370 protein-coding genes, 3 tRNA genes, 1 other RNA gene, 3 pseudogenes and 8 riboswitches (2 of these 385 running past the window's edge) are annotated in these 461,373 nt (G+C 52.1%); of the genes and pseudogenes, 115 read left to right on the plus strand and 262 right to left on the minus strand.

Going from position 1 to position 461,373, the window contains the following annotated elements; all coding sequences use genetic code 11:
- On the plus strand, positions 1 to 144 hold the end of the coding sequence (locus MKX70_RS03185; protein ID WP_042232193.1) for a hypothetical protein. It extends 231 nt beyond the left edge of the window; only the last 144 of its 375 coding nucleotides appear in the window; the start codon falls outside the window, past its left edge; the stop codon is at positions 142 to 144.
- A 304-nt stretch (positions 145 to 448) separates the two neighbouring features.
- Positions 449 to 1,120, plus strand: a complete 672-nt coding sequence (locus MKX70_RS03190; protein ID WP_042241412.1) for a GTP pyrophosphokinase — start codon at positions 449 to 451, stop codon at positions 1,118 to 1,120.
- A gap of 75 nt (positions 1,121 to 1,195) precedes the next feature.
- Here the strand turns inward: MKX70_RS03190 and MKX70_RS03195 are convergent, their stop codons facing one another.
- The 3 genes from MKX70_RS03195 to MKX70_RS03205 form a co-directional block, all read right to left on the minus strand.
- Positions 1,196 to 1,984: a hypothetical protein gene (locus tag MKX70_RS03195; protein WP_052415940.1), complete on the minus strand. Its 789-nt coding sequence runs from the start codon at positions 1,982 to 1,984 to the stop codon at positions 1,196 to 1,198.
- Between the two features lie 34 nt (positions 1,985 to 2,018).
- On the minus strand, positions 2,019 to 5,108 hold the full coding sequence (locus tag MKX70_RS03200; protein ID WP_042232192.1) for a DEAD/DEAH box helicase: 3,090 nt from the start codon (positions 5,106 to 5,108) through the stop codon (positions 2,019 to 2,021).
- Positions 5,109 to 5,744: 636 nt separating this feature from the next.
- The gene (locus MKX70_RS03205) at positions 5,745 to 8,192 is read right to left on the minus strand and encodes a glycoside hydrolase family 31 protein (RefSeq protein ID WP_042232190.1); all 2,448 of its coding nucleotides are present in this window, start codon (positions 8,190 to 8,192) and stop codon (positions 5,745 to 5,747) included.
- Positions 8,193 to 8,417: 225 nt separating this feature from the next.
- Between MKX70_RS03205 and MKX70_RS03210 the strand changes: the two genes are divergently transcribed.
- Positions 8,418 to 9,182: a TspO/MBR family protein gene (locus tag MKX70_RS03210; RefSeq protein WP_042232188.1), complete on the plus strand. Its 765-nt coding sequence runs from the start codon at positions 8,418 to 8,420 to the stop codon at positions 9,180 to 9,182.
- Between the two features lie 181 nt (positions 9,183 to 9,363).
- Here the strand turns inward: MKX70_RS03210 and MKX70_RS03215 are convergent, their stop codons facing one another.
- The 6 genes from MKX70_RS03215 to MKX70_RS03240 form a co-directional block, all read right to left on the minus strand.
- Positions 9,364 to 9,744, minus strand: coding sequence for a RidA family protein (locus MKX70_RS03215; protein ID WP_039309789.1), 381 nt, complete (start codon positions 9,742 to 9,744; stop codon positions 9,364 to 9,366).
- A gap of 108 nt (positions 9,745 to 9,852) precedes the next feature.
- Positions 9,853 to 10,515: an oxidoreductase gene (locus tag MKX70_RS03220; protein WP_042232186.1), complete on the minus strand. Its 663-nt coding sequence runs from the start codon at positions 10,513 to 10,515 to the stop codon at positions 9,853 to 9,855.
- A 29-nt stretch (positions 10,516 to 10,544) separates the two neighbouring features.
- The gene (locus MKX70_RS03225; protein WP_042232184.1) at positions 10,545 to 11,819 is read right to left on the minus strand and encodes an MFS transporter; all 1,275 of its coding nucleotides are present in this window, start codon (positions 11,817 to 11,819) and stop codon (positions 10,545 to 10,547) included.
- Positions 11,820 to 11,936: 117 nt separating this feature from the next.
- Positions 11,937 to 13,334, minus strand: coding sequence for an ATP-binding protein (locus MKX70_RS03230; RefSeq protein ID WP_042232180.1), 1,398 nt, complete (start codon positions 13,332 to 13,334; stop codon positions 11,937 to 11,939).
- Positions 13,335 to 13,460: 126 nt separating this feature from the next.
- On the minus strand, positions 13,461 to 13,727 hold the full coding sequence (locus MKX70_RS03235; protein WP_042232178.1) for a hypothetical protein: 267 nt from the start codon (positions 13,725 to 13,727) through the stop codon (positions 13,461 to 13,463).
- A gap of 56 nt (positions 13,728 to 13,783) precedes the next feature.
- A complete protein-coding gene (locus MKX70_RS03240; protein ID WP_039309803.1) occupies positions 13,784 to 13,987 on the minus strand; it encodes a CsbD family protein in 204 nt (67 codons plus the stop codon).
- 480 nt (positions 13,988 to 14,467) lie between these two features.
- Between MKX70_RS03240 and MKX70_RS03245 the strand changes: the two genes are divergently transcribed.
- The 4 genes from MKX70_RS03245 to MKX70_RS03260 all read left to right on the plus strand — a co-directional run bounded on the left by MKX70_RS03245 (position 14,468) and on the right by MKX70_RS03260 (position 18,991).
- Positions 14,468 to 15,382: a hypothetical protein gene (locus MKX70_RS03245; protein ID WP_042232176.1), complete on the plus strand. Its 915-nt coding sequence runs from the start codon at positions 14,468 to 14,470 to the stop codon at positions 15,380 to 15,382.
- 49 nt (positions 15,383 to 15,431) lie between these two features.
- Positions 15,432 to 17,309 (plus strand): FAD-dependent oxidoreductase, encoded by a 1,878-nt coding sequence (locus MKX70_RS03250; protein WP_042232174.1) that lies wholly within the window; start codon positions 15,432 to 15,434, stop codon positions 17,307 to 17,309.
- Between the two features lie 233 nt (positions 17,310 to 17,542).
- Positions 17,543 to 17,992: a hypothetical protein gene (locus tag MKX70_RS03255; RefSeq protein WP_042232171.1), complete on the plus strand. Its 450-nt coding sequence runs from the start codon at positions 17,543 to 17,545 to the stop codon at positions 17,990 to 17,992.
- Between the two features lie 18 nt (positions 17,993 to 18,010).
- Positions 18,011 to 18,991: a polyprenyl synthetase family protein gene (locus tag MKX70_RS03260; RefSeq protein ID WP_042232169.1), complete on the plus strand. Its 981-nt coding sequence runs from the start codon at positions 18,011 to 18,013 to the stop codon at positions 18,989 to 18,991.
- Between the two features lie 936 nt (positions 18,992 to 19,927).
- On the opposite strand, the gene MKX70_RS03265 is transcribed toward MKX70_RS03260, so the two are convergent.
- The 13 genes and pseudogenes from MKX70_RS03265 to MKX70_RS03325 form a co-directional block, all read right to left on the minus strand.
- The gene (locus MKX70_RS03265) at positions 19,928 to 20,812 is read right to left on the minus strand and encodes a UbiA-like polyprenyltransferase (protein WP_042232167.1); all 885 of its coding nucleotides are present in this window, start codon (positions 20,810 to 20,812) and stop codon (positions 19,928 to 19,930) included.
- A gap of 18 nt (positions 20,813 to 20,830) precedes the next feature.
- Entirely contained in the window at positions 20,831 to 22,126 is a 1,296-nt protein-coding gene (locus tag MKX70_RS03270; RefSeq protein ID WP_042232165.1) for an aspartate aminotransferase family protein, read from the minus strand.
- A 161-nt stretch (positions 22,127 to 22,287) separates the two neighbouring features.
- Positions 22,288 to 24,213, minus strand: coding sequence for a peptidase U32 family protein (locus tag MKX70_RS03275; RefSeq protein ID WP_340839540.1), 1,926 nt, complete (start codon positions 24,211 to 24,213; stop codon positions 22,288 to 22,290).
- Positions 24,214 to 24,234: 21 nt separating this feature from the next.
- Positions 24,235 to 25,026 carry an energy-coupling factor transporter transmembrane component T family protein gene (locus tag MKX70_RS03280; RefSeq protein ID WP_340839542.1) on the minus strand — a complete coding sequence of 264 codons (792 nt, stop codon included), beginning with the start codon at positions 25,024 to 25,026 and terminating at the stop codon, positions 24,235 to 24,237.
- Positions 25,019 to 25,918, minus strand: coding sequence for an energy-coupling factor transporter ATPase (locus tag MKX70_RS03285; protein WP_340839543.1), 900 nt, complete (start codon positions 25,916 to 25,918; stop codon positions 25,019 to 25,021). The genes MKX70_RS03280 and MKX70_RS03285 overlap by 8 nt, the downstream gene beginning before the upstream one ends.
- Positions 25,894 to 26,760, minus strand: a complete 867-nt coding sequence (locus MKX70_RS03290) for an ATP-binding cassette domain-containing protein (protein WP_052415939.1) — start codon at positions 26,758 to 26,760, stop codon at positions 25,894 to 25,896. Before MKX70_RS03290 ends, MKX70_RS03285 begins: the two co-directional genes overlap by 25 nt.
- Before the next feature lie 19 nt (positions 26,761 to 26,779).
- Positions 26,780 to 27,343 (minus strand): Gx transporter family protein, encoded by a 564-nt coding sequence (locus MKX70_RS03295; RefSeq protein ID WP_039309812.1) that lies wholly within the window; start codon positions 27,341 to 27,343, stop codon positions 26,780 to 26,782.
- Positions 27,327 to 27,716, minus strand: a complete 390-nt coding sequence (locus MKX70_RS03300; protein ID WP_039309813.1) for a NusG domain II-containing protein — start codon at positions 27,714 to 27,716, stop codon at positions 27,327 to 27,329. The genes MKX70_RS03295 and MKX70_RS03300 overlap by 17 nt, the downstream gene beginning before the upstream one ends.
- Before the next feature lie 207 nt (positions 27,717 to 27,923).
- Positions 27,924 to 29,504 (minus strand): HD domain-containing phosphohydrolase, encoded by a 1,581-nt coding sequence (locus tag MKX70_RS03305; RefSeq protein ID WP_340839544.1) that lies wholly within the window; start codon positions 29,502 to 29,504, stop codon positions 27,924 to 27,926.
- A gap of 450 nt (positions 29,505 to 29,954) precedes the next feature.
- Complete coding sequence (locus MKX70_RS03310) at positions 29,955 to 30,920, minus strand: alpha/beta hydrolase (RefSeq protein WP_042232157.1); 966 nt, start codon at positions 30,918 to 30,920, stop codon at positions 29,955 to 29,957.
- Between the two features lie 243 nt (positions 30,921 to 31,163).
- Positions 31,164 to 31,415 (minus strand): LPXTG cell wall anchor domain-containing protein, encoded by a 252-nt coding sequence (locus MKX70_RS33370; RefSeq protein WP_445323698.1) that lies wholly within the window; start codon positions 31,413 to 31,415, stop codon positions 31,164 to 31,166.
- A gap of 798 nt (positions 31,416 to 32,213) precedes the next feature.
- Positions 32,214 to 33,037, minus strand: a pseudogene (locus tag MKX70_RS33375) (choice-of-anchor A family protein); the annotation flags it as partial.
- Between the two features lie 81 nt (positions 33,038 to 33,118).
- Positions 33,119 to 33,208, minus strand: a riboswitch (cyclic di-GMP riboswitch).
- Between the two features lie 504 nt (positions 33,209 to 33,712).
- Positions 33,713 to 37,303 carry a choice-of-anchor A family protein gene (locus tag MKX70_RS03325; RefSeq protein ID WP_340839545.1) on the minus strand — a complete coding sequence of 1,197 codons (3,591 nt, stop codon included), beginning with the start codon at positions 37,301 to 37,303 and terminating at the stop codon, positions 33,713 to 33,715.
- Positions 37,304 to 37,385: 82 nt separating this feature from the next.
- A riboswitch (cyclic di-GMP riboswitch) is annotated at positions 37,386 to 37,478 on the minus strand.
- Positions 37,479 to 38,291: 813 nt separating this feature from the next.
- Here MKX70_RS03325 and MKX70_RS03330 point away from each other — a divergent pair.
- A complete protein-coding gene (locus MKX70_RS03330) occupies positions 38,292 to 38,669 on the plus strand; it encodes a hypothetical protein (RefSeq protein ID WP_156122905.1) in 378 nt (125 codons plus the stop codon).
- A 437-nt stretch (positions 38,670 to 39,106) separates the two neighbouring features.
- Here the strand turns inward: MKX70_RS03330 and MKX70_RS03335 are convergent, their stop codons facing one another.
- From MKX70_RS03335 to MKX70_RS03350, 4 genes are all read right to left on the minus strand, one after another.
- Entirely contained in the window at positions 39,107 to 39,529 is a 423-nt protein-coding gene (locus tag MKX70_RS03335; protein WP_042232151.1) for an ASCH domain-containing protein, read from the minus strand.
- A gap of 196 nt (positions 39,530 to 39,725) precedes the next feature.
- Positions 39,726 to 39,797 (minus strand) — tRNA-Thr (locus MKX70_RS03340).
- 82 nt (positions 39,798 to 39,879) lie between these two features.
- Positions 39,880 to 40,659, minus strand: a complete 780-nt coding sequence (locus MKX70_RS03345; protein ID WP_042232149.1) for a sugar phosphate isomerase/epimerase family protein — start codon at positions 40,657 to 40,659, stop codon at positions 39,880 to 39,882.
- Between the two features lie 50 nt (positions 40,660 to 40,709).
- Positions 40,710 to 41,018: an MTH1187 family thiamine-binding protein gene (locus MKX70_RS03350; protein WP_042232147.1), complete on the minus strand. Its 309-nt coding sequence runs from the start codon at positions 41,016 to 41,018 to the stop codon at positions 40,710 to 40,712.
- A gap of 340 nt (positions 41,019 to 41,358) precedes the next feature.
- Positions 41,359 to 41,589: riboswitch (cobalamin riboswitch) on the plus strand.
- A 346-nt stretch (positions 41,590 to 41,935) separates the two neighbouring features.
- On the opposite strand from MKX70_RS03350, the gene MKX70_RS03355 reads away from it, so the two are divergent.
- On the plus strand, positions 41,936 to 43,921 hold the full coding sequence (locus MKX70_RS03355) for an anaerobic ribonucleoside triphosphate reductase (protein WP_340839546.1): 1,986 nt from the start codon (positions 41,936 to 41,938) through the stop codon (positions 43,919 to 43,921).
- Positions 43,918 to 44,445, plus strand: coding sequence for an anaerobic ribonucleoside-triphosphate reductase activating protein (nrdG, locus tag MKX70_RS03360; protein ID WP_042232144.1), 528 nt, complete (start codon positions 43,918 to 43,920; stop codon positions 44,443 to 44,445). The genes MKX70_RS03355 and nrdG overlap by 4 nt, the downstream gene beginning before the upstream one ends.
- 130 nt (positions 44,446 to 44,575) lie before the next feature.
- Here the strand turns inward: nrdG and ssuE are convergent, their stop codons facing one another.
- A complete protein-coding gene (ssuE, locus tag MKX70_RS03365) occupies positions 44,576 to 45,130 on the minus strand; it encodes an NADPH-dependent FMN reductase (RefSeq protein WP_039307619.1) in 555 nt (184 codons plus the stop codon).
- Positions 45,131 to 45,536: 406 nt separating this feature from the next.
- Here ssuE and serS point away from each other — a divergent pair, with 406 nt between their 5' ends.
- Positions 45,537 to 46,814 carry a serine--tRNA ligase gene (serS, locus tag MKX70_RS03370; protein ID WP_042232141.1) on the plus strand — a complete coding sequence of 426 codons (1,278 nt, stop codon included), beginning with the start codon at positions 45,537 to 45,539 and terminating at the stop codon, positions 46,812 to 46,814.
- Positions 46,815 to 47,122: 308 nt separating this feature from the next.
- The gene (locus MKX70_RS03375; protein ID WP_340839547.1) at positions 47,123 to 52,216 is read left to right on the plus strand and encodes an S-layer homology domain-containing protein; all 5,094 of its coding nucleotides are present in this window, start codon (positions 47,123 to 47,125) and stop codon (positions 52,214 to 52,216) included.
- An 84-nt stretch (positions 52,217 to 52,300) separates the two neighbouring features.
- Here the strand turns inward: MKX70_RS03375 and MKX70_RS03380 are convergent, their stop codons facing one another.
- Complete coding sequence (locus MKX70_RS03380; RefSeq protein ID WP_042232140.1) at positions 52,301 to 53,452, minus strand: DUF4179 domain-containing protein; 1,152 nt, start codon at positions 53,450 to 53,452, stop codon at positions 52,301 to 52,303.
- Entirely contained in the window at positions 53,439 to 54,041 is a 603-nt protein-coding gene (locus MKX70_RS03385) for an RNA polymerase sigma factor (RefSeq protein WP_340839548.1), read from the minus strand. The genes MKX70_RS03380 and MKX70_RS03385 overlap by 14 nt, the downstream gene beginning before the upstream one ends.
- Positions 54,042 to 54,268: 227 nt before the next feature.
- Here MKX70_RS03385 and MKX70_RS03390 point away from each other — a divergent pair, with 227 nt between their 5' ends.
- A complete protein-coding gene (locus tag MKX70_RS03390) occupies positions 54,269 to 55,177 on the plus strand; it encodes an ArsR/SmtB family transcription factor (RefSeq protein ID WP_042232138.1) in 909 nt (302 codons plus the stop codon).
- A gap of 5 nt (positions 55,178 to 55,182) precedes the next feature.
- Positions 55,183 to 56,454: an MFS transporter gene (locus MKX70_RS03395; protein WP_340839549.1), complete on the plus strand. Its 1,272-nt coding sequence runs from the start codon at positions 55,183 to 55,185 to the stop codon at positions 56,452 to 56,454.
- A 443-nt stretch (positions 56,455 to 56,897) separates the two neighbouring features.
- Here MKX70_RS03395 and MKX70_RS03400 read toward each other — a convergent pair whose 3' ends face one another.
- The 11 genes from MKX70_RS03400 to MKX70_RS03450 form a co-directional block, all read right to left on the minus strand.
- The gene (locus MKX70_RS03400) at positions 56,898 to 57,536 is read right to left on the minus strand and encodes a histidine phosphatase family protein (RefSeq protein WP_042232134.1); all 639 of its coding nucleotides are present in this window, start codon (positions 57,534 to 57,536) and stop codon (positions 56,898 to 56,900) included.
- A gap of 68 nt (positions 57,537 to 57,604) precedes the next feature.
- Positions 57,605 to 58,408: an aminoglycoside N(3)-acetyltransferase gene (locus MKX70_RS03405; RefSeq protein WP_340839550.1), complete on the minus strand. Its 804-nt coding sequence runs from the start codon at positions 58,406 to 58,408 to the stop codon at positions 57,605 to 57,607.
- Positions 58,409 to 58,492: 84 nt separating this feature from the next.
- Positions 58,493 to 60,076, minus strand: coding sequence for a response regulator (locus MKX70_RS03410; RefSeq protein ID WP_042232130.1), 1,584 nt, complete (start codon positions 60,074 to 60,076; stop codon positions 58,493 to 58,495).
- Between the two features lie 2 nt (positions 60,077 to 60,078).
- Positions 60,079 to 61,971 carry a cache domain-containing sensor histidine kinase gene (locus tag MKX70_RS03415; RefSeq protein WP_340781167.1) on the minus strand — a complete coding sequence of 631 codons (1,893 nt, stop codon included), beginning with the start codon at positions 61,969 to 61,971 and terminating at the stop codon, positions 60,079 to 60,081.
- A 99-nt stretch (positions 61,972 to 62,070) separates the two neighbouring features.
- A complete protein-coding gene (locus MKX70_RS03420) occupies positions 62,071 to 63,771 on the minus strand; it encodes an extracellular solute-binding protein (protein ID WP_340839551.1) in 1,701 nt (566 codons plus the stop codon).
- Between the two features lie 100 nt (positions 63,772 to 63,871).
- Positions 63,872 to 64,762, minus strand: a complete 891-nt coding sequence (locus MKX70_RS03425) for a carbohydrate ABC transporter permease (protein ID WP_039309712.1) — start codon at positions 64,760 to 64,762, stop codon at positions 63,872 to 63,874.
- An 18-nt stretch (positions 64,763 to 64,780) separates the two neighbouring features.
- Positions 64,781 to 65,770 carry an ABC transporter permease gene (locus MKX70_RS03430; RefSeq protein ID WP_340781169.1) on the minus strand — a complete coding sequence of 330 codons (990 nt, stop codon included), beginning with the start codon at positions 65,768 to 65,770 and terminating at the stop codon, positions 64,781 to 64,783.
- Between the two features lie 1,037 nt (positions 65,771 to 66,807).
- Positions 66,808 to 70,035: a cellobiose phosphorylase gene (locus MKX70_RS03435; protein ID WP_340839552.1), complete on the minus strand. Its 3,228-nt coding sequence runs from the start codon at positions 70,033 to 70,035 to the stop codon at positions 66,808 to 66,810.
- A gap of 103 nt (positions 70,036 to 70,138) precedes the next feature.
- On the minus strand, positions 70,139 to 71,482 hold the full coding sequence (locus MKX70_RS03440; protein WP_340839553.1) for a glycoside hydrolase family 30 protein: 1,344 nt from the start codon (positions 71,480 to 71,482) through the stop codon (positions 70,139 to 70,141).
- Positions 71,483 to 71,585: 103 nt separating this feature from the next.
- Positions 71,586 to 72,602: a LacI family DNA-binding transcriptional regulator gene (locus tag MKX70_RS03445; protein ID WP_340839554.1), complete on the minus strand. Its 1,017-nt coding sequence runs from the start codon at positions 72,600 to 72,602 to the stop codon at positions 71,586 to 71,588.
- Positions 72,603 to 72,655: 53 nt separating this feature from the next.
- The gene (locus MKX70_RS03450) at positions 72,656 to 73,138 is read right to left on the minus strand and encodes a hypothetical protein (RefSeq protein WP_340781173.1); all 483 of its coding nucleotides are present in this window, start codon (positions 73,136 to 73,138) and stop codon (positions 72,656 to 72,658) included.
- Positions 73,139 to 73,397: 259 nt separating this feature from the next.
- Between MKX70_RS03450 and MKX70_RS03455 the strand changes: the two genes are divergently transcribed.
- A complete protein-coding gene (locus MKX70_RS03455; RefSeq protein ID WP_231637762.1) occupies positions 73,398 to 74,234 on the plus strand; it encodes an HNH endonuclease in 837 nt (278 codons plus the stop codon).
- 111 nt (positions 74,235 to 74,345) lie between these two features.
- Here the strand turns inward: MKX70_RS03455 and MKX70_RS03460 are convergent, their stop codons facing one another.
- Positions 74,346 to 74,540 (minus strand): YwbE family protein, encoded by a 195-nt coding sequence (locus MKX70_RS03460; RefSeq protein ID WP_042133109.1) that lies wholly within the window; start codon positions 74,538 to 74,540, stop codon positions 74,346 to 74,348.
- A 78-nt stretch (positions 74,541 to 74,618) separates the two neighbouring features.
- On the opposite strand from MKX70_RS03460, the gene MKX70_RS03465 reads away from it, so the two are divergent.
- Entirely contained in the window at positions 74,619 to 74,921 is a 303-nt protein-coding gene (locus tag MKX70_RS03465) for a hypothetical protein (protein WP_039310552.1), read from the plus strand.
- A 36-nt stretch (positions 74,922 to 74,957) separates the two neighbouring features.
- Here the strand turns inward: MKX70_RS03465 and sdaAA are convergent, their stop codons facing one another.
- From sdaAA to MKX70_RS03480, 3 genes are all read right to left on the minus strand, one after another.
- A complete protein-coding gene (gene sdaAA, locus MKX70_RS03470) occupies positions 74,958 to 75,836 on the minus strand; it encodes an L-serine ammonia-lyase, iron-sulfur-dependent, subunit alpha (RefSeq protein WP_042133107.1) in 879 nt (292 codons plus the stop codon).
- A complete protein-coding gene (sdaAB, locus tag MKX70_RS03475; RefSeq protein WP_042232115.1) occupies positions 75,833 to 76,543 on the minus strand; it encodes an L-serine ammonia-lyase, iron-sulfur-dependent subunit beta in 711 nt (236 codons plus the stop codon). The genes sdaAA and sdaAB overlap by 4 nt, the downstream gene beginning before the upstream one ends.
- 123 nt (positions 76,544 to 76,666) lie before the next feature.
- The gene (locus tag MKX70_RS03480) at positions 76,667 to 77,083 is read right to left on the minus strand and encodes a GNAT family N-acetyltransferase (protein ID WP_042232114.1); all 417 of its coding nucleotides are present in this window, start codon (positions 77,081 to 77,083) and stop codon (positions 76,667 to 76,669) included.
- Positions 77,084 to 77,229: 146 nt separating this feature from the next.
- Between MKX70_RS03480 and MKX70_RS03485 the strand changes: the two genes are divergently transcribed.
- Positions 77,230 to 78,126 carry an SDR family oxidoreductase gene (locus MKX70_RS03485; protein WP_042232112.1) on the plus strand — a complete coding sequence of 299 codons (897 nt, stop codon included), beginning with the start codon at positions 77,230 to 77,232 and terminating at the stop codon, positions 78,124 to 78,126.
- A gap of 67 nt (positions 78,127 to 78,193) precedes the next feature.
- The gene (locus MKX70_RS03490) at positions 78,194 to 78,649 is read left to right on the plus strand and encodes a hypothetical protein (RefSeq protein WP_042232109.1); all 456 of its coding nucleotides are present in this window, start codon (positions 78,194 to 78,196) and stop codon (positions 78,647 to 78,649) included.
- Between the two features lie 147 nt (positions 78,650 to 78,796).
- On the opposite strand, the gene MKX70_RS03495 is transcribed toward MKX70_RS03490, so the two are convergent.
- The 3 genes from MKX70_RS03495 to MKX70_RS03505 form a co-directional block, all read right to left on the minus strand.
- Positions 78,797 to 80,551 (minus strand): NAD(P)H-hydrate dehydratase, encoded by a 1,755-nt coding sequence (locus tag MKX70_RS03495; RefSeq protein WP_340839555.1) that lies wholly within the window; start codon positions 80,549 to 80,551, stop codon positions 78,797 to 78,799.
- Between the two features lie 204 nt (positions 80,552 to 80,755).
- Positions 80,756 to 81,388: an NAD(P)-dependent oxidoreductase gene (locus MKX70_RS03500; protein ID WP_042232106.1), complete on the minus strand. Its 633-nt coding sequence runs from the start codon at positions 81,386 to 81,388 to the stop codon at positions 80,756 to 80,758.
- Between the two features lie 54 nt (positions 81,389 to 81,442).
- Positions 81,443 to 81,856: a GNAT family N-acetyltransferase gene (locus MKX70_RS03505; protein WP_042232105.1), complete on the minus strand. Its 414-nt coding sequence runs from the start codon at positions 81,854 to 81,856 to the stop codon at positions 81,443 to 81,445.
- Between the two features lie 268 nt (positions 81,857 to 82,124).
- Between MKX70_RS03505 and MKX70_RS03510 the strand changes: the two genes are divergently transcribed.
- Positions 82,125 to 82,433 (plus strand): hypothetical protein, encoded by a 309-nt coding sequence (locus MKX70_RS03510; RefSeq protein ID WP_042232103.1) that lies wholly within the window; start codon positions 82,125 to 82,127, stop codon positions 82,431 to 82,433.
- A gap of 126 nt (positions 82,434 to 82,559) precedes the next feature.
- Here MKX70_RS03510 and MKX70_RS03515 read toward each other — a convergent pair whose 3' ends face one another.
- The 4 genes from MKX70_RS03515 to MKX70_RS03530 all read right to left on the minus strand — a co-directional run bounded on the left by MKX70_RS03515 (position 82,560) and on the right by MKX70_RS03530 (position 85,984).
- Complete coding sequence (locus MKX70_RS03515) at positions 82,560 to 82,781, minus strand: YezD family protein (protein WP_039299580.1); 222 nt, start codon at positions 82,779 to 82,781, stop codon at positions 82,560 to 82,562.
- A 110-nt stretch (positions 82,782 to 82,891) separates the two neighbouring features.
- Positions 82,892 to 83,755, minus strand: coding sequence for a sulfate ABC transporter permease subunit CysW (cysW, locus tag MKX70_RS03520; RefSeq protein WP_042232100.1), 864 nt, complete (start codon positions 83,753 to 83,755; stop codon positions 82,892 to 82,894).
- A 162-nt stretch (positions 83,756 to 83,917) separates the two neighbouring features.
- The gene (gene cysT / locus MKX70_RS03525; protein ID WP_340781180.1) at positions 83,918 to 84,748 is read right to left on the minus strand and encodes a sulfate ABC transporter permease subunit CysT; all 831 of its coding nucleotides are present in this window, start codon (positions 84,746 to 84,748) and stop codon (positions 83,918 to 83,920) included.
- 114 nt (positions 84,749 to 84,862) lie between these two features.
- Positions 84,863 to 85,984 carry a sulfate ABC transporter substrate-binding protein gene (locus tag MKX70_RS03530; RefSeq protein ID WP_340781181.1) on the minus strand — a complete coding sequence of 374 codons (1,122 nt, stop codon included), beginning with the start codon at positions 85,982 to 85,984 and terminating at the stop codon, positions 84,863 to 84,865.
- A gap of 459 nt (positions 85,985 to 86,443) precedes the next feature.
- Between MKX70_RS03530 and MKX70_RS03535 the strand changes: the two genes are divergently transcribed.
- Positions 86,444 to 88,768, plus strand: a complete 2,325-nt coding sequence (locus MKX70_RS03535) for an alpha/beta hydrolase family protein (protein ID WP_340781184.1) — start codon at positions 86,444 to 86,446, stop codon at positions 88,766 to 88,768.
- Between the two features lie 336 nt (positions 88,769 to 89,104).
- On the opposite strand, the gene MKX70_RS03540 is transcribed toward MKX70_RS03535, so the two are convergent.
- A complete protein-coding gene (locus MKX70_RS03540) occupies positions 89,105 to 90,154 on the minus strand; it encodes a lactonase family protein (RefSeq protein ID WP_042232085.1) in 1,050 nt (349 codons plus the stop codon).
- 254 nt (positions 90,155 to 90,408) lie between these two features.
- On the opposite strand from MKX70_RS03540, the gene MKX70_RS03545 reads away from it, so the two are divergent.
- From MKX70_RS03545 to MKX70_RS03555, 3 genes are all read left to right on the plus strand, one after another.
- Positions 90,409 to 90,669 (plus strand): GlsB/YeaQ/YmgE family stress response membrane protein, encoded by a 261-nt coding sequence (locus MKX70_RS03545; protein ID WP_042232082.1) that lies wholly within the window; start codon positions 90,409 to 90,411, stop codon positions 90,667 to 90,669.
- 198 nt (positions 90,670 to 90,867) lie between these two features.
- On the plus strand, positions 90,868 to 91,374 hold the full coding sequence (locus MKX70_RS03550) for a CcdC family protein (RefSeq protein WP_042232081.1): 507 nt from the start codon (positions 90,868 to 90,870) through the stop codon (positions 91,372 to 91,374).
- Between the two features lie 409 nt (positions 91,375 to 91,783).
- On the plus strand, positions 91,784 to 92,746 hold the full coding sequence (locus MKX70_RS03555; protein ID WP_340839556.1) for an L-lactate dehydrogenase: 963 nt from the start codon (positions 91,784 to 91,786) through the stop codon (positions 92,744 to 92,746).
- Positions 92,747 to 92,852: 106 nt separating this feature from the next.
- Here the strand turns inward: MKX70_RS03555 and MKX70_RS03560 are convergent, their stop codons facing one another.
- Both MKX70_RS03560 and MKX70_RS03565 read right to left on the minus strand, forming a co-directional pair.
- Positions 92,853 to 94,880, minus strand: a complete 2,028-nt coding sequence (locus MKX70_RS03560; protein ID WP_231637761.1) for a methyl-accepting chemotaxis protein — start codon at positions 94,878 to 94,880, stop codon at positions 92,853 to 92,855.
- Between the two features lie 187 nt (positions 94,881 to 95,067).
- Positions 95,068 to 97,416, minus strand: a complete 2,349-nt coding sequence (locus MKX70_RS03565) for a heavy metal translocating P-type ATPase (protein WP_340839557.1) — start codon at positions 97,414 to 97,416, stop codon at positions 95,068 to 95,070.
- Between the two features lie 332 nt (positions 97,417 to 97,748).
- On the opposite strand from MKX70_RS03565, the gene MKX70_RS03570 reads away from it, so the two are divergent.
- Positions 97,749 to 98,873: a cation diffusion facilitator family transporter gene (locus MKX70_RS03570; RefSeq protein ID WP_340839558.1), complete on the plus strand. Its 1,125-nt coding sequence runs from the start codon at positions 97,749 to 97,751 to the stop codon at positions 98,871 to 98,873.
- 313 nt (positions 98,874 to 99,186) lie between these two features.
- On the opposite strand, the gene MKX70_RS03575 is transcribed toward MKX70_RS03570, so the two are convergent.
- The 8 genes from MKX70_RS03575 to MKX70_RS03610 all read right to left on the minus strand — a co-directional run bounded on the left by MKX70_RS03575 (position 99,187) and on the right by MKX70_RS03610 (position 106,263).
- Positions 99,187 to 99,552 (minus strand): ArsR/SmtB family transcription factor, encoded by a 366-nt coding sequence (locus tag MKX70_RS03575; RefSeq protein WP_042232068.1) that lies wholly within the window; start codon positions 99,550 to 99,552, stop codon positions 99,187 to 99,189.
- Positions 99,553 to 99,855: 303 nt separating this feature from the next.
- Positions 99,856 to 100,593, minus strand: coding sequence for an ABC transporter permease (locus tag MKX70_RS03580; protein WP_042232066.1), 738 nt, complete (start codon positions 100,591 to 100,593; stop codon positions 99,856 to 99,858).
- A 2-nt stretch (positions 100,594 to 100,595) separates the two neighbouring features.
- Positions 100,596 to 101,312, minus strand: coding sequence for an ABC transporter permease (locus MKX70_RS03585; protein ID WP_042232063.1), 717 nt, complete (start codon positions 101,310 to 101,312; stop codon positions 100,596 to 100,598).
- On the minus strand, positions 101,309 to 102,220 hold the full coding sequence (locus tag MKX70_RS03590; RefSeq protein ID WP_042232062.1) for an ABC transporter ATP-binding protein: 912 nt from the start codon (positions 102,218 to 102,220) through the stop codon (positions 101,309 to 101,311). The genes MKX70_RS03585 and MKX70_RS03590 overlap by 4 nt, the downstream gene beginning before the upstream one ends.
- Positions 102,221 to 102,279: 59 nt before the next feature.
- On the minus strand, positions 102,280 to 103,725 hold the full coding sequence (locus MKX70_RS03595) for a sensor histidine kinase (RefSeq protein ID WP_340839559.1): 1,446 nt from the start codon (positions 103,723 to 103,725) through the stop codon (positions 102,280 to 102,282).
- A complete protein-coding gene (locus tag MKX70_RS03600; RefSeq protein ID WP_340839560.1) occupies positions 103,722 to 104,396 on the minus strand; it encodes a response regulator transcription factor in 675 nt (224 codons plus the stop codon). The genes MKX70_RS03595 and MKX70_RS03600 overlap by 4 nt, the downstream gene beginning before the upstream one ends.
- Before the next feature lie 97 nt (positions 104,397 to 104,493).
- Complete coding sequence (locus MKX70_RS03605) at positions 104,494 to 105,531, minus strand: EAL domain-containing protein (protein ID WP_042232056.1); 1,038 nt, start codon at positions 105,529 to 105,531, stop codon at positions 104,494 to 104,496.
- A gap of 294 nt (positions 105,532 to 105,825) precedes the next feature.
- A complete protein-coding gene (locus MKX70_RS03610) occupies positions 105,826 to 106,263 on the minus strand; it encodes a pyridoxamine 5'-phosphate oxidase family protein (RefSeq protein WP_340839561.1) in 438 nt (145 codons plus the stop codon).
- 160 nt (positions 106,264 to 106,423) lie between these two features.
- Between MKX70_RS03610 and MKX70_RS03615 the strand changes: the two genes are divergently transcribed.
- From MKX70_RS03615 to MKX70_RS03640, 6 genes are all read left to right on the plus strand, one after another.
- The gene (locus MKX70_RS03615; protein WP_340781191.1) at positions 106,424 to 107,632 is read left to right on the plus strand and encodes an MFS transporter; all 1,209 of its coding nucleotides are present in this window, start codon (positions 106,424 to 106,426) and stop codon (positions 107,630 to 107,632) included.
- A 45-nt stretch (positions 107,633 to 107,677) separates the two neighbouring features.
- A complete protein-coding gene (locus MKX70_RS03620; RefSeq protein ID WP_042232051.1) occupies positions 107,678 to 109,138 on the plus strand; it encodes a hypothetical protein in 1,461 nt (486 codons plus the stop codon).
- 70 nt (positions 109,139 to 109,208) lie between these two features.
- Positions 109,209 to 109,319: riboswitch (TPP riboswitch) on the plus strand.
- A 131-nt stretch (positions 109,320 to 109,450) separates the two neighbouring features.
- Positions 109,451 to 110,533: an ABC transporter substrate-binding protein gene (locus MKX70_RS03625; protein WP_340781192.1), complete on the plus strand. Its 1,083-nt coding sequence runs from the start codon at positions 109,451 to 109,453 to the stop codon at positions 110,531 to 110,533.
- Positions 110,534 to 110,586: 53 nt separating this feature from the next.
- Positions 110,587 to 110,880, plus strand: a complete 294-nt coding sequence (locus tag MKX70_RS03630) for a thiamine-binding protein (protein ID WP_039299512.1) — start codon at positions 110,587 to 110,589, stop codon at positions 110,878 to 110,880.
- Positions 110,877 to 111,638, plus strand: coding sequence for an ABC transporter permease (locus MKX70_RS03635; protein ID WP_042232045.1), 762 nt, complete (start codon positions 110,877 to 110,879; stop codon positions 111,636 to 111,638). Before MKX70_RS03630 ends, MKX70_RS03635 begins: the two co-directional genes overlap by 4 nt.
- 90 nt (positions 111,639 to 111,728) lie before the next feature.
- Entirely contained in the window at positions 111,729 to 112,574 is an 846-nt protein-coding gene (locus tag MKX70_RS03640; protein ID WP_042232042.1) for an ABC transporter ATP-binding protein, read from the plus strand.
- Between the two features lie 331 nt (positions 112,575 to 112,905).
- Here the strand turns inward: MKX70_RS03640 and MKX70_RS03645 are convergent, their stop codons facing one another.
- From MKX70_RS03645 to MKX70_RS03660, 4 genes are read right to left on the minus strand one after another with little or no spacing between them, the layout of a single operon-like run.
- A complete protein-coding gene (locus MKX70_RS03645; protein WP_042232040.1) occupies positions 112,906 to 113,508 on the minus strand; it encodes a response regulator transcription factor in 603 nt (200 codons plus the stop codon).
- On the minus strand, positions 113,505 to 114,689 hold the full coding sequence (locus tag MKX70_RS03650) for a sensor histidine kinase (RefSeq protein WP_042232038.1): 1,185 nt from the start codon (positions 114,687 to 114,689) through the stop codon (positions 113,505 to 113,507). Before MKX70_RS03650 ends, MKX70_RS03645 begins: the two co-directional genes overlap by 4 nt.
- A gap of 6 nt (positions 114,690 to 114,695) precedes the next feature.
- On the minus strand, positions 114,696 to 115,433 hold the full coding sequence (locus MKX70_RS03655) for an ABC transporter permease (protein WP_340841619.1): 738 nt from the start codon (positions 115,431 to 115,433) through the stop codon (positions 114,696 to 114,698).
- The gene (locus MKX70_RS03660) at positions 115,433 to 116,344 is read right to left on the minus strand and encodes an ABC transporter ATP-binding protein (protein WP_340781197.1); all 912 of its coding nucleotides are present in this window, start codon (positions 116,342 to 116,344) and stop codon (positions 115,433 to 115,435) included. Before MKX70_RS03660 ends, MKX70_RS03655 begins: the two co-directional genes overlap by 1 nt.
- A 222-nt stretch (positions 116,345 to 116,566) precedes the next feature.
- Here MKX70_RS03660 and MKX70_RS03665 point away from each other — a divergent pair, with 222 nt between their 5' ends.
- Complete coding sequence (locus MKX70_RS03665; protein WP_340781198.1) at positions 116,567 to 118,066, plus strand: glycoside hydrolase family 30 protein; 1,500 nt, start codon at positions 116,567 to 116,569, stop codon at positions 118,064 to 118,066.
- A 102-nt stretch (positions 118,067 to 118,168) separates the two neighbouring features.
- Here the strand turns inward: MKX70_RS03665 and nfsA are convergent, their stop codons facing one another.
- Both nfsA and MKX70_RS03675 read right to left on the minus strand, forming a co-directional pair.
- Positions 118,169 to 118,912: an oxygen-insensitive NADPH nitroreductase gene (gene nfsA, locus MKX70_RS03670; RefSeq protein WP_042241382.1), complete on the minus strand. Its 744-nt coding sequence runs from the start codon at positions 118,910 to 118,912 to the stop codon at positions 118,169 to 118,171.
- An 88-nt stretch (positions 118,913 to 119,000) separates the two neighbouring features.
- Positions 119,001 to 120,344: an aminotransferase-like domain-containing protein gene (locus MKX70_RS03675; RefSeq protein ID WP_340781199.1), complete on the minus strand. Its 1,344-nt coding sequence runs from the start codon at positions 120,342 to 120,344 to the stop codon at positions 119,001 to 119,003.
- 207 nt (positions 120,345 to 120,551) lie between these two features.
- Between MKX70_RS03675 and MKX70_RS03680 the strand changes: the two genes are divergently transcribed.
- The 3 genes from MKX70_RS03680 (at position 120,552) to MKX70_RS03690 (ending at position 123,114) form a co-directional block, all read left to right on the plus strand.
- Positions 120,552 to 121,496 carry a DMT family transporter gene (locus MKX70_RS03680; protein ID WP_340839562.1) on the plus strand — a complete coding sequence of 315 codons (945 nt, stop codon included), beginning with the start codon at positions 120,552 to 120,554 and terminating at the stop codon, positions 121,494 to 121,496.
- A gap of 365 nt (positions 121,497 to 121,861) precedes the next feature.
- Entirely contained in the window at positions 121,862 to 122,176 is a 315-nt protein-coding gene (locus tag MKX70_RS03685) for a helix-turn-helix domain-containing protein (RefSeq protein ID WP_052415919.1), read from the plus strand.
- A 5-nt stretch (positions 122,177 to 122,181) separates the two neighbouring features.
- Entirely contained in the window at positions 122,182 to 123,114 is a 933-nt protein-coding gene (locus MKX70_RS03690) for an IS3 family transposase (RefSeq protein ID WP_081956614.1), read from the plus strand.
- A 522-nt stretch (positions 123,115 to 123,636) separates the two neighbouring features.
- On the opposite strand, the gene MKX70_RS03695 is transcribed toward MKX70_RS03690, so the two are convergent.
- The 3 genes from MKX70_RS03695 to MKX70_RS03705 form a co-directional block, all read right to left on the minus strand.
- Positions 123,637 to 126,090 (minus strand): heavy metal translocating P-type ATPase, encoded by a 2,454-nt coding sequence (locus MKX70_RS03695; protein ID WP_340839563.1) that lies wholly within the window; start codon positions 126,088 to 126,090, stop codon positions 123,637 to 123,639.
- Between the two features lie 120 nt (positions 126,091 to 126,210).
- Positions 126,211 to 126,411 (minus strand): copper ion binding protein, encoded by a 201-nt coding sequence (locus MKX70_RS03700; protein ID WP_039299488.1) that lies wholly within the window; start codon positions 126,409 to 126,411, stop codon positions 126,211 to 126,213.
- A gap of 355 nt (positions 126,412 to 126,766) precedes the next feature.
- Positions 126,767 to 127,156 (minus strand): metal-sensitive transcriptional regulator, encoded by a 390-nt coding sequence (locus MKX70_RS03705; RefSeq protein WP_445323640.1) that lies wholly within the window; start codon positions 127,154 to 127,156, stop codon positions 126,767 to 126,769.
- 166 nt (positions 127,157 to 127,322) lie between these two features.
- Between MKX70_RS03705 and MKX70_RS03710 the strand changes: the two genes are divergently transcribed.
- The 9 genes from MKX70_RS03710 to MKX70_RS03750 all read left to right on the plus strand — a co-directional run bounded on the left by MKX70_RS03710 (position 127,323) and on the right by MKX70_RS03750 (position 135,975).
- Positions 127,323 to 129,140 (plus strand): bifunctional diguanylate cyclase/phosphohydrolase, encoded by a 1,818-nt coding sequence (locus MKX70_RS03710; RefSeq protein ID WP_340841620.1) that lies wholly within the window; start codon positions 127,323 to 127,325, stop codon positions 129,138 to 129,140.
- 201 nt (positions 129,141 to 129,341) lie between these two features.
- Complete coding sequence (locus MKX70_RS03715) at positions 129,342 to 130,868, plus strand: MDR family MFS transporter (protein WP_042232022.1); 1,527 nt, start codon at positions 129,342 to 129,344, stop codon at positions 130,866 to 130,868.
- 5 nt (positions 130,869 to 130,873) lie between these two features.
- Entirely contained in the window at positions 130,874 to 131,434 is a 561-nt protein-coding gene (locus MKX70_RS03720) for a PadR family transcriptional regulator (protein ID WP_042232020.1), read from the plus strand.
- A gap of 236 nt (positions 131,435 to 131,670) precedes the next feature.
- Positions 131,671 to 131,889 carry a hypothetical protein gene (locus MKX70_RS03725; RefSeq protein WP_039299476.1) on the plus strand — a complete coding sequence of 73 codons (219 nt, stop codon included), beginning with the start codon at positions 131,671 to 131,673 and terminating at the stop codon, positions 131,887 to 131,889.
- Between the two features lie 335 nt (positions 131,890 to 132,224).
- A complete protein-coding gene (locus MKX70_RS03730) occupies positions 132,225 to 133,511 on the plus strand; it encodes a hypothetical protein (RefSeq protein WP_042232017.1) in 1,287 nt (428 codons plus the stop codon).
- A gap of 1 nt (position 133,512) precedes the next feature.
- Positions 133,513 to 134,109 carry a signal peptidase I SipW gene (sipW, locus tag MKX70_RS03735; protein WP_340839564.1) on the plus strand — a complete coding sequence of 199 codons (597 nt, stop codon included), beginning with the start codon at positions 133,513 to 133,515 and terminating at the stop codon, positions 134,107 to 134,109.
- 100 nt (positions 134,110 to 134,209) lie between these two features.
- On the plus strand, positions 134,210 to 134,806 hold the full coding sequence (locus MKX70_RS03740; RefSeq protein ID WP_042232011.1) for a TasA family protein: 597 nt from the start codon (positions 134,210 to 134,212) through the stop codon (positions 134,804 to 134,806).
- Between the two features lie 69 nt (positions 134,807 to 134,875).
- Positions 134,876 to 135,466, plus strand: coding sequence for a TasA family protein (locus tag MKX70_RS03745; RefSeq protein WP_042232010.1), 591 nt, complete (start codon positions 134,876 to 134,878; stop codon positions 135,464 to 135,466).
- A 176-nt stretch (positions 135,467 to 135,642) separates the two neighbouring features.
- Positions 135,643 to 135,975 (plus strand): helix-turn-helix domain-containing protein, encoded by a 333-nt coding sequence (locus MKX70_RS03750; RefSeq protein ID WP_042241375.1) that lies wholly within the window; start codon positions 135,643 to 135,645, stop codon positions 135,973 to 135,975.
- 149 nt (positions 135,976 to 136,124) lie between these two features.
- Here the strand turns inward: MKX70_RS03750 and MKX70_RS03755 are convergent, their stop codons facing one another.
- Positions 136,125 to 136,274, minus strand: a complete 150-nt coding sequence (locus MKX70_RS03755) for an anti-repressor SinI family protein (protein ID WP_081956347.1) — start codon at positions 136,272 to 136,274, stop codon at positions 136,125 to 136,127.
- Between the two features lie 28 nt (positions 136,275 to 136,302).
- Positions 136,303 to 136,387, minus strand: a riboswitch (cyclic di-GMP riboswitch).
- A 515-nt stretch (positions 136,388 to 136,902) separates the two neighbouring features.
- Between MKX70_RS03755 and MKX70_RS03760 the strand changes: the two genes are divergently transcribed.
- The gene (locus tag MKX70_RS03760; RefSeq protein ID WP_340839565.1) at positions 136,903 to 139,770 is read left to right on the plus strand and encodes a 2-oxoglutarate dehydrogenase E1 component; all 2,868 of its coding nucleotides are present in this window, start codon (positions 136,903 to 136,905) and stop codon (positions 139,768 to 139,770) included.
- A 58-nt stretch (positions 139,771 to 139,828) separates the two neighbouring features.
- Positions 139,829 to 141,202 (plus strand): 2-oxoglutarate dehydrogenase complex dihydrolipoyllysine-residue succinyltransferase, encoded by a 1,374-nt coding sequence (odhB, locus tag MKX70_RS03765; protein ID WP_340839566.1) that lies wholly within the window; start codon positions 139,829 to 139,831, stop codon positions 141,200 to 141,202.
- Positions 141,203 to 141,338: 136 nt separating this feature from the next.
- Here the strand turns inward: odhB and MKX70_RS03770 are convergent, their stop codons facing one another.
- Positions 141,339 to 141,596 (minus strand): RNA polymerase sigma factor, encoded by a 258-nt coding sequence (locus MKX70_RS03770; protein WP_042232002.1) that lies wholly within the window; start codon positions 141,594 to 141,596, stop codon positions 141,339 to 141,341.
- A gap of 320 nt (positions 141,597 to 141,916) precedes the next feature.
- On the opposite strand from MKX70_RS03770, the gene MKX70_RS03775 reads away from it, so the two are divergent.
- On the plus strand, positions 141,917 to 142,495 hold the full coding sequence (locus MKX70_RS03775) for a nucleotidyltransferase family protein (RefSeq protein WP_340781210.1): 579 nt from the start codon (positions 141,917 to 141,919) through the stop codon (positions 142,493 to 142,495).
- Positions 142,496 to 142,635: 140 nt separating this feature from the next.
- Here MKX70_RS03775 and MKX70_RS03780 read toward each other — a convergent pair whose 3' ends face one another.
- The gene (locus tag MKX70_RS03780) at positions 142,636 to 144,156 is read right to left on the minus strand and encodes a methyl-accepting chemotaxis protein (RefSeq protein ID WP_340781211.1); all 1,521 of its coding nucleotides are present in this window, start codon (positions 144,154 to 144,156) and stop codon (positions 142,636 to 142,638) included.
- A gap of 755 nt (positions 144,157 to 144,911) precedes the next feature.
- Entirely contained in the window at positions 144,912 to 146,375 is a 1,464-nt protein-coding gene (locus MKX70_RS03785) for an NAD(P)/FAD-dependent oxidoreductase (protein WP_340839567.1), read from the minus strand.
- Positions 146,376 to 146,497: 122 nt separating this feature from the next.
- Positions 146,498 to 146,597, minus strand: a riboswitch (purine riboswitch).
- A 215-nt stretch (positions 146,598 to 146,812) separates the two neighbouring features.
- Here MKX70_RS03785 and MKX70_RS03790 point away from each other — a divergent pair.
- Positions 146,813 to 147,907, plus strand: coding sequence for a GGDEF domain-containing protein (locus MKX70_RS03790; protein WP_340839568.1), 1,095 nt, complete (start codon positions 146,813 to 146,815; stop codon positions 147,905 to 147,907).
- Between the two features lie 90 nt (positions 147,908 to 147,997).
- On the opposite strand, the gene MKX70_RS03795 is transcribed toward MKX70_RS03790, so the two are convergent.
- Positions 147,998 to 151,138, minus strand: a complete 3,141-nt coding sequence (locus MKX70_RS03795; protein ID WP_052415917.1) for an EAL domain-containing protein — start codon at positions 151,136 to 151,138, stop codon at positions 147,998 to 148,000.
- A gap of 347 nt (positions 151,139 to 151,485) precedes the next feature.
- Here MKX70_RS03795 and MKX70_RS03800 point away from each other — a divergent pair, with 347 nt between their 5' ends.
- Both MKX70_RS03800 and MKX70_RS03805 read left to right on the plus strand, forming a co-directional pair.
- Positions 151,486 to 151,629, plus strand: coding sequence for a hypothetical protein (locus MKX70_RS03800; RefSeq protein WP_171720322.1), 144 nt, complete (start codon positions 151,486 to 151,488; stop codon positions 151,627 to 151,629).
- A 184-nt stretch (positions 151,630 to 151,813) separates the two neighbouring features.
- The gene (locus MKX70_RS03805) at positions 151,814 to 154,138 is read left to right on the plus strand and encodes a TPM domain-containing protein (RefSeq protein ID WP_340839569.1); all 2,325 of its coding nucleotides are present in this window, start codon (positions 151,814 to 151,816) and stop codon (positions 154,136 to 154,138) included.
- Positions 154,139 to 154,266: 128 nt separating this feature from the next.
- Here the strand turns inward: MKX70_RS03805 and MKX70_RS03810 are convergent, their stop codons facing one another.
- Positions 154,267 to 155,148 (minus strand): LysR family transcriptional regulator, encoded by an 882-nt coding sequence (locus MKX70_RS03810; RefSeq protein ID WP_340839570.1) that lies wholly within the window; start codon positions 155,146 to 155,148, stop codon positions 154,267 to 154,269.
- A gap of 118 nt (positions 155,149 to 155,266) precedes the next feature.
- Between MKX70_RS03810 and MKX70_RS03815 the strand changes: the two genes are divergently transcribed.
- The gene (locus MKX70_RS03815; protein WP_340781218.1) at positions 155,267 to 155,737 is read left to right on the plus strand and encodes a rhodanese-like domain-containing protein; all 471 of its coding nucleotides are present in this window, start codon (positions 155,267 to 155,269) and stop codon (positions 155,735 to 155,737) included.
- Between the two features lie 98 nt (positions 155,738 to 155,835).
- Here MKX70_RS03815 and MKX70_RS03820 read toward each other — a convergent pair whose 3' ends face one another.
- The 26 genes from MKX70_RS03820 to MKX70_RS03945 all read right to left on the minus strand — a co-directional run bounded on the left by MKX70_RS03820 (position 155,836) and on the right by MKX70_RS03945 (position 184,423).
- On the minus strand, positions 155,836 to 156,624 hold the full coding sequence (locus MKX70_RS03820) for a formate/nitrite transporter family protein (RefSeq protein ID WP_039299406.1): 789 nt from the start codon (positions 156,622 to 156,624) through the stop codon (positions 155,836 to 155,838).
- 332 nt (positions 156,625 to 156,956) lie between these two features.
- Positions 156,957 to 158,051: a toxic anion resistance protein gene (locus MKX70_RS03825; protein ID WP_039299403.1), complete on the minus strand. Its 1,095-nt coding sequence runs from the start codon at positions 158,049 to 158,051 to the stop codon at positions 156,957 to 156,959.
- 13 nt (positions 158,052 to 158,064) lie between these two features.
- Positions 158,065 to 158,787 (minus strand): hypothetical protein, encoded by a 723-nt coding sequence (locus tag MKX70_RS03830; RefSeq protein ID WP_340781221.1) that lies wholly within the window; start codon positions 158,785 to 158,787, stop codon positions 158,065 to 158,067.
- Positions 158,788 to 158,823: 36 nt separating this feature from the next.
- On the minus strand, positions 158,824 to 159,879 hold the full coding sequence (locus MKX70_RS03835; RefSeq protein ID WP_042231976.1) for an ATP-grasp domain-containing protein: 1,056 nt from the start codon (positions 159,877 to 159,879) through the stop codon (positions 158,824 to 158,826).
- Entirely contained in the window at positions 159,876 to 160,709 is an 834-nt protein-coding gene (locus MKX70_RS03840) for an HAD family hydrolase (protein ID WP_340781223.1), read from the minus strand. Before MKX70_RS03840 ends, MKX70_RS03835 begins: the two co-directional genes overlap by 4 nt.
- Positions 160,706 to 161,860: a cysteine protease StiP family protein gene (locus tag MKX70_RS03845; RefSeq protein ID WP_042231973.1), complete on the minus strand. Its 1,155-nt coding sequence runs from the start codon at positions 161,858 to 161,860 to the stop codon at positions 160,706 to 160,708. The genes MKX70_RS03840 and MKX70_RS03845 overlap by 4 nt, the downstream gene beginning before the upstream one ends.
- The gene (locus MKX70_RS03850; RefSeq protein ID WP_042241368.1) at positions 161,857 to 163,149 is read right to left on the minus strand and encodes a phosphoribosyltransferase family protein; all 1,293 of its coding nucleotides are present in this window, start codon (positions 163,147 to 163,149) and stop codon (positions 161,857 to 161,859) included. The genes MKX70_RS03845 and MKX70_RS03850 overlap by 4 nt, the downstream gene beginning before the upstream one ends.
- Before the next feature lie 76 nt (positions 163,150 to 163,225).
- Positions 163,226 to 164,434: an HpcH/HpaI aldolase/citrate lyase family protein gene (locus tag MKX70_RS03855; RefSeq protein ID WP_042231968.1), complete on the minus strand. Its 1,209-nt coding sequence runs from the start codon at positions 164,432 to 164,434 to the stop codon at positions 163,226 to 163,228.
- A 240-nt stretch (positions 164,435 to 164,674) separates the two neighbouring features.
- The gene (locus tag MKX70_RS03860) at positions 164,675 to 165,418 is read right to left on the minus strand and encodes a TerC family protein (RefSeq protein ID WP_042231967.1); all 744 of its coding nucleotides are present in this window, start codon (positions 165,416 to 165,418) and stop codon (positions 164,675 to 164,677) included.
- A gap of 27 nt (positions 165,419 to 165,445) precedes the next feature.
- Complete coding sequence (locus tag MKX70_RS03865) at positions 165,446 to 166,768, minus strand: TerD family protein (RefSeq protein WP_042231965.1); 1,323 nt, start codon at positions 166,766 to 166,768, stop codon at positions 165,446 to 165,448.
- Positions 166,769 to 166,861: 93 nt separating this feature from the next.
- Positions 166,862 to 167,443: a TerD family protein gene (locus tag MKX70_RS03870; RefSeq protein WP_042132987.1), complete on the minus strand. Its 582-nt coding sequence runs from the start codon at positions 167,441 to 167,443 to the stop codon at positions 166,862 to 166,864.
- A gap of 50 nt (positions 167,444 to 167,493) precedes the next feature.
- On the minus strand, positions 167,494 to 168,069 hold the full coding sequence (locus MKX70_RS03875; protein WP_042231962.1) for a TerD family protein: 576 nt from the start codon (positions 168,067 to 168,069) through the stop codon (positions 167,494 to 167,496).
- A 29-nt stretch (positions 168,070 to 168,098) separates the two neighbouring features.
- Positions 168,099 to 168,695 carry a TerD family protein gene (locus tag MKX70_RS03880; RefSeq protein WP_042132983.1) on the minus strand — a complete coding sequence of 199 codons (597 nt, stop codon included), beginning with the start codon at positions 168,693 to 168,695 and terminating at the stop codon, positions 168,099 to 168,101.
- 123 nt (positions 168,696 to 168,818) lie between these two features.
- Positions 168,819 to 169,265 carry a tellurite resistance TerB family protein gene (locus tag MKX70_RS03885; RefSeq protein ID WP_042132981.1) on the minus strand — a complete coding sequence of 149 codons (447 nt, stop codon included), beginning with the start codon at positions 169,263 to 169,265 and terminating at the stop codon, positions 168,819 to 168,821.
- A 256-nt stretch (positions 169,266 to 169,521) separates the two neighbouring features.
- Positions 169,522 to 170,244: an amino acid ABC transporter ATP-binding protein gene (locus tag MKX70_RS03890; protein ID WP_340841621.1), complete on the minus strand. Its 723-nt coding sequence runs from the start codon at positions 170,242 to 170,244 to the stop codon at positions 169,522 to 169,524.
- A 15-nt stretch (positions 170,245 to 170,259) separates the two neighbouring features.
- Entirely contained in the window at positions 170,260 to 170,907 is a 648-nt protein-coding gene (locus MKX70_RS03895; protein ID WP_039299378.1) for an amino acid ABC transporter permease, read from the minus strand.
- Positions 170,908 to 171,017: 110 nt separating this feature from the next.
- Positions 171,018 to 171,833, minus strand: coding sequence for a transporter substrate-binding domain-containing protein (locus MKX70_RS03900; RefSeq protein WP_081956345.1), 816 nt, complete (start codon positions 171,831 to 171,833; stop codon positions 171,018 to 171,020).
- 259 nt (positions 171,834 to 172,092) lie between these two features.
- Positions 172,093 to 172,968: an N-carbamoylputrescine amidase gene (gene aguB / locus MKX70_RS03905; protein ID WP_340839571.1), complete on the minus strand. Its 876-nt coding sequence runs from the start codon at positions 172,966 to 172,968 to the stop codon at positions 172,093 to 172,095.
- A gap of 61 nt (positions 172,969 to 173,029) precedes the next feature.
- Positions 173,030 to 174,061, minus strand: coding sequence for an agmatine deiminase family protein (locus MKX70_RS03910; protein ID WP_340839572.1), 1,032 nt, complete (start codon positions 174,059 to 174,061; stop codon positions 173,030 to 173,032).
- Between the two features lie 147 nt (positions 174,062 to 174,208).
- Positions 174,209 to 174,751: a phosphodiesterase gene (gene yfcE / locus MKX70_RS03915; protein WP_042231948.1), complete on the minus strand. Its 543-nt coding sequence runs from the start codon at positions 174,749 to 174,751 to the stop codon at positions 174,209 to 174,211.
- 439 nt (positions 174,752 to 175,190) lie between these two features.
- The gene (locus MKX70_RS03920; protein ID WP_340781234.1) at positions 175,191 to 176,675 is read right to left on the minus strand and encodes a glutamate synthase subunit beta; all 1,485 of its coding nucleotides are present in this window, start codon (positions 176,673 to 176,675) and stop codon (positions 175,191 to 175,193) included.
- A 284-nt stretch (positions 176,676 to 176,959) separates the two neighbouring features.
- On the minus strand, positions 176,960 to 177,934 hold the full coding sequence (locus tag MKX70_RS03925) for a permease prefix domain 1-containing protein (RefSeq protein WP_340839573.1): 975 nt from the start codon (positions 177,932 to 177,934) through the stop codon (positions 176,960 to 176,962).
- 5 nt (positions 177,935 to 177,939) lie between these two features.
- Entirely contained in the window at positions 177,940 to 178,266 is a 327-nt protein-coding gene (locus tag MKX70_RS03930) for a PadR family transcriptional regulator (protein ID WP_042231945.1), read from the minus strand.
- 191 nt (positions 178,267 to 178,457) lie between these two features.
- Positions 178,458 to 180,413, minus strand: a complete 1,956-nt coding sequence (pulA, locus tag MKX70_RS03935) for a type I pullulanase (protein WP_340839574.1) — start codon at positions 180,411 to 180,413, stop codon at positions 178,458 to 178,460.
- A gap of 198 nt (positions 180,414 to 180,611) precedes the next feature.
- Positions 180,612 to 181,238 carry a C39 family peptidase gene (locus tag MKX70_RS03940; RefSeq protein WP_340839575.1) on the minus strand — a complete coding sequence of 209 codons (627 nt, stop codon included), beginning with the start codon at positions 181,236 to 181,238 and terminating at the stop codon, positions 180,612 to 180,614.
- Positions 181,235 to 184,423 carry a PAS domain-containing protein gene (locus tag MKX70_RS03945; protein ID WP_340839576.1) on the minus strand — a complete coding sequence of 1,063 codons (3,189 nt, stop codon included), beginning with the start codon at positions 184,421 to 184,423 and terminating at the stop codon, positions 181,235 to 181,237. The genes MKX70_RS03940 and MKX70_RS03945 overlap by 4 nt, the downstream gene beginning before the upstream one ends.
- A 303-nt stretch (positions 184,424 to 184,726) precedes the next feature.
- Here MKX70_RS03945 and MKX70_RS03950 point away from each other — a divergent pair, with 303 nt between their 5' ends.
- The 3 genes from MKX70_RS03950 (at position 184,727) to MKX70_RS03960 (ending at position 187,308) form a co-directional block, all read left to right on the plus strand.
- Positions 184,727 to 185,548, plus strand: coding sequence for a hypothetical protein (locus MKX70_RS03950; RefSeq protein WP_052421636.1), 822 nt, complete (start codon positions 184,727 to 184,729; stop codon positions 185,546 to 185,548).
- A gap of 89 nt (positions 185,549 to 185,637) precedes the next feature.
- Complete coding sequence (locus tag MKX70_RS03955; protein ID WP_042132961.1) at positions 185,638 to 186,741, plus strand: glycosyltransferase family 4 protein; 1,104 nt, start codon at positions 185,638 to 185,640, stop codon at positions 186,739 to 186,741.
- Between the two features lie 240 nt (positions 186,742 to 186,981).
- On the plus strand, positions 186,982 to 187,308 hold the full coding sequence (locus tag MKX70_RS03960; RefSeq protein ID WP_039300108.1) for a P-II family nitrogen regulator: 327 nt from the start codon (positions 186,982 to 186,984) through the stop codon (positions 187,306 to 187,308).
- A gap of 135 nt (positions 187,309 to 187,443) precedes the next feature.
- Here the strand turns inward: MKX70_RS03960 and MKX70_RS03965 are convergent, their stop codons facing one another.
- Entirely contained in the window at positions 187,444 to 188,685 is a 1,242-nt protein-coding gene (locus MKX70_RS03965; RefSeq protein WP_042132959.1) for a DUF445 domain-containing protein, read from the minus strand.
- A 312-nt stretch (positions 188,686 to 188,997) separates the two neighbouring features.
- Between MKX70_RS03965 and MKX70_RS03970 the strand changes: the two genes are divergently transcribed.
- On the plus strand, positions 188,998 to 189,861 hold the full coding sequence (locus tag MKX70_RS03970; protein WP_340839577.1) for a Cof-type HAD-IIB family hydrolase: 864 nt from the start codon (positions 188,998 to 189,000) through the stop codon (positions 189,859 to 189,861).
- A gap of 335 nt (positions 189,862 to 190,196) precedes the next feature.
- Here MKX70_RS03970 and MKX70_RS03975 read toward each other — a convergent pair whose 3' ends face one another.
- Positions 190,197 to 190,364, minus strand: a complete 168-nt coding sequence (locus MKX70_RS03975; RefSeq protein ID WP_081956344.1) for an aspartyl-phosphate phosphatase Spo0E family protein — start codon at positions 190,362 to 190,364, stop codon at positions 190,197 to 190,199.
- A gap of 163 nt (positions 190,365 to 190,527) precedes the next feature.
- On the opposite strand from MKX70_RS03975, the gene MKX70_RS03980 reads away from it, so the two are divergent.
- Complete coding sequence (locus MKX70_RS03980) at positions 190,528 to 190,983, plus strand: Imm30 family immunity protein (protein WP_042231926.1); 456 nt, start codon at positions 190,528 to 190,530, stop codon at positions 190,981 to 190,983.
- Positions 190,984 to 191,004: 21 nt separating this feature from the next.
- Here MKX70_RS03980 and MKX70_RS03985 read toward each other — a convergent pair whose 3' ends face one another.
- On the minus strand, positions 191,005 to 191,886 hold the full coding sequence (locus MKX70_RS03985; RefSeq protein WP_042231923.1) for a helix-turn-helix transcriptional regulator: 882 nt from the start codon (positions 191,884 to 191,886) through the stop codon (positions 191,005 to 191,007).
- Between the two features lie 269 nt (positions 191,887 to 192,155).
- Here MKX70_RS03985 and MKX70_RS03990 point away from each other — a divergent pair, with 269 nt between their 5' ends.
- Positions 192,156 to 194,492: a UvrD-helicase domain-containing protein gene (locus MKX70_RS03990; RefSeq protein ID WP_042231921.1), complete on the plus strand. Its 2,337-nt coding sequence runs from the start codon at positions 192,156 to 192,158 to the stop codon at positions 194,490 to 194,492.
- An 87-nt stretch (positions 194,493 to 194,579) separates the two neighbouring features.
- On the opposite strand, the gene MKX70_RS03995 is transcribed toward MKX70_RS03990, so the two are convergent.
- Positions 194,580 to 195,908, minus strand: a complete 1,329-nt coding sequence (locus MKX70_RS03995) for a 6-phospho-beta-glucosidase (RefSeq protein ID WP_042231919.1) — start codon at positions 195,906 to 195,908, stop codon at positions 194,580 to 194,582.
- Positions 195,905 to 196,549 (minus strand): annotated as a pseudogene (locus MKX70_RS04000) (BadF/BadG/BcrA/BcrD ATPase family protein); the annotation flags it as partial. The gene MKX70_RS03995 and the pseudogene MKX70_RS04000, both read right to left, overlap by 4 nt.
- A 93-nt stretch (positions 196,550 to 196,642) precedes the next feature.
- Here MKX70_RS04000 and MKX70_RS04005 point away from each other — a divergent pair.
- Together MKX70_RS04005 and MKX70_RS04010 are read left to right on the plus strand one after the other, a co-directional pair.
- Positions 196,643 to 197,527: a carbohydrate ABC transporter permease gene (locus MKX70_RS04005; RefSeq protein WP_340839578.1), complete on the plus strand. Its 885-nt coding sequence runs from the start codon at positions 196,643 to 196,645 to the stop codon at positions 197,525 to 197,527.
- Between the two features lie 206 nt (positions 197,528 to 197,733).
- Complete coding sequence (locus tag MKX70_RS04010) at positions 197,734 to 198,612, plus strand: carbohydrate ABC transporter permease (RefSeq protein ID WP_052416817.1); 879 nt, start codon at positions 197,734 to 197,736, stop codon at positions 198,610 to 198,612.
- Between the two features lie 127 nt (positions 198,613 to 198,739).
- Here the strand turns inward: MKX70_RS04010 and MKX70_RS04015 are convergent, their stop codons facing one another.
- From MKX70_RS04015 to MKX70_RS04025, 3 genes are all read right to left on the minus strand, one after another.
- A complete protein-coding gene (locus MKX70_RS04015) occupies positions 198,740 to 199,321 on the minus strand; it encodes a 50S ribosomal protein L25 (protein WP_042231916.1) in 582 nt (193 codons plus the stop codon).
- An 84-nt stretch (positions 199,322 to 199,405) separates the two neighbouring features.
- A complete protein-coding gene (locus tag MKX70_RS04020; RefSeq protein ID WP_042231914.1) occupies positions 199,406 to 200,353 on the minus strand; it encodes a DUF1861 family protein in 948 nt (315 codons plus the stop codon).
- Positions 200,319 to 200,615, minus strand: coding sequence for a helix-turn-helix domain-containing protein (locus tag MKX70_RS04025; RefSeq protein WP_042231912.1), 297 nt, complete (start codon positions 200,613 to 200,615; stop codon positions 200,319 to 200,321). The genes MKX70_RS04020 and MKX70_RS04025 overlap by 35 nt, the downstream gene beginning before the upstream one ends.
- Positions 200,616 to 200,814: 199 nt before the next feature.
- Here MKX70_RS04025 and MKX70_RS04030 point away from each other — a divergent pair, with 199 nt between their 5' ends.
- The 3 genes from MKX70_RS04030 to MKX70_RS04040 are packed head-to-tail and all read left to right on the plus strand — an operon-like array spanning position 200,815 to position 204,177.
- The gene (locus MKX70_RS04030; protein WP_042231910.1) at positions 200,815 to 201,996 is read left to right on the plus strand and encodes a glycosyltransferase family 4 protein; all 1,182 of its coding nucleotides are present in this window, start codon (positions 200,815 to 200,817) and stop codon (positions 201,994 to 201,996) included.
- Positions 201,996 to 203,102, plus strand: coding sequence for a hypothetical protein (locus MKX70_RS04035; protein WP_042231908.1), 1,107 nt, complete (start codon positions 201,996 to 201,998; stop codon positions 203,100 to 203,102). Before MKX70_RS04030 ends, MKX70_RS04035 begins: the two co-directional genes overlap by 1 nt.
- On the plus strand, positions 203,095 to 204,177 hold the full coding sequence (locus MKX70_RS04040; protein WP_042231906.1) for a mannose-1-phosphate guanylyltransferase: 1,083 nt from the start codon (positions 203,095 to 203,097) through the stop codon (positions 204,175 to 204,177). The genes MKX70_RS04035 and MKX70_RS04040 overlap by 8 nt, the downstream gene beginning before the upstream one ends.
- Before the next feature lie 194 nt (positions 204,178 to 204,371).
- Here the strand turns inward: MKX70_RS04040 and MKX70_RS04045 are convergent, their stop codons facing one another.
- The 16 genes from MKX70_RS04045 to MKX70_RS04120 all read right to left on the minus strand — a co-directional run bounded on the left by MKX70_RS04045 (position 204,372) and on the right by MKX70_RS04120 (position 225,209).
- A complete protein-coding gene (locus tag MKX70_RS04045; RefSeq protein WP_042231904.1) occupies positions 204,372 to 204,608 on the minus strand; it encodes a DUF6953 family protein in 237 nt (78 codons plus the stop codon).
- Between the two features lie 134 nt (positions 204,609 to 204,742).
- Positions 204,743 to 205,786: an ABC transporter ATP-binding protein gene (locus MKX70_RS04050; protein ID WP_340781246.1), complete on the minus strand. Its 1,044-nt coding sequence runs from the start codon at positions 205,784 to 205,786 to the stop codon at positions 204,743 to 204,745.
- A 20-nt stretch (positions 205,787 to 205,806) separates the two neighbouring features.
- Positions 205,807 to 206,607, minus strand: coding sequence for an ABC transporter permease (locus MKX70_RS04055; protein ID WP_340839579.1), 801 nt, complete (start codon positions 206,605 to 206,607; stop codon positions 205,807 to 205,809).
- Positions 206,604 to 207,527, minus strand: a complete 924-nt coding sequence (locus MKX70_RS04060; protein ID WP_340839580.1) for an ABC transporter permease — start codon at positions 207,525 to 207,527, stop codon at positions 206,604 to 206,606. Before MKX70_RS04060 ends, MKX70_RS04055 begins: the two co-directional genes overlap by 4 nt.
- Positions 207,528 to 207,616: 89 nt before the next feature.
- Positions 207,617 to 208,723, minus strand: coding sequence for an ABC transporter substrate-binding protein (locus MKX70_RS04065; RefSeq protein ID WP_340839581.1), 1,107 nt, complete (start codon positions 208,721 to 208,723; stop codon positions 207,617 to 207,619).
- Between the two features lie 264 nt (positions 208,724 to 208,987).
- The gene (locus MKX70_RS04070) at positions 208,988 to 210,016 is read right to left on the minus strand and encodes an alpha/beta hydrolase family protein (RefSeq protein ID WP_340839582.1); all 1,029 of its coding nucleotides are present in this window, start codon (positions 210,014 to 210,016) and stop codon (positions 208,988 to 208,990) included.
- A 168-nt stretch (positions 210,017 to 210,184) separates the two neighbouring features.
- The gene (locus tag MKX70_RS04075; RefSeq protein ID WP_340781250.1) at positions 210,185 to 210,622 is read right to left on the minus strand and encodes a MarR family winged helix-turn-helix transcriptional regulator; all 438 of its coding nucleotides are present in this window, start codon (positions 210,620 to 210,622) and stop codon (positions 210,185 to 210,187) included.
- Between the two features lie 106 nt (positions 210,623 to 210,728).
- Complete coding sequence (locus MKX70_RS04080) at positions 210,729 to 211,508, minus strand: ABC transporter permease (RefSeq protein WP_340781251.1); 780 nt, start codon at positions 211,506 to 211,508, stop codon at positions 210,729 to 210,731.
- 16 nt (positions 211,509 to 211,524) lie between these two features.
- Positions 211,525 to 212,301, minus strand: coding sequence for an ABC transporter ATP-binding protein (locus MKX70_RS04085; RefSeq protein ID WP_340781252.1), 777 nt, complete (start codon positions 212,299 to 212,301; stop codon positions 211,525 to 211,527).
- A 22-nt stretch (positions 212,302 to 212,323) separates the two neighbouring features.
- Positions 212,324 to 213,352, minus strand: a complete 1,029-nt coding sequence (locus tag MKX70_RS04090) for an ABC transporter substrate-binding protein (RefSeq protein WP_340839583.1) — start codon at positions 213,350 to 213,352, stop codon at positions 212,324 to 212,326.
- 49 nt (positions 213,353 to 213,401) lie between these two features.
- Positions 213,402 to 214,856, minus strand: coding sequence for an aryl-sulfate sulfotransferase (locus tag MKX70_RS04095; protein ID WP_042231877.1), 1,455 nt, complete (start codon positions 214,854 to 214,856; stop codon positions 213,402 to 213,404).
- 101 nt (positions 214,857 to 214,957) lie between these two features.
- Positions 214,958 to 215,500, minus strand: coding sequence for a MarR family winged helix-turn-helix transcriptional regulator (locus MKX70_RS04100; protein WP_042231874.1), 543 nt, complete (start codon positions 215,498 to 215,500; stop codon positions 214,958 to 214,960).
- Between the two features lie 222 nt (positions 215,501 to 215,722).
- Positions 215,723 to 216,844, minus strand: coding sequence for a hypothetical protein (locus MKX70_RS04105; protein WP_340839584.1), 1,122 nt, complete (start codon positions 216,842 to 216,844; stop codon positions 215,723 to 215,725).
- A gap of 94 nt (positions 216,845 to 216,938) precedes the next feature.
- Positions 216,939 to 218,405 (minus strand): sensor histidine kinase, encoded by a 1,467-nt coding sequence (locus MKX70_RS04110; protein WP_340839585.1) that lies wholly within the window; start codon positions 218,403 to 218,405, stop codon positions 216,939 to 216,941.
- The gene (locus MKX70_RS04115; protein ID WP_042231867.1) at positions 218,402 to 219,097 is read right to left on the minus strand and encodes a response regulator transcription factor; all 696 of its coding nucleotides are present in this window, start codon (positions 219,095 to 219,097) and stop codon (positions 218,402 to 218,404) included. Before MKX70_RS04115 ends, MKX70_RS04110 begins: the two co-directional genes overlap by 4 nt.
- 256 nt (positions 219,098 to 219,353) lie before the next feature.
- Positions 219,354 to 225,209: an S-layer homology domain-containing protein gene (locus MKX70_RS04120; protein WP_340839586.1), complete on the minus strand. Its 5,856-nt coding sequence runs from the start codon at positions 225,207 to 225,209 to the stop codon at positions 219,354 to 219,356.
- A gap of 246 nt (positions 225,210 to 225,455) precedes the next feature.
- Between MKX70_RS04120 and MKX70_RS04125 the strand changes: the two genes are divergently transcribed.
- Positions 225,456 to 225,866, plus strand: a complete 411-nt coding sequence (locus tag MKX70_RS04125; protein ID WP_231637759.1) for a hypothetical protein — start codon at positions 225,456 to 225,458, stop codon at positions 225,864 to 225,866.
- 494 nt (positions 225,867 to 226,360) lie between these two features.
- Here the strand turns inward: MKX70_RS04125 and MKX70_RS04130 are convergent, their stop codons facing one another.
- The 5 genes from MKX70_RS04130 to MKX70_RS04150 form a co-directional block, all read right to left on the minus strand.
- Complete coding sequence (locus MKX70_RS04130; RefSeq protein ID WP_042231863.1) at positions 226,361 to 227,653, minus strand: CehA/McbA family metallohydrolase; 1,293 nt, start codon at positions 227,651 to 227,653, stop codon at positions 226,361 to 226,363.
- Between the two features lie 15 nt (positions 227,654 to 227,668).
- A complete protein-coding gene (locus MKX70_RS04135; protein ID WP_231637758.1) occupies positions 227,669 to 228,541 on the minus strand; it encodes a carbohydrate ABC transporter permease in 873 nt (290 codons plus the stop codon).
- Between the two features lie 2 nt (positions 228,542 to 228,543).
- Positions 228,544 to 229,419 carry an ABC transporter permease subunit gene (locus tag MKX70_RS04140; RefSeq protein ID WP_042231861.1) on the minus strand — a complete coding sequence of 292 codons (876 nt, stop codon included), beginning with the start codon at positions 229,417 to 229,419 and terminating at the stop codon, positions 228,544 to 228,546.
- Positions 229,420 to 229,512: 93 nt separating this feature from the next.
- Complete coding sequence (locus tag MKX70_RS04145; RefSeq protein ID WP_042231859.1) at positions 229,513 to 230,958, minus strand: extracellular solute-binding protein; 1,446 nt, start codon at positions 230,956 to 230,958, stop codon at positions 229,513 to 229,515.
- Positions 230,955 to 232,001: a LacI family DNA-binding transcriptional regulator gene (locus tag MKX70_RS04150; protein WP_042231858.1), complete on the minus strand. Its 1,047-nt coding sequence runs from the start codon at positions 231,999 to 232,001 to the stop codon at positions 230,955 to 230,957. Before MKX70_RS04150 ends, MKX70_RS04145 begins: the two co-directional genes overlap by 4 nt.
- Before the next feature lie 611 nt (positions 232,002 to 232,612).
- Between MKX70_RS04150 and pyk the strand changes: the two genes are divergently transcribed.
- On the plus strand, positions 232,613 to 234,043 hold the full coding sequence (gene pyk / locus MKX70_RS04155) for a pyruvate kinase (RefSeq protein WP_042231856.1): 1,431 nt from the start codon (positions 232,613 to 232,615) through the stop codon (positions 234,041 to 234,043).
- 608 nt (positions 234,044 to 234,651) lie between these two features.
- Here pyk and MKX70_RS04160 read toward each other — a convergent pair.
- Entirely contained in the window at positions 234,652 to 235,668 is a 1,017-nt protein-coding gene (locus MKX70_RS04160) for a S66 family peptidase (RefSeq protein WP_042231851.1), read from the minus strand.
- Positions 235,669 to 235,831: 163 nt separating this feature from the next.
- A complete protein-coding gene (locus tag MKX70_RS04165; protein ID WP_042231849.1) occupies positions 235,832 to 236,860 on the minus strand; it encodes an AI-2E family transporter in 1,029 nt (342 codons plus the stop codon).
- Between the two features lie 217 nt (positions 236,861 to 237,077).
- On the opposite strand from MKX70_RS04165, the gene MKX70_RS04170 reads away from it, so the two are divergent.
- A complete protein-coding gene (locus MKX70_RS04170; RefSeq protein WP_042231847.1) occupies positions 237,078 to 237,917 on the plus strand; it encodes an SDR family oxidoreductase in 840 nt (279 codons plus the stop codon).
- Between the two features lie 8 nt (positions 237,918 to 237,925).
- Here the strand turns inward: MKX70_RS04170 and MKX70_RS04175 are convergent, their stop codons facing one another.
- Positions 237,926 to 238,759 carry an MBL fold metallo-hydrolase gene (locus MKX70_RS04175; protein ID WP_042231845.1) on the minus strand — a complete coding sequence of 278 codons (834 nt, stop codon included), beginning with the start codon at positions 238,757 to 238,759 and terminating at the stop codon, positions 237,926 to 237,928.
- Positions 238,760 to 238,828: 69 nt separating this feature from the next.
- Positions 238,829 to 239,071, minus strand: coding sequence for a transposase (locus MKX70_RS33380; protein ID WP_081956340.1), 243 nt, complete (start codon positions 239,069 to 239,071; stop codon positions 238,829 to 238,831).
- A 255-nt stretch (positions 239,072 to 239,326) separates the two neighbouring features.
- Between MKX70_RS33380 and MKX70_RS04180 the strand changes: the two genes are divergently transcribed.
- Entirely contained in the window at positions 239,327 to 240,118 is a 792-nt protein-coding gene (locus MKX70_RS04180) for a hypothetical protein (RefSeq protein WP_042231843.1), read from the plus strand.
- Between the two features lie 573 nt (positions 240,119 to 240,691).
- Here the strand turns inward: MKX70_RS04180 and MKX70_RS33385 are convergent.
- Complete coding sequence (locus MKX70_RS33385; protein ID WP_081956339.1) at positions 240,692 to 240,904, minus strand: transposase; 213 nt, start codon at positions 240,902 to 240,904, stop codon at positions 240,692 to 240,694.
- A gap of 151 nt (positions 240,905 to 241,055) precedes the next feature.
- Between MKX70_RS33385 and MKX70_RS04185 the strand changes: the two genes are divergently transcribed.
- Positions 241,056 to 241,412, plus strand: a complete 357-nt coding sequence (locus tag MKX70_RS04185; protein WP_042241342.1) for a hypothetical protein — start codon at positions 241,056 to 241,058, stop codon at positions 241,410 to 241,412.
- Here MKX70_RS04185 and MKX70_RS04190 read toward each other — a convergent pair.
- The 9 genes from MKX70_RS04190 to MKX70_RS04230 all read right to left on the minus strand — a co-directional run bounded on the left by MKX70_RS04190 (position 241,391) and on the right by MKX70_RS04230 (position 248,447).
- Positions 241,391 to 241,612 carry a hypothetical protein gene (locus MKX70_RS04190; RefSeq protein ID WP_042231840.1) on the minus strand — a complete coding sequence of 74 codons (222 nt, stop codon included), beginning with the start codon at positions 241,610 to 241,612 and terminating at the stop codon, positions 241,391 to 241,393. The two genes, MKX70_RS04185 and MKX70_RS04190, sit on opposite strands and share 22 nt — an antisense overlap.
- A gap of 85 nt (positions 241,613 to 241,697) precedes the next feature.
- Positions 241,698 to 242,147 (minus strand): hypothetical protein, encoded by a 450-nt coding sequence (locus MKX70_RS04195; protein WP_042231839.1) that lies wholly within the window; start codon positions 242,145 to 242,147, stop codon positions 241,698 to 241,700.
- Between the two features lie 71 nt (positions 242,148 to 242,218).
- On the minus strand, positions 242,219 to 243,136 hold the full coding sequence (locus MKX70_RS04200; protein WP_042231837.1) for an ABC transporter ATP-binding protein: 918 nt from the start codon (positions 243,134 to 243,136) through the stop codon (positions 242,219 to 242,221).
- Positions 243,129 to 244,142, minus strand: coding sequence for an ABC transporter ATP-binding protein (locus tag MKX70_RS04205; protein ID WP_042231835.1), 1,014 nt, complete (start codon positions 244,140 to 244,142; stop codon positions 243,129 to 243,131). The genes MKX70_RS04200 and MKX70_RS04205 overlap by 8 nt, the downstream gene beginning before the upstream one ends.
- 14 nt (positions 244,143 to 244,156) lie before the next feature.
- Positions 244,157 to 245,002, minus strand: a complete 846-nt coding sequence (locus MKX70_RS04210) for an ABC transporter permease (protein ID WP_039300005.1) — start codon at positions 245,000 to 245,002, stop codon at positions 244,157 to 244,159.
- 4 nt (positions 245,003 to 245,006) lie between these two features.
- Positions 245,007 to 245,957 (minus strand): ABC transporter permease, encoded by a 951-nt coding sequence (locus tag MKX70_RS04215; protein WP_039300002.1) that lies wholly within the window; start codon positions 245,955 to 245,957, stop codon positions 245,007 to 245,009.
- 87 nt (positions 245,958 to 246,044) lie between these two features.
- Positions 246,045 to 247,664, minus strand: a complete 1,620-nt coding sequence (locus tag MKX70_RS04220) for an ABC transporter substrate-binding protein (RefSeq protein ID WP_042231834.1) — start codon at positions 247,662 to 247,664, stop codon at positions 246,045 to 246,047.
- 121 nt (positions 247,665 to 247,785) lie between these two features.
- Positions 247,786 to 248,232: a peptidylprolyl isomerase gene (locus MKX70_RS04225; RefSeq protein ID WP_042231830.1), complete on the minus strand. Its 447-nt coding sequence runs from the start codon at positions 248,230 to 248,232 to the stop codon at positions 247,786 to 247,788.
- A complete protein-coding gene (locus tag MKX70_RS04230; protein WP_042231828.1) occupies positions 248,229 to 248,447 on the minus strand; it encodes a hypothetical protein in 219 nt (72 codons plus the stop codon). The genes MKX70_RS04225 and MKX70_RS04230 overlap by 4 nt, the downstream gene beginning before the upstream one ends.
- Before the next feature lie 235 nt (positions 248,448 to 248,682).
- On the opposite strand from MKX70_RS04230, the gene MKX70_RS04235 reads away from it, so the two are divergent.
- On the plus strand, positions 248,683 to 250,809 hold the full coding sequence (locus MKX70_RS04235; RefSeq protein ID WP_063840057.1) for a glycosyltransferase family 2 protein: 2,127 nt from the start codon (positions 248,683 to 248,685) through the stop codon (positions 250,807 to 250,809).
- A 457-nt stretch (positions 250,810 to 251,266) separates the two neighbouring features.
- On the opposite strand, the gene clpB is transcribed toward MKX70_RS04235, so the two are convergent.
- The 4 genes from clpB to MKX70_RS04255 form a co-directional block, all read right to left on the minus strand.
- Entirely contained in the window at positions 251,267 to 253,903 is a 2,637-nt protein-coding gene (clpB, locus tag MKX70_RS04240; protein ID WP_340839587.1) for an ATP-dependent chaperone ClpB, read from the minus strand.
- 96 nt (positions 253,904 to 253,999) lie between these two features.
- Positions 254,000 to 255,007, minus strand: coding sequence for a DnaJ C-terminal domain-containing protein (locus MKX70_RS04245; RefSeq protein ID WP_052415900.1), 1,008 nt, complete (start codon positions 255,005 to 255,007; stop codon positions 254,000 to 254,002).
- Between the two features lie 162 nt (positions 255,008 to 255,169).
- The gene (locus MKX70_RS04250; protein ID WP_042231823.1) at positions 255,170 to 255,415 is read right to left on the minus strand and encodes a hypothetical protein; all 246 of its coding nucleotides are present in this window, start codon (positions 255,413 to 255,415) and stop codon (positions 255,170 to 255,172) included.
- Complete coding sequence (locus tag MKX70_RS04255; protein ID WP_042231820.1) at positions 255,381 to 255,851, minus strand: Hsp20/alpha crystallin family protein; 471 nt, start codon at positions 255,849 to 255,851, stop codon at positions 255,381 to 255,383. The genes MKX70_RS04250 and MKX70_RS04255 overlap by 35 nt, the downstream gene beginning before the upstream one ends.
- 364 nt (positions 255,852 to 256,215) lie before the next feature.
- Between MKX70_RS04255 and MKX70_RS04260 the strand changes: the two genes are divergently transcribed.
- Positions 256,216 to 256,923, plus strand: coding sequence for a DUF2569 domain-containing protein (locus tag MKX70_RS04260; RefSeq protein WP_042132875.1), 708 nt, complete (start codon positions 256,216 to 256,218; stop codon positions 256,921 to 256,923).
- Between the two features lie 80 nt (positions 256,924 to 257,003).
- Here the strand turns inward: MKX70_RS04260 and MKX70_RS04265 are convergent, their stop codons facing one another.
- Entirely contained in the window at positions 257,004 to 257,558 is a 555-nt protein-coding gene (locus MKX70_RS04265; RefSeq protein ID WP_042231819.1) for a GNAT family N-acetyltransferase, read from the minus strand.
- 104 nt (positions 257,559 to 257,662) lie between these two features.
- On the opposite strand from MKX70_RS04265, the gene pdxR reads away from it, so the two are divergent.
- Positions 257,663 to 259,084 carry a MocR-like pyridoxine biosynthesis transcription factor PdxR gene (pdxR, locus tag MKX70_RS04270; protein ID WP_331281892.1) on the plus strand — a complete coding sequence of 474 codons (1,422 nt, stop codon included), beginning with the start codon at positions 257,663 to 257,665 and terminating at the stop codon, positions 259,082 to 259,084.
- Positions 259,085 to 259,127: 43 nt separating this feature from the next.
- Positions 259,128 to 259,664 (plus strand): hypothetical protein, encoded by a 537-nt coding sequence (locus MKX70_RS04275; protein ID WP_042132872.1) that lies wholly within the window; start codon positions 259,128 to 259,130, stop codon positions 259,662 to 259,664.
- A gap of 74 nt (positions 259,665 to 259,738) precedes the next feature.
- On the opposite strand, the gene MKX70_RS04280 is transcribed toward MKX70_RS04275, so the two are convergent.
- Complete coding sequence (locus MKX70_RS04280; RefSeq protein WP_042231814.1) at positions 259,739 to 260,698, minus strand: helix-turn-helix transcriptional regulator; 960 nt, start codon at positions 260,696 to 260,698, stop codon at positions 259,739 to 259,741.
- A 115-nt stretch (positions 260,699 to 260,813) separates the two neighbouring features.
- On the opposite strand from MKX70_RS04280, the gene MKX70_RS04285 reads away from it, so the two are divergent.
- Entirely contained in the window at positions 260,814 to 261,239 is a 426-nt protein-coding gene (locus tag MKX70_RS04285; protein ID WP_042231812.1) for a VOC family protein, read from the plus strand.
- Between the two features lie 113 nt (positions 261,240 to 261,352).
- Here MKX70_RS04285 and MKX70_RS04290 read toward each other — a convergent pair whose 3' ends face one another.
- The 3 genes from MKX70_RS04290 to MKX70_RS04300 are packed head-to-tail and all read right to left on the minus strand — an operon-like array spanning position 261,353 to position 263,382.
- Positions 261,353 to 262,252, minus strand: a complete 900-nt coding sequence (locus MKX70_RS04290; RefSeq protein WP_042231810.1) for a DNA-3-methyladenine glycosylase family protein — start codon at positions 262,250 to 262,252, stop codon at positions 261,353 to 261,355.
- On the minus strand, positions 262,233 to 262,811 hold the full coding sequence (locus MKX70_RS04295; RefSeq protein WP_042231808.1) for a methylated-DNA--[protein]-cysteine S-methyltransferase: 579 nt from the start codon (positions 262,809 to 262,811) through the stop codon (positions 262,233 to 262,235). Before MKX70_RS04295 ends, MKX70_RS04290 begins: the two co-directional genes overlap by 20 nt.
- 1 nt (position 262,812) lies before the next feature.
- Positions 262,813 to 263,382 (minus strand): bifunctional transcriptional activator/DNA repair enzyme AdaA, encoded by a 570-nt coding sequence (locus tag MKX70_RS04300; RefSeq protein ID WP_042231806.1) that lies wholly within the window; start codon positions 263,380 to 263,382, stop codon positions 262,813 to 262,815.
- 894 nt (positions 263,383 to 264,276) lie between these two features.
- Between MKX70_RS04300 and MKX70_RS04305 the strand changes: the two genes are divergently transcribed.
- The 3 genes from MKX70_RS04305 to MKX70_RS04315 all read left to right on the plus strand — a co-directional run bounded on the left by MKX70_RS04305 (position 264,277) and on the right by MKX70_RS04315 (position 266,683).
- Positions 264,277 to 264,672: a VOC family protein gene (locus tag MKX70_RS04305; protein ID WP_042231804.1), complete on the plus strand. Its 396-nt coding sequence runs from the start codon at positions 264,277 to 264,279 to the stop codon at positions 264,670 to 264,672.
- A 91-nt stretch (positions 264,673 to 264,763) separates the two neighbouring features.
- On the plus strand, positions 264,764 to 265,642 hold the full coding sequence (locus tag MKX70_RS04310) for an AraC family transcriptional regulator (RefSeq protein ID WP_042231803.1): 879 nt from the start codon (positions 264,764 to 264,766) through the stop codon (positions 265,640 to 265,642).
- Positions 265,643 to 265,789: 147 nt separating this feature from the next.
- Entirely contained in the window at positions 265,790 to 266,683 is an 894-nt protein-coding gene (locus MKX70_RS04315) for a copper amine oxidase N-terminal domain-containing protein (RefSeq protein ID WP_081956338.1), read from the plus strand.
- A gap of 5 nt (positions 266,684 to 266,688) precedes the next feature.
- Here the strand turns inward: MKX70_RS04315 and MKX70_RS04320 are convergent, their stop codons facing one another.
- The 4 genes from MKX70_RS04320 to MKX70_RS04335 form a co-directional block, all read right to left on the minus strand.
- Complete coding sequence (locus MKX70_RS04320; RefSeq protein ID WP_042231801.1) at positions 266,689 to 267,321, minus strand: copper amine oxidase N-terminal domain-containing protein; 633 nt, start codon at positions 267,319 to 267,321, stop codon at positions 266,689 to 266,691.
- A 231-nt stretch (positions 267,322 to 267,552) separates the two neighbouring features.
- Positions 267,553 to 268,557, minus strand: coding sequence for a 2-keto-3-deoxygluconate transporter (gene kdgT / locus MKX70_RS04325; RefSeq protein WP_042231799.1), 1,005 nt, complete (start codon positions 268,555 to 268,557; stop codon positions 267,553 to 267,555).
- A gap of 183 nt (positions 268,558 to 268,740) precedes the next feature.
- Positions 268,741 to 269,754 (minus strand): tripartite tricarboxylate transporter substrate binding protein, encoded by a 1,014-nt coding sequence (locus MKX70_RS04330; protein ID WP_042231796.1) that lies wholly within the window; start codon positions 269,752 to 269,754, stop codon positions 268,741 to 268,743.
- Positions 269,755 to 269,925: 171 nt separating this feature from the next.
- Complete coding sequence (locus MKX70_RS04335) at positions 269,926 to 272,244, minus strand: helix-turn-helix domain-containing protein (RefSeq protein ID WP_340839588.1); 2,319 nt, start codon at positions 272,242 to 272,244, stop codon at positions 269,926 to 269,928.
- Between the two features lie 231 nt (positions 272,245 to 272,475).
- Here MKX70_RS04335 and MKX70_RS04340 point away from each other — a divergent pair, with 231 nt between their 5' ends.
- On the plus strand, positions 272,476 to 274,113 hold the full coding sequence (locus tag MKX70_RS04340; protein WP_340839589.1) for an SWIM zinc finger family protein: 1,638 nt from the start codon (positions 272,476 to 272,478) through the stop codon (positions 274,111 to 274,113).
- Positions 274,110 to 277,142, plus strand: a complete 3,033-nt coding sequence (locus MKX70_RS04345; protein WP_340839590.1) for a DEAD/DEAH box helicase — start codon at positions 274,110 to 274,112, stop codon at positions 277,140 to 277,142. The genes MKX70_RS04340 and MKX70_RS04345 overlap by 4 nt, the downstream gene beginning before the upstream one ends.
- A 6-nt stretch (positions 277,143 to 277,148) precedes the next feature.
- On the opposite strand, the gene MKX70_RS04350 is transcribed toward MKX70_RS04345, so the two are convergent.
- Together MKX70_RS04350 and MKX70_RS04355 are read right to left on the minus strand one after the other, a co-directional pair.
- On the minus strand, positions 277,149 to 277,490 hold the full coding sequence (locus MKX70_RS04350) for a hypothetical protein (RefSeq protein ID WP_340839591.1): 342 nt from the start codon (positions 277,488 to 277,490) through the stop codon (positions 277,149 to 277,151).
- Positions 277,450 to 277,770: a hypothetical protein gene (locus tag MKX70_RS04355; protein WP_042231786.1), complete on the minus strand. Its 321-nt coding sequence runs from the start codon at positions 277,768 to 277,770 to the stop codon at positions 277,450 to 277,452. Before MKX70_RS04355 ends, MKX70_RS04350 begins: the two co-directional genes overlap by 41 nt.
- Before the next feature lie 838 nt (positions 277,771 to 278,608).
- On the opposite strand from MKX70_RS04355, the gene hflX reads away from it, so the two are divergent.
- On the plus strand, positions 278,609 to 279,886 hold the full coding sequence (hflX, locus tag MKX70_RS04360; RefSeq protein ID WP_340839592.1) for a GTPase HflX: 1,278 nt from the start codon (positions 278,609 to 278,611) through the stop codon (positions 279,884 to 279,886).
- 140 nt (positions 279,887 to 280,026) lie between these two features.
- Here hflX and MKX70_RS04365 read toward each other — a convergent pair whose 3' ends face one another.
- The 8 genes from MKX70_RS04365 to MKX70_RS04400 all read right to left on the minus strand — a co-directional run bounded on the left by MKX70_RS04365 (position 280,027) and on the right by MKX70_RS04400 (position 294,453).
- Positions 280,027 to 281,763, minus strand: coding sequence for a hypothetical protein (locus MKX70_RS04365; protein WP_042231780.1), 1,737 nt, complete (start codon positions 281,761 to 281,763; stop codon positions 280,027 to 280,029).
- Positions 281,764 to 281,765: 2 nt separating this feature from the next.
- Entirely contained in the window at positions 281,766 to 282,869 is a 1,104-nt protein-coding gene (locus tag MKX70_RS04370; RefSeq protein ID WP_340839593.1) for a glycoside hydrolase family 88 protein, read from the minus strand.
- Positions 282,866 to 284,584, minus strand: coding sequence for a glycoside hydrolase family 3 protein (locus MKX70_RS04375; protein WP_340839594.1), 1,719 nt, complete (start codon positions 284,582 to 284,584; stop codon positions 282,866 to 282,868). The genes MKX70_RS04370 and MKX70_RS04375 overlap by 4 nt, the downstream gene beginning before the upstream one ends.
- Before the next feature lie 1,046 nt (positions 284,585 to 285,630).
- On the minus strand, positions 285,631 to 289,137 hold the full coding sequence (locus tag MKX70_RS04380; protein ID WP_340839595.1) for a carbohydrate-binding domain-containing protein: 3,507 nt from the start codon (positions 289,135 to 289,137) through the stop codon (positions 285,631 to 285,633).
- 134 nt (positions 289,138 to 289,271) lie between these two features.
- Positions 289,272 to 290,825: an ABC transporter substrate-binding protein gene (locus tag MKX70_RS04385; RefSeq protein ID WP_340839596.1), complete on the minus strand. Its 1,554-nt coding sequence runs from the start codon at positions 290,823 to 290,825 to the stop codon at positions 289,272 to 289,274.
- Between the two features lie 54 nt (positions 290,826 to 290,879).
- A complete protein-coding gene (locus tag MKX70_RS04390) occupies positions 290,880 to 291,773 on the minus strand; it encodes a carbohydrate ABC transporter permease (protein ID WP_340781295.1) in 894 nt (297 codons plus the stop codon).
- Between the two features lie 16 nt (positions 291,774 to 291,789).
- The gene (locus tag MKX70_RS04395) at positions 291,790 to 292,776 is read right to left on the minus strand and encodes an ABC transporter permease (RefSeq protein WP_042231770.1); all 987 of its coding nucleotides are present in this window, start codon (positions 292,774 to 292,776) and stop codon (positions 291,790 to 291,792) included.
- A 204-nt stretch (positions 292,777 to 292,980) separates the two neighbouring features.
- Positions 292,981 to 294,453 carry an ABC transporter substrate-binding protein gene (locus MKX70_RS04400; RefSeq protein ID WP_042231768.1) on the minus strand — a complete coding sequence of 491 codons (1,473 nt, stop codon included), beginning with the start codon at positions 294,451 to 294,453 and terminating at the stop codon, positions 292,981 to 292,983.
- Positions 294,454 to 294,581: 128 nt separating this feature from the next.
- Between MKX70_RS04400 and MKX70_RS04405 the strand changes: the two genes are divergently transcribed.
- Both MKX70_RS04405 and MKX70_RS04410 read left to right on the plus strand, forming a co-directional pair.
- The gene (locus MKX70_RS04405; RefSeq protein ID WP_042231765.1) at positions 294,582 to 296,438 is read left to right on the plus strand and encodes a cache domain-containing sensor histidine kinase; all 1,857 of its coding nucleotides are present in this window, start codon (positions 294,582 to 294,584) and stop codon (positions 296,436 to 296,438) included.
- The gene (locus MKX70_RS04410; RefSeq protein ID WP_042231762.1) at positions 296,413 to 298,032 is read left to right on the plus strand and encodes a response regulator; all 1,620 of its coding nucleotides are present in this window, start codon (positions 296,413 to 296,415) and stop codon (positions 298,030 to 298,032) included. Before MKX70_RS04405 ends, MKX70_RS04410 begins: the two co-directional genes overlap by 26 nt.
- Before the next feature lie 9 nt (positions 298,033 to 298,041).
- On the opposite strand, the gene MKX70_RS04415 is transcribed toward MKX70_RS04410, so the two are convergent.
- Complete coding sequence (locus MKX70_RS04415; protein WP_052415896.1) at positions 298,042 to 298,767, minus strand: hypothetical protein; 726 nt, start codon at positions 298,765 to 298,767, stop codon at positions 298,042 to 298,044.
- Positions 298,768 to 298,900: 133 nt separating this feature from the next.
- Positions 298,901 to 300,622: a DUF4127 family protein gene (locus tag MKX70_RS04420; RefSeq protein ID WP_340839597.1), complete on the minus strand. Its 1,722-nt coding sequence runs from the start codon at positions 300,620 to 300,622 to the stop codon at positions 298,901 to 298,903.
- Positions 300,623 to 300,924: 302 nt separating this feature from the next.
- Here MKX70_RS04420 and MKX70_RS04425 point away from each other — a divergent pair, with 302 nt between their 5' ends.
- Both MKX70_RS04425 and MKX70_RS04430 read left to right on the plus strand, forming a co-directional pair.
- Positions 300,925 to 301,269, plus strand: coding sequence for a sigma-70 family RNA polymerase sigma factor (locus MKX70_RS04425; RefSeq protein WP_340839598.1), 345 nt, complete (start codon positions 300,925 to 300,927; stop codon positions 301,267 to 301,269).
- Positions 301,215 to 301,442, plus strand: a complete 228-nt coding sequence (locus MKX70_RS04430; protein WP_340839599.1) for a helix-turn-helix domain-containing protein — start codon at positions 301,215 to 301,217, stop codon at positions 301,440 to 301,442. Before MKX70_RS04425 ends, MKX70_RS04430 begins: the two co-directional genes overlap by 55 nt.
- On the opposite strand, the gene MKX70_RS04435 is transcribed toward MKX70_RS04430, so the two are convergent.
- Both MKX70_RS04435 and ald read right to left on the minus strand, forming a co-directional pair.
- Positions 301,432 to 302,700, minus strand: a complete 1,269-nt coding sequence (locus tag MKX70_RS04435; protein ID WP_340839600.1) for a PucR family transcriptional regulator — start codon at positions 302,698 to 302,700, stop codon at positions 301,432 to 301,434. The two genes, MKX70_RS04430 and MKX70_RS04435, sit on opposite strands and share 11 nt — an antisense overlap.
- 223 nt (positions 302,701 to 302,923) lie before the next feature.
- On the minus strand, positions 302,924 to 304,057 hold the full coding sequence (gene ald, locus MKX70_RS04440; RefSeq protein WP_340839601.1) for an alanine dehydrogenase: 1,134 nt from the start codon (positions 304,055 to 304,057) through the stop codon (positions 302,924 to 302,926).
- Between the two features lie 289 nt (positions 304,058 to 304,346).
- Here ald and MKX70_RS04445 point away from each other — a divergent pair, with 289 nt between their 5' ends.
- The 5 genes from MKX70_RS04445 to MKX70_RS04465 all read left to right on the plus strand — a co-directional run bounded on the left by MKX70_RS04445 (position 304,347) and on the right by MKX70_RS04465 (position 310,514).
- On the plus strand, positions 304,347 to 305,678 hold the full coding sequence (locus MKX70_RS04445; RefSeq protein ID WP_340839602.1) for an ABC transporter substrate-binding protein: 1,332 nt from the start codon (positions 304,347 to 304,349) through the stop codon (positions 305,676 to 305,678).
- Between the two features lie 275 nt (positions 305,679 to 305,953).
- Positions 305,954 to 307,726: a sensor histidine kinase gene (locus MKX70_RS04450; protein WP_156122900.1), complete on the plus strand. Its 1,773-nt coding sequence runs from the start codon at positions 305,954 to 305,956 to the stop codon at positions 307,724 to 307,726.
- A 27-nt stretch (positions 307,727 to 307,753) separates the two neighbouring features.
- On the plus strand, positions 307,754 to 308,557 hold the full coding sequence (locus MKX70_RS04455) for a response regulator (protein ID WP_042231745.1): 804 nt from the start codon (positions 307,754 to 307,756) through the stop codon (positions 308,555 to 308,557).
- Between the two features lie 235 nt (positions 308,558 to 308,792).
- Positions 308,793 to 309,674, plus strand: coding sequence for a carbohydrate ABC transporter permease (locus MKX70_RS04460; protein ID WP_340781300.1), 882 nt, complete (start codon positions 308,793 to 308,795; stop codon positions 309,672 to 309,674).
- A 12-nt stretch (positions 309,675 to 309,686) separates the two neighbouring features.
- Positions 309,687 to 310,514, plus strand: coding sequence for a carbohydrate ABC transporter permease (locus MKX70_RS04465; protein ID WP_039296950.1), 828 nt, complete (start codon positions 309,687 to 309,689; stop codon positions 310,512 to 310,514).
- Positions 310,515 to 310,585: 71 nt separating this feature from the next.
- Here MKX70_RS04465 and MKX70_RS04470 read toward each other — a convergent pair whose 3' ends face one another.
- Positions 310,586 to 311,065, minus strand: coding sequence for a carboxymuconolactone decarboxylase family protein (locus MKX70_RS04470; protein WP_340781302.1), 480 nt, complete (start codon positions 311,063 to 311,065; stop codon positions 310,586 to 310,588).
- Between the two features lie 289 nt (positions 311,066 to 311,354).
- On the opposite strand from MKX70_RS04470, the gene sigJ reads away from it, so the two are divergent.
- Positions 311,355 to 312,218 (plus strand): RNA polymerase sigma factor SigJ, encoded by an 864-nt coding sequence (sigJ, locus tag MKX70_RS04475; RefSeq protein WP_340781303.1) that lies wholly within the window; start codon positions 311,355 to 311,357, stop codon positions 312,216 to 312,218.
- A 159-nt stretch (positions 312,219 to 312,377) separates the two neighbouring features.
- On the opposite strand, the gene MKX70_RS04480 is transcribed toward sigJ, so the two are convergent.
- The 6 genes from MKX70_RS04480 to MKX70_RS04505 form a co-directional block, all read right to left on the minus strand.
- Positions 312,378 to 313,508 (minus strand): glycoside hydrolase family 88 protein, encoded by a 1,131-nt coding sequence (locus MKX70_RS04480; RefSeq protein WP_340841622.1) that lies wholly within the window; start codon positions 313,506 to 313,508, stop codon positions 312,378 to 312,380.
- Positions 313,509 to 313,526: 18 nt separating this feature from the next.
- Positions 313,527 to 315,860 (minus strand): helix-turn-helix domain-containing protein, encoded by a 2,334-nt coding sequence (locus tag MKX70_RS04485; RefSeq protein WP_340781304.1) that lies wholly within the window; start codon positions 315,858 to 315,860, stop codon positions 313,527 to 313,529.
- A gap of 52 nt (positions 315,861 to 315,912) precedes the next feature.
- Positions 315,913 to 316,797, minus strand: coding sequence for a carbohydrate ABC transporter permease (locus MKX70_RS04490; protein ID WP_340839603.1), 885 nt, complete (start codon positions 316,795 to 316,797; stop codon positions 315,913 to 315,915).
- A 36-nt stretch (positions 316,798 to 316,833) separates the two neighbouring features.
- Entirely contained in the window at positions 316,834 to 317,751 is a 918-nt protein-coding gene (locus tag MKX70_RS04495; protein ID WP_340781306.1) for an ABC transporter permease, read from the minus strand.
- An 82-nt stretch (positions 317,752 to 317,833) separates the two neighbouring features.
- Entirely contained in the window at positions 317,834 to 319,417 is a 1,584-nt protein-coding gene (locus tag MKX70_RS04500; protein ID WP_340781307.1) for an extracellular solute-binding protein, read from the minus strand.
- A gap of 679 nt (positions 319,418 to 320,096) precedes the next feature.
- Complete coding sequence (locus MKX70_RS04505) at positions 320,097 to 321,326, minus strand: Zn-dependent hydrolase (RefSeq protein WP_340839604.1); 1,230 nt, start codon at positions 321,324 to 321,326, stop codon at positions 320,097 to 320,099.
- A 191-nt stretch (positions 321,327 to 321,517) separates the two neighbouring features.
- On the opposite strand from MKX70_RS04505, the gene MKX70_RS04510 reads away from it, so the two are divergent.
- The 6 genes from MKX70_RS04510 (at position 321,518) to MKX70_RS04535 (ending at position 328,956) form a co-directional block, all read left to right on the plus strand.
- The gene (locus tag MKX70_RS04510) at positions 321,518 to 322,393 is read left to right on the plus strand and encodes an aldose 1-epimerase family protein (protein ID WP_076243460.1); all 876 of its coding nucleotides are present in this window, start codon (positions 321,518 to 321,520) and stop codon (positions 322,391 to 322,393) included.
- A 225-nt stretch (positions 322,394 to 322,618) separates the two neighbouring features.
- A complete protein-coding gene (locus MKX70_RS04515) occupies positions 322,619 to 323,524 on the plus strand; it encodes a glycosyltransferase family A protein (protein WP_340839605.1) in 906 nt (301 codons plus the stop codon).
- A 30-nt stretch (positions 323,525 to 323,554) separates the two neighbouring features.
- A complete protein-coding gene (locus MKX70_RS04520) occupies positions 323,555 to 324,610 on the plus strand; it encodes a glycosyltransferase family 2 protein (RefSeq protein ID WP_076243459.1) in 1,056 nt (351 codons plus the stop codon).
- Positions 324,607 to 325,740 (plus strand): polysaccharide pyruvyl transferase family protein, encoded by a 1,134-nt coding sequence (locus tag MKX70_RS04525; RefSeq protein WP_340839606.1) that lies wholly within the window; start codon positions 324,607 to 324,609, stop codon positions 325,738 to 325,740. Before MKX70_RS04520 ends, MKX70_RS04525 begins: the two co-directional genes overlap by 4 nt.
- Entirely contained in the window at positions 325,730 to 327,268 is a 1,539-nt protein-coding gene (locus MKX70_RS04530; protein WP_042132823.1) for a lipopolysaccharide biosynthesis protein, read from the plus strand. Before MKX70_RS04525 ends, MKX70_RS04530 begins: the two co-directional genes overlap by 11 nt.
- Before the next feature lie 368 nt (positions 327,269 to 327,636).
- A complete protein-coding gene (locus tag MKX70_RS04535) occupies positions 327,637 to 328,956 on the plus strand; it encodes a glycosyltransferase family 2 protein (protein ID WP_052415885.1) in 1,320 nt (439 codons plus the stop codon).
- An 88-nt stretch (positions 328,957 to 329,044) separates the two neighbouring features.
- Here the strand turns inward: MKX70_RS04535 and MKX70_RS04540 are convergent, their stop codons facing one another.
- Complete coding sequence (locus tag MKX70_RS04540; protein ID WP_340839607.1) at positions 329,045 to 330,136, minus strand: threonine aldolase family protein; 1,092 nt, start codon at positions 330,134 to 330,136, stop codon at positions 329,045 to 329,047.
- A gap of 192 nt (positions 330,137 to 330,328) precedes the next feature.
- Between MKX70_RS04540 and udk the strand changes: the two genes are divergently transcribed.
- The 7 genes from udk (at position 330,329) to MKX70_RS04575 (ending at position 338,184) form a co-directional block, all read left to right on the plus strand.
- Complete coding sequence (udk, locus tag MKX70_RS04545; RefSeq protein ID WP_039296931.1) at positions 330,329 to 330,958, plus strand: uridine kinase; 630 nt, start codon at positions 330,329 to 330,331, stop codon at positions 330,956 to 330,958.
- Positions 330,959 to 331,486: 528 nt separating this feature from the next.
- A complete protein-coding gene (locus MKX70_RS04550; protein WP_445323699.1) occupies positions 331,487 to 332,344 on the plus strand; it encodes a carbohydrate ABC transporter permease in 858 nt (285 codons plus the stop codon).
- Positions 332,341 to 333,219, plus strand: coding sequence for a carbohydrate ABC transporter permease (locus tag MKX70_RS04555; protein ID WP_340839609.1), 879 nt, complete (start codon positions 332,341 to 332,343; stop codon positions 333,217 to 333,219). The genes MKX70_RS04550 and MKX70_RS04555 overlap by 4 nt, the downstream gene beginning before the upstream one ends.
- 40 nt (positions 333,220 to 333,259) lie before the next feature.
- On the plus strand, positions 333,260 to 334,648 hold the full coding sequence (locus MKX70_RS04560; protein WP_340839610.1) for an ABC transporter substrate-binding protein: 1,389 nt from the start codon (positions 333,260 to 333,262) through the stop codon (positions 334,646 to 334,648).
- 108 nt (positions 334,649 to 334,756) lie between these two features.
- Positions 334,757 to 335,746 (plus strand): LacI family DNA-binding transcriptional regulator, encoded by a 990-nt coding sequence (locus MKX70_RS04565; protein ID WP_340839611.1) that lies wholly within the window; start codon positions 334,757 to 334,759, stop codon positions 335,744 to 335,746.
- Positions 335,747 to 335,847: 101 nt separating this feature from the next.
- A complete protein-coding gene (locus MKX70_RS04570) occupies positions 335,848 to 336,843 on the plus strand; it encodes an N-acetylglucosamine kinase (RefSeq protein WP_340839612.1) in 996 nt (331 codons plus the stop codon).
- 6 nt (positions 336,844 to 336,849) lie between these two features.
- Positions 336,850 to 338,184, plus strand: a complete 1,335-nt coding sequence (locus tag MKX70_RS04575) for a 6-phospho-beta-glucosidase (protein WP_340839613.1) — start codon at positions 336,850 to 336,852, stop codon at positions 338,182 to 338,184.
- Between the two features lie 105 nt (positions 338,185 to 338,289).
- Here MKX70_RS04575 and MKX70_RS04580 read toward each other — a convergent pair whose 3' ends face one another.
- Complete coding sequence (locus MKX70_RS04580; RefSeq protein WP_340839614.1) at positions 338,290 to 338,715, minus strand: HIT family protein; 426 nt, start codon at positions 338,713 to 338,715, stop codon at positions 338,290 to 338,292.
- 120 nt (positions 338,716 to 338,835) lie between these two features.
- Positions 338,836 to 339,663, minus strand: a complete 828-nt coding sequence (locus MKX70_RS04585) for an AraC family transcriptional regulator (protein WP_340839615.1) — start codon at positions 339,661 to 339,663, stop codon at positions 338,836 to 338,838.
- A gap of 127 nt (positions 339,664 to 339,790) precedes the next feature.
- Here MKX70_RS04585 and MKX70_RS04590 point away from each other — a divergent pair, with 127 nt between their 5' ends.
- A complete protein-coding gene (locus MKX70_RS04590; RefSeq protein WP_042231696.1) occupies positions 339,791 to 341,077 on the plus strand; it encodes a Gfo/Idh/MocA family oxidoreductase in 1,287 nt (428 codons plus the stop codon).
- A 111-nt stretch (positions 341,078 to 341,188) separates the two neighbouring features.
- Here MKX70_RS04590 and MKX70_RS04595 read toward each other — a convergent pair whose 3' ends face one another.
- Together MKX70_RS04595 and MKX70_RS04600 are read right to left on the minus strand one after the other, a co-directional pair.
- Positions 341,189 to 342,577 (minus strand): MATE family efflux transporter, encoded by a 1,389-nt coding sequence (locus MKX70_RS04595; RefSeq protein WP_340839616.1) that lies wholly within the window; start codon positions 342,575 to 342,577, stop codon positions 341,189 to 341,191.
- A gap of 109 nt (positions 342,578 to 342,686) precedes the next feature.
- A tRNA-Leu gene (locus MKX70_RS04600) sits at positions 342,687 to 342,770 on the minus strand.
- A 426-nt stretch (positions 342,771 to 343,196) separates the two neighbouring features.
- Here MKX70_RS04600 and MKX70_RS04605 point away from each other — a divergent pair.
- Positions 343,197 to 344,222, plus strand: a complete 1,026-nt coding sequence (locus tag MKX70_RS04605) for a hypothetical protein (RefSeq protein WP_340839617.1) — start codon at positions 343,197 to 343,199, stop codon at positions 344,220 to 344,222.
- A gap of 154 nt (positions 344,223 to 344,376) precedes the next feature.
- Entirely contained in the window at positions 344,377 to 346,164 is a 1,788-nt protein-coding gene (locus MKX70_RS04610; protein WP_340839618.1) for a helix-turn-helix domain-containing protein, read from the plus strand.
- Positions 346,165 to 346,225: 61 nt separating this feature from the next.
- Here MKX70_RS04610 and MKX70_RS04615 read toward each other — a convergent pair whose 3' ends face one another.
- The 3 genes from MKX70_RS04615 to MKX70_RS04625 all read right to left on the minus strand — a co-directional run bounded on the left by MKX70_RS04615 (position 346,226) and on the right by MKX70_RS04625 (position 352,144).
- The gene (locus MKX70_RS04615; protein WP_340839619.1) at positions 346,226 to 347,131 is read right to left on the minus strand and encodes an AraC family transcriptional regulator; all 906 of its coding nucleotides are present in this window, start codon (positions 347,129 to 347,131) and stop codon (positions 346,226 to 346,228) included.
- 124 nt (positions 347,132 to 347,255) lie between these two features.
- Positions 347,256 to 351,080, minus strand: coding sequence for an S-layer homology domain-containing protein (locus MKX70_RS04620; RefSeq protein WP_340839620.1), 3,825 nt, complete (start codon positions 351,078 to 351,080; stop codon positions 347,256 to 347,258).
- Between the two features lie 158 nt (positions 351,081 to 351,238).
- Positions 351,239 to 352,144 carry a GNAT family N-acetyltransferase gene (locus MKX70_RS04625; protein WP_340839621.1) on the minus strand — a complete coding sequence of 302 codons (906 nt, stop codon included), beginning with the start codon at positions 352,142 to 352,144 and terminating at the stop codon, positions 351,239 to 351,241.
- A gap of 189 nt (positions 352,145 to 352,333) precedes the next feature.
- Here MKX70_RS04625 and MKX70_RS04630 point away from each other — a divergent pair, with 189 nt between their 5' ends.
- The gene (locus MKX70_RS04630; protein ID WP_340839622.1) at positions 352,334 to 352,717 is read left to right on the plus strand and encodes a hypothetical protein; all 384 of its coding nucleotides are present in this window, start codon (positions 352,334 to 352,336) and stop codon (positions 352,715 to 352,717) included.
- A 102-nt stretch (positions 352,718 to 352,819) separates the two neighbouring features.
- Here the strand turns inward: MKX70_RS04630 and MKX70_RS04635 are convergent, their stop codons facing one another.
- From MKX70_RS04635 to MKX70_RS04645, 3 genes are all read right to left on the minus strand, one after another.
- Entirely contained in the window at positions 352,820 to 354,106 is a 1,287-nt protein-coding gene (locus tag MKX70_RS04635; protein WP_340839623.1) for a glycoside hydrolase family 18 protein, read from the minus strand.
- A 112-nt stretch (positions 354,107 to 354,218) separates the two neighbouring features.
- Entirely contained in the window at positions 354,219 to 357,005 is a 2,787-nt protein-coding gene (locus tag MKX70_RS04640) for a glycoside hydrolase family 3 C-terminal domain-containing protein (RefSeq protein ID WP_340839624.1), read from the minus strand.
- Between the two features lie 289 nt (positions 357,006 to 357,294).
- Positions 357,295 to 357,486, minus strand: a complete 192-nt coding sequence (locus tag MKX70_RS04645; RefSeq protein WP_039296893.1) for a hypothetical protein — start codon at positions 357,484 to 357,486, stop codon at positions 357,295 to 357,297.
- 194 nt (positions 357,487 to 357,680) lie between these two features.
- On the opposite strand from MKX70_RS04645, the gene MKX70_RS04650 reads away from it, so the two are divergent.
- Together MKX70_RS04650 and MKX70_RS04655 are read left to right on the plus strand one after the other, a co-directional pair.
- On the plus strand, positions 357,681 to 358,994 hold the full coding sequence (locus MKX70_RS04650) for a putative DNA modification/repair radical SAM protein (RefSeq protein WP_340841623.1): 1,314 nt from the start codon (positions 357,681 to 357,683) through the stop codon (positions 358,992 to 358,994).
- Positions 358,994 to 359,857: a TIGR03915 family putative DNA repair protein gene (locus MKX70_RS04655; RefSeq protein ID WP_081956335.1), complete on the plus strand. Its 864-nt coding sequence runs from the start codon at positions 358,994 to 358,996 to the stop codon at positions 359,855 to 359,857. The genes MKX70_RS04650 and MKX70_RS04655 overlap by 1 nt, the downstream gene beginning before the upstream one ends.
- Positions 359,858 to 359,976: 119 nt before the next feature.
- Here MKX70_RS04655 and MKX70_RS04660 read toward each other — a convergent pair whose 3' ends face one another.
- From MKX70_RS04660 to MKX70_RS04670, 3 genes are all read right to left on the minus strand, one after another.
- Positions 359,977 to 362,361, minus strand: a complete 2,385-nt coding sequence (locus MKX70_RS04660) for a phosphoketolase family protein (protein WP_042231674.1) — start codon at positions 362,359 to 362,361, stop codon at positions 359,977 to 359,979.
- 310 nt (positions 362,362 to 362,671) lie between these two features.
- A complete protein-coding gene (locus MKX70_RS04665; RefSeq protein WP_042231671.1) occupies positions 362,672 to 363,394 on the minus strand; it encodes a GntR family transcriptional regulator in 723 nt (240 codons plus the stop codon).
- 162 nt (positions 363,395 to 363,556) lie between these two features.
- Complete coding sequence (locus MKX70_RS04670) at positions 363,557 to 367,750, minus strand: S-layer homology domain-containing protein (protein ID WP_340839625.1); 4,194 nt, start codon at positions 367,748 to 367,750, stop codon at positions 363,557 to 363,559.
- Between the two features lie 251 nt (positions 367,751 to 368,001).
- Here MKX70_RS04670 and MKX70_RS04675 point away from each other — a divergent pair, with 251 nt between their 5' ends.
- Positions 368,002 to 370,383 carry a GH36-type glycosyl hydrolase domain-containing protein gene (locus tag MKX70_RS04675; RefSeq protein ID WP_042231665.1) on the plus strand — a complete coding sequence of 794 codons (2,382 nt, stop codon included), beginning with the start codon at positions 368,002 to 368,004 and terminating at the stop codon, positions 370,381 to 370,383.
- A 114-nt stretch (positions 370,384 to 370,497) separates the two neighbouring features.
- On the opposite strand, the gene MKX70_RS04680 is transcribed toward MKX70_RS04675, so the two are convergent.
- The 5 genes from MKX70_RS04680 to MKX70_RS04700 all read right to left on the minus strand — a co-directional run bounded on the left by MKX70_RS04680 (position 370,498) and on the right by MKX70_RS04700 (position 376,212).
- Positions 370,498 to 370,908, minus strand: a complete 411-nt coding sequence (locus MKX70_RS04680) for a hypothetical protein (protein WP_042231662.1) — start codon at positions 370,906 to 370,908, stop codon at positions 370,498 to 370,500.
- Positions 370,901 to 371,350, minus strand: coding sequence for a LytTR family DNA-binding domain-containing protein (locus MKX70_RS04685; protein ID WP_042231660.1), 450 nt, complete (start codon positions 371,348 to 371,350; stop codon positions 370,901 to 370,903). Before MKX70_RS04685 ends, MKX70_RS04680 begins: the two co-directional genes overlap by 8 nt.
- Positions 371,351 to 371,522: 172 nt before the next feature.
- On the minus strand, positions 371,523 to 374,120 hold the full coding sequence (locus MKX70_RS04690; RefSeq protein ID WP_340839626.1) for a metallophosphoesterase: 2,598 nt from the start codon (positions 374,118 to 374,120) through the stop codon (positions 371,523 to 371,525).
- A 3-nt stretch (positions 374,121 to 374,123) separates the two neighbouring features.
- On the minus strand, positions 374,124 to 375,389 hold the full coding sequence (locus MKX70_RS04695) for a class I SAM-dependent methyltransferase (RefSeq protein WP_340839627.1): 1,266 nt from the start codon (positions 375,387 to 375,389) through the stop codon (positions 374,124 to 374,126).
- Between the two features lie 34 nt (positions 375,390 to 375,423).
- Complete coding sequence (locus tag MKX70_RS04700; RefSeq protein ID WP_340839628.1) at positions 375,424 to 376,212, minus strand: nucleotidyltransferase domain-containing protein; 789 nt, start codon at positions 376,210 to 376,212, stop codon at positions 375,424 to 375,426.
- Positions 376,213 to 376,389: 177 nt separating this feature from the next.
- Between MKX70_RS04700 and MKX70_RS04705 the strand changes: the two genes are divergently transcribed.
- On the plus strand, positions 376,390 to 377,703 hold the full coding sequence (locus MKX70_RS04705; RefSeq protein ID WP_340839629.1) for a helix-turn-helix transcriptional regulator: 1,314 nt from the start codon (positions 376,390 to 376,392) through the stop codon (positions 377,701 to 377,703).
- The gene (locus MKX70_RS04710; protein ID WP_042231646.1) at positions 377,690 to 378,526 is read left to right on the plus strand and encodes a WYL domain-containing protein; all 837 of its coding nucleotides are present in this window, start codon (positions 377,690 to 377,692) and stop codon (positions 378,524 to 378,526) included. Before MKX70_RS04705 ends, MKX70_RS04710 begins: the two co-directional genes overlap by 14 nt.
- 18 nt (positions 378,527 to 378,544) lie before the next feature.
- Here the strand turns inward: MKX70_RS04710 and MKX70_RS04715 are convergent, their stop codons facing one another.
- The 11 genes from MKX70_RS04715 to MKX70_RS04765 all read right to left on the minus strand — a co-directional run bounded on the left by MKX70_RS04715 (position 378,545) and on the right by MKX70_RS04765 (position 392,818).
- Positions 378,545 to 378,919 (minus strand): VOC family protein, encoded by a 375-nt coding sequence (locus MKX70_RS04715; protein ID WP_197073022.1) that lies wholly within the window; start codon positions 378,917 to 378,919, stop codon positions 378,545 to 378,547.
- Positions 378,920 to 379,501: 582 nt separating this feature from the next.
- Positions 379,502 to 381,628, minus strand: coding sequence for a pectate lyase family protein (locus MKX70_RS04720; RefSeq protein WP_340839630.1), 2,127 nt, complete (start codon positions 381,626 to 381,628; stop codon positions 379,502 to 379,504).
- Positions 381,629 to 382,179: 551 nt separating this feature from the next.
- The gene (locus tag MKX70_RS04725; RefSeq protein ID WP_340839631.1) at positions 382,180 to 383,253 is read right to left on the minus strand and encodes an SGNH/GDSL hydrolase family protein; all 1,074 of its coding nucleotides are present in this window, start codon (positions 383,251 to 383,253) and stop codon (positions 382,180 to 382,182) included.
- Positions 383,254 to 383,404: 151 nt separating this feature from the next.
- A complete protein-coding gene (locus MKX70_RS04730) occupies positions 383,405 to 383,695 on the minus strand; it encodes a VOC family protein (RefSeq protein ID WP_340841624.1) in 291 nt (96 codons plus the stop codon).
- Positions 383,696 to 383,719: 24 nt separating this feature from the next.
- Positions 383,720 to 383,995 (minus strand): methyltransferase domain-containing protein, encoded by a 276-nt coding sequence (locus MKX70_RS04735; protein ID WP_340841625.1) that lies wholly within the window; start codon positions 383,993 to 383,995, stop codon positions 383,720 to 383,722.
- Between the two features lie 64 nt (positions 383,996 to 384,059).
- Positions 384,060 to 385,646 (minus strand): glycoside hydrolase family 3 protein, encoded by a 1,587-nt coding sequence (locus MKX70_RS04740; RefSeq protein ID WP_052415862.1) that lies wholly within the window; start codon positions 385,644 to 385,646, stop codon positions 384,060 to 384,062.
- Positions 385,643 to 387,247, minus strand: a complete 1,605-nt coding sequence (locus tag MKX70_RS04745) for a response regulator transcription factor (RefSeq protein ID WP_052415860.1) — start codon at positions 387,245 to 387,247, stop codon at positions 385,643 to 385,645. Before MKX70_RS04745 ends, MKX70_RS04740 begins: the two co-directional genes overlap by 4 nt.
- A complete protein-coding gene (locus tag MKX70_RS04750; protein ID WP_052415858.1) occupies positions 387,244 to 389,082 on the minus strand; it encodes a sensor histidine kinase in 1,839 nt (612 codons plus the stop codon). Before MKX70_RS04750 ends, MKX70_RS04745 begins: the two co-directional genes overlap by 4 nt.
- 176 nt (positions 389,083 to 389,258) lie before the next feature.
- Positions 389,259 to 390,908 (minus strand): extracellular solute-binding protein, encoded by a 1,650-nt coding sequence (locus tag MKX70_RS04755; protein ID WP_042231635.1) that lies wholly within the window; start codon positions 390,906 to 390,908, stop codon positions 389,259 to 389,261.
- A 37-nt stretch (positions 390,909 to 390,945) separates the two neighbouring features.
- A complete protein-coding gene (locus MKX70_RS04760; protein WP_042231634.1) occupies positions 390,946 to 391,833 on the minus strand; it encodes a carbohydrate ABC transporter permease in 888 nt (295 codons plus the stop codon).
- A gap of 25 nt (positions 391,834 to 391,858) precedes the next feature.
- A complete protein-coding gene (locus tag MKX70_RS04765; protein WP_042231631.1) occupies positions 391,859 to 392,818 on the minus strand; it encodes an ABC transporter permease in 960 nt (319 codons plus the stop codon).
- A 532-nt stretch (positions 392,819 to 393,350) separates the two neighbouring features.
- Between MKX70_RS04765 and MKX70_RS04770 the strand changes: the two genes are divergently transcribed.
- Entirely contained in the window at positions 393,351 to 393,845 is a 495-nt protein-coding gene (locus MKX70_RS04770; protein WP_042231626.1) for a TOTE conflict system archaeo-eukaryotic primase domain-containing protein, read from the plus strand.
- 265 nt (positions 393,846 to 394,110) lie between these two features.
- On the opposite strand, the gene MKX70_RS04775 is transcribed toward MKX70_RS04770, so the two are convergent.
- The 7 genes from MKX70_RS04775 to MKX70_RS04805 form a co-directional block, all read right to left on the minus strand.
- On the minus strand, positions 394,111 to 395,364 hold the full coding sequence (locus tag MKX70_RS04775; protein WP_042231624.1) for a mechanosensitive ion channel family protein: 1,254 nt from the start codon (positions 395,362 to 395,364) through the stop codon (positions 394,111 to 394,113).
- Positions 395,365 to 395,464: 100 nt separating this feature from the next.
- Positions 395,465 to 395,662, minus strand: a complete 198-nt coding sequence (locus tag MKX70_RS04780; RefSeq protein WP_156122895.1) for a hypothetical protein — start codon at positions 395,660 to 395,662, stop codon at positions 395,465 to 395,467.
- Between the two features lie 570 nt (positions 395,663 to 396,232).
- Positions 396,233 to 400,933: a polysaccharide lyase family 8 super-sandwich domain-containing protein gene (locus MKX70_RS04785; protein WP_052415856.1), complete on the minus strand. Its 4,701-nt coding sequence runs from the start codon at positions 400,931 to 400,933 to the stop codon at positions 396,233 to 396,235.
- 246 nt (positions 400,934 to 401,179) lie between these two features.
- Positions 401,180 to 402,226 (minus strand): glycoside hydrolase family 130 protein, encoded by a 1,047-nt coding sequence (locus MKX70_RS04790; protein ID WP_042231622.1) that lies wholly within the window; start codon positions 402,224 to 402,226, stop codon positions 401,180 to 401,182.
- 31 nt (positions 402,227 to 402,257) lie between these two features.
- Positions 402,258 to 403,790: an extracellular solute-binding protein gene (locus tag MKX70_RS04795; protein ID WP_042231619.1), complete on the minus strand. Its 1,533-nt coding sequence runs from the start codon at positions 403,788 to 403,790 to the stop codon at positions 402,258 to 402,260.
- A 78-nt stretch (positions 403,791 to 403,868) separates the two neighbouring features.
- Complete coding sequence (locus MKX70_RS04800; RefSeq protein ID WP_042231617.1) at positions 403,869 to 404,753, minus strand: carbohydrate ABC transporter permease; 885 nt, start codon at positions 404,751 to 404,753, stop codon at positions 403,869 to 403,871.
- 10 nt (positions 404,754 to 404,763) lie between these two features.
- Positions 404,764 to 405,702, minus strand: a complete 939-nt coding sequence (locus tag MKX70_RS04805) for an ABC transporter permease (RefSeq protein WP_042231615.1) — start codon at positions 405,700 to 405,702, stop codon at positions 404,764 to 404,766.
- 253 nt (positions 405,703 to 405,955) lie between these two features.
- Here MKX70_RS04805 and MKX70_RS04810 point away from each other — a divergent pair, with 253 nt between their 5' ends.
- On the plus strand, positions 405,956 to 408,286 hold the full coding sequence (locus tag MKX70_RS04810; RefSeq protein ID WP_042231612.1) for an AraC family transcriptional regulator: 2,331 nt from the start codon (positions 405,956 to 405,958) through the stop codon (positions 408,284 to 408,286).
- A 58-nt stretch (positions 408,287 to 408,344) separates the two neighbouring features.
- Positions 408,345 to 408,656: pseudogene (locus tag MKX70_RS04815) on the plus strand (VOC family protein); the annotation flags it as partial.
- A 376-nt stretch (positions 408,657 to 409,032) separates the two neighbouring features.
- Here the strand turns inward: MKX70_RS04815 and MKX70_RS04820 are convergent.
- From MKX70_RS04820 to MKX70_RS04890, 15 genes are all read right to left on the minus strand, one after another.
- Entirely contained in the window at positions 409,033 to 409,917 is an 885-nt protein-coding gene (locus MKX70_RS04820; protein WP_042231610.1) for a M23 family metallopeptidase, read from the minus strand.
- Positions 409,918 to 410,233: 316 nt separating this feature from the next.
- A complete protein-coding gene (locus MKX70_RS04825; RefSeq protein ID WP_081956331.1) occupies positions 410,234 to 411,076 on the minus strand; it encodes an IS91 family transposase in 843 nt (280 codons plus the stop codon).
- Between the two features lie 188 nt (positions 411,077 to 411,264).
- Positions 411,265 to 412,518: a mechanosensitive ion channel family protein gene (locus MKX70_RS04830; RefSeq protein ID WP_042231604.1), complete on the minus strand. Its 1,254-nt coding sequence runs from the start codon at positions 412,516 to 412,518 to the stop codon at positions 411,265 to 411,267.
- 298 nt (positions 412,519 to 412,816) lie between these two features.
- Entirely contained in the window at positions 412,817 to 415,687 is a 2,871-nt protein-coding gene (locus tag MKX70_RS04835) for a bifunctional diguanylate cyclase/phosphodiesterase (RefSeq protein ID WP_052415854.1), read from the minus strand.
- Between the two features lie 71 nt (positions 415,688 to 415,758).
- Positions 415,759 to 415,854, minus strand: a riboswitch (cyclic di-GMP riboswitch).
- A gap of 415 nt (positions 415,855 to 416,269) precedes the next feature.
- Positions 416,270 to 416,634, minus strand: a transfer-messenger RNA (tmRNA) gene (ssrA, locus tag MKX70_RS04840).
- Positions 416,635 to 416,836: 202 nt separating this feature from the next.
- On the minus strand, positions 416,837 to 417,316 hold the full coding sequence (gene smpB / locus MKX70_RS04845; protein ID WP_039296783.1) for an SsrA-binding protein SmpB: 480 nt from the start codon (positions 417,314 to 417,316) through the stop codon (positions 416,837 to 416,839).
- Positions 417,317 to 417,541: 225 nt separating this feature from the next.
- On the minus strand, positions 417,542 to 420,550 hold the full coding sequence (gene rnr, locus MKX70_RS04850) for a ribonuclease R (protein WP_042241269.1): 3,009 nt from the start codon (positions 420,548 to 420,550) through the stop codon (positions 417,542 to 417,544).
- A 231-nt stretch (positions 420,551 to 420,781) separates the two neighbouring features.
- Positions 420,782 to 421,015 (minus strand): preprotein translocase subunit SecG, encoded by a 234-nt coding sequence (gene secG, locus MKX70_RS04855; protein ID WP_039302440.1) that lies wholly within the window; start codon positions 421,013 to 421,015, stop codon positions 420,782 to 420,784.
- Between the two features lie 145 nt (positions 421,016 to 421,160).
- Positions 421,161 to 421,424: a YesK family protein gene (locus MKX70_RS04860; protein WP_042231601.1), complete on the minus strand. Its 264-nt coding sequence runs from the start codon at positions 421,422 to 421,424 to the stop codon at positions 421,161 to 421,163.
- A 153-nt stretch (positions 421,425 to 421,577) separates the two neighbouring features.
- A complete protein-coding gene (gene eno, locus MKX70_RS04865) occupies positions 421,578 to 422,864 on the minus strand; it encodes a phosphopyruvate hydratase (protein ID WP_039302434.1) in 1,287 nt (428 codons plus the stop codon).
- A 58-nt stretch (positions 422,865 to 422,922) separates the two neighbouring features.
- Complete coding sequence (gpmI, locus tag MKX70_RS04870) at positions 422,923 to 424,467, minus strand: 2,3-bisphosphoglycerate-independent phosphoglycerate mutase (protein ID WP_042231600.1); 1,545 nt, start codon at positions 424,465 to 424,467, stop codon at positions 422,923 to 422,925.
- A gap of 2 nt (positions 424,468 to 424,469) precedes the next feature.
- Positions 424,470 to 425,225, minus strand: coding sequence for a triose-phosphate isomerase (gene tpiA / locus MKX70_RS04875; protein ID WP_039302428.1), 756 nt, complete (start codon positions 425,223 to 425,225; stop codon positions 424,470 to 424,472).
- A 33-nt stretch (positions 425,226 to 425,258) separates the two neighbouring features.
- Positions 425,259 to 426,440 (minus strand): phosphoglycerate kinase, encoded by a 1,182-nt coding sequence (locus tag MKX70_RS04880; protein ID WP_042231596.1) that lies wholly within the window; start codon positions 426,438 to 426,440, stop codon positions 425,259 to 425,261.
- 117 nt (positions 426,441 to 426,557) lie between these two features.
- Entirely contained in the window at positions 426,558 to 427,568 is a 1,011-nt protein-coding gene (gap, locus tag MKX70_RS04885; protein WP_042231594.1) for a type I glyceraldehyde-3-phosphate dehydrogenase, read from the minus strand.
- Between the two features lie 116 nt (positions 427,569 to 427,684).
- Positions 427,685 to 428,737 (minus strand): sugar-binding transcriptional regulator, encoded by a 1,053-nt coding sequence (locus MKX70_RS04890; RefSeq protein WP_042231592.1) that lies wholly within the window; start codon positions 428,735 to 428,737, stop codon positions 427,685 to 427,687.
- 333 nt (positions 428,738 to 429,070) lie between these two features.
- On the opposite strand from MKX70_RS04890, the gene MKX70_RS04895 reads away from it, so the two are divergent.
- Together MKX70_RS04895 and clpP are read left to right on the plus strand one after the other, a co-directional pair.
- Positions 429,071 to 429,145 (plus strand) — tRNA-Arg (locus MKX70_RS04895).
- A 193-nt stretch (positions 429,146 to 429,338) separates the two neighbouring features.
- Entirely contained in the window at positions 429,339 to 429,935 is a 597-nt protein-coding gene (gene clpP / locus MKX70_RS04900; RefSeq protein ID WP_042132753.1) for an ATP-dependent Clp endopeptidase proteolytic subunit ClpP, read from the plus strand.
- An 85-nt stretch (positions 429,936 to 430,020) separates the two neighbouring features.
- Here the strand turns inward: clpP and MKX70_RS04905 are convergent, their stop codons facing one another.
- From MKX70_RS04905 to MKX70_RS05025, 25 genes are all read right to left on the minus strand, one after another.
- On the minus strand, positions 430,021 to 430,659 hold the full coding sequence (locus MKX70_RS04905) for a GDSL-type esterase/lipase family protein (protein WP_340839632.1): 639 nt from the start codon (positions 430,657 to 430,659) through the stop codon (positions 430,021 to 430,023).
- Between the two features lie 156 nt (positions 430,660 to 430,815).
- Positions 430,816 to 431,922: a PdaC/SigV domain-containing protein gene (locus MKX70_RS04910; protein WP_052421607.1), complete on the minus strand. Its 1,107-nt coding sequence runs from the start codon at positions 431,920 to 431,922 to the stop codon at positions 430,816 to 430,818.
- Between the two features lie 253 nt (positions 431,923 to 432,175).
- On the minus strand, positions 432,176 to 432,934 hold the full coding sequence (locus tag MKX70_RS04915; protein WP_340839633.1) for an SIMPL domain-containing protein: 759 nt from the start codon (positions 432,932 to 432,934) through the stop codon (positions 432,176 to 432,178).
- 94 nt (positions 432,935 to 433,028) lie between these two features.
- Positions 433,029 to 433,565, minus strand: coding sequence for a GNAT family N-acetyltransferase (locus MKX70_RS04920; protein ID WP_042231586.1), 537 nt, complete (start codon positions 433,563 to 433,565; stop codon positions 433,029 to 433,031).
- A gap of 73 nt (positions 433,566 to 433,638) precedes the next feature.
- Positions 433,639 to 433,908 (minus strand): HPr family phosphocarrier protein, encoded by a 270-nt coding sequence (locus MKX70_RS04925; protein ID WP_036651317.1) that lies wholly within the window; start codon positions 433,906 to 433,908, stop codon positions 433,639 to 433,641.
- 97 nt (positions 433,909 to 434,005) lie between these two features.
- Entirely contained in the window at positions 434,006 to 434,935 is a 930-nt protein-coding gene (gene whiA, locus MKX70_RS04930; RefSeq protein WP_039302402.1) for a DNA-binding protein WhiA, read from the minus strand.
- Positions 434,936 to 434,954: 19 nt separating this feature from the next.
- Positions 434,955 to 435,896, minus strand: coding sequence for a gluconeogenesis factor YvcK family protein (locus tag MKX70_RS04935; protein ID WP_042140618.1), 942 nt, complete (start codon positions 435,894 to 435,896; stop codon positions 434,955 to 434,957).
- A gap of 57 nt (positions 435,897 to 435,953) precedes the next feature.
- The gene (rapZ, locus tag MKX70_RS04940) at positions 435,954 to 436,853 is read right to left on the minus strand and encodes an RNase adapter RapZ (protein ID WP_042231584.1); all 900 of its coding nucleotides are present in this window, start codon (positions 436,851 to 436,853) and stop codon (positions 435,954 to 435,956) included.
- A 46-nt stretch (positions 436,854 to 436,899) separates the two neighbouring features.
- A complete protein-coding gene (locus MKX70_RS04945) occupies positions 436,900 to 437,850 on the minus strand; it encodes an ROK family glucokinase (RefSeq protein ID WP_042231583.1) in 951 nt (316 codons plus the stop codon).
- A gap of 239 nt (positions 437,851 to 438,089) precedes the next feature.
- A complete protein-coding gene (locus tag MKX70_RS04950; RefSeq protein WP_340839634.1) occupies positions 438,090 to 439,355 on the minus strand; it encodes a DUF438 domain-containing protein in 1,266 nt (421 codons plus the stop codon).
- A gap of 14 nt (positions 439,356 to 439,369) precedes the next feature.
- On the minus strand, positions 439,370 to 439,597 hold the full coding sequence (locus MKX70_RS04955; protein WP_042231578.1) for a DUF1858 domain-containing protein: 228 nt from the start codon (positions 439,595 to 439,597) through the stop codon (positions 439,370 to 439,372).
- Positions 439,598 to 439,764: 167 nt separating this feature from the next.
- Entirely contained in the window at positions 439,765 to 440,562 is a 798-nt protein-coding gene (locus tag MKX70_RS04960) for a class I SAM-dependent methyltransferase (RefSeq protein WP_052421606.1), read from the minus strand.
- A gap of 166 nt (positions 440,563 to 440,728) precedes the next feature.
- On the minus strand, positions 440,729 to 442,423 hold the full coding sequence (gene thiC, locus MKX70_RS04965) for a phosphomethylpyrimidine synthase ThiC (protein ID WP_340839636.1): 1,695 nt from the start codon (positions 442,421 to 442,423) through the stop codon (positions 440,729 to 440,731).
- Between the two features lie 168 nt (positions 442,424 to 442,591).
- A riboswitch (TPP riboswitch) is annotated at positions 442,592 to 442,698 on the minus strand.
- Between the two features lie 72 nt (positions 442,699 to 442,770).
- Complete coding sequence (gene trxB, locus MKX70_RS04970) at positions 442,771 to 443,724, minus strand: thioredoxin-disulfide reductase (RefSeq protein WP_340839638.1); 954 nt, start codon at positions 443,722 to 443,724, stop codon at positions 442,771 to 442,773.
- A gap of 63 nt (positions 443,725 to 443,787) precedes the next feature.
- Entirely contained in the window at positions 443,788 to 445,533 is a 1,746-nt protein-coding gene (locus MKX70_RS04975) for a tetratricopeptide repeat protein (RefSeq protein WP_042231575.1), read from the minus strand.
- A gap of 245 nt (positions 445,534 to 445,778) precedes the next feature.
- Positions 445,779 to 446,726: a ribose-phosphate diphosphokinase gene (locus MKX70_RS04980; RefSeq protein WP_039302378.1), complete on the minus strand. Its 948-nt coding sequence runs from the start codon at positions 446,724 to 446,726 to the stop codon at positions 445,779 to 445,781.
- Between the two features lie 22 nt (positions 446,727 to 446,748).
- The gene (hisJ, locus tag MKX70_RS04985; RefSeq protein ID WP_340839639.1) at positions 446,749 to 447,576 is read right to left on the minus strand and encodes a histidinol-phosphatase HisJ; all 828 of its coding nucleotides are present in this window, start codon (positions 447,574 to 447,576) and stop codon (positions 446,749 to 446,751) included.
- 14 nt (positions 447,577 to 447,590) lie between these two features.
- Positions 447,591 to 448,307, minus strand: a complete 717-nt coding sequence (gene hisIE / locus MKX70_RS04990; protein WP_042231571.1) for a bifunctional phosphoribosyl-AMP cyclohydrolase/phosphoribosyl-ATP diphosphatase HisIE — start codon at positions 448,305 to 448,307, stop codon at positions 447,591 to 447,593.
- The gene (gene hisF / locus MKX70_RS04995; protein WP_042231568.1) at positions 448,304 to 449,062 is read right to left on the minus strand and encodes an imidazole glycerol phosphate synthase subunit HisF; all 759 of its coding nucleotides are present in this window, start codon (positions 449,060 to 449,062) and stop codon (positions 448,304 to 448,306) included. Before hisF ends, hisIE begins: the two co-directional genes overlap by 4 nt.
- A gap of 51 nt (positions 449,063 to 449,113) precedes the next feature.
- A complete protein-coding gene (gene hisA, locus MKX70_RS05000; protein ID WP_340839640.1) occupies positions 449,114 to 449,851 on the minus strand; it encodes a 1-(5-phosphoribosyl)-5-[(5-phosphoribosylamino)methylideneamino]imidazole-4-carboxamide isomerase in 738 nt (245 codons plus the stop codon).
- Between the two features lie 48 nt (positions 449,852 to 449,899).
- The gene (gene hisH, locus MKX70_RS05005) at positions 449,900 to 450,523 is read right to left on the minus strand and encodes an imidazole glycerol phosphate synthase subunit HisH (RefSeq protein WP_042231564.1); all 624 of its coding nucleotides are present in this window, start codon (positions 450,521 to 450,523) and stop codon (positions 449,900 to 449,902) included.
- A gap of 1 nt (position 450,524) precedes the next feature.
- A complete protein-coding gene (hisB, locus tag MKX70_RS05010; protein ID WP_042231563.1) occupies positions 450,525 to 451,136 on the minus strand; it encodes an imidazoleglycerol-phosphate dehydratase HisB in 612 nt (203 codons plus the stop codon).
- Complete coding sequence (gene hisD / locus MKX70_RS05015) at positions 451,123 to 452,433, minus strand: histidinol dehydrogenase (RefSeq protein WP_340839642.1); 1,311 nt, start codon at positions 452,431 to 452,433, stop codon at positions 451,123 to 451,125. Before hisD ends, hisB begins: the two co-directional genes overlap by 14 nt.
- A 143-nt stretch (positions 452,434 to 452,576) precedes the next feature.
- Complete coding sequence (hisG, locus tag MKX70_RS05020) at positions 452,577 to 453,221, minus strand: ATP phosphoribosyltransferase (protein WP_039302355.1); 645 nt, start codon at positions 453,219 to 453,221, stop codon at positions 452,577 to 452,579.
- Between the two features lie 139 nt (positions 453,222 to 453,360).
- Positions 453,361 to 454,578: an ATP phosphoribosyltransferase regulatory subunit gene (locus MKX70_RS05025; protein ID WP_042231560.1), complete on the minus strand. Its 1,218-nt coding sequence runs from the start codon at positions 454,576 to 454,578 to the stop codon at positions 453,361 to 453,363.
- A gap of 318 nt (positions 454,579 to 454,896) precedes the next feature.
- Between MKX70_RS05025 and gntK the strand changes: the two genes are divergently transcribed.
- Positions 454,897 to 456,426: a gluconokinase gene (gene gntK, locus MKX70_RS05030; RefSeq protein WP_042241258.1), complete on the plus strand. Its 1,530-nt coding sequence runs from the start codon at positions 454,897 to 454,899 to the stop codon at positions 456,424 to 456,426.
- 124 nt (positions 456,427 to 456,550) lie between these two features.
- Here the strand turns inward: gntK and MKX70_RS05035 are convergent, their stop codons facing one another.
- The 5 genes from MKX70_RS05035 to lgt form a co-directional block, all read right to left on the minus strand.
- Positions 456,551 to 457,708 (minus strand): acyltransferase, encoded by a 1,158-nt coding sequence (locus tag MKX70_RS05035; RefSeq protein ID WP_042231558.1) that lies wholly within the window; start codon positions 457,706 to 457,708, stop codon positions 456,551 to 456,553.
- Between the two features lie 59 nt (positions 457,709 to 457,767).
- Entirely contained in the window at positions 457,768 to 458,979 is a 1,212-nt protein-coding gene (locus tag MKX70_RS05040; protein WP_340781382.1) for an acyltransferase, read from the minus strand.
- A gap of 304 nt (positions 458,980 to 459,283) precedes the next feature.
- Entirely contained in the window at positions 459,284 to 459,793 is a 510-nt protein-coding gene (locus MKX70_RS05045; RefSeq protein ID WP_039302348.1) for an acyltransferase, read from the minus strand.
- Positions 459,790 to 460,443, minus strand: coding sequence for a pyrophosphatase PpaX (gene ppaX / locus MKX70_RS05050; RefSeq protein WP_042231549.1), 654 nt, complete (start codon positions 460,441 to 460,443; stop codon positions 459,790 to 459,792). The genes MKX70_RS05045 and ppaX overlap by 4 nt, the downstream gene beginning before the upstream one ends.
- An 8-nt stretch (positions 460,444 to 460,451) precedes the next feature.
- A protein-coding gene (gene lgt, locus MKX70_RS05055; protein WP_042231547.1) for a prolipoprotein diacylglyceryl transferase crosses the window boundary here: on the minus strand, positions 460,452 to 461,373 show its 3' portion. The gene runs 110 nt beyond the window's last position; the window shows 922 of its 1,032 coding nt (coding positions 111–1,032); its start codon lies beyond the right edge, outside the window; its stop codon occupies positions 460,452 to 460,454.

Here is a 461,373-nt window from a genome sequence, read left to right on the forward strand (position 1 = left end):
ACCATTCATCTGTTCCAGTATTTGCATGACCACGGCACAGACGAAACGCGCCGGCTCATTGATGAAATGAATGTTCTGCAGAGGCTCGGAAATACCGGCTATCAGGATGAAGGGTACGGCGGCGGTTCTCCGACTAACAAGTAGAAACGCCTCTGCCGCCCTAATCTGGAACGTAAAGCCCCGTCCCGCCAGATAGATAGGCCTATAGTGAGCTAATACGCTGCTGCGGGAAGAATGTTTCTCTTCGGCTTCATCCGGCTTTGTTTTGCTTCCGGGGCTGTACTTCGGTTAAAATAGAATCACATAAACTGCAGCGCATTTTATGCGAACGCCGTAGTCATCCGTTCATGGTCTACAGTCACAAATAACGAATACCGGGAGAGTTTCAGTGGAAGAATACGATAGTACACAGGTTACACTACACAAGTTGCAGGTCCATGTGAAGGATATGCAGAAGTGGCAGGTACACGAAGATTTTGCCAAGCAGGTTGAGAATTTCAAAGCTTTGCCGGCGCTTTACCGACATGCTCTGAATGAGCTTGAGAATAAAATTGATGTCATCCGTACAGAGTGGCAGGTACGCGACGGCTTCAGTCCCATTGAGCATGTGAAGTCACGCATTAAGGAACCGAAGAGCATTGTACAGAAGATGGAACGCAAAGGCCATGATTTCACGCTGGAGAATATGGAGCAGCACATTCACGATATTGCAGGTATGCGGATCGTCTGTGCTTTTGTGAAGGATATTTACCGGCTGGTGGATCACCTGTGCGCGCGCGAGGATATCCGCGTGCTGGAAATCAAGGATTACATCGCCCATCCGAAGCCAAATGGCTACCAGAGTCTGCATCTTATCGTCGCCATCCCCCTTGTGCTGCTGGAAGGAACCCGCTGGGTCAAAGCCGAAATTCAGCTCCGTACACTCGCTATGGATTTCTGGGCCAGCATGGAGCATATTCTCTACTATAAATTTGACAAACAGCTACCGCCGCATGTGGCTGAGGAATTAAAAGAGGCTGCACGTGCCGCTGATGAACTGGATCAGAAGATGCTCCGCCTGCGCCGGGAGATCCTCGAACTGTCAGAAGCGGATGGCAAAAGTAATGACCCCTTAGTATAAATATATTTGTATACAATAAAGGCAGTACTTTAACAGCTAGGATGTTAAAGTACTGCCTTTATTGGCGTTGTGCGCTTACAATTTATTCAAGCCAGCCGCACGTTTGGCGGCGGCTTCCGATACCCGGCGCATCAGCAGGGCAAGTCCTTCCCGGGCCTTAGGCGTCTGCGGCAGCAGCGAGCTCCAGTCCTCTTCCGGTTCAATGACATCAGGCATTGCCGGAAATGGCCGGGCAGAGATCTCATGAAACAGCGGCCCCGGCTGATGGAGCGAGCCCTCCGCAGCCGCCTCGGCCAGCCATTCTCCCGAGGACACCGCCGGACCTTTACGTTCCAGCCGGGCCAACTCGGAAGCAAGCGTTACAGGGGGAGGAGCCCCCTCTTCAATAACCCGCTCATTCTCCTGCTCCGCCCAGAGAGCAAACACCCCGGAGAGCAGTTCCTCCTTGGACAGGCCGCGCAGGGCAAAAGCCAGCAGCGGCTCCTTCGTTAGCTGCTGCTTCACCCGAAGCAGCAGCTCCCCGGCGGGCAGCAAGCCTGTGCCTTGTTCATTGGCCGCCTCTTCGAGTTCAGCATCAGCAGGCAGCACCTCAAGGGCAGCAAGCCCGCCTTCCAGGCTGCCCTGGAGCAGCTCATACAATTCACCCGGATGCGCAGAGAGCTGTAGCAGCACCTCATTCTTCCGGGCGGCCGTCCATTCCGGAATATGCAAAGTGAACACCGCGCGCTGCGCTTGTTCCTCTGCAACTGCACCGGGTTTGCCGTTCCGTCTGCCTACACCTTCCGCAGCGGCGGTTCCCAGGCTCCCGGTGGCTTTGATCTTTCCCGGCAGCACCTCCAGCTTCAACTCCAGCAGTTCAATCATGGATGTTCCCCTCTTTCTGCCATACAACTATCATTTACATCCAGTCCTGTCCTTGCAGTTCGATAAGCTCCTTCAGCTCATGGTTGGACATTTCGGTCAACCAATTCTCGCCGGAGCCGACAACCTGCTCGGACAGACTTTTTTTACGTTCAATCAGTTCATCGATCCGTTCCTCCAGCGTTCCCTGGCAGATCAGCTTATGCACCTGAACATTCTTGTGCTGTCCGATCCGGAATGCCCGGTCCGTAGCCTGGTTCTCAACTGCCGGGTTCCACCAGCGGTCGTAATGCAGCACATGATTGGCCCTGGTCAGATTGAGGCCTACGCCCCCGGCTTTGAGGGACAGGACGAAGAATGCAGGACCCTCCCCCTCCTGAAAAGCATGCACCATCTCGTCGCGTTCACGCTTCGGAATGCCGCCATGCAGGAAGAGCGGTGTCTCCCCGTACCTTCTGGCCAGCCGGCTGACGAGCAGCTCGCCCATCGCCACATACTGCGTGAAGATCAGCGCAGACTCCCCAAGCTCGGAGATGCTGTCCAGCACCTCGAACATCACATCCATTTTGCCGGAGGGCTCACTGCGCAGGCTCCGGCCGTCATCCTTGCGGAACAGCTGCGGATGATCACAGATCTGCTTCAGCTTGGTCAGGGAGGACAGCACCAGCCCCCGCCGGGCCATGCCCGACCGCTCACCGATTACGCCAAGCATCTCATCCACAACGCCCTGATACAGGGCTGCCTGCGTTTCTGTTAGCGGACAATACGACTTCAGCTCGATCTTCTCGGGAAGATCCTTCGAAATATCGGGATCACTCTTCAGGCGCCGCAGCAGGAATGGAGATACGAGACGGTGAAGCTCACGCAGCCGTTCCCCGCCTTCGCCAGATACATACCGCTGGCGGAAGGAATGATAGGTTCCGAGATACCCCGGATTCAAGAAATGAAAGATCGACCACAGCTCGCCTAGCCGGTTCTCTACCGGGGTACCGGTCATCGCAATCCGGTGCGGCGCGGTCAGCTTCATGACACTCTGCGCCTGTTTGGTGCGGTGGTTCTTAATATACTGCGCTTCATCCAGCACAACGGTTGACCAGCGCACCCCGGCCAGATCCTCACTGTCCCGGCCTGCCAGATGATACGTAGTCAGTACAATCTCATGGCTGGCGGCAAGCTCGGTGAATCCTTCTCCGCGTACCCGACGGCCGCCATGATGGATATGCACACTAAGCGAAGGTGCAAACCGCTGCAATTCCCGCTGCCAGTTCCCCAGCAGTGAGGTCGGGCAGAGGATAAGCACAGGCTCCCGCTTCTCTCCCGGCGGCGCATTCAGCGCACGGTCCAGCAGGCAGGTGATCACCTGCACGGTTTTGCCAAGCCCCATATCATCGGCCAGACAGACCCCGAAGCCAAGGCCGCTAAGCGCCGTAAGCCATTGATATCCCCGTTCCTGATAAGGCCGCAGGGTACCGTTCAGATCATCCGGCACCGGACGCATGGGCAGCCCGCGCAGCACATCGCCATGCATAAGAGAGGCCAGTAAACCGGAGGTCTCCATGCCCGTGACCGACATGCCCTTCCATAGCCGTTCTTCGCCATCCTCGGCTTCCAGGCGCATCCAGTCTGCTGCCGTCATCTCTCCGCTCTCGTTGCGCTTCATATATCTCAGGACCTGACGGACCTCCTTCGGGTCCACTTCGATCCATTCACCCCGGAAACGTACAAAAGGCACTCCGGCTTCCACCAGCGCATTCAGTTCGTCCTCGCTGATCTCCGAATCGCCCAGGGAAGCTTCGATGCGGAAGGAGATCAGCTCCTCCATGCCCAGCGCTGCTTGTACAGGCCCATCCACTCCGCCCGGCGGCGGCTGCATCTTCATTCTCATCCCGATCCGCCGCCGTCCTTCGCGGCTCCAGCGTGAAGGCATCTGCACCGTAATTCCCCGTTCACGCAGCTGCTGTACACTCTCCTTCAGGAAGAAATACAGCCGCTCCGGAAGCAGCTCCACCCCGCGCGGCGCCGGTTCGGCCAGCGCTCGCTGAATGTCCGGGGAGATCTTGGCTGCCCGCCCCAGCGCAGCAAGCAGCTGCTGCTGAATGTTGCGGTAGCGCTTGCCCCACAGCGTGAATTCCCGTTCCCGGCTGCTCCAGACCGCTTCGGCCGGAATCCAGAATTCACCTTCCTCCCGGCTCTCCGCCCAGAACGTCAGCCGCCACAGCTCACTGTCGGTTGCAGGCGGCTCCAGCCGCAGGCCCAGGCTGAGCTGTCCGCTGCGTGCTTCCTCCGTCTCGAAATGCGGCACCTCGTTGCCTGCCGTCTCACTCACGGCAGCCAGAAGCTCGGTCACTTCAGCCGGAGTCCCCTGAACAGGGATATCCCGGCTGCCGGTCAGCAGACTGTTCCACCACAGCTCAGTAAGCGGCGAGTAACCGCGGCGGTAGTTCGCTTTGAATGGACCCAGTGCGCTCTCGTTGGCCGCGACCACATTCTTGATCTCCGCTGTCATCACAGCCTGCAGGAACGAATAGAGCACATACCCGCCTGCTTCCTCCCGCGAGGACAGATCCCCCTCCTCGGCTACGTGAGTGCCGAGCGCAAGCACCGGCATGGAAGCCGCCATCTGCAGGAAGAATTCCTTATCCGCCTCTTCCCGGAAAGCCGGCGACCAGCATACCGCTGCCGCCTGCTCGCCGCCGCGGCGGCGTGAGCCCACCTTGCGCGGCGGCTGAGCGCCGGGGACAATCCCGCCCTTGCCCATCAGCTCCAGCGCAAACCGGGCCGCAGCCGACCAGTAGCGCAGTTCTCCGCCCGGCTCTATGCCCTGGGCGCGGCTTGCCTGCTCATCCCAGGCAAGGAGCAGCTCAAAAGCGTCCTTGGGCGACAGGGCCAGCCCTTCAAGGGTGCGCCCCGGCATTCCGCGCCGCGCCGTCTTCCCTTCCACGGCGGCGGCAGCAGGATACTTCACTTCCGCCAGCCGCAGCGCAGCACCCGCAAAAGGACGCCAGCCACTCCGAAATTCCAGCCGTTTAATCACGCGTGTCCACGCGTCCACCTTCGGCTCAGAAGTTTCACCCGAGAAGCAAAATAATACGTCCCCTAACCATATTGCATACAGATGCTTAATCATTGATGATCTCCATTCTTTTAAGCAAACAGAAAGAGCCAGTCCGTCCCAGCGGGAAGACTGTTTCCTTCTCTGCGAGAAATATATTATGAAGCTGTACTAGCAGCAGTAACTGTACAGCCATCCCATTGTGGTTATCACTGCAACTTTTTTCTTCATCCCTTCATCTTATACGAAAAAGTCTACATTTAAAAACTTTTCTGCACGTTTTCTGCAGAAAATCTGCAGATTCTTTTGCAAATCTCCCTCATCCGCAGTTCCGGCAGCATTCCGGAGAGGCCTCTCAGACCCAGTCGCAGCTGCTTGAAGTCCGTATTTATGACTAATTTTAAACAAGCACCCGTTCAATCAACGGTGGTCAGATCAAATAATTCAAAATGTTGTATGTATTACAACTCTTTGATCCCATAATAAGAAGGTTTCCGAAAGGAATGTTGTATTTTATGCAGAAATTTAAGTGCTCTTTTTCCAACTGTTGTTTATCAGCGGGCCCGTCATCAGCCAGCAGGTGGAGATAATCCACTTATTCCGGTCCTTTGCATCGTCCGTGTCCGACAGAACTGATTTTTTCCAGGCAACACAAAGAACCGTCCGCCCCCTCTTTGCAAGGCGAAGCCGGCTCTTTATAAACTAAAGGGGTTACTTGTTCGCTTGAATCCGCAGCTCCCCGCCGTCGGCAGCATCCGTTACCTGTACAATAATCGCACCTTTCCTGCCGTTATAAACCCAGCCCGCTTTGCCTTCCTCCAGCTGTTCCAGGGTGATCTCCTCAAGTCCGTCCACCGCCGCCACGGTGAAGAACGGATAACAGAGCGCAAACCGCAGCATCTCCCGGCGCGGCTTATAATCATGCACGCCATATCCCCATTGCAGCACCAGGGCACCTTCGGTACCTGTAGCCTGCACGGCAAGCTCTGTATATTCCCCTTTACGGTAACCGAAGCTGTGCCCGTCATCCTCATACAGCTTGAATGCCGCCGAGAATCCTTGGGCAGCTTCCGCTCCGTACAGATGGAAGGTGACCGTCTCTTCCGTGTCCTCCAGCGCATACTGCTTCAGCGGACCTTCGGCCGTGAAGCTGCCTGCCTTCACATACATCGGCATAATATGCAGCGGCGCAGCAGCAAGAATATGACGGCCGCCTTCGTGAATCTTCCCGTCCCAATAGTCAATCCAGCAGCCTTCGGGCAGGTAGACCGAGCGGTGATCTGTATCCGGGCGGTAGACAGGGGCAATCAGCACATTCTCGCCAAGCAGGAACTGATCGCACAGATTGGTCACATGCGGGTCACGCGGATATTCAAGGATAAGCGGACGGATCACAGGCAGCCCGCACATCTCCGCCTCATGAAACAGATTGTATAAATGCGGCATCCAGCGGTACCTCAGTCCGATGAATTCGCGCAGAATCCCCTCCACTTCTTCCCCGAAGGACCAGGGCTCCTGACGCAGCGTTCCGATGGAGGAATGATTGCGGCAGTATGGGAAAAAGACGCCCATTTGCGTCCAGCGCACCAGCAGCTGTGCAGACGTATGATGGGCGAATCCGCCGATATCCGGCCCCGAGAACGCCAGCCCCGACAGCCCCATATTCAGCACCATCGGCATCGCCATCGCCATATGCTCCCAGAAGCTGCGGTTATCCCCGGTCCAGACGGCGGCATACCGCTGAATGCCCGCATACCCGGCACGGGTCAGCACAAAAGGACGCTCGCCCCCCATATGCTCGGCCAGTCCCTCATACGTTGCTTTTGACATCATCATCCCGTACAGATTGTGGTATTCCTCATGGGTAACGGGCCTGCCGTTGTTGAAATGCATCACATCGAGATCCATCGTCTTGGTCTCATTGAAGACCGCCGGCTCGTTCATATCATTCCAGATCCCCTGGATGCCCAGGTCCGTGTAATACTTGTGCAGGTCGCCCCACCACTCGGCGGTCCGGCTGTCGCTGAAATCGGGGAATGCGCTGATCCCCGGCCAGACCTCGCCGAAGAAGATATCGCCCTCCAGACGGCGGCAGAAATGCTTCTCCAGCACACCTTGCTTATACACCTCGTATTTGGGGTCTTTTTTGACACCGGGATCCACAATGGGCACGATCCGCACACCCAGCTCCCCGAGTTCTGAGATCATTCTCTGCGGGTCCGGGAAGTTGACGGGGTCAAAGGTGAATACGCGGTACTCGTCCATATAATGGATATCGAGATAAATGACATCACACGGAATATGCTTCTCACGGAAGGTCCGGGCAAGCTGTAGCACCTCCTGCTGGTTCATATAGCTGTAGCGTGACTGATGGTAGCCGATCGCCCATTTAGGCGGAAGCGCAATCCGGCCGGTGAGCGAGGTGTATCTTTTGACAACATCCTTCATCTCGGGCCCGTTAATGAAATAAATGTCATATTCCCCCGTAGAGCAGCCAATAGTAAAAGCAACGCCATGCGAACGCATGTCGAAATCACTCCGCCCCGTATTGTCCAGAAATAATCCGTAGGTGAGATCGCCGTGCATGTGAATGAGCAGCGGAATAGACTCATAGAGCGCTTCAATCTCCGGCAGATGCGGGGCAAAAACATCGGTATTCCAGTTCGTATAACGCTCCCCGCGTTTATCGAGGAAGCTTGACTTCTCACCCAGTCCGTAAAAATGCGAATCCGGCTGCATATCATACTCCGCATGACTCGCACCGCGCGGGTTCCAGCTGGTCAGATTCTGCTGCATAATCACCGTGCCCGAGGTATTCTCCACACGGAGAAGAAACGATGTTTTCTCGATAATCAGCCGGATGGCACTTGTGGTGAAGATTAGCTGATCCTCTGTCTCATCCACAGGAAACAGATGCGGGATACAGCTCTCATTCATCACCGCCTCCGATGTGGTCAGGTCCGGAACCTCACCATGGAAGACTTTCATCCGGAACATATCATCGCTCAAAAAGATAAAGACAACCCCCGCGCATTCCCCCCGGCAGATATAAACATTCTCCGACCGTTCCCAGGAAACCACGCTTCCCGGAGTGTTCCAAGTCTCCTTCATTACGAGTGGTCCCATCTTCTCAGGGCGTATCGCCTCGCTGCTCTCCATGCCTTTTGTCCCCCTTCGGCTATTGCCTGCTTGATCTTCATCGTTCCCGTATTAGCTCTTCTTCTCTACATATTACCCCGAGCTTACGGAATGCTATCCGTTAAATTCATGACCTGTTGGTCATTTTTTTGCGGGAGATAGTCTTAATTGCTGTTAAAGCGGGTATATTCTATGTAGGCCAAGGATAGGCACATGCTAAATAACCTAATTTAGGGAGTGACAAGAATGAGAAGAAGCAATCCTTATAAGTGGTGGAATCTGCTGCTGTACCTCGGCATGATTGCCGTCAATACGCTGTCGGTGGCGCTGCCGCTTGGCGGGAACAGTACTGGAGAAATTTCAGACAGATATCATACTTACATTACACCGGCCGGCTACGCATTCTCCATCTGGTCTCTGATCTACCTGCTGCTCGCCGGGTTCATTATTTATCAGTTCCGCAGTGATACCGGAGGCAGAGATTCCGTGCAGCATATAGGCATCTGGTTCGTGCTCAGCTGTATATTTAATATGGGCTGGCTATTTCTCTGGCATTATTTGTACATTGAGCTGTCGCTGGTTGCCATGGTGCTTATGCTGGTTTCACTGATTGTAATCTACCGCCGTACCCGCAGCATCCCGGACCCTACCTCCGGCGAGAAATGGCTGGTTAGACTGCCCTTCAGCATTTATCTCGGCTGGATCTCTGTAGCTACCATCGTTAATGTCAGCATCGTGCTGGAGAAGAACAACTGGGACGGCTTCGGGCTAAGCGATTCACTCTGGGCTGTAATTATGCTCTGTGTAGGTGCAGTGCTGGCTGTTATTGTAAGCTTCCCTCACCGGGACAGCATTTATCCGCTCGTCTTCGTCTGGGCCTTCATTGCCATTGCTATTGAACAGAAGGATACAGATAATATTTTCTTCACCGGGCTGATTGCTGCAGGACTTCTGCTGCTCTACAGCATCTGGCTGCTGCTCACCCCGCCGCGTACCCGCAGCAGATATTGACGATATCGGTGAAAAGACATAAGGCTGCCCCGCTCCTGTATAGGGTCGGGACAGCCTTTATCATTGCCGGCTTACCGGCCGATTTCATTATTCCACACTAATCCGCAGCAAAAATCCCACGCACCTGCAAAGAGGTACATGGGATTCGGCCCGGCATTTCGGGTTCTATCTTCAGTAAGGCTTATTTTTTGCGTGCTACCGCTTCGATCTCAACAAGTGCATCCTTCGGCAGACGCGCCACTTCGACTGCGCTGCGGGCCGGATAAGGCTCAGTAAAGAAAGTGGCGTATACTTCATTAACAGCTGCGAAATCATTCATATCCTTCAGATATACCGTTGTTTTGACTACATGCTCCATGGATGCCCCGGCCTCTTCAAGAATGGCCTTCACATTGCTAAGCGACTGGCGCGCTTGCTCTTGCACATTGTCCGCCAGTGCTGCCGTTTCCGGGTCCATACCAAGCTGGCCGGAGGTGTACACCCAGTTGCCGGCGGTGATTGCCTGGCTGTACGGTCCGATGGCCCCCGGGGCTTTGCTCGTTGCTACCTGCTTTTTACTCATGTCTCGCTCCTCCTGCTTGTTGTACGCAGCCTGCGGGCCGTTATGTACATATCATTTTATGTTTCATTGTAAGTCCTGAGGTCTGTTTATTGCAAACCTGCTGAAGATCTAATGCTTGCCGATCACATGAATCACATCATTGGTATAAATATGCACGCCGCCTGTATCGGCAAGGGCAATATTCCTCATCGCCCGCGCCACCTTGGCAGCGGGGATTGCCCGGTACTTCGCAGCTTGGCCGACCATAGCGAAATCCAACCCCCTCATGATTACGGAAGCGACACGTTCTCCCAGCCTGAATTCCTCGCGTTCTCCCAGCAGCAGCGAAGGCCGGAACAGATGTAAGCCGTGGAATCCGGCAGCAATCAGCCCGTCCTCTGCCCGCCCCTTGGTCCGGCTGTAGAAGTTGCGCGATTTCGCGTTCGCTCCTATAGAGGACACTGCCAGGAACTGCTTCACACCATAGGCCTTGGCCAGAGCCGCAGCAGCAAGCGGATAGTCCAGATCCACCTTCTCGAATTGCTCCTGTGAACCTGCCTGCTTAATCGTAGTTCCCAGGCAGCAGAACACCGCGTATACTCCGGCGAACTGCTCCTTATATTGCTCCAGCTGTTCCCAATCGGTCTCAATCTGCTTGAGCCTCTTATGCTCCAATTGCAGCGGCCGGCGCACCAGTACGCGGACCTCGTCCCAATCCCCGTTCAGCAAATCCTCCGTCAGTGCCCTGCCTACCAGACCCGTGGCTCCCAATACTACCGCAATTCTTGTCACCGGGCTGCCTCCTTATTCAGAATATTCTTCTATTCATCCCGCAAAATACGCCGGCCCAGCAGCAGCGCCAACGTGATCATCAGCGTCCCTACCACAAGCTGCATTCCATACACCTGCGTCCATTCGGGCCAGTTCTTAATCCATTCGTAGATCCGGCCGCCCAGCAGCGGACCAAAAAATGCCGCGAGGCCGGTGAGCGCCGCATACATAGCCATATACATCGGCCGTTCCTTCTTCGGCGTATCCCCGATAATGAAATTGAAGGCCAGCTGGTTGAAGCCGCCTACGCCCATGCCAAATACAATATGCGCGGCAAACAGAACCGGTAGCATCGGCAGTACGGATAGCAGTCCCCACATCAGGGAGGAGAGCGCGATGATCGGCAGGGTCCAGAGCAGCAGCCTTTTGTTGCTGTATTTGGCGTTCAGGTTACCCCATACATAGAAGCTCCCCATCATGAAGATCGTCTGCGATACATTGAGCAGTGACAGCTTCTCATAATTGATATGAAGCAGCTGAAGCATCACATAGGAATACAGCGGCACGGTCAGATTCTGCAGCAGCAGCCATGCGGACAGGAACAGGGTGGACTTCATAAACAGCTTATCGTGAAGCGGTTTTTTGAGCATCGGCAGAAAATCTTTTTCTTCTGACTTCTCAAACGGCACATCCGGATAGAAGAAGAAAACAACAATATTCGAGATTGAGAAAATCCATACGACAATATACAGAATTAGAAACCCGTGTCCACCCGGATAACGGTCCAGAATAATGCCGCCCCCGTACATTACCAGGCTTCCCAGTGCATTCAGAAACGTATTCCGGATGCCGAAATACCGGCCTCTGACCCGTGCCGGAACCAGGTCGCTGATGACAGAACTCCACAGCACACCGCCTGCCGTATTAGCAATGAATGCTATGGTATACATTACTATGAAAGCAGTAACCCAGTACTCTTGCGGAAAAATAAACGGCACAAGACCGGTGGATCCCCAGAGCAGTCTGTGCAGGCCGATAAAAGTCACCATAGCCCATTTGCGGCTTGGCAGCTTCTGGATCAGGAAGGCTACGCCAATCTGCGCTACGTTCACCAGTGTGGTAAGTGCCAGGACGAATCCGATCTGACTGGAGCTCGCCCCCAAATATAACAGAAAGCCTGTCAGGAACTGCCCCTGCAGCAGCACCTGAAATATTGTGGATGGTATCCCCTCAAAAGTAGCGATCTGCAGATTCTTGCGGTGTATCGAGGCCTTGCGTACTTCCTTGGAGCGGTTCCGCAGCGGCCGGTTTCTCATGATGTTCATGGGGTGATAACACTCCTTTGATGCGGCTTTTGCTTCATTCTACTCCGCATCAATCTCCTGTCAATACACCGAAATCACAAATAAAGTTGGAGCCCGGAATCTACCCATACTCTAAGGTTATAGCGGCAAATACAGGGAGAATAAGCTTCCCTGTCCCTCGCGGCTGTGCAGGGTAATGAACCCGCCAAGCAGTCTGGCCAGATCATTGCTGATCGACAAGCCAAGCCCCGTGCCGCCATACTTACGGCTGATATTTGAATCCGCCTGCTCGAACGCTTCAAAGATCAGATCATGCTTCTCCGGGGGAATGCCAATCCCGGTATCCTGCACCTCAAAGGCGACCCATTTCCGCGAGGAGAGCCCCTCTTGCCGTTCCACTACGCGGACATTCACCGATACACCGCCTGTCATAGTGAACTTGAAGGCATTTGAGAGCAGATTGCGGAGAATTTGCTGCACCCGCTGGGGATCCGTATAGATAACCCCCGGCATGTCTGCATCCAGTGAAATATCGAAGGCCAGCTGTTTCTGTTTGGCTACCACACTGAATTGCTGAAGAAGCAGATCAGGGATCTCACTGACATTGAAGTCTTCATTAATAATATCCAGTTTTCCGGCTTCTACCTTGGACAAGTCCAGAACATCATTAATAAGTGAGAGAAGATCTTCACCCGAGCGGTGAATAATCCCTCCATATTCTGACAGCTCTTCTACACTCAGTTCATCTTCGCTTTCTTCAATTAGCTGGGACAGGTTAATGATACTGTTAAGTGGTGTTCTCAGCTCATGGGACATATTGGCCAGGAACTCCGACTTGAACTGCGAGGCAAGCATCAGCTGCTTGGCCCTCTCCTCCAGCACGATTTTATTCTTATGAAGCTCCTCCGTCTGCTCTGACAAAAGCTCATTGGCTCTAACGATCTGTCCGGTGCGCATCAGATCCAGCTGGAAGTCGCGGATAATCAGCGCAAACAGCACACTGAGAGCAAAGCCCGCCGGGAACGTGACCGGCAGGATATCCGTTATGTATTCCTGCGCAGGGATGACCCCAAATACCGTAATATTCAGCGCATTCACAACATTTACCACCAGGACAGCAATTAGTCCCTTTTGGATCACAGAGGCAGAAGAACGCTGCATCCAGAGGCTCAGGCCGGCGCAGACGAAGCCCAGGATAGATAAATTCAGCACGCCTACCACAGCTGCTTCGGTAACACCGAAGGTCAACCGCGTAAGCCCGGTGCCGACTCCAATAATGATCAGGACCAGAGGCTGGGGGTATGCCAGCGTAGAAATAATAAGCGGCACAAACCGCAGGTCAAAGATCACATGCTCGTCCAGTCTATATCCGAAAATTGTACTTACCCAACCGGCGAAGATCGCAAGCAGGACCCAGCTCACTTTCTTCACAGGTTCTGAAGCATAGGTCACAGTATGTTTGTATATTAAGTTTGCCAGATAAGACAATGTAATCAGCAAAGCGGTATTTACAAAAAATATTTTTACATATTCCATAGCCTCACTCCTGCAGCAAAAAATGATATAACAACGATTATTATTTATACTATCATAGAGGAATGAAATCATGAAGCCACATTGCTATTGCATATGTATAGCCTGTCCGCAGAAGAAGAGCGCAAATCAGATACGATTTGCGCTCTTCTTCTGCGGTGTGAACCAGGGCATCCTTGCCTTCCAGCGCCTTTTGGGTACGGAGGCTCCGCCTTTGCCGCCAAGTTCTATAAAAGATGCCTCATTCAGATCAGCTTCGGCCGGTGTCCACATCTCTGCTTCCGGCAGTATATAGTACCGGGGGTGATAGGTGCTGATAGTATCTCCTTGCTGAGTCAGCACCCGGTTAGCATGAATCTCAATAATCCGGCCTGTAACGACCAGGGAATCATTCATACACATCCGCCTCTCCCTGCATTTGTGGTGATCTGATCTGAGGCCATATTCTTCGTTTATCTGCGGATCGACTGCTCCCAGTTGCGGTATTCCGCCTCTGCATCATCCTTGGAATGGCCGTAACGCTCCTGCAGCTTACCTACCAGTTTATCTTTTTCGCCGTCTATTACATCGAGGTCATCATCCGTCAGTTGGCCCCACTGCTTCTTGGCTTCACCTTTGATCTGCAACCATTTACCTTTCAGCACATTATTGTCCATTACAAACTCATCTCCTTAGCTGTCGGTTATTGTTGGCATAAGCTATGATTCTCAGTGAATTATTACCCGTCGGCCCTTTGTGTGAATCCAAAACTACGGGAAAAGCCCCATAATAGAACTGCAGCGCAAACCGCAAAGAAAGTCATAGTTTGTCACATAATAGTCTTTTAATAAGCTGTTCATATATTTTAAAATTTGATATACTTCAGAAGTAAAATTATTATCGTTTAAGTGATTATTTTCACATGAGTATTTCCCAGCTTGTGCTAGAATGCCATCGAACAAGAAACGAGATAATTAAATTTTTTCTTATTACCTGCCGATATATGTCGTATGCCTGCTACAAAAAGGGACCTTAGACCGATTCCAAAGTGACAAATGTCATTTATAAAGTGATTTTTATCACTTCCATTTACTATTAAAATGTTTTACATTTTAATATATATATTTTAAACTATTTTCTTTGGAGGTCATATCAAAATGAAAAAAGCTTCTGTAATCTTGTCGAGCGCTCTGGTACTTGGCACATTGCTAGCCGGTTGTGGCAACAACAATGCGGGCAATGCTGCTGCAACAAATGCACCTGCTGCGACTACTGCTCCTGCAACTGAAGCAACTACTGCTCCTGCTGCTGATGCCGGAACCGAAACAGGCAAATACCAGGACGGAACCTACTACGGAACAGTTGATGTCGATGCAGAGACTGGTTGGCAGACTTTTGTTCTGCTCACTGTAGAAGGCGGCAAAATCACCAAGGCTGACTGGAATGCTTTCAATACCAAAACAGCGGGTGATCTGAAGAAAAAAGTATCCGAAGACGGTAACTATGGTTTGGTAAAAATTGGAGGCGCTCAATCCGAATGGCACGAGCAAGCTGCCCTTACTGAAGCTTACCTGATTGAAAAACAAGATCCGGCAGCACTCGCTTTTGATGCTGAAGGACATACTGACGCTGTATCCGGCGTATCTGTACATGTTAGTGACTTCGTAGGCGCTGCTCAAGCTGCTCTTACTGCTGGTCCAGTACAAGTGGGTCCTTACAAAGACGGCGGTTACAAGGCTGAAGGCGAAATGGATGCTGAATCCGGCTGGAAATCCACTGTAGCTCTATCCGTTGCTGGCGGTAACGTTGTAGCTGTTAATTTCAGCGGCGTGAATGCTGCAGGCGATGATAAGAAACAATATTCGGTAGACGGCAAATACGGCATGAAAGCCGGCGGCGCTTCAGCTGAATGGCATGAAGAGATCGCACTTGCTGAGAAATACTTCCTTGAAAATAAAGGCGCAGCTCCTACCCTGGATGCTGAAGGCAAAACCGATGCAATTTCCGGCGTATCTATCCACGTTGGCGAATATTTCACACTGGCACAAAAAGCACTTGAAGGCGCGAAATAATTATTCGCTATCCTTTTGCAGCTAATCAGATGAATGAGGTGAGTTTCTCTTGAAGAAAATAGTCATTTTGGGCGGCGGCTACGGCGGCGTACTCACGGCTAAGAAACTGGCAAAGAAGTTTAAGAACGACAAAGATGTAGAAATCAAACTGATCGACCGAAATCCATACCACACTCTCTTGACTGAGCTGCATGAGGTTTCTGCGAATCGCGCACCTGAGGATTCGATCAAAATCGACTTGAAGAAAATCTTTGCCGGCCTGAAAGTGGATGTTGTTCTCGACGAAATCAGCAATATTGATTTCAAGAACAAGAAGCTGAAGTCCGACAAAGCTACCTATGCTTATGATTACCTGGTAATCGGCACAGGAAGCAAACCAACCTTCTTCGGAATTCCCGGAGCTGAAGAGAATACCTTCTCCTTCTGGTCTTATGACGATGCAGTTGCCCTGAAGCGTCAAATCCGCGACATGTACACCAAAGCTGCGAAGGAAAAGAATGCGGCAGTACGCCGTTCCATGCTGACCTTCGTAATCATCGGTGCCGGCTTCACTGGCGTCGAGCTGGTTGGTGAAATGGCTGAGCAACGTGAAGAACTGTGTAAGGAATTCTTCATTGATCCTTCCGAAGTAAGATTGATTGTAGCTGATATGGCTCCGAAGATTCTGCCTATCCTTCCAGAGAAGCTGATTCAGAAAGCCGAAGCCCGCCTGCGTAAGATGAACGTAGAAATTGTTACCGGCGCCAAAATCACCGAAGTAGGCACAGGTTCTGTAGCCCTCGGTGAGAAAAACATCGTGGATGCTCAGACCATCGTCTGGACTGCCGGTGTTGAAGGCTCCGAAATCGTTGGCAGTCTTGATGTTCAGCAGCAAGGCCGCAAACGTATCGTTACGAATGAACACCTTGAAAGTGTTGACCATAAGAACGTATACGTTGTAGGGGATAACATCTTCTTCATCCCTGAAGGCGAAGAACGTCCAGTTCCACAAATGGTTGAGAATGCTGAACAAGCTGCACCTATTATCGCAGGCAATATTACTGCCGATATCAAGGGCACGCCTAAAAAGGCTTACAAACCAGGATTCCATGGCACCATGGTTTCGATCGGCAGCCGCTACGGTGTAGCGAACGTTGGTCTTCCGGGCAAATTCTTCATGCTGACCGGCTTCATGGCTATGCTGTCCAAACATTTCATCAATATGTTCTACCTGTCCCAGGTTGTAGGTTTCAACAAAGTATGGACTTACATGATGCACGAGTTCTTCCACGTTGAGAACCGCAAGAGCTTTGTCGGCGGATACTTCTCCAAGCGCTCGCCGAACTTCTGGCTCGTTCCGCTCCGTATGCTTTTGGGTGGTATGTGGCTATATGAAGGTATAGAGAAGATCAGAAAAATCTGGGTTGATCCCAATAAGATTTTCCTGATTCCTGCAGCTCCTTATGCAGACGCTACTTCTGCAGCCAGCGTGGCTGTGGATGCCGTTAAAGACACCGTAGATGCCCAATCTGCAGCTTCCGCAGTATCCACTGCCAAAGAAGCAGTATCGGCTTTGCCGGTTCCAGGTTTCATCTACGATATTTCTAACTGGTTCATGGATCTTATGTTCTACAACCCGGACGGTTCTTACACCTTCCTGGCTAAATGGTTCCAAATCGGCATGGTTTGTGCCGAAATCGTCTTCGGTGTTATGCTTATCGTTGGTTTGTTCACAGCTATTTCTGCCCTGGCTACTATAGGTATGGCGGTTATGATCTGGACCACCAAGATGGCAGCTACAGAAATGCTCTGGTACGTTGCGGCAGCTATTGCCTGCATCGGCGGATCCGGCAGCGTGTTCGGCCTGGATTACTATGTTCTTCCTTGGCTCAAGAAGCAGTGGAAGAGAATCCCGCTCGTCCGGCGCTGGTATCTGTTTACCGACTGACGCTTTGGGTAAGTTTTTTCTGAGCACCGCTTAATTATAGCACCGACTTATGTGCATTCTATGTTGCTGCATGAATATGATGTTCTTAAGAGTAATGTGTCCCTTGGACACATTACTCTCCTTGTTTATCAAGGTGAAAGCCCATATCTGCATAAAAATGTACAGAATGGTTTTGTAGGGATAATCAGGGCTGTGGTTTCTTCCGGCAAAACCGACAAGAAGGAGAGAATCCTGTGAACAAAAAACTCATTGAAGATACATTCCGGATGCTTCAGGCTGAAATGTCAAAGGTCGCCGGAATTCAGTTGTATCTCTCTCCGGCAGAATGCGAGCAGTTGCTCTCGGTACTGGAACGCCATGATCTGGAATATGACCGCAAAGTCCATTTGCTAGGTATTTATACCATTCTTACCGTGGCTGCACAGCGCCATATGGAATGTGTCCCACATCATCCTGACCTGACCCGTAGCATTTTGGATGGAGATTACCTATACAGCTTTTACCTGCAGTTTGCAGTGAAATGCCGAGAGCTGGATCTGGTTGCATATTTGGCTCCCTCAATCAAAAAAATGCAAATTGGACGGTCAAATGGAGATTTCACGGAACAGGATCCGGCCCAGGGGTTTGATGAATTCCTCATTCAGGAGCGCAGACAGCGAAGCCGCACAAGCAAAGCCATTTGACAGGTGGGAACACAAAAGATGAAGCTGCACGAAGCTTTGCATATTGATCTGAATGAAATTAACCGCGAAATTAAGAATTTGGTGACCCGCGATAAGGATGTTCCCAAAAAGTCGCTGCTGGCGCAGAGTATTCTTGAACTGACCGGCTCTGGCGGCAAACGGCTACGTCCGCTGATGGTCATAGTCGGCAGCCGGTTCGGACGCACTCCGGCCGGACGCAGAACCCTGCAATTATCCGCAGCCGCTGAATTCATCCACGCCGCCTCATTGATTCATGATGATATTATTGACGACGCCGAACTGCGGCGGGGCGAGCCTGCGCTGCATACCAAGACCGGCATCTTATCTGCTGTGCATATCGGCAATTATATGTCCGCCCGCGTCATTGAGCTGCTAAGCAAGTACTCGGGTGATAAGAACCGTTACGTTCACGATCTGTCTTCTGTGGCCACTGCCCAGTTATGTCTGGGGGAATACCAGCAAATGGAGCATGCCTTTGATTACAATCTGACACTGGAGCAATACCTGGAGAAGTCCCGTAACAAAACAGCGCTGCTGATGGCTACCTGCCTGCGGGTAGGTGCACTATCCACAGAAAGCACCGAAGAAGTCTCCGATCTTCTCTATAATTTCGGCGAAGCGCTGGGCATGTCATTCCAGATTCAGGATGATATCCTAGACTTCACGCAATCTGCGGATGTGCTTGGCAAGCCCGCTGGCAGCGACCTGCGCCATGGCCAGGTTACCTTGCCTGTACTCTTCGCCCTGCAGGACCCTGAGCTTGCTCCTGTGATCCGCCGGATTGGCCCCTCTTCTTCTTCCGAAGAGATTGCGCATGTCTTGGAGCTGATCACAGCCAGCGACGCTCTGGCCCGCACAGAAGCTGTCAGCCAGGACTACCTGTCCCAGGCTGCAGCGATCGTGCAGCAGCTCTCCAGCTTCCCGGCGCATGCCGATCTGGAAATCCTGCTGCAGTATTTTGCTGGACGCGACCGGTGAACCGGAACTGTTGTCCGTGCAGCAGGATAACCTCTGAACACCGCATGAATTACTAAGTAAAACGGGCCCTTTAGGGCTCGTTTTTTTTGCTTTATGCCCCCCCCCGCCTTTATCCCAGCGATTTTTTTGATAATCCTGCACAGAATACAACATTCCCCTCATAAACTCGGTCCTAAACCAAAATTGTTGTACAAACTGCAGCATTCCTTCTTCTCCAAGCCTCTTAACGGAACAATTGTTGTATTTCATACAACAATCCGTCCAAACACCCTACTATTGATGAATCAGAGTTGTAATACGTACAACATTATACTCGCACAGAGTTACTCAGGTACTTTATAGAGACCTAAACTATACAAGAACCCCATAGGTACGATTCATTCGTGTTTTTTGATGGATTCTACTGTACGCCGTGCAACAGAACTAGTTAAGTGGGGCGTTAATTTTACCGGTTTGATGTTGCTAATCAAGCGAACGCAGCAAAGCGAACGTGAGCGTGTTTAGCTTAGTGGCTTTTTTGGTTTGCTTTTGTGGGTTGTCCCTTGGGGGTTATTCTTGGGGGTTTCTCTTGGCGGTTTCTCTTGGGGGTGTCTCTTGAGGTTGTCCCTTGGGGGGGTGTCTTACGGAGGCAAAAAGAAAAGCGCGAAGCCAAGCTTGTCGCGCTCTTTGCTGCCCACCCTTGCTGGGTAGCTTGTTGTCTTTTTGAAGTTAATCTTGCCTGGGGAGAGGTTAGGACGGAACGGAGAGGAATTTTGGAACTGGAGAAGCGTCAGCGTTCGCCTTTAACTTCGGATTCCTACCGCAAACAGCGGTTCAAATCAGGGAATCCGAAGTTAATAGCGATCGGAGGTCCAAATATTCATCGCAGTGCAGCCTCCCAACCTCTACCGCGCTGCCGGCAGCCAGCCACCAGCCGCCAGCCGCGCCCCACGCATACTAGTTAACGTAAAAATAATCAATCAACGTACATAGCAATATCACCATACTGATCACCTGGTTCAAATTATAAGAAGCCACCTTCATCATCTTACGGTTTGAAGGCTTAATGATCTTGTGCTCTGTCATCAGCAGCAATGTAGCAATCCCGATGCCGACCAGATACATCCAGCCAAGATCACGCCAGAGGTACAGGAACAGCAGCAGCATAATCATAATGAAATGCAGCCCCTTGGAGATCCGCAGCGCGTTCTCCAGTCCGAAGAAGCTCGGAATGGACCATAAGCCATTTTTCCGGTCGAAATCGATGTCCTGGGTCCCGTAGATGATGTCAAAGCCGGCAATCCAGAGCATGACCACTGTTCCGATAACAAATGGAGTGAACGCAATATTGCCCGTTACTGCAAACCAGGCGCCGATAGGCGCTGAAGCAATAACGAAGCCCAGATACAGATGGCTCAGGAAGGTAAAGCGTTTCGTATACGAATAGGTCGAGATCAGCACAATGGCCACCGGGGACAGCAGCAGGCAGAGCAGATTGAGCATCCCGGAAGCGACAATAAACAGTGCATAGTTGATGATGATGAACAGGATAACTTCTTTCTCAGCGAGCAGACGCTGCGGCAGATGCCGGTGTGCGGTACGCGGATTATTGCCATCAAAGGTACGGTCCACCAGGCGGTTGAACGCATTGGCCCCGTTACGCGCGCCGATTAGAGCGATCAGCCCCCACAGCATCATATGGCCGGAAGGCCAGCCTCCCGCCGCCCATACCATCGAGATGATGGCAAAAGGCAGGGAGAATAGCGTATGGGAGAACATAACCAGCTCGCTGAACATTTTCAATTTAAGTGCCGTATGCTTAAAAGCATTAATGATAACCATAATGTTGTGCCTCTTTCTTCAATGAATCGCTTGCTTGACCAGGGACAGCACTTCATCCAAGGCAGCAAGCATAGCATCAATATTCTCTGCAGTGACAACCAGGGGCGGCTGGAAGGCGAGAACATTGCGGCCTATGCCGTTTTTGCCGATCAGATAGCCGCGGTCCTTCATTTCTTCGAGCACATTGTCCGTCCGCTCAGCAGCGTCTTCAGCTTCAGAGCCGGCAAGCTCGGCACCCAGCATGAATCCGGTTCCCCGCACATCGGTAATCAGCGCAGGATAGCGCTCCTGAAGCCGGAGCAAGCCCTTCTTCAAACGTCCACCCAGCTCAGCCGCACGCTCCGGCAGCCGCTCACCCTGGATATAATCCAGCACAGCAAGCGCCGTGGCCGCAGATACAGGGTTGCCCCCGAACGTCGAGGCCGAAGGCTTGTTCAGTGAAGCCGCAATCTCATCTGTAGTCGAAAATGCGGCGACAGGCACTCCGTTGCCCAGTGCCTTAGCCATGCTGATAATGTCCGGAACTACGCCGAAGTGCTCCATGGCAAACATAGCTCCTGTACGGCCATAGCCGGTCTGAATCTCATCGTCGATCAGCAAGATACCATACTGCTCCAGCAGCGCCTTCACCTCACGGAAATAAGACAGGGCAGGCATAATCATGCCGCCATTTCCCTGAATCGGTTCGACGATCATGGCGGCGATGGTATCGCCTTTCTCCGTGAGAACACGCTTCAGGCTCTGAATCGACCGCGCAGCGGCCTCTTTCAGCGTCATCTCCGGATGATACGGCCGCTCAATGAACGTCACATCTTCATCCAGGTAAGCGTCTGTCCGCCACATTTGCAGGCCGGTCACGCTCATTGTAAGATTGGTCCGGCCATGCAGGCCGGCTTCCAGGGCAATGAAGCCTTTGCGTCCGGTATGCATCCGGGCCAGAAGCAGCGCCCCTTCATTCGCTTCCGAGCCGCTGTTAACGAAGAAGGTCCGGCGCAGAGCGCCCGGCAGCAGACCCTCCAGACGCTCGGCCAAGTCTACATTCGGCTGAGTCAGATAGACGGTCGAGGTATGCTGCAGCTGCTGCAGCTGTGCTATTGTGCGGGAGGTAATCGCCGGATTGCAGTGGCCGCAGGCGACAACTGACACCCCGGCGAAGAAATCCGTATATTCTTTGCCGTTCTCATCATACACGTACTGCATGCTTCCGCGTACCAGTTGCGGTGCATCCCGGTAAAAATGTGCGGTGCACGGGTAGAAGTATTGCTTTCTTTTGGCGGCTACCGCATTTCTTCCAATGATGTTGCTCTGTTCCATGAAGGTTCCCTCACTTTCAGCTGCTGATGATCCAAGATGATGTCCATGATGTGGATAAGAAAATATGATTCAGGCTTACTATATTGTGAAAAAAATTACTTATGAATGCGCCGCTACCGTTATTATACTCGCCATTGTGTTATTTTAAAATTGAATTATTATTAATTAAATTGCAGTGAGCCTAGTGTGTAGCCCGCATATACTGGCTTCAGTCCGCCCAGCAGATCATCGCCCAGCTTTGCTCCATTCATCGCAGCCTGGTAAGCAGCAATAATCGTGCGGAGTTCATCCGTGCTGTAAGTAGCCCCTTCGATCCGGAAGCTCGCAATTCCAAGTCCGTTCATCTCATCCAGCATCGGCAGATAACACAGCTCTTTGGCGAACAGCAGGTGGCAGCGGCCATATTGGTCGCGGTAGACCGGGTTCTCACCCTTATCGGTTTTGAGCACCAGCACAGCATTGCTGACAAACTGGTTGTCTTCCTCACCAATCGGCTCCATCACTTCTGTATTCTCGAACAGATCATGCTCCATATACATCAGCGCCGGCGTTCCGTGAACCACAACCTCCAGCGGCAAATCGCTGCGGGAGACGAAGGAGGCAAAGTGCTCCAATGTCATTTCCGGTGAAACTGTAAGCTTCGTAAGGCCGAGTCCGGTATACAGTCCGGCAGACAGGTGGTTGTAAACATTCAGGTTGGCATCGCCAATCATCGGGTATCCGGTCCCGCGATAGCGGCGGATCGCTCCGAGGTTCGTAATCATCAAGCCGTCAATCGGCAGCTTCTCCCCGTTCAGCAAGTGGTCATATTGATCAAAATGCAGCTCCGTCATCATCCGCGGCATTCCGAGGTACAGCTTGGTCCGGCCTTTGATGGCTCCAAGCTCCTTAATATCCTGCTTCGTGAACGGACGGTCCGGCTCAAACACATCACCCGGTATATATAAGCTCTCTACACCCATCTCCAGCACGAGACGTGCCTGTTCCATATTGTTCACCCGCACAGCCAGCTCCGGCTTCGTCTGCCTACTGCGTTTGTCTTCGGCCAGCCGTTCGCGCAGCTGCATTACCCGCGCTTCGGACAGCTCACGTTCTGCAGTCGGTGTACTGAACACTTTGCCAGTGCTGTAGAACTTGCCTGTACCTTCATAACGACGGTTGATGTTAGACAATCCCGGTTTACCAAAAGCATAAGCGGTGGAGAAGTCCCGTTTGCGGTTCTTATAGAGCTCCTTGGAATCTACAGTACGGTCAAAGCCCAGCGGATCATCGATATAACGGTCAATCGCATCGCCATAGCTGTTGGCAAGCATCACCATAAATTCCTGGTCGCGCATGCGGCCTTCAATTTTGAAGGAAGTAATGCCGGACTCAATCAGCTCCGGAAGATGCTCATACATGGACATATCCTTGACAGCCAGCGGGTATTCCGCAGGGAAGACATAGCCATCACGTTTGATCCGGTAATCCCAGCGGCAAGGCTTCATGCATTTGCCCCGGTTGCTGCTCATCCCGAACACCTGGGAACTGAAATAGCAGTTTGCTCCGTGCACGGAACACATATCGCCATGGATGAAATATTCCAGCTCCATACCGCTTCTGCTTCCCAGCAGCTTCGCTGTCTGCAGATCCATCTCACGCGAGGTAACGACCCGGCTGACGCCAAGCTCCTTCAGTGCGTGAATCATCTCCAGATTATGCACATTCATCATGACCGAAGCGTGGACCGGAACGGTAAGCCCCATCTCCCGGATCAGCTCCAGCACAGCCATATCCTGCACGATTAGTGCATCCGGACGGGCGCCATCCAGAAACCGCAGGTACTCTCTGGCTTCTTCCACATCTTCTTCGCTGAATAGATTATTTACAGTGACGTATACTTTTTTATCCAGCTTATGGGCGATAGACACGGCTTCAATTATTTCCTCGCGACTTAAATTGTAGCCCTTGCGCATCATTCTCATATTCAGCACCGGGCCGCCGAAATACACCGCATCACACTTCGATTCAATCACAGCCTTGAAGATCTCAAACGTTCCCGCAGGTGCCAATAATTCAATCTCTTTACCATTAAAATAACGTGCCATTCTTGTTTCCTCCTAAACTTCCTACAATAATGCTACTGCAATTCCCAAGACAACGAACATAGCAACAAACAGCGTATCCGCAGCGCCCCACCTGAGGCGGTGATACCGGCTGCGCGGCGCATCCATGCGGAAGCCCCGGGCTTCCATGGAATACACCAGGTCCTGGGCACGCCGGAAAGCACTGGCGATGACCGGAACCAGCAGGGAGACGAGCATCCGCGCCTTCTCCTTCAAGGGTAGCTCCTTCAGATCCGCGCCGCGCGAGGCCTGTGCCTTCAGAATAATCTGCGCTTCATCCAGGATCGTCGGGATAAAGCGCAGCGCGATGCTGATCATCAGCGTAATCCGGTCCGGTGACAGGCCAAGCTTCTTAAACGGAGCAAGCACACCTCCAAGGCCCTGGTTCAGCTTGCCGGGCGTTGTCGTAAAGGTCAGCAGTGCCGTGAAGGTCAGCAGGAACAGCATGCGGATGACCGAGAACGCCCCCAGCCGCAGGCCTCCCGCATGCAGCGAGAAGGAGCCGAGTGACCACAGGATATCTCCTTCCTTCACGGACAGGGACTGCACAATGAAGATAAATACCATCAGATAACGCAAAGGCTTCGCAGCTTTAATGAAATATTTTAGCGGGATGCGGGTGGTTGCCATAACAATGATGGAGAACAGCGCTATGAGCCCAATCGCCATCCACGAATTGGATAACAGGATAATCACTACGTAGAGCAGCATGCCTGTAATTTTGGACCGGGCATCCAGCTTATGTACCCATGAGCCCGTATCAATGCTGCGTCCCAGCAGCAGGCGTTCATTCATGGTCATTCCCCTTTTCTTCCATGGCGGCGTTCTTACGCTCTTCGAGCAGGGCGGCGATCCGTTCCGCGAGGGCCTCCGCCGTAAGGAGCGGCTTCTCGCCGGCCAGGCCGAAGCGTTCAGCGACGGCCTGCCAGTACCGGAGCGACTGCGGAACCGTCAGTCCGCAGCGCTCCAGAATCGCCGGATCAGCGGCCAGCTCCTGGCCGCTGCCCTGGAAGGCGAGCCCGCCGTCCTTAAGCAGGGCCCAGCTGTCGGCATACGGCAGCAGCTCATCCATCCGGTGCGTCACGATAATGATCGTCCGGCCCTGCTCGCGGCACAGCCGCTCCAGCAGCGCGATCAGCTCAGCGCGGCTTACCGGGTCCAGCGTCGCTGTCGGCTCATCCAGCACGACAATGTCCGGGTCCATCGCCAGCACCGAGGCGATGGCGGCTTTGCGCATCTGTCCGCCGCTCAGGCGGAACGGATTGCGCTCCAGCAGGGCAAGGTCCAGGCCCATGTCCGTCATCGCTTTGCGTGCCCGCTCCTTGGCCTCCTCCAGACTCACGCCGAAGTTGAGCGGCCCGAAGCAGAGGTCCTTCTCCACCGTATCTTCGAACATCTGCTGCTCCGGGAATTGAAAGACCAGTCCGACCCGCCGGCGCAGCGGAAGCAGCTTCGGCGACTTCTCTCCTGCAGTGATGGTCACATCAAGCACCTGCACCGTACCATTTGTCGGTTTCAGAATCCCGTTGAACAGCTGGAGCAGTGTAGACTTACCGGAGCCCGTTGCCCCGGCAATCCCGGTCAGTGACCCCTGGGCAATATTCAGATTAATCCCATGCAGCGCCGTCTGCTTCCACATACTGCGGTCAGCATACGTGTAGCTTACTTGCTGAAGTTGTATGACCATAGTGTGTCTATAAGCTCCTTTTCGCTGGCGGGTACATCCACCTTAATCCCCCGGCTCTGCAGCTCACGGGCAAGACGCCAAGGGTAGGGTTCCCGCAAATGGCATTTCTCCAGCAGGTCTTCATTGCGGAACAGCTCCGCAGGCGGCACATCCGCCGCTATGCTTCCGCCATGCAGCGCAAGCACTCGGTCCGAAGCCAGGATCTCATCCGGATCATGTGTAATCAGCAGTATCGTGTACGCCCCTTCTGCCTGCATGTCCCGCAGAATGCCCATAAGCTCATCACGGCTGCCTTCATCCAACATAGAAGAGGCCTCGTCGAGGATGACGATGCCTGGCTTCATGGCGAGAATCGAAGCAAGCGCGACACGCTGCTTCTGTCCGCCCGACAGCTCTCCGGGATGCTTGGACAGCAGATGATCAATGCTCAGCTTCTCGGTATAGAGATCAAGCCGCTGCTTCATCTCTTCGTAGGGCAGACACAGGCCTTCCAGGCCGAAGAGGATATCTTCCTCTACCGTCTGTCCGATGAACTGGTTATCCGGATTCTGGAACACCATCCCGATGCATCGCCGGATGTCTCCAATCGTCTCTTCCTGCAGCGTATGTCCGCAGACAGTAATCTCCCCGGCACTCTTGGGCAGCAGTGCATTCAGAAGCTTGACGAGCGTAGATTTCCCGCAGCCGTTGGGTCCTACAATGCTTACCCATTGGCCCTGCGGGATAGACACGTTTATGTCATGGAGAATCGGATGCTCCGGATCATATCCGAACGAGACTCCCGCAAGCGTAATAACGGCCGGTTCCTCACCGGCCTCTGTATCTTTGTACGATTGATTCATGTTAGTCATCCTTCCGCAGCTAGTGGCCCGGTCCGTTCAGGAACTCTTCAAACAAGGATATTTTGGATAGCGAGTCTACGACATACCGCACGGCGAAGCCGACAGCAATCCCCGTCACAATCCCGGTAATCAGCAGAATCGGCAAGTAGTAGAAAATACTCGTTGAATTGAATACAAACGAGGCCGCAAGCAACTGGCCTGTATTATGAGCCAGGCCCCCTGCAATACTGATTCCGATGACACTGAACCTCTTGCCCCCCAGCTTGACCAGCGCGAACATGACCACAAAACTGAACAACGAGCCGAACAGGCTGAAGAGCAGACTGGACAGTGTGCCAAGCAGAAATGCAGTCAGCAGCGTCTTCAGAATGACGAGCACGAACACATCTCGTCCACGCAAAAAGTAAATACAGGTCAAAATCATAATATTGGCGAACCCCAGCTTGGCTCCGGGCATCAGCCCCATTCCCGCAAGCGGAATCTGAGCCTCGACAATACTCAGCACTACGGCAACGGCCGCGAAAATCGCAATAATGACCGTCCGTTTCAGCGCTGTAGCCGATTCACTACTGGACATAGGCATCTACTTCATCCTCCCCCGACCCGCTTGCAATTTCAACTAATACCCGGTGCGGAAGGCATACTATGGTCTGCTTGGGCAGCGTGATAAATCCAAAGCCGAGACATACCTGATCGGGACAATCCGCATCGTACATCTCAATCCCGTAATCATGCACCTTCAAAATGTTATAGCCCCGATCTGTGCGAATATCAATGGTTTGCTCTTCTTTGGTAAGCGTTACTGTTTTGAACAGCTTGCCGTCTACCGTTATATTGGCCGTAAGTTCCTTGCCCGGCCCACCTTTATCAGCATCATTTGAAAGCCATCTCGGCACAAGAAAAGCGAGCGCAGCAATCAAAACGATAGAAATCAGCAGCACATCTGCGCGTTTCATAGAAATCTCCCTTATTTTTTAATTAAAATCCAGACTTAATAATTATAACGGTCCGCCCGCAATCCTTCAATGAATGTAGTCGTTAATTGTCGCATTTCAATGGCAGTTCACAAAATAGGCACGCAAAGCAGAAGCGGAACCCTCCATAAACTGGATGGCATCCGCTTCTGCAAGAAATATAAGGATAACCGGAAGAACGCTGCATCCTTATCCTGTTTTGACGGTATAGCCTGTTTGAAGAGGTTCCGGCTTCCGCCCAAAGTAAGACAGAAACAAGCCGGCGAATTCCGGGTCCCATTGAGTACCCCTTCCCTGCTCTAGAATAGCCAGCGCCCGGTCGTGATCCATCCCTTTACGGTAAGGGCGGTTAGAAGTCATAGCATCATAGGCATCCGCCACAGCGATAATCCGGCCATGTAAAGGAATATTCGTACCGGCAAGTCCATCCGGATATCCTTTACCGTCATAACGTTCATGATGGGAACGGACGCCGCCCAGATAGGGTACCATCTTTTCGACCGGTTCAATCTGCCGCAGAATATTCTCTCCAAGCACAGGATGGCTCTTAATCTGGTCGAACTCCTCATCGGTCAGGGCTTCTTCCTTAAACAGGATGCTGTCTCTCACCCCAATCTTACCAATATCATGCAGCAAGGCCGTCTTACGCAGATCGTCCAACTGCTGCCCGGTTAGTCCAGCCAGCTGGCCGATAATCACAGAATATTCCGCGACACGCAGGGAATGCCCTGCTGTGTAAGGATCACGGGCATCCAGCGCCACTGCGAGTGTAGTGAAGTAGCTGTCGAGCAACTGCCGGTTCTGTTGCTCCCGGGCCTGCAGTCCCCGGACCATCATGTTAAATCCTGCTACAAGCTTGGAGAATTCATCAGAGTACTCATCCTGCATCTGCACCAGGTAGCCGTCCTTCACCTGATTCATCGCCTGATACAACTCATTAATAGGATGCTGCACACTGTTGGTCAGCAGCCATGCTGCAATGGAGGAGAAGAGGGTGCCGATCAGCAGCACCATACTTGCCCAAGCCCAGTAACTTTGAAGCCCCACCACAACTACAGGACCCTCCTGACCATTCAGGCGAATATGGGTAGCCATGATGAACAGGAACAGCGGAAAGGTGCCGATCAGCATGCAGCTCACCAGAAATTTGGGACGGATAGGTACGAATACATGACCTTCCAGAGAAAAGTCGACACCGTACTGCTCCAGCGCCCGGTTCCTGAATTCTTTGATCAGCGGAATAATGGCCGTACAGGTCAGAAAAAATTCAATCAGCGCATGCATACACGACACAAGAACAGCGCCGCACATAGCCAGAATCAGATAAAAATACGGGATAGTGATCCAGCCGTTGTAGATCATCCAGAAGGTCATCAGGACAGCCGGGAGGGACAAGCCCAGAAGGTGAGGCCCCATAATCCGCTGAACCGCGCGCTTCGGCAATTGATGTGTATGCAGATACGCCTCTTCCAGCATAGACAAAGTAAGGTTATCTTCATACAGCGCAGTGCGTACCGGTCTGATCTGATTGATAAAAACCCCGATCTCCATGACCGCCATAATCACGAATGACAAGGCGAGCACAAGCAAGAGCCTGAAGTATTCGATGCTGCTAATCTCCAGAGAGGAGAGCAGGATCAAACTCCCTACCGCCAGCACCGCTACTGCTGAGCCGAATATATAATTCCGGATCTGATTCCCCAAAAATCTTCTGTATAATCCCATCTGTCCCATCATCCGTCCCGGCCTCAGCCCAATATCGGCTTGCATTTCTATATATCACATGTTATAGTAATATAATATTTGTTTTCGTGTATGATTATCCCCATCAAGAAGATGTCAGGCCGATAAATTACTTGTCTTTATTATCGGCAGTTTGGACACAAAATCTTACGTTTTCTTGCAGTACTTTTCCTTTTTATGAGATTAAATTCGAACATAGCATTCCGATTCGCACTGGCGCGGCCACGGAGCCGCAAGGACAAAAGAGAGGTAGGGCTTTTGTCGTATTGGAAGGATTTCTCTCGCCACACGGCTGCTGGAAATAACAAGGAACAACGACACCCGTTTCGCTCACAAACGGCGGGGGATTCATATACCGATAAGACATGGCTGTGCTGCTTCCCTGACGCAGGGAAAGGCCCCATGTGTGGAACATAATAAGCGCCCGATACCCGCTGTTTGCGGATATCGGGCGCGTCTACGTTCCGGGGACTTTTTTTAGACCCAATCAGCCGCTGCCGGGCTGTGTACATAACGTTCCACGAAGTCGCCTACTGTGCGGATATACTCCCTTTTATCCGTATCATAGGCAAGACCATGCCCCGCTCCATGCACCACCAACTTCTCCTTAGGACTCTTGCAGGCACCATACAGCTCATCCATCATCGCAAAAGGCACAAACTTATCCGCATCTCCATGGATAAACAGAATCGGCACCCGGGCTTTACGCACCTGTTCCAGCGCTGACGCTTCACCGAAATAATAGCCTGCCTTCATCCGCGTTACCAGGCTGGCAATCTGCACAAAGGGGAAGCCCGGCAGATGATACATCCGCCACAGCTGGTAAGTCAGTTGCGCTTTGACTGAGGTGTAGCCGCAATCAGCGACAACGGCTTTGACCTGCGGAGGAAGCTGTTCACCGGCGGTCATTAGCACTGTCGATCCGCCCATAGATACGCCATGCAGCACAATTTGCGCCTCTGGCCCGGTCTCCTGCAGAATAAATCCGATCCACTGCTGATAATCACGGCGCTCCGGCCAACCGAAGCCAATGTAGTCCCCTTCGCTTTTCCCGTGACCTCTGGCGTCGGGCAGCAGTACATTATATCCCAGGTTGTCATAATAGTTTTTGGCGGTTGCCCCCATATCCTTAGCCTTGCCGGAATAACCGTGGGCAATAATTACGGTACGGCCCGCAGCACGCTCTGAAGCCAGATAGTAGCCTCGCAGCTTCAGTCCATCATCCGAGACCAGCTCCACTTCCCGAAAGTTCTGCCGTGCTACCCATTCCGCCCCTTCCCCCCACGAAGCCCCGGCTACCGGCGGGTCCACCTTCAGATCCGGCGTCTTGCCCAGGAATTCTTTGGGTGCCCGCTTAATAGCCACTCCATAAAAGTACAATCCGGCATAAGCCAAAATCCCCGCGACAACAACCAGCACCACTAGCAGGTATATACTCCACATAACGTTCACCCTTTCAGTAATAACCATTTCTTTGAGGAAATGTGTATTCTTGCTTATGAATAATTTGAGCCTAGTATAGCATGGTATCCGTCCAACTAAAAACACCGCCGTCAGTCCGGCGCTGCCTGCTTCGCCCAAGTGGTAAGCTGCGATTAGAATGCGCCCCCGTATACAAAAAGGCTGCTTCCCGGAGAATCTCTCTCCGGCAGCAGCCCTCATCCAAACACAGCGGCTTAACAATAATTATTTGCGCTTGTTCACTCTGGCGGTTCTTCTAAGAAGCAGGCCCAGACCGGCAAGAGCAACACCCGCAATATAGTACGGCGCAGGACTTGATTCACCCGTCTGCGGCAGGGTTTGCTCTGCAGTCACACTGCCCAGAGGAATCTCGTCATCCGTAATGATTTCTTCAGGTGCCGGTCCTGCTACCGGTGAAGGTGCAGGTGCAGGTGCAGGAACCTCCACAACTGGCTGTGGCGCTGTTGTTGTCAGCATCGTCACAACCGGTGATGCTGCCGGCCCGAGAGGAACCGGGTCATCATTAATAGTAGTGTCGGTATCAGTCACAATAGTCCCAATCACTGTCGGAGCGGTTGATGTCGGAAATACGAAGCTTGGGACAAAAACACTCGTGCTGGTTGCTGTCGGTACCGCGGTCGGCGTTGCTGCCGGTGTTACCGTTGGCGTCGGCGTTGCTGTTGGCACTATTGTCGGCGTTGCTGTCGGTGTTGCCGTTGGCGCTACTGTCGGTGTTGCCGTTGGCGCTGTTGTCGGCGTTGCTGTCGGTGTTGCCGTTGGCGCTGTTGTCGGCGTTGCTGTCGGTGTTGCCGTTGGCGCTGTTGTCGGTGTTGCAGTCGGCGTTGCCGTTGGCGCTGTTGTCGGTGTTGCAGTCGGCGTTGCCGTTGGCGCTGTTGTCGGTGTTGCAGTCGGTGTTGCAGTCGGTGTTGCCGTTGGCGCTGTTGTCGGCGTTGCAGTCGGTGTTGCCGTTGGCGCTGTTGTCGGCGTTGCCGTTGGCGTAGGCGTCGCTGCCGGTGTTGCCGTTGGCGTCGGCGTCACTGCCGGTGTTGCCGTTGGCGCTGTTGTCGGCGTTGCCGTTGGCGTAGGCGTCGCTGCCGGTGTTGCCGTTGGCGTCGGCGTCACTGCCGGTGTTGCCGTTGGCGTCGGCGTCACTGCCGGTGTTGCTGTTGGCGTCGGCGTCACTGAAGGCGTCGAAGTCGGTGTCGGCGGATCTTGGCCTTTATACGGAATATGGTGGGATTCTCCCGATCCTGAGAGCGAAGCTCCGATCAGGTTCCCGTTGATTTGACCATTATTAAATTGAATAGAGGCATATGGAGCCAGCACAGATCCCAAAACTCCGATACCTTCGATTTGAAGACTGGTCGCTTGACTGAAGTTATATAACACTTTACTGTTCATAGCGTTATCCTTATTTCCGTTACCATTAATTCCCGTCCCCATATTCTTCATAGTTACTGAAGTGCCGGAGATATTTACTATAGCTGTTGAGCCATCTGGAATCTTAATTCTCAACTCATTTGCACTAGACAGCTTGCTGCCCTCTACAGTAAATATGTTAACATCCGAATTTGTACCTTCCAAAAAGAAATTACCGGAGTTGGCAGTGGTAACCCCATTAACAGGCTGAGAAGCAAGCTGCTGAGATTTCTCACGAAGTAAACTAAACTCGGCTGAAAAATCTACAACATTTATTTTTTGTTGTAAGCTTCCTGTCCCCCCGCGCGGGCCGCCGCTGCCGCTATAACTCCCCCGTAGACTACATCACCCACGGTTTCTCCCTGGGAATAATACAGATTACCACCAGCGATGAGAGAGTATCCTTCCTTCGTTTCTTCACTAGTAAGACTATGTCCCACAGAGTAATTAACATTTAAATCCACGTTTCCGCCAGCAGCTAATCTGCCTTCAATATCACTATGCTTAACATCAACATCTCCCAAGATGAACACATTATACTTGGATGCATTGCCCGGCAAAGAGTTGCCCTCGGCTTTAACTGAGGTGCTCCCCAGTGAAATAATTCGGCCGCTTCCCACAATCAGAACTGCTATAAGTCCGAACACCGTAAGACGTTTGAATTTTTTTAATTGGAACATACAAGCTCACCTCACAGTTAATATAGATATAGGCCACATTTATATAACAAAAAAAGACCGCCGGAAAGAGGTTGCTCTCTTTACGGCAGTCGGACGATCGTTGCGCTCCATCGCGCTTTAGACTCCTGGACTTTGCGTCCCGTCCTTTCGAACGGTTTGCGTTTATACGTCAGTGAAAGATTAGGTTGTGAAATTATGTACTAAATCAAACTTTTATACTAATGTCTATGATATTCATTACTTTGGAACTAATTTTAGTTTATCCGCTATCAAGGCTGATTGTCAATGAAATCCTTTGAAACATCTGGTAATAGATTATATCTACCGATTCACTCCAAAGCACTGTTACAAAAGGTTTTTTTAATTGAAAACATAGCTTTCCCAGCTGAATCCTGATCCTCTCATCGCTCTCGATGGCACCGATAAGGATATTTTCAAACTATGTATAAAGAACTAATTTTAATTTTGAAATTTTAATATATACTCAAGGTCCCATGATCGTAAAGACGCAACTCTTTCTCCTTAGCACATTTGATTTTACGAGGAAATATAATATCAAATGTATATCCCATATAAAAAAGGCTGCTTTGTGGAGAACGTCTTCTCCCAAAGCAGCCTTTTCCCGATTTAGCGGTGATATCGCCAGCCTGTCGGAAAGGATCTTACGAATTGCATTTATTTACGTTTATCTGTTCTGGATCTTCTGCCGAGGAATATTCCCAATCCTGCAAGGGCTAGACCGACCAAGTAATAGGGAGCCGGACTGGACTCACCAGTCTTCGGGAGCGATGCATCCGCAGGTACATTGCCTAACGGAATCTCTTCATCAATGATTGTCACAATTGGCGTTGGACTTGGTGTTGCGCTTGGGCTTGGCGTTAGGGTTGGACTTGGTGTCACCACTAACGGCCGAGGTGTTACTGTTGTCACAGGGCCCAAAGGCAGCGGATCATCAATGATTATTGTATCTGGATTTACAATATAGCCGATTATTGGAGTCGGCGTTGGCACTACATTAATAAAGACGGGCGGTGCAGACGATGGTACTGGTGCCGGTGGTAATGTCGGTGTTGGTGTTGGTGTCGGCGTCGGTGTTGGTGTTGGTTCTGGTGTCGGCGTTGGCGCTGCCGTTGGCGTTGGTGTTGGTGTTGGTGTTGGTGTTGGTGTTGGTGTTGGTGTTGGTGTTGGTGTTGGTGTTGGTGTTGGTGTTGGTGTTGGTGTTGGTGTTGGTGTTGGTGTTGGTGTTGGTGTTGGTGTTGGTGTTGGTGTTGGTGTTGGTGTTGGTGTTGGTGTTGGTGTTGGTGTTGCCGTTGGTGTTGGTGTTGGTGTTGGTGTTGGTGTTGGCGTTGGCGTTGGTGCTGCTGTTGGCGTTGGTGTCGGTGCTGCTGTTGATGTTGGCGTTGGTTCTACTGTCGGTGTTGGTGCCGCCGTTGGCGTTGGTGTTGGTGCTGCCGTTGGTGTCGGTGTTGGCTCTGCCGTTGGCGTCGGTGTCGGTGCTGCTGTTGGCGTTGGTGTTGGCTCTGCCGTTGGCGTCGGTGTCGGTGCTGCTGTTGGCGTTGGTGTTGGTGCCGCCGTTGGCGTTGGTGTTGGTGTTGGTGTTGGTGTCGGTGTTGGCTCTGCCGTTGGCGTCGGTGTCGGTGCCGCCGTTGGCGTTGGTGTTGGCTCTGCCGTTGGTGTCGGTGTTGGCTCTGCCGTTGGCGTCGGTGTCGGTGCTGCTGTTGGCGTTGGTGTCGGTGCTGCTGTTGGCGTTGGTGTCGGTGCTGCCGTTGGCGTTGGTGTCGGTGCTGCTGTTGATGTTGGCGTTGGTTCTACTGTCGGTGTTGGTGCCGCCGTTGGCGTTGGTGTTGGTGCTGCCGTTGGTGTCGGTGTTGGCTCTGCCGTTGGCGTCGGTGTCGGTGCTGCTGTTGGCGTTGGTGTAGGTGCTGCTGTTGGCGTTGGTGTAGGTGCTGCCGTTGGCGTTGGTGCCGCTGTTGGCGTTGGTGTCGGTGGCGCTGTTGGCGTTGGTGTCGGTGCCGTTGTTGGCGTTGGTGTCGGTGCCGCTGTTGGCGTTGGTGTCGGTGCTGCTGTTGGTGTAGGCGTTGGTGCCGCCGTTGGCGTTGATGTTGGTGCAGCTGTTGGCGTTGGCGTTGGTGCTGCCGTTGGCGTTGGTGTTGGTGCTGCTGTTGGCGTTGGTGTCGGTGCAGCTGTTGGCGTTGGTGTCGGTGCTGCTGTTGGTGTCGGCGTTGGCGTCACCGTTGGTGTCGGTGTTGGTGCTGCTGTTGGTGTCGGCGTTGGCGTCACCGTTGGTGTCGGTGTTGGTGCTGCTGTTGGTGTCGGCGTTGGCGTCACCGTTGGTGTCGGTGTTGGTGCTGCTGTTGGTGTCGGCGTTGGCGTCACCGTTGGTGTCGGTTTCACTGTCGGTGTTGGTTTTACTGTCGGTGTCGGTTTCACTGTCGGTGTTGGTTTCACTGTCGGTGTTGGTTTCACTGTCGGTGTCGGTTTCACTGTCGGTGTTGGCTTCACTGTCGGCGTTGGTTTCACCGTTGGTGTCGGTTTCACTGTCGGCGTTGGCGTCACCGTTGGTGTCGGTTTCACTGTCGGCGTTGGCGTCACCGTTGGTGTCGGTTTCACTGTCGGTGTTGGTTTCACTGTCGGTGTTGGCTTCACTGTCGGCGTTGGTTTCACCGTCGGTGTCGGCTTCACTGTCGGTGTCGGCTTCATTGTCGGCGTTGGTTTCACTGTCGGCGTTGGCGTCACAGTTGGTGTCGGTTTCACTGTCGGTGTCGGCTTCACTGTCGGTGTCGGCTTCACTGTCGGTGTTGGCTTCACTGTCGGCGTTGGTTTCACCGTTGGTGTCGGTTTCACTGTCGGTGTTGGTTTTACTGTCGGTGTCGGTTTCACTGTCGGTGTTGGTTTCACTGTCGGTGTTGGTTTCACTGTCGGTGTCGGTTTCACTGTCGGTGTTGGCTTCACTGTCGGCGTTGGTTTCACCGTTGGTGTCGGTTTCACTGTCGGCGTTGGCGTCACCGTTGGTGTCGGTTTCACTGTCGGCGTTGGCGTCACAGTTGGTGTCGGTTTCACTGTCGGTGTCGGCTTCACTGTCGGTGTCGGCTTCACTGTCGGCGTTGGTTTCACTGTCGGTGTTGGCGACGGAGTACACTTAGGTGTCGGCGTCGGTTTCACTGTCGGTGTTGGTTTCACTGTCGGCGTTGGCATCACTGTTGGTGTCGGTTTCACTGTCGGCGTTGGCGTCACTGTTGGTGTCGGTTTTACCGTCGGTGTCGGTTTCACTGTTGGTGTGGGAGTTGGCTTCACCGTCGGCGTTGCAGTCGGTTTCACTGTTGGTGTAGGGCTTGGTGTTACGGTTGGTGTTGGCGATGGGCTGGGGGTTGGTGTTGCGGTCGGCGTCGGACTTGGCGGCGGTCCATCTCCCTGGTATGTTCCTAGGTGCATTTCTACTCCGCCGGCAAAAGACTTGGCAATTAGCGTTCCGTATAGCTCTGCACCGGAATAATTGACATCCGCCTTAGGCGCCAGTATCGTCCCCAAAAAGGTGGTATACGCAATATTCACCTTGGTCGCTTCGTAGAAGTTGAACAACACTTGACCTGCTTTGCCGTTATTCATTGCGAAACTTGGTACATTGACCGTAGCTCCACTTATGTTAATAATTAACGTGGCATTCTGGGCAATGTTGAATTGAATATTGTTTGTATTCGCCAGCGTTGCCGCATCCAGGTGAACTACGTTGAAAAGATCCGGCGCACTTATTGTAAGTGTTCCATAATTATTATTGCCAATTTCTTTCGTAGCGGACAATGCCCCGTATGCTGCAGAACGCGAGATCAGATACTGCTTCTCAGCCGGGAAATCAATCGGGCTTCCCTGCTTCTTCGCGCCTATAATATTCACAATAGGCTCATTGGCTTCAATGGTGTCCCCATACACAACGTTTCCGTAGATTTCTCCGCTACCCGAATGTTTAAACTTCTTACCGGCAACGAGTACGTCTGTGGCTGAAGAATTCCTGTAGGCCCTGGCTACCCCGTAACCTCCAGAGAGAGTAATATTCCCTCCCGCTGCAAGACGGCCTTCAATTTGATCATTGTCTTGCGTGAAATCGTCAAAGATAAAAGCATTAAAATTCCCGGCAATCCCCAAGACCGGCGTTGGATTGTAAGGTACACCAGCTGTTGCCCTTACCTCCGTCCCCCAAGTGAAGGCGCTACTTACGGTCAGTACGCCCGCCAGAATACAGGCGGCCGCTTTTCGCAATTTTTTTCTCAATAATCTACACCTCCTATTCAACTATTCTATGAAATCGTCGCAAAACTATAACAAAAAAAAGACCGCCACGAAGGGTTAGCTTCACGGCGGCCGGACGACCATAGCCCGGACTTAAGGGGCATCAGATTCCTGACTTTGCGTCCCGCTCTTTCGAAACGGTTTGCGTTTGTACATGATTGATATGAAATTGGAAAAGCTTATGTAATACCCAACAGAAATCTGTGACATTTGTTACTTTAGAACTAACTTTAGTTTAGATGCCACTTGGCATATTGTCAATATATTTCCAATTCATTTCACAGCTATTTTTGTGATGAAAAAAATAAAAAACGCTTTATTCATAAGGCTTTATACAATTTATAAACATACCTTCCTGACGAAAAAGGTCGATAATCCCACTAATTCGCCGCAGTACTTTTTCCTTTTCACAGAGTTATTATCCTTAAATTTCAAATATCAAAATTTAGTATTTTAGTCCTACTTTTTCTCCCCGCCCCCCCCATCTTCGCTTAAACAAACCTCACATGGTGAACCTGAAGAAACGGGTGCCATCCTCCTTAAGGACACCACCCGTTTCCGGACATACAAGAGAGCTCTTATATAGTAAAAGCCTTATGAGATTCATCTGTTTTCACAGCAGTCTTTAATCGACATATCTAGGGAGTTTGTGTAGAGGGCTGGAAATCTGCACACGCAGAAATCCATTTTTAGAGCAGCTGAATCCAGCCAATCATTGATACCCAAAGCGGAACGCTAAGGAATAACCCAAACAATAAACCGCGGCGGAGATTTCCTTCATGACTCATTGCCATTCTCCTTTTAATCAGATTTATTTACAACTTTATTATTTCAATTTTAATATAAAATAATTTTCCCGATTTTATTGTGAATTATGTCACATTAACAGCCCTCTTTTTTTAAATACCATTGATTTTTTTTGAACTTCGGGTTAAATTACGAATATACGTTCTCGTTGGAGGAGATGAGATTGATGCACAGAGCAGAGAGCCAGGACAATATGCTGGTGAAATCGTATATCTTGCTGCCGCTCATTTTATCCGCCTTTGAACGCGATGCTTCCATCCTATCCGCAGAGCTGCGCACACCCGATCCTTACCTTGAGGTTCTCCGGACAGCGGCGGGTGCAGCCATAGCCGACCTGCGGGATGTCCGCACCGAGATGAGAGCCCGTGGTCTGAAGGTCTATGCACAGCAGCAGCTGGAAGTTGGCATTGAAGCCAAATTTGTCTGCAGGGGTTATCATGAACGGATGCTGCTGCTGGATGATGTCATTACCGCCCAGTCTACTATCCGCATGCGCAGATATTTGGGTCTTGGCACTCCGGACTCAACCGCCTTGAGATGAACAGCAACTCTGGCTATGTTAATTCTCGGCGTTACTTCCCCCATAAAAAAGAGGCCCGCCATGATTGGCAAGACCTCAGGGTACCCTATTACATCCCTTACCTGAAAATAAGCTGATACCCAGATAAAGATTACATTAAAATCGTCCAATACCCAAGCGTACCGCAGATAACCACAGCCGCTACGGGATACAGGATCTTCCGGCTTACCTGATCCTTAAACACAATAAACAAACAAAGCATACAAAGCCATGCGATAAGAAGGCTGCCCATCTCTTATGCATACGCTCCTTCCCGGCATTTCTGCCCTGGCTCCTGCAGCATACCACCGCAGAGTCCGCTTTCCATATATATAAGAAGATTACCCGCTGAATATCCCTATGATACCCGCTGACAGCTGATAAGCATGAAATTTTTATTTATTTGGCCACAAATGGATTCACCACTCCTGCTCAAGAACGGGATATTCCCAGAAACCTAAGCGCCCTTTGGCAGGTATAGGATGAGCCAGCGCAACGACTTCCTCCAGCTTCCAGGCATACCGGCCTTCTGCATAATCGCCGAACACATATTCATTCCCGCCCGGCCAGTTCTGCTGTGCTTGCTGAGGCGTAACCCCGCAGCAACCAGCCAGCCGGCTGGTCGCAAGGATTACCCCGGAGGGCAGATTATCCGCCGTGTAGCCGTGCCGGGCAAGCACCGATTGATACGGCTCTGTCCTGCATATGGCCTTATCTACCTGCATACCGGCATGGATGGCTAATTCTCCCCGGTAAGCCGTCGGCCAGGAACGGGTCTCGATCTGTTTTTCACCCAGCTCAATTAAGGTTGCCCAAGGCTGGCGAATCGTCAGACACTTCATACAAGTGCCTCCTCTCATAAACAAAATAGGCTCTAGGAATAACATATAAATCGTTTAATAAGATTGATTTCATTTTAGTCCTGCATTCTGTATTAAGCATAAGCAAGCATCGGGCCGGTAGACGATCGGATGAATAAATAAAAAAACGCGACCCCCAAAACCCCGGAAAGCCGCGCCACTATTGAGTTCTTACGGATGCTGGTGAAGGGAATTGAACCCCCGGCCTACGCATTACGAGTGCGTTGCTCTACCCCTGAGCTACACCAGCTTAAAAGGATTGCCCCTGCCAAACAAAAAATATTATAACTCTTTCAGCAGAAAACGCAACCCTTTTTGACTATTACCTCTTCCTATCCCTGCATAAGCCCCAACCCGCGGAAATATTCCAGCGCCTGCTTAGCACTCTCCAGCGACGACACGGCATAAGCCTCTTGCTCTACTATATAATACAGAATTCCGCTTTCCTCTGCCTTGTCGAAGACGCTAGCGAAATCAACCTGCCCTTTCCCGAGGTCAGTCTCTTCATTATTTGCCCCGAAATCCTTAATGTGGACCAGCGGAACACGCCCGGCATAACGCGAGACATAGTCAATCGGCCGGGCCCCGCCCCTGTATACCCACCCCAGATCAAACTCGGCAAACATATGCTCAGCAGGAATCTGCCCCAGCCATATATCGATGACTGCTTTGCCGTCTACCTCCGCAAATTCATAATCATGGTTGTGATACCCGTACTGCAGGCCTGCTGCACGGACCATCGCGGAGGCCTTCTCCAAGAAGGGAATCACCGCCGTCACATCTTCCATCGAGGGGTTCTGCGGAAGCGGTGCCGAAGGGGTGATCATATATTGTAGTCCAAGTTCCTTCGCATATTCAATTTCTTTGGCTAACGCCCGTTCCATGTTATCCAGACTGCTGAAATCCAGGCCCACATGCGCCGAAGGCGCAGCAAGACCCAACCGGTCCAATGTACGGCGCAGTTCTCCTGCAGACACGCCGAAATAACCGGCGAATTCTACCGCCTGGTATCCCATCTCCGCCACTTTGCCCAGTGTACCCAGGAAATCGCGCTCTGTCTGGTCACGCAGTGTGTACATTTGAATTCCGATTTGCTGTGAGGCCTTTGCCATGAAAGATCCGCTCCTTATAGGTTGAATCTGATTACAACTACAGGTACTCCTTACTCTCCTTGCAGCTTACGTTCCACGGATTCCAGCTTGCTGCGGCTCGTAGAAGACTTGTCACGACGGTCATCAATTTTAAGCGAGGTAGATACTCTCTGTGCTCCTGAAGTAAAAGGCGACTCATGCAGCGCTTCTACTGCAGACAGAATCCGTGCAACCGGTCCTTCAATAATAGTCCCCATCGAAGTAAGCTCATAGGTAATCCCCTCCACGGTCTGCAGCACACGCTGCATATCGGCCACATAGCTGCTGAGACTGGTACTGCCAGTGCCAATCGGAATAACGGTCACTTCACCAATCGCCATTATGAAATCCCTCCTGCAAGTTTGATGAGTCTCCTCTTTCCTTACTCCTTAATTGTAACCCTTCAGCGCCCCTCCCACAAATAACCACAGACCCCCCTCTCTATTACTATCTCCCCCGTAAAATTACCAGGATTAGACGCACTCTATTTATGGAGTCTTTGTGGCATCTTTTGGGACAATTTATGACTCATTTAAGGCCATATCCACAGGAAAGTTGTGGATTACCTGTGGACTAACTGTGGATCATCTGTGAGTAAACCTGCGGAACCCGCTCCCCGCGCGGGATTGTAAAAAAACATTTACAAACACAATATATTGAGTTACGTTTATTAAACAACAACAAAATATAGTAGAAACAGGTGTTTCACTCTCTCAATCGAGAGGAGACTTAATAGGGAAACGCGGTGCAAAACCGCTGCGGTCCCGCCACTGTAACCGGATGTTCCAGCCGCCAGATGCCGCTGGAGCAGCATCCACCGGCAACAAGCCACTAAGGGGCTGCGAGGCCCCTCGGGAAGGCGCCGGAGGGCATACCGGAAGCCAGGAGACCTGCCTGTTTCTGTGGCACCATTCAGACTCCTGCGAGGAACAGGCGAGGTGCCCGCATGCGGCCTGCACGAGCAGAGTTAGCCTTTCCGTTAATCGGGCCAGAGGCTGCCGATACCTGAGGACGATAGAGTATCGTTCTCAGGTATCGGCTTCTGCGGAATGTACAAGAACGGGTTATACATAAGCATAGACAACAAGCCCTATACCCCTTTACGTATATTTCACAAAGACCACCGGCAAATTTCCGCTTCCGGATATTTGCATTACGCATTCGGGCATTTCCCGCCTTCCCGGCTGGAGATGTCTTTTTACTGATGTCTTGGAGCACATGCTTCACGCTTATGATACCGAGAGGAGAGAGCTATACAATGACGCTGCTGGAGAAACGATATAACGAAGGACAAGCTGTACAGGAGGTTCTTTTGGAAGAAGTTATTCATTTGGGACGGGATATTATCGACAGCCGGGATTTGGATCTGCTGCGCGAGAATGCCAACTTGAACGGGGAGAGCTTCTCCGGCAAGATGAGCAAATTCGGTAGTGAATATTCCAAGTGGTACGCACGCAATTTCACGATGCCGCCACAGCTCGTGCAGGCTATTGAAGATAATGTTGTATATGTACACGACCTGGATCAATATGCCATCGGAACAACCAACTGCATCTTCATCCCGTTTGAACGTCTGCTCCGCGAAGGCTTCAATACCGGCAACGGAAGCGTCCGCCCTCCGAATTCGATTATGACGGCTATGTCGCTGGTGGCGATTATTTTCCAGTCCCAGCAAAATGCCCAGTACGGCGGCGTATCCGCCAACAAGCTGGATTACGATCTCGCGCCTTATGTCACTAAATCCTTCACCAAGCTGTTCCGCAAAGGAATGGAATATTTCGAGGAAGGTACCGCCGGAGAAGCGCTCGGCGAGGTTACTATGACCCGCAGCGATCTGGAAGAGAAGTATCCGCGTGCCTTCCGTTTCGCCCTGAAAGAGACAGAAATTGAAACGCTTCAAGCCGCGGAGAGTATGGTACATAACCTGAATACCATGTCCAGCCGCTCCGGCGGCCAGATTCCTTTTACCAGCATCAACTACGGAACCTGCACCTCTCCGGAAGGCCAGCTGGTGATCAGCTCCCTGTTAACTGCTACGATGAACGGGCTTGGCAGCGGAGAAACACCGGTGTTCCCGATTCAGATCTTCAAATGCAAACAGGGTGTCAACCAGCAGCCTGGTGATCCTAACTATGAGCTGTTCGTGAAAGCAGCAGAGTGCTCTGCACGCCGACTGTATCCGAACTTCGCCAATCTGGATGCTCCGCTGAATATGCAGTACTACGATCCAGCCGATCCGGATACTGAATTTGCCACCATGGGCTGCCGGACACGTGTTCTGGGTGACCGCTTCGGACGCAACCACTGCTCCGGCAAGGGCAATCTTTCATTCAACACGCTTAACCTCGTACGTTTGGGACTAGCCTACGGCACAGTAACCGGCCGTCGCCTTGCCGCTGACGAGGAAGGCTTCTTCGAAGATCTTAATCATTATATGGACGTTGCGCTGGACGGCCTGCTGCACCGGTTCCGCATTCAGGCTTCCCAGAAAGCCAAAGCCTCCGATTTCATGATGCGTGAAGGCGTCTGGGAAGGCGGCGAACAGCTTGCACCGGAAGACAGCGTAGGTGAACTGCTGAAGCACGGTAGCCTGTCCCTTGGGTTCATCGGTATGGCCGAGTGCATGAAGGCTATGTACGGCAAACACCATGGCGAAGATATGGAAGTCCACGCCAAGGCAGTGGCTATTGTCCGCCACATGCGCGAATACTGCGACCGCAAGAGCGAGCAGCTGAATCTGAACATTACTCTATTCGCCACGCCTGCCGAAGGTCTCTCCGGCAAATTCACCAAGATAGACCGCAAGGTTCTCGGTTCCATCCCGGGTGTAACGGACCGGGAATACTATACGAATTCATTCCACATTCCGGTCTATTACGACCTGAGCGCAGCCAAGAAGATTAGCCTGGAAGCTCCTTTCCATGAATATTGCAACGCCGGAGCGATCTCTTATGTAGAGCTGAACGGCAATGCCCGCAGCAACCCTGCAGCATTCGTCAAAATCATCAAATACGCGCTGGAGCAGGACATCAGCTATTTCAGCATCAACCACCCGATTGACCGCTGCTCCGGCTGCGGCCACGAAGGTGTGATCGGCACGAACTGCCCGTCCTGCGGCGCTCATGAAGATACAACACATATCCGCCGGCTGCGCCGGGTAACCGGATATCTGACCGGCGACTATCAGACCCGCTTCAATGCCGCCAAGCAAGCCGAAGTACGGGACCGCGTTAAGCATCTATGAACATCTGCGGATATTATCCGGAGTCGATCAATGAAGGCGAGGGATTGCGGGCGGTTCTCTTCTTCAGCGGATGCCGCCACCGCTGCCCCGGATGCTTCAACCCGAAGACCTGGAACTTCAATTACGGAGAGGTCTTTACTCCGGAGCGCAGGCGCGAGATTATCACCGAGATAGCAGATAATCCGCTGTTGGACGGCTTGACTCTGGCAGGCGGGGACCCTTTTTTCTCGGCAGAGGGTGCGGCGGACTTCATCCATGAGCTCCGCGCCGAGCTGCCGGGTTTCCCGGTCTGGATCTATACCGGTTATACGTACGAGGAGCTGACAGCTTCCCCCGGCTCGCCGGAATGGAATCTGCTGGCCCTGTGCCAGGTGGTTATTGACGGACGGTTTGTAGAGGAACTCAAAGACACTACTCTCCCTTACCGGGGAAGCAGCAACCAGCGGATTATAGATATCCCGGCAAGTCTTGCCGGAGATACGGTTATACTTTGGGAGCCTGCGCTAAGCTTTCAAAGGGGATAAGCTCCCCCAGGACAAATACCTTAGTATATTTAAAAAGGGTACTAAACTACCGCATTCCGGTGGTTTAGTACCCTTTTATATTTCTAAGCAGATTATATACTTGACGCTGCCCTGACAATGACATAGCCGCCTAGAGCTCCGCTTTACGCGCTGCCTTATGCGCTGTCTCATCCGCCAGCTCTTCCAGTACGCTGTTCAGCCGCAGCTTCAGCTCCTCGGCCAGTTCAACGACACCCTGGTCGTTGCGCACAGCCTGCGAGTCTACCGCATAGACTCCGCCAAGAATATGCCGGGCGCCCAGCACAGACAGCACCGGCTTCAGTGCATAGTCGATCGCGAGCAGATGGGCGAGGCTGCCGCCCATGAAGAGCGGCAGCACGATTTTGCCGGCCAGCCCTTTTTGCGGAACCAGGTCCAGGAAGGTCTTCAGCACTCCCGTATAAGAAGCTTTGTACACTGGACTGACGACGATTACCGCATCCGCTTCGGCCACCAGTCCATTCGCTTTGACGATGGCTTCGCTCTCAAACCTGGTGTGAATCAGATCCTCCGCCGGAAGCTCCGCTACATTAATCCGTTCCACTTCAAACCCGCGTTCCCGCAGATCCCCCTCCGCGTATTCGATCACCGCATTGATTCGGGAGACCAGGGATGGCGTTCCGTTAATTACCACAATTTTGGCCACTTCCGCACCTCTTCCGTCCGCTTTTATAAGATATGCCGGGCTGTTGTGCCGGACACAAATACTTTAAATTATTAATAATCCTAGCAGAGTACGAGGAATATTGTCAAACCTCCTTTGCACTTGCAACCCGGCCCTTCTCTGGTTATAATAAACGGCAAACCTATATCCCGACCAGGCCAATGACCGGCATCCAACCGCGAGGCGTCTGCGACCGGAGCAGCTTCCTGTTCCCTAAGTTTACCGGGTTTCGCCCGTTACCGCGAAGACCAAAGAGGGCCTTATTCCGCGCTTTACAGCTGTTTTACCGGAATGGGGTCAACCTGGGTGGCACCGCGAGCTGACGCTCCTCGTCCCATGGATGAGGGCGTTTTTTGCATTTTTTTAACACAAAAGGAGCGATAGCGGCATGCTGGACATGAACTGGATCAGGGAGAATGAGGACATTGTACGGAAGACGGCAGATTGGAAAAGACTAGCGTTCCCGCTTACGGAGCTGCTGGAATGGGATGACCGGCGGCGGGTTGCCCGCCGAGAAACCGAGCAGCGCCGGGCGGACCGGAACGCGCTGACCAAAGAGGTTGAGCGCCTGCTGCGCCAGGGCGACGCTGCAGGCGGAGAACAAGCCAAGGAGCAGGTGCGGGCAATCAACGCCCAGCTGACGGAGCTGGAGGCGGAGCTGGCCCTTGCAGAGCGCCGCTGCGGCGAGCTGCTGCTGCTCGCGCCGAACCCCATATCGGCGGATACGCCGATCGGGCCGGATGACAGCGCGAATGTGGAGCTGCGGCGGCATGGCGCGCCGCCGGTGTTCGGCTTCAGCGCGCGGGACCATGTCGAGCTCGGAGAGCTGCACGGCATCCTCGACATTCCGCGTGGTGTCAAAGCCGGCGGACCCCGCAGCTATGTGCTGAAGGGGGCCGGACTGCTCCTGCATCTGGCCGTACAGCGGCTGGCGCTGGATGTGCTGATGCAGCGCGGCTTCACCGTGATGGATGTGCCGGTAATCGTCCGGCCGGAAGCATTGGAGCGGACCGGGTTCTTCCCGGGCGGCATGGATCAGACCTATGAGCTGACGGGAGAAAAGCGCTGGCTCGCCGGTACCTCAGAGGTGTCGCTCGTCTCGCTGTTCAGCGATGAGACCCTGGAGCTTGAACAGCCGCTGCGGCTGGCCGGAATGTCGGCCTGCTTCCGCCGCGAGGTAGGCTCGGCAGGCCGCGATGTTCGCGGGCTGTACCGTGTGCACCAGTTCTCGAAGATCGAACAGGTGGTGATGTGCCGGAACGATCCCGGAGAGTCGGAGCAGATGCTGCAGGAGATTCTCGGCAATGCCGAGCATATTCTCCAGCTGCTGGAGCTGCCTTATCGGGTAGTGGCCGTGTGCAGCGGCGACATGGCGATGAAGACACATAAGCAATATGACATTGAGACCTGGATGCCCAGCAGGGAAGACTTCGGCGAGACCCACTCGGCCTCGAATCTGCTCGACTTCCAGGCCCGCCGCTCAGGTATCCGCTACCGCGATGAAGAAGGGCGGCTGCAGTACTGCCATACCCTGAACAACACGGCAGTAGCCACGCCGCGCATTCTGATTCCATTGCTCGAGAATCACCAGCAGGAAGATGGATCGGTCTATATTCCGCAGGCACTGCGGCCTTATATGGGCGGCAAGGATACTCTACTGTTATAGAAACAAGCGGAAACGGCTTTACCGTCCTTAATAAGGACGGTATCGTTTACGGCCAAGCCGTCCTTCAATGGGCAGCGAGGCCGTTTTTGTTATTCGTATACTTTACATTCTAGTAACATTAAGTTTACATAGTTTTCAGGAAATTCAGCTGTATTCCTCATATTTTTCCTTAAATATTAAAACATTTTAGGGATTTCTCCTATTAATTTATGCACTATTAACAAATTTTGACGAAAAATTGCTTTGGAAACCTATTATCTCTATTATATTTAAGTGGAAATGATATTTTTATGGGGAGGTATACTTACATGAAACTTTCTTCACAATGCAGGAGGCCGCTTAGTCTATTCCTGGCGGTTGCCTTGCTCTTAACCGGGATATTCCCGGGATTCTCATCCGGGGTCAGCACGGCTTCAGCAGAAGCAGTACCGTTTGATGTCGGCATCACCCAAGCCCCCTCAGTCACAGCATCCCCCGCCTCAAGTTCCAAAGTAGGCATAGGTTCCACCATTACCTTAAGCACTTCAGTAACAGCAAGCGTGTATTACAGCGTTTACACTAACGACAGCCCTACTGCAGAAGCAGAAAACGTATGGTATGAATCCCCTATTGTTGTCGGTTCAAACTATACCACCCTTACCATAAAAGCTTATTCTTTATTACCCGATTTGGAGAAAGGTCCAACAGCAACTTTTAAATACACTGTATCTGCTGTACTGGACAATCTGAAGATCAGCCAGATTCAAGGTGCTTCGCATACATCTCCATACCTTGACAGCCTGGTTACCAACGTCAAAGGTATTGTCACTTACATCAAGGATGCGAACAATTTCTATATCCAATCCGCAACCGCTGATATGGATAACGATATCAAAACTTCTGAAGCCATTCTTATCTACCAAAAAGGCGGTAGCAGTGCCGTTAAAGTGGGAGATGCTATTACCGTAGACGGAACTGTCAAGGAGTATGGATTCTCCGGACAACTGACGACTACGGAGATCGCCGCCAGCAAAACAACGGTTCTCAGCAACGGCAATCCGCTTCCGGCAGCAGCTCTGCTGGGTACAGGTGGACGTGTGGTACCGGCTAAGGTTATCGATGATGATAAGTTCGTCAAATTTGATCCGGACACGGATGCCATCGACTTCTACGAAAGTCTGGAAGGCATGCGTCTGGAGCTTACTAAACCAACCACTGTGGGTCCTGCTGTCTATTATGCTTCCAGCCGCACGTTCGAAATCCCTGTGGTTACAGTTAACGGAACAGCCAACACGACTGAAGTCACCTCTGCCGCGGGCGGCTTGGTGCTGACTGGTGCTGACTTCAATCCGCAGCGCCTAATCCTCTCCGTGAAATCTGCACCGGTGCTCACCACAGGCCAGCAGTTCACAAGCAATATTACCGGTATTATGAACTATGATTACGGCAAATTCCTGATTTCCACGGAAACGGGTACACTGCCGGATGTCTCACCTAGCAAACTGCAAAGGGAAGTGACTTCTCTCTCATCCGGGGAAGAGCACAAGCTGAACATCGCTTCCTTTAATATTGAGAACTTCTCTAAACTTAACGATCCCAAGAAGATCGAAAATGTAGCCAAGGATATCGTAAACAATCTCAAAACGCCGGACATTATCGGCCTGACCGAAGTGCAGGATAATAACGGTACGGGTAAGGGTATTACCGAGGCTAATGAGAGCTTCGAAGCACTGATTGCTGCCATTAAAGCCATCGACGGCGGTGCATCCGCTTATGCCTACACCGACATCGCTCCGGTTAACAATCAGGACGGCGGCGTTCCGGAAGGCAATATCCGTTCAGGCTTCCTGTACAATACGAACCGCGTTGCACTGAAATCAGGCACACCCGGTTCTGCCACTGAATCCGTCACCTACAGTTCAGCCTCCGGTCTTAGTGTAAATCCCGGACGCATCGATCCGACGAACGATGCCTTCATTGACTCGCGCAAGCCGGTGGCTGCCGAGTTTACATTCGAAGGCAACGATGTGATCGTGATCGCCAACCATTTCAATTCCAAGAGCAGCGACAATTACCTCTTCGGCTCTGTTCAGCCGCCAGTCTTCACAACGGAAGTCCAGCGGGCCAAGATCGCCAAGGTCGTCAACGGTTTCGTTGAGGATGTGCTCCAAGAGAATGCGGATGCCAATATCGTCGTACTCGGCGATTTGAATGACTTCCAGTTCTCCAATACGCTGAATATTCTCAAAGGCAGCGCCCTTACGAATCTCGTAAATACCCTGCCGCTGAACGAACGGTATTCCTACGTATTCCAAGGCAATTCACAGACGCTGGATCATATCCTCGTCAACAATAGACTGTCATCGGACACTACACTCGACATCGTGCATATCAACTCGGACTTTGCCGATCCAGGAGATTATCCTCCAGGCACTGAATTCCCGGCCGATATCCGGGTCAGCGATCATGATCCGCTGCTCGCACAAATTGACTTCGGTACTACAGATTTCAATCTGCGGGTACTGCATACCAATGATACTCACGGTCATTTAGAGAATGTGGCGAAGCGCACTTCAGCTACCAGCAGCGAACGGACAGGCAACACCGTACTGCTGGATGCAGGAGACGTCTTCTCCGGAACCTTATATTTCAATCAGTTCAAGGGCCAGGCAGATATCAAGTTCATGAATAACATCGGCTATGATGTGATGACCTTCGGTAACCATGAATTCGATATGAACAAGGAACAACCGGAAGTGCTGAAGAATTTCGTAACGGCCGCCCAGTTCCCGTTTGCCAGCTCCAATATCGACTTCACCACGAATAACAGTGAGCTTGCGGATCTCTATCATGAGATGACCGGAATACTTGAAACTGATGAGGCCCAGAGTACGGCCAAGGACGGAAACATCTATCCTTCGGTCATCAAGGATGTTTACGGCGAAAAGATTGGTATCTTCGGCCTGACTACCGAGGACACGGTCGGATTATCTTCGCCAGGTGATAAAATCATTTTCAAGAATCATATAGAAAGTGCAAAGAAGACAGTTGAGGCCCTGGAGGCGCAAGGAATCAACAAGATTATCGCGGTTACCCATCTGGGTTACACCGTTGATCAGGAACTGGCCAAGGCCGTTCCGGGTATTGATATCATCGTCGGCGGACACTCGCATACGAAGGTGGATAATCCTCCAACACCAATCGTCAATGTAGGCACCGGCAAGAATGTACTGATTGTGCAGACCGGTGAGTACAGTCAGTTCCTCGGTGAGCTTGACGTCACCTTCGACAAAGACGGTGAAATCAAGACTTACAAAGGCAAATTGCTGGACGTTAACCTGTTCGGCGAGGATCCTGCAGCCAAAAACCTCCTTGCTCCATACGATGCCGAATTGGCGACTGTCCGGAGTACGGTTGTAGGCTACACCAATGTCGATCTCTATACGTACCGCATGATCAATGGCAAATCGACACGTGTTGTACGCAGTGAAGAAACACCCATCGGGAATATGATTGCCGACAGCATCGCGGAGAAAGTCACAGAACTCCTGCCGAGCTTCGTATCTCCCAGCGATCGCGCCTCCATCAAGGGTGTTGTTGCTATCCAGAACGGCGGCGGCATACGTGAGGCTATCAATGTTGGTGACATTACAATGGGCGAAGTGCTGACTACACTGCCTTTCGGTAACGGTCTTGCCGCACTTAAAGTGACAGGTGCCGAAATCATCTCCTCACTGGAGAATGCAGTCAGCGGTATCAGCTCCGACCAGGGCCGGTTCGCACACGTCTCCGGTATGAGATACACCTATGATTCGACCAAAAAGCCGGAGATTGTAGATTCATTAACCAACAAAGTAACTCAGGCTGGCGAAAGAATTGTTTCCGTTGATATCAAGCAGGCGGACGGTTCCTACTTGCCTGTTGATCCGGCAGCCTACTACATCCTGTCCACGAATTCATTCATGGCAGGAGGCGGCGACTTCTACCGTGCGCTGGCTTCAGCTAAGGCAGACGGACGGTATTATGAGCTGGGTCTACCAGACTTTGAAGTTCTGTTAGCCTATCTGAAGAGTCATAATCCGGTGACTTCCAGCATTGAAGGACGCATCACAGACCTGAAAGGTGCGGCACCGACTCCTACACCAACACCGGCACCGACTGCAGGTTCAGGTGGAGGTCCGGGAACAACGGTCCCAACTGCAACACCATCACCTAGTCCAACAGCTACTGCCACAGCAGCAGTGCCGCCGCAGGTAACAACGATTACCGCAGCTGACCTGACTGCACAGCTCGCAGCCCTGCCTGCCGGCACCAGTGAGCTGATCATCCCGCTAACGGCTTCAGCAGGCGGTGCTCAAGTTGTGCTGCCGGGCAGTGTGCTGGTTCAGCAGGCTGCTGCTAAACCAAATACAGTGCTGACTTTCACCTCTACTGGCGGAGCATCCTATTCGCTGCCGCTGAGCCTTATTAACGGAACGGCACTGGCTGCCCAGCTTGGTACCAGTGACTTTACGGTTACAGTCTCTCTGCTCCAGGCGGATACCGCCACACTCGGCAGTCTGAATAAGGCTATCGCGGCACTGGCTGGCTCCGTTACCCTAGCCGCACCGGTCATTGAATTCACGGTTACCGCTGAAGCCGGCAATACAAGTGTGCCGCTGAACAGCTTCGGCAGCACCTACGTGAAGCGGACTATTACTGCAACGGGAGCGTTGAGTTCTCAAGGGGCAACAGCCGTATCCTATGACCCGGCTACCGGCAAGCTGTCCTTCGTACCTTCGATCTTCGCCGGCATCTCAGGCGGAAATACTGAAGTGACGATCAAACGCAACAGCAACAGCTACTATACGGTTGTGAAGTCCACCAAGACCTTCGGTGATACTACAGGGCACTGGGCGCAATCATCCATTGAGCTGCTGGCGTCCAAGCTGATTATTACCGGCACCAGCAGTACCGCTTTCTCGCCATCGCTGTCTATCACGCGGGCAGAATTCGCGGCACTGATTACCCGCTCTCTCGGACTCGCATCCGCAAGCGGAGGAGCCACCTTCAGTGATGTCAGCACAGGCGCATGGTATGCTGATGCCGTACAGACAGCAGCCGCAGCAGGTCTGATTACCGGATATACGGACGGCAGCTTCAAGCCGGGCAATCCAATCAGCCGCCAGGAAATGGCTGCGGTCCTGTCCAAAGCCATCAAGTACACCGGCAAATCCCTGACTTCCGATCCGGCAGTGCTGGCTAAATTCAGTGATGCCGCAGGCATCCCGGACTGGTCCAGAGCAGCAGTAGCAGAAATAGCTGCCGCAGGCATCATTCAGGGGACACCTGACGGCGCGTTCGCTCCGGCGAAGCTGGCTACCCGTGCGGAAGCCGCTACGATGCTGGAGAAGACTTTGAAATCACTTCAATTCATTAACTGACCAGACTCAAAGTTATACAGTGAAAAGGCGGTACCCGCGGTGCATGATGCGCTGCGGGTACCGCCTTTTTCTATACAGGTATGATTACTTCGCCAGCGATGGCACCGGCGCTGATACCGGCACCTGTACCTCCACCTCAAATTCAGGGATATACTCCTTCTCCTGGTTACCCTCCGGGTCTATGGACAATATCCGGAAGGGCTTTACCGTGATATGGTCCGTCTTATTCTGGAGCGGTTCGAATAGTGCAGCAGCGATCAGCACATTGCCTCCTGTGGCATTCCAGCCAGTAGACCCGTTGATCTCCCGCAATACATGGCCCTGATCATCCACAAGATCATAGCCCAAGAAATCCTTATGATTGACAGGCTGACCTGCAGGCCGTTCAAGACGGGTGGTGATCCTCGTTGTAATCGGAGTAAGCTCAACGGTGTCCAGCGTGAAAATCATACCGGAGCTCCGGCGGTTTAACGGCTCCGCAATGATGCTGTGGTAGGTCTTCTTTTGCACCGGCAGCTTAATTACAAAAGGCTCCTGTATCCCCTGTACATCTACGGTAAGCGTAAGCTCAAAATCATCCGGGAAAGCCCGCCCCCCCTGATTCTGCAAATCCGTGAATTGGATGATCCTTGAATCCGCATCCTTCCCAAGAAGGATATACGGGCCAAACGAACCCCCGCCGCTGCTGCCAAGCGGACCATAGGTATTGATATCCTCACCGTTGACCGACAGCTTAATATCTGTCATGAGATCACTAACATCCCCCTGCCGGAACTCCAACACATCTGTTTGGCGCTCGATCCCAAGCGATACGCGAATTCCATCGTACAGCACTTCAGGTACAGTAAGCGTTAGTCCATCGTGGGTATCGCTCAGCTCCGGTACTGCCGCCAACCCCTGCTGGTCCGCATTCCGCAGCCCCAGATCCCCGGCCAGCCTGAAGATCGACTCCATCCCCGGAATCTGCTTAATGGACGCGGCCAGCGTCGGGGAGATAAATTCTGTCCCCGTGGGCAGCAGAAACAGCAGCAGCACCGCAGCTACTATGGCTGTACCTCTTCGAAGTACACTGCCTCGTCTTCTGCTCACTCCGACTGATTCTGTCCCCGTTCCCCGCTGCTGCCCGTTCTTGTACCGGTTCATTATGCGTTCCTCCAGATCTACCTGGACCGGTGTATCACGGACCATCCGTCTGATCTGCTCCAGTTCTTCTTCCTCCCTGTTAGCGTGGTTCATGAGCGATCATCCCTCCACTGTTTTGACGGCGTCCGAGTTTTTTGCGCAGCCGTTCATATTTTTTGCGGACCGCCCCGGGGTTCAAGTCCATAATCGTTCCGATTTCCTCAAAGCTATGCTCCTCCAGTGCCCTCAGCAGCAGAATTTGCCGTTCTTCCATACTCAGCTTCTCCAGCAGTTCATGAACAACCTCCGTATATCGTGAACCTTCGGCACACTCCACCTGCTGTTGGTGGCTCCTGTAGATGGAGAGCAGCCTGAAGCCCTTGTTCCTCTGTTTAATCCGGTCCAGGCAATGGTTGCGTGCAATGGTGTACAGCCAGGCGGAGAAAGAGACCTTTGCCGAGTACTGCCCCACCCGCTCCAAGGCTCTTATAAAAATCTCCTGAGCCGCATCCTCCGCCTCTTCCCGGTTACCCAGCAGGTAATAGCAGTACAGGTAGATCGACCGCTGAAAATGTCTGATGATCCAAGTGAAGGCCTGTATATCTCCCAGCTGAACCTTCTCAACCCTTTGCTCCACGGTCAGTTCTGCCGCCTGCTCCTGCTCTGCATCTCTATTCGTCCGGCAGATTTCCGTTTCATCCACAGCTCCCCCTCCTCTCTGCCTGTATAACTGTCAAAATCCTGATTTTGTGACACGCGCTCTAAAAAATCCTGGAGGCTCGTGAAGTCAGCCCTTGCAAACACAAATATGTTCGTTTATTATAAAACAATAAGTTTGTTCTATATTCATAGAACTAAATCGAAAATAGTTATTACCTGTTCATTATACCGCTGCCGTAATATCACTTCTCCAGAAAGCAGGTACCCCCTATGGATTACAAAGTAACGGTCGATTTCGCGCCAGTCTATGAGTGCATCTCCAGCTTGAATGCTTTTATCGGGAAGCAGAATCACAATGCTATGGACGCTGGAATCTCCTGGATTCGCGAGGTGCAGACCCGGTTCGCCCCTGTAATGCTCCAGAAAATGAAAGCAGTACTGAAGCTCACCGATAACTTCAGTCTGTCTCCTTACATATGGAGCTGTCCGGAGGAAGAACGCACAGTCAAGAGGTTCCTGGACTGGTTCGAAGCTCTCTCCCCGGGTGAGCTGTATGAGATTGCCGGCCGCTTCGGGCAGACCGTCCCCTCTAACCTGGCCGAGCTGCGAGGCTCTGCCGCTGAGGTCATCAGAGCTTGGGATACAGGGTATTTCAGCAGCATTGATCCGGCCATTATGGAAGGGCTGCAGCAGGAGGCTGCGGCAAGGGCGGCGCTGCTGAACGGCACGAATGATATGGAGGTGTACGAGACGGCCACAGCAGGCATGCGGCTATACCCTTCAGAAACCCTGAAGCAGGTCATTATTACCCCGCAATATCATGCCCGGCCTCTCGTAACCTCCACACTTTTTGATGAATTTATGTTCACCAGCTATTCCTGTGATATTCTTCCTCCGGAAAAAGGCCGGCCTGCGCCGGCACTGCTGCGGCTTACCCGGGCGCTGTCGGATGAGACGCGGCTCTATATTCTCCGCCTGCTGACAGGCAGACAGCTGAATTTCACTGAGATTGTGAAGGAGGTTGGCCTGTCCAAAAGCACGATCCACTACCATCTGATCGCACTGCGGGCGGCGGGTCTGGTCATTGTTCATACTACCAGCAAAAGCACGTCCTACAGCCTGCGCCTTGAGGCTTTGAACGGCCTGCCCGGACGAATCGGGGAATATCTGGAGGGGTGAGTTCTATGCAGAAACGCAGCTATTACGGGTTATTATCCACGATTTCCTTGAGTGCCTTCGGCGATGCCTTTGGACTGCTGGCAATGGAATGGCTTGTCTATGAGCTGACTGGCTCCAAGCTGGCTATGGGTGCACTTGCCCTCAGCTCCATGATTCCGGAACAGGCGCTCCGCCTGCTCGGCTCACCTTTGTCCGACCGGCTGCCCCGCGTCCGGTTCATGGCCTGCCTCGCTTCTCTGCGCTTGCTGGCCCTCCTGCTGCCGCTGGGCATGGGGCTGGCCGGCCATCTGCAGCTGTGGCATTTGTTCGCTGCCGCCAGTCTCAGCGGAGCCTGCTCCGCCTTGTTCATGCCAACCGCAATGGCCGTGATTCCCGGCATCACAAGCACTAGCAAGCTGATGCGCGCCTTTGCAATCATCGACGGCTGCAAGGGTGCCGCCGCACTCCTGGGCCCGGCTCTCGCCGGCGTGTTGACCGCAGCCAGCGGGGCCTTGCCGGCGCTCGGCATCAATGCCGTTTGTTATACGGCAGCGATAGCCACTCTACTGCTCTTGCCCCGCATGGGTAAGCCGGCAGCAGCCCCTGCCGGCAGCTTCTCGATAGCCCTCTATCTGCGGGAGGTAGCGGAAGGCTTCTCGTTCTACCGGCAGTTCCCCGCCATGCTGACGATTATGATGATGGCCGCCGTCAGCAATCTGAGCTCCATTGCCGTATGGACCATGATGGTCCCGTATGTCCGCGAGGTGCTGCACCGGGATGCGGCGGCAGTAGGTTCACTGTCCACGGCCTCTGCGCTCGGATACTTAGCCGGGCTGGGTGTGATCTCCCTGATGGGCGAGATCACGAAACGGCGCATCGTGATGCTCGGCAGCCTGGGCTTATCGGGTATCGTCACTATAGTGTGGGGGTTCATCCCCAGCTATCCCTTTGCCCTATTTGCGGTATTCGCCGCTGGACTGCTGGGACCTTTCTTCGGTTCCTTAAGCTCCTCCCTGCATGGACGGCTGGTTCCCGGCTATCTGCAGGGGCGGGTGAACTCGGTCCGGTTCCTGATTGGCGGGAGCCTGTCACCGCTCGGTGCCCTGGCAGGCGGAGCGGTCGCTGAGCTCTATGGGATGCAAGTTCTTTTGTTCGCTGCTGGAATTCTTCCGGCGTTGTATGCAGGTGTGGCGCTGCGCTTACCCGGACTGAAGGCACTGGACGGCGACCTATCCGTGATTGAACAGAGCACGCGTCCGAAGAGTGAAGTTACCCTAACGGGCAATGTGCCTGTGTAGATTGAACTCTGTTTTTTATAATCACGGGCTGGGCCGCGATCGAAACTGTGTGAAATGCTTGGACTCCCGGCGGGCGGGCACTTTAATTTCGTGTGGGCTGGAAGTAAAATGTTGCACTTTCTGCAGAATTTTAGCGCAGAAGGGGCCTTCCGAAGCGCATTGTTGCACTTTTTGCAGGATTTCTGCCGGTTTGGTGCCCGTCAGAGCTAGGTTGTTGCACTTTCTGCAAGATTTTGCAGAATAGCTGCTGACCAGAAGCAAATTGTTGTAATTTGTACAGCAATTCATCAGTCTGGACGGAGCTACGGGCAGCGCAGCGCAAGCAGCTGCTGCTTCCCCTGCGAAGCCGCAGGAAGCGGGCGGCGCAACACGTCAAACAGGCGATGCCGTCATGCACATCGCCCTGTCTCTCTTATGAATATTACGGCTTGGCTTGCCAGTGATCAGGATTCCATCCCGCCCTCACTGGTCTCATAATGGCTGGTATCGCCGTGAAGCACAATCTCGGCCACACCGTCCGTGATATCAATTCTGCACAGACAGGTAGGATAGATGTAAGGCAGATCCCAGAGCTTGTTCATCGCCCGGCCTTCGTAATATGCCATAAGCACCTTAATTACTACCGTATGCGTCACAATGAGCACTGTACCGCCTGCTTGAAGATCTACGATCTCACGCAGCTTGCCCAGCGCACGCTCCTGTACCGCTGTGAAGGTCTCGCTGCCCGCTACACTGAACTGCTCCGGGTCGCCCCAGAAGAACTGATGCTGCTCCGGATACTGAAGCTGCAGCTCTGCGGAATCACGGCCTTCCCAGACTCCCATGCCGATCTCCTTGAATTCATCGCAGGCCGTAAGCGGCAAGTCCCGCTCTCCCATGATAATCTCCGCCGTCCGCAGCGCCCGGGGACTAGAGCTCGCGTACACCGCGTCCAGCTCCACCTGCTGCATGCTCCGGCTTAGCCATTCTGCCTGCTGGACGCCCAGCGGCGTAAGCTCTGAATCCTGATGACCCTGCATCCGCTTCTGTACGTTCCATTCCGTCTGCCCGTGCCGGGTAATGTACACCGTTGTAGTAGTCATGAAGCCCTGCTCCCCTCAAGACGATAGCTCTCTTGCTCTATCCATAATCAATTACGCCTCCGCACCTCTTACGTGCGCTTGCGTTCCAGCCACTGCACCGCGTAATCTACAATCTCCCGTTGCGGAATCAGCTGTGCTGCAGATGCGGCAACCCGTCCGCTGGCAATACGTCCAGTCTCCCGGCCAAAGTCCACGCCCAGCTCCGCAAAATCATCCGAATTCCAGTTGTAATCACTAAATTCCACCCATTGTCTGACTCCGTCCACCATCACCGGCGCTGCAGCCATGACTTCCTGTTTCCCGGCATAGTCTGCCCGGTATTCCGCCAGATGCAGTGAGGTGTTATTGAGACTGTCCACACCAAGCAGCAGTACGCTTCCTCCCAGCTCATACATCCGGGCCAGCGGAGAGTACTCGCCGAAGGCATACTCCAAACTATGCCCGTCAATTATGACATCCCGGTGCTTCCCCCATGCCGCAAAAGAATCAATCGGGTGGCTGCTGCGCCGCACCCCCTGCTGCTTGCGGAAGCAGTCGGGAATAACCCCCATCCCTCTAAGAGGGGTCAAGTCCGGATCATAAGCAGGCATATGCTCCCGGATGCCCGGCCACCAGGCCTCCGGCACCGGAGGTTTGCTCCAGCCTGACGGATCGGTCAGATCCGAGGAATGCGTCGGCATAACGAGCGTTCCTTCATCACCCAGCACCGTCTCCAGCGCCAGAATAACGGCAACCGGACCGCCGGCAACCCATTGTCCCAGAGATTTAAAGGACGAATGCAGCAGCAATGTCATCCCTTCACGCACGCCCAGCTTACGGAAGTCGGCGGCAAGTGTATCTACAGTAATCAATGCTCCTTGTACTTCTTCCATTCCGTTGCCTCCAGTATTCTGATCATCCCATGTGCATATTCATACCGTTAATCCGCTGTCCTAGCCCATAGACTCGTAAGCACGCTAAGAATCCTTATCCTCCGTCTGGCCTGAATAACGCTCCATCAGCTGCTTCGTCCGATACTCACCGGGAGAGATACCCTCCAGTTCCTTAAAGACACGCGCGAATTGCTTGCTGTTCTCAAAACCTACAGCCTCAGAGACCCCGGCCAGCTTGACGGAATTATCGGCCAGCAGCTCCTTGGCGTGGCGGATGCGGACTTTTTTGAGATACAGCACAAAGTTCTCCCCGGTGTACGCCTTGAAGGCTTCACTGAAATATGAATAATTGAGCGAGACATAATTGCTGACCATAGCCATATTCAGCGGACGGGCATAATTCGCTTCGATATACGCCAGCGCTTCTTCCATGTCCGCATGCTCGGTATGCGCAGATCTTATTCCTATAATATAATCGTTCACACTAAGGAGCAAATGCTCCAGTGCCCGGTAATAGTCGTGGAAATTGCTGAAATTATACAAGTTGCCGACCGCGCGGTACAGCTTCAGCACTTCCACCGAAGCCTCTCCATGCACACGGAACACCTCATCCAGCACCCGTTCATTAATACTCCGCCCTACATTCTCCAGGTAATCCAAATCCAGATGCAGCAAATGATCCGTCTGAAAAATAACACCAAGCAGCGTCTTGATCTCCTTCTCCCGCTCGGTTCCCAGCATATTAAGCAGCTTGCGCAGCTCCTCCTCCGGGGAAGGGAAGCTCAGGCGCCCGGCGCGGATATCCTTATAGTCGACAAAGCTGGCCTGCGGGGACAAAAAAGTATACTGCAGCGCCCGGTACGCCTCCATGTAACAAGCACGGAACTGCTCCGGACTCCGGCTCTCACTGCTTATACCGATGAGCAGCCGCTTAAGCTCTTTGGCATCAGCCTTACCAGACAGCTCCAGGAAGCTCTCCACATTCCCCACAAGTACAAGCTTCCCGTCCCAATCGGTCAGAATTTCCGTGAATTTATGCTCCAGCGGTCCGATCAGCCGCTCCAGCACGCCCTGGACCTCTCCGTGATTCATCCGCGCGCCGTCCCGGTGATAATAATTGACTACGCCTACTGTAAAAGGAATCTGCAGCGTCAACAGCTCCTCCAGCTGCGCCGCCGATGCTTCAATCTCCCGCTGCATCAAAAACCCCCGCAGGCGGGCAACCCGCAGCTCACGGCGGTAGCCTTCCGCCTCCTGCTTCTGCCGCAGGCTGCTCGACTGGCGGTCCATTCCCTCCTTGCCGATCCGTTCGAGAATCTCGAACAGCTCTTCGCGGCGGATCGGCTTCAGCAGATAATCCTTCACGCGGTAGCGGATCGCGCTTTTGGCATATTCGAAATCATCATGGCCGCTTAAGATAATGACAGCAGGCGGCTCCTCCTTGCCTGCTTCCACCGACAACCGTTCCAGCAGCGTGATCCCGTCCATAATCGGCATCCGGATATCCGTAATAATGATATCCTTCCGCTCCTGCTTGTACAGCTCCAGCGCTTCCGCACCGTTGCCCGCCATCGTGATGCTGTAGACAGACGGATATTCCCGTTCGATCATCGCCTTCAGACCTTGACGGATCATTTTTTCATCATCCACGATCAGCAGATTGGTCATAGCTAGTTATCCCCCGTCAATAGAACTTTGGGCAGTGACATGAACACAGTTGTCCATTTCCCTGCTTCACTCTGCACTTCCAGCCCGTAAGCTTCACCGTAGAACAGCTGCAAACGCTGATGCACATTGCGCAGTCCGACGCCTCCCGACTTATACCCTCCGTTGCTGGTTCCCGAAGGGTCAGCCCCCGGTTCCTCCTTGGCATAAATCGCCTCATGCAGTTGGGTCAACTGCTGCTGCGTCAGCCCGAGGCCATTATCGCGCAGCGAGATGAAGATATCCCCTTCGGCCTCCGTTATATCGATCCGCACAACACGGTCCGTGAGCTCTATCCCGTCCGCATTCCAGGCATGCTTAACACTGTTTTCAACAATCGGCTGCAGCGACATTTTGAGCACCTCCACTTCCAGATAAGCGCTGTCAATATTAAGCTCCAGCCCAATGGTATGCTCGAATCTTATATTCATAACCTCTATATAGTTCTGGATATGGCGGATCTCATCCTTCAGCTTCACGTATTCACCCGTCCATTTGAAATTATAGCGCATCATGCCGCCAAGCCGGGTAAGCGCATCCGAGATCGTCCGCTGATTCTCAATCTCCGCCAGCATTTTGATATTCTCCAGTGTATTGTAGAGGAAGTGGGCATCGATCTGATTATGCAGCGTCCGCAGCTCAGCTTCCTTCGACAACGCCTGTTTATGGACAGCCTGAGCCACCAGCGTATTAATTGTGTTCATCAGCTTGGAGAAATGATGGGCAAGCTCGCCGACCTCGCCGCCTCCGCTGACGCGGATACTTCCATATGGCTCCCCCCGTCGGACTCTCTTCATCGTTTCAGTCAGCCGGCGGAGATTCTTCAGGATGAATGCATTCAGCACGTAAGCAATGGCAGTAACCAGGAAGATGAAGCCGATATTAACCCCAATAATCAGATTACGGGTACGCGAAATATCCATCATCACACCTTTCATCGAGACCACAGTGACCAGAGAAGCATTGATCTGCTCCAGCGGCGCCTGAATTAGCATGAAGGAGTTCCCGTTCTCCTTATAATCCATCACCCATTTACCGGTCTTCCCGAACTCTGCCAGCCGGTCTTTGATTGCCGCAGTTAGCCCCTTATTATTCTCCAGAAAAGAGTGGTCTGTCCGGGTGAACAGGTTCAGCTCATCATCTGCAAGAATCATCTGGGATTCATTATCCTGCACGGAGGTATACGTCTTGGGTGTGAATTTACTCAGCAGCATGTCTACCTGAACCATCCCGATGTGATTACCGGCCGGAATGCTGATCTCCCGCAGCACCGATACCTTCGGTTGTCCCTGCTCTGCTTCGCCCGAGAAGCGCTTCATCAGGTCAATATCTGAGTTCTGAAAGGACCACAGATTCCGCAATCCCTCCAGCTCCAATGCCTTCTGAAACCAGGGCTCCATGGAGACCCGGGACTCACGGAAAATAACCGGCCACATCTCATATACATTTTTACTGCTGGAATACAGGTACAAATGCTCAATATTCGGATTATTGAACTGGATCTGGCTGAGGTTCATAAAGCTGGTTGTGTTGTAATCAATCAGCTCGCCGAGTGTAGGATCACTTTCGCTGATCAGATACTCCCGGGTAATTTTATCACTATACGCCATCTGGAGCGCCCGCTCCATCGCCTCAATCTGATTGAGTACATGCAGCTTCTCCATCTGCAGCAGATAGTCGTTCTTCTCGATCGCATCCTGCATATACGTATTGTTAATGGCCTTGTACGAATAGAAGGACACCAGCAGACTGGGTCCCAGAATAATGAAGATATAAGCCACAACCAGCCGGCTTTGCAGTGATCTCCGTCCGAGCCAATAACGGAAGGAATTCCATAATGCTCCTGTTCGTTTGCGCATATTCACCTCTCCGTTAATGGCTGGAGCCTTTTAGATCCCGTTACTAGAAAATAACCCAAAAGCCCGCGGTTAGCGGGCAATTGGGTCTTATATTGAAGACTACATTCCGAGTTTTTTCTTGTTCTCTTCATATTTAGTCTGGCGGTATGCATCGAAGGTCGCTTGACCTTCCTTCTCTTTTTTAGTGAGATATTCAGACCAGATCTTATCGAATTCCGCATCGGATTCAGCCATCAGCAGCTTCGGCATGGTTTTGCCGCGCAGCTGTTTCAGCTTGGTGGCGATGATGCCTTCCGGCGAGTTACCGCTAGGATCAATCAGCTGGAATTCCGAAGTATTAATAGATTTTCCGCGGGTCCAGTCTTCCAGTTGTTTGAACGGCTCAACGGATTTTGGTGCCCACTGGTCGGTAATATTCGTATTCTGCATCATCCAGAAGGTGAACGAAGAGCCGTATTGCTTATCAAATGCTGCACGGTCCGAGTTCATCAGCTTAAGGGCTTCAGGGAGGAATTGGTCCTTGCCCTCAATTGTATCATAGCTGACCCCTTTTTCGCCCAGGAAAAGATCCTTTTGGCCTTCTTCACTGTTCAGGTAGCTGAGGAATTTAATAGCGCGTGCTTTATCCTTAACATCCTTGGAGATCAGGGTAACCGTCCAGCCGGAGATCCCAGGTCCATTCAGTGTTGGCTGATCCATTTTGGTATTGGCTGGTCCATCTACAGCAATGTAGACCATCTCAGGATTCTTCTGGAAAATAGTTCCTTGCTGGGAAGCAAAGTCTGTACGTTGATACAGCATTGCGAAGTAGCGTCCCTGTACGATCTTTTCTTCCATTTGTGCCCGTTTGTCAATGAAGATATCTTTTGCCAAGAGTCCGTCCTGGTTAGCCTGGCGGAGTGTCTTCATCCAGCGTACATATTCAGGATCGGTTTCACGGTCATATACCTTGCCGTCTTTTTCCCAAGGAATCGCCAGGAAGTTCTGAATGTAGCCTTCCAGCGAGTCATTGCCGTTCTCAGTGAACTCATGCAGACCCAGTGGAATCAGCGGCTGGCCGTTGACTTCAGGGAATTTCTCCTGTGCTGTCTTCAGCGCAGCGAGGAAGCCTTCAGGGGTACGCATATCCGGACTGCCGATGGCTTCATAAATATCCTTGCGGACTGCGAACGTCTGGTTCGATACATAGGTATCGCCATATTTTTCATAGTCGGCTGGAGAAGAGGAAGAGTTAGGATAGCCGTATACATTGCCGTCCGGCTGAGTGTACCAGCCAAGCTTATCTTTATCGGAAACTTTGTAGAAGTAAGGGTCGTATTCATCAGCCAGCTTGTTCAGCGGAAGCACCAATTCGCCTTCTACCATTTTTTTGATGGCATCTTCCCAGTAACCGAGGGTGATGAAGTCAGGCAGCTTGCCGGAAGCAATCAGCGTGTTCAGCTTCTCATTCTCATTCCCTGCAGGCACGATAAAGTTAACGTTAACGCCGGTCTTTTTCGTAACATATTGCGAAGTTGGATCTACGCCCCATTTGTTGGCAAACCAGGCAAAGTTCAGATACCAGTCGAAGGTGATTGGTGAAGTGTCGCTCATCCAGCCTGGCTCATCGCCTGTTGCTGCAGGAGCTGTCGTTTCTGTTGCATTGGTTGCCGGTGCCTCTGTAGCTTCCGTAGTCGGCTTCTCCGTTGCTGTATTTCCGTTTGCGGCATTATTATTGCTTGAACAACCCGCTGCAGAGAATGTCAGCATTAGTCCCAAGAGCAGCAGGACCATTTTCTTTGGCTTATGTTTCATGCCCATGCTTGTTTACCCCTTTTCTAGAAAATAGTAATTATAAGCTCAACCCCGCTGCCCGCAAGACAATGGGCTCCGGAGGAGTTACCCTGTGGTTCGCAGATGCTCAGCCTTTGATGGAGCCGATCATCATGCCTTTCACGAAATATCGCTGCAGGAACGGATAGACGAACACGATTGGCAGCGTTGTGACAACCATGGTTGCCAGCTTGATGGACTGGGAGGTTACCGACCTTGTGGCCGCGCTGCCCTGGACAGCAACCATCATCGTATTGGAGCTGGACTGGGCCACGACCCGGAACAGATAGGTCTGAATCGGCTGAAGGTCCACATTGTTCACATAGATGATGCCGGCAAAATAATCATTCCATTGGTACACGCCGTGGAACAGCGCGATGGTGGCAATAACCGGCATGGAGACCGGAAGCACGATCCGCAGTAAGATGGACCAGTCATTGGCTCCGTCAATCCGCGCCGCTTCTTCCAGACCGTCAGGGATCTCCCGGAAGAAGGTCATGAAGATAATAAGATCGAAGAAGCTGAACATGACAGGAATGATGAAGACCATGAAGTTATCGAGTAAATGCAGATCACGCATCAGCAGGAAGGTTGGGATCAGGCCGCCGTTAAAGAACAATGTAATGGTGCCGATCAGAATGTAGAGCTTGCCGCCAACCAGATCCTTACGGGACAAGGCATAAGCTACCATCGCTGTAAAGAATACATGCAGAGCCACACCAAGGACTGTCTTGAGTACGGTAACCCCCATCGCCAGCATAATCCCCGGACTTGCAAATACTGCATCGAAGTTCTTCAGCGTGAACATCCGCGGCCACCAGTAAATCCCGCCCAGCATGGCGTCATTGCCGTCATTGAAAGCGTTGACGAGCACATACCAGATCGGATACAGCGTCAGGAAGCAGACGCAGAGCATAACCAGATTGTTTACGATATCAAAAATCGCTTCGCCTTTGGTTTTACGTTTAAGAGCAAACATATATAGGTCCTCCTTGTCCTAGAACAGCGACGTGTCGTTGATTTTTTTGGATACCTGATTGGCAATCAGCAGCAGAATCAGTGCAATGACTGCTTTGACCAGGGTGACCGCCGCAGAATAGGAGAAGCGGTTGGAGACAATACCTGTCTGATAGATATAGTAATCAATTACATTGGAAGTACTGTCGTTAAGCGAATTCCGCAGCACCAGAATCTGGTCGAAGTTCGAGTTCAGTACGCCGCTGACTGCCAGAACGAACAGGATGCTGATCGTGGCCCGGATGGCCGGCAGAGTAACAAACCACATTTTCTGGAAACGTCCTGCGCCGTCAATCGTTGCTGCTTCATACATTTCTGGAGACACACCGGCAATCGCCGCGAGGTAGATAATCGCTGACCAGCCTAGCTCCTTCCAAATGTCGGAGGTGATGATTATCGTCCAGAAGTAACTCGGTTCAGCCAGGTAAGTGATCGGCTTGTCAATCAGATTGAGGGCAAGCAGAATATTATTGATAATCCCTATATCCGCGAGCCAGGTGGCCAGAATGCCGCCAAGCACAACCCAGGAGAGAAAATGCGGCAGATAGGAGATCGTCTGAATTGTCTTCTTGAATCTGATGGAACGGACCTCATTGAGGAACAGGGCGAATATGATCGGCAGCGGGAACCCGATAAGCAGCTTGATCAAGCTGATCCCGAGCGTGTTGCGGATAACATTCGGCAGCTCCTCATCTGCGAACAATTCCCTGAAATGCTCCAGACCCACCCAAGGGGCTTCGGCAATCGACTTGACGATATTATATTCCTTGAAAGAAATAATCAAGCCGTAGATCGGGATGTAGTTGAATATGATCATCCATACTACACCAAGCAGCGCCATGGTCTGCAGATGACGCTGGGCTACAAATTTCCTCCAGAGCGTATTTTTGCGAACTGAACCGGTTTCGATTGACGCCGGAATGAGCGGCCCCATTACCGGATTTGGTTTGGTGCTTTGTTTGTTCTCCATCGTATGGACCTCCAAAATCCCCAACTTTAATGTGTGAAGCGTTTTCATCTCTATGTACTTATTGTATGCGTTTTAGTATTTGGGCGTAAGGTCCCAGATTTCGTATTTGGGGTCTCATTTTTCGGCTTGGCTCGATAACTCAACCGCCATCGGTGATGGCTGCCGGAAGCCCTGAACTTCCGGCAGCTATTCTCTCTTCCCTTTCCAAACCCCTTCCGCGCATGCATGGGTGAGTGCTACTCTGCCCGTTTGGAACAAATCCAAAGCTACTTATCCCTCGGGGGTGCTCATTCCGCCCACTTCCGGCGGATTCAGGGGCACTTCTGCTCCTCATTCCTCCATATCGCCTACTTCCGGAGGATTCAGGGGCACTTCTGCCCCTCATTCCAGCATTTCGCCTACTTCCGGAGGATTCAGGGGCACTTCTGCCCCTCATTCCAGCATTTCGCCCACTTCCGGAGGATTCAGGGGCACTTCTGCCCCTCATTCCTCCATATCGCCCACTTCTGGCGGATTCAGGGGCACTTCTGCTCCTCATTCCAGCATTTCGCCCACTTCTGGCGGATTCAGGGGCACTTTTGCCCCTCATTCCCGCCTGCCGCCCACTTTTGGCGGATTCAGGGGCACTTCTGCTCCTCATTCCTCCCTATCGCCCACTTCCGGCGGATTCAGGGGCACTTCTGCCCCTCATTCCCCCATATCGCCCACTTCTGGCGGATTCAGGGGCACTAACTCTAATCCACCTAACCCCGGGCAATCAAAAGGAGGCCCAGCCGGGCCTCCTTGCTGTACCTTTATTAACTTGAATGAATATATAGATTGAACTTGTATTTTTGCTATTATGGGATTGCCGTGACTCCAAAGAATATTTGTCCCTCCGGCCGCTGTTGTCTACAAATTTCTTGAATTTAACCCGCTGTTTCGCGGTGGAAATCCGCAGACAAAGGCGGACGCTGTCGCTCCTTCAGTTCCAAAATTCTCCTCCGCCACCTTTCCCTATCCGTATAATTTTTAAGTTCAATCTATATAGACTCTAATTATTCCATTACCGCACGGATTGCGGCAATCTCTCCGCGCCGCAATGCCTCGGCATCCCCTCCGCGCAGCAGACCGCCGGCAATCAGGCGTTCCTCACCGCTACGGAATTGCAGCGCCAGATTCTGAATGATCGCTTTGCTGCCGCCGAAGGTATCAGCATGACGCGGATTATAATACGTCACTTCCGTACCGCCCAGCAGGGTGAAGGACAGGTTGCCCTGCTCATCAAACAGCCAGCCGGGAAGGGCCGGATTCAACTGCAGTGTTAACTCGCCGTCTTCCACAGAGAACAGACGGCTGCCGGCCATCATCGTTCTCCACATGCTCAGAAACTCCGCCGTAGAGCCGCTCAGACGGGCAACAAAACCCCTGCCATGCGTTGCAGGATCCGGATTGCCGCCTGTTGAGATGAACGAGGAATTCTCCAGTGTACTGCGACCGTAGACCTCAGGGTCAAGGAACGGAATCAGCGAGGTCTTCAGCTCGCTGTAGAATTCGTCGTACAGCCCCGCTTTCAGCAGCTCAAGCAAATATTTGTACGACATGTGCAGGAAGTTGGACTCCCGCTCCTGCCAGCCCGGTGTGAAGGCCCGGATGCGCCCGATCTCATGCGATTCCTCTTCCAGCGACACTGAAGTCCGGTACATCGATGTAACCGGATCAAAGAGCCCGCTCTGTTTCACTTTGCTGTAGATTCCCTTGGCGGTTTCCTTGCTATCCAGCGTTTTGAGCCAGCGGGCAGGGCCTTCCAGGAAATACGGCAGAGCAGCAGCTTCGAACTCTTCGACCAGAGCCTTCGGCAGCCCGTAGCCGCTGATGACCGGCTCTCCGGCTTCATCCGTTACAGGCTGGAACCGTGTTGCCTCAAAGCGGAAATAGGTCGGAACCAGTCCGCCGCCAATCCCTACCGCACGCTCAATCCCCTCATCCACCTTACGCAGCCATTTGCCCATTGCCTCACGGATGACCCCAAGGGAGATTTCCGCAGTCTCGCCTGTAATTCCGAAGCGGATCTCTGCCCGGTAAGCCTCGCGCGCCGAAGCTACGCGGTCCCAATACGGGAATTGGGCCAGTGAGCCGTCAAGCACTTCAGTTACAGCACGGTTCACCTGCTCAAGCAGCGAAGCCATCTCTAACGGAAGCGCTACTGCTGAAGGAAGATCCGCGCCGTTCTCCAGCGCTTCCAGCATGAACACAAGCATCCGCTTGAGTTCAAAGGTCTCGCTCATTCCGGACCCGACCAGTCCCGGCAGCCCGTTCATGGCATCATTCCAGCCCGGCTTGTTGCCCTCCATCTCTACACCCATGCCGTAAGGATCAAGCGTGGCAAATTTGTTCATGGCAAGCGACAGCATCTTCACAAACAGGCTGGTCCGGTAGATCTCCCCGTGGCCGCCTTGTGTGCGCAGCCACTGGGTATCGCTGGCCTTGCGCTTCAGCTTGTGCAGCTTCTCTTCATCCTCCAGCAGTGCCCCGAATTGCCGCACCCGCCCACCGCTGATTACATATTTCTCGCTGCGCGGCAGCACATAAGCCGGGCTGTCATAGAACGTATAAGTCTCGTCCCCGAACAGCAGCGCCTCCTGCCGTTCCGGATAAATATCCAGGTAACCTTCCACCAGATCAAGATTGTAGGTCCAGTGATCGGACCAGAAGCCTTCTCCGAAGGCGGCTTCAATGTTCTGCTGTGACAGGGCAAGCACACCGCTGAGGAATTCCTGCTCACTAATGTTCAAAGCAATGTTGTGATCCGCAATGTAGTTAATCAGGCTCCCTGGTGTGAAGCGTCCGGCCAGCAGCCGCTCAAATCCGGCATGATGCTCCGCAAGCGCCCCGGCAACCCATGCTGTAAGCTTCTCTCCCTCACCCGGCAGAATTTCAAAGCTGGTACCCTGCACGCTTAGCGGATTATAGCCGTCAGCCTGAATCAGACTATAGAACATCTTGATGTTGAAGCTGCCCACCTTCGGGTGGAAGAACACATCGCTGCGCCGGTTCTGGTTCATATCACGGAAATTGCCGTTGCCCTGCGAATAGTATTCAGGCGCCAGCGAGAAGAAGTTATAATCCCGTTCCATATCGCCATGCTTGCGCGAGTATAGATGTACAACGAAGCCTTCGCCTCCGTTATCAAAAATAAACGGATAGCCCCCGCGCAGGAAGTTGTCGAGATAAGACTGGCGGCAATAAGCATCGAACAGCGGCGAGGAGGTATGTGTAGCAATATCCGCCGTTAAATCCTCGGTCAAACTGGCCGCTTCCTGTGCCTTGGCGGTAAAATAATCTTCCCGGCAGAGTTCAGCCGCCCGATGATTAATTCTGGCAATATCATTTACATGTCCAATGATCGTATTCAGCTTCAGCGAAGCTCCCGGTGCAAGTGTTCTGGATGCGCCGCTGAAGCCGCACGGCACCTTGTTGGCCGGATATTGGGCCTGTGCAAGCAGCTCCGCGAGCGGAAGCTCCGCGAAGCGATCCGGATACGTCAGCGAAGTATTCCCGCCGAAGATTACTTCATAATCTACGACCGGATACAGCTGTTCTCCTTCCGTTGTGGAGGAGAGATAGAAGTGCCCGCTCTCAATCAGGCTCATTTCCGCATCGTCATTCGTGCTGGAGCGCAGCTTGTAGAACGGAATTCCGTTCTCCAGGTTATACACATCCATCCAGCTGCGCAGCAGGTTGCCCATCTCTTTGTAGCCCCCGTTCGCTACGCCGAAGGGAAGAACCTCCGGAAGACCGTCCAGCAGCTCCAGCTCCAGCGCTATCCCGCTGATATTCTCGATCTCCACCTGCCGGATCAGCGCGGCATAATCATCACCCGGCAGGTTGAAGTAGTGCACCGTCGTCTTCAGCCCATGTCCTGCATGTGACTCCTCAATGGTCAGTCCATTCGGCAGGATCGTCATGATCCGCTTGGCCGCCGGGTCAGGGCGTGCCGACTGGAACGGCTCATAGATTTCTGCTGTACCCTTCAACTTGATGAAGGTGCGGAATCCGGTGGAGGCTACATTCTTATACGAAATATTGGCTGGAGAGAACTCCATAATCGGCGAATTTTTGTCCCGTACTCCGAAGCTGCTGATTGCTTGACCCCGGTTCACGTAGAACGTCCACATCGGGATCCCCTTCAATCCGGCAAGTCCGGGCAGGAAGCTGGCGAACGGTTTGCCTTCGTGGAACTGCTCTATGACAAATTTACCTGAATCGAAATAATAATGGCTCATGCTTAAGTCCTCCTAAAAGTATGTTGATAAACGCTTTCGTGCTCTGTTTTGAATCCATCCGCTTCGTTTCTGTTCATCTTCTCAAGGTCTGCTTCCAGCTGGCTTAACCTTGCGAAATCAGATGTGTGGCAATGGAATGTGCCGGCAATGTGCACTCAGCGATTTCACCGCCGAAGCCAAGCGTCAGGGAGCGTTCTGCTTCGCCTTCATTCATCAGTACAACAGCGATACTGCCATCCGGATTGCGGAACGCCGCTGACAGCACGCCTTCGGCAGCCGACTGCAGTCCGATCCGCACAGCACCCGGAGCAATAAATTTGCTGAAATGCCCGATGTAATAATACGAGCTGTTATAGTGAACCTCGTCCGTAGTCGTATCCGCAATCACCGGAGCATCACAGAGATTCCCCACGTGGTTCGGTCCGCCCGTCTCATCCAGCACCAGATTCCAGTCCAGATACCCCTCTGTCCAGGCATTCAGATCGCCGATCATATTCCGGCCGTAGCGCTCACCCGTGAACCATTCCCCCAGACGCACTCCGCCTTCCTGGCAGCCTTCGGTGAAGAGCACATGCTTATCCGGGAAAAGCTCATGCACCTTCTCCACTTTGTCGAACTCCTCGCCGCCGTACCAGTGGATTCCGGTCCCCCATACATACTGCGCTGCTTCCGGATCGGACAGAATCGGAGTCACACGCTCAATCATAATATCGCGGTTGTGATCCCAGATGATGATGTTCACATCCTCCATTCCGGCCTCACGCATTACAGGGCCGAGGTGGTTTTTGACGAAATCGCGTTCTTCTTCAGCAGTGTATACACAGGAGTCCCAGGTCTGCACTGCCGCCGGCTCATTCTGCACTGATACCGCCCAGACCGGAACGCCCTCTTTGCGGTAAGACTCGATGAATTTGGTATAATAGCGCGCCCAGACTGCAGCATATTCCGGCTTCAGCGAACCGCCGTTATTCATCTCCCCGTTCGTTTTCATCCAGGCCGGCGGGCTCCAAGGCGAAGCCAGCATCGTGAAGGGCCCGCCTTTGACCTCCATAGCATCCTTAATGAGCGGCAGGACCCACTGGTGATCATGCGAAATATCGAAGGTCGCAAGCTCCGTATCCTCATCCTGCACATAGGTATAGTTGCCGAGCGCGAAGTCACAGCTGTGAATATGCACGCGGCCCATACTGTAATTCAGCCCGTCCACAGGGTGAAAATAACGCCGGATGACCTCTGCCCGTTTCTCCGGACTTATCCGGGACAAGGTATACGCAGCCGCTTCAGTGAAAGCGCCGCCAAAACCAATAATTGTTTGAAACTCCTGCTCCGGCTGCAGCAGTATATCTGCTGTTGTACCGGGGATTCCTGCCTTGAACTGAATACCTTCTTTAGAACTCAGACGATCCTCTGTATCTTTGGCGGTTACTACGGTTTGAACGGTTGTCATGCTGATTCACTCCTTCATCATTTGAATTCGAAATAAAACCGAAAGAAATCGAAACCGGTTTCGATTCTGCCTAAAAAAAATGCATTCCCGGTTGAACGCACTTTTATTTCTTGCCCGGCGGTGCACAGGAATCTCTGACGATGATCTCTACAGGCAGAACTAGCGCCTCCTGATTTGTACGCGGGCCGTTCATCGAAGCCAGTAAAAGCTCCGCCGCCCGGGTACCCAGCAGCTCCGTGTTCTGGCGGACAGTGGTCAGCGCAGGTGTAACATATCCGGCAAGCTCAATATCATCATAACCCATGACTGAAATATCCTCCGGTACAGACAGGCCCTGATCCTTGGCAGCCATCACGGCACCCAGTGCAAGCAAGTCACCTGAAGCAAAAACAGCCGTCGGCCGTTCCGGCAGCTCAAGCAAAGACTTCATTGCGCCGTAGCCGTTCTCCAGAGAGTAGAATGCTCCCTCGGCAACATATTCGTCCGGCACCTCAAGACCCTGCTGCTCCATCGCCGTTCTATACCCCAGCTCCCGCTGTTGTCCCGGATACGTATTCCCGCCTCCCGAAATATGGGCAATTCTGCGGTGTCCGAGCGAAACCAGATATTCCACTGCCTGCAGTGCACCAGTCATATTATCCGAGCAGACCGTATGCGACAACGCCGTTTCGAAATCGAGAACCACTGTAGGAATATCACTCTCCAGAAGCTCCCGGAAATAAGGGTCCTCATAATCGGAAAGGAACACCACAACCCCATCGACTCCGCGAATCCGGCAGTTCTCCAGATATCCGCTCTGCTTGCCGCCGACATCCTTCGAGATAAACATGAGGGCGTAACCCTTGGCTACGGCAACCTGCTTGAAGCTCTCAATAACTGCACTGAAGAAAGGATGGCGGATTCCCGCTCCCGTGTTCTCCACAAACAGCACACCGATCGTCCAGGATTTCTTGGTCGTCAGTGTACGCGCATGCGCATTGGGAAGATATCCCATTTCCTGGGCGGTACGCAGTATTTCCTGCCGCGTCTTCTCCCGCACGTCAGAGTAGTTATTGAACGCCTTGGACACCGTGGTTGGTGAATAGCCGGTTCTTTTGGCAATATCATATATGGTAGTCACTTCCGGTTCACTCCCGCGGCCCAAATGAAAGCCCTTTTATGTTCACTGTCATTCTAACTTCTTTCAGAACGGCCGTCCAGCATAAAATATCTCTGTACCGCAGGCAGCAGCGTAACGATCTGAACCAGCATGCCCAGAGACATGTAGAAAACATGAACAATACTGACTGTATCCATCATATACGTCTGCACCATAATCCAGATAATCTGCCCAAAGCCGACATAAAGCGAGAAGCTCCATGCTACATGCAGCGCCTTAAACGGGGTCAGCGCATAGCCCCAAGACCACTCAGGCTGCTTAAAAAGACCATAGAGCACCATTAGCGGCAGCAGCCCAAAAATGACCAGCAGCAGAATGCCGGGAATTGCATAACTGTCAAACGGCGATCTTTCCAGTATGGAAGCCGGCATTCCAATCATCTCACCACTGGGATCGGCGAGCAGGAGCAGCCCTCCGGCGACAGCTCCAAGGCCTAAGAATGCCTGAAGCACAAACAGCAGTCTTACGGCCCCGGGCTTTTTTTCACTAACGGTCATTCAGCTTCCTCCTCTCTGGTTCATAATTATTGTATTCCTGGTACAAGCCTCATCATCGCTTTACGGCCTTACTTTGCGAGTTTACGGGTTTTTCCTCAAGACTGCGAAGAAGGATGTCACAGCCCGGGAGATTAGCGCCTTTTGGCGCCTGCTGTGTGAATACCTGTGCTTTACGCTATACTATTATCAAATCAATGAAATCACATGGCGGTCTACCGTAAATAAGTTGCTATTTCAAAATACAGAAGGGATTGGACAGTTGCGGCTGAGTGCCGTCCTGCCAAGTATACTTATGACTGAAACTATTCTTCCTCCATCCAAACAATGTGCCTATTGCCATCAGCTTAAGCCGCTCTCCGAATTCCGCAGACGCACAGGCAAGCGCTCCAAGGGAATCTCCCGTCGCGGAGCCTGCCGGGAATGCCGCAAGCTACGCGAAGCGGGGCCTGCGGCTGCGCCGCTGCGTGCAAGTGCGGCACCCGCACTGCCGGAGCGTCCGCCCGGTACGGGGACTGCCAAGCGGGATAAGACACTGGTCTCGATCTCTGCAGCGGGCTCCGGAGCTGTCAAACCGCCTGCTGCCCCGGTCCGGCAGCCTTCCTTGCCAGAACGTGCCAAGGAAGGCCGCAGCAGCCCGGGTACCTCCGGCCTCAAGGGCAAGGCCCGTCCGCGCAGTGCAGAAACGGGACGCACGATCCCCCAGCAGCGCGGACCGAAGCCCGATCCCCAGGATGCCTCTGCGCTCATCCCTTCAGGCAAGGGTATGATTCTGATGCGCGGGCACAGCGACAAAGGCCGGCGCTGGCATCAGGAGATCGATCTTGCGCTTGCGGTAACGCTTGTCCGGGAGCATGCCGCAGTTGTCGTGAACCGCCGTACGATCCGCCGCTTATACAGCAATAAGGATTTCCGCGCCTATATTCTGACCCGGGACCAGTATATCTGCTATTTCTGCGGCTTATACGGGGATACCATTGACCATCTGCTGCCCCGTGCCAAGGGCGGGCACACTACGCCGGACAACTGTGTCTGCGCCTGCAATTTATGTAATCAGACCAAGGCAGACCAGTATGTAGAGGAATTCATGGGCCGCTAAGCAGGGCTCATGATCCTGTACGCAAATCAAAAAGCGCCTCTTACCCTGGCGGCTGCCCAAGGGACACAGCCGCCCCGGCTCGCGGCGCTTCTTCATTCTTCTGTATACTGCTTAGCCTGTAATGTTCTTGACCCGTCCTACCTGTCCGTCAGTCAGCCGCACTTTGATTCCGTGCGGATGGCGGGGCGAATTGGTCAGAATGTCTTTAACCGCACCATGTGTGAGTTTGCCGGTCGCCTGATCCTGCTTCAGTACAATATCAACCTGAAGTCCGGGGCGGATATCTGCTCTAACTTGCCCGTTCATGTTCTTCTCCCCTTTCCGGAAATATCTTATATTCTTGTATATAATCAATTCACTATATCAATAAGGATGATGACAGCTATGGCCTTTGGCATTAACAGAGCAGAACTAGCCCGCTGGAAGCAAGCAGTCTCCGCTGGTGAAATCGCGTTCCTTACGCATTACTGGCTGGACAAGCGTTTTCCTGACATCACCACTGTGACCAAGGTCGGGTGCAGTGATCTCCCCCGCCTGAGGGAGTGGTGCAGGAAGAACGGTCTTCCGCCGCAATATATTCATAACCGCCAGCCTTTTCCCCACTTCGACCTGATGGGACCGAAGCAGGAGGAAATCCTCCGGCGTGAGGGGCTGTGGGATCAGCTTGAACGGTTTCGTATGCTATAGCCCCGCAAATGGTCGCCGTCCGAGAACTGCCGCAGCTTATTTCTTGTTCCGTAAATCCTTCATAATCCGGCGGCCGGTTGGCGTCTGTGCCAGTCCGCCCCCCGCCGTCTCGCGGTGCTTCTCGGGCATGGCGGAGCCCACCTCCAGCATGACCTTGATCACTTCATCGGACGGTATCACACTGCGGACACCGGCCAGTGCCATATCGGCCGCAGCAAGTGCCGTGACGGCACCGAAGCCGTTACGGACAATACATGGAATCTCCACAAGTCCGCCCACCGGATCACAGATCAGCCCCAGTGTATTCTTCAGTGCCAGCCCTACGGCATGCACGGCTTGCGCCGGTGTGCCGCCGCGCATTTCAGTCAAAGCCCCCGCTGCCATCCCGATGGCCGAACCAACCTCAGCCTGGCAGCCGCCTTCTGCTCCCGATACAAATGAATTGTTGGCGATAACATACCCGATGGCTCCAGCCGCGAACAGGCCGGTTACCATATAGTCATCATCCCAGCCGAAGCGCTCCTGACAGCTCAGGAACACCCCGGGGATGATTCCGCAGGAGCCTGCGGTCGGCGTAGCGATAATCCGTCCCATGGAAGCATTCACTTCCGAAACCGCAAGAGCATACGCCATGGCCTGGCCGGCAGGACCGCCAAGGCAAGGTTCATCCGCTGCATTGTAAGCAGCCACACGCTGGGCGTCAAGTCCTGTCAGACCGCTGCGTGAGGTGGTGTCTTCATGCATGCCGCGGTGCACCGCTTCCTTCATTACGCCGTAATACTGGCTCATGGTAGCGAACTCCTGCTCCTTGGAACGTCCAGACTCCGCGCTCTGCTCCTCAAGCATCAGAGCGCCGATTCCCAGACCCCGCTCTTCACATAATACAGCCAGCTGGCTGAGTGTTTGAAAATTCATGATGTAATGTCCTTTCCTTTCTGCTCATGTGCCTGTTCATTCAAATCGACGACTTTCACGGACTTCACAGCCGGCAGCGCCCGCAGATTCCGCAGCAGCTCCGGTGTAGCGGCTTCATCCAGCTCCAGCACCGTCAAGGCTGCTCCGCTGCGGTTCTTGCGGTCCAGCGACATATGTCCAATATTGCACTGGCCCTGCCGCATTACATCCGTAACGCTGGCCAGTACGCCCAGATAGTCCATATGATTAATCAGCACGGTTGGATACATGCCGGTAAGCTTCACGCCGAACCCGTCAATATCAACAATTTCGATATTTCCGCCGCCGATCGAAATCCCGGTAAGCATCAGCTCTGTGCCGCTCTCGCTGCCGGTAAGCCGCAAGCGGACCGTATTGGGATGGGGGAATAGGCCCGTTCCCTGGCCGAAGGAAATCTCCATTCCGGCTTCGGCCGCAAGCTCTATGGAATCCGGCAGCCGGTGGTCATCGGTCGTAAAGTCCAGCAGACCTCCGGCAATAGCCCGGTCTGTTCCATGTCCCTGATACGTGGCCGCAAAAGAACCGAAGAACGTGACTTCTGCCGTACGCGGCAATTCACCGAGCACCTGGCGTGCCGCTCTGCCGATCCGCGCCGCCCCCGCTGTATGCGAACTGGAAGGTCCGACCATGGCCGGACCGATAATTGAGAATACATCTTTAAACCGCATCGCTCAGGTCTCCCGCTATCAAAATTCGACATTGCACATAGAATAGTGCAAGTCATTTGTAAAGCTCGTATATATTATACTGCGTCCGGACAAAAGCTACACTATTACATTGTTTGTGACCTATCAGCTGTTCCGCGAGAACAGTACAAGGCCATCCCGCTCCTGCCAGCCGGTGCCTGACCAGAAGCTGCGGCCCAGAGCGTTATGCCCGATGACCATCAGATGGCATTTACTGATGCCTTCCTCCCGCAGTCTCTCCAGGCAGCGTGTGACCATCTCACGCCCGGCCCCCTTACCCCGGCTGCTGCGGCTGACAGCCACATGATACATATATCCTCTGCGCCCGTCATGTCCGCACACCGCAGTACCCGCAAGTGTACCGTCCTCATCCACACACACCTGGCTGATTCCCGGATTACGCTCCAGATAACGGATAATTTCCCCGCGCGAGTCCGCTTCACTAAGCCCCATCCCGTCTGTATTCTCCCATAATTGATAAGCTGCCTCGTAATCATCGGCTGTCATTGGTCTGTATAGCATTAGTTATTCTCTCCATTTCTGAGTTTTTAGTATGTAAAGATAAGGCCGTCTGATGAATCTCCCAGAAAAGGACTGCGGCGCACGCTTTTCTGGGCGGATGCATACCAATATACGGAGAGCCAACAGGCAAGGAGGAGTATCACCCGATGAATCCCGTTTACCCCTATTACGGAGAAAAAACGGTATGCCGCGTGCAGCCTATCGCCTTCCCCCCACAGCATCAGGACCGCCAGCCGGGTCTGGAGAGTCTGATGAATCCGCGTCCGCTCAGCGAGAACCCCGAGAGCAGCAGCGGCAGGCTCCAAGGAAAGGTTGCCCTGATTACCGGCGGAGACAGCGGCATTGGAAGAGCAACCGCCATCGCTTTTGCCAAAGAAGGGGCAGATATTGCCATCGCTTACTTGGACGAAGCTTCTGATGCCGCAGCTACGCAGCACCGGATAGAAGAGCTTGGACGCCGCTGCCTGCGGATTGAGACGGATCTGCGCTATAAAGAGTGCTGCTTCGAAGCGGTGGAGCACACCGTGCGGACCTTCGGCAAGCTCGACATTCTGGTGAATAACCACGCCGTTCAATATCCGCAGAAGAGCATTCTGGATATCACGGAGGAGCAGCTGTACCAGACCTACCGTACCAATATCTTTCCTTTCTTCTTCCTGACCCAGGCCGCACTCCCGCATCTGCACAAAGGAAGCTGCATTATTAACACCGCCTCCATTACCGCTTATCAGGGCAACAAGGAGCTCATTGACTATTCATCCACCAAAGGCGCCGTTGTCTCCTTCACCCGCTCTCTGGCTCTATCACTGGCGGACAGCGGCATCCGTGTCAACAGTGTGGCTCCCGGTCCGGTATGGACACCGCTGATTCCTTCCAGCTATTCCGCTGAAGAGGTCAGTGTATTCGGCACAGACACCCCATTCAAGCGGGCGGCACAGCCTTATGAGCTGGCAGGAGCCTATGTCTATCTGGCCAGCCCTGATGCTTCCTATGTAACAGGCACCTGTATTCATGTTAACGGAGGGGACATGGTTACAAGCTGATTCATGCGCCGGATTCGTCCGGTCATCCCGGCCGTGCTCTTCACCCACCCCGAAAGGATGTTAAGCGATGACCACACATAAGGATTATGATCTGCCTTCTGTCCGCCTGACTGCGGGCATGTACGCACTGACCAAGCTGTCGGCCGCCGGACTGACCTTTATTCTCGTTTCCCTGTTTATGCTCATCCATGGATACGAAGGCGGAGTGCCGGAAGGCTGGCCGGTATCGGTGCCTTATGCCATTTACGCTTACGGATTACCGGCAGCGATACTTGCCGACGCCCTGCTGCGCATGTTCCGGTCCACTTCGCTCAGTCCGGCCCTGGTGTTATACGCCGTAGCCGGCTTTGGAGCCGGCCTGTGGCTGGCCTCTGAGCAGGGCGGCGATGCAATGACCAGCGGTCTTGCCGGACTTGTAGTGCTGTTGTTGTTCCGGTTCGCCCAGATTGCCGGTGAACGCTACCCGCTCCTGCTTCCCTTCTTCGCCTTGTTTATTCCACTGCTCTGCCTGGTCTTATTCTGATACAGTGCCGCCGCTGGCAGAGCCGTAATATTAAACCATTCAGGGCAGAACAGTTCTACCGGTAGCTCTTACGGGCGCAGCAGAAGCGTCAGGATCACACGGGTAAGGTCTATAGATAATGAGCCGCAGCAGCTCCGGAGTTACGGTTCACAGCGCCTCAATAATATCCCCGGCGATCAAGGCCGCCGGGTTGGCCCGCTTCCGGGCGGCCCGTTCTCCGGCCAGCCCGTGGAGATAGACCCCAAAGGCTGCCGCTTGTGCAGCATCCAGGCCCTGGGCCAGCAGACCGGAGATGATTCCGGTCAGCACATCCCCCGCACCGCCGGTTCCCATACCCGGATGACCCGTGATGTTAACATAAGCCTGTCCTCCGGGGGTTGCTATTACTGTATGGGCTCCCTTAAGCACCAGGATGACACCGTGCGCTGCGGCATAAGACAGCGCCAATCCGATCCGGTCACGCTGCACCTGGACTGTAGAAGTCCCTGCCAGCCGGGCCATCTCCCCGGGATGCGGGGTCAGAATTACCGGATGGCGGCGGGTCCAGGACCCGTAATCGGCATCCGCCAGTATATTCAGCGCATCCGCATCGAGAATCAGGGGGGAATCCGTCTCCTCCCAAAGTCTGCGGAGCCAATCCGTATCTTCAGTGAACCGGCCAAGACCGGGGCCGACAGCTATACAATCGCGGCTCTCGCTTAGCTGCAGCACTTCAGCCGCCGTACCGGCATTCCATTCCCCGTCGCCGCCGGATACCGGAGCCAGCATCAGCTCAGGTGTGCAGCCGATCACATAGGGCAGCAGCTTATCCGGCAGCGCCCACGTTACCAGCCCGCAGCCGGCGCGCAGCGCAGCGCGGGCGCACAGCAGGCCGGCGCCGCTCATGCGCAGGCTTCCTGCTGCCAGCAGGACATGCCCGTAAGTGCCCTTGTGGCCTTCGGGCGAACGGCGGCGCGACACGTCGACCTGCAGACGTGTCCGCAGCACTTCCGGCGTCAGCAGGCTGACCCGGACGCCGCTCTCACGCGCCAGGGCAGCGGGGATGCCGATGGAGCGGACCACCACCTGCCCGGCTGCTCCGGCGCCGGGATACTGCAGCAGCCCGCGTTTGAGGAACGCGAGGCAGACGGTCACCGCCGCATGAATGCAGGGCTCATGCGTCTCGCCCGTGTCCGCGTCCAGCCCGCTGGGGATGTCCGCGGACACAATAAGCCTGCCGCTGGCGTTCGCAGCGGCAATCAGCTCGGCATAGGCACCGCGCGGGGCTCCCGCGCTGCCTGTGCCGAGCAGCGCATCTACGATGCCGCTGCATGCGGCAAGGTCCACCGCATCCCTGCCGTAGACTACGGCAGGGATGCCCATGGCTGCAGCGGCATCCCGCTGCAGCGCGGCTTCGCCGGCCAGCGACTCCGGCGCGGCCGCGTACACCAGCGTGACGGCGATGCCGGCCTCACGCAGGTGCCTGGCGGCGGCGAGCCCGTCGCCGCCGTTGTTGCCTTTGCCGGCGAGGACGAGCCAGTGCTCGCCGCCGGCAGCGGTAAGCGTCAGCGCCGGGTCGGCGCTGACCGAGAAGCCCGGCGGCTGGATCGCCGGCCCGCCGGGCGCATAGCTCTGCGTTCCTTCGCCTCCGCTTCCGCCGCCCACCGCGCCCGCTCCATAGCTCAGCGTTCCTCCGCTTCCTCCGCCCGCGCCGCCCACGGCTCCTGCCCCGAAGCTTCGCTCCTCTGCGGCCGTGCTCCCTGTGCCACCGCCCGCGCCTGCCCCGCGCCGCCGGCACAATGCGATGACCTCCTCGGCAATCGCCCGTCCGGCGTTCTCCATCAGCGCAATTGCCGGAATTCCCAGCCGCTCAATCGTCTCGCGGTCGAATGCACGCATCTCCTCCGCAGTTACTACATCCATAGCCAAGCCCTCCTTAAGTTGCTTCGATTGTACCCAGTACTATAGAATCAAGCAAATTGCAGACTTTGACACATCGCCATCCGGCTAAGGCGCCCGGAATGACAGCAAAAAGCCCTCCTGAGCGTTCAAGAGGACGGGCTTTAAGCTTACGAAGCCTGCGCATTCTAGGCCGCTTTATTTCCTGACAAGCTTAATCTGTATCTATTAATATCCCACAGTAAACCGGGCCTTGCTGAAATTGCCTTCCTCCAGCTCATCGATAACCGCTACCGCGAAATCCTGGATGCTGATGCTGCTCCGTCCGTTCTCGTCCACAATCAGCCGGTCCAGACCAATCCGGAACTGGCCGGTACGGCGTCCGGCGATAATGGCAGCAGGCGGACTCAGGTACGTATAATCCAGCTCTGATCCACTGTAGATTTCATAGGCATTGGCGTGAGCCGACGCAAGCGGACGGAAGTTCTCCGGGAAATCAGCCGTGTCCATCAGCCACTCCCCGGTTTCTGTCTTCAGGCTGCCTGCCCCGCCAATAACGATAAGGCGCTGGAGCCCGGCGGCACGCATCCCTGTCAACAGGGAATCCGCAGCCTGCAGCAGATCATTCTCATGCCCTGGCGCCGGGCCGAATGCACTGATTACCTCTTCATGTCCGTGCAGTGCTGCCGTTACCGTGGCCGGGTCCAGCAGGTCGGCTGCAACAACCTTAAGCCGATCATGCTGAATACTGAAGACCTCCGGTTTGCGGACGGCAGCGGTAACCTCATGTTTTCTTTTTAACGCTTCTTCTACAATCGCACTTCCGATCTTACCCGATGCACCAAATACTACGATATCCATTCTCTTGTTGCCTCACTTTCGTATTTGTTTGCAGCACTGTTCATCCATTCATCATTAACGCCGCAGGAACATCCCCTGAGAATCCGGCAGGACCGGTGCGAATCCATATTGGGCATACAGCTTGGAGGCTTCCCCGTCAGCAATGAGACTAATATACGCCTTGTCCGGCACGGTATCCAGAAACTGGCGGATTTCCCCCATAATTATTTTCCCCAGACCCTGCCCCTGGAAGGAAGGCTTCACGGCAATATCGGTCACCTGAAAAAAGCATCCGCCGTCCCCGATTACCCGTCCCATTCCAACCAATATATCTTCTTCATACAAGGTTACTGCAAAAGCAGAACGGGGCAGCCCGATTCCGGCGCCCTCCACACTCATGGGACTAAGCCCGGCCTCCAGCCGCAGGGCCAGATATTGCTCCACTGAGGGCAGTTCATGCCGGATATCCGGCTGTAATGCCTTTTCCATACGTTATCCCCCTATCCCGATTAACCGCCTGCACTTAGATGTGCCTGCCATACTGTTACCAATATATATGACTCTAAGGTTTCGAGGCAAGGCAGCGCCTATCGTATCCGGAAAAATGAAACGTCCCGCCTCCCCCAGCGTACAATTACTCAGAAATACAAACGGTTCTGCATCTGTTGCCGGCACAGGGTTATTCTTCGCCCGTATCCTTGGGTAAACTGTGGAATAGGATCTTTATAAGACTACTTGGAAGGCTGGTGGAGTTATTATGTCTCCGATAGGGAAATTATTCAAATGGGGAACTTTCGCTTATGAGGCTTTTCTGGCACTGCCGTTCATCGGCGGGGCATTTGTCGTAGCCAATGCCTGGGTACCGCTGGGGGTTGCTTTTCTGCTCCATGCCGTAGCTGTAATTATTCTGCTGAGAGAACGCGGATCTATCATCGGTAACGCGGTGGGTATCGTCACCTCGGTGGTCGGTTTGATTCCTTTTGTCGGCTGGATTATGCATGCCATCACTGCCCTCATCCTGCTGGTGGAGGGAATCAGCGGATCACGGCGCAACACACGCTACTAAGGCGACGCTAGAATAAGGCTCTGGCACAATAAAGGGGTACCTCATTCAGCCATTTCCAGGCTTGTGAGATACCCCTTTTTTCCGTTCACGGAAATGTATGATCATTTATCAGTGCACTACAGATTGCTATCCTCGTCCCGCAGAACGGGAATCGGTCCGCCGGCTTCCGGTCTCTCCACTATAACGTGCATTTGCTGTGCTGTTCTCGAAACGTTTGCGCTCTGTGCGCTCCATCTGTACGATTTGACCTTCATGCACCACAATATGCAATGAGCCGAACTCCATATCGTCGAGAAGTTCCGTTATCCGCGCAAGCCATACCTCATCCACTTTCAGTGGTTTAGCCATTCTCCAGCCTCCCTTTCCCCGGACAGGGGAGTATCTCCGCCTAAATCCCGTTATTCCGTTATTACCACCTTGTATACTATGAATTAACTTAGCACGGACCCCAAGGACTGTCAATGAGCACTTTTACGTAAAATCAGGCTCTTGACGATCATCGTCACCAGGGCCAGCAGGAGCAACAGGGAGGCAACGGCGAAGGATGCCGAGAATTGATATTCGTTATACAGAATCTCGACATGAAGCGGCAGGGTATTCGTCTCTCCCCGGATATGCCCGGATACCACGGATACCGCCCCGAACTCCCCCATCGCCCGTGCATTACAGAGAATAATACCGTACAGCAGACCCCACTTGATATTGGGCAGCGTCACGCGCCAGAAGATCAGCCAGCCGTGCGCACCGAGCGTAATCGCCGCTTCCTCCTCCTGTGTGCCCTGCTGCTCCATCAGCGGAATCAGCTCACGCGCCACAAAAGGGAAGGTGATAAACAGCGTAGCCAGCACAATACCCGGCAAAGCGAAAACTATCTTGATCTCGTGATTGCTCAGCCAAGGACCGAACCAGCCATGCGAGCCGAACACCAGAATAAAGATCAATCCGCCAATCACCGGCGATACAGCAAACGGCAGATCGATCAGCGTAATCAGAAAGCCCTTGCCGCGAAAACGGAACTTAGTCACTGCCCACGCCGCCGCTACACCAAAGATCGTATTCAGCGGAACCGTAATGGCCGCGACCAGCAGGGTCAGCTTCAGCGCCGAGGCGGCATCCGGGTCGGTCAGCGCGGCCCAGTAGACATCCAGTCCCCGCTTCAGCGACTCCACCAGCACGATAATCAGCGGCAGGGCAATCAGCCATAGCAATACAAGTCCGGCAAGGGAAATGAGCACCCATTTCACCGCTTTGGATTCAGTCGTCCGGGGTGACGACAAGCTTTTACGCGGCGCGGGGACTTGTAAGGGAACCATACCGGCCATTTTTATTCCTCCTAAAAGTTTTATGGAGCCTCCGCTCCTCGATAAACATCGCAATAAAACTCGCTTCGGAAGCATTCACTTAAGTTTTATGGAGCCTAGGCCATCTTGAATGGCCGCCGTTGTCCCAGATTTCCTGAATCCTTAACGTTAGCTCTTCCGCGCTCAGTGCTGAAGGCTGTTGATGACCAGCAGCATCAGGAAGGAGATCAGCAGAAGCAGCAGCGCCACGGCTGTCGCTCCGGCGTAATCGAACTGCTCCAGCTTGGACATGATGAGCAGCGGAGCAATCTCTGTACGCATCGGCATATTGCCGGAGATAAATACAACGGAGCCGTATTCGCCGATGCCCCGGGCAAAAGCCAGTGCAAAGCCCGTAAGCAGCGGCGGGAGCAGCTCCGGCATCACAATCCGCACGAAGGTCCGCCAGCGTCCTGCTCCCAGTGTGGCCGATGCCTCTTCCATATCCCTGTCCAGATCCTCCAGCACGGGCTGAACCGTGCGGACTACAAAGGGAATGCCGATAAACATCAGCGCCAGCGTAATGCCTAGCGGCGTGAAGGCTACCCGGAAGCCCAGCGGCTCCAGCAGGGAGCCGATCCAGCCGTTCTGGGAATAAAGTGCGGTCAATGACACACCGGCCACAGCTGTAGGGAGCGCGAATGGCAGATCGATCAGGGCGTCGAATAGCCTTTTGCCCGGAAATTCATAGCGTACCAGCACCCAGGCCAGCAGCAGCCCCAGAACAGCATCGATCAGGGCCGCAGCTGCCGCTGTACTCAGACTGACCCGAAAAGAGGCCAGGACACGGGTATCCGTAGCCACATCCCAGAACTTCGCCCAGCTGAGTCCCGTCGAATTGAAGAGCAGCGCTGACAGCGGCAGCAGAACGACAAGACTCAGATACAATACGCTGAACCCCATCGTAATTCCGAAACCCGGCAGAAGTCTGCGCCGTGACACAGCCCCCGCAGCAGCTTTTGTGGTGACATTCATTTGCCCATTCATCCTTTCCTGCCTTCGGCTCGTTGGCCGATCAGCAACCGGGCGGGACCCCGCCTGCAAAATTCGCCTTATTTGTTCTGCTTAGCTCCATCCCGTAGCTTGCTATCAGCTGCCCGGCACGTAGATTTTGTCGAAGATTCCGCCATCATTAAAGTGCTTCTCCTGGGTTTCCTTCCAGGTTCCGAATTTGTCTGCCAGTGTGAACAGTTTGATCTCAGGGAATTGATCCTTGTACTGTTCCTTCACGCTGTCCAGGGTCGGACGGTAATAGTTCTCGGCGGCGATTTTCTGGCCTTCTTCGGTGTAAAGGTATTTCAGATAAGCTGCTGCGACCTCACGGGTGCCTCTCTTGTCAACAATCTTATCCACCACGGCTACCGGCGGCTCGGCCAGAATGCTCTCCGACGGATTTACAATCTCGAATTTATCCGGACCCAGCTCCTTGATGGACAGGTAGGCTTCATTCTCCCAGGCGATCAGCACGTCACCGATTCCGCGTTCAACGAAGGTAGTTGTAGAGCCGCGCGCCCCGGTGTCCAGTACAGGTACATTTTTGAACAGCTTCTGTACGAACTCCTGGGCTTTGGCTTCATCATTATTATTCCGGTCAAGCGCATACCCCCAGGCTGCCAGGTAGTTCCAGCGCGCACCACCGGAAGTCTTAGGGTTCGGAGTGATTACCTCCACATCATCCTTCAGCAGATCCGGCCAGTCCTTGATGCCTTTCGGGTTGCCTTTACGCACAAGGAATACGATGGTGGAAGTATACGGGGAGCTGTTATGCTCATATTTACTCTGCCAGTCCGCGCTGATAAGACCCGTTTCCTGAAGAGCATCAATGTCATATCCGAGCGCCAGCGTAACTACATCTGCTTCCAGACCGTCGAGTACAGCGCGGCTCTGCTTGCCTGATCCGCCATGCGATTGTTTGATCGTAACCTTCTGGCCTGTCTCCTGCTCCCAGTAAGCGGCGAATGCCTTGTTATAATTCTCATATAGTTCACGTGTAGGGTCGTAGGACACATTCAGCAGTTCGACCGGATCTTTGGCTGGAGCTTTCGTTGCCTCCGGTGCAGCCGCCGTATTCCCAGCCGCCTCTGTTGCTGCCGGAGCCTCTGTTGCCGCGCCCGCACTGTTCCCTCCATTGTTGCTGCCGCAAGCAGTAAGCCCTGCCGTCAATAATAGTGTGAACCCGGCGATAAGCCCCTTCTTGATCCCTTTTTTCATTACAAACCACTCCCCCATAATGTTCATGTAATTGCATTATCATTGTGAATTTCCTGTTGGTTGATTTCCGTCAAAAAAAGACGCAGGAAAGCCCACTTGCGGCTGGTCAAACCGGTCCTATGGACGCGTATCTGCGAGCCTGAAGCAGGCGTTCCTCCGTCTGTACGGTAAGAACTTATTTGATTATTCCTACCCATTTAGTAGGTTATACAGATATATTACTGAATGCTCTGCGCGCTGTCAAACCATTTTTTCAATTTGGATGAAAGACGGCTCTATTCCGCCCGGCGGCAGCAAGTGGCGGCCGTTCCTGTAAGACCCACTTGTTATTGATGCCTTAAAGTAATATTATTGCTACATCTTATAGGTCGAATTACTAGATATAAGTTGAATTACTAGAGATGAGTTCTGCCGGATTTCTGCAGCCTCTATTGCCACAAATTGTCGGGGGAAACTATCATGGGAATGGATTTGGAGTATGTACCCGCACCGCAGGGACCACGCCTGCACAGGCGCATACTCAATGAAATGGGAAGACGCATCTTAGAAACGTACCGGTATGATACAGCCTTATGGAGGATTGCGCTCTGCGGTCCTTGGATTCTATGTATTCTGGCTTTTACTATAGCCGTTATGGGCATCCCTACAGGGCTTGGGAGTGCAGCAGATATTATACTGGCTGCCGGCGCGGGAACCCTTGTAATGGCGCTGGCCGGCAACCTGCTGGCTGTGCTGCTCTCCTTAACCGGACTGCGTATTCCGCGGCTGTTCACGGGCTCTTGGCTCAGTGCACTGAGCGCCGTGCTGCTTATTCTGTATTACGCTGATCTGGAGCTTGAGGCTGCAGCAGCCATCGCTGGTATCACAGCTTTGGCCGGGGGACTGGGAGGTCTTGCAGCCGGTCTGCTGCGGACCCGGAGAACCCTCACCGGCGGGCTTCTGGCAGCGGTTCTTGTCCTGACCCCCTTGGCTCTGGCCTATGGGACGGGAAGCAGCCCTGCTCCTTCCCCATCGGTTAAGACATTGGCTGCAGACGGTAAGGTTCTTCCTGCGGCTGCTGCCGATCCCGGACAGCCGGGGGACTATACGTTCCACAGCTTCACCTATGGGAGCGGCCAGGACCTGCACCGTACAGAGTATGGCGGAGATGCCGCGCTCCTCTCGGCTTCTGTGGATGCTACGGAGTACATCAAATCATGGCCTGCGCTGCGCACCCTATTCTGGGGATTCGATCCCGGTGCGCTTCCTCTGAATGCCCGGGTCTGGATGCCTGACGGAGACGGGCCTTATCCGCTCGTGCTTATGGTGCATGGCAACCATATGATGGAGGATTATTCCGAGGGTGGATACGCCTATCTCGGGGAACTGCTGGCCAGCCGGGGATTTATCGCCATCTCGCTGGATGAGAACTTCCTGAATTATTCTGCTTGGTCCGGCATCCCGGATAAGGACTTCGAGGTGCGGACCTGGATGATTCTGAAGCATCTGCAGCAGATTGCAAGCTTCGCGGAGCAATCCGGGACACCTTTCTATCAGAAGGTCGATTATGACCATACTGCATTGCTGGGCCATAGCCGCGGCGGTCAGGCTGTAGCCATGGCTGCGGATGCTTCGCGCTGGTTCACTGGTGATCCGGCACTGGCGGCAACGAAGCGGTTCAATATCACTTCTGTTATTGCGCTGGCTCCTACGGATAAAGCCATTGACAGCAAACAGGCCAGTCTGGTGGATGTGAATTATCTGACGCTGCAGGGCGCCCGTGACGGTGATGTGCATGACTTCTACGGGGACCGGCAGTATATGCGCGCTTCCTACACCGGCAGCACTCCGGCTTTCAAAAGCTCGCTCTATATTGCGGATGCCAATCACAGCCAGTTCAATACAGACTGGGGGCTGTTTGACCAGACGCTGCCGACGGGGCTGTTCCTGAAACGTACAGATATTATGGATGGAGATGAGCAGCGGCAGATTGCCAAGGTCTATGTCTCTGCATTCCTGGAGACTACGCTGCACGGGAAGGCGGAATATCAGCAATTGTTCCGTGATTACCGCAGCGGCGCGCAGTGGCTGCCGGATACCGCCTATTATAACCGGTTCCAGAGCGGGACTTACATTACGGTAGCGAACTATGAGGAAGACCGCAAAAGAAATACGGTGAAGGGCGGCACTGCCACAGCTGAAGGCCTCACCTGGAGTGAAGAAGCGGCCAAGGACCGCGAGTCCAAGAACAAACCCTCTTACGGTATTCTGTTGGAGCGCGGCAGCACCGCTGAGAACCAGACTGGAGCTGGTGATGCGGATTCGGTTGAGGCATCCTACAGTATCAAGCTTAGTGAAGCACTCACCCGTAATCTTGCCGATTCCGCTGCAGAGGGCTTAGCCTTCTCCTTGGCTAACCGTAATTCAGATGCTGATGACGATGCAGCTGAACCGTCTCGGGCTGCCGTCTCTCCCGATGTGGAGGTGGAGCTGACCGACAGTAATGAAGTCACGGCACGGCTGCCCCTGGATGAGGTAATGGAGATTCTGCCCTTGCCGCAGACCGAATTCACGATCAGCCCCTGGCTGGAGGAGCGGATCAGCGACGGCAAGTTCGGCGACCGCTCGGAAGCCGTCTTCCAGACCTACGAGCTGCCCTTTGAGCTGTTTCTTGAAGAAGAGCCAGCGCTTGATCCGGACAAGCTGACCGAAATCACCTTCTACCTGCAAGGCGAAGATGACAAGATTATGCTGGATGACATCGGATTCTATGAGCGGGATGACCAGCTGCGGGGGATGCAGTAAACAGCATGCTCAGACGATAAAATTACTGTTCCGTGTCCCTTGTGCCACAAGGGTATATAATGAGCCCAAACAAAGAACGTCCCAGACTGCCAGCGGGCAGAGGGACGTTCTTTTGGCGTGAACCCGGAAAAGGGAAATCCTTATTCTTAAGCCCGCACTCTATAGGCATCTCTACAGGCTTAAATGTTGCATGAATTACAACTTGGATCCACAGATGGCGGCGTTATCGGGCGATTGTTGCAGGAAATACCAGAATTGTTATGTTAATCTGCTTATGGAAAGGGAAATGTTGTATTTCGTACAGGATTTCAAATCATAATAGGATAATCCGCTCTATCAAACAGCCACTACACAGACCGGAGACGGAACCTCCAGTTCATTACCCGTAGGAATCAGCCGGCCGCTCTCGCTGTCGATCCGGAAGGATACGATGTTGCCGCTGTTCTGGTTAGCGGCAAGCAGCATGCCGCTGATAATGGCGAAATTACGCGGTGTCCGGCCGCCGGAGATGACCCAATCCTCTGCTTCCAGCAGACCTGTCGCATTATCAATGTGGAACAGGGCGATGCTGTCATGTCCCCGGTTCGATACGTACAGGTATCTTCCGCATGGGGAGACGTGAATATCCGCCGCTGTATCATCACTTCCGGCCGTGTAATGCTCAGGAAGCGAGCTGACATTCTGCAGGATCTTGAGGTTGCCCTGCTGCTCGTCATCCGCAAATACTGTAACCGTGTTATTCAATTCATTCACCAGATAGATCCATTGTCGTGAAGGATGTACAGCCAGATGGCGCGGTCCGGAGCCCGGCGGCAAATCCACTTCGCGGTGTGTGACCAGCTTGCCCTCCTCCACGCGGTAGAACACAATCTGATCCAGTCCGAGATCGCAGACCAGCACATGATCCCCGGTTTTATCGGGAATAACGGAATGCGGATGGGGCGCATCCTGACGGTCTGCACGGATTCCTGAACCTTCATGCTTAACCTGGGAGGACATGTCCTGCAGCGAACCGTCACTGTTCAGCGGGAATACATTCACATTCCCTCCCGTATAATTAGATACAAATATGTAATCTCCTTGCGGAGCCACGGAAACATAACAAGGCGCACCGCCTCCGGTAGCTCTGCTGCCCAGCGGGCGCAGCGCTTTGCTGCCGGGTTCAATGGCGTAGGCATACACCTGGCCTTCATCCTGTTCACTTACCGCATATAATACAGTTCCTGCTGCATTTACAGCCAGATAGGAGGGATTCTCAATTCCCCGGGTGCCGCCCATAACTCTCATTTCGCCCGTTTCCTTATCCAGCGCCCCCACCAGGATGGCTTCTTCCTTCTCATTACTATAGGTTCCGATATAGAACAACACTTCATTAGGCTGGTGCATGGCAACGGCTCCTTTATTGTATAGTGTACAAATATATAACCTGCACAGCGGTGTTTTCACTCAGCTGATCTCCGCAAAATTTACTATAACATGTTTATGTACCCAAGACATTACCAGGCTTAAACAGCATAAATATGGATACAATAGAATACTAATTCTAAGTGTGCAAGCAATATTTGACACTTGGTTTAAACGTCTTGCAGAAGGTTAATAGTAACCATCGAAGATAACAAACACAAAGGAGCTGAAGAATAATGACTTTATTATGGATGTTGATTGTTGGTGGCGTGATTGGTTGGTTGGCTGGCCTGATTATGGGCAGAGATATTCCGGGTGGTATTATCGGCAACATTATCGCCGGTATTCTAGGTTCATGGCTCGGCGGCATGCTGCTGGGAAGCTGGGGACCTAAGATCAGTGACTACTATGTCTTCCCGTCATTGATTGGTGCCGTAGTTCTGATCTTCATCGTCAGCCTGATCCTGCGTTCGGTTGGCGGACGTAGCCGTTCTTAAACCCTATGGCAGCATTCATAGCTGAAGCTGCTGAAATACACTTATCAAGCAAACCCGCCAGGGTTAACCCTGGCGGGTTTGCTGTGTGGACCCTCCAAGGGCCGCCTTCACCACGGCCTGTGATCCATTCTGAATTGGATCTTTTTTCTGCTATAATGAAGAAATAAGTGACCTAAATCACAGAGAGGAAAGTGAATTATGGGCAATATCAACCCCTCACTTCTGCATGTGGGCTCCACGCTGGGAGCCGTGTTCATGGCGCTGATGGTTATTTTTATCCGCCTGAAGGCTAGTGCCCGTCCGGTAACCGTCCGCAAAATATGGATTCCGCCGCTTGGCATGTCCACCGGATTCGCCATGTTTGTAGTCCCGGAGGTCAGATTTCCCTGGTGGTGGGCTGTTGCAGCTTTCCTGGTCGGCTGGTTTATCTTCGCCTATCCGCTAATACGCAGCACCCGGTTCGAGGAACGGGAAGGACAGATTTATGCCCAGCGCTCCAAGAGCTTCGCCTTCATTCTGCTTGGACTGCTGTTGATCCGAACCCTTCTCCATGAGTTTATCAACCAATATGTATCTGTCCCGCAATCCGGCGGATTATTCTTTATTCTGGCCTTTGGCATGATTCTCCACTGGAGAGTATTCATGTATAAGCATTACACCCGGATGCTGCCTGCAGAGGCCCGAATACCACAGCCCAGAGGATAAGCAGGATACATACATCCTGGACATCAGGGTGGAAACGGCTTTGCCGTCTTGTTCAAAGAGCGGTCACGTTTCAGCGGGAAGTATAAGGATAATTCGTGGAATGACACTTATACTTCCTTATATTCACAAACAGGGGATGTCCCAAACAGCCATGGTCATGACTGCTTGGGACATCCCCTGTCATATTTAATAGGCGCCGGGCTTTCTGCATGGTTCTTAACAGCCCGGATCACATAATAATTATAGCAGTGAAGCAGTATAAGGCTAGGCCGGCATATTTCTAACCTACGATGTCAATTGTGACGAAAAACGGGCAGGCTTCGCATGTCTTTTTCAACTCGATGTCAGGTAACTTCCGATAAGATCAGTTAGAATAAAAGCATACTTTTAGAGAGTGGGGACAAGGCAATTGAAAAGTAAATCGAGAAAAGTGGCAATCGTCGGCTCTGGCATGGTAGGTTCCAGCTGCGCCTACTCCATGGTTAATCAGGCCATCTGCGATGAGATCATGATGATCGACCGCACCTACGACCGTGCCATGGCACAAGCGCTTGACCTCTCGCACTGTATGGATTTCACCGGAACACGCACTAAGGTGTATGCAGGCACCTCCAGCGATTGCGCCGGGATGGATGTCGTCATTCTGACGGCAGGCGCCAATCCCAAACCGGGGCAGACCCGGCTGGATGTGCTGGATGCCGCCGCTGTCATTACCAGGGAGATTGTTACCGAAATTATGGCCGGAGGTTTCGACGGTATCTTTGTCGTAGCCGCGAACCCCGTTGATATTGTTACCTATATGGTATGGAAAATATCCGGCCTGCCGCGGCACCGGATCATCGGCACCGGCACCTCGATTGATTCTTCCCGCCTGAAGACGCTGCTGTCCGAGGTATTCACCATCGACCCGCGCAGCGTCAACGGTTACGCACTCGGCGAGCACGGGGAATCCCAGTTCGTGGCCTGGTCCCATGTAACGATCGGCGGCAAGCCGATCCTGCAGATTATGGAACAGCACCGCGAGCGTTTCAGCAGTCTGGACCTTGAGGATATCGCCCGCAAGACGAAGGATGCCGGCTGGGAGATCTTCACCCGCAAAGGCTCCACGCATTTCGGAATCGGCAGTGCACTAGCTTACATCACCCGTTCCATTCTGAATGATGAGCACAAAATCATCGCCGTTTCGGCGATTCTGGACGGCGAGTACGGGCAAAGCGGCGTCTGCGCAGGTGCACCGGCCATTATTGGCAGCGGCGGAATCCAGGAACTTCTGGAGCTGAACCTCAGCGATGCGGAGATGGCGAAATTCGAAGCCTCATGCAGTATCATCCGCGGCGGAATTGAGAGTCTGCAGCTGGAAGAAAAGCTGTAAGCCTGACCTTGGGTCTGCGGATTGTTTCATTACACAGCAAACACCCCTCTGCTTCACACACGGTAATCCGTGCGGCAGAGGGGTGTTATTTTATTTCTGCCTGCCTTTAATGGAACTTCTCAATCTCGCTCCGCAATTCGGACATCAGCCCATTCAGGGATTCGGCTGAGGTTACAACCTTACCCATCAGATTCCGCTGCTCGGTTGAAGCCTCTGCAACCATCTCGGCACTTTCTGCAGAATCCCTGGCAATGGTCAGCATATCAGAGATGGAAGCCGTAATCTCTTCCGTCCCGGCCGACATTTGCTCGTTGATGGCAGATACATCCTGAATCTGCAAGGAAACCTCGCGGATGGAAGAACGGATATGGTTGAACGATTCGCCCACATTTTTCATTTTCCCCATACCGTCACCGATTTCAACTACGCTCTTCTCCATAGAGACCGCAGCATTCTTCGTCGATTCTTGAATCTGGCGGATCAGTTCAACAATGTTCACGATGGCGCCGTTGGTGCGCTCAGCCAGCTTCTTCACTTCGTTCGCTACAACTCCGAAGCCGCGCCCGTGCTCGCCTGCTCTGGCAGCCTCAATAGAAGCATTGAGTGATAGCAGCCCCGTCTGATTGGAGATTTCCGAGATCACATCCACGATCTGTCCAATCTGCTCTGATTGACCGGTCAGGTTGTTGATCAGCTCTGAAGTCTTACCTGCGGTAGTACTGATTACTGTCATCTGCTCAAGCGTAGCCTGAATCTCCAGATATCCGCTCTCTACCTCTGTACTGACCGTTTCCGCCTGATCCGACACACTGACGGAGGATTCGGCGATTCTTTGCAGTCCGATGGCCATCTCCTCTGTGGCTCTGGCCGACTGCTCCGAACCTCTGAACTGATCTTCCATCCCCCGCGCCACTTCTTGGACAACGGTCTCGATCTCCGCCGAAGTATTGGAAGTCTGACTGGCGTAGTTCAGCACACTCTCTGCAGAGACAGCTACCTGAGCGACTGTAGCATCGATTTTGCCGACAATTCCGGCCAGGCCTGCGATCATATCATTGATGCTCTGGCTCATCTGGCCAATCTCATCTCCGGAACGCACTGCCACCCGTTCACTCAGATGACCCTCTGCCACCCGTCTCATTACATCGGAGATCGCTACAATTGGCTTAACAATCAAGCGGGTAAGGTACAGGGAGATTCCGATAACAACCAGCATAACTATCACAACGAATATCAAGGAGATAGTCTGGGCAGAAGTTACTTTGGCTGTAATCTCACTCTTTGGAACGCTGATCAGCAGCTTCCAGTCTGTGCTGGGGATCGTACGGAAATAGGTGATGACCTGCTTCCCGTCTTCGCCCTTATAGATCTCCGAACCCTTGTCGTTTGCCAGTATATTCTTGTAGGCTTCCTTCATTTCCGGCGTTCCGGCATAGTCCGCAATGTTCTTCCCGATCCGCTCCGGATCCGAAGAGGTATAATAATTACCTTGTCCTGAAATCACATATCCATAACCGGTTTCGGCTACATGGATGTTCTTGCTCATCTCCGTCAGAATATCAGGTGTTACCGAGAAGGCGATGCCTCCGGCGAATTGATTGTCTTTGTCCACTGCCGGAACGAAGACGGGAATGATATTTTTATTCAACTGCTCCAAAAAAGACATATCGGCTACAGCCGGTGCATGGCTCGTCTTGGCTTCCTGGAAATACGCTTCTCCGCTGACATCGGCGGTAAGATTAAGGGAATTTGACAATATCCCTTCCTTATTAATGACACTGTAGCCTTCGGACTGCCTGTCGCTGTCTTCCAGCACCTTGACTACCGGGAATATAGTGCCCGGCTGTGCGGTGTCGAATTCAGGATGCATGGCCATCAGTTCCTGCACCGCAGACGTTTTGGAGTTTATCCATTCATCGATCCGTGTAGTATTCATCTCCAGGATACTCTCTGCCAGCTCCTCGCTGTCCGCCCGGGTTACGCCTCCAAAGTATTGCATGAAAAAGAGGGTCGCTCCCAGCAGAGGGATAATGGCAACCGCCAAAATGACAAGCGACCACTTTTTCTGCAGAGATACAGATTTTACATTCTTTTCATTCACTTTCATTTTTGACCACAAGCTCGCCTTCTTCACCGAAAGTCCCCCCAGAAAACCTGTTGTAATCTTCCATATGCTGTAAATATATTATGATATATCGGCATAAATAGACAAAAAACATTATACATTGAATAAAAAATAAGCCTCAAGACCCAATATCTAGGATCATGACGACTTATTTTTTCATAATTATTTCATAATATATAAATATGGCAGCTGAGCATTATCTTGATTTCGGAGGCTGCAATGCGCGCATACTGTTGAGCACGGCAAGCACGGTTACCCCGACATCCGAGAATACGGCCTCCCACATGGTAGCAATTCCGAACGCTCCCAGCAGCAGGAAGACGGCCTTGACCCCCAGCGCAAAAATAATATTCTGCCACACAATGGTCCGCGTGCGCCCCGCGATACCGATAGCGGCGGCAATCTTCGAGGGTTCATCCGTCATAATTACAATGTCTGCTGCTTCAATAGCTGCATCGGAACCAAGTCCGCCCATGGCGATCCCGACATCCGCTCTAGCCAGCACCGGAGTATCATTAATCCCGTCTCCGACAAAAATAATCTTCTCCTTCGGTCCCTTCTCCCGCTCCAATCGTTCAATCGCTTCGACCTTATCTCCGGGCAGCAGCTCCGCATGAATCTCCTGAATGCCCAGCTGTCTGCCGACGGATTCGGCTACAGATGAAGTATCACCGGTCAGCATGACGGTCTTGCGGATTCCCAGCGCGTTCAGCTCCTGGATGGCCCGCTGTGCATCCTCTTTCACCTCATCAGCAATAACGATATAACCGGCATACTGCTTATCGACAGCCAGATGAACCACTGTACCGCTCTGCTGCGGGATCTGGCTTGCAATTCCCTCCCGTTCCATCAGCCTTGCATTCCCGGCCAGCACCGCCTTGCCTTCGACTGTGACAGCAATGCCGTGGCCGGAAATTTCATTATAGTCCGTGATGGCTTCTCCAGGGATGGCATCTCCGTAAGCAGAGCGGATCGATTCGGCAATCGGATGACTGGAATGGCTCTCGGCGTAAGCGGCAATCCGCAGCAATTCCTGCGGGGTGAATCCTTCCGCCGGATAATTCCCAGTCACGCTGAATTGCCCTTTGGTCAAGGTTCCCGTCTTATCAAATACGACAACCTTCACATCATTTAAGGCTTCCAGGAAATTGCTGCCCTTGATCAGAATCCCGTTCCGCGAAGCGGCTCCGATGCCGCCGAAGAATCCGAGCGGAATCGAAACGACGAGTGCACAAGGACAAGAAATAACAAGAAAGACAAGTGCGCGGTAGATCCAGTCCGAGAAAGTGGCTCCGCTGAGTACCAGCGGCGGAACCACCGCCAACAGCAGGGCTGTTATCACTACTACCGGTGTATAGGCACGGGCGAATTTCGTGATGAAGTTCTCTGTCTTCGCTTTATTATTGGTCGCATTCTGCACCAGCTCCAGAATCTGCGAGACCGCCGATTCGCCGAAATCCTTGGTCACCTCAATGGTAACCACACCGTTGCGGTTAATGAAGCCACTCAGCACCTGGCTGCCCGGCTGGGTAGACCGGGGCACGGATTCACCGGTCAGTGCCGAGGTATCCATCATCGCGCTGCCTTCCAGAATGATGCCATCCAGCGGCACCTTCTCGCCCGGCTTAACTACGATGCTGTCCCCGACCGCTACCTCTTCCGGCGAGACCTTGCGCAGATTACTGCCTTCCTTCAAGTAAGCGAATTCCGGCCGGATATCCATCAGCGCTGTAATCGAACGGCGTGATCGGTTCACCGCCATCCCCTGGAACAGCTCACCAACCTGATAGAAGAGCATAACCGCAACGCCTTCCGGGTACTCTCCGATGGCAAAGGCCCCGATGGTCGCCAGCGCCATCAGGAAATTCTCATCAAACACCTGACCGCGGATAATATTCCGCGCGGCGGCCCAGACTACCTCACCGCCGACGATAAGATACGCTGCCAGGAAGAGTAACAGTTCTGCGATTCCATTGACCGGGAGGAACATCCCGGCAGCGGCCAGAACAGCTCCGCCGGCCAAACGCAGCAGGATTCTGCGCGTACCGCCTTCCCCGTGCTCATGGCTGTGGCCGTGACTGTGGTCATGACCATGCTCAGCGGCAGAGGTATGACTATGGGTATGCTCCGCAGCCGCTTGGGCATGATCGTGTGCGTCACCATGGGCATGACTATGTGCGTCACCTTGGGCATGGTCATGACTATGCGGCTCTCCACCCGCATGGTCATGACCCTGAGTAGCTATGCGGCTTACCTCGCCTGGACTGCCAGCAGGAAGCGGCTTCTTGACCGCCCGCGTAGCGGTTACTTCACGCAGCTTCACATGCGGTTCAAGTACAGTCACAGTATGCTGCGCCTGTTCAGCTACTTCTTCTGCAGCAGAAGCTGCGGTCTCCAGCGTCATGGTCTTCATTGCAAAGTTCACGGAACAGGAAGATACCCCTTCGATCTTCTTGACCTTATTCTCAATCTTCATGGCGCAATTCGCGCAGTCCAAACCCTCGAGTACCCATTTACGCTTCACATTACCTTGTACCGTATTCAAATGACTCATCTCCCTTAGTAAAACCTATATATGAGTATTTGTTCATATGTTAACTTACACATATTATATTCCCCTGAATCTTGCAGTGTCAATGCACTCCGCGCATAGTTTTTGGCTTTTTCATGAAAAATAACAGTTAAATAGCTATTAAATAAAACTTATATAGCTTGAACTGCTTTCGTTTACAGGTAATTGAAGCGAATGGGAATTTTGGGACAACTAAGTTTTGAAATGAAAAAAAACTTGCTACAACCCTTGTAAATTTCCTTCAGCCGTCATAATATTAACATATGAGCAATCATTCATATGTTAATTGAAAAGAGGTTTTACCCATGAAACATTCTAAAAATCCCGGCACGACAACGCAGAATGGGGCACCTGATGGTAAGGATGCGGGGCATTCGGGGCATTCAACCCACTTAGATCAATCAGAGCAACATCAGCACGACGAGCACGGGAACGGCGGAGACCAGCACAGCGGGCATCAGCATAGTGAGCATGGGAGCGGCGGACACCAACTCAATGGGCACCAGGCTGCGGATCATTCCCATTCGCACTCACACTCGCACTCGCATTCTCATTCCCATGCACCGGATAATAAAAAAGGCCTGCTGATCGCCTTAATTATCACCGGCGGCATTATGTTTCTCGAATTCTTCGGCGGCCTTGTCACCGGCAGTCTGGCCCTATTATCTGACTCCGGGCATATGCTCAGCGATACCGCCTCGCTGGCACTGAGCCTGGTTGCGATGATTATTGCCGCGAAGCCGCCGTCATCGAAAAACTCCTACGGGTTCTTCCGGTTTGAGATTATGGCAGCCTTGTTCAACGGGGTGACGCTGTTTGTTATCGCCGGATTTATTATGTGGGAGGCTTACCAGCGCTTCTTCTCGCCTCCGGCTGTTGCCAGCGGAACCATGATGCTGATTGCCGCTGTCGGACTGCTGGCCAATCTCATCAGCGCCTGGTCGCTGATGCGCAAGAGCGAAGCTAAAGACAATATCAATATCCGGAGCGCTTATCTGCATATTATGGGCGATGCCCTCGGCTCCGTCGGCGCCCTGATTGCGGGCCTTATCATGAATCTGTTCTCCTGGTACGTCGCAGACCCTATTATCAGTGTGCTGGTTGCCCTTCTCATCCTGCGCAGCGCCTGGGGAGTTATCCGACAGGCCTTTCATATTCTTATGGAAGGTACTCCGCTCACGGTGAATATTCGTGATGTGCAGGAAACATTGCTGGGAATCGAAGGGGTCATTGATGTGCATGATCTGCATATCTGGACGATTACCTCCGGACTGGATGCACTCAGCGGCCATCTGCTGATCGGGGATTATACTGACCACCAGCAGGTGCTGCAGCAGGCGCTTAAGATTGTGGAAGACAAATTCGGCATTCACCACACTACCCTGCAGATTGAGAATTCTTCCTTGAAGCATAGGGAGCTTCCTGTGTAATTGCGAGGCTTCTGCCCGACAGGGCATAATTGTTGTACGTATTGCAACTTGGGTTCATTGATACCAGGGGGTGGGGGATGAATGTTGTATGAAATGCAAGAATATTCCCGCTAAGGCGCCTGGCAGAGGAAGAATCCTGCAGTTTGTACAACAATTTTCAATTAACGCTGTTTTACTGAGCGGAATGTTGTATTTCGTACAGGATTTTAGCTGGAACCAGTTAATTCATTCACCCCGTAATACAAAAAGGGAATGTCCCTGAGCAGCCTATTCGCAGCTGCAGGGACATTCCCTTGTTCGTGTTCAGGACTATCTATTCATGCCGGATATGCTCATGGGTCTGCAGGAAGATCTGCTCCACATGTGCATCATTCAGCGAGTAAAATACAGTCTTGCCTTCCTTGCGGCGTTTCACAATCCGCAGATTGCGCAAGTAACGGAGCTGGTGGGAAACAGCGGACTGTCCCATATCCAGGATCGACGACAAGTCATGCACACATAACTCTTGTTGGGATAAGGCGTAAATGAGCCGTACTCTTGTCGGATCGCCGAGTGCCTTGAACATCTCCGCCATCTTGTCTGTAGTCCCGCGGTCAGGCAGGATCAATGCCATAGATTCCGGTTCCAGCTCGGAACCATTGCATGTGTTGTCGCATTCATCAAGTGCCGCTGGCTCCATGCTCTCGCCCTCCTCCATATACTTATCCGGCTTCACCGGCCGTTAATAGTTACTTCTACGATTAATTATAGAAAAAACTACGGTCAATGTCCATGGAGAGAAATGTAGAACTGGAGAGACAGCACATAACTGGTATTAGCGAAGCAAACTATAATTAGGAATATCAGCATAATCAGGAGCATAGCCAAGTGCATCAGACTGCCTTATACACACGCATACTCACACTCACACATACACATACACATACACATACACATACACACAAAAAAAATTTTTATATCCTACTCCGCAATAACCCAGCCTTTATACCGCTTTACGCCAAAAGAAGAACAACCCCGCTCCCAGGAATAACGCCAGGCTGCCGGACACTACAATCATAAGACTCTCCACTGGCAGGTTGAACGCGCCGAACCGGTCCTCCCCGAATGGCGACATGGCAAGCATTGGCTGCACCCATGGATAATACGGCCCGTATGTTGCTGAGTTCGCGATCAGGATATTGGGGATGGTGAAGCATACATTTAGCGCAAGAGGAGCGCCAAAGCTGCTCCAGCCCTGGGATACGGCCAGCTGCAGCGCAGCCAACGGCAGGCAGGCGAACCAGCCGCCTAACAGGCTGGTCAGCAGCAGCTCCCAGGGAATCGCTCCTTCTGCACCGCGGTACAATCCCATCCCTAGCAGAGCTGCAAGAAACAACAGCTGCACAGCAGCCAGGAGCGCCATAACCATTGTATATTTGGCCAGGTATACCGAGGTCCGTCTAACCGGCAAGGCAAGCAGCAGCTTCCAGCCGCCGTCACTATGCTCACCCCGGCAGATCAGAGCCGCGAAGATGCCCGAGAGCACTGGAAGGAATAACATGGCGTGAATAACCGACATGGCACTGAGCAACACCTGCCAGGTGAATACCCCGTCCGGTTGCCGGTCTGCGACAGCCCCTACGGCCAAGGCGATCAGCGGGCTGATCAGCACCAGCAGCCAGACCCAGGACCCCGACATCTTCAGCCGCTCCGCAGACATAATTCGCAAGAATGGTCTCATCTTCAGGCCACATCCTTTCGGGCGAAATGCAGGGCTCCCGGCAGCAGCACTATGACTCCAAGGAGCAGACCCGCTCCGCTGAACAACCAGGGGCGCTGGGCACTCCAGGCCAGGGTAGGCCAGGAGAGAGGAATCCACTCGGAGAGGAATAACGAGAACAGGCTGAGCAGTGACAATGTCATACCCAGAGATACGGGAAGCGTCTGGTTACGGCTGGACAAGGACAGCCACAGCTGCAGCACAATGACAGGCAGAGCCGCTGCGTAAGAAGCAAATCCTATCCGCAGGACATCGGCATAAGGAATGGGCTGTGTACCGAATCCGAGCAGCAGACCCAGGAAGACAGTTCCTGCCGACAGCAGGAGACATGACACCACAAGTAGCATCAGGCAGATCAGCAGCTTGGACATGAACACAGCCGTGCGCGAGACAGGCAACGCCAGCAGTTGCTTCCACGAACTCGTCTGATGCTCGATATTTGCAATCAGCGAGCAGACCAGTGTCCCGCCGAGATACAGGGCTACGGGCACGAAATCGGACACATTGCGAAGCAGGCCTCCCCACAAATCCGCCTGGTATTGTTCCCGCAGATAATCATAGCGGAGCCCGAAATTCAATCCCTGCATGGCAATCAGGCCGACCGGTCCGAGGAACACCAGGAACCATAAGCCTTTGCCGCGGATTTTGAGCCAGTCCGCTGACAACGCACGCCACATCATGATTGCCCTCCCCCAACCACCTGCAGGAAGAATTCCTCCAGCGATTGTCTGTGCTCTTCCACTCTGTAGACCGCATGGCCATCCTCGACCAGCTCTTTGACCAGTAGCGATACTCTGGCATCACTCATCCGGGGCAGGATCAGCCTTCCTTCCTGCAGCTCACCGCCGCACCCGCGCCGCAGTGCAGTCACCAGCGCAGCTTCCGGCTCCGATACCGCCAGGCTTAGATTGCCTGCCGCCTGCTCCTGCAGATGGGCAATCGTATCCTGATAGACCATCTGCCCCTCACGGATAATACCAACGGTTCCGGCCATCTGCTCGATTTCGCTAAGCAGATGGCTGGATACCAGGACCGTGATCCCCTGTTCCTCCGGCATCCGCTTAATCAGGGAGCGGATTTCCTGAATCCCTGACGGGTCCAATCCGTTAGTCGGCTCATCCAGAATCAGCAGCTCCGGGCTGCCAAGCAGGGCAGCGGCAATCCCGAGACGCTGCTTCATACCCAGCGAGTAACCTTTGACCGGCCGTTTCTCTTCCCCGGTAAGCGAGACAATATCCAGCACCTCGGCAATGCGCGCCTTCGGCACATCCAGAATCCGGCGGATTGCCTCCAGGTTATCCAGGGCACTCAGATGCCCGTAATAGGAAGGGGACTCCACCAGAGAGCCTACTTTGCGCAGGATTTGCAGTTTGTTACGGCGCAGCTCCCGGCCAAAAATTTCGATACTGCCGGAGGTCGGCTTAATCAGACCCAGCAGCATACGGATCGTTGTTGTTTTGCCGGCGCCGTTCGGACCGAGGAATCCATAGATTTCCCCTTGTCTGATATTCAGATTCAGCTCCTTCACGGCCGCACGGCCACGGTATTCCTTAAGCAGATCTCTTGTTTCTATTACTGTATCCTTCATTCTCTTCACCTCGGTATTCAGCATAACGTCCCAAGGTTAAAAGCGCGGAAGCAGCAAGTTTAAATTTTGTTTAAAATTATCCGGTCCGGCAGCCGCTTCCAGATTGTAATCTCGGTGCCCTGCCCCGTACTCTCCATACTCCATTCCAGCTCCATCCGCTTCAGCAGCAGATCAACAATGGACAGGCCAAGGCCCGCCCCTTTGGAATCGGTACTCCCGTCCAGGCCGCCGCCATGGTCCGAGATTACAAGGACACGGTTACCGCCGCGGATCTCTGTAAATATCCCTACATACAGACCGCTGCGCGCATGACGCAGAATATTCTGAAACAAATTGTCAAGCACCCTGCGGAACCAGCTGACATCAACATTCCAGTAGAGCGGCGCTGCTTCCAGATCAATCTCAATCTGATACCCCTCTTTCTCCCATAGCGGATACCAGGCCGCAGCGGTCTCCCGCAGCAGTCTCAGCACATCCTTCCGCTCCAGCTTGAGCGTCATCCGCCCGCTGTTCAGCAGATTATAGGCCAGCAGATTGTCAATCAGCCCTCCGAGACTCTCAATCCGCTGATCCATCAGCTCAAGGGATTCCTGGCCGCGCGCCGATAAATCCTCCTTGCCCAGCACATGCAGATGGCTGCGGATCACGGTCAGCGGAGTCCGCAGATCATGTGACAGGTTGGCAACCAGGCGCTTGCGCAGGCCCTCTTCTTCTGTCTCTCTGGAGCGGCTGGCGGCAAGCTCTGTCACCATCGTATTGAATGCCTCCTCAAGCCGCCCGATTTCATCAGGCTTGCCCGGAGGAACCAACTGGGGCAGGCCTTCAAGCCCGGTAAAAACCATGGCGGTCTGTAGCCGCAGCAGCCTTCTGCGGATCATAATGAAGAAGAGCCAAGAGCTAACCACGAAGGCTATTAAGAACCCCAGTATTGCAATCGAATACCATTTGTCCAGGCCTGCGGCATATTTTGCATTCTTGATTTCTTCGGGAATCTGCATGACCATGAAGCCTTCTCCGGCTTCAGCCTGATCCCCTACAAAAGCAACAATCGCCAGCGGTTTAAGCGCCGTGCTGTCCTTCATGAAGGACACCGCCTCTACGGCTGTCCAATAGGAGGGTACTTCCTTGACGGAGTATCCGCCCTGCAGCAGCGGGGGACCTGAGGGCTCCGTGATCAGTTGTGTTCTACCCTCGTTATCTACCCAGAATATTCTGGCCAGATGATAGGTTTCGCTCAATGACCGGAGCCGCTGAGTGATACCCTCCGGCGGCTGGCCGAGCAGCTTACGCGCTTCGTCATGCCACATGAGTTCCAGCTTGCCAACACTGGAATACAGGGCATACTCCTTAGGAGTGTCTTCACGGGTGAATCCACCGAAGATGCTATACAGTGTGATAGTGATTGGAACAATAACAGGAATGAACAACAGCGCAGCCAGAATAATAAGCAGATAACGGAAGAGCAGGGAACGGCGCAGAGATTGGAACCGCCTTAACCCCTTCATCCTCTCACCCGGTAACCGATACCCCTGACCGTCTCAATAATCTCCGGCGCAGCCGGATCAAGCTCCAGCTTCTCGCGCAGATAACGGATATGTACCATAAGTGTCTTGTCGCCTTCAATATAGCTTTCGCCCCAGACGGCTTCATAAATCTGCTCCTTAGTCAGAACCTGCCCAAGATGCCGCAGCAGGTAAGAGAAGATCTGGAACTGCTTGCCGGTAAGCATAATCTCCCGCCCGCTCGCAGCTTCCATAACTACACTGCTGCCCGGCCTGACCACCAGATGCTTAAGCATCATGGGAGCAGGTGCAGCAGTGCCGCTTCTTCTTAAGAGGACCTCCATTCTGGCCGCCAGCTCATCGGGATGAAACGGCTTGGTCAGATAATCATCGGCGAAATCCAGTCCCTGTAGCTTATCGTCAATAGAGGTGCGAGCCGAGAGCATCAGGATCGGCAGCTCCGGATAGGCCCGCTTCAGCCGTTGACCAACGGTGAACCCGTCAAGTCCCGGAAGCATCACATCCAGTATCACCAGTTGGCAGCCCTCAGCCGCTTCCAGCGCGCCTTCTCCGCTCTCCAGCCAGCGGACAGCATACTCCCGTTCCCGCAGATCCGCTGATACTGCGTTGCCTATCTCACGGTCATCTTCTACATATAGTACTGTAACACCCACGCAGAATTTCTCCCCTCTCTCCTTCAAGTAACATAACAAATCCCCGGAAACAGGCAGTGTTCAGGGCTGCGCTCCGGGGAGAATGGATCTTGCTAATTCAGGCACTGAATCCGAAATGTGCCGGCGGCTTCTCTTCCGGCTTCCCGAAGAGATACCCCTGCCCCAGATCCATGCCGAGGTCACGGCAGAAGAGAAACTCCTCACGGCGCTCGATTCCCTCGGCGAGCACCTTTGCACCGAAATCCCTGGCCCGGGAGATAATATCCCGCAGAATGGTCTGCTTGCCCTTATTCTGATCGCAGAAGCTGATCAAATCACGGTCGATTTTGACATAATCAGGCTGCAGGCTGGACATCAATTCTACCGTCGAATACCCCGCACCGACATCATCCAGCGCAACCAGCATCCCCTGCTGGCGGTATTCGGCAAAAATGGCGCGGAGATGCGACATATCGTTTATTTTTTCCGTTTCCACCACTTCAAATACATAATCCTCGGGATTCTGATCCAGCCGCTGAATCGTCTCAAAGGTATGCGTGAGACAGTACTTAGGATTATAAATAGAGGAGGGCAGGAAGTTAATGAACCGCTTGATGCCCTTCGGCAGCATTCTTGCACTCGTCTCAATGGCTGAGATCCTGGCGGCGCGGTCAAGAAAGGAATGGAATCCTGTGCGCCGGGCAATCTCAAACAGCTCATACGGCTGAAAATGATTCCCTTGCGGCAGCGGCCGCAGCAGCAGTTCAAAGCCAATAATCTCTTCGGAGAAATTCACAATCGGCTGCATGTGGCTGCAGAAATCATGGCTCATAATAATCGAAACCAGATTCTCGCTGGAAAAGCGGACCTTCAGCTGATCGAGAGTCAGCCAGCGCTCCAGAGAAATGCGGGCTCCTCTGCCCTTAATACACAAAGACAAGGAGATCTGCTGCTGCTCCTCGAATACCTCCAGCCGTCCTAACAGATCCAGCAAATCTTCTTTGGAGCGGTAAGGGATGATACAGGTCCTGCTTGTCCCGAATACTTCATATCCTGCATTCCTTACCGCAGCGGCAAGCGGAACAGAATAGGGGCGCAGCTTCAGCTCCCCTTCATCTTCAATCGGGTCTATGTCAGCGCAGTCAACACAATTCATAGTAATCGCCTCCGCCTCAGGATGTCAAAATACTGAGGCAAGTATAGCATGGTTTCCCATGTCCCATCTATTATTTGCGAGATGCACAAGTGGAAACGGATACCGTCCTTTTTAAAGGACGGTATCCGTTTCAGCGAGAAATAGAAGGATAAGTTATCGTGTGAAACCTGTAACTTCTTATATTTGCACAACACGGCGAGGCCTTTCCCGAACCCTACGGCTCAGGAAAGGCCTGATCATAAACATTGCCTCTATTATTATAATGGACCGGGTCCTTTCAGTACCGTTGCTTACTTACTTGGATACCGCAGCTGCTCCCTGCCATACACCGTGTTCCTTATTTTTACCCATATATTCAATCCGTGTCGGAGATAGCTCCAGGATTACATAGTCGGGATCATCCGGTCCCTTGAACCATTGCTCCAAGGATGTGTTCCATACTTTCGAACGCAAACCCTCATCTTTGGTGACAGCTACTGTGGCTTCAATCTCCAGCACATCCTTGCCGCCACCCTGCTCGTAACCCAGCAGCAGGCAAGCATTCGGATTATCCTTAAGCTCCTCTACCTTATGGGTCTTGCGGTTCGTAGCCAGATAAATGTTCAATCCGTCATGAAATACCGCCATATAACGCACCTTAGGTTTGTTGCCGGCTTCTATCGTGCCGAAGGACCCGAACTTGTTGTCATCCAGCGCCTGTATGATCGTTTTCTCCAGCTCTTTGTTATCCATTGACGAGAAAGCTCCTTTCGAATTCATGTGAACATAAGTTTATATATTCACATCCGCAGTTTGGATTTATTATAAAAACTGTGCTTATTATAGTGTACCCGTTCGGTTCATAATGAATCCGGATTATGTTCATAAATTCACCCAGAAGGAGTCTCTCCCCTTGAAAAAATTAATCTGGATCGGCTGTCTCTCCTATTTCGTCATCGGGCTTGCCCATGTGGTACTGGGCTCTATTCTGCCTGTGCTGCTTCAGCATTATGACCGCAGCTACAGTGCGGGAGGCGAGCTAATCTTCAGCCAGTTCGGCGGCTTCCTCGCCGGTGTGCTGGTCTCGCCGCTGCTGAACCGCCGCTTCGGCAAACGCGGCGGCATCCTGATCGCCACCGGAATGCTGCTCTGCGCCGAAACGGCCTATGCCTTCCTCCCGCCCTGGGGCTGGATGTACGTGATTGCGGTAGCCGCAGGCTTCGGCTTCGGCATGATCGAAGCCGTCATCGGCACGATTATTATCGCAGCAATCACCGAAGGAACAGCAATTGCTATGAGCAGGCTGGAGGTGCTGTTCGGTGTAGGCGCACTGCTCATGCCGCTGGCCGCAAGTCCGCTGATTGCCGCCGGCAGCTGGAGGCTGGCTTTCCTGATCGTTGCCGCCTTTTCTCTGGTTTCACTGCTCTTCTGGGCGAAGAGCAGCTTCGGTCCGCTCCAGGGTGTGCTGGATGAGCGGCCTTTACGCACTGCCGCTGCCGCTGCCTTCGCAGACGCAACAGCACCCGGAACAGTATCCGTTGCCGGTAAATCCGGACGCCTGCCGTACAAGGGCAAACAGTGGGTACTCCTTGGACTGTTCATCGTCTTCTTCTTTCTCTATGTAGGTACCGAGATGAGTCTGGTCAATTTCATGCCGGCGATCTTCATCGCCAAGCTGGGCATGAGCGAAGCTGCGGCAGCGCTGACGGTTACCTTCTTCTGGCTGGCTATGTCGGCGGGCAGACTGTTCGCCGGTGTGGTTGCCGAGCGGATTTCCTACCGCATCTACGTGCTCCTCAGCTGCTTCGCCGCTTTGCTGCTGCTGGTTATTTTCCCGTTCGCCGAGCACCGGATTGCCGCATTCGCCGTCATTCTGCTGCTCGGGCTGTTCATGTCCGGCATCTTCTCCATCGCCCTAGTCTTCGCAAGCAAGCTGCTGCCCGGTGCGGAGGAATCCACGCCAAGCATCATGATCGCCTCGGGCGGAATCGGCGGCGCGGTGCTGCCGCTGCTGACCGGCTGGTCCATGGACCATATGCAGGTGGCCCAGACCTCAGGGCTTCTGGCCGCTTTTGCCGCCGTATTATTCCTGCTTAGCGTGGCTGCCTGGAAAATCGGGTAATATAGCAAGAGATCAATATCCTGTGAATAAGGACGGAATCCGTATATGGCTGAGCTGCACTCCGACAGACCCGAACCGCTGCTGCATACTGCATTGCTGCAATTCATTTTCCCCTTCTCCCTCAAGGCCGGACAGGACCAAGAACTGGCCCAGCGTCTGCAGCAGGACGGGTTTACGCGTTTTTTTCTCGATAACAAGGATCTTGAGCATGCCTATTACGGGGAGGGCTACTGCGTCTCCCATGAGAGAATGGAGCGCAGCTACCTGCCGTTCGCCGCTCATGTCCTCTTTCCGCGTGAGAAGGATGCTGATTCCTTCCGCCGCTTTTCCCGGGTGAACAATCTGCAGTGCCAGCTTGAAATGCCGTTTCAATCCGTAAATTTCCGCGTGCTGTCCACGGATGTGTTCCTCTGTCCGTTTGATTTGGGCTTCCTGACCATAAGAACGGCTATTGAAGAAGAGCATCTCTCCTTCAGCACTGCGCTGGAATTCGCCGACCGCTTCCGTACACTGGAGGACGTATCCTACCAGGATAAGCAGTCCTTTATCCATTGTCATAAGAAGTCTTTCGGCCAGGTGGAGGATTTCGTATTCAAGAATCTGATTGCCGGGCTGGAGCCGTTTCTCGACCCTGCGGAGATCGATGGCGCGTATTTCGAGACCTTGCCTTTTTTCGTGGACGAACGGATGCTGGTGCAGGCTTTCTACGGCTTCAACCGCGAAGAAGAATCGGAGGAGATCAGTACCCTGCTGCGCTACCGTGCCTCCCAGCTGGATGGGCTGAGTATGGAGGGCAAGCCTTATACCAGTGCCAGCGATCCCGAATATATCGAGCAGTACACCTCTGAACATTGCTACAGCCGCTGGGGGCCGGACACCTATTATATGACCAATGAGCAGACCTTCTGCTGCCTGAGCCGGGCCGAATCTGACATCGCCACCCCGTTGATTAACCAGATGTACGGGGAGTATTATTATGGGCTTCTGCTGAGTGTTTTTCATAAAATCGTGCTGCTGAAGCTGGCCAATCTGCATTCCCGGCTGCGCATCAACCACGATTATGACGAGATCGAGAATCTGATCTTCCTGATTAATAAGTTCTCGGCCAAATTCTACTTTTTGGAGCTGATTTCGCAGTCGCAGGGACGGGAGATCTTCTTCCAGCTGCGCAAGGTTTACGGCAACGACGCCCTGTTCGATGAAGTGAAGATGACCTTGAATGACCTGTTCCAGTATCAGGATAAATTCCAGGCCAAACGCCGGGATACGCTGCTGATGGTCCTGACTGTATTTACGGTAATAAGCGGGATTTACGGGATGAATCAGGTCATTGAGGACTTGAAGGCACCGATCGATTGGAGCAAAATGCTGGAGTACTCTGCGTTTGAGTACCTGGCGCTGTTCCTCACCTTCTCCGGGATCGCAGTCAGTCTGGGCCTGACGCTGAGAGAGGTGTGGAACGGAATACGCAGCCGCCGTAAGAAGCGGTTCTATGATAGGGATTGAGGGGGAGGCTGGACAACCAGGAAGCTGGCGTCTATAATACACCGTAAGAACATAGCAATACCCGTGAACTTCATAGAACCAGGGGTGCTGGAATTGGCCGGCTGAGATTGTATCCCACAAGATACTGACCCTTATACCTGATCTGGATAATGCCAGCGTAGGAATCTTCATTCAACCCCGAGCCCCTTCATAGGCCTGAAGTTGAGCTCACCTTGCGCAAGTAACTGGCGTCCCGGTCTCCGGGGCGCTTTTTGGTATGGGTTACTCTGAATTTTGGAAGACTAGGGATTGCTGGAAGGAGAGAGAAGAGAAATGGGAGTCAAAAAAGTATTACCGCTGCTGCTCAGCTCTATGCTGGTTATTGCGATAGCCGGATGCGGGGGCGGAAACAGTAACGCAGGAAATGCCGGAGGCAGCACACCTGCCGCCGGGAGCAGCACCGCTACACCTGAAGCAACCGCAGCCGCCAGTACCACCGACGCGCCTATAGAGCTTACCCCGGTTAAGATTGCGCTGGACTGGACGCCGAACACGAATCACACCGGCCTGTATGCCGCCAAGGAGCTGGGGTATTACGCTGAGGAAGGTCTGGATGTAGAGATTGTGCAGCCTGGCGCTGCCGGGTCTGACACGATGGTTACTTCCGGTGAAGCCCAGTTTGGCATCAGTGCACAGGAGGCGCTCACCCTGGCCCGCCTGCAGGATGTGCCGCTCGTATCTATCGCCGCTATCATTCAGCATAATACCTCCGGCTTTGCCGCTCCGAAGGACCGCAATATTAAGACGCCGAAAGACTTCGAAGGCAAAACCTACGGAGGCTGGGGCTCTCCTGCGGAAGAAGCGGCCATGAAAGCGATCATGGATCCGGAAGGCGGAGATGTCAAAAAAGTGAAGCTGGTAAACATTGGTGAAGCCGACTTCTTCACTGCGGTGAAACGCGATATCGACTTTGCCTGGATCTTCTACGCCTGGACCGGGATCGAAGCCGAACTGCGCGGCGAGCCGCTGGATATGCTGTACCTGAAGGATTATGCGCCGCAGCTGGATTACTACACACCGGTGCTGACCACCAGTGAGAAGGAAATTGCCGAGCATCCGGAAGTGGTGAAGGCTTTCCTCAAAGCTACGTCGAAAGGATATCAATACGCGATCGATCATCCGGAAGAGGCGGCCACAGTCCTGTCCGATGCAGTGCCTGATCTTGATCCCGAGCTGGTGCTGGCCAGCCAGAAATGGCTCAGCCCGAAATACAAGGACGATGCCGCCCGCTGGGGGGAGCAGAAGCTTGAAATCTGGCAGAATTACGCAGAGTGGATGTACGGCCTGAAGCTGCTGGACAAACCGCTGGATGCCGCAAGTACATTTACGAATGAATTTTTGCCGGAAGGCCAGTAAACACCGGGTGGAATAATACTGACCCTAACTTACATGAGAGGAATGAATAATAAATGGCTAATACACTGCTTAGCATTCAGGTAATTCCCAAGACTCCAAACAATGAGGATTCGATCCCTTACGTGGACACTGCGATTGAGGTAATTCAGAAGTCGGGGGTCAAGCACCAGGTGAATCCGCTTGATACTACCATGGAAGGCGAGCTCACGGAGCTGCTGGAAGTTGTACGTCAGATGCATGAGGCACTGATTGCCTCCGGCAGCCCGAGCGTGATCTCCCAGATCAAGATCGCCCATAATCCCAGCGGTATTAGCATGGACAAGCTGACGGAGAAATACCGGCCGTGAGAAGCACCTGGAGACAAATCTGGCCGCCCCTTGTGGCGGTCATCTTTTTTCTGGGCGCATGGCAAATTGCGGTATCGGTGTTCCATATCCCGGCCTGGCAGCTGCCGAGCCCGTCCGATATCGCGCGTGAATCACGCGGCAACGCCTCCGGGATCTGGGCGCATACGGCCGCAACGCTGCGCCTGACCCTGATCGGCTTCCCGGTCGGCACCGGCATCGGCCTCATTGTCGCCCTGCTGCTCCATCTGCTGCCCTGGCTCAAAAGAGCACTCTATCCGCTGCTGATCCTCAGCCAGAATGTGCCCTCCATTGCCCTTGGACCGCTGCTGATTATCTGGTTCGGCTTCGGCCTGCTGCCCAAAATCGTCCTGATCACCCTCGTCTGCTTCTTCCCAGTTGCTGTAGCGGCCATGGGCGGGCTGGCGCAAAGCGACCGGGTAATGTTGAACTATATGAAAATGGCCGGCGCAAGCAACTGGCAGATCTTCACCAAGCTGGAGCTTCCCGGCTCCCTGCCCTCCCTGTTCTCAGGGCTCAAAATCTCCGCGACCTATGCCGTCATGGGCGCAGTGGTTGCCGAGTGGATCGGCGCGGACAAAGGGATCGGCTATTATATGCTGCTGCAAAAGGCCTCTTACCGCACGGACCGGATGTTCGTGGCCATTGTCATTATTGTGCTGCTGAGTCTGGTGCTGTTCGCGCTGATTGCCCTGCTGGAGCGGTGGCTCGTGCGCTGGAAGCCGCGCAAGGAAGCTTAACGCGCATAGGGTAACAACACACCGCTATACTGAGAACGTTAGAGATAAAGCTTAAGTACAAAGATTTCTATACAGAAGGAGCTGACCGAAGTGTCTCCACTCACGAATACCGTACAGCTCAAGAAGGACGTCCCCGGCAGCAGCCTTGACGAGGCCAAAAGCGCACCGCCTGCGCTTGAAGTCAGCAGCGTCTCCAAGTCGTTCACGCACCGCCGCCGGGAGACGCATGTGCTGGATCAGGTGTCGCTGACGGTAGCGCCGCAGGAATTCGTCTCCATTGTCGGCCCTTCCGGCTGCGGCAAAAGCACCCTGTTCCATATTATCGGCGGCCTGACGCTGCCGGATGCCGGAACCGTCAGCATGGACGGCGTCCCGGTTACCGGGCAGCGCGGCAAGATCAGCTATATGCCGCAGCAGCCCGCGCTGTTCCCGTGGCGGAGCATAGAGGACAACGTCCTGCTCGGCGCCGAGCTGCAGGGCGCGCCTCAGCCGCAGGCCCGCGAAGCCGCGCGCCACTGGCTGGCCAAGGTCGGCCTGGGCGGATTCGAGCGCGCTTATCCGCATATGCTGTCCGGCGGCATGCAGCAGCGGGCCGCCTTCCTGCGGGCCATGCTCGCTCCGCAGGAGCTGATGCTGCTGGACGAGCCGTTCAGCGCACTCGATGCGCTGACGCGCGAGCAGATGCAGCGCTGGCTGCTGGAGCTGTGGGAAGAGAACCGCCGCTCCGTGCTGTTCATCACCCACAACATCGAAGAAGCGCTGCTGCTCTCCAGCCGCATCTATGTCTTCTCCGGACGTCCCGGCTCCGTCCTGCACACCGTCGATGTACCGTTCCCGCGTCCGCGCCGCGATGAAATCACCGATGCACCAGAGTTCCTGCAGCTTAAGCGCCAGCTCTCGGTGTGGATGCGCGAGGAGCAGGCCAAGAGCCTTTGACGGAGTCGCCGCTATTCGGCCCATATATGCTGAACCTAGCTATTCACATTTCACGATGAACCTGCCGTTTGCGGTGGGGGGCGCATTTTCCGGAATTCCGGAGAAATCCTGCACTAAATACAACATTCCCCTCCTTATCCCGGCCCCTGATTCAAGATTGTTGTACAAAAGGCAGCATTTCTCCTTCTCCAAGCGGCATAGCGGGAGAATTGCTGTATTCCGTACAACAATTCTCTCAAACACCCTATTAACGGTGAACAGAGTTGCACTTCGTACAACATAATGCCTATTCCATGTGAGCTTAAGAAGCTCAATTCATCAAGTACCCGCCCTACATCCAGCCCTTCTCCTCAGCCAGCCGCACCGCCTCAATCCGGCTCTTCACTTCCAGCTTGCCGAGAATCTCCGAGATGTAATTGCGGACGGTGCCGTAGGATAGATGCAGCGCCGAGGCGATCTCCCCGGCACTCCGGCCCGCGCCGGCCAGCTTCAGAATCTCCCGCTCCCGGTCCGACAGCGGGTTCTCTTCCCGCAGGCTGCCGAAGACCAGCTCGGGGGACACCTCCCGGTGCCCGCCCATCACCCGGCGGATCGCCTCCGCCAGCTTGTCCACCGGCTCATCCTTCAGCAGGTAGCCCTGAATCCCGGCCTTCACGCCCCGCTCGAAATAACCGGGGCGGGCGAAGGTCGTCAGGATGATGATTTTGGTGGCACAGCCCCGCGATTTCAGGATCTCCGCAACCTCCAGACCGCTCATCAGCGGCATCTCAATATCCATCAGACATACATCCGGCTGAAGGCGTTCAATCAGGGCCAGTGCCTCTGCCCCGTCTCCGGCTTCCCCGGCAACCTCGATATCATCCTCCAAATCGAGCAGTGAAGCCATCGCTCCGCGCAGTAGCCGCTGATCCTCGGCAATTACGATGCTGATCATGCCGTTTCCCCGTCCTTTCTATCCTTAACTATTCTTGGCGTCACCACAGTTAACAATGTTCCTGTCCCAGTTCCTGTTCCTATGCCACTGCCCGTTCCCGGGCCCAAGGTCAGAGAACCGTCAATCAGGGCCAACCGCTCGGCCATCCCTTTCATTCCGTTGCCGTCCCGGCGGTGCGCTGCTCCCTCAGCTCGCCCGTCCTGCAGCCCGACTCCAACTCCGTTATCCTCCACCGTAATCCGTACCTCTCCAGCCGTCATCTCAATGCCAATCCGGCACAGGTCTGCACCGCTATGCTTCACAATATTGGTGACGGCTTCCTTGATGCAGAGGCTGAGAATATTCTGCGTCAGGTCTGATACGCCCGGGAGCGCTGCATCTCCGTCCACTTCAAGCCCAATCTCCGCGCTGCGCAGCATCTCCCCGGCCTCCGCCAGTTCTTCGGCCACAGAGACTGCGCGCATCTCCGAGACCAGCTCCCGCACCTGCCGCAGCGCAGCACGTGAAGTGCGCTGGATCTCCCGCGCTTCCGCCTGCGCCCGTTCGGGATTCTTGACGGCCAGCTTCTCGACCAGCTGGCTTTTCAGCGTAATCAGCGACAACGTATGCCCCATCGTGTCGTGCAGATCACGGGCGATACGCATCCGCTCCTCGCGTTTGACCATCTCCCTGATGACCTCATTCGCCTGGTCCAGCTCCTTCTCCAGCATCCGCCGGCGGTTCATGGAGCGGATGCCAAAAGGAGTAATCAGCATCATCATGACAAAGGGAAACAGGAATAGCCATTCTGTACCGTACATTTTGCTAAAAGACAGCAGTGCCAGACCGACAACCATCATCGTGAACACAGCAAAGGCCCGTTTGAACCTGCGCAGATCGGTATACCAGCCGACAAAATTGCTTGTGAAGAAGCCCATATAGAAATTGAAAGGGCTGTACACTATACATAACACTGCGATCAGCAGCATTTGCAGTCCCAGCCAGGCCGAGTAGGTCTTGCCCTCTGTCCAGTAGAGTTGACGGTAGGTGACCGTGAAAATCACCACCAGCGCATATCCCCCCAGTAATTTGTATCCGCTATAGCCCTGAAGATTTAAGATCGGGAATACCAGATAGATCAGCCAGATAAAAGGGTAGTAACCAAACCTGCGCGGAAATAACCGGAACTGCTTAAGAGCCATTGTACATTACACCGCTTCCTGTTTTTTTCGGATATAGACCGATAATAGCATAAAAACTGCCAGGTATCCGAGCAATAGCAGCGCGGAATTCCACTGCGGAACCCCTCCGCCCACAATCTCCCAGGCACCGTCTCCGTAATTATAGGAAGGCAGCCAGCGGCCGATCCGCTGCATTGCATCCGGCATAATATCCAGAGGCATCCACATCCCTCCGGCCACCGCCAGCGCCATATAGAGCACATTGCTCACCCCGCTCGCCGTATCCACCCGCTTCATTGAGCCAATAATTGTCCCCAGCGCCAGAAAAGGCAGCGAGCCTGCGAGCAGCCACAGGCCGCTAAGCAGCCATTGTCCTGCAGTCAGCGACACCCCGTTGATCAGATATCCCGCAGCGAAAATACACAGCACCGAGAACAGATGCATCACCATCTGACCAAACATTTTACCCAGAAAATAAACAGTACCCGGCAGCGGGGTAATGCGGATGAACGTATTCCAGCCCTGGGTCCGCTCCTGCACCAGCCGGATGCCGAGGGTCATGATCGCCGAGCCCATCACGCTGAAGGCGGCCATCGACATCAGGTAATGCGCCTGCCACTCCTGCGTATCGTCTGTCCCTGTATTGACCACTCTTGTGAAGATGAAATAGAACATAATCGGCATTAGCAGCGACCAGAACACGTAATAGGGATTGCGGATAATCCGCAGCAGCTCCGCTTTGCACTGGGCCATCATTTGTTTCATCAGCATACCGCCGCCTCCTGGCTCATAGTCAACTGCTCGAACGCTTCATCCAGCTTCCCTTGATCAATCACAACATCCTTCACCGCCAGTCCGCCTGTAAAAATAGCCCGCAGCGCCTCATCCGTATTCTCCGTCGTTACATGCAGCCGTCCGTTCTTCTCGTAGCAGGCTTCAACCTCAGGCAGCTCCAGCAGCTGTCCGCGCAGCACCGCCGGATCGCTGAGCGGCAGGAAGGATACTGACTTACTCACGATCCTGGCCTTAATCTCCTCCGGGCTGCCATCTGCCACAAGGGCGCCGCGGCTGAACAGCAGAATCCGGTCTGCGGTGTCCTCCGCCTCCTGCAGATAGTGGGTGGTGAACAGAATCGTCTTGCCTTGCTCAGCCAGTCCCCGGACCTTCTCCCAGAAATGGCGCCGCGCGGTAGTATCGAGCCCTACCGTCGGTTCGTCAAAAAACAGCAGATCAGGGTTACCCGCCAGCGCCAGCGCGAAGCTGAGACTGCGCTTCTGCCCGCCGGAGAGCTTCTCGGCGTAGCGGTTCAGATCGGCCGGGGCAAGCCCCGTGGCCTGAAGCAGCACCTGCATCTCCATCGGCCGCGGATAATAGCTGCGGATCAGGGACAGAATCTCCCGGACCTTCAGCCGGTCCATCACACTCACCTCCTGCAGCATCGCTCCCGTCCGCTCCCGGACCCTGGCGTCTTTGGGCGGAAGACCGAATACCTTCACACTTCCTTCCGCGGGCTCAAGCAGCCCTAGAAGTATAGATAGTGTAGTTGTTTTGCCTGCTCCGTTGGGCCCGAGCACTGCTGTAATAGAACCTCTGTTAATGGTGAAGCTGACGCTGTCTACCGCTTTTTTATCCTGGAAGCTTCTGCTGACATTCTTCATTTCGATCACATGATCCATTCTGTATCCCTCCGTATCCATATGCCCTCTGGCTATATTTCTATAGTACAGTAGGCCGAAAATGAACATCAGTATGGACTGTCATTCGTTCAAGGTGACAACTGTCACCTGGATAAATAACTTTTTGAGGAAATTATTGATTTTTATGGACGATTGGATTAAGATAATCCTGCCATAAAAGTAAGCGATTACAATTCTGCATAATTGAGAGGAGTTTAAGGTATGTTCAAAAGAATTGGACTGGCAGCGCTGATCGCCACGCTGCTAGCGGGCAGCGGAGGCATTGCGCCGCAACCGGTTTCGGCTGCAGGGGAAACGGCAGAGGTATGGATATCGACCTCAGATCCGAATACGGAGCCGGCTGTCGGATTAAGCACTGGTGCCCGCTTGACCCGCATCGGGGATAAGAGCTTCAGTTCAGGCACCGGAAGCAGCGATTATACAATTACCGTTAACGAAGGCGCCACCTATCAGCAAATGGACGGATTCGGCGTTTCCCTGACCGACTCCTCCGCCTGGCTGCTCAATTACAAACTGAATGCTGCTAAGCGTGCGGAGGTGATGGAGAAGCTGTTTGGTAACACAGGGATTGGCTTAAGCGTGCTGCGGCAGCCGATGGGCAGCTCCGACTTCACCTGGTCGGCTTACACGTATGATGACACGGCTGGGGACACCTCACTCGGCCAGTTCACGATTAGCCGTGATCTGCCTTATATCGTTCCAATGGTCAAAGCGGCAATTGCCAAGAATCCCGGCATCAAGGTATTTGCTTCACCGTGGAGCGCCCCGGCCTGGATGAAGTATTCCGGCACCCTGAACGGCGGCAAGCTCAAAGCTGAGTACTATCAGACCTACGCCGATTATTTCAAAAAATACATTCAGGCCTACCAGGCCCAGGGGATTCCCATTTATGCTGTCACCGTACAGAACGAGCCTATGTATGAAACCGGGGCTTACCCCTCGATGGGCATGAACGAACAGGATGAGACCGGCTTCATCGGAGACTATCTGGGCCCAACCTTGCAGAATGCCGGGATCAATACCAAGATCATTGCTTTTGACCATAATTATCTGAACTGGGGCTTCCCCAATACGGTCGTTCAGAACTTGAAAAACTCCGGCAAAGCAAGCTATATCGCCGGCAGCGCCTTCCATCACTACGACAGCGGCGACGGTTCGCAGATGACCTCCATGCATACTGCCCATCCCGATAAAGACATCTGGTTCACAGAAGGCGGGTTCGGCACCTGGAATGATCCGCAGAACGGCACAAGCCAGGGCTTCGACAACATGATTACTGAATTCATCAATATTACACGTAACTGGTCCAAATCGGTTATTCTCTGGAACGCCGCACTTGATCAGAAGGACGGTCCTGCTCTGCTGTCCGCCTACAACACCAACCGGGGCATGGTCACCATTCAGAACTCCGACAATTCAAACAGCAATCCGGAGAACAATGTCACTTATACCAAGCAATATTATCTGCTGGGCCACTTCAGCAAATTTGTCGTTCCGGGTGCTTACCGCATCCAGACCAATACCAGCAATGACCTGAAGAATGTGGCGTTCAAGAATCCTGACGGCTCCAAGGTAGTTGTCGCTTATAATCCGCAGACCTCGGCCAAGAACGTCAAGATACAATGGGGCAGCCAGTCGTTTATCATAAATGTGCCCGCCAAGTCAGTGATGACATATAAGTGGTACGGCAATCCGTCTTAGAGCGGGCTGAATCCTGTAAACAGCAAGAAGCCTTCGCCCTTTCTTTAAGGGGAAAGGCTTCTTGCTGTTATGCATATAGCTTCAGTTACACACTTTAACGTGTTATCTCTGCATGAACCCTTTGCCCAGCAGGAATTCCTTCATATGCATTCTTGACGGCTGGGCCTGGCGCTTCGCCATGATCTCCGACCACGAGGCCTCACTCTGGCCGCCGGTCCGCTCGCGCATATAATCGCGTGAGATCCCGTCATACACCCCGGCCTGCTGCAATGCGGCTTCGGCATCATAACTATTATGATGCAGCACAGCCTGCAGCGGTAGACGCGGCCGCACTCCATTCACAGCAGCGGGATAACCTAGGCACATGCCGAATACCGGATAGACCAGCTCCGGCAAGCCCAGCAGCTCCGACAGCGCGGCAATATTATTACGGACGCCGCCGATATACACGATGCCCAGACCGAGCGATTCTGCGGCAACCGCAGCATTCTGCGCGGCGAGCGCAACATCAACGGTGGCAACGATCAGATTCTCGGTACTGTCCTCATAGGATGGCGCCCCCTGTAGATGGGGAGCCGCCGCCTCACGCAGCCGGTACAGGTCGGCGCACCAGACCAGGAAGACCGGGCACTGCTCGATATACGCCTGATTGCCGGATAAGGCGGACAGCTGCGCTTTAAGTGCAGGCTCCGTTACGGCAATTACGCTATAAGCCTGCACATTGCTGGAGGTCGAGGCCATCTGGCCCGCCCCGATAATGGCAGCGAGCAGCTCGTCACTGACCGGCTTGTCCTGAAACTGGCGGACGGAGGTATGACGGTTCAACAGCTCAAGAGTTTCATTCACAGATTTCATAGTAGGCCGCCTCTCTTCACAGTTATATAGGAATATTATGAACACAATTTAGCATCCAGACAACATGAGGGCCTTCGCGCTACCATCCGCTCCCCCGCTTCACCTCCTGGACTATGGCCTTGATTCCCTCATCAATCTGGTCCAGCCCGGCGCGGGAAATACTGATGCGTATGAACTTGTCCCGGTCCCGGTAATAAGGTAAATAGAATCCATTACCGGGAACGACGCTGATCTTCCGCTCTCCCAGCCGTTTGACCAGCCGTTCCAGATTCACGGTTACCGGCAATTTGAATTGCATATAGATGCCGGAGCTGTCCGCAGAGGCCTCAATCAGACCTTCCGTATTGTGCTCCCGGAGCGCCTCATACACCGCCTGGATTCTTTTGGCGTACATCGCTTTTATTTTGTGCCTGTGGTGCTCATACATGCCGTTCTTGATGTATACCTCAAGTGCTGCCTGGGATAACAGGGAGGTATCCGTGTATCCTTTATAGGCGCGGAACGTCTCCAGAAGCGGCTCCGGCAGCACAACCGCCCCCAGCCTGAGGCCGGGGAAGATGATTTTGGAGAAGCTTTTCAAATAAATCACATGTGAAGTCTGGTCATACGCGTATACAGGATCAAATTGCCGTCCGGCACCCAGATCTGCCATGTAATCATCCTCAACAATATACACATCGTATTTGCCGGCCAGTCTGGCAATCGCCTGCCGCTCCGCTGTGCTGTATGATGTTCCGAGCGGATTATGATACCTGGGCATGGTATAGAATAATTTATACCTGCCGCTTGCGAACCGCTCCTCCAGCTCCCGCAGGTTAATGCCGGCTGCAGAGCGGCCAATCCCGCTTACAGGCAGTCCCTCCGCCTCCAAATACCGCAGATAAATATCATATCCCGGCTGTTCAACGAGGATCTCCATCCTGCCGCCGGGGAACGGCATTCTGGCCAGAATCTCCAGTGCCTGCTGGATTCCCGAAGTAATGATAATCCGCTCTGCCTTGGCAAAAACCTGATACTCCGCCAGATGAGACACGAGCGTGCGGCGCAGCGAATCCAGTCCCTGCGCATCCCCGTAAGTAAACAGGTTATATTTGTACTGGTCAATCGCCTTGTTAAGGCAATGCTGGAAATCCAGATACGGAAATACGTTCAGATCGGGCGATGCCGAAGCGAAGTCGATTGTTCCGCTGCCCCCGGCAGGTCCGGGTTCTTCCGTCTTCTCCACCATATAATAGCCGCTCTGCGGAATCGAATATATGGCATGTGTTCTCTCCAGCTCCCCGTAGGCCCGCAGAATGGTGCTGACACTGCAGCCGTAGAAAGCTGCGGCACTGCGCACGGAAGGCAGCTTTTCCCCAGGACGGTACTGTCCTTCCTTCATCCGCTTCTCTATCTCCGATACAACCGAATGATACTTTTTCACGCTGCCCCGCCTCCCATCGCCTTCATTCCACAGCCTGCTGTTCATGATACCTCTATTATCCTTCACTCCTTATACAGGAAACAATGCACTGTACCGGTACAGTAGCGGAAAGCCGGTATTGTTCTGCTGCGGAATTCCCTTTAATTTTAAAGTAACACTTACGATGTTTACAGCATCCAGTCTTACTCACACAAAGGAGATGTACCTATGCAGCAGCAAGGACTCAAGCTGGCTTATAGCTTTGCCGTACTCAATGCGGTCATTATCGGATTCTCATTCCTGTTCACCAAGGTGGCTCTCGGCCATGCCGGACCGCTCGATACACTAACCTACCGTTTCGCCGCTTCGTTTGTTGTGATGTCGGTCCCGGTCGCCTTCGGCTGGGTCAAAATCTCCTACCGCGGCAAGCCGGTTGGCCGGGCACTGCTGCTGGCTGCGATGTATCCGCTGGGATTCTTCACCCTTCAGGTATTCGGACTTCAGCATGCCACCTCTGCCGAGGGTGGAATTCTCTATTCGTTCACTCCGGTCGTGACGATGATCATCGCCTCTATTTTCTTGAAGGAGAAGACCACTCTGCTGCAAAAACTATGTGTTTTCCTGTCCGTATTTGGCGTTGTGTTTATCTTCGTCATGAAGGGAAGCGGTATTCAGCTGTCCAATATGACCGGGATTGCGCTGTTGTTCCTGACTTGTCTCGCGTTTGCCGGATACAGCGTGCTGGCCCGGTCACTCTCCAGGCACTTCAGCCCCGCTGAACTCAGCTACCTCATGATGGGGATCGGCTTCGCAACCTTCCTGATCATTTCACTCACCGGACATGCAGCCAACGGAACCTTCAACGAATTCCTAAGTCCGCTGGGGAGCGGCACCTTTATCCTGTCTGCTGTATATCTGGGAGTCATAGCCTCGCTGGTGACTACCCTGACTTCAACTTATATCTTGTCCAAAATCGAAGCTTCACTCATGAGCGTGTTCACCAATCTCTCCACCATCGTCTCCATTGCAGCCGGAGCGTTCTTCCTGGGGGAAGAGATTACAGTGTACCACTGGATCGGATCGCTTCTGATCATAGCCGGGGTAATCGGCACCAACCGGCTGGGCCGGAGCAAGCCTGGCGTGCAGGTTGCCGGCCGGAGCGAGTCTGTGTAAGCATGTGGTGTGCTGTTCCACATTGCTCTATTCTGACTACTTCTGGGGAGGCACATTGCTCGATTGTGTTCGATTTTTCGCATACATTGGGCCCGGTTACCTTCGAAGAGGCATATTGTATTCGCTTTTCCGCATACATTGGGTCCAATTACCCTTAAGCTTACTTTCGGCGGAATCAAGGGCACTAATGCCCCTCATTTCCTCCTTTGGCATATTTGCGGCGGAATCAAGGGCACTAATGCCCCTCATTTCCTACTTTGGCACATTTTAGGTAGAATCAAGGGCACTAACTCCACAGCCCCCTAAAGAAGTTGGAGTCCTCCCCCACAAAAATGTAGACTAGATACAGGAGGAGGATGAACGGAATGGGACACTTAACAGGAACAAGAGAGAAGGCAGCGCAAGAGGTGTTGTCTGGCATTAAGGCGGCGGTGGTTGCCCGAAAGTATGGGGTGACTCCATCAACGGTGAATCAGTGGGTGAGGGATTACCGGGAAGCCCATGGGGAGCAAGATCATCCGTATCCCCAGGACCAGGTGGAGGAACGGAAGCGCCTGCTGGACGTCGAGCAGAAATATGAGAAGGCCGTCAAGATGCTCGGTGAAAAGGAGTTAGAGATTGAGATTCTGCGTGAACTGCTAAAAAAGCCAACCCCTGCTTATCCGAAAAAATCGAGGTAGCCGATATGTTCATTAAGCAGGGGAATACCGCAGCCTTGGTGCTCCGTCTCGTGGGGCTAGCAGAGTCTACGTACTACGACCGTAAGAAACGCAAGAAGCAGGAGGCGCAGGCCGTCCCCCAGGGGCGTGGAAGACCCCTACCCGGCTACTCCCTGACCGAGTCGGGAGAGAAGATTAGCGACGAGCAGATCCAGGAAATGCTCCTGGAACTGGTCGCTGGAGAAGAGCACGTGTACGGGTACAAACTGCTGGCCAAGTGCTTGTGGAACCAGCACGGGCTGAGGCTCAACCACAAGAAAAGCTACCGGCTGTGTCAGGCGCTGGAGATCCTGCAGCCCCAGCGTCAGAAGCGCTTTAAGCATCCCCGGAAGCTGCCGGAGAACCGAGTCATTACCGGAGCGGGCCAGCTCTGGCAGATGGACATTAAATACGGGTATGTGGCGGGCCGGGACCGGCATTTCTTCGTCCTGAGCATTATCGATGTGTTTACCCGGGTTATCGTCGGGTATCACCGAGGATCGTCGTGTGAGGCCAAGCACGCCTGCCAGACGCTGGGACGCGCCATGGAGCAACACTGCGCCCCTGGCAGCGCGCGCCCGGTGATCCGCACCGACAACGGCCCCCAGTTCATCAGCCATCTGTTTGGCGACATGTGTGAAAGCTGGGAGATGACCCATGAACGCATTCCGCCTCGAACGCCGGATTTAAATGCTTTTATTGAATCGTTCCACAGCAATATCGATCGGGATTTGTTCCGCAAAGAGGCCTTCGACACGTTCGAAGAGGCCTATGAAGCCGTGGACCGGTACATGGACTTTTACAATAACCGCAGAATGCATACGAGTCTTCGCAACATGCCGCCAGCTACCTTTGCGGAGTGGGTGCTGACCCTAGAAGACCAGTCCTGCTTCTTCTGGCCGAGAGAAAAAGCGAAATAAAGAGCAAGGCTACGACAAGTACCGATTTTATACGGAGGACTCCGGGATAAGGGGGTCGCACCGCTAATGCCCCTCATTTCCTCCTTTGGCACATTTCCGGCGGAATTAAGGGCACTAATGCCCCTCATTTCCTCCTTTGGCACATTTTAGGTAGAATCAAGGGCACTAATGCCCCTCATTTCCTCCTTTGGAACATTTTCGGCGGAATCAAGGGCACTAATGCCCCTCATTTCCTCATTTGGCACATTTTAGGTAGAATCAAGGGCACTAATGCCCCTCATTTCCTCCTTTGGCACATTTTCGGTGTAATTAAGGGCACTAATGCCCCTCATTTCCTCCTTTGGCACATTTTCGGCGGAATCAAGGGCACTAATGCCCCTCATTTCCTCCCTTGTTCCGCTTTCGGCGGCAATACAAAGAACCGCCGGCATTAATGCTCCGGCGGTTCTTTGGTTATCGGCGCTCAGCCGGTTATCGGCACTCAAGTCCGGATCGCTCCGTCTGCAGCAGAAGCAGTGAACATTACAGCTTGACCCGCTGCAGCCGCAGCGCGTTCAGCACAACGGATACAGAGCTGAAGGCCATTGCTGCACCGGCCAGCCACGGAGCCAGGAAGCCCAGGGCGGCAATCGGTATGCCGATCGTATTGTAGGCAAGCGCCCAGAACAAATTCTGCTTGATATTGCGCATCGTCTTGCGGCTCATCAGAATGGCATCGGGAATGCTCAGCAGATCTCCGCGCATGAGCGTAATATCCGCCGCCTCCATCGCCACATCCGTGCCGGTGCCGATGGCCATACCGGTGTCTGCCGTTGCCAGTGCCGGCGCATCGTTGATGCCGTCGCCAACCATGGCAACTTTGACTCCGCCGCTCTGCAGCCTGCGGATCTCAGCTGCCTTGCCCTCCGGCAGCACCTCTGCCAGCACCGTGCGGATACCGGCCTGCTCAGCAATGGCCTGGGCCGTAATCTTGTTATCCCCTGTGATCATAACAACCTCGATGCCCATCTCGTGCAGTCTGGATACCGCCGCGCGCGAGGTTTCCTTAATTGTATCCGCCACCGCTACGACACCGGCAATCTCCCCGTCAACAGCTACCAGCATCGCTGTTTTGCCTTCATGCTCAAGCCGGGTCATGATTGCTGTCCACGGCCCGATATCAAGGCCGCTCTCCTCCATCATCCGCCGTGTGCCCACGCTTACCTTCTGGCCGGCCACTACGGCAGATACGCCGCGGCCCGGCACAGCCTCGAACTGCCCGGCAGGTGGAAGCTCAATGCTTCTGCTCTTCGCGCCCGCAACAATGGCATCCGCCAGCGGATGCTCTGAGAGCTTCTCCGCTGCCGCTGTAATCGACAGCAGCCGGTTCTCGGCAAGCACCTTGCCCTGGGCTACAATGCCGGTACTGGTTACAATGTCGGTCAGCACCGGCTTGCCGTTGGTCACGGTTCCGGTCTTATCCACTACAACAACCTTAATGCCCTGTGCAGCTTCCAGATGCTCCCCGCCCTTGAACAGGATGCCGAACTCGGCTGCCCGGCCGGACCCCGCCATTATGGAAGTGGGTGTCGCCAGTCCCAGTGCACACGGGCAGGCGATCACGAGCACCGCGATGGCTTTCTCCAGCGCATCCGCGAACTGCCCGGGTGCGCCCCAGATATACCAGATTACAAAGGTTACAGCTGCAATCCCGACGACAATCGGTACAAAGATCCCGGAAATCACATCGGCGATCCGCTGAATCGGTGCCTTCGAGCCCTGCGCCTCTTCTACCACTCGAATAATCTGCGCCAGCGCCGTATCCCGGCCGACCTTGCGGGCTTTGATCCGCAGCATGCCGTTCTTGTTCAGAGTGGCTCCTATAACCGAGTCACCCGGCTTCTTCTCCACCGGCATACTCTCGCCAGTCAGCATGGATTCATCGACGGAGGACAGCCCCTCGACCACTTCACCGTCTACAGGCACCTTGGTTCCCGGCTTCACCAGCACGAGATCTCCGATAACGACATCCTCCACAGGAATGCTCAACTCAACCCCGTCACGCAGCACCAGCGCGGTCTTGGCCTGCAGCCCCATCAGGCTGCGTATCGCGTCTGAAGAACGCCCCTTGGCCAATGCCTCGAACCATTTGCCTACAAGAATCAGCGTAATCAGAATTGCGCTCGTCTCGTAATACATATCCACGGTATGGTTCATCCCGCTCATCTTCAGAGAATCAATCGTCAGATACAAGCTGTAGAAATAGGCTGCCGAAGTGCCCAGCACCACCAGCACATCCATATTGGCACTGCCGTTCTTCAGCGCTTTGTAGGCACTGACATAGAACTGCCAGCCGATCAGGAACTGCACGGGAGTCGCCAGCACGAGCTGGAACCAGGGATTCATCAGCAGCTCCGGTGTCCAGATCCAGGCAGTGAAAGAGAAATGGCCCGCCATGGCCCAGAGCAGCGGCAGTGACAATATAGCAGAGATTATCCACTTGTTCCGTTTGTGCGTGATTTCCTCTCCGCGCTGGCTGGCGATATCCTTGCGGTCCTGCTTCAGCGCTGCCTTGTAGCCGATGCTGCTCACCTTATCCATAATCTCAGCTGTACTGATATTCCCCGGCGAATATTCCACATGTGCTGTCTCCAGCGCCAGATTCACATTCACTGCGGCAATCCCGGGCATCCGTCCCAGCACCTTCTCAATTCTGGCCGAGCATGCCGCACAGGTCATGCCCGTAATATCGAAATCCGCCGATTCCTTCAGCGTATCATAGCCAAGCGAACGGATCTTCTCCTCAATCTGCGGCACGCCTGCGACCTTAGGATCAAATCCCACCGTTGCCTGCTCCAGCGCCAGATTGACATTCGCCCGGGATACCCCCTCCATGCGGGACAATCCCTTCTCGATCCGCGCTGCACAAGCGGAGCAGGTCATCCCGGTAATCTGCAGCGTAGCCTGCTGCTGCACCGGTTCTGCACTCTTTTCCATGATTCACGCACCTCCTCATACCCCCAAGGGGTATATTTATCTTTAAAAGAAAAGGCATTGGCGCCCGGCCCTATTGCTCTAGGGTTCCCGGCTCCAAGCCCTTACATTACAATCCTTCACTTAAACTACGTCGTAGCCCTGATCCTCGATAGCTGCCTTGATTGCATCCAGGCTTACTGTGTTCTCGTCAAATTCAACCGCTACCGTCTTTGCCGGAAGATCTACCTTCGCCGCAGCCCCAACGCCGCTCACAGCTTTCTCTACAGCACTTACACAATGACCACAAGACATTCCTTCTACATTCAATGTTACGTTCGACATTTGATTACCCTCCTATTGATTTGAATAGCATACGCCTCCTGATCAGCCTCGAAAGCATATGCTTAATTTGGTTAGCATCCGCTTAATTGCCAGCGAATGCTTGGTTTGACGGCTCCCCGCATTGCCTGCAGAGTTTGATCTTGAGAAAAAATAATCCCAGATGAAAGTAACGGAGGGGAATTTTGAAACTGTAGGAGCGCCAGCGACCGCCTTTGTCCACGGATTTCTACCGCAAATAGCGGTTTAACTCAAAGAAATCCGGGGACAACAGCGGCCGAAAGTTCAAACATTCACCGCAGTTACGACCTCCATCAATAATTAGGACTTCTCCATTCAAACTCCCCAGGCCCAATCTCTATTTCATCAGCTTATTCACCGTAATCAGCAGCTCATCGATAACCTCATGCTCGCCGGCTTCGATCCGCTCGATAATGCAGCTCTTCATATGGCCTTCAAGCAGAAGCTTGCCGACACTGTTCAGTGCCGCCTGCACCGCCGCCAGCTGATTAAGCACATCATCACAGTAGGTATCCCGTTCAATCATACCTTTGACGCCGCGGATCTGTCCCTCAATCCGGTTAAGCCGGGTGGTCAGTCCACTCTTGAATTCCGGGGAATGATGGCTCTTGCGGACACCGGATGCAGAAGAATGGCAATCCTCGCCGCAGTCATGCCCGGCATGCTCCTTCTCATTTGTTGACACAGGAATCAGCCTCCTCAAGTACCAATATAATATACCCCCCATGGGTATGTCAAGGCTTCATCGCAGCTTTCCCCATTTGTCCTGTAACCCATGCCGATTTGTCATGATTTAGCAGGAGATTCTTGGTAGAAACGCGAATCTCCTAGAATAAAACATTTACAACTACGCGAATGGAGGAGGAGCAGTGCTCAAATCAATCATCAGCCAGATGCATCGCCGCAGGAGCTATTTGTACTCCTTTATCATATGCCTCGCAGGGCTGGGCTTGTTTATTTTTCAAACGGGACCGCAAATTCTTCAACTCTCCACATCCGATTGGGGCTGGGTTACCGCCATGTCAGGCGCGGCCGTCCTCCTTACCGTCTTCACCTTCCAGTTGCCTCCGCAGGGGAACGGGCTGTCACTGGATTCTTCCATCTATCTGGCCTGTATCTTTATCTTCGGCGTCCCGTCCGCCCTTCTGGTTCTCCTGCTCAGCTCCATCGTACTGCTATTCATCGAATGGGGAAGCACTCCACTCTGGAAGCATCTCAATAATTTCGCCGTGTACTGTATCATGATCACTTCCGCAGCCCTTATCTTCTCGTGGTTCGGGGGCCGGCAGGGGCCGCTTCTCAGCAGCCATCTGGCAGCATACATCGGCGCCATGGCTGTTTATTTCATCCTGAACCTGCTGCTTGTCGGTTTCTTCTACTACATAATTTTCCATGAGAATCTCTACAATACACTCAAAGCAATGCTGACAGACGCCATACTGGCCTATCTGTGCACGCTGGTGCTCTCCCTGGTGCTGACCGTTCTGCTTTTTTACAACGGAATTACCGGCCTGGCCTTATTCCTGGGCCTCAGTGTATTGATCTCCTATTCCTTCAAACGGCTGTTCAGCATGTACCGTGACATTGAAGAACGGGCCAACCGCGATCAGCGTACCGGTCTGTTTAACCACAGCTATTTTGAAGCGGCGCTTGAAGAAGAAATGCGCAGATCGCAGACGGGCGGCAGCGCACTCTCCCTGGCCATGATTGATATTGATGATTTCAAGAAATACAACGATCACTTTGGCCATCTTAAGGGGGACGGGCTGATTGTTTTTCTGGCTGAACTGCTGAAGAAGGAAACCGGGTCCACCGATATTATTGTCTCCAGATATGGCGGTGAAGAATTCACCCTGCTTATGCCGGGCTACGATACCGTGACGGCCAAGCAATTCATCGAAAAGCTGCGCAAAACGCTCAACAATTCTATCTTTGAAGGCAGCGAGATCTTCCCGCAAGGCTGTCTAGCTTTCTCCGCAGGCGTAGCCGGATACCGGCCCGATGTCCACTTCAAGTCAGAGCTGGTCGATCATGCCGATCAGGCGCTGTACTATGCCAAAAAACAAGGCAAGAACATGGTCCATGTCTACGGCAACCAGTCTCTCTTGGAGCGTGACATAGATTTCAGCCAGGATGTGCGCGATATTGAACAGCAGCTTAATCTTTTTATGTACAAGGATCTGGAGACCTTCAAGCATTCCAAACGCGTATTCCGCTATGCCATGGACATCAGTGAGCTGCCGGAACTGGACAATCTTACCAAACGGCAGTTCACGCTCGGCGCACTGATCCACGATATCGGCAAGCTGGAGATTCCCTGGGGCATACTTAACAAGAAGGATAAGCTCGCTCCGGAGGAATGGGAGATGGTCAAATGGCATGTCACCTGGGGCAAAGAGATGGCGCTTACCAACGATAAATACAAGGATCTCGCCCCTTATATCGAGTTGCATCACGAACGGTATGACGGCAAAGGGTATCCGTACGGCTTCAAAGGAGAAGAGATTCCCCGGCTATGCCGGATGCTGACCATTATCGACTCGTTCGATGCCATGACCACGGAGCGTCCGTACCAGCCGACCAAATCGTTCGCGGAAGCTATTGTGGAGCTGCGGGCCTGCGCGGGAAGCCAGTTTGACCCGGAGCTGACTGAGCTGTTCATCGGATATATTGAGGCCCGGGAGCTGTGTTCAAGCGATGAGGCCATGTAGGAAGAAACCTGCGGCCCCGCTGCGGGTAAAAGTCCGCCTGTGAGGGAACACCATAGATAGAAGTCCTGCCGTTCTTGTCGTACAAGGGCGGCTTATTTGCGTCCACAGCATTACTAAATTTTGAAAAAAGGATTGCCACCCTATTCAAATTTGAATATAATGAGATTTGCCATTGAATAATGAACGTAAAGGAGTCTGTAAATGCATACTAAAGAAAGCAATCTTAAGCTCGTCGTTGCCGGCCTGCTGCTCGGTATCCTGATGTCTGCCATGGATAATACGATTGTGGCCTCAGCTATGGGCACCATCGTCTCCGATCTCGGGGGACTTGATAAAATCGTCTGGGTAACCTCTGCTTATATGGTCATGGTTATGGCCGGAACCCCCATCTTCGGCAAATTGTCCGATATGTACGGGCGCAAGCGCTTCTTCATCTTCGGACTCATCGTGTTCCTGATCGGCTCCGCCCTGTGCGGAACGGCGGCCAGCATCACACAGCTCAGTATCTACCGGGCGATCCAAGGGATTGGCGGCGGTGCGCTGATGCCGATCGCCTTCACGATTGTATTTGATATTTTCCCGCCGCAAAAAAGAGGCAAGCTCACCGGATTATTCGGTGCTGTCTTCGGGATCTCGAGCGTAATCGGCCCTCTGCTGGGCGCTTATATCACTGATTACGTCGGCTGGAACTGGATTTTCTATATTAATGTGCCGATTGGTATCGTCTCCTTCTTCCTGATTATGACGTCCTACAAGGAATCCGTCTCCCATGCGAAACAGCGGATTGACTGGGGCGGCGCCTTCACATTGGTGGCAGGAATTATCTGCCTGATGTTCGCGCTTGAGCTTGGCGGCAACCAGTATGCCTGGGATTCAGCAACGATTCTCGGACTGTTCGCCGGCTTCACCGTATTCCTGATTGCCTTCATCTTCATTGAGCAGAATGCGGCAGAGCCGGTCATCTCGTTCAACATGTTCCGGGGGCGCCTGTTTGCCACCAGCAGTCTGCTCGGCTTGTTCTACGGCTCGGCGTTTATCGTAGCTACGGTATACATTCCGATCTATGTCCAGGGGGTATACGGCGGCTCCGCCACCAACTCCGGACTGATCCTGATGCCGATGATGATTGGTACGGTAATCGGCAGCCAGTCCGGCGGTCTGCTCACCACCAAGACGAGCTTCCGCAACATCATGCTGCTGTCCGCAGTGTGTTTCGTTGCCGGGATCTTCTCACTCAGCACATTGACACCGGATACTTCCCGTCTGCTGCTGAATGCGTTCATGGCGCTGACCGGCTTCGGGGTAGGGTTCTCCTTCTCCGTACTCAGCATGTCATCCATTCACCATTTCGATATGCGCCAGCGCGGCTCAGCTACCTCCACCAGCACCTTCCTGCGCTCGCTCGGGATGACGCTGGGGATTACCATCTTCGGTATTATCCAGCGCAACAGCTTCACTTCGGAGCTTAGTACGGCCTTCGGAGACGGCGGCCAGGCCTCTTCCTTCGGAGATCCGCGTTCTGCGCTGACCCCTGAGGCCCGTGCACAGATTCCGGCACCGGTGCTGGAGAAGATCACAAATTCACTGTCTACCTCGATCGCACATACCTTCATGTGGGCTATCGTGCCAGCGGTGCTTGCCGTTGTCTTTGTTCTGCTGATGCCTAGAGACCGCCTGAGCATTCAGCCTAAGGAATCCCAACCTGCTCCAGCTTCCGGGCAGAGGTAAGCATCATGTCCATGAAGCTGCTGATTCTGGGGCTGCTGCTGGAACGGGATATGCATCCTTATGAAATTACACTCGTCATGAAGGAACGCACGATGGACCAGATCATTAAGCTGCAGATGGGCTCCTTGTATTATGCTGTCGACAAGCTGGCAGAGGGCGGGCATATTGAAGCTGTAGAGGTCATCCACAGCGCAGACCGGCCGGATAAAACGATCTACCGGATTACGGATAAAGGCAAGGAATTAATGGAACAGCTCATTCTGCAGCAGATCAAGAAGAACGATCCCCTGTATCATCCGCTGTACATGGCCTTGGCACTCTCGCGCTATATTGACCAGGAGAAGGTAGAGAAGCTGCTGGAGGAACGCATCCGCGAAGCGGAGCACCAGGTTAACTTCGCCTACCAGGTATACGAGGAGCATATCTCCGTTGTGCCCCGCTCGGCGCTGCATCTGATGTACGGCCGGTATGAGCATAGCCTGACAGAGCTGAAATGGCTGAAGCGGCTCTATGAGGATGTGGCCGCCCGCAGGCTGAGTGACAAAGGCAGCCCGATCATTCCGTAATAAATATAGAATTTCAGGAGGATTGTTCCGCCGCCGTTACAGGCAGCCGGGGCAGTCCTCCTTTTCATTTCCAAAGCCTGTTCACACCGGAACCTGCGGTTTATTACAAGTCCCTGTGTTTAATAAGCCCGTATTGTGTTTATTAGGGAGCAAACTGCCGGCAAGGCTCAGGAGGATTCTCTAGCACATTCCCCATCCTTGCCCTGCAAATATTCCGAAAGGGAAGTGAACTTAAGATGAGCCATAGTGACGACAAGAAGCCGATAAGAGACGAACGTGACCATCCCGAGCAATACCCCACGGACAAGCCAAGCTTATTCGACCTTGACGAAAGCGAACAGAATGTAGATCCGATTCCGGTTGAGGATCTGACCCTCGAGAAGCAGGAGGAGAAGGATAAGGAAGGCACGAAACACCGCTCCTCCAGTGACAAAAAATACCATACCGGATTCTAAAAGTTATAGCTTATAGCTGTACGTCAGCTCACGCGGAGAGAAGCTTCCTTAAGGAGCGGACTTCACTACAAATGGAAAGGTTATGCCATCCGTATTTGTTATGCGGATAGCATAACCTTTTTTCGTTCTCAATAAAGAACATTCGTGAAAAACAGCGATAAGTCAAGTAAACTAAAGATAATTAGATGTATTCGTGCTTTATTGCGAACAATTCGCTGAAATTGACATTTTTCTTTTCATGGGTCCGCAGTGTATGATTTCATTACGAAAACGTTCTTAATAAAGAACGAATATAACGAATATTAATCAGTAAGCCATGAGAGGGGGGCCTACCTTTGTACCCCAGATCCGCCAAACGGCGTAAACGGAAATACACGAAACTCGGTCTTCGGATCCTGCAATCCGGTATGGCTGTATCTGTCCTTATAATGTATACATCCAATCAGATTGGCAGTACTTACGGAGAGTACAACACTTCGCAGGAACAGATCACCTCTATCGGGCTCTGCTCCGTATTCCCGGGTCAGATTGAACAGCTGCTGTCAGAGTTCAGCGGACATGTCCGAACAATTATCGAACTGAAATCCTCTCTTGGCAGCCACATTCCGAGCGGAAACTATACCACTCCCCCGATCTCTGAAGAACTGTCAGCGGAGGAACTGGATCAGGTCTCCAGTGAGATCTCAGAACAAATCCGGCTGGCAAGCGATACAGTTAACGCACTGGATACACAGCTGAGCTTCAATGCAGGTATCTGGCAGCAAATTCTGCAGGAAATTGGCAGTGCAGCAGCCATTCTGCATCAACTCGGAGGATATATGGTAAATCTCGAACCTAATTGCCTGGAAATCCGTGACGCCCAGTTCTTCGAACAGCTACAGGAAGGTCTCCATCAAAGCGGGGTGCTGTCGGAATCCCTGACGGATACATTAACGGGCATTGTGCATTATCTGAATACGATTCATGATTTAGGCGGCTCGCTGCCGACCGGTAATCCTGACCGGGTACTTCTCCGGCAAGAAAGCTTCGGCTTCCCTGCCGAGGAACCGATTTTCTCATTCATGGCCAGAGCCTACAATGCAGACCCCAATGTATCATCCGCCTTACAGTCAAGCTACGATCAGTTAAGTGCAGAATTAACAGCCTCCAGAGACAACCTATCGTCCACAATCACCACGCTGCAGGAACAGCAGGTACACATTGCTGAAGCGAAGGCGGCGCTGGAGGAGAAAGCCAAGGCTGAAGAAGCGGAACGGCTCGCGCTGGAGAAGCAAAAGCAGGAAGAAGCCGAAGCTCTGAAACTGGAGCAGGAAGACACTAAGAATAATCCGCCCGCAACCAGCATTCCTGGAGAAGATAAGACCATCGAAGAACCTGCTATAGAAGCTCCTGAGGGTGAAAAGCCGGCTCCTGCACCCTCACCGGATGCAGAGGTTACTGCTCCGCCTGCCACACCGGCACCGGAATCCCCTCTTCCGGAGGCGACTCCAGCGGCAGAACCAACTGCGGAGCTCCCGGATAGCGGTACAGATACCGCGCAGCCAACAGCTACAGCTACAGCTACAGCTATACCTACAGCTACACCTGCTCCACAATCTGATATCAGCAAAGGCGGGGAATAATATGCGCATCAAAAAGATAATCAGCACCACATTGTCCACACTGATATTTATGATTTTCCTGGTGCTGGTAACAGCAGTAGTCATCTCTAAAGCTTCCGGAGGCGAACCTTCCTTCTTTGGCTATCAGATCAAGACGGTGTTATCCGGTTCCATGGAGCCGGGCATCCAGACCGGATCTATTGTAGCGATTAAGCCGGGCGGGGATATGACCCGTTTTCAAAAAGGCGATGTGATTACATTCATGAATCCCGATAACCTCCTGATTACACACCGTGTGGTCGATGCTTCAATAAACAGTGCCATAGGCGAGGCCAGCTATACCACCAAAGGGGACAATAACGATGCAGCCGATACCTCAGCGGTCAGCTCGACAAATGTGGTAGGCCAATATACCGGCGTCACCGTCCCTTATGTAGGATATGCCATGAATTTCGCAGTCTCCAAAGCCGGAAGTGTAATGCTGATGATTATCCCCGGGCTGCTCCTGCTGCTCTACGCACTGTATTCCTCCTGGAAAGCCGTTGCGGCACTGGAGAAGAAGAATGCAGGGCCAGCGGTGACCGGCGGAACGGATACCCTTCCAGACATTGTGCAATAAACTTGATTGTCCTCTCCCGTTTACGAAACGCGGAGCAACAATAAATTTTCCCGGAAGACAGGCAAAGACAAAAAAAGAACGATGAGAAAGGGATGAACAAATGAACGTTAAAAAAACATTAGGTCTCGGCGTTGTATCGGCAGCACTCGGATTAACCCTGGTCGGCGGAGGAACCTTCGCTTACTTCAGCAGCACTTCCACCACTGCAGCTTCTTTTAACAACGGAACTTTATTACTGAATTCGGACCCCTCCGTTATTGTCAATCTCACCAATCTTAAGCCGGGAGATACAATCAAAAGAGACTTTAAATTGAAAAATGACGGGACCCTCAATATTCCCAAAGTTGTTCTGCGCACCTCATCTGTCATTACAGATGCCCTGGGGGATAACAGCTCCCATAATCTCAAAGACGATATTATTGTAACCTTCCTTATTAACAAGGATAAAGTAACTTCGCCTGTCCTGGTTATTTCACTGGCCGACCTTGAGCAGCAAAGTCCGGATCTTGTAGCTAAGGGAATTCTCGGCGGAATCTTTGGTGTAGAGAATGGGGGCATCAAGGCAGGCACCTCAGATAAGCTGAGCGTACAGTTTGCCTTCAAGGAAACCTTCCAGCCGCAAAACTACTATCAAGGCGATACGCTGGCCCTTACCCTGAACTTCGATGCCAATCAGGAAAAAGGCGCCCTCAAATAATCTGCCCTGTCACGCATTCCTGTTCTCTGATCTTTAAAAAACATAATATACTCGAGGAGGAAATTAATTATGGGTATCAAAAAAACATTGGGTCTTGGCGTAGCATCGGCAGCACTGGGATTGTCTTTAATCGGAGGGGGCACCTTCGCTTACTTCAGCTCCACAGCAACCAGCACGGCAACCTTCGCGGCAGGTACGCTGAAGCTCGGCTCTTCCTTCAATACACCTGTTGCCCTGACCAATCTGAAACCGGGTGATTACACCGTACGCACGTTCACCTTGTCCAATGACGGCACTCTGGATATCAAGCTCCTCACGTTGGCTACCAGCTACACCGTAACTGATGCGAAGGGAGATAATGCCGGCCAGGATCTTGGAGATCACTTCAAAATCAAACTTCTCGACAGTTCTTACACCAGCGGGCCGCTTACCGGCCATGTGCTGTCCGAAATCTCCTTGAAGGATCTGAAGAACACATCCAGCTATGATCTCGTAACGGCGGGTGTACTGCCGGGAGGCATCGCCGCTACCCAAACCAAAACCTTCAAGATTGCTTTCGAATTCGTTGACAATACACAGGATCAGAATATCTTCCAGGGTGACGGCTTGGCGCTGAACTGGACATTCAATGCTACGCAAGGTTTGGGAGAAGCCAAATAAGGCTATTAAACTATATACACAAAACGGCATATCCTCCCTCATCCGGGCTGGATATGCCGTTTTGTCTCTCCACTGCCGCCAGCTTCCGTCAGGAACAATGATTTTTGTCGGTTTTGCGAATTTTTGTTATACTGATAACAAAAAGTACGGAGGGCGTTGTAATCGTGTCAGATAACATGGGAAGCCGCATCCATAGGCTCCGTCTGGAGAAGGGTTATTCTTTATCCGAGCTTGCGGATAAGGCTGACGTGGCGAAATCATACTTAAGTAATGTTGAGCGGAATATCCAATCCAACCCCTCCATTCAATTTATCGAAAAAATCGCCGATGCACTTCAAGTATCCATTCACGTATTACTGTATGGCGGAGTTGCAGAAACTGCAGAACCGGTTCTTGATGGAGAATGGTTCAGGCTGGTACAGGATGCGATGGCCTCTGGTATAAGCAAACGTGAATTCAAGGAGTTTCTTGATTATCAGAAATGGCGGCTGGAGCAGAAGGATAACTGAAATACCCCCACAAAGTGAGGCAGCAGCTTCGATGATTACTCAGGTACTTTGATGGGACCCCGAAACAACATGTAAATTCCAACAGAAGAGGGCACAGCGTGTACACCGCTGTGCCCTCTTCTGTATGTATCCGTACAATGCTGAATGCCCTACATCGCCTGGAGTGCTTTTTCACTAAAAAAACGCCGAATCTCGTCCGCCTGGATGCCAGCCTGCTTAGCAGACATTAGCAAATGCACCCATTCTAAATCCAGATCAACTGCCTGCAGTTCGTCATTCCCCTGGTTGGACTTATCCAAGAAATCTCCTCCTAGAATTTTCGCGTCCCCAGGCAGTCCGGCCATCATAGTATTTCTACTTTAGATCCGAGACTTTGTGCCCCTGTCTTTCGGCAGGTTTACCCTTTACTGGACCCTTTACATGAAAGGATCTGAAAGAATCGATGAAACCGTTCTCCGCAATAACATTATACAAGATCTTACATGAAAAGTGTGTCGTTTTCTGGGATTTTTTTATGTTAAATCGTGAGGACCCTTAGCTAAAATTGCCAATGGCTTGTATAAATAATTCCAATTCATCTTCAATCGGTCCAAATTAGTTTAAATATACTAAATAGATTTAATCCTATAACACAATATAGAAGTAATTACCCATTTCTATGATATACAACCACCTAAATCCTTAATTTTTTTATTAACTCCAAAGATATTTTGTTCCTCCGGCCTCACCCGGATAATTTATGATTGTTCTGTATGAATTCCCTGCTGAATCATACCGTTTTGCGAACGGATTGCACGAAAGTATGAATTGATTACCCTGCCGGAAAGTAGCACAATAAGATGAGAATGAAACCGCAAACATCGCAGCTCCGCTAAGCGGTGTTCCTATATACCGCATGTGGAGTTTATCCGTTAGGAGGACCTACTCATGGCCATCAAAGAGCCCTATAACGAATCTGTCTGGAGCAAGTATTACGGTCCCAATCTGGGCTACATTCAGGAGAAATACGAGCAGTTTGTCAAGGACCCTTCTTCCGTAGAGCATCATTACCGCGATCTGTTCACAGTATCCGGCCCGCCTCCCCTGGCTCCGGATGCCGTCAAGACGCCTCCCCCCGCCATCTCGGGAGATACGGAGTGGCTCAAGAAAGCTGTTAAAGCTTCCAAGCTAATGGCTAACATTCGAATATACGGCCATATGGCTGCCGATATCGATCCGCTGGAGCGGAGCACCAACCCGATGGCGAAATGGCTGGAGATCGAGACCTATGAGCTGACGCGCGAAGATCTGAATGCCCTGCCGGCTTCGCTGATCTGGGAGAATGCCCCTGAGGGCGTGCATACCGCTATGGATGCCGTTCACAGAATGCGCCAGGCCTACACACAGACCATCGCCTATGAATTCGGGCATGTGCATGACGAGCGTGAGCTGCGCTGGCTCAACAGCCAGGCGGAATCCACGACGTCGCCTGCTCCACTGAACCATGCGGAACGCAAAGAGCTGCTGAAACGCCTGATTCAGGTAGAACAGTTCGAGACCTTCCTGCACAAGACCTTCGTCGGCCAGAAGCGCTTCAGCCTGGAAGGCAATGATGCGCTCGTACCTATGCTGGATGAAATTGTCCGCGCTGCCGCACATGACGGCGCTGAGCATATCCTGATGGGTATGGCCCACCGCGGAAGACTTAATGTGCTGGCCCACATTCTGGGCAAACCTTATGATATTATTTTCTCGGAATTCCATCATTCGCCGAACAAGGAGCTCTTCCCGTCCGAAGGCTCTATGGGTGTCACCTATGGCTGGAGCGGTGATGTGAAATACCATCTAGGCGCCGACCGCGCCGTCCGTGAAGGCGAAACCGTGCGTACCCGCATCACGCTTGCCAACAACCCGAGCCATCTCGAGTTCGTGAATCCGGTCGTTGAAGGCTTCACGCGTGCAGCCCAGGAGGAACGGGGGACCCCCGGCCTGCCTAAGCTGAATACGGACAAAGCCATGGCCGTGCTTATGCATGGCGATGCCGCCTTCCCTGGTGAAGGTATTGTTGCGGAAACACTTAATATCGGCAAATTGCAAGGTTATCAGAATGGCGGCACTGTGCATATTATCGTCAATAACCGGATCGGCTTCACCACCGAAAGTGAAGATTCCCGCTCCACGCATTACGCCAGTGATCTGGCGAAGGGCTATGAGATCCCGGTAGTGCATGTCAATGCCGATGACCCCGAAGCCTGTATTGCTGCGGTCCGTATGGCCAGCGCTTACCGCCATTTGTTCAAGAAGGATTTCCTGATTGATCTGATCGGGTACCGCCGCCACGGCCATAATGAGATGGATGATCCGGAAACCACCCAGCCGATGGTATATGGCAAGGTTCGCAACCACCCTACCGTCTACCGCGTTTATGCGGAACGCCTGCAGCGCGAGAAGGTCGTTACAGCCGATGAGGTGAAGAGCATGATTGCCGAGGCCGAGAATGTGCTGCAGCAGGCCTTCGAGCAGATGAAGGAAGGGAAACAGAAGAACGCCGAGTCCAAGACTTCGGTCGTCCTGGATACGGGAACACCGGTGCACCGCCCTACAGCGGTTCCGCTGGCCAGTCTCCAGGAGATTAACCGTGAGCTGCTGAGCGTACCGGCCGGCTTCACGGTCTATCCGAAGCTGGAGCGGATTCTGCAGCGGCGCAAGGATGCGCTGAATGACGGCGAGCGGGTAGACTGGGCGCTGGCTGAAACCCTGGCCTTCGCTACCATTCTGAAGGATGGCACGCCGATCCGCCTCAGCGGACAGGATTCACAGCGCGGCACCTTCGCTCACCGCCACCTTGTCCTGCATGACAGTGAGAGCGGGGAGCTCTTCTCCCCTCTTCACCAGCTTAAGGATTCCCGCGCCTCCTTCGGCGTCTACAACAGCCCGCTGTCAGAAGCCTCTGTACTCGGCTATGAATACGGCTATAATGTGTTCGCGCCGGAGACCTTCGTGCTCTGGGAAGCGCAATACGGTGATTTCTCCAATGCCGCCCAAGTCATTATTGACCAGTTCATCTCCGCCGGACGCGCCAAGTGGACACAGCGCAGCAATCTTGCGATTCTGCTGCCGCATGGATATGAAGGCCAGGGACCGGAACATTCCAGCGGCAGGCTGGAACGTTATCTGCAGCTCTCCGCTGAAGAGAACTGGACCGTAGCGAACCTGACCTGCGCGGCCCAGTATTTCCATCTGCTGCGCCGTCAGGCTGCACTCTGCGGACAGCCCGATGCCCGGCCGCTGGTAATCATGGCACCGAAGAGCCTGATCCGCAATCCGCGCAGCACCTCGGCCGGTGCTGATCTCGCCTCCGGCAGCTTCCAGCCCGTGCTTCCGGAACCGCTGCTCGGCAGCAAGCCTGAAGAGGTCAAGCGCCTGGTGGTATGCAGCGGTAAGGTCGCCATCGACCTGCAGACTGAGCTGGAAGCCGCCCGCGGACAGGACTTCTCCTGGCTGCATATTCTCCGCCTGGAGCAGCTGTATCCGTTCCCTGAACGTGAGCTTGGCGCACATCTCAGTTCGTTCCGTTCCCTGCAGGAAATCGTCTGGGTGCAGGAGGAGCCGAAGAATATGGGCGGCTGGAGCTACGCTGAATCCCGGCTGCGCGCCATTGCCCCGCAGAATGTTACCGTCCAGTATATCGGCCGTCCGGAGCGCTCCAGCCCGGCCAGCGGTTATGCGGATGTGCACAGCTTCGAGCAGCGGCGCATTGTTAGAGAAGCCCTGAAACTTAACGCTCAAGTACAAGCACCTGTACCGTCTTCCTGACAGCAGCAAGGCGGTCTCTCAATAACGTAAACTACTATATTTGGGGAGGTAACGGCCTGTGTCCGAAATTAAAGTACCCGATTTGGGCGAATCCATTTCCGAAGGAACGATCTACAAATGGCTGGTTAAAGAGGGCGACACTGTCGGCCAGGGCGATGTGCTCGCGGAGCTTGAGACCGACAAGGTCAACCTGGAGATCAGTGCGGAGGAGGATGGTGTCATCTCCTCCATCCTGCGCCAGGCGGGCGAGAACGTTGCCGTTGGCGAAGCTATCGGCATTATCGGCAGCGCCGACGGTGCGGCAGTAGCCGGCGGCGGCAAGCCGGAAGCGGCAAGCGTAGCGACGGGCAGCAGCGCCTCTGACGGCGGCAAGCCGGAAGCGGCAAACGCAGCGGCGGGCAGCAGCGCCTCTGACGGCGGTAAGCCGGAAGCGGCAAACGCAGCGGCGGGCAGCAGCGCCTCTGACGGCGGTAAGCCGGAAGCGGCAAGCGCAGCGGCGGGCTCTGCGGCCCTGGCTTCGCCGGGGGCGCGCAAGCTGGCCCGGGAGCGGGGCATCGACCTCGGCGAGGTCAGTGCCCGCGACCCCATCGGCCGGATCGGCCAGGCCGATGTGAACGGCCATGGCGCAGCTGTGCCGGAGGCCGCTGCGCCTGCAGCTCCGGCGGCGGCACGGCCGGAGCCGGTGAAGCCGCCCGCGCCGGCGGGCAAGGCGCCCCGCGCGGAGGACGGCAAAGCGACCGAGCGCAAGCGCATGTCGCGCAGACGGCTGACGATTGCCAGCCGCCTGGTCGAAGCGCAGCAGACGGCAGCGATGCTGACCACCTTCAACGAGGTGGACATGACCGCTATTCTCGACATCCGCAAACGCCGCAAGGATGCCTTCAAAGAGAAGCATGAGGTTGGACTCGGCTTCATGTCCTTCTTCACCAAAGCCGTGATCGGCGCACTCAAGGCTTATCCGCTGCTGAATGCCGAGATCGACGGTGAGGATCTCCTGCTGAAGAAATACTATGACATCGGCATCGCCGTAGCTGCCAAAGAAGGTCTGGTCGTGCCGGTCGTCCGCGATGCCGACCGGCTTAGCTTCCCGGAAATCGAGCGCAAGATTGGCGAGCTCGCCTCCAAAGCGCGCGCCAACACGCTCAGTCTGCCGGAGCTGCAGGGCGGTACCTTCACAATCACCAACGGTGGTGTATTCGGTTCTCTGCTGTCTACGCCGATCCTCAATACGCCGCAGGTCGGCATCCTCGGCATGCATAAGATCCAGCTTCGTCCGATCGCCTTGGATGAAGAGCGCACAGCCAACCGTCCGATGATGTATGTCGCCTTATCGTACGATCACCGGATTGTAGACGGTTCAGAGGCGGTAGGCTTCCTTGTCAAGGTCAAGGAATTACTGGAAGATCCAGAAGCGCTGCTGCTGGAGGGCTAAGCCCTACCTGCGGCGGCATCCTTCATTCCTCATACGTGTGAACACCAAAGGCATCCGGAGAGCGTATTCGCTCTCCGGATGCCTTTTTGGATTTCATTTTGACTGCCCTTTAATACCTAAATTGAATTCAAGCTATTCACTTAAGCTGCTGCCTGCTCAACGATGAATATTTGGACTTCCGGCTGCTGTTCAAGCAAGAGTTGCCCGATTCATCCTTTGCACATGGAGTGCTTATTAAAATCCTGCACTGCACCTCATCCTCGGCATCCTGCCTGTTCCCCAGCATCCGGCAGCAATACCGGTAAACCGGCTGCTGAAAAGCATCAACAATGAACGCAAAGGATTCCTGCTCCCCATGTTGAACCCGGATAATGACCGCCTCTACCTGCCGCATATCCGGCACATTCTCCTGTGACGTTGCCCTCACCTCCTAGATTGTATATCTCTATAACACCTGACTTCTGCAAAAAGTGCCTGCCGGCACAATTTTATTCGAGTAAAAATGGTTTTGCGGGCTTCATCCTATGTAGTCTTACAATCCAATATAATATAACTTTAGCAGATTTACCGAAGGCTGATTTATTGCACCCGACCTCACTTTACCCCACCTAACCCGGCTAGCCCACCTCAAGCAAAATCAAATACACTTCCCACTCCGTCCGGGCTATAATGGATTATTGTCTTCATTTCAGCAGAGAAAGAAGAGATTATACAATGATAATAACCAGTGAAGCAGACATTCTCCAGCGGGTGATGGAAGATGCCTGGATGATGGATATTCTGAAGGCTGCCGGAACTTTGCAATTGCCGGACTGGTGGGTCTGCGCCGGATTTGTGCGGTCCAAGATCTGGGATGTGCAGCATGGTTTTACGGAGAGAACGCCCCTCGCCGATATTGATGTGATCTATTATGACCCCGGCGACCAGCGGGAGGAAGTCGAGAAATCCTGGGAAACCCAGCTGAAGAGCCGTTATCCCGGAATTCCCTGGTCAGTCAAGAATCAGGCCAGGATGCATACCGTCAATAACCTGCCGCCCTATCACTCGTCCACAGACGGCATGTCCAAATTCCCCGAGACGTCAACGGCGCTTGGACTCTCCCTGGACGGGAACGGGGAAGTCATTCTGGCCGCACCTCATGGAATTTCGGATGTCATTCAGCTGGTATTGCGGCCCTCGCCTTACTTCGCCGCCCATCCGCATCTGCTGCCTATTTATGAGAAGCGGATTGCAAGCAAGAACTGGCAGGGCATCTGGAGCGGGCTGCGCAGCCTCCCGGCTGACGGTACCTAGTCCGGGCCGAGACCTCGTACAACCAGCAAAGAGCAACAGGTGCTCCCTGACCAGGGCAGCCTGCTGCTCTTTGTTATAAGACAATGTTATCTGCTTCATATAATTATTCTTCCTCTGCTATCCAGCTGAAATACTCTAGTTTACACCGCCAGATCTATCCCCACCACGCCTACAATCTCTCCGCGGCCATCCTTAATCGCTCTGGAGAGCGTAATGCAGGAACGTTTGGTAATCGCCGAAACATACGGCTGCGAGACGTACTGGCCTTCATTCATGGCCCCGTTCCACCAGTCACGGCGTTTAGCATTCAGAAGTCCTGCCGCAGGCTCGGAGTAAATGAACGTGCCGTCCGTCCGGTTGGACCAGATCGCCTGCACATCCGGAGCCTTACGGATACAGGAAGCAAGGATGCTGCTATGGCTATCCGCATCCGGTGAATACAGCTCCCGCTTAGCTGAGAGCTCCTCCAGCAATACCTGCATTTCCTGCAGCCGTCCCTCGTATCCGTTCATCTCAATCACCCCGCGCACCGCAATTGCATTCACTGATTGCTGCAGGGATTGCGACTCTATGAGCAGGCTGGCGCTGATATTATTCAGCTGTCCAATCTGGGACCGCTGCCGGGTGACCTGCTCCAGCGTCAGGTCCACACCTGCGATGGTCTCGTTGACAATACCCACCGCACCGCTGAGTTCGGCTGTCACCTCATCAATCAGCCTGCTCTGCCGCGCAGCCGCAGCGACTGATTCAGCTACCGCCGTTCCCACCTCTTCTATTCTGTCCGAGATATCGCCGAGACGCCGCTTCACGGTTGCTACTTCATGCACACCGTGCTCAACTGCAGACTGCTCTTTCGTAACCGACTCCAGCACCTGCTGCACTCCGTTATTGATATCGAGCAGCACCTCCGTGGAGCGGTCTACCGAACTCCGGCTCTGGTCGGCTAACTGCCTGATCCGGCTGGCCACTACCGCGAAGCCCCGCCCCTGTTCACCCGCCCGCGCAGCTTCAATAGAAGCATTGAGCGCAAGCAGCGAGGTTTCATTAACAATGCTGACAATCAGCGAGTTTATCTCCTCCACCATAGCAATATGGCCGCTAAGAGTCGTGAATTTATTCAGCATGTCCCCGCTTTGCTCCTGCAGCTCCTCCATGACCTCATCTGTATTCTTCAGCGAATCCACCATTTCAGCCATTCCTGAGCGGGTCGCCTGCATGGTCGCCCCCAGCTTCACGGTCAGCTCCTCTATATGCTCCGTAACCGCCGCTACTCCGCCCATGGTGGCAAAAGCACCCTCAATATTGGCCTTAGCCTCGTTACTGCGCGTCTGCAAATCCACTTCGTATGCATGTGAATAGTCTGCCGTCTGCTGCAGCCCTTCCGTATGGCGGCTAATTTCCTCCAGAGCCCCATGCAGCCGGTCTGAGGTGACAACAATCTCATTGCCGAGCAGCTCCACCTTACCCCGGGATTCCGCCAGCTGCCGGTCCTTTAGGACTCCGCCGTGATAGCTGTCCAGCGCAAGTCCGCCGAGTGCCGCCATTAGCAGCAGATAGATAACCTTATGTATCCAGTACATATCAACCCACAAGCAGTACATTCCTATAAGCAGCAGCAAAACAACGGCTAGAACGGCCTTCCACCGGCGAATCCCCATCATCAACGCTCACTCCACTCCATCATGTTATGTATTCTAACATTATATCAGCAGAGTCAAATTAAGGAAACCACTTCTATACCCATCACCCACTAACGGCGTGTATAAAGAACAAACGGGATGCGGCGTGGGCCAGGGCGTTGAACACGTGGCATGGACGCCAGGGCGTTGAACACGTGGCGTGGACGCCGCATGGAATTCCGCAGTAGGTATCCGTTCCACTCCACTCCGCCCGCACCTGCCACAACAAGTGGATAAACGTATCTTAATTTGCCCGTTTCTTACGAATGAACGAAAGCAAGTGGATTAACAGCACCTATTTATGTTAGTTTTCGCTACTTTGGCTGAATTCGGATAATTTAAGTGTTCTTTATCCAACTATTGGTTTTACAGCACCTTTTCGCTCATCAGCAAGTGGAGGAAATCCATCTATTTCTGCTCCCCCTATCTTTCAGGCGGACTAGCTCCAACTTTTTCCACTCCCGCATATCCTCCAGACTCGACAAACCGATAAAACAATTGAAAACGAGGAGCATTGGCTACGGGTGGGTGGGTGGGTGGGTGGGTGGGTGGGTGGGTGGGTGGGTGGGTGGGTGGGTGGGTGGGTGGGTGGGTGGGTGGGTGGGTGGGTGGGTGGGGCGGCTAGGGAAGCCAGGGAAGGTTCAGAATCTAACATATAACCTCCCAAAAAAAGGACAGCCGTGTACACCGCAGCTTCTGCGTGTAAGGCTGTCCTTCGGGCATCCACCTGGGCGGTTCTACAGAACTGCCGGTTGTACGTTTCCCTCTTGTTTAATCTTAGCCATCATTCCCCGGGCGATCCATACTCCGGCCGCTCCGGCCTGTGCAAGGCCGCGGGTAATGCCTGCACCGTCGCCTCCGCAGTAGAGCCCGGAGATCTCGGTCTCGAATTGCTCTGTCAGCTTAGGCCGGGCAGAATAGAACTTCGCCTCAACTCCGTAGAACAGCGTATGCTCGGAGGCAATACCCGGTGTAACCTTCTCCAGCGCCTCGACCATCTCAATCAGGCTCTTCATCGTGATGTACGGCAGGACCAGACCCAGATCACCAGGCACCGCTTCCTTCAGCGTGGGCTCAAGGAACCCTTCCTTGATCCGTGTCTCCGTAGAACGGCGGCCGCGCAGGATATCGCCATACTTCTGCACGATCACACCGCCGCTGGACAGATCATTGGCCCGCTTACAGATTTCCCGGGCATATTCATTCGGTTTATCAAACGGCTCGGTGAAGGTATGGGAGACCAGGAGAGCAAAGTTGGTGTTCTTGGAACCTAACGCCGGGTCCTTGTAGGAGTGTCCGTTCGCTGCCATCACTCCGCTGTGATTCTCCACGACAACATGTCCTGAAGGATTGCTGCAGAAGGTGCGGACCCGTGTCCCCACAGATGTATTGAAGATGAATTTCCCCTCATAGAGATGTTCGTTAATCTCTCGCATCACCACATCAGAGGTTTCCACGCGCACCCCTACATCCACCTGATTATTATACATTTTGAGCCGGCGTTTCTTCAGCACCGCGGTCAGCCAGGCAGATCCGTCACGTCCCGGAGCAATCATTACCTGATCCGCTTCATGGCTCTCACCATTCTTCAAGGTAATGCCCGTAATGCGATGTGCACCGTTCTCCTTGACGGTAACAATATCTTCTACCTCAGTCTTATACAGCATATCAATGCGCGTCTTCAAATATTCGTATATGGATTTCAGGATTTCCAGATTCTGTTCTGTTCCTAGATGGCGGACCTGCGCACGCAGCAGCTTAAGCCCTGCCGCATACCCCCGCTGCTCAATCCCGCGGATGCTCTCGGTAGTCGGATCGGTAATAACCGGCGTGGCCCCGTGCTCCAGGTTGATGCCGTCAACATACTCAATCAGCTCCATCACCCTGGAAGGAGGCAGATAATCGGTCATCCAGCCGCCGAACTCGGTCGTGATGTTGAATTTGCCGTCACTGTACGCACCTGCACCGCCAAAGCCTGCAGTAATCGAACAGGCCGGCAGACATCCGGCGAATTCCTTACGGCCCGAAGCCGGAGGGCAGAGCTTGATTTTCTCCTCCAGAATCGGGCAATTCCGGCGGTAGATATCATGGCCCTTGTCCACCAGCAGGATCTTCAGCTCCGGTGCTTTAAGTGTCAATTCATAGCAGGCGAATATTCCGGCCGGACCGGCTCCAACAACAATCACATCATATTTACTCATAGGTTCTCTGTTCCTCCCAGGATGAAACGGCTGCCCTCAGTGGATAAGGGCTGCTCTGTTTCTGCGATAAATATAAATTCACTTACGCAAACAGCACAAAAATCCCGACCTCTTCATAGGTATGCAAAATGCACCCTATTCGTAGCCAGGAATTTACGGTTCCCTGTAGAAACCCCCAAACCTTATCATTGAGGATATACGAACAGCTTAGCTCATTATTGTGAGCCAATTGGAATTCTACAGAAATTATGCGAATGTGTCAAGGATATATCGTATTAATAATTCGTGTTTGTATCATTATATCAGCATGAATAGCTATAAATACCTAGTATTAATCACCAAAACACGAACAATGATCGCAGAATCGGATTAGGGAGGAAAATCGGGATAATTGTCGAATATATAAGTATATTGCCACTGGAAAAGAGGAACATCTTATGCACATCCCACCGCCAACTCCTCGCCAAATGTACTGGAACCGCGTCCTCCTCAACACCTTTTGGATGGTCCTGTTTGTTTATCTGGCAAGCCAGCTATTTGTTGCCTTATCCATGTGGGGCCACCGGCCTGAGCTCTCCGGCGGGCAATATTTCATTAACCACATAGTGATCCCCGACTCCATACTGCTCGTCTTGCTTCTGATTCTCGAGGTTGTACATAAATGGAAACCGCTGATGTCCGAGTTCTCAATTATTGTCACCAGTCATCTGTACGGCATTCTGATAATCATGAATCTGAGCACGGAGTTTCATGTGAAGCCGCTCATTATGCTGCTTCCGCTTCTGGTATCCATGATCTATCTGAAGGACAATTATCTGAAGGCTTCCTCGGTTATTTGCCTGATCTATATCATTATGCTGTTCCTCAACACAGCTACCTATGACTATACCCTGCGTATCCAGAACATTATTATCACCCTTATCTTCGCAGGAACTTCACTGGCCGGATTCGGCGTCATTGCACGGGGACGGGATCTTATGCAGTCACTGGAGAATTCGGTGAAATCGGAGCAGGAGCTGCGCATTCAGAATATTATTATGGACAGGCTGTCCAAGATTGACCCCTTGACCGACTTGTACAATCACAAGACCTTTCATGAATATCTGGGCTGGCTGATTGAGCATCAGCAGAGCAACCCTTTTCCCCTGCAGCTGGCGGTCCTGGATATCGACAATTTCAAAAAAGTAAATGACCAGTATGGCCACTGGGTTGGCGATATTGTACTGAAGCAGGTAGCTGCAGTCATGCTGCAGCATATCGGATCGGATGACTTCGCAGCCCGGTACGGCGGTGAAGAGTTCGTTATCATTCTGACCGCCAAGCCGCTGGAGGATTCCGTGCGGGTTATGGACAAGATCCTAACCGGAATTGCCGGCCTGCTAATCAATGAAATGGAGAATAGATCGGTTACTGTCAGCATCGGCATGCATGATTATAATGGAACCGATTCGAAGAGCTCCACTTTTCAGCAGGCAGACGATGCCCTGTATGAAGCCAAAAAAACAGGCAAGAACAAAATCGTCATCTTCTAGCTGCGAATAAACATTTACTAGTTCAAAAAAGCGGGTCCACAGGCATATTATCCATGCCCGGGACCCGCTTTTACTATGTAATCTATAGCCCTAATTCAGATGATCTACTTCATAACGCTTCTGCGGCACGAGCAGTTCAATTACTTCGCGCTGCGGCACCGGCCGGCTGATCAGGTAGCCCTGAACCTTGTCGCAGTTCGCTTCCTTGAGGAAGGCCAGCTGGCTGGCATCCTCCACGCCCTCGGCCACAACATCCAGGCCCATTTTATGGCCCAGAATGATGATCGTCTGGACGAAGGACTGGCTATAGGCTTTATCCGCAAGGGAATCAATGAAAATTTTGTCCATTTTGAGTGTCGAGATCGGCAGCTGCTGAAGATAGCTTAAGGAGGAATACCCCGTTCCGAAATCATCCAACGCAATCCGGATACCGCGCGACTTCAGGAATTCCAGCTTGCTGACGGTGCTCTCGAACGATTCCATGAATATGGATTCCGTAATCTCCAGCTCCAGACTGCTCGGCTCAACACCGCTCTCTTCCAGACTATCCAGCACAATCTCCACGAAATCATCCTGCAGCAGCTGAATAATGGAGATATTCACTGATATTTTATAAGAGATTCCGGTAAGCTGGTGGATGCTGTTCATGAATTTGCAGGCCTCCCGCAGCACCCATTCCCCGATATAAATAATCAGTCTGGAATCCTCGGCAATCTTGATGAAGGAGAGCGGGGAGACAAAACCGAGCACCGGACTGTTCCAGCGGATCAAAGCCTCGAATCCCGAGATCAGTCCCGTCTCAATCTGCACCTGCGGCTGATAATGCAGCTCAAATTCATTATTGTTCATGGCACTCCGCAGATGCTTCTCAATGTTCATCCGTTCATTAAATGCCGTATGCATCGATTTATCATAAACCACATAGGTGCTTTTCCCTTCTTCTTTGGCCCGGTACATCGCTACGTCAGCATTCTTCAGAATCTCCTCTGTCGTCTCCCCGTCTTCCGGGTAGAAGGAGATCCCGATGCTACAGGAGACGTACAGGTTGCTCTCGCCGATGAGGAAGGATTTGCGGAAGGAGCGCATAATGTCCTCGGCCAAATTCAGCACATCCACGCGGCTCTCTATGTCTTTGAGAAACACTACAAATTCGTCGCCGCCGAGCCGGGAGAGCATGTCCCCTTCCCGGACTACCGACTGCAGGCGCTCGCTGGCCTTGCGGATCAGAACATCGCCGGATTTATGTCCTAGCGTATCGTTAATATACTTGAAGTTGTCCGTGTCCACGAACAGCAGCGCCGCTCTCCCCCCCGGCCGGCGGAAATAATTCTCCATCGTCTCCAGCAGACAGATCCGGTTCGGCAGATTGCTGAGCGAATCCACATAAGCCAGGCGATGCATATTCTTCTGATTTTCCAGCAGCATCTCATATTGCCCTACAAGCTCCTGCTGCGTAGCCGTAAGCTGCTCATAGGTCGCTTCAAGCTCCTGATAGCTGTTATTCAGACTGAACTCCGCCTGCTTCCGCTTGCTGATATCAATCAGCGAGCCCAGGAACAGTACGATTTGGTCTCTGGGGTCCACAATCGCCTTCCCCCTAACCTCAAACCAGACATAAACGTCATCTTTGGTCTTCATCCGGTACTCGGTTTCGTAGATCGGAGTCAGCCCGGTAAGATGCTCCTGTCTGGCTTTGCGTGCAGATTCCTGATCATCCGGATGAATGATGCTGAGCACACCGCCTTCGAAGGCGTTGATCTCTTCCTCAGAGTAGCCCATGACCTCATACCAGCGGTCCGAGAGCTTGTAGAAGCCGCTATCCCAGTCGAGCTCCCACATATAGGCACCTGAGCCTTCGGAGGCCAGACGGAAACGCCGTTCACTGACGCCCAGCCGGTTGAACTGGTCCTGCAGCTCAACCTCCGTTGCCGCAAGCTCCTCATAGGTAGATTCCAGTTCCTCGTAACTGAGCTGCAGCTTAAGCTCGTTCTGTTTGCGTTCATCGATATCAAGCCCGACCAGGACAAATATATCCTCCGCCTGATCATCCATCCCCTTGATCAGGGTAGTGCGGATGGAGAAATAATGCGCAACCGGAGAATGCTCCGGAAGCTTCACCTCCACATTAGTCACATAATCGAGATAGACCGCTTTGGTAAGGAGATCCCTCAGCACTGCCGCTCCACCCTCAAGACCAGGCAGGTCATCGATACTCACACCGAGCACATCCTTCTCTGAAAGCCCGGTCATTTTCTCAGCATATTGATTGAAGCGCACGCTCCGCTTGTCCCCATGAACCGCCCATATGATCATCCCGGTATTCTCGATCACATCCTCGAAGAATTCCTGTTCGGAGTGGATCGTCCGGCGCAGACGCCGGATATAGATCCGGAGCAGCACAGAACCAAATACCAGCAGAACAACCCCTATGGCCACTCCTGATATAATTCTATTACGGATCATGGACTGATGATAATCCGAGTGAGCGAAGAAATATTGTTGATACAGCTCCTCGAATGCCCCGGAGCGTTCCAGGCGCTCCAGTCTGGCATTCACATAAGACACCAGCTCCGGCTTGGTCTTGCTGATGCCATAAGCGACATCCTGAGGATAAAGATTGTTCATTTTGCGGATAATCGTTCCGGTCAGCCCCTGTTCAACAATCAGATAATCCACCACCCCCTGATTCTCGAACAGCAGATCAATCTCGCCTTTGCGCAGAGCCTCCACTGCTTCAGGTACGGTCGCATATTCTATGTATTGTGAGGATGGGATTCCCACACTATTCTGCAGAACAGTTTCCGAATACTGTTCCTTGCCTACACCGATTCTGTAATTTTTCAACGTGCTCAGCTTCACTTCTTCACTAAGCTCCTGGCGGGAATAGACGGAAATGTAGCTCCTTAGCACAGGTCTTGAGAACAAGGTATCCTGCTTTCTCGCCTCGGTTATGGCCATGAGTCCGGTCGTGTCGATCTTGCCCTCGGTCAGCAGGCTGTATGTACTTTCCCATTCCCCGGTGCTGTATAGAAGAAGGTAATCCTTTTTCTCAAAAATCATACTCGTCAGATCAATATCAAAACCTGTCAGATATCCGTTCTGTATGTACTTGTAGGGGGGGTATTCCAGTTCTGCCTGGTACTTAATATCCTGTCTTTTGGCGTGAGCGGCAGCGGGGGGTGTAATCATGAGCACGATGCCAATTAGAAGCAAGAGTTTACACCGCTTCATCGCAATTCTCCTTTGTCCCATAAAAATCGGCTAAACGCATTTATATGAAGCTGTATTCGACAAAAAATGGTAAGGTTCCTGCTAGTTATGCTTCAGTTCTGATAAAATGTGCAAATTCTGCAGAAACGTTGATTTATTGTCGAAGAAGCTCGCGGAAGCGGCTTTGTCGCCCCTTTTAAGGACGGTATTGTTTCAACGGGAATTTTAAAATAAGAAACTTTATATTTGTATTGCTTTTTGGGAGCAAAATGTGGATAATAACAATAACGGTTGATAATGATTATCATTATTGAATATCTATTATTCGTTACTTTACTATATCTGAGTTAAAAGGAGACTGAACACCCATGAACGCAGCCACCACCCGGACCGCATTACAGGTTGACGATTACCTGGATCTGCTCAATCTTGCTGTAAAAGTCGGAGATATGAAATGGCAAAAAGAGATCAAGTCCAGATTGCAGTATATCCTCTGTCTGCAAACCCGGTAGATAATTCCACACACAACTATAGAAGAATATATATGGCCGCATTTCCGTTACGGGAATGCGGCTTTTTTTGCGGTACACGAGGGCTAATTCCGGGACGGCTGCATCTGAGGTCTCCGGAATGTTTAATGATATAATGATTAGCATAATATAACGAACAACAGCCCATAGATCGGAGTGTGCAGAATTGAGAAAAATTTTCGCCTTGGTCTTACTATTATCCTTGCTCCGGATCCCCGGCGTCTATGCTGCGGATATTCCTGTACAGCAGGGAGTTGTTACTGATGAAGCCGGCTTACTTACTGCGCAGGAAGCAGAAGCTATCACCCGGATGGCCGCAACGGACCGCTATACTCTCTATATCCTGACTATAGACTCATTAGACGGCGCGGACCCAGCCAGTTATGCAGATAAGGTATACGATACCTGGAAGCTGAAGACCCGGGATATCCTGCTTCTGATCGCTTACGGAGACCAGCAAACGGAGATTAACTTCGATAATCCGCAGCTGCAGAACTCACTCAATGCCTGGTCACAGAACCTCGGCGGCGCTTCAGGCAGCGCGGCAATCACTAAGCTGCTGGAGACTTACTTCAATCCTTATGCCAGAGACGGCGATTTCGCCGGAGGAATCAGCGCTGTTATTAAGGAGCTTCAGGCTGTGGACAGCGGGCAGGGCAGTGCTGCCGGAGGAACTGCTGGAGGTGGTACAGGTGGTACTGCGGGTGGCGGATCAGGCGGCAGCGGCGGGACAGCCGGAAGCAGCGGATCGGGCACGGCCGAAACCGCCAGGGGCGGACTATCCTTCATATCACTCGCCGCTATTGTAGCCGGGGCCGCATTACTGGTGTTCCTGCTGTACGTGCTGATTACAGGAATGCGCCGCCGCAGCGGGCTTGCCAGGCAGCAGGAACTATTATCTGACCTGCTGGTACGGGCGAATCGCGCCCTCGAATCCCTTCAGCCCTTCCAGGGAATCGTGCAGGGCAAGACCGGAGAACTGGTCGAGGGCATATCGAAGCGCCTGACCTCGCAGCTGGTCGAGATCTCAGCGCTGCAGCAGACAAGCGGGCAAGGCGCCCTGCCGCCCTTCTACCGCCTGTCCGCCCTCAAAGCTGCAACAGAACAGCTTCAGCAGACGGAAAGTAATTTCCGCGCCTCGCTTGAAGAGGAAGAGAAGAATATTGCTGTCATCAGCGATGCCGACCGGAACGTCAAGCAGCAGATCACTGAATTGAAGCAGGATGCGCCAGAGCTTGACGGACAATTGCAGCAAGCGGCCCAAGCGACCGGCTATCCGCTGCAGGAAATCGCCGAGGACCTGGAGGCGCTGGCCGCACAAACCGCCAAAGCTGACCAGCTGGAGCTGTTTGACCCGATTGCCGCACAGGATATTACTGAAGAGGCGCAGGAGCGCCAGGAGCAAATTGAGCGGGACCTGCAGGATGTAGATGCTTTTGACGATAAGCTGAAGGCATTCCCCGGGGTTCTGGCCGCTGCCCGCAGCCGCATTTCCGGGCTGATTGAGCAGAACTCCCTGCACAATATGAAGGTTAAGCCCTATGACAGTCTGGAGCAGGCTTCGGCTGCCGCCGGGTCCCTGGAGGCGCCTCTGCGCAGCGGCGACATGGATGAGGTGCGGCGGATCGGTGCCGCGCTGGACGCGCTGCTGGCTGAAGCCGTCGCCATGACGGAGCGCCAGGCCATGATCCGGCAGAGCAACCGCGCAGATCTGGAGACGGTGCGCAGCAAATGGGGCAGCTTGACCCAGCGGCGCAATGAGCTGCAGGGCAAGCTCACTGAGGCGAGGAACCAGTTCGCCCGCCAGCATCTGGACAGTCTGGAGAAGACGCTTGAGGAGACAGGTGCCGCCCTGCGGCAAGGCGCAGGCGAAGTGCCGCAGCTTGAGACCTGGACCAGCGATGCACGCGGTGAATATGAGAATGCGCGCAGCGGACTTGACCGGCTGCTAACGCTGCAGGACGAGACTGAAGGCAAATTCAGCAGTATCGACAGCAGTCTGAGCTCTCTGTACGAACGTCTGGACAGCCTGAGAAGGCTGTTCACGGAAGGACAGAGCCGGGTCGATGCGGCACAGAGTCTGCTGCATAGCAGAGGTATTGCTGCACAGAGCCGCTTCCAGCTGTCCCTGCTGCCGGAGTATGCCGAGCTGGAGCAGCGCCTGTCCGCCCGTCCATACAATCTGGATGAACTGGAGAGTACAGGTCGTTCTTACGCATCGCAGATTTCCAGCTTCGTGGAAGAAGCGAACCGGCTTGTCCGCCAGAAGGAAGAGGCAGAGCGGGCGGCCCGCCTGGCAATGATCCGGGAACAGCAGCGCAGAGAACAGGCCCGCAAGCGGATGTCCTCCGGGCCGCCCTCCTCGGGCGGATTCGGCGGCGGACGTTCCTCCGGCGGCTCCTCCTGGGGCGGCGGAGGCCGGTCGTCGGGCGGCTCTTCCTGGGGCGGCGGCAAGTCCGGCAGGAATTCTTCCGGCGGCTCCAAGTGGTAGACGGCGGATTGCCGGAAGCGGTATAGACATATTTAAGACGGCTTCAGCCAGGGTTTGGCTGAAGCCGTCTTTTTCTGAAGAACCTGTATAAGTCTCGGGGGTGGCTAATGCTTAGAATGTAAGATGTGTTATACAGGCTGCTGCAGCTGCATATGGGCAATGAACTCCATGAACACAGGGGATAGCCGCTGCTCCTTGCGGTAGATAAGCTGAATATAGAACGGATCCAGCTGCCCGGCCAGGGGAATTCCGGTTAATGCGCCGGTGCGCAGCTCCTCTTCCACCGCATACCGCGGCAGAAAGGCCGTCCCCCAGCTGTGCTTCACCGCCTGCTTGATCCCCTCGAGATTCCCAAACTCCATATCTACACGCGCAGTTATACCGGATTCCCTGAGCACATGCAGCAGCTGCTTCCGATAAGTGCAGGTACTCTCTGTCAGCACCAGCGGTTCCCCCTCCAGACGCTCCGGGGTAACCGCCCTTTCCGCTGCCATGGGATGCTCCGGATGGGTGATCACATACAGCTGCTCCTCCCGCAGCGGCAGAGTAACCAGTTCCCCCGACGCATACGGAACATCAAAGATCAGACCGAAATGGGCCGTTTTATCTTTGACTGCGGCGATGATATCTTCTTCAGAACCGGGCTGTACCCGCAGCTGCATTCCGGGATGCTGCTCCCGGTACCGTTGCAGCCGGTGAGGCAGATAATAAGCGGCTAACGTCTCAATGGCTCCAATATTCAGCACTCCCTGATCACCGCCGGAGATTATCCCTTTAGCTTCTGCACTCAGCGCCAGCATTTGCCGGGCATACGGGAGCAGATTGCTGCCGGCGAAGGTTGGAATCATCCCCCTGCCCGAACGCTCCAGCAGAATGGCTCCGTACAGCTCCTCCAGCTTGGCAATCTGCGCCGTCACACTCGATTGTGCGTAACCCAGCACTTCTGCCGCCCGGGTATAACTTCCGTGGTCCGCCACTGTACAAAAGGTCCGCAAATAGGTTAATTCCATACACAGTTCTCCTGAATTATCAATATTTTCGATATTTAGTATCACAGACTATAGATAACTCCAATTATAGTTCTCTTATATAATAAAACCAACCCATTTAACCAAGGAGGACTCTGCAATGAAACTTCAGGCGAAATCTCAAGTACTGGCTGCTCCGGCAGCAGCCTCCGCAGATGCGGTACACTATTTCACGGCCAAAGCAGCATTCGAGACCGATGTGGCCGATGTGGCTTACGATCTGCGTGAAGGGATCACCGGCTTTCAGCTGGTCGATGTCCGCGATGCCCGTTCATATGAAGAGGCCCACCTGCCGGGAGCCCTCTCCCTGCCCTCCGGGCGGATAAACCATACTTCTCCGGAGCTGCCCAAAGAAGATGTTCTAATTCTGTATTGCTGGGGCCCCGCCTGCAATGGAGCCAGTAAAGCTGCAGCCAGACTGGCTGCCCAGGGCTACCTCGTCAAGGAGATGCTCGGCGGTATCGAGTATTGGCGCAAGGAAGGGGGCAGACTGGAGGGCACCCTGCAAGAGGAAGCTCCGCTGTACTATAGCATGCTCCACTCCACTTCTCAGAGTGAGTCCTCCGGCTGATCATTAATTTAAGCCATCCCTGCTCCATGCCGGAGCAATAACAAACCAGCCCCGCCTTCATCAGAAGAACGGGGCTGGTTTGAATTAATATAGCCGCTTTAATGAGACTCCTCATCCAGGAACGGCTTATTCACATAGTAATACATCACGCCCATCAGCACACCGCCGCCAATGAGATTGCCCAGAGTGACCGGTACGAGATTATGCACAACGCCCCCCCATGATATGGTGCCGGGGTGATCCAGAACAAGGGCAATCGCGAAGGTACACATGTTGGCAATACTGTGCTCATACCCGGAGATGAAGAAACAGAACACGAATAGAACCATGGCGAACATTTTGGCTCCGTCGCTTTTCATCGACATAGGGACGAAGAAGGCCAGACAGACGAGCCAGTTACAGAGAATAGCCCGGAAGAACAGCTGCAGCGCCGGGGCTTCCATCTTGTGAGCCACCACATTCAGCAGAAACCCGTTCACAGAGGAATCATAGAATAATCCGGTCAAAAAAATCAGCAGGGCGAACGCCGTAGCCCCAAGGATATTACCGATGTAGCTCACTACCCACATCCGCACTACCTCAGTCCATGCCATCTTGCGTCTCAAGGCCGCGTAGGTGTAATAGAAGGTATCTCCGGTAAATAAATCTCCCCCGCCATAGGAAATGAGGATGATGGCTGCGCCGAACGTAATCGCAGCCATCGGATAGGTCATCGGCGACTGTTCCATATAGAAGAAGTTGCCGGTCTTAAACGCTACGATAACGCCGAACCCGATAAACATGCTGGCGAGCATGGCTCTGGCAATATACCGCAATATGCTTTGCCGGAAGATCTTCTGTTTCTTCAGTGCCAGCTTCTCAACCTGCAGCAGTGCCTCGTTCTCCATTTGACCTCCGTATTAGCTTCGTATTTTCAGTGATTGTAGAGGCTGCTGTACAGCCTCCGGGTTATTATACCCAATAAACCGCTGGAAATTGCTTGAACCACAGAGCGTCAATATTTATGGAGCCGCACACCATCCGAGCCTGCTTTACAGGCCTCCATCATTCGGGTCATTCAGCCTGGCAATTGCCTCCGCTTTCTCACTGCTGGCTACGACGATAAGCACAACTATCAAGCATCCCAGAATCATCCGCTTATCCCCTCTTTCTCCACAGGTCGCCTTAGTGACAACTTATGTGGGAGAGAGGGGCATTATGAATGCCACGGATCAAATCATCAGTTCAAAAAGCTGCTCAGCCCATTCTCCGCCTGCTTCAATGCCTGCGGCTGCGAGCCCTCATTAAGCCCAAGCCGGTTGTTCAGCTGGGTGTTGATGGTCGTCATTTTGGATGTATAATCCTGGCAGCTCTCGATAATCCGCCGGTTGGACTGCTCCGAGGTATCCAGGGCACTGAGCAGATCGCCTATCGCCTGATTCACAGCTTCGAGTGACATGGACGGCTTGGAGAGCAGTTCTGTTGTCTTCTCGGTAGTTGTACGCAGCAACCGTGCATTCTCCTTGAACTGATCCTCGATCGTCTTATTGGTGGCTTCCACAGCGTTAATGACATTCTCCTGATCAGCCAGGGACATGGCAATCATCGCCGACACGGTGATCAGATTAGAAGTCTTATCAATCGCGTTGTTTACGGAATCAATCAGCTTATCATTGTTGTCATTGATGATATCCGTTGCCGCAATTGCCTGATTGTAGAGCAGAATCATTTCGGTCATGGACTGAATCCGTACCATTACCTTGCGCAGTCCCCGTTCCAGATACGCCTTGCGGAATTCGTTCTCCGGCTTGGCGATTTCTACCTCGAACAGCTCCTTCAGCTTGTTGCCGAAGGCAATTTTGGTCTGCAGGTTATAGATCTCCTCCATCGAGGTGCGCTTCAGCTGGCGCATGTTGACGATGCTCTCTTCCAGCGTATCGCGGCCGTCGCGCAGACCGGTAATGATGGCATCAATATTGGTGCGGACAGACTGATATTTGTAGACATAATTTTTGAGCGGACTCTTGCGCAGCATTTTGCCGAAAAAGCTGACATTTTTGCTCTGCTGCAGCGTCTCGCACTCATTGCGCAGCTTCATAATCATATTCGGCACTTCCACCCGCTTGCCGCTCATCAGGTCATTGACCGGACGATCCAGCAGCTTCAGGGTTTGTCCTGCCTTCTCCTGCGTTTTCACGCCAAGCTTGCCGATATCATCCATCAGGGAATCCAGGGCTACAGTATCGGTCTTGGACACCTTCTCAATTAACTGGGAAGCTTCCTCCACTACCTTCTGTTCATCTTCTTTTCTCAGCTCGATCAACTGCGTGGACATGGTTTTCCTCCTCCTATAGTTCGGAACTGCTGTAACGCTGATGAATCAGTTCCGCCTTGGTCTGAAGTTCCATCAGGTCTTTATGTTCGATCGTAGACGCAATATCGGATATTTTGGTATCGACATCACGCAGACCGTTCAACAGCATTCTCCGGTTTCTCGTCTTGGCTTCGCCGCCCAGCCTCAGGAACGGATTGATCACACCGTTGAGATCCTTCAGCACCAGTCTGCGGACGGTGTGGTTGATCTCCCCGTTGCCGAGTTCCTGCAGCAGAGGAATCACACGCTGCAGTCTGGCGAACAGCGCCAGTGACTTCTCGACGATCTCATTGTCCAGCGTATCCTTCTGCCCTTCAGATATAATCATATCCTCCAGAATGCTAAGATACTCCACTACCGGAGCGAATTCCGCTCCGATGGTAATCTCCCCTCGGGTCTCAGCCCCCGCTTTGACCGCAGGAGCCTGTCCCGGCGCCGGGAGTTGGCCTGCGGCTGCGGCGCTGCCAGAGGACTGAAGCGCCCCGGCTGAAGGCCCAGGTGCCGCTGCCGGCTCTTGCCCGGCGGGAATAACCTCCACCGGGAGATTCACTCTTGTGCGCCTGAAGCCCGGCACCGCAAGGGCGGCCCCGGCAACCGGAAGCAGCAGCGAGATCAGCTCGGGCAGGAACCCGCCGGTCAATACAGCCACAACATAGCCGGCTCCGGCGTATACCAGTACTTTGAATTTAGCTTGCATTCCTTCTCACCTCTTATGAGCGTGAATGCTCCACACTCAATTCACGGAATCCGTAACCACGGATTCTCCGTTTATTTTCATGATCAGCGGCTGTTCAACATGGCTTGCCAAGACATTGTGCGCGAATTCCACAGGCTGAACTTCGCCGCCCAGAGCGCTTTTGACCGCCAGATAAGGGAAGTTAATCCCGGACAGACATGAGATATGCAGGCCCCCGGACATCCGCGGATTAATCTCAAGCAGCTTGGGTACATCGCCGCTGTATTTCATCTGGACATTGAAATTATAAGGAATCCGGTAGGTTTCAGCCACCCTGCGGGCAACCTCTTCCAGCTCCGGAATATGCTCCATCAGCCGTAGCCGTCCGCCCGCCTTACGGCGCGGGACAGCGGCAAGCAGATTCCCATGCGCATCTGCCAGACAATCAATACTATATTCATATCCCTCTAGCAGCTCCATAACCATCAGATTAGGAAAACTCTCCGCTCCGGAAAGAATACGATAAGCATCCTGGAATGAAATCAACGGTGTTACATGTCCAAACAGCTCTTCAAGCGGGCTGCGGTTATTATCTATAATCCGGAATCCGAGACCACCCTCTGTTTCGGTCGGTTTGAAGCAGACCTTATGTCCCTTGGATACGAGTTCTTCGTAGGCTTCCTTGAACTGCTCTGCATTACTTACGACATGGTAATCTGGAATCGTCATAATTCCGTTAGACTTCACACTCTCGTAGAACTTGCCTTTATCCATAATCATTTCCAGCAGGTCCTGATCGCGGCAGACCAGCACCTTCGTCCCGATGGCCTCGAACAAGGACACATGCTGGGAGATATCCAGCATATGCAGCCGCGGAATGAAAATATCAATCTCATTGCGGCGGCAGAAATCAACGCAGAACTGCACATATTCGATTCCCGTAAGCTCAGGCTCGGCCCCCGCAACATCAGCGCCCTGCAGCGACATATGGCGGATATCCGGGTGGGTGGCGAATATTTGAACCGGGATGCCGTCTTCATTGTTCCGGATGAGGTTCATGTAATGAAAAGCCACGGAAAACCAGCGATTGAAATATATATTTACCTTTTTCATTGTGGCCCAACTCCCAATGCTGTCAAATTATTATAAATCGTTTGAACATACTGCATAATCTCATCCCCGGCAAATACACCCGATTGCTTCGTGAAAGGATACTCTAAGTTTACTAGACCCGCCTGCTGCTCGGCAAATATTTCTCCGTGACAGGGGGCAATGGCATAGTCCGCAGCCGCCAGCAGGCTCTTGTCCAGCAGGGAATCGCCTGAAGCGACCATCGGCTCCGACCGGACGGTACGGCGGACATGAAGGATCGCGTCACTTTTGTTCACAGCCTCCGGCACAATGTAGAGCTTGCGCCCCTGCAGCGATACCTTCCAGCCCAGTCCATCCAGCCGCTCAGCCATGCGGGTAATCTCATCCAGCGGCAGAGAATCACGATGCACTACGAAGGTATAGAACAGCTCGTCGCAATACCGCTCGCTGGTAATCCATTCTGCCCGCACTACAGAGCGGACAATCCTTCCGGCCTCCTCAGCCGGCACGGAACCGCGTTCCACCAGCCGCCCGACAGCCGCCCGCCATTCCAGGTCCACCACACCGTTCACGAGAATATTGCCTCCATTACTGGTAACGGCATAATCCGGAATAACGGTCTCCTGGAACAGGTTGATCCGCCGGTACTGTGCGATGGTGCGCGTAGTCACCGGCATGAAGACGATCTTCGCCGCAAGCTCTTTCAGCATATCCAGAGCCTGCTGCGAAATATACGAGACCGTTCTGCCGTCAATCACTTCGGCCGGCACCAGACCGGGGGCATCCCCGGGAACTCCTATGGCATTCAAAGAGTAGATCAGTGTACGGTCCAGATCACTGGCGTAGATCATTCACTCTCCCCTTTCAGCGGCTTAATGATCCCGCAGCAGGAATACGTGAGTCCGGGGAATACCTCTACAGGTACACCGCGGTCTTCAGCCAACAGCAGAATATGCCGAAGGTTGGGATTGTCCAGCCGATCAACGAGGATTCTCCAGGGTACCCTGCGCAGTAGCACACGGGTAGTCTCGCCAACCCCCGGCTTCACCAGATTGATATTATCAATGCCGAAGGTCTCCTGAATACTGCGGATATCAGCCAGCCCCTGCCAGGTAATCTCCGGAGGATCCTCCTGCATCTCTTCAGCAAGCTTCAGCCCCTCCGCAGCCACCTCCCGGAAATAAGGAGTCACAGCTTCCACGAATACATTAGACAGATCACTATCCAGCCATTCCTTGTAGAATTTTGCCCCGTGGAACTCCTCCGGTCCGATCAGATCGTCGCGGAGCACCGTACGGCTCATCAATCCGGATACCGTAGAGTTCAGGCAAGCGCTTGGGATCAGATAATCTTCCCTTGTGCCGAAGGTTCCCGAACAATATCCGGGATCGGCGAGCACCGCCAGATCATCATTCAGGGTAATCCCATATTTCTTGTACATACCCTCGCAAGCCTCAATGAGTACCTGGCGGATAGCCCCTTTACCAGTCCAGCCATCGATGAACTGCAGCTCCGCATCAGTTCCATGCTGCTGCAGCATATATAGCACAGCATTCTCATCGATACCTTTGCCCCGTATAATCGAAATACTGTAATGCGGCAGATCGGCTTCATACCGCTCCAGAATATACCGTTTGATCAGCACGCCTATCGGGGTACCTGCTCTAGCCAGTGAGACCAGCACCGTATTCGCCGTTCCCCGCTGAGCCACAATCATCTCAGATACAACAGCTACAGCAAGCGCCACCTTCTTCGCCGTATGCTGCAGCGTCTCATGGAACAATTCGATATACTGCTCTGTCGGCTGATATTCTACAGGAAGCATCTCTGAATAATGTACACCGGACTGGATCGCTTCCTCCCGCTCGGCTGTTCCCCGCTCCAGGGATACATTGCTGAGGTCCTTAAGCAGAAAGGTAACATCGGAAGCAGGGTAGCTGCCCAGCGGAACCGGAGGGGATATTCTTCTGTTCATAATCTCTTCAATTTCTAATCCCTTCATATCCGTGAGCCTCCAGTTTCTGGTTCAGAAGCCAGTATAATAAGATGCACCTTATTACCGGCCAGCCTCTGCAAAATATCCGTCATTGGTTCAATCCGCTCCCGGGGCACCTCACGCTCAAGCAGTACGAAGATGTCGTCGTACTGGCCGGGATCAACATTATAGATGAAATTCGTAATCTCCGTGTCACCTGCGGACGGATACGCGGCTGCGCTGTGCACGCCATAGTCTGCACGCCGCTGCGGATGGATTGGACTGCGGGTGGAGGATTGATAAGACACGCCTTCCCCCATCTCCGCCGCGATCCGCATCGGCAGATACATGAACTCGCCTACGCCCATCACCAAAGTGCGGGTGCCTTCCCGCAAGTCCCGGAGCTTCCCGGCTACCCGGCTGACGCCTTCATCAATCCGCCGGTTATCTGCAGAATCCAGACCAAAACGGCCGCTGTATTTCAAATAGGGGGAGAGATTCACAACACCTTGCGCATCCGCAGAGGACACCTGCAGCCGCTCTAACCCGTCCTGTATATACGTGGTCACTAGCTCTGCAACTGCTGCGGATGGTTCTCCGCTTCCGGCTTGCGGCTTCAGCAGAGGGGTTCCAGTCACCTCAATGCTGCCTTGCAGCAAAGATAAGGCGGTGATTCTAATCCCCAGCTCCTGCTCCAGATCACGGTAAGCCTGAATATTCGCGTTGCTCCGCCAATCCAGAAGCGAAGCCACTACATACTCCCGGCGCGGGAATTTGGACTGGATATCACGAATGGTATTGATCGCCGTATTGCCGGTCGTAATCTCATCATCCACCAGCACAATCGGCTCTGTTCCCGATAATAGCTTAGGATTCAAGGCATAACAGAGATGATCTACCGCATGGGAATGCTCCTCTTCGAAGGTGACTACCGATTCCAATTCAAGAATATTCTCACGGGTCGTATGAATATATGAGGCTCCGCCGGCAAACATGTTGTACATGCTGTGGCCCAGGGCGGTAGCGGTTTCGGCAAAGCCGATAAATAGGGCAGGTTGAGGTAGAACCAGACGTGCAGCAAGCAGATCATGATAGGCCTTTTCCGCAAATTCAGGATAAATCAGTCCATGAACCGCCTCGCTCATCAGCTTGTCCATGATCTCCCGTTCAGCGCTATCCGCACTCATCTCTAAGTACAGGAGGAGAGCAAGTGCCGCTCCGCTAAGCAGAGGGGTATAGGGACCTACAGGAATATGTTTGCCAAGCACTTTGCTGACGAATAGAAAAGAGCGTTTCTTGTTGATGCGCGCGGCCATGGAGAATAAGGATTCTACGGGCATATGAAAGGGGTTGGAGGTTTCCGTCACCGTAACCTGCAGATTCTCGACGATATTAAACGTGTGTATATTCGTTCTCGGGTAGTAATCCGACAAAATGCTGTTGTTCATGTAACACCCCGTATATTTGAGATCGTAGTAAAATACGTCTAGCCCAGTTCAAATGCGGCTTAATTTCATTCATCTTGTTGTAATATTCGCTCTTGAACACTCCGCGGCTGCCATCGTTGCTGTCCACAATACTTAAGGCGTCCACATATTCTTCATGCATTACTGTATACATCGCCTGCACGGGTCTGAGATGGGAAGGATGAATGATCGTTTTGCCCACAATCCCGTTTTCCTTGTCCAAAATCACTTCACGGATCAGCCCGTCCATCGAGCTGGAGATGAAATTGTTGCGCATCTCGCGGCCATGTTTGCCGTAAGTGTCTTCAAAGGGCGTCTCACGAAGCTGCGGACGAAGTACCCGGTGCCCTTTATTGGAAAAGTATTCCCATACGGGGCCTGAGATGACATAGCCTTCTTCCACCCGGCCGAATACATTGATAATATCTGACATGCAGTCGCGGATTGGCGTCAGATCATAGATACTGATATCCGGGCTGCGCCTCAGTCCGAACAGGCTGGAGAAATCCGTTGCTCCGATTCTGACATTAAGCACATATTCACGGTATTGCCCGAGCAGATCCCGGATCGCCAGCAGGCTGTCCATCCGGCTCTCCCGGTAGATAATCGGAGCATTCTCCAGTATCGGCATCCCGTACAGCACCGGGGCTGAATAGATGCGCGTGTTATTGTAATCGGCAATGGCCTCAAAATACTCCACACCGTTCAGGGTGGAGAACTTAGGAAATACAAAGCCGGTCAGCATTGAAATTAAAGAGCCCAGCCGGAAAATCAGATCCCGCAGCTGCTCCGGATGGCGTACACGGATGAACAACAGCGGAAGACTGCTGCGCAGCTCCGGCTCATTCTCGGCGTATGCCGACAGGAAGGCCAAATGTCTTACGACTGATTCCTCTGCATAGTCAACTTCTCCGTCACCGATGGCATCCTCCAAATCTATAATAACCGTAACAAGCCCCGAGGCTCTCAGCTTAATAATATCTTCGGCAACGCTGGAACGGGTAGCAGGCATATAAAGAGCAGCTCCGACGGCATAAGCCAGTAAATCCTTGCTGGTAGTATGATCAAATGAAACCGGCGGAACATGAAATAATGAAGTTTCCTGTTCTTGCGTAAGGTAATCGAAATATCTCAAGGCCCTTCCCCCTTAATGTTGTGCCAAGCACAAAACGAATAGCCTCTCCTTATAGATAGAGAGCAGCAGAACCGGCTATGCCGTCCTCTCGGGGACGGCATCCGGCTTTCTCAAAATACAAGCAAAGGCCATGCTATAACATATAACGATTACCCGGAAGCGCGCCGGAGTCCACCCTTCCCGTGAACTCCCCGCCTTCCTGTAAAGCTATGAAGAGATGAACATATACGTCAGGTAAAATCAGGCTTTACGATTTTCTTCTCTTTTACGTTTAGAGGAGCTATACAGGATTGTGCCCACAAACACTGCAATCAGAATGGTGAAGAAGATCACATGCGGCATTTCATAACCGAACGCACCGGCAAGCATCTTACCGGCAATAAGTGCAATGAGCAGGAAGGCTGACTGTTCCAGTTCAGGAAATCTGGCAATCAGCTTAAGGAATACCTGGGCCACTCCGCGCATCATCAGCACGCCGAGGATCCCCCCCAGGAAGAGCACCCAGACTTGATTACTAAGACCGAATGCAGCAACTACACTGTCAATACTGAAGGCAATATCCATTAATTCAACCAGGAGCACCGTCCTCCAGAAAGAGGTGCCTTTGTTCTTGGTCTCCCCTTCTTCTCCGCCACCCTTAAACAGACCTTTATAAGCAATGTAGAAGAGGTACAGAGCACCCAGAGCCTTAACCTCCCAGAATCCAATCAGGAAGGTACCCAGACCAATCGCCAAGAATCGGAATAAATAAGCGCCGAGTATCCCGTAAAATAGTGCCTTACGCTGCTGCTCTTTCGGTAAATGCTTAACCATTACCGCCAGCACGAGCGCATTATCTGCGGAGAGCAGGCCCTCCAGCAGAACCAGACTCCCGATAATCCCCCAGCTGACAGGATCGGAGAGCGTCGCTACAACATCACTCCAGGAGAAGAAATGCCCATAATTCTCACTGATACTCCTAAAAAAATCACTGAACCAGTCCATTCCACTTGCGCCTCCGGTAAAATAAAATTATTTGCTGCCCGCTACCCAGCGAAGCCCCCAGCCATAAGCCTCATCCATCTCCTTATGACCGCTGAAATATTGCACGAGGCGTTCAATACTAAAGGTCTCGTTGCCTACATTCCGGATCAGCGCGATGGCGCACATGCCCTTACGGTTGTTATGCTCGTCCAGATTAACGACAATATCTGGTCCTCCATCCTGCTTCAGGGTAACCACCCCATCCGCCTCAGACCAGTTGGTAACTCCCTTGTAAATAAAAGAAAAAACTAAAATTCTTTCGATTTGTGCAACCTTACTCCCGTTTATACGCAGATTCTCGCCGGATGTTACGGAGCCGGTCCGGTCATCCCCATCCAGCATGATGTAAGGCGGCTGCTGCAGGTTGCCGAACGCATTGCCCAGTGCCTGCACAACTCCCTTGCTGCCGTTCTTGAGTTCATACAGGCAAGCAAGATCCAGGTCCACGCCGCCCTTGTTACGGCTGAACAGTCCACCACCCTGCTTCTGATTCCAGTTCAGGTTGATTACGAGCTCCCCGAGACCGGAGGCTGATTTCTTCAGGTTGATGGAATCGCCCTTCTTCTTCAGCTCAATCTTCTTCAGATTGAGGTTCAGCGGCGGAGCAGGAGCTTCCGTCTGCTTCGGCGCAGGCGGCGGAGGAATTACAATTGCAGGTCTGGCTTGCTCTACCCGCGGCGGCGGCACCGGAAGCTTCGTGCGCTCCGGCGGTGCCTCCGTCTTCACCGGCTGCGGTGCAGCCGCCGGAGCAGGCTCATCCTCCACTTCTATTCCATAGTTGCCGCACAGGGCTTTGAGTCCGCCGGAGAAGCCTGCAACGATCGCACTGAATTTCCATTCTTCGCCGTATCTATATAATTCTCCTACCACAACAGCTGTTTCCACAGAGAAATGATTTCCCAGGTTACACCGCAGAATTTCCGCCCCTGTCGCCTGATCCAGGATCCGGCACTGGGCCTCGCTCATCTGTCCGAACATTTGCTTGCGGTTCTCGCCATCATACAGAGTAAGGGTAAAGGCAATCTTCGCGATACCTGCAGGAATCTTGTCCAATCCCACCTCGAACTGCTTAAGTCCTCCTGAAGCTGCACCCGGCACATCCTTATATCTGATATAAGGTGTTGACGGATTATTATAAAAGATCAGATCATCGTCACTATTTACTTTGCCTTGCGCCCCGAGCAGGAATGCAGAGGCGTCAATATCCATTGAAGATGGAGCTTTCCATCCGATCTCTACAATGATATTGCGGGTACCCGGGTTTCCTTTGGTCAGGTCTGCTTTCTGCCCTTTAACTACTTCAGTACTCATTCTTACGCCACCTTTATAAATGGATAAGAGTGCAACTTATACACTTTTGTCTATAAAAAGGGCAGGATCGATGATGATCCCGCCTTTGAAGCTTTATTGTGCATCCAGTCCATAATTCTTGCATAGAGCGCTGAGCCCGCCGGCAAACCCGCTGCCGATCGCCTGGAACTTCCAATCCGCCCCATGGCGGTAAAATTCACAGAAGACAACAGCTGTCTCGGTGGAGAAATCCTCACCCAGGTCAAACCGCAGAATCTCGCGGTCGCTGGAAGCATCTACAACACGAACAAATGCGTTCGATACCTGTCCGAAGTTCTGCACCCGTGTCTCATAATCATAGATCGTCACTGTAATCCCAATGCGCTGAATATTCGCGGGCACCAGGCTGAAATCCACAAGAATCTGCTCATCGTCCCCGTCGCCTTCACCTGTACGGTTATCGCCTGTATGGGTTACAGAGCCTGTCCCGCCGCTTGGGTTGTTATAGAATACAAAGTCGTCTTCGCCTTTGGCTTTGCCGTCCTCATGCAGCAGAAATGCTGAAGCATCCAGGTCGAAATCCTTGCCGCCGCTATACTTGTTTGTATCCCAGCCAAGTCCTACAACTACCTTCGTCAGGCCCGGATTGGTCTTGGTAAGATCAATCCGCTGTCCTTTGGAAAGACTGATCGTCACTGGCAAAAACCTTCTTTCCTCAAAGATTTAATTCCGAAGTCGCACGGGTCTTATTGCAGACCGTAATCACGGGTCAGTCCGGAGAGGCCGTCTTTGTAGCCGCTGCCGATGGCATTGAACTTCCACTCTGCGCCATTTCGGTACAATTCGCCGACTACAACGCCGGTTTCAACGGAGAAATCTTCACCCAGGTCAAAGCGGATCAGCTCTTCGCTGTTCGCATCATTGACGATACGCACATAGGAACGGGAGACTTGTCCGAAGTTCTGGCTTCTGGATTCTGCTTCATAGATGGTAATGGTGAAAGCAATTTTATCAACATCCGCAGGAACATTGAGCAAATCAACTTGAATCTGCTCATCGTCTCCGTCGCCTTCACCTGTGCGGTTGTCGCCGGTGTGAACAACGGAAGCGTTCTCGTTCTGCTTGTTGTTGAAGAAGATAAAGTTCGTTTCTTTATCCACTTTGCCGTTAGCATTCGTCAGGAATACAGACACGTCAAGGTCGAAGTCCTTCCCGCCATCGTATTTATTCGTATCCCATCCGAGGCCGACTGTAATTTTGGACAAGCCCGGATTAGTTTTGGTCAAATCGATTTTTTGTCCCTTGGATAAGTTAATAGCCATGAATAGAACCCTCTTTTCTCAAATTGGAATTAGATATAACGTTCAGCCAGTTGATTAATATGTGCTGCGTGCGCGCCTTCACCGATGGCTGCGAATTTCCACTCTTCGCCATGGCGGTATAGCTCGCCGCAGATCAGTGCCGTGAAGCCTGTGTAATTGTCCGTCAGATTAAACTTGATCAGCTCGCCGTTCCCGGCCGCGTTGATAATCCGGATATACGCCGATTTGATCATCCCGAAATCCTGTTTGCGGTTCACCGCATCGTAGATGTTGACCACAACCAGAACCTTATGGACATCGGCAGGAATCGACTTCAGATTCACCATGATCTGTTCGTCGTCCCCGTCTCCTTCACCCGTCAGGTTATCTCCCGAGTGAACTACAGAGTTGTTCGTATTCTGTTTGTTGTGAAAGCAGACGAGGTTCAGCTTATTGGTCAGCTTGCCATTCTCATTCAACAGCAGAGCGGAAGCATCGCAGTCCACATTCGCCTGTTTCTTGACACCAAAGAAGCCTCTTGCCGGTTCGGCAGGGTCCCAGCCCAATCCTACGATAACGTTAGACAGTCCGGCATTCCCTTTAGTTAAATCGATCTTCTGACCTTTTACCAGATTGATTCCAGCCAACTTTACGTACCTCCGTTTCCAGTAGTAATCACTGCCTGTAAGTCCTTCTTGCGGGTGTTATATCAGTGATACGATGGAGTAACGCCTAAGTTTCATCCAATTGCGGATGCCCTCCGGCCTGTATTACAGGCTGAATTCGCTTGGGCTCAGTCCCAGCACACTGCAGATATTCCGGACAACCGCTTTCTCATGCTCATCGAAGTCGCCGTCAGCCGCACCAATCGCGGAGCATACGCCCACAATTACACGTCCGATCTCCGGTTTGCCGCTGAATTTCGCGATCGACTTGAGCGCTTCCTGCTTGCCGATTTCCGGCGAGAACTCGAAGTTGCTCACATAGAAATTGAACTGGTTGATGACATCTCTCATGTCAAATACCTTCAGTTCATTGCTGAGGTTCATATATCCGGCCATTTTGTTCTTCTCGGATTCCTCAATCTTGCCGTCAGCCGCAGCAACCAGTGCGCAGCCTGCCACTACCGCGTTCATAAAGTCTTTATTTTTAAACTTCTTAACCTGTTCTGTCAGTCCGGTTTTTGTCGTATTCAGCCAATTTTTAAATGTGCTCATCGTATTCTCCTTCTATCATTCTGAATTATGACCAGTAGAACGGGCTGTGCCGTACTATAAGCACCATATCCGCTTCTGCCGGAAATATAAGGATAAATTATTATGCGTAGCCCATAAATCCTTATACTTTAAAAAAAGATATCCCCGAGCCTCCTCCCCGCCATTCCGGGCAGATATTCAACCAATGGTCCCATTGCCTAATTCTTACTCTTCTAATATAACCGATTAAATAACAATATTCTACTTTGACAGATTCTCACAGTACCTTGGACAGGAATTCCTTGGTGCGCTCATGTGACGGATTTCCGAACAACTGCTCGGGCACTCCCTGCTCCACTACAATTCCCTGCTCCATAAAGAGGACACGGTCTCCTACTTCACGGGCAAAGCCCATTTCATGCGTTACCACGACCATAGTCATTCCTTCGCGGGCCAAATCCTTCATTACGGCCAGCACCTCACCGACCATTTCGGGGTCCAGTGCAGAGGTCGGTTCATCAAAAAGCATGATCTTCGGCTCCATCGCTAGCGCGCGCGCAATCGCCACACGCTGGGCTTGACCGCCTGAAAGTGAAGAAGGATACATCTCCGCCTTCTCGCTCAGTCCCACCTTTTGCAGCAGCTCCACCGCTTTCAGACGGGCTTTGTCAGCCGGCCATTTGCGGACCTGCATCGGGGCCAGCATAATGTTCTCGATCACTTTTTTGTGCGGGAACAGATTGAACTGCTGAAAGACCATGCCTACTTCGGTACGGATATCGTTAATCCTTGTGCTTTTGGCCATCAAGGAAGTGCCTTCAATCATAATATCGCCTTCCTGCGGCTGCTCCAGCAGATTGAGGCAGCGCAGAAAAGTCGATTTGCCCGACCCCGAAGGTCCGATCACCACCACTACCTCCTGGCTGTGGATATCGACGCTAATGTCAGTCAGCACCTTATGGGTGCCGAAGGATTTATGCAGATGTTTGACTGAGATTATAGGCTCCATATGGGGTTACACCTTCCGTTCGATATAATTAAGCAGCTTGCTGAGGGAGTAGGTTAGAATGAAATAGATCAGTGCAGCGGTCAGATAAGGCTCCCAGATCCGCAGATATTGGCCTTTCATGGTGTTGCTCCAGTACATAATCTCCGGTGCGGCAATCAGCGCCAGCAGCGAGGAATCCTTGACGAGGACGATGAATTCATTCCCGAACGCCGGAACCATCCGTTTGATGGCCTGAGGCAGAATAATGAAGCGCATCGCCTGGAGTTTGGTCATCCCGAGTGACAGGGCGGCTTCCCGTTGTCCGGGGTCAATTGACTGGATGCCGGCACGGAAAATTTCAGCGGAATACGCCGCGGAATTGAGTGAGAGCGCCACAAATGCGCTCATCAGCGCATAGGTTTTACCATAGAACAACGGAATGAGTCCGAAATGGACGATCAGAATCTGGACGTACAACGGTGTTCCGCGGAAGATGTTGATATACGCATGAAACGGCCAGCGGAAATACCATCTGGGCGCCATTTTGCCGAACCCGATAACCAGTCCCAGAATGGACCCGCACAGGATCGAAACCAGCGATACGCCTATGGTAAATAAAGTTCCCTTAAGTAAAACCGGTAAATAATGAACGATGATGTCAAATCTGAAATCCATAGAACTCTTCCCTTCTCTTCTGCTTATAGCTTTCTCTATGTTTCTCTTGTGTTTCAAAAAAAGAAGCATGCGCAATAGCAATCATTACGCATGCTTAATTGTTACTCCCCTTACTCTGCGTTCAAAAGTGCCTTAGTATCCGGCTCTTCGCCGAACCATTCTTTGTAGATTTCCGCATATTTGCCGTTCTCGATGATTGTCTTGATCGCCGGGTCCAGCTTAGCTTTCCATTCGCTGCCCTTAGGATACAGGATGCCGTAATATTCGGAACCGAAGTTCTCCTTGTCGATGATACCGGTCAGCTTCTCCTTCGGATTATTCTTGATGTATTCGTTCACGATGGCGATATCCGCAACCACTGCATCCGCTCCGCCGCCGTTCAGCTCCATCAGGGCTACCGCATTGCTGTCAAAGCGCTTCAGGTTGCCGTTGTCGATGCCCATGATGCCGCTCATCAGATCATCCGCAGTTGTTGCTGCCTGAACGGCAACTTTCTTATCCTTCAAATCAAGGGCAGACTTGATATCGCTGCCTTCCTTGACCATGATCATGTTCGTAGATTCGAAATAAGGAATGGAGTAGTCATAGGTTTCCTTGCGCTCATCTGTAATGGATACCGAAGATAGGCCCGCCTGATATTCAGTGCCTTGCTGAACACTGGTCAGCATCGTATCCCAGCCTGTGTTGGTCACGGTGTAGTCAATACCCGCTTCCTCCATAACTGCCTTAATGAAATCAATGTCAAAGCCCTTGATAGTGTCTGTATCCATATACTCCATAGGTGCATAACTGGCATCGCTGGCGAACTTGATGCTCTCTCCGGCCGCTTTGCCGCTGCCTGCGTTATTATCCGAACCACAGCCAACCATTGCCAGGACCAGGAATGCCACCATACCTGACATTGCCCATTTTTTACTGATTCCCATGCTCCAATCCCCCTACTTATTTATAAAATAACTTAAAGAGATTTTATCAGATTAAAGCAATGATGACAATTAACTTTTCCTGTTTATGTTATATAACATGACATTATATCGATGTATTGTAACATTTGCAGCCGCCTAACCTAAAATCTATGTCTATCTTCATATAAAAACAGCCAGGAGGCTGTCCGGAGAGTGCTGTCCCCGGCAGCGTCCTGGCTGCTTACTATTGTAATCTGCTATTCAATTTGTTCATTTACACTCAGAATGTCAAATCCCCGTCATACGAAGCAATCAGCCGGTACAGCTCCGGACGGCGGTCGCGGAAGATTCCCCATTCGATCCGGCCAACCTCAAGCGCATCAAGATCAAATTCACTGACCAGCACACCCTGCTCATCGCGCCCGGCTTCAGCAACCTTATTGCCCTGCGGGCCGGCAATGAACGAAGAACCGTAGAAGTTAATGCTGGAATCCTCGTCAATCTCCTCACCGATCCGGTTGGAGGCCACGACAGGAATCAGGTTAGCGGCTGCATGGCCCAGCATGCAGGTCTGCCAGTGATCCTTGGAGTCGATCGAGCCGTCCTGCGGCTCCGAGCCGATAGCTGTAGGGTAGAACAGAATCTCCGCCCCCATCAGGCTCATCACCCGCGCTGCTTCCGGATACCATTGATCCCAGCAGACGCCGACGCCGATTTTGGCATAACGGGTATTCCACACCTTGAAGCCGGTATCGCCCGGGTTGAAGTAGAACTTCTCCTCATAGCCGGGGCCGTCAGGAATATGACTCTTGCGGTACTTGCCCATCACGGTTCCGTCGGCATCAATCACGGCCAGCGAATTGTAACGTGCATAGTTCTTTTTCTCATAAAAGCTGATCGGTAGCACCACTTCCAGCTCTTTGGCTACCGCCTTGAAGTGATTCACCGCCTTGTTGTGCTCAAGCACGGTGGCGTAGGCGTAATAATCGGATTTCTCCTTCTGGCAGAAATACGGAGTCTCAAACAGCTCCTGCAGCAGAATAATCTGCGCACCCTGGGCCGCCGCTTCTCTGACCAGTGTCTCCGCCTTACGGATATTCTCATCAATGTCGCCGGAACAGCTCATTTGTGTTGCGGCTACTTTTACTTTTCTCATGGTTGTTCCTCCTCTTACGAACTTAAGATTCCCATCTGGGCGAGCTGTAACTGCCTATACCCTAGTTCACTGCAGGCATCTGTTGGGTTGTACAGTGCACGTTCCCGCCTTCACCGATTACAGCCATTCCGTTCACTGTACGGATTCTGCGTTCCGGGAACAGCCCGGCAAGCGTCTCTTCGGCTAGCCTGTCTGTCTCTGCCGCCGTACCGCCGAATACCGGCAGGATAATCCCGCCGTTCACGAAATAGAAATTCAGATAGCTCAGGGTCAACCGGCTGCCTTCATAATCAACACGGGGCGGCTGCTGAATGCGGATGATCTCCAGTTTCCGTCCCTTGGCATCGGTAGCCTGCTCCAAAATACGCAGGTTCTCCTCCGAAATGGCATAGTTCTCATCCTGCGGGTCTCCGCAGACCTGGATGATCACCTTGCCCGGCGCAGCGAAGCACGCGATATTATCAACATGACCGTCCGTCTCGTCCCCGCTGAGGCCGCGCTTCAGCCAGATTATCGATTCTGTCCCCGTATATTGCTTCACTAAGCCGGCGATCTCTTCCCGGTCCAGCTCGGGATTGCGGTTCGTGTTCAGCAGACATTCTTCGGTAGTCAGCAGTGTTCCTTCACCATCGGTATGGATTGATCCGCCCTCCATCACAAGCGGTGCATCATACCTGCTGATCTCCAGCTGTTCCAGAATTTGCGGAGCTACCTTATCGTCAAGGTCCCATGGCGTATATTTGCCGCCCCAGGCATTGAACTTCCAGTTCACGCCGGCAAGCTTGCCTTCCACATTCACCACAAAGGTCGGTCCGTTATCGCGCAGCCAGGCATCATTATGCCGGATGGGCAGCAGCGTCACATTAGCACCCAGTGCAAGCTGTTCTACAGTCTCCATATCATCAGGGTTCACGATCACCGTTACTGGCTCGAACTCGGCAATGGCTCTGATAATCTCGGCATAACCTGCGCTTACCGCCGCATGGTTGTCCGGATATACCATAGAGTCCTGCACCGGCCAGGAGATGAAGGTCCGTTCATGCTGGGCCCATTCCGCCGGCATTGTATAGTTTAAATCTTTGGGATACGTCATTTAGTTACCTCTGCCGTTTATATTTGAAGCTGCCCTGTTAGCCGCAAGCTCCTCACCCATCATACAATAATATGCCTGTGTGCTCAATTGCCGGACCGCAATAATCCCCCTGGAAATATCCAGAGGGATTATCGTTATATTGCTATTTTACAGTGTAATATGCTTAATGACATTGCCGGCGAAATCCTTGATGCTGAATTCACCATTGTCCAGGATTCCGTAAGAATTGGGATTGTTCTCCTTGGGAAGGGAGATCGATCCGGGGTTAAGCACGACAATGCCTTCCCTCATATCCGCCACCGGCAGATGTGTATGTCCCTGGATGAACACATCCCTCGGGGACAGCGCCGGCAAGTTATCGATGCTGAATCCATGCCCGTGCGTAGCGTAAATCTTACGGCCCTCATGAAGAATCATTACGTAGTCGCCCATCATCGGGAACTGCAGCAGCATCTGGTCTACTTCAGCATCACAGTTCCCTCTCACGGCAACCAGCGATTTACCGTAAGCATTCAGCTTGTCGGCGACCCCCTGTGGATTATAACCCTCGGGCAGCGGATTTCTCGGCCCGTGATACAGGAAGTCTCCCAGAATAACCAGCGTGTGCGGCTGCTCCTCCTCCGCCTTGGCCAATGCCTGCTCCAGCCAGTGCAGGGACCCGTGAATATCGGAAATAAACATCAGTTTCATCCTTGTTCTTCCTCTCCGTTATATAGCTTGAGCTTAATGATGTCCGGGTAAAGCCTCAGTTCCACTATGAGCTTCAGTCTCTGGTGATATGGTGATTTTTTTGAAATCCCAGCCTCTGCTGCCACAGGAATTTTTGGACCACCCACTCTTGGCGGTGGAATCCTGCACGAAATACAACATTCTCCTCATATTCCCGGCCCTAATCCTCCCAAACACCCCGGTGTCGCCCAAATAAAGTTGCAATACGTACAACAACTATGCCTGTGCAATGTGAACTTAAGAATCTCCGGTTCTGGTCCTGCCAGCACCGAATCAAACAGGAGGAATGGGTAATTCCATGCATCCATTGTAAACGCCCCCGCCCGGTTAACGCAAAGCAAGACGCCCCGGCGGGGCGCCCTACTGTTAACTCCGCTTACTCCGTATATCTAAAAGCTTCTCATGGCAGGTTGGACGAGCCCATCAGGAAGCGGTCCACTTCACGGGCAGCCTGCCGGCCCTCGTTAATTGCCCAGACCACTAGGCTCTGGCCGCGCCGCATGTCGCCGGCAGTGAAGACACCCTTCACACTCGTGGCCTGCGTGCCAAATTCAGCCTTAACATTGGAGCGCTCATCGCGTGCTACACCCAGCTGTCCAAGTACCGTTTCCTCCGGTCCGGTGAACCCCAGCGCCAGCAGCACCAGTTGCGCCTGAATAACCTCTTCACTGCCCGGCACTTCAACCGGCATCATCCGGCCGTCCTCCGTACGCTTCCATTCAATGCGCACGGTATGCAGCTCCTGCACATGTCCGTTCGTGTCGCCGGCGAAGCGCTTGGTGTTCACAAGATAGCGGCGCGGATCTTCTTCATATAGAGAAGCGGCCTCCTGCTGCCCGTAATCGACCTTCAGCACCTTCGGCCACTCTGGCCAAGGATTGCCCGGCTGACGGGTGAGCGGCGACTGTGGCATAATCTCCAGCTGGATGACGCTTCGGCAACCATGGCGGATAGAGGTAGCTACACAGTCCGTACCTGTATCACCACCGCCGATAACAACAACATCCTTGCCTGCCGCCGACAGATATTCTCCGTCAGCCAGCCCGGAATCCAGCAGGCTCTTCGTGTTCAGGGTCAGGAACTCCATTGCCTGATGGATGCCGCGCAAATCCCGGCCTTCCAGCGGAAGCTCCCGCGCCTTGGTAGATCCGCCGCAGAGAACTACGGCATCATGCTCTTCCTGCAGCTGCTCCGCAGGGATATCCCGGCCGATTTCGGTCCGTGTAACGAAGGTAATTCCTTCGGCCGCCAGCAGGTCCACCCGGCGCTGTACCTTCTTCTTGTCCAGCTTCATGTTCGGAATGCCGTAGGTTAGCAGACCACCGATCCGGTCAGCCCGTTCGTATACAGTTACACTGTGCCCCGCCTTGTTCAGCTGGGCCGCACAGGCAAGTCCTGCGGGTCCGGAACCCACAACCGCAACCTTTTTACCCGTACGGGTAAGCGGCGGTTCAGGTACAATCCAGCCTTCGGCAAAACCTCTATCTACAATCGACTTCTCAATGGATTTAATGGTTACTGGATCGCCATTCTTACCAACGGTACAAGCGCCTTCACAAGGCGCAGGACAGACGCGTCCTGTAAATTCAGGGAAGTTATTCGTCTTATGCAGCCGTTTCAGCGCTACCTCCCAGTTACCGCGGTATACCATGTCATTCCATTCCGGAATGAGGTTGTGCAGCGGGCAGCCGCTGGCCATCCCGCTAAGCAGACGTCCTACATGGCAGAACGGAGTTCCGCAATCCATGCAGCGGGCACCTTGCTCCCGCAGCTGCTCTTCTTCCAGAGGTACCGAAAATTCATTCCAATTCTTAATCCGTTCCAAAGGCTCGCATTCAGCAGGCGTACGCCGCTGATATTCTAAAAATCCGGTTGCTTTACCCATTCCTGTCTCCTCCGAGTCTCTCTGATTGGCCGCCGGAAATGTAATAAGCGGCATTCATGCCCACTTTCGGCTCCAAAAAGAAACCTACTCTTCTGTCGCCGGGCCGTCATTCTGTCACTGTAAAGCAGCGAAGCAAGGAGCTGCAACGGGGTATGGAATCACCCCGGTACAGGCCCTTGCACAGTTGTAATAAGGGGGAATAAATGCCTTCATATTATCATCTATCTACCGGCCGCGAACATGAGCAATGTCACCTTTTGCGACAAATGGCGCGGACACCGAGCTTAGGCCGGATTTTTTCCCTTTATAATAGTATAGGCGGCGCTGAATACCCCGAATAATATCCCCGTAACCGGGAACACAATCCAGTTGATGTGCCACTGATCGTACACAAACCCGCTGACCAGAAAGACGCAGGTAACCAGCGGCCAGACGATGGAGGCTACTGCACCGATGACCCGGTCCTCTTCCTTCTTTTCTTTACTGAAATCCCCGGTTTTCAGCAGCATCTGATACGCTCCCCGGATACTCCCGTAATAGACAAAGAGGAATACAGCTACTGCCACCACAGCCAGCAGAATCACTACCCCATACGAAGAAGCGTCATCTCCAAAGGCTGAAGCTACAAAAATAGCGATTGGCGATAATACGCACAGGCTGACTCCCATGATGAGCGACAGCATATAGGTTGCGGCAAAAGCGGACTGTTTCCGCTCAACCTCAGCCTGCAGATGGTAAGGCAAACTGAATCCGGACTCCATAAATTTATATTTTTCCATTCGCATGCCGCTGTAGATAAACATCGCAATAGCCGGAACCAGCAGAACTAACAGAAAGCCTACCCCGATCATGCTCATCGCATCCTCCGAAAAGACAGAGCTCATAAACCCGTTCTCCCCAAGACTCGCAATCAGAATGAGCAGGCCGGCGCCCACCATAATCAGCCCTGTGCCAAGACCTATAAGCAGCCCTGATCTCCTTTTGGCAGCAATGAATTCCTCCGTCTCCATTTCAGTAAGCATCGGAACCAGCTCTTCCTTAGGGTACTCCCCAATCCCCAGCTCGCTGACCAGCTCATCAATGTTGCCGAATTCGGAAATGACGATGCCTACCGCCTCATTCTCCGATTTCCCGTCGTTCTTCAGTTCATGATACTTCTCCTCCATGTTGCCAAGCAGCTCCTGCTTCAGCTTATGCATATGTTCTGTTCTGGGCAGAGAAGCAAACATATTGTTCAGGTAACCTATAATTGTATCCAAGTTCATCACAGCTCCTTTATGAATTTGTTGATGACTTCTTGCGTAACTTGCCATTCCTCGCATTTGGCGCGGTAATACGCCCGTCCCTGGGGAGTGATACGGTAATAAGTGCGCCTTTTTCCAAAAGTCTCATCCAGATAAAATGAATCGATGTATCCGTTCTTCTCCAGCCGGGTAAATGCGGAATAGAGCGTGGTTTCCTTCATAATGTATTTCTCTTCCGAGAGCTTCCGTATATTCTTGGAGATCTCATAGCCGTAAGACTCCCCGTCCAGAAGCATGTAGAGGATCATCGTATCGTTGTATCCCCGGATAACGTCACTGCTGATCAATTGCCTGCCTCCTATACTTCATCTGTCGTAGTAATTAATTTCATAATAACACAACTACTACGACAGATGAAGTACTATTTATCCCGACATAAAATTTATTTTAAATCCAAGCAGAAACAGCTTTGTTGTCCTTATTCGCACAAAAAACAGACTGCCTGGGCAGCCTGTTTCTGTGATTTTGAACTATTTGATTACAGCACAGCAAGTACAATCATTCCAATGCCTCTAGCCGCTAAAATGCCGTTGTCCAGCTGTCCCGCATGCTCCTCGCCGAACAGAACCCTCCATTGCCCCAGCATGGGCAGCTCAAGAACGGCCCCATCCGGATTGGCATTGTACAGGATGTAGAGATGCTGTGCGGAATCTCCCCCGGGATGATCTCTTAGCGAGAAGGCAACCGAATGCGCCGGAGACTCCTCGAAGACCAGATGGTCCCGGATTTCATCGGCAGTCCGCAGCCGGAAGGCGGGACGTGCCGCGCGCAGCGCAATCAGCCGCTTCATGTAATCTACAGATTCTGCATGGGCGGCGCAGCGTTCCCAGTCCAGCCAGTTGTACTCCACGGGCGATTTATAGCTGTTCTCGATCCCGTCCTTGGTCCGCATGAACTCCTGCCCGGCATGGATGAAGGGAATCCCCTGGCTGGTCAGGACCATCGCTGAGGCTAAGTGGTGCATGGCGCAGCGCTGTTCATCCGTTATCCCTCCGGTGGACAGCAGAAGCTTATCCCATAACGTGTGGTTGTCATGGCACTCCACATAGTTAACACTTTGCTGCGGCTCCTGGGCGTATTGCCCGAGGCCCGGCCCGTAGTAGATCCCTCCGGCAATCCCGGCCTTCACATTCCGTTCAAAGCCGCTACCGCCGCTAATGAAGCCTTTCTGGTCATGCAGAAAAATATTACCTTTGACCGCATCGCGGTAACCGTCGTTGAAATGTCCGATGCCCGGCAGCTCATTGGCATGGCGCTGGTTGGCGCGGAGATCCTCTGCAAGCTCCGTGTCCATCACCCAGCCCTCCCCTATAGTCATCAGGGAAGGATCAAGCTCATCGAGCCGGCGGCGGATTTCTGTCATGGTGCCAATATCAAGCAAGCCCATCAGATCGAAGCGGAAGCCGTCGATATGATATTCCTCAGCCCAGTAGACGACCGACTCCACGATGAAACGTGACATCATCTTGCGTTCAGAAGCGGTGTCGTTACCGCAGCCGGAGCCGTTGGACAGCCTGCCGTCCTCTTTATAGCGCAGATAATAGCCGGGAACCAGCTTGGTAAAATTCACGCGGAACCCGTCATAGACATGATTGTAGACAACATCCATTATGACACGCAGGCCGCGGTCATGCAGCGCCTGTATCATCGTCTTCAGTTCCTTGATGCGCAGACCCGGCACATACGGGTCTGTAGCATAGGAGCCTTCAGGCACATTATAGTTCTTGGGATCGTATCCCCAATTATAATGCGGCTGATCCAGCCGGGTCTCATCCACGCTCTCCGTAGCATAATCGTAGACAGGGAGCAGCTGCACATGAGTCACCCCAAGGGCCGCAATATGGTCAAGGCCGGTCGGAATCCCTTCAGGGCCGCGTGTCCCGGCTTCTGCCAGGCCTAAATATTGTCCTTTATGCGTAATCCCGCTGGCGGGATGCATGGACAGGTCGCGCAGATGAAGCTCATAGATCACCGCATCAACCGGATCCTCCAGCGGCGGCAGATCCTGCGTCCAATGCTCAGGATCTGTCATACGCATATCAAGAACCGCACCTCTGTCACCATTCACGCCGACAGCACGGGCGTAGGGATCTGCTGCTTCATTCCACAAATCGCCCAGCCGCACACGGTAGGTGTAGAATTTCCCGTTCAGGTCACCGGGAACGGTGATTCTCCAGGTTCCCCGGACATCCCGGATCATAGGAATATGCTGTCCGGCTGCCTCCTGCCAGGATTCATAGAGCACAAGCTCTGCTTCCTGGGCGGTAGGCGCCCATAAACAGAACGCCGAGCCGGTCACTGAGTAGCTCAAGCCAAGATCGCTCCCGTCGTAGCTGAACAGTTCATCAAATTCCCGGTCAAACACGGATATACCGCTGGTAGCCGCCGGATCACCATAATAGATTGGTTCCTTCATTTCCTTTTGTACGGACAAGGCCCCCGCCTCCTTTACCCTTTATTAAAATATACGTCTGCATAACTGGGAGTTACACTAAATCCATTCTTCATAAATGGAATTTTATCCTAGTCTTACGTTTTGTGCAAACGTTTGTATTATGTAATGCCGGAAGGCCGAACCTCTCTGCAGTCCCGTTGTGTACTTCAGTCAGCAGGTTAGCCATTCCTTATGCCGTTAAGGTGCCTCTAAAGATTCCGCTATGTTAAGCGCAACCATCGTAAGGATTGCCTGATTCGCTGTATATGAAATACGCCGCTCCTGGCCAGGAATATACCCATGGCCCGGATGCCGCACCCCATTATCATGGACAACCAGCGTACATGTGCCATCAGCATTATCCTCATAACCGATTCCAAGCACCCAATGATAATCATAGACATAACTTCCCCGCCAGCGGAGGCTGAACCATTTATCAAATTTAAGGGCTACAGGCCGCGAGGCATCGATCTCGGCTTTGTATCTTGCGATATCATTAAATACGGAAACCGTAAGCAGTCTGGAGCTATCCTTCCCGCGCGGAGCAGCATGGCTGATGTAGGCCCGGAGACCTTTGGCGAAGCTGCGCACACTCATTCCCCAAGGTGTTCCGCCATGATGAGTGTATATGTAATTGATATGTGCTGCTTTGGAATCAAAATGACCGGCCCCCGGAATAAACAGCCTGCCCATACGCGTGTGCCAATATTCCATAAGCGCGGCCATAGTTGCCGGACCGCAGGCTGAGGCGGGAGAGGCTACTCCCGCTTCCCACTGCGTGTAAGGTTCCGCCTTCAACTGCCGGCTGGACGGCTGTCCGCTCATAGGGATACCCTATTCCGGCAATGCTGCAATACACGTTGCGCAGGAAGCAGCAGTTCCTTGCCGGCAGCCTCATGCTCAAGGCTGATTCCGTTCGATCCCCCTGGATCTGCCGGGGTAACCGGTATAGATACATGCTGATCGGAGTCAGCAGAATCAGCTGATTCCGCCCACTCACCATCAGGATCGATGTCAATATCTATGGGTAGTGTGAAATAGAAATCCGAGCCTTCTCCTTCAACGCTCTCCACGGTGATCGCTCCGCCCATCAGCTCAACCAGCCGTTTGCAGATCGCGAGGCCCAGTCCGGTCCCCCCGTATTTGCGGTTAATTGACGGATGAAGCTGGGAGAAGGACTGGAACAGCAGCGGCTGTTTCTCCGGCGGGATTCCGATTCCTGTATCCAGCACACTGAATTTCAATATCAGCTTCCTGCGGTCCCGGCAGTATTCCGTACCAAGACGGATAGAGACTTGGCCCTCCTCCGTGAATTTGACTGCATTGCTGACGAGGTTCACCAGCACCTGGCGCAGGCGGGCGGCATCGCCCATAATCAGCTCCGGCACATCAGGAGCCTTATGACAGGAGAGTTCAATGCCCTTCTCCCGGGCTTTGGGCGCGAACAGCTCCGTTACGTTTTCAAGCAGTCCTTCCAGGCTGACCGGCTCATGAGTAAGCGTCATTTTACCGGCTTCTATTTTGCTGAAATCCAGAATTTCATTAAGAATATATAACAGGGACGCGCTGCTGTCGCTAATGATCTCAGCATATCCGCGCTGCTCCTCATTAAGCTCCGTCTCCATGAGCAGATCTGTCATCCCCATAATTCCGTTCATCGGCGTACGCAGTTCATGGCTCATGATGGCGAGGAATTCCGATTTGGCCTGGTCTGCTTTCTCTGCCAGCTCCTTCGCTCTAATAATCTCCTTCTCATCGGTAATGTCACGGAAGACAACGACCGCTCCCTTGCGCTCGCCCTTGTCAAACAGAGGGGTAACCTGATATTCGGCCAGAAAGCTGGAGCCGTCCTTGCGCCACAGCACCGCATCTTTGCTCTGATGAGATTCCCCTGCCCGCACCGCCCGCATCAGCGGAGATTCCTCCGGCCGGTAATGAATGCCGTCCAGCGCCGTCTGTTGAAGGTGATCCAGGTAAGGATGGCCCGTGATCTCTCCATATTCAAAGCCCAGCATCTGTGCCCCGGCGGGATTAATAAAGGTTACTTTCCCCTCGGTATCCAGACCGAATATTCCTTCGGAGACCGCATTCAGGATCAGAGTGTAGTCATTGCCCAGCTTCTCAATCTGCTCGGTGTAACGGATACGGTCCGTAATGTCGCGCGATATTCCATATACACCCACAACCTGCTTGTCCACAATAATAGGAATATTGATCGTGTTAATCTCCACCAGACGGCCATCCTTATGAATCAGCGTAAGGTCATAGCTCTGGGGAATGCCTTGGGTAGCCAGAGTGAAATGATGCATCGTCTTCCCGATATCCTTGTCCGCCACGAGCGGTCCGAAATAATTACCCAGCAATTCATCCAGCGAGTACCCGCTAAGCTCCTCCAAATAGGGATTAGCCGTGAGATATTCACCCTGCAGATTCATGGAATATACCGCGGAAGGATTATACTCGAACAACGATTTGTAGCGCTGCTCGCTCTCCTGCAGCTTCGAGTCGAACTCTTTGCGTTCTGTAATATTCCGGCCGACGGCAATAATCTCCACCGCTTGACCCTGCTCATCAAAAATATAACGGCTGTTCGTCTCAAACCAGATGTAGCTGCCGTTCTTATGACGATAGCGGTAGGAAACCGGCCGGATAAACCCGGAGATTTCGCTTTCAGCCATAATCGCTCTCATCATCTCCAGATCATCCGGATGCAAATAATGATAAGCGCTGGTACCGATCATCTCTTCAGGCTCATAACCCAGCAGTGATTGGCTGGCCGGTGAGCAGTACAGGAAGATGCTGTCCTTGATGGCGTGGCGGGAAATCAGATCGAGTGAATTCTCCGACATCAGGCGGTAATTGCGTTCGCTCTCCCGCAGCAGCCGCTCCATCTGCATCCGCTCGGTAATATCCTGCATCATGCCGATCAGCTGAACCGGCTGGCCGCCCGGTCCGAAGGTTACATCCCACTGGATGTGTACAGCCAGGATATCTCCATTCGGCAGAATCAGCCGGTAAGACGTGTCCCCGGACTCGCCCTTGATTACAGCACGCTCTACAGCAGCCTGCAGGAGAGAGAAATCCTCCGGATGAACCAGAGCCATGAAAGCTTCGTAATCCACATTGTCATTCCCGACAGCATTCTGCAGAATACGCCGCACCTCTTCCGAGAATGACAGCTTTCCCTTGGTCAAATCCCAGCCCCACGAGCCAATTCTGGCTACCCTCTGGGCGATGGCGAGCGCTTCCTCGCTCTGCTTACGCCGGGTCACATTACGCCCGATTCCCATAATTCGCGTAATTTCGCCGTTCTCGTCCCGGATTTCATGAAAAGACATCTCAAACCATAAATAATGCCCTTCCTTGTGACGCAGCCGGCGGCTGTAAGTATCATTCTTCAACAGGCCGTTGGAGCTGCTGATCCCGTCAAAATCATCCGGATGATAGAATTCTGCCCGGTTTCTTCCAACCATCTCCTCCGGCAGATATCCAATTTGCGGGAAGGAGGAGGGGGAAATAAAGCTTAACGTCCCGTCCGGCAGCGAGAAGGAAATCATGCTCTGATCATCTTTTATAAATAAGTTGTACAGATCGCGGCTGTCTACTGTCAGCTGGTCAGCAATCTTGCGGTCCGTAACATCCTGTGCATATACAATAATATTCCGGTCCATCCGGCCTGCTTCTGCCTGAACAAACGTAAGGGAGAGCCAGAGCTTCCTCCCGCCGCTGCCAGGGAAACGCAGCTCTTTCACAAGGGGCTGCCCGTTGGTCTGCGACAGCTCCTTCATGATTTCGGGTAAAGAGAATCCCCCCTGCTCTTCCAGCCGGACCCGGCCTGTCCCGGATAAAGCGCCCGCGAGAAATTCCGGTTCACTGCAGCCAAGCATCGTGCAAAAAGCAGGGTTAACCATGACCCAGCGGTCCCCTTCAGAAGACAGCACAGCCATCCCCACTGGAGACATCAGGAATGCTTGATCCAGAATGGTTCTATTCTCTGCCAAGTTATCCATTAAACAAGGCCTCCTTCATCTCGAGCCGGCGCTTCTGCAGACTCTCTGTTGTCTTCGCTTGTCCTTCTATATCTCACAGTATACGATAAGAGCAGCAGGGAATGAAACGTACAGCCCCCATTGGATCAGGAAAATTTAAATTGTAAATATTGACTATTCCAGAAATGCGCCCTATATTAAAAGGTAATTATATAACCGTGACTCATTACGCTGGAAGCACCCGTAATAGAGGCCTATTGGCCTTTACTGCGGGTGCTTTTTTGCGTGTATTATCGGGACACGGAAACAAGAGGAGGAATATTAATGAGGAATTTGTGCAGGAACGCTGCCATAACGCTGCTCTCCCTGCTGATTGCCCTGGCCACCCTGGCCGGGTCTGCTTCTGCATCTCCGACGGTAATAACCGCATCGATTCAGGCGTCTTTTGATCTTACTGCGGCAGCGGCAGATAGTACTATCCGCGTCCGGCTGAAGAGCCAGTACAGTGAATTAACCCTCCTGTCAGCCCAATATGACAGCCGGGAGATACAGATTAGAGCGCTTCATGATCAGAATGCAGAGTCGCTGATTGTTGTCCGCGAGGCTATCAAGAATATAGACCAGGCTTCCGTAGCCCGGCTTACCGCAGCTGTCAGCAGCGCCAAGGAACGCTACCAGCCGCTGTTCGATCAATACAGTGCGCTCAACAAACGGATTTCCCTGCTCAAAGGGCTGAAGGACAAGACGCTGAATTCCGTACTGAAGGCCCAGTCCGAGGCTATGAAGCTCCTTGTACAGTTGGCCCGACAGGAGATACGCGACAAGGAAGCCCTGCTCAAGGCTGCCAAGGATACACGCACCAAGCGGGTTGCCGCTGCCCGCAAGATTCTGGCCGGAATGGATAACGCGCAAATTTCAATGAAATCCCAGAAGAGTGCAGCCTCCGCATTGAACAAACGGCTTACCGCAGACTGGAGCGATTTCAAAGCTGCGGTCCGCAAGCAGAACTCCGTCCTGGCCGGCCAATCCTTATCCTCAATGGTCTCCGGCTACCGGCAAATTGCAGCCAGCAAGCTGAAGATTATTGAGCTGGAGCAGAAGATCGCAGCCATTATTACCGCTACCCATAAGCAAATCGGCACTTGAACCTCTATCTGTCCTGTATCTTCCAACCGTAAGGGCGCATATGGTAGTTAAAGAAGACCATCATCATGCGGCGGGAGGAGGCATTCACTATGCGTATCTGCATCATTGCACCCGAACAGTTCCCGGTTCCAGGGGATGGCTCTGTAGAGATCTGCATCTGGAATATTGCCCGGCGGCTTGCCCGAAGGCACAAGGTAACTATAGTGAGCCGGAGATCGCCTGGACTCCCGGACATTGACGAAATAGAGCAGGTCAGGTTCATCCGCCTTCCTTCCGGCACCCCTGCCCGGTACCGCAGTTCGGTTCTCGGATATCTGGAGGCGGCAGAAGCCTTTGAACTGATTCAGATCGATAACCGGCCGCTGCTGCTGGCCGCTGTCAAACGGCGGCACCCCGGCACTCCGGTGCTGCTGTTCCTGCATTCCCTGACCTTCGTGCCGCTGGAATCCAGAATCGCCCGCAGCCTCGCCCTGGCGGACGCTGTCGCGGCTAACAGCCGCTCCCTGCAGCAGCGGCTCGTGCGGCGGTTCCCCGGTATCCCGGGCAAGCTCCGCGTTGTTCCGCTGGGAGCGGACCTGTCCCGCTTCGTCCCCGTGCCGGCGCAGGAGAAGGCACGACTGCGCGCGCTGTACGGCCTGGCCCCCGGCTTCACCGTCTTGTTCGTGGGCCGGGTAATCCCGCGCAAGGGAGTGCCTGTGCTGATCCGGGCCATGCACCGGCTGAACAGGAATATGCCCGCCCGGCTAGTGATCGCCGGAGACGGCAAGCCGGCTTATCTCCGGCAGCTTAAGGTACTCGCGCGCCGGCTGGGTGTGCGCGTGTCTTTCCTGGGGAATATCCCGCATGAGGATATTCACAGCCTGTATCAGGCCGCAGACTGCTTCATCTGTCCTTCCCAGCGGCATGAATCCTTCGGCCTCGTGAATGTAGAGGCCATGGCCACGGGACTTCCGGTGATCGCCTCGCGAAACGGCGGAATCCGGGAGATTATTGATTCCGGCCATAACGGATATCTAGTGGGGAGATACCGGGACCCTGCTCCTTTCGCCAAGCGAATGCTGATGATCGGCCGCAATCCTGTGCTCGCGGCAAGGATCGGAATGCAGGGGCGGAGCGATGCGCTGCAGATGTTCGAATGGCAGCATACTGTAGAGCTGCTGGAGAATCTCTACCTGAAGCTGGTACCGCAATAACCGGAGGAGACGGGTCCGTGCACCTCCTCCGGGATGCGATACAGCAGCCCCTTTGACGCTCCCCGGCAATGCGACATTGTGTCATACGAATTTTGTGATTCTTCTCGCAGGATACGGCTGCAGTTAATATTATACTCATATTGTAAGCGTTGCCATTAAGCAAATGCACTGCACAGTAAGCCAACAAGACATTGGCAACCCCCTACAACACAATATTCGCTGTAGAAAGGGTGCATCGTTATGTTAATGATCAAAGCTATAGTACGGCCGGAGAAAGCGGATGAGGTCATGGCTGAATTACTGCTTGCCGGCTTCCCCTCCATCAGCAAAATGGACCTGCTCGGACGCGGTAAGCAAAAGGGAATCCAGGTCGGAACCAACCATTACAATCAAATTTCCAAGAAGCTTCTGATGATCGTAATTCAGGATGATGAGAAGGATGACGTCATCAGCATTATTATGCGCACAGCAAGAACCGGTGAGCATGGCTCATTCGGCGACGGCAAAATTTTTGTCCTGCCCGTACAGGAGGTCTTCACCATCAGCAACGGTAAAAACCAGCTCTAAACTTCCCGGTCTTCCTTATGACCCGCTTTCCTGTAGCGCATATGAAAGAGGCAGCCAAACGTTCCGCCAGTCTCCGTCTTCACGGACGGTCCGGGAACGCCTTGCTGCCTCTGCCCGTTCTTGCTCATGCTACTGTCAGATCATCTGGATAACTGTAAGCACCAGCCCTACAACAAAACCGCACACAGCTCCATTAACGCGAATCCACTGCAGATCCTTGCCCACCTTCTCCTCCAGCATGTTCACGAGCGAGGCGTCATCCATTTGATCAAGGTTCTCCTTGACCAGCTGGCCGATCCGGTAATGATTCGATTCCACGAAGGCGATCAGCGTGCCGCGGATCCGCTCCTCGGAAGCCTGAATCCATTCCTGCTCCTTGCCGATCCGCCGGACCAGCATAGCATACAGCCAGAACAGCTTGCGGCCGCCGCGTACCCGGTCTTCCTCAAGCAGCGCAACCGCCTTAACGCGCAGTCCTTCCAGCTGCTGCTGCACGAAAGCCGTAGCAGCCTCCCCTTGCAGCTCATTCAGCGCCCAATCCTTCAGCGAGGAGATCCGCTCCTCATTGCTCAACAGCTGGAACAGAGCGACACGGATCTCCCGGATGACCTCCTCACGGTACGGGCTGTCCTCTTCCTTGAAATCACGGATAGTGGACTGCACCATGCCCTGCAGCATTTCACCCAGCATATCGGCATCAACGAATCCGACAAAAGCCTGAAAAGCCATCCCCTTCAGCCCCCCAAGCTTCACCTCAGCCAGCTTCTCGCTGGCGATCTTGCCCAGCATCGCACGGGTTTCCGGACGCCCGCTCCAGGAGGAGATCCCTTCCAGCGCATAATCAAGAGCGGCAATATCCTTGCCGTCATTCATCAGGCTGGTAGCGATTTTATCGGCGGCAACGCCAAGCTCAGCTTCACGCAGATAGCCTGCTGCTGCAGATTGAAGATACGGAACCGCCTGCTCTACCGGAAGCCGCAGTACGAATTCTTTAATCTGCTCCAGCATTTCCGTTCTTGCTTTCTTTCTGGAGAAGAACCGTGTCAGCATGCCGGCGCCCAGAGAGATGATGTTGATTTTGCGCAGCTTGTTCTCAATGCTCTCCTTGTTCAGCAATTCATTCTCCATCGCGGAGATTAGAGACTGTATAAGCTTATCCCGGTTCTTCAGCAGCAGCGAAGTATGCGGAATTCTAAGCCCCAGAGGATGGCGGAACAACGCGGTCACTGCAAACCAGTCGGCAATCCCTCCGACAAGACCGGCCTCGAAGCCCCCTCTCAGCAGAATAACAGCCAGGTTCTCCGGCAGAAATAAGGTGAACAGGAAACCGCATGCCATGATGGCAAGAGATATGGTAGCTAAATTTCTGGATTTCATGTGTTTATTATCCCCCTTACATAACGACCCCAAGCCATCTTTTGCCCGAAAAAATTGCTTTGCAGACAACAGCAGACATTCCCGTTACAAGATTGCAGGTCTACATTCAATTGTACCACGAGAAGACTCTTTTCTGAAAATCCGGCAAGAAACGCAGCTTAAATATACGTACCCCGGACTATATATGGATGAAAATGTGATTTTTAAATTTCAGGGAAATAATGATAAGATACAGAAAGATAAGTTATCGCGTGAAATACAGAGCCCTTGAAGGGGCACCTACAACTATAGATGGAATAGGAGAACTGCAACATGCTAATTGCACTGGATATGGACGGAACACTGCTGAACGAGGATGGTGAGATAAGCAGGGAGAACAAGGAAGCCATACTCCAAGCACAACGCCTGGGGCATACCGTGATCATAGCCACCGGACGTTCTTACATGGATGCGGAGCGTCAGCTGCGGCTGGCAGATCTGGAGTGTCCTGTAGTGAGTCTGAACGGCGCTGTTGTCACACTGCCTGACGGAACGCTGGCCGCGAGTACACCGCTGAACAAGGAGGATATCATCCCCGCGCTGCGCTGGATGAACGAGATTCCTGAATTGTACTATGAGGTATACACAGAGGATAACGTATATGTAGAGCTTGATAAGCGGGTACGGCTGGAGAAGCTGTCGGCACTGAAGGAAGATGAGGTTCCCGAAGAGGTAGGCTGGCTGCTTAAGGCGATGATCGACCAGCAGTTTCAGCAGGCGGCTGTAACCTATGTGGAGAGCATGGAGGACATCTGGAGCAAAGAGGAGAATCTGATCTACAAGACACTCGCCTTCTCGCTGAACCGTGAACTGCTGAAGGAAGCCTCTACACGGTTCGCCGCGATTCCCGGGCTGATTATTACGGCATCACATGTCAACAATATTGAAATTAATCATAAAGATGCTAATAAGGGCAACGGTGTGAAGCTGATGGCGGAGCATTACGGCATCCCGGCAGCGCAAATCGCAGTTATGGGTGACAGCTATAATGATCTGCCGATGTTCGAGATCGCCGGCTACCGGATTGCAATGGAGAATGCCGCACCCATCCTCAAAGAAACCGCCGATTTCATTACGCTAAGCAACTCGGAGCATGGTGTTGCGGCGGGTCTGCGGCATCTTTTGGATAAGAAATAACTATCGGTCCGGCTGTGAAGGCCCTCCATCTTCACAAGTAGAAACGGCTTTGCCGTCCTTTTAAAGGACGGTACCGTTTCAGCGAGAAATAGAAGGATAATTTATGCGCGGAGCATATAAATTCTTATATTTTAAAGAAACAGCCTTCAAGGAAGGCTGCTCTTCTCAGCGGCGGCTGGCTCCTGAACGATGAAGACAGCAGAAAGATATTGCACCCAGGTTTAATGCGAGAAATACAATGAGAATTAACCGCTGGGCAGTGGTCAGAGCCACAAGAACGGGAATAAACACAACATCCCTCCAGATTTCACCTTAAATGTGTGAATCTATTTCAATCAGCTCATCCTTTGCGGACAGCTGTACTGATTAAGTAAATGATCCAGGGCAACCGACTGTTTAACCACTTTGGGATGTGTCAAAATGCCGTATTTTTGCTGCGTCTGATATAATTTCTGTCTGGCTTCCTCTACCTGCAGCAAAATCTTACGCTTATTGGTCTGCATGACACTTCCTCCTCTGTCCAATATATTAATCTCAGCTGTCAAAAATTGGACCTTATGATAAATGGCGTGATAATCTCGCATAACCTTCCGCTTGATAGTGAAGCTCAGAACAACATAAACAGCCCGGGAGCTTCAGCTGCCGGGAGCGTTAGGAGGAACATAAATGAACCTGTACCCGGGGATTGCCCGGCTATATGAGAACCGGCTGCTGCGTACCGAGCTGGAATGTGAGCAATTTGATCTTGCACTGGAAGGTCTGGCCGGTGATACAGAGGACGTTGTAATTCATCAGATCTTCAAGGTCTTCGATGATGACACAGAGCAGGAGGAGGTCATGTTCAGCCTCGTCCATTTCGTGGAGAGTCTTCAGATGGAGATGTATCTGACCCAGCTGCTGCACTCCCTTCCGGAGATGCTGGAGCACGCCCGCAACTGGGCCATTGTACTGAATGAAAGAATCCTGAACGATGATAACTACCGCAAGGATTACGCCGATATCGCCGCCCTCATGCCGCCAAGAATCAAGCAATGCCTGATGTTCCTGCTGGAGGAAATTAAGGAAGATAAGCCCCGGTTATTTGAGCGAAAGGTGAACTACATCCTCTCCAGACTGAAGTAAGCCGGAGCTCAAATTGCGGTCCTATTCTTCAAAATCGAGGTTGACCGGTTCCGGGGGAAGACTATCCTCCACACCCTCATCGGTTGTAGGCACCTTGGCATCGACGACCTCGAAACGGAACTGATCCACCCATACTTTGCCGGCCCCACTAAGCAGAATACCAAAAGCTATTGCCGAACTCTCCTTCGGAATATCCAGAATCACATTATACTGATTCCAGTCCTCTGAACCCTTGATGGGCCGGCTCTGCATGTTATCGAACTTCAGCATTTCCCCGTTCTCCGCATCAATTCTCATCCACAATCCGGCCCAGCCGTTGATATGCTGCGGTTTAACAAAGGCCGAGAGCTTCAGCCGCTTACCCAAGTAGGCTTCTGCACTGAAAATTTGCATTAAGGTGACAAAGCCGTTCTCCCGGGCTTTAATAGACTGAAGCCGTGCCGAAGCTTTCCCCATATGAACCTCTGACTTATCCACCGTAACTTCATAGTCTTCCCCGTTCAATCCGGTAACTGTCCAGCCTTTCAATGCTTGTTCTGTAATCATCTTGATCTCTCCTTTAATCAGATTTCTTGAGTAGGTCCGGTACTGGCCGGGAGTAATCCGGTACACTTTCTTGAATGCACGGGAGAAGGCCTCCTGAGAGTGAAAATGGTATTCTACGGCGATATCCAATATTCGTTTATTGGTATAAATCAGCTCTGCGGCTGCTTTGGCCAGTCTTCTCCGCCGTACGTAATCAGCCACCGTCTTCCCCACCGCCGCATAGAAGATGCGGTAGAAATGGTGGGAAGAAAATTTACTGTGCACCGAAATTTCCTTCAGGGTAATCGCTTCTGTGAGGTTCCTCTCAATATAATTCAGCGAACGCCTCACGGCCTTGGAATGTATTCCTTCACTCATAGGCTGTCCCCTCCTCTGTTAATACGATATCATGGCTGTTGGAATTACATTTGATCTTTTATTCCATATAATTACTCAACACTTATTATTAGAAGAAACTTATTTCCAGTCCTATCTTTTCTATTCCTCTCCCGTGCAGAAACCGGATCAGAATGGTATATTGTATACTGGTCAAAATGTACGGCTGCTTAATCACTATATCAATGTATTCGAGACTCTATCATTTCTACTTGCAGATTAGCTTATAGAATAAATGAAGGTGAATTCCAATGAACAAGCTATTATTTCATAATATACCGCTCGGTGCTACCGGCGAGAAAATCCCCCAGGCGAAGGTTGCCTCCGCCCGGACGAGCAGGGAGACCGTGAAACCCGGAGACAGCGACGCGGCTTACTTCCGCAGGCTGGAGGAAGGCGGCATTCTGCTCAATTCTCCGCAAATCTCAGCGGTGCGGCATCATCTCGGGCCGCTGCTGACGCTGGCGGGAGCAGGCTCCGGCAAAACCTCGGTGCTGATCTGCAGAACCGGGTATTTGCTGTCTGTGCGCGGCATCGCCCCGGGCCGGCTGCTGCTGCTCACGTTCTCCAGCAAGGCTGCGGCGGAAATGCGGGAGCGGATTGCCGTGCTGCCGGGTGTGAACGCAGGTGATGCCGCACGGCTGCAGGCCCGCACGTTCCACTCGTTCTTCCTCTATTTCCTGCGCCGTCAGGGACTGCGGCAGGATATTTTCCACGAGACGCGGCGCCAGCACATCCTGCTGAAGCAGATCATGCGTCAGCTTGGGCTGCCGAAGGATGCCTATCCCCCAGAGAATCTGCTCACCTTGCTCTCCTCCTGCAAGATGAATATGGGCTTGCCCGAGGATATGCCGGAAACGACAGAAGCGGAGAAGGAAATGAAGGCCATTCTCGCCCTGTACGAGCAGTGGAAGACCGAACATTTCAAAATCGATTTCGACGACGTGCTGCTGATCGCCTACCGGATGCTCCGGGAGCAGCCGGCGCTGCTGCTGGAGCTGCAGCAGAAATACCAATATGTAATGGTCGATGAATTCCAGGATACGAATGCGCTGCAATATGAGCTGGTCAAAATGATCGCCCATCCACAGGACAACCTGATGGTGGTCGGAGACGATGATCAGACCATCTATTCCTTCAACGGGGCGCGCAGCGAGTTCATTCTGGAGTTCGAGAAACTGTATCCAAATGCCAAGGTGATCACCCTCGATATCAATTACCGCTCCGGACCGGCCATTATCGGGCTCGGTAACGGGATTATTCGCCATAATACACGGCGCCGGGCCAAGACGCTGCAAGCGGCCAAAAGCAGTGGAAATCCGCCCCGCTATCTTCGTCCGCAGACTGCGGACGAAGAGGCCGAGCAGATTGTAGAGCATATTGAACGTGAGATTGGCAGCGGAGCAAGGGAATATCGCGATTATGCGCTGTTGTACCGCGCCACCAGCAGCAACCGGGCAATCCTAGAGCTGCTGCTGATGCGCGATATCCCTTATGTAGACTACGGCGAAGGCCAGCTGCTCTACGAGCATTGGCTGATCTCCCCCGTGCTGGATCATCTGCGCCTGTCTGTTAACCGCCGTAACTTCGCCGCGATGGAGAATATTCTGCCGACCCTCTACATGAGCCGGGAAAAAGGGATGGAGCATATCCGCCGCATGGAGTCCGTGCAGGCGAAACAGGGCCCGCTGATTCACCTCCTGTCCATGCCGGGCATGGAGGATTTCAAAGCTACCAAGCTGCGCGAGCGGCTGGATCTGATCCGCGGGCTGAGCGGGCTGACGCCGGTGCAGGCGATCCGCCAGATCCGCACTGTTTTCTATGACTATTTCATTGAAGCCAATGAACGGCACCAGGCCACATTGCACCGGGAGACGCTTAAGGAAATGCTCGATGAGCTGGAGGCATCCGCAGAGCGGTTCGGCACGATCCCGTTGTTCCTCGAATTCATTGATAACGTAACCGAGCGCAACGAGCAGAGCCGTCAGCCGGGGCTTAAGGAGCAAGGCAACCGCATCGCCCTGATGACTATCCATAAATCCAAAGGACTGGAGTTCCCCGTAGTCTTCCTTATCGGGGCTTCCGAGGGTATTCTGCCGCATAGCTCCGCACTGGAGGAGGGCCGGCTGAAGGACCGCAAGCCGGCGAAGGCAAGCGTTACTGTGGTCGGCAGTGCTGCCGCCAGAGCCGCAGCTGAGGCTGGAATAGCTGCACTCGAAGAGGAACGCAGACTCGCCTATGTAGCCGTTACCCGGGCCCGCGAGGAGCTGTTCATCAGCTCGCCCGCAAGGCACCGGGGCAAGAAGGCAGAGGTCTCGCGCTTCATGCTCTCCGCCTTCCGCGCTGCAGCACCGCCTCAGGCAACTGCACCGGCCGCCGGAAACAGAAGCACTGTAGTACGCAGCAGCTATTCGTCCGGGTCCTCTGCAGCCAGAATGCATACAGTTCCCGTCTGGAGCTGTTCCGGGAAGTCCTGCCCGGGCTGGACCCGGATGAAGGCGGGCGGAGCCGAGGATCACCTTGCCTCGAAGCCCTGTCCGCTGTGCAAATCCCCGATGGAAAAAAGCACCCGGGAAGTCCCTGTATAACGGGACACACGGCCGCCTGTACACAAGCATCAGCCCCATTCAGCAGCTACTCGGCGCTGAATGGGGCTGATGCTGTTATTCCCGGGTTCATCTTGCCCGCACCTGGAATTGGGGCAGATAATCGGCATTCTGCTCAAGAATATCGGCCAGAACCTCCTTGGCGATCCGCTCATCTCCTATCAGCGGGTGGATCGTCAGCGCCTGTAGTGCAGAGGCATAATCCCCTTTCACTGCCGCTTCAATCGTCAGCTCTTCATAAGCCTTCACCACCTGCAGCAGACCTCTGATCTGGGGAGGGAGCGGCTTACTCGGGGCAAGCGCATGCGGTCCATCGGATTTGATAACACAGTTGATCTCAATGGAGACATCGCCCGGAAGATCAGGGATAGTCCCCTGATTACGCACATTGACCGTCTGAATGTCGCCGGTATCATTATAGATGGACTTCATCAATTGAACAGCCGCTTCCGAATAGTAGGCACCGCCGCGTTTCTCCAATTGAGCCGGCTTACTGTTCACTTCAGGTTGCTTATAGATCTCGAACAGCTCGGCTTCTACTTCTTTTACCTCATCGGCACGGGTCTTTCCGGTCTCTTGATAATGCCCGGAGATCTCCCGGTACATCTCCTCCTTCATATAATAATAACGGTGGTAGGGGCAAGGAAGTGCTCCCACGGACTGAATGAATTCGGAATCCCACTCCAGATCGGGTATATTGGCCATCGAAGGTCCTTTGGCTCCGGACAGCTTGTTCAGGAAATCCTCCGTCACGTCCTCTCCTTCAATCAGCACCCGGGTCGTCCAGTGGAGATGATTGATTCCGACAATCTCAATAAACATATCCGATTGCGGAACCCCGTAGAGCTCAGCGATCTGCATCTTCGTGCTTATCGGGAGATTGCACAGCCCGACAGATTTGACACGGGAATGCTTCGAGACGGCTTCCGTAATAATACCGGCCGGGTTGGTGAAGTTGATCATGAACGCGCCCGGAGCCAGTTCCTCAATATCCCGGCAAATGTCCAGAATTACCGGAATGGTGCGAAGCGCCTTGGCGAATCCGCCCGCGCCCGTCGTCTCCTGGCCGATTAAATGATGGGCCAGCGGTATCTTCTCATCTCTTGAGCGGGCATCCAGCATGCCCACACGGATCTGCGTAGCGACAAAATCCGCACCGCGAATCGCTTCGCGCCGGTCCAGCGTCGTATGCAGCTTCATTGGTTTGCCGCTTGCATCAATCATACGCTGCGCCAGTTCACCTATGATTCTCAGCTTGTCCGCTCCGGCCTTAATATCAGCCAGATACAGCTCAGCAACCGGGAATTCATCATAATAACGGATCAGTCCCTCTACAAGCTCCGGCGTATAGGAGGAGCCTCCTCCGATTACTGCGATTTTCAAGTGGTTCTTCTTCATTTGTGATTTCCTCCGTCTCTCTTGAAACTCTCTATTATTGCTGTGGTTACGGGCAGGCCAAGCTGGTCCATGGCAAGCATCACCGCACCGAATACAGGCGGCAGCTCCGGGATTACTAGTGTGCTAAGGGGATGCTCCGCCTTCACCTCTTGAAGCAGCGCATCCAGCAGCAACGGGTTTCTGCCGGATTGAAGGATACTCCCCGTAAGGATGACCGGCACCGCTTCCTCTTCAAAGCCGCCCAGTTTGCGGATTACGGCCGATGCAGAAATCCCCAGCTCTCTGCCCATATCTGCAAGCAACTGGCGGGAGAGCCAATCACCCGAGTCTGCCGATTCGTGAACAATCAGCGACAGCTCCAGCGGCGCCGCAGTGATCTCATCATCGAGATACCGGTTCAGCATCTCCCCGAAGCTTGTAAACCCAAGCCTCAGAGGTATCCGCTCGACCAGATCACTGTAGGGTTCCCTGCCTTCCCAGCAGCGCACAGCCCTGCCGAGTGCCTGTGCAGCGAGATAAAAGCCGCCGGCCCGGTCACCGAACAAAGTATCGAATCCGCCTACCTGCACCGTTTGCCCGAGCCGGTTGCGGCCCGCTGCGTTCGTATTGCTTCCACAGACAAGCACCACTCCCGTGTTATCCCGGCTCCCATCCCCTCCGGTTTCTTATGCTTCTATACTATAGACCGCCCTGCGGCGGTCCCCCTTATCTTATCTTGAATTGGAGGTGGTCCCATGTCCGGCCGAAGCAATAAGCTCTCTCCCTACCTGTTCATCTCGCCAGCCCTCCTGCTGTTTGCCTTTGTTGTACTTATTCCGGTCCTCATGACATTCGTATTCAGCTTCTACGATTGGAACGGGATCGGCCATATGAAATTCACCGGCTTTGACAATTACATCCGGGCTTTTCAAGACCGCATCTACATTAATTCCTATGGACACACACTGATTTATATTGTAGCCACGGTCGTTGTTGAAGTCCTTGTCGGACTGGGACTCGCAGGATTAATCACGATGGGCCGCAAGGGCAGCGGAATATTCCGGCTAGCATTCTTCGTGCCCGTCATGCTGCCGATGATTGTCGTCTCCTACTTATGGAAATTCGTCTATAATTCCGACTTCGGCCTTATCAATATCCTGCTGGAGAAGATCGGCCTGGAGAGCTGGACCAGAGTCTGGCTAGGCAACCCCGATACGGCACTTTACTCCATCTGCATCGTATCCGGCTGGGTCTACGCAGGGTTCTATATGACCATCTTTTATTCCGGAATCCAGCGCATTTCCAAAGAAGTCTATGAATCCGCCCATCTGGATGGCGCCGGGGAAGGACAGATATTCTTCAAGATCAAGGTACCGATGATCCGTAATCTGGTAGAGACAGGCATCATGCTATGTGTGCTTACCGGCTTCCAGTCCTTCGACCTGTTCTATGTAATGACTAACGGCGGGCCGTATAATTCGACCGAAATCGTTACGACCTATCTGGTCAAAGTAGTCTTTACCCACATGAGCATCGGCTACGGCTCTGCGCTCGCTGTCATAATGACAATCGTGATTGCGATCATCGGGCTTGTTGCCGGCAGACTGAAGAAGAAAGACTCCGGTGTGCTGGAGTATTAAGCAGAAACGGCTTTGCCGTCCTCTCAAAGGACGGTACCGTTTCAGCGAGAAATAGAAGGATAATTTATAGTGTCCAACATATAAAATTCTTATATTTTAGAATAATCCCACAAAGCGGGGCTTTGGCTTCGGGTGATGACTCAGGTACTTTGTGGGGCCACCGAAACATGTAAACTCTGAAATCATGAGAAAGTGAGGTGTTCTCCTTGACGACCACAGCCCTGGATATCAAGAACGACGCTTACAGCGGAGGGGAGTCGGCAAAACGCAGACCGCTCTCACATATTCTGTATTATCTGTTCATGATCTTCATCTCCTGCTTCTATTTCTATCCGATCCTCTGGCTTATCCTCTCCTCATTCCGTGAGAACCGTAAGATCTTCTCCACCCCGTTCGCGCTGCCGGAACAGGTTAATCTGCAGAACTGGTCCAAAGCGTGGACTGTCGGCAATATGAGCACCTATGCCAGCAACAGCGTAATCGTCACCTCGGCTACCGTAGCAGGCATTCTGCTCTTCGCCAGCCTCGCAGCCTTTGCCTTCAGTAAGCTGCGATTCCGAGGAAGCAGCTTCCTGATGCTAATGTTCGTATTCGGACTGTTCATGCCGCTGCAATCCTTCTTCATTGCCCAGAGCTATATTTTTGAGCAGCTGAATTTGAAGGATTCCTATATGGGGTTAATTCTTCCTTATATAGGAACAGGACTTCCGCTGGCTATCTTTCTGCTCAAGGCGTACTTAGACTCCGTACCAAAAGAACTGCTGGAAGCTGCCCGCATGGACGGCTGTAATGACTGGGTGATGTACAGCAGAATTATCCTTCCGCTGCTTGTTCCAAACATGGCTACCGTGGGGATCTTCTCGGCGCTGAATGCTTGGAATGAGCTGCTGCTGGCCATGCTGTACATCCAGAATGATGCACTGAAGACCATCCCGATCGGCCTGCTGGCCTTCTCCAGCCGATATATGACCGACTATAAGCTGCTTTTCTCCGCACTGGCGATTATTACGCTCCCGATGATTGTCGTATACCTCTTCTTCCACCGCTATATCGTTGCCGGCCTGACGGAGGGAGCACTGAAGTAGCTCCTTCCCGGAAATATGCCTGTTAGAACAACAAATAGCCCCTTCCAGCAGACGTAGCCGGAATCATGACATCATCATGAGTTCCCAATACGTTCTGCCCAAAGGGGCTATATTCGTTATCCTCTATTTAAGCCGGAGTGACTTCCGGTTCTTCAGCTTCTTCATGCACAGTCTTGATCTGAATCATTACTGTACTTGGATCGGTCAGCACTTCAATACCATCCTGGAAAATCAGATCAGACACAAGCAACTGGTCGCCAATGGCAAGGCCGCTGATGTCCACTTCCATGGAAGTCGGCAGATCGCCCGGCATACAGCGGACATCTACTTCATATATTTCCACCTGCAGTACGCCGCCTTCTTTGACCCCAACAGCTTCGCCTGCAAAATGAATCGTAACCTTGCTGTCCATGCTGATGCTCATATTCACATGCTGAAAATCAATATGCAGCACTTTACCGGACATCGACTGCTTCTGGATGTTCTGAACCACCACCGGAACGGTTGTACCATCAGACAATTTCGCTTGCAGGATTGCACGCGGATTGGTTCTCAGCATTTCCAGCAGTTCCTTCTCGCTCACTTCAAGACTTAGAGTATCTTTACCAATTCCGTACAGTACAGCCGGGATGCGGCCTTGCTTTCTTGCTACATTCAGGTTGGACTTTGTATCAGACGTACGATTGTTTAGTTGAATAAATTTACTCATTGCTTGGTTCCCGCTCTCTTCGACCATAAATTCTTGTCATACTAAGTGTACCATGACCATAGAATCTAGTCAAACCAGCGAGAATCAGGCTTCATATTCTGTAAACGGATCGGGAATCTCAATTCTGTAAGCTTCGGCATCGCTGACGCCTACAGATAATACCGCCCGGCCGCCCTCTAAGCGCACCAGCCCCCCGCTGAAAATGACATCCTGGAGTTCGGGGCGTTTACCCGGACCGATGGGGAAATCGCTTCTGGCCGCGATGATTTTGAGTGGAGTAGTTTCGAAGGTATCCGGATTAAGCGAGAAGACCATGGAGTAGTAATGCTTCTTCCCCAGATGGTCGAAGCAGGCGATATGCCCGAGCACACCCACATGTCCATTGCGCAGCAGATGGGCTTCATTGGCTCCGCCCCACTCCTCCCGCACGAACTGATGCTGCAGAATCTCTGCTTCCAGAAAGGTCTGTTCATTCAGCTCTTCCAGTGAATCGATAATGGTGAAGCCGATCTGCCCTCTACCTCCCCGCTCTCCCTGCGGCCTGGTGAGTACGCCGATTCTGCCATCCTGCAGCTCAATCAGCCGTATATCCTTCATCATTGCCGGACCGGAGGAGAAATGGTACATCGAATCAATCCGGTATCCCCGGTAGAACTGTGTGACCCACGAGACTATCTTTTGCGGATTGTCCCCGGCTGTGATTACTTCTACTCCTCCGACAATCAGTTCACCCTTAATCCGGGTTACGCAGGGATCCTGCAGACTATACGTATGAGTATGTGCACGGGGTACCCAAACGCCATCCTCCCGGAATGTAAAAAAGAAGACTTGAGAGAACTCACTATCCCGTTCCTCAACTCTTCCCAAGATGACTTCCTCCCCGTCATGCAGAAAAGGAGCCGTTATATTGTATACATCACGTCCGCCCACACCGGAGAAGACCAGCTTCTCCACGTGCACGGTACGGAGATAGGCATAAAAGGTATCCAGCAGCTCATTACAGGTTGCTATCTTTGCGGTGCTCCTTGTCATTGCCTTCCTCCTCATACTCATTTGCCTTATCTATTGTCCAATCGTTCTCATCTGATTCCATCCGGATCAATTCTCCGGGCTGAATATTGAAGTAAGCGCACAGCTTCAGCAGCAGATCCCGGGGATACTGCACCATCTCATCTTTGTACATCCGCCGGACGGAATCAAAATGGTAATTAATATCTTTTGCAAGCCTGCGGATCGATAATTTGGGGTCATGCTTCTCCATAACCTCACTCAGTTTACTGCGTATGACCGGCATTCCTACACCTCCTACATCACTATATCCGGAGATTTGAGGGGAGTCAATGAATTGACAAGATAAAATGGTCATGTTATAGTTAGAACAGGAAATAAATTGCAGAAACGAAATTTCATACCACTTATCTCCGGAAAATAAAGTCCTCTTTATTTTCTTTTTTTGTTCCCAAATTTCGATAATCAATAGGGAGGCTTTACGCATGAACCATAGCAACCGCAATAAAAATATTGTTTTCCTATCTACCAGCCTGCCGAGAGAATGCGGAATTGCTACCTTCACCCAAGATCTCCTGGATGAGTTCACGAAGCTTCAAGGCTTCAACAAACCGCGTATCATCGCCATGAACAACAACGGAAATTACCATTACACAGACCAGGTCATGCGGGAAATCAACCAACATCAGCTATCTGATTATATAGATGCAACTAGGGAAATCAATCAGTCCGATACCGATCTGCTAGTCATTCAGCATGAATTCGGAATCTACGGCGGGGAAAGCGGCGAATATCTGCTGCAGTTCACGGAGGAGCTTCATAAACCCTATGTGGTCATTTTCCATACTGTATTAACCAAGCCTACACCCAAGCAGCATGAGATCCTTACCCGGCTCGCCGAGGGAAGCGTCAAGGTTGTCACCATGGCCCAGTCTACGGTAGATGATCTCATCTCTGTCTATCATATTAACGCCGCCAAAATTGCTTTTATTCACCACGGTGTGCCTTTCGTTAAGACTTCTACCCGCGCGGAGCTAAAGACCCAGTACAAGTTCGGAGACCGCAAAATACTCTCGACCTTCGGCTTCCTCAGTCCCGGCAAGGGCATTGAATATGCCATTGAGGCTATGAGCGGAGTAGTGAAGCAGCACCCGGACGCGCTCTATATTATCTGGGGCAAGACTCATCCGGTCGTCAAACTGGAGACAGGTGAAGTCTACCGTCAAAAACTGACCGATCTGGTGCATGAATTAGGCCTGGTCAACAATGTGCTGTTCGTCGACAAGCTGCTGACCCAGGAAGAGGTCATCGAGTCACTGGTAATGTCGGATATTTATATGACCCCTTATCTGGGCAAGGATCAGGCAGTCAGCGGCACGCTCGCATACGGCGTCGGCTATGGCAGAGTAATTATCTCCACTCCTTACCGCTATGCTGAAGAGATGCTCGCTGAAGGCCGCGGCCTGCTGGCGAATTTCCGTGACTCAGCTTCTCTGGAAGCCTGTATTCTGGAGCTGCTGGATGATCCGGCCAAGGTCAAGGATATGGAGCAACGTACACAGGCGCTCGGCAGTACCATGATGTGGAGTGAAATCGCGAAAACCTACGCTGCCATCTTCCAGGACAAAATAGCCCTCTCCAAACCGGCTGGCCGGAGTGTGATTTGATGCAGACATCCGCAGCGTTGCAGTTCAAACCGGACTATATGCGCCGGATTACCGACGATACAGGGATTTTCCAGCATACGAAATTCGGGGTTCCCGACCGTGCCAAGGGCTACACCACTGATGACAATGCGCGGGCTCTAATCGCAGCCGTTCTGATGTACAAAAAAAATCAGGACAACGCCTCCCTTGACCTGATCCATACGTATCTCTCTTTCGTCCACCATGCACAGACAGAAGAGGGCAACTTCAGGAACTTCATGGACTATAACCGTTCCTTCCTGGAGGAGCGCGGCTCCGAGGATTGCCAGGGGCGCACACTCTGGGCGCTGGGCTTCGTACTCTCCTATTCCTCCATACTGCCGGACAATCTGCTGAATACCTGCCGTTATTTAATTAACCAGGCGCTGCCGCATATCGGAGGTCTGCGGTCTCCACGGGCTTTAGCCTATGCCGTTATCGGACTCAGCTATTTGCTTAAAACTCCCGGAGCGCTCACCTACTCCTTCCCTTATCCGCATACGCCAAGCACAGATGAAGAACTGGCCTTCCTGCCGGAAGCCTTCATCACAGAACTTATTGAATCTGTTGCCGTCCGGCTGAATGACCAATACAACCTCACCAAGGGCGAAGGCTGGAACTGGTATGAAGACAGTCTTACGTACGGTAATTCCATGCTGCCCTGGGCGCTGCTCAAGGCCTTCAAGATTTCCGGCAATCCGGCGCTGAAATATACAGCAAAAGAAAGCCTGGATTTCCTGATCTCCCGGACCTTCGCGCCGGAAGGCTATTACAAGCCCATAGGCAGCCACGGCTGGCTGCTGCGCGGCGGCACTCCTGCGCTATATGATGAACAGCCGATCGAAGCCTGCGAAATGCTGCTGGCCTGCGAGGAAGCCGCTGTGGTGCTGAAGGACCCTGCTTATCTGCAGCAGGCCGATTTATGCTACGCCTGGTATACAGGGAATAATTCTTTGCAGCTCTCACTGATTGATCCCCAGACCGGGGCTTGCTACGACGGAATTCACAGCTCGGGGCTGAACCTCAATCAGGGATCGGAGAGCATCATCTCCTTCTCGATTGCCCATCTGGTGACTCACCATGGATAAATTCGCAACCATTCTTGCAGGCGGAGGCGGCACCCGCTTCTGGCCGCTGTCCAGACAGGAAATTCCCAAGCAGCTGCTGAACATCAGCGGCAATGATATTATGCTGAACGATACGATCGAACGCTTCAAGGGCATCATCCCGCAGGAGAATACCGTGATCGTAACCAACCGCACCCAGGCGGTCCTGCTGGAGAGCATTATGCACAGCAGTGTGCAGAAGAGCAATATTCTGATCGAGCCTGTGGCCCGGAATACTTCGGCAAGCATCCTGTTCGCCGCCTTCTCCATCCAGCAGATAAGCGAAGGGGATTCCTTAATGGTGGTCCTGCCTTCCGATCATTATATTACCGATGAGCCGCAGTTCCGGCTTACGCTGGACGAAGCCTGCACCGTCGCGATGGAGAGTGATGCCATTGTCACGATCGGGATCAAACCGACCTTTCCTTCCACCGGCTACGGCTATATCGCTTATGACAAAGAGCCGATCGCAGTCAAACCGGTTGCCGTATACGATGTAGCTGAATTCGTGGAGAAGCCGGATTTCAAAAAGGCACAGGGATATCTGGCCTCAGGCAATTATCTCTGGAACAGCGGGATTTTCATCTGGAAGACCTCGGTCATTATCGATAACTTCAAGCGGTATCTGCCGCGGCTATATAATACTATGCTGCCGATCAGTGAAGCGCTTGGTACGGATCAGGAGCAGGAGACCATTAACCGGATCTACCCGCTGCTGCAGAATATCTCGATTGACTATGGCATTCTGGAGCGTTCCGACGAGGTAGTGGTCCTGTCCGGCCAGTTCGGCTGGAATGACATCGGCAGCTGGGATGCACTCGGTGCAATCTTCCCGCCTGATGATGAAGGCAACATTATCAAGGCCAATCATGTCGGCATCGATACCCGCAACTCTATTATCTATGGCAACGGGCGGCTGATTACCACCATCGGCGTAGACGGCTTCATCATCGCTGACACCGGGGATGCAGTCATGATCTGTCCCAAGGATAAAGCCCAGTCGGTCAAAGACATTGTCGATCTGCTCAAGGAGAAAGGCATGCTGGAATATGTATAGGCTATGACGATTATGTAATAACAAAGGGAGCACTGCTATTACAGCAATGCTCCCTTTGTTAAAATATAAGAATTTATCTGTTTCACATGATAATTTATCCTTCTATTTCTCGCTGAAACGAATGCCGTCCTATTCAAGGACGGCGTAGCCGTTTCTGCTTGTGTTCTTATGGTTCTCCTATGCTGAGTCAGCCCTTAGGTCCAAGCCCAGAGGAACCCGTCACGGTCCCAGGCAATTCTGCCGCCGTGCAGCTTGCGGAAAGCCTTCTTCACCTCTTTGGATAGCGATGCATTTCCATTCTCATTCACGAAGACAAACTCTTCGCCGAAATTCGCCTTCACATATTCAATCGCTGCGGTCTGGTGCAGGGTTCCTGTAAATTTGATTTCCTTAACCATCCATTCCGCCACTTCCTGTGCGGTTACTTCCATGGGGTAGTGCTCCTTCCTGCTTATCTTGCTCATAGATACCCCATTATAGCATGAAACCATAACCCGCAGCGGAGAGCTCATCCAGCCTATCCTGAATAGAACCAGCCACACCTTTTGCAGCTGTACCCGCCTGTCTATGCCCCTTCCTGCTCCAGATGCAGCAGCTGGGAGGGATCGAGAAGGACGGTAACACGTTCTCCTTCACGAACCCGCAGTAAGCGGCCGTCATTCAGCAGATCTACGGTCAGATGAACACCTTCGGCCGCGACAATAGCGCGGATGATATTGCCTAGAACCGATACGGCCAGCACCTCACCGCTCACATCAATCATGTCGTCCGCATCATCCTGTATCGGCTCACCTTCTGCCAGTAGGGTAACGGATTCCGGGCGGATGGCAAAACGGTCGGCACGGCTGTCAATGCTGCGGAAAAGCGCCAGTGCCTCTGCCCGGTTGAATACGTTATAGCTGCCCATGAAACGGGCGGCGAACTCCGTCCGCGGCGCTGTGTACAGCTGCTCCGGGGAGCCTTCCTGGACAATACGGCCCTGGTTCATGATACAGATCCGGTCCGAGAGGATCAGTGCTTCTTCCTGATCATGGGTGACGAACAGCGTTGTCATCCCCAGCCGCCGCTGGATATCGCGGATTTCCGCACGCAGATTCTTGCGGATCTTGGCGTCGAGCGCGCTGAGCGGTTCGTCCAGCAGCAGCAGCTTCGGCTGAACGGCAAGCGAGCGGGCCAGGGCGACCCGCTGCTGCTGTCCGCCGGACAGCGACTGCGGATAGACATCACGCTTGTCTTCCAGATCAACCATTGCCAGCAGTTCGCTGCTCCGCAAGCGCCGCGCTGCCGGAGGCGCCCCTTGCATACGCATTCCGTATTCCACATTCTGGCTGACGGTCAGGTTGGGGAATAGCGCATAGGACTGGAACACCATGCCCACATCCCTGCTGCGCGGCGGCAGCTTCGTCAGTTCCTTGCCTGCAAGCCTAATGCTGCCGCTGTCCAGACCGGTAAGCCCGGCGATACAGCGCAGGAGCGTGCTTTTGCCGCAGCCGGACGGCCCCAGTAGAGTGATTAGTTCCCCTTCGGCGATGCTTAAGTCCACTCCATCCAGCACCGGCGCACTGCCGAACAATTTGCGGATACCCTGCAGCTTCAGATAATCATCCATACCCTTATCCTCCCTATTCCTTACTTCGACTGTCTGCTAATCTTCTGTCCCAGCTTCATCAGTACCGCCGACAGCAGTAGAATAAACACAAAATAAGAGATCGCAATTGCGCTGGCCAAATGTCCACTTTCCCCTACACGCTGGAACAAGTAGACTTGAATCGTCTGGATGTGACCCCCAACCAGCATATTGGTCAGCACGAACTCCCCGAAGAGCACGGAGAAAGACAGCAGCGCAGAGACCATAACACCCGGCCAGATATTCGGCAGAATCACATTAACAAAAGCCGTCCGTCTTCTTGCTCCAAGCAGCTCAGCCGCATTCAGCAGCTCCACTGCAGATACGCTCAGCAGACTGTTGCGGATGCCCTGATACATATAAGGAAGAGTGACCACAAAGTAAGCCCCTACCAGCAAATAGGCAGTGCCAGAGATATCAAAGGGGCCAGAGGAATAGGTCCGGATCAATCCAACGGCAGCCACTACTCCCGGCACAGCGTATGGCAGAACCACAATGAACTTCATGAAGCTCTCCAAGCGCGGATAATAAACCGTAATCACAAACACGGCCGGCAGCATCACCGCGAGACTAAGCAGAACGCTGAGGAGGCACAGATAGAGCGATGTCCAGAGCGCCTCAAGGAAGCGGATATCCTGAAACATGCCACTGAACCAGCTTAGTGTCCAGCTTTCGGGAAGCAACGTATTCTGCCAGTCTTGGGCAAAAGCATACAGCCCTGTCGCCACCAGCGGCAGCAGCAGGTAGATCATGAGCAGGAGCATGAAGGTGCGCGGGGCAAAGCCCGCTTTGCGTGTATTCATCTTCCTGCCTCCTCCCGGACTGCGGACCAGCGCCGCTTGAATATCCCGCTGCGGTGCTCCTGCCTGGCAGGACTTCTGCCGCTGTACCCTTCCATCTGCCGCACCATCCGCTGATTCAGGAATACCGCCAGCAGTGTGCTTAATGCCAGCAGAACCGCGAGCGTGCTGCCCATCTGCGGCTGGGTCACCACATCTCCGGCAACCAGGGAGCCGATACGGACAGCCAGCAGATTATAGTTGCCGCCAACCAGCGCATAGGCGGTAGCATACGCACCCATCGCATTGGCAAAGAGAATGCCGAGCGTACCGAAGATCGCCGGGGAGAGCACTGGCAGGCCGACCGTCTTCCAGAACTGCCAAGGACCTGCACCCAGCAGAGCCGCCGCTTCCCTCCACTGCTCCCTGATACCATAGAACGCCGGATACAGCAGTAATAAGGCCAGGGGAATCTGGAAATAGACGTAGACCAGGATCAGACCGGACCAGCTGTACAGATTGAATCCGTCAAACACATTCCAGCCCCACTGCTTGAACAGCAGCGTGAACACACCATTATTGCCAAGCAGAATAATGTAGGCAAAAGCCAGCGGAACCCCGGCAAAGTTCGAGGTCATATTGGACAGCATCAGCAGCCGGTCACGTACCGCCGGAGCAAAGCGTGTAATACAGTACGCACATACAAGCCCTACCCCGAGCCCAATCAGGCTGGAGAGAACTGAGATCAGCAGGCTGTTCTTGATCGCCTGCATATAATAGGCACTGCTCAGCGCATGCTGATAATTGCCCAGCGTGAAGCCCGCTACATCCGCTCTGCGGAAGCTGCCCGTCAGCATAGACAAGACCGGCACCACCTGAAAAGCCAACACCATCAGCACAAAGGGAACCAGAGCCAGAATTACGCTGCGTTGTCTGTGTTTCATTCCGTATGCTCCTCTCGCTTAGAATAGCAAGCGGGCGCCTTAGCTAAGGCGCCCTTCATCTCTTGTCTATAGTCTGTCCGACAGGAGGATTAGTTCAAATGTACAAGCACACGTTCCTGCCACAGCTGCGGAATGGCCTTGGCAGTTTCTTCCCAAACCTTATAATCCCCGACCGGCTTCACGTTGGCATACTCGTCCTGTGGCAGCAGCTTAGCGGCCACATCCACCGGAAGCTTCACGCTGTCACGGATCGGACGGGCATAGCCTTTAGCCAGATTAATCTGGCCTTCATCGCTGAGAATGTACTCACGTGTAAGCTTGGCAGCATTCGGATGCGGTGCCCATTTGTTAATTATGGTCGCATAGCCGCTCACGACACTGCCTTCCTTCGGGATCGCCACATCGAATCCGTCTTTGTTGATCTGGTCCTTGTAGTTCAGCGCGTTGAAATCCCATAGCAGCGTGACTTCCACTTCGCCCTTCTCGATATTCGCAAGGGATGCCTCGGCGTTTGAGAGACGGCCCTTCTTCGCCAGATCCTCGAAGAAGGCAATGCCGGGCTCAATATTGGACTCATCACCGCCAAAGGCGATGGCAGCAGCAAGCACCGCCATTTGCGCCTGGGCTGCCTTGGTTACATCGCCCACGATGATTTTATAGCTGCCGTTCTTCAGGTCCTCCCAGCTCTTGGGCGGATCTGCAACCAGCTTCGTATTGGTCAGGAAGGCAATACTGCCCTGATAGCCAACGACCCAATTGCCGTCCTTGTCCTTGGCCCAATCGGGGATCTCGTCCCAGTGGGAGGTTTTATAAGGCTGGACTACGCCTTTCTCAACTGCAACCGGGCCAAAGGCGATGCCGACATCGCCGATATCGGCTGTCGGTTTATCTTTCTCTGCTTCGAACTTGGCAATTTCCTCTGCACTCGACATATCTGTATCGGTATGGGTAATTTCATACTTGCCCGTAATATCATTCCAGGTATCCTTCCAGTTCGCCCAGGAGTCCGGCATGCCCACACTGACTACAGCGGCTTCCTTGGTAGCCTCAGCTTCGATTTCGCTTAAGCTCAGCTCTTTGACGCCGCCGTTTCCTTCATCGGCCTCAGCTTCTGAATTGGCACAAGCGGCAAGCAGCAGGACGAGCAAGGACAACATCAGACACATGGACATTAGCCGTACGAATCTCTTTTTCATGATTTCCCTATCACTCCTATTTCTGATTTACGGGCTCTATGATCCAAGCTATACGCTGCCCAACTGAAGTATAGGATTCCATTATTACCCTGGAATCAAGCGGAATAGAAGGATTTGTAAAATACCCCCGCAAAGTGGGGCTTTGGCTTCGATGATTACTCAGGTACTTTGCTGGGACCCCAAAAGCATATAAATTGTAAAAAACAGCTGCCCGGATTCCGGACAGCTGTCTTCAATAATTCTGTATAAGCGGTTAAGGCAAGGCTACTTACGCAGATGCATCTCGAACCAATCCAGGATTTCCGGGAAAACCTCATCCAGATAATTCATCGTACAGTGCTCCGCATCCTCATTATATTTCAGCGTAGCATCCCCTTTGGCCCAATTCATCATTTTATCTGCATGAGTCTTGGGCTCAGGCATCACCTCATCACGGCCTGCATGAAAAAAAAGCAGGGGCGAGCGCAGGACCGGAGCGTCTTCAATGTCATAATTGAACTGCGGGAGCGCCTCCTCCAGCGTTGCACAGCCCGTCATATACGTAACCCCCCGCTGCCAGATGGGATTCAATTGCTTCAGCCCCTGAATCCCGCCGATATAGACCAGACCGCTGTTGCCGGCCGTACATTTCACCCGGGGATCGCGGGCTGCGGCCTCAGGCGCCAAATATCCGCCCAGGCTGAAGCCGACGAGACCAATTCTTCCGAGATCGATCCCGCTTGCCGGCTGCTGTTCAAACCAGTCTATTACCGCCGATACAGCAGTATGGTAATTCCGGGCATCGAATTTCAGCGAGCTCCACATCTCCCCTTGGCCCGGTCCGTCAAACGTAAAGAAATTAAAGCCCTGCCGGTTAAACACTGAGCCAAAATGATGCCCCTCCGCCTCCTTAATGTTATCCATGCCGTTCACGAAAATAATCAGGGGTCTGCCTTCTGTATCTGCTCTTCGCAAATAGCCCGGAATAGAGACTCCGCGATACGGGATATCCACCCGCACAGGCTTCTCAGCTTCGTTATATAAACATATCGCCTGGGCATAGCTTTCCCTCGCCTTTGCCTGGGTGGATTCTTTCTGCCGGCTGTCGATAAAAAAGATATGCTGACCCGCATGGTAGCAGGCCACCGCTTCATGGAACAAGGCTCTGGCTATACCCCGGCTGCCTTCCGTGAGTGCCTTTTCCGCTTTGCGGAACAGCTCATCGCCCTCAGCCGTCCAGACCTCGCACCACTCGCGCCAATCGCTGATTCTCCCCACCACTCTCCGGAGTCTCCCATAATCTGTACCGAACATGAGAAACCTGCTATACCAGCGCTGATACACTCTCTTCTCATTAAAAATAAACCGGAATGCAAATCTTTCCTTCACCGTTAATTCCACCATAATCGCTCATTCCTTTCGTGGACTCAGAATTAGTAGTTATATATATAATAGCTATAACAACTATGTGAACAAAAAAATTTATTGTGCGTTCCGGCAAATTGTCTCCAGGGTATGGATGAATTGCGCCAACTCCGCGTCCGGGATGTCTTGCTTAAATTGTTTATTCAACTGCCTCACATGGGGAATAAGATCAGCGAATATCTGTTTTCCCGCTGCAGTCAGATAAATCTGATAGCTTCTGCGGTCCTTGCCATGCGCTTCGCGGGCCACATATCCCTTCTTCGTGAGCACATCCAGAATACGGGTAACATTCGTCTTGTCCTTGAAGGTTCTGGCAGCAATCTCGCTCTGATTGATTCCTGGCTCCGCATACAGCACATTCAGCACCGTCCATTGTTCAAAGGTCAGATCGTAGCCCTTCTCCATAAAAATAGCCAGCATCCTGCGCTTGATGAGTACCTCGCCTTTGATAATCTGGAATCCAATCAGCTCTGTATAATCAAATCCGTTGTCCATAACCGCACCCGCCCCAACAAGTTGTTACAGCTACTATAGCTGTAACAACTTGTATCCGTCAAGGACTTATACCTCCAGACTGTAAGAACCTTCTCCCTTCACCGTATTATCTTCTCCGCGCAGCCATACTGACCACACCATAGCGGTAGAGCACCTTCCGGCCGAACCAGCCAAACAACCGGTCCGTCGCAAAGCCCATGAACCCCAGGCAGATCAGTCCGACAAAGATCCAGTCCGTCCGGAAGAACAGCCGCGAATTCCATATAAGATAACCGATGCCTTCGTTCGAAGCGATCATTTCTGCGCCGATGATCGCCATGTAGGAGGTCCCCATCGCAAGGCGCACACCGGTGAAGATATACGGGATCGTAGCTGGTACAATCACATACAGCAGAATCTGCCATTCACTCGCACCCATGCTGCGGGCCGAGCGGATCTTGTCCTCCTCCACCGACATTACGCCTGTTAAAGTGTTCAGTACGACGATGAAGAAGGTGGCGTACATAATCAGCGCAATCTTCGACTGCTCCCCGATCCCGAACCAGACCAGAAAAAGTGTGATGAAGGCAATCGGCGGAATAAACCGGATGAAATTCAAGAACGGCTCGGCAAAAATGCGGATGACGTTCACTTTCCCGATGATCAGCCCCGCCGGAATAGCCAGCAGGCTGCCGAGTACCCAGCCGACAAGCACGCGGTAAAAGCTGATACCGACATACTGCATCAAGGTGCCGTCTTGGACCAGTTCCCGCCCTCCCTTAAGCGTAGCCCAGGGCCCCGGAATGACATCCGGACCATACACCCATGCGCCCAGCTGCCAGATGCAGAGTGCGGCAATCCATAGCAGGGAGACCGAGACCCATTTTTTCTCCACCCATTTCAACATGTACTGCCCCCCGATTCTATTCTTCAAAATGGCTCTGAATTTGGTTATACAGCGAGTAGAACTCCGGCGAGGCCACATCCCGCGGAAACGGCAGCGCATTGTCGTATATATCGGTGATATTGGAGGAAGGCCCCACGGACATGATGCCGATGCGCTCACCCAGCAGCAGTGCTTCCTGAATATCGTGCGTTACGAAAATAACGGTCTTATGCGTCTCACGCCATATTTGCACCAGCTCCTTCTGCATCGTCCGCCGGGTCATGGCATCCAGCGCGCCAAAGGGCTCATCCATCAGCAGGATCGCCGGATCATTCGCCAGTACCCGGGCCAGCTGTACCCGCTGCTTCATCCCTCCCGATAATTCCTTCGGAAATTTATCCTCATGCCCGTTCAGCCCGACTAGCGTGATATACCGGTCTGATATGACCCGGCGCTCTGCCTTGGCCGTCTTCTTCATCCGCAGTCCAAAATCTACATTCTCCCGCACCGTGAGCCAGGGGAACAGGGAAGAGTCTGCCTGCTGAAATACAACCGCCCGGTCCCGGCCCGGCTTATCCACCTCGACGTTGTCCACCCGCAGATTGCCGCCAGATTTAGAGACAAAGCCAGCGATCATGTTCAGCAGCGTTGATTTGCCGCAGCCGCTCGGACCGAGCAGCACGAAGAACTCGCCGCCTTTAATAACCAGGTTCACATCCTTGATAATATAATGAACGTCCCCGGCCGCAGGCTCGCTGTAGCTCTTACGCAGGTGCTCGATATGAATGGCATGCTGTTTGGCAGATAAAGACATGGGGCACCTCCTGAAAGTTAGGTTATTTCGTGTAAGTCACTTTATCCGGCAGCGCCTGCTTTAGCGGCTCCAGACTGAGCTTGCTGTCCAGATCGAAATCCTGTTCAATGATTCCTGTATCGATCATATATTTCTTCTGTCCGGCGAGGCTGTCATACGCAGCCTGGGTGAAGCCAACCCTCCAAGGATTCGTCGGCAAGTCCTTCAGCGTCGCTTCCTTCGGCTGCTTCAATTCCTTGAACATCAGATCGGCTACTTCCTCCGGATGCTCCTGGGCATAAGCCGATGCCTCGTCCACCGCTGCCAGGAATTCTCCAATCCCCTCAGGATTGGCCTGCACAAAGTCATTCCCGGCGACAATCCCCATCCCCAGGCGCACCGGAGTCTTAGACATATCCGTCAGCTCATGCACGCCCTCAAGCGCAGCCAGCTTATCCGTCAACGCCGAACCGCTGAACCAGGCAGCATCCACATCGCCCTGCTTAAGGGCAATGAAGGCTTCGTCGAACGCACCCTGTCCTGTCAGCTTCACATCGCTTAGCGCAATGCTCTGCTCCTTCAGGTATTCATCCCACAGATACGGCAGAAACGTACCGCGCATGAAGCTTAGGTTCTTGCCTTTCAGATCCGTAGCAGACTTGATCTCGTCCCTTACGTACAGCTTCCATACCGCCGCTGCCTGATCCGTAGCCTGGCCGGCGGAAGCAATGATCGAATACTCGCCTTTGGAGACGGCATTGAGCACCGGGAAATCGGCACCGAAGGCCACGTCTACCTGCTTGATGAATAGCGCATTCACTCCCTCAGCCGGAGTGCCGAAGTTGATGATTTCTGCGTCGATGCCATGGTTGGCGAAGATGCCTTTATCGACTGCTACCCGGAAGGTAGGATTCGTGTTGATATCGGCAATTTTAATCTTCAGGGTCTTCTGCTTACCGCTGTCCGTTCCAGTGGAAGCCGCCGCGTCTCCCTTGGAGCTGCAGCCGGACAGAACCAGTACGAGAGATAAGGATAAGAGCAGGAAGGCTGAGCCGTACCATGATTTTTTCAAAATTACGCACCTCTTCGTCTATGAATTTCTATAGCTATCTAGCCATCATCTAACTGGTTCTCCGAACGCTGCTCTCTTCCGCAGTAGCCACACAAGCGGCCCCCTCTGTAAACGGAAGCGTTGTTGCTACACTTACTACTGAATCCGATCCCTTCGGCGCGGCTCCAGGCACTCTGAAGCTGGATACATCGATTGGCCCGATGGCATTCTCCTGCGGCTTCGCCAGTTGCGGCACCCAGGCATAGGGTACACGGTAGGAACGGTAGACCATATTCGTATTCCTGCGGTCAGTGTACGGGGAGATATACTCCCAGACCAGCTCATGCTTAGCGGTCACCTCGAACAAACGTCCATTTGAACCCTCGGTAATCAGCGTGTTGCCGTTCGGGAGCCGCTGCGCCGAGCTGATATACGGACTGTAGAATTTATAGGAATCGGTCGGAACGGAGAAGCCGGCCTCCGCCGAGGTATATTGCCACTCGATATCCAGTGTTACCGGATTGATCTCCAGCACCCGGGAATGGTCACGCAGCGCATTCTTCTGTCCAAAAGGCGAAGAGGGATTCGGCAGACCGTATCCGCCCCAGCCGCCGTTATCGAATACGAGCAGATTGCCTTCGCCCGGCAGACCCTTCGGTATGATGTGGGCGTGATGCTGGCCAATAATCCAGCCAATATGCTTCACATCAGGCAGCGAATAATCCGGCCCCAGCCGCCAGACGATGGCTCCGCTGCTCTTGTCAGTGATGGCGATAATATTCGCCTCGCGGGCATCCCAGATAATGTTGTCCGGGTGGAAACGCTCGTCTCCGTTATCATAGAATTTGTTCGGCCCTACGTAAGAAGCGGAGTTGATATGCAGCCAATCGCCTACGCCGCCGCCCAGGTCTCCGAAGGAGCGGGTGTTGGGATCTCTGAATAGAACATTGCGCGCCGCCTGATCAAATCCCAGCTCAGCGAAATGGTCACTGGCCGCCCACTCCCAGATCACATTACCCTCCCAGTCCACTTCAATAATCGTGTCATCCAGCAGCTGTTTGTCAGAAATCTCAGCGTTATGCAGGTTCTTATGGGCTAAAATTAACGTTGTTCCACTGTTAGCTGAAGGATTAAGCCCGGGAGCATAGTATCCGACCGGATTACCCTCCCGCTGATAATCGTGATGCTGGCGGGCGTACCACAGCGGCTCATAACCCGGGTCCTCGATATGCTCGTAGCCGTTATATCTCCAGACCACATTGCCGTCCCAATCGACCTGAACCAGATCCACATTATCCTGAATGCCGAATTTGGGATCTCTTCTGCCCGTGCTGCCCAGTACGTAGCCGCCGGGAAGAATTTTGGCAGGGAACCCGATCAGCCCTTGCCACAAATGTACTTCCTTGCCGCTCATATCGATCAGCACGACACCTTCGTCGCCTGCCTGAAATACGGTATAGCCGCTCCATGCCTTAGCGGGCTTGTATACCGTCGCCCCTGTCGGATAAATTGTTGAATGTCCCATGATCATCTCTCCTTAAAGTTTTGTAGCATTGACTTCGTTGACTTCCTTCGCAAAACTCACTTCGGAAGCACACACTTAAGTTTTGTAGCATTGACTTCGTTTCAATAGCTGAGATATTTCTTGTTCGCGCCTGTGCGCGGCTTCTGTCCAGGGTCTTTGGGAACGGGGATTTCAGCATTGTGCTGCGCCAGCTTCAACAGGGTATCCGAGAATCCTTCCAGATTGCCGATGATCCGTTCATAGAAGCGGCTCTGCTGCTCAAGCTCCTTATCCGTAAAGCCCTCGAACAGAAGCGTAATACATCGGGCACCGATGCTGCCGTTGCGCTCCACCATCTCCCGGCCCTTGGCTGTAATATCAAGCAGCACTGTTCTGCGGTCATCCTCCTTCCGCCTGCGCAACGTATATCCGCCAGCCTCCAGTTTGTCGCTCAGCGCGGTTATGGCGCCCGAAGTGAAATCGAGCTGCTCCGCCAGATCGCCGAGCCGCTGCTCACCGCCAGCGATAATCTTTTGCAGAATCAGCATGCCCGGCAAGGCAATCCCCTCCACGCTTACCCGGTCTCGTTCCTTGACGAATCTGCGTACCATTTTACGGAACAGGTAGTCTGCCTCCTCCAGCCGCTCCCACTGTGTATCATCCATGCTATCTCTCCTCTGCTACACATCCATAGACCCACCAGAATCTAAAAAAGACCCCCGGAATATACCCATAAGGGAATATTTGCGGGAGCCTTTGGTAGTCCAATCAGCTCGATATGATCTTCACGGTTATTATTTCACCGTTCATTTAATGAGTAGTAAACTGTTGCTGTAATCATATACCCCCTTAAACCCACCTGTCAAGTATGAATATACTTAAGATTACTACGACAACCTGATCACATAGGTGATCAACTGATAGGCATCATCCTTCAGCACCGCGGTTGCTGCCAGCAGCTTCTTGCCCGAGGGACTCCAGCGCAGCTGGTCAGACAGGTGGATGTCATTCAGCATAGGTGTCTGCTCTCCCGTCTCTGCTTCGGTAATGAACAGGTCTTCTTGATCATCGGTGGCACCAGCTGTTGTAATCGCGTAGGCCAGCTTGCTGCCGTCCGGCGACCAGCTGGTGCCGAAGATCTGCTGTCCGGCAGCAAGCCGGGACTGCTCGTTGCCTTCGCTGTCACAGAGGAGCAGCACCCTCTCCCCGGGCCCTATCCGCTCTACTATTGCCAGCCTGCTCCCGTCCGGGGAGGGAATGACCCATTCCACATTTTTTTGCAGCATCTTAGTTTGCTTCGTGCCGGTATCATAGGCGCTAAGCTGGCTGTCTTCACCTGAGACATACAGAATCCGGCTGCCGGTCTGGATCACCTCATGAACATAAGGAATTCCGGTCTTCACAACAGTCTCCTGCTTACCGTTCACATCAGTGCTCATGATATTGCCTTCCATGTCCGGAAAAATCACATGCTCATTGTCAGACCAAGTCGCTTCCCCGCTCCGGAACTCAGCCTCGCCCACCTTCACCGAAGCACCCGTAGCGAGATCCATAATATAGCCGAGACCCGTAATATCGTATACCTCCATATAAAACAACCGCTTCTTATCCGGAGACAGACTCAGCGAGCCGTAAGTTTGCTCCCCCTCCTGCAGCGGAGTGTCCTCTCCTGTGGACAATGTATGGAGATAGAGATTCTTCGGATAAAGTTCCTGGCCTTCTATCACCTGCGGAGGTAGCTCACGGTTCTCCTTAGTCACTACAATGACATCCTCGCTGACCATTTCCGTGCCCCGCACACCCTCGACCTTATCGATTCCTTCCAGCTTCAGCTGGGTGTAGACCGATTCGCTGGTATTATCCATGACCGTAATTTTTTGTCCGGATTCCTCAACCACCTGACGTGTTTTTGTACTCTCTGCGCTGCAGGCAGTGACGGACAGCAGAACAGCACCATATAGCAGAACCTTCCATACCTTGCGCGCTCTGATATTCTTCCCATGATTCATATAGGCTTCCCTCCAGCTATTGTTGCTCTCAGCATACCGGATGCTTATTTCCAAACCACTCACATAATGTTTCCAAGATGTAAACTTATGTCCTTCAGGACACTAAGGGAAAAGACAGCTGGAACGCTGCACCCTCGCCTGTACCCTCCAGCAGCGTAATGGTCCCGTTCTGCTTCTCTACCAGATTACGCACCAGGGAAAGTCCAAGTCCCGTGCCTCCCGATGCTCTGGAACGGTCACGGTTGACCGTGTAAAATGGCTCAAAGATCTTATCACGCGAATCTTCCGGAATGCCGATTCCCGAATCGCGGACCGTAATCCATACCCGCCCGTCCCTGACCTCGTTATACAAGTGAACGCTTCCCTGCGGGACATTGTATTTGATCGCATTATCGAGCAGGTTAATGAAGATATGCATGAAGCTCTCTTTATCGATCCAAATATGTGCCGGCTTAACGTCTAGCATGACCGTAAGTCCATATCGCTCCACCTTGCCCTTCATCCGTCCGCAAATATCCCGTAGTGTGCTCTCGACCTCCAGCACCTCTGCCTGGGATTCGAAATCATATTTCTCCAGCGCGGTCAGTTGCAGCACCTTCTCCACCATCTCGTACAGCCGCTGCGTTTCCTTAGCAATGTTGATCTTCGCATCATGCAGCAGCTTGGGGTCATCGTCATACATATTCAGCAGATCAACATAAGCTTTGATCGAGGTCAGCGGTGTCTTGAATTCATGACTGATATTCCCGATATACTGCTTCTGCTGCTGCTCCAGCGCCTGAAGCTTCTCCACTGCGAGCTGCAGCTTGCGGCGCTCCTCATCCTTCGCGGCAATACTGCTCTCGATCTCCCGGCTCATGAAGTAGATGCCCTCGGCCAGCTCCCCAAGCTCATCCTTGCGCTTCAGCGGCGGAGCCGTAATATAATCGGCGCGGCGGATATCCTCCGCTGACTTCTTCAGCCGTCCGATCGCTGCCGCAGCACGGTTGAAGTACAGATATCCGGCCAGGAAGCTGAATACCAGCACCGCACCGCCTGTGGTCAGGAACAGATTCAGCAGCGTCTGCTGGAAGCTCCGGGCACCCTTCAGTGAATACTCCAGTTGCACCACGCCCATCTGTTCCTCCGGACCCTGCAGCGGGGCGAGATACAGCAGCTTGTCGCCCTCACTCTGATAGGCGACTTTATTATGCAGCGCATAGTCCAGCGCCGCGCGGACATCCGGCCTGCCCGGCCCCAGCTCACCTTGCGCCGAGGTTCCTACCTGCTGGCCCTGGCTGTCATACAGGGTAACTTCAAGGCCAGTGAACCCGGCCAGTTCAGCGGCCAGCGCCTTGCCCCGCTGCTGCATGAATTCCTGCGGTTCAAGGCGCACACCGATATAGAAGGTCTGCTTCACACGCAGATTGACGGTTTTGACATGCTGTGCCAGATAGCTCTCCGTCTGTCCCTGCTGGTTCCGCTCCACGCCGCGCAGCACGAAATAACTCAGCACACTGATGGCAAGAATAAGCAGCAGGGCCAGGAACAGGCTGAATTTCAGCTTAATGCTGATTCTCATACGTAGTTCCCCGCAGGTACCGCTTTATAGCCAACACCATAGACTGTCTGCAGAATGTTCTGGTAAGGCTCGCCCAGCTTTTTGCGCAAGCGCTGAATATGAATGTCCACCGTGCGCGTGCCGCCCGCGTAGTCCATATCCCACACCTGCTCCAGCAGCTCCTCGCGCATATACACCCGCTGCGGGTGGGAGAGCAGGAGGAACAGCAGGTCGAACTCCTTCGGGGTCAGCTCAAGCTGTTCTTCCCCAAGCTCGGCGCTACGCCGGTCCGGATGTACCCGCAGCGTGCCGTATTCGATCAGCTCGCTTCGGATCTCGGCCGTATTCTTCTCCAGCCTGCGCAGCAGCGCCTTGACCCGGGCCAGCAGCTCGCGGATCTCGAACGGCTTGGTCATATAATCGTCTGCACCGAGCTCCAAACCTACAATTTTATCGACAATATCATTCTTGACGGTCAGCAGAATAATTCCGATGTCATCACGGTTCTCAAGCTTCCGGCACACGTCATAACCGCTCAGCTTCGGCATCATTACATCCAGCACCAGCACATTCGGGTGGAAGGTATTCGTCTTGCCAAGCGCTTCCTCCCCGTCACCGGCGGTATCGACTTCATAGCCTTCACGCCGCAGCGCGTAGGCAATTGCACTCACAATGGCCGGTTCATCATCGACGACCAGTATTTTTTTATTCATGGAAAGTTCACCTGCTTGCTATGGATTTCATTTCTTAAGCTTTCCTGCATGTGGATGCGTCCGTCTTCACTTTAAGCAATCCTGTTTTTTTTTGCAAATGAGGGGCACCAGAACCTATCGGCTCCCGTCTGGTGGATCAAGCTGCCGCTTACTCCAAAAAATAAAGCAGCGATTATCCGTTATTGGACAATCGCTGCTTCCATAGTTGCGGTGACCTCCGGGCTAATCCGGGCGGTCTCACTCTGGCAGATAATGATTAGAGGTTCAGTAATCCATACAGCAGCTTCGCGGTTTCTGCACGGGTCACTTCACCGCGCGGGTCAAACTGATTATTGCCTTTGCCGCTGATCAGACCCTTGGCCTGCAGTTCACTTACCGCTTCCTTCGCCCACAGGGAGATGCTGCCCGTATCGGCAAATACTGCATTCCCAGCAGCAGATGCCGGTGACTGTGCACTAGCACCGGATTTCATCAGTCTGCTAAGCACCACGGCCGCTTCTTCGCGGGTAATCGTGTCATCCGGACGGAAACGTCCTTCGCTGCCCTCCATAAATCCAAGCTCAGCGGCCTTCTCCACAGACGATGCATAATATGCTCCTTGCGGCACATCAGCGAAGGAACCTACCGCTGGTGCACCCGCCGTGTTGTTCAGGTTCATCGCACGCACCGCCAGTACGGCGAAGTCTGCCCGTGTGACATTCCATGTCGGGGCGTAATGGTTCTCATCGATTCCTGTAATAATATGCTTCGCGGCCAGCTTATTAATGTACTGCTCCGACCAGCTTCCGCTCACATCGCTGAATACCTTGTGGTATTCCATTATTGCATAAGAAGAGAAGTGATCTGTTGTAAAGCTGACAGTATTGTTCTTGAAGATACCGCCCATATACTTCAGGCTGCTTCCATCCAGGTAGTAAACTCCGGCATAATCCTTATCGATCCCGCCAAACTCGCCGGCAGTCAGCATTAAGGTTACTGTTACACTGTTCTTGAACTGATGAACGGCTGTTTCTTTACCACCGGACACCGTTTTGAGTTCAAGCGTAACCCCGGCCTGCGGAGCGCCTAAGCCCGCCGTTCCTTTGCGGTTCTCCTCAATGGTCTGCTGAAGCTGCGGCGTCAGCACTGTATGAATGCTTAGCAGCACTTTATCACTGCCTTCCGGAATATCCGGCAGCGATTCTGCCGGAATGGCTAGCTCGAACCCGGAAGAGACAATCTTCAGCGCCTTCTTGTTCTGAACTGCCTGCTCTACACCCTTCGCATCGAGCGCCAGTTGAATTATCCCCTGGCTAACGCCGGATTCGGTTAACGCGATCCGAATCGTTCCGTCAATGGTTTCCCGGATCAGGGTCTCAAAATCTTTAAGGGATGCGCTGTAATTGCCGTCCTGGCCCATAACCAGCTTAATGCTGCCTTTGTCCGCTCCGGGCACAGCTGCAGGGCTCGGCGTAACCGATGGAGCCGGCGTAGCAGCAGGTCCGGTTGTTCCGACTGGCCACGGATCAGTCCCTTCAGGAGCCGGTGTTGGTGTTGGTGTTGGTGTTGGCGCCACCCCTTCTTTTCCGGTGTAGAATCCCCAGATATCCGATAGCACGCTGCCTGTATTTCCATCCTCCACCTTCGTATACCACTGATAATAGCTATCCTGATTCAGGTTGTTCCAGGGTACCGTTACCTCGCTGCCGCTTGCCACTACTTGCTTCACGGCAATCTTCTGGTCACTGTACACCTTCACTCCAATATAATCTGTTGCCACACGTTTGGTCACCGGCTGAAGATCCAGCGGGAGTGAGAACTCATCCTTACCCGGGAATTCAACTTCATCATAGAAGTTGTAATCATCCAGAAAAGGAGAATAGGTCTTCACATGAAGCTGATTATTCGCAATATCGAACTGAAGCAGACGGATGTACCCCAGTCCCCCTTGTTCAGCCCCTTGATAATCCGCCAGCATCTGATAGACATTGCGGTCAGCCACACCGTCTCCATTATCATCCAGCGGGTCCACCTTAAGCTCCGCATCGTGATAATGACCTGACAATGCCGCGATGACATTCTTGTTCGGTTTTACGACTTTCTCGAAAATAGTGTCGGCAATCGGTGCACGGTTGTTGGATACCAGCATATATTCATGCAGGCATAGTATCGCCTTACGCTCCGGATATCGGGCAACCACTTCATTCATCCATTCAATTTCCTGTTCAGCCAAACCCCAGCCCATATAGACAATGATGAAATCATTGCCGCCCGCTGAGACGAGATCATAATGTCCGCGGTTATTATCGTAGGAGCCTCCGTAAGTCGGCAGGTTCTTAAATCTCCATTCACCAAAATACTCCCAGAATTTCGTATAATCGCCGTTCTGGTGACCCACATCATGGTTGCCGGCAAGCACCCCGTAAGGAATACCCGCGTCCTCCAGCACCCGCATGTCCTTGTCAGCCTCTTCCCACTCATATTCCTGATAGGATTTATCCACCACATCACCGGTATGAATGACATATTTCAGGTTAAGGCTGTCCTTGTTGTCGGCAATCCACTGCACATTCTTCTGATAAATGTACGGATAGCTCTGTGAATAATATTGGGTATCTGACATCCATACAAAGGAAAAGTCATAGGTGTCCTGTGTAACCGTGGATGCAGCCGCTGCGGCAATCTCATCCTGCACCATAACAGCGATTTTATCCCCGTCCCTGTAAACCCCGGCGCTCACTGTCGACTTCAGTTCAAAGTCCGTGGTTCCCGCAATCTGGTGGTCCAGCAGCACCCAGTTCTGTCCGGATGGGCTCCAGGCATACAGACTTACCTTCCGGCCCGGAAGAGAGTTGCCTTTCCACTCTACATCCACACGGTCTGTTGCTTTGACCGATTCATCCAGCTTAATTTCATACCGTTGATACGGGAACTGCTCCACCGCATCATTGACGAGATAATCCCCGTCCGCAGCACTAATTCTTCTATACTCCTCACCGCTTAGCGCCTGCTCACCGGCAGGAACCGGCTGTTTGGGCGGTTCGGTATCAGAGGCATTCTTAAATCCGGTGAACCCTTGCTCCGGATGACTGCCATCATATTTAAATCCTTGATAGAAAGAGACATCCAGCTTGTCTCCGGTCGGGTCTTCCACTTTCACGGTGAGCTTCGGGCTGGTACCTACGCCCTTAGCCCCGTTGATTGGAGCAATTACCTGCGGAGCATACGGATTCTCCTCAGGTACCTTGAAGGTAATCAGCTTCTCGGCCTTGTTCCCCGCCTTATCGGTGGCAGTAATGGACAGATTGTGCACTCCTCCCGCCAGCATGCCTGAGGATGTCGCATAGGGAAGCTCAATCTCCGTATCATCCAGTTTCACACTGACCTGATCCACACCGGCATATTCATCAGTAACATCGGCCTTCAGCTCAATGCTGCCCCGGTAAGTCTGGCCCTCTTCCATATTGGATTGAATAGTTGGCGGCGTATTGTCCACAATGACCTTGGATTTCACCTGCTCCTGGCCATGTGCAAGAATCAGCGTATGTGATCCGTCAGTTGCCTGCGCCGTATTCCAGTCATACGCTTTGGAGCGCAGTTGCTCCGACTGCAGCTCGAAGCGGAAGCCAATCGACGGATTTTTGCCTGTAGAGTCACCCATCTTAATCTCTTTATCCCGCGCACTGTAAGCTGGATCCCATACTTCTGTTCCGTCCGCCAACAGAAGACGGACATTCTTTATCTCGAAATCATCCTTATTCTCTTCCGGACGGGGATCAAATGGAGATGACTTCGAGCCTGCCCTGATATAAATTACGTTATCCGTCCCCGCCTTAAGTGCAGCGGCAGATATCGGGAAGGACAGCGTGGTATAGGAGGTGATGGGATCCATAAATGTATATAGAATACTCTTGTCTCCCAATTCCTCAGGCCCCATGGTAATTCCGTTCTTGAAATAATAATCGACATTCTTGGCATCGAAGACAAAATAAGCATCGTTCTCAAGGGCAGGATAGACCTGAGTGTCATCTGTCTCTTTGCCGTCAATGCTTAGCACCAGTTCATCTGCTTCGGCGCTCGCCGCGGTTCCCTTGACCGTAACGCTGCCATGCAGCAGTGCGTTATCCTTCACATTCAAACGCAGCGGGGACCGGTCCGGTCCGCCCGTTATTTTCACCTTGGCCAACGGTGATTCTGTTTCCTGACTTCCGTCTGAAACGACAAAGTAATATTGAATCTCCGTTCTGCCGATAAGTTCGGCTGAAGATAATTTGAAGTGATACAGGTTGTCGTTATAATCCTGGGCCAGATTGTGGCTGACGAAGTCAGGCTGCTTGTCCGAAGCTACTCTCACCTCTACGGACGTAACTCCTTTGTTGTCATCGGCAAAAGCCTTCAAATCCAGGCTTCCCGACTGATCAATCTCAGAAATATCTGTAAGATCATTCACTTCCGGAGCTTCGGTATCCAGTTCCACATGAACAGGGGTTACGGGAACTTGGGCTAGATCTGCACTGCCAGGTGACGGAACAGCTTCTCCGGAACTGATCTTAAGCATTTTACCTGTACCGTTCACAGGGTATTTGTACTGAAGCGACTTACTCTCCTTTGTCTCGTCCCCTTTGGTTCCGCCGTTATATAGAGTATCGGCATCATAATAAGCAGCTGAAATTTCCTTCTCCGTATTGCTCTTAATTACGATTCCCCGGCGGCCGGAGTTAGACATCCCGTCGCTTTTGATCAAGAACAGATTCGTGCCTTCTACCAGATCCGTATTAAATGCTGTATTGAAATCACTTGCCTTATAGGCCGCATTTGCGCTGTTAATCACCCAGAATACAACCGACTGCTGGGCAGGAATGTTCAAGCTCTCCTGCGTAGACGGCCACTTCACATCCGCAGCATTGCCTTTATCGGGATACCGGTAAAACAGCTTGTAGTTTTTGAAATCGACCGGCTTGTCCGTATTGTTATAAACCTCAATAAACTCGAAAGCATCTGAGGTGGTGCCCGCTGCATTCGAGGAGTTGGGGAGCAGCTCTGTGACGAGCAGCGGCGGCACCAATGCAGAATTGAAATCCGGCTGGTTTACATGCACCGAATAGCTCTCGGTTACATTCTTCACACGAATGCTGTAGATTAGCTCCGGCTCTTCCAGGGCAGCTGCTGGAATAACCGCGGAATAGGCCTCTCCCCCTGCAGATGTCATGGTAATGACGGTCTCCCGCAGCTGCGAAGTCGTACGGTACAGCAGCTCCACGGCCGGTGCAACCTCTACATCCGCATTCTGCAGATGGGTGATTGTTGCATTAATCACCAGATCTGCTGGATCTGTACTGCTCTTAGGGGTATGACTGATTACCGGGGTCATCTCTCCGGGATCATGCTCCGGGATCTGACCAGCCGTTACTGTCCCGGGTGTGGCAGGGATTATGCCTGCCTCTGACATCAGAACCATTTCTGTGCCTCCGGTTACCGGATACTGGTAAACAATCCCGTTGTTCTCCTTGACCTGCTCCTTGGCATAAGAGGCAGAGATAATTAGGGCATCCCCGGCTTTGCTCTTGATCTGCAGGTTGCGAGGTGAGCCATTCGCCATACCTCCGCCTCCATTGATCCGGAATAGGTTAACCCCCTCCTGTAAAGACGCTTCAGGCGAGAAGTTGGCTATGAAATCATTGGCAGTTGCTGCCTGATTAGTGCCGTTCATAATCCAGAATACAATATTCCCGAATGCCGGGATGACGGTATCACCACCGGTAGTCCAGGTGTTCGCGCCGTTGTAATAGAAATAGTAGTCATTGAAATTAACCGATGTATCCGTATTGTTGTAGACCTCTACATATTCATAACTATCCGCACTGCCTACATTCTTGGTATCCGGAACCAGCTCAGTAATGAGCAGCGCCCCCGGCTGTGATGGTGTGGCATATACAGCAGACGTAACTGATTCGTTGCCAGACTGCGCCTCAGGCAGGGTCTCTCCGTCTGTTAGTGCTGCAATCTCTGATGACGTCCGCTGTATCTCTGACGGAATTTCCTGGGCGTAGCTTCCAGGAACCATGATGCCAAGCATAAGACTGCCTGCCATCAAACTGGAGAACAGGCGTTTACCTTTTGCTGTAATTCTCAACTTGTGAACACTCCCCGTATGTGTGTTATGAATTCCTTGCATAAACATGCAAGCTGGTAACCATCCATAAAGTATACGGGGGGTTTGTAATCACTCTGTCAGTACATTGTAATCTTTAGGTAATTTTAAAGTTTCGTTAAGGTTACCATTAGGTTAGTTGTTTATAATGGGTTTACAGCAGAACCTAGCTGCTCTTGAATCTCTGAGCTAATGACAGACATTGAATATGAAAAGAGGATATTAGACATGAACATAAAACATATGAATATTAAGCGGGTAATGATTGTTGGAACGATGATCGTAGCCATGTCGTTTGGAGGAACAGCCTGGGGCAAGCCTGCGTTACATACCATCCCCGTTGCCAAATGGTCCACATCGGATGTGGCCGAGACCGATGAACTGCTGGATGCCCTGAATCTGAGCCAATCCTCCGACGAAGAGCTGTACGACGCCTTGTACGACGGCAAATCCCTGCGCACCATCGCTGAAGAGAATGGCGGTAACATTAATAACGTCATCAATCTGCAAGTCAAACAGCTGACGCAGCAGCTTGAAGCAAGATTGGCGAGCGGTAGCATTACCCGGCAGCAATACACCGCTCAGAAAGCTGAACTAAGAGAGATCGTGACGCAGAGTGTGCTGACTTCGTTCGGTTGAGTAAGAATCACCTGGCAGACGGGAACTGTACTCTAATACTTAGCATAACAGAAACGGTACCGCCCTCAGGGCGGTACCGTTTCTGCGATAAATGATGGTAAATATTGCACGGAACCTTCCGGTCCCGAGGCTTTTCATTATTAGACGGATGATTGTATCAAGCAGAGGTCCGTCCATTTGTACAGCATAACCAGGATTCCGACACTGGATATCCGCCCCACACTGAGCGCGCATTCCCGCCATACCACAAGCTCTGTGCTAATTCTGCCGCCTTGATTGAATTGGCTGACATAATTGTAAGTCAGCGTATTAAAAGGCGTATCAAAAACCGGCCTGCTAACTGCATCCATAATTCCGAAGAGCAGTAATGTGCGAAGAGCAGGTGGACAGATTCAGGCCTAATCCATTTAACCCGTTCACCGACAATAACGTCTTAGCGGGTATGGGTAGCCTCGTGCGGACGTTCACACGGGTGTCCGCGATGCCCCGGACACTCAAACGATCTTCTCTTCCCGCAGCTTACGAAGGTAGACGGGATTTGTCAGGCAAGTAGTGACCGTCATATTCGCCTCCGCCCGGTAACGGCTTGCTTCTGCACGGTAGAACAAGCGGTCCGTTAACACAGGAAATGTATAATCTCCACCGCTCTCCACGTTCCATTCCTGCTCTACGCCGCGGTCAGACCATAGCTGTACGAGGTCTCCTGCCGCACCCGACACTTGTATAACCAATTCATATTCCTGCTGCTGACTGTCCACGATTACCGTGTCACCAACGCCTGCCTCCCCGATGGATAGCTCAATGAAAGTCTCGTTTGTCCCGGAGGACAGGACTACACGCCCGGCCCTGATTCCACGAAGAATCGCCTCCTTCGATTCTGCTTCCGAGCGGACATAAGTCGTAGGCGTTCCATGCGCGACATACGGCTCAATTCTATGCGTGTCACTTCCCCCTACAGCAATAATCTTCCGGCTGGAAGCCAGTTGCTCCTGCCACCAGCGCACGGCAGTCTCGTTAATCGGACGCCAGGGTCCATTCCATACCTCGATAGCATCGTAGGGCAAGTCAAAGCCTAATTCCCACGGACAGTTCGAGCAGAACGGGTGATTTAAAGAAATGAATGCCCCCTTGTCCGCCGCCCGCTGTAATACCCCTCTGGCCTGCTCCGGAGTCAGGATACGGAAGTCGTCCAGTGCGTCAGGATGCCCGAGCAGGTTGCAATGTCCTTTGTAGCTGGTTAATTCCACCCCGGGAATAAGCACAATTTGCTCATCGGCTGCCAGTGTGGCCAAATTCTGCGAAGCATTATTGTGATCGGTGAAGGCCATGAACTCCAGCCCTTTGTCCCTGCAAGACTGAATGGCCTCCCGGGTAGTGTAAGAACCATCACTGTGAACGCTATGCATATGCAAGTCGCCCTTCATCCAGCGGGAATGCTCATGAAAGAGCTTCACATCCATTCTGACCTCACACCCGCCCTCGGGCACACGGTAGGCACCCAGAAGGACCTTCCATTCTCCAGCAGCTATCGGACCGGCCAGGTAGCCGGGGGTCGCTTTGCCGAGTCCGGTGAAGAAGGATTCTCTGGCTCCGCCGCTCCAGCCTACTATCCGTTCCGGTGAACGGAGTCCAATATCAATGACAGCCGCCCCATTCTGACGTTCGTACGTATAGTTCACTTCAATCTTTTCCACAGCCGCCCCGGCTGCAAAGGGGATTTCAATATACGTTTGCTCCTCTTCTTTTACAATCCTTCTGTTCAAGGAAAGCTCTGAGATGATCTGCAAGTGATTTCACCCTTTCTATTCTTTGTTCGCGCCTAACATGAGGCCTTTCATGAAATATCTTTGGATGAAGGGGTATACGGCCAACAGCGGCATAATCGAAATGAGGATTCCGGCCATCCGGACATTGGTGGTAATCAGCAGATTACCGGATGTGGCACTCGCATCTGTGATCATCGACTTGAGGGCGACCTGAAGGGTAATCTTGTGGCTGTCGTTAATAAACAGAACCGGAGCACTCAGCATGTTCCACCGGCTCACAAATTCAAACAAGGTGACCGTAGCGACCCCGGTGATTGCCAGTCGCATATAGATTGTTGTGAAAATACGCAGCATCCCTAAGCCGTCAATCTGCGCAGATTCACACATCTCATAGGGAACACTCAGGAAAAAATTGCGCATCAGCAAAATTGAAAAGCCGGAGATCATACCGGATAGGACCAGGGAGCTTAGCGTATTTATAAGATGCAGGTCCTGATTCACCAGATAGAGCGGAATCATAATTGCGTCCTGCGGAATCATCATCGTCAGCAGAATAAATGAAACCATGAATTTCTTGCCGGGCAATTGCGGCTGGATAAGTACAAACCCCGCCATGCTGGACAGCAGCACATGCAGAAGCGTACCGGTGACCGTGACAATTACGCTGTTCATGAACGGACGCCTTAGATCCAGACTGTTCCACACTGTACCGAAGCCTTCTATACTGAATTCTTTGGGAAACAGAATGATCTCAGGCTTCATGGAAGCCATCCCGGAAGAGAAGGCGAGTGCGACTACATTGGCAAAAGGGATAATCATCGTTAACATCAGCAGGATCAGGAAAATCGCGTTCAGAGCATCAAACGTCCTGTTCCCCCATCCCCTTCTCTCCATGCGTTCGATATTCATGATTACACCTCATCAAAACGTGTCATTTTTCTAACCACAGAAGCTAGCACCAGTGTAAATAAAACGACGAAGAAGCTGGCCGCCGCCGCCGGGCCTATACGGATCTCCATAATTCCTTTCTGGAACGTATACATCATGAGCACATCGACCTTGCTTGCAATTGCCGGATTCCGCATCACGAAGATCTGGTCAAATATCCGGAATATCCCCAGTGTATTCAGCAGCAGGATTACCTTCATCGTGTTCATTAACTGCGGCAGCGTCACATAGCGCACCTGCTGCCACCTTGTTGCCCCGTCCATCCGGGCGGCTTCGTATAGAGTAGGGCTAATCCCTGCAATGCCGGCCAGAAACAAAATGCAATTGTAGCCCATATCCTTCCACACGGCCGAACCAATCATTATAATTCTTGCCCAGGCTTCATCCGCCATAAAATTAATCGGCTGGATACCAAATATTTGGACCAGCAGCAAATTCACGAGTCCGCTGTCGGGGGACAGAAGGAAAATAAAAATCCCGCCGATGACCACCCAGGATAACAAATGCGGAACGTACAGCACCAGCTGCGCAGTTCTCTTGAACCAGCTCTTCATGACTTCGTTCAAAGAAAGGGCAATTAGCAGCGGAGCGATGAAACCGGTAATGAGAATCCCGCCGCCTATATATACCGTATTCCATAGTGCATCCCAAAAGGTCGGATCGTGAATCACCTGATTATAATTATCCAGTCCGATGTAAGGACGTTCGCCCATAAGCTTGTAGTCCTGTAAACTGGTCTGCAGGCCTTTCGCTAGCGGGTAATACGAGAATACTGCAAAGTAAACGATCACCGGAAGCATCATGACGTAGAATATCGAGTTTTTCTTGATCAATCTCATGGCTGTTCCGCCTCCTGCCTCATGAAGTCCTATGGCCCGCGGGGAGCGGCAGTAGCATCTTCGCCTGCCGCCCCGAAGCCTTCCTGATATGAATTAATCGATTAAATTTGCCGCCTTCAATTCTTTCTGCATCTGTTCTACCGCGTCTCCCGCCGGCATCTGGCCGGACATTGCTTTAAGCGCGTAATTCGTCACAATCTTCTCAGCATCCGGCCATGTTGGCAGTGAAAGCTCAAGTGTCGCGTACTGCCTGGAGAGCGCCATCGCCTCTTCAACACCAGGCAGAGCAGGGAATTGCGGCTTCACCGTGGAGTTATACCAATAGGGAACACCGTGGTCCATGTTTGCTTCCTTGCCGGTATCCGTCAGTGTGTATTGTCCGTTATCCACGGTATAGTCGTAATCCTCGACGCCCAGGCTTCCGAGTAGGATCCCGTCTTCTGTATTCCAGAATTCAAGGAACTTCTTAGCAGCCTCGGGATGAGGCGCATTGGCCGGAATAATCCAGAAATCCGGGTCTCCCCGGCGCATTAAGATCGTACCATCCGCTGCCTGGAGGCTTGCCATCCCTGCTGCCTGGAAGGTTGTAGCCGCATCTTCCTGCTGCTTCAGGTTATTGAACATTCCTACCCAGGCATCCCAGTACGTGACCATCCCGACACGGTCGGTCAGAAAGAGGTTGCGCATCTTGGCGGTGTCATTCGTAATGAAATTCGGGTCCATAATCCCTTCCTTCACAAGCTTGGCGAACCATTCATACATCGGAATTGCCGCATCGGTTGCATAAGGAATGGTACGTTTACCGTCCTCCATCACATATCTGTATTTCAGCCCGGCCGCGCTCATAATCCCCTGGATATCATAAAGTCCCGAAGTACTGAGTCCATAGGTATCTGCCTTCCCGTTCCCGTCCGGGTCCTCTTCCTTGAAAGCCTTCAGGACAGCATACAGCTCATCAAGTGTTTTAGGCTCCTTCAGGCCCAGCTTGTTCAGCCAGTCCTTACGCACGATAGGCATGGTTGCGCCTTGAAATTTGGAGAACACGCCGTATATTTTACCGTCCGGGCCTTTCAGCTGCTCCCATTCACCGGAGGGAATCACCGCAGGATCCGACAGGATCTTGGAGCCTTGCACGAAGCTTGTCAGATCGGTAACCACACCCTGGTCAATGAACGCATTCAGCTTGGCCAAGTCACTGACCTCGATTAAATCGTATTTCGCACCCGAGCTGAGCGCGGTCAGCACCTTCTGGTCATAGTCGCTGGCGGGCTTGTCCAGTGTCACATCAAGACCTGTCTTATCGCTGATGGCCTGCGCGAATTCCGTATTGCCCTCAGGCGTTTTCCCTCCAACGTTACCGGATAGAATTTCAAGCTTCATGCCCTCTGTTGCTGCCGCCGGAGACGTACTTTCCGAGGATGTCGGTGGTACTGTTGTTGTTGATGGTGAAGATGCGTTGCCGTTGTTGCTTCCGCATGCGGACAATAGAACAGTCCCGGCCAAAACTACTGAGAGTGCTGCATTCTTCTTCATACTCATGATTGATTTCCTCCATGGATTGTAATGGGTGCAGCACAGGAGCTGCGGATGACCATATCGGTTGGCACAATCGTTCTTTTGACGGTCTTCAGGTTCCCTGACATCTGTTCGATCAGCATAGTTGCTGCTTCCCGTCCCAGGCGTTCGGCGTGAAGGCGGACACCCGTGAGCGGCGGTGCGAACTCTGGTGAGAATATGGAATCGTCGCTAAAGGCGAATACAGATAATTGACCGGGGATGCTGATACTGAGCGCTTCCGCCGCTTTGTAAACACCGAGCGCCATGGTGTCTGTATCTGAGATAACTGCTGTAATTGCCTGATTGGCCTGAAGCTCCTCAAGCGTTGTCTTATACCCGAAATCGAGCGAAGAATTGTCCGGATCAGGCTTATATATGATTTTGTAGGATGACTCTGGAAGCCCTGCTTTCTGGATGGCAGCAAGAAAACCGCTGGCCCGGTCAACCGCAACAGTCCGGTCTGCCGGCGCGTTCAGAAATAAGAAATTCCTGTGTCCCAGATCAAGCAGGTAGCGGGTAGTCTGCTCAGTCATACTGACGTTGTCATTGTCCACATAAGAAACATGATTCTCGAACTCAGCGGACGGCCTGCCGATCAGCACGATGGGGATATCCCCGGATAGCCGTTCGATAATCCGCTCATCATCACTCTCCGGATTCAGCAGAATCTCCCCGTCGGCCGGGCCTGTGACCATATGCTCCAGCTGGTTCTGATACGTATGGGAGAGCGTATTGACGAGCAGCCGGTAACCCTGTTCATAACAGACACTTAACACTCCATTTAGAAGTGAGAGGTGAAACTGGCTAAACTTGAATTTCTCTCCTTGAATATCAAGGCCTACAATGCGGGTCGACTTGTTCGCCAGGCTTCTGGCCCAATAATTAGGCTTGTAATTAAGTTCTTTGGCTGCCGCCAGTACACGCTCTGTGACTTCCTTGCTGATCGGTCTTTTTTTGCTGAACACACTTGATACGGTTCCCTTAGAAACGCCTGATGCTTTTGCCACATCATCGATGGTAGCCATAGAAGAAAACCTCGCTTATCTCCTGCCCGTGCAGTCGGATTTTTGTAGTTTAATCCCGCATATTATTAAACCGGTTTAATGAATGGACATCCTTCGCCCCCTGTCTCTGGTCTTGCATGGAGCCGGAGTTCCCGGAGTGCTGCACTATGTCTTACAGGCTTTATATTAAAGCGGTTTTGTACGACTAATATTAACGAGAAGTCATTTTTCTGTAATGCAGGGCCTTAAAAAAAGAAGGTGCGAGAAGCCGGTTCATCACCGGATACTTCTCGCACCTTCTTTTTCTTGCCTAAATTAACGCGTCGAAATGGACCTCTGCGTTTAAAAATGAAATCGCCCAACGCTGCTACTTGGTAAATTTCAAGAAATTAGTAATTTCTCAATGTCCCGTCGTAACAATTCCTTCATTATTTCCGCTAATGTAATTTCCTTCCCGGCGTATGGATGGTTTTTGGGTACAAAAAACCAATCATAAGATGACCTGCCTTCTACATCAAAATTGATGAATAACGAAAATATATATTTTTTTCTGATGAAGCGTTATGCTGTGTTGTATGGGTTAGAGAAAGTTTTCACAAGAGTTCAATGTTAAATATAAGGAGAGAAAAGTCATGCGCAAAACTAAAATCGTCTGCACCATCGGTCCATCCAGCGAAAGCCCAGAAATGCTCCGGAAGCTGATCCAAGCTGGTATGAACGTTGCCCGCCTGAACTTCGCCCACGGAGAGCTATACGAGCACGCGGAGCGCATCCGGCGCATCCGGGAAGCAGCCAAAGAGCTGAACCAGTACGTTGCCGTCCTGCTCGACATCAAAGGTCCGGAAATCCGGATCGGTAAAATGGCCTCGGACTACGCGGAGCTGGTACCGGGTGAAACCGTGGTTCTGACCACCGAGGAAGTGCCCGGCACCAAGGACCGCATTCAAGTCACCTACAAGCAGCTGCCCCAAGATGTGAAGCCCGGCAGCATCATCCTGATCGATGACGGTCTGGTCCGTCTGGAGGTCGTACATGCCGAAGGCACCGAGATCACCTGCCTCATCAAAAACGGCGGCAAGCTGAAGCAGCGTAAGGGCGTAAACGTTCCCGGCGTCAAAACCAGCCTCCCCGGCGTAACCGAGAAGGACGTCCGGCACATCAAGTTCGGCATTGAGCACAACATCGACATCATCGCCCAATCCTTCGTCCGCAAAGCCGAAGACATTCTCGAAATCAAACGTATCCTCAGCGAGCACAAGGCCGGCCATATCCAAGTCATTGCCAAGATCGAAAATGACGAGGGCGTGGAGAACCTGGACGCCATCCTGAGCGTAGCTGACGGCCTGATGGTAGCCCGCGGCGACCTGGGCGTAGACCTGCCGGTGGAGGACGTGCCGCTGGTTCAGAAAGATATGATCAGGAAGTGCAACCTGGCAGGTAAACCAGTCATCACCGCCACCCACATGCTGGAGTCCATGCAGATGAACCCGCGTCCGACCCGTGCGGAAGCGGGCGATGTCGCCAACGCTATCTTCGACGGCACTGATTCCGTCATGCTGTCCGGCGAATCCGCCGCAGGCAAGTACCCGCTGGAGTCCGTCGAGACCATGGCCCGTATCGCTGCCCGCGCCGAGTCCGTCCTGGGACGCCACGGCCGCTGTAGCCGCAAGGATGACGAGGCTGCCACCAACGTAACCAGCGTCATCGGCGAAGCCGTTGCCCGTACCGCCCTTGTGCTCTCCGCCAAGGCCATTCTCGCCTTGACCGAAAGCGGCTTTACCGCCCGGATGATCGCCAAGCACAAGCCGGCTGCACCGGTCATCGCCGTATCCACCAAAGAGAGTGTATTGTACGCCCTGTCCTTGACCTGGGGTGTAACTCCGCTGCTCCGCAGCGTGTCCGCTTCCAGCACTGATGCAGCCATAGCAGCCGCCGTTGTACTGGCCAAGTCGGCTGGTTACGTGCAAGATGGCGACCTGGTAGTCATCACCGCCGGTGTCCCTGCAGGCTGCACCGGAACCACCAACCTGCTGCGGGTTCACCAAGTAGGCGAATCGCTCTAAAAACCAAAACATCCTTGGCAGGAGCCTATCTCACCTGCTACGGATGTTTTGGTTTTCCCTGCGTCCCTGTTCGAGCCGTTGATGATGAAGCTCGCGCTGCCGAATGCAGAGGAATTTCAGCTGCAGTTTATCCATCGGGATGATATCGTTGTTCCAGCACCCGGGGAATGTTCTCATTCAGCCTGACGGCGCAATCGATGCCCTTACCCGTTTGAGATTTAAGAAGGAGTGTAGATTTAGCAGGTATTCGCAAGGAACGTAGAAGATTGAAAAAGCCGAAGTCTATTGGTCGAAGCGTAACCCTAATGAATCAACATGACAAGAATGTCACTTTAGATTGTATTAACTCGATGGCTGGACAGCAAAATAGTCGATATAGCATGGAGGTGAAGGAGGCCGTAATCATGGCGAAAATGATTCAAACAAAGAACTTATCGAAAGTATGGAAAACACAGGTCGTGAACTACACACTACCTAAGAGGTGGGTGCTTCTTGGTCAATAGAGCTACTGCTCCAAGTTTACCCAAGCTTATAGGCTAGTTCCTAACCCGCTAAGGGCCATTTACATTAATGTTCACTACATATAGTTTAGCACGAGTACTTCTCATTTACGCCCGGAAATACTGCTTCACAGTCCCTTTACCAGCTCCAGCCAACACCTCCGCAAACGCCCCGTTCACCAGCGTAATCTGCGGCGGCAGATGGCCGCAATCGATATCATACACAACCGGCAGCCCCAGCTCGCTGGCAAGCTCCTGGTAGACATCTTCTACGGTGTAATTCTCCATAGGGCGACCCGCTGCACTACGGCCGAACATCAGACCCGAGCAATTCTCGAACCAGCCGGCCAGCTTCATCTGCAGCAGGGACCTGCGCAGATCCGTTACCGACAGCTCACAGTTCTCCAGATACCACAGGATAGGCTCATTCTGGATGTAATGCTGCTGGAAATGCCGCACCTCCCCATACGGCGTGCCGATGAGATGCCGGATTACATCAATGCAGCCGCCGAGCAGACGGCCCTGCATAGTTACGTTCTGATTACCTACAGTCTTCCAATTGGTGACTTCCGTAAGGTTGAACACATGGGGTGAAGGCTCCGCGCCTCCCCATTCCAGCTGGTACTGCTGCGAGGAATGCTGAAGTACCGATTGCCCGCTTGCTGTAGACAGCACGGATTCCCACATGGCCGTCACCGGGTCGGTCTCTTCGCCACGCAGGTCAACAAAATTTGTACCGTGGGCAGTGGCGATCCCCGTCTTAAGAGTAACTGCCAGCAGCAGCACACTAATATCAGAGTAGCCGAGAATCCATTTGACCTTCATGTGATCGAAATCTACCTGCTCCAGAATCTCGATCAGCAGCTCCCCGCCCCAAGGCGGGATCACGAGCCCGATGCTGTCATCGGCCATCATGGCATTGAATTCAGCCGCACGCACGCTTGCCGGTGCAGACTTGGCCTTATCCTGCGTCCACGCCGTTGCTCCGCATACCACGCCATAACCCTGCTCCTGCAACCGGCTGCAGGCTAGCTCGAGCAGTTCACGCAGTTCCTCCCCTACTCCTGATGAGGGTGCTGTTACACCTATAACTGCTCTTGGCTCTAATACCGGATATTTGATCATCTTGCGCCTCCTCCTTCTTCCTAATAAAAAAGGGATACCCAAACCATGAGCAGTTTGAATATCACCTATTTGGATTATTACCTATATGTTTGTGTATGTCATTTATCTATTGGATCGTTATAGATCGTGCATTTATCGTTGTTCCACCTTGTATCCTTGCCAATCAGGTACCCGGCTTATCACGGCTAATCTCCAGAATATCCAGGAAAAAGACGAAGATCGGAATACCGAGAATCAGTCCCCATACGCCAATATAATGCTCTGAGAATAACAGCACGATGAAGGTGTAGAACATCGGAAGGTTCATTTTGGAGGACATCAGCTTAGGGTTGAGGAAGTAGCCTTCCATGACATGCAGCACGGCAATCATCGCCAGTATGTAGATCGTCATCACCAGTCCACCGGTATTGTAGCCGATGATGCACAGCGGAATAAGCGAAATGACAAAGCCGACCACTGGAATCAGACTGAGCATGAAGATCATAATAGCGAGCGCAAAGAGATACGGGAAGGGTTCGAAAAAGAAGCCCAGGATCCATAATCCGACAACCGTGAACAAAGTATTGAACAGCGCAATCAGGATCTGTGCTTCAATGACTTTACCGAAGGAGGCTATGAATTTCTTGCCGAAATACTCCAGTTCCACATAGAACCAGGAAATCTTGCTCTCTCTCAGACGGGAGGTGAAGTTGACAATTCTGTTTTTCTCCAGGATGAAGACAAGGCTCAGAATCGTTGACAGGACGAACGTAGTTCCCCAGTCACTGATTTTGAACACGTATTCAATGCCTTGATTCAAATAGCTCTGGTAGTTCAATTCCTTAACCATGCTGAATAAATACTGCATAATCTCGTTCTGTGGGATGTCGTCAGAGGTTAGTGTTCCGAGAAACGCGGTTAATTGCTTAATCTGCGAGAAGACCTTGGGCAGATATTTGACAAGGGCCAATACGATCATAGTGATGAGCGCTAAGTACAAAATAATAATAATTACCTTGCTGTTCACCTTGACATATTTGCCGATTCTTTTGCTCAAAAGCACCTGAAAGCTGTTCATTACATAAGCAATCAGGAACGTCAGCAGCACCAGATTCAGCATGTCTCTAATACTGTACAGCAGCAGTCCAATCAGTGCCAGAATTAAAAAGCGGCGGACTGTTAAATTTGCAAAGTAACGCTTGAATACATCCATTGTTTCCTTGTTCCTCTCCATTCGCAGGCGATTAGGACCTTTAGTTATAGTGTACCGTAACGAAAACAATTATAGCAACTTCGGCAGAGTCAAAAATACGCGAAAAAACAAACTTTATGTCATCTTGTCAGAACATCGGCTGCTGTATGCTATAATGTGTGCGATCTCGTGAAGGTTAAAGCAATTTAATTCCAAATTAATGGAGGCTGTATCCCTTATGGGCAAAATCATCTGCATCACCGGAGCATCATCCGGCATCGGCCTGGCGTCCGCGCTGAAGTTTGCACAGGAAGGCTGGACGGTCTACGCCGGCACCCGCCATCTGGAGCGCGATCAGGAATTGTACCGCAATGTGGACAATCTGCAGTTCGTAGAACTGGAGGTTACACAGCCGGACAGTATTCAGCGGGTTATCGACCAGATTGACCAGGAGCGCGGTACGCTGGATGTACTGTTCTGCAATGCCGGGTTCGGCTATCTCCGGGCGCTTGGACAAGCTCCATTCACTGATATCGAGCGCATATTCGACACTAATGTGTACGGGGTTATGCATACGATCCGGGCTGCACTGCCCCTGCTGCGCAAGACCGGCTACGGCCATATTGTGGCTACGTCCAGTGTCGGCGGGCTCATTGGACAACCGATGAACGAAATCTACTGCGCCAGCAAATTCGCGGTGGAGGGACTGCTGGAGAGTCTGGCTACCTATTACAAGCCGCAATTCAATATCGACATTACCCTGCTTGAGCCGGGTGCCATCGCTACAGAATTCAATAAGACTGTCCTTGGGCATGTAGCGGACACCGGCGGCATCCTCGAAGATGAGTACAAGCCGATTCTCGATGCCTACACAGGGACGTTCCTGAAACGGAATGTAGAACCGCAGACTTCAGAGTCCGTAGCAGACGTCATGTGGGATCTGGTTCAGCTGGAGACCAAGCCGCTGCGCCTGCGCACCTCCGAACGGGCCGAAGAATTCGTCTCCCGTAAGGTCAGTACAGACCCTACAGGACTTGATGGTGTTCTTCATATTCGCAAAATCCAGCTGGATATGTAACTGCAGCGTCAGTCTTCCGCTTTCCCGGCCAGCTCCTTCGCGATCAGCGCCTGATTGCTGCGGTGGAAGTTGGACATATTGCGCGGGAACGCACAGCCTTCGATCAGAGCATCAACCGTTTCCTGGATGCCTGAAGCTACAGCCGTACGCATGTTGTGGATATACTTCAGGCTCTCTTCCCTGCGCCGCTCCAGTTCTACGCTGCTGTCCGTTGCCTCCCCATGTCCGGGGACCAGCAGCGTGAACGGGTGCCGCGCCAATATCTGCTCCAGCTTGCCGAGCGTTGCTTCGTAAGCCAGACTGCTGTCGTAGATATAGGGAAACTCCACGTCAGACAAGTAGTCTCCGGCAATGAACAGCCCGGCAGACTCCACTATAGTAAATAGCCCATCATCCGTATGGCCCGGCGCAGCATATCCCGTCAGCTTCAAATCCCCGAATACCAGCGTCTGACCTTCCTCTTCCATCACATGATCCACCTGCGGATACGTGATTTCATAGTCTCTCCTGAGATAATAACTATCGTCAAATGCCCGGATCTGTTCAAGAATATCTTCGCGTTCCCCGGCGCTTTTGTCCGCGAATGCCCTGCTTGCAATGACTTCAGCCCCTCTGAAGGCCCCATATCCGATAATATGATCGAAATCAGAATGGGTGAATAACAGGAGCAGCCTTCTCGCGCCAAGAATGTTGTCTACATACCGCCGGATTTCCTCCACCTCACGGGGCAGCCAGCAGGGATCGGTTACCAGCACACAATTCTCCGTCTCCATAACAAGTGAATTCGTCATGTACAGATCACTTTGGAACAGAGTGACAGGGCCACGCTTCCATCTAAACATCCAATACCTCCCAAGAGTCGATACACCCGCTTTATAGTTTACGATTCTTATCCTACGACTATTCTACATCTAGTGTTTCGGTTGAAAAAGGTCGTTGTTACTCAACAAACGAAATCGGGAGTACACGGTTTTCCAAGGACCAAACCGTTCAGGCAAATCACGCCAAGGCGCACCTGTTTTGACTTTCCAAAGCATTCCATTAAGCATCATCCGGTTGGGTTTCGACGGTCTGCCTTCGCCTCTATTTTCGGGTGGCAATAGTTCTTTAACCCGTTCCCAGTCCTGGTCGTTAATTTCGTAGCGTCTTAGCATCTGTATAATGCTTTTATATTAAATAAAATCTTTTCAGATCTTCATCTTTTCTCTTTCTGGTAGAATATCAGCCATATGCAACTCTCGTCCTACTTGGTGTCTAGAAAAGTAGATGTATCCACCTTCTTTAGTACGCTTCGCATATCAATATTATGAAAGCCTTGTATTTCTTCACAATATATTTATTTACATTTTCCAGAAACTGGAGTAGTGTACATCTGTACTTAAAATTCCATTTTCTAGGAGTCAATTAATTTGAAAGTGAAATCGATTTTTTTACCATTACTGTGTGGAGTGTTTTTTCTAACTAGTGCTACGGCTTCAATGGCCGCACCTGGTAACAATTCAGAAGGAGGTGTAGCGGCGAATAATGCTCCCTATGTAACTACAAGCACCACTGAGCTAAGGACTATTGAAGGTGAACTAATTGGCACTCAAACTGAAACAATTCAGGTTAAATCAATTCCTACATCTGACGGTGTTTCTGGTGAGGTTACGGATATCAAAACATATGTATTACAGCCAGGAATGGAATCGTATAGTAAAATTTATACATATAATACAAATGTAGATGTGATCACAACGAAAAATGATGGTTCCGTATATCTAAATAATGTTAAAGTTGAAGATACGCAAATCCAAACAAGACCTGGAATTCAAACACGTGAAGCGGGTGGTGATAAGGGGTCCTGTTATTATGATAACTATTCTTCTACTGCTGGCGGTACGTTTTATGCAGCATCTTACCAACATTATGACTACGGTCCAACTGGGAACAACGTAAGTAAATACTTTTCACAGTCTAATTCACATGCTTCAGATTACAAAATGTATGTTAATTCTTTTTCTGGATCTCTAAGTTCGTTGAAGGCTTTTCAATTTGCAGCTCAAGCGGCTGGAATTTCTGTTGTTATTTCTTTAGCTGCGATTCCAGCACTTATTGTATCTGCTCCAGCTTTTGCTGCCACAATATGGGGGGTTTATAATTCAAATAGGGATTGTGACTCTGCCATAAATAATGCTTATCAAACATTATCAGCTATGTGATTTAGAACCAGCGAAGTGACAATGAGGGCTGTTCGTCAATTAGGTTCCTCCCTCATTGCATTCTCCAATTGCTCTGACGGTTCCTGAATGATAGTACCGGAACCATACAAGCTTGGTGATAAACTAACCTAGTTTAATTACAAAGCAGAAGGGAATTCTCGGTGGAACAAACGGTTTTCTATGTTACTATTTTATGTTTAAATTCTGTTGGTTTGATCTATGTTATTTATAATTGGATTAAATATAGATTTACCAAAAAGAAAGATATAAACTCTTTCATGCTTTTTTTAATGAATTTTTTCACTCCTATGATTCCATGGGTTGTAAAATTTGAAGATCTAAATATGAATCTTTTGCTCCTATTTATATTTTTAAATTTTTCTTTTTTCTTAATAAACTTCAAGATAACCAAAAATTAGAACAAACATAATCGATATTTCGATTCAGTTTTATACGAAGAAATGAAACTTAACTAGTGCCCCTTCCGAGAACATAGTTGGAAAAACGGGTAATTATACGTAAATCCAACTCTCTCGAGGTGAGCGGCATGACTATTTTTGTTCGTGACTTAACTCAGGAAGAAGGCAACCGCCTTCTGCGGAGTTTTCCAAGGACCAAACGTTCAGGCAAATCACGCCAAGGCGCACCTGTTTTGACTTTCCAAAGCATTCCATTAAGCATCATCCGGTTGGATTTCGACGGTCTGCCTTCGCCTCTATTTTCAGGTGGCAATAGTTCTTTAACCCGTTCCCAGTCCTGGTCTTTGATTTCGTGGCGTCTTAGCATCTTTTACAAGCTCCTCGTGATTTCGTCCTTGTAAAATTATGCTATGTTACGCTTTTAAGGCAATAGCTAGTTTTAAGACACGCCCAAGAGAACTTATTGCAATACATTGCCCAATATAATAATTCAGAAGCGAACAAAGGACAGTGTTTACATGGAAGATGTATCTAATGTAGAAAAATTGGAATCAATAAGATCTTTGCAATCTACAATCAAAAAACTCGAGAACGCCTTGTCCCAGATGACTCAAAATGCCGTAAATACTACCCTAGTAAAGAAACGACTCAATGCTGTTTACATCGGCTTAGCTATCCTAGAAAACGTCTGGAATCAAAAACCTCATCAATACACACATGAAGATTTAGCAGAAGCCCGCAAAGTTATTATTGGTTTAACCCCATCAGTTGAGAACAGTTATGCTAAGTCAAAGACTGGTAGTCCACAAAGAACGCTTTTAGAAAGAAGACTTAAAGCTTTGAAACTAGTTGTTCAAGCGATTGGCGAACTATAGTCTAAATAACTTAAATCGAAGCGATAGGAGAAACGCAAACTGCTTTCCTCTTCCTTCACAGTTTGCGTCAACCATCCATCACAAACGGTTTGATCAAAACTTCTGTTTATATTCTTTGAAATCAATATTCCCCGTTTCCCGATCAACAGCGACAGACCAGTATCTTTTATGAAATGCCCCAGAGTTTCTGTATTCATCATGCAAAAAGCCCTCCGGCAAAGCCGAAGGGCTAATTCTTAACATACACCTAATTATGCAGCTTGTTTCTGCTGCTCAGCTCTGCTGTTACCGCTGGATCGGCTCGATCCGGTAAGTGGCGTTGCCGCCATCTGCTGCTGTTCCGCCGCCGGTAATCTGCCAGCCGAAGGATAATACTTCCTCCAGCCGTTGCTTCTGTGATTCCGACAACACCGCTTCGACTGCTTCGCGGCCTTCCTCCAGCTCCAGCTTCGGCTCGGTGCGAAGCGCAACGGCAATCCAGCTGCGGATGCCGCGGATCGTGTTGTATTTGATCTGGTAGCCTTCGGTCACGGCCTGGCGGAACAGCTCCGGCTGTTCACCAGCGAGCGTGGACAGCTGCCCGTAATCGAACTCGTATTCACTCTCGTCGGCAGGCAGATCGCCTTCGGCAACCCGCCGCAGCAGTTCTTCATCGGACCAGCCCAGAGAGCGCAGCGATTCCACCAGCAGGGCATCCCATTGCGATAACTTTACCTTGTTCTTCGTTTCTGTCATTCTAGATCCTCCTTATCCATATGAGTGCTCATATCCTGATCAATTGATCATTGCTCAGGCATTCCCTGAACTCAGTCCGTAAAATCACCAGCCACGTAATGCCCCGGGCTCACTTCCCGCAGCACAGCGCCTTCATCATCCCCGCGCGTTACCGAGTAGGCATCCAGCCGGATTCGCTGGCTGGCCTTCAGCGGGTCTGTCTCCAGAATGGAAGACAGCAGCGCTTTGGTATACGGATGCTGCGGATTGTCATACAGCTCATCGCTCTCCGCAACCTCAACGAGGCGGCCGCCGTACATGACACCGATCCGGTCAGAGATATGCCGGACCATCGACAGGTCATGGGCAATGAACAGATAGGTCAGCCCGAATTCGGACTGCAGATCCTCCAGCATATTGACGACCTGGGCCTGCACAGAGACATCCAGCGCCGAGATCGGCTCGTCGCAGACGACGAACTCGGGCCGGACCGACAGCGCCCGGGCGATGGAAATCCGCTGGCGTTGCCCCCCGCTGAACTCATGCGGGAAGCGGTAGAGATGCTCTCTTTTGAGACCAACCTTCTCCAGCAGCTCCGCCACGGCTTCCTTGCGCTCTTCACCTGGGTAGAGTCCATGGATACGCATCGGCTCACTGATCAATTCCAGCACATTCAGGCTGGGGTTCAGTGAAGAGTACGGGTCCTGAAAAATCGACTGAATCCGTCTGCGGAACGGCTTCAGCCCTTTCTCGCCCAGCTTGCCCAGCGGCTGCCCGTCATAGAATACCTCGCCGTCCGTATAATCGTACAGGCGGAGCAGACAGCGGCCAACCGTTGACTTGCCGCTCCCGGATTCACCCACCAGTCCGAAGGTCTCGCCCTGGCGGATCTGGAAGCTGACGCCGTCCACGGCCTTAAGCACAGCCGTATCGCGCCCGCGTATATCCTTGCCCTTGGAGAAATGCTTCCTCAGATTGTTCACATCTACGAGCACCTTGCTCTCACTCACCGGAATCCCTCCCCACTGTAACTGCCGCCTGCTGCTCTGCGCCTTCGGCCAGCCAGCACATTGAGCGGTGGCCAGGTGCAAGCTCTATTACCGGCGGACGTTCACAGCAGCGGGCAAAAGCATGCGGGCAGCGGTCCATAAACGGACAGCCGGGCGGCGGATTCAGCAGATCCGGCGGTGTGCCTTCAATTGGAATCAGCCGCTCCCGTGATCCTCCGCCGCGCTTCGGAATGGAACGCAGCAGACCCTGGGTATACGGATGCTGGGGACGATAGAAGATATCCTCCACTGCGCCCTCCTCCATAACAAGCCCGCCGTACATCACAATGACCCGCGTGCAGACCTGGGCCACGACACCGAGGTCATGGGTGATCAGCGCCACCGCGGTGTCCGACCGTTCTTTCAGTTCCTTGAACAGATCCAGAATCTGCGCTTGAATCGTCGCATCCAGCGCCGTGGTCGGCTCATCGGCAATCAGCAGCTCCGGCTGGCAGGAGAGCGCCATCGCGATCATAACCCGCTGGCGCATACCTCCGCTGAATTCATGCGGATACTGCTTCAGGCGCTGTTCCGGATCACGTATGCCGACCTGGCGGAGGATTTCCGCCGCCTCGGCATACGCCTCTGCTTTATTGAGTCCCCGGTGTCTGCGGATGACTTCGGTTAATTGCTGGCCTATTCTTTTGACCGGATTCAGCGAGGTCATCGGGTCCTGAAAGACCATCGCGATCCGGTTGCCGCGCAGGGTCCGCCACTGCTTCTCCGTGAGCCCCTTCAGACTCTCGCCGCGAAACTCCAGCTTACCGGCAGTCATGCGGCCCGGCGGCGTGATCAGGGACATGACCGCCTTGGCGGTAACGCTTTTGCCGCTGCCCGATTCTCCGACAATCCCCACCGTTTCACCGGCATCTATATGGAAGCTAACGCCGCGGACGGCCTGATTCTCGCCGCCCCGGGTAGCAAATGAAACCTGCAAATTCTCAACAGTCAACAGCCGTTCAGTCATGATGTTCCACTCTCCTATCTCCGGATCAGCTTTGGTTCAAAGCCGACCCGCAAAATATCACCCAGCACATTGAAGCTCAGAACGGTCAGCAGGATCATCAGCCCAGGGAACAGTGCCAGATAAGGCGCCTCTGCAATATACCCTTGAGCGCTGTTCAGCATGCTGCCCCAGGTGGCGTTCGGCGGCTGTACCCCGAAGCCGAGGAAGCTCAGCGACGATTCCATCATAATGGCCGATGCAATATTATTCGTTGCGCCGACGATAATCACCGGTACCAGGCCCGGAAGGATATGCCGCCAGATCATGCCGAAGGAGCTTTGGCCGGAAGCCTTGGCGTACAGCACATATTCGCGTTCCTTGATCGTAAGGGTCTCCGCTCGCACAACGCGGGCCACGTTCATCCACATTAACAAGGCAATAATAATAATCAGATTGCCGATGCTCGGCTTCAAATAGACACTGAGCAGCAGGAGGATCAGAAAGGACGGAATCGACATGATGATATCCAGCATCCGCATCAGCAGATTATCCAGCCAGCCGCCGAAGTATCCGCTGATCACACCAACCATCACACCCACGAAGGTAGCCACGATCATGGAAGCAAACCCGACCAGCAGCGAGACACGGCCGCCATATAGCGCTCTGGACAGATAATCGCGTCCATAGTCATCCGTTCCGAACAGATGTCCGGCGCCCGGCTTGGTGAGGCGGGCCATGGCATCCATAGCATTCGGGTCATATCCGGACAGGAAGGCAAAGATAGCCCCCAGCGTAAAGATAGCCAATACAGCAAGAGCAGCGACACCCAGACCGTTCGTAAACAGCTCTGACTGTAGATTTTTCCATTTACTGCGATTCATGAGGTCACCCCTTTAATTTAATTCGCGGATCGACGAAGCTGTAGAGAATATCTGCCACCATATTACCGAGGATCAGCATTAAGGAAGAAAATAAGGTGATTCCCATAATGACGGGATAATCCATCCCCTTAACCGCCGTCATCCCCAGCGACCCGATGCCCGGCCACGAGAATACCGTCTCGGTGACGATGGCCCCGGCCACCAGATCTCCCATAGACATGCCCAGCAGAGTAATGACCGGCAGCAGCACATGCTTCAGGACATGACGGAACAGGATTGTCGATTTCTTCGAGCCAAAAGCATACTGGATCTGCACATATTCCTCTTTCAATTGTCCAATCGTGCTGGAGCGGATATAACGCACATATCCGGCCAGGAAGCCGAAGGCCAGCACCGAGCAGGGCAAGATCCCGTGCTTCAGCACATCCAGCGGCGATTCCACACCGATCGTGCGCATCCCCATACTCGGCAGCAGATGTAGCTTAATGGCGAACAGATACATCAGTAGGATCGCCAGCCAGAATAACGGAATGGAGATCCCTACATAGGAAATAAAGTTAATCAGCTTGTCTACCCAGCGGTTGCGGTTCGCACCGGCCACGAGGCCTAGCGGAATCGCCAGAATAACCGCCAGCGCAATGGCGCTGCCCATCAGCCCGGCTGTAGCCGGCAAACGTTCCAGAATCTGTCCCAGCACCGGCTGGTGATTGATCAGGGAATATCCGAAGTTGCCCTGCACCATTTCCTTGATCCAGATGAAATATTGAATATAGGCGGGCTTATCAAGCCCCAGATTATGGCGGATACGCTCAATATCATCGGCATGCATATTGGGCGTAACGAAAGACAGCACCGGATCTCCCGGAGCCAGCTTAATCATTGTAAAACACACTACGGATACAAAAAACAGCATCGGCAGTGTTTGCAGCAACCTTCGGACGATGAGTTGTCTCATACGCAGCTTCTCCCAGCTCTTGACAGGCAAAAAATAAGCTGGAAGAACCCAGCTTATTTTTTTGCCGTGCTTATTTTTTGGGGCGGATTATTTCTGGTAGATCTTGGACAGGTCTTCAAAGATAACGACCGGCTTCAATACAGCTTCATCTATGCCGCCGTAGTTCTTCGATACAGCTACAACTGTTTTAGTATACGCGATCGGGTAGATCGGTGCATCTTCAGCGACAAGCTCCTGCGCTTTCTTGTAGATCTCTGCGCGTTGTGCCGGATCAGCTTCGCCTGCACCGTCATTCATTAGCTTATCAACCTCGCTGTTCGAATAATGCGAGTAGTTGGAAGAGCTGTCCGTAGTGAACAGGATACGGTAAGCATCGGGATCATATCCCATGATATAACCGGTCAATGCCAGTTCGTAGTCGGTAGATTTCAGATCGATGAACTTCTGCACCCAGGCCGAGGAATCCATGTTCTGCAGTTCCACTTCCACGCCGACAGCCTTCAGCTTCTGCTGCACATACAGCGAGATCGCTTCCTGTGCCTTGTTACCGCTCTGTACAATGTAACGAAGCTTCAGGTTGCTCTCTCCGGCAGACGCCAGCAGTTCCTTAGCCTTAGCGGCATCATTGTCAAAGGTAGTTACTTCATTCGTGAAATACAGCGCGTCCGGAGTCAGGAATGACTTCGCCGGGTCAGCATATTCACTGGAAGTGTACGCTGTCTGGATCAGCTCATCACGGCTGAGGGCCAGGGACAGGGCTTGACGGACTTCTTTTTTGGCGAGTGCACCGGTATCACTGTTCGCATTGAACATCAGATAAGCCAGACGGCCTTCACTGTAAGGCAGAATTTCGAAATTGTTCGTTGCCTGAATGGTGGCTACATCCTTAGGATCAAGATACTGCACGTTGATCTCGCCGTTCTGCAGGGCAAGGTTCGCAGCATTGGTATCCTTGGCAATCCGGTAAGTTACCGAATCCAGATGCGGCTTGCCGCCGAAGTAGTTATCGAATCGTTCCAGTGTCAGATACTCACCGGCTTTGTATTCTTTGAATTTGAAGGGACCGGAACCTACCGGAGCAGCGTTCTTGGTGCTCTTCTCAATGTCGGTTTCATTCTCAAAAATATGCTTTGGAATCGGGAACACCTGTACCAGTGTCGCTTCAAAAGCCGGGCTGACCTGCGGAAGCTGGAAGTCAACAGTCAGATCATCCACTTTAACCGCCTTGATGGCTTGGTCGCCGATCAGGAAGTTGGCTCTCAGGAAGCTGTTCTGCTTCTCGTCGAGAATGCTGTCAATGGTGAACACGATATCATCCGCCGTAAGCTTCTCTCCGTCATGCCAGGTAAGTCCATCCTTAAGCTTCAGTGTGTACGTAAGATTATCCTCTGAAGGTGTCAGGCTCTCTGCCAGGTAAAAGGTCTTCTCCCCCTTATTCACCTGGAACAGCGGAGCATACAGTGCCTGGTCAATCGTCAGACTGACACGGTCACCCGCATAGTTCGGATTCAGTACAACCGGATCAGAAGCGACCCCTATAATCAAGCTTCCGCCATCCTTCGGTTCGCTGGCAGCAGGCTGCTGCGTTTCCGCCGGTGTCTGGCTTGCACCCGCATTTGTCGATGCCGCGTTATTTCCATTAGAGCATGCACTAATCATTAGTGTTAGTAGAACTAGAATGACAACCCCTGATATCCCTTTGCGCATTATCTCTCTCCTCCATGTCTATGAGCTATCTCACTCGTTGTGAAAGTTATTATATATCGGAATAGTCGGGATTACAATGTATTAATTTTCCACCTGTGAAAATTTGAACAACCGCCTGCTGTTACAGCTGAGGAATGCCGGCATCCCATACGCTGATCTCCTGTATGAGATCCCCGCGCCGTAGGGCATCCGCATGCTCCATTCCCTCTATTACTCTGCCGAACACCGTATGCCAGCCGTCAAGATAATCGAACGCATCGTAGCAGATAAAAAACTGGCAGGAGCCCGTGCCCGGCCCGAAATGGGCCATGGATAACGCCCCGCGCACATGTTTATGCGGATTGCCTTGCGTTTCACAGGCGATTTTGTCCGTGCCGCCCCGGCCGGTACCCTCCGGACAGCCGCCCTGGGCGACAAAGCCGCGGACAACGCGCTGAAAAGTCAGACCGTTGTAGAAGCCGCTGTTCGCGAGCTTTTCAAAATTGGCTACGGTTCCGGGGGTCTCCTGGTCAAATAATTCGAGCCGGATCTCTTGTCCTTGTTCCAGTCTTATTCGAGCCAGCTTCATAAGGTCTCCTCCGCCTCTCCGGCTGAAGTGCCTGCGGGAACGCCGATATGAGCCACGGTCTTGGCCGCTTGCTCAGGCGCATAGATCTCCTGTACATCCTCGTCCAGCAGCGGCCGGAGTTCTCCATCCGCAGTATGCAGAAAAACCCCGGCGCGCGGATTCATCGCCAGGAGCAGGTTGATTAATTGCTGTACTTTTAACGGTGACTTGTCCATTCTCTCACTCCTGTCCTTCAGTCTGCAGAATGTCTATTCCTGTCTATGCGGTATTGTACAACAGCTCTCAGGCAGACACCAATCCATATATTTCCTCTCGGGTCTCTATTTTTTGAAAAACCGGGATTAGTCCCGTACTTCTCTTAATATATTGAATACATATACTTCATATCATCTATTTGCGAATCCAAGGGGATGTTCTATTAATGTTGACCTTATCCTGGGGTGGCTGGCTATGAACGGGAACCGGACCCTAGTTCTGCTTGGCAGCCCGATCCATCAAAAACCGGCAATTCTTGAGCAATTCCTGAATTCTCTGCTGCGCCTGAACCTGACCAATATTGAGCTGCATTTCTATCTGATTGATGACAACCCGGACGAAGCTTCGAGTCAACTGCTCCAGCAGTTCGCCCAGAGCGGCAGAACGGTCTTCCTGCAATCTTCAGGATTTCATGATGCTTATATCCGCGATGATACGACCCATTTCTGGAATTCCAATCTGGTCTGGAAGGTGGCCGGGTTCAAGAACCTGATGATCCGGCGGGCCGAAGCCTTCGGCTATGATTATCTGTTCCTGATCGACTCCGATCTGATTCTTCATCCGGATACACTGCTGCATCTGATCCGTACGGACAAGGACATAATCTCTGAGGTATTCTGGACCCAGTGGCAGCCGGGTACTCTGCTGCAGCCGCAGGTCTGGATGCATGACGAATACAACCAGTGGGAGGTGCTCCCGGGAGAGCAGCTCTCACATGATGAGATCAACCGGCGCTTCCACGCCTTCCTGATGAAGATGCAGCAGCCGGGAATCTATGAAGTCGGCGGGCTCGGCGCCTGCACCCTGATCAGCAGCCGTGCTATCGCTTCCGGTGCCAGCTACGACCGGATTCACAACATCTCCTACTGGGGAGAAGACCGCCATTTCTGCATCCGTGCAGCGGCGCTTGGCATTCCGCTGTATGTCGATACCCACTACCCGGCGCTGCATCTCTACAGGGACAGCGACCTGCTCAAGGTGCCGGAGTTCATCCGGCAGACTTCAGGCGCGGAGGCTGGAGCGGGACCGGAGTCGCCGGATGCGCCGGAGACGGTGGGGGGTGACGGGAAAGCGGAGCGGGATGCGCGGTATAGGGCGGAGCTTGAGCGGGAAGGGAAGGGCGAAGCGATCACAAGGCCGAATGGGCAACACGAGGCGGAGCGGAGCGATGCCGAGTTAAATGAGGCAGAGCTAGGGCACGAGGCGCGGAATGCGCCGGGGGCGGGACGGGGTGACGCGGACGAAGCTGGCGCTCAGGCCGGCGGCGCGGAAGCTGAAGCCGCGGCGCGCGAGGTTGCGCCTTCGGACAGCAGCGGCGCGGCAGACGGTTCAGACATGCATGGCGCTGCCGATGCAGCGCCCGCGGACAAAAGAGCGCTGGATGCGAGCGCGGAGTGGGATGCGCTGTGGACCGAGGCGGAGGCCCGGCGGCGCTTGTCCAAGGAGCCGCTGCCAGAGGGCGGCGGCGAGATCGAGCTGCCGGGCAGCGGTCCGGCAGCGGACGCTGATGCGGCTGCGGCCGGAGGCGCGGACGCGGCAGACGGTGCAGATGCAGCAAGGCGGGGCGCTGAGCATGGAGCGGCGACCGGCTTCTCCGGAGCGGCTGCTAATTCAGCAGCTGTCCGGCGGCCCAAGCTGACGCTTACGATGATCGTCAAGAATGAGGGCTCGCGGTTTCTGCGGCAGGTTCTGCAGGAGCACCGCAAATATATCGATGAAGCCGTCATTATCGATGATGGCAGCACGGATGACACGGCGGATATCTGCCGGGAGGTACTTCAGGGCATTCCGCTGCATCTGATACGCAACAACGTCTCCAGATTCAGCAATGAATCCGAGCTGCGCAAGCAGCAGTGGGAGGCGGTCCTTCAGACGAATCCGGAGTGGATTCTGAGTCTGGATGCTGATGAAATTTTCGAGGCCGGATTCCCGGAAGAAGTGGATGGCTTGCTGCGTACGGACAATTGTGACTTGTTCTGCTTCCGGCTCTACGATTTCTGGGATGACACTCATTACCGCGAAGATATGTACTGGCGGTCCCATCAGAGCTACCGGCCGTTCCTGCTCCGCTACCGGGAAGACTTCACTTATCTCTGGAACGATCTGCCGCAGCATTGCGGGCGGCTGCCGGAGAATATTTTTGAGCTGTCCCATCAGTTAAGCAATCTGCGGCTGAAGCATCTCGGCTGGTCGAAGCCGGAATATCGGCTGGAGAAATATCTGCGCTATATGCTGCTGGACCCGGACGGCCAATATGGCTGGAAGGAACAATACCTGTCTATCCTCGACCAGCATCCCCATCTGATGCCCTGGAGCGAATAGGCGGCGGGGATAGTAGAGTTTCTATATACACCACACTTAGGATTTCGGCCAAACAAGTAACCAATAACCGCTTAATCGCGGCCTGCTGAGGCAGTGCTCCCGCCAATCGGCTATTTGGACTATGAAGTTCATTCTGTATGGGGCAGGTATACAGGTAACAGGTATAAATGTTGTAAATATTACAACCCGGATTCATAAATAACCGGGTATGCGGGAGGATTGTTGTATGAAATACAATAATCCTTTGAGTTAGCCGCTTGCAGAAGATGAAATGCTGTATTTCCTGCAACAATTCTCGATATGGGCCGATTTATTGAAGAAAATGTTGTATTTTCTGCAGGATTTAAGTCGAAAATAAAAAGAAAAGCGCTCCAGCCTTAAGGCGGAACGCTTTTTCTTTGCGGATTGCAGCTGCAGCCTTACGGAGGCATCGGCCGGGTCAGTTCACATTTTAGAGTCAGCCAACCGTCTTCGCAGTTTCCGGTTTCACTATAGTGACAGTCAATTCACCGTCAGCTTCGTCCACCGTCAGCACTGAGCCTTCCTCTGCTTCTCCGGCGATCAGCGCACGCGCCACCCGAGTCTCCAGACTGCGCTGGATGAACCGCTTCAGCGGTCTTGCGCCGTACACGGAATCAAAGCCTTCCTCGGCAATGAAGCGGACGGCCTTGTCACTCAGCGTAAGGCCAATGCCCCGTTCTGCCAGGCGGAGGCGCAGACCGTTCACCAGCTTAACCACGATCTGCTGGGTTTCGCCCAGCGTCAGCGGTTTGAACATCACGATATCGTCCACCCGGTTGAGGAACTCCGGACGGAAGTGGCCGCTCAGCTCCTTCATCACCCGGTCTTTAACAGCTTCGGTCAGCTCACCGTTGTCATCGGTACCCTGAATCAGATGCGGCGAGCCGATATTAGAGGTCATAATGATGATCGTGTTCTTGAAGTCGACCACCCGGCCTTGCGAGTCGGTCAGCCGACCGTCATCCAGCAGCTGCAGGAGAATGTTGAAGACATCGGGGTGGGCTTTCTCCACCTCATCCAGCAGCACAACAGTATACGGCTGGCGCCGTACCGCTTCGGTCAGCTGGCCGCCTTCTTCATAGCCGACATATCCCGGGGGAGCACCGACGAGGCGGGAGACACTGTGCTTCTCCATGTACTCCGACATGTCGATACGGATCATACCGTCCTCGCGGTCAAACAGCGATACCGCCAGCGCCTTGGCCAGCTCGGTCTTACCGACCCCGGTCGGCCCCAGGAACAGGAACGAACCGATGGGGCGGTTCGGGTCCTTGATGCCTGCTCTTGCCCGGAGCACCGCATCCGCGACCAGCCGGACGGCCTCATCCTGCCCGACTACCCGCTCATGCAGCGTATCTTCGAGCCGCAGCAGCTTATCCCGCTCGCCTTCCACGAGGCGGCTGACCGGAACGCCGGTCCAGCGGGAGACGATATCGGCGATCTCCTCTTCCGTCACGGCTTCGCGCAGCAGCCGGGTCTCCTGATCCTGCTGCGCGGCTTCCTCTGCGGCCTTCAGCTGCCGCTCCAGATCAGGAATAATCCCATAGCTTAGCTCAGCCGACTTATTCAGATCATAGATCTCCTGTGCATCGACCAGATCCTTGCGCGCCTGCTCTAACCGCTTCTTCAGCTCGCGGATGCCCTGGATCGCCGACTTTTCCTTCTCCCAGCGGACGGTCATGCCCAGATGCTTCTCCTTGAGGTCGGCCAGCTCCCGCTGCAGGATTTCCAGACGGCGCTTGCTGGCATCGTCGGTTTCCTTTTTGAGTGCAGCTTCTTCAATCTCCATCTGCATCAGGCGGCGGGTCACCTCATCCATCTCACCGGGCATGGAATCAATCTCCGTGCGGATCATCGCGCAGGCTTCATCCACCAGGTCAATCGCCTTATCCGGCAGAAACCGGTCGGTAATATAGCGGTTCGACAGGACTCCGGCCGCGACGAGCGCGCTATCATGGATCTTGACTCCGTGATGTACCTCGAAGCGTTCCTTCAGGCCGCGCAGAATGGAGATGGTATCCTCAACATCCGGCTCGCTGACCAGCACCTGCTGGAAGCGGCGTTCCAGCGCCGGGTCCTTCTCGATATATTTGCGGTACTCATCCAGCGTCGTCGCCCCGATACAATGCAGCTCACCCCGGGCCAGCATCGGCTTCAGCATGTTGCCCGCGTCCATGGCCCCTTCGGTCTTACCGGCACCGACAATCGTATGCAGCTCATCAATGAACAGAATAATCCGGCCGTCACTCTCACGGATTTCCTTCAGTACGGCCTGCAGCCGCTCTTCGAATTCCCCGCGGTATTTGGCACCGGCAATCAGTGCGCTCATATCCAGTGAGAATATCGTCTTATCCTTCAGCCCCTCCGGCACATCCCGGCGCACAATCCGGTGAGCCAGCCCTTCTACAATCGCGGTTTTACCTACGCCGGGCTCCCCGATCAGCACAGGATTGTTCTTGGTCTTGCGGGAGAGAATACGGATGACCCGGCGAATCTCCGCATCGCGTCCGATCACGGGATCAATCTTGCCCGCCCGCACCTCGGCCACCAGATCCCGGCCGTATTTCTCCAGCACCTCATAGGTGGCCTCCGGCTCCCGGCTCGTCACCCGCTGGTGTCCGCGGATCTCGGCCAGCACCCCTAGCAACTTCTCCCGGGTAACGCCCATGCCCGTGAACAGCCCGCGCAGCTCGCGGTTCCCGCTGCCGGAATCCGAGACCATCGCCAGCACGGCATGCTCTACGGCTACGAATTCGTCCTGCATCTTGGCCGCTTCCTTCTCGGCCTGCTCCAGCATGGCAATCAGCGCGGGCGAGGCATACCGCCGCATCGTGCCCGCTCCGCTTCCGCTTACGCTGGGCTTCCGCTGAAGCAGCGCCTCTGTACCCTGCAGCAGCTCAGCAGCAGGAATATTCATCTTCTGCAGCAGCCTCGGCAGCAGGCCCTCATGCTGTTGAAGCAGTGCCTTCAGCAGATGAAGATTATCAATCTCCTGATGTCCGCTGGCCGCAGCCAGGGACTGGGCCTCTGCGACGGCTTCCTGCAGCTTCTGTGTAAGCTTGTTGAAATCCATAAGATCATCGCCTTTCCGTAAAATTATGCCGCTGCAGCCCCAGCTGCAGCATTCCATATGTCAGTCAGCCGGATAACCGACGTTATATATTCATCATTACCCCGTTGTCGCTCTGCGCCGCTGTGCCCCGCCGGGAGGCTGCCGTTTGGCTCCGGCCTGGAAGCTGCCGGAATCGGCCAGCTGGCGGTACAGCTTCTTCTCCGCTTCCGAGGTATCCGCCGGAATAACGATCTCGATCCGGAACAGGATGTCACCATTCGTTCCATTAGGACGCTTAAGCCCCTTGCCGGAGAGGCGCAGCGTTCGGCCGCCTGCCATACCTGCGGGGATCTTCAATTTCACCTGGCTGCCGTCCGGCAGGGCCACCTTGGCTTCTCCGCCAAGCACAGCCTGCCAGGGGGCAATCTCTACCGTGCCGAGTAAATCCCCGCCGCCGTCCGGTTCATAGATGTCATGGGGCAGGAGATGCAGCGAGACCAGCAGGTCGCCTCCCTGTCCCGCCCCGCTTCCGCCGCCGGGAACCCGGATCACCGTCCCTTCGGACGAGCGTGCCGGAATCTGCACACTCAGGTCTTTGCCTGCAGCCTGAACGCTGATATTTCCGCCTTTGTATGCCTGCTCCAGCGTAATCTCAAGCTGGGCCTGCATCGTACTGAACTCATCCGCCCAAGGGCTTCCCCCTTGGCGGACACCGCCACTGCCGGAGAAGAAATCGAAGCCGGCGCGGTCCGCTGCCCCCCGGCTGCCGAAGAACATCCCGAACAGATCCTCTTCGGGAATACTGCTGCCGGAAGCAGCGCCGCTGCTCCAGCCCGCGCCAAAAGGCGATTCCCAGGACGCGGAGGAGGCTGTCCCGCCGCTCCGCGGACCCCTTGCCCCAGCGTAGCCGGCCCCGTAGCGCAGCTCCTCATCATAGATTTTCCGCCTCTCTTCATCACCCAGCACTTCATACGCTTCGGCTGCTTCCTTGAATCTGGCTTCTGCCTCCGGGGCTTTGTTGACATCGGGATGCCACTTCTTAGCCAGCTTCTGATAAGCTTTTTTGATCTCCTGCTTCGAGGCCTGCCTGCCGACGCCCAGAGTCTCGTAATAATTTGCCGCCACTGGTACCTCCTCCTTTCGTATATTGGGAAGCTTATTCTATAGGTTATAGCATTCCGCCCTGTAACAAGCCTATTCCCGGTGCCGATGATTATTCACCAAGTCCCTTTCTCCGGGAAAAGACGCATCATAGCCGGTATCCCCACTACAATGCGCCCTGTATGATCATGCTATATGAAAAGCCCGGCGAAACCACTCTGCCGCAGGGGACCGGATAGGCCGGCGGCAGAAGCCGCTTAGCCCGGGAACCCCGCTGAACCCGGCTGCTTCAGCCAGACTTGGAAGTCCTGCTTCCTTCGCCTTCCTACATCCTTCCCCGGCGCTCCGGCTCTCCGCTTCCCCCGGAGACCGTTCACCAGTAAGCTGCACCTGCCGCTTACTGAAGCTGCGCGTCTGAAGAATGTCCGCCATCCTGAATTTCAATCCGTTTGCCCTGCGACTTCTGCCGTTTCGGCACTTCCAGGCTCAGCATCCCGTCTTTGAGTGAAGCGCGGATACCTTCCTCCGCAATATCCTGAACGTAGAAGCGGCGCACATACTCACCATACCGCCGTTCCCGGCGCACAGTCTGATGTTCCTTGTTCTCCTCGCTGTTCTCTTCTTTGCGTACTGCCTTGATCGTCAAGTAAGGGCTGGTATAATCGATGTCGATTTCTTCTTTTTTGAAGCCCGGAAGCTCGGCCTCAATCAGATACGCCCCTTCACTCTCGCGGATGTCTGTCCGGAAGGACAGCGTGGAGCTTGTCAGCGGTGCAAAGAAATCATCATTAAACACTTCGTTAAGCGACTTAGCCAGCACACCAAAAGCATCATCTCTGCGTTTACCAAAAGGAACCAAATCAAACATTATCCATTCTCCTCTCATTTGACTTTGAATTTGTTGTTGGTTTGACTTTGACTTTATTTGACCTATGGCTTTATTATAGTCGCCGGCTACACGGATGACAAAACTCATATAAGCCGAAAATCCCGTAAATCCCGGCGTTTCGGCTCGTTTTTTAGTATAAATTTTAACATTATTAATTATTTGACCTTATTTGACCTTGATACTTTATTTCACATGATTACTATCCACACCCTCACCGCCACAGTAAAAATAAAGAACTAGCGCCTAAAATATAACAAGTAAATTAAAGGAACTAGTGGGAATTGTCGATATAAACGTCATAGTAAAAATCCCGCAGCCAATGCGGATATGATGAGGTGATGAAGTGGCAAAAGCAGGACTGGGCATTATCTTCTTCGTCATAGGTTTTATTCTACATAGAACTTATGCAGCAGATCCTAACGTTATTATTTCTATTGTGATTGGAGGGCTTGGAGGAATTATCGGGTGGGCGACCGGCGGATTAATTAGGCCATTGCGCGTCAAGAAAGCTAGACCAGCTGATGATGAGGCCGCCGCTGCTTCCGAAGGGGTCCTGGAATCCTCAGACCAGCCCGCAGATGAATCAGAGCCTTCCGGCTCCGGAGGCTGGTTAGGACTTTTCGCAATAGGTATTGTTCTCTCACTCTTCGCGGGTGTGCGAATGCTTTATGGTAATTTCTCATTATTCGGCTCTGAAGGCCTTAAGCTTCTTACCGACCCTGACAGTAGCTACTACGTCGCTTCAATGCTTCCTAGTCTTGTGATAGAAACGGTATTAGTATGTATTCAGGTCGTAATGATCCTGTTCATTCTGTACCTGGGTCTCAAACATAAAAAATTATTCAAATACATATCTATATCTTTCATTGTATATAACATCTTACTTAATACCATAGATACCTTCATGTTCAGCCATGTACAGACTACTCTTTCCGGTATCATACCGGATGATACCTCTTATACGGATATCTTCCGGTCCTTCATTTATGCTGTGATCTGGATCCCCTATTTCCTGCGGTCAAAGAGAGTCAAGAATACGTTTATTTATTAACATTTTTGTACATAGTCTCTTCAATTCTTCCGGACCTGCGTTATTGTTGAATCAGCTTTCGCAGGTCCGCTTTACCCTCCCTATTTCACATACCGCTCACGGTATTCGCTATCCAGCATGCCCATCATAATCACATCATGGTACTCATGGTTATAATAGAGCGTCTGGCGCCGTACACCCTCACGGACAAAACCGATTGATTCATACACATGCGCAGCGCGGGCATTATAGCTATAGACCTCCAGCTCAATCCGGTGCAGATTCAGAATGCCGAAGCCGTAGTCCAGTATCAGCAGCAGTGCTTCCCGTCCATACCCTTGTCCTTGATGCCGCTCCTCACCGATGGCGATCCGCAGATTTGCACTGCGGTTGTCAGGGTCTATATCCTGAATGGCGATATCGCCGATCACCTCATCAGTCTCCCTAAGGGCGATAAGCAGCAGCACCGTACTGTCGTCCCCTGATTTGCGCGCGATATAATTCTCTATCTGCTCTTTGGTGATATGCTTTTTCGTACCTGTAAGTCTGCGGACTTCCGTGCCGTAGAACATATGGTAATACAATTCGGCGTCTTCCCCGTTAAGCGGGCGCAGATATACCTTTTTGCCTGTTACAAGCGCTGAATGTCTGGTCATTCCCGTCATCTCCCGACTGTTGTTATAGCTCTTATGGTAATGCAGATCTGCATACTATAAAATATACAAAAACGTCTAATTTCAAAGGACAGATTCGAAGGTGTATGATGCTGCTTGTCCCTACTCTGAATGATCACAGCGAAATTCCTTACTATATACAGCTCTATGATTATTTTGCAAAAGAGATTATCGGCGGCGCTCTCCCCAGTGGTACACGCCTGCCTTCCATCCGCCGCCTGGCGGCATTATGCGGTATCAGCGCCACTCCTGTCGAGCTTGCCTACCAGCAGCTGCTTGCCGAGGGCTTCATCGCCAGCAAACCGCGCAGCGGTTACACTATCCTGCCAGTCCATAGGAATGGCAGCCCTGCAGAAGCCGAAGAGCGGCCACGTCCGGCTGTCCGTCCCATTACTCCGCGCGATTCGCGGCAATACGCATATGATTTCCACATGTCACGGAATGATTTCTCTTTATTTCCGCATAAAATATGGCGCAGCCTCTACCAGGAACAGCTCGCGAATCCGGACCTGCTCCAGTATGGTGATCCGCAGGGGGAGCCGGCGCTCCGCGGGAGCATTGCCGCCCATTTGCGGCAGTTCCGTGGGCTGCGCTGTACAGAGAAGCAAATTGTGGTCGGCGGCGACCAGTATACGCTGTGCTCTTTGTTATGCCTAATGCTTAAAGAACGGGTGACGCGGCTCGGAATAGAAGACCCGGGGTATCACCTGCTGCCCGCAGCATTCAAACGCGGTGGTTATGAGATTATGCCCATTCCGCTGGAGGAAGACGGGCTGATGATAGAGAAGCTGTACCGAAGCGGGGCTGACGCCGTATACATCTCCCCTTCCCATCAGTTTCCCAGAGGCATGGCGATGCCGGTAGCCAAACGCTTCGCCTTGCTGGATTGGGCCCGGTCAGCGGGCGGCTATATCATTGAAGATGATTATGACGGGGAGTTCCGCTATCATGGACGGCCCATTCCTGCGCTTCAGGGACTTGAAGCGGACAGTCCGGTAATCTATATGTGCAGCTTCGCGCAATCGGTAACTCCTGCCCTGTGCATTCACTATATGGTTCTGCCGGAGGAGCTGCTGCCGCTCTATCACAGCCTGAGAAGCGAGCTGTATCTGGAGCACTCGGCTTCGCGGCTGCATCAGATTGCGCTGCATTATTTTATGGAAAGAGGGCACTTCGAGAAACATCTGCGCAGGATGCGGCTGCTCTATCAGCGCAAGCATGACCTGCTTCTGCGCTCGGTCCAGCGCTATTTCGGCGATGCAGCAGCCGTCAGCGGACGGGATGCCGGATTTCATCTTCTCCTGACCCTGAAACCGCCCGCAGCGGGCAGTGCACGGGAGCTTGCTGCAGCAGCGGAAGCCGAAGGTATCCGTGTTACGCCTATGTCGTATACGTGGTGTGATAAGCCGGACTGCGATGAACCGGAATTCATTCTGGGCTTCGGCGGGATTGCCGAGGATCTGATTGATGAGGGAATCCGCAGGCTGGCGGAAGTGTGGCTGGGATAGCATTTTAACGATGCATAATTACCTATGATGAGGTGGAATTACAATGACACTGGCACATTTCCTAGGAGCGGATTGGCCGCTGCCGACCGGATATTTCGGCTATCATTATTCGTACCAAAAGTACTCAGAAATTCACCTGACGGATGACAAGAACGCACTTCATAATATTATAGACTTATCTCATCTGAATGACACCAAGGTACAGGTGTATGAAACCGAACTGGATGCTGTAGGGCTAGAGATTGGAGAGTTCCTCTACCCGCCCTTCAGAGAGAACAAGATCATCACTAAGCCCTATGTCTACGGCTTCAATGGCGAGGCTTGCAATATCACTGAGGAAATCCGCGCGGGTTATCCTGAACTCTACCAACAAAACTTAAAGTGCCTAAACCTGCTGCTCTCCCTCATGGACGAACATCTGTCTGAAGGAGAAAGTATAGAGATATACTCCTGCTGGGATAGTGAGACGTGGATGGAACGCAATGCATTGCTTGACCGGGCTCTTCATCTGCCATCCTTCGATCCGCTGACAGAGTCTATAGAATTTGTAGATAAACAGCTTATAACTATTACCAAATAAAGTGTAGACTCTATCTATCTTGTCCGCCCGGGGTCCATCCGGATACATAAATACTTAATCATCAGCCTGTCCCTCTACTTATATTGCGCCAGCATTCCCGCCAGCGTCCGCTTCACCTCCGCCACCAGCTCCGGCGGCTCCTGTACTGTGGCCTCATTGCAGAGGCCGATTACGAAACGCGCGAAGAAGCCCAGATCGCTCTGCGGGATATCCCCTTCCAGCCAGCCCGTGCCATCCCCGCGGATATGCAGCAGGGGTGAGGACCATACCTCGGCTTCGCAGGCTTGTACGCCTCCATTCCCCAGTTCAACGAACAGCCGGACAATGCTTTTATCACCCTGCTGAGTTTGACTGCTGTAATCATCCTTATTTCCCAAATGGACATGCTTCAGATCAAGCGCTTCCGGCCCCGATTCGCCGTATCCGGCAAACTGAATCCGGTCGCAGCGGAATACACGGATATCGCCGCGCAGGAAGCAATAGGCCGGGCAATACCACAAGCCATTATGGGCGTAGATGCCCACTGGCTGAATCCATCTCTCCTTACGCTGCCCCTTCGTTTCATAATCGATCAGCAGCACCTTTTGACCGGTGGCCGCTTCCAGCAACAGAGACAGATAGGGGAACTCCGCCTGTCTCGCCGGGGTGAGGAAATCAATCCGGTTCTTCATCTCGTCAATCCGGTCACGGACATCGCCGGACATATAGTTATAGAATTTATGCCGGGCAGCTAATGATTCCTCCTTGAAGGGGAGATACTTGTAGTGGCGCAGGGCATGGCTGGCGAAAAAAATCGCCACCGCCTCCTCCTCCGTGAACGCGATCGGCGGCAGAATTCTTTCGTTCAGCACCTGATAGCCTCCATGCGGTCCCACTTCGGAATAAAGCGGAACGCCTAACTCCCCCAGCTCCTGCAAATCCCTGAGGATGGTCCGGGAGGATACATTGAATTCGTCGGCCAGCTCTTTGACGGTGAATTTCCGCTTGCGGTTGACTGTCATCATCAGATCCAGCAGTCTTTTGGCTTTAGACATGAGCTTCACTCCATTTATTATTCTAACTATGACAATACCTGTCACTATCATACACTACACTATAATCAAGCCGGTTAGCTAAGGCAAATTGAACATCATAAGGAGCGAATTAGGCATGACCCTGCAAATCAACCCTTTTATTCTGGTGGACGGTACAGCAAGTGAGGCAATTGCCTTTTATCAGGAGGCGCTGGGTACTACGCTGCTCTTCAAGCAAACTGTGGGCGAAGGCCCGCAGAACCCTGACTTCCCGATGACCGAACAGGAAAAAGCGCGTATAGCTCATTCCGTCCTGCTGGTGGGTGACACCAAGTTTTTCGTTGCAGATCAGGAGGTTGGCCAGCCGCTGAGTCATGGCAATGGCATCACCATCTGTATCACGGTGGATACCACTGAAGAAGCGCAGCAGCTGTATCACTCGCTCAAGGCAGGCGGAACGGTTGATATCGAGCTGGCTCCGGCTTATTTCAGTCCGGCCTATGGCATGGTTACCGATAAGTTCGGCGTATGCTTCCAGATCTTCACGAAGCGGGCGCAATAAAGCTCAAGCCGGCTAAGGTGAACTCTTCAGGCGCAGGATACAAAAAGCACTGTCTCCCGGATCATCCGGTGAGACAGTGCTTTTGGCCGTCACGACTCCGCACCTGCCGCGCGCTAATATAATGCCCGCCACAGATAAAATGTGGCGTAAGCCTCCCAGCCCTGCCAGGGCTGGGCCAGGACGAGCAGTTCCGCAGGCGTAGGCTTGCGGTCCATACCGGTGAGGAACTTGATCACGTTCTGCAGGCCGACATCGCCGACGGGATATGAGGAGCTATCCCGCAGGCAGCGCATACGTACATACTGCGAGGTCCACGGGCCGATCCCGCGGATCTGCAGCAGCCGCTGCTCGGCGGCGGCCGGAGACGGAAGCGCCAGCAGCTCTTCACGGCTCAGCTCTCCGCTTGCGATCAGCGAGGCGACCGTGAGGATCGTCTGTGCTTTGCTGCGGGTCAGCTGCAAGGCGCACAGTTCTTCGATCTGCACCTCCGAGAAGACCCCCGGTCCGGGGAACCGGTAGTAGGTCCGGCCTCCCCACTCCAGAGATTCTCCATACACTTCGGTCAGCCGCTGCTTCAGCCTGTAGGCAAAAGCCAGGTTCACCTGCTGGCCCAGAATCGCCCAGCATAATGCCTCGAACAGATCCGGGATGCCGATAATCCGCAGCCCCCGGTGCTGAATTGCCAGCGGCCGGAGCAGAGGATCTGCTTCCGCCAGCCGGTAGAACGGGGTAAGATCACGGTCCAGATCGAACCACTCTACAATATAACGGGCCAGCCATTCCTGCTCCAGGACGCCGGGGACAGCGCCGTGCAGCCGGGTTACGCTCAGCCTGTTGCCTTCAGGCACACTTAACCGGATTAGGACCGGGCCGTCCTCCAGCTTGAACATCCGGGTCACTCCCGAGTCATCCGTCTGGAACAGGCATTCCAGCGGCGAACGGTTCATGTACTCCAGACAGGCGTCCAGGTTGAAATCCTCCGGCAGCGGCAGCTCAAAAAGCAAATCGTTCATGGCCCGCCGCCTTCACATTTAGAATTCCCTCCAGCTGAAGCAGCTCCTGCTTGAGCTGCAGACCGCCCCGGTAACCCGTTAATGTGCCGTTCGCACCGATCACCCGGTGGCAGGGCACAATGACCGGCAGCGGATTCTGTCCGTTAGCCGTACCGACAGCACGGACCGCCAGCGGTCTGCCAATCCGTGCAGCCAACTCCTTGTAGGTTGCAACCTCACCATGCGGGATCGTAAGCAGCCCCCGCCATACCTCCTGCTGAAACGGAGTGCCCCATAGATCAAGCGCAAGACTGTTGAAATCGACCGTTTCTCCATCAAAATAACGGCGCAGCAGCTCTATAACCCCAAGCTGCTCAAACCTCCTGGCACCCTCCAGGAATTCATAGTCCGGAGCATACATCTTCAGCCAGGCGGCCGGCAGCTGCCCTCCATCCTGCGGATAGGACACGCGGATAAGTCCCTTGTTGCTGGCCCATAGGGTCCATTCCCGATTTCCGAGATTCAGGGTATGGTGATATATCATGTTCCGGTTCGGACTCTGGTTTATATTCATATTCATCCTAATTTCCTCCCTCATTATGCTTACTGCGATACTCCGTAGGGGACAGACCGGATTTCTTGACGAACCAGGCTGCGAAGTGGGACGCGCTGCGGAATCCAACTGCCTTGCCTACATCGGCAATGCCTGTATCCGTCTCTGTCAACAGCCTGCGGGCTTCCCCCGCGCGCAGATCATCCAGTCTGGCAGCAGGCGACAGGCCGGTTACCCGCTTGTAGGTCCGCTGCAGATGGAACGGGCTGACCTTCAGCTGCTCCGCCATCGACTGCAGTGTCAGCTTGCTCCCGAACTGCCCGTCCATAATGGCATCCGCCTGCGCCGCCAGCACGGCATCCGGCCTGAGGGTGCCGCCTTCTTCGGGGCGGCATCTTTTGCAGGGCCGGAATCCCTCGCGGACAGCCTCCTGCAAGGAGCCGTAGAATACCACATTGGCTGCCTTCGGCGTTCTTGCCCGGCAGGAAGGCCGACAGACAATACGTGTCGTCAGCACCGCTGTATAGTAAACACCGTCATAGGTCGGCTCACGCCGCACCACTGTTTCATATATACGCTCAAATAATTGCGGCTCCATCCCTCATCACCTCTTACCGCCAGTATAAACGATTCGTTTTGGCTTATGCAGCATATTGAAATAGGAGAGCAAGATTACGACAGTGGGCAGGGGTAGCGGCAGATGTAGATCGGCCTGAATCTGCACGCTTGCTGGCCTGCTGAAGCTATGGTGTTAAACACTTTGATCGGGTAGTGAATCGCGTGCCTCTACTTGCGGACTGAGAATCCGCTAATTTTCAAAATCAGGGCTTTTTCCGCACCATGCGGACTGAAAAGACCTTATCCCCTGTTGCAGGGGGCAATCTGCGGGGGAATCCGGGAAATAAAGACTCTGTAGTCCGCGACAGCTGCCCAGCAGGTAATTTCAGCAACATAACGGAACTGTAGTCCGCAAGCGGAGAAACTGCCCTGGCTTTTGTTCGCACCACATCCAGTCTGCAGCCCTCAATGTACAATTTGGTTGAAATACCCCTTATTCTATGCAATAATCACTGGCGATAAATAGAATTAAATTCCATTGAAATGTATAAGCTACGTCTCAATTTAATTAGGAGGACTCAGAGGCTAATGCACCTGAGGTCTGTGCCAGCTTCCGCATCCTGGGTTAATAATTCTCTGGCGGTAGAGTAGTCCTTGTTACCGAAGCGTTCATAGCGGATATCTGAAAGAGGTTCCCGTAAGGCTGTATACAGATGAAGATTTTCTTCCAGCCCACTCGTTGTATGCCACTGCTTTTCATGAAATGCGCGTCCGTGTCGGCTGCTTCCCGGGTTCGGTGGTTGCCCAGCCTAATGAGGGCAGACAGCTCTATGACAGCCTTGGGTTTCAGGAAACGCATCGTACGGAATATATGAGGAAAACGCTAGGAGTGTTTGAAAGTAAAATATGAACAGGAATTGGAGCGATGACAAACATGAGTAACCTGGGATCACGGAATATCAGTGTGGTAACGTTGTTCGTTGAGGATCTGCCGCAGACCATGGCGTTCTATCAGGAGGTCTTTGGCCTTGCCTATGTGTATGCGGACGAGAACTCGGCCGTCTATGATTTCGGCAATATGAGCATCAATCTGCTGCAAATATCCGAAGCCCCCGGGCTGATTGAGCCCGCTGCCGTTGCCAGCCGCGAGGCCGGATCACGGTTTCAGTTCACGATCCGCGTAGAAGATGTGGATGCGGTATGCACAGAATTAACTGCATGCGGCGTAAGCCTGCTTAGCGGGCCTATGAACCGGCCTTGGGGCATCCGCACAGCCAGCTTCGCAGACCCCGCAGGACATATTTGGGAGATTGCTCAGGAGCTGGTTTAGCTGAAGCTACGGATGGACAAATCAAAGCATTCCCGGTCAGGAACCGCTCTGACGGTTTCTCTACAATGAACTTGAAAGGAAAGGTGAGGATTTGGAGACGATCCGGCTGCTTCAGCAGGCGATTGATTATGTGGAGCAGAACTTGAGCTCCGCCATAGGAGTTGAGGATATCGCCGGAGCAGCGATGACCTCGAAATACCATTTTCAGCGGATGTTCCATGCCTTGACGGGCTTTACCGTTACTGAATATGTACGCAACAGGCGGCTGACGCTGGCGGCGGAAGAGCTGGCCGGAACGGACGGCAAGGTGATCGACATTGCGCTGAAGTATGGGTACGAGACGCCGGAGTCCTTCGCCAAAGCGTTTCAACGGGTGCATGGGGTAACCCCGAATATGGCGAAGAAACAGAACGTGAAGCTCAAATCGTTTCCCCGCATCTCCTTTCAAATTCAGATCAAAGGAGAAACTGAAATGAATTATCGGATGGTGGAAGAGAAGGGTTGCCTCGTCATTGGAAAAGAGGTTATCGTTCACAAGGATGCTTACACAGAAATACCCGCGTTCGTAGAGAAAATCTGGAATGATGGTACGCATGACCGGATTAACGAATGTGCCGGGAGACCCGCAGGTTCGCTGCTGTTCGGCTATTATTACGACTTCAATGAGGATGGAACGAAACGGTATCTGATGGGAACCGTGTTGCCGGAAGGACAGGACGTCCCGGAGGAGCTTGACCACCTGAGCGTGCCTGACCAGACGTATGCTGTATTCGATAGCCGTGATACGTATTCCGAGGACACTGAGATGGGAATGGAGATCCTGAATGTGTGGCGGAGAATTTATGCGGAGTGGTTCCCCTCGGCAGGCTTTGAGCAAGCGGAAGGACCGTGCATGGAGAAATACTACTGGACGGATGACAGCCATGAAGAATCGATCTGTGAGGTATGGATTCCTGTGGTGAAGAAATAACAATAATGCGTTCCTGACAAAGCCTCCCTATGCCCTGACGGCATCTGGAAGGCTTGTTTCTTTGCCCGTGTATTCTCAATCTTTAACATTCTCCTGAATTCACGTTATAATCAATAGATACAAATAAATGGAAGGAAGGAATGACTCATGACTCTCTTAAAAAGGTTAGTTCCGGTCTGTCTGATCCTCTTATTCATATTTCCCAGTAGTAACCCCGCCTCCTCCGCTGCCAGCCCAGCCCAATCAACAACAAGACCTATCCAAGTCAACATCAACGGTTCTTTTATTTCCACCGATACTAATCCGTTTATTCAGTCTGGCAGAATCATGCTGCCAATCCGGGCGCTTGCTTCCTTAGGACTCCAATATTCATGGAATGCTACAGATCATACTGTAACGATCACGAATTCCTCCAAGGATATCTTCCGAATGACCCAAGGCCAGCCCATTGCTTATAAAAATGGACAACCTGTGCAAATGGACAGTGAAGCCAATAATTATAACGGGCGCCTCATGGTTCCGGCAAAGTTTGTCAGTGAGGCTTTTGGATACAGTGTGCATTATGAAAAGATAAGAGAAATTGTATTCATTCAATCCGGGAATTTCACTCGTGATCCTCAGGCCATTCATTCAGCGGATATACAGCAGGCCCGTCTGGCCGCCATTTCGTTGCCGGTTATGTACTCCTTTAAGCCTGGCACCAGTGCACAAAGTGATCAATCCGATTACTACCTGTATTCCTTTGCTTCTGATGACGCCACCCGCTACATTTACAGCAATGGAGAAATAACAACAGTCGTTGAGATCAAAGAGGGAACAGCAACAGCCGTATGGCAGGTTTCTGAGGCAGATATCCCCGGTTATCCGGCAACTACATTCGGCGGTGTGAAACCAGTGTATATATCCGAAATGTTTAAGGATTCTTTTAGTTTTAGCAACGGTGTTTATAGTGGTCATCACACCCTTAGTGATGGCACTGTACAAACATTTAAATACACAGGACTTAATTACGTTGATTTGATCCGGGCGATCCCGGAGTAAGGAACCTATATTCCAAAGTTAGCTCCCGGGAAAAGGGTGTACCGGTCCAGATATTTTGCAGTGTCCGGTACAATTTTCATGGATTTAATTTTCCCTTGTCCAAAAACAAAATTCCATCGTTCCACTTTCACCTTGTACTCATCTTCTGCAGTCACTCTCTGAACAATCCGCACAGTTAGGGTGGTGTCTGTACTTGCAACAGCCTTCATATCAACAATCGTTCCCATATTGTACGTACCTATTGGAAAGCTTTCGTTGTAGATGTCAGTCTTAAAATCAGGCGTAACTACATCGAGAACTCCTTGATGGTCTCGTTCGTCATAAGCCATAATCCATCTGTATGCTAAGTTCCGGTTTGCTACATAAGCAACGTTGCTGCGCTCCATTCCGAAATTCGGATCAGAATCTACATAAACGGTTTTACTTCTATTGTCCCACTGAATACTGGCGTCAAATCCTTCTGAAATGGCCCGAATCGGGACATAGACCGTACCATTAATAATCTTAAGCTGAGTCTGAATTTTCACTTGATTACCATTTACAATTATTTTTGGAGCTACTGTAGCCGCATAGGCTCCCGCACTAAACACTAGGGTCAAGGCCAATCCTGATATTCCTATTTTCAATAGTTTTTTCATTTTTAATCTCTCCAAGGATGATAGATTTCTATATTTAGACGCTAATCAATCATATTTGTTTCTATAAAATCAATTTTATGTAAAATGTAGATTGATTGCAGCCATGCCTTTTTCCAGCTCTAGCCTAATCACAAAAAAGCCCCCGGAGCAGCCGTAATAGCGTCCGGAGGTTTAAAAGAACATAGATCTCAATCACTTATATGTGTATTAAATATGTTGTTATCCGATGTCTTACACCGCTGCTTCTTGAATCTTAGCATCTATAGGACCCTCTGCTGCGGGCGGGTTCTTCTTCTTCATGTAATCAGAATAGTAGGCAGTAATGATTGGAACAAGAATGGACGTCACGATAACCGAGGCGGCTACCAGCGCCGTGGCTGTCTGGGCTGCGGGCAGGAATTCCGGCTTCATGTTCGCCACCAGCATAGGGTTGGCGACAGCAGCTCCGGCAGTACTGGAGGCAGCAAGTCCGGCGGTGCCGTTACCGCGGCCGATGAATTTGTCGGCCAGGATCAGCGGAACACCTGTAATAATGATAACCACTACACCAAGCAGAATGCCGAGCAGGCCAGTGTCAACGATAACGCCGAGGTCAATCGAGCTGCCCAGTGCGAAGCCGAAGAACGGAATGAGTGTCTGGGTGGCTTTGCCGAAATAAGCACGCAGGTCATGATCCAGGTTACCCAGGATGAAGCCGATCAGGAACGGAAGCACAGCCCCGATGAAGAGATGCGGTTCGAATACGGCAACACCCGTGCTGCCCAGAATAAGCATCGTTACGAGCGGGCCGGATTCAAGTGACATCAGCACGAATGCTCCGGATTCTTCTTTGGTACCATACTGCTGCATGATGGAAGCGTACAGGCCGCCGTTGGTCATATCCATTGCGGATATAATGGCGAGAACCGATAGTCCGGCGAAGAAGCCGGTTTGTACACCGCCCTCAGGCAGGAACTGGATAGCGATTACAGCAACAACCCATGCTACAGCAATCTTGGTCAATACTAGCGTACCTGATTTGCGGAGTACCGTTCCGGTTGCTCTTACATCAATTGCTGCCCCCATACAGAAGAACCATACGGCCAGAATCGGCACGGTTCCTGTCATCAGGCCTTTGGTGAAGCCTCCGAAATATTCACCTGCATCAGGAAAAGCGGTGTGAATGATCGCGCCCAGGAACAGTGGAACCAGCATCATTCCGCCGGGAATCCGATCTAATGTCTTTTTGATTTTCATATGATTACCATACCTCTCTTACTCATATTGAGTTTATATAATATTGAATATTATGATTATTTTTCCTTATGAAGGCGCAGCAAACCAGCCCCAGCAAATTCCCCGTTCACTACAATCCTGCTAGTCAGCAAGCGGGTTTCCTGAGATTACTTTGTCTGATGGCGCTTTCACACTTCGTACAGCTTACCTGCGGCTTAGCCCGAGCTCCGGGATCATTTTGGCGAATAAATCATCGCTTTCCTTAAGCTGTTTCGAGAAGGCTTTGCCGTCCTTCACCAGCAGTCCAAGTCCGTTCGACTTCATATATTCGCGGAAAGCTCTGTCCTCGGTCCCTTTGATAAATGCCCCGGCCAACACTTCCGCAATGGCATCGGGCGTATCCTTCGGCACAGCCAGCCCTCTCCATGTACTGGTGAAGTTCACATGTATTCCGGTCTGCTCTTCCAGAGTCGGCACATCCGGCAGCGCCTCTGAACGTTTATCCGCGTTAACCGCCAGTGTCCGCAGCTTGCCTTCATCTACATACTTCTTCACCTCGGCGGGACTGACCGGCACCGCGTCCACGAATCCGTCCATCAAAGCGGAAACGGCTGGCCCTGCACCTTCAAAAGGAATATGTGCAAACTTCACACCTGTCTCCCGTTCCAAGGTTACGGCGGCCAAATGCCAAATGCTCCCCGTTCCTGCGTTTCCCATTTTGAGTTCCTCTGGATGCGCTTTCGCAAAGTCGAGAAATTCATTGACGTCTTGCCATGGCGCGTCCTGTCTAACGGTAATGGCGGAAGGATCGAAATTCGTCTGTGCGATGGGTTTGAACTTCTCATAGGTAATCGGCAATAGTCCCAGATGGGGAAGAATCGTCAGCTCGGCCGGCAAAAAAGTGACGGTATAGCCATCACCCTTAGCGTTCGCGCCTTCCATCAGCCCTACAGAACCTCCGCCGCCTGTCCGGTTGACCACAATAATCGGCTGGCCCAGCACCTTCTCTGTCGCTTTGGCGAGTGCTCTTGCCGTGGTATCTGTTCCTCCGCCTGCCGCATAGGGCACGATCAGTGTAATCGGCCGTTCGGGAAAATCGGTGCTGACATTCTTGTGATCTGCATCGCCCGTCAGTTGAATGAAGGTTCTAAGGATTAACAGAACCGCGAGTACCGATGCCGTCCAGATTCCTATTTTGGTTGTCCGCTTCAAAACCATCCCTCTTCTCTATTAACCGTAATCGGGCAGCCTGCTGAATCTTACGCTGGCCCTGCGCCCGCTGCTTCACCCCCGAATTCTCTGAGCATCAGCCTACCTTCCGGGAAGCTGTGAAAGTTTTCTCAAATAGAACTTTATCGCATTCGGGGGTGTTCCTTCAATCGTATAATCTTATTCTGTATCCTCAGAAACGCCGGAATGGCGCGGTTTTGGCCGATCTGCATACTCTTTGGAAGATTTGCTGTTCTCCCGGAACTTGCCCGGAGTTGTTGATTTAATCTTGCGGAATACCCGGATGAAGCTGTTCTCATTCTGGTAGCCGACCTGCAGCGCAATATCGGCGACCCGCAGGGTGCTGTCCAGCAGCAATTCACAGGCTAGATCAATTCTGAGGTTGGTCAGATAGTCATAGACTGTCGTTCCGGTCTCTTCCTTAAAGATTGTACTCACGGAAGACACACCCATATTCACATGGGAGGCGATATCCTGAAGTCCGATATTGAACTGCAGATTCTCTTCCATATACTTGATCAGATTCTGTACGAGCAGGAACTCCTTCGATTGCCGGTGTGCTCCGAACGCCCCGGCCATATGAACGGCAATGCTGCATAGCATGTCCTCAATCTCATGAAGCTCCATCGTCGACACCTGATGCCGGGTGTAGTCAGCCAGCTCGGCAGGCAGCGGGTATCCGCCGGCCGCTGCCATATGCAGAATTTCCTCCAGCAGGTCATCGACGGTGCGGAATACTTTTTGCGGCTGAATTCCTTTCTTACGCATCTCAGCCGACCATCTGCGGATCCACTCCTGCGCAGCCTGGGCGTCCGAAGACTTCAGGGCACTCAGCATTTCCTGTTTCCAGGCATCATCAGCCGGTCCGCTGCTCTCTTCATATGTGTTCTCCGCATGTGAATACACACGGACATGGGCATAACCTTCATATAACCGGTAGGATACAGCCAGCTGCGCCTCTGAATAGGAACTAGGCACCTGGGCAATGGACGCAGCCTGCTCGCCGATACCAATGGACACTGATATATTCAGCACTTCATGAATAAGGCCGGCCAGCTTACGGGCATCTGCATATAACTGCTTCTCTTCGCGGTCTTTCGCTTGCAGCAATACGACCAGACTGTCTTTCTGCGGTGCCGCGATGACGGTCCGCCACGAAGCTTCGAAATACTCGTGAACCATGTTGATCATCGCGTATTTGAGCAGCATCTGATCTTCTTCTATGAACCCCGCCGCCCATTGGGTATGCCGGTCTATGGACAAGGCGAGCGTCTCGAACGGACCTTCCGTCCAGCCGGTAAAATAATGTTCGAACTTCGTCTGCGTCTCCTGGGTTCCGATACTTCGCGTAATCAGGTCCTGCACGAACTTGGAACGCAGTTCAGGAAGGCTCCAGTCCGCGACCAGCGATTTACTCCGGAAATCACCGACCAGCTTGCCGATGACCGGCTCCAGATCATACAGCCCGCCTTGCCCCGCCGCCTTCTGTTCAGGAAGCAGCAGCTTGTTAATCCGCTTGAGCGGCCGGAAGGCAGCGAAATTATAATAATAAATAGCGGATAGACCTACTGCAATCGAGATCAGGGACAGCATCAGCATCATATTGCGCGCGATCTTCACATTCTTCAGCAGCTGCTCCATCGGCACCAGCGAAATTAGCCGCCAGCCGGTCACATTGGAGAAGGTCTGATTAGCCATATAGGCCTGACCGCCGATCCGGACATGGGCAAACGGGCTGACATTAATATCCTTCAGTACGTTCTGCATGTCCGCCAGCGGGAACGGAAGGTTCAGCTTGGGATAGATCAGCTCCCCCTCCAGGTTATACACCAGCTGATAGTTCGAGAGATGGGTATACATTTTGGAGAAAAGCATATCGTAATCGAGATCGATCAGCACAGCCCCGGTCACTTCCCCGTTCTCTACAACCGGCCGGGCCAATGACAGCAGCTCTGTTTCCCGGAGACGGGAGTCGGTGCCGGTGTACAGCCTTCTTTTGATCAGAAGCGGCTTCTCCTTAATCTCCCCGATCCAGGACTCCCAGGCATGCTCCGGCGCATTTCCCCAGGATGATACGTAGCCGTAGCCGCTGGAGAGGACGGAATGATCCTTAAACTTGATCACGCTGATGGCATGCACATCCGGCTCTGTCGCCAGCGTCTTGAGATATTCCTGCGGCTCTGCGGCAATGCCGGCATTGTCCCCGGTAGCGGCTTCTATATATTTCAGTACGGCCGGGTGAAAGGATAAATCGACCGCTTTGTTATCCGATTCGCGGAAGGCCCGGTTCGTCACATCTACGTTAATCTGCAGCAATTCGACATTCGGTGTATTGAGCTCGGTATCCAGTGCGTTGCGGTACTCTCTATAGGAGAATAACCCGATCAAAGTGATCAGAAGCGAGACTCCTGCCGTCAGCATCAGAATCAGCCGGTTTTGTTTGTTGTTCAGCAGATATTTCAATTTAAATCGCAGCATTTCCTTAACTTCATCCTTCCAGCGTTCTCTCTTGGTCCAGACCTTAGAGTAGCATGTTCACCTATACTTCAATATGGAGCATGTCATACCCTTTAAGATTTTAAGCATTTACGGATAAAATACGCAGAAATGATATAATGAAAGGAATGATTCTATCCGAGACGAAGCTGCCGACCTGTTTGCAGGGGCAGTACGGTTTCAACACCAATCTACTACAGGAGAACGATTGCGATGCAACCAAATTATGCCATGGATGATGCCGAATGGGACAAGCTTATTTCGGATGTGGCCCGGATTTTTGATGATCTGACCCTTAAACGGGGGTTTCAATATTATAAACAAAAACGCGTGCATGCCTTCCAGATGAGGACGGACAGGAAAATCATGTCCATCGTTGAAGGCCGGGAAGATTATATGGTTGCCGCCCAGCTGGAGCATCTGCTGGAAAGCCACTGCGACTGTCCGGTATCCGGCCCGTGCAAGCATATCGCCGCTGTGCTGATGTACTACGCAGAGCTTCAGGGCAAACCTGTACATTCGATCGCCAATGCCAAGGCACTTGTGAACATTCCCAAGATCCCTTCAGCTCCTGCTCAAGGAGTTCCGGGACGGCGCGGGGAACAGCTGAAGAAGCTGGAGGCGCTTATTCCAGAAGCCACTGTGCAGCAGTGGCGTGAATACATGGCAATCCTTATAGAACCCCTGGCCCATACTGTGCGAAATCCGCAGTATGCCGACCGGGCGCTGGCCGCCATCTCCGGGGTCCGCCCCAAGCTGTCTCCCGCTGCCGGCCAGCTGTTCAAGCTTCATACCCGTCTCTGTGTACTGGAAAGCTTAGTTAAGCCTGGAGGACAGCCGCTGGCGGCGAACCTCTCCTCACTTGGTTATTCTGTCGGCTACTATACCTCGATTGCGATTTCCGAGCTGCAGAAGCATATCACAGACATGATGAAGAAGAGCCTGCCGCTGGCGGAGGCCCCTGAAGAATGGCCCAGAGTATACGATACAATCGCCTATCTGCGGGGCGAGATGCTGACGGAAGCCCGCGACCGTTCGCGGGATCAGCCCTACTTCTCTTACTGCTATAACCTGCTGTGGACCCATTGGATTACGCCGAATCTAAGCGGACCGGAGCTGTATGCCGAAGAGCTGGAGCACCTGCGGACGGCCGGACAAGCTCTGGGGGCTGCAGCCTCACGCCATGCCCGTCTGCTGGCCGAGAGCCGGATGTATTATTCTCTGCATGATGATGCTGCCGCCATGGAACAGCTGCGCGCAGCAGCTGAGCGGCCCGGACTGCACCCGGAGGAACTGATAAGCTTCCTGCCCCCGCTGGCAGAAGCCCGGCAGTGGACACGCCTCACGGCATGGCTGGCGGAGATTGGCCCGCTGCTCAGCAGCCGGCTGTATAATCTGCAGGAGTACGCCGGGTACTGGGATGAAGCAGTCCGTCATCTGCCCGAAGCCGAGCCCCGGATGTGGGATACGCTGGCCGGTATGCTGCCGCTATCTCGCGAGATCTATGAAGAGCAGCTGCTGACCTACGGCAAATGGCAGGAATGGATGGATATGCAGTTATCGGCCGGGCGGCAGCCTGCCGACTTCCGGGTCAGTGACCTGCAGCCGGTGGAGAAGAATGCGCCGGAGCTGCTCCTGCCGTTCTATCATCAGGCTGTGGAACGATTCGTGCTGGACAAAAACCGGCACAGCTACAAAGCAGCGGTGAAGCTGCTGAAACGTCTGTCCAAGCTGTACAAGAAGCTGAAACGCGAAGCACGCTGGGAGGAATTCCTCCAAGCCTTCACGGACCGGCACAGCCGGCTGCGCGCTCTTCAGGAGGAACTGCGGAAAGGAAAACTAATTCCATGAACACAATGATGCGCAATATTACGGTCCAGCTCGCCTTAAGCCAATATGGCGACGCGCTGATCTACGGTGTAGATGACCGGGATGATTATGTACCCGGCGTCCAGTTGAAGCAGAAGCTGTTCGCCTGGCATGAAGAATCCTTCTATGGAACGGAGCTTACTACTTCGAAGGCGGATGAAGTCGAGCTCGTGGTGCTTCCTGCCGAGCAGGTGATTCCGTTCTTCGCCAGCCTGCGGCTGCTCCGGCATGTCGGCTGGAGCTGGCAGGGTGATGCCCAGCTCTTGAAGCGGCTGGCCCCGCTGCTGGCAGGAATGCTGGATAACAAGCAGTATGCGCCCAGCTTCTCCGCCTACCGGGAAGGCCAGCTCCGCTGGGCCTGGGAGGAGAAGCTGCTGGCTGAAGCCGCCGAAGGCAACTGGGACGATGCGGCGGCGCTGCACAGTCTCCAGGACCGCAGCGGGTTCGCAGAAGGTCTGCAGGCCGCCTTCTCTGCGGCGGTCTTCCAGCGCTATTACGGCACCGATGCGGAAGCCGGTGACCTGCGCAGTGAGTTCCCGCTGCTGTTCAGCGCTAGCCGCAGCAGTGCGGCCGGGATGGACGAAGACAGCTGGCTGATGTCCATCGGCTGGAAGGCAGACACCGCGCCGTTCCGGCCGGTGCTGCAGCTGCTTGAACCGGACGAAGAGCTGCCGCACTGGCGGCTCCAGCTGCTCCTGCAGGACAAGCGCGACGAGTCCGCGCTTGTGCCGCTGCGGCTCACCGGGGACGGCGAGCCGCATGGCCTGTGGCCCGCATCGTGGACGCCTCACGTCCACGAGCGCGCGGCCGGGTGGCTGTCGCGGCTGCGTGACAGCCTTCCGGAGCACATCGGGCGCGGCGCCGATGTGCTGGCTGAACCGCTTAGCGATGCTATCGCGTGGCGGTTCCTCACGGCCGACAGCCGGCTCCTGCTGGAGGCCGGCTGGCAGGTGCTGCTGCCGGCGTGGTGGGAAGCCGCCAGCCGCAGGAAGCCGCGCCTGCGCGCGAAGATCAGCTCCGGCACCGCCGAGGGCCGCGGGCAGTCGCTGTTCGGCCTCGATGCGCTCGTCGACTTCGACTGGCGCATCTCCATCGGCGACGCCGACCTGTCCGAGGCGGAGTTCGCCGACCTCGTCGCGCGCGGGGAACGCCTCGTCCAGTTCCGCGGCAAGTGGATTCCGCTGGACCCTGCGCTGCTGGCGCAGATTCAGCGGGCCATGGCCGGAATGGACAAGTCACGCGGCTTGTCCTTCCAGGATGTGCTGCAGCTGCACCTACTGAACAGCGGTGCGGACGCTGACGCGGAGGAGGCCGAAGCGCAGCGCGCCGAGGAAGAAGCAGCCCGCGTCCGGCTGGAGGTCGAGCTGAACGAGCATCTGGTCGGAATCATCGGCCAGCTTGGACAGCGCAGCCAGTGGCCGAAGCCGGAGGTTCCCGCCGGCCTCCATGCCGAGCTTCGCAGCTACCAGCATGAAGGCTATGCCTGGCTGGTGTTCCTGCGCCGCTTCGGCCTTGGCGCTTGCCTGGCCGATGATATGGGCCTCGGCAAGACGGTGCAGCTGATCTCCTACCTGCTCCACTTGAAGGAGCAGGAGGCGGAAGCGGAAGCTTCGGGCGCACCGGTAGCCCGGCGGCAGACAGAGCCGGCCGGCTGGCCTTCGCTGATCATCTGCCCGACCTCCGTGCTCGGCAACTGGCAGAAGGAGCTGCAGCGTTTCGCCCCTTCCCTGAACGTGATGCTTCATTATGGAAGCAGACGGCTGGATGCCGGATATTTCTACGGCGCTGCTTCGCAGGCCGATGTGGTCCTCACTTCCTATGCTACCGCCGCGCTGGACCAGGAGCTGCTGAAGCAGTTCACCTGGGCGGCCGTCTGCCTTGATGAAGCGCAGAATATCAAGAACGCCGGAACGAAACAATCCGCCGCAGTGCGCAGCTTCCCGGCCCTGCACCGGATTGCCCTGACCGGAACGCCAATTGAGAACAGGCTGTCCGAGCTGTGGTCAATCTACGATTTCATCACACCGGGTTATCTCGGCAGTCCGAAAGGGTTCCAGGACCGGTTCGCTAACGCCATCGAGAAGGAGCGGAATGCCGAAAAAACCGCAGACTTGCAGCGGCTGGTCAAGCCGTTCATGCTGCGCCGCAAGAAGAAGGATCCGGCCATTCAGCTCGATCTTCCGGATAAGAATGAAATGAAAACCTACATTAATCTGACAGCAGAGCAAGCGGCGCTCTACGACCAGAACGTGAACAGCCTGCTCGAACGGATGCAGAAGCTGGAGGGTATTGAACGCAAGGGAGCCATTCTGGCCGCCTTGACCAGCCTTAAGCAGCTATGCGACCATCCAATGCTGCTGACCAAAGAGGCGCTGCCCGAGCCGGAGGCCGGAGACGTTCTGGACACCAGCGCCTTGATTGAACGGTCTGCGAAGCTGGAACGGCTGCTGGCCATGGTCCGCGAGCTGCGCGAAGAGAATGAGCGCTGCCTGATCTTCACCCAGTATGTCGGCATGGGCAAGATGCTGCAGGCAGTGCTCCAGCAGGAGCTGCAGGAACCGGTGCTGTATCTGAACGGCAGCACCCCGAAGAGCACCCGTGACCGCATGATTGAGCGGTTCCAGGCCCCCGCACTGCCTGCCAGTGAAGCCGATGCCGCGTCCGGGTACCAGCCGTCCGATCAGCCGAATGTATTTATCCTCTCGCTCAAAGCGGGCGGTGTCGGTCTCAATCTGACCGCCGCCAATCATGTCTTTCACTTCGACCGCTGGTGGAATCCGGCGGTGGAGAACCAGGCCACTGACCGTGCCTACCGCATGGGCCAGACCCGGGACGTGCAGGTGCATAAGTTCATCTCGCTCGGCACACTGGAGGAGAAGATTGACGAGATGCTGGAGAGCAAGCAGCAGCTCAGCGACGATGTGATCTCCGGCTCCGAGGGCTGGATCACCGAGCTGTCTACGGACGCGCTGAAGGATCTGTTCACGCTGCGGAGGGAATGGGTCGGTTAACTAAATTCACCACTGCTCTATCATTCTAAAGGTTGCAGCCAGATTGTCTTCCCCGGCTAGTGAGCTGACCACCAGCGTGATTGGCTCCTGCTGCATGTCGTGGAGCAGCTGCTGATTTACCAGATTCATGGCAACATTCTGGTACGCACCCGATATGCCTGAGCCGATTCCTTGAGTGATGACCCTTCCGCCAGTAACAGCAGTACATGTATAGTTCACTTGCAGGGTGGTTTCAGTTACAGGAATAGCTGTAGTCGGTGTAGGATAGTTCACAAAGGCTCCGTTTACGCTTCCGCCGGCGATCACTTTATAGCGGATGGGGGGGTGAGGCCAGAATCTCCAGTCCATCCGCTTTGATCTCGGTAGCCACTGCTTCAGGAATGGTCACTGCGGGACTTCTGCGGAAGCTGATGGCCGCGAAATCGTTATCAGTAACGGTGATATTGCCACGGAATTCCGAAGTGATCCGGCTTACAGCAATCGGCAGCAGAGGAACGGGAATCCAGACCCCGCTGCTGTCAATCAGGAACACACGGACACGAACCTGCTCCTGTGAGTACACTACATTGAATAGGAAAAACGTCTGTGTCACATTATATATTTTGGTTACGACTTCCCTGTAATTCAACTCGGATAGCTCCTGGGCGAATAGCGCCGCTGGACTTACAATCAGTATTCAGCCCGGTTAAATAGACCACTCCTCTGGAGGTTCCATTGTTCACTACTTTTACGACCGCTTGACTGATAGGCCCTGCTCCCAAGGTAGGGTTCTTTGTTAACATGTTGGTTGTCAATACAGGCACAGCTCTTCACCCTCCTATTCAAGCTATTTCATATATCATATGCCGAGCAGATTTGAAGTTTCTGGTTTATTGACAGCGGGAGACACTCCACAGCCCTCAGACGCTTCCGTAACTGGGCGCAGTTGCCATTTTATACCCGCTGTGCTAAAATCAACTTAACTTTTTTAGAACGGAGGGCTCAGTGTGATAGACTATATCCGGATTCGTAACTTACGCGGCTAATTACAGCTTCATAGCGCGAAAGCTCTGCCTTGTGCAGAGGACTCAGGATAGGTCTATCCATTTTTAGAGGCAGCCCATAGCTTGATCTTATACGCGGGACAACAGGATGATTTATAGCGTGAAGTCTATAAATCCCCTTGTATTTGAACGGAGAACCGAGGTTGCTCCGCCCGGCCCGCCTTATGCCTTTAGGAATTGCATCCCCATAGAGAATATACTGAACCGCAGCCCGGCATGGCCGGAATAGAGAACTATTCCTCCCTAACACTGCCGGTGCTTCGCTTCATATTATTTATGGGAGTGCCATAGCTGTAGAGCTGTTTGTTATTGGTGTAACGGCTCTACAGGACCCTATTCTGTTGTTCCTCACAATCCTTTTAGCACAGGCAGTCTGCCTGTGCTTTTTTATGTCCAAATTTAATCATGGAGGTTGAACTATACATGGAATCCATACAACAAAAAGCAGTCATCGTCGGTGTACAGCTGCAGAATGACAATAACTTCGATTACGCCATGGAGGAGCTGCGCAATCTGGCAGCTGCCTGTGATATTGAGGTCGTGGCTGAGCTCAGCCAGAAGTCCAGCCGGGTGAACCCCTCGCATTATATTGGAACCGGCAAAATCCAGGAGCTGGCACTGCTGATGGAGCAGCATGATGCGCCTATCGTTATTTTCAATGACGAGCTGTCGCCGTCCCAGATCCGTAATCTGGAATCAACGCTTGACCATGAGGTCATTGACCGGACGATTCTGATTCTGAACATCTTCGTGCAGCGGGCCAAAACCAAGGAAGCCCAGCTGCAGGTGGAAGTAGCACAGCTCCAGTACATGCTTCCCCGCCTGACGGGCTTGCGCGAATCTCTGGGCAGACAAGGCGGCGGAGGCGGGACCGGCCTGAAGAACAGAGGGGCCGGGGAGACGAAGCTGGAGCTGGACCGCAGAAGAATTGAGGAGCGCATCTCCGTCCTCCAGACAGAGCTGCAAGCACAGGTCTCAAGGCGCCAGATTCAGCGTAAGCAGCGCCACAAGAATGAGGTGCCTGTCGTTTGTCTCGTGGGCTACACCAATACCGGCAAGTCTAGCTTAATGAATACGCTGGTGGAGACCTATCATCCCGGCTCGGGCAAAGGGGTCTTCGCCAAGGATATGCTGTTCGCCACTCTCGAAACATCGGTGCGCAGTATCGAACTGCCCGATCACAAAACCTTCCTGCTGACAGATACCGTCGGGTTCGTCAGCCAGCTGCCCCATCATCTGGTCAAGGCCTTCCGCTCGACACTGGAAGAGGTCACGGAAGCGGATCTGCTGATCCATGTGGTCGACATTTCCGATGCGCAGCATGAGCAGCATATGGCTGTAACGGATGAGACCCTGAAGGCGCTGGGCGCTGACGGCATTCCCACCCTGTATGCTTACAACAAAGCCGATCTGACGGACCAGCCTTATCCGCAGGTCCAGGAGAATTCTGTAACGCTCTCTGCGCTGAAGAACCGCGGAATTCCCGAGCTTACGGCGCTGATCCGCAGCCGGATCTTTACTGATTATATTCAGTGTGAGATTCTGGTCCCGTTCGACCGGGGCAGCATTGTTTCTTACTTCAATGAGCATGCCGATGTGCAATCCGTCAGCTATGAAGAGCAGGGCACACGTCTTAAGCTGGAGTGCCGGGCCGCTGATTATGAGCGGTTCCGGAGTGATTTTGTTGAGCTTTCGCAATAGAATCTTCTCTATGTAACAGGAGCAGGCCCCGGTAACTCTTACCGGGCCTGCTCCTGCTGTTGTATATGGAAGCACCGGAAGCAGTGAATACTTCCAGCAGTAAACTCCGTAAGGACCCGCGGACAGCCGATCTGTCCGCCTTATTTTGCCGGACCGGGATTTAATTGAAGCAAGAACCCTCCGTCCCTTCCGCTGCTGTTCACCCGCAGCGCCCTGCTGTCATCCGTCATCTCCAGGACCGGTTCAGCATAAACCTCTTCTTCCTCCTCCGGCTGTACCTCCAGCGAGAATACCAGCGCCGCCTGCTGTAGAGTGGTGAAATCAATGCTTCTGCGCGGACCCGTATAGAGAATCATATCGATATTTATGCTGTCTTCCGCGTTATGAATTTCCCACGCCCAGCTGCGCACCGCGCCTGCATGCCCGCTGAACGCCGCGAACCAGGTCGTCAGATTAAACGCAGTTTCCCCAATGATGATGCTCGCCCCTTCTTCCGTAGGTCCGGCGATGATCCCATCCAGGCACCCGCCAATCTCCAGCCGCAGCCGTAGATCAGCGGCCTCAATGATGCCCCCGGTCCGGTCGAGATTCGGATGAGTATCGCCGCCGTCCGTAATGAAATCTACACCGAACAGCAAATGTCCTGCTTCCTGCAGCGATTTGAAGCGTGCAGAGCAGTAGTCATAGCCGTCATGCAGGCAGCGGAGCCGGATATAGGCCGGCTGGCCATGATTGTCAACATAGACCACCAGCGGCCGTCTTTGATTCCACAGATCACTATGTGTGAAGGAACCGATACTAAACTGCGGGGTCATATAAGTGACCGCCCATTTGCCGCCGTCCATTTGCCCCTCCCCCTCCCCTTGCCCATCCAAGAGCTGTCTTACTTCCTTCGTCTCAGGAACCGTGAAGCCAGCCAGATAAGCAGGCGGGCAGTGGATGCCGCTCCTATACCATTCTTCCTCGTAGGGCAGCTCCTCCCGGGGGAAGAACCTCACCGCTCCTCCCGTCGCCATTTGCAGAAAAGCCTTGCTCTGCTCATTCAGCAGCGCCCCGTAACTGCGGGAATGCGGCCCGGACCACTGGGCCGTGACCGGGTGATAATAACCCGCGACGGTCTTCCAGGTCAGCTCAAGCAGTTCTCTGGTCAGTGCTTTGACCGCGCTGTCCGTGGTCTCGGACTGAAGCTTCGACAGCTCCAGAATGGCAATATAGGTATAGACCGGACTGTTGTATTCCTGAAAAGCCCCATGCTGCATGGTATGGGCGTGCAGCTTCCGAAGCCGCTCCAGACCGTATGCCGCATAATCCTCACGCCCCAATTGCTCCCCGGCAATTCTCGTAACAAAAGCTCCAATAATCGCAATATTGGTATAGTCCGGACCCACATTCCGCCTGATAATCGCCTCGCAGGCATAATCGATGGACCGGAGCACATCTTCCCTCAGATCGTCCGGGAAGCGGTGGCCGTGGCGTGCGATCGCCTGAACCAGCCGGCTGCCGCAGAAATCGGCCCAGTTCCAGTCCGGAGGGGCCATCTGGTGCAGCGGCTCCTCATAGAACCAGGACCAGATCCCGAAGGTAGCATGGCTCCGGTCGGTATCCTGCAGGGAGATCACCTGCCGGATGATATCGAATGCCCGCTGTTCATAACGGGCCAGCTCCGTATCAAGCAGTCCGAGTGCATAGGAGAGGGAATCTCTGGTGGAATGGATGAACTCCGCCTGCTTCAGGGTTGTATGATAACCCGGGCTGCTGAACGGGGAACGCAGCATGCAGATGCCCGGATCATAGCGGGACTCCAGTCCGGACATTTTATGAATCAGCAGCTGCTGATGGTTCATCTCTTTATTTACAGGCTCTGCGGTTTCCTTCACAGTCATCTTCCTCCCTTACCTTCAGAGTTCAGCGGAACCGCCTGCGGCAGGTGTTGCGGGTGCTGGTGATTCAGCGCCTCTGTCAACAGCTGCATCACCAGTCCCTGACCGTACAGCGCCGGATACCTCTCAATGGCGTTGTACGCTTCTATTGAAGGCATTACCGGGGTGCCTCCCGAGACTCCCTGCACCTCGCCGTCTTCACGGATAAGCGGCAGGATTCCTTCAAGCGCCTTCCCGGCACTCTCCAGATAAGAATCATCCAGCAGGCCGCCCTTAACCGCCTTGAGGAAACCGCAGGCGATGCCGGCGCTGGCCGACGTCTCCTGGACATAATCCGGTCTGTCGAGCACAGTATGCCAGAGTCCATTCTCTCCCTGAACCTGCCGCAGGGCGGAGGCGAGCGTACGGTAGCGGCTGTAGAGTTCTTCCGGAACGGCAACGGTGTGCCGGGTCTCCGCCGCAATCTCCGGAACGGCCAGCGTAACCCAGGCGTTGGCCCGGGCCCAGCGGGCAGCCGACATATGGCTGCCGTCCCGGCAGTTCCAGCCGTGGAACAACAGTCCCGTCACCGGGTCCTGCAGCAGGCGCAGATGCAGCAGGGTCTGCTGCAGGGCGGCCTCTGCAAGCCCGCGGTCGCCGGTCAGCCCGGCAAGCCGTGCCAGGAACAGCACGGCCATATACACCGTATCCGCCCACACCTGCTCCGGGAAGTCTACAGCCTCCGTCACAGTATGCTCCAGCGCCCCTTCCCGGGTTCGCGGCGCAGTCTCCAGCATCCAAGAGGCAATTTCCTGAGACCTGCTTAGAAACCAGGTGTCCCCGGTCAGCCGGTACAGCCCAGGAAACAGAGCATATGGAGCCAGGGAGTTGATGACCCGAACCCCCTCTGCCTTACGCTTATTCCGGTTCACCCAGAGCAGCACATAATCCATTACCTTGTCTGCACCGGTGGCAGTTCCGTATGCCATCAAGGAGATTACACCGACGCCGGGCACCCAGTCCCAGTGATGAATATCCATCCCCCAATTGCCCTGATGCCGGACGGAACTCATATATTCGAAGATAAGATCCAGCTTCTCTTCTAACTCCTGTTTTGTATTCAAAACGTCCGAAGCCTCCTTGAACCGTGATAATCCTCGAAATCCGCTTTGACCGGAGAGTTGCCCTGAAACGGAATTTCGCCAAACAGCGCTTTGACCGTAAGCTCTACCGTATCCTCATGCAGCGAATAAGCATTCACCAGCGTATCGAGGAATGGAATATCCTGCAGCAAATACGGCGACGCAAATGAAATGCCGACCGGCTTGATCGTTTCTGCATGCTGCATGGCCCAGATGGCTTTGGCCGCTTCGCCTACCGGACGGGCAGTATTCATCATGCCGTGCAGCGGCAGGAAATAAGGGGCAAAAGCAGCGTCCCAGGCCACCCCGGACAGCTCCCATTGCCGCAGTGTAGTTAGCGGTTCGAATTCATCGAGGATATCGACCTGCAGCCCTCTTGCCTTAAGCTGTTCAACGAAAAGATTCATCCGCTCATATTTGCGCCCCTCCGTCACCTTGTTCAGCATGATCACCAGCACTCGGCGCACTGTCTGCGGATTCAGAGGCAGCTGGCCGGTCCGGTTGCGGACCAGCGTAATGCAGCGCCCGGCCAGCGCCCGGCTGAATTGTCTAACCTGCCGGTCCAGCCCGGGCGGCAGCTTATCCTCCAGCAGCGGCAATGCCAGCCCGTCTTCTCCCGCAGCGCCGGTAAACTGCATTCCAAGCCGGGCCTTCATCTCCAGAATCCGCCGGACGCTGGCCTTCAGCCGTTCCCGGCTTACCCGCCCGTCCGCCACCGCCTGCTCCATCACCGCAAAATATCTCACGCCCGGCCAGAGCAGCACATCCGTGCCGCAATTGAAACAATCGATCATGCGCTTCTCATAATCTCCCCAGGCCAGAAACCCGCCCATATCCAGCGCATCCGACAGCACCACCCCATCGAAGCCCATTCGTTCCCGGAGCAGCTCCGTAGTGATATGCTCCGATACGGTTGCAGGCACAGCCTTCACGGCAGCATCCTCGTCTTCAATCCAGGGAAGGGCAATATGGCCGGTCATATAGGACATCACCCCCTGATCGATGATTCTCTGAGCCACATGTCCATAAGTGGAGAACCATTCCTCTTCAGATAAGCTGTTAATCGTAGTAATGATATGCTGATCCCTGTAATCCACCCCGTCTCCGGGAAAATGCTTGGCGCAAGCCGCGATGCCATAATCCTGCATCCCGCGCATGACGGCTGCAGACAGGCGTGCCGCCCGCCCGGCATCATCCCCGAGACAGCGGGTAGTAATGACGGGATTCATCCAGTTCAGCAGAAGATCAACCCCCGGTGCCAGCGCCCAGGTGAAACCGGCTGCCCGGCCTTCCATCGCTGTATATTTACCGTATTCATAAGCCAGCGCTTCATCATCGGCTGCAGCAAGGGCAAGAAGGGGCGGGAAGGCTGTGAGGCTTTTGACTGCAGAGCCGGCCCCGAATTCCAGATCACCGGAGAACAGCAGCGGGAACTTGCTGATTCTCTGCAGCATCACGGTCCAGTCCCGGTAATCCTCCGCTTTACCCGCAGCCTTCTGAATGACCTCTCCGCCGATAAAGAAGCTGCCCACCGGATATTGTGCCAGATACCCGCGAAGAGCGGCCTCGTCATCCCCCTTGAACGGCAGTCTGCCTGCATGATCCTGCATAGTTTGCCCGATGAGCTCCCGCAAGCTCATAGCCTCCAGCGTGCGCTCTACCCAGTCCTGCTCTTCCTTGCTTAGCGGCCTCTGCATAGTCCCGATTCCTCCCGGTAATTTCTATTCCAAGTGTACCGAAAAGCGGGACCGCTCTAAATAAAGCCAACTATAATATAAGTTCAAAATTCTATAATCACCTCACAAAGCGGGTCTTAGCTTCGGTGATTACTCAGCTTTCGGCCGGGACCCTAAATAAATACTTATACAAAAACAAAATCACCCTAACGGGTGATTCATGCTGGAACTTATACAGCTTTGCGGCTTGTGCAGCTTGTGCAGATTGTAAGTCCACTTCACATAACTTCATTCAGACTACTTCCCGGGCTGCCCCCGGTGAAATTATGGCACTAATGCTACTCATTCCGTCCCCCTGCCCACTTTCGGCATATTCAGGGGCACTAATGCCCCTCATTTCCTTCTGCTGCCCACTTTCAGCGGATTCAGGGGCACTTCTGCCCCTCATTTCCTTCTACTGCCCACTTTTGGTGTATTCAGGGGCACTAATGCCCCTCATTTCCTCCTACTGCCCACTTTTGGTGTATTCAGGGGCACTAATGCCCCTCATTTCCTTCTGCTGCCCACTTTTGGTGTATTCAGGGGCACTAATGCCCCTCATTTCCTTCTGCTGCCCACTTTCGGCATATTCAAGGGCACTAATGCCCCTCATTTCCTTCTGCTGCCCACTTTCAGCGGATTCAGGGGCACTAATGCCCCTCATTTCCTTCTACTGCCCACTTTTGGTGTATTCAGGGGCACTTCTGCCCCTCATTTCCTTCTGCTGCCCACTTTCAGCGGATTCAGGGGCACTAATGCCCCTCATTTCCTTCTACTGCCCACTTTCAGCGGATTCAGGGGCACTAATGCCCCTCATTTCCTTCTACTGCCCATTTTCGGCGGATTCAGAGGGATCCCTGACACAGGACACATTCGTCCTCCAGACGGATATCATGATTACCCTGAAATAGAAACTCCCCGCCGCTTCACACTTCAAAGCACACGGGGAGTATAAGCCTTCATTCATGAGCCCAGGTCTGCATTAATCCGCCCCTCAGTAAACGCAAGCCTGTGCCCCACTCCGCCCGTCAGGGCAGACTGATGAGCAGGGCCTCACTTAATTTGTTATTCTCCTTGTTCATCTCGACATACCGCCAGATATCATTCACAAAGAAGCTGATGGTGAAGCTGCCAATGGTCGGCACTGTCCAGCGGGGCGTTCCCTGGGCGCTGCTGTTGGCTGTTAATGTGATCTCTTCGCCCGGCTGGATCACGCTGGTGTTCGTGTCCGACCAGGATACAACCCCGCCATTCACCGAGAAGGCGCCGCCGGTGATCTGTCCGACTCCGGTTGATGTGTTCAGCGGTGTAGGGCGGACGCCAATGTTCTTCACTTTGGCCCAGAAAATCAGCGAATCCCCCAGCTGCGGAGTGCTGTGCGCCGAAGGGCTGCCGTCGCTGTTCACGATATTCCAGCCGATATCCGTCACGGTCAGATCCGGCCCCGGAACCGGCAATACCGATTCATAGCTCTGGAATTCCAGTCCGCTCACCATGACTTTTCCCTGGGTACCTGAAATTTCAATCCGGTGCAGACCATACTCCAGGCCCGTCAGCTCATAGACGATTTTATGATCCCCCTCAAGTCCGGCCTGCGGAATCACTATCGTCTCCATATATTCGCCGTCGACATAGACGTCAGCACTGCCCATATCGCTTTTGATATCCGATCTCCAGCGGACGCCGGTGCCGTTAAAGCTAAACCCTGCCAAAGCATCCGTTCCATAGGTCACATGGGAGACCCCATTCGGCGCGGTCTCGAACCCGGTATAGTCGATGTAAGTATGATTATGCGCAACAGGGTACCACGCGGAGACCGGAACATACAGCCCCTCTTCCAGCCTGAAATAATCGATATTGGCCCCGTTCCCTGCCGAGGTGAAGCTGATTGTGTTATAGCCTGCCTGGAGTGTAATCCCATACTGCCGTGCGGTTATATTGGCAGTCCAGCTTCCTGTTGAGGGCAGCGTAACTGTGGACTGTTTCACTCCGTTAACGAGAATATTCTTCTTCGATTCCTGATTGGAAGCGTATGCAATAGTTAAGGTGTAGCTGCCGCCGTTCGCGGAATAGAAGCCCTGAATGGCGAGTCCCCCGCCATGTGTCTGCTCGACCACCTTCCCTCCCGAGGCGCTGCTGTTATTGCTGGTCTTCAGCGGCAGGGTAAAGGAGGTAGCTTCCGCCTCGAATTTGGCCGGATCTCCCGTGACATGCGGCGTAACCGGCATTACCGGTGTGGTGGCGGATACAGCCGTGCTGAGCGGCGATACATTGCCGGAGTCATCCACCGCTTGAACCGTGTAGCTATAAGTGGTCTGGGGGTTAACGGTATAGTCACTCCAGAAGGTAAGGCGTCCAGGAACATTGATTACCGGGACCGCTCCGCCGTCACGGTACACATTATAGCTGACTACCGCATCGTTGTCCGAGGAGGCATTCCAGGTTAGCTTGATTTGTTCATGACTTACTGCTACTGCCGCCGGACTGGCCGGAGCAGATGGCAGGGTGTTCTCCTTCTCATCCAGAATATACTGGACAGTTTCGCCCGCCTCTAATGTAACCGTTTGCATAATATAAGGCGTTGCTGTTAGCTGGACCTTCGAATGTGCTTCAGCATAGGTATCTCCTGCACCGAAGCGTTCCCCCGTATACGTTCCGCTGGACGGCATCGCAACCCGTACCTGCATGGTTACCGGCGATTTCTCAAAGTTGACGAAGTTCAGCAGAATTTTATCGGACGAAGCGCCTATGGCTGTAACCCCCAGCGCCGAGGTATCCACTGCGCGGAAATAAGCCTTTTGCCCGGTTAATGCAGCCGCATTGAGAACTTCGTAGCTGAGCGGGCTTCCATGGGTCGCATAAGCGGCGGCCAGTCTGCGGAACGTCTTCAGCCGGGTCTCCCCGGATTCATTGATATTGGCCGGCACTGCTGCCGTATCCTCATAGCGGTGCGTATTCCAGTTAATCGCGGAATCGAACAGCCCAAACTCCGTCCCGTCATTGAAGAAGGCGGCGTGCTGCATAATATGATCTACATAGCCGATATCCCCCCGCAGCTCCCGGTCAAAAGCTGAGGCGAACCTGTACGCATACGTTCCATATTTCGTATTGTCGGAATGATTGTCATTGCTGCCGGTCTCACTCATCGCCATTTCTTTGCCAAAACCCTCATCCGCTTCGCCATAAACACGCAAATTCTCATACAGGCTTCCGCCCGGCAAGGGTTGAACCCCGGTGCCGCCATAGCTGTGGCCGTTGGTCACATCCGACAGCGCTTCAATCGCTGCCCGCTGGCTGGCATCCCGCTCCCAGCCGTCGGGAATTCCGTTATACGGCCAGTACGCCCAGCCGGGGGCAACAATCTTCAGGTACGGCTGGCTATTGGTCTGCCTTTCCTCATCCATCAGCTCATGAAGCGCAAGCACCGCCTTCTGTGCCCAGCCGAATAATCCCGGCTCATTGCCCGTTTCCGCATACTGGTACAGATCGCCGAATTTGCTGACGAACCCGGCATAATAGCTCCGCAGCGCTGAGCTGATGGTTCCGGCGGCCAGTTCACTATTGCTCTTCCAGTTCCCGCCGATGATATTGACCATCGGCTCCAGATTAAGATCGCGCAGCGTCTCCAGATAAGTCCGCCCCAGCGGGTCCCAGCCTGCGCTGGTATCGGACCAGAAGGAGGTGCGCATCCAGTTGCCGCTGTAGGCTATGCCCAACCACTTGGTCATTGGCGCCAGATGGCGGATTGCATTCTCGTCATACCTGAAGGTGGATGCGGCAATTGTGCTTCCCAGATGAATATACCGCCCGTGTATAGGCTCGGCGGCCTGCTCCTCCAGCGCATCCAGCCTGAAATAATCCCACTCAAACCACAGATACCTGTCCCCGTCATAACCGGGAGACTGCGGATCTGCGTATAATCCCCGGTCAACGGTGAGCTTAAGCTCATTCTGCCCTATCTTCAGCTGTTCTTTGGGAATGTAGAGCTTATAGGTCTGCTTCCATGTGCGCGTAAGCGGGGTCTCTCCATCATTCAAGCCGGTAATCTGAATAAGCCCGCTGAAGCTGCCGTTTGCGAATACGGCCAGCTGCGGAATAGCGGTGCTTGCATCTATAACTTTGAAGCTGAACTCCACGCCGTAGAGAGGGATTTCGGTTAAATTAAAGGTGAGATTCATGGTACCGTTGTGGTCTGCTTTCATGCCCTTGGAGAGGGTATTCCAGCTCATGGGATTTGCGGGGAGGGTAATATTCTCACTGTACACATCTTGAAATACCGTAAATTCTGCCGAGCTGTTATCCTGCTCCCCAACCTGCCAGAGCAGCGTGGGCGGCTGATAGGTATCCTCTGTGACCGTCCTGCCATAGGACGATTCAGCGGCAGGCAGCGACAGCACCGCAGGTGACTTCATTTCTTGCACAGCAGTCCGTGCCGCTGGCGGTCCGGCGGACAGAATTCGCCCGCCAGGCGCCAGAACGGACATCAGCACCAGAACAGTAATGAGCAACTTGCCTGTTATCTTCTGTTTTCGCACATTAACACCCTCTTCTTGAGAATAAGATAAGGGCTCCCCAAATGCTGGTTCAGCGAATGAGAATACCCGGTATCCGGCAAGCGGCCGCTGGGACTGCCTGCTATGAATACCGGGCGTGCTATGGCCTTAGCTGCTTATTTGGCGGCCAGGAAAGCATCCAGTTGCGTTTGAATTTCTGTAATCACAGCATCCAGGCCTGCGGCCTTCAGCTTGCTGTTCATTTCCTTCAGGACCGGTTCAGGGTCCTTTTCCCCGGAGTACAGGGTGTTCTTATATTGCTTCGTAATATTGATCAGTGCGCCGATCTGCGACTGCACCTTGGTCGAATCGAAGACAAAGCCGATGACCGGTGAAACGGCAGAGTTCTTGTTCCAGTCGGTGTACAGCTGTACGCGGTTAGGATCTTCGTCTTTGTTCAGGTAGTTCAGCAGCACATTGCCGATCATCCAGGAAGATACGGAGTTGTAGCCGCTGTCCGGAATGAACTCCACCGTGTTGTTCTCCAGCTTCTTATAATGCTTGCCCTCAATTCCGAAGGTCAGCAGGTTGTAGAGCACCGGATCGGTATGGATCAGGTTCATGAACATCATGGCCCGTTCAGGGTTTTTGGAGGTTCTGGAGATGGCGAGCATGGAGCCCTGCAGGCTCTTGGTGCTGACGCCAACCGGCAGCAGTGTCTTGATGATCATCGGCTTCTCGGCGAGCCGGGTCCAGTCATTGGTGGAGGTCGGATTCATATTGCCGTAGACGAACCAGGCCTTGCCGCTTTTGACCGCATCCTTCAGCTCGGTCTTGTCTGTGGCACCGTTCTTGTTAATATAGCCCGCTTCATACCAGCTGCGGATCAGCTTCAGCCGTTCAACGATTTCCGGAGTATCATATTCATTGAATACCTTCATCGTTTTGTAATCGAGCAGCGTCGGGATTTCATTGCTGCCGTCAAGGTCTTCACTTTCCGGATATGCGGTGAACCAGTTCAGACTGTCGGTATGATTCATGAACAGCGGGGAGAGAGTCGGTTCTTTCTCCTTAATCGTCTTCAGCATCGGTTCAATATCCTCCAGCTTCTTGATGCTGTTCACATCGAAGCCGTATTTATCGACAATCGCTTTGTCAAAAGCAAACCCGACAGACTGCCCCAGCTCCTTCTCTGTGGGAATCGCATACAAATGTCCGTTAACAGTAGCCGCCTGCAGGTATGCAGGATTGATTTGTGCCTTCGTTTCCTTAGCGTATTCCTCGATCAGCTCTTCCAGCGGCAGATACGCTCCCTTGGCCGCATTGGTCATGAAGTTCCAGGTATAGACCATATCGAACACTTCGCCGGACTGGATCATCAGGTTGACCTTATCGGCCGGTTTATCCCAGCTCAGCTGGTTAATCTTGATCGTGGCATTTATTTTATCCTTCAGATACGCATTGATCTCCTGCTCTACAGAAGCCACATCCTTATCCGGCCCGCCGGGCAGATAGAGCGACAGCTCCACCGGTTCCAGCGCATCTGGCGTTTCCGTCCCGGCCGCATCCGTTGCAGTGGCTTCCTTAGTGGCAGCCGGAGCCGCGGTGCTCTCCCCTGCCTTCTCCGAAGGAGCAGCGGTATTGTTGTTATTTCCGGAGCAGCCGGCTAGGGTGAACCCAACCATAAGTACAAGCGACAGCAGCAGACCCGTGACTTTTTTACCTGCCATACTTTGTTTCCTCCCCTTGATGGAACAATATATGCTAATCGGTTGATTCCGAGGTTAGCCTTTAATCGAGCCAAGCGTCAAGCCTTTGATGAAATACCGCTGGAAGAACGGATACGCGAGCACAATCGGACCAATGCCAATCAGCGCCATCGCCATGCGGATCGTTTCCCCCGGTAATTTGGCCAGCTCGGTGGCCGAGCCCTGAATGAGTGCGCCGTTGCGGCTCAGGTAATCCGCCTGGGAGATCATTTTGTACATCAGATATTGCAGGGAATAGAGGTCTGTATCGGTGATGAAGATCATGCTGTTGAACCAGTCATTCCAGTAATGCAGTGTATTGAACAGCCCAATTGTGGCGAATACCGGCAGGGACAGCGGAAACACAATCTGGAAGAACGTCCGCAGCTCCCCGGCCCCGTCGATGGTGGAGGCTTCGATCAGCGCAGGCGGTACACTCATCTGGAAATATGTTTTCATGATCAGCACATTGAACGGCGACAGCAGCATCGGCACGATGAGCGCCCAGATGGAGTTCTTGAGATCCAGCACTTGCGTATAGACCATATACCAGGGCACCAGCCCGCCGCCGAACAGCATGGTGAAGAAGATCAGGAAGGCGAAAAAGCCGCGGTATCTGAAATCGGTCCGTGAGATCGGATAAGCATACAGTGAAGAGATGAACACACTGACCAGCGTTCCGGTGAGGGTGACGAAGAAGGATACGCCGTACGCTTTTAACACAACGCTGTAATCCTTGAAGATATACGCATAGGCTTCCAGGCTGAGCTTCTCCGGGATAAATTGATAGCCATTCAGCACAATGTAATCATAGTCGGTAATGGAAATCATGAAGACGAGCACAATCGGCAGCAGGCAGGTAATGGACAGGATGATAAAAATAACATGGAGAATGAGGTTGGTAAATCTGGATATTTCGTTATTAGCCACGGATTTCCACTCCTTTTTAGAATACCGCCTGGTCCTTGTCGACCTTGCGCACGATCCAGTTCGAGCCGAGGACCAGGAAGAAGCCGACCACCGATTGATACAATCCCGCTGCTGCGGACATGCCCAGGTTCCCCATATTAATCAGTGCGTTATAGACGTAGGTGTCGATGACCAGCGTGGTCGGGTACAGTGCTCCGGAATTCAGCGTGGTCTGGTAGAACAGCCCGAAGTCGGAGCGGAAGATCCCGCCGATGGCCAGAATCGTTGTGATGATAATGACCGGACGGATCAGCGGAATCGTGATATGCAGGATCTGCTTCCACTTGCTGGCGCCGTCGATCAGGGCCGCTTCATAGTATTCGTTGTCAATGCCGATGATGGCCGCCAAATAGATGACACAACCATAGCCCACCCCTTTCCAGAGGTTGATCAGCGGCAGAATGAACGGCCAATATTTCGGCTCGGAATACCAGTTCAGCTCATCCAGCCCGAACAGGGCGAAGATCCCTTTATTAATGAAACCGTATTCAACATTCAGAAAGGCGAACACCAGATAACTCACCACAACCATCGACAAGAAGTACGGGAAGAACATGATGCTCTGATAAAATTTGGCGGCCAGCTTATTCTTCAGCTCATTCAGGGCAATCGCGATGGACACGGCAATCACCAGGTTGAGAATAATAAACACAAAGTTGTAGAGCACCGTATTGCGGGTTATAATCCAGGCATCCGAGGTTGCGAACAGGAATCTGAAGTTATCCAGCCCCACCCACGGACTGCCGAGAATGCCGTCGACATAGTTAATATTCTTGAAGGCAATAATGATCCCGAACATCGGCAGATAATTATTGACCAGCAAAAAAAGCACACCCGGCAGCAGCATCAGCAGCAGAACTTTGTGCTTCAGCAGATGTCTCAGCATGGTGCCCCGCTTCGTGCTCCTGTGTACCGGCAGGCCGCTGCCTGCATCGGCTACGCTTCTCTTCTCCTCTGTAATCATTCCTTCCGCCTCCTGATTCCTTCAGCAGTCTCTCTCTTCCATGACTTAAGTGTAGCCGGAGAACGGCTGATGCTAAATAAGGCCATCTATAATAAAAGTTCAAAATCCTACGGAGTTTGGGATTGTGAGGTACCCGCCAGCACAAAAAGGACTCCCCCGAAGCCGCCACGGCCCGGGCAAGTCCCTAATCCTAAACGGGCTATTCTATTCCTGTCCCTTACTCAGCTGGCTCTCCAGACTCTCTGCCTTTAGGGGATGATGCGGATCAAAGTCAGGATAGATATACTCCTCGCGCTGAAAAGAGTACCCCGTATCCGCAATGTCGAGCATCTGATTCAGCCGCTCCGTTTCGCTGCGCAGCCCCTCGTCAAGCGGCCTCTCTCCCGAGAGAATCTGCAGATACAGCTGCATCCTCGGACGGTCCCCGGAATCACGCGGTTCCATGGATACCGTGCTCGGATCATATTGATCCATAATCTGCGGCGAGAGCGGATATATAGACTCAGCAGCAGTCGGAATAAATTCCTTGAAGTGCCCCAGCCCCGGCGCAAGACCCGGAACATCGAGAATACCATCCACCACCGGCAGGGCCAGCGCCTGCTGGAACAGAATGGTCAGGAATTCCCCGGACTGCAGGAATTTCCACACTTTAACCGCCGCCTCCCGGCTTGGCGCTGAATCATTCACTACCAGCGGAGAGTGCGGGATCATCATGAGCGCTCCGCCGTCCCGCTTGGAGGCGTCCGCCACGGGAGGCATTGCAACTCCCCAATCGTCCTTCGGCATATATTCCTGCAGCTTTACATAATCTTTGCTGGTGGCGTACATCATGCCGATATTGCCGTCCGCGAACTGCCGCAGGGCACTATCACGCTTAAGCAGTGCCTCACCCGGATACAGACTCCCCTCACGCTTCATGTCCAGCACCATTTGCAGCCAGAATCTGTATACACTCAGCTCATAACGCCCGGTCTGGTAATTATAAAGATAGTAACCGCTAGAGGTATTGGAGATTTCAAGACCGGTCTGCAGGCTATCCTGGCTGTCTCCTGCAGGAAGCGCGAAGCCATATTTATTCACGCCCTCTCCTGCCTGGCTGATCCGGGCGGCAGCCTCTTTCACCGCTTCGAAGGTAAGCGGCGGCGGCTCCGGGTCAAGTCCCGCATCGCGGAACAGCTGCTTGTTGTAGAGGAGACGCACGGTATCGACACTGGAGGGCATGAAGTAGATCCCCCCTCTGAACAAAGAACTGTGTGCATAATTCCTGGCCCATGCCGGGAATCTGCTTAAGTCAGCAGTGTTCAGCTCTGCGGACAGATTAGCCAAATACCCTTTGTTCACATAGGTAGCCAGCCAGGTATTATCCACACTGAACACATCCGGACCCTGTCCCGAGGTCATCAGCATATTTAAGGTGTCATCGTAGACATCTGCAGCGATATCCATAACGTTAATCTCGATATGATCGGGATTGGTTTTGTTATATTGACTGATGGCATTCTTCACTTCCAGGTTCTCCGTCCAGTCATACAGGGCAATCTTTATCCGGATGGGCTGCACCGGTGCTTCCGCAGGATCCGGGCGGAAGTCCACCAGCAGCGGACGGTCATAAGCAATGGCATACGCTGCAGTCCCGCATAATAGTAAGGCAAGGATATAGAACAGGAACCGTTTCATCTTGCACCTCCTGCGTTGACATCAAGACTCGTTGCGTTTTACAATGTATACCAGCTATTGATTGGTATTTTCCACCAATACCCGATAAATGGCAAGCCGCAAATATCGGGACGCCGGGGAGGGCTCCAATGAGGAAGCTGTATGATACGTTGTCGCGGACCCTCTTCTTGTATAATTTCAGCATCCGCAGCCGGCTGATTCTCTACTTCCTGTTCCTCGTCCTGCTTCCGACAACCATTATATCGGTGACGGTATATAACAAATCAGCCGATATTATCACCCGCAATGTTAATACATCCATTGAGAACAACTTCAATCTCGTTCAGGACAATCTGGCCCAGCGGTTCGAGGCCGCCAATAAATCCATGGTATCGCTCTATCTTAATTCAGAATTCGCTGACCTCATCTCCTCTAACCGGCCCACAGACAGCAGCGGAATCATTAATGAGCTGGCTGCCCTAAGCAAAATTCTCGAGAACTTCCCCGCGAACGGTACGTCTGGAAGCAGCTTTGTCCCTATGCTCTATATGCTGAACCGCCCGGAATATACCCAATATAACTTCTCCAGACGTGTATTCAATATCGATCTCATCTCTCTGAAGCCCTGGTATCTGGGCATTCCGGCCCAATCCGATTTCACTGTCGTCGGACTCAGCTCTCTGGATTCCAAGTACACCCTCAAATTCGCAAGGCGTCTGTTCGGCATCCGGCATGCCCAGCTGCCCTTTGTCGGACTTCTGACCATCGACATTCCTGTAGCTGAATTCGGCACACTGCTGGAGCATTACAAGCCTACGCCCGGCAGCAAGGTCTATATCGCAGACGGAACCGGCACGATCGCCATCAGTCCGGAGCCGGCCTTGATCGGGCAGAACATCAACACACAGGACTACTACAGCAAGATGAACGCTCCGGCTGCCGGTTCAGCGGGTCTGCATTCTTTTCACCAGATGATCGGCGGCGAGAATATGCTTGTCTCCTACCGGACCATCGACAACACCGGCTGGACCATTCTCTCGTTCTCTCCTGTCCGTGAGCTTAACGGAGAATTAGCCGCCTTCCGCCGGGTGATGTATATCGTGATCGGCATCTGTATGCTGGTCTCGCTCATGATGGCCCTGCTGCTGTCAGAGAATATCTCAGCGCCGATCCGTAAGTTCATCCAGTCGATGTCGCATGCCGAAAGTGGAAATTTCAACATTACCATCCGCTACAGGCGCAAGGATGAATTCGCCTACTTGTTCAACCGCTATAACAAGCTGCTCCAGCAGATTAAGGCGCTGATTGACAAGCTCTATGTGACCGAGCTGCGCAAGAAAGAAGCCGAGCTCCAATCCCTGCAGGCCCAGATCAACCCGCATTTTCTCTACAACACCCTGGATTCGATCAACTGGATCGCCATCAATCACGATATTCCAGAGATCAGCAATATGGTTACCTCCCTCTCGGATTTCTTCAGGTACAGCCTGAGCAAGGGACGGAATATCATCCCGCTCCGCGATGAGCTGCGGCAGGTGGAGAGCTATCTGGAGATTCAGCAGTTCCGTTTCCGGGATAGGCTGGAATATGAACTCGAGGAGACGGACCCCAAGCTGCTGGAGGAATGCCTGGTGGTCAAGCTCAGCCTGCAGCCGCTGGTTGAGAATGCCCTGATTCATGGCATTCAGCAGCGGCGGGGTCAAGGCAGAATCCGCATCAGAGTCGAGACTTCACAGGAGATTCTCAGCGTCTCGGTGTTTGACGACGGCGTGGGGGCAGACCCGGAGCGGCTGAACCTGCTGCTAACCCATCCGCAGCCGGGCAACCAGTCCTATGGTATCCGCAATGTGCATATGAGAATTCAGCAGTTTTTTGGAGAGTCTTACGGAATCCGCTATTACGCTAATACCGAGGATGGCTGCGGCCTGCTGGCGGTGATCCGGTTTCCGGTGGTGACTACATGGGATGAGGTGAGTGAAGATGTTAACGATGATCGTAGCGGATGATGAGCCGTTTATCCGCAGCAGCCTGATCCACGTATTCAAATGGCAGGAAGAATTCGGAATTGAGATTATAGGGGAGGCATCTGACGGACTGGAGGCCTATGAATTATGCCTGAAGCTTACGCCGGATATTCTGTTCACCGATATTATGATGCCGCTGATGGGCGGTCTGCAGGTGGCGGAGAAGCTGCGGGCAGCAGGCAGTCCTACCCGGATCATTATTATCAGCGGCGCCCAGGACTTCTCCTATGCCCGGGACGCGCTGAAGGTGAGTGCCGAGGGATATATTCTGAAGCCGGTGAAATTAACCGAGGTCCGTGAGGTCTTCCATCAGGTTGTCGCTAAGCTTAAGGGAGAACGGGAGCATCAGATGGATGTGGAGCAGCTGAGGAAGCAGCTGCAGGACAGCATGCCGGTGATCCGCGACAAGTTCCTGCAGAATCTGATTGCCGGCCTATACCGGAACGAGGATGAAATTTGGCAGAAAATCAATTATTTCGCCCTTCCCTTCAAGCGGGGGACAGCTTTGACTGCCTGTGTACTGCAGCTGGATGAATACCAGAGCGCAGTGGACAAATTCTCGGAGGAATACAAGCAGCTGCTTTACTTTTCCATTCAAAATATTATCAACGAGTGTCTGGTCAGCCACCCGTGCTCTATCAGCTTCGTCGCCAGCGAGAACGAGTTCATTATGCTTTTCTGCCCGGCAGACGTTCCCTCGCCCTCTTCCATCTCAGAAGTATGCGGGCAGATCATCAGTAATATCCGCAAGTATCTGCGGCTGGATGCCTCGGCCGGCATTGGCAGAGCTTGTCCCCTGGCCGGCCAGCTGGAGGACTCATACAAGGATGCGCTGGCCGCGCTGGTGTACACATTCTATACCGGGCACGGCTCTGTCCTCTACATTAAGGATATCCAGCCGGAAACGGAGACACTGGAGAGCACTTACTTCTATAAATTCCAGGCCAAGCTCATGAATGAACTGAAGGCAGGCCATACGGGCACCGTCATGGAGCTGATGGAGCAGCTGTTCACCAGACTGGCCGGGCCCAAGCTGCAGATTGAGTATGTGCAGAGTATCTGTGCCGAGATGATCTTCACCTCCGCCAGGGCCCTGTATGAGATTGATAAGGATACCCGGCTGGTACTGAGTGACCGAATTACAATTATGGATAAGCTGTACCTTCATAAGAATATTACCGGCTTGAAGGCGTATATGCTGTCGCTTTTTCATGACTTAAGTGCATATGTAGCAGGCAAGAACACCTCCAAGAACAGCCGGATCATCACCAGAATCCATTCTATTATCCAGGAAGGCTACGCCTCTGAGCTCTCCATTTCCAGAATTGCCGAGGAGGTATTCCTGACGCCTAACTATATCAGTCTGATCTTCAAGAAGGAGACCGGCGAGACGATTACCGACTATATTACCCGGATCCGTATAGGTAAAGCGAAGGAGCTGCTGACAAGCACAGACCTGAAAGTAATGGAGATTTCCGAACTCGTGGGCTATGAGAATCCCCATTACTTCAGTACGGTTTTCAAAAAAACCGTTGGCCTGCACCCGCTTAAATACCGCTCTGAACAAAATCAGTGATGCTGATCTCTATCTGATGATATAGGATCTGACGCCTATTCTGGAGTAGATGGCCGTGTTGGCTTTGCGATTCCCGGATACCGGCAGGTTAGAGCGCGTTGTTAATGTAGCTATATAGGCAAAGTCAGGGTGAAGCCCCTCATCCGCCAGGTAGGCCGAAGTCCGGCTGCCCGGTACTCTTTCCTTGTTGAGCGAAGCGATCATCTCGGAGGCGCTCTTAATACCCAGCCCGTGCCCGTAGAAGCGGTCATTCGACAGCATAATCGCATTCTCTCCCTGCCACTCCGGCTTATCCGGATCATGATCGGGATTCTTGAAATAGACTACATCCCCCGGCTGTAATTCTGCTAGATTGAAGGTGGTGATCATCTTCAGATTGCTGTCATAGTTCCAGTCCCACAGGTACAGATCGGTGAAATAACGGTCGAAGGCATTCTCCCCGATCATACTGATGGTCGCTCTATATAGAATCATTACCATCGCCATTGCGCATTCAAAAGCATACAGCTGTCCATTTACAAAAATATCATTGATTGCTGCAGAAGGACTAACCCCTGCCTTCAATTCAAAACCGCCGCCCGCCGTACGATTCCAATATCTTGGATTGCAGCGGGAGTTCTTGAATGTCGAGAAGTCCGTCCCCCCGGCGTTCATTGATCTGGCTGCCGCGATAATCTCCCCACGCATTTTAATCTCGAATGCCGGATTCGCAGGAGCCGTGTATCCATACCCCATCCTGCTTCCCCCCTTCATCTTCTTGTCATGAAATATAGGTTATTGTACGTGTCGGGCCGCATATTGGTGCGTGGGAGTTTGCGCTCAGCACAAAATAACCCCACAGAGTGGGGTCTTATCTTCAATAATTATATTAATTCTTGCGCTTCTTGTGTAAGGTTAGGCTAGGCTTCAAAGTAATTTCAAAAGCACGGCCCCAAATATAACCGGGATCATGGTAATGAAGTGCCGCACTGGAATATTCCGCAAATGACCAGGCAGCTCCGCTAATCTGACGGATACTGCAGGCTGGTTCAGGACTCCCGATAAGGAATGCATTTGTCCCGGCAAGGGTGGCCGTATGTGTCTGCATCCGCTCTCTCAGCAGAGCTTGTAAATGAGAATAGTCTTCCGGACTATTAAACAAAAGCATATTTTGATCTGCAATCGCAGCGACATTCACATATAACGAATGGGCTCTTGAATATTCCCGGATTTCACCAATAGCCAGCCTTTTGTAATAGTAATCTTTCAAGAAGCGTTTGAATAAAAGCGACCCGTGAGCGTTAACAGCAGAGCTAAGCGCCGCCGCATCTGTCTCGGTAACCAACAATGCATACCGGGCCTGGCCCATGCCCAGCGCTATCCCGATTTTGTTACCCGGCGTATTCCAGCCGCTATATCCTAATATACTTCCGGTATGCCGGCTGCCCAGCAGGCTTTCAGTTACCGCAGCATCCGCTGCACCGCTGCCGACAAAATCAATCACTACAGACAGAACACCATTGGCGTGGTTAGCCGCAAGGCGGTCAACCGCAGCCGGCGTCTGATCCGCAGCGGTAACCGCGATAATCTCCAAGGCAGCTGAACCGCCCACAGACTCAGACGCTGCACCCACAATGTCCACATGACGCAGAATGTTCTGATGTACATCCATATATTCATACGGACTCGTAATGGTAGAGCCATGGGGTCCGAAGTATTGAACGGCACACTCCGTCTTCGCCCCGTTACGATAGAGCTGATTCGCCATACGCGCCAATAACGCCTGTCCCAGTCCGTCTGCATCCGGCAGAATGATTGCACGCTCCGGATTTTGACCATTCATGCCGCCGAGCCAGCCATTAATGCACTCTTCTACAAAGTGAATCTCGTTAATCTGCACCCCTTGAGTATTGGCATCATCCACACCTACCGCAAGAAAATCAATATATCCCTCCTGCGCCAGCTTCTCCAGAATGTAATGGTTCGTTTTGAACTTATGCTGTCTCGTATTGTAATACTGTTCTTTATCGAAAGTAGCCGTGCTGCCATAGGAACCGGTTGGAGACAGATTATATCCGCTGAGAATATCGGCAAACTGCGTAAAGCTTCTTCGCGGCTGAAGCATGAAATTGCGTGATTCTGTATAGGCCGCCAAGTCCAGACCTTCTGCAAAAGACGTTGTAGCCAGCCTCATAATCGTATCCAGCACATACACCGGCTTGTCCGGATAAGACTGCTTCACTAAACGGATCACATCCAGCAGGTTCGTGATCTCAGGATCGTAGGCCGGATAAGCTCCCCCTGCGTCCGCCCGGAGACGGCGGCTTCCGATCAGGCCCCCGTAGGCAAGCATATCAGTAGAGATGATAAAGCCGTCTGCAGACGCTGCATGATGAAGAATAAATTTCCGGATACGGGCGGTGTCCCCATATACCGGTGAAGATGTCGTTAATAACGTTGTCCCCGATGAAGTCTTGTGCGAATCCAGACGATTTCTAAGATCGGTTACATGCGGGGTGATTACATGAATTCCTGCCGATTTCCCTTGAGTAATAACATCGTCCAGATTGACGGGTCTATCATCCAATGGTACGTACAGCACCTTCTTCATTTGTATCCAGCTCCCTCTGAGTTGCAGATAGGCCCGGGCAGAAGGGGAAGAGAAACAAATGGATCTCTTCCCACATCCATTTCGTTTTTCTTTGTTTAGAGCCTTCACTTATTAGGTAATTTAGTCAGATAAAATACAACCTGAAAATAAAAAAAATATTAAATTTCCTATTATTGGCATCCATCTGTTCAACTATGATACAATAAAAAGGAACATATGTTCTTATTTTTCTCATCAACGACCACCTTTCACATCCATATATACATATTATTATTTTAATTTCCAGAAAGGGGCAATCCACTTTGGATAGGGCACAAACAATCTATGAACGCTACCGGAATGAACTCTGCCGGATAGGATGGAGAGTACAGTATAGGGCTAAAAAGGCCGGACGGCTGGAATCTCCGCTTTTTGACAACATACAGGCTGGAACAAACTTTACTCAGGCTTCCGAGAACAAAATAATGATTGAGCAGCTCACGGAAGGCCTGCCTGCTTTTGAAAAATCCATCTTATATAACCTCTATCTGGAAGGGTACAGCGAAGCGGAGGTCGCCAAGCAATTAAATATGAGCCAACAGGCGGTGAGCAAATGGAAAAAGAAGATCATCCACCAGCTATCTCAGACAACGAAATTACAAGACTGATCCAAGCGGCCAAAAATAAAGAAGCCGCAGCGATGCTGCAGCTCCTTGAATTATTCCAGCCTGATATACAGAAGTTGAGCCAGTATGCCCGTTTACCCGATGAAGAGGCCACCTCAGAAATTATCGTGGAGTTTCTTGAATTTGTATCTACACATGAAGAGACTACTCCTTGAACCCGGGCGCCTCCTGAAACCAGCCATTCACCTGCGCGGTCTCCTCGGTCAGAATATCGAGATAAATGGATGTACGGTAATCCGTTTCCTTCAGGCTCTTGCCTGTAATCTCGGCGATCCGGTTCAGCCGGTACATTAACGTGTTGGTATGGATATGCAGAAAGGCGGCCGATTCCTTCAGATTCCCGTTCATCGTCAGGTAGACGGCAATGGTCTTGAGGAAATCACTCTTATGCTCGCGGTCATGCTCCTTCAGCGGGTAGAGCAGGGCGCTGCGGCGTGTCCGACTGCGTTTCTGCTCCAGAATGGCCGGAAGGTAGGCCCAGAAGCCAATCTCTTCATAGAGCAGCAGCTCACGGGCGTGATAAGGCAGCAGCTTCTTAATCTCCAGAATCTGCAGCGCTTCGCGGTAAGCCGCCGCCGCAGAAGTATATTCGCGGTAGCCTGGACTGCAGCCGGCTGTAAGCCTGCAGCCTTCGCTTGCGCCCATATCGCGGAGCAGCTTCTGCACGAACGAGGTCAGCCGCTCCGTCCCTTCCACCGGAAATACAAACGAGAACAGAATAATCAGCCGGTTCTGCTCAGCAGTCTGGAACAGCAGCCGCTGTCCGGCATAGGCATCCATAATCCGGCGGAAATTCTGCAGGAAATGCTCATCCACCGGCTTGTCGCTCTCCAGTACCCCGATATAATAGCTCTCCGGCAGCAGAATAGACCCGGCCTCCGCCTCCTGGCGGATGCGCAGCTCACTCTCATAATGCGAGGTCAGCAGCTTCCAGAAGAAATCCTCGAACGTCTTCTCCTGCTTCGTCTTCCAGCCCCGCTGCTTCAGCAGATAACGCCCGGCAATGCCTGCGGCTTTTTCGACAATCCGTTCGGCATGGCCTTCGGCGAGATTCCCGCGGTCCACCACCCAGATGTAGCCGAGAATCTCCTGCTGGTGTTTGATGCACATGGCTAAGCGGGGGCCCAGACCCACCTCCATGACTGCGGGAATGCGGATGGGATGGCTGGTATTCTCCAGATCATGCATGACCCCTTTTTTGCGGAGGCCTATAATCACCGTATTCGGAACTCTTTTGCCGATAATGGTCGAGATACGCGCCGGATCGCTCTCAAACTGATGGGAGCTGTACCCGATCACATGATGGTTGCTGTCCTCAATCGTCACCTGCGACTGAAGCGATTCGCTGATGGTATCCGCCAGGGATTCCATGCTGTCAAAAAAACGGTCAAATGTTTGCTCTGATTCTGTCAATATGCCCACCCCAACCTGAAGAATAACAGAAGCTTTAATCAATTTCGCTGTAGAAGTGATTACATTATATTACACCGCTTGGCAGTTGCCTATAGGAATATCCAAGAAATGCGGAGGAAACCTAACATGGACATTCAGCCTGCATAAAAATAGCCCGGCGATTGCCCGCCGGACTGTAAGGTGGTACCCCTCTACTCTTGTGTAAGTCTGTAAGCTCTATATGCTAGATCAGAGTGAACTCTTGTTCTACTGCTTTCTCTACCGTGAAGTACTCTTCCCCAAGAGCTTCTGCCACGGCTTGGCAGGTGATCTTTCCGTTGGCTACGTTAACACCGCTCTTCAGGCCGGCATTGTCTTCGATTGCCTGGAACACGCCTTTATTTGCAATTTGCAGCGCATATGGAACCGTAACGTTAGTTAAAGCAATGGTCGAGGTTTTGGCTACAGCACCCGGCATATTCGCTACCGAGTAGTGCAGTACGCCATGTTTCTCGAATACAGGATGATCATGTGTGGTTACACGGTCAATCGTTTCAACGATACCGCCCTGGTCAATGGCCACGTCTACAATGACGGAGCCTGGCTTCATGGCTTTGACCATTTCCTCAGTCACCAGCTTAGGAGCTTTAGCGCCCGGAATCAGCACTGCGCCTACCAGCAGGTCTGCTTCAGCTACCGCTTTGGCAATGTTATACGGATTCGAGATCAGGGTGCTGATCTGTGAACCGAAGATATCATCCAGCTGGCGGAGTCTGTCCGCGCTCAGGTCAACAATGGTAACCTCTGCGCCAAGGCCGATCGCCATCTTAGCTGCGTTAGTACCTACTACACCGCCGCCGATAATGCTAACCTTGCCGCGGCTTACGCCGGGAACACCGGAGAGCAGAATGCCTTGTCCGCCGTAATTCTTCTGCAGGAACTGTGCACCGAGCTGTACGGACATGCGTCCGGCTACTTCGCTCATTGGCGTCAGCAATGGCAGTGTACGTCCATCTACTACTGTTTCATAGCCGATGGCGAATACGCCTTTGTCCTTGAGGGCAGTTGCCAGGGCTGGTTCCGGAGCAAGGTGGAGATAGGTGAAGAGAATGAGACCCGGACGGAAGTAACCATATTCACTTTCGAGCGGTTCTTTAACTTTCATTACCATTTCAGCAGCCGCCCAGACAGCTGCGGCTTCTGCGATCAGCTCTGCACCCGCTGCAGCATATTCCTCATTCGGGAATCCGCTGCCTGCACCGGCTCCGGCTTCAACCAGTACTTTATGTCCATCGGCTACCAGACTTACTACACCAGCAGGGGTAATCGCTACACGGTTTTCATTATTCTTAATTTCTTTAGGTACACCAATAATCATTGTTATTCGCTCCCGTCTTGTGTGGATCTCTTATGTAAAGAATCATAACATACGATTTCCTGCCGCATTTTGGGTAAAAAGAAAAACATTATCTGCCATGATTGTGTTTTTACACAATGGGATGATATAACCGTGAGATAGAACGTTTCCTTGCACAAGAGCAGTATCCAGCCGGTGAAATGTAAAGTTATGTTCCATATTCTCAGGTTTTTTGTTACTTCTGAGGCTTTTTGCGATCTGCTATTCTTGATTTGCAAGCCTATACAGTTATACAGGGAGGTTGTCGCTTTTGAAAAAAACACGCTGGATCGCCGGAATTACATCACTCGTTCTTATAATGGGCCTGGCTACAGGCTGCGGTAACAGCAGCAATTCATCTGCAGCCAATGATGAAAGCCCTGCCAAAGGCAATGGGGCAACATCTGCAAGCCCGGTAACCCTCAAAATGTGGGGCGGCGTTCCGCCGGAATCCGGACCGCAGGAGGTCATTGATAATTGGAACAAGGAGCATCCCGAAATTCAGGTGGAATATGTACGCTTTGTTAATGACGACGACGGGAACCTCAAGCTGGATACGGCCATGATCACCGGGCAGGATGTAGATTTATTCGTGAACTACACGATTTCCCATGCCTCCAAGCGGGTAGAATCGGGTCTGGCGCTGGATCTCAGTACCTTTACCGATTATAACATCGACGAGAAAATGGGCATTGACGCCGAGAGCTGGAAGATTGACGGCAAGTATTACGGCGTTCCTACTACCAAAAGTCCGTTCTTCATCGCTTTGAACAAGGAGGCCCTGGACGCGGCGAACCTGCCGGTTCCGAAGGAATGGACCTGGAATGAGCTGCGTGAATATGCGAAGAAGCTGAAAACCGGCGACCAGTACGGATTCATTCAGAATATGGAGCCGTTCGTGGACCCTATCGACTCCGTGCTCTCCCAGGAGGGCTACACTAAGGCTGACGGCACCTCCAATCTGGATCATCCGCTCGTCAAGCAATGGCTGGAAACGCTGAACGGAATGATGAAGGACGATAAGACCACACCGCCGCTTGGCGAGCAATTGACATCCAAAATGCCGGTCGAGCAGGTGTTCCTCAGTGGAGAGGTACCGATGCTCAATATCGGGGCGTGGCTGCTGCGCAGCTCGAATAACTTCACGGATTTCCCGCGTGATTTCACCATTGCCTTCGCGCCGGTACCCCGGCTTGCCGAAGCTGCGGATGATTATGTGTCCCGTGGGGGATTAGGTGATTATATCTCCATTAATGCCAAGTCCAAGAAACAGGAAGCGGCCTGGGAATTCCTGAAGTGGTATTCCGATGGCGGCATGTCACCGATGGCAGCAGGCGGAAGATTGCCGGCCTCGAAGGATGCCAATCAGGATGATGCGGTGAAAAGTCTCATTGGTGACAAAAGCGATTCCTACGATCTGGATTCCCTGATGTATGTCATGTTCGACAATCAGACGCCGACCTATGTACGCAGTCTGCCTCAGGAGGTTATGGATCTGCGCTCACAGGAATACGAGAAATACTTCCTCGACTCGCAGTCGCTGGATCAGACAGTGCAGGCCATGGTAACCAGACATAACGAGTATTTGAAGCAGAACAAGTAGAAGTTAGAAAAAGAAATAGAAGTTAAAATTGAGAAAGCACATGTATAACCAGGGAGGATTGCCACAGGAACAATGGCGCCTCCTTTTCTTTTTGTCAAGCACCCACAATAGAACAAAACTACGCATTTGCAGCCTTCAACCAGCGCCCGCTGGAACAAAACCATGCAATTTAAGGTATTGGCTGTGCTGCTTTTTTATTATGCTATAATCTAAACCATAGAGACCCTCATCCTCCCGGACCGGGCAGGTGCAATCGTGTTTGGAGGTGCAGCCGTGTGTCAAAGCTCATGCGAATTCTGATTCCCCAGAAATTGAAATACCGCCTGTTTACCGCCTTTGTATGTCTGATTCTGCTGCCCTTCGGCGCATTGAATATGTATAACTACCAGCGCATTGAGACGCTGGTCCAGAAGAAAATCAGCCAGCAAAGCCACTACCAGCTGGAGCAGATGTACCGCACGCTGGAGGATCAGATCAGCATCGCCTTCAAGACGCTGCTGTTCCTGAAGCAGGATGACACCGTCAAGTCCGTGCTGCTCCATCCCGGACAGCGTAATGAGCTGGAGAATAAACGGCTGATGGAGAATATTTTCAAGAACCTGAACAACAGCTTCTTCCTGTACAATCCTTCGGTCTATTTCATGATTCTGGACTTAACTGAAAGCGCATACACCTCTTATCCGCCTAAGGATTCGCTGATCTACTCGGATCTAAAGGCCAATCCCGGGTTCGACCGGGGCCAGATGAATACCAGCTCTTATCACTGGGTACCCAATGATACTAACTACGTGCTGCGCGATGTCTCCACCAGTGCCTATCTTCTATCCTTGTACGCTTATCTGGAGGATGCCCGGAACAAACCTTACGGGATGGCCCGGATCAGCATTGACTACACGTACTGGCTGCGCTCCATTCATAAGCAGTCGGATCTGGAGCAGCAGTATTTCCTGATTACCCGCTCGGGAGAAGATATCTCACAGTCCGTTCCGGGCAGTCTTTTATCTGCGAAGGTTAAGGCGGGATTCGCCGGGCAGCCCGGACAGCAGTATTTTATCGACAAGGATTCGAATTCGCTGATTAATTATATTTATGTCGAATCGCTGGACTGGTATATCGTCAACCGGATTCCGCTGTCTGTGCTGTTCGTGGAGATCGAAGGGCTGAAGCAGCAGTACTTTATTACGTTCTTTGTCCTGACGAGCATCTTCCTGATGATGACCTTCGTGATCGCTACGACCATCACACGCCCGTTGTCCCATTTGCAGAACAAGATGAAGGCGGCCGTGCAGAAGAGTCTCAAGATCCGCCTGCCGGAGCATAAATTCAGCGGGGAGATCCTGGATCTGACCCGGACCTTCAATACCATGCTTGACGATACTCACCTGCTGATCCAGAAGCTGAAGGCCGAGGAGCGCCAGAAGGAGGCTGTCCATTTCCAGATGCTGCTGGCCCAGACGAATCCCCACTTCCTGCTGAACACGCTGAATACAATTAAATGGATTGCCATCCGTGAGCACAATGAGGATATTACGAACATGACCCTGTCGCTCGGCAAGCTGCTGGAGGCCAGTCTGAATACCGATAAGGATCTGATCCATCTGAAGGATGAGATAGAGCTTGTTGAAGCCTATGTTCATATCCAGCAGGTCCGCTACGCCCACAAATTCGAATTAACCTGCCGCTATGACGAGGATGTTCTATATGCGCTGGTTCCCAAGCTCAGCCTCCAGCCGCTGGTCGAGAACGCCATTATTCACGGGATCAGCAGACTGCCCGGCAACGGCCTGATTGAGCTGATCGTACACCGAGAAGAGAACCGGCTGAGTGTAGAGATCAGGGACAACGGCGTAGGCATGGAGCAGGCAGGTTTGAACAAAGCCCCGCGTAAGCGTCCGGGCATCGGGTTGAGTAATATTCAGGAGCGGCTGCGGCTGCTGTTCAGGGAAGAAGGGACGCTGGAGGTTCTCTCCACCGGGGAAGGTGTCACTGTCCGCTTCACTATACCGCTTCTATTGTCTGCACCTTACGGCAACGGACATCCGGCTTAAGCGCATTTATACGGGAGGGAATCACACATGTGGAAAGTTCTGCTGGTTGAGGATGAGGTTTTTGTACGGGAAAGCGTCCGTGAGATCATTGCCTGGGAAGAGCTTGGGTTCATCGTCAGCGGAGAAGCGGGCAATGGTGCAGAAGCGCTGGAGATGATCCGGCAGGATGCTCCCGATCTGGTGATTTCGGATATTGTCATGCCGGAGATGGATGGTGTCGAGCTGCTGCGCAGAACCCGTGAAGAAGGATTCGATTCCCGCTTCGTGATGCTTACCTGCATGAGCGATTTCGAGAATGTACGGCAGGCGATGGAATACGGGGCCTCCAATTATATCCTGAAGCTGTCCATGAGTGTGAATTCACTCCGTGACACACTGCGCAAGATCAATAATGAATTGGTGAAGAGCCAGGAGAACCGCAAGGTAAGTGCCGGCCCGTCCAATTCTGCTGTTCCCCTGCCGCCGTTGCCTCATGAGGAGCTTACCAGCCATCCCGAGATTCAGAAGATCCTCCAGTATCTGCACGCCCATTATGATGAGGATATTACCGTCAAGTCGATGTCCCAGTATGTCATGATGGCCGAGAATTATGTCAGCACCCTGTTCAAAAAGAAAACCGGCCAGACCCTGATCCATTATCTGCATCAGATCAGGGTGGACCAGGCCATCCAGCTCCTGATCCACTCCGATCTGCCGGTATACGAGATTGGCAACCGGGTCGGCTTCGTTAACGATAACTATTTCATCAAAATTTTCAAACGCCTCACTGCGCAGACGCCGAGCCAGTACCGGCATACTCAGCGGCATAATACAGAATCCGTAAGCATATAGCTTGGCTCCAATAAATGCTTAGCTCTCCTATACAGCGGCCTTCCTTCCGGGAATGCCGCTGCTTGCTGTGGACAGGAATAGAACAAAACTAAGATAGCACCGCCCGCCGCCGCTCAGCAAATGTATATTTCTGTAGCATGAAGTCGTTGGTTTTGTTCCTTAACCCCCCTGAGGCCGCTTGTTATGCTTGTAGTGTGATCAAAGTAATCAAAAGACCTAAAAGGAGTGGGGCTATGTGAAGGCATCCTGGATGAAGCGGCAGCAGTACCTGGGCTATCTGTTTATCGGGCCAAATATGATTGGCGTGATTTTATTTTTCATCATACCTGCCGTCTATTCTTTCTATCTCATGTTTACAGACTATAAGTTTATGAGTCCCCATACCAAATTCATCGGGCTGGCCAACATTCAGCGGATGCTGGGGGATGAGGTATTCTATATCGCCATCAAGAACACACTGCTGTTCCTGGTCTCCGTCCCGGTATCAATCGGCCTCGCGTTCATCGTTGCCGTTGTGCTGAACCGATCCGTGTATTTGAAAAAGCTGCTCCGCGCCCTGTACTTCATGCCTTATATTACAAGCGGCGTCGCTGTAGCCTTTGTCTGGATGCTGCTGTTTCATCCGAACAACGGGCCGATTAACGGTATTCTCCGCTCGGTCGGCATCGCGAATCCACCCGGCTGGCTGTCCACCATGGAAACCTCCATGTATGCGATTGACATCATCTGGATCTGGTTCATGCTCGGCTATAACATGATTATCTATCTGGCCGCCCTGCAGGAGGTGTCCGGCGAGCTGCTGGAAGCCGCCAAAATCGACGGCGCCCGCACCTGGCAGACCGTCCGCAGTATCCTGTGGCCGCTGGTTAGTCCGACCACCTTCCTGCTGCTGATTACCGGACTGATTATGTCGATCAAGCAGTTCGGGATCATTCAGGCGATCACGCAGGGCGGACCGGGGAACAGCACCACCGTGTTATCTTTGTTCATCTATCAGAATGCCTTCCGCTATTACGAAATGGGCTATGCTTCAGCGGTCTCCTGGGCCCTGTTCCTGATCATTCTGATTGTCACCGTGATTCAATGGCTGGGCCAGAAACGCTGGGTTCACTACTAAGGAGCTGAGAACATGAATAAAGCCGTAGTTACCAAAAGCATTGCCACCCTCATCATGCTGTTCTTCAGCATCGTCATGATTGTACCCTTCATCTGGATGATCAGCACTTCATTTAAGACACCAGCAGAGGTCTTTCAATATCCGGTCCAGTGGATTCCAAGCCATTTCAACTGGAACCATCATGTTAAGGTCTGGACCGGTCAGGGCAGCTTCGTGCCTTACTATCTGAATTCCCTTAAGGTGGCTATTCTGAGCACTATAGGTGCCGTTTCCTTATCCGCCTTAGCTGCTTATGGGTTTGCCAGAATTGAGTTCAAAGGGCGGAACACCATGTTCATGGTCTATCTGTCCATGATGATGGTTCCCCCGCAGGTGCTGTTCGTGCCCAAATTCATCATGTTCGACTGGGCCGGCATCTACAACACCCATTGGGCGCTGATCCTGCCGGGAATGTTCACCATCTTCGGCGTGTTCATGATGCGGCAGTTCTTCCTCTCAGTGCCTCATGAAATTTCGGAGGCCGCCTTCATCGACGGCGCAGGGCATTTCCGTATCTTCTCGCGCATTATCCTGCCGATGGCTAAGCCGTCGCTGGCCACGCTGGCCATCATCGACTTCTCCTGGCACTGGAATGATTATGAGAATGCGCTCGTCTTCCTGATTGACCATGATCTGTTCACCGTTCCGCTCGGGCTGCAGAATTTCATCCTGGAGAACAATGTCGACTACAACGGCATGATGGCCGCTGCAACAGCCGGAATCATTCCCATGATCCTCGTCTTCCTGCTCGGCCAGAAATACATTATTGAAGGTGTGGCCAGCTCAGCGGTCAAGGGCTGACTCCGCCTATAAATAAAGGAGCTATGCCACAGATAATACGGTGGCATAGCTCCTTTTAAGTTGTTCTTCAGTTACGACAACCCTGCTTTGGTCAAGCCATATGCCGCATCAGATGAACCCGGTACGGTGGCAAAGCCCACGTTCACCCGGTTCCAGGCATTGATGGCCATAACCGAGAAGGACAGATCGGAGATTTCCTGCTCGGACAGCTGTCCACGGACACGGTCATACAGCTCATCAGGCACGCCATGCTCCGGCAGCTTGGTCAGTACCTCCGTCCAGGCGAGTGCAGCCCGTTCACGCGGAGAGAACAGTGTTGATTCCCGCCAGATAGAGATGTGATAGAGACGCAGTTCACTCTCGCCGTTAATCTTGGCCTGCTTCACATGCATGTCCAGGCAGAAGCCGCAGCCGTTCATCTGTGAAGCCCGGATGGACACCAGATCTTCAATTTTCTCCTCAATAGAGCTGTTCTTCAGCGCCATGCTGAAATCGAGAAATTTCTTGAAAAGCTCCGGGGACTGCTGCATATAATTCACACGTTGTGCCATAACTATACTCCTCCTATTGGGCTGGTTGTAGTTAAGGTCCGGCCCGGCCCGTGTCTTCCTCCCGGTTGTTCCAGCCTTGTTCCGCCCTTCGGACATATAACGAGACAGCTATTCGTTCTGTGACAATGCAGCAGCAGATTTTTTGTCCGGTGCAGTTTTCGAACGTACCTGCCCTGAATAATAGGCACCTTCACGCATCCCCGCTCTCTCCTGTCACACATCTCCTCTTTATTTTGTCTACATTATAGCGGAGTTAGATTGACTATATATAAGGATTGGAAGTGGCGTTATGCAGGAGCTGTATGCCCAGTATAAGAACCTATTGTTTAAGCTTGCCTACCAGTTAACCGGATCAGCCGCCGATGCCGAGGATGCGGTTCAGGACGTATTCCTGAAGGTGTATGATGTGCCGCCGGAGCGGCTGGCCGAACCGAAAGCCTATCTGTGTAAAATGGTCACGAACCGCTGCCGCGATCTGCACAAATCTGCGCGCAGACAGCGGGAGGAATATTTCGGCGAATGGCTGCCCGAGCCTCTTGCCGGTACAGACGGGGATTCCATGGACTCCGTAATTCAGGATGATCTCTTATCCTATGCCATGCTTGTCCTGCTGGAGCGGCTGTCCCCTGCCGAGCGGGCCGTGTTTGTGCTGCGTGAAGCGCTGGGCTTTGAATATCAGGAGATTGCCGGACTGGTCGACAAAAGCGAACCGAACTGCCGCAAGCTCTTCAGCCGGGCCAGCGCCAAGATGGGTCTCGTCCCCGGAGAGCCTGTCCAGCCGGAGGCAGCTACAGAGGAATGGGTGCACGGGTTCCTGGCCGCCCTGAAGCAGGGCAACCTGAATCAGCTGCTGGAGATGCTTGATCCGGCAGCCGAGTTGATCGCCGACGGAGGAGGCAAAGTACGCGCTGCTGCCGAACCGGTAGTCACCCGCGAGCTTATCGCCCGCTTCCTGTTGGGACCTTTCCGCGGGGCAGCTACAATTAACGGTGAAGTGGCTATTGAAACCAGCCGGATTAACGGACAGCCCGGCCTGATCCTCCGCTCGGATGAAGGTATTCATACCATAGGACTTCTGCATATCCGGGACAATCTGATCCGGAATTTATATATTGTCCGCAATCCGGACAAGCTGCAGTATGCCGGGAGTTAGGGCGGGTAACGGGTTTCCGGAAGTGTTGTTCATGTCACGGACTGTACGGTGCCTTCACGACCACCCAGCCGTCAATCCTATGCTGTCTTTCATTACATCCCCTCCGGTGTGGTAATCGGCTCTATGACCGGAACCGCCATCCCGCATAGACGGGATTTGTCAGGACCGCTCATACCAGTACCCCGGAATGCCCCGCTCCAGCCGCATTAGCGCCTCCAGATAATAATAATCGCCCCAGATCGTGTAATCATCCGGCGAATCTCCGGCCCTGACTGAATACGAGCCATGCTTCAGCAGGCCTTCCGCTTCCCCGCTCCCATGGGTGGAATAGTGCTCCGCCAGCGCTCTCACTGCTGCCTCCGCCGCTTCCCGGAAGAACCGGTATTCCGGGTCTGCTTCGCCCAGCTGAGCGGCAATCTCCAGCAGTCCGCAGGCGGCAATCGCCGATGCGGAGCTGTCCCGCTTCGTGTCCGGTCCCACAGGAGCATCGAAATCCCAATACGCCACCCCATCCTCCGGCAGCTGTGACACGAGATAACGGCCCAGCTGCTTCGCCGTTTCCAGCATTTCCGCGCTCTGGAGATAACGGCTGATTAAGGCGAAGCCGTAGATGCCCCACGCCTGCCCGCGCGTCCAGGTCGAGCCGTCACCATAGCCCTGATGCGTTCCACCGCGGATCGCGTCTCCGGTAGCCGGGTCGAAGTAGAAGGTGTGATAGCTTGAGCCATCGCCGCGCACCAGGAAGCGGCGGGCTTTGCGGGCATGCAGCTCAGCTACCCGCCGGTAAGAGGCCACGCCTGTATGCTCATGCGCCCAGAGCAGCAGCGGCAGATTGAGCAGACAGTCGATAATAATCCGGCCGCCATTAACGGAATCGCCCTCCGGCCCCCAGGCCTGAATTAAGCCGGCCGCTTCGCGCCAGCGCTTCATCAGCATATCCGCCGCCTCCAGTGTCAGCTGTGCCGCCCCGGTATCCTGCTCAATGATCCACTGGGCTTTGGAGGACAGGGAATAGAGGAAGCCTATATCATGATGATCAAAAATGATCCTATGGTCCATGCGGTGCCGGAAGCTACGGACGGCTCTTAGCGCCTGTTCGCGGTAGACCGGGTCCTCACTGTATTCAGAGCACAGCCAGAGAATGCCGGACCAGAAGCCCGCTGTCCACTCCGTATTGTCATTCAGCGTGTAATGCTCTCCATCGGTACTCACATGGGGGAACCGGTCCCCGAATCTCAGGATATTCCGTTTGGTTACGCCAAGTGCGTCTTCAATCGCTTTTTGCCACATATCAGACATTGCTCCTCTTCATAGATTGCCCTGCTGGATCAGCCGGCTGTTCTGCTTGTACTGGCCGGGAGTGATCCCTTCGTATTTCTTGAATACACGGATGAAGGAATTGCTGTTCAGGAAGCCGACCAGCTCGGATACCTCCTGCACGGTCAATTCATCCTGCTGCAGAATTTTCTTGGCTTCTTCTATCCGGTACTGGTTGATATAGTCTATAACATTGGTGCCGGTCTGCTCCTTGAAATACTTGGAGACATACGTAGGATGGAACCGGAACCGTTCGGATATATGGGTCAGCCCCAAATTAACATCAGCGTAATTCTCATGAATGAATTCCAGGAGCTGATCCTTCAGCTCGGTATTATGGGAACGCTTGCGTTCATGCACCATTTGGCAGACCGTCTCCAGAATCTGCAGCAGTCCGGCTTCAATCTCCTCAAAGGTCTCACAGGCAAACAGCTGGCGGACCAGTTCATTGCGCCCGGCCGGCTCCTTCAGGTCATCGGTTTTGAGCTGCTCCGTTGCCTTCAGCATGGTGCCGATCAGTTCGAACATCAGGCAGCGGGCCAGCTCTACAGACAAGGGCTCCCCGGCAAAATTGGTCATCAGAATTTCGTTCATGACCTCAGTAGAGCGGGCATAATTACCTGTAGCGATATAATTGACAAGCTGACGCTCCAGATCAAGCGGATAATAGAGCTCTTCCTTGGGCTGCCGGATCCTGTGCTGGTCAATAATCTGGCCGATGCCAAGAATCAGCCGGTACTCCAGTGCCTCCTCTGACTCCTGGAAGCAGGCCGAAATCTCAGCAATGGACTTGTGGACGCTGCTGACTCCGACCGAGAAATAGATGAGGAAGCGTGAATGGATGAAATGCTGCGCCTCCCCGGCGGCGTGGATCAGCTGCGGGACGGCCTCCCCTGCATCCCCCCGGATATTGACCAGGAAGGCGATCCGCCCGTCCATTTCAGCGGAATAGACGGGACCGGCCGAGCCCATCAGTTCCTCCAGCACATTGGACAGAATCAGGTGGACGAACTGGCGCTTCTTCTCCTTGTCCTCAGGTGCCCGGGTACGGAAAAGCCCTTCATAATTCTCGATGTGCACCAGCAATACAGCAAAGGAGTCGCTTTCAAAACAGATGCCAAGGCGGTCCAGCTCCGCAGTAAGCCCTGCTCCCGGCTGCACCCGCCCTTTCAGCAGCCTTGCCAGGAAGCTGCTGCGCACCGTCATTTGCTGCTCCTTCAGCCTGCTGGCGAACTGATCCTGTTCTTCCCAGGCCCGGGTCAACACCGTTTGCAGAATACCGAATTCATCATCCGGCTGCTCCAGCTTCCCTTTGACTTTATCGGAAATAATACTCATAATCCGGCCAAGCGGGCGGTAATTACGCCGGGTGAACCACCAGGCAGCCACACCGCCCAGCAGCAGGACAGCTGCCACGCCGGTGAATGTGATGTTGCGGATCACCATCAGCTTCTTGGCATAAATGCGCGTGGGAACGATAGAGACATATTGCCAGTCCTGCACGTTAGAGGAGATCTGGGAGACCGTCACCGATTCCCCGTTCCAGTCTGCTGTTCCCGTCCGTCTTCCGCTATTCTTATTCTGCAGCAAATAGCTGTGTATCGTGTAAGGGGTTTCAACTGTCCCGGTAGAGAATAACGTACGCCCGTCCCGGTCGAGTATGAACACGATGCTCTCTTGTTCCAGACGCACATTGTTGATCGCCTGCTGAAACCGTTCCGGGTCCAGGGTAACCACGAAGGTGGCCGGACTGTTACCTGACAGCTGGATCGGAAAAGGCTGCAGGTAGACCAGCGTCTCCTCAATGCGGCGGTCCTCGCTGAAGACCTTCATTTTGCGGAATAGGCTCTCGTCCGAATCCTGCATCAGCCGGGTCCACTCCTGCTCGCTCACCCCGGTTCCCTCATAATAAATCTCATACAACAGGTTCTTGGAGACAAGCGATGAGGAGGACAGTGCCACATCTGCTGATTTCACGTAGATGTACAATTCACGAATCAATCCATTCCCGATCCGGATCGATTTGAGGTTCTTAATCAGCTCCAGTCCCATCAGCCGCCACCTGGCATCCTGTTCGGACGCGTGATTAATGAAGCTGCTCAGCTGGGAATCGGCCATCAGCTGGCTGCTGATGCTGCTGATATCTCCAATCTGGCTATCGATCGTCTCCTGTACCTGGGACAGCAGGACCCTGTTGGAGCGGCTGACCTCCTCCTCCAGCAGACTGCGGGACTCCGCAAATACGGCCGCACCGATGGTGACCGGAATGAGCAGGATGACCAGATAAGAGAGGCTCCAGGACAGCAGGATGCTTTTCTTCTTCATGGCTCTCCTCCTCTTGTTCATGATGATGGTGTAATCCGGATAGGGCCCCGGGTTATTCCTTGATCGCGCCAATCATGACGCCTTTCACAAAATACTTCTGTAAAAATGGATAGATAAAGAGAATCGGCAGCGTAGCCACCATTACCGTTGCGTATTTCACACTTTCTCCGATCGCTTCCTTATCCCCCATTGCCGCTGCGGTAGTCATTGAATCCATGCTGTTCTGGATTAGAATTTCCCGCAATATCAGCTGAAGCGGGTACAGATTACGGTCGCGGATATACAGAATAGCGCTGAACCAGGAGTTCCAGTGGGACACTCCGTAGAATAGAATCATAACTGCAATTACCGGCATGGATAAGGGTACCACAATCCGCCAGAGAATTCGTACCTCTCCCGCACCATCAATTCTCGCTGATTCCAGCAGACTCTCGGAAATCTCCTGGAAGGCCGTACGCATAATGATCAGATTATAGCTGCTGACCAGTCCCGGTACAATCAGCGCCATCAGGTTGTTCCCCATGTGCAGCGTATTGTTAATCAGCAGATAGGTGGGAATAATCCCGCCGTTGAAGAACATGGTGAACACAATGGCCAGCATGATCGGATTGCGGAGCATGAAGCTTTTGCGGGACAGGGTATATGCACCCAGAATGGTGAACAGCAGATTGAGCGCCGTACCCAGCACCACGATCACAACCGTATTCCTGTAGCCGGAGAGAATGCTCGGATTGCTCAGCACCAGCTTGTAGCTGTCCAGATTGAACCCGTCCGGAAGAAGCAGCAGCCCGCTATGGGCCATCAGCCGGTTAGAGTCGCTTAACGATGCATTCAGCACATGCCACAGCGGATACAGGGTGATAATGATGAGAAGGAGCATGATCAGCGTATTGGCACTGTCAAACAGCCGTTCTCCTATGGTTCTTTTGATTTTCATGGGAATCCCTCACTTTGTCTTCCTGGTGAAGCGGCACTAGAACAGCTTGTTGTCAGATACCGCTTTGGACAGCCGGTTGGCGCCAATGAGCAGAATGAAGTTGACCACCGACTGGAACAGTCCGACGGCAGTAGTATAGCTGAACTCGGCACTCTCACTGATCCCTTTGCGGTAGACAAAGGTAGATATGACATCTGCCGTATCGTAGATATTCGGATTATAGAGCAGAATGACCTTCTCGAAGCCGATCTCCATCAGTCCGCCCACACGCAGAATCAGGAGAATAACAATCATCGGAATAATACCCGGCAGGGTGATATGCCATACCTGGCGCATCCGGCTGGCCCCGTCTACCTTAGAGGCGTCATAGAGTTCAGGATTAATACCGCTTAGCGCAGCCAGATAGATAATCGTCGAGAACCCCAGCTCCTGCCAGACCGAAGATGCAGTATAGATCGTACGGAAATTACCCGGATCACTCAGCAGTGCGCTGCTCTGCCCGCCAAAGAAAACAATTATGGAATTAAACAGCCCGTCGCGGGACGAGAAATCGACCACCATTCCGCAAATGACCACAATCGAGATAAAGTGGGGAATATAAGAGACGGTCTGCACCGTGCGCTTGAACATTTCATGCCTGAGCTCATTGAGCAGCAGCGCAAGCAGGATCGGAGCCGGGAATCCGAACAGCAGCTGATAGAAGCTTAAGACCAGCGTGTTTTTGAGAATCCGCCAGAAATAATAACTCTGGAAAAAATCGCGGAAATGCTGCAGCCCCACCCAATCACTGCCCCAAATTCCTTTGCCGACGGTATATTCCTTAAAAGCGACCACCGCACCATACATCGGCAAATACTTAAATACCAGAAAATACAATACAACCGGGAGTGCCATCCAGTAGATCGCTTTGTTCTTTTTATAATTCATCCATACCAGAGATAACTTCTGCGGCATAGTCTCCCTCCTTTCCTCTTCTTCATTGCAGGTCCGCGGGGGTAAAATTCTCATTCACCGCCCCGCGGACAGCTCCTCTGTCTTATCTGGCGTTATAGCGGTCTAAGGCTGCCTGCTGAATTTCAATCGCCCGCTTCACATTGAACTTGTCAATCTGGGCGGTGAACTTGCCGAAGTTCTCTATCGGTTCCGCACCGATGACGAATTTGATGAACATCTCATCACGGTAAGTAGTAATATCGCTCATGATTTTGCTGTACTCCGTGGACTCCTCTGTAGTCAGGCTGACCGGGGGAAGACCGACCTTGAGTGTGTTATCGCTGTATTTGGAAAAGAGCGCAACCGCGTCCTTCTGCTGCTGATACTGGTAATACTGCTCGTTGTACCGGTCATCATCCTCACCGACAAACGGATAATTGGCAATGAAATGCTTCGCCATCGCCTGAACCACCGACAGCCCGTCCGGATTCTTCAGAATCTCATCCGTGTAGGTCGGATATCCGTCCTTCATCGTGTACGTTACACCCTCTACGCCGAAGTTCTTCAGCATATGGCCTTCTTCACTGAAGAAGTAGTCCAGCGCCTTCACGGTTTCCTCCGGGTTCTTGTTGCTCTTGGTAATCGTCGCGCCGGCACCGCTCCACTCCCAGGACCGGCCGGTGAACATCGGCTCATCCCCCTTGTTCACTACAGGGTACTGCACCGCGGTAAGGTTGGCCGCCGGCTCCTTCTCCTGCAGTGCAGGCAGATAACGTCCAATGCCGCCGCCAATGAAGGCAAAGAAGGCGCCGGCCTGACCGCCCAGAATCTTGGCATCATAGGTTTTCTGATCATTCGTGGCGAAGTCAGGATCAATCAGGCCCTCCTGATACCAGCGGTGGAACGTGGTCAGGAATTCTTTGAATTCCGGCTCTGTCGGCCCGTAGGCTACCTTACCGTCCTTCAGGAAGATTGTATTCGTGATCCCGTAGGCTTCGAGGAAGGTAGGGGCCGCCGGGCCCATCGTAGTCAGCTTAGGCGGTGCACCGAACAGGAGCGGAGCGGTGACCCCTTTCTTTTCCTTGAACGCCTTCAATACCGTCTCCCATTCAGCGAGCGTCTCCGGCTGCTGGAGATTCAATTCGTCCAGCCAGTCCCGGCGGATGAATGTGCCTCCGAACGTCTTATATTTGCCCAGCCGCAGATGGGGAATCGCGTAGATGTCTCCGTTATCCGCTTTCAATTGTTTCGCGACCTCGGGATTCTCGTCCAGAATCTTCTTCAGGTTGGGCGCGTACCGGTCAATCAGGTCGTTCAGCTTAATGATCGTGCCGTCCGTGTACAGCTTGGAATAATCCCCGTAGACGAACATCACATCCGGCAGCTCATTAGAAGCCAGCATGACATTGAACTGCTCCGTCTCCGCACCGACGGCGGGATGCTGGAATTCCGTCTTAATGTTGGTCTTCTTCTCCCACTCCTGAATCGCCGTAATCTCACTCATGTTCTTCAGCGTAATTGACACATTCGTATTCAGTGACGCCCAGATCGAAATTGGGGTAGGCTCATCCGCTGCCGCTCCTCCGGCATTCCCGTTCCCGTTCCCGCCCGAGCAGCCTGCCAGTCCGCCTATAGCCAGCAGCAAGCTGGTGCCGAGCATCATCCGTTGTCTCCAAGATCTCTTCATCCCTTCACATCTCCCCCATGTGTTCTTAATAGAAAGGCCATCGCCGGAGGCACCGGTCCTGCAGTCTTGCGGTTTTGCGGTCCTGCGGCCCTACCGAAGCTGCCTCCTGCTCCTCCAACTTAACGCCGTACGCCAGCCTTGACTATCTCCCATTCTTGCTGCGATATCGATATATTGATTACTGCCTGTCCATCACAGGAATTGCATACGGATGCTAAGAAATCGAGATTGATTTCGCCTGATATTCCAATCCGGGTTATTGCGAGTGATGATTACGCTTTCATATTATATCAAACTGCAGCGTTGTCGCGGCATTGCACATACTCTCTCCCTGCACCGGAGTGGCAAATGTACTCGGTTTTTCATGTACATTTGGTTCGTCTAGCCTATCGTTGGCACATTGTACTCGGTTTTTCGCATACATCAGGCTCGTCTACCCTATCATTGGCACATTGTACTCGGTTTTTCGCATACATTCGGCCCATCTACCCTATCGTTGGCACAATGTACTCGGTTTTTCGTGTACATTCGGCTCATCCCCGTACCGCCCACTTTCAGCGGAATTAGAGGGTTTCAGCGGGTACCAATAATTTCCTATATAAAGAAAAAAGACACCGGTTAAGTGTCTTAAAGTCTTTGACATCAATCTATGCAATTCGCCCAGCCTGCAAGCCATCCGTCAGGAACTCGCCAACACCGCCAGCACCGTTTCCAGCACCACATTCACGCCCATCTCGCACTCATCATTAGAAGTGAGCTCTTCCTCGCAGTGGCTTTTCCCCTTCACACTGGGTACAAAAATCATCGCCGACGGCAGGAATCCGGCCACGAACTGGGCATCATGCCCTGCTCCGCTGGCCATCTTCCGGCTGCTATAGCCCAGTTTCCGGGTAGCTTGCTCAACCAGGGCACAGACCTCCGTATCGAACCATACGGTATCGCGTCCCCACAGCTTCGTCTTCGACACACTACACTCCAGCAGTTCCTCAGGCAGACCGTTAATAATCGCCTCTACTTCACGGACAATATCCATATCCTTATGTCGGGCTTCCACGGTGAAGATCACCTTGTTCGGAATAACGGTATGAATATTAGGCAGCACGTTCATTCTCCCCATGGTATAGACCAGCTCGGAGTCCAGTACAGCCAGCTTCCGCCGCAGCTCCGTAATTATATCTGTAGCGGCAAAAAGCGCATCCCTACGCATATCCATCGGCGTGGTGCCCGCATGGTCCGATTCGCCTGTCACTTCAATCTCATAACAGGCCATCCCGACAACACAGTCGACCAGGCCGATCTTAAGATTTTCTTTCTCCAGCACAGGTCCCTGCTCGATATGCAGCTCCAGATAAGCCGTCGCTTCCTTGATCCGGTTCTCCGCATCGCCCGCATAGCCGCTGGCCTGCAGCGCTTCACCGAAGGTCGTACCCTCCGGGTCCTTCTTCTTCAGCATCTCCGCCTTGTCGAACTTGCCCGCCAAGACACCCGAAGCCATCATCGACGGCTCGAAGCGGGCACCTTCCTCGTTGGTGAAATTCATCACGGTTATTGGCAAGCGTGGCTTAATACCATGGTCAACCAGGGTTCTTACCACTTCCAAACCCGCGATTACACCGAGCACCCCATCGAATCTGCCGCCTTTCTTGACAGTATCCAGATGCGATCCGATCACTATGGGCGGACCTTCTTCACTGCCCGCAAGCGTAGCGTACATATTTCCCATATCATCGACTTTCACGGCCATTCCCAGCTCTTCTGCGCAGGAAGTGAAATAGCCTCGCACCCGCACATCCTGCTCCGACAGCGATAACCGGGTGACCCCGTTGTTGTCCGTCCGCCCGAAATCGGCGAATGACTCGATCGTATTCTTCAATCTCTCACCGTTCACGAATATCTGCTGCAGCTGCATGGCCCTATTCCTCCGTTTCGAACGCTCTTGGAATTATTGCTTTCTATATATGTTATACCATTCCGTATTATTTTCATTTTACAGACTGTAATAATATTTTTTGGTTTTGTTCACGTTATGTTATAACGCGATTAGGGAAGTCTGATAGAATATGAGCTGGTAGGAAGCATAATTTGAGAGGAGCTAAGCATATGAATACCCTTTTGCGCAGCGGCACAGCCGAAGCTGTGATCAGTTCACTCGGAGCTGAGCTGATCAGCTTCAGAAGAACAGATACGGAGACTGAATATATGTGGAGCGGGGATGCCGCCTATTGGACAGGCCGTTCACCAGTGCTGTTCCCGATTATCGGCGCAGCCATCCAAGGCGAGATCAAAGCGGACGGGCAGGCTTATAAGATTGCCAATCACGGCTTCGCCAGACGCAGTGAATTCACGCTGCAGGAGGCAAGTGATACCCAGGCGATCTTCCGGCTCTCGCATAGTGAGAGCACGTTGGCGGTCTACCCGTACAAATTCAACCTGTTCCTCACCTATATCCTGAGCGGAAGCACCCTTGAGATCAGCTACCGTGTGGAGAATTCAGATGAACAGGAAATTTTCTTCCAGCTCGGCACCCACCCTGCATTCAATTGCCCGATTGCCGGAGAGGGCAGCTTCGCGGATTATTATCTTGAATTTGAGCAAAAGGAAACGTTAGACCGCCTGTTCCTGAATTCCACCGGCCAGTTGATTAACGGCCAGACCGATCCGCTCTTGCAAGAAGAGAACATTCTGCCGCTAAACCATGAGATGTTTGAGCATGACGCACTCGTCTTCAAGAATGTAAGCTCGCAGTCTGTAGCGCTGAAGAGCAAGCTGTCTGCCAAAAGCGTAAGCGTAGCTTACCATAACTTCCCTGATCTCGGGATCTGGCAGCCGAAGAACGCACCGTTCCTGTGCATTGAGCCCTGGCATGGTGTAGCAGACAGTGAAGACTTCACCGGGGACATCCGTGATAAAGCGGGAGCCATCTCCCTGCCGCCGGGCGGCCAGTCTACAAGCTCGCTTACGATTACGTTCAACTAACCGGTTGTTGCTCCACCGTTTCTCGAAGAACAAGAAGGCCGCAGCCACCTAACGGTGGATGCGGCTTTTTGTGTCAAATTATAATCCATATCCTACGCTTGCGGCGGCAGGCCGTCCAATAAGTAAACTAAAGTAGTATATACAACCTTTTGCTGCCAATAGTAAGCTTAAGGTAGTTAATTCACTACACATAGAATGGGAGAAATGGATAAGGGAGTGGAGTATATGCAAGGATTGTCAGTGGCTATCTGCACGAGGAATCGGGTACAGGACCTGACACGGTGCATTCATTCTATAACTAAACAAGACATAGGCAGGACATACCCCATTGAGGTCATACTTATAGATGACGGCGAAATACCAGCCCGTGTACTTACTGAATTTGAAGCTTTACTTACCGGATACGGTTATCCTTTAACTTATTTCAAGAAGACGGACCGGGGATTGTGGCTGTCCCGGATCAAAGCCGTGGAGCTGTCCACTATGGACAAGATCCTCTTCCTGGATGATGACGTCGAAATCCCCGCCCATTACCTGTCTACCTTGATTCAAACCTACGATGATTATCCTAACTGCGCAGGAGTCGGCGGTATCGCCATCGGGATGCGGAACAGCTTCCTTGGAACCATCCGCTGCCTGCTGTCCTTCCAGCAATCCCTGTCGAGCGGTAAGCTCTCCTTAAGCGGTCAAGCCGGGTCCATGTACAACTGGCATAAAGCCCGGAAGATCTTCAAGACTGAATTCCAGCACGGCTGCAACATGTCCTTCAAAAAAGCGGCGATCCAGGACCTGAAGCCCGTTCCCTGGCTTACCAGCTACAGCGTCGGTGAAGATATTCTTATGTCCCGCATCGCCCGGAGCTCCGGCCCTCTGTATATCAATCCTGAGCTCAAGCTGCTGCATCATGAATCTCCGGCCTCCCGGGACAATCTCGAAGATGTCGCCTATACCCGGGTGCTGAATCATGTGCATTTGCTCAAGGATAAACGGTCGGGCCCCATCGGCTATCTCGCCCTGATGTGGACGACGCTCTACCTCATTCTCCGCGAGCAGCCCAAGAAGAATGTCGCCGCTATCAAGGGCTATAAGAAGGGGCTGAAGGAGATCTTCAACAGCCAGACCGCCGGGTAATCCGTCAAAACTCAGGAAGGGAGTGGAGTTATGAGTGTAAGCATTGTAGTTCCCATGTACAATTTAGAGCGTTATGTGGCTCCATTGCTGGATTCACTCCTGGACCAGAGCGAGAAGCGGTTCGAAGTGATTATGGTCGACGACGGCTCTACGGACCGTACGTACGAGGTGGCCGAAGCGATTCTGGCGCGGCATCCCATCCTGAGAGCCAAGCTGATCCGCACGGCCAATGCCGGAGTGAGCGCCGCCAGAAACACCGGGCTTGCAGCAGCCAGCGGCGACTATGTGCTGTTCCTGGACGGGGATGATTATATTGCCAGCGGACTGGTGCAGAGCATTGAAGCACATACCTGGAGCGCTGCTCCGGATATTCTCTGCTGGGGTTACAGTCTGGTCCGCGAAGACAAGTCCACGATTGTAAACTTCACTTCAGCGGCAAGCGACACTACGGGGAGCGAAGCGCTGAAGAATATTTTTGTGCATAAAAGCCTCAGAATCTGGACCGGCAGCATCGCCTTCAAACGGACCTTTCTGCTGGAGAACGGCATCCGTTACACCGAGCGCTGCGTGAACGGGGAAGATCAGGAATTCATCTACAAAGCGCTGTCGCGGGCCTCGCGGGCCATATCCATTCCGGATGTGCTGTCCTTCTATCTGCAGAGAACATCCTCCATCTCCAATACGTATAACGTGAACAAATTCGACATGGTCGATGCTTTCAAGCGGGTAGCTGATTATTTCAGAGCCCATCCCTTTGACGGGACATCTGAGATATCCGAACTACTGCTGAACCGGGAGCTGACCGAGAACTACTTTTACAACCTGAAGACCTGTCTGAACGGCACTGCGGGAATGGATGTCAGGCGCCTGCTTCAGGATATGGACACCCGTTATCCCGGACTTCCCCAGGAGATGCGGCCGATCATACGAGAGTACCAGGGGGACGACCGCCAGCTCGCGCTGCAGATCAGAGCCTTCTTAATCTCCCCGTCCTTGTACGGAGCGCTGATTGTTATCGACAGAAACTGGGTCCAATTCAAACAGAAGCTCAAAACCGTGATGGGCAGAAAGGAAATCAAAGTATGAAGAAGACGATGATGATCAACGCATATACAGAGTTCAATTTGGGCGATGATTTGTTCATTAAAGTGTTATGTGAGCGATACCCCGGTACCCGGTTTATGCTGATTGCCCCGCAGCAATATAAGCTCGTCTTCAAAGACCTCCGTAATCTCAAGGTGTATGCCTCGGACTCCGTGCTGCTGCGGGGGATCAACTATATTTTCCGCAAATTAAAGCTTCATCCGAACTTCGTGCAGAAGCTGCTGACGGATCAGGGCGACGGAACCGTGCATATCGGCGGGTCTATTTTTATGCAAGGTGAACAGTGGGAAGAATATGTGGCTGGTGCTGAAGCCCTTCGCAATAAAAGCAAGCCCTATTACCTGATGGGTGCGAACTTCGGCCCGTACAAGGATGAGGCCTACTACCAGCAATATAGGGATATCTTCCAGAATTATGCCGATGTCTCTTTCCGGGAGCAATATTCCTATGACCTGTTTAAGGATCTGGACAATGTGCGGCTTGCGCCGGATATTATTTTTCAGCTGAAATACAGCGGCGGTAGAGCTCCGGCTGTGGAGGGTAAGACCCTTGCCATTTCCGTGATCAAGCCCTCGTCCAAAGCTTTAGACGGTTTTGACAACCTCTATTATGAAAAAATGAAAGATGTTGCAATCTATTTCATTCAGCAGGGGTATGACGTGCATTTCATGTCCTTCTGTCAGCATGAAGGGGACCAGGAAGCGATCAGTCTGATCCTGAATCTGATTCCTGCGGAGCTTCAGGCCCACACCCACGCCCATCTCTACAAAACAGATATGGATGAGATTCTCGCCGTGCTGTCCGGTGCAAGCTGCATTGTCGCCTCCAGATTCCATGCGATGATCCTCGGCTGGGTGTTCGGCAAACCGGTGTTTCCCGTGGCTTACAGCAACAAGATGATCAACGTGATGCAGGATGCTTATTTCGGGGGGGCGTATACGGACTTTGCCCATCTGGCTGAGCTGACGCCCGAGCAGGTCTATGAGAGTATGGCTGGGGGTACGCTCGATGTAACGCTGCAGGCGAACCAGGCTGAGAAGCATTTCGAGCAATTGGATGCTTATCTGACACCCGAACCGCTGCTGGAAGGGAGAAGAAGCTATGAAAGCTAAACGGAGCATGCTGAACCTGGGCTTCGGGCTTACCAGCCAGGTGATTACCATTATCCTCGGTTTCTTCATCCCCCGCCTGATCATGGTTAACTACGGCTCGGAAGCGAACGGACTGATTGCCTCGATTGTGCAGATTATCAGTTATTTCGCCCTGCTTGAGGCAGGGGTTGGCGCGGCATCGCTGCAGGCACTCTATAAGCCGGTGGCCGGCAACGACCGGAGCCACATCAACTCCATTCTGGCCGCTACCTCCAGCTACTACAAAAAAACCGGGATCTACTATTTCATCTCAGTCGTGCTGCTGGCGGTTATCTATCCGCTGGTCATTCATTCAGAGATCAGCAGTATCAGCGTAGTGGCCATTATCCTGTTCTCCGGCCTCGGCGGAGCGATCAATTATTACTTTCAGGGCAAGTTCAGGGTCCTCCTGATTGCCGAGGGTAAAAGCTATATTGAGACCTCTATCGTCACTGTAGCGAACATTCTGAACAACGTGGTTCGTATCATCCTGCTGCTGCAGGGCGTGAACATCATCGCCGTCCAGGCCTCGTTCTTCGTGCTGACTCTGCTGCAGATTGTCGCGTTCTATATCTATGCGAAGCGGCATTACAAATGGATGGATCTCAGTATGACGCCTGATTTTGCCGCCATTGGACAAAAGAATTCCGTCATGGTGCATGAGATCTCCTATCTCATCTTCCGTAACACGGATGTGCTGATCCTGACGATCTTCACCAACCTGAAGATTGTCAGTATCTACGTGATGTACAATATGATCTTCACCATCGTCGACAACATCGTCCAGACCGTCAACGGCAGCGTCAAATCGGCGCTGGGGCAGAGCTATCATGAGGGCAAAGAGGCTTTTGTCAAATTCTATGATGCGTATGAGGTCTATTTCATGGGCCTGATCTTCTCCATTCTGACCGTGGTCTATATTCTGATTCTGCCGTTCATGCGGCTGTACACCGCCGGGGTCAACGATGTGAATTATATCAACTTCTGGCTGCCGATTCTGTTCGTGGTGATCAAGCTGCTGACCAATGCCCGCACGTCGTCGAACAACCTGATTACCATTGCCGGACATTTCCGCAACACACAATTCCGTTCGATTCTGGAGTCGGCGATCAACCTCGGAGCTTCGATTGTGTTCGTAATCTTCTTCGGAATCTACGGTGTGCTAATGGGAACTATTGTTGCTCTGCTCTACCGTTCGATCGATATTGTGGTCTACGCCAGCCGGGTGCTGCTGGAGCGCAGCCCATGGATCACCTTCCGCAGATGGCTTACGAACGTCGCCGTCTTCGCGGCAATCGTGTTCATTACGACCAAGCTGAATCTGAGCATCACCTCCTACACCGGCGTAATCCTCTGGGGCGCGCTGCTGGGTGTGATTATCCTGCCGATCTATTTCCTGGTGGGTTCTCTGATGGAACGCGAGGTCTTCCTCTATACCTGGAGCTACGCCAAGAAATTCAGAACGAAGCTCAAGCTTAAGCGGAAGGTTGCGGCCGGGCAGACGCTGTAATGCTGGAAATGGGGTAGTGCAGATTCCCATTCCAGCCGCATGCAAGCTGCCAGAACACCTCCCCCAGTTTTTTAAGTGGAAAAACGTAGCTTAATTTACCGTTTTTCGCACTCTGTACGCGAATAGTTGGAAAAAAGGCATTTACTTGCTGCCCTCCAGCCCTCTTCCCGCGAAATGTGCATTTTTAAGTGGAGTTTTTCCAACTAACTTTAGAATGATCCTCACAATCGGGAACATAAATGGAGAAAATCCAACTATTTAAATTACGCTGATGATTTTCACAACATTTAGCCTATGCTTCCGAAGCGAGTTTTATTGCGAAGCGAACCAGGAAGCATTGCTCCATAAAACTTTTAGGAGGACTGATTATGGATCACCGCGGGGACTTACATGAAGCAGGACTGCATCTGCTGCATCAGCTGAGTGACGATATTCATCATCCGCCCGCCGGGGGTCTGACCCGTGAGGAGCTGATCCGCCAGGCCAGGAATATCAGCAGCAGCGAGAGTGATGCCGGAATCAAAGAACATCTGGAGACGCTGAACGGTGTCCTGGATGCCTTTCTGGCAGGCCGGGCTTCGGATGACGCGCTCCAGTATTATGTCAGCACTCAATTTAATATTCAGATCGATGAAATTAACGGGTTCATGCAGGCGCTTTCCGCACTCAGCAGCAGCGTGCCTGATACGCAGGAGTCTACACTCAACCTGGACGCCGGTTCCGCAAGCCATCCGAAGGTCAGTGTAATTATTACTACTTATAATAGAAAAGATTTCCTGCAGCAGGCAGTGAACAGCATTCTGCGGCAGGATTATCCGCATACCGAAATTATCGTCATTGACGATTGCTCCAGCGACGGTACGCAGGAGATGATGAACGCCACCTTCGGAGCAGAGCCGCGCGTCATCTTCATGCAGAATGAGACCAACAGCGGACCCGGAAATAACCGCCGCAGAGCGCTGGCCGCACATGGCGACGGGGAATTCATCCTGTTCCTGGACGATGATGACTATCTTATTGACCGCAGCTATTTCACCAAAGCCGTGAAGGTTCACCGGCTGCATCCGGAGCTGTCTTTTGTCGCCGCAAACGTATTCCTGGAGTATTCCCAGTCGCAGAAGCTCACTATCTCCAGTCTGGAGCTGAGTCCCGTCACGGACAAACACGACTATTTCATGAACTTCGAGCGGAAGAACTATCCCAAGCCGGCATCAACTTTAACCGCCATATTCAAGCGTGAGGCACTGATGAGCATGGATATTCTGAATATGAGTATGGTCAACGATGCTTCCATATACCTGCGGGCGCTGCTGATCGGCGATGCCGGGTTTATTGATACGCTGGCGGGCGTGTACCGGATTCACGGCAACAATATCACCTTCAATCTCAGCCAGTCGTTCCTGATCGAGAATCTGGAGGAGAAGCGCAACATCCGCAATATGGCCGTCGAGCGCTTCGGCTACAGCAAGGCGGAAATGAATGAGTGGTTCAACCATAACGTCTATGATACGATCTCTTACTACCTGATGAACTCCGCCAAAAGCCACAGCGACTTCAAGTTCATGTACAGCTGGGCGAGCAATCACTCTCCTCAGGCCTACAATCAATTGAAGCGCCAGTTCCGCACCAAGCTGATGAAAAAACAGCTGCTCCGCGTTTCCTTCGTACGGGCGCTGATGAACCGGTGACGGGACAGACCGGCTAGATGGAAGGTGTAACTCTCCACACAAAAAGCAGCTTCCCCTTATAAGGAAGCTGCTTTTTGTTCTGCCCGCCTTAGCCTTCCTGCAGCAGCGTATCCAGCAGCCGGAAGGCTTCTTCCAGCGCAGGCTTGGACACTCCGCTGTAAAGATCCCCGATGTTCAGCTCATACGAGCATGAAGCTTCCCCTGTTTCTTTCAACCGCGGGGTCAGCCCGATTCCCGTCTCTGTGTACACCTGAATCAATACCGGAGCAACCTGCTCCCTGGATAACGCGAAATGTACATGGAACATATTCGAGACCGGCACCTCCGGCAGCGTAGACACCTTATGGCAGCTGTTGAATAAGGCAGCCAGCTCCTTGGCCTGCTCATAATACCCGGCCATCCGGCCGATCCGCTGCCCGTAATAATACTTAGCTGTCAGGATATACGGATAGAGACTGATCAGGTCACCGCCATGGCGCCGTTTCCAGATCTTCGACGCCTCCGTGAATTCCCGGCTTCCGGCCAGGATCGCTCCGGCAATTCCGCCGATGCCTTTGTAGAAGGAAATATATACGCTGTCGAACAACCCGCAGACCTCGGCAGCTGTCTTGCCGTAGTATGGCAGCACTTCGAACAGCCGCGCCCCATCCAAATGAAGTATGATTCCCTGCTCCCGGCAATAGGCCGAAATAGCTTCCAGCTCAGCATATTCCGGCAGCTGCCCGCCGATCTCCCGCTGGGGAAGCTCAAGCAGCAGACAAGCAATACCCGGCCCCATATTCTTCACATCATCCATTGTGATCAGGTGGTCTTTATCTGCCAGCAGCAGCGGCTCCAGATGATGCAGCTCCTTCAGCCCGTCCTGCTCATGAATCTCCAGGTGGCAGAGCGGGTGGTAGGCCACTCTTCTGCTGCCCTTGCGGTCACTCCAGATCCGCAGGGCGATCTGTTGGGCCATCGTGCCGCTGGGGAAGAATACACTGCTTTCCTTGCCGAGCACCCCGGCCATCTCCGCCTGGAAATCCTCTATTACTGCGCCTGACCCATACAAGTCGGCAGCGAGATGCTCCTCCACTCCGGCCAGCGCTTCTTTCAGCACGGATATCCCTCTTTTTCCATGGCCTGCCAGCTGCACTTCTGTCCCGTTATAAGCTTCCAGTAAAGCATTCTGCTCATTCATTCCGCTAATCCGCTCCCTTTAAATATGCTCGATCTGTACGAATACTTGAAATTATATCATTTTCCGCTAAAATACCCGATTTATTTGAAAGTTCACATGATATTCCCCTGATCCAAGGTGAAATAAGTTGACCGCTGTGCTACAATATTGGAATTGCAAAGGCAATCGCTTAGGGAGGTTTATAAAAACACCATGCTTATTATTGGTATCGCCGGCGGGACCGGTTCCGGCAAAACGACGGTAGCGCGCTCCGTTATTGACCGTCTTGGATCTGACAAAGTGACGTTCATATCTCAGGATAACTACTATAAAGACCATTCTTACCTCAGCATGGCTGAACGCGGTGCGATTAATTACGATCACCCGCTGGCCTTTGATACGGAACTGCTGATAGAGCATTTAGATTGTCTGAAAGCCGGACAAGCCGCATTTGCCCCAGTGTATGATTTCACCGTGCATGCCCGCTCTACCGAGAAGACCGTTCGGCTTGCACCGAACAATATCGTCATCCTTGAAGGGCTTCATGTCCTCTCCGACGAGAAGCTGCGCGAGCAGCTGAACATTAAGGTATTCGTGGATACCGACCCCGATGTGCGTATCCTTCGCCGGGTACTGCGCGATATCGAGGAACGCGGCCGGACGATCCGTTCGATCCACACCCAATATCTGACCACGGTTAAGCCGATGCACGAAGCTTTTATTGAGCCGTCCAAGAAATACGCTGACCTGATTATTCCGGAAGGCGGACAGAATGAAGTAGGGATTCAGCTGCTGTCCGTATTGACCGAGAAATATCTGTCCGGCGATCATCAGTGGACGTAAGCAGAGCAGCAATCTGCCTATACCTTAGTTGAATGAGAGCTGTCCGGCCGTGCCGGGCGGCTTTTTGCTGTGGCTGGGCGGCTGGACGCAGTGGCTATCCGGAGTCACCAACGATTCTTGCATGCGAAGAATACATAACATCACTTCCGGCAGACTTATGAAATATAGAGCCAACAGGCTCAGATGCAAACCTCAAACCCTTTATCTATGTTATATTACATTACATAATTTTCATGCACGCAATGAAATTTCTGCATTTTCAGCAACACATTCCTTTATCTTGTTATATTTATTTACTGGTAGCGCTTTATTAACGAAATAACTGTTGATTATTTCCGTTCCATCCACTATGATTAGTGCAACAGGGCGGCCTAAAAGTTAAAGCGGTTAAACTTATTATTATTTATCTCTATTAAAGAGGCGAATTTCTACTTTCATTTATCATTAAAGTTAAAGCGCTTATACTTTTAAGAAAGAAAGGCTGGTGTGTTCGTGATTAAGAGTGAGAGCCGGCGGCAGACGTTCTACATGTATCTGTTCATTTCCCCATGGCTGATTGGCTTCCTTATCTTCGCCCTCTATCCTATCTTGTCGTCGCTGTACTACAGTTTCACCGATTATGACATTATTCATCCGCCCAAGTTCATCGGTCTCGCCAATTACACGGAAATGTTCCATAACGAGCTGTTTTGGCGGTCCGTAACAGTCACGCTAAGATATACCTTCATCAGCGTGCCGGTGCAATTGCTGCTCGGTCTCGGGTTCGCTCTGCTGCTGCATCAGACCATCCCCTGGCGTGGTTTCTTCCGGACAGCGATGTATTTCCCGAGCATGGTCTCCGGCGTTGCGATGTCGCTCCTCTGGTACTGGATCTTCAACCCGCAGATCGGCATCTTCAACTATATGCTCTCCTGGTTCGGCATCCACGGCCCGGCCTGGCTGATGAATCCCGATACGGCGCTCTACGCCCTGATTATCATGTCCTTCTGGACAGCGGGCTCCGGCATGATCCTCTTCCTCGCCGGTCTGCAGGGGGTCCCGGCCAGCCTGATTGAAGCCGCTAACCTGGACGGGGCAGGACGCTTCCGCATTTTCATGAATATCACTCTGCCGATGATCTCACCAGTCCTGTTGTTCCAGCTGATTATGGGTCTGATCGACTCCTTCCAGGTGTTCACGCAAGCCTTCGTCATGACCCAAGGGGGGCCTAACTACTCCACCTGGTTCTACGTCTACAATCTGTATACCAGTGCCTTCAAGGAATACCGGGCCGGTTACTCTTCCGCGCTCGCCTGGGTCCTGCTGATTGTCGTCATGCTGTTCACGGCCATTATTATGAAGCTGTCGGGCCGTTACGTCCACTATGAAGGAGGCAGCCGCCGATGAGTACCGTTAAGGCCGCGAGCCCGCTTAGCCCGCCTTCCCGGCCGCGCCGGAGAGCTGATCCCGTGAAGATCGCCAGCTTCATCACACTGATAATCACCACATTCCTCATGCTGCTGCCGCTGTTCTTCATGGTCTCCACCTCGCTGAAATCGAAACGGGAAATGCTGAAGTTCCCGCCGACCTTCCTGCCGGAGAGCTGGGCCTGGAGCAACTATACCGAAATCTTCGAGACTCTACAGTTCGGCACACTGTACAAGAACAGCCTGATTATCGCCGGCCTCTCCGTCTTCGGCACCCTGCTCTCTTCGGCGCTGGTCGCTTACGGGTTCGCCAGATACCGGGGACGCGGCAACAACTTCTGGTTCATCCTGCTGCTGAGCACCATGATGCTGCCTTATCCGGCGATTATGATTCCGCAGTTCGTGCTGTTCTCCAAAATGCAGTGGATCGACACCTTCCTGCCGCTGATCGTCCCCGCCTTCTTCGGCTCGGCGTATAACATCTTCCTGCTGCGGCAGTTCTTCTCTACATTGCCCGAGGAATTGTTCGACGCCGGACGGATTGACGGCTGCGGCGAGCTGCGGATGTGGCGGACCATCGCGCTTCCGCTGTCTGCACCGGCGCTGGCGACCGTGGCGATCTTTGCTTTTATCTACAGCTGGAATGATCTGCTGACTCCTGTGCTCTACTTAAGCTCGTCGGACAAATTCACGCTTCCGGTCGGCATGGCCTCGCTCACCTCATCGCGCTTCCGCATTCCGCCGTGGCATCTGCTGATGGTCGCCTCTGTCCTGGCTATGGTTCCGATTGTCACTCTGTTCGCTATCGCCCAGAAGCAGTTTGTGGAGGGCATTGTGCTGACAGGCATTAAGTAATCCGGGTCCACAATACTTGAAATCATGGAGGGAATGGACAATGAACAAGATCATGAAGAGCAAGAGGTCGGCCGTCCTGCTTACAACAGCCCTGACAGCAATGGTAGCTATATCGGGCTGCGGCGGCGGCAAATCAGCAGGGAATGTCACAGCAGGGGACAGCGGAGCCGGGAACTCCGGCGGGTCTAGTGAACAGGTGACCATATCCCATTATACGATTGACTCGGAGGACCGCACGTTCATTGAGAAGCTGATTCCTGACTTCGAGAAAGAGCACCCGAATATCAAGGTCAAGGTAGAGAAAGCACCTTATGAGCAATTCGACAGCAAGCTGCAGACACTGATTGCCGGCGGTAATTCTCCGGATGTTACGAGCCACTACGGATACGGCGGTTTCGCCGAGTATTACAACAAGGGCATGCTGCTTGATCTGACCGACCTTATTCAGGAAGACGGCTTCAAGGCGGAGGACTACAATATCCCTGAGAATCTGATGAAAATCTACACGGTGAACGACCGCACCTACGGTATACCGGTCAATATGTATGTCACCCTGATGCTCTACAACAAGGATATGTTCGATGCGGCAGGTGTCGCCTATCCGCCAAGCGATTATGAAGATAAGAGCTGGACGTTTGAGCGGATGGTTGAGGATGCCAAGAAGATGACCCTCGTCTCCGAGGATATCGCCAAAACGCAATACGGCGTAGACTTCACCTGGGCGGAACGGGATATGCGGCCGCTGTACTTCGGGGCAGAGCCTTACTCCGCGGATACCTGGACCAACGGCGGTGTTCCTTCCGAGACACATTTCGACTCCCCTGAGGTCATTGCCGCTTACCAGAAGCTGTTCGACCTTGTCTTCAAGGATAAGGTGTCCCCCACTTCCGAGTGGAGTAAAAGCGTAGCCGGACAGAACGGTGACCCGTTCGTTGCAGGCAAGATCGGGATGTCGATCGGCGGTTCCTGGAACCTCGCTGGAGCTAACGATTTTCCGTTCAAAATCGGCGTAGCCGCAGTGCCGTGGGGCGGCAATGAGCAGGTGCGCAGCACACTGTTCGTCGATCCGCTGCTGATTCTGAAGGATTCGAAGCACCCGAAGGAAGCTTTTGAATGGATCAAATACCTGATGACCACCGAAGTCCAGGAGAAGTCCATTGAGCTCAGCGGCGGCAATCCGCCGGTCAACACCGAAGCGGCTGAAGTGTATTACAAGCATTTTGACGGAATTGATCCGGGGGATGTTAAGAAGGTCTACGAGGGCGCGGTCAAATACGGCTATGAATCCTATAACCATCTGATCACCAATTACTCGCAGATTAATGACATGTTCATTAATGAGCTGCAGCCTGTCGAGACCGGACACAAGACGCTGGAAGAGGTGATGCCGGTGATTCAGAAGAAAGTAACGGAGATTATCAAAAGATAAGGCGGCTTCAGCCGCTGTGGCAATTATACGTTTAGCGGAACACCGGCGCTCCCTGTATACTGAAGATAGATACTAGCACCGGAAAATCCGCCGCAAGGAGCGTTTGAGATGAAAGTAAGTATATTTGATGTAGCCAAAAAATCAGGGCTGTCCGTGGTCACCGTATCGCGGGTATTGAACGGCGCCGGGTCTGTTCGGGAGAATAACCGCCAGAAGGTGCTTGATGCGATCAAAGAGCTGGATTACCGCCCTAATGCAGCTGCACGCAGTCTGGCCAGCGGCAAGACCGGCATCATCGGCCTGATTGTAACGACACTTCAGGATTCCTTCTTCGATGCGGTGGTCAAAGAGCTGAATGAGACACTGGCCCTGCATGGTTATTTCCTGGCCATCTCCATCTCTACGGGCATCGGCTCGGACGAGAACCACTATCTGATTCAGGAAGACCGCGTAGACGGGCTCATCCTGCTCTCGCCGATGAAAGAAGACAATTATATCATTGAGCTGAAACGGCGGGGTATCCCTTATGTACTGATTGACAATCAGCTGCCGGAGAACGATACCTACTCGATTACCATCGATAACTTCAAAGGCGGATATGCCGCGGCCAGCCACCTGCTGGAGCTGGGGCATACCTCCATCGCCCATATCTGCGGGCAGGAAATGTTCCGCAGCACGCGGGAACGGCGCGCCGGCTTCCAGCAGGCACTGCAGGACCGGGGGATTACCCCGTTCGAAATCGTCTCCGGCGAATTCGAGATCGAGATGGGTTACAGCACGGCGAGTCGCTGGCTGCAAGCAGGCACACTCCCCGCGGCTGTATTCGCCGGAGATGACAATATCGCTCTCGGCGTCATCAACGCCCTGATGGAAGCGGGGGTGCGGGTGCCTGAGGAAGTCGCAGTGGTCGGCTATGACGACCACTATATTGCTTCCCAGCTCCGGCCGCATCTGACCACCCTGCGCCAGCCGGCGGACAAGATCGGTGTGGCGGCAGCCGATATGCTGCTGCGCAGACTAAGCGGCGAGATGAAGCGCGGCTCGAACATCCGGATCGACCCGGAGCTGATCGTACGGGAATCTACGCTGAAATCCTGATGATGGGAGGCTATCAAAACTAAGCATATGCTTCCGAAGCGAGTTTTGCGAAGTGAACACCGAAGAAGGTTAGGCTATCAAAACTTTAGGAGTGACGACCATTGGCTTACTACTTGGGGATCGATGGGGGAGGCAGCAAAACCTACGCCCTCCTAAGCGATGAACATGGCCATATCCTCGGCAAAGGCAGGAGCGGCAACGGCAATCACCAGACCGGAGCGCAGCAGGCGGCGGTAAGTATCCGCGAAGCAGCCTTGGCCGCTCTGGCTGAAGCCGGACTCCGGCTGGATCAGATCCGGCATACCTATCTGGGGCTTGCCGGGGCCGACCGCAAGACCGATTATGAGATCCTTCATCCGATGATACGCGGAATCGGATTCACAGAATATACGATCAGCGGTGACCCGATGATCGGCCTGCGGGCGGGTACGGACCGCCCTTACGGGGTAGCCCTGATCTGCGGCACCGGCACCAACGCAGCCGGCCGCAACCCGCAGGGCCAGCACTTCCAGTGCGGCGGCTTCGATTATATGTACGGCGATTTCGGCGGCGGCGGAGCGCTGAATATCGAGGTCTTCCGTACGGTCATCCGCGCCTGGGACGGCCGGGAGGCCGCAACCCTCATGACCGGGCCGCTCTTGAAGCTGCTCGGCTATGAACGGGTAGACGACATGTACGATGATTTCCTGGATCACGGTAAGCATGTGCCGCTGGATGCCGCCCGCCTGCTCTTCCCGGCGGCGGCCGCAGGCGATGCTGCGGCGCTCGCCATCCTGCACCGTCAGGGCGTGGAACTGGGCAAGGCGGCAGCCGCCGTTATCCATAGATTAGGCATGGAGAACGATGGTTTTGATGTAGTGCTGGCCGGAAGCCTGCTGACCCGGGGCGACCGCGGCTGGATCCGCGGCCCGATCGAACGGGCTGTGCGGGAAGCCGCACCGGCCGCAGCTGTAGTTACTTTGTCTACGGAGCCAGTCGTCGGCGCCCTCTGGTCTGCGCTGGAGAGTGACGGCATCACGATAAGCGATGAACTCTATAAGAAAATGCGCCCTTTTGAAGAGTTTGAATATATCCCTATCACAACAAGACAGGAGTGATTCATCTTGGCAGCTAACCAAGGTCTTAAGATCGCCGTTATCGGCGGGGGTTCATCCTATACCCCGGAACTGGTAGAAGGCTTCATTCTGCATTATAAGGAGCTTCCGGTCCGCGAGCTATGGCTTGTGGATATTGAAGCCGGCCTGCATAAACTGAACATCGTGGGCGCTCTGGCCAAGCGGATGGTCGAGAAATCCGGCCTCCCTATAGAGGTCCGCCTCACCACCGACCGCCGCGAGGCTATTGCTGGTGCAGACTTCGTCAGCACCCAGATCCGCGTCGGGATGCTGGATGCCCGCGCCCGCGACGAGTCGATTTCGCTGAAATACGGGGTGATTGGCCAGGAAACGACCGGCCCCGGCGGAATGCTGAAAGCGCTGCGCACGATCCCCGTCATCCTCGGCATCTGCCGCGATATCGAGGAGCTGGCACCGGACGCGTGGCTGCTCAACTTCACCAATCCGGCAGGTATGGTGACCGAAGCGGTACTGAGGTATTCGAAGGTGAAGAGCATCGGCCTCTGCAATGCCCCGATTGGGTTGATTAAGCAGGTATCGTCCAAATATAACGCCGCCCCAGACCGGATCTATGCTGAGTTCGTCGGCCTCAACCACCTGCACTGGATCACCCGCATTGATGTGGAGGGTGAAGACAAGCTGGGTGAGATGCTGGAAGACACCGCCGGCTACAGCGCGAAGAATGTTCCGGCGCGCGAATGGAATCCCGAGTTCCTGCAATCGCTGCGTGCCCTGCCATCCTACTATTTGAAATATTTCTATATGACCGATGCGATGCTTGAAGAGCAGCAGGCCTCGGCCTCAAAAGGCGAGAACCGTGCAGAAGTCGTCAAGCGTGTGGAAGAAGAGCTGTTTGAAATCTACGGCAACCCGGAGCTTAGCGAGAAGCCGAAGCAGCTGGAGCAGCGCGGCGGAGCTTTCTATTCAGAGGCTGCCGTCAACCTGATGCGCTCGCTGTATAACGGTACCAATGACATTCAGACGCTGAATGTTGCGAACCGCGGCATCCTGGACTTCCTGCCGGATGATGCCAGCATCGAGGTCAACTGCGTTGTCACCAAGACTGGCCCTCTGCCTCTGCCGCTGACCAAGATTCCGCCGATGGCCAAAGGGCTGATCCATGCGGTCAAGACCTATGAACAGCTCGCCATTGACGCTGCCGTCACCGGAGACCGCAGCCTGGCCATTCAGGCCTTGGCGCATCATCCGCTTGTCCCTTCTGTCGAAGTGGCTATCGCTATGCTGGATGAGATGCTTGAAGCGAATAAGGAGTATTTGCCGGCATTCTTCGGGCATGAGGTCCCCGCTGCTTCTGTCTTATAAAAGTATCAAGTCATATAAAAAGCCCGTGCTGACCGCAAATGAGCCCTTGCGGCTGGAACGGGCTTTTGCATTATTTTACAATGATATAGCGGTAGCTTTATCAGTTTATTGAAGATAAGCTCTAATCTTCCCGACCATCTCCTGAACCTCTTCATCCGTCAAATAGGTCTGGCCCGGATTCATCTGGAACGTGGAGCCAAAGTCCGCCTGCCCGTCATACTTCGGAACGATGTGCATATGAAGATGATGCAGCTTGTCGCCGTAAGCGCCATAGTTTATTTTATCCGGCCCAAAGGCCTTGTCCACCACTTCAGCTACCTGTGCGACATCCTTCATGAATGCGGACAATTCGTCTGCGGTTAGCTGGAACAGCTCTTTTACATGATCGCGGTAGGCCACATTGCATCTTCCCTTATACGTCTGCTCCTTGAACAGAAAAACTGTCGAAACCCCCAGCTCGCAGATTTCAATCATCAGGTTGTCCCGCCGTTCATCCTCCATACAGTACATACACTCCTGATTCTTCTCCATGCCTTCAGATCCTTTCGCCTCTGGATACACTGCTTTATCTTAGTACACGCTCTATACTGCTCCACAAATCCGCTGCCGACTATTAAAACGGTTACACTCTATCAAATTCGAAGCTCCTGGTTACGCCCGGTGCTGCTTGCGGTGCTGCTTGCGGTACTGCAGCGGAGAGCGCCCCGTAATTCCCTTGAACATCCGCCCGAAATGAGCGATGCTGTCGAAGCCTGCCGCTTCTGCGACCCGGGTGATCGGCCAATCTGTATCCGTCAGCAGCGTCTTCGTCTCGCGGATACGGACATAATTCAGGTACTCGATAATCGTAAAGCCTGTCGTCTGCTTAAACGTCCGGCACAAATACGTGGAGCTGATGAAGAACTGCTCGGCAATCCCGCCAAGGGTAAGCTTCTCGCCGTAGTGGGCATCCAGAAATTCAATGATGCCGTACACCCGGCGCTGCCCCTCGCTTTGTTCGGGAGAGACCAGGGCGGGCTTCGCCTTGCGTATCCGCTCCAGCTGAATCAGCAGCTGCAGCAGCAGCGTCCTGGTATATTCACTGCCCCACAGCTTAGCCTCCTTCTGTTCCCCCAGCATGGCATGGAGCAAATCCGCAATCACTCCCTGCTCATGCGCCGTAGGCCGCAGCAGAAAGCTCTCCCCCGCAAAGACATTCATCCAGTTCGGCCCGGGTGCAGCCAGTTCCAGATACGAATCATCGAAGCTGACCAGGACCCGCTCATGCGGCTGGTGGTTTCCGCCCGTTGTACGGTGCAGATGATTTTTGTTAATAAACACCAGGTCTCCGGCTTCCAGCGCGTAAATACGGTTGCCGATATAGTAGTGCCGTTCTCCGGACAACAGATAGTAGATTTCGTAGAAATCATGGAAGTGGTCGATGTCCATATTGAAATATCCGCTCCGCTTAAGCTGCTCAATCTGAAAGATGGGCTCCACTCTGCATCAGGCCTCCTACCAGGATAAGATACGCATATTTTCGGGTTAAATAGACTAAATACCGTTCACTTTCTGCATTTCCTATACTATAAAATAGAATCAAATCCAAGTAAATGGAGTGATCCCCTTGTCCAAAAAGAAATATGTAATCGTCGGCACCGGTGGCCGGGCCGAATTTTTCTATGGCGCTCTTGTTACCGTTTACAACGAAACGTCCGAGCTGGTCGCTATCTGTGATGTCAATCAGACGCGGATGAATTTCGCTAATCAGATGCTGACTGACAAATACGGCTATCATGAGGTGCCTACCTACAAAGCCGAAAATTTCGACCGGATGATTGCCGAAACCAAGCCTGACTATGTACTGGTAACCACGATTGACCGCACGCATCACAAGTATATTATCCGCGCAATGGAGCTTGGCTGTGACGTCATTTCTGAGAAGCCGATGACGATTGACGAAGAGAAATGCCAGGAGATCTTCGATGCCATCCGGCGCACCGGCAAGAATCTCCGTGTAACCTTCAACTACCGCTACGCGCCGCATAACACGAAGATCCGCGAGGTCATTATGGACGGTGTGCTGGGCGAGATTCTGTCCGTCAATTTCGAATGGCTGCTGAACACCCAGCATGGAGCGGACTATTTCCGCAGATGGCACCGCGATAAGCGGAACAGCGGCGGCCTGCTGGTGCATAAATCGACACATCACTTCGACCTGATGAACTTCTGGCTGGCTTCACAGCCGGATACCGTGTTCGCCATGGGCGATCTGCGCTTCTACGGCAAGGAGAATGCCGAGAAACGCGGCATCACCGAGTTCTACCAGCGTGCCTACGGCAGCAAGGCTGCCGAGAACGACCCGTTCGCGCTCCATCTGGACCGCAACGAGCACCTGAAGAGCATGTACCTGGATGCCGAGCATGAAGACGGCTACCAGCGCGACCAGAGCGTATTCGGGGACAATATCAGCATTGAGGATACGATGAATGTTATGGTCAAATATAAGAATAAGACGGTGATGAACTATTCGCTTAATGCCTATATGCCTTGGGAAGGCTTCATCATCGTCTTCAACGGCACGCAGGGACGGATGGAGGTGCGGATTACCGAGCAATCCTACGTCAATTCCGGCGGCAAAAAAGAGAACGAAGGCGCCCTGGAAGGCGTGAATATCATGATCTATCCGCACTTCAAAGAGCCTTACCGCGTGGAGTTCGAGAGCAGCGCAGGCGGTCATGGCGGCGGTGATCCGGTGCTGCTGCGCGATATTTTTGACAAGAAGCAGGAAGACCGCTTTAACCGCGCAGCCTCGCACAAGGACGGCGCGATGTCGATCATGACCGGCATAGCCGCCAACCGTTCCATCAAGACCGGCCAGCCGGTGAAGGTTGACGATATCTGGAAGGCTTAGTTCACCGGCCGGCATCCGTTAATATGCAGCAGACCAAAGAACCCATCCTCCGCCTGAACGCGGAGATTGGGTTCTTGTTTATTTTCAGCTGATGCTCGGGACAGGTTTGGCTTATATGACCTTGTGCTGCAGCCACTTCTCGCCGAGGAAACGCCGCATGAAGATGAAGCCGCGTATCCCCCATTCACAGTTCATTGCCAGCCACACCCCGATTATTCCCATGTTCAGCACAATCCCCAGAATATATCCGAGCACTACGCGGAACAGCCACATTGAGAGCATAGACACAATCGAGGTGAACTTGGAATCCCCCGCCGCTCTAAGCGCCGAAGGGGTAATGAAGCTGATCGACCATAATGGAATCTGGGCCAGCGAGTTGATCAGGAAGACGATGAAGATATCCCGGACAATCTCCTGCGGCGGATGGAACATCGATACCAGCGGATGGAATAACGGGAAGATCAGCAGTCCCATCAAGATAAAAGAGGCCGAAGACAGCCACAGGAAGGACTTCACGAATTTGCGTGCATCTTTGACATTGCGGCTCCCTATGCATTGACCGACCACCGTAATCAGCGTCAGGGACAGGGCATTCGCCGGAATCTGCATCACTCCCGCCAGCGTAGAACTGATCGCATTGGTAGCAATCGCATAGGTGCCCAGGCTGACGATGAAGATCTGCGTGAGAATCTTCCCGCCGTTGAAGAACATCTGCTCCGCCGCAAACGGCAGGCCGATCGACATGATTCTCCGGAGCATCGTCCAGTTCAGCACCAGCAGATCACGGATCTTCACATGCAGACTGCTGTCCAGCCGGAAGAGATAGATCAGCGAGCAGGCGGCCGCAAGATACCGCGATATATTAATGGCAATGGTCATTCCGAACACACCCATATGCATCCCGTTAATGAAGACAAAGTTCAGCAGTACATAGGAGAAATTCATAATCAGTGACAGTACGAGCGATGCCCTCGTCCGCCCGATGCCGCGCAGCGCGCCGCATACTGCCTCCATCACAGCAATCCCCAGATAGGATAAGCTGCTGCCGATCAGATACGTCCGGGCATTGGCCATCACCTCAGGCGAAGCCGCACCGAACAATAAATGCAGCAGTGGACCATGGAACACAATTCCGAATAAGCCGATGCACAAAGCCATCAAAGAAACGGAAGATACCGCTCCGGCGGTCGCCTTGGAGACCATAAGCTCGTTGCCGCTCCCCTTGTACTGGGCTACAACGACCGTGCCCCCTGTGGATACGGCGATGAACACACTGATCAGAAAAATATTAAGCGAATCTATCATATTCACCGCACTGATTGCTGCTACCCCTGAGGAACTGATCATCGCTGTATTGACGAGGTTCAGCCCGACCACGAAGGCCTGGTCCACCAGTACAGGGAGGAATAACGCTATGATCTGGCGATAGTCAATGGATTCTCCGGAGAAATGCTTCTCAAGGAATCGCTGGCTTGGCTTCATACTGCTGCTGGGCTCCATTACAAATTCACTTCTCTTATGTTTAGACTTGTTGCGGGAAACTTCCGCAAAAATAAAAAAAGGCCCTTCAGGAAGAAGAGCTTTCGCTTGCACTACGTATAAAGCTGTATGCGGTCAAGAGGACTCGAACCTCCACGATATTGCTATCACTGGCACCTGAAGCCAGCGCGTCTGCCAATTCCGCCATGACCGCAAAGAAAATATTCAATGCAATGCAAGAATTAATATATCATGATTTCGCTGGAAGAACAAGAGTTTTTTAATTTTTTTGTTCAAGATATTTATCATAGGAGATTCGCATATTGGGCTATATATTAGTGGAGTAACCTTATCATTTCATTCTGAAGGGCGGACTGCTATTTCGGTTAGATGGATACCCGGTAATCCGAGGGATCATTTAACGCGGAGAGTTAGAATAAAATCATTTGTTTTTGCAGATTGGCAGGCCTGTCATAACGGCAGGTAAATTTGTGTTGCCATTTTGCAGAAATGTGATTTTATTTTACTCTCTGGCTGTCTTCTCTTCTTCTAGCGGGGCCGCAGAGTAAATCTGCGGCTTTTTGTGTTGACTATGAACGGAAATGGTACGGCTGCCCATACTATTTATGAGGTGATCGATATGACAAGACCCTATGTAAATCTGACAAGCAGGAACCGGATTCAAGATTTCCAGAACGAGATCAGCCGCAGGCTGAACGATTTCACATCACTGGACGGAGTCATCGGCATCACTCTGAACGGCGGGTTATCGCGGGGCTACGGTGACGAGTTATCCGAGATTGATCTTGTGCTCTATCTGGAGACCGGCAGCTATACGCTGTGGTCCAGCGGAAGATCGCCGCTTCCCCTTGGGATTACCTTGATCGGAGATTACCTGTATGACATCAAGATCCTCGATCTTGAGGAAGAGCAGCAGAATCAATGGGATAGCGTGGCGCTCTGGGATTTGTCTTATGCCCGTATCCTATACGACCCGGTTGGAAGGATCACGACGCTGATAGAGGCGAAACTGGCTGATCCGCCCCGGCGCCTGCAGGCAGAAGGTCCGTTATTTCAATGCTGGTGGTATTTCCGGCTTGCCGGGGATATCTGGATTCACAGAGGGGATACCGTACAAGGCCATGCCATGCTGAATAAAGCGGCGATCCAATTAATCGAAGCCTTATTCACGGCCAATTGTGAATATGTGCCCCATGAGAAATGGCTTATCCATTTCAGCAGATCGCTGGCCTGGACACCGCCGGACTGGGAAGCACTTCTCCTTGCCATCATGGGCACCGGAGACTTCTCCCGGCAAAGCCTGATCACGCGGCAAGCCGCCATCGAACAGGTGTGGGAAGAAATTGATGCCTATATCATCAGTATGGAGCGCCCGGAGTATAAGCTTAATGTGATGCATATAACCTTCTTTGATCTGCTGAAGCTGCTGCTCACCGAAGATCCGCTCCCTGTCACTGAATGGACGAAGCACATTAGCTTATCCGTTCTCTCAGGTGAACCGTTTATCCGGTTCGCTTCAGTTCACCAAGACCACATAATAGTAGACAAGGATAAGCTCCTAACCTTAAACCCGGAGAAGCTCTATTCCTGGTATTCGGCCATTATAAAGCAGTTATTATCGGAAATCAGGAACGGAGTACTTTAACAGCGGCATCCGGCGTGCATACAGAGAAATCCTGTGCATCAACCTGCAGTTGATTTTTTCATGTCCGGGCCTGTACTCCGGTAAATGGTCATTCCTGGAATTCAGATTATAATAGAATTACGACGTCGAATGAATCTATGGGAGTGTATCAGGTATGGTCAGCAGTGAAAAAATCGGAAAACGGATAGCCACACTTCGGAGAACAAAAGGCTTGTCACAGGAGCAATTAGCGGAACTGCTTCATGTCAGCGCCCAGGCGGTGTCCAAATGGGAAAACGGTAAATCCCTGCCGGAGACTGCCACCCTCCCCCTGCTATCCGCTGCATTAAGCCACTCGATCGACAGCATTCTGCTGCCACAAGAGCTTGTGGTACTCTCAGCAATCTACACGGATGGCCAGCAGGAGCTGGATGTCACCCATTTTGTGAACCAATTTGTTACCTCGAACCGTCTAAGCTTAATTGCCGGGGATCAGGTCTTTCCCCAATCTTTAGATGGTGACCGCCTAAAGCTGCTGCTCATTACCTATGAGACCCCCGCTGGAATCTATTCAACTTATGTGCTGAAGGACCAGCTTTTGGTGATAGATCTCCATTCAACCGGTTATGTCTCCGGAGGCAACGAGCTGCAGATTCTTTTGGCCAATTACGGCAATGAACAGGCGAGCCGCAGCGTCTTACAGAAAATGAAGCATTATGAGCATTTCCGCTGGGATCATTTCACCGCCACGCACGAACTGTTTCCGAGTCTGATTGACAATGAAGGTAAGGACTACCTGCTGCTGGTCTACATGAACACTGAAGGCATTCATGCCGTAAGCTGCGCAGAAGGCGAGCAGATTCACTACAGTCCGGGTCGCACCTCTCTCTATCAAAGTGATTCTACCGATCAGCAGTGCATTGTAGAGGGGATTAGCCGGCTTGGTTTTGGCCGGGGGATGGATTGCTCCTGGGCAGGAGCCATGACACTCTCGCTTGTCTCCAGAGGGATAGATACAACCTATGAACGGGTTATGGGCGATTCAGGAGCATGCTGGAGAGTTGCTTTTGAACCGGTATGGGATTACAGCTCTGCGGATGCGCTAGTCGTCTATGATCACTCCGTGCCAGCCTGCACGGCTTATGGAATACACGCCATCCAGGCCAACCGGCTGGAACCGCCGCAGCGCGCAGCCGAGAAGCTGGCAATTCTGGAGGATATCCGCAATGGCAGACTGCCTATAGCCATTAATCTCAGGGTGGCACCTGAATGGGGAGTAATCACAGGCTACCTGGAGAATGGCAGGCACCTGCTGTGCCGCAGTTATTTTGACGATGAGACCTTTAGCGAACTTGAAGCTGACCCTGCATTCCAGACGCATATGAAGATCAGCAAGGGTTATCTCTCTGTGGACCATTGGCCTTATAGGATTATCCGTCTTGGCGAACAGACTCATGTCCCGTCTGCCTTGGATAATCTGTATGCCTCCCTGCGGATCAAGCTGGACGTTATGCAAAACTCCGGGCACAGCACCTATGCTATGGGTTATCAGGCTCTTGAAGTATGGAGCGAAGGACTGCTGGACCGGCAGTGGTATGCTGCAGCAGATGATGAGACGTACAGCCGCAGGCTTGGAGTCAATCACTTCTGCATGATGGCGCTGGCCGATGCCAGAAGAAGTGCCGCCGCGTATTTGCAGGATTCTCTGCCTCTGGTACAGGATCAGCGTAAGCTGACGGCCTTGTCGGAGATGGCTGGGGTATACGGCGAAATGGCTGCTCTGCTTGAAGATTTCTACACAGGAATGGCTGATCCAGCTGCATTACGGACAGGAGGTTCATCCCGCCAAAGCTGGACTGCCGCGCAGCGGGAGAAGCAGGCGGAGCTGCTGGCACTGGTCGCCTCGCTGGAACACCGGGGAGATACGCTTGCAGAGACAGTGCTGGGCTTAACCGCGGATTGACCTGAAATGGTTCAAGGAGAAGCACCCCGCGCTTCTCCTTATTTGGGCGGCAGCCCGCAGGCTAACCTAATTTACGGACCGGCCGCAGTACCGCATACCCGTAACCTTCGGGGAAATGGCGCTGATAGTCCTGCTTATCCTCTTCGTCCCACGCATAGCCCATGGCCGCCGGATCATAATTCCAGGCCACTTCCTCTACGATGTGCATGACCTGCCCATTATCCTGTAAATAATCAAACGGCGGGTGAAAAAAGACCAGATACTCCGATTCCGGCACATCACGGCACTCCATACCTTCAGGGATGGCACCATCATAGTCTGCTGCAACAGGAATACCGTACAGGTAGCCCTTGCGCCCGTCCTGATAGAACCAGCCTGCGGTCTGACCCAGCTGCCCGGGAAGTGTATGATGCGACATGCTCTCCAGTGTTCCGGAGACCTCATCGCAGTCATGCCCGTTCTCCCAGAACCCTCCGTAATTGTTCGAGTCGATATCCCGGATGCCGATAAATTTATGCGCTGGTATGAATTCAAGCTTGATCTCTGCTTCCTGCAAATGCACTTGTCTCATTTTATCCCGCTCCTTGATCAGATAATGATAAGGGGAGAACACCTCGGCCCGAATGGCGAGTTGAATCGGCTGCGGATTCTTCCTGTAGGCAAACGGAGTAATCTTGAAAGCTCTGTAAAACGCCCGCGAGAATGCCTCCTGTGAAGAAAAGCCGAACTTCACGGCAATATCGAGAATCCGCGTATCCGTATCCCTCAGCTCCAGTGCCGCCCGGCCGATTCTGCGCTGCCAGATGTAATCCCGCAGCGTCATCCCGGTCAAAGCATGAAACTGCTTGGTGCAATAATACGGCGAATATCCCAGCTGTCCGGACATCTTCAGCAGCGTAGGCGTAGCCGCAAGGTCTTCCTCGATCCAGTCAATCATAAGCTGAACCATCTCGTTCCATTCGTACAATGCTGTTCTCCTCCTTTCATTACTGATCTTAGCAAAGCTGGTTCGTACAGATTTGACTTGAATTGCACTAGTATAACGGTAATCAAAAAGGACACCCGCAGGTATCCTTATGATCAATCCTGATTTAATTTACCGTGATGGTTAATAGATCACTGGCTTCCTTAAGCCCCTCTTTGGCAAACATCCTGATGCTCTGTCCGGATACCAGAGGGTTAAAATACGTATCAAAGGAAAATGAGCCGTCGCTTTGTACGAATGCAACATCATAAACGTTATTATTCTCATTTAGGAGGAAAATAGTTGTAGTAGCTCCATTACTCACCTTAGCCCCTGAGTATGTCCCTTGAATTGTCGCAGCTCCTGCACTAACAGTACTGGTAACTACAGGAACATCGGCTCTGGGTGACGATTGAATTGTAATATACAAAGGATCACTAGGCTGCTTGCCCGCTTCGTCTGCAATGATATAGATCCGGTCGCCACCGCGTAAAATTTCAAACCATAATCCCAAGGACCATTGCCCGGTGTTCATGTCTGAGTACGAGCCAGTAGAGATTTGACGGCCGTCTTCGTGATATACATGCAGAAGCGTGCTTTTAGCAGCCGTACCGCTTAATCCGCCCGTATATCCGTATACCAGGCTACTGTTCAGTACAGGCTGGCCGGACTTTTCAACAGGTAATGTCGCCGTAAGTACAACAGCTTCACTTATAAGCTTTCCCCTCGAGTCGGCTCTGATGATTAGCTTATCACCAGGAACCACAACCCGCTTCGGATAGGAAGGCATGTATAAATAAAATTCTCCGAGTTCATTTGCTTCATTGCTGTAGATGAAGGTACTATCCTCATAATAAAAATACACCGTGGCAAATGGCTCCGTAATGCCGTAAAATCTGGAATCGTCATCTGCATAGACTGATGTCGTAACCGTAGGGGCAGGAGTCGCAATGGTTGGAGCTATTGCAGTGAAGAATAAAGGTTCGCTCTCCTTCAACAATCCTACAGTGGCCGTCAGCTGGTATTGTTCATTTGGAGAGAGCTCCAAATTCCGGAAAGTAATCTTGCCATTAAAAGTAGGAAGATCATCTATAACTGCGCCATTCTTGTCTTTCAAAGTTACCCATACATCGCTCGGATACTGGACAAACGCTTCGATGTAAGTATAATCACTGTAAACTTCTCCAACGATCGTCGGGGTTGGTGTAACAGGTCTATTGGCTACGACTACTGAAATAGGCTTGCCAACAAGCTTTTCGTACCCCTCCGCCGTTAGGTATAAAGTCTCTCCCGCCACAGGACGCGGGTCTAACTGAACAGTGAACTTGCCTCCATACTCCTGCTTTTCTGTTTTTCCCTGGCCAATCACCGTTCCATCTGCCCTTTTGACAACAATAATGGATTCCCCTTCAGCCTTACCGGTGATTGCCCAGTCATCTTCGTAGACTATTCCCGTTACTACCGGCGGTGCGGTTACAGCACTGGGAACGACAACAGTAATGTAAGCAGGTTCGCTTTTTCGTTTGCCTGAGGCTTGCGCATACACCATCAGCTTCTCCCCAACAGTAAACGACGGGTTACTCCACAGATAGATTACGAAATTGCCGCTAAAATTATTATTTGTCCCAATGATTGTTCCATCTGCCCGCGTTATTATGATTTCATTAGAACTGTCTTCGATGGTGCCTCTGATGATTCTGGTGTCGTCGTATACTACGCTAGTTACAACAGGCGTCTTCGTCTGTGGCCGCTCAACTGCAGTGACCTCGAAACGCTCAGTGGTCCACCCATTGTCAGCATACAGAGTCACAAATAATTTGTCTTTGTCCTTCAGGAGCAGGTTAGGATTATAGTCATAAAGCCTGAAGCTGAAAAAAGTGTCGAATTTGAAAGGCGGAATGTTCAATTCCGTCCCGTCTTCAAGTTCCACCTTAACTTTAAAGGGCTGTCTTAGATACATAACGCTGCCGCTCAGATAAGATAAATCTGTGTAAACTATGGGTTCAACCTTGGGTTCAGGCACTTTCTCGACGATTATGATATCCGGCAGGACTACGTCTTTCCCTGCTTCCACTGTAAATTCATCCGTATAATATCTGTAAGGGTAGATATATACATTAACAATGTAAGTACCCCGCGCTACGTTGTCGAACCCAAATGTTCCATTTTGACTACTGCTGCTGGTATAAGTCCCTTGCGTATCCTTCACCCCTGTTAAGTAGAGGAACATATCACTGATAGGGAGCGGCTGGTTATGATTATAGTGCTGAATAAGCAAACGTCCGGTTACACTAACATTGGATTTCGGTACGGTAATGACTTCGGATAGTATAGAGCCTGCGCCCTTATACGACAGAGAGTATACGGCGGTCTGATCCTCTTCACCGTTGCTTATCGACGGGATCGTCAATCTGACAGTTGTTTTATTGTCCAGCAGGGTAACCAGAGAAACAGCCACACTCCGGAAATCCTCATTATTAATTTTGCCTGACACTGCGAAATCAGCGGCTTCAGGCAGAGTATTCAGCGCCTGGTTAAACAGGACATCAATATTTCCGTTGGCAGCGGTAATTCCGGTTACAGCCAAGGCAGGACTCTCAGTGCCACTGCCCCCGCCTGTTCCAGGGCTGGATGTACCTCCGCCTCCGCCTGGCGCTGGAGTAGCTGCAGCCGTGTTATCTTTTGGCGACGTAGAATCTTTTGCCCCCTCAGATAAGGTGACCGCCTTAACATTACCTTCACCTGTCACCGTCAATTTACTCTTTGACTCCAGGTTCTGTATAACAACATCCTTATTAAAAATCATATTCTGGATAACTACATTTTCTTTGACATATAAGCTGGCTACAGTGCCAGAACGAACCTTGAATTCTTTCAGGCTGGTATTAACAGAAACACTTTTAAAATCTCCGGCAAGCGATACCGTTCGCTCTGACGATGTCTGGGTTTCAGGAAGCACAGTTACATTTACAAAACCGTCGCCGGAAACACCATTTTCCTCAATTACGGCACTGGAAAAAATTTGTGCATCCTTAATACTGGTTGCGCCCTCTGCAACTACCCGTACTGCTGCATTCAACCTGTTCACAGATACTGTACCTAATTGGCTATTCTTGATATGGATGCTATTGTTGCCTCCGCCTTCAATTCGTGTTACACCATCTACCTGCACTTGTTCAAGGGAGGCGTCCCCCTCTGCAATCTCTTTGGAAATCACCAGATCGCCCAAGATATGCATGTTTTTGAGTGTGACGTTTGAGGCTAGAATATTCACATTCCCCTGTACCGCAATAACCTCTGATCCCCCAAAAACACCTGCTTGATCATAAGTTACTGTATTTAAAGACAGTGCCTTCTTAATTACCACCACTGCTTCCGCACGAGTCAATTCACGCTTTGGCTGAAATGCTCCATCGGAGTCATTACTCATAATGCCCTTTTCCAAAAGGTAGCCAATAGCCGGTCTGCTCCAAGCAGGAATGAGATTCGAATCTTTAGCGGAAACTGCAGCAGTTGCCCCGTTACTGTCCAGCTTTAATATTCTTGATATAATTACTGCTGTTTCTTGTTTGGTTATTTGCTTGCCTGGACGGAAGGTATTATCATTGAAGCCGCCAATATATCCTTGAGCAATAGCCTTTTGCACTTCTATGTATGCCCAGTTTGTTTGTTTCAGATCTTTGAAGCCGATAGCGCTCGTATCAGAATACTTAAAGGCTCTGTTCACGAGGGCTACAAATTCACCTCGGGATATTTCGGCCCCCGGCTGAAAGGTATGATCGGGATATCCTGTAATCAATCCTTCATCCAGCCATTCCTGAATATCAGTTTCAGCCCAATGCCCCTTAATATCAGACATTTTCTCCGCACTGGCATAATTCAGGGAAAACGGTAAGAGGACAAATAATAATACAATGAAGCAAACATTTCTTAAGAACCGATTGATAACCAAGAGATTAGGTCACTCCCCAATAGAATTAGTAAAATCACTGGGACTAAAGGCATACATCCATATTAAAACCCAGTACTTTTAGGTTAATTCTACAAAAAAACCGTTTCACCTTTTTTCCCTGCAAAAATTCCCATTTGTACACGTATGCCCGGCACAAATTAATATTTTCTAACTATTACCGCCGGCTCCATCCTGCCTCCAATGATGATATGCTTCATTACACTATCCCTGTTGAACCCGTTCTTGTCATAGAACCGGACTGCAGCTTCATTCTCCTCGCTGACATCCAGTCCAATGCGCGTATAACCCAGACCTCTATAGGTCTCCGCCAGATAGGCAATCAACTTCCTGCCCGTTCCCCTGCTTCTCTCATCAGGGCGGATACAGATGTACTCCAGATGGAGGATGCCGGTCAAAACGTTTCTTCTAACAATTATGTATCCTATGAAAGAACCCTCGTTAAGGACGGCGTAGATATCATAATCACTGTTGCCGCTATCCTCTATTTCCGCTGTGATATCCTCTTGTGTCAATGTAGCCCCCTGGAAACCTTGATTATGTAGTTCAATAATCTGTTTCAGCCACTCTGACTCAGGCTCTGTGACGGGCACAATGGACAGATCCGCATAACTGCTGTTACTAAGCGGTAATGCAGTATCCATCGAATAATGATAGTGTGTTCTAACCTTCTCGGTACGATAGCGGGCGGCATATTCAATCAGCGGAACATTATCCGCACGGGTGAACAAGTGGATATACCGGATCGCCGCTGAGCCGGCGGCTTCGCTGAGATACCTGAATAACAGCTGGAGTTCATCCTCAGGGCGGGCGGAATAATAAGGTCCCCACACTTCTATATCCTCTTGTCCACCGCCTACGTCATAGGTGTCCAATATAATTGCACCCCTGATTTCCTCTCCCTCATACAACACGAAGCTTGCTTCTGCCATACCATCACTCAGGTCATGAATAATATCATCAAGTGTGCTGCCCACGTACCCGCATTGCTGGCTTTCCGAATTACGGGCACAGATAAATGCCGCCAGATTCCGGATGTTTGTCAAACGGCTCTCCCCCTTGGATTAGAATATAGAAATGGAATATTATACCACACTATATTGATATTACGATATTTTTATGGAAAATACAGCACATGGTTGTTCAATTTATTTCCAGGAAACTCCATACCTGCACAAGCCGCCTCCCGGGTTCTGAGTAAAATATAGTAAATAGAACAATGAGGTGAGTGACGAATGGCAAATTCAACAAAAATCCGCAAGCGGGCACAGCAGTTGAAGGGCCGGCCGGTCTGCATTACTTTACACGATGGACGTTCATATGTAGGCTGGATAACAGACCTTAATAAAGAAGCAGTAATCCTCTCCAGAACAAGCACGCTTCATAAATCTAAACGGAAATCGTCTTCAGGTGCCCGGAAGGCAGAGGTCTCCGGCTTCATGCCTTTACTAGGATCGTTCATGGGCGGGGCAGGCGGAGCTGCCGGTATCGGAGGTCTGGGGAAATTCATGGGGATGTTCGGAATGGTGCAGAAGGCGATGCCTGTCATGAAGATGGGCTACAATATGATTAAGTCGATCCGGCCCTTCCTTGGCGGCCTCAAGGGCTTAATGGGCTAACGCTGTAACGGTATAAGCAGAAACGGCTGTGCACTCCTTTTGGGGGCGTACAGCCGTTTTTTTGCAGCAGCTTTTCTGCCCAAAAAAGGGGACATAGCCGGTTTATTTTTTGACCACATTGAAGTTATCTTCGATTAACAGCCAATTCTGCGGAAAAGGCAGCCCAAGCTTCCAATAGCTGATGCCCCGGAGATCGAGCTCCTTGATCAAATCGAACTTGGCCTGAATCGAGCGGGCATCTTCGAACCATACCTTATGCTGCCGGCCTGCGTCATCGGTGTAATCGAAGTGCGGAGCCTGGGCTTTATAGTCGTACTGAATGGCGGCATTTCTATTCCGCGCCAGATCAATTGCCGCCTGCGGGCTAAGTGCTTTGGCATACTCTCCGCCAGCCGTATAAGGCAAAGTCCAATCGTACCCGTACAGATTCTGGCCCATCATAATTTTGCCGGGGGGAATTTCACTTGCCGCATACGTCAGCACCTGACGCACCGGTCCTATAGGCGAAACAGCCATCGGCGGACCTCCGCTGTATCCCCATTCGTAAGTCATAATAATGACAAAATCAGCAACCTGGCCGTGCACTTTATAGTCATGCGCCGTATACCAGGCCCCGGTTTGGGAGGCACTGGTTTTGGGTGCAAGTGCAGTAGACAGCAGGAACCCCTCCTTGTGAATGATGTCCGCTGCCTTGCGCAAAAAGGCATTATACGCTTCGCGGTCCTCCGGCCGGAGGAATTCCAGGTCAAAGTGGATATCTCTGAAATTCAGCCGCTTCGCCTCTGTCACAATGTTCTCCAACAGCCGGTCCTGCACCGCAACATCATTCAGTATAATCCGTCCCAGCTCCGAGCTGAACTGGGCATCCTCCAGATTCGTGACGACCAGCATCAGCGTGACCCGGTTCTGCGCCGCGATTGAAGCCAGATTATCCAGCGGCGGTGCCTGCAGCGAACCGTCCCGCTTAATCCGGAAACTAAACGGAGCCAGATACGTAAGCTCAGGGGCAGCTTCTGCGGCAGCATTCTGCAGCGCCTGGGAGACCGCTTCCCCTCTCGGCTCAATATAGGCATTCACTTCTGCCTGCCGCCTTGGCACAGGAGGTATGTACAGGCGGAGCCCGGTCTGCAGCGGCTGGTTCAGCGTCAGCCCGTTCACTTCCGCCAGCGAGCTGGCCTTCAGGCCGAACCTCTTCGCGATACTATAGAAGCTATCCCCCTGCTGAACCCAATAATACTGGCCTACGACCGGAATCACCAGCGTTTGTCCAATGACCAGCCTCCCTGGCGCAGACAACTGATTCGCCTCAGTTATCGTATCCATGTTCACGCCATAAGCATCAGCAATCCCATACAGCGTCTGTCCCGGCTGCACCACATGTATTTGCATCCTTTCATGCTCACCCCTTCATAGTAGCAGTTATACCTTATTTTATTCGGGAGTGCTGCAGGTATGCGGATGCAAAAAGACACCCCGGAGGGTGTCCTGATATTAAAAGCTGTTACACCTGCTTGAATTCAATCCACTCAATCTCCAGGCCGGGTTTGACGAAGTCCAGCTTCATTTCATACAGACCGGCTTCAAGTCCGATCTTGACCAGCTTCTGTCTGATCCATTTGCCTTCTGTCCCGTTCGTCTGAATGGTGGTCACTGGCTGTCCGTTCAGGGTCACGTTGCAGGCGCTTTGGGCAAGCTCAGGTTCCGGAGACATGATGCTGACAAAGATCCGGTACTCACCGGCTTCATCCGCCTGGATATAGGTTGATCCAGACACACTTGGTGCAACCTGTGCGTTATGGCTCAACACCTGAACCTGCTCAGCCACCAGGGAAGAGTCTGCCTTAAAGGTCTCAACAGCTTCTACAATCTCATGCTTTCTGGAGAAGACCGGTGCCTGCATGATGAATTCGCAAATGTTGATGGCCGAGCGCTGAAGCTCGCCACGGGTGAGCGTCCCATTCTCCAAGGATTCGAGCGTATTGTCATCATAGGCGTTGACTTCCGCACCATAATTGGATACTACCATGTACAGATCGTTCTGTGCCCGGACCATCCAGTTCGTGTTCTTGCGGTCCGCGGTGCCTCCGTTCACGACATCATTCATGATTGCCCACCAGTCAGTCATTACAATTCCCCGGAAGCCCCATTCACCGCGAAGCAGCGTGGTATTCAGATCATAGTTGGAAGCCGCCCAATGTCCGTTGACCGGATTGTAGGAGGTCATGATCGAATTCGCGCCGCCCTGCTTCACAGCGATTTCGAAGCCCTTCAGGTAAATCTCGCGCAGCGCGCGTTCGGATACGACAGCGTTCACCTTGCTGCGGTGCTTCTCCTGGTTATTGCAGGCGAAATGCTTCAGCGTGGCATTGGAGCCGCCCTTCATAATACCGCGCGTGCATGCGGCAGCGAAGATCCCGGAGATCAGCGGATCTTCAGAGAAATATTCGAAGTTACGCCCGTTCAGCGGACTGCGGCGGATATTAAGACCCGGTCCCAGCAATGCATCCACCTGGTTGCGTAACAATTCCTGACCTTCCATAACATACAGCTCTTCAACCAGCTCTGCGTTCCAGGTAGCGGCAAGCAGGGTTCCAATCGACACCTGGGTCGCCTTCTGTCCGCTGTCCATACGGATACCGGATGGGCCGTCTGCTGTAGCGGCAACCGGAATGCCGTAACTGAACAGGCTGTCGCTGACTCCGCCGAAGGCCGAAGCCGTACCCGGCGTAACCAGCGGACTGCTCATCCCTTCGCCTCTGACAATGGCCGCCAGATCCTGGTCGCTGAGCTGGGCAATGAACGTATTCATGCTGACTTTACCTTCATGGACATCTCTCAACGTATGGCCCTGATTGCCGGTCTGTACCAGCGTTTCCGGAAGATTGCTTTCAATCCGCGCTGCCATATCTACCTTGCGTACCGGCACCTCAGCAGAGATCAGTTCATAAGAACCGTCTTCCTTCCGGACCCCCGGTTTCATTCTCTTGAAGCTTTCGGTCGGCGCCATCGCCTCTTGCAGCTGCTCTACAACCTTAAGCTCATCCAGAACATAACCTGCTTGTCCATCTACGCTAACTTCTGCTACAGCTTTAACACTGGTTCCTACGTAGAAGCGGTAGGTTCCAGCTTCCAGTACATAAGCGGAGGGATGCCCTGTCACTCCGGCGTCATCATACGAAGCCAGAGAATGGAGCGGGAAGCTTACCGTAACCTGCTGGGACTCTCCAGGCTCAAGCAGCTTGGTCTTCCCGAATGCCGCCAGCGCTTTGGCCGGTTTGCCCAGCTGTCCCTGCGGCGCTTCATAATACACCTGCACCACTTCTTTACCGGAATAGGTATCTCCTGTATTGGTTACAGTTACACCGATCTGAATCTGTGGTTCACCCGCCTGGTCCACCAGCTTCGCTTCCTCCGGCTCCAGCTTGAAGGTTGTGTAGGATATGCCATAGCCGAATTCATACTGAACCTTATCCGGACAGAAGGTCTCGAAATAACGGTATCCTACATAGATATCTTCCTCATACAAGTTCTTGAACTCATTGCCGTAGTTGCTTGTGGACGGGTAATCCTCAATGGAATACGCGATCGTATCTGTCAGCTTGCCGCTTGGCGTCACCTCTCCGGCCAGTACATCGGCAATCGCATTGCCGCCTTCCATACCGCCATGCCAGGAATAGATCACAGCAGAGATGGGATGTACATATCCGGCATCGTTAACCCAGCTCATATCCATAATATTGGAGACATTGAGCACAACAACAGTTTGTTCAAAGTGAGCCGTAACCTGCGTAAGCATAGCCTTCTCATCTTCTGTCAACCGGTAGCTTCCCGGTGCATCGGCGTTGTCCTGATCCTCACCGGCGGTACGTCCAATCACCACAACGGCCTTGCCCGACTGGCTTCTTGCTTTTTTCACCAGCTCATCCGTAAGCGGCATTTCCTTCTGATTCCACGGCTCAGCCGCCCATACCTTTCCGCCGTCATCAAACGGGTTAAGTCCAATCCAGTCCTCGTATGCTGTTGCCAGCTCTTCATTGACGCTAATGTTCTTCTTGCTGCGCAGGCCGTCCAGCAGATTAGTCGTATATGCAACATGAACACTTCCGCCTGATCCTGTACCGCTGCGGTAGTAATTCACTTGTATTCTGCCAAAAATGGCAACGCTCTCGCCGTTTCTAAGCGGAAGCACCTGCCCCTCATTCTTAAGCAACACCGTGCCCTCTGCGGCTACTACCCGGCTAAATTCTGCAAAACCCTCTAATGGCACTCCGATATTCTGTGTACTCAATTGGCTTCCTCCTGTTTGTTCGTTTCCCAACGTGTATTGATTCTATAGATAGCATCCTCCCTTACGGGATTCACGATATCTTGAACCTTTGTTGTTATTTATATAACATATCCTTCTAAGAATAAAAGCTACAGCCCTAATATACAAGCTCTGCAGCTTAAAAAGCAAAACCGGGCAGCCTTATTCTCTTCGCCCGGAACCCCTCTTAAATAAAAAAGACACCATACGGGTGTCTTCAAATGTTCTCGCATACGATTCGTTTCACCCGGGGAACTTACGGATCTTCTATTTATTTGCGGCGGCGGCTCTTCATCATACGGTTATACATCACAAGAGCGGCAACAACCATACCAAGCATGGCGACGCTGCTTGCCGATTCCTGCGACATCCCAAACATCAGACAAATACTTGAAACCAAGGTTCTCGTAAGCAACGCAACTGCAATCAGCATGATTGGCCGCCAAATGTTGTATCCTCTCATTCCCAGCAACACTCCTAACCCTATTTTCAGAAACAGTACAGTTCTAAATGCTATGAACCATTAAAAACTATTATAGCATATTAAGGAATACGCATACATTCTGACCGGGTAACACGTACATAGCGAAGCCTTTTGACAAGAACACGTGTTCGGTATATACTTCCTCTATGAGGGGGTTTGTGATCGTGGATGTTATGGAGAAACTTGAGATTCTAACCGCTTCAGCCAAATATGATGTAGCCTGCACTTCAAGCGGTTCAGACCGCAAAGGCCAGGCCGGAAGTTTGGGCAGTACTGCTGCAGTGGGCATCTGCCACAGCTTCGCGGCGGACGGACGCTGCATTTCGCTGCTGAAGGTACTTATGACCAATGCCTGTGTATATGATTGTGCCTACTGCATTAACCGCAAATCCAATCCCGTCCGCCGGGCGGCTTTTACACCCGAAGAGATCGCGGACCTTACCATGCAATTCTACCGCCGCAACTACATAGAAGGACTATTCCTCAGCTCAGGGATTATGCGCAATCCGGATTATACAACCGAGCAACTGATAGCAGCGCTGGAGCTGCTGCGGAATGTGTACCATTTCAACGGCTATATTCATGTAAAAGCGATTCCTGGAGCTGACGACGCCCTGCTGTCCAGACTCGGACTGCTTGCTGACCGCATGAGCGTCAATATCGAGCTGCCCTCGCAGGAGAGTCTTGGGGTACTCGCTCCCGATAAGAGCAAGATTTCCATCCTGAAGCCGATGGGACTGATTAAAGATAAGATCAAGGAGAACCGCTCAGATATCGTCAAATATAATCACGCTCCCCGCTTCGCTCCCGCCGGCCAGAGCACGCAGATGATTGTTGGCGCCTCGCCCGATACGGATTACCAGATTCTAAATCTGACGGAAGGCCTATACCGGAAGTACGCACTGAAACGCGTGTTCTTCTCTGCCTACACCCCGGTGATCGAGGATTCGCTGCTGCCTTCGCTGGACACCAAACCCCCGCTGCTGCGCGAGCACCGGCTCTATCAGGCCGATTGGCTGCTGCGCTTCTACGGCTTCCAGGCGAACGAATTATTGGATGAAGCAGTCCCCAACTTCAATCCGCTGCTTGATCCGAAATGTAGCTGGGCCGTTAACCACCGGGAGCAGTTCCCGGTTGAGATCAACCGCGCACCATATGAAATGCTGCTGCGTGTACCCGGTATCGGCGTAAGGAGCGCACAGCGGATAGTCAAGGCAAGACGGGCAGGAACACTGGATTTCCAGGCACTCAAGAAGCTGGGTGTCGTGCTCAAGCGTGCCCAATTCTTCATCACCTGCAAGGGCAGACCACTGGAAGGGCTGAAAGTCAGTGAACATACGCTGCTTCGTTCACTAATGTCCGGCCAACAGCTGGCCCCTTTTCAGCCCCCGCAATACGAGCAGATGACGCTGTTCGAGGACCATAACCTGGCAGCCCTGCCGGCAGCAGAAGGATGGGCCGGGTTCAAGAAAGGAGCGGAAGCCTGATGTTCAAGCCGTCCGCTCTGGCTTATACCTATGATGGCAGCTTTGAAGGTTTACTATGCTGTGTTTTTGAGAGCTATACCTGGAGGGAGATTCCGCTTGCTGTTCATTCAGAAGGTCAGGAGCAAGGCCTGCTGCTGGAATCGAAGTGGATCGAAACCGACCACGCCAAAGCGGGGAGAGTACTGAAGTCTATCCCGCTCCGGATCAGCCCTGAAGCCGAGGAACTGGTCCGTCTGGGGTTCTGGTCATGTACGCCGGAGAAGGAGCTGCTGCTGCTGAACTTCCTGTATCTCGGCTTCAAGCATGGCCGCAAGGTAATGAACATGCTTGCCGATGACACGGTTAATGCTCTAATGAAGGCCGTTCAGCAGCTTCGGCGGGAAGGTCACCTGTATCTGGGATTTGTCCGCTTCTCCGTGTACGGTCCGGTCATGGCTGCTGTCATTGAGCCGCAGGGATACATCCTCCCTGTGATTCAGGAGCATTTCTGCGACCGGTTTCAGAATGAGAGCTTCATGATCTACGATCAGACCCACGAGGCGGCGCTGATTCACGAACCCGGACGGGAGGCTATCATACCGCTTAGCGGATGGCTTGCACCCGAGCCGGATGAAGCAGAAGAAGCCTATCGCCGCTTATGGACAGGCTTTTATCATGCGATCGGGATCAAAGAACGCCGCAACGACCGCCTGCGCTCCTCGCTGATGCCCAAGCGGTACTGGAAGCACATGCTAGAGATGAACGGCAGCAATGGCGTCCCTGCACTCGCTGCTCCGCAGCGGAAGAAGGCGTTACAGCCGGAGCCGCCGAAGACAATCGACTCTCTCCCGGCCTCACTCAGACAAACAAATACTCATACTTAAGCATAGTCGGCAGCTTCACATTACCCAGCGCAAAAGGAGTGCCCCGTAGCCATTTTGCATGACCCTGCGGAGCACTCCCTTGTAAAAGCCTACTATAATATATTTACATCAGATAACAGTTAGTTCAAAGCCTTCCATACCCAGTTCTCAACCTCTGGAAGATCGATACCTTCTTCACGGATGTACTGGTTATGTTTCTTCACCATGGCATCCATTTCATCAGCAATCGCCTGATATTGGCCGGCATCCGGCAAGCTCAGCACGGCTTCCTTCGTAAGGTCGAAGCGGTCCATCTGATTAAGCACACGCATATCGAATGGTGTAGTGATGTCGCCATTCTCGCGGTATCCATGTACATGCAGGTTATGGTTGTGGCGGTCGAAGAACAGGTCTTTGATCAGGCCTTCATAGCCGTGGAATGCGAAGATCACCGGTTTATCCTTTGTGAAAAATTGATCAAACTCCTCGTCAGATAAGCCGCGCGGATCGAGCTTTTGGCTTCTCAGCTTCAGCAGGTCTACCACGTTGATATAGCGGATTTTCAGCTCAGGCAATTTCTCATGCAGGATCGAGATCGCAGCAAGGCTCTCCATCGTTGGTTCTGTACCCGACGAAGCAATAACCACATCCGGCTCTCCGCCCTTGTCGGTGCTTGCCCAGTCAATGATTTTGAGGCCTTTGTCCACCAGTTCCTGAGCTTCATCTGCCGAGAACCACTGCGGACGCGGGTGCTTGGACGATACAATCAGGTTGATCTTCTGACGGTCGTTCAGAATGGTATCGAAGACTGCCAGCAAGGAGTTGGCATCGGCTGGCAAATATTCACGGATAAATTCAGGCTTCTTATCAGCCAGGTGACCCAGCAGACCCGGATCCTGGTGAGTATAACCGTTATGATCCTGCTGGAACACGGTTGATGTGGCAATAACGTTCAAGGATGGGATATCTGCGCGCCAGGTCTGATCCGTAGCCTTGCGCAGCCATTTGAAGTGCTGGGTAATCATTGAATCGACAACGCGCAGGAAAGCTTCATAGCTTGCAAAGAAACCGTGGCGTCCAGTTAATACATACCCTTCCAGCAACCCTTCAGCCTGATGCTCGGATAGTTGGGAATCAATTACACGGCCATAAGGAGCCAGGAATTCATCCTGAGGTTCCTGGATGGAATCCATCCATTGGCGTTTTGTTACTTCAAAAACAGGTCCCAGACGGTTTGACATCGTTTCATCCGGTCCGAAAATTCTGAAGTTGCGGTTCTCTTCATTGAGCATTACAACCTCTTTCAGGTATTTGCCCAGTACTGCCATATCTTGCGCAACCACTTGACCTGGTACGGAATTATCCAGCGCATAGTTGCGGAAATTCGGCTTGTGCAGATCTTTGATCAGGTTACCGGCATTGGTTACAGGGTTCATTCCCATACGTCTGTCGCCAGTAGGCAGGATCTCAGCCAGATCAGCGTTCAAACGGCCGTTCTTATCAAATAATTCTTCAGGTCTGTAGCTGTTCAGCCATTCGAGCAATGCGGGTGCATGCTTCATATTCTTCTGATCTACCGGAATCGGCACCTGATGAGCACGGAAGGAGCCTTCATTTGGCACGCCGTCCCACGCTTTCGGACCAGTCCAGCCTTTAGGTGTACGGAAGACCAGCATTGGCCATGCAGGGCGTGTGGTGTCGTTATTTTCACGGGCATTCTTCTGAATCGCTGCGATCTTCTCAATGATGGTGTCCAGAACCTTAGCCATTTCCGGGTGCATCAGATCAGGATTCTCACCTTCCACGAAGAACGGTTCCCAGCCATTTCCTGCAAAATAAGCCGTTAACTCTTCTCTGGACATCCGGGACAGAATGGTCGGGTTGCTGATCTTGAAGCCGTTCAAATGCAGAATCGGCAGCACCGCACCATCTGTAATCGGGTTAATGAACCGGTTGGAGAACCAGGAAGCCGCCAGCGGGCCGGTTTCCGCTTCGCCATCACCTACAACAACTGCCGAGATCAGGTTCGGATTATCCAGAATTGCACCCACACTGTGAGACAAGGAGTAACCCAGTTCGCCGCCTTCATGAATCGATCCTGGTGTTTCTGGAGCAGCATGGGAAGCAACTCCACCCGGGAATGAGAACTGTTTGAACAATTTCTTCAGTCCAGGGATATCTTGAGTGATCTGCGGGTAGATCTCAGTGTAGCTTCCGTCCAGATAGGAGTTCGATACCATAACCTGACCGCCGTGGCCCGGACCTTCAATATAGAACATATCCAAATCATATTTAGTAATTACGCGGTTCAGATGCGCATAGATAAAGTTCTGCCCAGGGATGGTACCCCAGTGTCCGATCGGCTTCACTTTTACGTCTGCATCCTTCAAAGGTTCTCTTAACAACGGGTTATCCTTCAAATAGAGCTGACCCACGGAGATGTAGTTCGTTGCGCGCCAGTAGGCGTCAAGCTTGGCCAAATAAGTTTTAGAAGAATAATCCACCTGTGCGATTGATAATCCCATGTCTTCCACTCCCTAATCTTTTCTTTGTATTTTGAATGTATCACTTCTACAGTTACATCATACTCCTGCATTTAATAAATTCAATCTTTTTAACAATTGATACGGTCCAATATTGTGAAATTTTGAACATAGTATGAAATTCGTAGCTAATTAATTATAAAATAAGCATTATTATTATAATTATGTATGTATTTGTTATTTGTTTTCAGGGGCGGAATTCACTAGCTTCGTTGCCGGCTCTTTCTCCGGGAGCAGACGCAAAAGACCGGGATACAATCCCGGCCTTTCGCGACATTATTCAGTTGTTCCCTTATTGAACCGATACGAACGTATTGAACTTCAGATATTTGTAGTGGAACCGCATATGCGAGAATTCAAACGGGGTCCCGTTATCCAGGAAGAAGATCCCTTCCATGATTCCAACAGGCTCATTCTCCTTCAAGTGGAGCAATTCCTGATCATTAGGCAATGACGGCTCGGCAAAAATAGATAAAAAGGATTTGGTAACCGCCAGATTGCGCGACTCCTCCAGATAATGAAAGATCGATCCTTCGATAATCGCCATATCGAGATCCTGTACGATTTTAATCGGAATATATCCGGTCTCAATCATAAAGGGCTCCTCATCAAACAGGCGCAGGCGGACAATCTTATATACGAAATCATGAGGCTGCAGGAACAAATCACGCTGAAGCTCTTCCGTGGGCCGGATAACCTCGAAGTTCAGTACCTTGATCTCCGGCTTCTTGCCATGCATTTGAAAGTTGTCGGAGACCCCGAGATTAGAGCCTTCGTAATTAAAAATCGAATCATTTTTTATGTACAGCGGGTTAATAAAGGTTCCCGATCCGCGTTTCTTGAAAATAATGCCGTAACTCTCCATCTTGGTTAGCGCACGTTTAATGGTACTGCGGCTAACCTGATACGTTTCACTAAGGCTGCGCTCATCCGGCAATCTCATATCAGCAAACCGTCCCGCAAAAATCTTCATCTTGAGGTCATCAATAATTTGCTTGTAGACAAATTGTGTCATGTAGTACTCCTTCGTCGGACCCTGCATTAAAGTTCAATATTAAATATATCATATTAGGGAGAATGATGGCGTTCAAACTTGAAATTAAAAAGACACCCCTAAAGGTGCCTTTTTATGATCTCCATAAAGCGCGGAAGCTTAAAAAATTTCAATTCACCGAATTTACAATTCATTCGTAAGCTTCAATACCTTCATCAAATTGTAGAGTAACAATGCACTTTCCTGGCGCTCCGTTTTCTTCCCGGTCTGGAATTGGAATGGACCGTTTGCCGGCAGTAACCCATGGTCCAAGGCAATAACATAATAAGGTTTTGCCCAATCCGGTACATTCCCGGGAACTGATGCCTTAGCGGACTTATTTACACCTGTGCTTATTTCACCATTTTTCAATGCGTTGACCAGCATAACAATCATCTCTTGATGCGTAATTTCTTGAGTTGGCCGGAAAGTACCATCCGTAAAGCCGTTAATCAGGGCAGCATCGACAGCTGCATTTACCTGCGATGCATACCAGGCTTCAGCCTTAACATCTTTGAAGCTTTTTGCAGCCTGCTGTTTCGGTAAAATACCTAAAGCACGATTAAGCATGGCGGCGAATTCAGCACGTGTTACAACCGATTCCGCTTTGAAGCTCCCATCGGCATAACCGTTAATTACGCTCCGGTTCGCTAAGGCTAAAATACTGTCTTTGTAAGGATTGCTGTTATTCAAATCATTAAACTGGGCATGATTCTGGACAACGGTATATACAGAATTCCCTTTGCGCTTCATTGTCACCTGAAGAATTCCATCCTTCCACTCCCAGGTGGTCGGAACCGGAGCGTAGACCTGGGTCAACGGATCATAGGTTAAGCCTGAATAAACGGCGTTTGCATCTTGGGCTACCTTGAAACTCATCATATGACCTACGTAGTCAGAGAAACTGGAAATAACACGATCCGGGCCGCCCCCAACCAGTTTAACCTCATAGTCCACAGGTCTCCCCAACATAACACTGCTAGAGCCGCCCAGTTGAGCTGTCCATTTGGCCTGGTATTCGCTTGCCGCTTGTGCAACCGTAATGATGACCTTCTGATCAGGACTAATCGTTCCGGCAACAGCCGAAAATAAGGAATTCACAGGAATCTGAAGCTTGCCGGATGAAGATTCTATTATAAGTATAGCTTCCTTAGAGTTATTATTAATGCTTGTTAATGAACTCAAATCTATCTGGAATCGACTGCTTTGAGTTGCCGTTTTTTCATCTGCCTTAATAGTGATTACTGGATTCTTCTTAAATTCCGGATCGTCCAATGCCTTAGAGATCATTGCCTCTGTCACTTCTGTCATAGATGAACGGGTTCCATCAGTATTTTCTTTAACTGTGGTCACGATCTTGGCGTCATCCGCAGAGACAGGGGCTGTGCTGACACCACCACCGCCAGTTCCTCCGCCACCGCCAGTTCCTCCGCCGCCGCCAGTTTCTCCACCGCCGCCAGTTTCTCCACCGCCGCCAGTTCCTCCACCGCCGCCAGTTCCTCCACCACCGCCAGTTCCTCCACCACCGCCAGTTCCTCCACCGCCGCCAGTTTCTCCTTTGCTGTCATCAATAACAGCAGGTATAACGACTAAAGTTCCCATACTTTCAATGCGATCGAGTGTTTGCCGGGTTATACGGAGCTTCTGCCCGGGATTTCCAAGGTTCACAATAGTAATTGTAACAGTAGTCTTATTCGGTTCAACGATACCGTAACCCAGCAAGTTGGTTAGCTGCTCATTGTATACACGAATAATATCTCCGGCAGCCAGGTTATTCACAACGATCTCATCCGACTTCACCTGATATTTGTGTACAGTAATAGACGATACAGGAATATCCGCTGTCACTTTATCTTCCAGTATTCCAATGCTATAGAATGGTGATTTGAACTCATCATTCTCAATGAAAATACCAAGCGCCAAAGCTTCCTCCGGTACATTCGTTGCGGGAATCGTAAGGGAGTAACTCTTCTCCCCCCCGTTCACCAAGGCAAGCCCCTCTCCAATCGCACCTTTTTCACCAATAAAATACAACGAATATCGGACACCCGGCAGCTCTGCTATTCCGGACTTCCATGTGACTGTACCCGAGAATATACTGTTATCCGGATTCGTATCTGTAACTGAAAAGTCTACAGGCAGATAACTCGGCGCATCATAGATCGGAGTCATTGCATGAACACCAAGCGTACCGTCACTTCCGTAATTGTCGCTACGGATAACAGGATATACTCCGATGCCTGCTGCTTCTGCGGGCAGGTATGAATTACTTACTTCAAAAACAAAAAGGGAGTCATTTGATAAGTTCTCTTTCTTATAAATCCCTAGTCGATTAAGCCGTGTGCCATTCTGGTCAAGATAGTAAGCAGCATAACCTGTAATGCCATCCTGATTAACCGGTGGTTCAATGTACAAATACCCTTTAACCCTGCCAGCGGTCAAATCTTCATCCACGAAAACGGCATTGGAAGGCGAACGTGTCTCGTTCATGACTGTCTGCAGTTCTTCTAAGCTATGAAATTTGTACAACCGGTTACCCGTTGATACGAAAAGGGTATGATCGTCATCAACATATGCGTGCTGGACAAACATTAATAAATCAGACATTTTTACAAAACTATCCCTGTCGTAAACAGAACTATGACTGAATACAAGGTTACCACGCGCGTAAATAACTCTTTCCGGGTAGGTCCCGTGTAGTACGGAAGGTTTGCTAGCATCGTACCTTCTACCGCCCAAATAAAGATTATTGTCATCAAGAAGGAGCTTCGATTCATAATATCCGCTTTGTATGTCATTTCTTTCACTCATCTCAAAATTCCGACTGTCAAATTTATAGAGAGAGAAGCTATCTGCTCCATAGAGAATCTCTTGATCCGGATCCAATATATAGCTGTCCGGATTCCTAATTCCTGCATTCTTTTCGTTGTAAACTGCATCCATAACCGAGGTGTAAACAGTTGACGTCACACTGACACCACCGGCAAATATTCCACCATCATACAGAATTCGATTCTTGTGATCAGGGAGGACATCCAGCGGATAGTGCTTTGTAGTAATTTTAGCAATCGCCGCTTGCGAGAGAATACCCTCCTGTAAATCTACGATAGTTATGTGGTTCTCACCTTTAAAGATGATATAAGCTTTGTTCTCGAAGATTTTAATAGCAGTTGGATTAGAACCAATGAATATCTTCTGTACTACACTCATATTGCTCTTATTGATAACTACAAGTTCATTGGTGCTTGCCACAATAGCATAAATATTAGGAGAATTATCCGTAGTGGCCCAATCTGTAATGGCTTGATCGCTTCCGATGGAGTAAGCATCTGATGTAAAGAGTGCGGTGGTGCTTTGCGGTAGTGTTATATCCATCCGTGTGATTTTTTTGGCATTATCATACCAGTTGGCTTCCCCTGCAATATACGCATGTCCTTTTGAATCGAGCAAGGCAAACTTTTGATTCGTTGGAAATAAAGACAGCGGCATATACGTCTTTTTATCATAGACCCCTTGTGTGGTGAGGACGTAGGCATCTGAAATACCCAATATAACCGATTCGAGATAAGTATAATCGTCATTTGCTCTAATATAGGTGCCGGTCGTCTCAGTCAAATTCTGTTTATTAAACTGATGGCCCCCAAAATATACAGAGTGCTCATCCATAAAAATATGTTTGATAGAGTAAGCGGACCCTCCGATCTCCATATCATCATCAATGTCTTCACTTAGCTTTGCACCCGTCTCGGCGTTAATCGCTGTTATCCCTGCATATGACGTTAACTGTCCCACATATAAGGTGCTAGACACCTCATCAACTGCTAAAGCCAAATTATCAGAGTACATAGAAGGATCAAACAATAGTAAGCAGTTTTCTTTTGTAGTTTTATCATATTTATATATTTGCCCTGAATTAGTACTATAGAACAGATAATTGGAAGTGGCCGCTACCGAATCAGGCATTCCGGTGGTAATAATCGTATCCGAAACTTGTTGCGTGGAGAGGTCAACTGTCTTGATCAGCGTTGCTCCGGAAAGTACAACCTGCAAAGAATGTCCATCCCTTGCAATATAGGACGGGTTAGAACCTACGTTCAGCGTTTTCTCGATCTTGAGATCACTGAGCCGGATAAAATAAAGAGTGTTCTCGGTGCTGGAAATCGCATAGATATAACCCGCATCTTCGTCCAAAATCCAGTCTGTCAAATTAGCAGGAAGGGAAAGTTCCAGGGACGCCGTTGATGAATCTGCACTGGCTGCTGGAGCCCCAACCCCCAGTGTGTTAACCATTACTAGCAATACTAGCAGTAAAACCAAAACATTCTTTCCTTTTTTCATGAACGACGCCCCTTACACATTTTTGGTTATTCACCAAATTTGATCATACGATATAACACCAATATTTTCTATGCTTAATCTCCATGTAATCATAACCTTGAGCTTACCCAGCTCCAACATACTAAACAGCTATAAAAAGATTCATAGGCGAGCAAGAATTGTATTATAATGGAATAAGGCGGGGTTCTTCGGCTGTTTGTGAACGCGCGTTCATACTCCTGCCTGTCATCCACTTTGTAGGAGGAATGGTTATGCAATACGGTCATTTTGACGAAAAAAACAAAGAGTATCTCATTACGAAGCCTAATACACCTGCACCTTGGGCCAACTATCTTGGCTCGCCAGAATACGGCGCGATTATCTCGGGAAATGCCGGAGGCTACAGCTTCGTGAAATCCGGGGCCAACGGACGGCATCTCCGCTACCATTTCAACTCGAAGGACGAGCCGGGACGCTACATTTACGTCAAAGATTTAGAGAACGGGGACTATTGGTCCGGTTCCTGGCAGCCGGTGGGTAAAGACCTGGACCAGTATAAGTCCGTATGCCATCATGGAACCGGATACACGAACATCGTCTCAGACTACGATAACATTCATACAGAGTCCTTATACTATGTACCGCTGAACAAAACCTATGAAGTATGGCGTATGAAGATCCGCAATGATGGCCCCGCTGCCCGGAAGCTGGCCCTCTTCGGCTTCGCTGAATTCACTAACGATAACAACTATGAGCAGGATACCGTCAACCTGCAGTACACTCTGTTTATTTCCCGGACCTATTACAAGAACAATAAGATCCTCCAGGTAATCAATGAGAATATACAGGGAGAGCAGAGCTGGAGATTCTTCGGCGCTGCCGGTGCGGAGGTTGCCGGTTACGACGGAGACAGAGACACGTTCCTGGGTGATTACCACAGTTACGGGAATCCGGTCTCCGTGGAGAACGGTCAATGCTCGAACTCGCTGAACTACAACGCCAATGCCTGCGGCGCCCTGCAGATCAATGTGGAGCTGCAGCCGGGAGAAGAGAAGGAAGTCGCCTTCCTGCTGGGACAGTATGATGAGCAGGGTGCGGCTGAAATTCTCAGCCACTATAAGGATCTGTCTGTGGTAGAGAAGGAGCTCGAAGAACTGAAGGCGTTCTGGCACAGCAAGCTTAACCGTTTCCAGGTCCAGACCCCGAGCGACAATCTGAACCATATGATCAACACCTGGAATGCTTACCAGTGCTTCATTACCTTCATCTGGTCGCGTGCAGCCTCCTTCCAGTACTCCGGTCTGCGTAACGGGCTCGGTTACCGGGATACCGTGCAGGATATTCAAGGCATCATCCATCTGGACCATGAGATGGCGCTTGTGCGCCTGAGACTGATGATTTCTGCCCAGGTCTCCAACGGCGGCGGCCTGCCACTCGTTAAATTTGATCACAATCCGGGCCATGAAGGCACCCCGGAAGATCCGGAATACGTGCGGGAGACCGGTCATCCCCATTATCGCGCCGATGATGCCCTGTGGCTGTTCCCGACGGTTATCAAATACTTAAACGAAAGCGGTAACTGGGACTTTACGGATGAAGTGGTGCCTTATTCGGATAAAGGCGAGGATACGGTCTACGGACATCTCCGCCAGGCCCTTCAGTTCAGTCTGGACCGTATGGGAGCACATGGTATGCCGGTTGGGTTGCATGCCGACTGGAACGACTGTCTGCGTCTCGGCGCCAAGGGTGAATCGCTGTTCGTCGCCTTCCAGCTGTACATGGGCTTCAAAATATTCATGGACATCGCGCAGAATAAGAACAAACCTGAAGATGTAGAGTGGGCACAAGGCCTGCTCGACGAACTGGACGGGAATATTCAAAAGCATGCCTGGGAGAACGATCAGTTCGTCCGCGGCTTCACTGAAGATAACTATACTATCGGTTCCTGGGAGAACGATGAAGGTAAAATTTGGCTGAATCCGCAAAGCTGGTCTGTATTAAGCGGTGCAGCCCGCCCTGAACAGGCGAAGCTCTCCATGGATAAAGTGTACGAGAATCTACGGACAGATTACGGCACAATGCTGTTCTATCCACCGTTCCGGAAATATGGTCTGCCGGTAGCATTGATGGCCTTGTTCAACGCCTCAACTAAGGAAAACGGCGGCATCTTCAGCCAACCGCAGGGCTGGCTCATTCTGGCGGAGACGATGATCGGCAACGGTGAACGCGCGTTCGAGTATTTCCTGAACTGCAGTCCGGCCAGCATGAACGATCAGGCCGAAATCCGCAAGCTGGAGCCTTACGTACATGGCCAGTTCGTTGAATCCAAAGACAGCCCGTACCAAGGACGGGCGCATGTGCACTGGCTCACCGGCACCGCCTCAACCGTGATGGTCGCTCTGGCAGAAGGCATTATGGGGGTTCAACCGCAGAAGGATGGCCTCCGCCTGAATCCGTGCGTCCCTTCCGACTGGACAGAATTCTCTATGGTACGGGAATTCCGCGGCAAGAAGCTGAACATCCAGGTTGAGAACAAGAACGGCGTGCAAAAAGGGGTATCGCATATCGTCATTAACGGCGTAGAAATTCAGGGCGACCTGATTCCGGCTTCCCAATTGGCGGCAGAGAACGATGTCCTGGTTGTTATGGGGTAACGTTTGTTATGGAATAACGTTAGGGATCGACAAGGAGAGCGGACCGGTTACGGACGCTCTCTTTCTTTTTGCGGTATAGCAGACATTTTCTCTGTGCCCCCCGTAGGCTCCGGTCTACTTCAATATCTTATTTAACTCCGCAGCTTGCTTCTTACTGTTCACTCTGGCATAGAAGTAGAACGCAATTGTATGCAGGACAACGGATAACAGCAGCATTGCAGGCAGCCATGGTCTGATATGGTTGAACATATCTACAGAGAACAGCCACACCATACCCATTCCGCCTGTTATACTGAGGGTCGAAGAAATAAGAATGTTCCACAGCGGCCGTAGCGTGAAATGATTCCACAGCACATTGTACATAACTCCGAAGATCCCCGCAGCAATAACAGCGATACCCGCAAGCCGCCAGAGATACAGCATGTCCAGTGATTGCTCCCTGAAGAAGACCGTAAGCAGCAGCGTGATCCATAACGAAGTTAAGGTGAACACCTGAAAAAACGACTGTTTCAATTGATTAGCCATGATAACTCCTCCTGAAATTATTCATATAGTAACGGCTGACATAATAATATGAACCATCTGTCAAATTCACTTTTATCCGGGCATTATCTGTCGCTGAGAATTCTTTAATGTAGCTGGTGTTGATGATGGTCTGATTATTGATTTTCATGAACCGGGGTGAATCCAGCACTTCCAATGCGAATTTCAACCGTGTATTCAGCAGAAACATTTCTCCGGTAATAACACGTACACTGCACATCCGGCCTTCCGGCTCTATAACTGCAATGGTGCTGGTCACAATCGTAACATTCCGGTCGTTCTTGGCGTTGATTACCACGATCCGTCTCTCCGCCGCCTGAATGGCTGCTTCGATATTCCCCCAAAGCCCCTGTTCAGCCGGGTGGGTGACTATTTTCGCAATTCCTTGCCCCATACCTGATTCCGCTTCAAAAATAATATCCAAGCTGCGCTGCCTCCTCTCAGATTTCATATTAGTATCAAAAAGGAGCAATGACCACCATTCTACGTTTTCTTGCATATATTCGTCTGTTTGTTTCAGGAGAGACATTCCTCCTGCTCCCCAGACACAAATAAGACCGCCGGGAAGTTCCCGGCAGTCTGCCCTAACCTCCCCGCTACAACCGCGGGTCCATCTCCTTCTCCTTCGTTACCTCAAACAAGAGGTTGGCCGCAAGCTGCTTATAAACCGCGTTATCGGCCGAAATCTCCTCCAGCTTTACCTCCAGCAGTTGCCGGCCCAGCCGGTGCTCGGCTAAGGACGTGCGCAGCTTGGGAGCGATATTCTTCTGCTTCATCAGCTTGGCATACTTATGGGGGAACTTGTAGTCATATCCGTAGATGATCGACAGGTAGCCCGGATTACGGACCTTCAGGTAAGGGACCACCCCCTGCTGCTCCTGCTCCGGCTTAATGACGATACCTTCCATACCTTTCTCCACTGTTACTTTTGCGAAATACGCCTCTGCCTTACTGTAGGCATCCGGCTCATTCAAGTCGAGCACCAGAATTTCGTCGTCATTTAGGAAACGGTATTGTTCCGAAGTCAGGCCGTCAGGCATCCGTTCATCTCCACTTTCTAGCACTTCCTTCAGGATGGCAAAAGGTTTGTAGTCCAGCTCCGCGTCACCCGCATACAGCTCCAGCTGCTGCTGATATACCCGGTAAGCTTCGTCCCGCTGGTCCAGGTCCACGTAGGAATCCCTTATGTCACGGACATTCTTATACGTCTGATACACATGAGATCCATAGCTGCTATTAAGTGCTTCTTTGGTCAGATGATGCTGATCCTGCTCAAATCCGCTCGCCTCATAATCCTGAATCAGCTTACCCAGCGACTCTTCGAACCCGTGTTGTCTGAGGAATTCCAGCTCTGTCTCCAGCGCCTTCCCGATCGGCTTGAACTGGCGTTCAATCAGCCCGTCCCCCAGCGCCTTCCACGGCAGCAGCTCCCCGTCCAGCAGAAGCACACGAATGCCTTGCTCAGCCATATACGGTCCGAATTTCTGCAGCAGACCTTCGTAGATGGGAGCCAAGTCAACCGCCTTGACCTTATAGCCGTTACGGCTGACCGCATAACACTGCTCTATCTCCCGGTAGAGGTATACACTACAGCGTGATCCCATGTACTTGGGCTGCAGGACAACCTCAGAAGCGCGCCGGTCAGCGAAATAATCCAGACCCTTGCGCAGCGACTCCAGCTCACCCGCAGCCACATCCTTATCGGCAGGTGACATCGTCCCGGAGATAAAGTTCACCCGGTTCCGTGAAGAATATTGCAGTCTGCGCACAGCTTCGTAGTCCAGCTCCTGCAGCGATACGGGCTGCTCTTCCTGGAACAACGTTGGCAGCTCTTCCTGCAGCACAATCTGATGAGATTTATGGCTTTTGTAGAACGGCTTGAACGACATGCGGACAGACGTCAGCCCATTTCCCTGTACGGCTCCCGTGTCGAGGTGGAGCTTGTTCTTGATCCGGAACGTCTGCTTGGCGGCAATATGACCAAAGAGATGGAACGGGTGATTACTCACCGCCTCCTGCTTCAGGAAATCAAGCTGCTGCTCGTATGCAGCTTCACGGTCCAGCCGGAAGTTACGCTGATGGCGCAGCGAATTCGTATCCAGCTTCCCAATGTACTTATTGCGGCAAGGCGCGTGCGTAACATAGAAGGAAGGACCCTGCATACCGATATAACGGTAAAAGGGCTTGGAATCCTCTACCAGTAACGAGAATTTACTGAAGAGCTCAGCGTCCTCTTGCAGCACCTGGGTTGAATCGAAATATGTTCTTAGCAGCTCCGGATCGGTTCCTTGAATTTCACCCTTTATATACTTATAGACAAAGTTCTCATGATTGCCGATCACGAACAGGAAATGCTCACGGTTGTCATATAGAAACTCTATGATTTCCCGGGTCTGCTTGCCTTTATCTATCCAGTCACCTACAAGAATGACCTTTGTGTTGCCCAGCTTATCTGTAGCGCTTAACATACCTTCTTCTATTTTATATCCATAGCTGCGCAGCAGCCCCTGAAGCTCTTGAACACACTCATGGACATCGCCGACCACAATATACTCTTGATCCTGTGGGAGTACCGAGGCTGCGTAAGTCTCCCAATCCTGAATGATCACCCGGTAGTCCGGATTAGGCAGCCCTTGACCTTCAGCCTCTCCTTCCAGGAGGAAATCTTTGGCGCGCACCTTATGGATCTTGTTGTAGCCTTCGCGGGACAGTACAGGCAGCACTTCTTTTCTCAGCCGGTTCAGATGACCCGAGATCAGCTTCTTCGACCGCTCCGAGGCGTAATAATCCTCCCGTTTGCGGTAATCGAACAGTATAACCTCGAGATTGTAATTGTTCTCCTGGGCAATAGCGCGGACTTTACTGCGGTAATCTTCAGCCAGTCCAATCGTATCCATAATTACAAACTCCGCATTAATCGGCCAGGAGGTCACCAGCTTCAGCCGCTCAAACAGCAATTGAAACGTATGCGAGCTCGCCTCCAGCATCACCTGATCATATTTGTCGTAATCGTAGCCTAAGATGTCCTGCCGGATGCTATCCGAGGACAGGTACTGCACATTCGTGCGCAGCCCTTTGGAGTTATCCGCAAGCTTCAGCTGCGGGATCAGGACTTCCTTGGCAAATGTCGTTTTTCCGCATTCCGTTGCCCCCACCAGCATGAATATCGTGTGTACCCGGGTTCCAATGTCCACTGTCTATTCCTCCTTTCTGCGCACAATCGCGCTTTGCGTCGTCCGGATCTCATCTACCCGGTCACCGACCATCCCGTACTCCGCCTCAACGGCCAGGCCTTGAATCGTATCTGTGAACCACTCGCGGAACGCATCAATACCCATTTCCCACTTATGATCCTCATGCCGGAATCCCTCCAGCTCATAATACCGGTTGAAGTCGGCATTCGGCGTGGTCACAATCAGCTGTGCGAAATCTACACTTCCGATAATTTGCCGGATCAGCGCAGCCGCTTCATCCTCGCTCATATGCTCTACCACTTCGGTCAGAATCACATCGACCTGCTCCCCGTTATACGACTCCAGAAAATGATCCAGCGAGCCGAAGGTGGCGATGTTATCGATTTGCTTGGCCTTTGCCTTCCGGTTCACAACCTCCAGCAGCTCTGCATTGATATCCACCGCGTAATAGGTACTCTCTATTTTCCCGGCAAACGGAATGGCATAGAAGCCCTCCCCGCAACCGATATCCAGAATCGGCTTGTTAAATGGAAGCACACTTGAGATAAACGTACGCCGCTGCATCGCCGTACCGCCATACTCCAGCCCGATGGAGACCTGCTCCGTTTGTTCAATGGAGGCTTTGTAGCGCTTGAACAGTTCCCGGGTAGTAAGAAAGCTCCGTGCAAACAGACTGCGGATGTAGAACGGTGCATCAATCACATTCAGGCTGCGGATATATTTATCCAGAATACGGTCTGAAATATCAATATACTCATCTCCAAAAATGGATAAGAACAGGGACAGCACCTGAGTCACATGCAGGAGGTGATACAGGCTTTTATGTGTGGTAATGGTTAGTGAATAGCTCTTATGCGCCTGATGCTGCAGGGAGAAGGTATAATCCTTCAGATGCTTGTTGAAAAATTCAATATAATGCAGCCGCTCCACCTGAACCATATGGATATAAAAGGTATGCTCATAGCCTTCAATGTCCCGCTCATCCTGCGCCTTAACAGGCGTGGAGAAGAACTCATTCACCGCATTCAGCGGAAACAGCGGGGTGTTATACCGGGAGACATTGAGATACTCAAAGCTGTCACTGTCGCTCTGCTTATAGGAGAGTTCATTATCTGCATCCTTGAAAAAAACGTTATAGGTAGCATCATCCGAATACCAGCCGTAGGCTATCCCTTTGCGGACCGGGCGAAGCTGCATGCCGCTCTGCGGATTTTTTTTGATCAAAAAGGTGAACTTCGGGTTTGTTGATTTCAATTGTACAATAGCCACTACGATCTTCCTCCTGTCAGTCTTCCTGTCTTAGTCACTTTCCCCATACTTCCTGCAGCGCCTCCCGGAAAAGGGCATCCAGCTGCTGGTCCCGGTTATCCTCTTTGATACTCAAGGCCGCCGCTGCCACCTTCTCCAGCACCCCAAGCTGCTCTTCCAAATAATCGTTAATCGCGCTTAACCGCGGCTCAACATCCAGCTCTTCACCGTATTTCTTCCGTGCCAGTAATTGCTGCACTGCCTGCCATAGCTCTCCATCCTGCGGAATCAGCCGGTCTACCAGCACATCGAACTCCATCGGCGGCATCTCTTCATACCGGTTAATCCATTCACAGGCCAGAACCGGGCGCAGCACATAAAAGTATTTCTTGATCTTGACCTGCTCGCCCAGCAGGTAATCACGGTAATTGCCTTTAGCCATATTCAAGTAATGGTACATACAGGATTTCGGTGAAAAGGTATACGGCGATATCCCTCTAAGCTGTCCGGCTACACTGAATTTCTCTGCATACTGGATCGGCGATTGCAGCCACTCCAGCAGCGGCGGGTTGGACTTGCGGAATAAATTAAGCGCCTTACGTAAATCCCACCCATTGATATCCAGCCTATTGTTAATCGGACGCTCTATGACATCCCGTTTATCGTAGATAGACAAATACCATTCCGGCTTATGCAGGTAAATGAACCGCACATCATAATCACTGTCCTGAGAGGGGAAACCCCACGCCCGGCTGCCTGATTCACAGGCATAGAGGATGGTAACCTGCTCTTCCTGTTCAATCTGTTCCAGCTGCTCCAGGATAAGTTTGTTTATAAAGGTCATTGTTATCACTCCAGTTCAACTCGGCTTCATGAAGCTATCTTCCCTCATTTTCCCATTCACGAACAGGGCGGAAGTATGGCGGCAGGCAAAAAACCTTCCATTTTCTTCAACTCTGGTGCTTAATATAAATAGGTACTATCACTTCTAATGAATTCGTTACAGGCTGGAGGATTACAAATGGCCAAGGAAAGCTTTGATAAAGAAATTCAGTTTCTTCGCATGCTGTCTTTAGCCGGGGGAGCCTACAGCAGACAACAATTCGCCGACCGGCTCGGCATTTCCGTACATACCTATGACAAAACGCTGCGCAACCTGAAGGAAATGGTTACTGTCCTGCAGCAGGATCTGCCTGCTGAGCAAGGAACCGAGCTCTCCGAGTGGCTCCGTTACAACTACTATGAATCTGCCGATCCGCTGCTACTGTTCCTGTTCCGGGCGAAGTCGCTTAAGGAAACGGAGAGCATCCGGCTTACTTTACTCTTAACAGCACTCCAGACCCAGGAGCGGACTGCCAAGGATCTGCAGGATCTATGCAGTGAGCAGATGCCCGCCGATTCGCCGCTGCCTGATGAGAAGACCATCCGGGGAGATCTGAAATACCTGGAGGAAGTTGGTGTCATTCTCCGTGTCAATGAGCGGCGTCCTTACCGGTACAAGGCTGCCAACGACCTGATTGACCAGCTAACAGATGATCAGCTTTTGGACCTCTATGACTACGTGGATGTCATCGCTAATACACAGATTCCGTCTGTACAGGGCTACCTGCTGCGCGACACCCTGAAGAAGGTTCTGCGGAAGCGGGGCTTTAACCCCGAAGCTACAGAGACCCATAGATATAAATACAATTACCATTCACGTATTCTTGATGAGGCTCATCTCTACACGATATTCGGTGCTATTCAACAGCGCCGGAGAATCCGGTTTCTCTATCTGTCCCCGAAAAAAGGAATGAACTACACCTCCCAGAACACGAACCCTCTCTTTGAGCGGGAGTCTGCGGGTATTACAGATAGTATCCTTCCGCTACGCGTCGTTTACGACCATCAGTATGGGCGGTGGTATTTAATCGGACATCATGCCCGGATGGGGATCAAGAAATTCCGGATGGAGGGCCTTACGCAGATTGAAGAGGGCGAACCCGTGGAAGAAGAAGAATATGCGGAGAAGCTTAAAGCTCTGGAAGCGCAACTGAAGAACAGCTGGGTCACAGATACCAATCGTACGGTTAAGGTAGCTGTCAGATTCTATAATCCCAGCGGGTCCGGCGCTAATTTCATCCGGGAGCGGGTTGAGGCGCAGGGACAATGGGGCGTAATTACAGAGGAGTCCGATACAACGTTCCTGTACGAGATCGAAGTGAACGAAATTTATGAAATCAAGCCTTGGTTACGGAGCTTCGGTTCGAGCTGTGAGATCTTAGAACCCCGTTGGCTTCGTAAGCAATTTATTGCGGAATGGAAGGAGCTCCGGAGCTACTATGAATCCATTTGAGAAAATATTCAATTTCCAGATCATCTCACGCCTCGATGAAGCGGGCTCACTCGCGCTGACCTCGCAGGAACGCTCCTGGCTGAAAACGATGTTAATACACCCGGCTTCAGAGGCGGCTTTTACACCGGAAACTTTAATGAAACTGGATTCTATACTGGAGGCTGAAGCATCCATAGAAGTGCGGGAGATTATTATGGAGAAAGCCCGCAGTAAAGAGCGCCAGGTCTATCATCCGCTGCTCCGCACACTCCGCCGCATGATTATGCAGAATCAAGGCATTCTGATTACTTATCAGATTAAGCATGGCGGCGAACGAGCGGATCAGGCCGGCTTCCCTCACAAGCTGGAGTACAACATGTACAAGCGGGAGTGGTATCTGCAATGGTACAGCACCCGGCAGCGTTCGCTCATGTCTACCAAACTAAGAAATATTGTTTCGGTCGAAGTATTCCCCATTCCTGCCAAACGGATGGATGACCTGAAGGCACGGATAGCGCGCTTATTAGAAGGTCTCAAGGAATCGGCCTGCATCCAAGTCATTCCTACCTATAATGCGGAGCTGTCACGGATACTATCCGCCTTCTCCTGCTTCGATAAATCCGTGTCCTTCGATGAGGCTAACGGCATCTACCAGATTCATGTCAACTACATGAGAGACGACAGCGAGTTCCTGTTATCCCGAATCCGCTTCCTGGGCCTGCGGGTTAAAATCGTGGAGGGCGGGCAGCTTAAGCGGCGTATGCTGATGTCGGCGGAGATGGCGGTTGAGCGGTATGGGGAGGCGGGGAAACAGGAATTCACGCAGCAGCGAGAGCTTGATTAAATCGATATCCACGAATGCCTACCGTTTCGGCGGAGTAACCAAGGTCACGATATTTCCGTCCGGGTCCCTGAAATGCACGCTGCGCGCACCCCATGGGTAGGTATATGGCTGCGTCATGAAGGCAACGCCCATCTGTTGCAGCCGGGCGTATTCGGTGTCCACATCCTCCACGCGGAAGGAGATGGTGGTGTGCCCATGCCCCATGGAGTCATCATAAGAAAATGCCATATCTGCGATGGAGGCCGCCTTATCGTACAGTACAAATGGCAGGCCCTCGCACTGCATCTCGGTGTGGATATCATCGCCCTCTGCAGGGCAACCCAGCACCTTTGTATAAAATTCCCGCAGACGGCGCACATCCTCGGTAATCAAGCCGAATCCCATGCAAACCATAAGCCCGTCCCCTTTCATATATTCGCAAGATCTCCATATGCTCTAATATACCATCTTTCCAACCCTCTTCCACAAAACAAAGATACAGTTTAATCGGCTGTGTCTTTTCTTTCAAATCTTACTGTACACTCCACATGTGTCGAATGTACGGAACTGAGGCATCACTCACTTTAACTGTCCGTCAACCCCTACCGCTAAACCGTTTGATCGCTTCCTCGGTCATCGGCTCGAAGAGGTTAACTAGGCCACTTCTCTGCTTTGCAGCTCCAGCACGATGGCTAATAATCGGTCTTTTTTGTTCATTGGATGCCCCCTTGAAACTTAATGCTGTTAGACTAATAATACACCTAAACGTACAGAGACATTAAAATCAATGCATTTGAGCGATACTGCCACATCTCACTTATTGATTCAGAACCATCAATACTTTTAACTCAACTTTTTGCTGTACCAGCGTGCACGATACGCATCCCCGCATCGTCTGTAACGGTAAATTTTAAGGCCACCCTTTTTAGGATGGCCCACTCATTTTTCTCATTATTTGAACTATGTTCCCCATATAAAGCGAAAGGGATCGCCTCTCTATTTCAGCTCCATATAATACAAATTCGCAGTACTATCCTTCGTAATTGTATGCGCACCCGCTGCGAGCGAGACTGTAGCAATACCATTCGTGATCGGATAGCTGGTTCCATCCACTTTGACCTTCGTTCCTTCCGAGTTGAACACTAACGTTAAGGTTGAAGCTTGGGCTGCTGTGAACCCAATGCTGGTTGCGCTCTCGATTTTCAGACATTGGGTTAGGGTCAGACCGCTATACACCACAGTTCCCTTGCTCGTGGAGAGATTCCCGGAAATAGAGAAGAAGCTGCTGGTTGTTCCGGATGTAGTGAAGTTATGGACAATTGCCCCGGTAGTGGGCGTTGGTGTTGCAGTCGGCACCGGAGTTGCCGTTGGCGCAGGCGTTGCCGTTGCTGTTGGTACAGGTGTTGCTGATGGAGTCGGAGTCGGTCCAACCGGACTGGAATTGCCGCCTACCGATACAAGACCCGTAGTATAATTTCTGATTGCGGACATCAGTGCTGCATTCAGCGCGTACGATGCGTCATCCACAGCGTCATTAAAAGCCCATATGAAGTCTCCACCGCCCTGGCGTCCGGCTTTTGCCGTAACGACCTGTTCAACTGTGCTTACGTTATCAACATCAGATGCACTGACACCAGTATCGACGCTAGTATCAAAGTTGTTATAAGCCGTTCCGCCGACTAGAGCTTTGTATGAGCTTGGGACGGTCTCATTTCTCGAAGAAGCTAAGTAGGCATCAAACGAGGTAGCATTTGCCGGAGCAGTTCCGGTACTGGAGTTGGCATAGATCAGACTTGCCGCACCAACAATGCTATTGTTGTAGGCTTTGATCATCCCTCCATTTTCGCCAGAGAATGTGCCTTCCTCCCCTATAGCATCCGTACCCTGTAAGGAACTCAGCATTGGATCTTTAGTATTTCTGAACACATTGGATTCCACAAAAGCCGAAGCTCCGGTTGTAACGCCCACACCGTATTTCGAGACTCCATCATAAAAGTTGTTGTAGACATGAACTGAAGCCACTCTGATCCGCGGATGACGGGAGTCCGAATGATCGAACCAGTTGTGATGGAAGGTAACAAAGAATTCTGCCGACTCACTAAGTCCGACTAGAGCCGCTTTTCCGGAATCAAAATAGTGGTTGTAGGAGATAGTGATATACGTTGAGCCCTTCTTGAGGTCTGTAGAACCGTCACCCTTAGCCTGGTCCGCATCACCCCCTGCAGATCCGTAGAAAATATCGTTATTATGCACCCATACATTCGCATTGCCTGTATCCATGGAAATACCGTCGTCAGGGAATAACATCACGCCCAGGTTTCTTACTTCCACATTCCCGGTATATCTAAGCAGCATTCCCCAGCCATAGGCGTAAGCATCTTTCCCGATACCCTCAATGGTAATATTCATTTCCGTATAATTATTTTTACCTTTGACTTCAAGATAACCGCTGCTGTTGAGCTGTCCGCTCAGATCAGATGCTGTAACTTTTCCGATAATCCGGATGGCCAGCGGCGATGTATCATAGCCTTTTTGTCTCAGTGTCAGAATTCCGCCAAGACCCACCCCGGTCTGTACGGTACCCGAGCTGCTGGTTTTCACATCGAGCGTTACGGTTTGCGCATTCTGGGAAGTGATATACAGCACCTGTGCCCCGCTTTTGAGCGTCCCATTATCATTATAAGCACCTGAGCCTGTACCAAATTGCGAATGGGCTGAAAAAGCAAATCCAGACCGGTCATACGCCGCTACCGCCAGCGTTCCCGAGACAGCATTTGCCGTCACTGCGCCTGACGATACGGCCTCAACCTTCAACACATAACTTCCGGCTGCAAGCCCTACCGCATCAGCTCTCCAATAGGAAGAATACTTGCGGATCAACTCGTTATTAATCTGCTGATACTGGGAGTCCGCTGCGCCCGCTGCTTTAACATATACATTATATCCCGATGCATTGCTTACTGGTGACCACTCCACATAAGCGGCTTCATTTCCGCCTCCACTGCCCGTTATCGTAAGACCCGCAGCGTGTGCTACCGTAGTTCCCCATCCGCCGGCGATCAGAGATAGTGCAAGAGAAAATAGCAAAACTATACTGGTTACCTTTGCAACTGTCCTTTTCATTTCATTGCCTCCTAATTTTAATTTGTTGCAGCTCCTTCTGTAACCGCTTGCAATAATCTGTGATGCTCCTTCTGCACCTCCTCTTGTACCGGCTAATCCGAACCGCTGAAGTAGGATGAGATGAACCCTCTCGGACAACCCGAGCATATCAAATGTGAAAAGGGTGCTGAAACAATCATTTGCTCATATCTGTAGAGTTGATGCGTTATTATGGGTTAATGATTATTTTGCAGGGAAGTGATACTCTGTGTAATCCGTGCCGGACTGTATAAGTCAGGTATGTCTGGTACGCGCAGAACAAAAAAAGACACCCGTTAAGGTGTCTTCACTGATGCTCTATATGGAGCTAAAACTTCATCCAGAAAAATTGAGAGACTGCAAGGACAAGCCCGATGGCATTGACTATGATAAAAAACCACTTTTTGGCCCTGCGGCTTGTGGACTCTCCATCCACCAACAAAGTCCAAACCAGAATTCCGTTTAACACAACCATTATTATGAGTGCCAACCACCAATTCGCCGCCATCTGATCTCGTCCTCTCCTGAATTAGTTATTCCCACTTCATAAGCTCCTTAATCTGAGCAACCAGCTGCTTCGCCGCTTTGTAATGAGTGAGCTTCGACGGATGCCAATCCGCTGCATAACCATCTTCTTCCAGCTGGACAGCAAACCGCATTGAAGTGATATTGGAATCACCTGTTTCCTGTATATAGCTGCTGACCGCTTGTTCAACCAAAGGGTACAGTCTGTCTCCCATAATGCCCAAGGTGCACAGGAGCGGGGCGTGTGTATTATTTCGTCTGACCAATTTTAGAAACTCAACATACTGTCCGGCATATTCTGCCTGTCTGTCAGCATCCTCCCGGGTATAGGAATCATCATTCGTCCCCAGATTAATGACAATCAGATCGGGCACAAATTTGCTGAAATCCCAGCTTACGGATTGAGGGTCCAGCGTATCGTCAAACCTCCCTTCCGATTTGCCCACTTTTTCGTAATAATCTGGAACAAGATGCGAAGTGAGCTTCCGGTCGTTCCCCGTGTAGCCGCTAATGATGCCATAACCGCTGTACGCCACCATGCTGTAGTCAGCCTGAAGCTCTTGAGCCGTTAGATAAGCATAAGCTTTCGTGACATCTTCCGTAGCCGTGGAAAAAGAATGTAATGCATCCTCATCGTCAACCCCATAACCGCAGGTAATGGAATCGCCGATGAATTCAATCCTATGTACGTTCACCGGGGTAGGCTTGATTCCCTGAACGGCATCGACGGTAATCTTCTGAATCCCAACCGTTGACATAGGCGCCTCCGATAATTTGATGATTCTTACAGTGACATTCTCTTCGGTATCACTTTCGAACACCGTATAGGTTTTCGTTGGCTGGTCTACCAGATCATCAATGATCTGTTTTCCGTTTACGTAAATGCTGATTCTGGCCTGATTCGTAAGTGTGGAAGCTATCTGATCTCCCCTTACTGTAATTTCCGCTTTTGTACCATAGAATACAAATTCCACGCCTCCACCGGACAGCGCCAGCCACAATACTTCATTGTAAAAGTGGGTCCGCCCGATGATTTTCACATACCTGTCCGTTGCCGGGAAAACTTGAACTGCCTCTGACACACTATAACCTTCCTTCTACTTTACTTATCTACCAGGAACAGTAACTTAAGAAAAGCCTCTGTAACTCGCGTAAGCTGCTCCGGAGTATCCTAAGCCATCATCTCGCCCATCTCACCCGGAACAATCTGCCATGATAATCCATGCTTATCTGTCAGGCAGCCGCACTGCTCGGCTTCGGGAACCGCAGAAAGCTTATCCAGTAGTAATCAATCGCCTCCTGCAAGTCGCACTTCGCCATAAAGGAGATAGCCTCATTGAAGCTGAATTGATGATCATGTGCACTATCCATTGCGGAGAACCACTGATTCTCAAGCATGAAATCAGCGAACATAATGGTTCCTTCCTGGTCAGGCCCCGGGCCTTTGGGATAGCGGGCAAGAGTTCCTTGCTGAAACGACGGGATTATAGCAGGCCGCTCTTCACCTTCCGGATTGGTAAGAATCGGTTTTGCGAACCTATGATCCTTTTATCTACCAAGTCCTTCCAGCCGAATCTCGTTCAGCTCTTCTGCAGTCATTAGCCTCGCTTTATACAGATTCATATATTCCTGTGAGACACTCTGATTAAAGATCAGCAAATCATGAGTATTCAACGTCACCGGAACCCCATAATCATAAAGCGGGATTTGTAGAATATCGCCTTGTATGTATGTAATATGATTCATGCCTTGCTCTTGAGCTTCTTGTCTGGTGTATTCAATAAAAGCAGCGTCGCGGTCAATCCCTATAAGAGGAAGCATCATCAGCAAAGTCTATTATACTATAATTTGAAAAATTCCCAACCCGGTATGGGTTGGGATATTCCTCTCAGTCGTGGACGGCGAGCTCCCGGCGGAAGGGCCTCTCCCCTGCAATGGCGGCGACCACCATGGAAGCGGTGCACTCAATATCTCCATAAGTATTAATGATTGTATCTATGGACGCGTTGAATTCTTTATGAACAAACGGATGGAAATGGGATATAAAAACAACCGGGGTACCGAGCTTGGTCCATCCCCCCATCATATTGCGGGCAACCTCCCCGTGCAGACGGGTGACATTTAGACCGTAATCCTGCCGACTGCCGATTGAACAGAGAATGAGGTCATAGGTTCCGGGCAGCGCTGCGGTGAATAATTCTCCCGGGCCGGGGTCTATCCACTGATCTACATGATCCGAGTACTGTTCAAGCTCATATTTGATCCGCTCATACAGTTCAGTATAACGATTATGATAGTTCATGATGACCACATGCAATATCCGTGTCCCAGGATTCAGCGGAAATGGAATCAGAGCAGGGCGGTCTCTCACCAGTGTCAGACTCTCTGCAACCGCCCGTTCAGCTAAGCGCGAGATCGCTTTACGGTCGGGCTGCTCCCGATCACGCACCTGCGAAGAATCCGCCGCAATCAATCCCAGTTGTTCCTTCAACGATAGCACACGGCAAGCGCGCTCGATTAATGTACTCCGTGTCAGCTTGCCCTCATTGTAGCGGCGTTCCATTTCAAGGTAGAACCGCTCCTCAATCCGGGGGAACAATAGCATGTCACAGCCGCCTTCAAGCGCTGCCGCACAGGCATCATAGTAATTCATGAATCCGGCAATCCCGCCCATTTCCATCGCATCAGTCACAATCAGCCCCTTGAAACCAAGTTCTCCGCGCAGCAGGTCCTGAAGCAAAGCACGGGATACTGTGGCCGGAGGATACATTCCCCGCTCATCAGGACTGTCAAACGCCGGCAAGGCGATATGTCCCGGCATCACAGCCATAGCGCCAGATTCAATCAGCTCCCTAAAAACACGTCCAGGTCCCTGGAGCCATGCCTCCCGCGACAGATGATTCACCGGTGTTGTTAAATGCTGGTCCACTGTATCATACCCGTCTCCCGGAAAATGCTTGATCGTAGCCATCATTCCGTTGTCCTGCAGTCCCCGCATATAGGCTCCGGCCATCTTGATAATCTGCTCAGGTCTTTGCCCGGCGCTGCGGCTGGAAACCACCGGACTATCCGGAACCATTGCCTGATCCACCACAGGGGAGAAGGTCCAGTTATAGCCGATTTGTCCGGCTTCCAGAGCGGCTGCACGGCCAATTTCATATGCCAGTTCAGGCGAATCCGTCTGGCTTATCCCCATCATATGAGGAAAGCGCTGCGAGCCTTGTATCATTTCGCCGGGACCATTTTCCAAGTCCGTTACAATAAACGGCGGGATTTCGCAACTCGCACGGAAGGATGCGATTTCTTCATTTAAGGCATCTTTATCTCCGGCAAAAAAGAACATCGCGCCAAATTCAGACATCTGCTTCCCGATCCGGGCGTTAGTGGGACAACACACCTGATTCAGCAGCCTGCGAAAGTCCCATCCTTCTGCCAATTCACGCATTTTCCGGGAAGGCTCAATAATGTATTTCATTCCTGCTTATCCTCCTTCATATTTTCCGGCAAGATCGAGTGGTTCTTTAAGCCGGCAGTCAAGCGGAACTCCAGCGGAGATATCCCTTCAGCTTCCCGGAATACCTTATTGAAATGCTTTGGATTCTCGAAACCCACCTTTGCGCTGACCTCGTATACTTTATAAGTACTGCTCTCCAGCAGTTCCTTTGCCCTGACTAGTCTTACCTTCTTCAGATACTGGCTGAAGCTCATCCCCATATAATCCTTGAACGCTGAACTGAAATACGAATAATTGAATGAAACATGGTTGGAGACCAGCGCCAGATTGAAATCACTGCGGCTAAAGTTCTGTTCAATGAAATGCAGCGCCTTTTCCATTTCTTTCCGGTTCAGATGGGCCGATTTGATTCCCATGATAAAATCATTCATTTGATTCAGGAGATTCTCTACTCCATGATAATAATCCTGAAAATTCCGGGAGTTGTACAAGTAGCCAATCCGCCGGTACACTTTAATAATATCAACCGCTTCCTTGCCGTAATCATTAAAGACCTTGTCGAAAATCAATTCATTAATTGCAGTGCTAATTCTCTCCAGGTAGGAAATGTCATTGTCCAGTATTGTGTGATAATCCAGTACCTGAGACAGCAGCCGCTGCATTTCCTGTTCACGGCCGGTACCAATCATATTGCCGACCTTGATAATATCCTCCGTCGGAATTACAAAGTCTCCGGACTTATCCTTGAGCTGCCCGTAATGAAGAATGCCTGCTGCCGATTTAAGAAAAAAGTATCTCAGTGTTTTCAATGCCTGAGCATAGGCTGTCTTGAACTGTTCCGGCTGGTACATCCGGTCACTGATAGCGATCTGACAAGAAATCAGGCGGTCTTGACGAAGAAGCTCCGATAGCTCCGCTAACCGTAACTCATCATGAATAATAGCCAGAGACCTGCCCTCCTTGTCCAGAAAATGGCGATCGTCTGCCGATGGTCCCGTACGAATAAATTCCTCAACGCGTGCATACAGCATGCCGCTTCCCTTTGTTCCGCCACTCGCCTCGGCTTCCTGGATCAGGACTACGAAGCATCCTGCCTGCAGATTCTCAAGCCCCGCGAAACCCAGCCGTTTACTTAATTCCTCCCCATCAATTTCCGGATTCATCAGAATATAGTACATTTCATTCTGCCGGTAATCCTGCTCTCTCTGCGTTGCCTTACTCAGCATGCCGCTGATTTCTTGCTCCCGTTGCAGGGTCTGCTCCAGCCGGGAAAAGGTTTGGCGCAGCTCACTGCGCACAATGGGCTTCAATAAATAATCCCTGACTTCAAACCGTATGGCTTGCTTTGCGTATTCGAAGTCGTCGTAACCGCTGATAATGACCACGGCAGGATGATGCTCGAGTTGTTGGATGCGCTCGATCAGGGAGAGACCGTCCATGACCGGCATCCGAATATCAGTCATCAGGATGTCAAAGGCCTCCCGGTTTAACTGCTGCAGCGCTTCCTCCCCGTCCTCGGCAAAGAAATAGTTATAGTCTCCTGGATACTCCCGCTCCAGCATGGCCCGAATGCCAATACGGATATTCTCCTCGTCATCTACGATGAGCAAGTTGCGCTTCATTCCGCCAGTCCCCCCGAGAGAATTAAATAAGGAATTTTAATCATAATCTTTGTATATTCACCTTCGACACTCTCTAGCCATAGACCGCTGGTCTTTCCGTAATGCAATTGAATACGCAAATGAACATTTCGCAGACCGATACCGCCCCCTGAAGCATCAAAGGCGGACTCCTTACCCGAGCGGGCAGCATTGCCGTTGGTCGTGTACACCGCTTGAACACCGGATTCCCACTTAAGCGTTGAATTAATATGATCCAGGCGTTCAGCGGAGATCCCCGCCCCGTTATCCCGGATTTCAATATACATGAAATCTCCCTGCTTATACGTGTGAATCGAAATAATCAGCCCGCGTTTTCGCATTCCGGGGGCATTCATTCCGTATTTGAGCGCATTTTCCACTATAGGCTGGAGCGACATCTTGAGGATCTCCTGTTGCCGGTGTGGCTGATGATGATCAAGCTGCAGCTGTAATCTGCCGCCGTAACGAATATTCATAACCGCAATATAATTCTGAATATGCTGAATCTCTTCATATAAACGCACATAGTGCGTCGTCCAGTGCAAATTATAGCGCAGCATTGATCCAAGGGAGGTTAGCGTATCGGAAATGACCAGCTGTCCCTCTATTTCCGCCAGCATCTTCAAATTTTCCAGAGTATTATACAGAAAGTGGGCATCGATCTGGTTTTTGAGAGAGTTTAGCTCGGCCTCTTTTGAAGAAGCTTGCTTGATAACCGCTTCTGCAATCAGTTCATTGATTTTATTCAGCATTTGGCGGATATGATTGCCGAGTTCTCCCACTTCATCGCCGCCAAGCTGAGGAATCTCTACATTAAAATCACCCTGACGGACCTTCTTCATGGAATCACGCAAAAGATGCAGCCTCTTCAGAATCACAGACAGCAGCTTATATGTAATCAGCGAGAGAATCAGCACCAGCAGCAGGGTGGCCCCGCCGATGGACAGCCTGGTTTTATTCATATCATTGTAGGACGTTTCCAATGAAACGACGCTCAGCAGCTTACTATCCAGCCTGTCTATGCCGATATAGACACACAAATATGGAACTCCCCCATAGGTAAACTGAAAGTCCCCCTCATCTCCTCTGGATTTAAGCATAAATTCATTTCTGATTTCCTTAGTGGGAATTTTTGTATAAAAGACGGAGGTATCGTTGAAGTACAGCCGGGAGTTCCGATCCATCGCAAGCAGCTGCGTAGAAGCTTCCTGCAGGTTGCTGTAAATATTCGAGAATAACACGTCCAGCCGCATATTAACCTGCATTAATGCTAAATGCTGTTCCAGCGGATATTTGATTTCCCGGACCAGACTGGCAAAGTTCAAGTAATCCTGGCTCCCCGCTCCCACCCTGCTGCGCAGCTCTTCGGGGCCGCTATAGATCGTCCACCATACCTCTTCCGGTTGTTCGTAGAACTCTTTGGCCCAGACCTCGCCGGAGATTCGGCGCTCGTTATAGATAATCGGCCAGATTTCCCGGGCATATTCATTGCCGGTGAAGAACCGCAAATTACTGATATTAGGATTGTTGGACATAATATATTGCAGGTTATGATATGAGTAGTTGTTAAATTTAATCAGTTCCTCAGCCGAAAACTCCCGGTTGCTGAGCATGTAATCCAGCACATCACGGTCAGACAGCGCGAGTTGCGAAGTTAGTTCCATGGCCTCCATGTGATTCTGGATATTTTTCTTCTCCATATTAAGTAAATACTCATTCTTGGTGATGATACTTGTGATGCTGTTTTGGTAGTTGACGTCAAGAATATAACCGGAGAATATCGTTGTCGGAATCAGAATAACAATAATATAAGTCAAAATCAGCTTAGCCTGAATAGAAAGACGCCCTATAGAACCGGAGAGAAAACGAAACCTTACTTTGATGTAATTCCCCAGTTGTCTTCACTTCCGTTTCCCGATGGTTTGGACGAAACTCGGGGAGCCGGCTTAATGCCGATCTCCCCCAGTTTTAATCAGCTATCTGCTCAGGCCTGTCAGTTCTGGAGCTTAGCAGCATTTTGTTCAAATGCATCCTGCTGATAGGCTTGAATTTTGTCCCAATCATGTTCCTTGCGGTATTGCAGGAATTCATTCCATGCCTTATCGAAATCAGCCTCTGACACAGCCAGAATGAGCTTAGGCAATGTCTTTCCCCATTGGGTATTAATCTTTCCAAGTGCAATTCCCTCCGGAGAGGAAACGGCCGGGTCCAGATTCGCATAGATGGAGTTATCGACCACTTTGCCGCGGGTCCAGTCCTCCGGCTGTTTAATCGGTTCTACCGATGCCGGAGCCCATTTTAAGTTGAGTGCAGGGTCCATCATCATCCAGAATGTGTAGGAGGCTCCATATGTTTTGGCAAAGGTGGAACGGTCATTGTTATACATGTTCAGAACTTCCGGCAAAAATTGCTCTTTTCCATCAATAGTATCATACGTGGTGCCCTTTTCACCAAAGAACAAATCCTTGTTGCCCTCTTCACTGATTATATAAGTCAAGAATTCGATCGCTCTTTCTTTATCCTTCACTTTCTTGGAGATCAGGGTGAGCGCCCAGCCCGCAATGGACGGTCCGCTCAGCTTCGGCTGCTCCTGCTTGGAATTCGCCGGCCCGTCAACAGCAATATAGACCGAATTCGGGTCTTGCTGATAACGGGTAATGTTCTGGTTCTGAAGATCGGAACGCGGGAACATCATAGAGAAGTAACGGCCTTGCACAATTTTCTCTTCCATTTGCGGACGCTTGTCAATGAAAATATCCTTCGCAATCAGCCCCTGTTCGTTGGCCTGACGGAACGCTTTCAGCCAGCGGATGTATTCCGGATCCGTAGAGCGATCATATAGCTTACCGTCTTTTTCATACGGAATAGCTAGGAAATCCATCAGATTTGCTCCAAACGAGCCATTTCCCATATCCGTAAACTCCTGTGTCCCGAAGGGAATAAGCGGTTGTCCGTTTACCTCTGGGAATTTCTCTTTGGCGGCTTTGAGCGCATTCAGGAAGCCTTCCGGTGTTCTCATATCCGGTTTGCCAATGGCCTCATAAATGTCTTTACGCACAAGAAAGGTATTGGAAGAGGTGAAATTATCGCCATTTTCTTTGAAATTGGCCGGAGAACTGGACTGGTTCGGATATCCATATACATTTCCATCTTTCTCCGTGTACCATTTCAGCTTGTCCGGATCAGCAATTTTGAAGAAATAAGGATCATATTGATCGGCAAGCTCATTGAGTGGCAATACCAAGCCGCCTTGAACCATTTTATCAATGGCATCGGAGTTCCAGTCCAGCGTAATAAAGTCAGGCAGATTGTTGGAAGCGATCATCGTATTCAGCTTTTCATTCTCGTTTCCGGCTGGAACGATAAAGTTGATGTCAACACCGGTTTTTTTCGTGATATATTGAGTGGTTTTGTCAGTACCCCACTTGTCGGCAAACCAGGAGTAATTCAAATACCAATCGAATGTAATCGGATCTGTAGAGCTCTTCCACCCCGGCTCATCCGCGTTGACAGCAGGTGCGGCAGTATTATTATCGGTCTTTGCTGTATTGTCTTTGTTATTCCCGTCGCCCCCACAAGCAGTCAGGCTGGCTGTAAGTGCAAGTGCCAGTATGGATGGCAGCCATTTTTTTGAATAAATCATAAATGAATTCCCCTTTTCGTAAGTTTTATAGAAGAGCTTAGCCCTTGATTGAACCGATCATCATACCCTTGACAAAATACTTCTGCAGGAACGGATATACCATAACGATCGGAACAGTCGTGACCACCATAGTTGCCAGCTTGACTGACTGGGAGGTAACCGACTTCTGCACCGAGCCAGCCATCGCCGACACCATCTGATTGGAGCTGGATTCCGCAACCACCCTGTATAAGTACGTCTGTATCGGCTGTAGATTGGAATTGTTGATATAGATTACGCCGGCAAAATAATCATTCCATTGATAAACACCGTGGAACAAAGCGATTGTAGCGATAACCGGCATAGAGACGGGAATGATCACCCGGAGGAAAATCGTAAGCTCATTCGCCCCGTCAATTTTAGCCGCCTCCTCCAGCCCTTTCGGAATCTCCCGGAAAAAGGACATGAAAATGATCAGATCATAGAAACTGAACGCGGCGGGTAAAATGTATACCCAGAAATTGTCCAGCAATCCAAGATCACGGATCAACAAATAGGTCGGAATGAGGCCTCCTCCAAAGAACAGCGTAATGGTTCCCATGATCATGTACAGCTTCCGCCCGATCAGCTCTTGACTGCATAAGGCATACGCGACCATGGCGGTGAAGAATACATGAATAACCGTTCCCACCACAGTTTTGGCCACGGTGATTCCCATAGCCGTCATGATTCCATTATTGTTAAAAACCGCCTTGTAGTTGTCGAGAATGAAGACCCTCGGCCACCAGTAAATATTGCCCAGCATGGCATCCATGCCCTCATTGAACGAATTGACCAGTACATACCACACGGGATACAGCGTGGCAAAGCAGACTAACAGCATCAGCAGGTTATTGCATATATCAAACACGATTTCGCTGCCCGTTCTCCGGCTTAGTCGGAACATACTTGAATCTCCCCTTTTCTTCATATTAGAACAGCGATGTATTATTGACCCGCTTGGTGAAGCTGTTGCTTGCCAGCAGGAGTAATAATGCAATGACAGACTTAACGAGACTCACCGCTGTAGAGTAAGAGAAACGGGCATTTTGCAGACCGGTCTGATAAATATAAATATCAATAACACTACTTGCACTTTCATTGAGTGAGTTGCGGAGAACCATAATCTGATCAAAGTTGGAATTAAGAATTCCGCTGACTGCCAGAATGAACAGGATGGATATCGTTCCGGCGATAGAAGGAAGCGTAATGCTTCTGATCCGCTGAAAGCGTCCGGCGCCATCAATCTTTGCTGCTTCATAAAGCTCGGGTGAGACTCCTGAGATCGCCGCCAGATAGATAATTGCTGACCAGCCCAGCTCCTTCCAAATACCTGAAATTACGGCAATGCCCCAGAAATATTTGGGTTCCGCAAGAAAGTTCACTGGCTCTTGAATAAGATGCAGTTTGGACAGCAGGTGGTTAATAATCCCTACATCCGACAACCAGGTTGTCAAAATCCCCCCCAGAATGACCCAGGATAAAAAATACGGTAAATAGGAAATCGTCTGAACACTCTTCTTAAAACGAACGGATCGCATCTCATTAAGTACAATGGCAAACAGAATCGGTAAAGGAAACCCGATCAAAAGGCGTAACGCGCTGATACCCAGCGTGTTCTTGACCACGTACCCCATATTCTCATCTTCAAAGAACTCCCGAAAATGCTCCAGCCCCGCCCAAGGGGCACTGCCTATTGATCCGATAATATCGTAATCTTTGAAAGCGATCACAATTCCATACATTGGAAAATAGTTGAATACAAGCATCCAGATCACGCCAAGCAAGGCCATAATCTGTAAATAACGTTGTTTATACATTCTGCGCAGGATTCCCCGTTTTTTCTGGTTTATCTCGGGGTTTGCTATGGGTTCCACCACTCCAGCCTTCATTCAATCATACCCTCCTATTATGTTTGTTTGTTTGTTTCCTGCTGTTAACCCATTATAGGTCATGCCTCAATTTGACAGTAGGTATCATATTTTACGTTTGGTTTCTTTTTTTTGGACGTTGCAGCAGACCACTGTATGGCAGCTTGTAGATGAGGTCTACAATTCTGCCAGACAAAGCAAAAAAACCGCTAATAGAATAGCGGTTTTTTTTAAATGGAGCCGCGGCGTTGACGTGCAGAGCCACTATGCGGTGGGAATGGATACTGGAACTATACGAGTAGCAAATATTCGCTACACTATTCAAGGTCTTGTTCATCGCTTTTGGCCGATTCGCTGCATAAATCTACAAACTCTTCTTCTAACTGATTGTCCACAATATATATTAAAGCTTGTTCAAATATGCTTAAAATCGTAAGATAGAATCTTTCGTCTATGTCTCCGTATGAGAGCGTAAAGTCTACTCCACATTCCACTGTAAAAATCATCAGCTCGGCAATTTGCCCCTTATTGGTTGAAACATGAGGGCTTATAGATGGACAATATCGAGGACAAATATAACGCGGCTCTGGCTCATATTGAGGAACTTAAACTTGAAATCAGCCGGTTGAGAGGTGTGCTGGGGGCTTTGGAACAAGAGAACCCAGGAATAACTGTTGTAGAATCCGCTGCCCACCAGTACTCTACCGTAGAGGATAAGCTCGCCCTGTATAAAAGTTATTTTCGCGGCAGAGACGATGTTTATCCGATTCGCTGGAGCAACAAGCAAGGCAAGTCCGGATACTCGTCCGCTTGCGCTAATGAATGGACTTGCGTTTGCGAGAAACCTAGGGTGAAATGCTCCGTTTGCAAACACCAGAACTTCCTGCCCCTTACAAGCGAAGTGCTGTCAGCCCATTTAGATGCACGGCAAGACCGCACAATTGGGATCCATCCCATGCTGCAGGACGAGACCTGCTGGTTTTTGGCCTTGGATTTTGACAAACACGATTGGATTAGACCCAGAGGCAGAGGGATTCTGCACCTGTGAACACACAAAGAAAACAAGAGCACCAACCCATACCTTCCAGGCGGAAAGCGCATTCCGGACTTGTTATCCTTTGATGCCATGATTAATAACAGCGTGCAGGAATACAAAAATCCGATACTTCACAGTTTCTCTAACCACAACGCATAACGCTACATAAAAAAGACCCCGAAGGGTCTCTTTTCTGATACTCCATATCGAGCCGAGGGGAGTCGAATTGCTGTCCGAAGATAACAGCACATAAACTTCTACGAGTGCAGTCATATCTTCAGTGTCCCGTCGAATACTCTTTTCTTTCTTTTAAGTTAACGATGTCTTGGCCCGTTGGGTTTTGAAAAACGCGAAGCCCGAACACAGGTATAATTGCAAAAATGTGATCAAAGATATCAGACTGGACCGACTCGTACACACCCCAGGTCGTATCATTGCTGAACGCATAAATTTCTAAAGGCAGTCCACTATCTCCTGGTTCTAACTGTCTGACGATCAACGCCATATCCTTATGGATTTTAGGATGATTCCGCAGATATTCATGGATATATTCTCTGAACACGCCAATATTCGTGAGTTGTCTTCCATTAACTTTACTATCCATATTGATATGATGTTCGATATTATAGGTGCTAATCTCATCTAATCTTGTCGTGACATAATCACTAAGGTAATGAACCTTTTGGAACTCCTCAATCATTTCTTTTGTACAGAAACATATGCTGCTTGTATCGATACTGACACTTCGTTTAATCCTTCTGCCACCAGAGGCTTCCATGCCTCTCCAATTTTTGAAAGAATCTGATATCAGGGCATAGCTTGGAATCATGGTAATTGTTTTATCGAAATTCATAACCTTAACCGTATTAAGAGTAATGTCAATTACATTACCGTCAGCATTATATTTAGGCATTTCAATCCAGTCACCTACACGAACCATATCATTAGATGATAATTGAACACCTGCCACCAAGCCCAATATAGAATCTTTGAAAACTAGCATAAGAACAGCTGATATCGCTCCCAGTCCACTAAGAATAATCAGTGGATTCTGACCCATGAGGTTAGAAATCACCACAATCGCACCAATAATAAACAGAATAATTTTCGCAACCTGAATGTAGCCTTTGATCGGCCTAATCTTGGACACTTCATACTTACGATAAATAGCATTGGTGGCATCAAGTAACGCATTAAACACCGTGATCGCTACGATAATCATATAAGTTAAGGCGACTTTTACAATGAAAGACTGATACAACGGAAAAATAGACGCAGAGTAATAGATGATAAAGGCTGGAGCGAGATGCGACAGCTTGTGGAATACTTTTGTCTCCAAAAAGATATTATCCCACGTATACCGGTTGTTATTGATGATATGAATAATTATTTTCAGCACGATTTTTTTGGCGATGAAATTGGCCACAATAGAGAGTAAAGCAATAAATATGACCATGATCATGTTCGAGAGATAAACAATCATTTGTTCGCTCACGCCATACCCTGCTAGATGCTCTTTTATAAAATTCATGATTTCCTCCTGGCAAGGTACATATTAGCCTACAATAAGAAGGTGGTCTCACTGATAATAGGATAGAGCCGGGATCCCATCTCCAAAGCCCCGCCAACTTTTATCTCACACTATTATTATTAATGTTTTTCATTTCTATTGTATAAGCCACAACTTGAATTAGAAACGCAACTATAACTACAATAAGCAATACTCCAACTACAGGCAATTTATTATTTAAGTAGTTGATTCCCGATGTAATAACACATAGTATAGAAAAGAAAAGAGAAACTCTTAAAGTTTTAACTTTTTTCTCCATTATTTTCATCACCTCTCAAAACTTAGGATTTCAATCACTCAAAGTCTTTTTAATGTTCAAAAAATTGTGCATGAAGGCATAATTACCTTCTTGCACACAAACAGATCAGAAAGCTAGTTTGTCGGAATACTCGCAATACCTCCTCCAACTACTACAGTCATACCACTAATTACCTCAGCTACGCCACCAATTATTTCTCAAACACCGCCTGCATTTATTTCGTCATTGCACCTACAATCTCTTTACGTCTAAGTCCCAAATAACCGGCCTTTCATGTTGCAGCCTGGATTGTCGCTCGCCCTGTCTCTGACAGGTACTTTTGTCGATGCACTTTTACACACAGATTTCGCCATGTGCAAGCATCCTGGCTACCAAGGTGGCTTGGCCCCTCCTTGGGTTGGGCTTGCACCAACCAGATAATGCGTGCCTCTGGGCACGCCATACGTAAAAAACCCGCTCTGGGAGCGGGTTTTAGAATAGAGCCGAAGCGTGGACATGCAGAGCCACAATCCGGCGGGGGTTGCTGCTGGAATTGTATAAGTATCCGGGAATGAACAATCCCCCTGTTTATTATTCCTGCTCCTTCGCTGTGAGCATTCTGAGCAGAACCGTGACCGTTTCCGCCCTTGTCGCGGCATTTTTCGGGAAGAAGCTGTTGTTACCCTTACCCTGCATAATCCCCAGCTTCTTCATCTCTGCTGCCGCTCCGGCAGCCCAGACCGGTATGTCGCGGTCATCCGCGAATCCGGCGGAACGAGCTTCGGGTGCCAGGTTTAAGGCTCTCGCCAGCAGCACGGCCATTTCCGATCTCGTCAAGGACGCATCTGGACGGAAGTTACTGTTCTTATCGCCCTGAATAAGACCCAAGCTTACGGCTCGCGCAACAGCTGCCTTGGCCCACTGCCCGATCCGGTCCGCGTCCTTGAAGGACAGGACAGCTTCTTTGTTCTGAAGCTTCAGCGCTTTCGCCAGCATTACCGCGAATTCAGCGCGCGTTACCGTGCGATCGGGCCGGAACGAGCCGTCCGGATAACCTGTGATCATTCCCCTCTGTTCTGCTTCCAGGATATTGGATTCGGCCCAATGACCGCCAATATCCGCGAAGGCATGACCGGGTACCGGTACGTCCGGCGTGTCAGGACCATCGTTTGGATCATCGCTTGGATTAACATTAGGATTATTAGGAGTTACCGGCGGACTCACCGGAGCTCCTCCTCCCGAATTGCCTCCGCTTCCGCCGTTTGAACGCTCGTTTACGGAAACGTTTATTTTCCCCGTAACGGACGGATTTGCGGTCAAGACGGCTGTAATCGTCACTTCTCCGGCTGCGGAAGGCGCCGTAAAGACCATGCTGAACCGGCCGTTCGCATCTGTTACTGCTTTAGCAGTGTTGAAGCTGCCCGACGAAGCCGCGACTTCGGCCTCCACCCCGGAGACCGGAAGATTGTCACTGTCGTAGACGATTCCCGCAACAGATACATCGTCTCCCACCGTCACAGCAGACGGCGTCGCCTGGAGTTCGATTAGAACGGGTACTTGTGCGGCCTTAATTACGGAGACGGTAATCTTATCCGTCACGGCCGGACTCGCAGTCAAAACGGCTGTAATCGTCACTTCTCCAGCTGCAGAAGGCGCCGTAAAGACCGTACTGAACCGGCCGTTCGCGTCCGTTACTGCTTTAGCCATTTTGATGCTGCCTGACGAAGCCGCGATTTCGACCTCCACGCCCGGGACCGGAAGATTGTCGCCGTCGTAGACGACTCCCGTAACGGACATTTTGCCTCCAACCATCACGGAAGACGGTGCCTCCTGGAGTTCGATCCTGGCGGGCACTTGTACGACCCCTTCTACGTAAACGGCAGTCGTCCCTCTCACGGACGGATTCGCGGTCAAGACTGCTGTAATCGTCACTTCTCCGGCTGCAGACGACGCTGTAAAGACCGTGCTGAACCGGCCGTTCGCATCCGTTACCACACTGGCGTCATTGACACTGCCCGATGCAGACGCGATTTCGACCTCTACGCCGGATACCGGAAGATCGTCACTGTCGTAGACAGCTCCCGTAACGGACACGATGCCTCCGGATGTCACGGAAGACGGCGTTGCTTGGAGTTCGATTCGGGCGGGTACTTGTACGTCCTTGTTCACGGATACGGTAACCGTATCCGTCACGGTCGGACTTGCAGGCAGGACAACCGCGATCGTCACGTCTCCGGCTGCAGACGGCGCCGTATAGACCGTGTTGAACCGGCCGTTAACGTCCGTTACTGCTTTAGCCGTTTCGATGCTGCCCGATGCAGACACAATTTCGACCTCCACGCCCGGGACCGGAAGATCGTCGCCATCGTAGACGGCTCCCGTAACGGACACTTTGCCTCCAGCCGCCACGGAAGATGGCGTTGCTTCTAGTTCAACCCGGGCCGGAACCTTTTGTACGTTCTCTGGACCATACACTTTGAATTCCCAGAGCGAGTAGCCGTACGTGGTCGCTCTTTTCGTTCCATACATCCGAACATATCTTGCATTCACCGGTTCGAAGGAGATCTCATCAATTTCTCCGTCTCCGGTGGTGGTACTGTATACTGTCGTCCAGTCCGCCGTGTTGTCGGAAACCTGGATTTGATACTCCTTCCCATACGCACTTTCCCAATGCAGCATGACCTTCGCGATGGGTTGGCTGGAGCCAAGATCGGCGTAAATCCACTGCGGATCAGCATAGTTAGATCCCCAGCGGGTCGTCAATGACCCGTCAACCGCATTTCCAGGAGACACATCGGCGGCTCTGGATGAGTTCGCCTTTGCTTGCATGCCTTCGGCGAGATTAGGCGCCACCGCCTCAAATACGTTAAATTCAGCAAGCGAGTAGCCGTCTCCGGTGCCCTGCTGAACGCCCTGCATCCGCACAAACCTGGCAGGAACTTTACCGAAGGAAAGTTCGTCGATTCCGCCATCCCCCATGGAAGTTGTATAAACATCCGTCCAGGTGACAGCGTCCTCCGACACTTGAATTTTATAGCTTTTCCCATAGGCCTTTTGCCAGTTTAGCCTTACTTTATTGATCATATAGGAATTCTGCAGATCGACATAGATCCACTCGTTGTCCGAAGCATTTGAACTCCAAGAGGAGCTTCTGTACAGATCCGTAGCATTCGAGGCAAATTGCTTGCCTTGGCTGGAGGAAGCAGTCGCTCCTTTACTGTAAGCGAGATCGAATCCGCTGTCGTCAAGAGCCGTCCCCTCGGTTAGGGTCATGCTCCGGCCGGTAAACGTATCCTTGCCGAGTCTATAGGTTGTTGTGGTTTTTTCTCCGTTACGGTTCAGCGTTACGTTCACTGTAATCCCCGGTGTTTCGGGATTCGCCACCGAGATGCGGACAGGTGTCACGGATTCGTCAATGATCACCATGGATGGTTTGTCAGCTGTGACCGTCAAACCGTCTCTTAGCGTCACCGTCCCGGGTTGATAGAACAGCAATTCTGCAATGCCAAGGGGATTGTGCCGGACTGCCTGAACCGACGGTGTATTCGCAAGAATACTGACCGGGCTTGCGCTTGCGTAGCTGCTGACCTCTTCAGGGGTTTTATTCGGCAATACGATGTATTCATAGGAAGCGTTAGTCGGTTTCACGCCATGATCGAGCCATATTGAAAAAACCGGCTTGGTGATCGGCTCCGTTGAGCTTCCGGTGATAACGTCGCCCCATTTTCCCGTCTTCGTCTCCCGATTCACTTGAAAGCCGGTAGGATTCGGGAAAACATAGCCGATCTTATCGTTATATGCCCAGCGCCCGTTAACTTGCTTCGTTCCGTCCGCCATGATCTCGCCGTCTACGAGCACATCTCCTGCCGCCAGACTTTGGTTCAATGTCGTATGGACCGGCGCAGCATTAGTTGAAGCGATACCTGTTCCCAGCGCCACCATTTCATCATCGAAAAAGAAGTAGCCTTTTTTGCCGCTGGTACTCAGCTTGTTGAAATCAAACGCTGTGGCTCCATAACGCTCGTTGGTCACACCGCCTACAAATGTTTTGGGATTGTTGAAATTCCCATCTTTCGTGAGTACATACGGAGCCGTCGAACCTGGAACATGAGCCCAGTCCATCAGCGGGTAAACAGTCCTGTATTCATCTCCGGTTCTCTGAATGGCAGTGGCTCCTTGCGGCGTCCAGTAGAGCAGGTTATATCCGCTAGGATTAATGGTTCTCCATTCACCGCCTTTGACCGTGCTGGAAGACATCTTGACCGTAATTCCATAATCATTCCGCATATGGGAGGAGACCAGCGTCTGCCATTGTGTCATATTGTTAACGTCCAGTCCGTTGCTCGTGCTCGTACCAATGCTGCGGATGTTCTCAAGAAAACCCGCAAACTCGGCTGCGCGCTTCGGATTGGCCGCCTGCATCCACTGCAGCGGATCTTCATAGAAGGTCAAAGCTGCACTCGCATAATCTGGCCACTCCGGTCCATTCATCCCCATCCCCAGATCGGCAACATCGCCTCTCACGAGGTACCTGGTGCCGTCCAGCAGGTAGGACGATAACGAATCAATCGCCGCCTTGCTGTACGAGAATGAGGTATCCGAAGTTACATACGCCCAGAATGACATATCTCTGGCGAAGCTTCTTCCATATCCCGTCGTATAATTTGTTTTGCCATGCATGAAAAATGACATGTCCGACTGGATCCCCGTCACTGTCGCCGTCACATTAGACAGCACGTTAAACGCTTCCACAGCATTCCGGACAATCTGGGCATCCTCCAGCAATAAGCCGCGGATCATATAATTCTGGTTGTACCAGGACGAATTGGCACCATCGACAGTGTTCGGGCTGCTGTCCAGCGTACCGATTATATTGGAAGCTTGCGCTTCAGTTAAATAGCCTTCACATAAAAGCGCGATTTTCCCCAGCCTTAATTGCTTGCCGATTCCGGTCTCCCACCAGTTGGTGGATGTCGGCTTCACCGTAAACCAATAGTCCAGCCCTTTTTGAATGCCTCCTAACAGGGTTTCATTATGATAGTATGGACCCTTCGGATCAGCAAACGCCTGAGCCATTGACTGCAGCCGGTCTAAGGCGAGATAAGGCGACCAGGCCCTCCCATTGGCACTGGAGGCTGTACTCGCATAATCTACATCCCCCCAGCTTCCATTGGAATTTTGATTGGATAAGTACGTGCCGGCCTGAGATTTGTAGGTCCATTCGACCCGGCCGTTCGTTCCATCGTTGATGATATCTTTGGAGACATAAAATGCCGCCGTCCGGCTTTTCATCAATTTTATTTCAGCGATCTCTGGAGAAACGTTGGTCGCCCCGGGCGTGCTCGCAGATACGGGCGAATATAACCCTATGGAGGATATCAACAAACAAACAATAACAAGACATGTCCACCTCTTTACAACCCTTTGCCTTTTGTCAGTCATGTACATGCGCTCCTTTGTCTATCTAAATTCAATCGTTTATGATAGCGCTTTCCTAAATATGGGTTGAAGAAGGCAGCTTGCACTGCCTTCAGCCTTCTACACTAGCGTATTATATATATCCTCCAGTGGTATGTCCGCCACTGCCATCACTTCGTCTGCGGCACCGTAATACATGCGGACCGTCTGATCCAGAAGCAAGGCTCCGCACGAGAACACGACCTTGCCGAAGAATCCATTCACCTCATAGACAGCTTCCGGCTCCAAAATCGGTACACGGGATCTCGCGATGACCTTGGCCGGGTTCTCCAGATCAAGCAGCACCGCGCCCATACAATAGCGGTGCTTGCTGTCCGCTCCGTGGTACAGCGCCAGCCAGCCGCGTTCGGTTCGAATCGGAACCGCCCCGCCGCCCATACGGGCCGAATCCCAGCCTTGCTCGCTAAGCCCCATCAGGAAGCGGTGATTCCCCCAATGGTCGAGATCGGGCGATTCGGCGATCCACATCTCGGGAGAGCCGAACGAGTTCGGTACCGGACGGTGCAGCGCATAGTATTTGCCATTAATTGTATCCGGGAATAAGATGACGTCCTTATTCTCAGGAGCCAGCATCAGCCCGCGGCGCTTGAAGGTCCGGAAATCCCGGGTCTCCGCCAGGCCGGCGCCAACGCCGTGAGCGGAAGCGGAGCTGTAGGTAATATAATAGATATCTCCGATTTGGGTCACGCGCGGATCTTCAATTCCCCACGCCTCCAGAGCGTGCTCCGGGAACAGGGCCGGCTGCGGCTCAATCTCGAAATGAATGCCGTCTGTGCTTCGCGCCACCCGCAGATGGGATAAGGAGGTGAGCATGACCGTTCGTCCGTTCCTTGCGATGAAGCGCGAATCGGAGAAATCATAGTCCGGATCAGCCTTGTCGTAGCGCTCTACAAGGACATCGGTACCCGCTTCATTCAGCCGGGGGACCAGCACTTCATCCGCCCGGTCCGATATCGGCGCCTCCGCAATGCGCAGTAAAAGGATCGTTTCATCCCCTAACTGCGCCACCCCTGCATTAAACGCCCCCAGCACCCGAAAATCGGGGCGGGAAGGGACAACGTCCCGGACTCGTATAACAGGATTGTGCGCGCTGCGTTGTATGTTCATGTGAAGTACCTCTTTCAGTATTTTTAGGCCGTTATTTACCGGATGTGACAGCGTCGATTTGCGCCTGAATTTCCTCGATCACTTTTTGTCCGCCGAGGCTCGCCATTTTTTTCTCCATCATCTCCTTGCCTTCAGCAGCAGGCACCAGGCCCTGGCTAAACGGCAGGAAGGTCGAATCGTGAAGCGGAGTGATTTTGGCATATTCCGTCTTCACCTTTTCAGCGTTAAAGTTGAAGCCCGCCGTTGGACTAAGTGTGAAATTGGCCGGGTTGGTAGAGAAGTCGAACCACTTCTTGTCATCCTTCATCATCGTGTCCGGCGTGCGGTTCAGCGTTGGCCGCCAGGTTAGCACGTACCCCGGGAATGAATAGCTGGACAGCACCTTATAGCTCGAATCCCCGACCGGTTCCCAGTCCTTCCCTTGAATGCCGTATTCCATCAGATCGTGGTTTTCCTTAATGGACAACCAATTGGCTACATCCATTGCCAAATCAGCGTGCTTGGAAGCCGCCGGGATACACAGGAAATTCCATTGCTGAAAAGCGGTATACGGCTTGGCTTTATCCCCGTTCGGAATGAAAATCTCAAGCTTGTCGCTGCCGTCCTGTAGCATTTCCGAATATTTCAATCCCTCCACACCATCCGCCGCATAATAAGTGGCCGCATATTTCCCCTGCTTGAACAGTGTTTCTGCATTTTGCTCCTGGGCGATATTTTTGGAAATGATGCCGTCCTTGTAGTATTGGGTGACACGATCGTAACCATCGGCAATCACCGGGCTGGTCCATTGGCCGATTACTTTCTTGTCCTTGATGGAATAGGCGAACATGTTGACACCGATTTCGAGCACTTCATCCAGCGCCTGATTAGCGGATTCGCTCAAGATAAACGGAAGTTTATCCGCTTTGATGCCGTTAATGACGAAGGGCTTGACATCCTTCTCTTGTTCCTTGACCATATACAAGAATTTCTCTAAATCATCCAAGGTTTTTAACTCGGGAAGTCCATACTTCTCGCGCAAATCTTTGCGGATTAGAAGGCCATATAGCTGGCCCTGGGTGGTACCGAGCGGAATCCCCATAATTTTTCCGCCGAATTTGTTGTACTCCCACATTTCCTCGGGAATGGATGCTTTGAGCTCCGGACGTTCGGCCACCGCGGCATCCAGTTCCATTAATGAATTGCCCTCGATCATCTGATTCATGGATATCCATGGGGCATCCAAATACATATCGAAATCTTCCCCGGCAGACATCTTCACGGATACCGCATTCCCGTAATCGGTCCACGGCAAGAAATTGATGTTCAAGGCCGCTCCGACGTTATCCGCTTTCAATTTGTCGTTGACCGCCTGTAGCACATCGTCAAAGCCCACCGGCTTATCCCCCGGAAAATAAGCTTTCAATGTCACCGTTTCCTTAGATGCGGGTGCAGCACTTTCCGTATTCTTTGGAGAATTCGCTTCATTGCCGCCAGTCTTTGTATTACCTCCGCAGCCTGCCAGGATCAGTGAAGATACCAATACCGTTGCTGTTGTCGTGCCAACCCATTTTTTTAATCTCATTCCTTAACCCTCCCATATCTATGGCTAACAATCTATGTTTCCCCCGGACTAATCCGGTTAATGCCGGATATTCTTCGTTTATCCTTTTACTGCTCCTACCGTTAGCCCTTTGACGAAATACTTCTGAAGCATGGGATACAGCAAGACAATCGGGCCGATCGTCAGCACGGTTGTCGCCATCCGCACGCCATAGGTCGGCGGCGTCACGGCAATGGCTGCTGAAGCGGGAATGAGATTCTTGGCCGCTTCCATATTGGAGACCATCCGGCGCAGAATCAGCTGCAGCGGGAACAACTTCTCATTATCCACGAACATCAGTCCCATGAACCAGTCATTCCAGTAGCTCAGGGCATAGAAGAGACCGACGGAGGCCAGAATCGGCGTCGAGATCGGAATCATAATTTGAAAGAAGACCCTCATTTCATTCGCTCCGTCTATTCTTGCAGCTTCCTCCAATTCCTCGGGAATGGTACGGAAGAAACTGACCAACAAAAAGACGAGGAACGGCTGGCATAACATCGTCAAAATGAGCACCCAGATGGTATTCTGCAAATGCAGCCACTGACTGACCACAATATAAAATGGAATGATGCCTCCGGAAAACAGCATTGGCAGATAGCAAAAAAACAGAAACGGTGTTTGCAGGACATTCCGTTTGTTAGCCAGCGAATAGCCGAGCATTGCGGAAATGCACAGTGCGGTTAATGCGCCTACGACAGTGATAAAGATCGTAACCGCATAGCCATTGAACAGTACATCCGATTGCAAAACCGCCTTATACGCATCCAGGGATAATGCTTGCGGAAATAAAGTATAGCCGTGCGCAATCAGTTCCTGTTCATCCGTAAAAGAGCCGATAATCATCAGCAGAAAAGGAAACACACAAAATAAGGTAAACAACAAAATGAACGTATGGGCAAATATCGTAAACGTTCGATCCGCAGCACTCTGTTTCTGTCTCATAGTTCTTCTCCTAGAATAAAGCAGATTCTTTGGACACCCTTCGGGTTATCCAGTTGGCGGTAATGACGAAGATTAGACCCATCACCGACTGGAACAGGCCAACCGCCGAGGACATGCCGAAGTCATGCAGCTGTCTCATAGAGCGGAACACGAAGGTGTCAATGACATCGGTAGTCGGATAGAGCGATGAATTATCTCCAATGATGGCATAGATCATGGCAAAGTCACCATTGAAAATCTTGCCTACGGCCAGCAAAGTCATAATCATGATGGTAGGAACGAGCAGTGGCAGCGTAATGCGCAGCACAATCTGCACTTTGGACGCCCCGTCAATCCGGGCAGCCTCGTACAAATCCTCCGATATCCCGGTAATCGCGGCCAGGAAAATAATCGAAAGATAACCGGCTCCCTGCCATACACGGATTACCGTCAGAATGTAGGGCCAAAGCTTCGACTCAAACATCCAGTTCACCGGCTCCATACCGATATTTTGCAGCCAGTTATTGATCATCGGCTCTTCCCCGCCGAATAAGGATTGGACAATCATTCCTATTACAATCCAAGACATAAAATAAGGAAGAAAAATGAAAGACTGCGATATTCGCTTGAAATACTTATTACGAATCTCATTAAACATAAGAGCAATCATAACCGCAGCCACCGTAGTAAACACAATGAACAGTATGTTCAGTACCAGCGTATTGCGCAGAATGGTCCAGAAATCACCTGAAGTAAAAAAGTAATCAAAATTTTTAAAACCGACCCAATCACTTCCTGTGATTCCCTTGGCAAAATTATAGTCTTTGAAGGCAATCATAATCCCGTATATGGGAAAATAACTGAACACTAGAAAAAACAACAACCCCGGCACGGCCATAACATAAAGAAATGGATTTTGGACAATATGGTTCATTTTAGACTTTTTACTGGTGTTAATTGGGTATTGCATCTGTTTATATCCCCCCTTTCATCGAGACCGGCAATTGCATGAGCACGCCGTTATCTATGCCGTCACCTTATCAAGCCCTCACTGCTACGGCAATTCCGAAAAGCTCTAATCCTTCCTGCAAGCGCAGATTTACAAACTTCCCAAAAACAACACTATTGCGAAAACAAACGATTCTGAAGACGAAAATAATCGGTATGCTATAATTAATCTACAATTTATGAGCCCGGCAGTTATGATTACGGAGGTTCCAGCAATGAAAATCAGACGTCCACTCCTCGCATCGCTGAAGCAGCATCCTACTTATATGAAGCTTATTTTTTATTTTGTCAGTGCAAACGTTCTGGTGCTGGGTATATCCTTTGCGCTGCTCTATTGGCAGTCATCCAAGACGCTTCTGGAAGAGATCGGCGATCATTCCGAATCCCTGCTGGTGAACAGCGCCCAGAACACCGCACGGCTGATGGAATGGGCGCTGGAATTTAGCTTCTCCTCCAGTGATGACAGCGCCCTCAAGGTATATGCCCTTTCAGATCATTACAGCGATTTTGAAACTTTCGAGGTATGGAGCCGGCTTATGGACATCAAGAACGCCAATCCGTCGATCGATTCGGTATACCTCATTAACGATTACACGGATACAGTTGTTGATTCCAGACTGGGATTGAATGATGCGGATACGTTCTACGACCAAGATATCATTAAGCGCTTACAGGACCCGGTTACCGCGAATCACAGCGTGCTCATTCCAAGAACCCTGCCTCTCCCTCTTACCGGGAATACGCCCAAAGAGGTGATGACCATCATCAGATTTTACGAAAGAGGCAGCTCCATCTCCGCTTTCGTTATGAATATAGATACGGATAATCTCATGACCCTGCTTCAGGACAATTCGAATGATGCCGACAGATCGGTTGCGGTTCTGAATGACCGGGAGGAGACGGTTTTTAGCAGCACTTCTCTGAATCAGGAACAAACTGCGGACCTCAGGAATCACGTGATTAAGGGCGAAAGCGGATGGAAGCTCTTTCATCCCCGAACTCAGGGAGAGCAGCTAATGGTTTACGCAGACATCTCCATCAAAGGAATTCAGGATTGGACCTTCATCGAAACGATACCGAAGTCTGTCATTCTGGAGAAAATAACGGTTCTGCGTAACACCAGCCTGGTCCTGTTCATTGCCTTGTTCGGGGCCTCCTGGACCGTGATCGTGCTGATCTCCAAACGGGTATACTCGCCCATTCAAGAACTGATTACCAGAGTAATGCGGCAGCATCAAGCGGAAAAGCCCGGTCTCGGATACAGCACCAATGAACTTGACTACTTATCCAATGTGTTTATAGCCCAGCACAATCAGATCAACGAACTGACCGAGCAATGGCGGCTTAATAAATTTTTGGGCAGAGAAAGGTTCCTGCGAGATTTCCTGGGGGAGACTTACCATTCAGCAGAGGAGATAGGTTCTCAATTTCTGGAGTGGGGCATTGACCTGCCGATAGATCAGCTGTCGGTGGCCATCTTCCGGATTGACCATTTCTCGGAATTCTCGGAGACCTACCCGGAGAAGGACCGGCGTCTGCTCCGGTTCGCCATGTCCAATATTATTCAAGAGTCGCTGCAATCGTCCAAGCACAAGCTGCAAACGGTGGATATGGGTGACGATCACGTGGCCGTTGTCCTATCCGCCCCCTTGTCCGAAGAATATGCACGGAAGCTGCAAGGCTCCCAACAGTTAATAGAGCAGTATTTGTCAGTTGGAACGACTGTCGCTTGGGGCAGGACGCTGCCCAGCCTGACCGACATGCATGAGATATATATGGAGACGTATGAGTTGACGCAGGAACGGTTCCGCTTCGGACACAGGGCGCTCATCGTAAAAGCATGGCTGCCAGGTGCGCCCGGAGAGCTGTACCACCTGCCTGTGAACAAAGAGCGGCATATCGCTCAGGCTCTTCCCAAGGGGAATGCAGAGACGGTTCTGGAAGTCATACGCTCAGCCGTAGTCAAGCTGCGGGAAATGCCCTATTTTGAATGTAAAATGTCGTTAATTACCTTGTTTATGGATATACGCCGGCTCATGCAGGAGCATTCCGCTCAGCCTCTGCCCAGTTCATGGGGGCTGACTTCTATTGAGAAACAGATTATTCAGCAGGAGACGATGGACAAAGTGGTGCCATGGATGGAAGCCTTGGTCACTAAGACACTCGAAGACATAGCAGCTGCCCGCGGGCTGTCCAAGAATGTGACACTGATCGAGCAGGCGGACCGGTTCATTGAAGCACAATTAACCGATCCGAACTTGTCCGCAAAAATGCTCGCTGATCATTTGGGGTTATCCGTTAATTATTTCCGCAGTTTATATAAAGCGGAGACAAACCAGTCCATTACGGACAAAATCTCGGAGAAGCGCCTAAGCTTCATCTGTCAGGAGCTCATTGCCTCCGACTCTCCGATTGAGCCCATCGTCCAAAATTTCGGATTCTCGTCGCTTAACACGTTTTATTCCAGCTTCAAAAAGGTGTACGCAATGACACCGGCCCAATATCGGAAGAAGTATAGAGGTGGCAATACTATTGAGAAGCTATAAAGAATCTCTGTAAAGTCTTGATTCCTGATCAAATTTTATATATTTAATAAAAATGTATTTCGAGGATTGGAGCGAGTATGCCGGAATGCCCTATTTCGGAGCTACTACGGGGGATCCAAGTCAGCCCGGAATCGATGGGGCCTTAATTAAACGCCAAGGCGCTGCTCCAGGGCCCGGACAAGCTCTGAATGGATACGCTTGTACCCTGGGCGTGGGGGATTACGACGCTACTGAAGCTCTGATTCTGCAACTTGGGGGCAAGCTCGCAATGCCGAAGTATGCTCTGCCGGGAATGGCCTGGCAGGGATATTACCATGATACAGAAGGTAATCTATTTGGGATTCATCAGCCTGATAAGCAGGCCAAATAAGTTCACTCAATCAGGCAGAAACAAAGGACTTAGATACGCCCTCCGCCGTCTTCCAGTGCAGCAAAAATCTCCCGTGCGTCTGCCTCTTCTGTAGGATGAATGGCAATCTGAACCGACCTATCGTTCTGATCTTGTCGGGCTAGAGTATATTGGTCCAAACCTGACCTAAACAAAAACAGTCCGAAATAACTCACCTTTACTCCTTCATATAAGAGTCAGTCACGAACGCTGCTCCCTTGAGCGGAAATCAGGCGGCGCTAAGACCTTATCAATTGCAGAGTTCCACGCACATGACACTACAAACAGCATAGTTCCGATCAATTTTCTCAAGCCATGCAAGCTACCTATAAGTAATATTCAGAATTTCCCCTTTACCCTAAGGTTGATGTACAACAGTTGGGGTAATCAGATCGCCTTTAACAGGCATAGTGGCACTATCTATATCCCCGAAGTAAAGCGGCAACCCCTCGGCCAAGATGGGCAGCCATGTTTGAGTAGGATCCTGTCGCTGATGGTGAACATGCAGATGAGGCTCGGAACTCGAGCCGCTGTTGCCTACGTGTCCCAACAGATCACCTGCTTGTACCTTGTCTCCAACAGCTACAGTAATACTGTGCTGCTTCAGGTGATTCAAAAGCAGGTAGGTGCCTGTATCCGGAACCTTCAGGTAGACATAATTGCCTTCCATAGAGAGAACTTCCTCCGATCCGGGCGTAAGGTCAGCCTCCTCGTCATAAGCAGCAATGACAACGGCATCCAGCGGTGCGTACACTTCCTGATTCCATATGCCGTAATCCTCCGCATGGCTGCTTCCGGTGTTATAGGGTTCCATTACCAGATCATAAGCCCAGCGTTCGGAGGACCATACCGCATGCGGTGCGTTATCTTCGGCGGAATCTCCACCCCAGCCGACGACTGCTGCTGTATGAAGCGGCATTTTCACGGTAAGCCCTGGCTTAGTATCTACAATGGCAACTGGGTATGCTAATGGGATTACATTGACCGTCAAAAGAAAATGGCCAATTAGTACAGCCGACACCCCCAAATTCAGCAACAGTTTATTTAGGGGTGCTCGCTTCACAAGTTTTACGGCCAGCCAAATCAGATTCATTACAGCCCATACGGCTCCGGCAGCCGGCAAAATGAACTTCAGCACCAACCACGCATACACACCGATCATGCCATGAATCCACAGCGCACCGGCCCATCCCCCTAACGTCAGCAGCAATAATAACATCGAAACAGAATTAGTTTTTTTCATGAAAATTTAGCTTCATCTCCTAAGAATTAAAAAATGAAATTTGCAATTTCTACGTTAGACGACGTCTACAGTAGGAACACTGCATTCCGGGTGCGGAGGAAGTAGCAGAACAAAATCACCCTAGCAGGTGAATAGACTTACTAGCCAGCGGTCATTTGTCCGTTGGCTCTTCTTTTCTTACCAAGGTTCCATTACAAGAAGGACAGAAAAACTCCGGCGATTCTCCGACCTCCAGTCCATACGAACACTCGACCACGATAAACTCAGGCACCGGGTCTAACTCCCCACATTCCACACAGACATAATCAATCCATATCTATGGCTCTTCTTCTGCCCACGGTTCCCATAAGTCCCCATCCTTCATTTTATCCGGTTTGTTCTCTTCGCCTTTCCCATGTTTCCTTATCCCCCATTTCTTTTGGTCTGCATATTCTCGCTCTTCGTCATAATAATAAATTCGGCCATATTCTGCATGCCAAATCACCACAAGCAACATCCGGTGCTTGCAGCAGGGACAGATCAGCGGATCTTGACCATAACTCTCCAGCATTCGCTCACGGTAACTCTTCTTCCTCCGTTCTTTGGCTGGAAAGATCATCTCCATTTGTTTATGTACCATGAACCGCCACAGATTTATGACCTTCTGCGACTCTTTGTTTTTTCCACGGCTGTATAGACCGTAGCGCCCTACCATCCGTATATGCTTCGGCGGGATGTGCTGCACCAGGTCGTAAGTAAATTTCATCACGGGCGAGACCACACATACCCGTTTACCCGTTCGGTGATCTGCATACCAATAATGGACTTTATGGTAATCATAGCTGACGACCCGGTACTCCGCGATCGCTGGACGTGCTAAATATCGTCCTATATATTTTGCGGCTCCCCGCGCATCTATCATCCGTTGCTCCGCATTCACGCAAAACCCCTTCGGGTAACGCTGGTACAACTGATTCACCAGTCTTCTTACCCGTTCGTCCTCCGGATACCATTTCATCATGAGATCCAGCAGTAGCTTTTGCCACGACTTTCGTAAGTACTCATACGAGATAAACTCTGCCTTTTTCCACTCCTTGTTCCGGTCCAGCGCACCTTCTGTAATGAGTGAATGGATGTGCGGGTTAAACTTTAAAGCGATGCAGGGTAGAAGCACGCGCACAGTTTCTTAGGCTGCGAAAGCGTAGTTGTTTTGTTGTTTGCCGTTTAATAGGCTTTAGCGTAGCGTTGATGAAGCTTACCCTCAATAATCCCGGCAGTTGATCAGCCCACCTTCAGACGGAGCCGTAGGGAATCGCCGCCCTGCCCGAAGATAAAGGCACACAAGCCTTTACGGATGCAATCATATCTTCAGTATCCTATCGAATACTCTCTTCTTTCTTTTAAGTTAAGGATATCTTGGCCCGTCGGGTTCTGAAAAATACGAAGTCCAAACAAAGGGATAATCGCAAAAATGTGATCAAAGATATCAGACTGGACCGCCTCATACACACCCCAGGTAGTCTCATTGCTGAACGCATAAATTTCTAAGGGCAGTCCGCTGTCTCCTGCTTCCAGCTGTCTGACAATGAGCGTCATATTCTTATGGATTTTAGGATGATTGCGCAGATATTCTTGGACATATTCTCTGAACACCCCGATATTCGTTAGCTGTCTCCCATTAACCTTGCTCTCCATATTGATATGATGTTCGATATTATAGGCGTTAATTTCATCGATTCTTGTAGTGATGTAATCGCTAAGGTAGTGAACCTTACGGAACTCCTCAATCATTTCTTTTGTACAGAAACATATGCTGCTAGTATCAATACAGACACTTCGTTTCATCCTTCTGCCCCCAGAGGCTTCCATGCCCCGCCAATTTTTAAAAGAGTCTGATATCAGGGCATAACTTGGAATCATGGTAATGGTTTTATCGAAATTCATCACCTTTACCGTATTTAGCGTAATATCTATGACATTACCGTCGGCATTATATTTAGGCATTTCAATCCAGTCCCCTACACGAACCATATCGTTAGAGGATAATTGAACACCTGCCACCAAGCCCAGTATCGAATCTTTGAAGACTAGCATAAGAACAGCGGATAACGCTCCCAGTCCACTAAGAAGAATCAGCGGATTCTGACCCATGAGGTTAGAAATCACCACAATCGCACCAATAATATACAGAAAAATCTTCGCAACCTGGATGTAGCCCTTGATCGGCCTAATCTTGGACACTTCATACGTACGATAAATAGTATCAATGGCATCAAGAAGTGCATTGAGTACCCTGATCGTTACAATAATCATATAAGCTAAGGCAACCTTTACAATAAAAGATTGATACAGCGGAAAAATAGGCGCAGCGTAATAGATGATAAAGGCTGGAGCGAGATGCGACAGCTTGTGAAATACTTTTTTCTCCAAAAAAATATTATCCCACGTATACCGGTTGTTATTGATAATATGAATAATGATCTTAAGTACGATTCTTTTGGCTACAAGATTGGCCGTTACAGAGAGTACAGCAATACATAAGACCATGATGATGTTCGAGAGATACACAACCATTTGGTCGCTCGCTCCATATCCTGCTAGGTGCTCTCTAATAAAATTCATCATTTCCTCCTGACAGAGTGCATATTAGCCTACAATTATAGATTATTGTCAGGGATTAAGCAAAATTAAAACAAAAACAATCTGGTTAGACGATAGAGCAAGCAGTTCTGCTAAAAATAAAAAGACCACCATAAGAAGGTGATCTCACTGATAATAAGATGGAGCCGAGGGGAGTCGAACCCCTGTCCGAAGATAACGGCACATAAGCTTCTACGAGTGTAGTTACAGTTTTGATGTCACCCTAGAAGCCCCCCGTACGACACCATAATACATAGAAAGGCAGCTTATCGGCACTCCCTTATAAGAAATTCCTTACCTCTTCACATTGTACCGGTTTGCTTATTAAATATCCCTGGACATCATCACACTCCAATTCACGCAGCAAGTTCAATTGTTCCTCCGTTTCGACGCCTTCCGCGACAACTTTTAAACCGATGCTATGAGCGATGAAAATGATAGCTTTCACAATGGACACATCGTTGGATTGGCTCTGAATGTTACGAACGAAGGACTGATCAATTTTAAGGAAATCGATTGGGTAGTTCACAAGATAGTTCAATGAAGAATACCCAGTGCCAAAATCATCAATGGAGATCTTAACGCCTAACTTTCTTATCTCCTGTAAAGTGGAGAGTACCTGTTCTTCATTGTTCATACTTATATTTTCAGTAATCTCCAGCTCCAAGTATCGTGGATCAAGCTGGGTCTCGTTCAAGATGCCAGAGATGTTCCGAACCAGATCCTTATCCTTAAATTGCCTTACGGATAGATTAACGGAGACACAGACTGGCTTGTAGCCCTCATTCTGCCAAGCTTTGTTTTGCGAACAAGCTGTCCGTAACACCCATTCTCCAATGGGGCTAATCAGTCCGCTTTCTTCGGCAATCGGTATAAATTCCGCGGGGCTAATCATGCCCTGAACTGGATGGCGCCATCGAATCAGAGCCTCTAGTCCGATAATTTGGCCTGTCTTCAATTCCATCCGGGGCTGATAGAATAGTTCAAACTCATGATTATCTAAAGCTTTATGAAGCATCGTCTCCAAGCTCATTTGGTTTGACAATGACGTATTAAGCTTCCCCTCATAGAAACTGTAACCATTACGCCCTGTCTTTTTAACCATATACATCGCTTGATCTGCATTCTTAATAAGTTCCATCTCACTGTCTCCATCCGTTGGAAAGAGGCTGATACCAATACTTGGTGTAGTATACACCTCGTGATCACTTAGCGAAATGGGTATCTTAAATGCCGCAAGAACAGCTTGGGCAATTTGTTCCGATTGTTCACGGGTCACATTGGGAAGTAAGGCGATGAATTCATCTCCACCCATTCTTGAGAGGATCGCATCCTGACCAAGACATTCTTGAACCCTCACAACTACCAGCTTTAATAACTGATCGCCCTTTGTATGACCGAACGTATCATTTACCATCTTAAACCGATCGACATCGATGAACAGGATTGCGGCTGTGTGACCATGGTCGTCGGCTTCCTTCAAGTAAGCTTGTAACCGTTGATTAAAGTTGACTCTATTGGGTAAACCGGTCAAGCAGTCGTAATAGGCGAGGAGTTGAATCTCAGCAAACATGCTTTGAAGTCTGGTGGCCGTATCCTTGCTGTTAGATATAAGCGTATTAATTTCTTGTATAAAGCTGCCTTTCCAGTTCACGCTCTGGTTCTCGGCTATTTTCTCAGGTAAATTAGTGGTTGTGTGGGTTAAAAGCTTAATCGGTCGAACAATGATTTCACTGATCACATTAGAAATAAAAATAAATATCAATCCACAGGCCAATAAAACACTGAATATTTTTATGTAGTAGCTATACAAGCGGTCACGATAGGGGGCAATTGGTGCCTCGACAATAACACTCCAATCACCCAGTTCCGGAATTGTCATGATCTTGAAATAGGAGGATTCTCCCCATCTGTTCATTGGATTTCTGATAGCATCCGGGAACCAGTGATACAAACCGCCAATTATTTCACTTGCTTCGCCCCTTTCTGCCCAGTTATACGGGTTCATAACGGCCAGATCATCACGAGTACTCGCAATAACCCTGTCATTCCGGTCTACGATTGTGACATTCATTAGTCTATTATTCGCCAGCTTTTTTAACTCCGTTGTAACATAGTTAAGATTGAGCACACCTACGGCCGCCCCTGTAAATTCGCCGCTAATCATAATAGGGGAGCCCACAACGACAATGGGTTCGTTAACGCAACCTCTTCCAAGAAACACATCGGAAACAACGAATTGGTGTTTTTCTCTCATATATTCAAAGTAAGGCCGATCCGAGAAGTTTAAGCCAATCGTTGACTTTCCTTTGTTATTTAGTAATGGAGAGAACAGCTTTGTAACTCCGTTGCGATCAGCAATGTATGAAGTAGTAAAATCCGGATATAACGCCAGTAGATAAGCCATTTGGCGCTGCAAGGAATCGATCTCTTCCATCCTATTCTCAGCCGCCGCCATCGATAAAGTATTCACTGCGGCAACATGAACTTCTCCCCACTCTGTAAGATCATTGCGGATGATAGCGGAATCTCGTTCAGTCTCTGACTTTATTTTTTCATTCATGTTGTGATACTGTTCATGACCGATCATCACCGTCACCAGAAGCAAAGTTATAAAGGTAAACGTGACAAATATGTTGAAAAGCACATCATGAAGAGAGCTCGACATCTTGCGTTTTTGGAATGATGGCCATTTAAGAAGAGGCAGATAAGTAAAGATTAAACTGGAAATCAATACATTTAAAATACCATTCACGGCATCCTTAAGCACAACCAGCAGGGAAGCGGTAAAATTCATATCCAGGGCATAACGATAGAATACCCATATGAGAGGCATCCCTAAAATCATCCAATATAGGCTATCAAAAAGAACAATCCTTTTCCCTCTGTAGAAGACGCCGACAAATAAAGTTTCCAGCACAAAAACAAGCATAGCGTAAGGATGATTCCAAAGAAACAACGTGTAACCATTTACAATAACCGATGCCACTAAAGCCCATTTAAGACCATATATCCGCAATATCAAAAAGGTGAATATACTACCGAAGATAAAATTGACCCCCAGCAATAGGGATAGGCTGAGCATATTACCTAGTAGTCCAAAAATAATCAGAGCTATGATAAATACAATCGACTTATTAAATATACTCACTGTTCTCCCACCTTATGAATCAGGCCCATTGCAACAAAAAAACTCTCCCGAAAAGGAGAGGTTTCCTTGCCTTCGGTAACTGGCTGGCATAACATATCCAAATTGGACATGTGATAGCCCCTGTAGTTTTGCGACCCCGTTTTTCAACGAGTGTGCCCTATTATTATTGAGATTATCTGAAAGACAATACATTATTCGACATTAATCTACAAGCTGACACTAATTATAGTTGATACTGCTGGGTGTTACAACCAATTTCTACATTTCCGTATGGCACCGTTCATATCAACTTATAGCAGGTAGGAGTGCTCAGACTGCAACGATCTCTTCTTTGGTCAAAATCGAAGGGCGGATGATGGGTATGGAAGGCGAAAACACACGCCGAAGGGGGAGCATATTTATCACGGGTTACGTGGAGGCCAAAGCCACCGGTCTCCGTATAGCCTCAGTGAAACTCACTGTATCCATTAACAGCAAGCCCCCGAAACCGCGTCACAGCAAGCCTTTTAACCACCACGTATAGTCCAAAACAGCCGCCGAAATGAAAAAAGACACCCCTAAAGGTGTCTTCACTGATACTCCATATGGAGCCGAGGGGAGTCGAACCCCTGTCCGAAGATAACGGCACATAAGCTTCTACGAGTGTAGTCACGGATTTGATGTCACCCGAGTATCGCCCCGTAACCGGCTATACGTTGGGTCAGCCTGATTGTCTTCTTCAGCTCACCGCAGGCGGAGATGAGACAGCGTATCCCACTACTTGTTAGCCCCTATCCCTGTCACATGGGCGATGCAGGGTAGAAGCACGCGCACAGTTTCTTAGGCTGCGAAAGCGTAGTTGTTTTGTTGTTTGCCGTTTAATAGGCTTTAGCGTTGATGAAGCGGACGCGTCCCCACTACTCGCTACTCATGCTCGAACTATCCCCGTCGAATCCAAGAACGGCCCCTCATTAGAAAGGGCGCTTCGGATTAACGGATCAATGACAAGCATACATGCTGATCCGGTTCACAGCTATCTTGATCAAGATGGCTGTTCAGAAGCAATAAGTTTTACTTACACAGTATAGCACATTTATCAACACTTTAACACGTAGGTTAAAGGAATTGAAGGTCGAATCTGGAACAATTGGGCGCCAGGTGGTTACCAGTCTAGCGGGCGATCTTCTGTTTGTCGCGCAGCACACGCTGGATATCACGCTGAGCATCGCGCTTCGCGGCGGAGTCGCGCTTGTCGTATTCCTTCTTACCTTTACCAAGGCCGATCAGCAGCTTGGCGTAGCCATTGCGCACATAAATCTTCAGCGGCACAATCGTGAAGCCATCCCGCTTCGAGGAACCGAGCAGCTTGTGAATCTGTTCCTTATGCATGAGCAGCTTACGTGTACGCGTTGGATCGGTAGGGTTGGCGCGGTTCCCTTGTTCAAAAGGGCTGATATGCATATTGTGAATATGAATCTCACCGTTCCGGATGGTAGCAAAAGCGTCCCCGATGTTAGCGCGGCCGTTACGCAGCGATTTGATCTCTGTACCCGTCAGAACCAAACCCGCTTCATACGTATCCTCAATAAAATAATCATGGGAAGCTTTTTTGTTCTGGGCAAGCACTTTCCCGTCTGCTTTTTTACCCATGAAAGTCACTCCTTGAATTGAATTCCCGGCCCGTTATGAACGGACACCAGGTCTATATTGTATCAAAAGCCAAGCAGGCAGTGCAAGGAAGGATCACCCTATCCCGAGCAATCATTTTGACATATGGGTGTCAGGAAGTGCTACGTTTCAGGTGAAATAGAAGTCCCCTTATATTCTAAAAAAGCACTGTCCCCCTAAAGGAACAGTGCCTTCTATTAATTCTGCCTAGGCCTGAGGTTTCTTCTTCCGCTTTCTGCGGCCGCCGCCCTCCGGATTGCCGCTCTTGTCGCCAGCGCCTGCCGGTGCCGGATTAGTGGTCTCCACGTTGCCTGGAGTCACAGAAGTGCCGATGAAGACGCCGCCTTTCTTCTTCTTGCGGCGGCTCTTGCCCTCCGGCGCTGCGCCGTTGCCTTCGCTTCCGAGGCCGCTGCCGAGGTCTTCGCGGCTGCGGAACCGTGTGCTCGCGTCCACGCCGCGCAGCTCACCGCCCGCCTGCTCGGCTCCGCCCCCGCTTGGCGCGCCGTAGCCGCCCTTGCCGGAGCCGAAGCCGAAGGCAATGCCGCGTCCCCCGGCACTGCCTCCGCCGTCTCCGCCGCGGCCTCTGCCGCGCTCACGCTCGCGCGGAGCACCTGATCCGCCGGCTTCGCCCCGGCGGTCCGCCTTCGCCGCGCTGCCCGCTGCGGAGGCGGCTGCAAGTGCACGCCGCGCGGCCGCTTCCGGCCCGCGGCCGCGCTTACGGCCGCCTGCTGCGCCGCCGTCTTCAGCCGGCGCTACACCTGCGCGCGGCTCTTCACCAGCGCCAGCCTCAGCGCCGCCGCCCTTAACTGCACCGCCAAAGACACCGGCGCCAGCGCTGCCGCTCTTGCCTTTACCTTTGGCGCCGAATCCAGCCGCACCGGCAGCTGCACCGCCGTTCTTGCCCTTCCCGGCGCCTTTAGCCGCACCAGCCGCTGCGCGGCCAGGCTTACCCTTACCTCCGCGGCCCTTGCCAACGCCGCCAGCCTTACCCGCAAATGGCTTGCCGGAGCCGCCGGCACCAGGGCGTCCGGCCTTGCCGCCGCGTCCGCCGTAGTTCCGGTGGTCGCCAGCCGCGCGCGGCTTCATATCAACCAGTTCGAAGTCAATCGTATGATCGTCCATGTTGACCTTGGCCACACGGATCTTCACCTCGTCTCCGATGCGGAACACTTTGGAGGTACGCTCACCGATGAGGGCCATGTGGGCTTCATCGAAGTGGTAATAATCATCGCTCAGTGCGCTGAGCCGGATCAGACCTTCTACCGTGTTATCCAGCTCGATGAACATTCCGAAGCTGGTCACGCTGCTGATCATGGCATCGAATTCTTCGCCTACCTTATCCTGCATGAACTCCGCTTTCTTCAGCTGCTCAGTGTCACGTTCAGCCTCTACCGCTACACGCTCGCGTTCGGAGGACTGCTGGGCGATATCCGGCATCCGCGAAGCCAGATACTCATGACGTTTCTCCGTCAGAGCTCCTCCATTCTCCACCACCTCACGCATGACGCGGTGAATGACAAGGTCGGGATAACGGCGGATCGGCGAGGTGAAGTGGGAATAGAATTCTGCAGCCAGTCCGAAGTGACCCGTACTCTCGGCATCGTATTTCGCCTGCTTCATGGAGCGCAGCATCATCGTGCTAATGACCGTCTGCTCTTTGGTTCCCTGAATCTGCTCCAGCAGATCCTGCAGCGCACGCGGATGAACGGAATTGCCGCGACCCTTGACGTGGTAACCGAAGTTAGCGGCGAAGGCCATGAAATTCTGCAGCTTCTCCGGATCCGGATCTTCATGAATCCGGTACAGGAATGGCACCTTCAGCCAGTGGAAGTGCTCCGCTACAGTCTCATTAGCCGCGAGCATGAATTCCTCAATAATCTGCTCGGCCACGGAACGCTCACGCTTCACAATATCGATAGCCTTACCTGCTTCATCTACGATGATTTTGCTTTCTTCAAAGTCGAAGTCAACGGCTCCGCGCCGCATCCGGGCATCGCGCAGCTTCATCGCGAGTTCCTTCATCAGGCGGAAATCACCGATCAGGGGAGCATAGCGCTCCAGCAGCTCAGGGTCTTCATCCTCAACAATTTTGCGTACATCGGAGTAAGTCATTCTCTCCTTAGTACGGATTACACTCGTGAACACATCATGCTTCACAACCTTCATGTGCTCGTCGAATTCCATTTCACAGGACATGGTCAGCCGGTCTACCTGCGGGTTCAAGCTGCAGATCCCATTCGACAGCCGGTGCGGCAGCATGGGAATGACCCGGTCAACCAGATACACGCTGCAGCCGCGGTCATAGGCTTCTTTATCCAGCTCAGAGCCCTCACGCACATAATAGCCTACATCGGCGATATGAACGCCCAGCTTATAATGACCGTTCTCCAGACGCTCCACATTCACCGCATCATCCAGGTCCTTGGCATCCGCGCCGTCAATGGTGACAATGTTCAGTCCGCGCAGATCGCGGCGGCCTTGCTGGATAATCTCCTCGTCGGTAATGGAATCGGGTGCCTGCTCCGCTTCCTTCATCACCTCAGCAGGGAAAGCCTCCGGCAGCTGATGCTTGCGGATAACCGACAGAATATCCACGCCCGGGTCATCCTTATGGCCGAGGATCTCAATAATTTCACCTTCAGCCGCAGCACGGCCTTCCGGATAGTTCACAATGCGGACAACGACCTTTTCCCCGTCAACCGCTCCCTTGAAGGACTGCTTCGGAATGAAAATATCCCGGTTAATCCGCTTATCATCCGGCAGCACGAAGCCATACGTCTCCAGGCTCTGGAATACGCCAACCGTCTGCGATACGCCTCTGATCAGGATCCGCTCTACTTCGCCTTCCATACGCCCGCCAGACGGGCTCTTCGAGGTAATGCGGATCAGTACGATGTCACCGTTCATTGCACCCTTCAGATCATTGGCATGGATGTATACATCGGGATGATCACGGTCATCGGGTATCAGAAAAGCGAACCCCTTCGCATGGGCTTGCAGCCGTCCGCGCAGCAGATCCATACGTTCCGGTACGCCATAACGGCTACCCCGGGTCAGAATAATCCGGCCGTCCTTTTCCAGTTCAATCAGCAGACGCTCAAAGGCTTTGAACGCCTCGCTATCCTCAATTGCGAAATGGCTCACCAGTTCTTCATACGTTAGCGGTTTATAAGCGGTTTCCCGCATGTAATCAAGTAGAATTTCTTGTGTTATCATCTTCGTCACCTCGGCCCTCCGCAGCATTCATGCCGCTGGCATATATGTATGTCTTGTCCTATCCCACATCAAATAAATCCAAGTAAAATTTACCTTTATATACTTCATACCCTAGTATACACGAAATCAATCCCGGGCATCCCTGTTATGATGTGCAAACACTCAAATCTGCATACAAAAAAGCCCCCGCCTATTCCATTCAGAACAGAGCGAAGGCTTACAGTAGGCAAACTACTCAATAACAATGGCTACAACGATTGACATAATGAAGAATCCGGCTGCCAATCCAACCGTTACACGCTGCAATACAAGCTCCATACCGCGTGCTTTTGTTTTACCGAAGAGATGCTCAGCACCGCCGGAGATGGCACCGGAAAGACCCGCGCTTTTCCCTTTTTGCAGAAGAACGACCGCAATCAGACCTACGGCAAAAATCAGAAGCACCACTTTCAAAAAGATATCCATTCACTTCCACCTCCTACGTCCAAGCATCACTATCTATGCTAAATTGGAATTTCCGTTTCATAAACAGCATTCTTATTTTATCATAGCCATAGATTGAATACAACCTTACAAACTGCATTCTATCAATATCCTACTATTAATATTCTCAGGTTTGTTTTCTATAGGAAACAAGAACGAGCAGCAGCAGACCAGAGATTAATAATATAGGCACAGAGAAGAAGGCATACCCGATCCCCTCCCAGCCTCCAATTACAGTGAAACTTAGAACCAGTAATATCAGACTGCCCAGTAAACCAGTGATCCCCGGATAAAAAACAGCTCTGCTCCGCATGCGCCCGGTCCGCGACAGCACCCAGCTGAGAATGATTAAAAATATTCCCACACCTATACCCGCAACAATAGCGTTCATGCCCACACTCCTTCCAGTTATCTACAATTATAGAATAACCCACTAGAAGCATCAGAGGCAACCTCGCTGTTCGCATTGCACTTTGTGGGTCTATCATCCAAAAAAAGGCCTGCCGAAGTTCGGCAGGCCTTTTAAATATAGAGTCAAAAGAAATTATCTTTTGAGGTTGTAGAAGGATTTCAGGCCGTTGTATTGAGCGAGTTCACCCAGTTCATCTTCGATGCGAAGCAACTGGTTGTATTTAGCAACACGGTCTGTACGGGAAGGAGCACCCGTTTTGATCTGACCAGCGTTAGTCGCAACAGCGATGTCAGCGATTGTGCTGTCTTCGGATTCACCGGAACGGTGGGAGATAACTGCTGTGTAACCAGCGCGTTTAGCCATTTCGATAGCATCGAAAGTTTCAGTCAGTGTACCAATCTGGTTAACCTTAACCAGGATGGAGTTACCGATACCTTTTTCAATACCTGTAGCAAGGCGCTCAGTGTTCGTAACGAACAAGTCGTCACCAACCAATTGGACTTTGTCGCCCAATTTTTCAGTAAGCAATTTCCAGCCATCCCAGTCGTCTTCAGACATACCGTCTTCGATTGTGATGATTGGGTACTTCTCAACCCAAGAAGCAAGAAGGTCAACATACTCAGCGGAAGTGTAAGATTTACCTTCGCCAGCAAGTGTGTATTTACCGTCTTTGTAGAACTCAGTGGAAGCAACGTCCATACCGAGGAATACGTCAACGCCTGGTTTGTAACCGGCTTTTTCGATCGCTTCGATGATTGTAGTGATTGCTTCTTCGTTCGAACCAAGGTTCGGTGCGAAGCCGCCTTCGTCGCCTACAGCTGTGTTAAGGCCTTTGGACTGAAGTACGGATTTCAGGTTGTGGAAGATTTCTGCGCCTGTACGAAGAGCTTCTTTGAAGCTTGTAGCGCCTACAGGAAGAACCATGAACTCTTGAACGTCGATGTTGTTATCGGCATGCTCACCACCGTTGATGATGTTCATCATTGGTACTGGAAGAGTTTTGGCGTTGAATCCGCCCAGGTATACGTACAAAGGAATATCCAGAGCTGCTGCAGCTGCACGAGCTACGGCCATGGATACTGCCAGGATCGCGTTAGCGCCCAGCTTGCCTTTGTTAGGAGTTCCGTCCAAAGTGATCATCAATTTGTCGATGCCCACTTGGTCAAGAGCATCCATACCGATTACTTCTGGAGCGATAATTTCGTTTACGTTCTCAACAGCTTTCAGAACGCCTTTACCCATGTAACGGGATTTGTCGCCGTCACGAAGCTCTACAGCTTCATGAGCACCAGTGGAAGCGCCGGAAGGAACGATCGCGCGGCCTTTAGCGCCGGATTCCAGATAAACATCAACCTCTACCGTAGGGTTACCGCGGGAGTCGAGGACTTCGCGAGCGTACACATCAGAAATAATAGTCATGTAAGTTTAATCTCCTTTTAACTTTAAGTTTAGTGTAACAATGAAACTTGGGGTCTGCCTATTTGCGGCTGGCAATCATGGATTGTCCGGTCATTTCCGCAGGCTGCGGAAGTCCCATCAGATCCAGGATTGTCGGTGCCACATCTGCGAGGATACCAGCTTCGCGCAATACAACATTCTCAGTTGTAACGATGAAAGGAACCGGGTTGGTGGTATGGGCTGTGAATGGACGACCATTCTCATCGAATACCATATCCGCATTACCGTGGTCGGCAATGATGATCGCAACGCCGCCTTTGGCAACTACTGCATCCACAACTTTACCTACGCATTCGTCCGTTACTTCAACTGCCTTGATGGTAGGCTCCAGCATCCCGGAGTGTCCAACCATATCAGGGTTAGCAAAGTTCAGGATAATGGCATCTTGTCTGTCTGCTTCGATCTCCGCTACGCAGGCCGCCGCCACTTCGTATGCGCTCATCTCAGGCTGCAGATCATAGGTTGCCACTTTCGGTGAGTTGATCAGGATACGGGTTTCGCCAGGAAGCTCCTCATCGCGTCCGCCGCTGAAGAAGAAGGTAACATGCGGATACTTCTCAGTTTCCGCGATACGCAGCTGCTTCTTGTTCTGCTGAACAAGCACTTCACCGAGGGTGTTGTCCAGGTTCTTCGGGGAATAAGCCACGTAGCCTTGAACCGTCTCGCTGAAGGTAGTCAGACATACGAAATGCAGGTTCTCCGGGAACTTAGGACCACGGTCGAAGCCGCGGAAATCGGAGTTCGTGAATACTTGCGACAGCTGGATCGCACGGTCAGGACGGAAGTTCAGGAAAATGACGGAATCGCCGCTTTCCACTGTCGCAACCGGGTTGCCAAGACTATCTACAATCACACTTGGCTCTACAAATTCATCATACACAGAATTCTGGTAAGATCCAGTGATTGCCTGAAGTGCATCGGTATATTTAGGGCCTTCGCCGTAAACCATTGCACGATAAGCTTTCTCTACACGTTCCCAGCGTTTGTCACGGTCCATGGCATAATAACGTCCGGATACCGTAGCAATCGTACCTACGCCAACCTCTTCGATCTTGGCTACCAGGTCCTGAATGAACTTCTGTCCACTGTCGGGTGGTACGTCGCGGCCATCCATGAAGGCATGAATATAAACTTCATGCAAATCTTCTTTTTTGGCCAGATCGAGCATCGCGAACAGGTGGTTAATGTGACTGTGTACGCCGCCATCAGATACAAGTGCATAGAGGTGAAGCTTTTTGCCGGTTGTTTTGGCGCTTCTCACCGCAGCAACCAGCGTTTCGTTCTCGAAGAATTCCCCATCACGGATCGACTTATCGATGCGGGTCAGATCCTGGTATACGATCCGGCCTGCGCCGATGTTAAGGTGCCCTACTTCAGAGTTACCCATTTGTCCTTCCGGCAGACCTACAGCTTCACCGCAAGCGGTAAGTGTAGTATTCGGATATTGTTTCAGGTAACGATCGTAGTTCGGTTTGTTGGCTTGGGCAACTGCGTTGCCTTCATCCGTATTACGCAAACCGAAACCGTCCATGATGATTAGAGCTACAGGTTTTGGTGCTGACATTCTTATTTCGCCCCCTCAACGAGTGAAACGAAGGAAGCAGGCTGCAGGCTGGCACCGCCGACTAGAGCGCCGTCGATGTCGCTTTGACTCATGTACTCCGTTACATTCTCAGGCTTCACGCTGCCGCCGTATTGGATACGGACAGCTTCAGCAGTTGCTTCATCGTACAGGCCTTTTACAAGGGTACGGATGTAAGCAATAACTTCATTAGCATCCTGGGAAGTAGAGGATTTACCTGTACCAATAGCCCAGATAGGCTCATAAGCGATAACTACGCTTGCTGCCTGTTCCGCGCTAAGACCGGCAAATGCCGCTTCAGTCTGCACTTTGCATACATCTTTAGTCTGGTCTGCTTCGCGCTCTTCGAGCTTTTCGCCTACACAGACAATTGGTGTAATGCCGTGGCGGAATGCCGCATGCATTTTTTTGTTGACGATTTCGTCCGTCTCACCGAAGTATGCACGGCGTTCGGAGTGACCGATAATCACGTATTCCACACCGAGATCCTTCAGCATTACGCCGCTGATCTCGCCTGTGTAAGCACCGTTATCTTCGAAGTGAAGATTCTGAGCACCAATTTTGATGCTGGTGCCTTGTACCGCTGCAACAAGTGCAGGCAGGTTAGTGAATGGTGCGCAGATTACAGTCTCTACGCCTTCAACTTCCGCCTGACCTTTGATTTCAGCGATGAAGCCTTCGGCTTCCGGAACGGTTTTGAACATTTTCCAGTTGCCGGCAATGATAGGTGTTCTACTCATAGTAATGGATTGCCTCCTTCTACCTTCTACGTCTTACTTGTCGTTCAGTGCTTCTACGCCTGGAAGTGCCTTGCCTTCCATGAACTCGAGTGATGCGCCGCCGCCAGTGGAGATATGATCCATTTGGTCTGCGAGGTGGAATTTCTCTGCTGCTGCTGCGGAATCACCGCCGCCGATTACTGTGTAACCTTCGGTAGTTGCGCAAGCTTGAGCTACAGCCTTGGTTCCTTCAGCAAAGATGTCGATTTCGAACACGCCCATAGGTCCGTTCCATACAACCAGCTTGGAGCTCTTGATCACATCAGCATAGATTTCACGAGTCTTAGGACCAATGTCCAGACCCATCCAGCCTTCAGGGATTTCGTTAATGTCTACCACTTTGGTATTAGCGTCTGCACCGAACTTGTCAGCGACAACAACGTCTACAGGAAGCAGGAAGTTTTTACCGAGCTTTTTAGCTTTTTCGATAAATCCGAGCGAAGCTTCGAGCTTTTCATTATCTACCAGAGATTCGCCGATTTCGAAGCCTTGAGCTTTGGTGAAGGTGTAAGAAAGGCCGCCGCCAATCAATACGTTGTCAGCCAGAGTCAGCAGGTTGTCAATCACGTCGATCTTGTCTTTAACTTTGGAACCGCCGATGATGGCAGTGAAGGGACGTTCCGGATTCGACAGGGCTTTGCCCAGAACGGACAATTCCTTCTCCATCAGAAGGCCGGATACGGCAGGCAGGAAGTGAGCGATACCTTCTGTCGAAGCATGGGCACGGTGAGCCGCGCCGAATGCGTCATTGACGAACAGGTCTGCCAGTTCAGCGAACTGCTTAGCCAGTTCAGGGTCGTTCTTTTCTTCCCCTTTATAGAAACGGACATTCTCAAGCACAAGCACGTCGCCTTCGTTCAGTTCAGCAATTTGTGCTTTTACCGCTTCGCCAATCGCTTCATCTGCTTTGGCTACCGGTTTGCCGAGCAATTCGGACAGACGTACAGCTGCGGAAGTCAACCGCATGGAATCGACGAATTCACCTTTAGGACGGCCCATATGGCTGGCCAGAATGACCTTTGCACCGTTCTCAATCAGGTATTTAATTGTTGGAAGGGTTTCGCGGATACGGGTATCATCAGTGATCTTACCGTCTTCCACTGGCACGTTGAAATCCACACGCACGAAGACGCGTTTGCCTTTTACTTCTACATCACGGACACTTTTTTTGTTCATGATTAACATTTCCTCCACACCCAAAATTGGTTCATTCACGAATCCATTTCATTTAGAAAGAGCGGAAACAGACTTTCATTGTTTCCGCTCAATTGTACTGCTTATATGAAATCGGTATTATTGAGCAAGTTTAGCGAATTTCTCCAAAGTACGAACAAGCTGTGCAGTGTAGGACATTTCATTGTCATACCAAGCAACAGTTTTAACCAGTTGTTTGTCGCCAACAGTCAGAACTTTAGTTTGTGTAGCATCGAACAGGGAACCGAAAGTCATACCCTTGATGTCGGAAGATACGATTTCATCTTCAGTGTAGCCATAAGTTTCCGGATCGGAAGCAGCTTTCATTGCTGCGTTGATTTCTTCAACAGTTACGCTCTTATCCAGAACAGTAACCAGCTCAGTCAGGGAACCAGTAGCTACAGGCACACGTTGTGCTGCACCGTCAAGTTTGCCTTTAAGTTCTGGAATTACCAGGCCGATTGCTTTAGCAGCACCGGTAGTGTTAGGAATGATGTTCTCAGCAGCAGCGCGGGCACGTCTGAAGTCACCTTTAGCGTGTGGAGCATCAAGTGTATTCTGGTCACCTGTGTAAGCGTGGATAGTAGTCATCAAGCCTTCGATGATACCGAATTTGTCGTTCAGAACTTTGGCCATAGGAGCCAGGCAGTTCGTTGTGCAAGATGCGCCGGAGATTACTGTTTCGCTTCCGTCAAGGATGTCATCGTTAACGTTGTAAACAACAGTCTTCATGTCGCCTGTAGCTGGAGCAGAAATAACTACTTTCTTAGCTCCGCCTTTAAGGTGCTTTTCAGCGGCTTCTTTAGTTGTGAAGAACCCTGTGCATTCCAGAACGATATCAACGCCAAGCTCTCCCCAAGGAAGTTCTTCAGGGTTGCGGTTAGCAAGAACCTTAACATCTTTGCCGTTAACTTTGAAGAAGCCGTCGTGAACTTCAACATCGCCTTGGAATTTACCTTGAGTTGTATCATATTTAAGCAAATGAGCAAGCATCTTAGCGTCAGTCAAGTCATTGATTGCTACCACTTCGATACCTTCTACATTTTGAATACGGCGGAATGCAAGGCGTCCAATACGTCCAAAACCGTTAATACCAACTTTTACACTCATTGAATAGTTCCTCCTAGATTTCGTTTTATTTATTCAAGACAAGCCGTGAGGCTCGTCAAGACAACAAGGTTAAGTATAATGCATAATACCTTTGCGCGCGCCCCATAAAATGGAAGCTATAGGACTTGCTGCAACTGTTTGTCGATTTCTTTGCCAATTTCGACAGCCGCCGCCTCGTCTGTTACGAGAATATCCTCTTGGCCGAACCGCAGCATCGCATGAATGGCCTTAGCCTTGCGTTTGCCGCCGGCAATACCGATAACGACTTCTGTACGCATAATGTCTTCCAGGCGCAGCCCCATGGTCATCATGGTATGAACCACCTCACCATTCTCATTGAAATAATATCCGAACGATTCGGCTACCGCACCCTCGTCCTGAATCTCTGAGATTGTAGCGGGGTCCAGCTTGCGGCGGTGAGTCATTTCAATGGCATCGCCAATTCCATGCACAATAATACGCGATCTGCGGATAATCTCCACAATCTCTCCAATATTGGAGTCCAGTGCGAGCGACTGATAGGCATCGCCGCTGAGTAGATCAGGCACATGCAGCAAACGGTAATTGGCACCAATCCGTTTAGCCATGGTCGAAGCAATGGTGTTGGCTTGGATCTCCATGCTCTCTCCCAATCCTCCACGCGCCGGAACTACCCAGGCGTTCTTATAGGAAAGGGATAGCGGCGGGGTCAACTGATCGGCCATTTCGGCCAGGGTCGATCCGCCTGTGACAGCAATCGTGTCGTCACTGCGCAGTACACTGAGCAGTGCCTTCGAACCTGCACGCCCCAGTTCACGTTTGGTGAACAGTGAGGTCTCGCAGTCGCCAGGTACAACAACTACTTTACTGAGACCGTACGTAGTACGAATTTTCTCTTCCAGATCATCCAGGCCGAAGAGGCTCTTGGCGATCGGCTCCATCAGGTCAAGCAGTCTGCGCCCGGCTTCGCTAACGCGCATGCCGACGCTCTCGATCTCAATGAGCCCTTGCGATTTCAGAAGATCCGTCTCGGCGCGCAGCACCCGCTCGGTCATATCAAGCGAGGCGGCAAGCGTTCTGCGCCCAATAATATCGGACAGCATGATCTGATGTAGAATCGTATACCGTCTCTTAAGGGTTTCCATGAGATCAGGCAGAAGCTGCTTTTGGATTTCCAATAAATTACGCATGCTTTCACTCCTGCAACTTCGTCTTTCTCTTTTCCCTTGTTCGTGGTCTCAAAATGTCCCGGGTTAACTTTTTAAGTCCCACCCATATTCTACCCAAAACTGACGCGGAGTGCAAGTGTTCCGAGACTATAATTCTCAGACTGGTTTCATCTTATACATCTGCCGGTCTGTAAGAGGTAACCATGACCTTAATTGCATGACTGATAACCTCCAGCACCTGACTGTCAGGTTGGAAGCTAGTATCTGCCTGTGAAGGTCGGAAAAAACTATTTTTTGAACGATGGGTTTTACACATTGCTTTTATGCGAGAAGTGTATTATAATAATTTCTGTTGCGCCCGTGGTCCAATGGATATGACGTAGGCCTCCGAAGCCTGAGATCCAAGTTCGATTCTTGGCGGGCGCGCCATTATGTTCACTTTTGTACATAATTTAGCAATGCTTATACTACATTTAACCAAAGAGCCACTTGATGGCTCTTTTTTTTGAAACTAAGTTTGACTTTCTTTGACTTTTTGTTTGAATTTGTTTATCATGTGGTTAATACGGTAACAGTAAAAAATGAACACATTCGAAGCACCAATTTCAAGGAGGTTTTCCACGTGAGTTATATTCCTATGGTAGTAGAACAGAGCAACCGCGGTGAGCGCGCTTATGACATCTATTCCCGCCTGCTGAAGGACCGCATCATTTTCCTTGGAACGGAGGTTAATGACGTGGTAGCCAATTCCATCATCGCACAAATGCTCTTCCTGGCTGCCGAGGATCCGGATAAGGATATTCACCTGTATGTGAACAGCCCTGGCGGTTCCATTACAGCGGGTATGGCTATATTTGATACAATGCAGTACATTAAACCGGATGTATCCACCATCTGTGTAGGGATGGCCGCTTCCATGGGAGCCTTCCTGCTGAACGCCGGCGCCAAGGGCAAACGCTTTGCCTTGCCGAACAGCGAAATTATGATTCACCAGCCACTCGGCGGTGCCCAGGGTCAGGCTTCAGATATCGAAATCCGCGCCCGCCGCATCATCAAGCTGCGCGAGAAGCTGAACCGTATCCTGTCCGAACGTACGGGCCAGCCGATCGAGAAGATCGAGAAGGATACCGACCGTGACTACTTCATGAGTGCTGCCGATGCAGCTGAATATGGTATTGTCGATAAAGTCATTGAGAAGACATTGCCGACTGGCGTTTAATTTCTATACTTCACCAACACATAAAGAGGCTGCCGCGGACCTACAGGTCTGCGGCGCCTCTTTATGTGGCATATATACTGATGTTTCACCTCAAGGTTCCATATCCCAGGGCATCCAGCTTGCCGGCAATCACCCGGTAGCCCCTGCCGTTCGGATGGATATGATCCAGGAACAGCAGCCCCCGCTCATTGCCGGCAAATTCATGATAAATGGAAGCAAACCCCACAACATAACTGCTGTAGCCGGCAGCATAGCGGTTGAACTGTCGCACCCAATCTGTAGCCGCATCCACCTGAGGATACGGATTATAGAGACCTACAATCCGGATAATGTAAGGACTTCGCGTACCCGCCTTCAGCTGTGCCAGAGTATTCATAATATCACTGAAATTCCGTTTGCAGTCCCGGAGCGCTTTTTGCAGATATCCATTCAGCTCACCTGGCCTCCCCGCTGCGGCTTTGGCGGCCTTAATCAGATCATTGCCGCCAATAGAGACGGTGATGATCTCCGCATCCTTAACCGCAGAACGAAAGCCGCCATCTGTCTTGAGACGCTGCTCCAGCCCTGCTGTTGTCAGACCGTTCACTCCAAGATTCGCTGAAGCCACCGGAGTCTGCAGCCGCCCTTCCGCCATCCGGCGGTAGACGGGGACAAATCCGTTCCCGGGCAGCGCCCCGAACCCGGTCGTTAATGAATCTCCAATGGCCGTATATTGATAGACCATATCCTTCCCTCCCCGCTATAAGCTGCTTGCTTTCTTTAGCTTATGACTGCCTCGGGGATGTGGTAACGGCAGGGCAGCCTTAATAGGCCCGCAAAAGAAATCCTGCCCTTATGTCTCCGGAGGAAACGCATGGGCAGGATATATGAAACTACTATATTATTTCAGTGCAGCGAACGGACTGCTTCCGTCCGGCAGCAGCTCTTTGAAGCTGAAGATTACCTCCGGGAAGCCTGTAGCGTATGCAGTATACTCATATTGCTGGAAGAAGAGCACGGCTTTGCCCTCTTTCAGATAGAAGTATTTCTCTGTATTCAGGCCTGTGAATCCTCCCAGATAACCTCCGTTTGCTTTGATTTCAGTAGATACCTTGGCATTCAGCTGTTTCTTGTAGTTAGGATTAGCCTTGAACAAATCCCCCAGCAGCAGGCGTTTACCGTCTTTAAGTGAGAAGGTAAAGGCATTGCGGATAGTCGATCCATGTGCACCGCCGGTATATCCGTATTGATTCGTGATCAGACTGAGCACGCCGTCCTGATTATAAGTGACCACATAACCGCCTTCGAATTCATACGGACGGTCGTCCTCGGATTTAAGGGAGATTTGATCTTCGGCGTAAGCCGCGTATTTCTGAATCGTCTGTTTGATTGTATCATTGATTGCCTTCTCAGCCTCGCTACTTGCAAGACCGCTGACCTGTGGATAATCCAGCTTGATTGGTGCATCTTTATGGTCCTTAACATAGCTCTCAGTCTTTATAGTTACCGCATTTTGCGTTCTCTTCATCACATTGAGCCGTCCCGTAGCGGCACTCCAGTCACCCTTGTAGCCTAAGTAATCGCTGAGCAGGTCAAACGAAACATAGAAGCGGTTATCCATATTCTTCACTTCATATTCGCCGATAAAATAATTGTTCACTTTAATCGTAGTATAGTATTCAGTAACCGTCAGTTTAGTTTGTGTAGTACCTGTACCGATGGTATACGTCTTCTCTGCTTTATCATAAGATAGCGGCATCCCCAGCGCATCGCGCATAAACGTTACCGGAATCCATACCTTTCCGTCCTGGAAAAGCCCCTTCTGCGCTGCAATCTTGCCGTTTACCTTCAGTACTACCGGGGAGGATGCAGCCTTCACCTGAGCAGCTGCTGGAGCTGCCTGAGTTATACCTGCCGGTATTGCGGCTCCACCGAGCAGCATTCCCGCTGCAATCATTCCTGCGCCCCATTTACGGGCGTATTTCTTCGAAGTATCATTCATTTTCATTGTTGTTCTTCCCCTTCCGCTGGTGCGATGTATTATGACGTGATGTGTTCCCTCAGCTTCACTCTTCCTATTATAGGGATAAGAAGGTCGGCGGATGTTACAATGCGCTTTACAGTTTCTTAAGGATTGAAGAGTCTTTCTATCAACCTTATTACATTTATTTAAACAATTTGAGAGATTTCAACGAAAATTTCTCCTAAAAAAGGCGCCGCCCTGCCATAAACAGCAGAGCAAGCGCCTCTTCGCGGTCACTTTATTTCAATTCATAGGTTACGCTCAGCTGAGTGGTTACTTTAACTTCTCCGGGTTCAACAGAGCTTCCGGCAGCTGAATCATTCGCTGCTTTGGACATGGCGGCCTGTTCAACGAAGACAACCGGGTTATTCCCGTCGTCGTTCTGAATGACCGTTACCACCTGCCCGAGTCCGCGTTTCGCCGCTTTAGCAATCGCTGCCGCTTTTACATCTGCGTTCAGCATTGCTTTTTCGATGACCTGTGCTTCAAAGGCTGATGGATCTTCGATCGCAAAGCTTGCATTGCCGATATTGTTCGCGCCTGCCGTAGATGCTGCATCCAGCAATTGTCCGACCTTAGTCAGATCACGGTAGGAAATCTTCAGCGTATGCTGGGCATTATAGCCTTTAACCTGCTGGCCTTCCTTTTCGCTATAGACGTAATTAGGCTGTACATAGAACTGGGTGCTCTGAATATCCTTGTCGGCAATTCCCCAGGTTGTTTTGAATAATGCAGTCAGCTTCGCAATCTTTGCTGCGGTACCCTTCTGCGCCTCTTGCGCAGTATCGGCAGTGGTACTTACCCCAATCGAAAGATAGACGATATCCGGTTTGATCGCAAGTTCACCCTTGCCCACCACGCTCACAATATTCTTCTGCACCTCGTCGGCAGCGTAAGCCTTTTCAGGACCTTTTAGCACCCCGCTCAGCCCCATTCCTCCTATAATCAAGCTTCCTGCCAGCAGCACTGCTCCGATTGATTTGCCAAATTTCATCATGCCTGCCATCCCCTTTCGCTTCTTTAAGTGTTGGTACCCTCTAGACGGACCAGCATGGCAAAAGTTGCATATCCTATGTACGTTATTTAATAATTTATTCCGTCTCTATCCAAAAACGCCGGATGACATTCCCGTCCTCCTCGATATATTCGCTATCCTCTATTCCGCCATTCTTGCGGATCGTCCGCTCTGAAGCTGTATTGACGGCGTCGCAGACCACGAGCGCCTTCTTTATACCCAGTTCCCCAGCCTTCAGGAGAGCCTGCCTCAGAAGTTCACTGGCATAGCCCCGTCTGCGCTCCGAAGGGACCACGCCATAGCCGATATGCCCGCCTGTACGAAGTAAAGTTTCCGTCAGCCGGTGTCTGATGTTCACGGCACCTACCACCCGCTGATCCGTTGTCACCAGCCAGAAGGTTGAACTGCTCACCCATCCGTCTTTGATATTCACACCACCGGCATGCTCACGCAGAGACTGAAGCATACCGGCAAAGTCAGCAGGATCGATCTCGACTACCCAGGGAACGAATGATTCTCCGCTGGCCTTCCACTCTTCATAAAATGCCAGATAGGGCTCTCTGAGAGCTTCTGTAGGCGCCACTAAGGTTACCTCGCTGCCTTGGATCTTCATCTGTGTATCTCCCCTTGTACATAAATAATATGAAAAAAAGCCCCTAAGGGCTTTCGGTAAGACGTTGTAGCATTTATTGATTCTCGAGTTCTTCCTTACTTACAAGACTTGTCAAAGCGGTTACAGCTTGTTCCGCATCTGCGCCATCTGCGCTGATATAAATCTCCGTACCGGAACTGATTGCAAGGCTCATAATGCCCATGATACTTTTGGCGTTAACTTTTTTATCGTCTTTTTCCACGAAAATCTCCGACGAAAACTTATTAGCTTCTTGCACAAACAATGCTGCCGGCCGAGCATGGAGCCCCGTCTTCAACCGAACAACTACCGGGTGCTTTGTCATGAAACGCTTACCCCCTATTTGAGATCTGCCCAAAAATTTCACATTAATTTTATAATATTATATCATTATAACCTCTACCGCACTAGAAAAAAAATAATCAACTGCCCCGCACCTTGTCAGCCAGCTCATCAATTTTGCGCAAACGGTGGTTTACGCCTGATTTACTGACGGTGCCGCCCAGCATATCGCCGACTTCCTTCAGGTTGATATCCGGGTGTGCAAGTCTGATTTCTGCAACCTCGCGCAGCTTATCCGGCAAGCTTTCCAGTCCCACCTCACGCTGCAGCAGCTTGATATTCTCGATCTGGCGTACCGCAGCGCTGATCGTTTTGTTAAGATTGGCCGTTTCGCAGTTGACGATCCGGTTGACCGAATTGCGCATATCGCGCATGATCCGCACATCCTCAAATTTGAACAGCGCCTGATGGGCTCCGATCAAACTTAAGAATTCAATAATCTTCTCGCCTTCCTTGATGTATAGGATGAAGCCTTTCTTGCGTTCTATGCAGCGGGCATTCAGGTGAAATTCACCAGCCAGCTCCACGAGCGCCTTACAGTGCTCCTCATACATCGAAGCAATTTCCAGATGGTACGAGGAACCCTCCGGATTATTCACCGAACCGCCAGCCATGAAGGCCCCGCGCAAGTAAGCACGCTTGCAGCAGTTCTTGCCGACGATTTCATCATCGATCCCATCGGTGAAGATGAAGCCTTCCGAGACAATCCGCAGATCCTTCAGGATCTCCTGAACCCGGTTTGGGATTCTTACGATATAGACGTTATTCTTCTTCAAACGCATTTTTTTACGCACGAGCAGCTCGATATGGACCTGGTAATATTTCTTAAGTAAAGAATATACCCGCCTTGCAATCGCGGCGTTCTCCGTCGAAATGTCGAGAACAACCTTTTTGCTCGAAAGCTGCACCGAACCATTCATCCGGATCAGCGCTGACATTTCCGCTTTCTCACAGCAGGGCTGGCTCTCGACCATCGTCAGCTCTTTTTTGGTAAGGGCCGCAAAAGACAAGGGGCTCACCTCTTTCATGTTAACTCTTTCTGTCAATCCAATCCTGAACCAGCTGGAAAATATGGTGGCTAAGCTTATCTGTATCATGCCGCAAATAAGTTTTAAATAATACCAGTTTGTCGGCAATCACCTTATATCCGTTGCCGTCAACGACATCGCGGTCAAGCTGCACCGGACGTGCGCCTTTCTCGGCATATTTGATCTGTACCTGCTCCGGGATCTCTCCATCGTTCACAATTACATAATCGAACAGATGCAGTCCGATATGGTCATATACCGCTTGAAGATGATCACTGACCGTATAATTATCCGTTTCACCTGGCTGGGTCATTACATTGCATACGAATATTTTGATCGCATCCGAGGCCACAACGGCTTCAGCCAGCTTCGGCACCAGCAGATTCGGCAGAATGCTTGTATACAGACTGCCCGGACCGAGCAGAATGGCATCCGCATTCCGGATCGCTTCCAGTGCCTCCGGCAGAGGCTCCACATCGGCGGGCTCCAGAAACACACGTTTGATTATACCGCCGGCCTCCGGTATTTTGGATTCGCCGGTAATCAGGGTTCCATCCGACATCTCGGCGTGCAGTACCACCGCTTCGCCAGCAGCGGGCAGCACCCGGCCACGGACGGCGAAAAGGCGGCTTAGCTCTCTGACCGCAGTAACGAAATCACCGGAGATGTCTGTCAGCGCTGCCAGAATTAGATTGCCCAGGCTGTGCCCGGCGAGACCCTCTCCGGTACTGAAACGGTAGCGCATGATCTGCGCCATCAGAGGCTCTACATCGGCCATAGCCGTCAGTACGTTACGGATATCTCCCGGAGGCGGCATTTGTAGCTCGCTGCGCAGAATCCCGGAGCTCCCCCCGTCATCTGCCACGGTTACGATAGCCGTAATATCCAGCGGCTTCTCCTTCAACCCCCGAAGCATAACAGACAGCCCGGTACCGCCGCCCATGACGACGATCTTCGGACGCTGCCCTTGTTCTTCAGTCACTACTCATCCCTTCTCTCGTCAATGCCGATCACGTTCGGAATCCCGATGGCTGATTGCTACCGATTCCGTCTCGCTTACCCCCAGCATTTTGCCCAGATATTCCGCAATGGCTACAGAACGGTGTTTGCCGCCTGTACAGCCGATGCCAATAATAATCTGGGATTTGCCTTCCTTGCGGTATTGCGGAATAAGAAATTGAAGCATGTCAAGCAGCTTGGTCAGGAACGTCTGCGTTTCAGGCCATTTCATCACATAGTCATACACATCGTTGTCTTGGCCTGTCTTGGGCCGCAGCTGATCCACATAATGCGGATTAGGCAGGAAGCGGACATCGAACACCAGGTCAGCATCAATCGGAATACCATACTTGAACCCAAACGAAGTAATATTAACGGAGAGGGTGCTTTTTCCGAGATGGGAAAACCGTGATACAATTTTTTCTTTAAGCTGTGCCGGCTTCATGCTGCTGGTATCCAGACACAGGGTAGCTGAATTCTTGAGCTCCTCCAGCATTTGGCGCTCCATCCGGATACCGTCAAGCGGCATGCCCTTGGGAGCAAGCGGGTGGTGACGCCGGCTCTCTTTGTAGCGTTGTACAAGCACTGAATCTGTTGCATCCAGGAAGAGAATCTCAAAGCCTATGGTCGACTCATCCTTGATATAGGCTAAAGACTCCGATAGAGCGGTGAAGAATTCCCGTCCCCTGAGGTCGATCACGAGCGCCACTTTGGCGATTTTGCCTTTGGACTGCTCAATCAGTTCGGCGAACTTCGGGATCAGCACTGGCGGAAGATTATCGACGCAGAAGAAGCCGAGATCCTCTAGGCTCTGCACTGCAATCGTCTTGCCTGCTCCCGACATGCCTGTAATGATAATCAGGGTGGCACGACCGGGCGAAAGTTGCTCAAGTTCGGTCATTACAGCGTCCCCTCCCTAAGGTTAGTATATGAATAATTCCTGCTCCTTAAGAACGCAGCAAAAGACCTGCCGCACCAATAATACCGGCATCATTGCCAAGCTCCGCAGGCACAATAGTAACACCCGTCTGCAGAGGCGCAGGTGTCAGCTTGGCGAAGACACGGCGGACTTCGTCAAACAGAATATCGCCGGCTTTGGATACGCCGCCGCCTACGATAAACACTTCCGGATTCAGTACAGCAGCCACCGCAGCCATCGATTTGCCCAGGTAGAATGCTGCGCGGTTCACAATACGCAGAGCGACTTCATCGCCTGCCTTGGCAGCGTCAAAGACTTCCTTGGCCGCAATCTTCTCCACCGTGGACAGAGTGGTGCGGTCCCCGCGGGCCACTGCATCATTCGCCATGCGGATAATGCCAGTCGCAGAGGAAACGGTTTCCAAACAGCCCATGTTCCCGCAGCCGCACTGGATAGCTTCCAGATCGGGAACTACTGTGATATGGCCAAGCTCTCCGGCCAGACCGGCAAAGCCTTGATACACCTTGCCATTGATAATAATTCCGCCACCTACCCCTGTACCCAGCGTATAGCAGACGCAATTCTCAATGCCGCGTCCTGCACCGCTCCAAGCCTCGCCCAGCGCAGCGACATTGGCGTCATTGTCTATTTTGACAGGCTTGTTCAAACGACCTTCCAGAATGGAACGGATCGGCACATCTCTAAATCCTATGTTGGGCGCAAGGATGATGATTCCTTCACGAATATTCGTAAACCCGGCAAGCCCGGCTCCCACACCGGCAAGCTGTTCCCAGGAATACGGAGAGTCCTCCACAATCAGGCGCACATACTTCTCGATATTATCGATAACGGCATCGACGCCGTCTGCGGTCCCCGTTGGACCTTCGTAAGTGTGCAGCAGGCTTCCCTCGGCATTGCAGATTCCAACCTTAATCGTGGTTCCACCTAAATCCACGCCAACGTAGATATGTTCAGACATGTTACAAGCCACCTTTTTCTATGCTAAAATAGTTAATCCTACGTACCCACTATAATAGAAGCCTCCCCTGCGGTCAAGGAAAGGCGATACACCCGGGGGAATGTTCTTCGGGAAGCGGTATGGGATGTTTTTACATGCTTCATCTGCGGACAACCCGCCTAACAAAAAGACCTTCTCACCGGGCAGGCAAGAAAGTCTGAAAGTAATCTTCTATTGCCCTGGTCCCTGTAAATCTGCCATTATTCCGACAAAATACGCTTTTGCCCCTCTAAGGCACGGATCGGAGCAATATTCTGTGTGAATTCCAGCGTCCCCATATAGCGGCCGGTCTCATCACGTACTGCGAAGTAGCGGATATAGATGAATTTATCTTTGATGGCAATCCAGAAATCCTCAGCATCCTTAACGCCTGCCTTGAAATCCGCCAGCAGCTTCTCCACCACATGTACGCTTTGCGGCGGATGACAGTTCTGCACCGTACGGCCGATAACCGCCTTGGTCCGGGCGAAGATCCGTTCCTTGCCATGCGAGAAGTAGCGGACCACATCGTTCTCATCGATAAAAGTCAAATCCACCGGCAGATGATTCATCATCGTCTCGAGTTGATGGAGCGACAGCAGTCCGGTCTCAAAACGGATGAAGCCCTGCGGCGATGCGCCTTCCCCTTCCCCTTCGTCCTGACTCTGGGCACCTTCCGGTTCAGCGGCACGCGCCGGAATCCATTCCTGCTCCGGCGCGGTCAGGCAGAAGCCGATCTCGTCACTTTCGCGGGCGATTTTGACCCATTCATCCTCAGTCAGCTTATCGAGCGCCATCGGCAGCAGAATATTCTCTTCTTTAAAGATCATCTCGTTGACTTCTTTGATAATCTCATCCAGTGAAGCTGCAATTTGCCCAGACTCTCCGTTATAAGCGCTGAGTCCTTTCTTAGCTTCCTTAATCATATTGCGGATCCCGTCATCCACGCCCCACATTACCTTGGTTGGGCCATAAATGCCGTACTTCTCTAAGTAAGGAAACAGCAGATTCTCCTTGCGGCTGTAATGCTTGTCGAGATCAAGCAGCAGACTCAGGTCTTCCAGCAGCTTGAAAATGATCTCTTCGCTGGCGTTCTTCTTGAACTTATCTGTATGCAGCTCCAGCCGGAAGTTAACCAGCCGTTCAATCTCACGGTTCTCCAGCTTAAAGGTATGCACCGGATGTCCCGGCTGCTCTTCAGCCTTCGAGGAGCGGTGAATCTGCTCAATTGAGCCTTTGAAGATGGCTGTATGCACGGAGCATAAACGCTGCACCTCCTCTACGGGAATGCCCTCTTCGGTCATCAGGGAATGCTCCATGGCGGATATTTCGGCTACAGTCACATCGCCTACCGCTTCTGCAAAACGCGCCTTCACTTCCTCTACACTTTTACCCGCATGCAGCTCCTTGATGATTTCTCTCAGCATAGCCTGACGGCGTGTCTGCTCCGGTACATCCACTTCACGGTTATTAATCAGTTCGCTCATTATATTCTCTCCTTCTATTCAATAATCTCGAAGCCGTGCTGCTCAAAGGCCAGGCGAACGGTTTCCAGCTCTATTCTCTTTAATTTCATGCCTTTGGATAATGTCATGAACCTGCCTGCCGTCTGCAGCATTCCAGGCTTCGTTATATCATGGAAACCCAGACCGGCCATAATATCTACGGCTTCCGGGTGCCTGGTTACCAGCTCCAATATAGACTCATCTAGCTTCAACACTTTGCTCAAGATCTGCACACCTCACAATTGAGAATTCTTCTCAGCAACAGCTTAGCATAGGGCAGGGGGGTAAATTGTGATTGCAGTCACTAAGTATAAAATTACCCCACAACATATTAGCTTTTAAGGAAAAAGCTGCCCGTACGCCTGTTACAGCATAGGGACAGCTATGTATGTTAAGAATTCACAGAATTCAAGGCTTCGGCTATGAAAAGCGTACATATAAAATTCCTTTGCAGGGTGCCGCCATTCCGGCCGATCAGCTTATGTAACCTGGCGCTTAATTCAATCTGCTCCGCTTCCTTCAGCCCGATGAACCCGTTGCAGGTCCGCAGGAAGTTAATGAAGCTATCCGCGTCATCCCTGCTGTCCCAAGGATACCGGTAGACCTCCGGGGCTCTGAAATTTCCGCTGCCGGACAGCTCTGCTACAGTTCGCTCCACTCTCTGTTCAATTACATCCCGCTTATTAAACCAGAATACCTCATACTCCGCACAGACCTCGGCAATCTCTTGCTCCATCTCACTGTCTCCCTGCAGATAAAAATTCCAAAAGAGCGCGAGCCGCCCTCCCGGCTTCAGCAGCCGCCCACATTTCTTGTAACCTTCCGGCTGCGGCACCCAATGAAAGGCTTGAGCGGAGAAGATCAGGTCGAAATCCGTCTCCGGCCCAGACCAGTGCTCAAACCTGGAGGTTACAAATCGCACGTTTTTATCCCTATGCTTCTGTCTTCCCAATTCCGCCAGTTGTGGGCCCGGTTCAATACATAGCAGCTCATACCCGCGGTCCAGGAATAATTCGGAGGCTTTACCGCTCCCGGCACCGATCTCAAGAATTCTGGACTCCTTAGTCAGAGAGGCTTCTTGTACAATCTGCTCAATCAGGGCGAATGGATAACTGGGTCTATACCTATCATAGTATTCAGCCGCTTCATTGAAACGTTCGCTTTCCTTGAGCCAGTCCTTGTTCCTCATTTGATTCACTCCCTATCCTTGGATAATGCTATTTACGCCAACGCTTGTGCTTGGTTTCACATAATAGGGAGAATGAATCTTGTGCTATTCGAGCATAAGAAAAGCTGCCCTCACGCCTTTTACAGCATGGGACAGCAGGGAAATAGCTATACGAGACTTGCCTTTTTTACAGCGACCTGCTCAATCTGTAGGAATTACGGATATCATGCGAAATCCGCATGCTGCAGAATTTAGGACCGCACATAGAGCAGAAATGAGCTTGCTTCGCCCCCTCCGCAGGAAGCGTCTCATCATGATACTCCAGCGCCCTTTCCGGGTCCAGAGAGAGATGGAACTGGTCTCGCCAGCGGAACTCGAACCGCGCCTTGGACAGCGCATTGTCCCTGTCCTGTGCACCCGGATGCCCCTTGGCGAGGTCTGCGGCATGTGCGGCTATTTTGTAGGTAATGACTCCTTCGCGTACATCATTCTTGTTAGGCAGGCCTAAGTGCTCCTTGGGCGTAACGTAACACAGCATCGATGTCCCGAGCCAGCCGATCATCGCCGCCCCGATGGCCGAAGTGATATGATCGTAACCGGGGGCAATATCGGTAGTCAACGGGCCAAGAGTATAAAATGGGGCTTCCCGGCAAATCTCGAGCTGCTTGTCCATATTTTCCTTAATCTTGTGCATCGGCACATGCCCCGGACCCTCAACCATTACCTGAACGTCATGCTTCCATGCCAAGGCTGTCAGCTCTCCCAGCGTCTCCAGCTCAGCGAATTGTGCTTCGTCATTGGCATCTGCAATAGAACCCGGACGCAATCCGTCCCCCAGAGAGAAGGCCACATCATACGTCTTCATAATCTCACATATAGCTTCAAAGTGTGTGTATAGAAAGTTCTCCTGCTGATGGGCAAGGCACCAAGCGGCCATAATCGAGCCGCCCCGTGATACGATTCCTGTCATTCTTCCGGCTGTTAACGGAATATAGCTCTTTAAGACTCCGGCATGAATGGTGAAGTAATCCACACCCTGCTCCGCCTGCTCAATCAGCGTGTCGCGATAGAGCTCCCAGGTTAAATCCTCGGCTATGCCGTTCACCTTTTCGAGCGCCTGGTATAAGGGCACCGTGCCGACAGGCACAGGAGAATTGCGTATAATCCATTCACGGGTGGTATGAATCTTAGAGCCGGTGGAGAGGTCCATGATAGTGTCTGCCCCCCAGCGGGTCGCCCACCGCATCTTCTCCACTTCCTCCTCAATAGAAGAAGACACCGCAGAATTTCCGATGTTCGCATTGATCTTCACCAGGAAGTTACGGCCAATAATCATCGGCTCGCTCTCGGGGTGATTGATGTTGGCCGGAATAATGGCCCGTCCGGCGGCTACCTCATCCCTTACGAATTCCGGCCGGGTATTCTCGCGGATCGCGATATACTCCATCTCCGGTGTAATGATCCCTTGACGCGCATAATACAGCTGGGTAACATTGCGGCCCGCACGTGCCCGCAGGGGGCTCCGCTGCAGCCCTGGATAAGCTTCTTCGGGTGGCCCACCCCTGCGGATTCCATTATCCTCCGGCTGCACAGCTCTTCCGGTGTATTCCTCCGAATCGCCACGCTCCGCAATCCAGCCTAAACGGTGCGGCGGCAGCCCCCTCCGAATGTCAGCTTCTTGCGCAGCATCGGTGTAAATTCCGCTGGTGTCATAGACACGAAGCGGTTCGTTCTCCTCTTCCCCGGCAACGCCCTCCGTTCTGCTGAGGCTGATCTCCCGCATCGGAACCTGAATATCCGGGCGCGAGCCCTCTACATACACTTTCCGGCTTGCAGGAAATCGGGAAAGGTCCACCTCTTCGTTCTTCATCATTTCGGGCATTCTAATCTCCTCCTCTTCGCTCTATGAGCCAATCAGATAAGATTTCACGCAGCAGACTGAGCCGAAGAATCATGTATAGCACAAGGCATACGAATTCTTGCAAGTCAAAAAGCCGCTCCACCTGGAGCGGCTTTATCAAAGGAACAGCCCAATAAGACTGTATTCAAAAAAGGTCCGACTCCACTTTCCTACGCTGGTATGATCCAGATCAGGTTCAAGGGTCCGGAAATTCACTTTTCCCGTCTCAGCCTATTCAGGCTCCCCTAGTGGGTATCTTATCTAATTAAATACATTCTACTGGTATAGGATTTTTTTGTAAACCCGTCAATAACAAGAACCTTCTCCGGTTATTTATCGAGCGATTCGCTCCAGTCATGCACCATCGTGCCTTCCAGGAACTTCTCGGCATCCATGGCGGCCATACAGCCGGTTCCGGCTGCCGATATAGCTTGACGGTAACGCGTATCCTGCACGTCGCCGCAAGCGAATACACCGGGAATATTCGTCTCTGTGGTGCCCGGATTAACCACTATATAGCCATTGGCATCGGTGTTAATCTGCCCGCCTAAGAAAGCGGTATTCGGTGTATGTCCGATAGCGACAAATACACCATCCGCTTCCATCAGCTCGGTAAGTCCCGTCTCATTGTTAAGGACGGTGATGCCCTTAACCCCGGTATCACCAACGGTTACCTCCAGCGGCGTGCGGTTCAGTGCCCATGACACCTTGCTGTTGTCGCGCGCGCGGTCCTGCATGATCTTCGAAGCACGCAGCTCCGGACGGCGGTGAACCAGCGTTACGCTGGAAGCAAAGCGGGTCAGGAAGCTGGCTTCCTCCATCGCAGAGTCGCCGCCGCCGACCACGACAATTTTTTTGTTACGGAAAAAGAATCCATCACAGGTCGCACAGGTGCTGACCCCGCGTCCAACATTCTCCTGCTCACCCGGGATACCCAGGTATCTGGCGGAGGCGCCGGTCGAAATAATGACCGACTCCGCTTCCAGCACACCCATTCCGTCTACAGTCACCTTGAACGGACGCTGCGAGAAGTCCACCGACTCTACCCAGCCATTCTTGAATTCAGCGCCGAAGCGTTCGGCCTGCTTACGCATGTTGTCCATCAGATCAGGACCCAGAATTCCTTCAGGGAAGCCTGGAAAGTTCTCCACTTCTGTCGTCGTTGTCAGCTGTCCTCCCGGCTGCAAGCCTTCAATTACGAGCGGGCTCAGGTTCGCACGCGCCAGATAAATCGCGGCAGTCAGCCCGGCCGGGCCTGTTCCGATTACAATCGTTTTGTACATTACATTGGCCTCCTTACAAGTAGGTGTGAGAAACATATAGATTCTTATATTTGAAAAAAGGATTCAAATATTATTGGTGGACGGCGACAAGCCGTCCGTTCCCGGCAGCATGCCCTGGGTGTCGCATTCATTATCGATCCGCCGTGCATAGCGACTTACCATGGAGACCGAGACGCCGTAACGCTGTGCCGCCTCGCGGAAGGTGACCGGACGCCCGTGCAGCCTGGCAGTCAGGTACTCCAGTGCCGCACACCAACCGCCGTCATTGCGGAATAGCGGTACATCCGGATACAGGCTGCCGATGAACTGCTTCCAGATAAACTCTGCATCCTTCTTCTGCGCAGCATCATACCTCCGGTCCATCATGGCCACCGTATGATCGATAATCCGCTGCCAGTCTTCCTTCCATTCAGCAGGGCCCTTGGGGCTGGAAGCCGCTTGCACCTGCTCTTCTTCAGGAGCTGCTGCTTCCAGATTCTCTCCAATCAGCCGCTGCAGGCTGAACAGCGCCGCCTCCTGCAGCCGGTCCTCCTGGAGCGGCTGATGCTCCAGAACTCCGCGCAGTACCTCGGACATCTCCTCATCCTCAATCCAGCGCAACGCTTCGGTCACCTGCAGCTTCGTGGAGGAATCACCGTAGCGCAGCGCCCAGAAGAACGAGGCGCGCAGCAGCGGATTGTTCCGTACTTCTTCGGTGAACTTGCCTGTATTCCCCTTCCACTGCTTGAGCTGCTCCTGGAAAGGCAATTGGTAATTATAGCTGACCGCAGGCATGGGTCTGTCTTCTCCACGGGCTTGCTGGAGCTGGGACAGGAAGAATGCCGGCACGGCCGACTCAGGGTCCAGCTTCGCAGCCTGTCTCCAGCAGCGCAGCGCTTCAGTGTAGAGGCCGCTGTTGCTGGCCGCTGCTGCGCAGTAATGATAGAGGCCGGCGTCCCCGGCGACCTCTTCATCCTTCAGCAGACGCCGGAAGTGGCTGTACGCTGCGGTATGCCTGCCCAGGATACCCATCGTGGTGGCCATTTTGAATACATGCTCCTGATGAAAAGGCACAGTGGCCTCAAGCATGCCCAGCAGAGAATCCAGCTGCTCCTTGTCACCTGCATACTGCAGGAAAATCGCCATATTGCATAGCGCATGCAGATTGCCGGGGTCCTGCTTCAGCACCTCGTTCAGGCATTCCTTCGCTTTGGCAAACCGGCCCATATAGAAATAAGCGAGGGCCAGGTTATTGTGCGCAGCCAGAAAGTCCGGTGAGGCCGCAATGATCTCTTCCAGCAGCTCTACGGCCTGGGGAAACTTGCCCTCCTCCAGCAGACTGCGGGCCCGGTCATGCTCGACCACACCCTCACGGCTGCGGATCCGCACAAGCGGAGCAGGACGGTTCAGCTCATATTGCAGCAGTTCCATCAGCTCTTCGGATTCAGCCATGAACTCGCCGCTGGCATCCTCCTCCAGATACGTGACCAGCGAACGCTCCGCCTCTTCAAAGCTTTCCATATTGGCGTAATTATTAGCCATATAGAAATGGCATTCGGTCATTGCGGGATCAATCTTCTCCAGTACATGGGTCAGAATCTCATTAGATGCTGTGTAATTACCCATCTCAGATAATATACCCGCCATGTTGCAATGATTCACCGGATTATCCGGCTCATATTCAACAGCTTTGCGAAAATTCTTTAATGCCTTATCATATTGAAAGCGGTCAAGCGACCGTACGGCTCTTTCAAAGAAAAAATTGGCATCCAGAGTGACCGGAATCACATTACCGCTGTCCGTATCATTCTCTGAAGTTTTCTCAATCATGGAAGCAAGGCACCTCCCTTTGTAAGCTTCCCTAGCCTAACGAAAAATAGGAGAGCGGTATCAAATATATACCCATACTCCCTGTCTTAAGTGTTCTTTTCGTTTCCATTTATGGACTTGGCTGTCTTCTTCACACAGTATACCACATGTGGAAGTGAGATTCTCAACCTGAGAGGAGAGTTAAGGGGAGGTAAAAGCTTGAAAAGTTGCTGCTGCAGCATAACTGTAAAAAAGAAACGCAGGGACTATATCCCCGCGTCTCTAAATAGCTTGTCTATGGAACCGCCTTCGATGATAATGCGTGTGGCCTCTGCCAGCATAGGTGCAACAGAGAGCACCGAGAATCTGCTGGAATGCTCATCCGGCAGCGCAATAGAATCCGTGACGACAATTTCGTCGATATTGGGATGATCCATCCGCTCCAGCGCGTCTCCGGAGAACAGCCCGTGCGTGGCACAGACGATGCTGTTCCGGGCCCCGCGCTCCTTCAGCCCTTCTACCACATTGACGATCGTGGTTCCCGTATCAATAAGATCCTCAATAATAATCGGCGTTCTTCCCTCAACATCTCCGATGACATGGGTAATTACCGATTCGTTATGGGCCGGACGTTTCTTGATCATGATGGCAAACGGAGAGTCCAGCCGGCTGGCCAGCTTCTCGGCCATGGAGGCGCGGCCCGCGTCGGGTGATACGACTACCAGGTCGGAGAGGCCTTTGATCTTCAAATAACCGCTGATCAGATCAAGCGCAGTCAGATGATCCACGGGAATGTTGAAGAATCCCTGGATAGCCGCTGCATGCAGGTCAATAGTTATCACGCGGGTAGCTCCTGCAGTGGTCAGCACATCGGCAACCATTTTGGCCGAGATTGGCTCACGCGGTGCAGATTTGCGCTCCTGCCGGGCATACCCGTAATAAGGAACGATAATATTTACTGTTCTTGCCGATGCGCGTTTGGCCGCGTCGATCATGACCAGCAGCTCTACAAACAGCTCGTTAATCGGATGAGCCAGGGATTGCACCAAAAATACGTCGCAGTTCCGGATGCTCTCTTCATAATGCACATAAATCTCGCCGCTCTTGAAACGTGTCAGCTTAATCAGGCCCAGCGGTGCGCCAAGGCGCTCCGCAATATCAGCGGCCAGCTTCGGATTCGACGAACCGGAAAAAATACGTAATTGATGATGCATAGTACCCTCCTGGGATTATAATTTATACTTCGAACGGAACGGATGTGCGGCGGCGTCCTTCGAACACAGCCAGTTCACGGAAGCCCGTGCGCCACAGCATTTCCCGCGCCTCCTGTAAGCCGTCTCCCAGCTTCAGAGGGTCATGGGCGTCAGAGCCCACGGTGAGCGGAATGCCGAGCGCAAGCGCCTGCTGAAGCACATGCTCCGCCGGGAACATCTCGGCACAAGGCTTAGTGAGCCCCGAAGCATTCAGCTCCATCGCGATTCCGCTGCCGGATATAACCTTAAGCGTCTCCAGCTCCAGTGCTCTGGCCTCGTCTCTTCCTTCCGGAGTCTGCGGCCCGTAACCGAACCTTTTGATGACATCCATATGTCCTATAATATCATATAATCCCGATAACGCCGACTTCTCTACTGCATCATAATATCGGCGGTAGACGCTCATCACGTCCTGGCCTTCCCAGCCATGGGTCTGCCGGTGGTCCGTAATATCCCATTCCCCGAGAAAATGCACCGACCCGATCAGATAGTCCCACGGATAGGGTGCTAAAAGCTCGCGGATCTGCTCTTCATATCCCTCGATATAATCCGCTTCAAGCCCCACCCGCAGCTCAATCGTTCCGCGGTAGCGCTCCTTCAGCGTAAGACATTCCTCTACATAACGCGGAAGCTCCGCAAGCGGCATAGCCATCTCGGGATAATAGTGCTCCGGATCTACATGGATAAGCGGCAGATGATCGGACAGTCCAAGCTGCTGCAGCCCGAGCGCTATGCCGCGCTGCACATACTCTTCAAGCTTCCCTACGGCATGGCCGCAGCGCTCATGGTGGGTATGGTAATCAATACGCATGCTGAACCTTCCTCCTAGTCCCGGCGAGGCCGTTCATGGCGGGCACTCAGCTCTTCCAGAATCTCATCCAGCGGAAGCTTCCGTTCCTGCAGCAGGACCAGTAAATGATAGATCAGATCGCTGACTTCAAGGCGAAGCTCGGCATTATCTTTATTTTTGGCGGCGATAATGGTTTCGGAGGCTTCTTCACCGACCTTCTTGAGAATCTTGTCGACGCCCTTATCGAACAGATAAGTAGTGTACGCTCCTTCCGGACGGTTCACTTCCCGCTCAGCAATTACGCGCTCCAGCTCACCCAGTACAGCAAAGCGGTCATCGCCTGCTGCTGCGGAGTTAACTGTACCTCCAGCTGCTTCAGCTGTTGCCGGTGAATCGAGGGGAATCTCGCGGAAGAAGCAGCTGTTCTCACCCGTATGGCAGGCCGGTCCTTCCGGCACAACTTTCACCAGTAGCGTATCGCTGTCACAATCGTAATGGATCGAGGTGATGGCCTGGGTATTGCCGGAGGTTCCGCCCTTATGCCAGAGCTCACTACGCGAACGGCTCCAGAACCAGGTCTGGCCGCTCTCGAGTGACAGCCGTAGTGACTCCGGATTCATATAGGCGAACATTAATACTTCCAGGGTACGGGCATCCTGTACCACTGCCGGCAGCAGGCCGGCTTCATTCCAGCGGATACCTGACAATGCCTCCTGCTGGATCTGCGCTATGTCTTTCTTGTCCTCGCTCATCGGATCTCTACCCCTCTTTGCTTCAGATCAGCCTTCAAATCATGAATAGCAATCTCTTTATAGTGAAAAATCGTTGCCGCAAGTCCGGCATCTGCCTTGCCTGCGGTAAATACATCATAGAAATGATCCATTCTTCCCGCACCGCCGGAGGCAATTACAGGAATGCTCAGCAGATCGCTGACTGCTGCCGTCAGCTTCAGATCGAAGCCGTCCTTCGTGCCGTCGGCGTCCATGCTCGTAAGCAGGATTTCGCCCGCTCCCAGCCGTTCAGCTTCCTTGGCCCAGGTAAGCGCCCGGATACCGGTAGGCGTACGTCCACCGTGAGTGTACACTTCCCACTCGCCCCAAGCCTCATTATATTTGGCATCCATCGCCACCACAATGCATTGGGAGCCGAAGTGGCGGGCGCCTTCAAGAATCAGCTGCGGATTATTGACAGCTGCCGTATTAATGCCGATCTTGTCTGCACCAGCACGCAGGATCCGCTTCATGTCCTCAGGTGTCGAAATCCCGCCGCCCACCGTGAATGGAATAGCAATCTCCCCGGCAGTCTGCCGCACGACCTCGACCATAGTCGCCCGGCCTTCCACCGACGCGGAGATATCCAGAAATACCAGCTCATCTGCACCTTCGCTATCATATAAAGCCGCCAGCTCCACCGGATCTCCGGCATCGCGCAGATTTACGAAATTAACGCCTTTTACCACCCGCCCGTCCTTCACATCCAGACAGGGGATAATCCGTTTGGCTAACATCCAAGACCCCTCCTTCACAGGCTAACAAAAGTAATTACTAAGCCCGTAACCCTACGCCTTACCCAGCGCCTGCAGGGCTTCAGCCAGATCAATATTGCCGGTGTAGAGCGCCTTGCCGACAATCGCTCCACCGATCCCGCTACCGCTATGTACGCTCAGACGCAGCAGATCATCCAGACTGGTTACACCGCCGGAGGCGATTACGGTTTTGCCGCTCGCCCCGGCCATGGACAGTATACCCTCCACATTCGGCCCCTGCATCATCCCATCACGGGAGATGTCCGTGTAGATGAAGGTCTCTGCACCCTTGGCTGCCAGCTCCTTAGACAGATCCTCGGCGCGCACCTCGGAGGTATTCAACCACCCATGCGTAGCCACATAGCCGTTACGGGCGTCAATACCGATCGCTACCTTATCACCATACTTCGCGAGAACCGCCTCTGTAAAAGCATAATCATTGATCGCCGCCGTTCCAATAATGACCCGGCTGATGCCAAGACCCAGCAGCTTCTCCACATCCGCAAGCGTGCGGAGACCGCCGCCGACCTGAACCGGAACATTGGCATTCTTGGCAATGGCTCCGATGATGGCATCATTAACAGGATGCCCTGCCTTGGCGCCGTCCAGATCGACCAGATGGATAAACTGTCCGCCCTGCTCTTCCCAAGACTTAGCCACCTGAACCGGACTGTCGTTATAAATGGTTTCCTGGCTGTAATCCCCCTGCTGCAACCGGACACATTTGCCGTCCCGGATATCAATCGCCGGATATACGATAAAAGAAGACATGTAGCGTTCCCCGCTTTCATTACAATTTGCAATATAGTTATTCAGGCTTCACGCCTGCTCTCTTCCAAGCCGCAGGAAATTCCCCAGCAGCTTGATGCCAAGCTCGCCGCTTTTCTCCGGGTGAAACTGCATACCATACACATTGTTCCGTCCTACCACCGCCGTAACCGGATGACCATAATCCGTGACCGCCAGCAGGTCGCTGTCGGCAGCGGCCTGCACATGATAGGAATGGACGAAGTAGACATGCCCTTCTTCAAGGCCGGTCAGAAGCGGACTCGCCGGCTGGAGGAAGCCCAGCTTGTTCCAGCCCATATGCGGCACCTTGTAGCCGTCACGGGGTGCGAAGCGTACCACCGAGCCCGGCAGAAGATCCAGCCCCTTATGCTCGCCATGCTCCTCGCTGCTGCTGAACAGCAGCTGCATACCGAGGCATATGCCCAGCAGCGGCTGTCCCGCTTCAGCTGCAGCCTTAACTACAACATCCATTCCGCTCGCCCGCAGATGCTCCATCGCATCGCCGAATGCACCGACACCCGGCAGGATCACGCTGTCTGCCGCCAGAATCTCACCGGCATCTGCTGTCACCAGACTCGTATACCCCAGGCGTTCCACCGCCTTGCTGACACTGTGCAGGTTGCCCATGCCGTAATCGACGATTGCAACGGTCATGCTACAGCACTCCCTTCGTCGAAGGCACACCCTTCACCCGGGGGTCCACTTGTGTCGCTTCATCCAGCGCCCGTCCCAGTGCCTTGAAGACCGCTTCAATCATGTGATGGGTATTGGAGCCGTAATGTACAATGACATGCAGCGTAATTCTTGCTTCCAGCGCAAACTTCCAGAGGAATTCGTGAACCAGCTCCGTAGAGAAGCTGCCTACCTGTTGTGAAGGATACGTTGCCCGGTATTCAAAATGCGGCCGGTTGCTGATATCAATCACTACCTGAGCCAGTGCCTCATCCATGGGGACGAAGACACTCGCATAACGCTTGATGCCTTTTTTGTCGCCAAGCGCTTCCCGCAGCGCCTGTCCCAGACAGATACCGATATCCTCGACTGTGTGGTGATCATCGATATCGATGTCGCCCCGCGCCTGCACGCTCAGATCAAACTGTCCATGCTTGGTGAATAGATCCAGCATATGATTCAGAAAAGGCACATCGGTCTCCAGTTCGGAAACTCCACTGCCGTCCACGCCAAAGGTCAACGCGATGTCCGTTTCGTTAGTTGTACGGCTAAGTCCGGCCTTGCGCAGCGCCGCTTCCTTATTATTGTTCTCCATTTCCGTCTCCACCTTTCGCTTCGTTCTCCAGCCGGATTTCTATTGCGCGGGCATGGCCTTCCAGGCCCTCACGCCGGGCGAGCTCCATAATCGCCGCCCCGTCCCGCAGCAGTGCTTCCTTGCTGTAATAGATCAGGCTGGATTTCTTAATGAAATCATCCACGTCCACAGGCGAGGAGAACCTTGCTGTGCCGTTGGTCGGTATAATATGGTTCGGTCCGGCGAAGTAATCGCCGACCGGCTCCGAGCTGTACGGACCCAGGAAGATTGCCCCGGCGTTCTCAATCGCGCCGGTCAGTGCCATCGGGTCCGCCACTACAATCTCCAGATGCTCCGGCGCCAGCCGGTTCACAATGGAGATGCCCTCTTCGAGCGATTCCACAACGATAATCGCGCCGTAGTTCTCTACCGAGGCCCGCGCGATAGCTTCGCGCGGCAACGTCTGCAGCTGCCGTTCTACTTCGGCAGCAACGGCCTCCGCGAGACGCTGCGACGGCGTCACAAGGATTGCCGAGGCCATCTCGTCGTGCTCGGCCTGCGAGAGCAGGTCGGCCGCGACGTAGGCGGCCTCGGCGGTATCGTCGGCGAGCACGACGATCTCGCTCGGTCCGGCGATGCTGTCGATATCGACAGCGCCGTAGACCTCGCGTTTGGCCAGGGCCACGTAGATGTTCCCTGGCCCGCAGATCTTGTCAACCGGCACGATGGATTCCGTGCCGAAGGCCAGGGCGGCGATCGCCTGCGCGCCGCCTACGCGGTATATCTCGTTTACGCCCGCTTCAGCGGCGGCAACGAGAATATAGGGATCGATGCCGCCCCCGCCGCCCGTCGAAGGCGGTGTAACCATCACGATCTCCGGCACGCCGGCGATCTGTGCCGGAATAACGTTCATCAGCACTGAGGACGGATACGCTGCCTTACCCCCGGGAACATAGACGCCCACCCGCTTCAGCGGGCGGATGATCTGTCCGAGGATCGTGCCGTCCGGCTGCAGATCCATCCAGGAATTGCGCTTCTGCCGCGCATGGAACGCACGGATATTGACGGCTGCTGCCCGGATTGCCGTCACGAAGGACTCCTCTACCCGGCTATAGGCGGCCTCTAGCTCCTCCTGCGTAACCCGCAGCTCCGCAGGCGTCAGCACTGCGCCGTCGAATCGCTCCGTATACCGAAGCAATGCCGCGTCACCTTCCTGTTTGATACCGGCCACGATTTCACGTACGGCCTTGTTCTGCTCCGGCGTGCCGTATTCCACTTCACGCTGCAGCTTAAACTCCTTACTGGACTGGACCTTCACCGCTGCTTCCCCCCTGAACTTTCTATTTACTAGCTTGGCTCAGCCGTAACTACGGACAATGTTTGGACTCCGCTCCTACAGTTCCAAACCTTCCCTTCGTCACTTCTATCCTTTTTTCATTTATTACAGTTCAATCTTACAGCTTACTTAATCTGCAGCTCCGGTCCTGCAATCACGGCCTGCAGGCGGTCACACAGCTGCTGGATTTCCTCATTCTTCATCCGGTAGCTTACCCGGTTAGCCACCAGGCGGCTGGTAATTTCGAAGATACTGGTCATTTCCACCAGCCCGTTATCCTTCAGGGTCTGGCCAGTCTCCACCATATCCACGATCCGGTCAGCCAGTCCAATCAGCGGCGCCAGCTCGATCGAGCCGTTCAGCTTCACAACCTCAACCTGCTGGCCCTGCTCGCGGAAGTACCGTGAGGCCACATTTGGATATTTGGTCGCTACCCGCTGCTGGATACCCGGCTGCCAGTTCGGGAGTCCGATAATCGACATCCGGCAGCGGGCAATCCCCAGATCAAGCAGCTCGTACACATCACGGTTTTCTTCCAGCAGTACATCTTTGCCGACGATACCGATATCCGCTACACCATACTCTACATATGTAGGCACATCTACCGGCTTGGCGAGAATAAACTCCATTCCGGCTTCCGGCAGTGAAATCACCAGCTTGCGCGATTCTTCCCCGTCCGGAGGAATCGGCAGTCCCGCCTTGCGGAACAGTTCTGCCGCTTTGTTGTAAATCCGGCCTTTCGGCATGGCTACCTTAAGAATCTGTGCCATTCATACCCGCCTCCGTTTCTATTTCCGCTACCATATATACTTGCAGAGATTACTTGGGTTCACATGTTCCTTCATTTCACGTATTGTCAACTATTGCTTCATTCCACATTTATGAGATCAGCCAATCAACCTGCTCCGCTCAGCCATGCTCGCTGATAAAAGACACGAATGTATAAATCTCTCCGTAACGTTCGCCCTCTGCCTCTACGGTATCCGTATCCAGGCGCTTCACGACCTTCAGCTCTTCCGGGCCTGCCGCCAGCCGGGTTACCACAGCGTGGCCCTCATTCCGCAGTCGGGCCGCCTCAGCAAGACCTTCCTGACGCCGCAGGGCATCATACTGGACCAGTACCGGAAGTTCTTCCTCTTCGGGTACTCCGGATACACCATCCAGAATACGGTTGGTCTTCAGCGAGAAGCCTGTCGACGGAATCGGGCGTCCAAACTGCTGAAGCAGATTGTCGTACCTTCCGCCGCTGCATACCGGGAAGCCCAGCTCAGAAGCATAACCTTCAAACGTCATGCCCGTATAATAGGAGAAATCACCGATCATCGTCAGATCAATCAGCACATGCTGAGAGACGCCGTATGCGACAAGCACCTCCCATACCTTGCATAAATGCTCAATGGAAGCTCGTGCCAGTGGATGGCTGCTCAGCTCCAGCGCCTGTCCGCAAATTTCCTTGCCTCCCCGCAGACGCAGCAGTCCGTCCAGTTCCTTCTTCTGGGCTTCAGGCAGTTCCAGGCGGCGCAGCGTCTCCCGGAAAGCGACATAATCACGGCCCAGCAGATGACTCTTCAGCTCCTCCTGGGCCTGCGGGAGGCCGGACACCGCTTCCTGGAACAGACCGTCGAGGAAGCCTACATGCCCTATCGCAATTTTAAAAGACTTCACTCCCGCGGCCTCCAGCGAGGCAATTGCCAGTGCAACGACCTCAGCATCCGCCTCTGGTGAATCATCTCCGACAAGCTCCACTCCGGTCTGGAAGAATTCTGCTTCCCGGCCGGCCTCCTCTTCGATAGCACGGAAGACATTGGCATGATAGGACAGACGCAGCGGCAGCGGTTCGTCCTTCAATAATGAGGAGACTACGCGGGCAACGGGCGCTGTCATTTCCGAACGCAGCACGAGTGCCTGACCGCGGTTATTCAGTAATTTATACAACTTCTGGTCTGACGTGGAACTGGCCACACCGACCGTATCGTAATATTCAAGGGTGGGAGTAATCATCTGGCGGTAGCCCCAGCGGCTCATGCAGTGCAGCACATCGTTCTCAATCTTGCGCAGCTTCGTTACCGCCCGTGGGAGATAATCCCGTACGCCGGCAGGCTTTTCGAATCCCTTTGGTTTGGACATCTTCACTTTTCACCTCATCAGATATCATAAGAAGTACCTTTAATCACTTTAATATGGTAAAGTGGTAGTAAACTAAAGCAGTGGTAATATCGTATCACGGACTATCCTTTTGCGTCAACATTCGCCTTCTATACCCGCCGGTTTCGGAAGCTTAGGCTATATGTTAAGGAGCGCCTACCAACCCTCTCTTTGCCACCGTGCTTACCTGCGAATATAATAAGCTGTATATAATATAATTGTACTTTATTTCCTGCATTAAGTATTCCCGGTATCTATTTCAGAGCAGAAAGAAGGACTGACGGCTTGAGTACATCCTATATGATCGGCGTTGATATTGGAACTACCAGCACCAAGGCTGTCCTCTTCGAGGAGAACGGAACAATCGTCACACAGAGCAACCAAGGCTATCCGCTGCATCAGCCTTCCCCTTCTGTCGCAGAACAAGACCCTGATCAGATTCTGAAGGCTGTACTGCACACTATCTCTTCAGTCATGCAGGACAGCCAAGTCCCTCCTGGACTGGTTCTGCTTGTCTCCTTCAGCTCGGCCATGCATAGCGTCATTGCTGTAGATTCTTCCGGCAAACCGCTGACCGCCTGCATCACATGGGCCGATAACCGGAGCAGCGCCTATGCCCGGCGGCTGAAGAATGAACTGAACGGGCATGAGCTGTACATGCGCACAGGAACGCCCATTCATCCTATGTCTCCGATCACCAAGCTGATGTGGCTTGGTGAGGAGTACCCGGAGCTGTTCAGCCAGACCCATAAATTCATCTCCATTAAAGAATATATCTTCTTCAAGCTGTTCGGCAAATATGTAATTGATCACTCCATTGCCTCTTCTACAGGCATGTTCAATCTGGAGAAGCTTGACTGGGATGCTGAGGCGCTCCGTATCGCCGGGATCACTCCAGAACGTCTATCAAGACCGGTGCCCACCACGCAAATCCTGCAGGGGCTGCTTCCGGGGCTACCCGAAGAGCTTGGACTTCTGGCCGCCACACCGTTTGTCGTAGGCGCCAGTGACGGTGTCCTATCCAATCTGGGGGTCGGTGCCATAGAGCCGGGAGTTATTGCCGCCACTATTGGGACCAGCGGAGCCATCCGCACCGTGGTCGACCGGCCGCTGACCGACCCGAAAGGGCGGACCTTCTGCTATGCACTAACGGACAAGCACTGGGTTATTGGCGGCCCCGTGAATAATGGCGGCATGCTGTTCCGCTGGGTGCGTGATGAGTTCGCCGCCTCTGAGGTAGAGACCGCGAAGCGCCTCGGTATTGATCCTTATGAGGTCCTGACCCGGATCGCCGAGCAGGTACCGCCAGGCAGCAATGGCCTGCTCTTTCATCCGTATCTGACCGGTGAGCGTGCCCCGCTGTGGAACCCCGATGCGCGCGGCTCCTTCTTCGGACTGAGCATGAATCACCGCAAAGAGCATATGATCCGCTCTGTGCTGGAGGGTGTAATCTTCAATATGTATACCGTACTGCTCGCTATGGAGGAAATTATCGGCCAGCCGGGCAGAATTCTGGCTACCGGCGGTTTCGCCCGCTCCGCTCTATGGCGGCAGATGATGGCGGATATATTTGACCAGGAGGTTGTAGTTCCCGAGAGCTTCGAGAGTTCCTGCCTTGGCGCCGTGGTACTTGGGCTGTATGCCATAAGCCGAATAGATTCCTTCGATGCCGTTTTCGGGATGATCGGCTCTACTCACCGCCATGAACCGGTCCCGGCCCATGCCAAAGTCTACAAACAACTGCTACCGATCTATATCTCCGTCTACCGCAGCCTGGAAGACCAGTATGAAGCAATTGCCGAATTCCAGCGTGAACAAGCCGGCGAATAAACCCGCAGCCTGATAATATATGAATAAAAGCGCCAGACAGCCCGCATCTGCGGCCAGTCGGCGCTTTTATCATTCCTGATTTGAAATCTCATTTAATCCAGCATCTTAGCATTGAGGCGCACGGTCACAATGTTGCTTTTGGCGCCCGCTTAACCTTCTGCGGCCCAGAACCAAACAGTACCCAGGCCGGCTTCACATAACGGAAGACGAGGGCAACGACCAGCCAGGAGCCGGCGAAGGCCACCAGCCAGCCCCCGGCAATGGCAGCAGCGTAGGCAAGCGATCCGCCGTGCAGCGGCAGCTTTCTATAGAAGAAGAGCAGCGCCGGATGTAGCAGATAAATCCCGAACGAGCAGGCTCCGGCAGAGATCAGCAATCTTGTCAGCAGGCTGCGGCCCGCTCCATACAGCAGGAAGGACAGCTGGAACAGCACAAGACAAGAGAGCAGCGCATGAAGATTGGAGAAGCCTTCATACCATAGACTGTTGATGACCGTCTTCTTCGTATAATTGTTGAACCACAGCTCCACATGAACGATTCCTGCAGCGATCCATAAGAACCACAGCACAATCCAGCTTGCACCCTTACCGGAGCGCCACCCTTCGCGGGTAGGAATCAGCCACTTTTTCAGAGAGCTGTAATATACAGCAATCGCCGCACCGAGCAGGAAATAAGAGAAGTACGTTATTGCAAGACTGCCCTTGGACAGCTGCCAGTATCCGTGATTAGCCATATATTTGTTCAGCAGCACGAATCCCCACTGCAAGGCAAGTCCGATGAGCGGTGCCCACGCCGCCAGACGGCGGGCCTTTTGCAGACACCAGAGCATGAGCGGGAACAGAACATAGAACTGGATAATGATAATAATATAGTACAGATGGGTATACGCCGTACCCGTCCACAGATATTTGCCGAATTTGACCACCTGCTCATTAAGAGGCATACCCCATGTATGCCCGGCAGTCATTTTCAATATAAAGTACAGCACCGAAAAAATAAGATAAGGCACAATAATATAAATCAGCCTTCGGCTATAGAATTTCGCGAGTGTCTTCCCGCCCAGCGGACGGTCAATATAGTTGTAGAACAGCACGAACCCGCTTAGGAATACAAACGAAGGTACAGCGAACTGACTGAACTTGTTTAGGAACAGAAACGGATGAAACAAAGAGGTATCCAATGTTTCCGCCAGTGTCCGCGAAGTAGCATGAATCGCTATGACAGCAATAATCGCTATCGCCCGGAATACATCAAGCTGTGGTATTCTTTCCTTTTGAGCCATTATCTTTCCTCCTGCCTAGACCCTCATCCCTGATGCCTGATTAGGGTTCTGTTGAACTCTCATGACTTACTGATATCTTTACCTTCGAGCACTCTATATGTGCTCCCGCGCACAGGCTTGTCCTTCACCGGAGGGGCAAGTGAACGCGGTACGCTCCCGAATACCACCCAGGACAGGCGGATGCGGCGGAACGCAAACTGCACAAGCATCCAGCTACCTGCCAGCGCCACAGCCAATCCTCCGTAAATATAGAATACATAGGTTAATGAATCTGTAGGAATTCCCGTTCCGAATCTTCTATACACTGCAAGCAGCAGAGGATGGATCAGATACACCGCAAATGAAATCTCACCTAGCCGGGTCAAAATAGCAACGACCACCTTCGGTGCCCTGCGGTAGATAAGAAAGGTGGCATACAGCAGCACCAGCGCTGACAGCATCGTATGTATATTCCAGAGCAGTTCGTACCACAGCGAGTCCGTCCATATCCCGAAGTGGCGGGCTCTATACCATAACTGTACATGCGTGAAGGCTGCTACGAGCCACAATGTAACAAGCAGCAGGATAAGCACTTTATGCCTGGCAGCCAGTTCACGCCAAGGCTTCATCAGCCACAGCTTGATCGCTTCGAAATTAATGGCGATATAGGCGCCCAGCATATAGTATGCCAGATACGAGATCGACAAGCTTCCTTTTTCCACAATATGCAGCTGATACTTGTTCCAGATAATGAATACCCACTGCAGCGCAAGTCCAATCGGAAAAGCCCAGCGCACCCACAGCCGTGAGCTCTGCAGCAGCTTAAGCAGCAACGGAAACAGCAGGTAGAACTGGATACTGATGAATACGAAATACAAATGCGCATACGCCGAACCCGTAAATAAGGCACCCAGGAAGCCGGAGATGCTCTGTGCCAGAGGCTGTGTCAGCATACCATTCACGTACAGGGTCAATCCGTAATAGCCGATGGATACAAGCATATAGGGAAGCAGAATGTACTTCAGCCTGCGGCGGTAAAAGCTTCCGATCAGGCTCCGCGTCACGGGCCGCCCGTAATAATTATAGAACAGCACAAAGCTGCTTAGAAAAATAAACGACGGTGTACCGAATTTAAAAAAAATGTTGATCCAGTTCAGCCAGTAATAATAGGGTGACTGGAGTGCCATTTCTCCGGCCGCAAAAGATGATGAGTGGACATGCATTACGCCCAATATCGCCAGAGCACGGTAAATATCCAGCTGGGGCAGACGTTCCTGTTTTGCTGCATTCACTTTAAGATTCCTCTTCTCTGCTATGATGGCTGTTCATAGACGCCAAGCGGAAGTGATACCTATCAGGAAGTCTGCCCCTGCTGATTATTTCATTCTGATATGTGCTGCGCGTCCGTATGCGGAAGGATCCGCTCCTGCACTTACAAGTATATCGCCAATATATACTCGCCGAACACTTAAAGGTTGCTTATGCTTGCTTAAGATTTCTTAATTGCCTCAGGCTGCGAAGTTTACACAAGAAACCCTGCAGCTCCTGCGCAGATACACGCAATATGAAACTGCAGGGTAAGAGGTTACCTGGTGATTATTCTTCTACAGCCTTCTCCGCTGATCCCGGCGGACGCAGCTCACGCAGCGGATTGCCCCCGACGAACGAGCCCGCAGCTACATCCTTATGCACGACAGAACCCGCGGCGACAACCGCCCAATCTCCAATTGTTACGCCGGGCAATATCGTTGTGTTAGCTCCAATCAGGACGTTCTCCCCGATAATGACTTCACCCAGCCTGTATTCTTTGATGAGGTATTCATGGGCAAGAATGGTCGTATTATAGCCGATGACCGAGTTCTCACCGACGGAAATTTTCTCCGGAAAAAACACATCCACCATCGCCATTAGCCCAAACGCAGTATGCTTGCCCACCTTCATGCCGAGTACCCTGCGGTAAATCCAGTTCTTGAGCGGCAAGACCGGACAGTAGCGGGCAATCTGGATAAAAATAAAATTGCGTACGCCCTTCCACGGGCTCACCGTACGGTAAATATACCAGAGCGAATTATGGCCCTCTACTGGATAGCGGGTTAACTTTCTCACGGCTGTTTCGTCTCCTGCTCCACTATTGTATACAAGTCTTTCATGTCATGGATGATGTAATCGGGGCCGTACTTACGTAACGTGTCCTCACCTTTAAGAGACCAGGCAACCGCAGCTACACGCACACCCGCGGCCTTGGCAGATTGAATATCGACCGCACTGTCACCTACCATGAGGGTTCTGGCCGGATCAACACCCAGATTAGCAACCGCGGTTAGAACAGGCTCCGGATGCGGCTTCGCCTGACTGACATCATTGACCGTCACAATTGTCTCCATATACTTCAACAGATCGAACATTTCCAGCGCTTTAAGTGTAGTTGGACGAATCTTCGTTGTCACAATCCCGAGCTTTATTCCCCGGCTTAACAGCCCTTCCATTGTCTCATTCACATGTGGAAAAGAACGAATTAGCTCATCATGATGCGCATAATTATATGAACGGTAAGAAAGCTCCAGCACGCTTGTGTCCTGCAGACCGGAGAACGCGCTCATCTGCTGCTGGAGCGTAGTTCCCATATGGGGAATAATTTCTTCCCGGGTTAGAGCCGGGAGGTTATTCTCCTTCAGCGCATGCATGAACGAGCTGATGATCAGCTCATTAGTATTCACAATCGTTCCGTCCAAGTCAAATAACACGCATTCTATCATTAGTTTTACTACTCCTTTGTTTCCTTATCTTCAGATGAGTCCTCCACCGGCTGGATAGGCTGAGGAGCCTTCTGCGGTGTATTCACTGCACTCTCGGGAACTACAGCATCTGCCGCTGCCGCTTTAGTGCTGACAATCGGATCAGAATAATGATCCTTCGGCTGACCGCTGACACGCCGTACAATGATCAATACAACTGCAACGAGAATGATTAGTAGTGCCAGAAGCTGTGAGATACGAACATTCCCGTATGCCGGATCGAAATACCCCTGCTCAAATCCCAGCCATTTCATCGGACTCCATAGACCGTTAATGAAGGATGCCAAACCGCTGCTGCCGTTAAATCCTAGGCTGTCCGTACGCAAAGCTTCAATAAAGAAACGGCCGATCGAATACCAGATGAAATAGGACATGAAGATTTCGCCTGCACGGACAAATTTCTGGCGGCGCAGTACCATCAGGAGCAGAATCCCCAGCAGGCTCCAGAGTGATTCATACAGGAAGGTCGGATGGTGAAACGCATCCCCTATGTACATTTGATTCACAATAAAGTCCGGCAGATGCAGCTTGTCACGCAGGAAGGATTCCTCTACAACGCCGCCGTAGGCTTCCTGATTGATGAAATTACCCCAACGGCCAATCATCTGACCGGCAAGCAGTCCAGGTGCACAGATGTCCACGATACGCCAGAACGGATATCCCTTGTAACGGAAATATATAATTCCGCAGATGATCGCCCCAATCAGCGCGCCATAAATAGCAATACCGCCATTCCAGACTTTGAATATATCCAGCAAGTTGTCCTTGTAATCTTCCCACTTGAACGCTACAAAATAAATCCGCGCACCAATGATCGCCGAAGGGACTCCGAGCAGCAGCATGTCCATGAAGAACTCCTGCGGAATGTTGTAGCGTTTGCCTTCTTGAATA

This window comes from Paenibacillus sp. FSL R7-0312 (genome assembly GCF_038004445.1).
Taxonomy (GTDB): domain Bacteria; phylum Bacillota; class Bacilli; order Paenibacillales; family Paenibacillaceae; genus Paenibacillus_AQ.

Bases quoted from the DNA above. Each gene is read 5' to 3' on its own strand.
- MKX70_RS03190 (WP_042241412.1), top strand. From the start codon at position 449: ATGCAGAAGTGGCAGGTACACGAAGATTTTGCCAAGCAGGTTGAGAAT.
- MKX70_RS03195 (WP_052415940.1), bottom strand. From the start codon at position 1,984: ATGATTGAACTGCTGGAGTTGAAGCTGGAGGTGCTGCCGGGAAAGATC.
- MKX70_RS03200 (WP_042232192.1), bottom strand. From the start codon at position 5,108: ATGATTAAGCATCTGTATGCAATATGGTTAGGGGACGTATTATTTTGC.
- MKX70_RS03205 (WP_042232190.1), bottom strand. From the start codon at position 8,192: ATGGAGAGCAGCGAGGCGATACGCCCTGAGAAGATGGGACCACTCGTA.
- MKX70_RS03210 (WP_042232188.1), top strand. From the start codon at position 8,418: ATGAGAAGAAGCAATCCTTATAAGTGGTGGAATCTGCTGCTGTACCTC.
- MKX70_RS03215 (WP_039309789.1), bottom strand. From the start codon at position 9,744: ATGAGTAAAAAGCAGGTAGCAACGAGCAAAGCCCCGGGGGCCATCGGA.
- MKX70_RS03225 (WP_042232184.1), bottom strand. From the start codon at position 11,819: ATGAACATCATGAGAAACCGGCCGCTGCGGAACCGCTCCAAGGAAGTA.
- MKX70_RS03230 (WP_042232180.1), bottom strand. From the start codon at position 13,334: ATGGAATATGTAAAAATATTTTTTGTAAATACCGCTTTGCTGATTACA.
- MKX70_RS03235 (WP_042232178.1), bottom strand. From the start codon at position 13,727: ATGAATGATTCCCTGGTCGTTACAGGCCGGATTATTGAGATTCATGCT.
- MKX70_RS03240 (WP_039309803.1), bottom strand. From the start codon at position 13,987: ATGGACAATAATGTGCTGAAAGGTAAATGGTTGCAGATCAAAGGTGAA.
- MKX70_RS03245 (WP_042232176.1), top strand. From the start codon at position 14,468: ATGAAAAAAGCTTCTGTAATCTTGTCGAGCGCTCTGGTACTTGGCACA.
- MKX70_RS03260 (WP_042232169.1), top strand. From the start codon at position 18,011: ATGAAGCTGCACGAAGCTTTGCATATTGATCTGAATGAAATTAACCGC.
- MKX70_RS03265 (WP_042232167.1), bottom strand. From the start codon at position 20,812: ATGGTTATCATTAATGCTTTTAAGCATACGGCACTTAAATTGAAAATG.
- MKX70_RS03270 (WP_042232165.1), bottom strand. From the start codon at position 22,126: ATGGAACAGAGCAACATCATTGGAAGAAATGCGGTAGCCGCCAAAAGA.
- MKX70_RS03275 (WP_340839540.1), bottom strand. From the start codon at position 24,213: ATGGCACGTTATTTTAATGGTAAAGAGATTGAATTATTGGCACCTGCG.
- MKX70_RS03280 (WP_340839542.1), bottom strand. From the start codon at position 25,026: ATGAATGAACGCCTGCTGCTGGGACGCAGCATTGATACGGGCTCATGG.
- MKX70_RS03285 (WP_340839543.1), bottom strand. From the start codon at position 25,918: ATGGTCATACAACTTCAGCAAGTAAGCTACACGTATGCTGACCGCAGT.
- MKX70_RS03290 (WP_052415939.1), bottom strand. From the start codon at position 26,760: ATGAATCAATCGTACAAAGATACAGAGGCCGGTGAGGAACCGGCCGTT.
- MKX70_RS03295 (WP_039309812.1), bottom strand. From the start codon at position 27,343: ATGCCTATGTCCAGTAGTGAATCGGCTACAGCGCTGAAACGGACGGTC.
- MKX70_RS03300 (WP_039309813.1), bottom strand. From the start codon at position 27,716: ATGAAACGCGCAGATGTGCTGCTGATTTCTATCGTTTTGATTGCTGCG.
- MKX70_RS03305 (WP_340839544.1), bottom strand. From the start codon at position 29,504: ATGCAAGCCGATATTGGGCTGAGGCCGGGACGGATGATGGGACAGATG.
- MKX70_RS03310 (WP_042232157.1), bottom strand. From the start codon at position 30,920: ATGTGGAGTATATACCTGCTAGTGGTGCTGGTTGTTGTCGCGGGGATT.
- MKX70_RS33370 (WP_445323698.1), bottom strand. From the start codon at position 31,415: ATGCTGACAACAACAGCGCCACAGCCAGTTGTGGAGGTTCCTGCACCT.
- MKX70_RS03335 (WP_042232151.1), bottom strand. From the start codon at position 39,529: ATGAAGTGTCTGACGATTCGCCAGCCTTGGGCAACCTTAATTGAGCTG.
- MKX70_RS03345 (WP_042232149.1), bottom strand. From the start codon at position 40,659: ATGGCAAAGGCCTCACAGCAAATCGGAATTCAAATGTACACACTGCGT.
- MKX70_RS03350 (WP_042232147.1), bottom strand. From the start codon at position 41,018: ATGGCGATTGGTGAAGTGACCGTTATTCCGATTGGCACTGGCAGTACC.
- MKX70_RS03355 (WP_340839546.1), top strand. From the start codon at position 41,936: ATGACGCTGCTGGAGAAACGATATAACGAAGGACAAGCTGTACAGGAG.
- nrdG (WP_042232144.1), top strand. From the start codon at position 43,918: ATGAACATCTGCGGATATTATCCGGAGTCGATCAATGAAGGCGAGGGA.
- serS (WP_042232141.1), top strand. From the start codon at position 45,537: ATGCTGGACATGAACTGGATCAGGGAGAATGAGGACATTGTACGGAAG.
- MKX70_RS03375 (WP_340839547.1), top strand. From the start codon at position 47,123: ATGAAACTTTCTTCACAATGCAGGAGGCCGCTTAGTCTATTCCTGGCG.
- MKX70_RS03380 (WP_042232140.1), bottom strand. From the start codon at position 53,452: ATGAACCACGCTAACAGGGAGGAAGAAGAACTGGAGCAGATCAGACGG.
- MKX70_RS03390 (WP_042232138.1), top strand. From the start codon at position 54,269: ATGGATTACAAAGTAACGGTCGATTTCGCGCCAGTCTATGAGTGCATC.
- MKX70_RS03395 (WP_340839549.1), top strand. From the start codon at position 55,183: ATGCAGAAACGCAGCTATTACGGGTTATTATCCACGATTTCCTTGAGT.
- MKX70_RS03400 (WP_042232134.1), bottom strand. From the start codon at position 57,536: ATGACTACTACAACGGTGTACATTACCCGGCACGGGCAGACGGAATGG.
- MKX70_RS03405 (WP_340839550.1), bottom strand. From the start codon at position 58,408: ATGGAAGAAGTACAAGGAGCATTGATTACTGTAGATACACTTGCCGCC.
- MKX70_RS03410 (WP_042232130.1), bottom strand. From the start codon at position 60,076: ATGACCAATCTGCTGATCGTGGATGATGAAAAAATGATCCGTCAAGGT.
- MKX70_RS03415 (WP_340781167.1), bottom strand. From the start codon at position 61,971: ATGCGCAAACGAACAGGAGCATTATGGAATTCCTTCCGTTATTGGCTC.
- MKX70_RS03420 (WP_340839551.1), bottom strand. From the start codon at position 63,771: ATGGGCATGAAACATAAGCCAAAGAAAATGGTCCTGCTGCTCTTGGGA.
- MKX70_RS03425 (WP_039309712.1), bottom strand. From the start codon at position 64,762: ATGTTTGCTCTTAAACGTAAAACCAAAGGCGAAGCGATTTTTGATATC.
- MKX70_RS03430 (WP_340781169.1), bottom strand. From the start codon at position 65,770: ATGGAGAACAAACAAAGCACCAAACCAAATCCGGTAATGGGGCCGCTC.
- MKX70_RS03435 (WP_340839552.1), bottom strand. From the start codon at position 70,035: ATGAGCCATTATTATTTCGATTCAGGTAAATTTGTCATAGAGCAGTTC.
- MKX70_RS03440 (WP_340839553.1), bottom strand. From the start codon at position 71,482: ATGACAACCGTTCAAACCGTAGTAACCGCCAAAGATACAGAGGATCGT.
- MKX70_RS03450 (WP_340781173.1), bottom strand. From the start codon at position 73,138: ATGACCGTTAGTGAAAAAAAGCCCGGGGCCGTAAGACTGCTGTTTGTG.
- MKX70_RS03460 (WP_042133109.1), bottom strand. From the start codon at position 74,540: ATGAACGGGCAAGTTAGAGCAGATATCCGCCCCGGACTTCAGGTTGAT.
- MKX70_RS03465 (WP_039310552.1), top strand. From the start codon at position 74,619: ATGGCCTTTGGCATTAACAGAGCAGAACTAGCCCGCTGGAAGCAAGCA.
- sdaAA (WP_042133107.1), bottom strand. From the start codon at position 75,836: ATGAATTTTCAAACACTCAGCCAGCTGGCTGTATTATGTGAAGAGCGG.
- sdaAB (WP_042232115.1), bottom strand. From the start codon at position 76,543: ATGCGGTTTAAAGATGTATTCTCAATTATCGGTCCGGCCATGGTCGGA.
- MKX70_RS03480 (WP_042232114.1), bottom strand. From the start codon at position 77,083: ATGCTATACAGACCAATGACAGCCGATGATTACGAGGCAGCTTATCAA.
- MKX70_RS03485 (WP_042232112.1), top strand. From the start codon at position 77,230: ATGAATCCCGTTTACCCCTATTACGGAGAAAAAACGGTATGCCGCGTG.
- MKX70_RS03490 (WP_042232109.1), top strand. From the start codon at position 78,194: ATGACCACACATAAGGATTATGATCTGCCTTCTGTCCGCCTGACTGCG.
- MKX70_RS03495 (WP_340839555.1), bottom strand. From the start codon at position 80,551: ATGGATGTAGTAACTGCGGAGGAGATGCGTGCATTCGACCGCGAGACG.
- MKX70_RS03500 (WP_042232106.1), bottom strand. From the start codon at position 81,388: ATGGATATCGTAGTATTTGGTGCATCGGGTAAGATCGGAAGTGCGATT.
- MKX70_RS03505 (WP_042232105.1), bottom strand. From the start codon at position 81,856: ATGGAAAAGGCATTACAGCCGGATATCCGGCATGAACTGCCCTCAGTG.
- MKX70_RS03510 (WP_042232103.1), top strand. From the start codon at position 82,125: ATGTCTCCGATAGGGAAATTATTCAAATGGGGAACTTTCGCTTATGAG.
- MKX70_RS03515 (WP_039299580.1), bottom strand. From the start codon at position 82,781: ATGGCTAAACCACTGAAAGTGGATGAGGTATGGCTTGCGCGGATAACG.
- cysW (WP_042232100.1), bottom strand. From the start codon at position 83,755: ATGGCCGGTATGGTTCCCTTACAAGTCCCCGCGCCGCGTAAAAGCTTG.
- cysT (WP_340781180.1), bottom strand. From the start codon at position 84,748: ATGAATGTCACCACAAAAGCTGCTGCGGGGGCTGTGTCACGGCGCAGA.
- MKX70_RS03530 (WP_340781181.1), bottom strand. From the start codon at position 85,984: ATGAAAAAAGGGATCAAGAAGGGGCTTATCGCCGGGTTCACACTATTA.
- MKX70_RS03535 (WP_340781184.1), top strand. From the start codon at position 86,444: ATGGGAATGGATTTGGAGTATGTACCCGCACCGCAGGGACCACGCCTG.
- MKX70_RS03540 (WP_042232085.1), bottom strand. From the start codon at position 90,154: ATGCACCAGCCTAATGAAGTGTTGTTCTATATCGGAACCTATAGTAAT.
- MKX70_RS03545 (WP_042232082.1), top strand. From the start codon at position 90,409: ATGACTTTATTATGGATGTTGATTGTTGGTGGCGTGATTGGTTGGTTG.
- MKX70_RS03550 (WP_042232081.1), top strand. From the start codon at position 90,868: ATGGGCAATATCAACCCCTCACTTCTGCATGTGGGCTCCACGCTGGGA.
- MKX70_RS03570 (WP_340839558.1), top strand. From the start codon at position 97,749: ATGAAACATTCTAAAAATCCCGGCACGACAACGCAGAATGGGGCACCT.
- MKX70_RS03575 (WP_042232068.1), bottom strand. From the start codon at position 99,552: ATGGAGCCAGCGGCACTTGATGAATGCGACAACACATGCAATGGTTCC.
- MKX70_RS03580 (WP_042232066.1), bottom strand. From the start codon at position 100,593: ATGAGACCATTCTTGCGAATTATGTCTGCGGAGCGGCTGAAGATGTCG.
- MKX70_RS03585 (WP_042232063.1), bottom strand. From the start codon at position 101,312: ATGATGTGGCGTGCGTTGTCAGCGGACTGGCTCAAAATCCGCGGCAAA.
- MKX70_RS03590 (WP_042232062.1), bottom strand. From the start codon at position 102,220: ATGAAGGATACAGTAATAGAAACAAGAGATCTGCTTAAGGAATACCGT.
- MKX70_RS03595 (WP_340839559.1), bottom strand. From the start codon at position 103,725: ATGAAGGGGTTAAGGCGGTTCCAATCTCTGCGCCGTTCCCTGCTCTTC.
- MKX70_RS03605 (WP_042232056.1), bottom strand. From the start codon at position 105,531: ATGAATTGTGTTGACTGCGCTGACATAGACCCGATTGAAGATGAAGGG.
- MKX70_RS03610 (WP_340839561.1), bottom strand. From the start codon at position 106,263: ATGGATAACAAAGAGCTGGAGAAAACGATCATACAGGCGCTGGATGAC.
- MKX70_RS03620 (WP_042232051.1), top strand. From the start codon at position 107,678: ATGGCTGAGCTGCACTCCGACAGACCCGAACCGCTGCTGCATACTGCA.
- MKX70_RS03625 (WP_340781192.1), top strand. From the start codon at position 109,451: ATGGGAGTCAAAAAAGTATTACCGCTGCTGCTCAGCTCTATGCTGGTT.
- MKX70_RS03630 (WP_039299512.1), top strand. From the start codon at position 110,587: ATGGCTAATACACTGCTTAGCATTCAGGTAATTCCCAAGACTCCAAAC.
- MKX70_RS03645 (WP_042232040.1), bottom strand. From the start codon at position 113,508: ATGATCAGCATCGTAATTGCCGAGGATCAGCGGCTACTGCGCGGAGCG.
- MKX70_RS03650 (WP_042232038.1), bottom strand. From the start codon at position 114,689: ATGGCTCTTAAGCAGTTCCGGTTATTTCCGCGCAGGTTTGGTTACTAC.
- MKX70_RS03655 (WP_340841619.1), bottom strand. From the start codon at position 115,433: ATGAAACAAATGATGGCCCAGTGCAAAGCGGAGCTGCTGCGGATTATC.
- MKX70_RS03660 (WP_340781197.1), bottom strand. From the start codon at position 116,344: ATGGATCATGTGATCGAAATGAAGAATGTCAGCAGAAGCTTCCAGGAT.
- MKX70_RS03665 (WP_340781198.1), top strand. From the start codon at position 116,567: ATGTTCAAAAGAATTGGACTGGCAGCGCTGATCGCCACGCTGCTAGCG.
- MKX70_RS03680 (WP_340839562.1), top strand. From the start codon at position 120,552: ATGCAGCAGCAAGGACTCAAGCTGGCTTATAGCTTTGCCGTACTCAAT.
- MKX70_RS03685 (WP_052415919.1), top strand. From the start codon at position 121,862: ATGGGACACTTAACAGGAACAAGAGAGAAGGCAGCGCAAGAGGTGTTG.
- MKX70_RS03690 (WP_081956614.1), top strand. From the start codon at position 122,182: ATGTTCATTAAGCAGGGGAATACCGCAGCCTTGGTGCTCCGTCTCGTG.
- MKX70_RS03695 (WP_340839563.1), bottom strand. From the start codon at position 126,090: ATGGAAAAGAGTGCAGAACCGGTGCAGCAGCAGGCTACGCTGCAGATT.
- MKX70_RS03700 (WP_039299488.1), bottom strand. From the start codon at position 126,411: ATGTCGAACGTAACATTGAATGTAGAAGGAATGTCTTGTGGTCATTGT.
- MKX70_RS03705 (WP_445323640.1), bottom strand. From the start codon at position 127,156: ATGGGGGGTATATTATATTGGTACTTGAGGAGGCTGATTCCTGTGTCA.
- MKX70_RS03710 (WP_340841620.1), top strand. From the start codon at position 127,323: ATGCATCGCCGCAGGAGCTATTTGTACTCCTTTATCATATGCCTCGCA.
- MKX70_RS03715 (WP_042232022.1), top strand. From the start codon at position 129,342: ATGCATACTAAAGAAAGCAATCTTAAGCTCGTCGTTGCCGGCCTGCTG.
- MKX70_RS03720 (WP_042232020.1), top strand. From the start codon at position 130,874: ATGTCCATGAAGCTGCTGATTCTGGGGCTGCTGCTGGAACGGGATATG.
- MKX70_RS03725 (WP_039299476.1), top strand. From the start codon at position 131,671: ATGAGCCATAGTGACGACAAGAAGCCGATAAGAGACGAACGTGACCAT.
- sipW (WP_340839564.1), top strand. From the start codon at position 133,513: ATGCGCATCAAAAAGATAATCAGCACCACATTGTCCACACTGATATTT.
- MKX70_RS03740 (WP_042232011.1), top strand. From the start codon at position 134,210: ATGAACGTTAAAAAAACATTAGGTCTCGGCGTTGTATCGGCAGCACTC.
- MKX70_RS03745 (WP_042232010.1), top strand. From the start codon at position 134,876: ATGGGTATCAAAAAAACATTGGGTCTTGGCGTAGCATCGGCAGCACTG.
- MKX70_RS03750 (WP_042241375.1), top strand. From the start codon at position 135,643: ATGGGAAGCCGCATCCATAGGCTCCGTCTGGAGAAGGGTTATTCTTTA.
- MKX70_RS03760 (WP_340839565.1), top strand. From the start codon at position 136,903: ATGGCCATCAAAGAGCCCTATAACGAATCTGTCTGGAGCAAGTATTAC.
- MKX70_RS03770 (WP_042232002.1), bottom strand. From the start codon at position 141,596: ATGCGGCAGGTAGAGGCGGTCATTATCCGGGTTCAACATGGGGAGCAG.
- MKX70_RS03775 (WP_340781210.1), top strand. From the start codon at position 141,917: ATGATAATAACCAGTGAAGCAGACATTCTCCAGCGGGTGATGGAAGAT.
- MKX70_RS03780 (WP_340781211.1), bottom strand. From the start codon at position 144,156: ATGATGGGGATTCGCCGGTGGAAGGCCGTTCTAGCCGTTGTTTTGCTG.
- MKX70_RS03785 (WP_340839567.1), bottom strand. From the start codon at position 146,375: ATGAGTAAATATGATGTGATTGTTGTTGGAGCCGGTCCGGCCGGAATA.
- MKX70_RS03790 (WP_340839568.1), top strand. From the start codon at position 146,813: ATGCACATCCCACCGCCAACTCCTCGCCAAATGTACTGGAACCGCGTC.
- MKX70_RS03795 (WP_052415917.1), bottom strand. From the start codon at position 151,138: ATGAAGCGGTGTAAACTCTTGCTTCTAATTGGCATCGTGCTCATGATT.
- MKX70_RS03800 (WP_171720322.1), top strand. From the start codon at position 151,486: ATGAACGCAGCCACCACCCGGACCGCATTACAGGTTGACGATTACCTG.
- MKX70_RS03810 (WP_340839570.1), bottom strand. From the start codon at position 155,148: ATGGAATTAACCTATTTGCGGACCTTTTGTACAGTGGCGGACCACGGA.
- MKX70_RS03815 (WP_340781218.1), top strand. From the start codon at position 155,267: ATGAAACTTCAGGCGAAATCTCAAGTACTGGCTGCTCCGGCAGCAGCC.
- MKX70_RS03820 (WP_039299406.1), bottom strand. From the start codon at position 156,624: ATGGAGAACGAGGCACTGCTGCAGGTTGAGAAGCTGGCACTGAAGAAA.
- MKX70_RS03825 (WP_039299403.1), bottom strand. From the start codon at position 158,051: ATGTCCACGCAGTTGATCGAGCTGAGAAAAGAAGATGAACAGAAGGTA.
- MKX70_RS03830 (WP_340781221.1), bottom strand. From the start codon at position 158,787: ATGCAAGCTAAATTCAAAGTACTGGTATACGCCGGAGCCGGCTATGTT.
- MKX70_RS03835 (WP_042231976.1), bottom strand. From the start codon at position 159,879: ATGAAAAAGGTAAATATATATTTCAATCGCTGGTTTTCCGTGGCTTTT.
- MKX70_RS03840 (WP_340781223.1), bottom strand. From the start codon at position 160,709: ATGATCTACGCCAGTGATCTGGACCGTACACTGATCTACTCTTTGAAT.
- MKX70_RS03845 (WP_042231973.1), bottom strand. From the start codon at position 161,860: ATGAAGGGATTAGAAATTGAAGAGATTATGAACAGAAGAATATCCCCT.
- MKX70_RS03850 (WP_042241368.1), bottom strand. From the start codon at position 163,149: ATGGCCGCGCGCATCAACAAGAAACGCTCTTTTCTATTCGTCAGCAAA.
- MKX70_RS03860 (WP_042231967.1), bottom strand. From the start codon at position 165,418: ATGGACTGGTTCAGTGATTTTTTTAGGAGTATCAGTGAGAATTATGGG.
- MKX70_RS03865 (WP_042231965.1), bottom strand. From the start codon at position 166,768: ATGAGTACTGAAGTAGTTAAAGGGCAGAAAGCAGACCTGACCAAAGGA.
- MKX70_RS03875 (WP_042231962.1), bottom strand. From the start codon at position 168,069: ATGGCTATTAACTTATCCAAGGGACAAAAAATCGATTTGACCAAAACT.
- MKX70_RS03885 (WP_042132981.1), bottom strand. From the start codon at position 169,265: ATGAGCACATTTAAAAATTGGCTGAATACGACAAAAACCGGACTGACA.
- MKX70_RS03895 (WP_039299378.1), bottom strand. From the start codon at position 170,907: ATGGATTTCAGATTTGACATCATCGTTCATTATTTACCGGTTTTACTT.
- MKX70_RS03900 (WP_081956345.1), bottom strand. From the start codon at position 171,833: ATGGGAATCAGTAAAAAATGGGCAATGTCAGGTATGGTGGCATTCCTG.
- aguB (WP_340839571.1), bottom strand. From the start codon at position 172,968: ATGAGAAAAGTAAAAGTAGCCGCAACACAAATGAGCTGTTCCGGCGAC.
- MKX70_RS03910 (WP_340839572.1), bottom strand. From the start codon at position 174,061: ATGACGTATCCCAAAGATTTAAACTATACAATGCCGGCGGAATGGGCC.
- yfcE (WP_042231948.1), bottom strand. From the start codon at position 174,751: ATGAAACTGATGTTTATTTCCGATATTCACGGGTCCCTGCACTGGCTG.
- MKX70_RS03920 (WP_340781234.1), bottom strand. From the start codon at position 176,675: ATGGGTAAAGCAACCGGATTTTTAGAATATCAGCGGCGTACGCCTGCT.
- MKX70_RS03940 (WP_340839575.1), bottom strand. From the start codon at position 181,238: ATGAGCGGACAGCCGTCCAGCCGGCAGTTGAAGGCGGAACCTTACACG.
- MKX70_RS03945 (WP_340839576.1), bottom strand. From the start codon at position 184,423: ATGGATAACTTGGCAGAGAATAGAACCATTCTGGATCAAGCATTCCTG.
- MKX70_RS03950 (WP_052421636.1), top strand. From the start codon at position 184,727: ATGAGGAATTTGTGCAGGAACGCTGCCATAACGCTGCTCTCCCTGCTG.
- MKX70_RS03955 (WP_042132961.1), top strand. From the start codon at position 185,638: ATGCGTATCTGCATCATTGCACCCGAACAGTTCCCGGTTCCAGGGGAT.
- MKX70_RS03960 (WP_039300108.1), top strand. From the start codon at position 186,982: ATGTTAATGATCAAAGCTATAGTACGGCCGGAGAAAGCGGATGAGGTC.
- MKX70_RS03965 (WP_042132959.1), bottom strand. From the start codon at position 188,685: ATGAAATCCAGAAATTTAGCTACCATATCTCTTGCCATCATGGCATGC.
- MKX70_RS03970 (WP_340839577.1), top strand. From the start codon at position 188,998: ATGCTAATTGCACTGGATATGGACGGAACACTGCTGAACGAGGATGGT.
- MKX70_RS03975 (WP_081956344.1), bottom strand. From the start codon at position 190,364: ATGCAGACCAATAAGCGTAAGATTTTGCTGCAGGTAGAGGAAGCCAGA.
- MKX70_RS03980 (WP_042231926.1), top strand. From the start codon at position 190,528: ATGAACCTGTACCCGGGGATTGCCCGGCTATATGAGAACCGGCTGCTG.
- MKX70_RS03985 (WP_042231923.1), bottom strand. From the start codon at position 191,886: ATGAGTGAAGGAATACATTCCAAGGCCGTGAGGCGTTCGCTGAATTAT.
- MKX70_RS03990 (WP_042231921.1), top strand. From the start codon at position 192,156: ATGAACAAGCTATTATTTCATAATATACCGCTCGGTGCTACCGGCGAG.
- MKX70_RS03995 (WP_042231919.1), bottom strand. From the start codon at position 195,908: ATGAAGAAGAACCACTTGAAAATCGCAGTAATCGGAGGAGGCTCCTCC.
- MKX70_RS04005 (WP_340839578.1), top strand. From the start codon at position 196,643: ATGTCCGGCCGAAGCAATAAGCTCTCTCCCTACCTGTTCATCTCGCCA.
- MKX70_RS04015 (WP_042231916.1), bottom strand. From the start codon at position 199,321: ATGAGTAAATTTATTCAACTAAACAATCGTACGTCTGATACAAAGTCC.
- MKX70_RS04020 (WP_042231914.1), bottom strand. From the start codon at position 200,353: ATGACAAGGAGCACCGCAAAGATAGCAACCTGTAATGAGCTGCTGGAT.
- MKX70_RS04025 (WP_042231912.1), bottom strand. From the start codon at position 200,615: ATGCCGGTCATACGCAGTAAACTGAGTGAGGTTATGGAGAAGCATGAC.
- MKX70_RS04030 (WP_042231910.1), top strand. From the start codon at position 200,815: ATGAACCATAGCAACCGCAATAAAAATATTGTTTTCCTATCTACCAGC.
- MKX70_RS04035 (WP_042231908.1), top strand. From the start codon at position 201,996: ATGCAGACATCCGCAGCGTTGCAGTTCAAACCGGACTATATGCGCCGG.
- MKX70_RS04040 (WP_042231906.1), top strand. From the start codon at position 203,095: ATGGATAAATTCGCAACCATTCTTGCAGGCGGAGGCGGCACCCGCTTC.
- MKX70_RS04045 (WP_042231904.1), bottom strand. From the start codon at position 204,608: ATGGAAGTAACCGCACAGGAAGTGGCGGAATGGATGGTTAAGGAAATC.
- MKX70_RS04050 (WP_340781246.1), bottom strand. From the start codon at position 205,786: ATGGATGATTATCTGAAGCTGCAGGGTATCCGCAAATTGTTCGGCAGT.
- MKX70_RS04055 (WP_340839579.1), bottom strand. From the start codon at position 206,607: ATGAATACACGCAAAGCGGGCTTTGCCCCGCGCACCTTCATGCTCCTG.
- MKX70_RS04060 (WP_340839580.1), bottom strand. From the start codon at position 207,527: ATGAAACACAGACAACGCAGCGTAATTCTGGCTCTGGTTCCCTTTGTG.
- MKX70_RS04065 (WP_340839581.1), bottom strand. From the start codon at position 208,723: ATGAAAAAGAGATTCGTACGGCTAATGTCCATGTGTCTGATGTTGTCC.
- MKX70_RS04070 (WP_340839582.1), bottom strand. From the start codon at position 210,016: ATGTTCGGTACAGATTATGGGAGACTCCGGAGAGTGGTGGGGAGAATC.
- MKX70_RS04075 (WP_340781250.1), bottom strand. From the start codon at position 210,622: ATGGACAACGGATTTGATTATACAGAGCTGATTGGATTCCAGATTATC.
- MKX70_RS04080 (WP_340781251.1), bottom strand. From the start codon at position 211,508: ATGTTGAAATGGGTGGAGAAAAAATGGGTCTCGGTCTCCCTGCTATGG.
- MKX70_RS04085 (WP_340781252.1), bottom strand. From the start codon at position 212,301: ATGTCTTTATCTGCCAAACAGCATGCCATTCATATCGAGCACCTGCGT.
- MKX70_RS04095 (WP_042231877.1), bottom strand. From the start codon at position 214,856: ATGGGACATTCAACAATTTATCCGACAGGGGCGACGGTATACAAGCCC.
- MKX70_RS04100 (WP_042231874.1), bottom strand. From the start codon at position 215,500: ATGGATGATACACAGTGGGAGCGGCTGGAGGAGGCAGACTACCTGTTC.
- MKX70_RS04105 (WP_340839584.1), bottom strand. From the start codon at position 216,844: ATGAATCATGGGAAGAATATCAGAGCGCGCAAGGTATGGAAGGTTCTG.
- MKX70_RS04110 (WP_340839585.1), bottom strand. From the start codon at position 218,405: ATGAGAATCAGCATTAAGCTGAAATTCAGCCTGTTCCTGGCCCTGCTG.
- MKX70_RS04115 (WP_042231867.1), bottom strand. From the start codon at position 219,097: ATGAATAAAAAAATACTGGTCGTCGATGATGAACCGGCCATTGTGAGT.
- MKX70_RS04125 (WP_231637759.1), top strand. From the start codon at position 225,456: ATGAACATAAAACATATGAATATTAAGCGGGTAATGATTGTTGGAACG.
- MKX70_RS04135 (WP_231637758.1), bottom strand. From the start codon at position 228,541: ATGAATATCGAACGCATGGAGAGAAGGGGATGGGGGAACAGGACGTTT.
- MKX70_RS04140 (WP_042231861.1), bottom strand. From the start codon at position 229,419: ATGAGATTGATCAAGAAAAACTCGATATTCTACGTCATGATGCTTCCG.
- MKX70_RS04145 (WP_042231859.1), bottom strand. From the start codon at position 230,958: ATGAGTATGAAGAAGAATGCAGCACTCTCAGTAGTTTTGGCCGGGACT.
- MKX70_RS04150 (WP_042231858.1), bottom strand. From the start codon at position 232,001: ATGGCTACCATCGATGATGTGGCAAAAGCATCAGGCGTTTCTAAGGGA.
- pyk (WP_042231856.1), top strand. From the start codon at position 232,613: ATGCGCAAAACTAAAATCGTCTGCACCATCGGTCCATCCAGCGAAAGC.
- MKX70_RS04160 (WP_042231851.1), bottom strand. From the start codon at position 235,668: ATGATCAAATATCCGGTATTAGAGCCAAGAGCAGTTATAGGTGTAACA.
- MKX70_RS04165 (WP_042231849.1), bottom strand. From the start codon at position 236,860: ATGGATGTATTCAAGCGTTACTTTGCAAATTTAACAGTCCGCCGCTTT.
- MKX70_RS04170 (WP_042231847.1), top strand. From the start codon at position 237,078: ATGGGCAAAATCATCTGCATCACCGGAGCATCATCCGGCATCGGCCTG.
- MKX70_RS04175 (WP_042231845.1), bottom strand. From the start codon at position 238,759: ATGTTTAGATGGAAGCGTGGCCCTGTCACTCTGTTCCAAAGTGATCTG.
- MKX70_RS33380 (WP_081956340.1), bottom strand. From the start codon at position 239,071: ATGCTAAGACGCTACGAAATTAACGACCAGGACTGGGAACGGGTTAAA.
- MKX70_RS33385 (WP_081956339.1), bottom strand. From the start codon at position 240,904: ATGCTAAGACGCCACGAAATCAAAGACCAGGACTGGGAACGGGTTAAA.
- MKX70_RS04185 (WP_042241342.1), top strand. From the start codon at position 241,056: ATGGAAGATGTATCTAATGTAGAAAAATTGGAATCAATAAGATCTTTG.
- MKX70_RS04190 (WP_042231840.1), bottom strand. From the start codon at position 241,612: ATGATGAATACAGAAACTCTGGGGCATTTCATAAAAGATACTGGTCTG.
- MKX70_RS04195 (WP_042231839.1), bottom strand. From the start codon at position 242,147: ATGACAGAAACGAAGAACAAGGTAAAGTTATCGCAATGGGATGCCCTG.
- MKX70_RS04205 (WP_042231835.1), bottom strand. From the start codon at position 244,142: ATGACTGAACGGCTGTTGACTGTTGAGAATTTGCAGGTTTCATTTGCT.
- MKX70_RS04210 (WP_039300005.1), bottom strand. From the start codon at position 245,002: ATGAATCGCAGTAAATGGAAAAATCTACAGTCAGAGCTGTTTACGAAC.
- MKX70_RS04215 (WP_039300002.1), bottom strand. From the start codon at position 245,957: ATGAGACAACTCATCGTCCGAAGGTTGCTGCAAACACTGCCGATGCTG.
- MKX70_RS04220 (WP_042231834.1), bottom strand. From the start codon at position 247,664: ATGCGCAAAGGGATATCAGGGGTTGTCATTCTAGTTCTACTAACACTA.
- MKX70_RS04225 (WP_042231830.1), bottom strand. From the start codon at position 248,232: ATGAAGCTGGCTCGAATAAGACTGGAACAAGGACAAGAGATCCGGCTC.
- MKX70_RS04230 (WP_042231828.1), bottom strand. From the start codon at position 248,447: ATGGACAAGTCACCGTTAAAAGTACAGCAATTAATCAACCTGCTCCTG.
- MKX70_RS04235 (WP_063840057.1), top strand. From the start codon at position 248,683: ATGAACGGGAACCGGACCCTAGTTCTGCTTGGCAGCCCGATCCATCAA.
- clpB (WP_340839587.1), bottom strand. From the start codon at position 253,903: ATGGATTTCAACAAGCTTACACAGAAGCTGCAGGAAGCCGTCGCAGAG.
- MKX70_RS04250 (WP_042231823.1), bottom strand. From the start codon at position 255,415: ATGGCGGACATTCTTCAGACGCGCAGCTTCAGTAAGCGGCAGGTGCAG.
- MKX70_RS04255 (WP_042231820.1), bottom strand. From the start codon at position 255,851: ATGTTTGATTTGGTTCCTTTTGGTAAACGCAGAGATGATGCTTTTGGT.
- MKX70_RS04265 (WP_042231819.1), bottom strand. From the start codon at position 257,558: ATGACCAGACATTCAGCGCTTGTAACAGGCAAAAAGGTATATCTGCGC.
- pdxR (WP_331281892.1), top strand. From the start codon at position 257,663: ATGATGCTGCTTGTCCCTACTCTGAATGATCACAGCGAAATTCCTTAC.
- MKX70_RS04275 (WP_042132872.1), top strand. From the start codon at position 259,128: ATGACACTGGCACATTTCCTAGGAGCGGATTGGCCGCTGCCGACCGGA.
- MKX70_RS04280 (WP_042231814.1), bottom strand. From the start codon at position 260,698: ATGTCTAAAGCCAAAAGACTGCTGGATCTGATGATGACAGTCAACCGC.
- MKX70_RS04285 (WP_042231812.1), top strand. From the start codon at position 260,814: ATGACCCTGCAAATCAACCCTTTTATTCTGGTGGACGGTACAGCAAGT.
- MKX70_RS04290 (WP_042231810.1), bottom strand. From the start codon at position 262,252: ATGAACGATTTGCTTTTTGAGCTGCCGCTGCCGGAGGATTTCAACCTG.
- MKX70_RS04295 (WP_042231808.1), bottom strand. From the start codon at position 262,811: ATGAATATGAATATAAACCAGAGTCCGAACCGGAACATGATATATCAC.
- MKX70_RS04300 (WP_042231806.1), bottom strand. From the start codon at position 263,382: ATGGAGCCGCAATTATTTGAGCGTATATATGAAACAGTGGTGCGGCGT.
- MKX70_RS04305 (WP_042231804.1), top strand. From the start codon at position 264,277: ATGAGTAACCTGGGATCACGGAATATCAGTGTGGTAACGTTGTTCGTT.
- MKX70_RS04315 (WP_081956338.1), top strand. From the start codon at position 265,790: ATGACTCTCTTAAAAAGGTTAGTTCCGGTCTGTCTGATCCTCTTATTC.
- MKX70_RS04320 (WP_042231801.1), bottom strand. From the start codon at position 267,321: ATGAAAAAACTATTGAAAATAGGAATATCAGGATTGGCCTTGACCCTA.
- kdgT (WP_042231799.1), bottom strand. From the start codon at position 268,557: ATGAAAATCAAAAAGACATTAGATCGGATTCCCGGCGGAATGATGCTG.
- MKX70_RS04330 (WP_042231796.1), bottom strand. From the start codon at position 269,754: ATGGTTTTGAAGCGGACAACCAAAATAGGAATCTGGACGGCATCGGTA.
- MKX70_RS04335 (WP_340839588.1), bottom strand. From the start codon at position 272,244: ATGCTGCGATTTAAATTGAAATATCTGCTGAACAACAAACAAAACCGG.
- MKX70_RS04340 (WP_340839589.1), top strand. From the start codon at position 272,476: ATGCAACCAAATTATGCCATGGATGATGCCGAATGGGACAAGCTTATT.
- MKX70_RS04345 (WP_340839590.1), top strand. From the start codon at position 274,110: ATGAACACAATGATGCGCAATATTACGGTCCAGCTCGCCTTAAGCCAA.
- MKX70_RS04350 (WP_340839591.1), bottom strand. From the start codon at position 277,490: ATGGACTGGAGATTCTGGCCTCACCCCCCCATCCGCTATAAAGTGATC.
- hflX (WP_340839592.1), top strand. From the start codon at position 278,609: ATGGAATCCATACAACAAAAAGCAGTCATCGTCGGTGTACAGCTGCAG.
- MKX70_RS04375 (WP_340839594.1), bottom strand. From the start codon at position 284,584: ATGCAGAGGCCGCTAAGCAAGGAAGAGCAGGACTGGGTAGAGCGCACG.
- MKX70_RS04385 (WP_340839596.1), bottom strand. From the start codon at position 290,825: ATGGCAGGTAAAAAAGTCACGGGTCTGCTGCTGTCGCTTGTACTTATG.
- MKX70_RS04395 (WP_042231770.1), bottom strand. From the start codon at position 292,776: ATGATTACAGAGGAGAAGAGAAGCGTAGCCGATGCAGGCAGCGGCCTG.
- MKX70_RS04400 (WP_042231768.1), bottom strand. From the start codon at position 294,453: ATGAAACGGTTCCTGTTCTATATCCTTGCCTTACTATTATGCGGGACT.
- MKX70_RS04405 (WP_042231765.1), top strand. From the start codon at position 294,582: ATGAGGAAGCTGTATGATACGTTGTCGCGGACCCTCTTCTTGTATAAT.
- MKX70_RS04410 (WP_042231762.1), top strand. From the start codon at position 296,413: ATGTTAACGATGATCGTAGCGGATGATGAGCCGTTTATCCGCAGCAGC.
- MKX70_RS04415 (WP_052415896.1), bottom strand. From the start codon at position 298,767: ATGGGGTATGGATACACGGCTCCTGCGAATCCGGCATTCGAGATTAAA.
- MKX70_RS04420 (WP_340839597.1), bottom strand. From the start codon at position 300,622: ATGAAGAAGGTGCTGTACGTACCATTGGATGATAGACCCGTCAATCTG.
- MKX70_RS04430 (WP_340839599.1), top strand. From the start codon at position 301,215: ATGGAAAAAGAAGATCATCCACCAGCTATCTCAGACAACGAAATTACA.
- ald (WP_340839601.1), bottom strand. From the start codon at position 304,057: ATGATTATTGGTGTACCTAAAGAAATTAAGAATAATGAAAACCGTGTA.
- MKX70_RS04455 (WP_042231745.1), top strand. From the start codon at position 307,754: ATGTGGAAAGTTCTGCTGGTTGAGGATGAGGTTTTTGTACGGGAAAGC.
- MKX70_RS04465 (WP_039296950.1), top strand. From the start codon at position 309,687: ATGAATAAAGCCGTAGTTACCAAAAGCATTGCCACCCTCATCATGCTG.
- MKX70_RS04470 (WP_340781302.1), bottom strand. From the start codon at position 311,065: ATGGCACAACGTGTGAATTATATGCAGCAGTCCCCGGAGCTTTTCAAG.
- sigJ (WP_340781303.1), top strand. From the start codon at position 311,355: ATGCAGGAGCTGTATGCCCAGTATAAGAACCTATTGTTTAAGCTTGCC.
- MKX70_RS04480 (WP_340841622.1), bottom strand. From the start codon at position 313,508: ATGTGGCAAAAAGCGATTGAAGACGCACTTGGCGTAACCAAACGGAAT.
- MKX70_RS04485 (WP_340781304.1), bottom strand. From the start codon at position 315,860: ATGAAGAAGAAAAGCATCCTGCTGTCCTGGAGCCTCTCTTATCTGGTC.
- MKX70_RS04490 (WP_340839603.1), bottom strand. From the start codon at position 316,797: ATGAAAATCAAAAGAACCATAGGAGAACGGCTGTTTGACAGTGCCAAT.
- MKX70_RS04495 (WP_340781306.1), bottom strand. From the start codon at position 317,751: ATGCCGCAGAAGTTATCTCTGGTATGGATGAATTATAAAAAGAACAAA.
- MKX70_RS04500 (WP_340781307.1), bottom strand. From the start codon at position 319,417: ATGAAGAGATCTTGGAGACAACGGATGATGCTCGGCACCAGCTTGCTG.
- MKX70_RS04505 (WP_340839604.1), bottom strand. From the start codon at position 321,326: ATGCAGCTGCAGCAGATATTCGTGAACGGTGAGAGATTGAAGAATACG.
- MKX70_RS04510 (WP_076243460.1), top strand. From the start codon at position 321,518: ATGAATACCCTTTTGCGCAGCGGCACAGCCGAAGCTGTGATCAGTTCA.
- MKX70_RS04515 (WP_340839605.1), top strand. From the start codon at position 322,619: ATGCAAGGATTGTCAGTGGCTATCTGCACGAGGAATCGGGTACAGGAC.
- MKX70_RS04520 (WP_076243459.1), top strand. From the start codon at position 323,555: ATGAGTGTAAGCATTGTAGTTCCCATGTACAATTTAGAGCGTTATGTG.
- MKX70_RS04525 (WP_340839606.1), top strand. From the start codon at position 324,607: ATGAAGAAGACGATGATGATCAACGCATATACAGAGTTCAATTTGGGC.
- MKX70_RS04530 (WP_042132823.1), top strand. From the start codon at position 325,730: ATGAAAGCTAAACGGAGCATGCTGAACCTGGGCTTCGGGCTTACCAGC.
- MKX70_RS04535 (WP_052415885.1), top strand. From the start codon at position 327,637: ATGGATCACCGCGGGGACTTACATGAAGCAGGACTGCATCTGCTGCAT.
- MKX70_RS04540 (WP_340839607.1), bottom strand. From the start codon at position 330,136: ATGAATGAGCAGAATGCTTTACTGGAAGCTTATAACGGGACAGAAGTG.
- udk (WP_039296931.1), top strand. From the start codon at position 330,329: ATGCTTATTATTGGTATCGCCGGCGGGACCGGTTCCGGCAAAACGACG.
- MKX70_RS04550 (WP_445323699.1), top strand. From the start codon at position 331,487: ATGTATCTGTTCATTTCCCCATGGCTGATTGGCTTCCTTATCTTCGCC.
- MKX70_RS04555 (WP_340839609.1), top strand. From the start codon at position 332,341: ATGAGTACCGTTAAGGCCGCGAGCCCGCTTAGCCCGCCTTCCCGGCCG.
- MKX70_RS04560 (WP_340839610.1), top strand. From the start codon at position 333,260: ATGAACAAGATCATGAAGAGCAAGAGGTCGGCCGTCCTGCTTACAACA.
- MKX70_RS04565 (WP_340839611.1), top strand. From the start codon at position 334,757: ATGAAAGTAAGTATATTTGATGTAGCCAAAAAATCAGGGCTGTCCGTG.
- MKX70_RS04580 (WP_340839614.1), bottom strand. From the start codon at position 338,715: ATGGAGAAGAATCAGGAGTGTATGTACTGTATGGAGGATGAACGGCGG.
- MKX70_RS04595 (WP_340839616.1), bottom strand. From the start codon at position 342,577: ATGGAGCCCAGCAGCAGTATGAAGCCAAGCCAGCGATTCCTTGAGAAG.
- MKX70_RS04605 (WP_340839617.1), top strand. From the start codon at position 343,197: ATGACAAGACCCTATGTAAATCTGACAAGCAGGAACCGGATTCAAGAT.
- MKX70_RS04610 (WP_340839618.1), top strand. From the start codon at position 344,377: ATGGTCAGCAGTGAAAAAATCGGAAAACGGATAGCCACACTTCGGAGA.
- MKX70_RS04630 (WP_340839622.1), top strand. From the start codon at position 352,334: ATGGCAAATTCAACAAAAATCCGCAAGCGGGCACAGCAGTTGAAGGGC.
- MKX70_RS04635 (WP_340839623.1), bottom strand. From the start codon at position 354,106: ATGCAAATACATGTGGTGCAGCCGGGACAGACGCTGTATGGGATTGCT.
- MKX70_RS04645 (WP_039296893.1), bottom strand. From the start codon at position 357,486: ATGAGAGGATACAACATTTGGCGGCCAATCATGCTGATTGCAGTTGCG.
- MKX70_RS04650 (WP_340841623.1), top strand. From the start codon at position 357,681: ATGGAGAAACTTGAGATTCTAACCGCTTCAGCCAAATATGATGTAGCC.
- MKX70_RS04655 (WP_081956335.1), top strand. From the start codon at position 358,994: ATGTTCAAGCCGTCCGCTCTGGCTTATACCTATGATGGCAGCTTTGAA.
- MKX70_RS04660 (WP_042231674.1), bottom strand. From the start codon at position 362,361: ATGGGATTATCAATCGCACAGGTGGATTATTCTTCTAAAACTTATTTG.
- MKX70_RS04665 (WP_042231671.1), bottom strand. From the start codon at position 363,394: ATGACACAATTTGTCTACAAGCAAATTATTGATGACCTCAAGATGAAG.
- MKX70_RS04670 (WP_340839625.1), bottom strand. From the start codon at position 367,750: ATGAAAAAAGGAAAGAATGTTTTGGTTTTACTGCTAGTATTGCTAGTA.
- MKX70_RS04675 (WP_042231665.1), top strand. From the start codon at position 368,002: ATGCAATACGGTCATTTTGACGAAAAAAACAAAGAGTATCTCATTACG.
- MKX70_RS04680 (WP_042231662.1), bottom strand. From the start codon at position 370,908: ATGGCTAATCAATTGAAACAGTCGTTTTTTCAGGTGTTCACCTTAACT.
- MKX70_RS04700 (WP_340839628.1), bottom strand. From the start codon at position 376,212: ATGACCTTTATAAACAAACTTATCCTGGAGCAGCTGGAACAGATTGAA.
- MKX70_RS04705 (WP_340839629.1), top strand. From the start codon at position 376,390: ATGGCCAAGGAAAGCTTTGATAAAGAAATTCAGTTTCTTCGCATGCTG.
- MKX70_RS04710 (WP_042231646.1), top strand. From the start codon at position 377,690: ATGAATCCATTTGAGAAAATATTCAATTTCCAGATCATCTCACGCCTC.
- MKX70_RS04715 (WP_197073022.1), bottom strand. From the start codon at position 378,919: ATGGTTTGCATGGGATTCGGCTTGATTACCGAGGATGTGCGCCGTCTG.
- MKX70_RS04720 (WP_340839630.1), bottom strand. From the start codon at position 381,628: ATGAAAAGGACAGTTGCAAAGGTAACCAGTATAGTTTTGCTATTTTCT.
- MKX70_RS04735 (WP_340841625.1), bottom strand. From the start codon at position 383,995: ATGATGCTTCCTCTTATAGGGATTGACCGCGACGCTGCTTTTATTGAA.
- MKX70_RS04740 (WP_052415862.1), bottom strand. From the start codon at position 385,646: ATGAAATACATTATTGAGCCTTCCCGGAAAATGCGTGAATTGGCAGAA.
- MKX70_RS04745 (WP_052415860.1), bottom strand. From the start codon at position 387,247: ATGAAGCGCAACTTGCTCATCGTAGATGACGAGGAGAATATCCGTATT.
- MKX70_RS04755 (WP_042231635.1), bottom strand. From the start codon at position 390,908: ATGATTTATTCAAAAAAATGGCTGCCATCCATACTGGCACTTGCACTT.
- MKX70_RS04760 (WP_042231634.1), bottom strand. From the start codon at position 391,833: ATGTTCCGACTAAGCCGGAGAACGGGCAGCGAAATCGTGTTTGATATA.
- MKX70_RS04765 (WP_042231631.1), bottom strand. From the start codon at position 392,818: ATGAAGGCTGGAGTGGTGGAACCCATAGCAAACCCCGAGATAAACCAG.
- MKX70_RS04770 (WP_042231626.1), top strand. From the start codon at position 393,351: ATGGACAATATCGAGGACAAATATAACGCGGCTCTGGCTCATATTGAG.
- MKX70_RS04775 (WP_042231624.1), bottom strand. From the start codon at position 395,364: ATGAATTTTATAAAAGAGCATCTAGCAGGGTATGGCGTGAGCGAACAA.
- MKX70_RS04780 (WP_156122895.1), bottom strand. From the start codon at position 395,662: ATGGAGAAAAAAGTTAAAACTTTAAGAGTTTCTCTTTTCTTTTCTATA.
- MKX70_RS04785 (WP_052415856.1), bottom strand. From the start codon at position 400,933: ATGAAAAGCCGGACGGCGGCATTTTATGTCTCCAAAGATATCATCAAC.
- MKX70_RS04790 (WP_042231622.1), bottom strand. From the start codon at position 402,226: ATGAACATACAACGCAGCGCGCACAATCCTGTTATACGAGTCCGGGAC.
- MKX70_RS04795 (WP_042231619.1), bottom strand. From the start codon at position 403,790: ATGAGATTAAAAAAATGGGTTGGCACGACAACAGCAACGGTATTGGTA.
- MKX70_RS04800 (WP_042231617.1), bottom strand. From the start codon at position 404,753: ATGAGACAGAAACAGAGTGCTGCGGATCGAACGTTTACGATATTTGCC.
- MKX70_RS04805 (WP_042231615.1), bottom strand. From the start codon at position 405,702: ATGCAATACCCAATTAACACCAGTAAAAAGTCTAAAATGAACCATATT.
- MKX70_RS04810 (WP_042231612.1), top strand. From the start codon at position 405,956: ATGAAAATCAGACGTCCACTCCTCGCATCGCTGAAGCAGCATCCTACT.
- MKX70_RS04820 (WP_042231610.1), bottom strand. From the start codon at position 409,917: ATGAAAAAAACTAATTCTGTTTCGATGTTATTATTGCTGCTGACGTTA.
- MKX70_RS04830 (WP_042231604.1), bottom strand. From the start codon at position 412,518: ATGAATTTTATTAGAGAGCACCTAGCAGGATATGGAGCGAGCGACCAA.
- smpB (WP_039296783.1), bottom strand. From the start codon at position 417,316: ATGGGTAAAAAAGCAGACGGGAAAGTGCTTGCCCAGAACAAAAAAGCT.
- rnr (WP_042241269.1), bottom strand. From the start codon at position 420,550: ATGATAACACAAGAAATTCTACTTGATTACATGCGGGAAACCGCTTAT.
- secG (WP_039302440.1), bottom strand. From the start codon at position 421,015: ATGGATATCTTTTTGAAAGTGGTGCTTCTGATTTTTGCCGTAGGTCTG.
- MKX70_RS04860 (WP_042231601.1), bottom strand. From the start codon at position 421,424: ATGAACGCTATTGTTGCGGGTATAGGTGTGGGAATATTTTTAATCATT.
- eno (WP_039302434.1), bottom strand. From the start codon at position 422,864: ATGACTATTATTTCTGATGTGTACGCTCGCGAAGTCCTCGACTCCCGC.
- gpmI (WP_042231600.1), bottom strand. From the start codon at position 424,467: ATGTCAGCACCAAAACCTGTAGCTCTAATCATCATGGACGGTTTCGGT.
- tpiA (WP_039302428.1), bottom strand. From the start codon at position 425,225: ATGAGTAGAACACCTATCATTGCCGGCAACTGGAAAATGTTCAAAACC.
- MKX70_RS04880 (WP_042231596.1), bottom strand. From the start codon at position 426,440: ATGAACAAAAAAAGTGTCCGTGATGTAGAAGTAAAAGGCAAACGCGTC.
- gap (WP_042231594.1), bottom strand. From the start codon at position 427,568: ATGAGTGTAAAAGTTGGTATTAACGGTTTTGGACGTATTGGACGCCTT.
- MKX70_RS04890 (WP_042231592.1), bottom strand. From the start codon at position 428,737: ATGCGTAATTTATTGGAAATCCAAAAGCAGCTTCTGCCTGATCTCATG.
- MKX70_RS04905 (WP_340839632.1), bottom strand. From the start codon at position 430,659: ATGGTCTATCAATATACGGCCATTGGAGATTCATTAACGACCGGGTTC.
- MKX70_RS04910 (WP_052421607.1), bottom strand. From the start codon at position 431,922: ATGAAAATGAATGATACTTCGAAGAAATACGCCCGTAAATGGGGCGCA.
- MKX70_RS04915 (WP_340839633.1), bottom strand. From the start codon at position 432,934: ATGATGAAATTTGGCAAATCAATCGGAGCAGTGCTGCTGGCAGGAAGC.
- MKX70_RS04920 (WP_042231586.1), bottom strand. From the start codon at position 433,565: ATGAAGATCCAAGGCAGCGAGGTAACCTTAGTGGCGCCTACAGAAGCT.
- MKX70_RS04925 (WP_036651317.1), bottom strand. From the start codon at position 433,908: ATGACAAAGCACCCGGTAGTTGTTCGGTTGAAGACGGGGCTCCATGCT.
- MKX70_RS04935 (WP_042140618.1), bottom strand. From the start codon at position 435,896: ATGGGCGGCGGTACCGGGCTGTCTGTTATGCTTCGGGGGTTGAAGGAG.
- rapZ (WP_042231584.1), bottom strand. From the start codon at position 436,853: ATGACCGAACTTGAGCAACTTTCGCCCGGTCGTGCCACCCTGATTATC.
- MKX70_RS04945 (WP_042231583.1), bottom strand. From the start codon at position 437,850: ATGTCTGAACATATCTACGTTGGCGTGGATTTAGGTGGAACCACGATT.
- MKX70_RS04950 (WP_340839634.1), bottom strand. From the start codon at position 439,355: ATGAGCGAACTGATTAATAACCGTGAAGTGGATGTACCGGAGCAGACA.
- MKX70_RS04960 (WP_052421606.1), bottom strand. From the start codon at position 440,562: ATGAGGAACAAGGACTGGCTCAAGGAAAGCGAACGTTTCAATGAAGCG.
- thiC (WP_340839636.1), bottom strand. From the start codon at position 442,423: ATGCCCGAAATGATGAAGAACGAAGAGGTGGACCTTTCCCGATTTCCT.
- trxB (WP_340839638.1), bottom strand. From the start codon at position 443,724: ATGTACAAAACGATTGTAATCGGAACAGGCCCGGCCGGGCTGACTGCC.
- MKX70_RS04975 (WP_042231575.1), bottom strand. From the start codon at position 445,533: ATGATTGAGAAAACTTCAGAGAATGATACGGACAGCGGTAATGTGATT.
- MKX70_RS04980 (WP_039302378.1), bottom strand. From the start codon at position 446,726: ATGCATCATCAATTACGTATTTTTTCCGGTTCGTCGAATCCGAAGCTG.
- hisJ (WP_340839639.1), bottom strand. From the start codon at position 447,576: ATGCGTATTGATTACCATACCCACCATGAGCGCTGCGGCCATGCCGTA.
- hisIE (WP_042231571.1), bottom strand. From the start codon at position 448,307: ATGAGCGAGGACAAGAAAGACATAGCGCAGATCCAGCAGGAGGCATTG.
- hisF (WP_042231568.1), bottom strand. From the start codon at position 449,062: ATGTTAGCCAAACGGATTATCCCCTGTCTGGATGTGAAGGACGGGCGG.
- hisA (WP_340839640.1), bottom strand. From the start codon at position 449,851: ATGTCTTCTTTTATCGTATATCCGGCGATTGATATCCGGGACGGCAAA.
- hisH (WP_042231564.1), bottom strand. From the start codon at position 450,523: ATGACCGTTGCAATCGTCGATTACGGCATGGGCAACCTGCACAGTGTC.
- hisB (WP_042231563.1), bottom strand. From the start codon at position 451,136: ATGGAGAACAATAATAAGGAAGCGGCGCTGCGCAAGGCCGGACTTAGC.
- hisG (WP_039302355.1), bottom strand. From the start codon at position 453,221: ATGGCACAGATTCTTAAGGTAGCCATGCCGAAAGGCCGGATTTACAAC.
- MKX70_RS05025 (WP_042231560.1), bottom strand. From the start codon at position 454,578: ATGTCCAAACCAAAGGGATTCGAAAAGCCTGCCGGCGTACGGGATTAT.
- gntK (WP_042241258.1), top strand. From the start codon at position 454,897: ATGATCGGCGTTGATATTGGAACTACCAGCACCAAGGCTGTCCTCTTC.
- MKX70_RS05035 (WP_042231558.1), bottom strand. From the start codon at position 457,708: ATGGCTCAAAAGGAAAGAATACCACAGCTTGATGTATTCCGGGCGATA.
- ppaX (WP_042231549.1), bottom strand. From the start codon at position 460,443: ATGATAGAATGCGTGTTATTTGACTTGGACGGAACGATTGTGAATACT.